411 protein-coding genes, 2 tRNA genes, 3 pseudogenes, 1 CRISPR repeat array and 1 riboswitch (2 of these 418 only partly in view) are annotated in these 450,412 nt (G+C 66.5%); of the genes and pseudogenes, 219 read left to right on the top strand and 197 right to left on the bottom strand.

The window, feature by feature from the left end; all coding sequences use genetic code 11:
* The 3 genes in view from C2U31_RS04400 to C2U31_RS04390 are tightly spaced (at most 13 nt apart) and all read right to left on the bottom strand, a layout consistent with a single transcriptional unit that may run on beyond the window.
* On the bottom strand, positions 1 to 747 hold the 5' portion of the coding sequence (locus C2U31_RS04400) for an ABC transporter ATP-binding protein (protein ID WP_103271733.1). It extends 24 nt beyond the left edge of the window; only the first 747 of its 771 coding nucleotides appear in the window; the start codon lies at positions 745 to 747; the stop codon falls past the left edge of the window.
* Between the two features lie 13 nt (positions 748 to 760).
* The gene (locus tag C2U31_RS04395) at positions 761 to 1,933 is read right to left on the bottom strand and encodes a substrate-binding domain-containing protein (RefSeq protein WP_103276251.1); all 1,173 of its coding nucleotides are present in this window, start codon (positions 1,931 to 1,933) and stop codon (positions 761 to 763) included.
* Between the two features lie 12 nt (positions 1,934 to 1,945).
* Positions 1,946 to 2,845 (bottom strand): alpha/beta fold hydrolase, encoded by a 900-nt coding sequence (locus tag C2U31_RS04390; protein ID WP_103271732.1) that lies wholly within the window; start codon positions 2,843 to 2,845, stop codon positions 1,946 to 1,948.
* Positions 2,846 to 3,007: 162 nt separating this feature from the next.
* On the opposite strand from C2U31_RS04390, the gene C2U31_RS04385 reads away from it, so the two are divergent.
* Both C2U31_RS04385 and C2U31_RS04380 read left to right on the top strand, forming a co-directional pair.
* A complete protein-coding gene (locus tag C2U31_RS04385) occupies positions 3,008 to 3,967 on the top strand; it encodes a helix-turn-helix domain-containing protein (RefSeq protein ID WP_103271731.1) in 960 nt (319 codons plus the stop codon).
* 70 nt (positions 3,968 to 4,037) lie between these two features.
* Complete coding sequence (locus tag C2U31_RS04380) at positions 4,038 to 4,715, top strand: metalloregulator ArsR/SmtB family transcription factor (protein WP_103271730.1); 678 nt, start codon at positions 4,038 to 4,040, stop codon at positions 4,713 to 4,715.
* On the opposite strand, the gene C2U31_RS04375 is transcribed toward C2U31_RS04380, so the two are convergent.
* The gene (locus C2U31_RS04375) at positions 4,712 to 6,847 is read right to left on the bottom strand and encodes a hypothetical protein (RefSeq protein ID WP_158658309.1); all 2,136 of its coding nucleotides are present in this window, start codon (positions 6,845 to 6,847) and stop codon (positions 4,712 to 4,714) included. The genes C2U31_RS04380 and C2U31_RS04375 overlap by 4 nt on opposite strands.
* 475 nt (positions 6,848 to 7,322) lie before the next feature.
* On the bottom strand, positions 7,323 to 8,750 hold the full coding sequence (locus C2U31_RS04370; RefSeq protein ID WP_103271728.1) for an NAD-dependent succinate-semialdehyde dehydrogenase: 1,428 nt from the start codon (positions 8,748 to 8,750) through the stop codon (positions 7,323 to 7,325).
* 191 nt (positions 8,751 to 8,941) lie between these two features.
* Between C2U31_RS04370 and C2U31_RS04365 the strand changes: the two genes are divergently transcribed.
* The 19 genes from C2U31_RS04365 to rplQ all read left to right on the top strand — a co-directional run bounded on the left by C2U31_RS04365 (position 8,942) and on the right by rplQ (position 19,280).
* Positions 8,942 to 9,697 (top strand): aspartyl/asparaginyl beta-hydroxylase domain-containing protein, encoded by a 756-nt coding sequence (locus tag C2U31_RS04365; protein ID WP_103271727.1) that lies wholly within the window; start codon positions 8,942 to 8,944, stop codon positions 9,695 to 9,697.
* 535 nt (positions 9,698 to 10,232) lie between these two features.
* Positions 10,233 to 10,601: a 50S ribosomal protein L14 gene (gene rplN / locus C2U31_RS04360; protein ID WP_006216531.1), complete on the top strand. Its 369-nt coding sequence runs from the start codon at positions 10,233 to 10,235 to the stop codon at positions 10,599 to 10,601.
* 11 nt (positions 10,602 to 10,612) lie between these two features.
* A complete protein-coding gene (gene rplX, locus C2U31_RS04355) occupies positions 10,613 to 10,933 on the top strand; it encodes a 50S ribosomal protein L24 (RefSeq protein ID WP_103271726.1) in 321 nt (106 codons plus the stop codon).
* Positions 10,934 to 10,945: 12 nt separating this feature from the next.
* Positions 10,946 to 11,485, top strand: a complete 540-nt coding sequence (gene rplE / locus C2U31_RS04350; protein WP_103271725.1) for a 50S ribosomal protein L5 — start codon at positions 10,946 to 10,948, stop codon at positions 11,483 to 11,485.
* Between the two features lie 12 nt (positions 11,486 to 11,497).
* On the top strand, positions 11,498 to 11,803 hold the full coding sequence (gene rpsN / locus C2U31_RS04345; protein WP_006227037.1) for a 30S ribosomal protein S14: 306 nt from the start codon (positions 11,498 to 11,500) through the stop codon (positions 11,801 to 11,803).
* Between the two features lie 10 nt (positions 11,804 to 11,813).
* Complete coding sequence (rpsH, locus tag C2U31_RS04340; protein ID WP_103271724.1) at positions 11,814 to 12,209, top strand: 30S ribosomal protein S8; 396 nt, start codon at positions 11,814 to 11,816, stop codon at positions 12,207 to 12,209.
* Positions 12,210 to 12,221: 12 nt separating this feature from the next.
* The gene (gene rplF, locus C2U31_RS04335; protein ID WP_103271723.1) at positions 12,222 to 12,755 is read left to right on the top strand and encodes a 50S ribosomal protein L6; all 534 of its coding nucleotides are present in this window, start codon (positions 12,222 to 12,224) and stop codon (positions 12,753 to 12,755) included.
* A 21-nt stretch (positions 12,756 to 12,776) separates the two neighbouring features.
* A complete protein-coding gene (gene rplR / locus C2U31_RS04330) occupies positions 12,777 to 13,142 on the top strand; it encodes a 50S ribosomal protein L18 (protein ID WP_103271722.1) in 366 nt (121 codons plus the stop codon).
* 15 nt (positions 13,143 to 13,157) lie between these two features.
* Positions 13,158 to 13,679, top strand: coding sequence for a 30S ribosomal protein S5 (gene rpsE / locus C2U31_RS04325; protein ID WP_006389628.1), 522 nt, complete (start codon positions 13,158 to 13,160; stop codon positions 13,677 to 13,679).
* Between the two features lie 3 nt (positions 13,680 to 13,682).
* Positions 13,683 to 13,868, top strand: a complete 186-nt coding sequence (gene rpmD / locus C2U31_RS04320; RefSeq protein WP_006216520.1) for a 50S ribosomal protein L30 — start codon at positions 13,683 to 13,685, stop codon at positions 13,866 to 13,868.
* 9 nt (positions 13,869 to 13,877) lie between these two features.
* Positions 13,878 to 14,318 carry a 50S ribosomal protein L15 gene (gene rplO / locus C2U31_RS04315; RefSeq protein ID WP_103271721.1) on the top strand — a complete coding sequence of 147 codons (441 nt, stop codon included), beginning with the start codon at positions 13,878 to 13,880 and terminating at the stop codon, positions 14,316 to 14,318.
* Positions 14,319 to 14,332: 14 nt separating this feature from the next.
* On the top strand, positions 14,333 to 15,658 hold the full coding sequence (secY, locus tag C2U31_RS04310; RefSeq protein ID WP_103271720.1) for a preprotein translocase subunit SecY: 1,326 nt from the start codon (positions 14,333 to 14,335) through the stop codon (positions 15,656 to 15,658).
* A gap of 8 nt (positions 15,659 to 15,666) precedes the next feature.
* Entirely contained in the window at positions 15,667 to 15,885 is a 219-nt protein-coding gene (gene infA, locus C2U31_RS04305) for a translation initiation factor IF-1 (RefSeq protein ID WP_003806927.1), read from the top strand.
* 34 nt (positions 15,886 to 15,919) lie between these two features.
* On the top strand, positions 15,920 to 16,033 hold the full coding sequence (gene rpmJ / locus C2U31_RS04300; protein ID WP_003806928.1) for a 50S ribosomal protein L36: 114 nt from the start codon (positions 15,920 to 15,922) through the stop codon (positions 16,031 to 16,033).
* Positions 16,034 to 16,076: 43 nt separating this feature from the next.
* Complete coding sequence (rpsM, locus tag C2U31_RS04295; RefSeq protein ID WP_103271719.1) at positions 16,077 to 16,442, top strand: 30S ribosomal protein S13; 366 nt, start codon at positions 16,077 to 16,079, stop codon at positions 16,440 to 16,442.
* Positions 16,443 to 16,457: 15 nt separating this feature from the next.
* A complete protein-coding gene (rpsK, locus tag C2U31_RS04290; protein WP_006216516.1) occupies positions 16,458 to 16,859 on the top strand; it encodes a 30S ribosomal protein S11 in 402 nt (133 codons plus the stop codon).
* An 11-nt stretch (positions 16,860 to 16,870) separates the two neighbouring features.
* Positions 16,871 to 17,494: a 30S ribosomal protein S4 gene (gene rpsD / locus C2U31_RS04285; protein ID WP_103271718.1), complete on the top strand. Its 624-nt coding sequence runs from the start codon at positions 16,871 to 16,873 to the stop codon at positions 17,492 to 17,494.
* 219 nt (positions 17,495 to 17,713) lie between these two features.
* Entirely contained in the window at positions 17,714 to 18,700 is a 987-nt protein-coding gene (gene rpoA, locus C2U31_RS04280) for a DNA-directed RNA polymerase subunit alpha (RefSeq protein WP_006216514.1), read from the top strand.
* 184 nt (positions 18,701 to 18,884) lie between these two features.
* Entirely contained in the window at positions 18,885 to 19,280 is a 396-nt protein-coding gene (rplQ, locus tag C2U31_RS04275) for a 50S ribosomal protein L17 (RefSeq protein WP_103271717.1), read from the top strand.
* Positions 19,281 to 19,362: 82 nt separating this feature from the next.
* On the opposite strand, the gene C2U31_RS04270 is transcribed toward rplQ, so the two are convergent.
* On the bottom strand, positions 19,363 to 19,815 hold the full coding sequence (locus C2U31_RS04270; RefSeq protein ID WP_103271716.1) for an HIT family protein: 453 nt from the start codon (positions 19,813 to 19,815) through the stop codon (positions 19,363 to 19,365).
* A gap of 127 nt (positions 19,816 to 19,942) precedes the next feature.
* On the opposite strand from C2U31_RS04270, the gene cutA reads away from it, so the two are divergent.
* The gene (gene cutA, locus C2U31_RS04265; RefSeq protein ID WP_103271715.1) at positions 19,943 to 20,290 is read left to right on the top strand and encodes a divalent-cation tolerance protein CutA; all 348 of its coding nucleotides are present in this window, start codon (positions 19,943 to 19,945) and stop codon (positions 20,288 to 20,290) included.
* The gene (gene dsbD / locus C2U31_RS04260) at positions 20,290 to 22,194 is read left to right on the top strand and encodes a protein-disulfide reductase DsbD (RefSeq protein ID WP_103271714.1); all 1,905 of its coding nucleotides are present in this window, start codon (positions 20,290 to 20,292) and stop codon (positions 22,192 to 22,194) included. Before cutA ends, dsbD begins: the two co-directional genes overlap by 1 nt.
* A gap of 89 nt (positions 22,195 to 22,283) precedes the next feature.
* Here the strand turns inward: dsbD and C2U31_RS04255 are convergent, their stop codons facing one another.
* Complete coding sequence (locus C2U31_RS04255; RefSeq protein WP_103271713.1) at positions 22,284 to 23,135, bottom strand: IclR family transcriptional regulator; 852 nt, start codon at positions 23,133 to 23,135, stop codon at positions 22,284 to 22,286.
* 224 nt (positions 23,136 to 23,359) lie between these two features.
* Here C2U31_RS04255 and C2U31_RS04250 point away from each other — a divergent pair, with 224 nt between their 5' ends.
* The 7 genes from C2U31_RS04250 to C2U31_RS04220 all read left to right on the top strand — a co-directional run bounded on the left by C2U31_RS04250 (position 23,360) and on the right by C2U31_RS04220 (position 31,638).
* A complete protein-coding gene (locus tag C2U31_RS04250) occupies positions 23,360 to 25,045 on the top strand; it encodes an FAD-dependent oxidoreductase (protein WP_233772813.1) in 1,686 nt (561 codons plus the stop codon).
* A 61-nt stretch (positions 25,046 to 25,106) separates the two neighbouring features.
* On the top strand, positions 25,107 to 25,868 hold the full coding sequence (locus C2U31_RS04245) for an SDR family NAD(P)-dependent oxidoreductase (RefSeq protein ID WP_103271711.1): 762 nt from the start codon (positions 25,107 to 25,109) through the stop codon (positions 25,866 to 25,868).
* Between the two features lie 75 nt (positions 25,869 to 25,943).
* Entirely contained in the window at positions 25,944 to 27,134 is a 1,191-nt protein-coding gene (locus C2U31_RS04240; protein ID WP_103271710.1) for an ABC transporter substrate-binding protein, read from the top strand.
* Between the two features lie 31 nt (positions 27,135 to 27,165).
* Positions 27,166 to 28,089, top strand: a complete 924-nt coding sequence (locus C2U31_RS04235) for a branched-chain amino acid ABC transporter permease (RefSeq protein WP_103271709.1) — start codon at positions 27,166 to 27,168, stop codon at positions 28,087 to 28,089.
* The gene (locus tag C2U31_RS04230; protein ID WP_103271708.1) at positions 28,086 to 29,873 is read left to right on the top strand and encodes an ATP-binding cassette domain-containing protein; all 1,788 of its coding nucleotides are present in this window, start codon (positions 28,086 to 28,088) and stop codon (positions 29,871 to 29,873) included. The genes C2U31_RS04235 and C2U31_RS04230 overlap by 4 nt, the downstream gene beginning before the upstream one ends.
* Positions 29,874 to 29,885: 12 nt before the next feature.
* Entirely contained in the window at positions 29,886 to 30,596 is a 711-nt protein-coding gene (locus tag C2U31_RS04225) for an ABC transporter ATP-binding protein (RefSeq protein WP_103271707.1), read from the top strand.
* A 148-nt stretch (positions 30,597 to 30,744) separates the two neighbouring features.
* Entirely contained in the window at positions 30,745 to 31,638 is an 894-nt protein-coding gene (locus C2U31_RS04220; RefSeq protein ID WP_103276250.1) for a DMT family transporter, read from the top strand.
* A 7-nt stretch (positions 31,639 to 31,645) separates the two neighbouring features.
* Here C2U31_RS04220 and hemB read toward each other — a convergent pair whose 3' ends face one another.
* Both hemB and yihA read right to left on the bottom strand, forming a co-directional pair.
* Positions 31,646 to 32,662 (bottom strand): porphobilinogen synthase, encoded by a 1,017-nt coding sequence (gene hemB, locus C2U31_RS04215; protein WP_103271706.1) that lies wholly within the window; start codon positions 32,660 to 32,662, stop codon positions 31,646 to 31,648.
* Positions 32,659 to 33,282, bottom strand: coding sequence for a ribosome biogenesis GTP-binding protein YihA/YsxC (yihA, locus tag C2U31_RS04210; protein ID WP_103271705.1), 624 nt, complete (start codon positions 33,280 to 33,282; stop codon positions 32,659 to 32,661). The genes hemB and yihA overlap by 4 nt, the downstream gene beginning before the upstream one ends.
* A 215-nt stretch (positions 33,283 to 33,497) precedes the next feature.
* Here yihA and C2U31_RS04205 point away from each other — a divergent pair, with 215 nt between their 5' ends.
* The 3 genes from C2U31_RS04205 (at position 33,498) to ccsB (ending at position 37,746) form a co-directional block, all read left to right on the top strand.
* A complete protein-coding gene (locus tag C2U31_RS04205; protein WP_103271704.1) occupies positions 33,498 to 34,199 on the top strand; it encodes a cytochrome c in 702 nt (233 codons plus the stop codon).
* Positions 34,200 to 34,310: 111 nt separating this feature from the next.
* Positions 34,311 to 36,389, top strand: a complete 2,079-nt coding sequence (locus C2U31_RS04200; RefSeq protein WP_199770951.1) for a cytochrome c biogenesis protein ResB — start codon at positions 34,311 to 34,313, stop codon at positions 36,387 to 36,389.
* Positions 36,390 to 36,396: 7 nt separating this feature from the next.
* On the top strand, positions 36,397 to 37,746 hold the full coding sequence (ccsB, locus tag C2U31_RS04195) for a c-type cytochrome biogenesis protein CcsB (protein WP_103271703.1): 1,350 nt from the start codon (positions 36,397 to 36,399) through the stop codon (positions 37,744 to 37,746).
* Positions 37,747 to 37,839: 93 nt separating this feature from the next.
* Here ccsB and C2U31_RS04190 read toward each other — a convergent pair whose 3' ends face one another.
* Positions 37,840 to 38,004 (bottom strand): lipoprotein, encoded by a 165-nt coding sequence (locus C2U31_RS04190; RefSeq protein ID WP_233772643.1) that lies wholly within the window; start codon positions 38,002 to 38,004, stop codon positions 37,840 to 37,842.
* Positions 38,005 to 38,059: 55 nt separating this feature from the next.
* On the opposite strand from C2U31_RS04190, the gene cyaY reads away from it, so the two are divergent.
* The gene (gene cyaY / locus C2U31_RS04185; RefSeq protein WP_103271701.1) at positions 38,060 to 38,389 is read left to right on the top strand and encodes an iron donor protein CyaY; all 330 of its coding nucleotides are present in this window, start codon (positions 38,060 to 38,062) and stop codon (positions 38,387 to 38,389) included.
* Between the two features lie 135 nt (positions 38,390 to 38,524).
* Here the strand turns inward: cyaY and C2U31_RS04180 are convergent, their stop codons facing one another.
* Positions 38,525 to 40,969 (bottom strand): penicillin-binding protein 1A, encoded by a 2,445-nt coding sequence (locus C2U31_RS04180; RefSeq protein WP_103271700.1) that lies wholly within the window; start codon positions 40,967 to 40,969, stop codon positions 38,525 to 38,527.
* 114 nt (positions 40,970 to 41,083) lie between these two features.
* Here C2U31_RS04180 and C2U31_RS04175 point away from each other — a divergent pair, with 114 nt between their 5' ends.
* From C2U31_RS04175 to C2U31_RS04165, 3 genes are read left to right on the top strand one after another with little or no spacing between them, the layout of a single operon-like run.
* Positions 41,084 to 41,725, top strand: a complete 642-nt coding sequence (locus C2U31_RS04175; RefSeq protein WP_103271699.1) for a shikimate kinase — start codon at positions 41,084 to 41,086, stop codon at positions 41,723 to 41,725.
* Positions 41,722 to 42,798, top strand: a complete 1,077-nt coding sequence (aroB, locus tag C2U31_RS04170) for a 3-dehydroquinate synthase (protein ID WP_103271698.1) — start codon at positions 41,722 to 41,724, stop codon at positions 42,796 to 42,798. The genes C2U31_RS04175 and aroB overlap by 4 nt, the downstream gene beginning before the upstream one ends.
* Before the next feature lie 34 nt (positions 42,799 to 42,832).
* Entirely contained in the window at positions 42,833 to 43,960 is a 1,128-nt protein-coding gene (locus C2U31_RS04165) for a deoxyguanosinetriphosphate triphosphohydrolase (protein WP_103271697.1), read from the top strand.
* A 136-nt stretch (positions 43,961 to 44,096) separates the two neighbouring features.
* Here the strand turns inward: C2U31_RS04165 and C2U31_RS04160 are convergent, their stop codons facing one another.
* Complete coding sequence (locus tag C2U31_RS04160; protein ID WP_103271696.1) at positions 44,097 to 45,290, bottom strand: M20 aminoacylase family protein; 1,194 nt, start codon at positions 45,288 to 45,290, stop codon at positions 44,097 to 44,099.
* Between the two features lie 40 nt (positions 45,291 to 45,330).
* A complete protein-coding gene (locus tag C2U31_RS04155; RefSeq protein WP_103271695.1) occupies positions 45,331 to 46,338 on the bottom strand; it encodes a tripartite tricarboxylate transporter substrate binding protein in 1,008 nt (335 codons plus the stop codon).
* A 109-nt stretch (positions 46,339 to 46,447) separates the two neighbouring features.
* On the opposite strand from C2U31_RS04155, the gene C2U31_RS04150 reads away from it, so the two are divergent.
* Positions 46,448 to 47,350, top strand: coding sequence for a LysR family transcriptional regulator (locus tag C2U31_RS04150; RefSeq protein WP_103271694.1), 903 nt, complete (start codon positions 46,448 to 46,450; stop codon positions 47,348 to 47,350).
* Positions 47,351 to 47,423: 73 nt separating this feature from the next.
* On the opposite strand, the gene C2U31_RS04145 is transcribed toward C2U31_RS04150, so the two are convergent.
* Together C2U31_RS04145 and uvrA are read right to left on the bottom strand one after the other, a co-directional pair.
* On the bottom strand, positions 47,424 to 48,053 hold the full coding sequence (locus C2U31_RS04145; protein WP_103271693.1) for a glutathione S-transferase family protein: 630 nt from the start codon (positions 48,051 to 48,053) through the stop codon (positions 47,424 to 47,426).
* Between the two features lie 26 nt (positions 48,054 to 48,079).
* Positions 48,080 to 50,938, bottom strand: a complete 2,859-nt coding sequence (uvrA, locus tag C2U31_RS04140) for an excinuclease ABC subunit UvrA (protein WP_103271692.1) — start codon at positions 50,936 to 50,938, stop codon at positions 48,080 to 48,082.
* A gap of 131 nt (positions 50,939 to 51,069) precedes the next feature.
* On the opposite strand from uvrA, the gene C2U31_RS04135 reads away from it, so the two are divergent.
* The 7 genes from C2U31_RS04135 to C2U31_RS04105 all read left to right on the top strand — a co-directional run bounded on the left by C2U31_RS04135 (position 51,070) and on the right by C2U31_RS04105 (position 57,309).
* Entirely contained in the window at positions 51,070 to 52,254 is a 1,185-nt protein-coding gene (locus tag C2U31_RS04135) for an MFS transporter (protein ID WP_103271691.1), read from the top strand.
* 292 nt (positions 52,255 to 52,546) lie between these two features.
* Positions 52,547 to 53,062, top strand: a complete 516-nt coding sequence (gene ssb / locus C2U31_RS04130) for a single-stranded DNA-binding protein (protein WP_103271690.1) — start codon at positions 52,547 to 52,549, stop codon at positions 53,060 to 53,062.
* Positions 53,063 to 53,399: 337 nt separating this feature from the next.
* The gene (locus C2U31_RS04125) at positions 53,400 to 54,410 is read left to right on the top strand and encodes a hypothetical protein (RefSeq protein ID WP_233772641.1); all 1,011 of its coding nucleotides are present in this window, start codon (positions 53,400 to 53,402) and stop codon (positions 54,408 to 54,410) included.
* 42 nt (positions 54,411 to 54,452) lie between these two features.
* The gene (locus tag C2U31_RS04120; RefSeq protein WP_103271689.1) at positions 54,453 to 55,649 is read left to right on the top strand and encodes a glycosyltransferase; all 1,197 of its coding nucleotides are present in this window, start codon (positions 54,453 to 54,455) and stop codon (positions 55,647 to 55,649) included.
* 228 nt (positions 55,650 to 55,877) lie between these two features.
* Entirely contained in the window at positions 55,878 to 56,183 is a 306-nt protein-coding gene (locus tag C2U31_RS04115) for a DUF4148 domain-containing protein (protein ID WP_103271688.1), read from the top strand.
* Positions 56,184 to 56,262: 79 nt separating this feature from the next.
* Positions 56,263 to 56,568, top strand: a complete 306-nt coding sequence (locus tag C2U31_RS04110; protein ID WP_103271687.1) for a DUF4148 domain-containing protein — start codon at positions 56,263 to 56,265, stop codon at positions 56,566 to 56,568.
* A gap of 138 nt (positions 56,569 to 56,706) precedes the next feature.
* Complete coding sequence (locus C2U31_RS04105) at positions 56,707 to 57,309, top strand: TetR/AcrR family transcriptional regulator (RefSeq protein WP_103271686.1); 603 nt, start codon at positions 56,707 to 56,709, stop codon at positions 57,307 to 57,309.
* A 102-nt stretch (positions 57,310 to 57,411) separates the two neighbouring features.
* Here C2U31_RS04105 and C2U31_RS04100 read toward each other — a convergent pair whose 3' ends face one another.
* The 3 genes from C2U31_RS04100 to C2U31_RS04090 form a co-directional block, all read right to left on the bottom strand.
* On the bottom strand, positions 57,412 to 58,266 hold the full coding sequence (locus C2U31_RS04100; protein ID WP_103271685.1) for a cysteine hydrolase: 855 nt from the start codon (positions 58,264 to 58,266) through the stop codon (positions 57,412 to 57,414).
* A gap of 248 nt (positions 58,267 to 58,514) precedes the next feature.
* Positions 58,515 to 59,132: a TetR/AcrR family transcriptional regulator gene (locus C2U31_RS04095; protein WP_103271684.1), complete on the bottom strand. Its 618-nt coding sequence runs from the start codon at positions 59,130 to 59,132 to the stop codon at positions 58,515 to 58,517.
* 217 nt (positions 59,133 to 59,349) lie between these two features.
* Positions 59,350 to 61,524 (bottom strand): malate synthase G, encoded by a 2,175-nt coding sequence (locus C2U31_RS04090; protein ID WP_103271683.1) that lies wholly within the window; start codon positions 61,522 to 61,524, stop codon positions 59,350 to 59,352.
* A 247-nt stretch (positions 61,525 to 61,771) separates the two neighbouring features.
* Here C2U31_RS04090 and glcC point away from each other — a divergent pair, with 247 nt between their 5' ends.
* Positions 61,772 to 62,536 (top strand): transcriptional regulator GlcC, encoded by a 765-nt coding sequence (gene glcC, locus C2U31_RS04085; RefSeq protein WP_103271682.1) that lies wholly within the window; start codon positions 61,772 to 61,774, stop codon positions 62,534 to 62,536.
* Positions 62,537 to 62,623: 87 nt separating this feature from the next.
* On the opposite strand, the gene C2U31_RS04080 is transcribed toward glcC, so the two are convergent.
* The 5 genes from C2U31_RS04080 to C2U31_RS04060 all read right to left on the bottom strand — a co-directional run bounded on the left by C2U31_RS04080 (position 62,624) and on the right by C2U31_RS04060 (position 67,628).
* Positions 62,624 to 63,742, bottom strand: coding sequence for a saccharopine dehydrogenase family protein (locus C2U31_RS04080; RefSeq protein ID WP_103271681.1), 1,119 nt, complete (start codon positions 63,740 to 63,742; stop codon positions 62,624 to 62,626).
* Positions 63,743 to 63,964: 222 nt separating this feature from the next.
* Positions 63,965 to 64,348, bottom strand: a complete 384-nt coding sequence (locus C2U31_RS04075; protein WP_103271680.1) for a DUF4148 domain-containing protein — start codon at positions 64,346 to 64,348, stop codon at positions 63,965 to 63,967.
* Positions 64,349 to 64,777: 429 nt separating this feature from the next.
* Entirely contained in the window at positions 64,778 to 65,176 is a 399-nt protein-coding gene (locus tag C2U31_RS04070) for a DUF1090 domain-containing protein (RefSeq protein ID WP_103271679.1), read from the bottom strand.
* A 108-nt stretch (positions 65,177 to 65,284) separates the two neighbouring features.
* Complete coding sequence (gene ubiA, locus C2U31_RS04065; protein ID WP_103271678.1) at positions 65,285 to 66,211, bottom strand: 4-hydroxybenzoate octaprenyltransferase; 927 nt, start codon at positions 66,209 to 66,211, stop codon at positions 65,285 to 65,287.
* Positions 66,212 to 66,431: 220 nt separating this feature from the next.
* Positions 66,432 to 67,628, bottom strand: coding sequence for a PLP-dependent aminotransferase family protein (locus tag C2U31_RS04060; protein ID WP_103271677.1), 1,197 nt, complete (start codon positions 67,626 to 67,628; stop codon positions 66,432 to 66,434).
* A gap of 156 nt (positions 67,629 to 67,784) precedes the next feature.
* On the opposite strand from C2U31_RS04060, the gene C2U31_RS04055 reads away from it, so the two are divergent.
* From C2U31_RS04055 to clsB, 12 genes are all read left to right on the top strand, one after another.
* Entirely contained in the window at positions 67,785 to 68,270 is a 486-nt protein-coding gene (locus tag C2U31_RS04055) for a GAF domain-containing protein (protein WP_103271676.1), read from the top strand.
* Between the two features lie 336 nt (positions 68,271 to 68,606).
* Positions 68,607 to 69,500, top strand: coding sequence for a 4-hydroxy-tetrahydrodipicolinate synthase (gene dapA, locus C2U31_RS04050; protein ID WP_103271675.1), 894 nt, complete (start codon positions 68,607 to 68,609; stop codon positions 69,498 to 69,500).
* A gap of 143 nt (positions 69,501 to 69,643) precedes the next feature.
* Positions 69,644 to 70,420 carry a sterol desaturase family protein gene (locus C2U31_RS04045; RefSeq protein WP_103271674.1) on the top strand — a complete coding sequence of 259 codons (777 nt, stop codon included), beginning with the start codon at positions 69,644 to 69,646 and terminating at the stop codon, positions 70,418 to 70,420.
* On the top strand, positions 70,404 to 71,312 hold the full coding sequence (locus C2U31_RS04040; RefSeq protein WP_103271673.1) for a fatty acid desaturase: 909 nt from the start codon (positions 70,404 to 70,406) through the stop codon (positions 71,310 to 71,312). Before C2U31_RS04045 ends, C2U31_RS04040 begins: the two co-directional genes overlap by 17 nt.
* A gap of 28 nt (positions 71,313 to 71,340) precedes the next feature.
* On the top strand, positions 71,341 to 73,272 hold the full coding sequence (locus C2U31_RS04035) for a StlD/DarB family beta-ketosynthase (protein ID WP_103271672.1): 1,932 nt from the start codon (positions 71,341 to 71,343) through the stop codon (positions 73,270 to 73,272).
* Complete coding sequence (locus C2U31_RS04030) at positions 73,269 to 74,165, top strand: hypothetical protein (protein WP_103271671.1); 897 nt, start codon at positions 73,269 to 73,271, stop codon at positions 74,163 to 74,165. The genes C2U31_RS04035 and C2U31_RS04030 overlap by 4 nt, the downstream gene beginning before the upstream one ends.
* 214 nt (positions 74,166 to 74,379) lie before the next feature.
* Complete coding sequence (locus tag C2U31_RS04025; protein WP_103271670.1) at positions 74,380 to 75,663, top strand: putative Na+/H+ antiporter; 1,284 nt, start codon at positions 74,380 to 74,382, stop codon at positions 75,661 to 75,663.
* 340 nt (positions 75,664 to 76,003) lie between these two features.
* Positions 76,004 to 76,309, top strand: coding sequence for an FmdB family zinc ribbon protein (locus tag C2U31_RS04020; RefSeq protein WP_103271669.1), 306 nt, complete (start codon positions 76,004 to 76,006; stop codon positions 76,307 to 76,309).
* A 15-nt stretch (positions 76,310 to 76,324) separates the two neighbouring features.
* On the top strand, positions 76,325 to 76,972 hold the full coding sequence (locus tag C2U31_RS04015; RefSeq protein ID WP_103271668.1) for a DUF502 domain-containing protein: 648 nt from the start codon (positions 76,325 to 76,327) through the stop codon (positions 76,970 to 76,972).
* Positions 76,973 to 77,013: 41 nt separating this feature from the next.
* Positions 77,014 to 78,798, top strand: coding sequence for an aspartate--tRNA ligase (aspS, locus tag C2U31_RS04010; RefSeq protein WP_103271667.1), 1,785 nt, complete (start codon positions 77,014 to 77,016; stop codon positions 78,796 to 78,798).
* Between the two features lie 345 nt (positions 78,799 to 79,143).
* Complete coding sequence (locus C2U31_RS04005; RefSeq protein WP_103271666.1) at positions 79,144 to 80,007, top strand: endonuclease/exonuclease/phosphatase family protein; 864 nt, start codon at positions 79,144 to 79,146, stop codon at positions 80,005 to 80,007.
* Positions 80,004 to 81,215, top strand: coding sequence for a cardiolipin synthase ClsB (gene clsB, locus C2U31_RS04000; protein WP_103271665.1), 1,212 nt, complete (start codon positions 80,004 to 80,006; stop codon positions 81,213 to 81,215). The genes C2U31_RS04005 and clsB overlap by 4 nt, the downstream gene beginning before the upstream one ends.
* A gap of 28 nt (positions 81,216 to 81,243) precedes the next feature.
* Here the strand turns inward: clsB and C2U31_RS03995 are convergent, their stop codons facing one another.
* Genes C2U31_RS03995 through C2U31_RS03985 form a run of 3 tightly spaced genes read right to left on the bottom strand, consistent with a single transcriptional unit; the run spans position 81,244 to position 84,214 of the window.
* Positions 81,244 to 82,122, bottom strand: coding sequence for a DMT family transporter (locus tag C2U31_RS03995; RefSeq protein WP_103271664.1), 879 nt, complete (start codon positions 82,120 to 82,122; stop codon positions 81,244 to 81,246).
* Between the two features lie 13 nt (positions 82,123 to 82,135).
* Positions 82,136 to 83,587, bottom strand: a complete 1,452-nt coding sequence (locus C2U31_RS03990) for an MFS transporter (RefSeq protein ID WP_369869734.1) — start codon at positions 83,585 to 83,587, stop codon at positions 82,136 to 82,138.
* Between the two features lie 57 nt (positions 83,588 to 83,644).
* A complete protein-coding gene (locus C2U31_RS03985; protein WP_103271662.1) occupies positions 83,645 to 84,214 on the bottom strand; it encodes a carbon monoxide dehydrogenase subunit G in 570 nt (189 codons plus the stop codon).
* Between the two features lie 464 nt (positions 84,215 to 84,678).
* Here C2U31_RS03985 and C2U31_RS03980 point away from each other — a divergent pair, with 464 nt between their 5' ends.
* The 10 genes from C2U31_RS03980 to galE all read left to right on the top strand — a co-directional run bounded on the left by C2U31_RS03980 (position 84,679) and on the right by galE (position 95,325).
* On the top strand, positions 84,679 to 85,806 hold the full coding sequence (locus C2U31_RS03980) for a glycosyltransferase (RefSeq protein ID WP_103276247.1): 1,128 nt from the start codon (positions 84,679 to 84,681) through the stop codon (positions 85,804 to 85,806).
* A complete protein-coding gene (locus C2U31_RS30445; RefSeq protein WP_158658308.1) occupies positions 85,749 to 86,915 on the top strand; it encodes a hypothetical protein in 1,167 nt (388 codons plus the stop codon). The genes C2U31_RS03980 and C2U31_RS30445 overlap by 58 nt, the downstream gene beginning before the upstream one ends.
* Positions 86,882 to 87,703, top strand: a complete 822-nt coding sequence (locus C2U31_RS03975) for a glycosyltransferase family 2 protein (RefSeq protein WP_158658307.1) — start codon at positions 86,882 to 86,884, stop codon at positions 87,701 to 87,703. The genes C2U31_RS30445 and C2U31_RS03975 overlap by 34 nt, the downstream gene beginning before the upstream one ends.
* A gap of 74 nt (positions 87,704 to 87,777) precedes the next feature.
* Positions 87,778 to 88,536, top strand: a complete 759-nt coding sequence (locus C2U31_RS03970) for an ABC transporter permease (RefSeq protein WP_233772635.1) — start codon at positions 87,778 to 87,780, stop codon at positions 88,534 to 88,536.
* A complete protein-coding gene (locus tag C2U31_RS03965; protein ID WP_103271660.1) occupies positions 88,526 to 89,836 on the top strand; it encodes an ABC transporter ATP-binding protein in 1,311 nt (436 codons plus the stop codon). The genes C2U31_RS03970 and C2U31_RS03965 overlap by 11 nt, the downstream gene beginning before the upstream one ends.
* Positions 89,833 to 90,780, top strand: a complete 948-nt coding sequence (locus C2U31_RS03960; RefSeq protein WP_103271659.1) for a trans-aconitate 2-methyltransferase — start codon at positions 89,833 to 89,835, stop codon at positions 90,778 to 90,780. The genes C2U31_RS03965 and C2U31_RS03960 overlap by 4 nt, the downstream gene beginning before the upstream one ends.
* Before the next feature lie 16 nt (positions 90,781 to 90,796).
* On the top strand, positions 90,797 to 91,984 hold the full coding sequence (locus tag C2U31_RS03955; RefSeq protein WP_103271658.1) for a hypothetical protein: 1,188 nt from the start codon (positions 90,797 to 90,799) through the stop codon (positions 91,982 to 91,984).
* Between the two features lie 3 nt (positions 91,985 to 91,987).
* Positions 91,988 to 93,166 carry a UDP-galactopyranose mutase gene (glf, locus tag C2U31_RS03950; protein ID WP_199770949.1) on the top strand — a complete coding sequence of 393 codons (1,179 nt, stop codon included), beginning with the start codon at positions 91,988 to 91,990 and terminating at the stop codon, positions 93,164 to 93,166.
* Positions 93,163 to 94,251: a glycosyltransferase family 2 protein gene (locus tag C2U31_RS03945; RefSeq protein WP_103271656.1), complete on the top strand. Its 1,089-nt coding sequence runs from the start codon at positions 93,163 to 93,165 to the stop codon at positions 94,249 to 94,251. Before glf ends, C2U31_RS03945 begins: the two co-directional genes overlap by 4 nt.
* A gap of 33 nt (positions 94,252 to 94,284) precedes the next feature.
* Entirely contained in the window at positions 94,285 to 95,325 is a 1,041-nt protein-coding gene (galE, locus tag C2U31_RS03940) for a UDP-glucose 4-epimerase GalE (RefSeq protein WP_103271655.1), read from the top strand.
* 65 nt (positions 95,326 to 95,390) lie between these two features.
* Here galE and wecB read toward each other — a convergent pair whose 3' ends face one another.
* Positions 95,391 to 96,512, bottom strand: a complete 1,122-nt coding sequence (gene wecB / locus C2U31_RS03935) for a non-hydrolyzing UDP-N-acetylglucosamine 2-epimerase (protein WP_103271654.1) — start codon at positions 96,510 to 96,512, stop codon at positions 95,391 to 95,393.
* 210 nt (positions 96,513 to 96,722) lie between these two features.
* Here wecB and C2U31_RS03930 point away from each other — a divergent pair, with 210 nt between their 5' ends.
* The 3 genes from C2U31_RS03930 to C2U31_RS03920 are packed head-to-tail and all read left to right on the top strand — an operon-like array spanning position 96,723 to position 100,428.
* Positions 96,723 to 98,069: a hypothetical protein gene (locus C2U31_RS03930; RefSeq protein WP_103271653.1), complete on the top strand. Its 1,347-nt coding sequence runs from the start codon at positions 96,723 to 96,725 to the stop codon at positions 98,067 to 98,069.
* 42 nt (positions 98,070 to 98,111) lie between these two features.
* A complete protein-coding gene (waaC, locus tag C2U31_RS03925) occupies positions 98,112 to 99,155 on the top strand; it encodes a lipopolysaccharide heptosyltransferase I (protein WP_103271652.1) in 1,044 nt (347 codons plus the stop codon).
* A gap of 1 nt (position 99,156) precedes the next feature.
* On the top strand, positions 99,157 to 100,428 hold the full coding sequence (locus C2U31_RS03920) for a 3-deoxy-D-manno-octulosonic acid transferase (RefSeq protein ID WP_103271651.1): 1,272 nt from the start codon (positions 99,157 to 99,159) through the stop codon (positions 100,426 to 100,428).
* Between the two features lie 59 nt (positions 100,429 to 100,487).
* Here C2U31_RS03920 and C2U31_RS30740 read toward each other — a convergent pair whose 3' ends face one another.
* From C2U31_RS30740 to C2U31_RS03910, 3 genes are read right to left on the bottom strand one after another with little or no spacing between them, the layout of a single operon-like run.
* The gene (locus C2U31_RS30740) at positions 100,488 to 100,658 is read right to left on the bottom strand and encodes a hypothetical protein (RefSeq protein ID WP_199770948.1); all 171 of its coding nucleotides are present in this window, start codon (positions 100,656 to 100,658) and stop codon (positions 100,488 to 100,490) included.
* A 15-nt stretch (positions 100,659 to 100,673) separates the two neighbouring features.
* Positions 100,674 to 101,480 (bottom strand): type III pantothenate kinase, encoded by an 807-nt coding sequence (locus C2U31_RS03915; RefSeq protein ID WP_103271650.1) that lies wholly within the window; start codon positions 101,478 to 101,480, stop codon positions 100,674 to 100,676.
* A complete protein-coding gene (locus C2U31_RS03910; RefSeq protein WP_103271649.1) occupies positions 101,477 to 102,334 on the bottom strand; it encodes a biotin--[acetyl-CoA-carboxylase] ligase in 858 nt (285 codons plus the stop codon). The genes C2U31_RS03915 and C2U31_RS03910 overlap by 4 nt, the downstream gene beginning before the upstream one ends.
* A gap of 161 nt (positions 102,335 to 102,495) precedes the next feature.
* Between C2U31_RS03910 and C2U31_RS03905 the strand changes: the two genes are divergently transcribed.
* From C2U31_RS03905 to C2U31_RS03860, 10 genes are all read left to right on the top strand, one after another.
* Positions 102,496 to 103,629 (top strand): ABC transporter permease, encoded by a 1,134-nt coding sequence (locus tag C2U31_RS03905; protein WP_103271648.1) that lies wholly within the window; start codon positions 102,496 to 102,498, stop codon positions 103,627 to 103,629.
* Positions 103,630 to 103,642: 13 nt separating this feature from the next.
* Positions 103,643 to 104,482, top strand: coding sequence for an ABC transporter ATP-binding protein (locus tag C2U31_RS03900; RefSeq protein ID WP_103271647.1), 840 nt, complete (start codon positions 103,643 to 103,645; stop codon positions 104,480 to 104,482).
* Entirely contained in the window at positions 104,469 to 105,425 is a 957-nt protein-coding gene (locus C2U31_RS03895) for an MlaD family protein (RefSeq protein ID WP_199770947.1), read from the top strand. The genes C2U31_RS03900 and C2U31_RS03895 overlap by 14 nt, the downstream gene beginning before the upstream one ends.
* Complete coding sequence (locus C2U31_RS03890; RefSeq protein WP_103271645.1) at positions 105,422 to 106,009, top strand: ABC-type transport auxiliary lipoprotein family protein; 588 nt, start codon at positions 105,422 to 105,424, stop codon at positions 106,007 to 106,009. Before C2U31_RS03895 ends, C2U31_RS03890 begins: the two co-directional genes overlap by 4 nt.
* 36 nt (positions 106,010 to 106,045) lie before the next feature.
* Complete coding sequence (locus tag C2U31_RS03885; RefSeq protein WP_103271644.1) at positions 106,046 to 106,699, top strand: alpha/beta hydrolase; 654 nt, start codon at positions 106,046 to 106,048, stop codon at positions 106,697 to 106,699.
* 162 nt (positions 106,700 to 106,861) lie between these two features.
* Positions 106,862 to 108,118: a D-alanyl-D-alanine carboxypeptidase family protein gene (locus C2U31_RS03880; RefSeq protein WP_103271643.1), complete on the top strand. Its 1,257-nt coding sequence runs from the start codon at positions 106,862 to 106,864 to the stop codon at positions 108,116 to 108,118.
* Positions 108,119 to 108,426: 308 nt separating this feature from the next.
* Entirely contained in the window at positions 108,427 to 109,293 is an 867-nt protein-coding gene (locus C2U31_RS03875) for a D-amino acid aminotransferase (protein WP_103271642.1), read from the top strand.
* 108 nt (positions 109,294 to 109,401) lie between these two features.
* Positions 109,402 to 109,674 carry a YbeD family protein gene (locus tag C2U31_RS03870; protein ID WP_103271641.1) on the top strand — a complete coding sequence of 91 codons (273 nt, stop codon included), beginning with the start codon at positions 109,402 to 109,404 and terminating at the stop codon, positions 109,672 to 109,674.
* A gap of 12 nt (positions 109,675 to 109,686) precedes the next feature.
* Positions 109,687 to 110,358 carry a lipoyl(octanoyl) transferase LipB gene (gene lipB / locus C2U31_RS03865; protein WP_103271640.1) on the top strand — a complete coding sequence of 224 codons (672 nt, stop codon included), beginning with the start codon at positions 109,687 to 109,689 and terminating at the stop codon, positions 110,356 to 110,358.
* 59 nt (positions 110,359 to 110,417) lie between these two features.
* Complete coding sequence (locus C2U31_RS03860) at positions 110,418 to 111,155, top strand: tetratricopeptide repeat protein (protein WP_103271639.1); 738 nt, start codon at positions 110,418 to 110,420, stop codon at positions 111,153 to 111,155.
* Between the two features lie 117 nt (positions 111,156 to 111,272).
* On the opposite strand, the gene C2U31_RS03855 is transcribed toward C2U31_RS03860, so the two are convergent.
* Complete coding sequence (locus C2U31_RS03855; protein ID WP_103271638.1) at positions 111,273 to 112,079, bottom strand: LacI family DNA-binding transcriptional regulator; 807 nt, start codon at positions 112,077 to 112,079, stop codon at positions 111,273 to 111,275.
* Positions 112,080 to 112,269: 190 nt separating this feature from the next.
* Here C2U31_RS03855 and lipA point away from each other — a divergent pair, with 190 nt between their 5' ends.
* A complete protein-coding gene (gene lipA, locus C2U31_RS03850) occupies positions 112,270 to 113,271 on the top strand; it encodes a lipoyl synthase (protein WP_103271637.1) in 1,002 nt (333 codons plus the stop codon).
* A gap of 79 nt (positions 113,272 to 113,350) precedes the next feature.
* Here lipA and C2U31_RS03845 read toward each other — a convergent pair whose 3' ends face one another.
* The 34 genes from C2U31_RS03845 to C2U31_RS03685 form a co-directional block, all read right to left on the bottom strand.
* Positions 113,351 to 114,079: an NTP transferase domain-containing protein gene (locus C2U31_RS03845; RefSeq protein WP_103271636.1), complete on the bottom strand. Its 729-nt coding sequence runs from the start codon at positions 114,077 to 114,079 to the stop codon at positions 113,351 to 113,353.
* Positions 114,076 to 114,675: a gamma-glutamyl-gamma-aminobutyrate hydrolase family protein gene (locus tag C2U31_RS03840; protein ID WP_103271635.1), complete on the bottom strand. Its 600-nt coding sequence runs from the start codon at positions 114,673 to 114,675 to the stop codon at positions 114,076 to 114,078. The genes C2U31_RS03845 and C2U31_RS03840 overlap by 4 nt, the downstream gene beginning before the upstream one ends.
* Positions 114,665 to 117,082, bottom strand: a complete 2,418-nt coding sequence (locus C2U31_RS03835; protein ID WP_103271634.1) for a PEP-utilizing enzyme — start codon at positions 117,080 to 117,082, stop codon at positions 114,665 to 114,667. Before C2U31_RS03835 ends, C2U31_RS03840 begins: the two co-directional genes overlap by 11 nt.
* On the bottom strand, positions 117,075 to 117,806 hold the full coding sequence (locus tag C2U31_RS03830; protein WP_103271633.1) for a formyltransferase family protein: 732 nt from the start codon (positions 117,804 to 117,806) through the stop codon (positions 117,075 to 117,077). The genes C2U31_RS03835 and C2U31_RS03830 overlap by 8 nt, the downstream gene beginning before the upstream one ends.
* Positions 117,803 to 118,369 (bottom strand): hypothetical protein, encoded by a 567-nt coding sequence (locus C2U31_RS30440; protein WP_158658306.1) that lies wholly within the window; start codon positions 118,367 to 118,369, stop codon positions 117,803 to 117,805. Before C2U31_RS30440 ends, C2U31_RS03830 begins: the two co-directional genes overlap by 4 nt.
* Positions 118,366 to 118,884 carry an adenylyl-sulfate kinase gene (locus C2U31_RS03820; RefSeq protein ID WP_103271631.1) on the bottom strand — a complete coding sequence of 173 codons (519 nt, stop codon included), beginning with the start codon at positions 118,882 to 118,884 and terminating at the stop codon, positions 118,366 to 118,368. Before C2U31_RS03820 ends, C2U31_RS30440 begins: the two co-directional genes overlap by 4 nt.
* Positions 118,885 to 118,941: 57 nt before the next feature.
* Entirely contained in the window at positions 118,942 to 120,414 is a 1,473-nt protein-coding gene (locus C2U31_RS03815; RefSeq protein WP_158658305.1) for a CDP-glycerol glycerophosphotransferase family protein, read from the bottom strand.
* A gap of 327 nt (positions 120,415 to 120,741) precedes the next feature.
* On the bottom strand, positions 120,742 to 121,497 hold the full coding sequence (locus C2U31_RS03810) for an acyltransferase (protein ID WP_103271629.1): 756 nt from the start codon (positions 121,495 to 121,497) through the stop codon (positions 120,742 to 120,744).
* Positions 121,498 to 121,614: 117 nt separating this feature from the next.
* On the bottom strand, positions 121,615 to 123,282 hold the full coding sequence (locus C2U31_RS03805; protein ID WP_158658304.1) for a hypothetical protein: 1,668 nt from the start codon (positions 123,280 to 123,282) through the stop codon (positions 121,615 to 121,617).
* Positions 123,283 to 123,296: 14 nt separating this feature from the next.
* Positions 123,297 to 124,334, bottom strand: a complete 1,038-nt coding sequence (locus C2U31_RS03800; protein WP_103271627.1) for a class II aldolase/adducin family protein — start codon at positions 124,332 to 124,334, stop codon at positions 123,297 to 123,299.
* Positions 124,331 to 125,086 carry an HAD family hydrolase gene (locus C2U31_RS03795; RefSeq protein WP_199770946.1) on the bottom strand — a complete coding sequence of 252 codons (756 nt, stop codon included), beginning with the start codon at positions 125,084 to 125,086 and terminating at the stop codon, positions 124,331 to 124,333. The genes C2U31_RS03800 and C2U31_RS03795 overlap by 4 nt, the downstream gene beginning before the upstream one ends.
* Positions 125,083 to 126,609: a uridine kinase gene (locus tag C2U31_RS03790; protein WP_199770945.1), complete on the bottom strand. Its 1,527-nt coding sequence runs from the start codon at positions 126,607 to 126,609 to the stop codon at positions 125,083 to 125,085. The genes C2U31_RS03795 and C2U31_RS03790 overlap by 4 nt, the downstream gene beginning before the upstream one ends.
* A gap of 77 nt (positions 126,610 to 126,686) precedes the next feature.
* On the bottom strand, positions 126,687 to 127,124 hold the full coding sequence (locus C2U31_RS30735) for a hypothetical protein (RefSeq protein ID WP_199770944.1): 438 nt from the start codon (positions 127,122 to 127,124) through the stop codon (positions 126,687 to 126,689).
* Positions 127,121 to 127,726 (bottom strand): phosphatidylinositol-specific phospholipase C/glycerophosphodiester phosphodiesterase family protein, encoded by a 606-nt coding sequence (locus tag C2U31_RS03785; RefSeq protein WP_103271626.1) that lies wholly within the window; start codon positions 127,724 to 127,726, stop codon positions 127,121 to 127,123. Before C2U31_RS03785 ends, C2U31_RS30735 begins: the two co-directional genes overlap by 4 nt.
* Complete coding sequence (locus C2U31_RS03780; protein ID WP_103271625.1) at positions 127,723 to 128,421, bottom strand: glycosyltransferase family 2 protein; 699 nt, start codon at positions 128,419 to 128,421, stop codon at positions 127,723 to 127,725. The genes C2U31_RS03785 and C2U31_RS03780 overlap by 4 nt, the downstream gene beginning before the upstream one ends.
* Positions 128,418 to 128,822 (bottom strand): GtrA family protein, encoded by a 405-nt coding sequence (locus tag C2U31_RS03775; RefSeq protein ID WP_103271624.1) that lies wholly within the window; start codon positions 128,820 to 128,822, stop codon positions 128,418 to 128,420. Before C2U31_RS03775 ends, C2U31_RS03780 begins: the two co-directional genes overlap by 4 nt.
* The gene (locus C2U31_RS03770; RefSeq protein ID WP_103271623.1) at positions 128,819 to 130,489 is read right to left on the bottom strand and encodes an NTP transferase domain-containing protein; all 1,671 of its coding nucleotides are present in this window, start codon (positions 130,487 to 130,489) and stop codon (positions 128,819 to 128,821) included. The genes C2U31_RS03775 and C2U31_RS03770 overlap by 4 nt, the downstream gene beginning before the upstream one ends.
* 188 nt (positions 130,490 to 130,677) lie before the next feature.
* Complete coding sequence (locus tag C2U31_RS03765) at positions 130,678 to 132,423, bottom strand: hypothetical protein (RefSeq protein WP_103271622.1); 1,746 nt, start codon at positions 132,421 to 132,423, stop codon at positions 130,678 to 130,680.
* A 93-nt stretch (positions 132,424 to 132,516) separates the two neighbouring features.
* Positions 132,517 to 133,464, bottom strand: a complete 948-nt coding sequence (locus C2U31_RS03760; protein ID WP_103271621.1) for a glycosyltransferase — start codon at positions 133,462 to 133,464, stop codon at positions 132,517 to 132,519.
* 7 nt (positions 133,465 to 133,471) lie between these two features.
* Positions 133,472 to 134,575: a DegT/DnrJ/EryC1/StrS aminotransferase family protein gene (locus C2U31_RS03755; protein ID WP_103271620.1), complete on the bottom strand. Its 1,104-nt coding sequence runs from the start codon at positions 134,573 to 134,575 to the stop codon at positions 133,472 to 133,474.
* Positions 134,572 to 135,012: an FdtA/QdtA family cupin domain-containing protein gene (locus C2U31_RS03750; RefSeq protein ID WP_103271619.1), complete on the bottom strand. Its 441-nt coding sequence runs from the start codon at positions 135,010 to 135,012 to the stop codon at positions 134,572 to 134,574. Before C2U31_RS03750 ends, C2U31_RS03755 begins: the two co-directional genes overlap by 4 nt.
* Before the next feature lie 12 nt (positions 135,013 to 135,024).
* Positions 135,025 to 138,354: a DUF563 domain-containing protein gene (locus C2U31_RS03745; RefSeq protein ID WP_158658303.1), complete on the bottom strand. Its 3,330-nt coding sequence runs from the start codon at positions 138,352 to 138,354 to the stop codon at positions 135,025 to 135,027.
* Positions 138,355 to 138,422: 68 nt separating this feature from the next.
* The gene (locus C2U31_RS03740; protein WP_103271617.1) at positions 138,423 to 139,166 is read right to left on the bottom strand and encodes an ABC transporter ATP-binding protein; all 744 of its coding nucleotides are present in this window, start codon (positions 139,164 to 139,166) and stop codon (positions 138,423 to 138,425) included.
* A gap of 28 nt (positions 139,167 to 139,194) precedes the next feature.
* Complete coding sequence (locus C2U31_RS03735) at positions 139,195 to 139,995, bottom strand: ABC transporter permease (protein ID WP_103271616.1); 801 nt, start codon at positions 139,993 to 139,995, stop codon at positions 139,195 to 139,197.
* Positions 139,996 to 140,016: 21 nt separating this feature from the next.
* On the bottom strand, positions 140,017 to 141,084 hold the full coding sequence (locus C2U31_RS03730) for a rhamnan synthesis F family protein (protein WP_103271615.1): 1,068 nt from the start codon (positions 141,082 to 141,084) through the stop codon (positions 140,017 to 140,019).
* Positions 141,085 to 142,035, bottom strand: coding sequence for an NAD-dependent epimerase/dehydratase family protein (locus C2U31_RS03725; protein WP_158658302.1), 951 nt, complete (start codon positions 142,033 to 142,035; stop codon positions 141,085 to 141,087).
* Positions 142,032 to 143,375: a glycosyltransferase family 4 protein gene (locus tag C2U31_RS03720; RefSeq protein ID WP_233772633.1), complete on the bottom strand. Its 1,344-nt coding sequence runs from the start codon at positions 143,373 to 143,375 to the stop codon at positions 142,032 to 142,034. Before C2U31_RS03720 ends, C2U31_RS03725 begins: the two co-directional genes overlap by 4 nt.
* Positions 143,288 to 144,325: a glycosyltransferase family 2 protein gene (locus C2U31_RS03715; RefSeq protein ID WP_103271612.1), complete on the bottom strand. Its 1,038-nt coding sequence runs from the start codon at positions 144,323 to 144,325 to the stop codon at positions 143,288 to 143,290. The genes C2U31_RS03720 and C2U31_RS03715 overlap by 88 nt, the downstream gene beginning before the upstream one ends.
* Positions 144,318 to 144,863, bottom strand: a complete 546-nt coding sequence (rfbC, locus tag C2U31_RS03710; protein ID WP_158658301.1) for a dTDP-4-dehydrorhamnose 3,5-epimerase — start codon at positions 144,861 to 144,863, stop codon at positions 144,318 to 144,320. The genes C2U31_RS03715 and rfbC overlap by 8 nt, the downstream gene beginning before the upstream one ends.
* A complete protein-coding gene (rfbA, locus tag C2U31_RS03705; RefSeq protein WP_103271610.1) occupies positions 144,863 to 145,744 on the bottom strand; it encodes a glucose-1-phosphate thymidylyltransferase RfbA in 882 nt (293 codons plus the stop codon). Before rfbA ends, rfbC begins: the two co-directional genes overlap by 1 nt.
* Positions 145,741 to 146,637, bottom strand: coding sequence for a dTDP-4-dehydrorhamnose reductase (gene rfbD / locus C2U31_RS03700; RefSeq protein ID WP_103271609.1), 897 nt, complete (start codon positions 146,635 to 146,637; stop codon positions 145,741 to 145,743). Before rfbD ends, rfbA begins: the two co-directional genes overlap by 4 nt.
* A 7-nt stretch (positions 146,638 to 146,644) precedes the next feature.
* Positions 146,645 to 147,568: a glycosyltransferase family 2 protein gene (locus tag C2U31_RS03695; RefSeq protein WP_103271608.1), complete on the bottom strand. Its 924-nt coding sequence runs from the start codon at positions 147,566 to 147,568 to the stop codon at positions 146,645 to 146,647.
* Between the two features lie 158 nt (positions 147,569 to 147,726).
* Complete coding sequence (rfbB, locus tag C2U31_RS03690; RefSeq protein ID WP_103271607.1) at positions 147,727 to 148,788, bottom strand: dTDP-glucose 4,6-dehydratase; 1,062 nt, start codon at positions 148,786 to 148,788, stop codon at positions 147,727 to 147,729.
* A 192-nt stretch (positions 148,789 to 148,980) separates the two neighbouring features.
* Entirely contained in the window at positions 148,981 to 149,541 is a 561-nt protein-coding gene (locus tag C2U31_RS03685) for a cob(I)yrinic acid a,c-diamide adenosyltransferase (protein ID WP_103271606.1), read from the bottom strand.
* Positions 149,542 to 149,751: 210 nt separating this feature from the next.
* Here C2U31_RS03685 and C2U31_RS03680 point away from each other — a divergent pair, with 210 nt between their 5' ends.
* Positions 149,752 to 150,057, top strand: a complete 306-nt coding sequence (locus C2U31_RS03680; protein ID WP_103271605.1) for a copper-binding protein — start codon at positions 149,752 to 149,754, stop codon at positions 150,055 to 150,057.
* Positions 150,058 to 150,198: 141 nt separating this feature from the next.
* Here the strand turns inward: C2U31_RS03680 and hslU are convergent, their stop codons facing one another.
* The 5 genes from hslU to C2U31_RS03655 all read right to left on the bottom strand — a co-directional run bounded on the left by hslU (position 150,199) and on the right by C2U31_RS03655 (position 155,380).
* Complete coding sequence (gene hslU, locus C2U31_RS03675; RefSeq protein ID WP_103271604.1) at positions 150,199 to 151,533, bottom strand: ATP-dependent protease ATPase subunit HslU; 1,335 nt, start codon at positions 151,531 to 151,533, stop codon at positions 150,199 to 150,201.
* Between the two features lie 70 nt (positions 151,534 to 151,603).
* A complete protein-coding gene (gene hslV, locus C2U31_RS03670) occupies positions 151,604 to 152,143 on the bottom strand; it encodes an ATP-dependent protease subunit HslV (RefSeq protein WP_103271603.1) in 540 nt (179 codons plus the stop codon).
* A 414-nt stretch (positions 152,144 to 152,557) separates the two neighbouring features.
* Complete coding sequence (dksA, locus tag C2U31_RS03665; protein ID WP_006389752.1) at positions 152,558 to 153,022, bottom strand: RNA polymerase-binding protein DksA; 465 nt, start codon at positions 153,020 to 153,022, stop codon at positions 152,558 to 152,560.
* A gap of 128 nt (positions 153,023 to 153,150) precedes the next feature.
* Positions 153,151 to 154,278, bottom strand: a complete 1,128-nt coding sequence (locus C2U31_RS03660; RefSeq protein ID WP_103271602.1) for a GTP-binding protein — start codon at positions 154,276 to 154,278, stop codon at positions 153,151 to 153,153.
* A gap of 598 nt (positions 154,279 to 154,876) precedes the next feature.
* On the bottom strand, positions 154,877 to 155,380 hold the full coding sequence (locus C2U31_RS03655; protein WP_103271601.1) for a Fur family transcriptional regulator: 504 nt from the start codon (positions 155,378 to 155,380) through the stop codon (positions 154,877 to 154,879).
* Positions 155,381 to 155,738: 358 nt separating this feature from the next.
* Here C2U31_RS03655 and C2U31_RS03650 point away from each other — a divergent pair, with 358 nt between their 5' ends.
* From C2U31_RS03650 to C2U31_RS03630, 5 genes are read left to right on the top strand one after another with little or no spacing between them, the layout of a single operon-like run.
* A complete protein-coding gene (locus C2U31_RS03650; protein ID WP_103271600.1) occupies positions 155,739 to 156,482 on the top strand; it encodes a metal ABC transporter ATP-binding protein in 744 nt (247 codons plus the stop codon).
* Positions 156,479 to 157,345, top strand: coding sequence for a metal ABC transporter permease (locus C2U31_RS03645; protein WP_103271599.1), 867 nt, complete (start codon positions 156,479 to 156,481; stop codon positions 157,343 to 157,345). Before C2U31_RS03650 ends, C2U31_RS03645 begins: the two co-directional genes overlap by 4 nt.
* 18 nt (positions 157,346 to 157,363) lie before the next feature.
* Positions 157,364 to 158,425 carry a metal ABC transporter solute-binding protein, Zn/Mn family gene (locus tag C2U31_RS03640; RefSeq protein ID WP_103271598.1) on the top strand — a complete coding sequence of 354 codons (1,062 nt, stop codon included), beginning with the start codon at positions 157,364 to 157,366 and terminating at the stop codon, positions 158,423 to 158,425.
* Positions 158,386 to 159,069, top strand: coding sequence for a DUF1007 family protein (locus tag C2U31_RS03635; protein ID WP_103271597.1), 684 nt, complete (start codon positions 158,386 to 158,388; stop codon positions 159,067 to 159,069). The genes C2U31_RS03640 and C2U31_RS03635 overlap by 40 nt, the downstream gene beginning before the upstream one ends.
* Positions 159,069 to 160,184, top strand: a complete 1,116-nt coding sequence (locus C2U31_RS03630; RefSeq protein ID WP_103271596.1) for a nickel/cobalt transporter — start codon at positions 159,069 to 159,071, stop codon at positions 160,182 to 160,184. Before C2U31_RS03635 ends, C2U31_RS03630 begins: the two co-directional genes overlap by 1 nt.
* 21 nt (positions 160,185 to 160,205) lie before the next feature.
* Here C2U31_RS03630 and xerC read toward each other — a convergent pair whose 3' ends face one another.
* From xerC to C2U31_RS03605, 5 genes are read right to left on the bottom strand one after another with little or no spacing between them, the layout of a single operon-like run.
* Positions 160,206 to 161,192 carry a tyrosine recombinase XerC gene (gene xerC / locus C2U31_RS03625; protein ID WP_103271595.1) on the bottom strand — a complete coding sequence of 329 codons (987 nt, stop codon included), beginning with the start codon at positions 161,190 to 161,192 and terminating at the stop codon, positions 160,206 to 160,208.
* Positions 161,193 to 161,223: 31 nt separating this feature from the next.
* Positions 161,224 to 161,901 carry a DUF484 family protein gene (locus tag C2U31_RS03620; RefSeq protein WP_103271594.1) on the bottom strand — a complete coding sequence of 226 codons (678 nt, stop codon included), beginning with the start codon at positions 161,899 to 161,901 and terminating at the stop codon, positions 161,224 to 161,226.
* 4 nt (positions 161,902 to 161,905) lie between these two features.
* A complete protein-coding gene (dapF, locus tag C2U31_RS03615; protein WP_103271593.1) occupies positions 161,906 to 162,817 on the bottom strand; it encodes a diaminopimelate epimerase in 912 nt (303 codons plus the stop codon).
* A 28-nt stretch (positions 162,818 to 162,845) separates the two neighbouring features.
* A complete protein-coding gene (locus tag C2U31_RS03610; RefSeq protein WP_103271592.1) occupies positions 162,846 to 163,739 on the bottom strand; it encodes a lysophospholipid acyltransferase family protein in 894 nt (297 codons plus the stop codon).
* A gap of 43 nt (positions 163,740 to 163,782) precedes the next feature.
* Positions 163,783 to 164,649: a lysophospholipid acyltransferase family protein gene (locus C2U31_RS03605; RefSeq protein ID WP_103271591.1), complete on the bottom strand. Its 867-nt coding sequence runs from the start codon at positions 164,647 to 164,649 to the stop codon at positions 163,783 to 163,785.
* Between the two features lie 275 nt (positions 164,650 to 164,924).
* On the opposite strand from C2U31_RS03605, the gene metK reads away from it, so the two are divergent.
* The 3 genes from metK (at position 164,925) to cas3f (ending at position 170,866) form a co-directional block, all read left to right on the top strand.
* Positions 164,925 to 166,088: a methionine adenosyltransferase gene (gene metK, locus C2U31_RS03600; protein ID WP_103271590.1), complete on the top strand. Its 1,164-nt coding sequence runs from the start codon at positions 164,925 to 164,927 to the stop codon at positions 166,086 to 166,088.
* Positions 166,089 to 166,373: 285 nt separating this feature from the next.
* Complete coding sequence (gene cas1f, locus C2U31_RS03595) at positions 166,374 to 167,375, top strand: type I-F CRISPR-associated endonuclease Cas1f (RefSeq protein WP_103271589.1); 1,002 nt, start codon at positions 166,374 to 166,376, stop codon at positions 167,373 to 167,375.
* Positions 167,372 to 170,866 (top strand): type I-F CRISPR-associated helicase Cas3f, encoded by a 3,495-nt coding sequence (gene cas3f, locus C2U31_RS03590; protein ID WP_103271588.1) that lies wholly within the window; start codon positions 167,372 to 167,374, stop codon positions 170,864 to 170,866. Before cas1f ends, cas3f begins: the two co-directional genes overlap by 4 nt.
* A 55-nt stretch (positions 170,867 to 170,921) precedes the next feature.
* Here cas3f and C2U31_RS03585 read toward each other — a convergent pair whose 3' ends face one another.
* Positions 170,922 to 171,161 (bottom strand): BrnA antitoxin family protein, encoded by a 240-nt coding sequence (locus C2U31_RS03585; RefSeq protein ID WP_233772630.1) that lies wholly within the window; start codon positions 171,159 to 171,161, stop codon positions 170,922 to 170,924.
* Between the two features lie 745 nt (positions 171,162 to 171,906).
* Between C2U31_RS03585 and csy1 the strand changes: the two genes are divergently transcribed.
* Genes csy1 through cas6f form a run of 4 tightly spaced genes read left to right on the top strand, consistent with a single transcriptional unit; the run spans position 171,907 to position 176,036 of the window.
* On the top strand, positions 171,907 to 173,310 hold the full coding sequence (gene csy1 / locus C2U31_RS03580; RefSeq protein ID WP_103271586.1) for a type I-F CRISPR-associated protein Csy1: 1,404 nt from the start codon (positions 171,907 to 171,909) through the stop codon (positions 173,308 to 173,310).
* On the top strand, positions 173,304 to 174,383 hold the full coding sequence (gene csy2 / locus C2U31_RS03575; protein WP_103271585.1) for a type I-F CRISPR-associated protein Csy2: 1,080 nt from the start codon (positions 173,304 to 173,306) through the stop codon (positions 174,381 to 174,383). Before csy1 ends, csy2 begins: the two co-directional genes overlap by 7 nt.
* A 55-nt stretch (positions 174,384 to 174,438) precedes the next feature.
* Entirely contained in the window at positions 174,439 to 175,464 is a 1,026-nt protein-coding gene (gene csy3 / locus C2U31_RS03570) for a type I-F CRISPR-associated protein Csy3 (protein ID WP_103271584.1), read from the top strand.
* A 5-nt stretch (positions 175,465 to 175,469) separates the two neighbouring features.
* Positions 175,470 to 176,036, top strand: a complete 567-nt coding sequence (cas6f, locus tag C2U31_RS03565; protein ID WP_103271583.1) for a type I-F CRISPR-associated endoribonuclease Cas6/Csy4 — start codon at positions 175,470 to 175,472, stop codon at positions 176,034 to 176,036.
* 130 nt (positions 176,037 to 176,166) lie between these two features.
* Positions 176,167 to 178,768: direct repeats of the CRISPR family, unit length 28 nt; unit sequence GTTCGCTGCCGCACAGGCAGCTTAGAAA.
* 82 nt (positions 178,769 to 178,850) lie between these two features.
* On the opposite strand, the gene C2U31_RS03560 is transcribed toward cas6f, so the two are convergent.
* Both C2U31_RS03560 and C2U31_RS03555 read right to left on the bottom strand, forming a co-directional pair.
* Positions 178,851 to 180,278, bottom strand: a complete 1,428-nt coding sequence (locus C2U31_RS03560) for an amidase (protein WP_103271582.1) — start codon at positions 180,276 to 180,278, stop codon at positions 178,851 to 178,853.
* A gap of 90 nt (positions 180,279 to 180,368) precedes the next feature.
* Positions 180,369 to 181,673 carry an MFS transporter gene (locus C2U31_RS03555; protein ID WP_103271581.1) on the bottom strand — a complete coding sequence of 435 codons (1,305 nt, stop codon included), beginning with the start codon at positions 181,671 to 181,673 and terminating at the stop codon, positions 180,369 to 180,371.
* A gap of 82 nt (positions 181,674 to 181,755) precedes the next feature.
* Between C2U31_RS03555 and C2U31_RS03550 the strand changes: the two genes are divergently transcribed.
* The gene (locus C2U31_RS03550) at positions 181,756 to 182,757 is read left to right on the top strand and encodes an Lrp/AsnC family transcriptional regulator (RefSeq protein ID WP_103271580.1); all 1,002 of its coding nucleotides are present in this window, start codon (positions 181,756 to 181,758) and stop codon (positions 182,755 to 182,757) included.
* A gap of 89 nt (positions 182,758 to 182,846) precedes the next feature.
* Positions 182,847 to 183,740: an alpha/beta fold hydrolase gene (locus C2U31_RS03545; RefSeq protein ID WP_103271579.1), complete on the top strand. Its 894-nt coding sequence runs from the start codon at positions 182,847 to 182,849 to the stop codon at positions 183,738 to 183,740.
* Positions 183,741 to 183,783: 43 nt separating this feature from the next.
* On the opposite strand, the gene aspA is transcribed toward C2U31_RS03545, so the two are convergent.
* From aspA to C2U31_RS03510, 7 genes are all read right to left on the bottom strand, one after another.
* Entirely contained in the window at positions 183,784 to 185,232 is a 1,449-nt protein-coding gene (gene aspA / locus C2U31_RS03540) for an aspartate ammonia-lyase (RefSeq protein ID WP_103271578.1), read from the bottom strand.
* Positions 185,233 to 185,279: 47 nt separating this feature from the next.
* On the bottom strand, positions 185,280 to 186,236 hold the full coding sequence (locus C2U31_RS03535; protein WP_103271577.1) for an amino acid ABC transporter substrate-binding protein: 957 nt from the start codon (positions 186,234 to 186,236) through the stop codon (positions 185,280 to 185,282).
* 22 nt (positions 186,237 to 186,258) lie between these two features.
* Positions 186,259 to 187,569: a dicarboxylate/amino acid:cation symporter gene (locus C2U31_RS03530; RefSeq protein WP_103271576.1), complete on the bottom strand. Its 1,311-nt coding sequence runs from the start codon at positions 187,567 to 187,569 to the stop codon at positions 186,259 to 186,261.
* Between the two features lie 79 nt (positions 187,570 to 187,648).
* The gene (locus C2U31_RS03525; protein ID WP_103271575.1) at positions 187,649 to 188,647 is read right to left on the bottom strand and encodes a C45 family autoproteolytic acyltransferase/hydolase; all 999 of its coding nucleotides are present in this window, start codon (positions 188,645 to 188,647) and stop codon (positions 187,649 to 187,651) included.
* A gap of 13 nt (positions 188,648 to 188,660) precedes the next feature.
* Positions 188,661 to 190,118: a biotin carboxylase gene (locus C2U31_RS03520; protein WP_103271574.1), complete on the bottom strand. Its 1,458-nt coding sequence runs from the start codon at positions 190,116 to 190,118 to the stop codon at positions 188,661 to 188,663.
* Positions 190,115 to 192,997 (bottom strand): aminotransferase class I/II-fold pyridoxal phosphate-dependent enzyme, encoded by a 2,883-nt coding sequence (locus tag C2U31_RS03515; protein ID WP_199770943.1) that lies wholly within the window; start codon positions 192,995 to 192,997, stop codon positions 190,115 to 190,117. Before C2U31_RS03515 ends, C2U31_RS03520 begins: the two co-directional genes overlap by 4 nt.
* 37 nt (positions 192,998 to 193,034) lie before the next feature.
* Complete coding sequence (locus tag C2U31_RS03510) at positions 193,035 to 193,910, bottom strand: carbon-nitrogen hydrolase family protein (protein ID WP_233772628.1); 876 nt, start codon at positions 193,908 to 193,910, stop codon at positions 193,035 to 193,037.
* 453 nt (positions 193,911 to 194,363) lie between these two features.
* Here C2U31_RS03510 and C2U31_RS03505 point away from each other — a divergent pair, with 453 nt between their 5' ends.
* The 6 genes from C2U31_RS03505 (at position 194,364) to metF (ending at position 200,498) form a co-directional block, all read left to right on the top strand.
* A complete protein-coding gene (locus tag C2U31_RS03505; RefSeq protein ID WP_369869778.1) occupies positions 194,364 to 195,821 on the top strand; it encodes a PLP-dependent aminotransferase family protein in 1,458 nt (485 codons plus the stop codon).
* Between the two features lie 97 nt (positions 195,822 to 195,918).
* On the top strand, positions 195,919 to 196,155 hold the full coding sequence (locus tag C2U31_RS03500) for a DUF1289 domain-containing protein (RefSeq protein ID WP_103271572.1): 237 nt from the start codon (positions 195,919 to 195,921) through the stop codon (positions 196,153 to 196,155).
* Between the two features lie 78 nt (positions 196,156 to 196,233).
* Entirely contained in the window at positions 196,234 to 197,274 is a 1,041-nt protein-coding gene (locus C2U31_RS03495) for a glycosyltransferase family 1 protein (protein WP_103276242.1), read from the top strand.
* 88 nt (positions 197,275 to 197,362) lie between these two features.
* Positions 197,363 to 197,489: riboswitch (S-adenosyl-L-homocysteine riboswitch) on the top strand.
* A gap of 97 nt (positions 197,490 to 197,586) precedes the next feature.
* A complete protein-coding gene (gene ahcY, locus C2U31_RS03490; RefSeq protein ID WP_103271571.1) occupies positions 197,587 to 199,005 on the top strand; it encodes an adenosylhomocysteinase in 1,419 nt (472 codons plus the stop codon).
* Positions 199,006 to 199,122: 117 nt separating this feature from the next.
* The gene (locus C2U31_RS03485; protein ID WP_103271570.1) at positions 199,123 to 199,458 is read left to right on the top strand and encodes a phage holin family protein; all 336 of its coding nucleotides are present in this window, start codon (positions 199,123 to 199,125) and stop codon (positions 199,456 to 199,458) included.
* Between the two features lie 197 nt (positions 199,459 to 199,655).
* Positions 199,656 to 200,498: a methylenetetrahydrofolate reductase [NAD(P)H] gene (metF, locus tag C2U31_RS03480; RefSeq protein WP_103271569.1), complete on the top strand. Its 843-nt coding sequence runs from the start codon at positions 199,656 to 199,658 to the stop codon at positions 200,496 to 200,498.
* Between the two features lie 227 nt (positions 200,499 to 200,725).
* On the opposite strand, the gene C2U31_RS03475 is transcribed toward metF, so the two are convergent.
* The 5 genes from C2U31_RS03475 to C2U31_RS03455 all read right to left on the bottom strand — a co-directional run bounded on the left by C2U31_RS03475 (position 200,726) and on the right by C2U31_RS03455 (position 206,056).
* Complete coding sequence (locus tag C2U31_RS03475; RefSeq protein WP_103271568.1) at positions 200,726 to 201,589, bottom strand: proteasome-type protease; 864 nt, start codon at positions 201,587 to 201,589, stop codon at positions 200,726 to 200,728.
* Between the two features lie 64 nt (positions 201,590 to 201,653).
* Entirely contained in the window at positions 201,654 to 202,457 is an 804-nt protein-coding gene (locus tag C2U31_RS03470; RefSeq protein WP_103271567.1) for a transglutaminase family protein, read from the bottom strand.
* A 9-nt stretch (positions 202,458 to 202,466) separates the two neighbouring features.
* The gene (locus C2U31_RS03465) at positions 202,467 to 203,447 is read right to left on the bottom strand and encodes an alpha-E domain-containing protein (protein WP_103271566.1); all 981 of its coding nucleotides are present in this window, start codon (positions 203,445 to 203,447) and stop codon (positions 202,467 to 202,469) included.
* Positions 203,448 to 203,450: 3 nt separating this feature from the next.
* Complete coding sequence (locus tag C2U31_RS03460) at positions 203,451 to 204,881, bottom strand: circularly permuted type 2 ATP-grasp protein (RefSeq protein ID WP_103271565.1); 1,431 nt, start codon at positions 204,879 to 204,881, stop codon at positions 203,451 to 203,453.
* A gap of 500 nt (positions 204,882 to 205,381) precedes the next feature.
* Positions 205,382 to 206,056 carry a 5-formyltetrahydrofolate cyclo-ligase gene (locus tag C2U31_RS03455; protein WP_103271564.1) on the bottom strand — a complete coding sequence of 225 codons (675 nt, stop codon included), beginning with the start codon at positions 206,054 to 206,056 and terminating at the stop codon, positions 205,382 to 205,384.
* A 90-nt stretch (positions 206,057 to 206,146) separates the two neighbouring features.
* Here C2U31_RS03455 and C2U31_RS03450 point away from each other — a divergent pair, with 90 nt between their 5' ends.
* The gene (locus C2U31_RS03450; protein ID WP_103271563.1) at positions 206,147 to 208,273 is read left to right on the top strand and encodes a lytic transglycosylase domain-containing protein; all 2,127 of its coding nucleotides are present in this window, start codon (positions 206,147 to 206,149) and stop codon (positions 208,271 to 208,273) included.
* Positions 208,270 to 209,382 (top strand): CCA tRNA nucleotidyltransferase, encoded by a 1,113-nt coding sequence (locus C2U31_RS03445; RefSeq protein ID WP_103271562.1) that lies wholly within the window; start codon positions 208,270 to 208,272, stop codon positions 209,380 to 209,382. The genes C2U31_RS03450 and C2U31_RS03445 overlap by 4 nt, the downstream gene beginning before the upstream one ends.
* 105 nt (positions 209,383 to 209,487) lie before the next feature.
* Here C2U31_RS03445 and C2U31_RS03440 read toward each other — a convergent pair whose 3' ends face one another.
* Positions 209,488 to 210,675 carry a class I SAM-dependent methyltransferase gene (locus C2U31_RS03440; protein WP_103271561.1) on the bottom strand — a complete coding sequence of 396 codons (1,188 nt, stop codon included), beginning with the start codon at positions 210,673 to 210,675 and terminating at the stop codon, positions 209,488 to 209,490.
* A 291-nt stretch (positions 210,676 to 210,966) separates the two neighbouring features.
* Between C2U31_RS03440 and C2U31_RS03435 the strand changes: the two genes are divergently transcribed.
* The 4 genes from C2U31_RS03435 (at position 210,967) to C2U31_RS03420 (ending at position 215,249) form a co-directional block, all read left to right on the top strand.
* Positions 210,967 to 211,857: an acetaldehyde dehydrogenase (acetylating) gene (locus C2U31_RS03435; protein WP_233772805.1), complete on the top strand. Its 891-nt coding sequence runs from the start codon at positions 210,967 to 210,969 to the stop codon at positions 211,855 to 211,857.
* A gap of 15 nt (positions 211,858 to 211,872) precedes the next feature.
* The gene (gene dmpG, locus C2U31_RS03430; RefSeq protein ID WP_103271559.1) at positions 211,873 to 212,892 is read left to right on the top strand and encodes a 4-hydroxy-2-oxovalerate aldolase; all 1,020 of its coding nucleotides are present in this window, start codon (positions 211,873 to 211,875) and stop codon (positions 212,890 to 212,892) included.
* Positions 212,893 to 212,984: 92 nt separating this feature from the next.
* Positions 212,985 to 214,358 (top strand): MFS transporter, encoded by a 1,374-nt coding sequence (locus tag C2U31_RS03425; RefSeq protein WP_233772626.1) that lies wholly within the window; start codon positions 212,985 to 212,987, stop codon positions 214,356 to 214,358.
* Positions 214,359 to 214,439: 81 nt separating this feature from the next.
* Entirely contained in the window at positions 214,440 to 215,249 is an 810-nt protein-coding gene (locus C2U31_RS03420; protein ID WP_103271557.1) for an IclR family transcriptional regulator, read from the top strand.
* A 141-nt stretch (positions 215,250 to 215,390) separates the two neighbouring features.
* Here C2U31_RS03420 and C2U31_RS03415 read toward each other — a convergent pair whose 3' ends face one another.
* Positions 215,391 to 217,196 carry a DEAD/DEAH box helicase gene (locus C2U31_RS03415; RefSeq protein ID WP_103271556.1) on the bottom strand — a complete coding sequence of 602 codons (1,806 nt, stop codon included), beginning with the start codon at positions 217,194 to 217,196 and terminating at the stop codon, positions 215,391 to 215,393.
* A 276-nt stretch (positions 217,197 to 217,472) separates the two neighbouring features.
* Positions 217,473 to 218,234 (bottom strand): uracil-DNA glycosylase, encoded by a 762-nt coding sequence (locus C2U31_RS03410; protein WP_103271555.1) that lies wholly within the window; start codon positions 218,232 to 218,234, stop codon positions 217,473 to 217,475.
* Positions 218,235 to 218,615: 381 nt separating this feature from the next.
* Between C2U31_RS03410 and C2U31_RS03405 the strand changes: the two genes are divergently transcribed.
* From C2U31_RS03405 to C2U31_RS03395, 4 genes and pseudogenes are all read left to right on the top strand, one after another.
* Positions 218,616 to 220,289 carry a ShlB/FhaC/HecB family hemolysin secretion/activation protein gene (locus C2U31_RS03405; RefSeq protein WP_233772624.1) on the top strand — a complete coding sequence of 558 codons (1,674 nt, stop codon included), beginning with the start codon at positions 218,616 to 218,618 and terminating at the stop codon, positions 220,287 to 220,289.
* Between the two features lie 210 nt (positions 220,290 to 220,499).
* Complete coding sequence (locus tag C2U31_RS03400; RefSeq protein WP_158658300.1) at positions 220,500 to 231,488, top strand: hemagglutinin repeat-containing protein; 10,989 nt, start codon at positions 220,500 to 220,502, stop codon at positions 231,486 to 231,488.
* A gap of 68 nt (positions 231,489 to 231,556) precedes the next feature.
* Positions 231,557 to 232,054, top strand: coding sequence for a hypothetical protein (locus C2U31_RS30435; RefSeq protein WP_158658299.1), 498 nt, complete (start codon positions 231,557 to 231,559; stop codon positions 232,052 to 232,054).
* Between the two features lie 113 nt (positions 232,055 to 232,167).
* A pseudogene (locus tag C2U31_RS03395) lies at positions 232,168 to 232,971 on the top strand (IS5 family transposase).
* Between the two features lie 126 nt (positions 232,972 to 233,097).
* Here the strand turns inward: C2U31_RS03395 and C2U31_RS30430 are convergent.
* The 3 genes from C2U31_RS30430 to tenA form a co-directional block, all read right to left on the bottom strand.
* The gene (locus C2U31_RS30430) at positions 233,098 to 233,379 is read right to left on the bottom strand and encodes a hypothetical protein (protein ID WP_158658298.1); all 282 of its coding nucleotides are present in this window, start codon (positions 233,377 to 233,379) and stop codon (positions 233,098 to 233,100) included.
* Positions 233,380 to 233,495: 116 nt separating this feature from the next.
* Positions 233,496 to 234,101 carry a class I SAM-dependent methyltransferase gene (locus C2U31_RS03390; protein ID WP_233772622.1) on the bottom strand — a complete coding sequence of 202 codons (606 nt, stop codon included), beginning with the start codon at positions 234,099 to 234,101 and terminating at the stop codon, positions 233,496 to 233,498.
* Between the two features lie 340 nt (positions 234,102 to 234,441).
* Positions 234,442 to 235,104 (bottom strand): thiaminase II, encoded by a 663-nt coding sequence (tenA, locus tag C2U31_RS03385; RefSeq protein ID WP_103271552.1) that lies wholly within the window; start codon positions 235,102 to 235,104, stop codon positions 234,442 to 234,444.
* Between the two features lie 293 nt (positions 235,105 to 235,397).
* On the opposite strand from tenA, the gene C2U31_RS03380 reads away from it, so the two are divergent.
* The 3 genes from C2U31_RS03380 (at position 235,398) to C2U31_RS03370 (ending at position 238,364) form a co-directional block, all read left to right on the top strand.
* Positions 235,398 to 236,096: an N-acetylmuramoyl-L-alanine amidase gene (locus C2U31_RS03380; RefSeq protein WP_103271551.1), complete on the top strand. Its 699-nt coding sequence runs from the start codon at positions 235,398 to 235,400 to the stop codon at positions 236,094 to 236,096.
* A gap of 159 nt (positions 236,097 to 236,255) precedes the next feature.
* The gene (locus tag C2U31_RS03375; RefSeq protein WP_103271550.1) at positions 236,256 to 237,485 is read left to right on the top strand and encodes a hypothetical protein; all 1,230 of its coding nucleotides are present in this window, start codon (positions 236,256 to 236,258) and stop codon (positions 237,483 to 237,485) included.
* Positions 237,486 to 237,515: 30 nt separating this feature from the next.
* A complete protein-coding gene (locus C2U31_RS03370; protein WP_103271549.1) occupies positions 237,516 to 238,364 on the top strand; it encodes a lysozyme inhibitor LprI family protein in 849 nt (282 codons plus the stop codon).
* A 64-nt stretch (positions 238,365 to 238,428) separates the two neighbouring features.
* Here the strand turns inward: C2U31_RS03370 and C2U31_RS03365 are convergent, their stop codons facing one another.
* The 4 genes from C2U31_RS03365 to nhaA form a co-directional block, all read right to left on the bottom strand.
* Complete coding sequence (locus tag C2U31_RS03365) at positions 238,429 to 238,704, bottom strand: hypothetical protein (protein WP_103271548.1); 276 nt, start codon at positions 238,702 to 238,704, stop codon at positions 238,429 to 238,431.
* Between the two features lie 3 nt (positions 238,705 to 238,707).
* Entirely contained in the window at positions 238,708 to 239,496 is a 789-nt protein-coding gene (locus tag C2U31_RS30925; RefSeq protein ID WP_233772621.1) for a PH domain-containing protein, read from the bottom strand.
* A gap of 126 nt (positions 239,497 to 239,622) precedes the next feature.
* Positions 239,623 to 240,012 carry a DUF488 domain-containing protein gene (locus C2U31_RS03355; RefSeq protein ID WP_103271547.1) on the bottom strand — a complete coding sequence of 130 codons (390 nt, stop codon included), beginning with the start codon at positions 240,010 to 240,012 and terminating at the stop codon, positions 239,623 to 239,625.
* Between the two features lie 62 nt (positions 240,013 to 240,074).
* A complete protein-coding gene (nhaA, locus tag C2U31_RS03350) occupies positions 240,075 to 241,313 on the bottom strand; it encodes a Na+/H+ antiporter NhaA (protein ID WP_103271546.1) in 1,239 nt (412 codons plus the stop codon).
* Positions 241,314 to 242,318: 1,005 nt separating this feature from the next.
* Between nhaA and C2U31_RS03345 the strand changes: the two genes are divergently transcribed.
* The gene (locus tag C2U31_RS03345) at positions 242,319 to 243,425 is read left to right on the top strand and encodes a glycosyltransferase (RefSeq protein ID WP_233772803.1); all 1,107 of its coding nucleotides are present in this window, start codon (positions 242,319 to 242,321) and stop codon (positions 243,423 to 243,425) included.
* Between the two features lie 24 nt (positions 243,426 to 243,449).
* Here C2U31_RS03345 and C2U31_RS03340 read toward each other — a convergent pair whose 3' ends face one another.
* From C2U31_RS03340 to C2U31_RS03325, 4 genes are all read right to left on the bottom strand, one after another.
* Complete coding sequence (locus C2U31_RS03340) at positions 243,450 to 243,914, bottom strand: HIT family protein (protein ID WP_103271545.1); 465 nt, start codon at positions 243,912 to 243,914, stop codon at positions 243,450 to 243,452.
* A gap of 49 nt (positions 243,915 to 243,963) precedes the next feature.
* Positions 243,964 to 244,413 carry a GNAT family N-acetyltransferase gene (locus C2U31_RS03335; protein ID WP_103271544.1) on the bottom strand — a complete coding sequence of 150 codons (450 nt, stop codon included), beginning with the start codon at positions 244,411 to 244,413 and terminating at the stop codon, positions 243,964 to 243,966.
* A 22-nt stretch (positions 244,414 to 244,435) separates the two neighbouring features.
* The gene (pap, locus tag C2U31_RS03330; protein ID WP_103271543.1) at positions 244,436 to 245,902 is read right to left on the bottom strand and encodes a polyphosphate:AMP phosphotransferase; all 1,467 of its coding nucleotides are present in this window, start codon (positions 245,900 to 245,902) and stop codon (positions 244,436 to 244,438) included.
* 122 nt (positions 245,903 to 246,024) lie between these two features.
* Positions 246,025 to 246,888: an MBL fold metallo-hydrolase gene (locus tag C2U31_RS03325; RefSeq protein WP_103271542.1), complete on the bottom strand. Its 864-nt coding sequence runs from the start codon at positions 246,886 to 246,888 to the stop codon at positions 246,025 to 246,027.
* 150 nt (positions 246,889 to 247,038) lie between these two features.
* Between C2U31_RS03325 and C2U31_RS03320 the strand changes: the two genes are divergently transcribed.
* Genes C2U31_RS03320 through C2U31_RS03300 form a run of 5 tightly spaced genes read left to right on the top strand, consistent with a single transcriptional unit; the run spans position 247,039 to position 250,341 of the window.
* Positions 247,039 to 247,389, top strand: coding sequence for a helix-turn-helix transcriptional regulator (locus C2U31_RS03320; protein ID WP_103271541.1), 351 nt, complete (start codon positions 247,039 to 247,041; stop codon positions 247,387 to 247,389).
* Complete coding sequence (locus C2U31_RS03315) at positions 247,386 to 247,817, top strand: YeeE/YedE family protein (RefSeq protein WP_103271540.1); 432 nt, start codon at positions 247,386 to 247,388, stop codon at positions 247,815 to 247,817. Before C2U31_RS03320 ends, C2U31_RS03315 begins: the two co-directional genes overlap by 4 nt.
* A 1-nt stretch (position 247,818) precedes the next feature.
* On the top strand, positions 247,819 to 248,241 hold the full coding sequence (locus tag C2U31_RS03310; RefSeq protein ID WP_103271539.1) for a YeeE/YedE family protein: 423 nt from the start codon (positions 247,819 to 247,821) through the stop codon (positions 248,239 to 248,241).
* Positions 248,242 to 248,272: 31 nt separating this feature from the next.
* Positions 248,273 to 249,511 (top strand): FAD/NAD(P)-binding oxidoreductase, encoded by a 1,239-nt coding sequence (locus tag C2U31_RS03305; RefSeq protein WP_103271538.1) that lies wholly within the window; start codon positions 248,273 to 248,275, stop codon positions 249,509 to 249,511.
* A 14-nt stretch (positions 249,512 to 249,525) separates the two neighbouring features.
* Positions 249,526 to 250,341 (top strand): sulfite exporter TauE/SafE family protein, encoded by an 816-nt coding sequence (locus C2U31_RS03300; RefSeq protein ID WP_103271537.1) that lies wholly within the window; start codon positions 249,526 to 249,528, stop codon positions 250,339 to 250,341.
* Between the two features lie 38 nt (positions 250,342 to 250,379).
* On the opposite strand, the gene C2U31_RS03295 is transcribed toward C2U31_RS03300, so the two are convergent.
* The 7 genes from C2U31_RS03295 to C2U31_RS03265 form a co-directional block, all read right to left on the bottom strand.
* Positions 250,380 to 251,648 (bottom strand): phenylacetate--CoA ligase family protein, encoded by a 1,269-nt coding sequence (locus C2U31_RS03295; protein WP_103271536.1) that lies wholly within the window; start codon positions 251,646 to 251,648, stop codon positions 250,380 to 250,382.
* 86 nt (positions 251,649 to 251,734) lie between these two features.
* A complete protein-coding gene (locus C2U31_RS03290) occupies positions 251,735 to 252,580 on the bottom strand; it encodes an ABC transporter ATP-binding protein (RefSeq protein ID WP_103271535.1) in 846 nt (281 codons plus the stop codon).
* 278 nt (positions 252,581 to 252,858) lie between these two features.
* A complete protein-coding gene (locus C2U31_RS03285; RefSeq protein WP_103271534.1) occupies positions 252,859 to 254,199 on the bottom strand; it encodes an ABC transporter substrate-binding protein in 1,341 nt (446 codons plus the stop codon).
* Positions 254,200 to 254,363: 164 nt separating this feature from the next.
* Positions 254,364 to 255,428 carry a branched-chain amino acid ABC transporter permease gene (locus C2U31_RS03280; RefSeq protein WP_103271533.1) on the bottom strand — a complete coding sequence of 355 codons (1,065 nt, stop codon included), beginning with the start codon at positions 255,426 to 255,428 and terminating at the stop codon, positions 254,364 to 254,366.
* Positions 255,429 to 255,720: 292 nt separating this feature from the next.
* Positions 255,721 to 256,650 (bottom strand): branched-chain amino acid ABC transporter permease, encoded by a 930-nt coding sequence (locus C2U31_RS03275; RefSeq protein WP_103271532.1) that lies wholly within the window; start codon positions 256,648 to 256,650, stop codon positions 255,721 to 255,723.
* Positions 256,651 to 256,660: 10 nt separating this feature from the next.
* Positions 256,661 to 257,458 carry an ABC transporter ATP-binding protein gene (locus C2U31_RS03270; protein ID WP_103271531.1) on the bottom strand — a complete coding sequence of 266 codons (798 nt, stop codon included), beginning with the start codon at positions 257,456 to 257,458 and terminating at the stop codon, positions 256,661 to 256,663.
* An 11-nt stretch (positions 257,459 to 257,469) separates the two neighbouring features.
* A complete protein-coding gene (locus tag C2U31_RS03265; protein WP_103271530.1) occupies positions 257,470 to 259,446 on the bottom strand; it encodes a long-chain fatty acid--CoA ligase in 1,977 nt (658 codons plus the stop codon).
* Positions 259,447 to 259,610: 164 nt separating this feature from the next.
* Here C2U31_RS03265 and C2U31_RS03260 point away from each other — a divergent pair, with 164 nt between their 5' ends.
* The 3 genes from C2U31_RS03260 to C2U31_RS03250 all read left to right on the top strand — a co-directional run bounded on the left by C2U31_RS03260 (position 259,611) and on the right by C2U31_RS03250 (position 261,563).
* Entirely contained in the window at positions 259,611 to 260,318 is a 708-nt protein-coding gene (locus tag C2U31_RS03260) for a Crp/Fnr family transcriptional regulator (RefSeq protein WP_103271529.1), read from the top strand.
* A gap of 147 nt (positions 260,319 to 260,465) precedes the next feature.
* Positions 260,466 to 260,942, top strand: coding sequence for a MarR family winged helix-turn-helix transcriptional regulator (locus tag C2U31_RS03255; RefSeq protein WP_103271528.1), 477 nt, complete (start codon positions 260,466 to 260,468; stop codon positions 260,940 to 260,942).
* Between the two features lie 195 nt (positions 260,943 to 261,137).
* Positions 261,138 to 261,563: an organic hydroperoxide resistance protein gene (locus C2U31_RS03250; RefSeq protein ID WP_103276239.1), complete on the top strand. Its 426-nt coding sequence runs from the start codon at positions 261,138 to 261,140 to the stop codon at positions 261,561 to 261,563.
* 288 nt (positions 261,564 to 261,851) lie between these two features.
* Here C2U31_RS03250 and C2U31_RS03245 read toward each other — a convergent pair whose 3' ends face one another.
* From C2U31_RS03245 to C2U31_RS03220, 6 genes are all read right to left on the bottom strand, one after another.
* Positions 261,852 to 262,574, bottom strand: coding sequence for an ABC transporter ATP-binding protein (locus C2U31_RS03245; RefSeq protein WP_103271527.1), 723 nt, complete (start codon positions 262,572 to 262,574; stop codon positions 261,852 to 261,854).
* A 19-nt stretch (positions 262,575 to 262,593) separates the two neighbouring features.
* Positions 262,594 to 264,516 (bottom strand): ATP-binding cassette domain-containing protein, encoded by a 1,923-nt coding sequence (locus C2U31_RS03240; RefSeq protein ID WP_103271526.1) that lies wholly within the window; start codon positions 264,514 to 264,516, stop codon positions 262,594 to 262,596.
* Positions 264,517 to 264,521: 5 nt separating this feature from the next.
* The gene (locus C2U31_RS03235; RefSeq protein WP_103271525.1) at positions 264,522 to 265,394 is read right to left on the bottom strand and encodes a branched-chain amino acid ABC transporter permease; all 873 of its coding nucleotides are present in this window, start codon (positions 265,392 to 265,394) and stop codon (positions 264,522 to 264,524) included.
* A 383-nt stretch (positions 265,395 to 265,777) separates the two neighbouring features.
* Complete coding sequence (locus C2U31_RS03230) at positions 265,778 to 266,941, bottom strand: ABC transporter substrate-binding protein (protein ID WP_103271524.1); 1,164 nt, start codon at positions 266,939 to 266,941, stop codon at positions 265,778 to 265,780.
* 380 nt (positions 266,942 to 267,321) lie between these two features.
* Positions 267,322 to 267,639, bottom strand: a complete 318-nt coding sequence (locus C2U31_RS03225) for an antibiotic biosynthesis monooxygenase (RefSeq protein ID WP_103271523.1) — start codon at positions 267,637 to 267,639, stop codon at positions 267,322 to 267,324.
* Between the two features lie 76 nt (positions 267,640 to 267,715).
* Positions 267,716 to 268,348, bottom strand: a complete 633-nt coding sequence (locus C2U31_RS03220; protein ID WP_103271522.1) for a LysE/ArgO family amino acid transporter — start codon at positions 268,346 to 268,348, stop codon at positions 267,716 to 267,718.
* A gap of 132 nt (positions 268,349 to 268,480) precedes the next feature.
* Here C2U31_RS03220 and C2U31_RS30420 point away from each other — a divergent pair, with 132 nt between their 5' ends.
* Genes C2U31_RS30420 through C2U31_RS03210 form a run of 3 tightly spaced genes read left to right on the top strand, consistent with a single transcriptional unit; the run spans position 268,481 to position 270,089 of the window.
* A complete protein-coding gene (locus C2U31_RS30420; protein ID WP_158658297.1) occupies positions 268,481 to 268,642 on the top strand; it encodes a hypothetical protein in 162 nt (53 codons plus the stop codon).
* A gap of 36 nt (positions 268,643 to 268,678) precedes the next feature.
* Positions 268,679 to 269,578: a LysR family transcriptional regulator ArgP gene (locus C2U31_RS03215; RefSeq protein WP_103271521.1), complete on the top strand. Its 900-nt coding sequence runs from the start codon at positions 268,679 to 268,681 to the stop codon at positions 269,576 to 269,578.
* A gap of 19 nt (positions 269,579 to 269,597) precedes the next feature.
* A complete protein-coding gene (locus tag C2U31_RS03210; protein WP_103271520.1) occupies positions 269,598 to 270,089 on the top strand; it encodes a copper chaperone PCu(A)C in 492 nt (163 codons plus the stop codon).
* Between the two features lie 218 nt (positions 270,090 to 270,307).
* On the opposite strand, the gene gdhA is transcribed toward C2U31_RS03210, so the two are convergent.
* On the bottom strand, positions 270,308 to 271,654 hold the full coding sequence (gdhA, locus tag C2U31_RS03205; RefSeq protein WP_103271519.1) for an NADP-specific glutamate dehydrogenase: 1,347 nt from the start codon (positions 271,652 to 271,654) through the stop codon (positions 270,308 to 270,310).
* Between the two features lie 488 nt (positions 271,655 to 272,142).
* Complete coding sequence (locus C2U31_RS03200; protein WP_103271518.1) at positions 272,143 to 272,931, bottom strand: exodeoxyribonuclease III; 789 nt, start codon at positions 272,929 to 272,931, stop codon at positions 272,143 to 272,145.
* Between the two features lie 166 nt (positions 272,932 to 273,097).
* Here C2U31_RS03200 and pyrE point away from each other — a divergent pair, with 166 nt between their 5' ends.
* Positions 273,098 to 273,781 carry an orotate phosphoribosyltransferase gene (gene pyrE, locus C2U31_RS03195; RefSeq protein WP_103271517.1) on the top strand — a complete coding sequence of 228 codons (684 nt, stop codon included), beginning with the start codon at positions 273,098 to 273,100 and terminating at the stop codon, positions 273,779 to 273,781.
* Here pyrE and C2U31_RS03190 read toward each other — a convergent pair.
* From C2U31_RS03190 to gatC, 6 genes are all read right to left on the bottom strand, one after another.
* The gene (locus C2U31_RS03190; RefSeq protein ID WP_103271516.1) at positions 273,754 to 274,290 is read right to left on the bottom strand and encodes a type II toxin-antitoxin system VapC family toxin; all 537 of its coding nucleotides are present in this window, start codon (positions 274,288 to 274,290) and stop codon (positions 273,754 to 273,756) included. The genes pyrE and C2U31_RS03190 overlap by 28 nt on opposite strands.
* Positions 274,287 to 274,535 (bottom strand): hypothetical protein, encoded by a 249-nt coding sequence (locus C2U31_RS03185; protein WP_103271515.1) that lies wholly within the window; start codon positions 274,533 to 274,535, stop codon positions 274,287 to 274,289. The genes C2U31_RS03190 and C2U31_RS03185 overlap by 4 nt, the downstream gene beginning before the upstream one ends.
* Before the next feature lie 23 nt (positions 274,536 to 274,558).
* Complete coding sequence (locus C2U31_RS03180; RefSeq protein ID WP_103271514.1) at positions 274,559 to 274,810, bottom strand: hypothetical protein; 252 nt, start codon at positions 274,808 to 274,810, stop codon at positions 274,559 to 274,561.
* A 104-nt stretch (positions 274,811 to 274,914) separates the two neighbouring features.
* Positions 274,915 to 276,372 carry an Asp-tRNA(Asn)/Glu-tRNA(Gln) amidotransferase subunit GatB gene (gene gatB, locus C2U31_RS03175; RefSeq protein WP_103271513.1) on the bottom strand — a complete coding sequence of 486 codons (1,458 nt, stop codon included), beginning with the start codon at positions 276,370 to 276,372 and terminating at the stop codon, positions 274,915 to 274,917.
* Between the two features lies 1 nt (position 276,373).
* Positions 276,374 to 277,912, bottom strand: a complete 1,539-nt coding sequence (gene gatA, locus C2U31_RS03170) for an Asp-tRNA(Asn)/Glu-tRNA(Gln) amidotransferase subunit GatA (RefSeq protein ID WP_103271512.1) — start codon at positions 277,910 to 277,912, stop codon at positions 276,374 to 276,376.
* Between the two features lie 3 nt (positions 277,913 to 277,915).
* The gene (gene gatC, locus C2U31_RS03165; RefSeq protein ID WP_103271511.1) at positions 277,916 to 278,224 is read right to left on the bottom strand and encodes an Asp-tRNA(Asn)/Glu-tRNA(Gln) amidotransferase subunit GatC; all 309 of its coding nucleotides are present in this window, start codon (positions 278,222 to 278,224) and stop codon (positions 277,916 to 277,918) included.
* 227 nt (positions 278,225 to 278,451) lie between these two features.
* On the opposite strand from gatC, the gene C2U31_RS03160 reads away from it, so the two are divergent.
* From C2U31_RS03160 to rodA, 5 genes are all read left to right on the top strand, one after another.
* Positions 278,452 to 279,495 carry a rod shape-determining protein gene (locus tag C2U31_RS03160; protein ID WP_006216320.1) on the top strand — a complete coding sequence of 348 codons (1,044 nt, stop codon included), beginning with the start codon at positions 278,452 to 278,454 and terminating at the stop codon, positions 279,493 to 279,495.
* Between the two features lie 84 nt (positions 279,496 to 279,579).
* Complete coding sequence (gene mreC / locus C2U31_RS03155; RefSeq protein WP_103271510.1) at positions 279,580 to 280,464, top strand: rod shape-determining protein MreC; 885 nt, start codon at positions 279,580 to 279,582, stop codon at positions 280,462 to 280,464.
* Positions 280,451 to 281,011, top strand: a complete 561-nt coding sequence (mreD, locus tag C2U31_RS03150) for a rod shape-determining protein MreD (RefSeq protein ID WP_103271509.1) — start codon at positions 280,451 to 280,453, stop codon at positions 281,009 to 281,011. Before mreC ends, mreD begins: the two co-directional genes overlap by 14 nt.
* Positions 281,012 to 281,030: 19 nt before the next feature.
* Positions 281,031 to 282,959: a penicillin-binding protein 2 gene (mrdA, locus tag C2U31_RS03145; RefSeq protein ID WP_103271508.1), complete on the top strand. Its 1,929-nt coding sequence runs from the start codon at positions 281,031 to 281,033 to the stop codon at positions 282,957 to 282,959.
* Positions 282,956 to 284,092, top strand: coding sequence for a rod shape-determining protein RodA (gene rodA / locus C2U31_RS03140; protein WP_103271507.1), 1,137 nt, complete (start codon positions 282,956 to 282,958; stop codon positions 284,090 to 284,092). Before mrdA ends, rodA begins: the two co-directional genes overlap by 4 nt.
* A 130-nt stretch (positions 284,093 to 284,222) precedes the next feature.
* Here the strand turns inward: rodA and C2U31_RS03135 are convergent, their stop codons facing one another.
* The 7 genes from C2U31_RS03135 to argB form a co-directional block, all read right to left on the bottom strand.
* Positions 284,223 to 284,786, bottom strand: a complete 564-nt coding sequence (locus tag C2U31_RS03135) for a DUF2975 domain-containing protein (RefSeq protein ID WP_103271506.1) — start codon at positions 284,784 to 284,786, stop codon at positions 284,223 to 284,225.
* Positions 284,787 to 285,512: 726 nt separating this feature from the next.
* Positions 285,513 to 286,538, bottom strand: a complete 1,026-nt coding sequence (locus tag C2U31_RS03125; protein ID WP_103271115.1) for an IS110 family transposase — start codon at positions 286,536 to 286,538, stop codon at positions 285,513 to 285,515.
* A gap of 133 nt (positions 286,539 to 286,671) precedes the next feature.
* Positions 286,672 to 287,724: an Ldh family oxidoreductase gene (locus C2U31_RS03120; protein ID WP_103271504.1), complete on the bottom strand. Its 1,053-nt coding sequence runs from the start codon at positions 287,722 to 287,724 to the stop codon at positions 286,672 to 286,674.
* A gap of 12 nt (positions 287,725 to 287,736) precedes the next feature.
* The gene (locus C2U31_RS03115; protein WP_103271503.1) at positions 287,737 to 289,224 is read right to left on the bottom strand and encodes a DASS family sodium-coupled anion symporter; all 1,488 of its coding nucleotides are present in this window, start codon (positions 289,222 to 289,224) and stop codon (positions 287,737 to 287,739) included.
* A gap of 279 nt (positions 289,225 to 289,503) precedes the next feature.
* Complete coding sequence (slmA, locus tag C2U31_RS03110) at positions 289,504 to 290,079, bottom strand: nucleoid occlusion factor SlmA (protein ID WP_103271502.1); 576 nt, start codon at positions 290,077 to 290,079, stop codon at positions 289,504 to 289,506.
* A 53-nt stretch (positions 290,080 to 290,132) separates the two neighbouring features.
* The gene (locus tag C2U31_RS03105) at positions 290,133 to 290,879 is read right to left on the bottom strand and encodes a pyrimidine 5'-nucleotidase (RefSeq protein ID WP_103271501.1); all 747 of its coding nucleotides are present in this window, start codon (positions 290,877 to 290,879) and stop codon (positions 290,133 to 290,135) included.
* A 133-nt stretch (positions 290,880 to 291,012) separates the two neighbouring features.
* The gene (gene argB / locus C2U31_RS03100) at positions 291,013 to 291,915 is read right to left on the bottom strand and encodes an acetylglutamate kinase (RefSeq protein WP_006216311.1); all 903 of its coding nucleotides are present in this window, start codon (positions 291,913 to 291,915) and stop codon (positions 291,013 to 291,015) included.
* A gap of 312 nt (positions 291,916 to 292,227) precedes the next feature.
* Between argB and C2U31_RS03095 the strand changes: the two genes are divergently transcribed.
* Positions 292,228 to 293,019 carry a MetQ/NlpA family ABC transporter substrate-binding protein gene (locus C2U31_RS03095; protein ID WP_103271500.1) on the top strand — a complete coding sequence of 264 codons (792 nt, stop codon included), beginning with the start codon at positions 292,228 to 292,230 and terminating at the stop codon, positions 293,017 to 293,019.
* A gap of 83 nt (positions 293,020 to 293,102) precedes the next feature.
* On the opposite strand, the gene C2U31_RS03090 is transcribed toward C2U31_RS03095, so the two are convergent.
* The 4 genes from C2U31_RS03090 to C2U31_RS03075 form a co-directional block, all read right to left on the bottom strand.
* Entirely contained in the window at positions 293,103 to 293,597 is a 495-nt protein-coding gene (locus tag C2U31_RS03090) for a peroxiredoxin (protein WP_103271499.1), read from the bottom strand.
* A 24-nt stretch (positions 293,598 to 293,621) separates the two neighbouring features.
* Positions 293,622 to 294,377 (bottom strand): BON domain-containing protein, encoded by a 756-nt coding sequence (locus C2U31_RS03085; RefSeq protein ID WP_103271498.1) that lies wholly within the window; start codon positions 294,375 to 294,377, stop codon positions 293,622 to 293,624.
* Positions 294,374 to 294,967, bottom strand: coding sequence for a phosphoheptose isomerase (locus tag C2U31_RS03080; RefSeq protein WP_199770942.1), 594 nt, complete (start codon positions 294,965 to 294,967; stop codon positions 294,374 to 294,376). The genes C2U31_RS03085 and C2U31_RS03080 overlap by 4 nt, the downstream gene beginning before the upstream one ends.
* Before the next feature lie 98 nt (positions 294,968 to 295,065).
* A complete protein-coding gene (locus C2U31_RS03075; RefSeq protein ID WP_103271497.1) occupies positions 295,066 to 295,542 on the bottom strand; it encodes a YraN family protein in 477 nt (158 codons plus the stop codon).
* 70 nt (positions 295,543 to 295,612) lie between these two features.
* On the opposite strand from C2U31_RS03075, the gene rsmI reads away from it, so the two are divergent.
* On the top strand, positions 295,613 to 296,551 hold the full coding sequence (rsmI, locus tag C2U31_RS03070; RefSeq protein WP_103271496.1) for a 16S rRNA (cytidine(1402)-2'-O)-methyltransferase: 939 nt from the start codon (positions 295,613 to 295,615) through the stop codon (positions 296,549 to 296,551).
* A gap of 23 nt (positions 296,552 to 296,574) precedes the next feature.
* Entirely contained in the window at positions 296,575 to 297,159 is a 585-nt protein-coding gene (locus C2U31_RS03065) for a methylated-DNA--[protein]-cysteine S-methyltransferase (protein ID WP_103271495.1), read from the top strand.
* Positions 297,160 to 297,240: 81 nt separating this feature from the next.
* On the opposite strand, the gene C2U31_RS03060 is transcribed toward C2U31_RS03065, so the two are convergent.
* A complete protein-coding gene (locus C2U31_RS03060) occupies positions 297,241 to 298,191 on the bottom strand; it encodes a septal ring lytic transglycosylase RlpA family protein (RefSeq protein ID WP_103271494.1) in 951 nt (316 codons plus the stop codon).
* A complete protein-coding gene (rapZ, locus tag C2U31_RS03055; RefSeq protein WP_103276237.1) occupies positions 298,188 to 299,060 on the bottom strand; it encodes an RNase adapter RapZ in 873 nt (290 codons plus the stop codon). Before rapZ ends, C2U31_RS03060 begins: the two co-directional genes overlap by 4 nt.
* A 184-nt stretch (positions 299,061 to 299,244) precedes the next feature.
* Between rapZ and C2U31_RS03050 the strand changes: the two genes are divergently transcribed.
* Complete coding sequence (locus C2U31_RS03050) at positions 299,245 to 300,006, top strand: c-type cytochrome (RefSeq protein WP_103271493.1); 762 nt, start codon at positions 299,245 to 299,247, stop codon at positions 300,004 to 300,006.
* Between the two features lie 10 nt (positions 300,007 to 300,016).
* Entirely contained in the window at positions 300,017 to 301,297 is a 1,281-nt protein-coding gene (locus C2U31_RS03045; RefSeq protein WP_103271492.1) for a cytochrome c, read from the top strand.
* A 45-nt stretch (positions 301,298 to 301,342) separates the two neighbouring features.
* Here C2U31_RS03045 and C2U31_RS03040 read toward each other — a convergent pair whose 3' ends face one another.
* The 9 genes from C2U31_RS03040 to C2U31_RS03000 form a co-directional block, all read right to left on the bottom strand.
* The gene (locus tag C2U31_RS03040; protein WP_103271491.1) at positions 301,343 to 302,797 is read right to left on the bottom strand and encodes a PLP-dependent aminotransferase family protein; all 1,455 of its coding nucleotides are present in this window, start codon (positions 302,795 to 302,797) and stop codon (positions 301,343 to 301,345) included.
* A gap of 29 nt (positions 302,798 to 302,826) precedes the next feature.
* Positions 302,827 to 303,753, bottom strand: a complete 927-nt coding sequence (gene hprK / locus C2U31_RS03035) for an HPr(Ser) kinase/phosphatase (RefSeq protein ID WP_053245696.1) — start codon at positions 303,751 to 303,753, stop codon at positions 302,827 to 302,829.
* Between the two features lie 22 nt (positions 303,754 to 303,775).
* Positions 303,776 to 304,231, bottom strand: a complete 456-nt coding sequence (locus C2U31_RS03030; RefSeq protein WP_199770941.1) for a PTS sugar transporter subunit IIA — start codon at positions 304,229 to 304,231, stop codon at positions 303,776 to 303,778.
* Positions 304,232 to 304,735: 504 nt separating this feature from the next.
* Positions 304,736 to 305,071: a ribosome hibernation-promoting factor, HPF/YfiA family gene (gene hpf, locus C2U31_RS03025; RefSeq protein WP_103271489.1), complete on the bottom strand. Its 336-nt coding sequence runs from the start codon at positions 305,069 to 305,071 to the stop codon at positions 304,736 to 304,738.
* 334 nt (positions 305,072 to 305,405) lie between these two features.
* Positions 305,406 to 306,200 carry an LPS export ABC transporter ATP-binding protein gene (gene lptB, locus C2U31_RS03020; RefSeq protein WP_103271488.1) on the bottom strand — a complete coding sequence of 265 codons (795 nt, stop codon included), beginning with the start codon at positions 306,198 to 306,200 and terminating at the stop codon, positions 305,406 to 305,408.
* 33 nt (positions 306,201 to 306,233) lie between these two features.
* Positions 306,234 to 306,878, bottom strand: a complete 645-nt coding sequence (gene lptA / locus C2U31_RS03015; RefSeq protein WP_103271487.1) for a lipopolysaccharide transport periplasmic protein LptA — start codon at positions 306,876 to 306,878, stop codon at positions 306,234 to 306,236.
* Positions 306,875 to 307,510, bottom strand: a complete 636-nt coding sequence (lptC, locus tag C2U31_RS03010; RefSeq protein WP_103271486.1) for an LPS export ABC transporter periplasmic protein LptC — start codon at positions 307,508 to 307,510, stop codon at positions 306,875 to 306,877. Before lptC ends, lptA begins: the two co-directional genes overlap by 4 nt.
* A 44-nt stretch (positions 307,511 to 307,554) precedes the next feature.
* Positions 307,555 to 308,163, bottom strand: coding sequence for an HAD family hydrolase (locus C2U31_RS03005; protein WP_199770940.1), 609 nt, complete (start codon positions 308,161 to 308,163; stop codon positions 307,555 to 307,557).
* A complete protein-coding gene (locus C2U31_RS03000; protein WP_103271484.1) occupies positions 308,160 to 309,149 on the bottom strand; it encodes an SIS domain-containing protein in 990 nt (329 codons plus the stop codon). Before C2U31_RS03000 ends, C2U31_RS03005 begins: the two co-directional genes overlap by 4 nt.
* A 277-nt stretch (positions 309,150 to 309,426) precedes the next feature.
* On the opposite strand from C2U31_RS03000, the gene purT reads away from it, so the two are divergent.
* Entirely contained in the window at positions 309,427 to 310,644 is a 1,218-nt protein-coding gene (gene purT / locus C2U31_RS02995; RefSeq protein ID WP_103271483.1) for a formate-dependent phosphoribosylglycinamide formyltransferase, read from the top strand.
* A gap of 171 nt (positions 310,645 to 310,815) precedes the next feature.
* Here the strand turns inward: purT and C2U31_RS30415 are convergent, their stop codons facing one another.
* Positions 310,816 to 310,998 carry a hypothetical protein gene (locus C2U31_RS30415; protein ID WP_158658296.1) on the bottom strand — a complete coding sequence of 61 codons (183 nt, stop codon included), beginning with the start codon at positions 310,996 to 310,998 and terminating at the stop codon, positions 310,816 to 310,818.
* On the opposite strand from C2U31_RS30415, the gene C2U31_RS02990 reads away from it, so the two are divergent.
* The 7 genes from C2U31_RS02990 (at position 310,997) to C2U31_RS02960 (ending at position 318,679) form a co-directional block, all read left to right on the top strand.
* Entirely contained in the window at positions 310,997 to 311,542 is a 546-nt protein-coding gene (locus C2U31_RS02990) for a GbsR/MarR family transcriptional regulator (RefSeq protein ID WP_103276236.1), read from the top strand. The genes C2U31_RS30415 and C2U31_RS02990 overlap by 2 nt on opposite strands.
* 128 nt (positions 311,543 to 311,670) lie before the next feature.
* Positions 311,671 to 313,245 carry a cytochrome ubiquinol oxidase subunit I gene (locus tag C2U31_RS02985; protein ID WP_103271482.1) on the top strand — a complete coding sequence of 525 codons (1,575 nt, stop codon included), beginning with the start codon at positions 311,671 to 311,673 and terminating at the stop codon, positions 313,243 to 313,245.
* 15 nt (positions 313,246 to 313,260) lie between these two features.
* On the top strand, positions 313,261 to 314,415 hold the full coding sequence (gene cydB / locus C2U31_RS02980) for a cytochrome d ubiquinol oxidase subunit II (protein WP_103271481.1): 1,155 nt from the start codon (positions 313,261 to 313,263) through the stop codon (positions 314,413 to 314,415).
* Positions 314,416 to 314,431: 16 nt separating this feature from the next.
* Positions 314,432 to 314,557, top strand: a complete 126-nt coding sequence (gene cydX / locus C2U31_RS02975) for a cytochrome bd-I oxidase subunit CydX (protein ID WP_103271480.1) — start codon at positions 314,432 to 314,434, stop codon at positions 314,555 to 314,557.
* Between the two features lie 2 nt (positions 314,558 to 314,559).
* Complete coding sequence (gene cydD / locus C2U31_RS02970; protein WP_103271479.1) at positions 314,560 to 316,326, top strand: thiol reductant ABC exporter subunit CydD; 1,767 nt, start codon at positions 314,560 to 314,562, stop codon at positions 316,324 to 316,326.
* A gap of 61 nt (positions 316,327 to 316,387) precedes the next feature.
* Positions 316,388 to 318,070 (top strand): thiol reductant ABC exporter subunit CydC, encoded by a 1,683-nt coding sequence (gene cydC / locus C2U31_RS02965; RefSeq protein WP_103271478.1) that lies wholly within the window; start codon positions 316,388 to 316,390, stop codon positions 318,068 to 318,070.
* 54 nt (positions 318,071 to 318,124) lie between these two features.
* On the top strand, positions 318,125 to 318,679 hold the full coding sequence (locus tag C2U31_RS02960) for an adenine phosphoribosyltransferase (protein ID WP_103271477.1): 555 nt from the start codon (positions 318,125 to 318,127) through the stop codon (positions 318,677 to 318,679).
* A gap of 20 nt (positions 318,680 to 318,699) precedes the next feature.
* Here the strand turns inward: C2U31_RS02960 and C2U31_RS02955 are convergent, their stop codons facing one another.
* Complete coding sequence (locus C2U31_RS02955) at positions 318,700 to 319,590, bottom strand: LysR family transcriptional regulator (protein WP_103271476.1); 891 nt, start codon at positions 319,588 to 319,590, stop codon at positions 318,700 to 318,702.
* 394 nt (positions 319,591 to 319,984) lie between these two features.
* Here C2U31_RS02955 and C2U31_RS02950 point away from each other — a divergent pair, with 394 nt between their 5' ends.
* Together C2U31_RS02950 and C2U31_RS02945 are read left to right on the top strand one after the other, a co-directional pair.
* Complete coding sequence (locus C2U31_RS02950) at positions 319,985 to 320,368, top strand: DUF4148 domain-containing protein (RefSeq protein ID WP_199770939.1); 384 nt, start codon at positions 319,985 to 319,987, stop codon at positions 320,366 to 320,368.
* A gap of 379 nt (positions 320,369 to 320,747) precedes the next feature.
* Positions 320,748 to 321,863: a porin gene (locus C2U31_RS02945; protein WP_103271474.1), complete on the top strand. Its 1,116-nt coding sequence runs from the start codon at positions 320,748 to 320,750 to the stop codon at positions 321,861 to 321,863.
* Between the two features lie 203 nt (positions 321,864 to 322,066).
* Here C2U31_RS02945 and ilvA read toward each other — a convergent pair whose 3' ends face one another.
* Entirely contained in the window at positions 322,067 to 323,575 is a 1,509-nt protein-coding gene (gene ilvA / locus C2U31_RS02940; RefSeq protein WP_103271473.1) for a threonine ammonia-lyase, biosynthetic, read from the bottom strand.
* A gap of 161 nt (positions 323,576 to 323,736) precedes the next feature.
* Between ilvA and C2U31_RS02935 the strand changes: the two genes are divergently transcribed.
* The 3 genes from C2U31_RS02935 (at position 323,737) to C2U31_RS02925 (ending at position 330,418) form a co-directional block, all read left to right on the top strand.
* Positions 323,737 to 324,282, top strand: a complete 546-nt coding sequence (locus C2U31_RS02935; protein ID WP_103271472.1) for a YqaA family protein — start codon at positions 323,737 to 323,739, stop codon at positions 324,280 to 324,282.
* Between the two features lie 136 nt (positions 324,283 to 324,418).
* Positions 324,419 to 328,381, top strand: coding sequence for an FAD/FMN-binding oxidoreductase (locus C2U31_RS02930; RefSeq protein WP_103271471.1), 3,963 nt, complete (start codon positions 324,419 to 324,421; stop codon positions 328,379 to 328,381).
* Positions 328,382 to 328,546: 165 nt separating this feature from the next.
* Positions 328,547 to 330,418 carry a DUF3857 domain-containing transglutaminase family protein gene (locus C2U31_RS02925; RefSeq protein WP_103271470.1) on the top strand — a complete coding sequence of 624 codons (1,872 nt, stop codon included), beginning with the start codon at positions 328,547 to 328,549 and terminating at the stop codon, positions 330,416 to 330,418.
* Positions 330,419 to 330,467: 49 nt separating this feature from the next.
* Here C2U31_RS02925 and sodC read toward each other — a convergent pair whose 3' ends face one another.
* From sodC to C2U31_RS02910, 3 genes are all read right to left on the bottom strand, one after another.
* Positions 330,468 to 330,995, bottom strand: a complete 528-nt coding sequence (sodC, locus tag C2U31_RS02920; protein ID WP_103271469.1) for a superoxide dismutase family protein — start codon at positions 330,993 to 330,995, stop codon at positions 330,468 to 330,470.
* A gap of 150 nt (positions 330,996 to 331,145) precedes the next feature.
* Positions 331,146 to 332,114 carry a tripartite tricarboxylate transporter substrate binding protein gene (locus tag C2U31_RS02915; protein ID WP_103271468.1) on the bottom strand — a complete coding sequence of 323 codons (969 nt, stop codon included), beginning with the start codon at positions 332,112 to 332,114 and terminating at the stop codon, positions 331,146 to 331,148.
* Between the two features lie 168 nt (positions 332,115 to 332,282).
* Positions 332,283 to 333,002, bottom strand: a complete 720-nt coding sequence (locus tag C2U31_RS02910; protein ID WP_103271467.1) for a YggS family pyridoxal phosphate-dependent enzyme — start codon at positions 333,000 to 333,002, stop codon at positions 332,283 to 332,285.
* A gap of 197 nt (positions 333,003 to 333,199) precedes the next feature.
* Between C2U31_RS02910 and C2U31_RS02905 the strand changes: the two genes are divergently transcribed.
* Together C2U31_RS02905 and C2U31_RS02900 are read left to right on the top strand one after the other, a co-directional pair.
* Positions 333,200 to 334,441 carry a PLP-dependent aminotransferase family protein gene (locus tag C2U31_RS02905; RefSeq protein ID WP_103271466.1) on the top strand — a complete coding sequence of 414 codons (1,242 nt, stop codon included), beginning with the start codon at positions 333,200 to 333,202 and terminating at the stop codon, positions 334,439 to 334,441.
* A gap of 188 nt (positions 334,442 to 334,629) precedes the next feature.
* Entirely contained in the window at positions 334,630 to 335,649 is a 1,020-nt protein-coding gene (locus C2U31_RS02900) for an amino acid ABC transporter substrate-binding protein (protein WP_103271465.1), read from the top strand.
* Between the two features lie 274 nt (positions 335,650 to 335,923).
* On the opposite strand, the gene C2U31_RS02895 is transcribed toward C2U31_RS02900, so the two are convergent.
* From C2U31_RS02895 to dprA, 3 genes are all read right to left on the bottom strand, one after another.
* Positions 335,924 to 336,385, bottom strand: coding sequence for a hypothetical protein (locus tag C2U31_RS02895; RefSeq protein WP_103271464.1), 462 nt, complete (start codon positions 336,383 to 336,385; stop codon positions 335,924 to 335,926).
* Positions 336,382 to 337,290 carry a hydroxymethylglutaryl-CoA lyase gene (locus C2U31_RS02890; RefSeq protein WP_103271463.1) on the bottom strand — a complete coding sequence of 303 codons (909 nt, stop codon included), beginning with the start codon at positions 337,288 to 337,290 and terminating at the stop codon, positions 336,382 to 336,384. The genes C2U31_RS02895 and C2U31_RS02890 overlap by 4 nt, the downstream gene beginning before the upstream one ends.
* Positions 337,291 to 337,505: 215 nt before the next feature.
* On the bottom strand, positions 337,506 to 338,621 hold the full coding sequence (gene dprA, locus C2U31_RS02885; protein ID WP_103271462.1) for a DNA-processing protein DprA: 1,116 nt from the start codon (positions 338,619 to 338,621) through the stop codon (positions 337,506 to 337,508).
* Positions 338,622 to 338,840: 219 nt separating this feature from the next.
* On the opposite strand from dprA, the gene def reads away from it, so the two are divergent.
* Positions 338,841 to 339,353: a peptide deformylase gene (gene def, locus C2U31_RS02880; RefSeq protein WP_103271461.1), complete on the top strand. Its 513-nt coding sequence runs from the start codon at positions 338,841 to 338,843 to the stop codon at positions 339,351 to 339,353.
* Between the two features lie 30 nt (positions 339,354 to 339,383).
* Positions 339,384 to 340,325, top strand: a complete 942-nt coding sequence (gene fmt, locus C2U31_RS02875) for a methionyl-tRNA formyltransferase (protein ID WP_103271460.1) — start codon at positions 339,384 to 339,386, stop codon at positions 340,323 to 340,325.
* 12 nt (positions 340,326 to 340,337) lie between these two features.
* Here the strand turns inward: fmt and C2U31_RS02870 are convergent, their stop codons facing one another.
* From C2U31_RS02870 to C2U31_RS02845, 6 genes are read right to left on the bottom strand one after another with little or no spacing between them, the layout of a single operon-like run.
* Entirely contained in the window at positions 340,338 to 340,856 is a 519-nt protein-coding gene (locus tag C2U31_RS02870) for a class IV adenylate cyclase (RefSeq protein ID WP_103271459.1), read from the bottom strand.
* Positions 340,857 to 340,896: 40 nt separating this feature from the next.
* Positions 340,897 to 341,523: a pyridoxamine 5'-phosphate oxidase family protein gene (locus C2U31_RS02865; protein WP_103271458.1), complete on the bottom strand. Its 627-nt coding sequence runs from the start codon at positions 341,521 to 341,523 to the stop codon at positions 340,897 to 340,899.
* 20 nt (positions 341,524 to 341,543) lie between these two features.
* Positions 341,544 to 342,170, bottom strand: a complete 627-nt coding sequence (locus tag C2U31_RS02860) for an HAD hydrolase-like protein (protein ID WP_103271457.1) — start codon at positions 342,168 to 342,170, stop codon at positions 341,544 to 341,546.
* A gap of 31 nt (positions 342,171 to 342,201) precedes the next feature.
* On the bottom strand, positions 342,202 to 342,783 hold the full coding sequence (locus tag C2U31_RS02855; RefSeq protein ID WP_369869732.1) for a hypothetical protein: 582 nt from the start codon (positions 342,781 to 342,783) through the stop codon (positions 342,202 to 342,204).
* A gap of 34 nt (positions 342,784 to 342,817) precedes the next feature.
* Positions 342,818 to 343,402 carry a TIGR00730 family Rossman fold protein gene (locus C2U31_RS02850; RefSeq protein WP_103271455.1) on the bottom strand — a complete coding sequence of 195 codons (585 nt, stop codon included), beginning with the start codon at positions 343,400 to 343,402 and terminating at the stop codon, positions 342,818 to 342,820.
* Between the two features lie 46 nt (positions 343,403 to 343,448).
* A complete protein-coding gene (locus tag C2U31_RS02845; RefSeq protein WP_103271454.1) occupies positions 343,449 to 343,859 on the bottom strand; it encodes a helix-turn-helix domain-containing protein in 411 nt (136 codons plus the stop codon).
* Positions 343,860 to 343,939: 80 nt separating this feature from the next.
* Here C2U31_RS02845 and C2U31_RS02840 point away from each other — a divergent pair, with 80 nt between their 5' ends.
* Positions 343,940 to 344,257: a multidrug efflux SMR transporter gene (locus C2U31_RS02840; RefSeq protein ID WP_103271453.1), complete on the top strand. Its 318-nt coding sequence runs from the start codon at positions 343,940 to 343,942 to the stop codon at positions 344,255 to 344,257.
* 99 nt (positions 344,258 to 344,356) lie between these two features.
* Here the strand turns inward: C2U31_RS02840 and rimO are convergent, their stop codons facing one another.
* The 5 genes from rimO to C2U31_RS02815 form a co-directional block, all read right to left on the bottom strand.
* Complete coding sequence (rimO, locus tag C2U31_RS02835) at positions 344,357 to 345,673, bottom strand: 30S ribosomal protein S12 methylthiotransferase RimO (RefSeq protein ID WP_103271452.1); 1,317 nt, start codon at positions 345,671 to 345,673, stop codon at positions 344,357 to 344,359.
* A 181-nt stretch (positions 345,674 to 345,854) separates the two neighbouring features.
* Entirely contained in the window at positions 345,855 to 346,217 is a 363-nt protein-coding gene (locus tag C2U31_RS02830; RefSeq protein ID WP_103276235.1) for a type II toxin-antitoxin system HigA family antitoxin, read from the bottom strand.
* A 5-nt stretch (positions 346,218 to 346,222) separates the two neighbouring features.
* The gene (locus tag C2U31_RS02825; RefSeq protein ID WP_103271451.1) at positions 346,223 to 346,525 is read right to left on the bottom strand and encodes a type II toxin-antitoxin system HigB family toxin; all 303 of its coding nucleotides are present in this window, start codon (positions 346,523 to 346,525) and stop codon (positions 346,223 to 346,225) included.
* 142 nt (positions 346,526 to 346,667) lie between these two features.
* On the bottom strand, positions 346,668 to 347,300 hold the full coding sequence (locus C2U31_RS02820) for a LysE family translocator (protein WP_103276234.1): 633 nt from the start codon (positions 347,298 to 347,300) through the stop codon (positions 346,668 to 346,670).
* A gap of 140 nt (positions 347,301 to 347,440) precedes the next feature.
* Positions 347,441 to 347,896, bottom strand: coding sequence for a hypothetical protein (locus tag C2U31_RS02815; RefSeq protein WP_158658295.1), 456 nt, complete (start codon positions 347,894 to 347,896; stop codon positions 347,441 to 347,443).
* Between the two features lie 249 nt (positions 347,897 to 348,145).
* Between C2U31_RS02815 and C2U31_RS02810 the strand changes: the two genes are divergently transcribed.
* The 17 genes from C2U31_RS02810 (at position 348,146) to C2U31_RS02730 (ending at position 370,398) form a co-directional block, all read left to right on the top strand.
* Positions 348,146 to 349,336 (top strand): EAL domain-containing response regulator, encoded by a 1,191-nt coding sequence (locus tag C2U31_RS02810; protein ID WP_103271449.1) that lies wholly within the window; start codon positions 348,146 to 348,148, stop codon positions 349,334 to 349,336.
* A complete protein-coding gene (locus tag C2U31_RS02805) occupies positions 349,333 to 352,608 on the top strand; it encodes a hybrid sensor histidine kinase/response regulator (protein WP_103271448.1) in 3,276 nt (1,091 codons plus the stop codon). Before C2U31_RS02810 ends, C2U31_RS02805 begins: the two co-directional genes overlap by 4 nt.
* A gap of 67 nt (positions 352,609 to 352,675) precedes the next feature.
* Complete coding sequence (locus C2U31_RS02800; RefSeq protein WP_103271447.1) at positions 352,676 to 353,320, top strand: response regulator transcription factor; 645 nt, start codon at positions 352,676 to 352,678, stop codon at positions 353,318 to 353,320.
* Positions 353,321 to 353,387: 67 nt separating this feature from the next.
* On the top strand, positions 353,388 to 354,482 hold the full coding sequence (locus tag C2U31_RS02795) for a PotD/PotF family extracellular solute-binding protein (RefSeq protein ID WP_103271446.1): 1,095 nt from the start codon (positions 353,388 to 353,390) through the stop codon (positions 354,480 to 354,482).
* Between the two features lie 174 nt (positions 354,483 to 354,656).
* Entirely contained in the window at positions 354,657 to 355,367 is a 711-nt protein-coding gene (locus C2U31_RS02790) for a DUF1120 domain-containing protein (RefSeq protein WP_158658294.1), read from the top strand.
* A 46-nt stretch (positions 355,368 to 355,413) separates the two neighbouring features.
* On the top strand, positions 355,414 to 356,232 hold the full coding sequence (locus C2U31_RS02785) for a hypothetical protein (RefSeq protein ID WP_103271444.1): 819 nt from the start codon (positions 355,414 to 355,416) through the stop codon (positions 356,230 to 356,232).
* Positions 356,233 to 356,282: 50 nt separating this feature from the next.
* The gene (locus tag C2U31_RS02780) at positions 356,283 to 356,954 is read left to right on the top strand and encodes a DUF1120 domain-containing protein (protein ID WP_103271443.1); all 672 of its coding nucleotides are present in this window, start codon (positions 356,283 to 356,285) and stop codon (positions 356,952 to 356,954) included.
* Between the two features lie 38 nt (positions 356,955 to 356,992).
* Positions 356,993 to 357,628, top strand: a complete 636-nt coding sequence (locus tag C2U31_RS02775; RefSeq protein ID WP_103271442.1) for a DUF1120 domain-containing protein — start codon at positions 356,993 to 356,995, stop codon at positions 357,626 to 357,628.
* A gap of 75 nt (positions 357,629 to 357,703) precedes the next feature.
* Positions 357,704 to 358,417: a fimbria/pilus chaperone family protein gene (locus tag C2U31_RS02770; protein ID WP_103276233.1), complete on the top strand. Its 714-nt coding sequence runs from the start codon at positions 357,704 to 357,706 to the stop codon at positions 358,415 to 358,417.
* Positions 358,418 to 358,461: 44 nt separating this feature from the next.
* A complete protein-coding gene (locus tag C2U31_RS02765) occupies positions 358,462 to 360,846 on the top strand; it encodes a fimbria/pilus outer membrane usher protein (protein ID WP_158658293.1) in 2,385 nt (794 codons plus the stop codon).
* 123 nt (positions 360,847 to 360,969) lie between these two features.
* Positions 360,970 to 362,307 (top strand): 16S rRNA (cytosine(967)-C(5))-methyltransferase RsmB, encoded by a 1,338-nt coding sequence (gene rsmB / locus C2U31_RS02760; protein WP_103271440.1) that lies wholly within the window; start codon positions 360,970 to 360,972, stop codon positions 362,305 to 362,307.
* 40 nt (positions 362,308 to 362,347) lie between these two features.
* A complete protein-coding gene (locus C2U31_RS02755) occupies positions 362,348 to 362,938 on the top strand; it encodes a DUF4390 domain-containing protein (protein WP_103271439.1) in 591 nt (196 codons plus the stop codon).
* Complete coding sequence (locus tag C2U31_RS02750; protein WP_103271438.1) at positions 362,935 to 365,256, top strand: ATP-binding protein; 2,322 nt, start codon at positions 362,935 to 362,937, stop codon at positions 365,254 to 365,256. The genes C2U31_RS02755 and C2U31_RS02750 overlap by 4 nt, the downstream gene beginning before the upstream one ends.
* 11 nt (positions 365,257 to 365,267) lie before the next feature.
* Positions 365,268 to 365,960, top strand: coding sequence for a response regulator (locus C2U31_RS02745; RefSeq protein WP_103271437.1), 693 nt, complete (start codon positions 365,268 to 365,270; stop codon positions 365,958 to 365,960).
* On the top strand, positions 365,957 to 367,336 hold the full coding sequence (gene trkA / locus C2U31_RS02740; protein ID WP_103271436.1) for a Trk system potassium transporter TrkA: 1,380 nt from the start codon (positions 365,957 to 365,959) through the stop codon (positions 367,334 to 367,336). The genes C2U31_RS02745 and trkA overlap by 4 nt, the downstream gene beginning before the upstream one ends.
* 7 nt (positions 367,337 to 367,343) lie before the next feature.
* Positions 367,344 to 368,813 carry a TrkH family potassium uptake protein gene (locus tag C2U31_RS02735; RefSeq protein ID WP_103271435.1) on the top strand — a complete coding sequence of 490 codons (1,470 nt, stop codon included), beginning with the start codon at positions 367,344 to 367,346 and terminating at the stop codon, positions 368,811 to 368,813.
* 349 nt (positions 368,814 to 369,162) lie between these two features.
* On the top strand, positions 369,163 to 370,398 hold the full coding sequence (locus tag C2U31_RS02730; protein WP_103271434.1) for a YbdK family carboxylate-amine ligase: 1,236 nt from the start codon (positions 369,163 to 369,165) through the stop codon (positions 370,396 to 370,398).
* Positions 370,399 to 370,549: 151 nt separating this feature from the next.
* Here C2U31_RS02730 and C2U31_RS02725 read toward each other — a convergent pair whose 3' ends face one another.
* Positions 370,550 to 371,485: a methyltransferase domain-containing protein gene (locus C2U31_RS02725; protein ID WP_103271433.1), complete on the bottom strand. Its 936-nt coding sequence runs from the start codon at positions 371,483 to 371,485 to the stop codon at positions 370,550 to 370,552.
* A 142-nt stretch (positions 371,486 to 371,627) separates the two neighbouring features.
* Between C2U31_RS02725 and C2U31_RS02720 the strand changes: the two genes are divergently transcribed.
* Together C2U31_RS02720 and C2U31_RS02715 are read left to right on the top strand one after the other, a co-directional pair.
* Complete coding sequence (locus tag C2U31_RS02720; RefSeq protein ID WP_103271432.1) at positions 371,628 to 372,308, top strand: ComF family protein; 681 nt, start codon at positions 371,628 to 371,630, stop codon at positions 372,306 to 372,308.
* A gap of 175 nt (positions 372,309 to 372,483) precedes the next feature.
* Complete coding sequence (locus C2U31_RS02715) at positions 372,484 to 372,954, top strand: tRNA (cytidine(34)-2'-O)-methyltransferase (RefSeq protein ID WP_103271431.1); 471 nt, start codon at positions 372,484 to 372,486, stop codon at positions 372,952 to 372,954.
* Here C2U31_RS02715 and C2U31_RS02710 read toward each other — a convergent pair.
* The 5 genes from C2U31_RS02710 to C2U31_RS02690 are packed head-to-tail and all read right to left on the bottom strand — an operon-like array spanning position 372,951 to position 376,387.
* Positions 372,951 to 373,943, bottom strand: coding sequence for a tripartite tricarboxylate transporter substrate binding protein (locus C2U31_RS02710; RefSeq protein WP_103271430.1), 993 nt, complete (start codon positions 373,941 to 373,943; stop codon positions 372,951 to 372,953). The two genes, C2U31_RS02715 and C2U31_RS02710, sit on opposite strands and share 4 nt — an antisense overlap.
* Before the next feature lie 37 nt (positions 373,944 to 373,980).
* The gene (locus C2U31_RS02705) at positions 373,981 to 375,039 is read right to left on the bottom strand and encodes an NAD(P)H-dependent glycerol-3-phosphate dehydrogenase (RefSeq protein WP_103271429.1); all 1,059 of its coding nucleotides are present in this window, start codon (positions 375,037 to 375,039) and stop codon (positions 373,981 to 373,983) included.
* 31 nt (positions 375,040 to 375,070) lie between these two features.
* A complete protein-coding gene (gene secB, locus C2U31_RS02700; RefSeq protein ID WP_103271428.1) occupies positions 375,071 to 375,610 on the bottom strand; it encodes a protein-export chaperone SecB in 540 nt (179 codons plus the stop codon).
* 41 nt (positions 375,611 to 375,651) lie between these two features.
* Positions 375,652 to 375,909 carry a glutaredoxin 3 gene (gene grxC, locus C2U31_RS02695; protein WP_103271427.1) on the bottom strand — a complete coding sequence of 86 codons (258 nt, stop codon included), beginning with the start codon at positions 375,907 to 375,909 and terminating at the stop codon, positions 375,652 to 375,654.
* 58 nt (positions 375,910 to 375,967) lie between these two features.
* Entirely contained in the window at positions 375,968 to 376,387 is a 420-nt protein-coding gene (locus C2U31_RS02690) for a rhodanese-like domain-containing protein (protein ID WP_199770938.1), read from the bottom strand.
* Positions 376,388 to 376,563: 176 nt separating this feature from the next.
* Here C2U31_RS02690 and gpmA point away from each other — a divergent pair, with 176 nt between their 5' ends.
* The 7 genes from gpmA to C2U31_RS02655 all read left to right on the top strand — a co-directional run bounded on the left by gpmA (position 376,564) and on the right by C2U31_RS02655 (position 384,993).
* Complete coding sequence (gene gpmA, locus C2U31_RS02685; protein WP_103271426.1) at positions 376,564 to 377,316, top strand: 2,3-diphosphoglycerate-dependent phosphoglycerate mutase; 753 nt, start codon at positions 376,564 to 376,566, stop codon at positions 377,314 to 377,316.
* A gap of 49 nt (positions 377,317 to 377,365) precedes the next feature.
* A complete protein-coding gene (locus C2U31_RS02680) occupies positions 377,366 to 378,979 on the top strand; it encodes a murein hydrolase activator EnvC (protein ID WP_103271425.1) in 1,614 nt (537 codons plus the stop codon).
* 107 nt (positions 378,980 to 379,086) lie between these two features.
* On the top strand, positions 379,087 to 380,529 hold the full coding sequence (locus C2U31_RS02675; RefSeq protein WP_103271424.1) for a S41 family peptidase: 1,443 nt from the start codon (positions 379,087 to 379,089) through the stop codon (positions 380,527 to 380,529).
* Positions 380,526 to 381,281 (top strand): HesA/MoeB/ThiF family protein, encoded by a 756-nt coding sequence (locus C2U31_RS02670; RefSeq protein ID WP_103271423.1) that lies wholly within the window; start codon positions 380,526 to 380,528, stop codon positions 381,279 to 381,281. The genes C2U31_RS02675 and C2U31_RS02670 overlap by 4 nt, the downstream gene beginning before the upstream one ends.
* Before the next feature lie 134 nt (positions 381,282 to 381,415).
* Positions 381,416 to 382,603, top strand: coding sequence for a diguanylate cyclase (locus tag C2U31_RS02665; protein WP_103276231.1), 1,188 nt, complete (start codon positions 381,416 to 381,418; stop codon positions 382,601 to 382,603).
* A gap of 184 nt (positions 382,604 to 382,787) precedes the next feature.
* A complete protein-coding gene (locus tag C2U31_RS02660) occupies positions 382,788 to 383,495 on the top strand; it encodes a FadR/GntR family transcriptional regulator (RefSeq protein WP_103271422.1) in 708 nt (235 codons plus the stop codon).
* Positions 383,496 to 383,580: 85 nt separating this feature from the next.
* Complete coding sequence (locus C2U31_RS02655) at positions 383,581 to 384,993, top strand: FAD-binding oxidoreductase (RefSeq protein WP_103271421.1); 1,413 nt, start codon at positions 383,581 to 383,583, stop codon at positions 384,991 to 384,993.
* A gap of 174 nt (positions 384,994 to 385,167) precedes the next feature.
* Here C2U31_RS02655 and thiC read toward each other — a convergent pair whose 3' ends face one another.
* Entirely contained in the window at positions 385,168 to 387,081 is a 1,914-nt protein-coding gene (gene thiC, locus C2U31_RS02650; RefSeq protein WP_103271420.1) for a phosphomethylpyrimidine synthase ThiC, read from the bottom strand.
* Positions 387,082 to 387,456: 375 nt separating this feature from the next.
* Here thiC and C2U31_RS02645 point away from each other — a divergent pair, with 375 nt between their 5' ends.
* Positions 387,457 to 388,047, top strand: a complete 591-nt coding sequence (locus C2U31_RS02645; RefSeq protein ID WP_103271419.1) for a preprotein translocase subunit SecD — start codon at positions 387,457 to 387,459, stop codon at positions 388,045 to 388,047.
* A 110-nt stretch (positions 388,048 to 388,157) separates the two neighbouring features.
* On the opposite strand, the gene C2U31_RS02640 is transcribed toward C2U31_RS02645, so the two are convergent.
* Entirely contained in the window at positions 388,158 to 388,625 is a 468-nt protein-coding gene (locus tag C2U31_RS02640; RefSeq protein WP_369869731.1) for a helix-turn-helix transcriptional regulator, read from the bottom strand.
* A 58-nt stretch (positions 388,626 to 388,683) separates the two neighbouring features.
* On the opposite strand from C2U31_RS02640, the gene C2U31_RS02635 reads away from it, so the two are divergent.
* Positions 388,684 to 389,403 (top strand): winged helix-turn-helix domain-containing protein, encoded by a 720-nt coding sequence (locus C2U31_RS02635; protein ID WP_103276229.1) that lies wholly within the window; start codon positions 388,684 to 388,686, stop codon positions 389,401 to 389,403.
* Here C2U31_RS02635 and proB read toward each other — a convergent pair.
* The 5 genes from proB to C2U31_RS02610 form a co-directional block, all read right to left on the bottom strand.
* Positions 389,372 to 390,508: a glutamate 5-kinase gene (proB, locus tag C2U31_RS02630; protein ID WP_103271418.1), complete on the bottom strand. Its 1,137-nt coding sequence runs from the start codon at positions 390,506 to 390,508 to the stop codon at positions 389,372 to 389,374. The two genes, C2U31_RS02635 and proB, sit on opposite strands and share 32 nt — an antisense overlap.
* A 56-nt stretch (positions 390,509 to 390,564) precedes the next feature.
* Positions 390,565 to 391,701, bottom strand: coding sequence for a GTPase ObgE (gene obgE, locus C2U31_RS02625; RefSeq protein WP_103271417.1), 1,137 nt, complete (start codon positions 391,699 to 391,701; stop codon positions 390,565 to 390,567).
* A 184-nt stretch (positions 391,702 to 391,885) separates the two neighbouring features.
* Positions 391,886 to 392,146: a 50S ribosomal protein L27 gene (rpmA, locus tag C2U31_RS02620; RefSeq protein WP_006216229.1), complete on the bottom strand. Its 261-nt coding sequence runs from the start codon at positions 392,144 to 392,146 to the stop codon at positions 391,886 to 391,888.
* Between the two features lie 35 nt (positions 392,147 to 392,181).
* Positions 392,182 to 392,493: a 50S ribosomal protein L21 gene (rplU, locus tag C2U31_RS02615; RefSeq protein ID WP_103271416.1), complete on the bottom strand. Its 312-nt coding sequence runs from the start codon at positions 392,491 to 392,493 to the stop codon at positions 392,182 to 392,184.
* Between the two features lie 297 nt (positions 392,494 to 392,790).
* Positions 392,791 to 393,549: an IclR family transcriptional regulator gene (locus tag C2U31_RS02610; protein WP_103271415.1), complete on the bottom strand. Its 759-nt coding sequence runs from the start codon at positions 393,547 to 393,549 to the stop codon at positions 392,791 to 392,793.
* 137 nt (positions 393,550 to 393,686) lie between these two features.
* Between C2U31_RS02610 and C2U31_RS02605 the strand changes: the two genes are divergently transcribed.
* The 5 genes from C2U31_RS02605 (at position 393,687) to C2U31_RS02585 (ending at position 400,747) form a co-directional block, all read left to right on the top strand.
* Complete coding sequence (locus C2U31_RS02605) at positions 393,687 to 394,871, top strand: fumarylacetoacetate hydrolase family protein (protein WP_103271414.1); 1,185 nt, start codon at positions 393,687 to 393,689, stop codon at positions 394,869 to 394,871.
* A 305-nt stretch (positions 394,872 to 395,176) separates the two neighbouring features.
* Positions 395,177 to 396,142, top strand: a complete 966-nt coding sequence (gene ispB, locus C2U31_RS02600) for an octaprenyl diphosphate synthase (RefSeq protein ID WP_103271413.1) — start codon at positions 395,177 to 395,179, stop codon at positions 396,140 to 396,142.
* A 99-nt stretch (positions 396,143 to 396,241) separates the two neighbouring features.
* Positions 396,242 to 396,318, top strand: a tRNA-Pro gene (locus C2U31_RS02595).
* Positions 396,319 to 396,510: 192 nt separating this feature from the next.
* On the top strand, positions 396,511 to 397,881 hold the full coding sequence (locus C2U31_RS02590; RefSeq protein ID WP_158658292.1) for a hypothetical protein: 1,371 nt from the start codon (positions 396,511 to 396,513) through the stop codon (positions 397,879 to 397,881).
* A 256-nt stretch (positions 397,882 to 398,137) separates the two neighbouring features.
* On the top strand, positions 398,138 to 400,747 hold the full coding sequence (locus C2U31_RS02585; RefSeq protein WP_103271411.1) for an autotransporter outer membrane beta-barrel domain-containing protein: 2,610 nt from the start codon (positions 398,138 to 398,140) through the stop codon (positions 400,745 to 400,747).
* 7 nt (positions 400,748 to 400,754) lie between these two features.
* Here the strand turns inward: C2U31_RS02585 and C2U31_RS02580 are convergent, their stop codons facing one another.
* From C2U31_RS02580 to C2U31_RS02570, 3 genes are all read right to left on the bottom strand, one after another.
* The gene (locus C2U31_RS02580) at positions 400,755 to 401,243 is read right to left on the bottom strand and encodes a hypothetical protein (protein ID WP_103271410.1); all 489 of its coding nucleotides are present in this window, start codon (positions 401,241 to 401,243) and stop codon (positions 400,755 to 400,757) included.
* Positions 401,244 to 401,339: 96 nt separating this feature from the next.
* Positions 401,340 to 402,284 carry a tripartite tricarboxylate transporter substrate binding protein gene (locus tag C2U31_RS02575; RefSeq protein ID WP_103271409.1) on the bottom strand — a complete coding sequence of 315 codons (945 nt, stop codon included), beginning with the start codon at positions 402,282 to 402,284 and terminating at the stop codon, positions 401,340 to 401,342.
* Between the two features lie 125 nt (positions 402,285 to 402,409).
* Positions 402,410 to 403,312, bottom strand: a complete 903-nt coding sequence (locus C2U31_RS02570) for a dihydrodipicolinate synthase family protein (protein WP_103271408.1) — start codon at positions 403,310 to 403,312, stop codon at positions 402,410 to 402,412.
* Between the two features lie 369 nt (positions 403,313 to 403,681).
* On the opposite strand from C2U31_RS02570, the gene C2U31_RS02565 reads away from it, so the two are divergent.
* Positions 403,682 to 404,416 (top strand): GntR family transcriptional regulator, encoded by a 735-nt coding sequence (locus tag C2U31_RS02565; protein ID WP_233772618.1) that lies wholly within the window; start codon positions 403,682 to 403,684, stop codon positions 404,414 to 404,416.
* A gap of 19 nt (positions 404,417 to 404,435) precedes the next feature.
* On the opposite strand, the gene C2U31_RS02560 is transcribed toward C2U31_RS02565, so the two are convergent.
* Complete coding sequence (locus C2U31_RS02560) at positions 404,436 to 405,398, bottom strand: GlxA family transcriptional regulator (protein ID WP_103271406.1); 963 nt, start codon at positions 405,396 to 405,398, stop codon at positions 404,436 to 404,438.
* A gap of 134 nt (positions 405,399 to 405,532) precedes the next feature.
* On the opposite strand from C2U31_RS02560, the gene C2U31_RS02555 reads away from it, so the two are divergent.
* The 7 genes from C2U31_RS02555 (at position 405,533) to otnK (ending at position 412,571) form a co-directional block, all read left to right on the top strand.
* Positions 405,533 to 406,219 (top strand): DJ-1/PfpI family protein, encoded by a 687-nt coding sequence (locus tag C2U31_RS02555; RefSeq protein ID WP_103271405.1) that lies wholly within the window; start codon positions 405,533 to 405,535, stop codon positions 406,217 to 406,219.
* Positions 406,220 to 406,456: 237 nt separating this feature from the next.
* Positions 406,457 to 407,107 (top strand): aldolase, encoded by a 651-nt coding sequence (locus C2U31_RS02550; protein WP_103271404.1) that lies wholly within the window; start codon positions 406,457 to 406,459, stop codon positions 407,105 to 407,107.
* An 86-nt stretch (positions 407,108 to 407,193) separates the two neighbouring features.
* A complete protein-coding gene (locus C2U31_RS02545; RefSeq protein ID WP_233772801.1) occupies positions 407,194 to 408,513 on the top strand; it encodes an MFS transporter in 1,320 nt (439 codons plus the stop codon).
* Between the two features lie 23 nt (positions 408,514 to 408,536).
* Positions 408,537 to 409,325: a 2-oxo-tetronate isomerase gene (gene otnI / locus C2U31_RS02540; RefSeq protein WP_103271402.1), complete on the top strand. Its 789-nt coding sequence runs from the start codon at positions 408,537 to 408,539 to the stop codon at positions 409,323 to 409,325.
* A 45-nt stretch (positions 409,326 to 409,370) separates the two neighbouring features.
* The gene (gene denD / locus C2U31_RS02535; RefSeq protein ID WP_103271401.1) at positions 409,371 to 410,342 is read left to right on the top strand and encodes a D-erythronate dehydrogenase; all 972 of its coding nucleotides are present in this window, start codon (positions 409,371 to 409,373) and stop codon (positions 410,340 to 410,342) included.
* A 52-nt stretch (positions 410,343 to 410,394) separates the two neighbouring features.
* Complete coding sequence (gene ltnD, locus C2U31_RS02530; RefSeq protein WP_103271400.1) at positions 410,395 to 411,315, top strand: L-threonate dehydrogenase; 921 nt, start codon at positions 410,395 to 410,397, stop codon at positions 411,313 to 411,315.
* A complete protein-coding gene (otnK, locus tag C2U31_RS02525; protein ID WP_103271399.1) occupies positions 411,312 to 412,571 on the top strand; it encodes a 3-oxo-tetronate kinase in 1,260 nt (419 codons plus the stop codon). Before ltnD ends, otnK begins: the two co-directional genes overlap by 4 nt.
* 85 nt (positions 412,572 to 412,656) lie before the next feature.
* On the opposite strand, the gene C2U31_RS02520 is transcribed toward otnK, so the two are convergent.
* The 7 genes from C2U31_RS02520 to C2U31_RS02490 form a co-directional block, all read right to left on the bottom strand.
* Positions 412,657 to 413,364, bottom strand: a complete 708-nt coding sequence (locus C2U31_RS02520; RefSeq protein ID WP_103271398.1) for a FadR/GntR family transcriptional regulator — start codon at positions 413,362 to 413,364, stop codon at positions 412,657 to 412,659.
* A gap of 115 nt (positions 413,365 to 413,479) precedes the next feature.
* A complete protein-coding gene (locus C2U31_RS02515; RefSeq protein ID WP_103271397.1) occupies positions 413,480 to 414,397 on the bottom strand; it encodes a LysR family transcriptional regulator in 918 nt (305 codons plus the stop codon).
* Between the two features lie 71 nt (positions 414,398 to 414,468).
* A complete protein-coding gene (locus C2U31_RS02510; RefSeq protein WP_103271396.1) occupies positions 414,469 to 415,419 on the bottom strand; it encodes an ABC transporter ATP-binding protein in 951 nt (316 codons plus the stop codon).
* Positions 415,409 to 416,437 (bottom strand): ABC transporter ATP-binding protein, encoded by a 1,029-nt coding sequence (locus tag C2U31_RS02505; protein WP_103271395.1) that lies wholly within the window; start codon positions 416,435 to 416,437, stop codon positions 415,409 to 415,411. Before C2U31_RS02505 ends, C2U31_RS02510 begins: the two co-directional genes overlap by 11 nt.
* Before the next feature lie 41 nt (positions 416,438 to 416,478).
* A complete protein-coding gene (nikC, locus tag C2U31_RS02500) occupies positions 416,479 to 417,375 on the bottom strand; it encodes a nickel transporter permease (RefSeq protein ID WP_103271394.1) in 897 nt (298 codons plus the stop codon).
* A 5-nt stretch (positions 417,376 to 417,380) separates the two neighbouring features.
* Entirely contained in the window at positions 417,381 to 418,391 is a 1,011-nt protein-coding gene (locus C2U31_RS02495) for an ABC transporter permease (protein ID WP_103271393.1), read from the bottom strand.
* 14 nt (positions 418,392 to 418,405) lie between these two features.
* Entirely contained in the window at positions 418,406 to 419,992 is a 1,587-nt protein-coding gene (locus C2U31_RS02490) for an ABC transporter substrate-binding protein (protein ID WP_103271392.1), read from the bottom strand.
* Positions 419,993 to 420,267: 275 nt separating this feature from the next.
* Here C2U31_RS02490 and C2U31_RS02485 point away from each other — a divergent pair, with 275 nt between their 5' ends.
* Together C2U31_RS02485 and C2U31_RS02480 are read left to right on the top strand one after the other, a co-directional pair.
* Positions 420,268 to 421,332 carry a DUF917 domain-containing protein gene (locus tag C2U31_RS02485; protein ID WP_233772616.1) on the top strand — a complete coding sequence of 355 codons (1,065 nt, stop codon included), beginning with the start codon at positions 420,268 to 420,270 and terminating at the stop codon, positions 421,330 to 421,332.
* A gap of 10 nt (positions 421,333 to 421,342) precedes the next feature.
* Entirely contained in the window at positions 421,343 to 422,884 is a 1,542-nt protein-coding gene (locus tag C2U31_RS02480) for a hydantoinase/oxoprolinase N-terminal domain-containing protein (RefSeq protein WP_103271390.1), read from the top strand.
* 164 nt (positions 422,885 to 423,048) lie between these two features.
* On the opposite strand, the gene C2U31_RS02475 is transcribed toward C2U31_RS02480, so the two are convergent.
* On the bottom strand, positions 423,049 to 423,957 hold the full coding sequence (locus tag C2U31_RS02475; RefSeq protein ID WP_103271389.1) for a LysR substrate-binding domain-containing protein: 909 nt from the start codon (positions 423,955 to 423,957) through the stop codon (positions 423,049 to 423,051).
* Between the two features lie 167 nt (positions 423,958 to 424,124).
* On the opposite strand from C2U31_RS02475, the gene C2U31_RS02470 reads away from it, so the two are divergent.
* The 5 genes from C2U31_RS02470 to C2U31_RS02450 all read left to right on the top strand — a co-directional run bounded on the left by C2U31_RS02470 (position 424,125) and on the right by C2U31_RS02450 (position 430,805).
* On the top strand, positions 424,125 to 425,456 hold the full coding sequence (locus C2U31_RS02470) for an MFS transporter (protein WP_103271388.1): 1,332 nt from the start codon (positions 424,125 to 424,127) through the stop codon (positions 425,454 to 425,456).
* Positions 425,453 to 426,541: a M14 family metallopeptidase gene (locus tag C2U31_RS02465; RefSeq protein ID WP_233772615.1), complete on the top strand. Its 1,089-nt coding sequence runs from the start codon at positions 425,453 to 425,455 to the stop codon at positions 426,539 to 426,541. Before C2U31_RS02470 ends, C2U31_RS02465 begins: the two co-directional genes overlap by 4 nt.
* Before the next feature lie 139 nt (positions 426,542 to 426,680).
* The gene (locus C2U31_RS02460; protein WP_103271386.1) at positions 426,681 to 428,783 is read left to right on the top strand and encodes a TonB-dependent receptor domain-containing protein; all 2,103 of its coding nucleotides are present in this window, start codon (positions 426,681 to 426,683) and stop codon (positions 428,781 to 428,783) included.
* An 86-nt stretch (positions 428,784 to 428,869) separates the two neighbouring features.
* A complete protein-coding gene (gene otnI, locus C2U31_RS02455) occupies positions 428,870 to 429,655 on the top strand; it encodes a 2-oxo-tetronate isomerase (RefSeq protein ID WP_103271385.1) in 786 nt (261 codons plus the stop codon).
* Between the two features lie 157 nt (positions 429,656 to 429,812).
* A complete protein-coding gene (locus C2U31_RS02450; protein WP_103271384.1) occupies positions 429,813 to 430,805 on the top strand; it encodes a tripartite tricarboxylate transporter substrate binding protein in 993 nt (330 codons plus the stop codon).
* A gap of 21 nt (positions 430,806 to 430,826) precedes the next feature.
* Here the strand turns inward: C2U31_RS02450 and C2U31_RS02445 are convergent, their stop codons facing one another.
* Together C2U31_RS02445 and C2U31_RS02440 are read right to left on the bottom strand one after the other, a co-directional pair.
* Positions 430,827 to 431,729 carry an EamA family transporter gene (locus C2U31_RS02445; RefSeq protein ID WP_103271383.1) on the bottom strand — a complete coding sequence of 301 codons (903 nt, stop codon included), beginning with the start codon at positions 431,727 to 431,729 and terminating at the stop codon, positions 430,827 to 430,829.
* A gap of 51 nt (positions 431,730 to 431,780) precedes the next feature.
* Positions 431,781 to 432,416 (bottom strand): LysE family translocator, encoded by a 636-nt coding sequence (locus tag C2U31_RS02440; RefSeq protein ID WP_103271382.1) that lies wholly within the window; start codon positions 432,414 to 432,416, stop codon positions 431,781 to 431,783.
* A gap of 215 nt (positions 432,417 to 432,631) precedes the next feature.
* Here C2U31_RS02440 and C2U31_RS02435 point away from each other — a divergent pair, with 215 nt between their 5' ends.
* From C2U31_RS02435 to C2U31_RS02385, 11 genes are all read left to right on the top strand, one after another.
* Positions 432,632 to 433,096 (top strand): Lrp/AsnC family transcriptional regulator, encoded by a 465-nt coding sequence (locus C2U31_RS02435; RefSeq protein WP_103271381.1) that lies wholly within the window; start codon positions 432,632 to 432,634, stop codon positions 433,094 to 433,096.
* A gap of 217 nt (positions 433,097 to 433,313) precedes the next feature.
* Positions 433,314 to 434,048, top strand: coding sequence for a succinate dehydrogenase/fumarate reductase iron-sulfur subunit (locus tag C2U31_RS02430; RefSeq protein ID WP_103271380.1), 735 nt, complete (start codon positions 433,314 to 433,316; stop codon positions 434,046 to 434,048).
* Position 434,049: 1 nt separating this feature from the next.
* Positions 434,050 to 434,385 (top strand): succinate dehydrogenase, encoded by a 336-nt coding sequence (locus C2U31_RS02425; RefSeq protein WP_103271379.1) that lies wholly within the window; start codon positions 434,050 to 434,052, stop codon positions 434,383 to 434,385.
* Positions 434,382 to 434,726, top strand: coding sequence for a succinate dehydrogenase (locus C2U31_RS02420; protein ID WP_103271378.1), 345 nt, complete (start codon positions 434,382 to 434,384; stop codon positions 434,724 to 434,726). Before C2U31_RS02425 ends, C2U31_RS02420 begins: the two co-directional genes overlap by 4 nt.
* Before the next feature lies 1 nt (position 434,727).
* Positions 434,728 to 436,467, top strand: coding sequence for an L-aspartate oxidase (locus C2U31_RS02415; RefSeq protein WP_103271377.1), 1,740 nt, complete (start codon positions 434,728 to 434,730; stop codon positions 436,465 to 436,467).
* A gap of 10 nt (positions 436,468 to 436,477) precedes the next feature.
* Positions 436,478 to 437,413 (top strand): fumarate hydratase, encoded by a 936-nt coding sequence (locus tag C2U31_RS02410; protein WP_103271376.1) that lies wholly within the window; start codon positions 436,478 to 436,480, stop codon positions 437,411 to 437,413.
* On the top strand, positions 437,407 to 438,087 hold the full coding sequence (locus tag C2U31_RS02405; RefSeq protein WP_103271375.1) for a fumarate hydratase C-terminal domain-containing protein: 681 nt from the start codon (positions 437,407 to 437,409) through the stop codon (positions 438,085 to 438,087). The genes C2U31_RS02410 and C2U31_RS02405 overlap by 7 nt, the downstream gene beginning before the upstream one ends.
* 52 nt (positions 438,088 to 438,139) lie before the next feature.
* Positions 438,140 to 438,988, top strand: a complete 849-nt coding sequence (locus C2U31_RS02400) for an amidohydrolase family protein (RefSeq protein ID WP_103271374.1) — start codon at positions 438,140 to 438,142, stop codon at positions 438,986 to 438,988.
* A gap of 48 nt (positions 438,989 to 439,036) precedes the next feature.
* Complete coding sequence (locus tag C2U31_RS02395; protein WP_233772613.1) at positions 439,037 to 439,939, top strand: LysR family transcriptional regulator; 903 nt, start codon at positions 439,037 to 439,039, stop codon at positions 439,937 to 439,939.
* A 152-nt stretch (positions 439,940 to 440,091) separates the two neighbouring features.
* Complete coding sequence (locus tag C2U31_RS02390; protein WP_103271373.1) at positions 440,092 to 441,090, top strand: tripartite tricarboxylate transporter substrate binding protein; 999 nt, start codon at positions 440,092 to 440,094, stop codon at positions 441,088 to 441,090.
* Between the two features lie 69 nt (positions 441,091 to 441,159).
* Positions 441,160 to 441,909: a sulfite exporter TauE/SafE family protein gene (locus tag C2U31_RS02385; RefSeq protein ID WP_103271372.1), complete on the top strand. Its 750-nt coding sequence runs from the start codon at positions 441,160 to 441,162 to the stop codon at positions 441,907 to 441,909.
* A 94-nt stretch (positions 441,910 to 442,003) separates the two neighbouring features.
* On the opposite strand, the gene C2U31_RS02380 is transcribed toward C2U31_RS02385, so the two are convergent.
* Positions 442,004 to 443,512, bottom strand: a complete 1,509-nt coding sequence (locus C2U31_RS02380; RefSeq protein WP_103271371.1) for a CoA-acylating methylmalonate-semialdehyde dehydrogenase — start codon at positions 443,510 to 443,512, stop codon at positions 442,004 to 442,006.
* 118 nt (positions 443,513 to 443,630) lie between these two features.
* Between C2U31_RS02380 and C2U31_RS02375 the strand changes: the two genes are divergently transcribed.
* On the top strand, positions 443,631 to 444,563 hold the full coding sequence (locus tag C2U31_RS02375) for a LysR family transcriptional regulator (RefSeq protein WP_103276227.1): 933 nt from the start codon (positions 443,631 to 443,633) through the stop codon (positions 444,561 to 444,563).
* A gap of 78 nt (positions 444,564 to 444,641) precedes the next feature.
* On the opposite strand, the pseudogene C2U31_RS31190 reads toward C2U31_RS02375, so the two are convergent.
* Positions 444,642 to 445,373, bottom strand: a pseudogene (locus tag C2U31_RS31190) (GAF domain-containing protein); the annotation flags it as partial.
* 386 nt (positions 445,374 to 445,759) lie between these two features.
* Here C2U31_RS31190 and C2U31_RS02360 point away from each other — a divergent pair.
* Positions 445,760 to 449,137, top strand: a pseudogene (locus C2U31_RS02360) (autotransporter domain-containing protein).
* Positions 449,138 to 449,316: 179 nt separating this feature from the next.
* Here the strand turns inward: C2U31_RS02360 and C2U31_RS02350 are convergent.
* Positions 449,317 to 449,392, bottom strand: a tRNA-Phe gene (locus tag C2U31_RS02350).
* A 323-nt stretch (positions 449,393 to 449,715) separates the two neighbouring features.
* Between C2U31_RS02350 and hemA the strand changes: the two genes are divergently transcribed.
* Positions 449,716 to 450,412, top strand: partial view of a glutamyl-tRNA reductase gene (gene hemA, locus C2U31_RS02345; RefSeq protein WP_103271368.1) — the 5' portion only. 578 nt of this gene lie beyond the right edge of the window; the window shows 697 of its 1,275 coding nt (coding positions 1–697); its start codon is at positions 449,716 to 449,718; the stop codon falls past the right edge of the window.

Here is a 450,412-nt window from a genome sequence, read left to right as displayed (position 1 = left end):
CACGCCCAGGTAGGCCTGTTGCACGATGGGCGAGGCGATGACTTCGGCGGGCTCGCCATCGGCCATCAGCCGGCCGTTGTGCAGCACCACGATGCGGTCGGCCAGTTCACGCACCACGTCCATCTTGTGCTCCACCAGCAGGATGGTCTTGCTGCGGTCTGTCTTGATCTCGCGGATCAGGTCCAGCACCACCGGCACGTCGTCCACGCTCATGCCGGCGGTGGGCTCGTCGAACATGAACACCTGCGGTTCCAGCGCGATCAGCATGGCGATCTCCAGCTTGCGCTGGTCGCCATGCGGTAGGTCGGCGGCGATGTAGTCGCGCCGGGCGGACAGCCGGGTGCGCTCGAGCAATTCATCGGCGCGCGCGATCAGGGCGCGGTCGTCGTCCCAGGTGCGCCAGAAGCGGATCTGGCGCCAGCCCAGGCCCTGCTGGCGCGATTGCAGCGCCAGCCGCACGTTCTCGTGCACGCTCAGGCGCGGGAACAGCTGCGTCAGCTGGAAGGCCCGGCCCAGGCCCGCATGCATGCGGGCCGGCGCGGACAGTCCGGTCAGGTCGCGGCCGTTCAGCCGCACCGAGCCGGCGCTGGCGCGCAACTGGCCGGAGATCAGGTTGAAGTACGTGGTCTTGCCCGCGCCGTTGGGGCCGACGATGGCCGTCAAGGTGCCGGGCGCGAAGCCGCAACTGACACTGTCGACGGCCACGTGCCCGCCGAAACGGATCGTGAGCGCTTGGGTTTCGAGCATGAGTGGCGACGCGCTAGCGCTTGTTCTGGACGGGCACGTCCATCTGGTCGGGCGTGATCTCGCGCACCAGGTCCTGCACGGCCCAGGGCACCGAGGCATCGTTCTTGATGCGGAAGTGGTACATCGACTGCATGGCCTGGTGGTCCTGCGGGCGGAACGTCATCTTGCCCTTGGGCGTGTCGAAGCTCATGCCTTCCATGGCCTTGATCAGCGCGTCGGTGTCGGACTTGCCCTGCGTCTTGTTCAGCGCCTGCACGATGGCGATGCCGGCCGACATGCCGCCCGCGGTGAAGAAGTCCGGCGGTTGGCCGAAGCGCTTCTGGTGCTCGGCGACCAGCCAGTCGTTGACCGGATTCTTGGGGATGCCGTAGTAGTAATAGGTGGCGCCTTCCATGCCGGCCAGCGACTTCAGCGGCGTCATGGCGGCCAGCGTGTTGCCGCCGGTGGCGATCTCGATGCCGTAGCGCTTCGGGTCCAGGTCGGCGATCTTGAACGGGTTGCCCGCGCCGGCCCAGAGGATGAAGATGATCTTGCGGCCCGGCTTGTCCTTGAGCGCGTCGAACAGGCGCTGCGCGCCGGCGGTGAAGTCTGTGGCGTTGGCCGGCAGGTATTCCTCGTGCACGATCTTGGCGTGCTTCAGGGCGCCCTTGAAAGCCTTCACGCCGTCGCGGCCGAAGGCATAGTCCTGCGCCAGCATGGCGATCGACGTGCCTTCCTGGTCGAAGGCCACGGCGTTGGCGATGGCGTCCTGCGAGGAATTGCGGCCGGTGCGGAAGATGTACTTGTTCCACTTGTCGCCGGTGATCGAATCCGCCACGGCGGGTTCGACCAGCAGGATCTTCTCGTATTCCTCGGCGATGGGCAGCATGGCCAGCGCCACGCCCGAGGACGTGGGGCCGACGGCGATGTCGGCGTTGTCGTCGGCATAGGCCGAGGCCAGCTGCGCGCGCGCCACGTCGGGCTTGCCCTGGTTGTCCTTCTCGATGACGCGGATCTTGCGGCCGGCCACCGTCATCGTGCCTTGCGTGGCGTACTCCAGGCCCAGCATCAGGCCGTTCTGGGTCTGCTTGGCATAGGCTTCCAGCGGGCCGGTCTTGTCGTAGACGTGGGCCACGACGAAGTCCTTGGCCATGGCGGCCGATTGCATGCACAGGCCGGCCATCGCGGCCAGCAATACGCGTTTCATCATGGTTGTCTCCTAATGCGCGGGGGCGGTCGCCGCCGCGTGATCCGGTTGAGCCAGGAATTGCCTGACGGCGTTGATCTGCGGCGCGATGTTCAGCGCCGGGGCGTGGCCGCAGTCGGGGAAGTCGATGCGCTGCGCGCGCGGTCCGCGCTGGGTCATCGCATGCGCCACGTCGGGCAGCAGCAGGTCGGAATCGGCGCCGCGCAGCAGCAGCAGCGGCATGCGCAGGCTGTCATAGCCCTCCCAGCGTTCGTAGTCGCCGGGGTGGTGGCTGAACTGGCCGACGATGGCCGGGTCGTAGTGCGCGGTGACGCGGCCGTCGGGCAGGCGCCGTACCGAGGTCTCGGCCATGCGGCGCCACTGTTCGTCGCTTTGCCAGCCGTAGGGCTTGTAGGCGGCGCGCAGCCAGGTTTCGAGTTCGGTCACGGTATCGAACGCCGGCGGCTGGCCGGCGTAGGCCAGGATGCGGTCGATCGCGGGCTGCGGCAGCGTGGGGCCGATGTCGTTCACCACCAGGTGCGAGATGCGGTCGCGCAGCGTGGTGGCGGCCGCGTGCATGCCGGTGGCGCCGCCCATGGACGTGCCGACCCAGCGCAGGCGCGCCAGGCCCAGCCCGTCGGCCAGCGCGCCCGCCAGCCGGGCGTAGAAGTCCAGGCGGTATTCGGCGACGGGGTCCGGGCTCCACTGCGACAGGCCGCGGCCGATGGCATCGGGACAGATGATGCGATAGTCGTCGGCCAGCGCCTGCGCCAGCTCGTCGAAGTCGCGCCCGGTGCGGGCCAGGCCGTGCCACATGATGACGGGCGGCGCGTCGGGCGCGCCCCATTCCACATAATGCAGTTCCCGGCCCTCGCAGCGCAGGTAGCGCGAGGCCGGCGTATGACGGGCGGCCTGTGCGGTCGCTTGGGTCATGGTCTCCTCCCGGATGTTCCAGGTTGTTGTGTGCTTATCCGGCTGACTATAGACTTGCGCCAGGCGCGTCCACAATGCGTCCGCCGCCCCGCAGCAGGGTGGATCAAGAATATGTAGACGCAAGATCAATTTGCGCCATTTTCCGGGTAAGGAGACCGCGCCATGCCGGACACGGAATTCGCCATTTCGGCCGATGCCGGCGCCGAACGCTACGACCGCTGGCGCGAGGCGCTGGCCGACGCCTTTGGCCCGTTCGAGGTGCACCACGGCAAGCCGGCGCAGTTCGCCGGCCATGTGCGCTACGCGCGCCGCGCCAGCCTGCAGTTCAACGACCTGCATTACCAGGGCCAACAGCTGGAGCGCACCGCCGGCAATGTGTCGCGCCTGGACCAGGAGTTCTACACCTTCGGCCTGCCGCTGTCCGGCCCGCTGGCGGTGGTGCAGCAGGGCAGGGAGTTCCAGGTCGAGCCGGGTTGCGTGTACCTGATGAACCAGAGCCTGCCCTACCAGGCCACCGCGCTGGGGGCGGCCGGTTATCGCAGCCTGAGCGTGTCGTTTCCGCGCAGCGCGCTGTCGCAGCGCGATTCCCGCATCGGCGCGTTCCATAAGCTGCGCATCGATGACGGTTCGCCGCGAGGCGCCATGCTGGCCAGCTACATGGACCATCTGTTCAAGGGCATGGACGGCTGGTCGGACGGGGAAGTCGCGGAATTGGGCGAGCGGCTGATCGACCTGATCGCGCTGTTCATGGTGCAGGACGGGCAGGCGCAGGCCTCGGCATCCGACAGCAGCGTGACGCTGGCGCATCGGCAGCGGGCGCTGGCCTACATGCGCCAGCATCTGGCCGATCCGGATCTGTCGCCGCAGCGGGTGGCCGACGGCTGCGGCCTGTCGGTGGCGTACCTGCACCGGATCCTGCGCGCCGGCGGAACGTCGGCCGAGGCCTTCATCTTCGAGGAGCGGCTGGAACGATGCCGCGAACTGCTGCTCAACCCGCTGCATCGCCATCGCAGCATCGCCGAGCTCGCATATCAGGCGGGGTTTTCGCATCCCTCGCACTTCAGCCGGCTGTTCAAGCGCCGTTTCGGCATGACGCCGCGGGATTGGCGGGCCCGGTCCTGACGGGCCGGCCCTGGCCAGAACATTCAATTCCTTGATTGATCGTGTATCGGGCCGATGGTATGTTGGCCGGATGAGCACGTCCGCAACTTCTTCATCTTCTTCCGCCCAGCGTTTCGAGGCGCTGGCCGAGATCGCCAAGACCCTGGGCCATGCCCACCGGCTGGTCCTGCTGGAACACGTGGCCCAGGGCGAGCGCGCCGTGGAGCGGCTGTCCGAACTGTCCGGATTGAGCGTCGCCAATACGTCCCAGCATCTGCAGCATCTGCGTCGCGCCGGCCTGGTGCAGACGCGCCGCGACGGCAAGCGCGTGCTGTACCGGCTGGGCGATGGCCCCATCGCCGCGCTGCTGGCCGCCCTGGGCGCCTGCGCCGAGCATCAGCACGCCGAAATGCGTGAGGTCATCGCCGACAGCATCCACCAGCGGGAACGGCTGGACGGCGTGTCCATTACCGAGCTGGTCGGCATGTTGAAGGCCGAGAGCGTGACGCTGCTGGACGTGCGCCCGGCCGAGGAGTTCGCGCTCGGCCACCTGCCCGGCGCGGTCAACATCCCCGCCGAGGAACTGGAGCGCCGCCTGGGCGACCTGCCGGCCGGCGCCGAGATCGTGGCCTATTGCCGCGGGCCGTACTGCGTGTTGTCCAGCGAGGCGGTGACAGCGCTGCGGGCCCGCGGCATGCAGGCCCGCAGGCTGGAGGCCGGCTTCCCCGAATGGAAGGCCGCCGGCCTGCGGGTGGAGTCGCCCGACTAAGGCTTGTACTGCGTGACGCTCAGCACCGGCCCTTCGGCGCCGCTGGCCGGATCGAACTCGCAGATATCGAGCGACACGCCCGCTGTCGTGTAGCCGTAGGTTGCGATCTGTTTGGCGCGCGTGAACACGTACTGGTTCGACGGTGTGTCCCGCTGGTCGATGACGACGCCGGTGCCCAGGTGCAGGTTGCGCACGCGGAACCAGCCCGTACCCGATTGCGGCGGATTCCAGCTGACCGACACGTCTTCCGACGGCTGCCATTGCACGGTCGGGGCAGACGGCGGCGCCATCGCCGCCCAGACCGGCGGCGCGTCGGCCAGGTCGCCGTCCAGCGCCATCATCCGGCCCATTTCTTCGGCCGCCGCGTGGTAGGCCGAGGGCACCGGGTGCACCCAGCCGATCTGCGGCATTTCGTTCCAGTAGTCGTAGGCGAAGGCCGCGCCCGGCACCCAGGTGCCCACGTATATCGCCGGATCGGCGCGCGCCACGTTCACCAGCGCGTCGCGCACGGCCTTGTATTGCAGCGCCGTGCCTTCGCGCGGCGGAATCCCGTAGTACGCGCGCAGATGCGGTTGCAGCCACAGCTTGAGCTGGGGGTTGCCGCCGTAGCCGCGCACCGTGGCGTGGATCGCCGTCAGCGCCGTGGCGGCCGCCGCGAGGATGGCGTCGCGCTGCGCCGGGTGCTGGAAGATGGTGTCCGGCTCCACGCCGCCCGACCACATCATGTGCGTGAGCGGCACGCCCAGCGCCGCGATGCGCGGCTGGATGGCGAGCAGGTTGGGGCCGGGCGTCGCTTGCGTGTCGTCCCACCAGTAGCTGGTGCTGTTCAGCAAGTCCGCGCTGGTGCGCGACAGGTGCGAGCCGCCGACCGTCAGGTTCACCGGCAGGATCTGCGCGATATGCAGGCCGGCCGCCTGCGCCATGGCGCGACGCAGCGTGGCGGCGGCGACGCTGGACTTGCGGCCCGCGACGCCGGTGGTGCCGGGATTGCCCAGGTCCGACAGATCGGAAAAGTAGCCGCCCGTGTACGACGTGCCGGCCATGCCGACCACGGCCTGCGCCCAGCTGTTGTCCTGCACCGCCATGCCGGCGGACAGGGCCGAGGGATCGCTTTCATAGCCGTTGGCCGCCACTTCGGTCACGCGCCACGCCAGGTAGGCGGGCGGGAAACCGAAATCGGCCACGCTATCGTCGACGGGGTAGAAGCAGTGAGCCTGACCGCCGGGCACCTCATAGCGGCGCAACACTTGCGCGCCCATGCCGTCCAGGATCTCGACGCGGTATTTCGCCACCGCCACCGACGCGGCGCTGGCGCGTTGCCAGTCCAGCCGCGCGTCGCCCCAGCTGTTGACGCGCGCGTTCAACGCCGTCGGCGGCAGGGCGGGCTCCACGCCGCCGATGCGCTGGATCAGCGCTGCGTCCAGGTAGTTGGGGCCGTCGAAGACGTGCACCGGATCCAGGTGCGCATAGGCCTGCAGCTGCGCTTGGTATTCGGCCGCCGTGGCGGGAATGAAGTAGGCGCCGCCGGGCGTGGGATTCGGACGGAAGGCCTCGGCGATCATCTCGGTCTTCGGGTGTCGCGCGCGGATCAGGTCGAAGCGGGCCAGCGCCTGCTGCGGCGTCGCGCCGTGTGCGCCCACGCCGTCCTGGAACAGGATGGTCACGTCCTGGGGGATGAATGAGTCCAGCCATTGCGCGGCGGCCGCGTCGTCGACGCCGGCGCCGTAGTAGACCGACACGTACAGGGGGCGCGGCAGCTTCGACCAGATGGCGCCGAAGTCGGCGGGCGCGGCGGTGTAGGTGGGATCGATCTCCACCGGGAAGTAGAAGCCGGCGGCGTTGGACGGGTATGACAGCGTGCCGAACTTCTGCGCCAGGTCGGCCAGTTCGTGGATGCGGGCGCGGGCCTGGGTCTCGTCGGACAGGCCCGGCGTGCCGATGATCATGCGCCGCGCCCAGGGCCGGGTGGCGATGTCCGCCAGGTCCAGCTGGCTGCCGTGCAGCGGCAGCCAGGGATTGGGGATGAAGGAGCTGCCGTTGACGGCCACCCATTGGAAGATCGTCGTGCCCACGCCCAGCCTGTCCCATTGGCGGCGGACGTCCACGTTGGACGTCCATGTTTGCCAGAACATGGACGCGGCCCGGGGCACGGGAACGGAGGTAGAAGGAACGGAAGTGCGGGTCTGCATGAGAGCCTCGTTCGGATGAGGGAAAGGAACATGCCCGTCCGCCGTGCCGACGCGCGTGAGGACGCGGTCGGGTTGGGAGGTCGCGGCGGGAGGAGTCCGCGGCCCGCGACGCAAAAAAGCCCGCGTGCGTGGTCGCAGGCGGGCGATGTCGGGACGGAAGGAGGGCAGGGAGTGGCGCGCAAGGGCGCCGTGACGGGCCAGGCGCAAGACGCAATGGCCCCGAGGAATTGTCTCACCGGCGCTCGCAGATCATGCCGGCCGCATGTCGCACCGGGTGCTTGGCGCGCCGTGCGTATCGCAGGGCATGCCGCGCGACGGGCGGGCGCCCGCCATGTTCCGCTACGGCACGCCGGGGCCACAAGGCTAACGGGCTCCCGAAGGAGCCCGTTGCCTCATTCCGGCTGGCGCCGGAACACGCTCAGATGTGCGTGATGTACTTCGTGACCAGGTAGCCGTCGAAGGTTTCCAGGCCGCCTTCGCTGCCGATGCCGCTGTCCTTGATGCCGCCGAACGGCGTCTCGGCCAGCGCGCTGCCGAAGTGGTTGATGTTGACCATGCCGGCTTCCAGGCCGTTGGAGACCTTGGTGGCGGTCTTCAGCGAATTGGTGAAGACGTAGGACGACAGGCCGAACGGCAGGCTGTTGGCGCGCTTGAGCACTTCGTCGGTGTCGCTGAAGCGCACCACCGGCGCCACCGGGCCGAAGGGTTCCTCGGTCATCAGCATGGCGTTGTCGGGCAGGTCCGTGACCACGGTGGGGGCGAAGAAGAAGCCCTTGCGGTCCAGCGCGCCGCCGCCCACGACGACCTTGCCGCCGTGCTTCTGGGCGTCCTCGACGAAGGCAGCCATGGCCGGCACGCGGCGCTCGTGCGCCAGCGGGCCCATGTCGGTGCCGGCTTCCAGGCCGTCGCCGACCTTGACGTTCTTCAGCACGTCGGTGAAGCGCGCCAGGAACTGCTCGTAGGCGCCGTTCTGCACGTAGAAGCGGGTGGGCGACACGCAGACCTGGCCTGCGTTGCGGATCTTGAACTTGGCCAGCATCTCGGCGGCGCGGTCGATGTCGGCGTCGTCGAACACCAGCACCGGCGAGTGGCCGCCCAGTTCCATGGTGACGCGCTTCATGTGCGCGCCGGCCAGCGCGGCCAGTTGCTTGCCCACCGGCACCGAGCCGGTGAAGGACACCTTGCGCACGATGGGCGAGCGGATCAGGTAGTCGGAGATCTTGGCGGGTTCGCCCCAGACGATGTTCAGGCAGCCCTTGGGCAGGCCGGCCTCATGGAACATGCGCGCGATCGCCATGACGGCCGACGGCGAATCCTCGGGACCCTTGAGCACCACGGTGCAGCCCGCGCCCAGCGCGGCGGCGATCTTGCGGATGGCCTGGTTGTAGGGGAAGTTCCAGGGCGTGAAGGCAGCGCACACGCCGATGGGCTCGCGCACCACGATCTGGCGCACGTCCGGGTTGCGCGGCGGGATCACGCGGCCGTAGATGCGGCGGCATTCCTCGGCGTGCCAGTCGGCGTGCTCGGCGCAGGACGAGACTTCGCCCACGGCCTCGGCCAGCGGCTTGCCCTGGTCCAGGGTCATGTTGCGGCCGATTTCCTTGGCGCGCTCGCGCGACAGCTGGGCGACCTTGCGCAGGATGGCGGAACGGTCCATGGGAGAAGATTTCTTCCAGGACTCGAAGGCGCGCTGGGCCGCGGCGAGCGCGCGGTCCAGGTCGGCTTCGGTGGCGTGGGGCAGCTGGCCCAGCACTTCGAGCGTGGCCGGGTTGATGACGTCCTGGGTGCGCCTGCCCTCGCCGGCGAGGAATTCGCCGTCGATATACAGCGCCAACTGTTCATACATGCCTGTCGTTCCTTGCGAAATGGGTGGGGGCGTGAAATGTGTCCGTGCCAGTCTAAACCAGCTTGTACGACAAGGGGAGGACCAGTTTCGCGCGGCGGACTGGGGCCAATCCGTGCTTTCCAACCCTTGCGCCGCCACGGGCGGGTGGACACAATGAGGGCACCATTGGCTGTCCGGACCCGATATCCACCGTGCAACCCGTCGACAAGAATCCGTCCAGCATCTACTCCCGGATTTTTTTCCGCTTCATCGATTGGCTGCGCCATCGCATCGCTCTGTCGTCACTGGTAGGCGACCATCCCATCTTCGACAACAGCCAGTTTCCGTGGGTCTCGGCCCTGGAGGCGCAGACCCCCGCCCTCCGCGCCGAGCTGCTGGAACTCCTTTCAGAGCGCGATCATCTTCCGTCTTTTCACGAGATTTCCCCCGATGTCGGCATGATCACGTCGGACAATCAGTGGAAGACCTTCGTCTTCATGGGCTACGGCCTGCGGTCGGACCGCAACCTGCGGCGCTGTCCGGCCACCGCTCGGGCGCTGGCCGACATTCCCGGCCTGCGCACCGCCTTTTTCTCGATCCTGGAGCCAGGCAAGCGCATTCCGTTGCACACCGGTCCCTACAACGGGGTACTCCGACTGCATCTGGGCCTGGTCGTGCCGAACCCCGCCGAGCAGTGCTGGATCGAGGTCGGTGGCCAGCGTTACAGCTGGCGCGAGGGTCAGGCAGTGGTGTTCGACGATCTGTATCCCCACCAGGTCCATAACGACACCGATGGCGTGCGCGCCGTCCTGTTCGTGGATTTCGAGCGGCCGTGCCGCGCGCCGGTGAGGTGGCTGAACCGCCTGGTGCTGATGGCGGCGCCGTTCACCGACGAGATCCGCCGTGGCAAGGTCAACCACGATGCCTGGGAACGGGGCTACTACGGCAAGAAGCAGGGGCGCGGCTGAATGCCCGGGAGCTGGCCCGCAAGAGCCGGGTTCGTGGGCTGGCCAAGGGCCCGGGCGGCGGCGGCGTGGTTAGTTTTCCACAGGCGCCACCGGGGGAATGCGCAATATTTCAACACAGCACTTGCACGCGGATTCCAGACGCGATAGAATGGTCAGCTTTCCCAGATTGTCGATTTGCCTGCCGGCTCGATATCGGGTGTTGCTCTGGTAGTGAACAGCTACGGAGCGATGCGCGCAAAGGCAGGAACTTCGCGAAAAGGGCCAGGAAGGGAACCCCGGGGATGAGCCCCGGTCATACCGACCCAGCCGGAACGCGAAGCAGGCAAGTCAGGCGTGTTGGGGGAATACCCGCAGGATTTCAACCCAGGGTCGTTGCGTTGCAAGCCGTCGATTGCGCAGTGTGCAGACACAGCCAACTCGGCGCCAAAGCAGGGCGATTGACCTGACGGGACCAAAACTGGCAGGAATTGCAGAGTTCCTAGGGGGAAAACCCCGGGAAAACCGTATTTCCAGTTAAGTTGGAACAGGAAAAATCATGATCCAAATGCAGACCACGCTGGACGTGGCCGATAACACTGGTGCGCGTCACGTCATGTGCATTAAGGTGCTCGGTGGCTCCAAGCGCCGTTATGCCGGCATCGGCGACATCATCAAGGTGAGCGTCAAGGATGCGGCCCCGCGCGGACGCGTCAAGAAAGGCGAAATTTACAATGCCGTGGTGGTTCGTACCGCCAAGGGCGTGCGCCGTAAGGACGGTTCGCTGATCCGTTTCGGTGGCAATGCCGCCGTGTTGCTCAACGCCAAGCTGGAGCCCATCGGCACCCGCATCTTCGGACCCGTTACGCGTGAACTGCGTACCGAGAAGTTCATGAAGATCGTGTCGCTGGCCCCGGAAGTGCTGTAAGGAGCCCCGCGATGAACAACATCCGTAAAGGCGACGAAGTCATCGTCCTGACCGGTCGCGACAAGAAGCGTCGCGGCACCGTGCTGGCCCGCGTCGATGCCGACCACGTCCTGGTCGAAGGCGTCAACGTCGTCAAGAAGCACATGAAAGCCAACCCGATGGCCAACAACCCGGGCGGAATCGTCGAAAAGACCATGCCGATCCACATCTCGAACGTCGCGCTGTTCAACCCGGCCACCGGCCGTGGCGATCGCGTTGGCGTCCAAGAAGTCGACGGTCGCAAGGTCCGCGTGTTCCGTTCCAATGGTGCCGTTGTCGGCGCCAAGGCGTAAGGGGCGACAGACATGTCTCGTTTGCAAGATTTCTACAAGAGCAAGGTCGCTGGCGACCTGCAAGCCAAGTTTGGCTACAAGAGCGTGATGGAAGTGCCCCGCATCACCAAGATCACCCTGAACATGGGTGTCTCGGAAGCGGTCTCCGATAAGAAAGTTATCGAGCACGCCGTCTCGGACCTGACCAAGATCGCTGGCCAAAAGCCCGTGGTGACGAAGACCAAGAAGGCTATCGCCGGCTTCAAGATCCGCGAAAACTACCCGATCGGTTGCATGGTCACGCTGCGCGGTCAACGCATGTACGAATTCCTGGATCGCCTGGTGGCGGTTGCGCTGCCTCGCGTGCGCGACTTCCGCGGTATCTCGGGTCGCGCGTTCGACGGCCGTGGCAACTACAACATCGGGGTGAAAGAGCAGATCATTTTCCCCGAAATCGAGTACGACAAGATCGACGCGCTGCGTGGGCTGAACATCAGCATCACCACCACCGCGAAGACCGACGAAGAAGCCAAGGCGCTGCTGACCGCCTTCAGCTTCCCGTTCCGTAACTAAGGGGCTGATGACGTGGCTAAACTTTCCCTCATCAATCGCGACATCAAGCGCGCCAAGCTGGCTGACAAGTTCGCCGCCAAGCGCGCTGAGTTGAAGTCGATCATCGACGACCAGTCGAAGACCGACGAAGAACGTTACCAAGCTCGGCTCAAGCTGCAACAGCTGCCGCGCAATGCCAACCCGACGCGTCAACGTAACCGTTGCGTGGTCACCGGTCGTCCGCGCGGCGTGTTCCGCAAGTTCGGCCTGACCCGCCACAAACTGCGTGAAATGGCGATGAAGGGTGAAATCCCCGGCATCACCAAGGCCAGCTGGTAGGAGAAAGAATATGAGCATGAGCGATCCCATCGCCGATATGCTGACCCGCATTCGCAATGCGCAGCAAGTGGACAAAGTTACGGTGAGCATGCCCTCCTCGAAGCTGAAGGCGGCTATCGCCGGCGTGCTGAAGGACGAAGGCTACATCGACGGCTTCGAAGTCAAGGGCACCCAGGCCAAGCCTGAGCTCGAGATCACCCTGAAGTACTACGCTGGCCGTCCGGTCATCGAGCGCATCGAACGCGTTTCGCGTCCCGGCCTGCGCATCTACAAGGGCCGCACCAGCATTCCTCAGGTCATGAACGGCCTGGGCGTGGCTATCGTGTCGACCTCGCGTGGCGTCATGACGGACCGCAAGGCCCGCGCCAATGGCGTCGGCGGCGAAGTGCTGTGCTACGTGGCCTAAGGAGAAATTCGAATGTCACGTATCGCTAAATATCCGGTCGAACTGCCGAAGGGTGTTGAAGCCAGCATCCAGCAGGATCAGATCACCGTCAAGGGCCCGCTGGGCACCTTGACCCAAGCCCTGACTGGCGACGTCGCGGTCGCGTTGGACAACGGCAAGCTGACGTTTGTCGCCGCCAACGAAACCCGCCACGCCAACGCCATGTCGGGTACCGTGCGCGCGCTGGTGGCCAACATGGTCAACGGCGTGAGCAAGGGCTTCGAGCGCAAGCTGACCCTGGTGGGCGTGGGTTACCGCGCCTCGATCCAAGGCGACGCCGTTAAGCTGCAGCTCGGTTTCTCGCACGACGTTCTGCACAAGTTGCCGGCCGGCATCAAGGCCGAATGCCCCACCCAGACGGAAATCGTCATCAAGGGCTCCAACAAGCAGGTCGTCGGCCAGGTGGCCGCTGAACTCCGCGCGTACCGCGAACCCGAACCCTACAAGGGCAAGGGCGTGCGTTACTCGGACGAACGCGTCGTCATCAAAGAAACCAAGAAGAAATAACGGCGCACGCAAGGACGAATCATGGACAAAAAAGTTTCCCGTTTGCGTCGTGCGGTTCCGACCCGCCGGAAGATCAGCGAGCTGCGCGTTCATCGCCTCTCGATTTTCCGCTCGAACCAGCACATCTACGCCAACATCATTTCGCCGGAAGGCGATCGCGTTCTGGTCAGCGCCTCGACGGTGGAAGCCGAAGTGCGTGCGCAGCTGGCTGGCCAAACCGGCCAAGGCGGCAACAAGGCCGCCGCCACGCTGGTTGGCAAGCGCGTGGCCGAAAAGGCCAAGGCTGCCGGTATCGAACTGGTCGCTTTCGATCGCTCGGGCTTTCGTTACCATGGCCGCGTGAAAGCGCTGGCCGACGCCGCGCGTGAAGCCGGCCTGAAGTTCTAAGCGAGGATCTGTCAAATGGCTAAAGTACAAGGCAAGAACGCCGCGGAAAAAGAGAACGATGACGGCCTGCGCGAGAAGATGATCGCGGTCAACCGCGTCAGCAAGGTCGTGAAGGGTGGTCGCACCATGAGCTTCGCCGCGCTGACCGTGGTTGGCGATGGCGACGGCCGCGTCGGCATGGGCAAGGGCAAGGCGCGTGAAGTGCCGGTGTCGGTCCAGAAGGCGATGGAACAGGCCCGCCGCGGCATGTTCAAGGTTGCGCTGAAGAACGGCACGCTGCACCACACCGTGGTCGGCAAGCATGGCGCCGCCACCGTGCTGATTTCGCCCGCTGCTGAAGGTACCGGCGTCATCGCCGGCGGCCCGATGCGCGCTATTTTCGAAGTGATGGGTGTGCGTAACGTGGTTGCCAAGAGCCTGGGCTCGAGCAACCCCTACAACATGGTTCGCGCCACGTTGAATGGCCTGCGCGCCTCCCTGACCCCGGCGGATGTTGCTGCCAAGCGCGGCAAGACCGTCGAAGAGATCCTGGGGTAAATCATGGCTCAGAAGCAGATCAAAGTGACCCTCGTGCGCTCCGTGATCGGTACCAAGCAATCGCACCGTGACACGGTTCGCGGTCTGGGCTTGGGCCGTATCAACAGCAGCCGCGTGCTGGTCGATACGCCCGAGGTGCGTGGGATGATCCGTAAGGTGGATTATCTCGTTTCCGTCTCGGAAGCCTAAGGAATCACCATGTCGGATATGCAACTCAATACGCTGAAGCCCGCTGAGGGCAGCAAGCACGCCAAGCGCCGCGTCGGCCGTGGCATCGGTTCGGGTCTGGGTAAGACCGCCGGCCGTGGTCACAAGGGTCAGAAGTCGCGCTCGGGCGGTTTCCATAAGGTTGGCTTCGAAGGCGGTCAGATGCCGCTGCAGCGTCGCCTGCCCAAGCGCGGTTTCACGCCGCTGGGCCAGCACCTGTACGCCGAAGTGCGTCTGTCGGAACTGCAAGCCGTGCCCGTCGACGAAATCGACGTGCAAGTGCTGAAGGCCGCTGGCGTGATTGGCCAGGCGGTTCGTTTCGCCAAGGTCATCAAGTCGGGTGAAATCTCGCGCAAGGTTGTGCTCAAGGGCATTTCCGCGACGGCCGGCGCTCGCGCCGCCATCGAAGCCGCGGGCGGCTCGCTTGCCTGATCACGAGGTGACGAGTGGCTAACGCGCAGGCATTGGGCAAAACCGGAGCACGGTACGGCGACCTAAAGCGCCGCCTCGTGTTCCTGGTGCTCGCCCTGGTGGTTTACCGTTTGGGTACACACATCCCCGTGCCGGGCATCAACCCGGATGCGCTGGCGGACCTGTTCCGCCAGAACCAGGGCGGGATCCTGGGCCTGTTCAACATGTTCTCGGGCGGGGCGCTCTCGCGCTTCTCGATTTTTGCCCTGGGGATCATGCCGTACATTTCGGCATCCATCATCATGCAGCTGATGTCTGTGGTGGTGCCGTCGCTGGAAGCGCTCAAGAAAGAGGGCGAGGCCGGTCGTCGGAAGATCACCCAATACACCCGCTACGGCACGGTCGTGCTGGCGCTGGTGCAGGCTGTGGGCATTTCGGTTGCGCTTGAGTCCCAGCAGGGACTGGTGATCGATCCGGGCATGCTGTTCCGCTTCACGACCGTTGTGACCCTGGTCACCGGCACCATGTTCGTCATGTGGCTGGGTGAGCAGATCACGGAACGCGGTCTGGGTAACGGGATTTCGATCCTGATCTTCGCCGGTATCGTTGCGGGCCTGCCCGCCGCGTTGGCCGCGCTGCTGGATCTGGTTCGCACCAACTCGATGTCTGTGCTGTCTGCGCTGTTCATCGTGGCTCTGGTGGTGCTGGTGACCGCTTTTGTGGTGTTCGTGGAACGCGGACAGCGCAAGATCACGGTCAACTACGCCAAGCGCCAGGTCGGCAACAAGGTCTACGGCGGGCAAAGCTCGCACCTGCCCTTGAAGCTGAACATGGCTGGGGTGATTCCGCCGATCTTCGCGTCGTCGATCATCCTGTTCCCGGCCACGATCACGAGCTGGTTTTCCAGCAGCGAGAACATGCGCTGGCTTAGCGACCTGGCTGCGGCCCTGTCGCCTCGTCAACCGCTCTACATCACGCTGTACTCGGTCGCGATTATTTTCTTCTGCTTTTTCTACACGGCTCTGGTGTTCAACAGCCGCGAAACGGCGGACAACCTGAAGAAGAGCGGCGCATTCGTTCCGGGCATCCGTCCGGGTGAACAAACGGCGCGCTACATCGACAAGATCCTGATGCGTTTGACGCTCGCAGGTGCCATCTACATCACGTTGGTGTGCCTGTTGCCGGAATTCTTGGTGATGCGCTGGAATGTGCCCTTCTACTTCGGTGGTACGTCCCTGCTGATCATTGTGGTGGTGACGATGGATTTCATGGCGCAGGTTCAGGCCTACATGATGTCTCACCAGTACGACTCGTTGCTCAAGAAGGCTAACTTCAAGGGCGCGGGTTTGCCGATGCGGTAAGCAAAAGAATGTCCAAGGACGACGTCATTCAGATGCAAGGCGAGGTTCTCGAGAACCTCCCTAACGCGACATTTCGCGTCAAGCTCGAAAACGGCCACGTGGTGTTGGGCCATATTTCCGGCAAGATGCGTATGCATTACATCCGGATCCTGCCGGGTGACAAGGTCACAGTGGAGCTCACGCCCTATGACCTGACGCGGGCCAGGATTGTGTTCCGCTCCAAGTGAGCGGATACGGATTACGGAAAATTAGGAGTCAACCATGAAAGTAATGGCATCGGTTAAGCGGATCTGCCGCAACTGCAAAGTTATCAAACGTCACGGCGTCGTGCGTGTCATCTGCACCGACCCGCGTCACAAGCAGCGTCAAGGCTAACCCGGGTTAGCGACTACGCAACGGATTTATTCAAGGAACAGTCATGGCCCGTATTGCTGGCATTAACATTCCGCCGCAACAGCACGCCGAGATCGGCCTGACCGCCATTTTTGGCATCGGTCGTACCCGCGCTCGCAAGATCTGCGAATCGGCGAACGTCCCGTTTGACAAAAAGGTCAAGGATCTGACCGACGCTGAACTGGAACGCGTCCGCGAACACGTTGGTTTGTTCACGGTTGAAGGCGACCTGCGTCGTGAAGTGCAGCTCTCGATCAAGCGTTTGATCGACCTGGGAACCTACCGCGGCATGCGCCACAAGCGCGGCCTGCCCGTGCGCGGCCAGCGCACTCGCACCAACGCTCGCACCCGCAAGGGACCGCGTCGTGCTGCTGCGTCCCTGAAGAAATAATCGAGGAACTGGATTATGGCGAAAGCTTCCACCAGCGGCGCTTCGCGCGTGCGCAAAAAGGTCAAGAAGAACGTCTCGGACGGCATCGCGCACGTTCACGCTTCGTTCAACAACACCATCATCACCATCACCGACCGTCAGGGCAACGCGCTGTCGTGGGCCACGTCGGGCGGTGCTGGCTTCAAGGGCTCGCGTAAGTCGACCCCGTTCGCCGCGCAGGTCGCCGCTGAAACGGCTGGCCGCGTTGCGCTGGAATACGGCATCAAGACGCTGGAAGTGCGCATCAAGGGCCCCGGCCCCGGCCGTGAATCGTCGGTCCGCGCCCTGAACGCGCTGGGCATCAAGATCTCGAGCATCGCCGACATCACGCCCGTTCCGCACAACGGCTGCCGTCCGCCGAAGCGTCGTCGTATCTAAAGGGAATCCACATGGCACGTTATATTGGACCCAAATGCAAGCTCTCGCGCCGCGAGGGTACTGACCTGTTCCTGAAGAGCGCCCGCCGCTCGCTGGATTCCAAGTGCAAGCTGGATTCCAAGCCTGGCCAACACGGCCGCACTTCGGGCGCCCGCACTTCCGACTACGGCCTGCAGCTGCGCGAAAAGCAAAAGCTCAAGCGCATGTACGGCGTGCTGGAAAAGCAATTCCGCAAGTACTTCGCTGAAGCCGAGCGTCGCCGTGGCAACACCGGCGAAACGCTGATCCAGCTGCTGGAATCGCGCCTGGACAACGTCGTCTACCGCATGGGCTTCGGCTCGACCCGCGCCGAAGCTCGCCAGCTGGTGAGCCACCGCGCCGTCGAACTGAACGGCCACACCGCCGACATCGCTTCGATGCTGGTCAAGGCTGGCGACGTCATCACGATCCGCGAAAAGGCCAAGAAGCAAGGCCGTATCAAGGAATCGCTCGACCTGGCCTCCAGCATCGGCATCCCCCAGTGGGTGGAAGTCGACGCCGCCAAGATGACCGGTACGTTCAAGTCGGCCCCCGATCGCGCTGACGTCGCTCGCGACATCAACGAATCGATGGTCGTGGAACTGTACTCGCGTTAATCGCCGGCCTGGAGCCGCCACGCGCCACCTTCGCAGGCGCATCGGCGGTTCCCTGCGACACGTCTGCAAGTCCCGCAGCAGCCCGCTACGCCGTTTTCGGCGCAGCGGGCTTTGCGGTAGTAAAGGGCCGCATTCTTCGCGCCCCGTTTTTCACGTTTCACCCTGTCCATCAGCCTTATCGGTGTAACGAGCCGAGGGTATTGAAAAGGAACAAAATCGATGTCCACTCAAGGTTTCCTGAAGCCGCGCTCCATTGAAGTCGAACCGGTCGGCACCCACCATGCCAAGATCGTGATGGAGCCGTTCGAGCGTGGCTACGGTCACACGCTGGGCAACGCCCTGCGCCGCATCCTGCTGTCCTCGATGACCGGCTACGCGCCGACCGAAGTGCAGATGACCGGCGTGGTGCACGAATACTCGACCATCCCGGGCGTTCGCGAAGATGTCGTCGACATCCTGCTGAACCTGAAGGGCGTGGTCTTCAAGCTGCACAACCGCGACGAAGTCACCCTGGTCCTGCGCAAGACCGGCGCCGGCACCGTGCTGGCCAGCGACATCGAGCTGCCGCACGACGTCGAGATCATCAATCCCGGCCACGCCATCTGCAACCTGACGGATGCCGGCAAGCTGGAAATGCAGATCAAGGTCGAAAAGGGCCGCGGCTACGTGCCGGGCAACGTGCGCGCGCTGTCGGAAGACCGCACCCACACCATCGGCCGCATCGTGCTGGATGCGTCGTTCAGCCCGGTTCGTCGCGTCAGCTACGCCGTTGAAAGCGCTCGCGTGGAACAGCGCACCGACCTGGACAAGCTGGTCCTGGACATCGAAACCAACGGCGTGATCTCGCCCGAGGAAGCGGTGCGCCAGTCGGCCCGCATCCTGATGGACCAGATCTCGGTCTTCGCCGCCCTGGAAGGCGCTGGCGACTCCTACGAAGCCCCGGTCCGCGGCACGCCGCAGATCGACCCGGTCCTGCTGCGTCCGGTCGACGACCTGGAACTGACCGTGCGTTCGGCCAACTGCCTGAAGGCCGAAAACATCTACTACATCGGCGACCTGATCCAGCGTACCGAGAACGAACTGCTCAAGACCCCGAACCTGGGTCGCAAGTCGCTCAACGAGATCAAGGAAGTGCTGGCCGCACGCGGCCTGACGCTGGGCATGAAGCTCGAAAACTGGCCCCCGCTGGGCCTGGAGCGTCCCTAAGCATCACCCGGGCGGCGCGCCGCGAGGCACGCTGCCCGCAACGCCCGGCCGATTGGCCGGGCGATTTGCAAAACCGTCGTAAAATGCACCGTTTTTCACCGGACCGCGGCCTGATTGCAGGTTGATAGAAGAGCCGGCAACCCGATGGCGGAAACGCCGTCTTTAGATTCAAAGGAAACTTATCATGCGTCACGGTAATGGCTTGCGTAAGCTCAACCGCACCAGCAGTCACCGTCTTGCCATGTTCCGCAACATGGCCGTTTCGCTGATCACTCACGAAGCGATCAAGACCACGCTGCCGAAGGCGAAAGAATTGCGCCGCGTCATCGAACCCCTGATCACGCTGGGCAAGGAGCCCACGCTCGCGAACAAGCGTCTGGCTTTTGCCCGTCTGCGCGATCGCGACGCCGTGGTGAAGCTGTTCGCCGAAATCGGTCCGCGCTACGCGAACCGCAACGGCGGCTACACCCGCGTGCTGAAGATGGGCTTCCGTCAAGGCGACAACGCTCCCATGGCTTTCATGGAGCTGGTCGACCGTCCGGAAGTCGATGAAGCCGCTGAAGACAGCGCCGCCGAATAAGTTGTAGGCGGTAGCGATAAGCGACAAGGGCAGGTCTTCGGACCTGCCCTTGTTTTTTGTGCGCGGCGATACGCGCCGCCTTTCAGCCGGCGCGCGCCGGCTCGCCGTGCAATTCGCCGCGCAGTTGGGCGGCGGTCGTCGCCAGTTCCTCTTGCGGGGCCTGCGGCGGCATGGTGAAGGTGAGGTCCTTCTGCACGATGTACTGCGTCGACGTCACGTCCTGCGGGTCGTGCATGGGGATCACATGGGCGTGGGCGTGTGCCACGTGGATGCCGGTGAAGGCAAAGCCCACCCGGTCCACGCCATACAGGCGCTTCATGTGCCGTCCCAGCTTCTGCCCCAGGTTCAGGATGTGGCCGGCCAGGTCCGCCGGCATGTCCTCGAAATAGGGATAGTGCTGCTTGGGAATGATGAGCGTGTGGCCGGGCCGCACCGGCTGGATGTCCAGGAACGCCAGCAGGCGGTCATCCTCGTGCAGGATGTGGGCGGGAATCTCGCGGCGGGCGATGCGGCAGAACAGGCAATTGTCGGACATGCGGGCCTCTGTTTGATCATGAGCAGACGAGCATGAGTGCACGGGCATCCGGCGGCGCCGGACGGCTGCGGCAATATCGATAAAATACCCCGAGTTACATCCCGCAAGGGTATTCCCTGGAGGCTGCATGTTGCGCGACGACGACGTGGTGCTGATCATCAGCAATGCGCCCGACCTGCTGTTGGCGAAACGGATCGCGCACGTGCTGGTCGAAGACGGCCTGGCGGCCTGCGTGAACCTCGGCGCGCCGGGCCTGTCCATCTACATGTGGCAAGGCGAGGTGGAAGGGGCCGAGGAAGTGCCCATCCACATCAAGACCACCTACGCGCGCCATGCGGCGGTCGTTGCCGCGCTGGCGCAGATGCATCCCTACGACGTGCCCGAAATCATCGTGCTGCCCGTGATCGGCGGCGCGGCGCCCTACCTGGACTGGGTGCGCGAACAGACGGCCGTCGTGCAGAACAAGAGAGACTGATGTTGCAATTTGCCGGTATGGCTGGCGGCCGCGCCCTGCGCCCGTCCAGGACGGATCTTGCCAGGCGGCTGTTCGCGCTGCTGGCCCTGGCGCTGCTGTGGCTGGGCTGGAACGCCACCGCGCGCGCCGAGGCCGAATTCCTGGATCCTGAAAAGGCCTTCGTCTTCAGCGCCGCCATGAGCGCGCCGGACACCGTCGAACTGCGCTACCGCGTCGCGCCCGGCTACTACATGTACCGCGAGCGCTTCGGCATCACCATCAGTCCATACGGCGCGGCCACGCTGGGCGAGGCCGTCTATCCGAAAGGCGAGGTGAAGTACGACCTCACGTTCGAGAAGGACATGGAGGTCTACCACCAGGACGTGATCGTGCGCGTGCCGGTGCAGCCAGGCGGCCAGGCCTTCACGCTGACGGCCACCTCGCAAGGCTGCGCCGACGCCGGCCTGTGCTATCCGCCGATGGACCACAGCGTGAAGCTGACCCCCGTGCAGGGCGGCTACGCCGTCGCGGGCGGCGCGCTGGCCGGCGCCGGCGCGGCGGCATCGGCCGGCGCATCCGCCGGCGGCCTGGGCGGCCTGCTGAGCGCGGGCGACACCGGGCTGGCCGACGCGCTGGGCGGACTGGGCTGGGCCAAGACCGCCGGTGTATTCCTGGTGCTGGGTCTGCTGCTGGCCTTCACGCCCTGCGTGCTGCCGATGATCCCGATCCTGTCGTCCATCGTGGTGGGCGGCACGGCCCCCGGCGCCAAGCCCGCGCGCGGACGCGGACTGGGCCTGGCCGCCACCTACGTGCTGGGCATGTCCGTCGTGTACACGGCGCTGGGCGTGGCCGCCGGCCTGAGCGGCGCGGGCCTGGCCGCCTGGCTGCAGACGCCCTGGATCCTGAGCCTGTTCGCCGCGTTGCTGGCGGTGCTGGCGCTGGCCATGTTCGACGTGTTCACTTTCCAGATGCCGTCCGGCATCCAGGCGCGCCTGTCGGAGCGCTCGTCGCGCATTCCAGGCGGACGCTACACCGGCGCGCTGCTGATGGGCGCGCTGTCGGCCCTGATCGTCGGGCCCTGCGTGGCCGCGCCGCTGGCCGGCGCGCTGTTGTACATCTCGCAGACCGGCGACGTGGTGCTGGGCGGTTCCGCCCTGTTCGCGATGGCCTGGGGCATGGGCGTGCCGCTGCTGATCGTGGGCGCCTCGTCGGGCGCGCTGCTGCCCAAGGCCGGCCCGTGGATGGACGGCGTCAAGCGCCTGTTCGGCATGCTGCTGCTGGCCACGGCATGGTGGATGCTGATTCCGGTGGTGCCGACCTGGGTGCAGATGACGGGCTGGGCCTTCCTGGCTATCGTGGCCGCCGTGATGCTGCGCGCCTTCGATGCGCTGCCGGCCGGCGCCGGCGCGGGCCGCATGTTCGGCAAGGGCCTGGGCCTGCTGCTGGCGCTGGCCGCGGCGGCCTGGCTGGTCGGCGCCGCGAGCGGCAGCCGCGACGTGCTGCAGCCCTTGGGCCATCTGGCCGACGGCGGCGCCGCCGCCACGCCGGGCGCGGCAAGTGCTGGCGAGGCGCACTTCAAGCGCGTGCGCACCATCGCCGAGCTGGATGCCGCGCTGGCGCAAAGCCGCCAGCCGGTGATGCTGGACTTCTACGCCGACTGGTGCGTGTCGTGCCGCGAGATGGAGCGCTTCACCTTCACCGATCCCGGCGTCGCGCAACGCATGGGACAGATGCTGCTGTTGCAGGCCGACGTGACCGCCAACAACGCCGATGACCGGGCGCTGCTCAAGCGCTTCCGCCTGTTCGGCCCGCCGGGCATCATGTTCTTCGAACCCGGCGGCAAGGAGCTGCCGGATGCGCGCGTCGTGGGCTTCCAGGATGCCAAGCGCTTCACTGAATCGCTGGATCGCGTGCTGACGCGCTGAATGCCGCCTGCCGCAAGCTTGCGCACGCGGCAGCTTCGGACCACGCCATGCCGCAAGGGCCGCGCCTGTCATGCGCGGCCCTTGCGCTTTCAGGATTGCCGCGTCGCGCGCGCGTCCACGTTCTGCCAGCCCAGCTCGGCCGACACCGCATCGGCGCAGCGCTTGATGTCCGCGACCAGCGGGCTGTTCCAGCGCGCGTCGAACACGCCGGCCGCGCCGATCGCGGTGATCACCAGCACCACGTTGCCATTGGAGTCGAACACCGGCGCGCTCAGGCCGTTGATGCCGGGGATGGGATCGCCCACCGCGCGCGCGACGCCGCGCTGGCGCACCTCGCGCAGCGACTGCTCGAACTTCTCGGTATGGCTCAGCGTGGGCACCGCGCCCAGGCGCAGGAAGTCCTCGTGCAGCAGGCTTTCGATCTTCTTGGGCGGCAGCAGCGCCGCGAACACCTTGCCGGTGGCGGTGTTGGTCAGCGACATGACCGTGCCGGTGCGCATGTTCACGTGGATCGGGTAGTTGGATTCGTGCAGGTGCACGATGACCGGCCCCAGGTTGCCCAGCACCGCGATGGCGATGGTCTGCCCGGTGCGCTCGGCCAGCTCGCGCGTCATGGGCACGGCGATCTTGATGGGGTCGAGCCGGTGCAGCGCCGCCAGGCCCAGCTGCAAGGCCAGCGGCCCCAGTTCGTAGTGGCCGGAGGCGGGATCCTGGCGCACCAGGCCCAGCGTGCCATAGCTGACCAGGTAGGCGTGGGCGTTGGCGCCGGACATGCCGGCGGCCTTGGCCAGCGCGCCCAGCGGCAAGGGAGAGGAGTGTTCCAGCAAGGCCAGCAGCAGCTTGCCGCCGACTTCGATGGACTGGATGCCGCGGCGCCGGGGCGCGGCGGCCTGCGCGCCCGCGGGCGCCTGGCGTTTGCCGGAAGAGGTGTGGGCTACCATTTTGCTTTGTCGAACTCAGTTGTCTATGTTGGTAGTTTCGCTAATAGCGAACAGTATTGACATTATCGAACCGTCTGTCTACAGTCGCAACCATAACAAGGCCCGTCCGTTTCGAGCGGATGCGGGCCAGCCCCGGCGGGGCGATAAGTGGGTATGGAGACAACGTGGAAGATACTCGGCAATACGACTGCGACGTGCTGGTCGTGGGATCGGGCGCGTCCGGAATGGCCGCGGCCATCACCGCGGCCAGCGCCGGATTGAAGGTCCTGATCATCGAAAAGGAGCCGCGCTTTGGCGGCTCCACGGCCCGCTCCGGCGGCTGGCTCTGGATACCCGGCACCGCGCTGGCGCGCGTGCAGGGCATCCATGAAACGCTCGACGAGGCCCGCGCCTACCTGCGCCACGAGGCCGGCGACAGCTACAACGGCGAGCGCGTCGACGCCTTCCTGGCGCACGGCCCGGAAGCGGTGGACTTCTTCACCGCCAATACCGAAGTGCAGTTCGACATGCCGCTGGTGTTCCCCGACTATCACGCGGAAGCCGCCGGCGGAAAGCAGGGCGGACGCTCGATGGTGGCGCGCCCCTACGACGGCCGCAAGCTGGGCGCGCACGTCAAGGACCTGGCGCCCGCGCTGCCCGAGCTGACCGTGTTCGGCATGATGCTGGGCTCGGGCAAGGAAATCGTGCACTTCATGCGCGCCACGCGTTCGCTGGCCTCGGCCTGGTACGTGGCCAAGCGCCTGTCGCGCCATTTCCTGGACGTGCTCAAGCATGGCCGGGGCATGACGCTGACCAACGGCAATGCGCTGGCGGGCCGGCTGGCGGCCAGCGCCTTCAAGCTGGGCATACCGCTGTGGCTGAACGCGCCGGCCAAGTCGCTGATCATCGAGGACGGCGTGGTGAAAGGCGCTGTGGTGCAGCGCGATGGCGCATCGGTGCGCGTGCGCGCCGCGCGCGCCGTGGTGCTGGCGGCGGGCGGCTTTCCTTACGATATCGAGCGGCGCAAGCAGCTCTACGCCCACGCGCCCACCGGCGTCGAGCATTATTCGCCGTCGCCCTCGGGCAATACCGGCGACGGCCTGCGCCTGGCCGAGAGCGCGGGCGGCAGCGTGAACACCAGCCTGCCCAACGCCGCGGCCTGGGTGCCGGTGTCGGTGGTCACGCGCAAGGACGGCAGTCCCGGCTACATGCCGCACTTCATCGACCGCGCCAAGCCCGGCGTCATCGCCGTCACGCGCAACGGCCGCCGCTTCACCAACGAGGGCGCGTCGTATCACGACTTCGTGCAGGACATGGTGCGCGCCTGCCAGGACGGCGGCGAGATCTGCGCCTGGCTGGTCTGCGACCACAAGACGCTGCGCAAGTACGGCCTGGGCAGCGCCGCGCCGTTCCCGATGCCGATCAAGCGCTATCTGCGGACCGGCTACCTGCTGCGCGGCTCCAGCGTCGCCGAGCTGGCGCAACGCGCCGGCATCGATGCCGGCAGCCTGCGCCAGACGGTGGAAGCCTTCAACGCCGAAGCGCGGCTGGGCCGCGATCCGCTCCACGGCAAGGGCAGCAAGGCCTACAACCGTTACCAGGGCGATGCGCTGCACGGCCCCAATCCCTGCGTGGCGCCCATCGAACAGGGACCGTACTACGCGATCAAGGTCATGATCGGCGACATCGGCACCTTCGCCGGCCTGAAGGTCGACGCCGAGGGGCGCGTGACCGATGCCGGCGGCGCGGCCATCGACGGCCTGTACGCGGTGGGCAACGACGCCTGCAGCATCATGGGCGGCAACTATCCCGGCGCGGGCATCACGCTGGGCCCGGCGCTGACCTTCGGCTATATCGCCGGCCGCAGCATCGCCGGCCAGCTGGCGAACCGCAAGACCGCGCGCGCCGCGCAAGCCGAGGCCCAGGCATGAGCCGGGCCGCCAGGCGCGCGACGCGCGCGCCCCGCATCCGCTGAACGCGACGGAGAAGCACATGGACAAGGAAGGACTGCTGCAAGGCAAGCTGGCGCTGGTGACCGGCGCCGGGCAGGGCAACGGCCGCGCCCTGGCGCTGGGGCTGGCCGCCGCCGGCGCGCGCGTGATGGCGGCGGACCTGCGCGCGGACAGCGCGCGCGACACCGCCGACGCCATCATCGCCGCGGGCGGACAGGCCTGGAGCCTGGCGCTGGACGTGACCGACGCCGAAGCCTGCGCGGCCGCCGCCGCCGACGTGCAGCGGCATGCCGGGCCGATCGACGTGCTGGTCAACAACGCCGGCATCCTGATCCGCGAAGGCCTGGACAGCCCGCGCGCGGCCGAGAACTGGCGCCGCGTGCTGGACGTGAACCTGAACGGCAGCTTCAACATGATCCATGCCTTCCTGGGCATGCTGCGCGCCACGCGCGGCGTGATCATCAACGTGGGTTCGATCGCCTCGTTCGCGGGCGTGGGCGCGGCGCTGGGCTATTCGCCGTCCAAGGGCGGCGTGAAGATGCTGACGCAGTCGCTGGCGCGCGACCTGGCCGCCGACGGCATCCGCGTGAACGCCATCGCGCCGGGCGTGATTGAGACGCCGATGACCGCGTCCACGCGCGAGGATCCGGCCAAGCTGGCCAGCTTCATGCAACGCATTCCGCTGGGCCGCGTGGGACAGCCCGACGACCTGGTCGGCCCCGTGGTCTTCCTGGCTTCGTCCATGGCGCGCTATGTGACCGGCGTGTCGCTGCCGGTGGACGGCGGCTTCCTGGCGGTCTAGCGACAGGCCCGGCCACGCCGCGCCGCAATTCTTCATCGACACGCAGCACCTTCCATAAAAACACAGGAGACAACGATGAACACCAAGGGGATCCTCTCCCGTCTTTCCAGAACGGCGGCTTGCATCGCGCTGGCCGCGGGCGCGCAGCAGGCGCTGGCCCAGGACATCAAGATCGGCTTCAACGGCGACCTGTCCGCGTCGCCCTCGGCACAGAGCGGCCAGGCCGCGGTGCTGGGCCTGAAGACCGCCATCGAGGACATCAACGCCGCCGGCGGCCTGCTGGGCCGCAAGGTGGTGCTGGTGGTGCGCGACGACCTGTCGCAGCCGCCAAAGTCGATCCAGAACATGACGGACCTGATCGACAATGAAAAAGTCGTGGCCGTGTTCGGCCCGACCAATTCGGGCAACGCGCTGGCCTGGAAGCACATTCCCAACCAGAAGAAGGTGCCGGTGATGGGCGCCATCGGTTCGGGCACCGACATCACCAAGCCCATGCGCGCCGGCGCCGACAACTACATGTTCCGCGTCGGCATGGTCGACCGCGAACAGGTCGAGGGCGTGATCGGCTACCTGAAGCGCAATCCCAAGGTCAAGAACGTGGGCTTCATGATCGAGACCACCGGCTACGGCCAGAGCGCGCTCAAGGACCTGGAGGAAGTGGGCGCGGCGCAGGGCGTGAAGGCCGTGGCGGTGGAGAAGTTCGGCGTGGCCGACACCGACATGACCTCGCAGCTGAACAAGCTGAAATCGGCCGGCGTGGATACCGTGGTGATCTGGGCGCAGAGCACGCCCATCGCCCACGTGTTCCGCAGCATGGAGAAGATCAACTGGTTCCCGCTGACGCTGACGTCCTGGGCCGCCGACAACATCGCGTTCTACGACACGGCCGGCAAGACGCTGTCGGAAAAGCCGTTCTTCCTGCGCACCATCACCGACAACCGTTCGCCGGCGCAGCAGAAGCTGTACGACCGCGTCTCGGGCCAGATGACCTCGCCCACCGCCTTCGGCTTCCTGGCGCATGCCTATGACGGCATGCATCTGATGGCCATGGCGGTCAAGCAGGCCGGCTCCACCGATGGCGACAAGCTGCGCCAGGCGCTGGAAAACCTGCAAGGCACGTATGACGGCGCCATGAAGACCTACACCAAGCCGTTCTCGCCGACGGGGCACGACGCGCTGCTGGTGGGCGACTACAAGTGGGCGCATTGGCAGGATGGCAAGCTGGTTCCGTACGCGGACGACGTGACGCGCGCCGGCGCCAAGTAAGCGCGGGGCCGGGAAAGAAGAGGGGGCCATCATGATGGCGACGTTGTTGCAGGCGCTCGTCAGCGGGCTCGCCGTGGGAGGCGCGTATGCGCTGGTGGCGCTGGGATTCAGCATCACCTTCACCACGACGCGCACGCTGAATTTCGGGCATGGGGAGTTCGTGTCCGTGGGCGCGTTCGTCGGCGTGGGGGCCCTGTTCCTGCTGGCCGGCAAGCCGGCCACCACGGCCGCCTTCACGGGGCTGGACCTGACCGGCTGGCAGTATCTGCTGGCCGCCGTCGCGGCGGCGCTGGCGATGGGGCTGCTGGGCGTGCTGCTGTATGTGTTCGGCGTGCGGCCCTTCGCCGCGCGGCCGGGCATGGCCTGGGTCATGAGCACGCTGGGCTTCGGCATCCTGCTGCAAAGCGCGGCTTTCGCCGTGTGGGGGCCGGCGCCCGTGACGGTGCCGGCGCCGTTCGGCGACGAGGTGATCCGCGTGTTCGGCGCGGGCGTGCGCACGCAGGAGCTGCTGCTGCTGGCCGTGGCCGTCATCGTGATGCTGGCGTTCGACCGCATCATGAACGGCAGCATGCTGGGCCGCGCGATGCGCGCCGTCGCCGCCAATCCGGCGGTGGCCAACCTGATGGGCATCAACGTCAACGCGGTGATGATCGGCGCCTTCTTCGCCAGCTCGGCGCTGGCGGGCCTGGCCGGCTTCCTGGTGGCGCCGATCACCTCGGCCTCGATCTTCATGGGGCTGGCGATCGGCCTGAAGGGCTTTTCCGGCGCCATGATCGGCGGCCTGACCAATCCGCGCGGCTGCGTGCTGGGCGGCTTCGTGCTGGGCCTGCTGGAATCCTATTTGAACCTGTGGCAGTCGCAGTGGCGCGAAGTGGCGATCTTCGCGCTGGTGATCCTGGTGCTGGCCGTGCGTCCCACGGGCCTCTTCGGCAAGCGCCTGGTGGAGAAGGTATGACGCGGCGCGGACAAACCCTGGCCACCCTGGCGGTGGCGGCGGCGCTGGCCGCCTGCGCGGCGCTGGTGGACAACGACTACTACCTGCGCATCCTGTTCATGTCCTGCGTGTACTACCTGTGCGCGGCCGGCGTGAACGTGCTGGTGGGCTATGCCGGGCAAAAGTCGCTGGGGCAGGCGGGCCTGTTCGCCGCCGGCGCCTACACCGCGGCGCTGCTGACCTCGCGCTGGCAGGTGGATCCCTGGCTGGCGCTGGCGGCCGCGCCCGTGGTCGCGGGCGTGTTCGGCGTGCTGATCGCGCTGCCGTCGCTGCGGGTCAAGGGCCCCTACCTGGCGATGGTGACGCTGGCCTTCGGCATCGTGATGGAAAAGATCATCACCGAATGGGTGGACGTGTTCGGCGGCCCGTCGGGCCTGTTCGGCATCCTGCCGCCGACCTGGAACGGCAATCCGCTCAGCAACCAGCAATGGGTGTGGTTCGCGCTGATCCTGTGCGTGGCCACGCAGCTGCTGCTGGCCAACGTGCTGCAAGGACGCTTCGGCCGCGCGTTGCTGTCGGTGCAGGCTGACGAGATCGCCTCGTCGTCGGTGGGCGTGCGGGTCTATCGCGCCAAGGTCATCGCCTTCGTGGTGGCGGCCGTGACCTGCGGCATTGCCGGCGCGCTGGTGGCGCAGCAGAACCAGTACATCAATTCCGATTTCATCAGCTTCAACCTGTCCATCTTCATCCTGCTGCTGGTGCTGTTCGGCGGCGCGGGTTCGAAGGCCGGGCCGGCGGTCGGCGCCATCGTGCTGACCGTGGTGGACGCGCTGCTGGCGCGCTGGCCATCCGTGCAGCACTTCTTCTACGGCGCGCTGCTGCTGTTCGCGTTGTACGTGATGCCGGGCGGGGTGATGGGCCTGTTCGCGCGCCGTCCGCGCCGCGTCGACGAGGCGGACGCGAAACCGGGCGTCGCGTCGCCGCCCGCCGCGACGGCGACGCCAGACGCCGCCAAGCCCTGCGCGCCCGCGCGGGAAGACCTGCTGCTGGTGGTGGAGAACCTGTGCAAATCCTATGGCGGCGTGAAGCCGGCGCAGGACATCTCGTTCTGCCTGCGGCGCGGGCATGTGCACGCGCTGATCGGTCCCAATGGCGCCGGCAAGAGCACGCTGATCAACATGCTGAGCGGCGTGGTCCTGCCCGACAGCGGCGTGATCCGCTATCGCGGCGCCGACATCGCCGGCGCGCGGCCGCACGCGATCTGCGTGCTGGGCGTGGGCCGCAGTTTCCAGAACCTGCGCCTGTTCGGCGAACTGTCGGTGCTGGACAACGTGCTGCTGGGCCGCCACAGCCGCATGACGAACGGTTTCTGGGTCTCGCTGCTGGGCCTGCCCGGCGCGCGCGAGCAGGAACGGCTGGCGCGGGTGCGCGCCCGTGAACTGATCGCCATGGTGGGCCTGTCGCATCTGGCCGACACGCCGGCCGGCAGCCTGCCCTACGGCCTGCAGCGGCGCGTGGAGCTGGCGCGCGCGCTGGCGACCGAGCCCTCGCTGCTGCTGCTGGACGAACCCGCCGCCGGCCTGAATCCGCAGGAGACCGCCGAGCTGGGCGCCTTGCTGGCGCGCATCAGCGCGTCCTGCGGCATCACGCTGCTGATGGTCGAGCATCACATGGACCTGGTGATGGCGATCTCCGATCACGTGATCGTGCTGGACTACGGCGTCAAGATCGCGGAAGGCAAGCCCGCCGAGGTACAGGCCGACAAGCGGGTCATCGAAGCTTATCTCGGCGCCGGCATGGCCTGAGGCGGGAACGAAATGCTGAAACTTGAATCCCTGCGCGTGTCCTATGGCGCGATCCAGGCCGTGCGCGATGTGTCGCTTGAGATCCGCACGGGCGAGATCGTCACCATCATCGGCGCCAACGGCGCCGGCAAGAGCACGCTGCTCAAGGCCGTGGCCGGGCTGGAACCGGCGCAGGACGGTCGTATCACCTTCATGGACCGCGATATCACGCAGCTGCCGGCGCACCAGCGCGTCGGGCTGGGCCTGGCGTTGTCGCCGGAAGGGCGCGGCGTGTTCGCCGACCAGACCGTCTACGACAATCTGCTGCTGGGCGGCTATGCGCGGCGCAAGGATCGCGATGCCATCGCGGCCGGCGTGGAGCGGGGCTATGCGCTGTTCCCGCGACTGCGCGAACGGCGCGACCAGCTGGCCGGCACGCTGTCCGGCGGCGAGCAGCAGATGCTGGCGATGGCGCGGGCGCTGATGTGCGAGCCGCGCCTGCTGTGCCTGGACGAGCCCTCGCTGGGGCTGGCGCCGCTGATCGTGCAGGACATCTTCGCGGCCATCCGGCAGTTGCGCGACGACGGACTGACGATCGTGCTGGTGGAGCAGATGGCGAACCAGGCGCTGGGCGTGGCCGACCGCGCCTATGTGCTGGAGACCGGTCGCGTCACGCTCAGCGGGACCGGCGCGCAGCTGCTGTCCGACCCGAAGGTGCGCGCGGCCTACCTGGGATCGCATTGAGCCCGACGGGCCGCCGCGCTACCATGTCGGCGGCGCCGCGCGGGCGGCGCTCTTCATCCGCAACCCACCCTACGCGCAGGCCGACGCCGTGACGTCCCCAACCCTTGATGCGGGCAATGACCGCGTCGGCTTCATCTATCTGCAACTGCTGTTCGTCATGGCCACGTGGGGCCTGAACATCGTCGCGGTCAAGTACCTGACGCAGTACATGGACGCGCGCATCCTGGCGGCCGTGCGCATCGTCATCGCGCTGCTTGTCGTCACCCTCATCATCAAGGTGCGCGGCGGCCGCATCCCGAAGCTGACGCGCGCGCAGCTGGGCTGGCTGGCGCTGGCGGGATTCCTGGTGGTGTACGCGCACCAGGCGGCGCTGGTGGCGGGGCTGGGCCTGACCTCGGCCGCCAATGGCACGCTGATCATGGCCACCAGTCCCTTGCTGTCGGCGGTGCTGGCCGCGGTGTTCTATCGCGAGCGGCTGACGCCGGCGCGCGTGTGCGGCGCGCTGCTGGGCCTGGCCGGCGTGGCGCTGGTGGTGCTGGGCAGCGGCAAGGCCCTGGGCGCGGCCGGCTGGGGCGATGCCATGGTCTTCCTGGCGGTGGTGGTGTTCGTGTGCGGCGGGCTGGTGATCCAGCGCATGTCGCGCAGCATGGCGCCGCTGGCCATGCTCTGGTACATGTACCTGGCCGGCGGGCTGATGCTGGCCGCGCACGCGGGTACGGCGCCATCCACCTACCGGGCCGAGTCCTGGAGCATGGCGTGGTGGCCGTGGCTGGTGCTGATGTTCTCCGCCGTGGTGGCCTCGGGCATCAGCAACATCCTGTGGAACGGCGGCATCGCGCGGCTGGGCATCAGCCGCGCCTCGTTGTTCCTGAACTGGCTGCCGATCTTCGGCCTGCTGTTCGCGGCGCTGTTCCTGGGAGAGAAGGTGGGCGCCACGCACGCGGCCGGGCTGGCCTGCGTGCTGGGCGGCACCTGGCTGGGATTGCGGCGCGGCGCCAGCCCGGCGGGCGCCGCCGGCGAGCCGGGCAAGGCCCGGCCCTGAGCGCGGCTCAGCGCGGGCGCGAGAGCAGGCGCGCGGCCTCGATGGCGAAATAGGTCAGGATGCCGTCGGCGCCGGCGCGCTTGAACGACAGCAGCGCTTCCATCATGACCTTGTCGTGGTCCAGCCAGCCATTGGCGGCGGCGGCCTTGATCATCGCGTACTCGCCGCTGACCTGGTAGGCGAAGGTCGGCACGCGGAAGGCGTCCTTGACGCGGCGCAGCACGTCCAGGTACGGCATGCCGGGCTTGACCATGACCATGTCGGCGCCTTCCTGCAGGTCGGACGCCACTTCGCGCAGCGCCTCGTCCAGGTTGGCCGGATCCATCTGGTAGGCCATCTTGTTGGACTTGCCCAGGTTGGTGGCCGAGCCCACGGCGTCGCGGAACGGGCCGTAGAACGCGCTGGCGTACTTGGCCGAGTAGGCCATGATCTGCGTGTGGATGTAGCCGTTCGCTTCCAGCGCGCGGCGCACGGCGCCGATGCGGCCGTCCATCATGTCGCTGGGCGCGACCATGTCCACGCCGGCCGCGGCCTGCGTCAGCGCCTGCTTGACCAGGATCTCGACGGTGGGCTCGTTGACCACGTAGCCGTTGGCGTCGATCACGCCGTCCTGGCCGTGGCTGGTGTACGGGTCCAGCGCCACATCGCACAGCACGCCGAGTTCGGGGTAGCGTTCCTTCAGCGCGCGCACCACGCGCGGGATCAGGCCGTCGGGATTGGTGGCCTCGATGCCGTCGGGCGTCTTGAGCGCGGGATCGATGGCGGGGAACAGGGCCAGCACCGGGATGCCCAGCGCCACGCATTCCTCGGCCACCGGCAGCAGCGTGTCCAGCGAGTAGCGCACCACGCCCGGCAGCGAGGGCACGGCCTGCTGCAGGCCTTTGCCTTCGGCCACGAAGACCGGGTAGATCAGATCGTTGACCGTCAGCGCGTTCTCGCGCACCAGGCGGCGGGTGAAGTCGTCGCGGCGCAGGCGACGGGGACGGGAAACCGGGAACTCAGGGGCGATGATCTGCGGGTTCATGGTACGACCTTGGGGGAAATCCAATTCTCGATGTGGGAGGCGGCCTCTTCCAGGCCGATGCGCTCGGTGGCCGAGAAGGGGATGGTGTGCAGCGCGCCGATGTCCGCGAGATCCTTGCGGACCGCGAAGATGGTGCGCATGCGCTGGCCATACGGCAGTTTGTCGGCCTTGGTCAGCAGCGCCAGCACCGGGCGTCCGGTGGGGGCGATGAAATTGGCGAGGCGGCGGTCCAGCTCGGTGACGCCGCGGCGGATGTCGATCAGCAGCACGATGCCGGCCAGCGATTCCCGGTCGCGCAGATAACCGCCCAGGATGTCGGCCCACTTCTCCTTTTCGTTGCGGGCCACCGACGCGTAGCCGTAGCCGGGCAGGTCGACCAGGAAGCCGATGTGGCCTTCGGGGTCCAGCGGATCGGGCAGGCCGAACATGTTGATCAGCCGCGTGCGGCCCGGCGTCTTGCTGGAGAAGGCCAGCCGGCGCTGGTTGCACAGCACGTTGATCGCCGTGGATTTACCGGCGTTGGAACGGCCGACGAAGCAGACTTCCGGCGCGCTGGCGGCCGGCAGCTGGTCGAGGCGGGCCGCGGAAGTGAGGAAGGAGGCGCGATGGAGGAGGGACACGACAGGGCTTTTGGGTGCGGTTGGTTTCAGCCCCTATTGTATAATCCGGCGTTTGCAACAGTGGTCCCGTGCGCGGAGCCGTCTTTTTTGCCCACTGCCAGCAGCGGTTTTCGGCAGGCAAAACTGGCAGAACAGGTTCGTTACGGCTTTCCAGGGTGTGCGGGCAGGCGTGGGCGCCATTTGCGCCTTGATCGTGCGATTGTCGCGAGGTCTTCATGAAGCGTGTGCTGTCCCGGATGTTGGTTGCGAGCGGGCTGTTGCTCGGCGCCTCCGCCTTATCTACCGCCAGTTTCGCCGCCGAGGGCGCGGCCGGTCCGGCCAAACCCGATGCTGCCAAGGGTGGCCAGCTGTTCGACCAGGGAGACGCCTCGCGCGGCATCATCGCCTGTGCCTCCTGTCATGGCGCGGCGGGCAACAGCACCATCCCGGTGAACCCCAACCTGGCCGCGCAACCCCACGAATACCTCGTCAAGCAGCTGACCGACTTCCAGGTCAAGCAGGGCGCCAAGCTGCCCGTGCGCAATGGCGCCGGCGGCAATCCGACCCCCATGACCGCCATGGCGCAGAACCTGACGCCGGCCGACATGCAAAACATCGCGCTGTACCTGGCGCAGCAGCCGCTCAAGCAGCCCGCCACGGCTGGCCAGGAGAAGCTGGTTGATCTGGGTCAAAAGATCTGGCGCGGCGGTTTGCCCGAACGCAACGTGCCGGCCTGCGCGGCATGCCATTCTGCCAATGGCGCCGGACTTCCCGGCCAATACCCCCGTCTGTCGGGCCAGTTCCCGATGTACATCGAAGAGCAGCTCAAGCTGTTCCGCAGCGGCGACCGCGCGAATGACGTGATGCACGCCATCGCCGATCGCATGTCGGACGCCGACATCAAGGCCGTGGCCGACTACGCCGCGGGCCTGCGCTAGCGGACCATCCCGCGCGCGGCTCGTCCGCGTCGTCAACACGGGCGCGAGGAACCAGATCGCCTCGCGCCAGTCTATGAGGGGGGCAGCCGACAGCGCGGTCCCCCTTTTTTCATGAATTCGACCCGTACCCATACCCGTCCCTCCCTGCGCAGCCTGCCCGGCGACTTTTTCGAGTTGCTCGGCTCGATGCGCTTTGCCGTCAGCCTGCTGATGTTCATCTGCGTGGCCAGCGTGGTCGGGACGGTGCTGCAGCAGAACCGCTCATCCAGCAACTACATCGACCAGTTCGGTCCGTTCTGGTACGAGGTGTTCGACAAGTTCTCGATCTGGCATGTCTACAACAGCTGGTGGTTCCTGCTGATCATGGCTTTCCTGGTGGTGTCGACCACTGTCTGCCTGATCCGCAACGCGCCCAAGATGCTGCGCGACGCGCGCTCGTTCCGCGAGCACGTCCGCGCCAGCAGCCTGCGCGCGTTCCCGCACCGCGTCGAAAGCCAGGAACCCACCGACGTGCCGAGCACGGTGACGGGCCTTAAGACGCTCCTGGGACGCTTCGGCTACGCGGTGCGCGAGCGCCGGGACGGCGACGGCGTGCTGCTGGCGGCCAAGAAGGGCAGCGCCAACCGCCTGGGGTATGTGTTCGCTCACGCGGCCATGGTCATCATCTGCATCGGCGGGCTGCTCGACAGCGAATTGCCGGTGCGGCTGCAGGTCATGTTCGGTGGCAAGAAGCCCATCGTCGAGAACATGCTGATCTCCGAGGTGCCCGAGAGCGGCCGGCTGTCGGTCAACAACCCGAGCTTCCGCGCCAGCGTGCTGGTGCCCGAGGACGGCCAGGCCTCCACCGCCGTGGTCATGGTGGGCGACGGCGCGCTGGTGCAGCCCATGCCCTTCACGCTCAAGCTCAAGAAATTCGTCGTCGATTACTACTCCACCGGCATGCCCAGCCGCTTCGCCAGCGAAGTGGTGGTCACCGATCCCGACACCGGCAAGAGCTTCGAGTCCACCATCGAGGTCAATGAGCCGCTGCGCTTCAAGGGCATGACGGTCTACCAGTCCAGCTTCGATGATGGCGGCAGCACGGTGGCGCTCAAGGGCTATCCGCTGGTGGGCGCGGGCGACGCGACCTTTACCGTGGACGGCACCGTGGGCAAGACCACCGAAGTGTCGGCCCAGACCGCGCGCGGTCCGCGCAGCATGGGCGTGGAGATCACCGCGCTGCGCCCGATCAACGTCGAGGACCTGACGCGCGGCGACCCCAAGGGCGGCAACCAGAGCTTCGCCGAGCACGTGGCCTCGGTGGCTGGCAGCGCCGCCGGCAAGAAGAACGAGAACCTGCGCAACGTCGGCCCCAGCGTCGAGTACAAGCTGATCGACGACGCCGGTCAGGCGCACGAATTCCAGAACTACATGCTGCCGGTCGAACTGGACGGCGCCACGGTGTTCCTGGCCGGTGTGCGCAACAACGCGTCCGAGTCCTTCCGCTACCTGCGCATCCCGGCGGACGACGACAGCTCGGTCGCCGAATTCATGCGCCTGCGCGCCACGCTGGCCGATCCGGCGGCGCGCCAGGAAGCCGCGCGTCGCTTCGCCGAGCGCAACAGCCCGTCGGGCGCCGACCGCCAGCCGCTGCAGACGGCCGCCGAGCGCGCGCTGGAAACCTTCGCCGGCGGCGGCCTGCAGGCCGTGGCCGCGTTCCTGCAAGCCAACACGCCGCCCGCCGACCTGGAGCGCGCCGCCGACGTGGTGATCCGCCTGATCGGCGCCAGCATGAACGAGCTGCGCGCCATCGAGCGCGAGCGCGCCGGCCTGCCGCCGGTGGCGACCTCGGGTCCGGACGGCGAGCGCGCGGCGGTCTGGTCGCGGCTGGCCGTGGCGGCGCTGTCGGACCTGACGGTGTATCCGGCCCCGGTTTTCCTGTCGCTGGCGGACTTCAAGCATGTCCAGGCCAGCGTGTTCCAGGTCAGCCGCACGCCGGGCAAGCGCGCCGTCTACCTGGGCAGCCTGCTGCTGGTGCTGGGCGTGTTCGCGATGTTTTATATTCGTGACCGCCGCATCTGGATCTGGGTCAAGCCGCAGGATGGCGGCAGCGGCATCCTGGCCGCCATGACATCGCAGAAGCGTACACTCGACTTCAACCAGGAGTTCGAGCGGTTCAAAGCGGCGCTGCTGCGCCAGAATAGGTCCTGAGGGTTCCATGTCCACGACGACCACCACCACGCATTCCTCCTCGCCTGAAACGCTGTGGCAGGACGGGCTGTCCGAAACCGGCGACAGCCGCGCCCAGCGCGGCCGGCCCGACTGGACCGACCTCGTGTTCTTCCTGCTGCTGTCGGCCGGCGCGGGCTATGCGCTCATGCGCCATGGCGGCGCCATGGACTACTACGAGAAGATCATCCTTTGCGGCACCGTGCCGGCGCTGGCCTGGCTGGGCTGGCTGTGGCGTCCGCTGCGCGGCTTGATGGTGGCCTGTGCCATCGCGGCCGGCGTGGCGCTGATGCTCTACGGCAACGACCTGGCGCGCGCCGAGCAGGTGTTCTTCCTGAAGTACCTGTTCTCGTCGCAATCCGCCATCCTGTGGATGAGCGCGCTGTTCGCGCTGGCCATGGTCTGCTACTGGATCGGCTTCTTCAGCCCCACGGCCGCCTGGCTGGGCACGGCGCTGACCTGGGGCGCGGTGTTCGCCGGCACCACCGGCATGCTGGTGCGCTGGCGCGAAGGCCACCTGATGGGCCCGGACCTGGGGCACATCCCGGTCAGCAACCTGTATGAAGTGTTCGTGCTGTTCGCGCTGATCACGGCCCTGTTCTACCTGTACTACGAACGCAAGTACGCCACCCGCGCGCTGGGCGGCTTCGTGCTGCTGGTGGTGACCTCGGCGGTGGTGTTCCTGCTCTGGTATTCGTTCACGCGCGACGCCGGGCAGATCCAGCCGCTGGTGCCGGCGCTCAAGAGCTGGTGGATGAAGCTGCACGTGCCGGCCAACTTCATCGGCTACGGCACCTTCTCGCTGGCGGCCATGGTGGGCTTCGCCTACCTGGTCAAGCAGCACGGCCAGACCTCGTCCTGGCTCAAGCTGGCGCCGCTGTTCGTGCTGGGCGTGCTGCTGTGCGCCGAACCCATGGTGTTCCGCTCGGAAGGCCTGTCGGCCACCTGGATGCTGTATTTCGGCATCGGCGCGGTGATCGTCGGCGCCATCCTGCTGGGCCGGCGCCGCATCGCCGCCGCGCTGCCGTCGCTGGAGGTGCTGGACGACATCATGTATCGCGCCATCGCCATCGGCTTCGCCTTCTTCACGGTCGCCACCATCCTGGGCGCGCTGTGGGCGGCCGACGCCTGGGGCGCCTATTGGCAGTGGGATCCCAAGGAAACCTGGGCGCTGATCGTCTGGCTCAATTACGCGGCCTGGCTGCACATGCGCCTGATCAAGGGCCTGCGCGGCACCATGGCGGCGTACTGGGCGCTGACCGGCCTGCTGATCACCGGCTTCGCCTTCCTGGGCGTGAACATGTACCTGTCGGGCCTGCATTCCTACGGCCAGCTCTGATCGGCCGGGATTGCGCCCAGCAAAAAGCCCCCATGCGGGGGCTTTTTGTTGTCTGCCGCGCCTGGCTGCCCAGGCGCATGCCGTCCTGGCGCGTCAGGGCAGCGCGGGGGCGGGCGGGATGATCGGCTGCTGCTGTTTCTGCTGCTTGGCGGTCGACGGCGGCTTGCCATCGGGCGTCGGCATGTATAAAGGACCCTTGTAACCGCAGGCCGCGACCAGGCCGGTCGCCACGAGCGTGGCTACAATGCGAAGAGCCATGCGGCTATATGCCAATTGGGACACTGGGAACTCCGTAATTCTTGCAGGCTCGATTATGACCGAAACCGAATTTCTTGCGTTGATCGACCAGGTGCTGAACAGCATCGAAAGCCAGGCCGATGACTGGGCGGCTTCGCTCGATGTCGATGTCGAGACCAGCCGCAGCGGCAATGTGCTGACGATGGTGTTCGAAGACAACACCCACGTGGTGGTGAACAGCCAGGCCGCCATGCAGGAGCTGTGGGTCGCGGCGCGCAGCGGCGGGTTCCATTATCGCTTCGACGGCCAGCACTGGAATGACACGCGGGGCGGTCCGCAGCTGCCGGATGCGCTGTCGCAGATCTGTTCGGCCGCCGCCGGCGTGCCGGTGACGATCCGCCTGTAGCCGTTCCCGCGAGGCATCGCGCCGTCCGCCGCGCGGGCTTCTCTCGAAGCCGCCGCCCGACCGGACGCGAACACCCGTCGGGCGGCGGCCCGGCCATGAAAAAGCCGGCTCTGTCAGAGCCGGCTTTTTTCACGATCAGAACGGTATCTTCTGCGACCAGGGGGCGTTGCCCTGGGCGCCGACGCCCGGCGCCACCTTGATGCTGTTGTCCTCGCCGCCGCCGCCCAGGCCGTTGAGGAACTCGCCCAGCGTGTCGGCTTGCGGCAGGCCCAGGCGGGCCACCGCCTGTCCCGGCGGGAATTCCGAGAAATAGTATTCGCCGTTCTCGACGATGATGCCGTCCGGGCGGGGGCGCGGCTTTTCCTCGGGCACGCCCTTGAGCGCGGTCTGCATGTAGTCCACCCAGATCGGCATGGCGACGCCGCCGCCGGTCTCGCGCGAGCCCAGCGACTTGGGCTGGTCGAAGCCCAGCCACGAGGTCGCCACTAGCGAGGGCGTGTAGCCCGAGAACCAGGCGTCCACCGATTCGTTGGTGGTGCCGGTCTTGCCGGCGATGTCGTTGCGCTTGAGCAGCACGCGCGCGCGGGCGGCGGTGCCGTAGGTGGCCACGCCGCGCAGGATGTCGTCCATGATCCAGGCGGTGCGCGGATCGATGGCGCGGGCCGCCGCGTCGCCGGCCACGACCGGCTTGGACTGCATGATGACCTTGCCGTTGCTGTCGGTCACGCGGTCGATCAGGTAGGGCGTGATGCGGTAGCCGCCGTTGGCGAACACCGCGTAGGCGCCGGCCACCTGCAGCGGCGTGACCGAGCCCGCGCCCAGCGCCAGCGGCAGCACCGCCGGCTGGCGGGCCTTGTCGAAGCCGAAGCGGGTCAGGTAGTCCTGGCCGTACTGCGGGCCGATGGCCTGCAGGATGCGGATCGACACCATGTTCTTGGACTTGTACAGGCCCTGGCGCAGCGTCAGCATGGGCTCGTACTGGTTGCCGTAGTTCTTGGGCGTCCAGGCCTTGGAGCCGGTCTGGGCCGCCGAAAGCTCGAACGGCAGGTCGGAGATCTGCGTGGCCGGCGTCAGGCCGCGTTCCAGCGAGGCGGCGTAGATGAAGGGCTTGATGTTCGAGCCCGGCTGGCGCCAGGCCTGGGTCACGCGGTTGAAGTTGCCGCGATAGAAGTCGAAGCCGCCCACCATGGCGCGGATGGCGCCGTCCTGCGGCGACAGGGCGACGAAGGCCGCCTGCACGGCCGGCAGGTTGATGATTTCCCAGTTGTCGCCGAACTTGCGGATGTAGACCACCGAGCCGCGCTTGATGCGCTGTTCGGGCTTGGCCTTGTCGTTCAGCGCGCGCGCCACCACGCCCAGCACCTTCTTGTCGGTGATGGTGATGATCTCGCGCGAGCTGCGCGCCAGCTTCACCTCGGTGGGGCTGGCCGACAGCACCAGCGCGGTCAGCAGGTCGCCGCTGTCGCTGAACTTGTCGAACACGCCATCCAGGAAGTCATCCAGCGCCTGCGGGTTGCTCTCGGTGCCGGCGGGCAGGTCGAGCTGCTCTTCCGGACCGGGGTAGGGCGCGCGGCGGGTGTATTCCAGCACGCCCTCGCGCACGGCGCGGTAGGCGGCTTCCTGGTCCTTGGACTGGACCGTGGTGTAGATGTTTAGGCCGCGCGAATAGACGTTGTCCTGGTACACGTTGAACAGCAGCTGGCGCGCCAGCTCGGCCACGTATTCGCCGTGGATGGCGTAGCCGCCGGCGGGCGTCCCTTCGGCCGACTTCATCACGATGGGCTGGGCCATCGCCTGCTTGTACTCGGCCTCGGTCAGGTAGCCCAGCGACTGCATGCGGCCCAGCACGTAGCGCTGGCGCAGCTCGGCGCGGGGGCGGTTGGCGATCGGGTTGAAGCGCGACGGGGCCTTGGGAATGCCGGCCAGCATGGCGGCCTCGGCCGGCGTGATGTCCGACAGCTGCTTGCCGAAATAGGTGCGCGACGCGGCCGCGAAGCCGTAGGCGCGGTGGCCCAGGTAGATCTGGTTCATGTACAGCTCAAGGATCTGGTCCTTGGTGAGCTGGGACTCGATCTTGAATGTGAGCAGCAGCTCGTAGAACTTGCGCGAGTAGGTCTTTTCCGACGACAGGTAGAAGTTGCGCGCCACCTGCATGGTGATCGTGCTGGCGCCCTGCGTCTTGGACATGTTGACGAGGTTGGTCAGACCGGCGCGCACCACGCCGACCCAGTCGATGCCGCCGTGCTGGTAGAAGCGGTCGTCCTCGGCCGCCAGCACCGCGGACTTCATCACGTCCGGGATTTCGTTGAAGCGCAGCACGTTGCGGCGCTCTTCGCCGAACTCGCCGATCAGCACCCGGTCCGCCGTGTAGACGCGCAGCGGCACACGAGGGCGGTAATCCGTCATGGCGTTCAGGTCGGGCAGGTTGGGCCAGGCCAGCGCCAGCGCCATGCCGGCCAGCAGCACGCCGCACAGGAACAGGCCCGCGCAGAAAATGCCCGCCTTGACGAAAAATCGCAGGAACGGCGAACCGCCTTTGGCGGGCTTGTCTTTCTTGGAGGAATTCTGGGGCTTGCTCATCGCGGCGATTTTACGGGTATCTCAGGTCCCGCCTGGGAGCGGGAAGCCGGTTTCTGTAACAATATCGTTCAGTGTGGCGCGCGGGCAACTGGCGGCAATGTGATAATTGCCGTCATGAACGTATCCGCAAGCTCATGTCCGGAGGCTGACCCGGACCTGGCGCCCTCCGGCGAGGCGCCCGAACTCCAGCCCTGCGCCGCCGAATGCGCCGGCAAGGCCGTGACCCTGCCGCATGACCTGCCCGTGTTCCTGGTGGGCATGATGGGGGCGGGCAAGACGACCATAGGCCGCAGCCTGGCGCGCGCCTTGGGGCGCGACTTCGTCGATCTGGATCATGAGCTGGAGGCGCGTTGCGGCGTGCGTGTGCCGGTAATCTTCGAAATCGAGGGCGAGGCCGGTTTCCGTCGCCGGGAATCCGCCGCACTGGAAGAGTGTACCCAACGGCGCAACATTATTCTCGCCACCGGCGGCGGCGCCATCCTGGCGCCGGAAAACCGCCAGCGGCTGCACGAGCGCGGCATCGTCGTCTATCTGAGGGCCAGCGTGGACGAATTGTTCCGCCGCACCTGCCGCGACCGCAACCGCCCGCTGCTGGCCACGGCCGATCCCAAGGGCACGCTGCGCGACCTGATGACCCGCCGCGAGCCTTACTACCGCGAAGTCGCCGACCTGGTGGTCGAGACCGGTTCCACGCCCATCCAGACCCTGGTCAAGGGTCTGTTGCCGCAATTGCAAGCTTTCGAGAAGCGCATATGAATGTAGTCGAGGTCGACACTCCCGGGGGCAGCTACCCCATCCATATCGGCCCCGGCCGCCTGGACCGCCTGGATCAATGCATCCCGGCCGACGCCACCGCCATCGCCGTGGTCACCAACCCGACCGTGGCGGCGCTGTACGGCGAGCGCGCCGAGGCGGCGCTGGCGCGTACCGGCAAGCGCGTGCTGCGCATCGAGCTGCCCGACGGCGAGTCCTACAAGGACTGGCAGTCGCTCAACCTGATCTTCGACGCGCTGCTGTCGCAGCGGCTGGACCGGCGCTGCGTGCTGGTGGCGCTGGGCGGCGGGGTGATCGGCGACATGACCGGCTTCGCGGCCGCCGTCTACATGCGCGGCGTGCGCTTCCTGCAGGTGCCGACCACGCTGCTGGCGCAGGTCGATTCCTCGGTGGGCGGCAAGACCGCGGTCAACCACCCGCTGGGCAAGAACATGATCGGCGCGTTCTACCAGCCGGTGGCGGTCGAGATCGATACCGACGTGCTGAACACGCTGCCGGCGCGCGAAGTGTCGGCCGGTCTGGCCGAGGTGATCAAGTACGGCCTGATCCTGGACCCGGAATTCTGGGCCTGGTGTGAACTGAACGCGCCCAAGCTGCGCGCGCTGGATCCGGACGCCGTGACCTACGCCATCCGCCGCTCCTGCGAGCTGAAGGCGCAGGTGGTGGGCAAGGACGAACGCGAGTCCGGCCTGCGCGCCATCCTGAACCTGGGCCACACCTTCGGCCACGCCATCGAGGCGGGCCTGGGCTACGGCGCCTGGCTGCACGGCGAGGCCGTGGGCTGCGGCATGGTGCAGGCGGCCGAGCTGTCGGCCGATGTGGCGGGCTTTGCGCGCGCCGACGTCGCGCGCGTGCGCGCGCTGGTCGAAGGCATCGGCTGCCCGGTCACCGCGCCCGACCTCGGCGCCGACCGCTGGCTGGACCTGATGCAGGTCGACAAGAAGACCGAGGGCGGCTCGATCCGCTACGTGCTCATGACCCGCATCGGCGAGGCCGTGACCCGCGCGGCGCCCGACGAGGCGGTGCGCGCCGTATTGGCCCGGACCACCGGCTAGACCGACAACCGTGACAGGAGACGGTGCTGTGCAGATGAACGAATTGGCTTCCTATGCATCCGACCCGTCCCGATCGCGCGGTCGGACCCATGCCGAGCCTCCGCCGGAAAATCGGACCGAGTTCCAGCGCGATCGCGACCGCATCGTGCATTCCGGCGCGTTCCGGCGGCTGGAATACAAGACCCAGGTCTTCGTCAACCACGAAGGCGACCTGTTCCGCACCCGCCTGACCCACAGCCTGGAAGTGGCGCAGATCGCGCGCACGCTGGCGCGCAGCCTGGCCCTGTCGGAAGACCTGACCGAGGCCATCTCGCTGGCCCATGATCTGGGGCACACGCCGTTCGGCCACGCCGGGCAGGACGAACTCAACGCCTGCATGCGCGAGCTGGCGCCCGAGGCCGGCGGCTTCGAGCACAACCTGCAGAGCCTGCGCGTGGTGGACGAGCTGGAAGAGCGCTACGCCGACTTCAACGGCCTGAACCTGTGCTTCGAGACGCGCGAAGGCATCCTCAAGCACTGCTCGGCGGCGCACGCGCGCCAACTGGGCGCGGTGGGCGTGCGCTTCCTGGAGCGCACCCAGCCCTCGCTGGAGGCGCAGCTGGCCAACCTGGCCGACGAGATCGCCTACAACAACCACGACATTGACGACGGCCTGCGGTCGGGCCTGATCACGGTCGAGCAGATGCAGGATGTGGCCATCTTCGGCCGTCATCACGCCGAGGTGCTGGCGCGCTATCCCGAGCTGCCGTCGCGCCGCGCCGTGTCGGAAACCATTCGCCGCATGATCAACACGCTGATCACCGACCTGACCCGCACCTCGCTGGCGCGCATCGCCGAGCATGCGCCGGCCAGCGCCGACGACGTGCGGCGCGCGCCGCCGCTGGCCGGTTTCTCAGACGGCATCCGGCGCGAGGCCGACGAGCTGAAGAAATTCCTGTTCGACAATCTGTACCGCCACTACCGCGTGCTGCGCATGACCACCAAGGCGCGCCGCATCGTGCGCGAGCTGTTCGCGGCCTTCCTGGACGACCCGCGCCTGCTGCCGCCCGATTACCGCCGGCCGGCCTTCAACGAACAGGCGCGCGCCATCGCCGACTACATCGCCGGCATGACCGACCGCTACGCCATCCGCGAACACAAGCGCCTGTTCGAGATGGCGTAAACACACATTGGTTTCCACGGCGCGGCCGCAGCGCTTGCGACCGGTATTGTTGCATCGGGATGCCGCGGAGCCGGCTTTGCCGGTCCGCAGGCATGCCCCCTTGAGGGGGAAGCGCGTCAGCGCTTCGGGGGTGGGCCTACCCCCTCAGGAAGCGCTGCGTCAGCAGCACCCAGTACGCCGCGCCCACCGGCAGGCTGTGGTCGTTGAAGTCGTAGCCGGGGTTGTGCACCATGCAGGCGCCGTGGCCGCTGTTGAAGCCGTCCGGCGAGCCATCGCCGTTGCCGACCAGCAGGTACGAGCCGGGCACTTCCTCCAGCATGAAGGCGAAGTCCTCGCTGCCGGTCAGCGGCCGCGTCTGCGGCACGACCTGGTCCGCGCCCACCAGTTCCAGCGCCACCTGGCGCGCGAAATCGGTTTCGGCGACGGTGTTGACCAACACCGGATAGCCGCGCTTGTAGTCGATGGTGGCGCGCACCTGGTAGCTGGCGGCCTGGTTGTGGACCAGCTCGGTGATGCGGTCTTCCAGCAGGTTGCGCACGTCGCGGTCCAGCGCGCGCACGCTGAGCTTGAGCGTGGCCGTCTGCGGAATGACGTTGTTGGCCTTGCCGGCGTTGAAGGCGCCCACCGTGATCACCGACATGTGCAGCGGATCGACGTTGCGGGCCACGATGCTCTGCAGGCCCATGACGATGGCCGCGCCGGCGACCACCGGATCGGCGGCGCAATGCGGCATCGCGCCGTGCCCGCCCACGCCTTCCAGTGTGATGGTGACGTTGTCCGAGGACGCCATGGCCGCGCCGTCGCGCAGCAGCAGGTGGCCTTGCGGATGGCCGGGCATGTTGTGCATGGCGAAGATGGCGTCGCAGGGATACTTGCTGAACAGCCCGTCCTCCATCATGCGCTTGGCGCCGCCCAGTCCTTCCTCGGCGGGCTGGAAGATCAGGTTCAGCGTGCCGTCGAACTCGCCATGCCTGGCCAGATGATGCGCCGCCGCCAGCAGCATGGCGGTGTGGCCGTCGTGGCCGCAGGCGTGCATGATGCCTTCGTTGCAGCTGGCGTGTTCCAGGCCGGTGGCTTCCTGGATCGGCAGCGCGTCCATGTCGGCGCGCAGGCCCAGGCGCTTGCCGCCCTTGCCCCGGCGCAGCTGGCCGACCACGCCGGTGCCGCCCAGGCCGCGTTCGACTTCATAGCCCCATTGCGTCAGGCATTGCGCCACCAGGTCGCTGGTGCGGAATTCCTGGTAGCCCAGTTCGGGATGGCGGTGGATATCGCGGCGCAGCGCGACGAATTCGTCGGCGCCTTGGGTGACGGTTTCAAGGATCGGATGCATGTCGGTGTGTCTCCGTTTGAGTAGGTGGCGCTTGGGGCGGTCAGGGCGCGTCAGCCAGTTTCACATGGCTGGAAATTTCGCGGAAGCGCACGGTCTCGGCCTGGTACATGGCGTCGGCCTCGGCCGGGGTCATGGGCGCCGACACCTCGATGTTCTGCGTCTCCAGGCCGCGCTTGACCTCGGCGTCCTGCATCGCGGCGTTGAGCGCGGCGTGCAGCCGCGCCACCACGTCCGCCGGGGTATCGCGCTTGACGAAGTAGCCGGTCCAGGTGGTGAAGTTGAAGCCCTTGAGCAGCTCGCCTTCGTTGACCGACGGCACGGCCGCCAGCGCGGGCAGGGCGCTGCGGCGCGGGCTGAGCGTGCCCAGCAGCTTGACGCGGCCCTGCTCGGCCAGCGCCACGTGCTGCTGCGCCAGCGGCAGGATGGCGAAATCGACCTGGCCGCCGCCCATGTCCTGCATCAGCGGCGCGCCGCCCTTGTAGGGCACGTGCATCATTTCCGCGCTGATGGTGCGCGCCATGTGTTCGCCCAGCACGTGATACAGCGAGCCCACGCCCACGCTGCCGAAGCTGAGCGGCTGCGTGGCCGCGCGCGAGCGCGCCAGCTTCACGAGTTCATCGGCGTTGTTGGCCGGCAGGTCCTTGCGCGCCACGATCACCAGCGGCGCCAGGCCGATCATCTGCACCAGTTGGAAGTCCTCGCTCTTGAGCTTGACGCTGGCGTTGGCGAGGGGCGCCAGGATCAGTTCGTTGGGCGAGCCCTGGAACAGGTAGTAGCCGTCGGCGCGGGCCGACAGCACTTTCTGCGCGCCCAGTGCGCCGCTGACGCCGCCCAGGTTTTCCACCAGCACCGGCTGGCCCAGCTGCCTGGACGTGGGCGCCGCCACGACGCGGGCGATGGCGTCCGACGCGCCGCCGGCGGGGTAGGGGACCATCATCATGACGGGGCGGCTGGGGTAGTCCGCCGCGCTCGCGCCCTGGCTCATCAGCGTGGCGCCGAGCGCCAGCATACAGCCGGCCAGGCGCAGGCATCCGGATAGCGTGCCCATACGTGTTTCCCTTGAAGTGTTATGAGTATCCGGAATCCTAGGGACAGTGCTCGCTAGTTGTCTAACGACTTGTTATTCTGGGATGTAGAAAAAATACTCATACCTGGACATGAACCTCAAGCAGCTTGAGCACCTGTTGGCCGTGGCCGAGGCCGGTTCGTTCAGCCGCGCGGCCGAGCGTCTGCATCTCACGCAGTCCGCGTTGAGCCGCAGCATCCGCCTGCTGGAGGAAGACCTGGGCACGCGGCTGCTGGACCGCATGGGCAAGCGCACCGAGCTGACGCCGTTGGGACTGACCGTGGCCAGCCGCGCGCGCCGCATCCTGTTCGAGTCGGCCGAGCTGCGCCGCAGCACGGATCTGTTGACGCAAGGCGGGCAGGGCACCATCAGCATCGCGCTGGGCTCGGGACCGGGCGTGCTGTTGCTGACGCCGCTGCTGGTGCATGTGGCGCAGCAGCACCCGCAGCTGCGCATCGAGGTGATGCGCGGGTCGCAGGAAGCGCACCTGGGCATGCTGCGCACGCGCAGACTGGATGCGCTGGTGGTGGATATCCGCGGCATCGCGCCGTCGGCGGACCTGCGCATCGAACCGGTATCGCAGATGCGCGCCGGCTTCATCTGCCGCAGCGGCCATCCGCTCGCGGCGCTGTCCAGGCCACCGCGCTTCGCCGAAGTGGCGGCGTACCCGCTGGCGTCCACCTTCCTGCCGGCGGACACCGCGCGTATCCTCATCGACCGCTACGGCATCGGCGCCGATCCCAAGACCGCCGTGCGCCTGCGCTGCGAGGAGATCGGCAGCCTGTTGGAGACGGTGCGCGCGTCGGACGCGGTGTTCCTGGGCATCGTGGCGGCGGCGCGCGAGGGCATCCTGTCGGGGGAGCTGATCGAGCTGATGCTCGATCCGCCGCTGGACAGTCATGCGCAGTTCGCGCTGGTGACGCTGGCCGGCCGCACCGAGGCGCCGGCGATGGGACTGCTGCGCGCCTTCGTGAGCGATCGCCTGCGCGATTGAGCGCGCGCCGGTTTGATGCGGACCGGCTGCGCGCTGCCTCGCGGCCAGGCGTCTCAGCGCGCCTCGGTTGCGGTCACGCGGCCGCTTCGGCCTGCGAGTCGCGGATCCATTCCTGCATGGCGGGGTGCGCCAGCACGGCATCCATGTAGGCGCGCGCGTCGCCGGTGACGCTGACGCCATAGGTGGTGAAGCGCGACACCACCGGCGCGTAGAACGCGTCGGCGATGGAGAAGGCGCCGAACAGGAACGGTCCGCCCTGGCCGAACTGCGCGCGCGCGTCCTGCCAGAGGTCCAGTATCCGGGAGATGTCCTGCCGGACGGCGTCGGAGAATTCGGCGGCGGGCAGGCGCGCCGCCACGTTCAGCGGCATGGCCTGGCGCAGCGCGGCGAAGCCGCTGTGCATCTGCGCCGCCAGCGAACGCGCGCGGGCGCGCGCCTGGGGTTGCGCAGGCCACAGGCCGGCCTCGGGATGGCGGTCGGCCAGGTATTCGCAGATGGCCAGCGAATCCCAGATCGCGAATTCGTCATCCAGCAGCACCGGCACCAGCCCGGCGGGCGAAACTTCGCCCACGCCGCGGGCGAACGCCTCGGTGTTGAACGCCAGTTTCTGCTCGGTGAAGGCAATGCCCGCCGCGCGCAGCGCCAGCCAGGGGCGCATGGACCAGGAAGAGAGATTCTTGTTGCCGATGATCAGGGTGTACATGTGTCGCGTTCTATGAGGGTGAAAACTCAGCTGGCCGCGCGGCGCAGCACCTTGCCCAGGTAGTGGCCGGTATGGCTGGTCTTGGTGGCCGCCACGGTTTCGGGCGTGCCTTGCGCGACCACGCGCCCGCCGCCGTCGCCGCCTTCCGGGCCCATGTCGACCAGCCAGTCGGCCGTCTTGATCACGTCCAGGTTGTGTTCGATGATGAGCACGGTGTTGCCGCTGTCCACCAGTTGGTTCAGCACCTGCAGCAGCAGTTCGATGTCGCGGAAATGCAGGCCGGTGGTGGGTTCGTCCAGGATGTACAGCGTGCGCCCGGTGCTGCGGCGCGACAGCTCCAGCGACAGCTTGACGCGCTGCGCCTCGCCGCCGGACAGCGTGGTGGCGCTCTGGCCCAGTCGGATGTAGGACAGGCCCACGTCGATCAGCGTATGCAGCTTGCGCGCGATGGCCGGCACCGACTCGAAGTATTCCAGCGCCTGTTCCACCGTCAGGTCCAGCACCTCGCTGATGTTGCGGCCGCGATAGCGGATCTCCAGCGTTTCGCGGTTGTAGCGCTTGCCGTGGCAGACGTCGCAGGGCACGTACATGTCGGGCAGGAAGTGCATCTCCACCTTGACCACGCCGTCGCCCTGGCAGGCCTCGCAGCGTCCGCCCTTCACGTTGAAGCTGAAGCGGCCCGGATCGTAGCCGCGCGTGCGCGCTTCCGGCACGCCGGCGAACAGCTCGCGGATCGGCGTGAACAGGCCCGTGTAGGTGGCCGGGTTGCTGCGCGGCGTGCGGCCGATGGGGCTCTGGTCGACGCTGATGATCTTGTCGAAGTGCTCCAGGCCCTGCATGGCCGCGTAGGGCGCGGGTTCGCTCTGCGCGTGGTGCAGCTGGCGCGACACGGCCACGGCCAGGGTGTCGTTGACCAGCGTGGACTTGCCCGAGCCGGACACGCCGGTCACGCAGACCAGCCGGCCGGCGGGGATGCGCAGGTCCACGTTCTTCAGGTTGTTGCCGGTGGCGCCGGTGAGCGTGAGCCACGGCAGCTCGTCGTTGACCGGCCGGCGTTGCGGAATGGCGATGGCGCGTGCGCCGCTCAGGTACTGGCCGGTGAGCGAGGCGGGGTCGCGCTGCACCGCTTCGGGATCGCCCTGCGCCACCACCTGGCCGCCGTGCTCGCCGGCGCCGGGGCCCATGTCCACGACCCAGTCGGCCATGCGGATCATGTCCTCGTCGTGCTCGACCACGATCACGCTGTTGCCCAGGTCGCGCAGGTGCTGCAGCGTGCCGATCAGGCGGTCGTTGTCGCGCTGGTGCAGGCCGATGGACGGCTCGTCCAGCACGTACATGACGCCGGTCAGGCCCGAGCCGATCTGGCTGGCCAGCCGGATGCGCTGGGCCTCGCCGCCGGAAATCGTGTCGGCGCTGCGGTCCAGCGACAGGTAGTTCAGGCCCACGTTGTTCAGGAAGCTCAGCCGCGCCTCGATTTCGCGCACGATGCGCTGCGCGATCTCCTGCTTGGCGCCGGCCAGGCTCAGGTCGCGGAACCAGGCCAGGCAGGCCGACAGCGGCATGGCCTCGACTTCGTAGATGGCCTGGCCTTGGCGTTCGCCGCCGCGCGGATCCTGGCCGATCAGCACGTTGCGGGCCTCGGGCCGCAGGCGCGAGCCGCCGCAATCGGGGCAGGTCTTGATGTTGCGGTACTTGCCCAGCTCTTCGCGCACGGTGGCCGAATCGGTCTCGCGCCAGCGGCGCTCCAGGTTCGGGATCACGCCTTCGAAGGTGTGGCGCTTGACCGTGCTGCGGCCCTTTTCGTTCAGATAGACGAAGGAGATCTCTTCGTCGCCCGAACCGTACAGCACCTTCTGGCGCACGTCCTCGGGCAGTTCCTCGAACGGCGCCTCGATCTCGAATTCATAGTGCGCGGCCAGGCTGGTGAGCAGCGAGTGGGTGAAGGCGTTGCGGCGGTCCCAGCCTCGGATCGCGCCGGCGGCCAGGCTCAGCTCGGGGAAGGCGACCACGCGCTTGGGGTCGAAGAATCCGACCTGTCCGATGCCGTCGCAGCTGGGGCAGGCGCCCATCGGGTTGTTGAAGCTGAACAGCCGCGGCTCCAGTTCCGGCAGGCTGTGGCTGCAGACCGGGCAGGCGTAGCGGCTGGAGAAGACCTGTTCGCGGCTGCTGTCCATGTCCAGCGCCAGCGCGCGGCCCTCGGCCAGTTGCAAGGCGGTTTCGAAACTCTCGGCCAGGCGCTGCTTGCTCTCGGGCTTGATGCGCAGGCGGTCGATCACCACGTCGATGTCGTGCTTCTCGGATTTCTTCAGCGGCGCCATGCCGTCGATTTCCAGCAGCTGGCCGTCCACCCGCAGGCGCACATAGCCCTGCGCCTGCAGGCTGGCGCATTCGTCCTCGAAGCTGCCTTTCTTGCCGCGCGCGATCGGCGCCAGCACGGCCAGCCGGGTGTCGGCCGGCCAGGCCATCACGGCGTCCACCATCTGGCTCACGCTCTGCGCCTGCAGCGGCAGGCCATGGTCCGGGCAATACGGCGTGCCGACGCGCGCGTACAGCAGGCGCAGGTAGTCGTGGATCTCGGTGATGGTGCCGACGGTGGAGCGCGGGTTGTGGCCGGCGGCCTTCTGCTCGATCGAGATGGCCGGCGACAGGCCCTCGATCAGGTCCACATCCGGCTTGTCCATCAGTTGCAGGAACTGCCGGGCGTAGGCCGACAGGCTCTCGACATAGCGGCGCTGGCCCTCGGCGTAAAGCGTGTCGAAGGCGAGCGAGGACTTGCCCGAGCCGGACAGGCCGGTCACCACCACCAGCTTGTGGCGCGGCAGGTCCAGCGAGACGTTCTTGAGGTTGTGGGTGCGCGCACCCCGTATGCGTATCGTCGAGTCCATCGATTGCGTCCGTCGTCCTGGCATCGCAGGCCAACTTGGTACTATAGCGCGCCGAGTAGTCCCGCGTTCAAGGTTGGTCCGCCAGGTTTGCCGAGGGGCCGCTTCGAGGCCATTACCGTCCAATAATCCGCATGCCGGCAGAAACCAAACTGAAATTGACCCCTTCCGAGCGCCGCGCCAGCGTGGCGCTGGCGGGATTGTTCGCGGCGCGCATGCTGGGGCTGTTCCTGTTGCTGCCGGTCTTCGCGGTGGCGGCGCGCGGCCTGCCCGGCGGCGACGATCCGGCCCGCGTGGGCCTGGCGCTGGGCATGTACGGCCTGACCCAGGCCTTCATGCAGATTCCCTTCGGGCTGGCGTCCGACCGCTGGGGCCGCCGGCCCGTGGTGATCGCCGGCCTTTTGCTGTTCGTGGCCGGCAGCGTGGTCTGTGCCCAGGCGTCGGACGTGTTCTGGATCACCATCGGCCGCGCCATCCAGGGCGCGGGCGCCATTTCCGCCGCCGTCACCGCCTGGCTGGCCGACGCCACCCGCGACGAGGTGCGCACCCGCGCCATGGCCATGGTCGGCGGCTCGATCGGCCTGTCCTTCGCCGTCTCGCTGGTGCTGTCGCCCGTGCTGGTGGGCTGGTGGGGGCTGTCGGGCCTGTTCTGGACCATCGCCTGTCTGGGCGTGGTCTGCCTGGCCGTGGCGCGCTGGGTCGTGCCGGTGGTGCCGCGCACCCAGGCCCGCGCCATGCAGGCGGCCCGGCCGCGCGAGGTGCTGCTGCATCCCGACCTGTTGCGGCTGAACTTCGGCGTATTCGTGCTGCATCTGGTGCAGGTGGCGCTGTTCGTGGTCGCGCCGGCGCTGCTGGCCAAGGCCGGCGGGCTGGACGCGCGCGAACTGTGGAAGGTCTATCTGCCGGTCATCCTGGTGTCCTTCGTGCTGATGGTGCCGGTCGTGTTCGTGGCGGAAAAGCGCCGCGCCCATCGCGGCGCGCTGCGCGCGGCCGTGGCCGGCCTGGCGCTGGTGTGCGCGCTGCTGCCGATGGCCAGCCAGGGTTTCTATGGTTTCGCCATGGCCCTGACCGGCTTTTTCGTGGTGTTCAACGTGCTCGAAGCCTTGCAGCCGTCGCTGGTGTCGCGGGTGGCGCCGGCGGCCTATAAGGGCCTGGCGCTGGGCTTCTACAACACGGCCCAGGCCGCCGGCCTGTTCACCGGCGGCGCGCTGGGCGGCTGGCTGGCCTCGCACTCGGGCGCCAATGCGGTCTTCATCGCGGCGGCGGCCCTGGCGCTGCTCTGGCTGGCCGTTACCTGGGCGCTGCGGCCGCTGGCCTAGCTCCCGGGGCGGCGGATACGCCAGAAAGTCGCGGAACGCGCCGCCATCAGGCGCGAACATCAGGCAAATCGGCGGACCGCAGAGATAGATTTGTCACGAATGGCGTTGGCGCGGCAGGCGCTTTTCGTCGATAATAGCGGGATCAATTTACGGTTTCATACTGTGCCGCCGGTCATCATCATGGTGACCGGCGTGTTTCATGAAGCCGGTCTTCAACATCGTTTTTTTATGTTGTTGCCGGCGCGCTCGCGGCAACGCGTGGGCGCAAGGCCAACAACAGAGGGACATCGGCATGGCATCGGTCAACAAAGTCATACTCGTCGGCAACCTGGGTCGCGACCCGGAAGTCCGCTACAGCCCGGACGGGGCGGCAATCTGCAACGTGTCCATCGCCACCACCTCCCAATGGAAGGACAAGGCCTCCGGCGAACGCCGCGAGGAAACCGAGTGGCACCGCGTGGTCATGTACAACCGCCTGGCTGAAATCGCCGGCGAATACCTGAAGAAGGGCCGTTCGGTCTACATCGAAGGCCGCCTGAAGACCCGCAAGTGGCAGGACAAGGACACCGGCGCCGATCGCTACAGCACCGAAATCGTCGCCGACCAGATGCAGATGCTGGGCGGCCGCGAGGGCGGCGAAGGCGGCGGCGGCAGCTACGGCGGCGGTGGCGGCTTCGACGAAGCCCCGCGCCAGCAGCGCGCCGCGCCGGCCCCGCGCCCGGCGCCGCAGCAGCGTCCCGCTCCGCAGGCCGCCCCGGCCAGCAGCGGCGCCAACCTGGCGGACATGGACGACGATATTCCGTTCTGAACGTCATACGGTCGCATTCTCCAAACCCGGCAAGTCGATGACTTGCCGGGTTTTTTATTGCCCTGACGAGCGGCGGAGACTGCCTGTGCATATCCCTGTGGGCAAGGCGGTGGGTAGCCTGTGGAAACGCTGTGTATTCACTGTGGACAAGTCTGGCTCGGGTAGCCCGTATTCCCTTGCCAAAACGTAATCCCCGAGTTCGGCTCATGTCACCGGACCCTGCGTAGAGTGTTTCGGATTCGCCGGCAAGCCGGCGGCCCCCATTCGAGACTGCTACGCGTTCCATGCCTGATCCTCATGTCCTGCGCCGGCCTCGCCGCTATGGCAAGGACGGCCTGTGAAGACCTCTGCGTCGCCGGCTGCCGGGCAATCCCGGTCCATCGCGCAGCGCCTGCTGGCCAGCCGCGCCGTGGCCAGGATCCTGCGCAACCTGTACCGCTGGACCCACTCGCGCGCGCTGCGCCATAACCAGGTGCTGTGGCCGCTGTTGCGCATCGAGCGCGATGGCCAGGGAAGGCTGGCGCGTTGCGCCATGCGTTGGGGCGTCACGCCCGTCCAGACCGCCTTCTCCAGCATCCGGCGTCCCGCGGGCGATGTCGCCCACCTGATCCTGAGCGGTCCGTCGGTGGCCGATATCGGCTACTCCGAACTGGACCTGCCCGCGGTGATGGGCGTGAACGGTTCGATCGCGCTGCGGCGCAGCCATCCGCACCTGCGTTTCGCCTATTACGCGATGTTGGACGCCGGCTTCGTGTCGCGCCGCCGCGACCTGGTCGCCGACGTGCTGGCGCAAGACCTGCTGCTGTTCGTCACGCCGGAGGTGCTACGCGGGATCGCGCAGCTGTTTTCTCCGGACGACATTCGTTGCCGCATCGCGGTCTTCGAAGAAGTGCACCAGCGCGCGTACCTGCCCCGCGCGCAGCCGGAACAATTGGCGAGGACGCTGCGTGACGACCCGGATCTGGTGTTGTTCGACGCCCATGCGCCGATCCATCCGCTGGGTTTCAGCCTGGATCCGGCCCGAGGGCTCTTCGGCGGCGGCACGGTGGCCTATAGCGCCTTGCAACTGCTGGTCTGGTTGGGATTTCGCACGCTCTATCTGCATGGTCTGGACCTGCGCGGAGCGAGTGTTTCGCCGCGTTTCTACGAGTCCGCCGATGCGCGCCTGCCGAGCGCGCTGGACAGGCAGTTCGACTCACACATCCGGCCTGCCTTTCGCGACGCCAGCCGGTTGCTCGGCGCGCGCGGCCTGCGGATCTACAACCTGTCGCCCGGCAGCGCCCTGGACGAGAGCGTGTTTCCCAAGCGCCATTGGACGACGCTGAAACGGCACGCGCTTCCGTCCTGACCCGCCGCGCGGCGGCAATCCTCGTTCGTTCAAGGCCACTTCATGCGCATTCTCTATACCAATTTCCACCAGGCCGACGGCGGCGGCCATACCACCTACGTACTGTCGCTGGTGCGGGCGCTGCGGGCCGCGCACGACATCGTGGTTGCCGCGCCGGCCGGCAGCCGCCTGTTTCTGGAAGCCTCGGGCATGCCGGGCGTGCGTGTCGTGCCGATGGAGTTCAAGGGCGGATTGCTCTCTGCCTGGCCCCGGATCCGGCGCATGCGCGCGTTGCTGAAGATCGAGCGCTTTGACCTGGTGCATGTGAACGGCGCGGCCGATCACCGGCTTTGCATGCTGGCGAGCATGGGACTGCGGGGTGGGCGTCCGGCGATCGTCTACACGCAGCACACTTCGCGTTCCGGGCGCAGCCTGGGCGCGGCGTTGCGGGCTCGCCTGGCCACGGATCGCGTGATCTGCGTCAGCGAACATACCCGGCGCGGCCTGATGCGCTCTCACTACGCCGGCTGTGGCTTGCGCACGGTGAAGAACGGGGTCGACGTGGACTATTTCACGCCGGCCACGCCAGAGGAAAAGGCGCTCTCCCGCGAGCGCTGGCTGAGGCCATCGCAGGCAGGCTGCCTGGTGGTCGGCAGCAACGCCGGCACCGCCGTGTACAAGAACTGGCCGGACATGCTGGAAGCCGTGGCCATGTTGCCCGGTGCGCTGCGCAGGCGGATCGTGGTGCTGATCGCGGGCGAGCCGCCCAACGAGGACCGGTTGCGTTACGTCGAGTCGCTGGGGATGCAGGATCGCGCGACCTTCGTCGGCTTGCTTGACGATGTGCGGCCATTCCTGGCGGCGTTGGACCTGGGTTTCGTATTGTCGTCCCGCCTGGAGACCATTTCCTTCGCCTGCCGCGAAATGATGGCCATGGGCTTGCCCGTGGTGGTGAGCGATGTCGGCGGCCTGCCGGAAAATGTGGAAGACGGCGTGGACGGCTGGGTCGTGCCGGCGTGCGCGCCGACAGCGGTGTCGGAGGTGCTGCGCGAGGCGCTGCGCGAACCCGAGGCGCTTGAGGTCATGGGCGAGGCCGCGCGCGCCAGGGCGCTGGCCGAGTTTGGATTGTCGCGTTTTGTCGCGCAGACACAGGCTGTGTACCTGGAGGCGCTTGATCTGCCGCGGCCCAGCCGCCTGTGGCCCATCGGATGGTTCGCGTTGGGCGCCGCCACGTTCTGGATCCAGGACCTGTTCATCTGAGGCCTGTCTGGCGCGTCGGCATTGGTGAAATATGCTGTTTCATAATAGCTGCTTGCATTATCTATCTACTAGTAGGTAATATTCATCCATCGACGCAGCGGACTGAACAAGCCCGCAAGGTCGAATCCAGAAATACAGTGGCTAGCAGCAAATTTTTTTACCCCATTTATCTATCTATAAGTAGATAGCCGAGCAACAGCAAGACCAGATTCCAACCGGAGATTCCTCATGAAGACCCTCGTATCCGCCCTGATCCTTTCCGCTTCCTTCATCGGCGCCGCCCAGGCCGGCGAGCTGGACTATCCGCCCGCGCTGGACACGCATAGCAGCGTGACGCGCGCCCAGGTCCAGCAAGAGCTGGCCGCGGCCCGCGCCAACGGCGAGCTGGTGTCGGGAGAAGAAGGCTACGCCGTCGCCACGTTCGCCCAGACCGGCGACAAGACCCGCGCCCAGGTGCAGCAAGAGCTGGCTGCCGCCCGTGCGCAAGGCCTGACCGAAAGCGGTGAGCTGGACTACCCGCCCGTTCACGGCTGATCATTTCTCTTGATACCTATCTATAAATAGATAGTTTCATGCGCCCAATCATGCGCAACCCGCTTACCGGAGATCCCTCATGAAGACCCTTGTTTCCGCCCTGATTCTTTCCGCCACGTTCATGGGTTCGGCCTACGCCGGCGAGCTGGACTATCCGCCCGCCCCGGATACGCAGAGCAGCCTGACCCGTGTCCAGGTCCAGCAGGAGCTGGCGGCGGCCCGCGCCAACGGCGAGCTGGTGTCCGGTGAAGAAGGTTATCCCGCCACCGCCTACGCCCAAGCCGGCGACAAGACCCGCGCCCAGGTGCAGCAAGAGCTGGCTGCCGCCCGTGCGCAAGGCCTGACCGAAAGCGGTGAACTGGATTACCCGCCTGTGCAAGGCTGAGTACCATGCAAGCAAGCGCGAGCCTCGGGGGGCGGGATGGCTATCCTGGCCGGGGCTCGCGGGTGCGCTGTTTTGCAGATCGAACGCGTAGCGTTTACGACGATGACGAACCGATCTATTAGTAGGTAATATTCAGCCATGGATACCCCGACCTCCGCCAAGTCTCCGGCCGCTTCCTCGGCGAATACCCGCGACCAATTGCTGGCCCACGCCGAAAAGCTGATCCGCACGCGCGGCTGCAACGGTTTCAGTTATCGCGACCTGGCCGAGCATGTGGGCGTGAAGACGTCCAGCATCCATTACTACTTTCCTGGCAAGGACGACCTGCTGTACGAAGCGGTCGAGGCATACAGCGCCCGCGCGTTGGCGGCCTTGCGCGCCATCGACCAGTCCCTGCCCGCGCGCGCGCAGCTCGAGGCCTACCTGTCGCTGATGGAGTCGCGCGCCTGTGATTCGGGCGAGTTGTGCCTGGGCGGCATGCTGGCCGCCGAAGTCATGACGCTGCCGGATCGGGTGCGCGGCGCGTTGCAAGGATTTTTCCGCGCGCACGAAGCCTGGCTGGCGCGCGTGCTGGCCGAGGGCAAGGCGCAGGGCACCCTGAAATTCAACGGCACCGCCGAATCGGCTGGCCGCGCGGTGTTCGCCACCGTGCAGGGCTGCATGCTGGTGTCACGCCTGTTCCAGCAGCCGCCGGCATTCTGCGAGGCCATCGGCGCGCTCTACGTGCCGTGCAAGGACTGAGGCGCGGCGCGCCGCTACCGTCCCGTTCTTCCCTGATCCCGGCCGCGATGCGCATGCTCGCGGCCGTGTTCATTGGCGCTGCCGGTCCGGACGGCGGGCCACCTAGCGCAGCGATTGCAGCACGTCCATGCTGCCGCGGGTCTGCATGCCCAGTTCGCGCATGCGCTGCAGAAAGGCGGTCTGCCCAGCGTTGAAGCCCGGTACCGGGCTCATGCAATCCGTCAGCAGCACGACGCGCGACAGCTTGCCGCCCGGCAGGTGCTGGGCCAGATCTTCGACCGTGGCCTTGACGCAATGGCTGCCCGCCTCGCCAGCGATCAGCAGCAATTCGGCGCGGTCCAGCGCATGGAGCAGGCCGCGATTGAGCTGGGTGCGCGGATCGTCCGGGTCCGGCACCTCGGCCATCAGCGCGCTGTAGTGCTCGGTCCAGGGATTGGTGCCCTTGGGCACCTTGCGCACGATGTGTTGGCCCGCGTCTTCCCAGCGGTTATAGGCCGCGCGCACGTCGGCATGGACGTTGTGGCCCCAGCTGCCGATCTCGCAGTGGATCGGCCACACCATCAGCGTGTAGCGGCCGCGTGTTTCCAGTTCCTGCAGATAGGCCAGCGTGCGCGGCAGATCGTCGTCGTGGCGGGGCAGGAAATCGCCCGCGCGTACCTGCGCGACGGTAATGGACGTGAAGGGCGCCACCGGCCGGCCGTCTCCGGTGCGCCAGAAGGTCGGGTGCGCGATGTCCAGGCGATGATGTGAATCCAGCGTCACCGTGATGGCGGTGAGCGCGGGCGCGGCGGCATCGATGAAGCGGGCCAGCCGTTGCATGTCGGCGTGCGCGCCGGCCACGGGCAGCGCCGGTTTCACGGGCTGCCGGCTGAGCGGATCGACGGGCAGGTAGGCATCGGGAAGGTCGCAAAAATCATTTTGCGGATCGACGATCAGCAGCTGTACGGAACGGGACATGACGCGGTTCGGAGGAGGAGTCCCTGCAATATAGAACGGGATGCGCGCCATGCGTCAGAACAGCACCAGGTGTTCCGGTCGATCCGGCAGCTGACGAGAGAGCGCGCGCAGCGCACGCCAGGCCTGCGTCAGCACCGCGAGGACGACGATGATCACAAGAATCCACATGGCGCTATCCTTCATAAATTCGCACGATCGTGCGAAATTAGTTGCGAGAAACGCCGGCACGGGCCGGCGCAGGTTGGGTCTTACTCGATGTAGCTGAAACTGCGATAGGTGGAGATCAATCGTTCATACGCCCTGCGCACCCGCTCGTGGGCCTGCGGATCGCGCAGGAAACGTGCGTCGTGCATCAGGCCCACCATCAGGCTGTAGATCTCGAACACCAGCTGTTCCGGGTCGGTGTCGGGCCGCAGATGGCCAGCTTCCAGCGCCTGCCCGGCGGTGCGCACCAGCGCCGCGCGCCACCGTCGCACATTGTTTTCCAGCAGCGGCCGCAATGGCGATTCGCGGTCGTCGTATTCGAAGGCGCCAGCCACGTAGATGCAGCCGGTCAGCGTCTCCACGTTGCAAGCACGGTCTATCCAGTGCGTCACCATCGCGTTCATGCGCGGCAGGCCGCGAGGCTGTTCCAGCGCCGGGGTGAACACGGCGGCGACGAAGCGGCGGTCATATTCATCCAGCACGGCTTGCAGCAGCGCTTCGCGCGAGCCCACGCGCGAGAAAACGCCGCTCTTGCTGATGCCCAGGTGCTTGGCGACCTGTCCCAGCGACAGGCTCTCCAGCCCCTGGGCGGCGGCCAGGTCCAGCGCGGCGTCGACGATGGCCGCGTAGGTGAGTTCGCTTTTTTCCGTTTTGGCAGGCATGGGCAAAATTTAGCACGACCGTGCTAAAAAAGCAGGACTTTAAATAGGGGCGGTTGGGAGCGGACAGCAGGCACGACGCACGGCCTTGGCAATGCGAGGCGCCCGGCGGGTGGGGGGCAGAGGAGACGCAACGCGGCGGCGATCGGCGCCGGGACGCTGGCCGACAAAAAAGCCGGACAGCTCGCGCCGTCCGGCTGTTGGGCCATTGCGCCGTCGCTCAGGCCTGCGCGGCCTTGAACTCCTGGCGGTACTTGTGCAGCAACGGCTCGGTGTAGCCGTTGGGCTGGGTCAGCCCTTCGAAGACCAGCGCGCAGGCCGCCTTGAAGGCCAGCGAGGTATCGAAATGGCCGGCCATCGGACGATACAGCGGATCGCCGGCGTTCTGGCCGTCCACCACCTTGGCCATGCGCTGGAAGGTCTCCATGACCTGCTCGCGCTGCGTCACGCCGTGGCGCAGCCAGTTGGCGATGTGCTGGCTGGAGATGCGCAGCGTGGCTCGGTCTTCCATCAGGCCGACGTTATGGATGTCGGGCACCTTGGAGCAGCCCACGCCCTGGTCGATCCAGCGCACCACATAGCCCAGGATGCCTTGCACGTTGTTGTCCAGCTCCTGTTGGATATCGGCCGCCGACCACTTGCCGCGACCTCCGACCGGCACGGTCAGCAGTCCGCCGAGCAATTCGTCGCGCACGTCGGTCAGGCGGATGCGTTCGAGCTCCTGCTGGACGGCTTGCACGTCGACCTGGTGGTAGTGCAGCGCATGCAGCGTGGCGGCCGTGGGCGAGGGCACCCAGGCGGTGTTGGCGCCGGCCTTGGGATGCGCGATCTTTTGCTCGAGCATGGCGGCCATCAGGTCGGGCATGGCCCACATGCCCTTGCCGATCTGGGCGCGGCCGCGCAGGCCCGTGTCCAGGCCCACCAGCACGTTGTTGCGTTCATAGGCCGCGATCCAGGCGGTGGACTTCATGTCGCCCTTGCGCAGCATCGGGCCGGCTTCCATGCTGGAGTGCATCTCGTCGCCGGTGCGGTCCAGGAAGCCGGTATTGATGAAGGCCACGCGCGGCGCGGCGGCCGCGATGCAGGCCTTGAGGTTGATGCTGGTGCGGCGTTCCTCGTCCATGATGCCCATCTTGAGCGTGTGGCGCGGCAGGCCCAGTAGGTCTTCGACGCGGTCGAAGATCTCGCTGGCGAAGGCGGCTTCGACGGGGCCGTGCATCTTGGGCTTGACGATGTAGACCGAGCCGGTGCGGGAGTTGAGCTTGTTCTTGCGATCCTGCAGCGCAGCCAGGCTGGTGACCACGGCGTCCAGGATGCCTTCGGGAATCTCGCGGCCCTCGCGGTCCAGCACGGCGGGGTTGGTCATCAGGTGACCGACGTTGCGCACGAACATCAGCGAGCGGCCGTGCAGCGTCAGCGCCGAGCCGTCCGGCCGCGTGTACTGGCGGTCGGCGTTGAGCTTGCGGGTGAAGGTCTTGCCGCCCTTGCTGACCTGTTCGGTCAGGTCGCCCTTCATCAGGCCGAGCCAGTTGCGGTAGATATGGACCTTGTCCTCGGCGTCCACCGCCGCGACCGAATCCTCGCAGTCCATGATGGTGGTGAGCGCGGCCTCGAGCAGCACGTCCTTGACGCCGGCGGCGTCGGTGGCGCCGATGGCGTGGCCGCGGTCGACCTGGATTTCAAAATGCAGGCCGTTGTTCTTGAGCAGCACGGCCGACGGCGCGTCGGCCTGGCCCTGGTAGCCGATGAGCTGCGACGGCGACTTCAGCGTCGTGGCGCCGCTGGCCAGCGTCACGCGCAGCTGGCCCTGGTCGATGGCGTAGCCGGTGGCGTCGGCGTGCGAGCCCTGCGCCAGCGGTGCGGCCGAATCGAGGAAGGCGCGGGAGCGCGCGATCACGGCGCGGCCGCGCTCGGGGTTGTAGCCCTTGCCGTCATCGCCGGGCGTGGCCGGAATGGCGTCAGTGCCGTACAGCGCGTCGTACAGGCTGCCCCAGCGGGCGTTGGCGGCGTTGAGCGCGTAGCGTGGATTCGATACCGGCACCACCAGCTGCGGACCGGCCTGCTGCGAGATCTCGGTATCGACGTTTTCGGTGGTGGCGCGCACCTGGGCGGGTTGCGGCAGCAGGTAGCCGATATCCTCCAGGAATTTGCGGTAGGCGGCCGGGTCGGCGATGGGGCCGGGATGCGCGCGGTGCCAGGCGTCCAGCTCGGCCTGCAGGCGGTCGCGTTCGGCCAGCAGGGCGCGGTTCTTCGGCGCCAGGTCATGCACCAGCGCCGAGAAGCCTTGCCAGAAGCTGGCGGCGTCCAGGCCGGTGCCGGGCAGGGCTTCCTGTTCGATGAACTGGTTGAGATTGGCCGCCACTTGCAGGCCGTGATGCTCGATGCGTTGCGTCATGCTGATCTCTGACTGAGGGGTATGGCTGGACGGCGCCGCGAGAGGCGCCGGACGGATCGGTCATCGCACATGATCGTCCGCGCGCGTGCCGATGTCCATACGAAAACCCGCTGGTCATACCAGTTTGTTTACGCCTGCTTGGGCAAAAATCGATTTTTTATGGTTTCATATCAGCAACTTACAGAGGGCTGATGCAAGGCGATCGTGCCCGACGATCGCTTGGTCATACCACTGGTCCGGAGTAGGCATGTACGCGGAAACCGAAGAAAAACCCCGCCAGGTGGCGGACGAAGTGGCCGAGCGCATCGAGCGCCTGATCCTGGACGGCGTGCTCAAGGCCGGCCAGGCCCTGCCGTCGGAACGGCGTTTGACCGAGAAGCTGGGCGTGTCGCGCACGGCGCTGCGCGAAGGCCTGAAGCTGCTGCGCGCGCGCGAGATCATCCATACCTCGCAGGGCAAGGGCTCGTTCGTGGCCCAGATCTCCAAGGTGGACGCCGGGCCGCTGATGCACCTGTTCAACTCGCAGCCGCGCACGCTGTATGACCTACTTGAGGTGCGTTCGCTGCTGGAGGCCGAGTCCGCCCGGCTGGCCGCGCTGCGCGGCACCGAGGCAGACTTCATCATGATCCGCCGGCGCTATGATGAGATGATGGCCTCCCAGGGCATCGAGACCGACGCCGCCACGCACGCGCATCTGGACCACGCCTTCCACCGCGCGATCTGCGAGGCCTCGCACAATCCGGTGCTGGTGCATACGCTGCAATCGCTGACCGACCTGCTGCTGGGCTCGGTCTTCGCTTGCGTCAACAATCTTTATCACCGCGAGCCGGAAAAAAAACTCATCGACCGGCAGCATGCGCGCCTGTACAACGCCGTGATCGCGCGTCAGCCCGAGCAGGCCCGGCGCGCCGCCGCCGAGCACGTGGACAGCGTGCGCCAGAGCCTGGCGGACATCGAGCAGGAAGAGCAGCGCCTGGTGCGCGCGACGCGGCGGCTGGAGGGCTGGGCCTAGGTCGGCGCGCGAAGGGTTGCGCTCCGGCTTGCGGCATTCGCCAGGCGCCGGATTGCAGCCGCCTGGCGAATGTCGTGACGCTGGATGTCAGCGGTCGTTCAATACCGCGCTGTCCAGGGCCAGGGGCTTGCCGGCATAGACGCGGCCAAAGCGGTTCTGCAGCAGGTTCTCCAGCGCGATCATCTCCTGCCCGACAAAACCGCGTTGCGGCAGCGCGCCCTGCGTCACCAGGTCCAACGCCGCGCAGATGCCGGCGGCGGTCGAGAGCTGGATGGCGCTGAGCCGGTGGCCGTCCACATCGGCGCCGAACACGCGGATCGGATACGACTCTTCTTCCAGCCGGCCGTGGCGGTGGCCGCTGGCCGAGGCCAGGATCACGATCACGTCCTGCTCGGTGGTGGGGATGGCGGTCTCGAAGATGTCCTTGAGCAGGTCGCGCCGGTCGCGCAGCCGCAGGTCGTTGAGCAGCAGCTTCATCAGATTGCAGTGGCCCGGGTAGCGCACCGACTTGTAGTCCACGTTGCGCGCGCGGCCCAGCAGGGTGGCGGGCAGGGTGCCCAGTCCGCCGGAGGTGTTGAAGGCTTCGTACTCGACGCCGTCCAGCGCGAAGGTCTCATAGCCTTCCAGCGCGGGCACGCTGCTGAGCTGGCCGTCGACGATGGCCTCGCAGGGATTGCAGTATTCGTTGATCAGCCCTTCCGTGCTCCACGTCAGGTTGTAGCGCAGGCTGTTGGACGGATAGCGCGGCAGCGCGCCCACGCGCATGCGCAGGTCCAGCAGCGTGTCGAAGCGGCGCGCCAGCGCGTTGCCGACGATGCCGATGAAGCCGGGCGCCAGGCCGCATTGCGGCATGAGCACGCTGCGCGCGTCGGCCGCCAGCGCCTGGATGGCGTGGGTGCTGGCTACGTCCTCGGTCAGGTCGAAATAGTGCACGCCGGCCTTGGCGCACAGGCCCGCGACCGCGATCGCGCGGTGGAAAGGCAAGGCGTTGAGCACCGCATGGCGGCCTTCGATGGCGCGCGCCAGCGCGTCGTCATCCGGGATCAACCGGGTTTCACAGCCCAGTTCGGCCACGGCGGCGAGCCGGGCCGGATCCTGGTCGGTCACCAGGACCGAATAGTCGCCGCTGCGTTCCAGCATCAGGGCGATGGCGAAACCGATTTTTCCGGCGCCCAGCAACAGGACGGGTTTGGTGGCGGTGGACATGAGGCGTCTCCTGCGGATAGGGAGCGGGTTGGGATGGCCTCATGCTATGCCTGGGGGCTGTCGATTTGTAGAGCACAAAACGCCGTAACGGCTATATGTAACGTTGTTTCGACGAAATCAGACATCAAATCGACAAAAAAAAGCCCTTCCGCCTTGCGGCGGAAGGGCTTCGCTGCGCCTGGGCCGGACCCGTGAGGGAAGGTCCGACGCGCGGCGGTTGGATCAGCTGCCCAGGGGCGGGTAGTCCAGGTTGCCGTAGGTCACCAGGCCGGCCGTCTTGGCTTGGGCCAGTTCGTTCTGGACTTCGGCGCGGCTCAGCGTGCTGGCGTGCGATTGAGCGACGGGCGGGTAGTCCAGGTTGCCGAAGGTGACGACGCCGGCGGTCTTGGCTTCAGCCAGCTGGGCTTGCACTTGCTGCGAGCTCAGGCTCGATGCCTGGGCGATGGGGGCGGGGTAGCCTTCTTCGCCGAAGGTGTATTGACCCGAGACCTTGGCTTGTTGCAGCTCGGCCTGGACCTGGGCGCGCGACGGGCCCGTTTCAGCGGCTTGGGCGCCGGCGGCGATGACGGACATGGACAGCATCAAAGCGGTAGCAAGGGTTTTCATAGCAGACCTCCATTTGTCTTGAGCTTGGGATCCGAACCTCGGGCCTGATTGCGGGGGGTTCGCTTGCTGTGTCCCGATGAGATGCATTCTGTGCTCAATGTCTCCCCGGATAAACCCTGATTCCCTGAAAACATCTTTCCAAAATCTGTACTAATGAAGATAGATTTCACCAAATGGATCCATAGGTGGCGATATTTCCAATGAATGACACGTAAGGGATCCGCGATGCCGGGCGGGCCTCTGTCGTGTTGGAACGCAGGGATGGGGGCGGGCGGCTGGATGACCGCCGGCAGGCTTCAAGCTGGCGCGACGGTCGGCGCGTTCAGCGCCGCCTTGCCTCTTGCCGCCAATGCTGGCGCGGGCGCCGCGGCAGCCATGCGGCGCCGACCGGCAATACCGGCCGGCGCCAAGCGCTGCGCGCAGTCGGGTTCAGCGGTTCAGGTCGGCCAGTGCGGCGTCGTATTCGGCGCGCGCTTCGTCCAGCTTGCGCTGGGCCTTGTCGATCTTTTCCGGCTTGCCCTTGGCGCGAGCCTGCTTGAGTTCGCCTTCGCGTTCGGCGACCTTGTTCTGTTTCTCGCGCACGTCGGCTTCGCGCTGGTTCTGCAGGCGGCTATCGGTGCAGTGCGCCTTGGCTTCGGCCAGCGCGCGGCGCAGGCCGGCTTCCTGGCGGCTGTTGCCGTGCGCCTGGGCCTGCGCGATGTCGTTTTCGATCTGGCAGAACTTGGCGGCGCAGCCACGCGCGGCCGAGCAGTCGGCCGCCTGGGCGGGGCCCGTGGCCAGCAGGGCAAGGGCGGCGGCCGTCATGAGCGTAGGGAACAGGGCACGCATGCGGAAAACTCCTGGATGATCGAAGGAGCTTTCATCATCGCGCGGCGCGAGGCGCCGGGCAATGTGCCCGGCGCAAAGCCGGCCGCGATTTCAGACGATGCTGATTGCTCAGCGGATCAAGGTGCCCGCCAGCGCGGCCGCGATCAACAGCGCGCCCAGCCACAGGTTGGCGCGGAACAGGCGGAAGTTGCGGGCGGGGTGCTGGATGTCGAAGACCTTGAGCTGCCAGGCCAGGTGCAGGGCCACGGCGGCGATGCCGACGTAATAGGCCCAGGACATGCCGATGGCGTAGCCGCCCCAGGCCCACAGCGCCACGGTGGCCAGGTAGAAGCCGCCGATCCACAGCTTGCCCTGGTCGCCGAAACGCATGGCGGTGGAATGCAGGCCCAGGCTGCGGTCGTCGCGCACATCCACGTAGGCGTAGATGCTGTCGTAGCCGACCTGCCACAGCACCGCGCCCAGCCACATGGCCACGGCGGCCAGCGGCAGGTGGTTCTGCGTGTCGGACCAGGCCATCAGCATGCCCCAGTTGAAGCAAATGCCCAGCACCACCTGCGGCCAGTAGGTCACGCGCTTGCACAGCGGATAGACGAAGACGAAGGGCAGCACGGCCACCGCCAGCCAGCGGCTCATGTCGTTCAGGAAGAACAGCAGCGAGCCGCAGACCAGCAGCTGGCCGATCAGGAACGCCACCGCCTGGCGCATGCTCAGCTGCCCGCTGGTCAGGGGGCGAAAGCGCGTGCGCTCGACGTGCTTATCGAAGTTGCGGTCGCACATGTCGTTGACCGTGCAGCCGATGCCGCGCATCAGCAGCGCGCCCAGCGAGAACACGATCAGCCGTTGCAGGTCAGGCAGCCCGCCCGCGGCCTGGACCAGCGCGGCGATGCACGGCAGCAGCGTCAGCCAGGTGCCGATGGGCCGGTCCAGCCGGCACAGGCGGGCATAGGGACGCCAGGACTTGGGCAGCCAGCGTTCGACCCAGTCGGTGAAGACGATGTCGCTGAGGTCGACGGGGGATTGGGGCGAGGCGCTCACTGTCACGGACTTGAGGAAGGGAGAAAACCGACAGCATAAAACAACAACGGCCGGGCATCCTGCCCGGCCGTGACTTCGATGCCGCGTAGCCCTGGAGTCGAGGCAGCCACGTTGCATGCAACAGGTGCTGCCCAAGATCCAGGCCGCACGGATCCGGCTCCGCCGGTCCGTAGCGGCGCCCCCTTGAGGGGGAAGCGCCGTAGGCGCCTCGGGGGTGGGCCTACCCTTCTTTCAGGATCTTGCCGAGAATGGCGATGCCCGTGCGGATCTTGTCTTCCGGCACCGTGGCGAAGCTCAGGCGCAGGGTGTTGGCACGGCCGCCGCTGCTGTAGAACGGCGCGCCCGGCACGAAGGCCACGTTCTGGGCGATGGCCTTTTCCAGCAGCTTGGCGCTGTCCATGTGCTCGGGCAGCGTGACCCAGATGAACATGCCGCCTTCCGGCTTGGTCCAGCTGACGCTGGCCGGGAATTCCTTCTGGATGGCGTCCAGCATGCAGCTGCCCTGCGCGCGGTAGATCTCGCGCACGTTGGGCAGGTGCTCTTCCAGGAAGCCGTCCTTGACGATCTCGTACACGGCCATCTGCGTCAGCGTGGGCGTGTGCAGGTCGGTCGCCTGCTTGGCTTGCACCAGCTTGTTGATGATGGGGCGCGCGGCGGCGATGAAGCCCAGGCGCAGGCCGGGGGCCAGCACCTTCGAGAACGTGCCCAGCCGGATGACGTTGGCGCCGTATTCGGCGGCCAGCGTCAAGAGGCCCGGCTGCGGTTCGCCCGCGTAGCGCAGCTCGCCGTAGGGATCGTCTTCGATGATGGTCAGGTTCAGCTCGGCGGCGCGCTTGACCAGCGCGATGCGGCGTTCCAGGTTGAGCGTGCGGCCGGTGGGGTTCTGGAAGTTGGGCAGCGCGTAGAGGAAGCGCGCGCCGCTGGCCAGCTCGGGCGTGATGGCCTCGGGGATCAGGCCGCCGTCATCGGTGGGCACCGGCACGTACTTGGGCTGGTACAGGCTGAACGATTGCAGCGCGCCCAGGTAGCTGGGGTCTTCGACCAGGATCTTGCTGTCCTTGTCGATCAGCACCTTGCCCAGCAGGTCTAGCGCCTGCTGCGAGCCGGACACGATCAGGACCTGGTCGGGCGACACGTCGGCGCCGGCGCGGGTCAGGTCTTCGGCGACCCACTTGCGCAGCGGCGCGTAGCCTTCGGTCGGGCCGTACTGCAGCGCGGCGCGCCCGTTGGTGGACAGGACCTTGTCGAACGCAGCGCGTACCACTTCTACCGGGAAGCCGCCGGGCGCAGGCAGGCCGCCGGCGAACGAAATGACTTCGGGCCGCTCGGTGACCTTGAGGATCTCGCGGATGGCGGAACTGGTGAGCTGCTGAGCGCGTTCCGAAAAGGAAAACGCAGGTTCGAAAGGCTTGTCCATGGATGGGCTTCTTGACCAAGAAGGGTTGAGAAAGGGACGCCGGCACGGGCGCCGGCGAAAATCTATTGTCACACAGGCGCGCGGGCCGGCCCCGTTTATGCCGGCGGGCCCTACAATCACTTGCACCGATAAGCGCCTGTACAGTTACATTTGCCTATGTTTGAAGCCGCCCCGATTTCCGCCGATTCCAAGCCCGCCCTGTACGCCGAGCTGGCCGCGCAGGCCCGCGCGCTGCTGGAAGGCGAACACGACCGCATCGCCAACGCCGCCAACCTGAGCGCGCTGGTCTACCAGGCCTTGCCGCAGCTGAACTGGGCGGGCTTCTATCTCTACGACGGCACCGAGCTGGTGCTGGGCCCGTTCCAGGGCAAGCCGGCCTGCGTGCGTATCCCGCTGAATCGCGGCGTGTGCGGCGCGGCCGCCAGCCAGCGGCGCACGCAGCGCGTGGCGGACGTGCATGCGTTTCCCGGCCACATCGCCTGCGACGCGGCTTCGCGTTCCGAGATCGTGGTGCCGCTGGTGCGCGACGGCCAGCTGATCGGCGTATGGGACGTGGACAGCCCGGTGCCCGACCGTTTCGACGCCGACGACCAGGCCGGCATGGAAGCGTTGTGCGCGATCTTCCTGGCCAGCCTGCGCTGAGCGTCCGTTGCGCAGGGGGCGGCCGACGCCGTTGACAGCCTGCCTGCCGCCCGGTAGATTTCCGCATCCGCGCATGCCGCGCGGCGCTTTCCGATTCATGATGATCCAGGCCATTCAATCCGCTGCCCCGTTCCGCGCCCTGTGCGTGGCGCTGGCTGCTGCCGGCCTGAAATCCAAAAAACAGCCGCTCATCTGACCGGAGCATGCTGTTCCGTCAGATGGGCGACGGAACAGCGGCCTTCCCGGCGGCGCATGGCGCCGCCCGCGACCTCCCAGCGCATTCCCGAGCACTTCTGTACGGTCCAACCACGGTCCATACCGAAGGAGTGTTCTCTCATGCCGACTCAAACATCCCCGTTCCAGGGCATCTGGATTCCCCTGGTCACGCCGTTCTCGGGCGGCGCCGTCGATGGCGGCGCGCTGCGCCGGCTGGTGCGCCACTACGCCGCGGCCGGCGTTGACGGCCTGGTCGTGTGCGGCAGCACCGGCGAGGCCGCGGCGCTGGACGACGCCGAGCAGCTGGCCGTGCTGGACGCGGTGCTGAACGTCGCCGACGGCCTGCCCGTGATGATGGGCCTGGCCGGTAACCACCAGGGCCATGTGCTGCGCCGCCTGTCGGCCTTCGGCACGCGGCCGCTGGCGGGCATCCTGGCGCCCGCGCCGTACTACGTGCGGCCCGGACAGGCCGGCGCGTCCGCCTATTTCCGTTGCCTGGCCGACGCCTCGCGCTTCCCGCTGGCGCTGTACGACATTCCCTACCGCACCGGCGCGGCGCTGGACACGGCCACGCTGCTGGAGCTGGCGGCGCACCCGAACATCGCCGCCATCAAGGACTGCGGCGGCTCGCTGGAAAAGACCGTGGCGTTGATCGCCGATGGCCGGCTGCAAGTGATGGCGGGCGAGGATTTGCAGACGCTGTCGACCTTGTGCCTGGGCGGTTCCGGCATCATCGCGGCCGCCGCGCACATCCGGCCCGACCTGTTCGTGGCGCTGTACCGCGCCGTGCGCGAGCAGCGGCTGGACCAGGCCCGCGCGCTGTTCCTGGCGCTGGCGCCGATGATCCAGCTGGCCTTCGCCGAACCCAATCCCGGACCCGTCAAGGCGCAGCTGGCGCGGCAGGGCCTGCTCACCGATGAGCTGCGCGCGCCCATGCCGGCGGCCAGCGCCGCGCTGGCGGACCGCCTGCAGGCGGCGGTGGCCGAGCTGGACCGCGCGTTTCCGCCGCGTTGAGCGCGGCGCGGGCGTCTGCCGCCGCGCGGATGGGGCGTCCGGCAGGCTTTGTCCGCTTCGGATTCATTTGGTAATACATGCCTCCCCCGGATGCTGACGGATTGCTTATGATGCGGCCATTCTCCGGGTGAAATAAAAACTCCATGGCCCAAGCTTTTCAAGCCTTGTCCGTCTGGCAGGTCATGCTGGCGGGGCTGCTGTTTTTCGGCGGTATCTACCTGCTGTTCGGCGCTGCCACCTGGCTGCTGACGCATCACATCCTGCCCGCGCTCGGCATCGGGCGCCCGCTGGATCCGCGTCCGCTGGCGCCGGGGCAGCTGCGCCGCGAGCTGGCGCAGTCCGGCGTGTCGGTGCTGCTGTTCGGCACCGGCATGGTCTTTCCCTGGGGGCTGCTGCAACTGGGCTGGGCGCATCTGGATCCGGACGCCAGCTGGCAGAAGATCACGCTGGAGATCCTGTTCCTGCTGGCCTGGAATGACGTGCACTTCTGGGTCAACCACCGCCTGTTGCACACCCGGCCGCTGCGGCGCTTTCACCTGCCGCATCACCGCTCGGTGGTGACCACGCCGTTCTCGACCTACAGCTTCCATCCGATCGAGGCGCTGATGCTGGGCAACGTGATCATGCTGCCCATGATGCTGCACGACTTCAGCTTCTGGTCGCTGGCCTCGGTGCCGCTGTTCAGCCTGTTCTTCAACTGCATCGGCCACGCCAACTACGATTTCTTCCCCAAGGTGTCCTATGCGCACTGGTTCGCCGCCAGCCGCCGGCACCATCTGCATCATGCCTGCTACAACGGCAACTATGGTTTCCAGTTCACCTTCATGGACCGGCTGTTCCGCACCCGGCTGAAGGCCGACGCGGCCGAGGCGCAGCTGCAGGCTCACCAGAAGCGAGAGTCGCTTGGCGGACGCGCGTAGCCGGCGTTTCTCGCTGCCCACGCTGCGCAACCGGCGCGACTGGCAGAGCCTGGCCTATCTGGCGGCGTTGCCTGCGCTGGCGGCCTGGCAATGGGTCCACGGCTTCTGGTGGCCGCTGTATGCGCTGATGCTGTTTCTCACGCTGGGCATCGGCGTGATCCACCACAACCACACGCACCTGCGCATGTGGCGCGGGCGCTGGGCCAACCGGGCCACGGATTTCTGGATCACGTTGCTGCAGGGACACCCCACCTTCGTGTTCTATCCGGCGCACGTGGCCAACCACCATCGCTACAAGCACGGTCCGGACGACCAGGCGCGCACCTATCGCTTCGGCGGCGACACCAATCATCTGTGGGGCTACCTGATCCATCCGGCGCAGGCGGTCTGGGTGCTGTATCCGCTGTTCTTCACCTGGCTGGGCCGGCTGCGCCGGCACTGGCCCGGCGCCTGGCGCTACTGCATGGCGCAGTACGGCGCCTGGCTGGGCCTGTGGGCGGGTCTGCTGGCGCTGAATCCGGCCAAGGCGCTGGTGTTCGTGATCGTGCCGCAGCTGCACGGCCTGCACTGGCTGCTGGCCACCAATTACCTGCAGCACGCGCACGCCGATGGCGGTCCCGGACGCGGCGCGGCGCTGAGCTATGCGCGCAATTTCGAGGGCCTGCTCAATCCGCTGCTGTTCAACATCGGCCTGCACACCGCGCATCACGAGCATTCGCGCGCGCACTGGGCCGAGCTGACCGAGCTGCACTACGGCCGTTACCGCGATCAAGTTCCCGCCGCGCTGAATGAAGGCGGCCTGGTCCCCTACATGTTCCGCGTTTTCGTGCTGGGCGCGTTCAGCCCGCGCTTCCGTACCCGTTCCCGCATGGCGGCCAAGCACATCCGCTAGGCCGCCACGCACATCACCAGAGGTCGTCATGCCCATCGCGTTTCATCGTGTCTACCTGGAAAGCGCCGGCTATTTCATGCCGGGCGAGCCCGTGTCCAATGACGATATGGACCGCTACATCGCGCCGCTGAACCGCATCTCGGGGCGCATCAAGCAGCGCATCCTGGCCGAGAACGGCATCAAGCAGCGCCATTACGCGATCGGCCCGGAAGGCGAAACCGTGTTCAGCAACGCGCAGCTCGCCGCCAACGCCATCCGCGACTGCCTTCGGCGCAACGAATCCGAGCTGGCCGATGTGTCGATGCTGGCCAGTGGCTCGTCGGGCGGCGATGCGCTGATGCCGGGCTTCGCCAACATGATCCAGGGCGAGATGGCCGCGCATCCGATGGAAACCCTGTCTGTGCATGGCATCTGCGCCGCCGGCGTGTCGGCCATCCAGGCGGCCGCGCAGGGCGTGGAACTGGGTGGGCACGCCAGCGCCCTGGCCGTGGCCAGCGAGCTGCCCTCGCGCCTGTTCAAGCGTTCGCGCTTCGCCGCGCGCGACTATGATGCCGATTTCGATGCGCACTTCCTGCGCTGGATGCTGTCCGACGGCGCCGGCGCGCTGCTGCTGGGCAACTCCGGCCGCGCGCTGCCGGGCATCTCGCGCGGCGTGCGCCTGCGGCTCAAGTGGGTGCACCAGCGCTCGTTCTCGGGCGACTATCCGGTCTGCATGCAGCTGGGCCTGTCGGCCGACCGCCAGCGCGGGCACCTGGACTACCCGTCCTGGACCGACGCCGAGGCCGACGGCGCGCTGTCGCTGCGCCAGGATATCCGGCTGCTGCCGCACCTGTTCGACATCGGCATCCACGAATACGCCAAGCTGGTGCGCGATGGCTGGGTAGATCCGGACCAGATTGACCATTTCCTGTGCCATTACTCGTCCGAGAAATTCATTCCGGTGGTGGCCGACCTGCTGGACAAGGCCGGTCTGGCCATTCCGCGCGAGCGCTGGTTCAGCAATCTGGCGTGGCGCGGCAACACCGGCGCGGCGTCCATTCTCATCATGCTGGCCGAGTTCCTGGAAACGCGCGAGATCAAGCCGGGCGAGCAGCTGCTGTGCTACATCCCCGAGTCGGGTCGCTTCATGACCGCGTACATGCTGTTCGAGGCCGAGGCCGTGCATGAACAGCCCGCGCGGGCCGTCGCGTCCGCGAGCCCGGCGGCCGCGCAGCCGCACGACGCGCACAGCGCCGACGCCGACGCCATCGCCCCGCCGCACGATCCGGACAGCGCGCCGCAGGGCCTGGGCCAGCTGCTGACCGAACTGGCCTCGATCTGGCACGACTACCGCTCGCGCGTCTGGCGCACGCCGGTGGTGCGGCGCCTGCGCGAGCGCCGTTTCCAGACCGCCGACTACCTGACCTGGATGGAAAGCTGGATTCCGCAGGTGCGCGAGGGCAGCAAGTGGATGCGCGAGGGCGCGGCCTCGCTGAGCGAGGCCTACCAGCCGCTGGCGGCGCTGATCGACGTGCATGCGGGCGAGGAACAGAATGACTTCAAGATCCTGTTCCAGGACTATCGCAACGCGGGCGGTCCGGTGGACGACATCGACGCCCTGCGCCGCAATCCGGGCGGCGAGGCGCTCAACGCCTATCTGCACAGCCTGGCCGCCACGCGCGACCCCATCGGCCTGCTCGGCGCGATCTACATCATCGAGGGCACCGGCCAGCGCATCGTGCCGGCCCTGCTGCCGCTGCTCAAGGCCAGCCTGCCGCTGCCGCCGGACGCCTTCCGCTTCCTGGAATACCATGGCCAGAACGACGAGCACCACCTGGCGCGCTGGCTGGCGGCGGTGGAGCTGGCGCTGGATTGCGACGAGGACGGCCGCGCCGAGCGGCGCATCGTGGACACCGCGCGCCGCACCGCCGCGCTCTACCTGATGCAGTTCCATCACGTGATGGAGGACGAGGCGCAATGAAGCAAGAACCCGAGTTCCTGGCCAAGGCGCACGATCCTCTGGATCCCAGCCCCTGGCTGGCCCTGTACCTGGATCGCAGCACGCCCTTGCCGGACAAGGTCAAGAAAGCCTGGCTGACGGATTCGAGCAGCAGTTCGCGCCAGTACCTGCTGCCCTTCCTGCGGCCGCTGGCGCGCGCCTTCATCGTGCTGATACAGGTGGTCAAGACCTTCGTGCCGAGGCGCTGGTCGCATTCGAAGCTGCTGCATCGCATCCTGGCCTGGGGCCTGAAGCGCTTCGTCTCGCCCGAGGCCAACTGGCTGATCCTGCGGCACTTCCACCTGGGCGCGCAGATCCTGGCCTTCATCGCCGCCAATTCGCCGGTGCCGGTCAGCACCACGCCGCTGGAGCCGCGCGAGATCGACGACCTGAAGGATGAACTGTTCGTCAAGCACGACCTGAACCTGTTCAACTTCGTCATCCGGCTCAACACCGCGCTGCGCGAGGCGGGCGTGGAGATGCATGCGCCCGAGCGGGTCGACTTCTCCATGATCCGCGATCCCGGGTTGCTGCTGGACGACATGCCGCAGTCGCGGCTGAATTTCCTGGACCTGCAAAGCGCCATCGAGCTGTTCACGCCGCTGTACCAGCTCATGCTCACCGACAACGACTTCTGGCGCGCGGCCAATTCGCTGCAGCTGGACGAGACCATCGGCATCTACGCGGCCAAGCTGCTGGGCGCGCCACAGCACCTGATCCTGGTGAACAACAGCCATCCGCTGGTGCCGATGTCGACGCTGCGCGCCGGCTACCGGCTGGTGCTGCACGGCCTGTCCACCGAGATGCTGCACAGCCTGCTGATGGAGATGAAGGCGGCGCAGGAAGGCGGCGATCCGCCCGCGCCGATCGCCTGAGCGACGATGGCGCCGGTCGGACGTCCTGTCTGGCCCGAGCGCCTGCCTTGCCCTGGCGGGTGGTGATGGCGTCGCGCACGGCCGGCAGGCGCGCGCGTCTTAGTAGTGACCCGGTGTCGCGGGGACGGGGGCCTACGTTATATTGCGGCCCTTGCCCTGCGTGCCTTCAGGCGGGCAGGGCGCAGTCATCGTCCCTGATCACGGAAGCCCAGCCATGCCCCAGCCCATCGAAGTCATCGCCACCCTGTTGTTCGCGGTGGCGGTCCTTCATACGTTCTCGGTGCCGTTCTTCGCGCGGCTGGCGCACAAAGGCGGGCCGCACGCGGGCTTCTGGCATCTGTTCGCCGAGGTCGAGGCGGTGTTCGGCGTGTGGGCTTTCGCGCTTATCGTCGCCATGGCGGCGCTGTCCGGGCCGTCCACGGCCATCGAGTACATGGACACGCGCAATTTCACCGAGCCGTTGTTCGTGTTCGTCATCATGGTGGTGGCGGCCAGCCGCCCGATCCTGGAACTGGTGGGACAGCTGGTGCGGCTGGCGGCGCGCGTGCTGCCGCTGCGCCGCGAGCTGGCCACGTTCTTCGTGATCATGTCGCTGGTGCCGCTGGGCGGTTCCTTCATCACCGAGCCGGCCGCCATGACGCTGGCCGCCATCCTGCTGCGCGACGCCTATTTCCGCACCAGCGGCCGGGCCGGCTTCAAGTACATGACGCTGGGCGTGCTGTTCGTCAACGTGTCGATCGGCGGGGTGCTCACGTCCTACGCCGCGCCGCCCGTGTTGATGGTGGCGACCACTTTCGGCTGGGATTCCGGCTTCATGCTGCAGCACTTCGGCTGGCGCGCCGCCGTGGCCGTGTGCCTGAACGCGGCGCTGCTGACCCTGGTCTGCCGCAAGGCGCTGCTGGGGCACAGCGTGGGCACCGGTGGCGGCGTTGACGCGCCTGAAGGCGCGGACCGGCGTCCGCCGGTGCCGGTCGTGGTCATGCTGGTGCACCTGGCGTTCCTGGTCGCCGTGGTGCTCACCGCGCACCATCCCGCGATCTTCCTGGGCCTGCTGATGATGTTCATCGGCTTCACGGAAGCGTACAAGCGCTACCAGAGCCGCCTGATGATCAAGGAAGGGCTGATGGTCGGCTTCTTCCTGGCCGGGCTGGTGGTGCTGGGCGGCCTGCAGAAATGGTGGCTGCAGGACCTGCTGGGCGGCCTGCAGCCCTTCGTGCTGTTCTGGGGCGCGACCGCGCTGACGGCCATCACGGACAATGCGGCCCTGACCTACCTGGGATCGCTGGTCGAGGGCACCAGCGAGGCCTGGCGTTACATGCTGGTGGCGGGCGCCGTCACCGGCGGCGGCCTGACCGTGATCGCCAACGCGCCGAATCCGGCCGGCTTCGCCATCCTGAAGAACCATTTCCCGGACGGCAGCATCTCGTCAGGCCGGCTGTTCCTGTCGGCCCTGGGGCCGACGCTGGTGGCGGCGCTGATGTTCCTGCTGCCCGTCTAGGCGGTCCGGCGGGCGGCGCGGGACCGGCCCCAACCGGCCTGGGAACCGTCGGGAAAGCCGGCCGGCGGCTCGCGGGAAGCGGCGTGGGGCGCCCCGGGCGAGTCCGGGCGCGGCGTCCTGGGGGACCCGCCGCCCGGGCCGTCTCCGGTTGTTCATGAAAAACCGCTAAAATTCAAGACTTTCCCGTATTTTTTTGGTCTTGCCTTCAGCGCGCGGCATCCGCCGCCGCGTTCGTGGCCGGGCCATGGCCAGACCGCCGGGCCGTCTGCCCGTCGTGATTTGGCGAACGGTCTTTTGGAACGGTCTTTTGATACGCCGGGTTCGCGCCCGGGAGCACGAAATGCCCATTTACGCTTATAAGTGCAGCGCCTGCGGCCATGCCAAGGATGTGCTGCAGAAGATCTCCGACGCGCCGCTCACGGTTTGCCCCGAGTGCGGCCAGAGTGCCTTTTCCAAGCAGGTGACCGCGGCTGGCTTCCAGCTCAAGGGCTCCGGCTGGTATGTCACGGATTTCCGCGGCAACGGCAGCGGCGGCGCGTCCACGTCGGCCCCGTCCGAGAGCGCCGCTCCCGCGGCCGCGCCGGCCACGCCCGCGGCGCCGGCGGCCCCGGCCACTCCCGCCGCCACCGGGTCCGCGGCTTCCTAGAGCCACGCGATGCGAATGCGCGTCATCAAGAAGTACTTCATCACCGGCCTGCTGATCTGGGTTCCCCTGGTCATCACGGTGTGGGTGCTGGGTCTGCTGGTCGCCACCCTGGAAGGGTTCGTGCCCGGCTTCCTGTCGTCCGAATCGCTGTTCGGCGTCGACATCCCCGGCTTCCGCTTCGTCCTGGTCGTGGCGGTGGTGCTGCTGACGGGCATTTTCGCCGCCAACCTGATCGGCCGCACGATGGTCGACCAGTGGGAGGCCCTGCTGGGCCGCATCCCGTTGGTGCGCTCCATCTACAACTCGGTCAAGCAGGTCAGCGACACGGTGCTGGCGCCCAACGGTCAGGCGTTCCGCCGCGCCGTGCTGGTGCAGTATCCGCGCGCCGGCGCCTGGACCATCGCCTTCGTCACCGGCACGCCCGGCGGCGAGGTGGCGGAACAGCTGCCCGGCGAGCACATCAGCGTCTACGTGCCGACCACGCCCAACCCGACCTCGGGCTTTTTCCTCATGGTGCCGCGCACCGAGGCGATCGACCTGCAGATGAGCGTGGACGCGGCCCTGAAGTACATCGTTTCCATGGGCGTGGTCGCCCCGGCCGCGGCGATGCCTGCCGCCGACCGGCCCGCCCCGCCCGTACCGGCGCCCCACGCCGATTCGTAACCCTTTACGCTACTACCAAGCACACAACGGAGTCATCCCGCATGCGTACCTGCTATACCGGCCAGGTTTGCCGTGACCATCTCGGCCAGACCGTCACCCTGTTCGGCTGGGTGAACCGCCGCCGCGACCACGGCGGGGTCATCTTCATCGACCTGCGCGATCGCGCGGGCCTGGCCCAGATCGTGTTCGATCCGGACAACGCCGCCTTCGCCACCGCCGAGCGCCTGCGCAACGAATTCTGCATCCGCGTCACCGGCCTGGTGCGCGAGCGTCCGGCCGGCACGGCCAACGCCGAACTGGCCTCGGGCGAGATCGAAGTGCTGTGCAAGGAAGTCGAGATCCTGAACGCGTCGGTCACGCCGCCGTTCCAGCTCGATGACGACAATCTGTCCGAGACCACCCGCCTGACGCACCGCGTGCTGGACCTGCGCCGCCCGCAGATGCAGCGCAACCTGATGCTGCGCTACCGCGTGTCGATCGAAGTGCGCAAGTTCCTGGATCAGCTGGGCTTCATCGACATCGAAACCCCGATGCTGACCAAGAGCACGCCCGAAGGCGCGCGCGACTACCTGGTGCCCTCGCGCGTGAACGCCGGCCACTTCTTCGCGCTGCCGCAGTCGCCGCAGCTGTTCAAGCAGATGCTGATGGTGTCGGGCTTCGACCGCTACTACCAGATCACCAAGTGCTTCCGCGACGAAGACCTGCGCGCCGACCGTCAGCCGGAATTCACCCAGATCGATTGCGAAACCTCGTTCCTGAGCGAACTCGAGATCCGCGAGATCTTCGAGAACATGATCCGCCACGTGTTCAAGGTGGTGCAGGACGTGGACCTGCCGTCGCCGTTCCCGATCATGACCTGGACCGAAGCCATGCGCCGCTACGGCTCGGACAAGCCGGACCTGCGCGTGAACCTGGAATTCACCGACATGACCGACGTCATGCGCGACGTGGACTTCAAGGTCTTCGCCGCCGCCGCCACGGCGCCGGGCAGCCGCGTGGTCGCCCTGCGCGTGCCGGGCGGGGCCGAGATGTCGCGCAGCGAGATCGACGCCTACACGCAGTTCGTCGGTATCTACGGCGCCAAGGGCCTGGCCTACATCAAGGTCAACGAAGTGGCCAAGGGCCGCGACGGCCTGCAATCGCCCATCGTCAAGAACCTGCATGACGCCGCGCTGGCCGAGCTGATCAAGCGCACCGGCGCCCAGGACGGCGACATCATCTTCTTCGGCGCGGACCGCGAGAAGGTCGTGAACGACGCCATCGGCGCGCTGCGCGTGAAGATCGGCCACAGCGAATTCGGCAAGAAGACCGGCCTGGCGACCGCCGGCTGGAAGCCGCTGTGGGTGGTCGACTTCCCGATGTTCGAATACGACGAGGAAGACGGCCGCTACACCGCCGCCCACCACCCCTTCACCAGCCCCAAGGACGGCCACGAGGACTTCCTCGAATCCGATCCGAGCAAGGCCTTCGCCAAGGCCTACGACATGGTGCTGAACGGCTGGGAAATCGGCGGCGGCTCGGTCCGTATCCACCGCGAGGAAGTGCAGAGCAAGGTGTTCCGCGCGCTGAAGATCGGCGCCGAGGAAGCCCGCGAGAAGTTCGGCTTCCTGCTGGACGCGCTGCAATACGGCGCGCCGCCCCATGGCGGCATCGCCTTCGGCCTGGACCGCATCGTCACCATGATGACCGGCGCCGAGTCGATCCGCGACGTGATCGCCTTCCCGAAGACCCAGCGCGCGCAGTGTCTGCTGACGCAGGCGCCGTCGGAGGTCGACGAGAAGCAGCTGCGCGAGCTGCACATCCGGCTGCGCAATGTAGAGAAGTGACCCACCCCCGAAGCGCTGCGCGCTTCCCCCTCAAGGGGGCGCGGCTACGGACCGGCGGAGCCGGATCCGTGCCGCTGCGCTTGTGGGGCGCTGGTGGCTTGCGGGGAGGGTGCCTCGATTTTCTGGTGCCTTCTTTTCAATAGCCGCTACTGGTTATTCGCAGTTTCAGAGACCGCCCCGGACTTGTCCGGGGCGTTTCTGTTTCTGGCTGCGTCGGGGGCGGTAAACGGCAACTGAAATGCGGTAATCTGGCAAGCGCCGCCGGGTGTGGCGGCGTCGGGTCGGGGTGCGCTTGCGGGCGTCCGGGCCGGCGGGTTCCATGTCTTGTAAGGCGCCATCGCTTCCATGTCGCTCATCCGTGTCGTCAGCTACAACATCCATAAAGGCCGCTCGGCGCTGGGCCGGCGCGACTCCCTGAACGAGCTGCGCCTGGGCCTGTACGGGCTGCGTCCCGACCTGGTCTTCCTGCAGGAAGTGCAGGGGCGCAACGAAAACAGGTCGCTGCTGGATGCGCAGCATGAATCGCTGGCCGCGGCGCTGCGGCTGGACGTAGCCTACGGGCGCAACGCCATCCGCCACCAGACCGACCATGGCAACGCGCTGTTGTCGCGCTTTCCGATCGTCGAGCACGAGAACCAGGACATCTCCGACCACCGCCTCGAACAGCGCGGCCTGCTGCATGCCCGCATCGAGCTGGACGGGCGCGCCGTGCATTGCTTCGTGGTCCACCTGGGCCTGTTCGCCGGCAGCCGCAGTCGCCAGATCCTGGCGCTGACCGAGCGCATCCGTCGCCTGGTGCCCGAGGGCGACCCCATCCTCGTCGCCGGCGATTTCAATGACTGGGGCGACCGGCTGGCGCCGCTGTTCGTGCAGCAGCTCGGCCTGTACGAAGTGTTCTCGCACGCGCCGCGCAGCCATGGCGGCGAGCTGCCGCGACTGCGCGACTCGGTCAAGCGCCTGACCAACGCGCTGCGCGGCGTGCCCAACGGCATTTCGGTCATGGAGCGCACCAACCAGCTCGGCATGGACGGCAGCTCGCGCCTGCTGCTGCCGCCGCCGCGCACCTTTCCCGCCGTGTTCCCCTGGTTCCGGCTGGACCGCATCTACCAGCGCGGCTTCGCCGTGCGCAGCGCGCGCGTGCTGCGCGGCCGGGAATGGGCCCGGCTGTCCGATCATTCCCCGCTGCTGGCCGAGCTGGAACTGCCGTGAAGCGCGAGCCGGTCAGGCTGGACTGGACGGATGGCAACGACATCCGGCTGTTGCAGAACGGCGCGGACTTCTTCCCGTCCCTGTGCGCCGCCATCGATGCCGCCACGGTCAGCGTGCACCTGGAAACCTATATCTTCATGCTGGACCGCAGCGGCGAGATGGTGCTGCGGTGCCTGGCCGAAGCCGCGCTTCGCGGCGTCAAGGTGCGGGTGGTGCTGGACGGTTTCGGCAGCGCCGCCACCGCCGACGAGGTCCGAGTCAGGCTCACCAACGCCGGCGCCCAATGCCGCATCTTCCGGCCCGAGCCGCGCTGGTTCGCCAAGCTGATCCCGTCGCGCAGCCGCCTGCGGCGCCTGCATCGCAAGGTCAGCGTGATCGACGGGCAGATCGCCTATGTGGGCGGCATCAACATCGTCGACGATTACGATGACCTGGACCCCACTGACGGCCTGACCGCGCCGCGCTTCGACTTCGCTGTCCAGGTGCGCGGGCCGGTGGTCACCGACGCCGCCTACGCCCAGGATCTGCTTTGGGTGCGGCTGAACTGGGCGCGCCTGCGGCGCCATCCGCGCGACTGGAACCGCATGCGGCTGGCCAAGCCGCATCATGTCGCTGTGGCGCCTTGCGGCCAGATGCGCGCCGCGCTGGTGTTGCGCGACAACCTGCGCTTTCGCCAGACCTTCGAGCGCGCCTATCTGCTGGGCATTACCGAGGCGCGGCGCGACATCCTTATCGCCAACGCCTATTTCTTTCCCGGCGTGCAATTCCGCCGCGCCCTGGCCAGGGCGGCGGCGCGCGGCGTGCGCGTGCGGTTGCTGCTGCAGGGCAAGGTCGAATACCGCATGCAGTACCACGCCACGCGTTCGCTGTACGACCAGCTGCTGCGCGACGGCATCGAGATCTACGAATACATGCCCGGCTACCTGCATGCCAAGGTGGCCGTTATCGACAACGTGGCCACCGTGGGCTCGTCCAACCTGGATCCCTTCAGCCTGCTGCTGGCGCGCGAAGCGAACGTGGTGATCGACGACCAGCCCTTCGCCTGGGACTTGCAGGAACGGCTGGAGACGGCCATCCGCGAGGGCGGCCGCTTCATCCGGCCGCTGGACTATCAACGGCGCGGGCTGCTGCGGCGTTGGGTGGACGCGGCGTCGTATGTACTGCTGCGGATTGGCGTGGCGCTGACGGGAACCTCGGACAAGTACTGAGCCTTTTTCCGTCGCAGCGCTGTGCGTGCTACGCGGGCTTGCGCCGCGCGCCGATCAGTCCCAGCGCCAGCGCCGTGCCCACCAGGATCACGCCGGCACCCGCCAGGATGGGGCCGGTGATCGTCTCGTTCAGGAACCATGCGCCCCACATCACGCCGAAGATCGGCACCAGGAAGGTGACGCTGACCGCGCGGGTGGGGCCGACGTTGGCGATCAGCCGGAAGAACACGATATAGGCCGCGCCGGTACAGACCACGGCCAGCAGCGTGGTGGCGCCCCAGGCCATGGCCGAGACCGGCGCCTGCGGCCAGGTCATCACGGCGGCCGGCAGCAGCACCAGCGAGGCGGCGACCATGCTGCCGGTGGCGTTGGTCAGCGCGTCCACGCCGGTCAGAAAGCGTTTGGTCCAGTTGGCCGCGATGCCGTAGAACACGGGCGCGGATACGGCCGCCAGCACGGCCGGGCCGGTGCCGCCGGAGGTGAAGCTGAGCTTGTCCCAGACCAGCACCACGATGCCCAGCAGCGCGATCAGCAGGCCCAGCGAGCGCGACCAGGCCAGCTTGTCCTTGAGCCAGAGCCAGCCGATCACGGCGCCCCAGACGGGCGTCACCGCGTTGGACACCGACAGGAAGCCCGCGCCCAGCGATTGCGCCGAATAGGCATACAGGACGAAGGGCAGGGCGGCGTTGAGCGTGCCCACCACCAGGATGGCTTTCCAGTGCCGCGCCATCAGCGGCAGCCTGCCGCGCCAGATCGCGGCCGGCAGCAGGAACAGCGCGGCCAGTCCGACGCGTAGCTCGATCAGCGGCACCGGCCCGAATTCGGGCACGGCGATGCGCATGAACAGGAACGAGCCGCCCCATACGGCGGCCAGGACCAGCAGGTCCAGCAGATCGCGACGACGCATGTGCAGTCCAGTCTCAGGAGGGTTTCCGGGCAGAAGCCAGGTTCTTCATCTTCACCCGGTGCGCGAGCACCGCGCAGGTCAGGGACAGGACAATACACAAGCCCAAGCCAGTCCGCACTCCGTTTAGTACGGAACTATGCGAAATCAGGATACCCACCAGCGCCGTGCCCAGCGCGCTGCCGATCGCGCGCGTGGTCTGGACCAGGGCCGAGGCCACGCCCACGTCGCGTCGCTCGCAGAGCATCTGCATGAACAGGGTCAGATTGGGCAGCAGGAAGCCCAGCGCGCAGCCGTTCACGAAGAAGGCCGACAGAATCCACAAGGCCGAGGTGCCGGGCGAGATCAGCAGCACCATCAAGGTGCCGGCCGCCAGCAGACAGGCGCCGAAGACCATCAGGCGCTGGGGTTCGGTCTGGCGGTGGAACAGCCGGCCGTTGATGATGCTGCCTACCGAGATGGCCGCCACCAGAGGCGTGAGCAGCAGCCCGGCCTGGCTGGGCGTATAGCCCAGGACCTGCTGCAGCAGCAGCGGGCTGTAGAAGATCAGCACGAACATCACCGCGCCCACGGTCATTGCCGCCAGATTCAGCAGTTGCGGTTCGCGGCCCGCCAGTACGCGCAGCGGGAAGATCGGCGAAGCCACGCGCCGTTCGATCGGAACCAGCAGGGCGATGGCGGCGGCGCCCGCCACGGCCAGGCCCAGCGCCAGGCCGGGGTGGGCGTGATCGCCGCTGGCAAAGCCCAGCTCCAGCGCCGCCAGCGGCGCGCCCACCGCCACGACCAGCAGCAGGGCGCCCAGCCAGTCGATGCGGCGCTCGCCGGTGTGGACGGGTTTGATGCGGGGGAAGTAGCGCGCCAGCAGGAACAGCGCGACGGCGGCGGCGATCGGCGATATGAAAAAGGCGGCGCGCCAACCCAGCGCCTGGGTTGCCGCGCCGCCCAGAACCGGGCCGATGCCGCTGGCCATGGCGAAGGCGGCCGACACCAGCGCCATCCAGCGCACGCGCTGCTTGGCATCGGGGAAAAGATCGGCGGGCGCGGCGAAGGCCGTGGCGATCATCATGCCGCCGCCGATGCCTTGCAGCGAGCGGAACAGGATCAGCTGGCCCATGCTCTGCGACAGCCCGCAGGCGATCGAGCCCAGCGCGATGATGAGCACCGACACCAGCATCAGCGGCTTGCGCCCGAACATGTCGCCCAGGCGGCCGAAGATCATGATGGAGGCGGCGGTGGCGAGCAGGTAGCCGGTGCCGACCCAGGCGTACAGCGCCATGCCGTTCAGCGCCTCGGCCACGCGCGGCAGGGTGGTGCTGATGATGGTGGAATCGAAGGCGGCCAGCACGACAGTGGCCGAAACGCCGGCCATGGCCATCAGCAGGTCGCGGCGCGATGGCGGCGGGGTGGCGGGCTGAGCAGGGGGAGGCGGGTCTGGCTGGGGCTGCGGCGTAGGCGGGGGCGTGCTCATTTAGTTAGCATATCACCGCCGAATGGCCGCAGCCGTCCCGGTTGGCCAGGCTGTCCACTACTTGTAGAGGGTGTGGTAACTCAGGAACACGGCGATCACCACCAGCACCAGCGCCCAGGACCAGCGGGAGTTGGACAGGCCGCGAGGCTCGGGCTCGGGCGGCGGGGGCGGCGGCGCCAGCCGCGGCTGGCCGGCCATGTAATCGATGAACGCGGCGAAGAAGCGCTCGATGATCTTTTCGCCCGCCTTCAGGATCAGACTCTCGCCGCATTCGGCTAGCTTGCCGCCGGTCATGCCCGCCACCGTGTAGGCCACGCGGGTGCCCTGGTCCTTGGTGCTGAGGTTGACCTGGGCGGTGCCGATGGCCAGGCAAGCCGCCCGGCCCTTGCCCTCGAACACCAGGGTGCAACTGTTGGGGGGATCGACGTCCGACAGCAGGATCTCGCCGTCGTAGTCGGTGTCGATGCCGGCGACCTTGGCACGCAGGGTGACGGCGTACTCGGTGGGGGAGCGCTGCGTGACGTTGACGCATCCGGGGATGCATCGCTGCAGCACGGCAGGATCGGTCAAGGCGTCCCAGGTCTGGTGCTGGGTTGACGGGATCCATTGGGCATCGGCGATACGCATGGTTGTCTCCTTGAAGAACTGCTATGACGTATTCTTGCGCCGAATGCGACGTTTGGCTACTCCTCCATGCTTGCCCATGGTTTTTTCACGGTACGCCGTCTGCATGCAGGGCCAAAATAGTATTAATCGGTAATGATATTTATTCTTATTTATGGAAGGAAATTGTTGCACCCAAGGATTGCGTGCAGCGCCGTAACAACGCCTGAGGGCGTGAGGTGGAAAAGCCGCGCGGAAAGGGGGCGGCGGAACAAGGCCATTAAGCTACTATAGCCAGTTGATCAAAGAAGCGATTCGAGGCGATCGACTTCGGCTGGATAGGAATGGTCGCCCTCAACGTTGGTGTTCATCGTTCCCCGAAAGTGGGTACCGGTGTGGGCAGCCCTGACCTGGATGTGGCGAAGCGCTAGCTGCCGCTGGAAAGGGTTTACGCATAAAATCGCGCCACTTTATTGCTGGTGTACTCCATGCTTTATGTTTTAGTCGCATTCCTTATTTCGTTGATCATCACCCTTTTGCTTGTCCGGTTCAATTCGTTGCATGGCAGGTACACCGCCGATCACGATATAACCAGTGTTCAGAAATATCATGTCCGCCCTGTGCCCCGAGTTGGCGGGATGGCAATCGTTGTCGCCATGTTCGGCATATGCGTACTTGTGGCTTTTCGCGAACGTTCACAAATGGCGGATCTGCTGACGCTATTGTTGGTTGCGATGCCAGCCTTCTTGGGCGGACTTGCTGAAGATGTTACGAAGCGTGTGCGTGTTCTGGTTCGTCTTGGACTTGCCATGATATCTGGTGGCGCCGCGTACTATTTTTGCGGTGCCACGTTGACTCGTCTGGATATTATTGGCGTCGACTGGCTGCTGCAATTTGGCGCAATCTCTCTAATCTGTACCATGATTGCCATCGCGGGGGCCGCGAATGCCATCAATATCATTGATGGATATAACGGACTGGCAGCGGTAATAAGCGCAATGATCTTTGCTGGATTTTCCTATGTCTCCTATTATCTGGGAGACAGGCTGCTGTTGATTACGTCGGTGGGCATGATCGGCGCCATAGTAGGATTTCTGGTATGGAACTATCCAAGAGGCTTGATTTTTCTTGGAGATGGTGGAGCATATTTTATCGGGTTCATGATTGGTGCTGTCTCAGTATTAATGCTGGCTCGACATCCTGAAGTATCCGCGTGGTTTCCATTGTTACTATGCATATATCCAGTTTTTGAGACATTGTTCTCCATCTATCGGAAGAGATTTCTCCGAGGACAGTCGCCGGGCATGCCTGATGGCGTGCACCTGCATATGCTTATTTACAAACGCCTGGTACGCTGGGCGATTGGTTCCAGCGATGCGCGCCACAAGGTTCAGCGAAATGCGATGACGTCGCCATATCTTTGGCTGCTCACGTCATTTGCCGTCATTCCGGCGGTGTTGTTTTGGCAGAATGAATATCTGCTGATGTTTTTCGTGGCCGCATTCTCCGCAATGTACGTGATCCTATACCGAAGATTGGTGCTGTTCCGCATGCCCAAATGGCTGGTCATCAAGAAAAGGGCCAAAATAGTGCGGCGGGGGATAAAGGGAAAATGATCTTTTTCGCGCGCTCATACGTGGCCGATTTTGATGCGCGTTTGGGAAAATACTTTGATGCCCTGACGGCTGCAGGTCTTTCTTATCACTTCATTGGTTGGAACAAGGACGGCTCGGTGCGAGCCCAGGATGACAGGCATACGCTGTTTTCCATTCGAGCAAGGCTGGGCGGGGGCTGGAGAAATGCCCTCGCCTTGGTGCGTTGGAACGTGTTTCTGTTTTGTCAGTTATGGCGGGCACGAAAGAACCTGCGCATTGTGCATGCCGTTGATCTGGATTCCGCGGTTGCCAGCTGGATGTTCTGTGCAATTGCACGCAAGCGGCTGGTGTTTGACATTTACGACAAGTACACCGCAGTACGCAATATATCCGGCGTGGTCGGGAGAATTTTGGATTCACTCGAAACACGCATCGCCAAATCTGCTGACCTCACTTTGATTGTTAGTGAAGAGCGCTATGTGCAGCATGGGTTGCCTGCGGGACAGGCGAATGTGCTGGTTTTGGAGAATGTGCCCAACGCATGCGCGCATGGCCGGCCCATGCGGAAATTGAGCAGTCCCTGGATGATTGGATATTTTGGAGTGCTGGAGCCTAGAAATCGAGGCCTGGAAGACTTGCTTGAAGTGTGTGCGGGGAGATCCGACGTTGAGCTGCATGTGGCCGGATATGGGGGCTTGGAAAATATGTTTGCCGCCAGTGGCACCGAGTTTTCCAATATCCATTTTTACGGAGCCATGTCCAGCTCTGCTGGCTTGACCTTGATGGCTAGCATGGATGTAGTAGTTGGCATGTACTATTTGAGCGTCCCGAATCACTTGTATGCGTCACCTAACAAATACTATGAACATCTTATGTTGGGACGAGGTATGCTCACCACCGTTGGTACACCCCCTGGTGCGAAGGTGATGGATCTGGATACTGGTTGGGCAATTTCCGAAGGGAGTTCCGCAATCGCGGCGTGGGTGGAAGATTTGGATCAGACAAGAATTGGGCGGGCAGCGGGCAATGCGCGCAGGATATGGTGTGAAAAATACTCCTCCTATTTTTTTGATAAATATATGGGAGAGTACGTCGGGTGCATCAAGAAATTGCTCAAGGGTGTGCCTTGATGTGCCTGGAGGATGTTCCGTTGGTATCAATAGTGATGCCGGCTTATAACTCGCAGAGTTACATAAGAAGTGCGATAGATTCAGTTCTTGCGCAGACGTTCGAGGGCTGGGAGTTGTTGGTGATCGATGATTCGTCAATCGATAATACTGCCGAGTATGTGCAGGCTTATAGCGATAGGCGGATTCGGTATTTGAAGAATGCGCAAAACCTGGGCGTGGCAGAAACTCGCAATAAAGCTATTGAAATCGCGCGGGGAAAATACATCGCCTTTCTTGATAGCGATGACATCTGGCTGCCTTATAAGCTCGCAGCGCAAGTGGAATTGCTCGAACGAGGTGCGGTGATTTGTTACGGGAGCTATGCGCGGATGTCCAGTGATGGCCGTCTATTGAATAAGGTAATCGCCCCGGCATCGTTACGCTACAGCGATATGCTGAAATCCAATTCCATAGGCCATCTGACGGGTATATATCGGAAGGATAGTTTTCCCAACCTGCGCTTTGAATCCTGTGGGCATGAAGATTATGTGTTTTGGTTACGCGCAGTTAAGATTTTGGGGGAAGTGCACGCCGCCCTGCCTGATACTCCTCTGGCACACTATCGCGTGCTGAAAAATTCATTGTCATCAAACAAGTTGAGAGCAATCCGGTGGCAATGGAATGTTTACCGAAAGATCCTGAATTTTTCAGTGGCAAGAAGCACTTATTATTTTTCTTTTTATATTTTTAACGCGCTCCGAAAGCGTTATTCATTCGGGCTGGGGCGTCATGTAAAAAATGGATTGTAGATTTCGTGAGTAGCTCGCAAAAGTATTCTTCTTCGCCCGTTTCGCTATTCAAGTCACTTATCAGATATCGAGCGTTGATCGGCGATCTGGTGAAGCGGGAGGTCGTGGGCCGCTATCGGGGCTCGGCCTTCGGATTGTTGTGGTCCTTTTTCAATCCGATTTTCATGTTGCTGGTGTACACGTTTGTCTTCAGCGTCGTGTTCAAGGCTCGTTGGCCGGGAGGCACCGAATCGAAAACAGAATTCGCATTGGTCCTGTTCGCGGGTCTCATGATCTTCAATTTCTTCGCTGAGTGCATCAACCGGTCTCCGGCATTGATCCTGTCGAACGTCAACTATGTAAAGAAGGTGGTTTTCCCCTTGGAAATCCTGCCGTGCGTAGCTTTGGGCTCGGCCTTTTTTCATTTGCTTATCAGCTTGGCTGTGTGGATCGTCTTCTATTTGATCTTCTATGGCGTGCCGCACGCAACCATATTGCTTTTCCCGATTGTAGTCCTGCCCCTCATCATCCTGGTCTTGGGCGTGAGCTGGTTTTTGTCAGCGCTAGGAGTATTTCTGCGCGATGTGTCGCAATTCATAGGAATTGTCACCACCGTGTTGATGTTCATGTCGCCCATATTCTATTCGGCGACTTCATTGCCGGAACGATATAGGGATTTTCTCCATCTGAGCCCGCTGACTGTTGTCGTTGAGCAAGCCCGCAATGTTCTATTCTGGGGTGTCGGCATTGAATGGCGAGTTTGGTTCTTGTATACAACTGCTGCTTGCTTGATCGCTATCCTCGGATATGCGTGGTTTCAGCGTACCAGGAAGGGGTTTGCAGATGTCCTCTGATTCCTTGGCGATCTCGGTCAATAATCTGAGCAAATGTTTCCATCTTTACGACAAGCCGCGCGACCGGTTGCTGCAAATGTGCTCATTCGGGCGGCGACAATATTATAAGGAATTCTGGGCTCTGCGCGATCTGTCGTTCGAAGTGCGCCGCGGTGAAACCGTCGGTATCATTGGCCGAAATGGATCCGGCAAGTCCACATTGCTGCAGATGATTTGCGGCACTCTGACGCCGACGTCGGGGGATATTTGGACTAGCGGCCGCATCGCGGCGCTTCTGGAATTGGGTGCTGGTTTTAATCCGGAGTTTACCGGCCGTGAAAATGTTTACCTGAATGCGGCCATTCTGGGTTTGACGCGACGCGAGACTGATGAGCGCTTCGACAGCATTGCCGCATTCGCAGATATCGGCAGCTTCATAGATCAACCGGTAAAGGTATATTCCAGCGGGATGTATGTCCGGTTGGCGTTTGCCGTCGCCATCAATGCAACGCCGGACCTGTTGATCGTCGACGAGGCCCTTGCGGTAGGTGACGCCAGATTTCAATATAAATGCATGCGGCGTATCAAGGATATTCAGAACGCTGGTGCGGCGGTGCTGTTTGTCAGCCACGATGTGAGCTCGGTGCGGACGCTGTGCCAGCGGGCCGTCTGGTTGGACAAGGGTTCTTTGCGCATGATGGGTGAAGTGTCCAACGTCACCAGCAAATATGCGGAATTCATTTACCTGGACGAAAACGGTTCGGAGGCGTCAACAGAAAATGCGCCGCAACAGACCACGACGATGAACTCGACTCCCGACGCGACAGTCGTTGATGAGCCGATGAGCATGCATTTGGATGAAAAACCGGCCTCGCATTGGGGTACACAGACGGGATTGGTCAGCCATGCTGCCGTGCATACCGCAGTGGGTCAGCGCAAGGATGTGTTCGATTGGGGTGAGAGTCTTTGCGTCAAAATCGTATTCCAGCCTCCGAAGGGCGTGGATCTGCGCGACGTTGGTGTGGCTTTTTCCATAAAAAATGAAAAAGGAGTGGATCTGCTCGTCGCCAGTACACAGGAAAACGGCGCCATGGAGATCGACGATGTCCAGTCGCAGGTACGGATCAATTTCAGTTTTGCAAATTACCTCGCGCCAGGGAAGTACCTGTTGGTTGCTGCATTGGAAGATATAAGATCGGCGGGCGCATCCTATTTCGAATATGTTGAAGGTGCGCACTATTTTTCAGTTGTTTCTTCAAAGAAACTCATGGGAATTTTCCGGCCCGATGTTGTTATTACGCTTGATGGGGGCTCGGCATGAGTGAGATGGATATTAATAGCCACGAATATTGGAATGGTCGATTCGAGCGGGATTGGGAATCCAATTTAGGCCGGGAGCAATCGAGGTTCTTCGCCAAGGTGGCGTTGGACAACTTGCCGGTCTGGTTGACGGCTGCCGTCAAGAACGGTAATTGGTCTGTCTGTGATTGGGGGTGCGCGCAGGGTGACGGCACGGCGGTTCTCGCGGACTTCTTTGCGCGTAATCGAGTGACGGGCATCGATTTTGCCGAATCGGCGGTTGCCAAGGCGCGAGCAGCATATCCTGCGGTTCATTTTGATGCGCAGGATTGGCTCCATGGCGATGGACAGCATGAGAAATTCGATCTGGTATTCTCCTCGAATACGCTTGAACATTTTTCAGAGCCATTCAATATAATCCAGGACCTGTTCCGGCATGCAGAACACTCTGTGGTCTTGACCTTGCCGTATCGCGAATTGGATCGCATCGCCGAGCACTTCTACACCTTCTTGTCGGAGAACATCCCTTTGATGCCTCATCCCGACTGGCTGTTGGGATATGCAAAGGTGATTGACTGTTTTCCCATGGATCCGACGTATTGGTATGGCGAGCAGATAGTCCTGGTTTATGTGAAAAAGATCTGGATGGAATCAAAGGGACTGGTTCTGGCGGATTTCTTGGGAGATGACATTGCGATCTCCGTTGACGCGGCCGAAACATCCCGTCGATTGCAGGCCGCGCATGTCGAGAATGAGCGCCTGGTAGACGAGACTGCAAAGATGCAGGCTGCGCTGCATGCGAGACATGAAGAGGTGGAACTGAAGGCTGGACAGGTAGAGGCGCTGGAGCGCCAGATTGGCGCTTTGAACAGTGAATTGATCGCCATAAAAAATAGCAATACATGGCGTATGACCCGCTCGCTAAGATTCGTCTCGGAAAGCTTGAAGAGAATTTTTAGAAATTGAAGTTCCACTGAATACTATGAATAAAACCAACGGATTCGCCATATCTTGGTTCTTTGCGCCTTATATTGGATCAGCGGATATTGATTTCTATAAGCGTATCAAGAACACGAACATCGACTACCTGGTGGCGCAGGTCGCGAGGGAAATCAAGGATGATCGCCTATTGCGTTGTCCCGGGAACGCGCGTATCGAGCGCGTGGAGATCAGGGTTGATCACAAAAATCCCCGCACCGTGTCTGCGCGCGAGAAGTTCTGCAACGAAGTTTTGAGAATTTTTGAGGCCGCTGATCGAAAGTTCGATTTCATCATTTCGCATTCCAATGAGTTGATCAGCCACGAGGCTGCGGCGCGCATTCGTCAAAAATATCCAGGGATTCCATGGATTGCGTATTTTGGCGACTTGTTTGCACGCAATCCTTATATCGCCCATATGCCGGGATATCCTCTGGTCAAGGAGGATACGTTTATCGAAGAAGAGACCCTGCGTAATGCAGATATTATTCTTCTGAATAATGAATACCAGCGAGACCTGATGTTCTCTGGTGACCTGGCGAAGTACGCGAGCAAGGCGGTTGTGATTCCGCATTGTTTCGATCCGGCAATGTACGGAGTTGGCGTGCAGAATGAAAGCACCAAATTCGTATTCTCCCACTTGGGTACGCTTTACCATGTAAAGCGTACTGCGCAGCCAATCTTGCAGGCGGTTGACCGCTTGCTCGATATATATCCGGAATACAAGCAGAAATTTGAAGTCCGCTTTTATGGGGCATCGCCTTATCCGAATGACTTGAATGCACATACTGGAATGAGGAATGCCGATCATGTGCATTTTGAATCGGCGGTGTCCTATCTGGACAGCCTTGAACTCATGAGGCAATCTGATGTTTTGTTACTTGTTGATGGGATGTTCAACGAGGAAGAAGATGGCATAAAATGCAATCCGTTCTTCCCTGGCAAGCTCGCCGACTATATGGGAGCAATGAAGCCCATCGCAGCGGTGACCATGGCAGTTGGGCCGACTGCCGATATCCTTCTAAGAAGCCGAAATCTGATCGCCGACCTCCGGGTCGATCGAATTGCCTATATCTTGAAGAGATATCTGGATGGGAAGGTAACTCCGGATTTCAGCGTCTATGCTGATTATTCTATTAATACGATTGCGCCGCAGATGGAAAACGCAATCAGATCGGTTGTGAAGGAGTAGATGATGGCAGCGTATGATTTTATTATTGTGGGCGCGGGTTTCGCTGGCTCCATATTGGCCGAGCGCCTGGCCTCGGAAAACGGCAAGAAAATATTGCTGATCGAGCAACGCGATCATATTGCGGGCAACATGTATGACTATGTGGACGAACACGGCGTTGTGATTCACAAGTACGGGCCGCATCTGTTCCGGACGAATAGTCCTCGCGTATTGCACTACATCTCGCAATTTACTGGTTGGCACCCATACCAGCATCGGGTTTTGGCGAGTGTAAAGGACCAATTGGTCCCGGTGCCGTTCAACCTGACATCGCTGGAACGACTGTTGCCTGATCAGGCGGAAGAACTCAAGGCTCTGCTGGTGGCCGAATTCGGCATGGATGTGAAGGTGCCGGTTTCCGCGTTGCGCAAGCATGCAGATGAGCGTATCCGCGAATTTGGTGAGTTCGTGTTTGAGAACGTTTATCTGAACTACACGACCAAGCAATGGGGTGACAAGCCGGAGAATCTGGATTTCGAAACGATCACGGCGCGCGTGCCAGTCCATATCTCGTATGACGATCGTTATTTCCAGGAGCAGCATCAAGCGTTGCCAAAGGATGGCTACACGAAGATGTTCGAAAGAATGCTCGCCAATCCTTTGATTGAGGTGCGCCTCAGTACCAAGGCGGTGGATGTTCTGTCGTTTGAGCCGAATTCCGGGAAGATTCTCTTCATGGGCGAGCCCTACGAGGGCGGCGTGATCTATACCGGTCCCATTGACGAGCTTTTTGGCTACAAGTTCGGAGAGTTGCCTTATCGTTCGTTGCGGTTTGATTTGGAAACTCACGATGTCGAGTTCTATCAGCCTTGTGCGACTGTCAATTATCCGAATACGCAGCTCTATACTCGCATCACGGAATACAAGTACCTGATGGCCAGTGTTCCAGAGAAGACTACCATCATGAAGGAGTATCCCCAGGCGTATGATCGTCTGGTCCCGGCGCAGAGCATTCCCTACTATCCCATCCCCAAGGATAGCAATGCCGCGCTCTATGGGAAATATCTGGAACTTGCCAGGGAGTATCAACAACTGATGCTCGTCGGGCGGCTGGCTGAATACCGCTATTACGATATGAATAATATCATTGAGCGCGCGCTTGACGTGTTTGACAAAGAATTCAAGGGTGATGAGTCGAAATGAGCCCTAAAGTAAGCGTTGTCGTCCCTGTCTACAATCTGGAGTTTTACATAGACAGGTGCCTGCGTTCGCTGGAGAACCAGACTTTGCAGGATATCGAAGTGCTGGTTGTGAATGATGGCGGCACGGATGACAGTCAATTGATAATTGACGAATACGTCGCGCGCAGACCCGATATATTCAAGCCGCACATAAAGACAAATGGCGGGCATGGGGCGGCATGCAATTACGGCATTGACCGTGCGACTGGCGAGTATATTGCCATCGTGGATGGCGATGATTTCCTTGATGCGGATTCTCTGGAGTTCATGTACGAGAAGGCGCGAGTCACCGGCGCTGATTTGCTGATCGGAAACTTGCTTTATTGCTACACCGGCAGTACCGCGCCTTTCAAGCCCTTGCCGTTTGAAGGCGAGCGGGAATTGGGGCGGGAGGATCGTGATCTTTTGTACAAGAATTGGGCTACGCCTTGTGGCCGGTTGTACCATCGGTCCATCTTTGCCGACCCCGATGTGCGCCTGTTGGCGGGGGTGATCTTTGCAGATGCGAATTTCGTTCCCAAGAGCTATCTGGTGGCAAAGAAAATCTACTATGTAGACAAGGAACTATATAACTACGATATCACTCGACCCACCCAGTCGATGAAACAGACTGACAAACGTATCTTGAATATCGTTCCGGTGCTGGAGGATATGCTTGCGTTTTATCGCAAGAAGGGCGAGTTTGATCGCAACCGTACTCAGTTGATGTGGTACGTTGCCCGGCATTGCACGGCATGGGTCAGCAAGGTCAAGACGCTGCAGGGCTATAGCCGTATCCACGCGCTGCAAGAAATCTTCTCTGTTGTCGATAAGAACTTCAAGAGTGACTGGATAAAATCCGGCATCATAGAAGAGTCTTTTGGCCGAGGCGTGCAGAAGAAGATTGCGCTTGCACGGATGTTCCGCTATTGCCCGATTACATGGTTCTGGGCATTGATTCCGCGCTTGCAGAGGGTGGACAGAGGTATTGAGAAGCTGTTGGGCCTCCCCTTGCGTGCTTATCAGTTTCTGAAGCGCCGCCTGCTGCGTGGCTTTGCTGGTGCCTGATCAATCGGCAGAAAGGTATTCTGCCCTGAGAAAATGAAGAAAACGATATTTGTGACTGGCGGTGCCGGCTATATAGGTGTGCATACTTTAGTATGTCTGCTGGATGCTGGTCACAGGGTGCTGGTGCTTGATGATTTTTCAAACAGCAGTCAATTGGCATTGGCGCGCGTTGAAAAAATAACTGGCGCGGATGTTCCGTTCGTGCGCGGCGATGTTCGAGATATGGGGATCTTGAAGCGCCTTTTTGCGGAATGCGCGGAGAAGGGTGAACCCGTATCGTGCGTATTGCACTTTGCGGCGTTGAAAGCTGTCGGTGAATCCGTCAGTCATCCGCTGAGGTATTATGATGTCAACGTGACAGGGACCTTGAATCTTCTTGCCGCAATGCACACCGCTGGAATACGACAAATGGTGTTCAGTTCCTCGGCAACGGTATATCGTCCGGCTTCAGATTTGCCCTATACGGAACAGCACGCAATCGGACCGTCGAATCCTTATGGCCAAACCAAGGCGATGGTGGAGCAGATATTGCGAGATCATTGTGAAGCCAACCCTGATTTCGCCGGCATCGCCTTGCGGTATTTCAATCCGATTGGAGCCCATGGCAGCGGACAAATCGGAGATCAGCCCCTGGGGATTCCCAATAATCTTTTTCCATACATAACTCGGGCTGCAATCGGCAGCTTGCCTGTGTTGCCGGTTTTTGGGACGGATTATCCAACCGTCGATGGCAGCGGTGTGCGCGACTACATCCACGTTTCGGACCTGGCCGCTGGGCACGTCAAGGCGGTTGACTGGGCGTCTGAAAACGATGTTCGCGGTTTTCATTCCTTCAATCTGGGTACCGGCCGAGGCACGTCGGTGTTGCAGTTGATCCAGACTTTTGAGGCAACGAACGGAGTCTCCGTTCCCTTTGAGGTCCGAGGCCGTCGCAATGGAGACATCGCGGAGGCGTGGGCGGACGTATCTGCGGCGAATCGCATCCTCAAATGGAGCGCGATGCACTCGATCGAAGATATGTGTCGGGATGGCTGGAATTGGCAGCAGAAGAATCCTGACGGCTACGTAGAATAGATCTTTAGCTTTTCTCGCTCGTCCCTGAAGGACTGCCGTTCTTCAGGGATGAACCAGTCGATGTCTCAACGACGCTGCAGCAGGGTTTGCACAATGCGCTCGCTGGCTTTTCCATCACCGTATGGGTTGTGAGCGAAGCTCATCTTTTGATACTCCGCGGTATCCGACAGCAGCAGCCTGAGTTGACCTGTGATCAATGCCACGTCCGTGCCGACCAGGCGTACCGTGCCGGCCGCCACGGCCTCGGGACGCTCAGTCGTATCGCGCATTACCAGCACGGGTTTGCCGAGTGATGGCGCTTCTTCCTGGATGCCACCCGAGTCAGTCAGAATGATGTGAGCCCGCATCATCAGGTAAACAAATGGCAGGTAATCCTGTGGTTCGATCAGGTAGACGTTCTTCAGATCGCGAAGTAGACGGGTGACTGGTTCCCGCACATTGGGATTCAGGTGCACGGGATAGATGAAATCTTCGTTTGGAAATTCCGCCGCAGCGGCGGCGACACTTTCGCAGATGCGCTCAAAGCCGGCGCCGAAACTCTCACGGCGATGACCGGTGATGAGAATCACGCGGCGGTCCGTTCGCAAGTAGGGAAAGCTGGCCTCGAGTTTCTGGCGCAGCGCGAGATCGTTTTTGATATTCTCGGTGATGGTCAACAAGGCATCGATGACCGTATTGCCTGTTACCACAATGGCGCTTGCGGGTACGCCCTCGCCCAGGAGATTGGCCTTGGAAGTGTCGGTAGGGGCGAAGTGGATCTGCGCCAAGGCGCCGGTCAACTTGCGGTTGGCTTCTTCCGGCCAAGGGGAGTAGATATCACCTGTACGCAGGCCAGCCTCTACATGACCGACGGGAATCCTCTGGTAATACGCAGCCAATGATGCAGCCAGGGTCGTTGCGGTGTCGCCGTGTACCAGCACGTAGTCAGGTTGAAATTGCTGCAAGACGCCTTGCATGCCAGATAGAATTCCCGCCGTGACGGCAGTCATGTCTTGGCCCGGCTTCATGATATTCAAGTCGAAGTCAGGCTTGATGCCGAACAGCGCGAGAACCTGGTCCAGCATTTCACGATGCTGCGCTGTTACGCAGACTTTCGATTCGATTGCCGGGTTGTCGGCAAGTGCCTGAACCAGAGGCGCCATCTTGATGGCTTCGGGACGAGTGCCGAATACGGTAAGGATTTTCATTATTCAACGGGATGAACGGCGGTGCATGGGCCGCAGGCGGAAAGGCTCTCTATGGCGCTTGGCGCCCGGAGGTCCATTACGATAGCAAGAAATTCCGTAAAATTGCGCCCCTCTTGAGGCAGTTCCACTGTGCGCCGCGCTTGTAGCCGGTATTGGTGAAAGGTAGACATGCGCTTACGGCAAGTAGGGATTGGACGGAGTGCTGCTGTCTTGCTCGTGATTGTGGCTTTCCTGGCCATAGCGATGGTGTTTCGTCCAGAACCCGTTTCCGATTTCCTGTATTACTGGATGATCGCGCAAGCGCCTGATCTGTACCACAAGGGTGGTGTGGTGGGTTGGCTGTTCGCTCCAATGAGGGCAGCCGGCATTGCGCCGTACGCCGCGGCGGCATTGCTCAACATATGTTGCGCGGTCCTGGCAGTCTTCGCCATATTGCCTTCAGGCAGGTGGCCGGGCAATCGCATGACGTCGCTCTCGGGTGCGGGCGTGGTGATACTGGCCATTCTTGCCGCCACCCCTGCGGCAGCGCTGGTGGCTACCGATTTGATGGCGTTGAGCGCGTTTGTGATCGGGATGCGTCTGCTCACATGCCAGGGCCCGTCGTCGCGTCGCTGGCTGACGGCCACGGGAGCGCTATTGTCGCTAGCCTTGAGTGCATCGTGGCGCCCGATCTATGCGCCGGTGATGATCGTTTCCGGTGTCGCACTGATGTTGATCCAACACGGAATGTGTGCCTCAGAGGAGACAAGCCGCTTGAAAGGGCACCGGTTTTCAGCAGGCCTCGCGGGGGTGCTGATCGTGCTTGGCGGGCTCCTTGTGGCCAACTTGCTAGAGCGCAGCCTGTTGAATCATTCCCGCACCAGTCAATATGCTCCCGGCGTGGTGCGCGCAGTGGTCGCCATTGGCCATGATATGGGGGATGGCAAGGAGACTTGCGGCCGGTGGTCGGAAAGCCGCGCGCGTTTTGGCCTGGATCGCAGGGCAGAGCCTTTGGTGCCGTTCATATTGGACCGGCAGAGGGAAGTCGGTTGGAAGAATCTGCCTGGGCTGTATGCATGCAAGATTTCCCGCTTGCTGGGCTTCCGAGATTGGTTTGCTTCTTGGTTGGAGGGGTCCCAGCGCTACCGCCAAGATCGGATCTTGGCGGACAGCATGGGGGTGGATGTGTCGGAGGTGGACGCGGCGGCGCAGCAAAGCCATGTTGCCAGAACCGACGAGATGCGGCTCGCCTATGAGGCGCGAGCCCGCATGCTTGTCAATGCCTCTCATTGGATCGGGGGCATGTTGCAAATCATGATTGTGCTGTTTCTTGCCGCGTCGACGATGGCGCTAGCGCGTGCCAGGTCGCTTCGATTTGATTTGTGCGTGCTTGGCGTTTCTCTTGTTCCGGCCATGGCGTTGATCGTTTTGCACGGCGTATTCTTCGAGGTGCAGGCGCGCTACGCCTTTCCTGTCTGGGTGCTTCCCCCTGTTTTCATGACGTTGATCGGTAAGGCAACGGACAGCGGCTTTCTCGCCGCAACGGCTGGCCGGCCTCCGGTGCCGGATGTGGTGTAAATTCGCGAACTACCCGTTCCTGGTCCGTTTTCCCGTCTCTTGATGCCAACCCGCATTCTCATTGTCCGCACATCGTCCCTGGGCGATCTCGTGCATATGCTGCCCGCCATTTCGGATATCGCCCGCCATGTGCCGGACGCTGAAATCGACTGGGTCGCCGAAGAAGCGTTCGCCGAGATCCCCGCCTGGCACCCCGCCGTGAACGAGGTCATCAAGGTCGCCCACCGTCGTTGGCGCAAGGCATGGTGGTCGGGCCAGGTGCGGGCCGAGCGCAAGGCGCTGCGCGAGCGACTGCGCGCCAAGAAGTACGACATCGTGCTGGACATGCAGGCTCTGCTCAAGTCCGCCTGGCTGGTGCGCCAGGCGCGCGGCGTGCGCCATGGCCTGGACTGGCGCTCCGCGCGCGAGCCGCTGGCGTCCCTGTTCTACAACGTCCGCCACAAGGTGGAGTTCTGGCAGCCGGCGGTGATCCGCCAGCGCAAGCTGGCGGCACTGACCTTCGGCTACCAATATGCCGGGCAGCCGGACTTCGGCCTGCAATCCTTCTCGCGCCCAGGCGGCGGCGCCCCGGTTGGCGATACGGTCCACGATGTCCCGAGCGAGGGGCTCAACGTATCCGAGATGCCCAAGCTGCACCATCTGGACCTGGACAGGGGCTATGCCGTGGTCATGCCGTCCGCCAGCCGGGACGACAAGCTCTGGCCCGAGGACGACTGGCGCGTGGTGTTCCGCCGCCTGCGCGACGCCGGTTGCACCCTGAAGCTGCTGGCCGGCAATGAACAGGAAGCCGAGCGCGCGCGCCTGCTGGTCGCCGGCATGGACGGCGCCGAGGTCTTGCCGCGCATGAGCCTCACGGACGTCGCCCGCCTGCTGGCCGGATCCCGCCTCATGGTGGGCCTGGACAGCGGCCTGACGCATCTTTCCGCCGCGCTGGGCCGTCCCACGATCGGCATCTATCGGGCCTCGACCCCGGTCCGCACGCCGCTGGTCGGCTCGAACTACACCGCCAGCCTCGGCGACCGCGGCGCCTCGCCCTCGCGCGAGGCGGTCATGGCCTCGGTCGAGCAGGCGCTGGCCGCCAAATGACATGAACCGCGGCGTCTATACCCTGGCGCTGCGGGCCGCCTCGCCCCTGGTCTGGCTCTGGATGGCTCACCGGGCGCGTCGCGCCGGCGGGCAGTGGCAGATTTTCTCCGCCGAACGTTTCGGCCGTGGCGCAATGCCGCCGGCCTCGTTCGCCGCGCCTGTCTGGGTGCATGCCGTCAGCCTGGGGGAGACGCGCGCCGCGCAGCCCCTGCTGCAAGCCCTGCTGGATCGCGGCCTGCCGGTGCTCTTGACGCACATCACGGCTACGGGACGGGCGGAAGGCGAGCGCCTGTTCGCCGACGCCATCGCGCGCGGCCAGTTGCGCCAGGCCTGGCTGCCCTACGACTTTCCCGGCGCCACCCGCCGTTTCCTGGCGCGCTGGCGGCCGCGCTGCGGCCTGCTGATCGAGCGCGAGATCTGGCCGAACCTGCTGGCCGCGGCGCGTGCCCAGCGCGTGCCGATGGGCCTGGTCAGCGCCCGCTATTCCGAATCGTCGCTGCGCCAGGCCCGCCGCATGGGCGCGGTGATGCGTGAAGCGCTGGCAGGCCTGGACCTGGTGCTGGCGCAGACGCCGCAGGACGCGGAGCGGCTGCGGCAGGCCGGCGCGCCGCAGGCCGTGGTGACAGGCAGCTTGAAATTCGACCTGGCGCTGCCGCCGGCGCGCGTGGACGCCGGACGCCAGTGGCGCGCGGCGCTGGGCCGGCCGGTCGTGGCGGTCGCCAGTACGCGCGAAGGCGAAGATGCGGGTTTCATCGAGGCGATCAAGCGCGCGTCGGCCCTGCCGGGCGCGCCCTTGTTCCTGCTGATTCCCCGGCATCCGCAGCGCTTCGACGAAGCGGCGGGCCTGCTGGATGAGGCCGGGCTGCCCTTTGTCCGGCGTTCCCGGGATGTATCGCCGGGGCCGGACACGGCGGTGCTGCTGGGCGACAGCCTGGGCGAAATGGCTTTCTACTACGCGGCCTGCGATGTGGCGATTGTCGCCGGCAGCTTTGCGCCGCTGGGCGGGCAGAACCTGATCGAGGCCTGCGCGGCCGCGGTGCCGGTCATCGTGGGGCCGCATACGTTCAATTTCCAGCAGGCGGCGATCGAGGCCATCGAGGCCGGCGGCGTTCTGCGCGCGGCCGATGCCGGGCAGGCGGTGCAGGTGGCGCTGGAATTGCTGAAGGACGATGCGCGCCGCCAGTCGATGGGGCGGGCCGGGCGGGCGTGGTTCGAGACGCATGCCGGCGCCGTGGCGCGCACGATGGACGCCTTGTCGCCCTGGCTGGCCTGAGAGCGCCACCGCCCGGTTCCCGGGCGGCATGACATCTCCGGGTTCGCGGCGATCGGCTGTCAGTGCTGCGGCGCGGCCCTGCCGGTGAGCGTGACCGCCCCGGCGTTCAATTCCTGGTTCAGGCGGCGTGCATCGCGGCCTGCGTCTTCGGGCCGCATGCCGAGCATGCCCTGTCCCAGCGCATAGGCCCACAGGTTCGCCAGCAGGATCAGGATGAACAGCACGCGCATGGACGGTTCGTCCCTTCAGTCCGGATGGCCGGACGTGGCGCGGGCCATGGCGGCCAGGCCGTCCAGCACGGGGTGATCCAGGTAGACCGGTACGGGCGTGGCGCCGAATGCGCCGCCGGCGTCGGCGAGCAGGCGCTCGATTTCCTGGTGGACTTCGGGCCAGCCGCCGCCCGCCGCGAAGATCTGCGGCGTTTCGCCATAGCGCTGGCGGCCGGCCAGCCATTGGCGCACTACCGCGCCGGCCTGCGCGGCGGCGATGCCGGAGGCGATCGCCTCGTGCGTATCGGCGGGATAGGCGACGACGCGGCCGTCGGCGACCGGCAGGTTGGCGGTGCCGTGGGCCAGCGCGTTGCGCATCATGGCGGGGCCGGGCAGGATCAGGCCGCCGGCGAACACATTGTCGGGGCCCACGGTGTCGATGGTGGTGGCGGTGCCGAAGCTGGCCAGCAGGAAGGGCGGATGCGCGCCGGGCAGGCGCGACAGCACGCCCAGCAGCGACGCCCACCGGTCCGAGCCCAGCTGGGCCGGCTGGCGGTAGCCGTTGGTCAGTCCCAGCGTGCTGGGCTGCGAGCGGGCCCAGGTCACGGCGCAGCCGCGCTTGAGCAGGATCTCGGCAATGGCCGCGCCGCGCGCGTCGCCGGCCACGTTCACGCCCAGGGCGCGCAGCGGGCGGCGGGGCAGGCCATCCAGCCAGCGGTCCAGCGCCGCCAGGTCCAGGCCGTCGAACGCGACGGCGGCCGGCTCGCGCGGCATGTCGGGATTGCTGGCGTCGAGCCAGCCGACCTTCAGGCGGCTGTTGCCGGAGTCGATGAGAATGATCATGCTTGCGGCCGAATCGAGATTTCGCCGACCGAGACGGGCGTGTCGCCGGCCTCCGTGCGCAGCAGCAGCCGGCCTTGCGCGTCGACGCCGCGGGCAGTGCCGCTCATCAGCACGGCGCCCTTGTCCAGCACGTTCACCGGTCGTCCGGCCAACGCGTCCACGTCGGCGTAGCGTTGCGCGAAGGCGCCGAAGCCTTCGCGTTCCAGCGTGCGCACCGCGTCGTGCCAGGCCATGGCCGAGGCGCAGACCAGGTCCACGGGCGTCGAGGGCCGGGCGTCCGATTGCGCGGCCACGCGGGTCCAGTCGGCCACGTCGCGACCCAGGGCCAGCGACAGCGCGTCGGCGTCGATCAGGTTCACGCCCATGCCGATGACCACGGTGTAGCCGGCGTCCGCGCCGCCGGGGTTGCGCGTGGTTTCCACCAGCACGCCGGCCAGCTTGGCGTCGCCCCACTGGACGTCGTTGGGCCATTTCATGCACAGACCGGGCCGCGAGCCGGGGCCCGCGACGGACCGCAGCGCCTCACAGGCGGCGACGCCGGCCAGCGGTGACAGCGCGGGCAGCTGGGCGGCGGGCAGGTGCACGTCGAAGGCGCAGGAAAACATCAGGGTCGCGCCCGAGCGGTTCTGCCAGGGGCGGCCGGCGCGTCCGCGGCCGGTTTCCTGCAGGTGCGTGCCCAGCAGCCAGGGCTTGCCGGCGCCTTGTCCGGCGCGGGCGCGGCCCAGCAGGTCGGCGTTGGTCGAGCCGGTGCTGGCCGTCCAGGCGACGTCTTGAAAGGCGGGCAGGCGCGAGCCGAGTTCCCGGGTCAGGGCTTCGGGCGCGGGCAGCGCGGCGTATGGGTCTTGAACGGGCATGCCCGCGATTGTAGGGCAGGAGCGCCGGATCCCGGCAAAAGGCGGCCAGGGCCGTTCCCGGTATGACCGCAGGGCCTTGGCGGGCGCCGGTGATGCCTCGCGAGTGAAACGCGGCAGCGTATATGATGGCGGATACATTTTTGCATCGGTGTGTCTTCCCTATGCCCCATTCCAACCCATGTCCCCCCGGCGCCGCGCCTTTCCGCAAGGAAGGCGGGGTGTGCCATGTTGCGGGAGACTGGAGCGTGCTGGCGCTGGCCCAGCCCGGCGAGGTCGAGCGCCGGCGCGAGGCCATGGCCCGCGCCGCGGGCGGCGAGGGCGTGCGCTGGGATCTGCACGGCATCAGCCGGCTGGACACCATCGGCGCGCTGCTGATCTGGCAGGCCTGGGGCGAACGCCTGCCGGAGCGCGTGCGCTGGGCGGCCGGCCAGCAGGACGTGTTCAACGCGCTTTCCCTGAACAAGGGCGGCACCCGCGATGTGCCGGCCAAGGAAGACCCCTGGGGCTGGCTGCGCGCCGTGGGGGATGCCGTGTTCCGCGCGGCCGGCAATGGCCGCGCGCTGCTCATCATGCTGGGACAGCTGATCCTGGATCTGGGCGCCATGCTGCGCCGTCCGAGGCTGGGGCCATGGCGCGAGATCTCGGCCCAGGTGTACCGGGCCGGCGCGCAGGCGCTGGGCATCACGGCGCTGGTGGGCTTCCTGATTGGTATCGTCTTGTCCTATTTGTCGGCGCAGCAATTGCAGATGGTCGGCGCCGACCGCTTCATCGTGCGCCTGCTGGGCGTGTCCATCGTGCGCGAGCTGGGGCCGGTGCTGGCCGCCATCCTGGTGGCGGGCCGGTCGGGCTCGGCCATCACCGCCCAGATCGGCGTGATGCGGGTGACCCAGGAGCTGGATGCCATGCTGGTCATGGGCATCTCGCACGGGCAGCGCCTGATCCTGCCGCGCGTCGTGGCGCTGGCGGTGGTCATGCCGCTGCTGGTGCTGTGGACCGACGCCATGGCGCTGCTGGGCGGCATGCTGGCGGCGCAGGCGCAGCTGGGCGTGTCGGCGCAATGGTTCCTGACCTCGCTGCCGGACGCGATCTCGCTCACCAATTACTGGATCGGCATCCTCAAGGGAGTGACTTTCGGCGTGCTGATCGCGCTGATCGCCTGCCATTTCGGCCTGCGCATCCAGCCCAACACCGAAAGCCTGGGGCGCGGCACCACCACCTCCGTGGTCACCTCCATCACGGGCGTGATCCTGCTGGACGCCCTGTACGCGGTGATCTTCAGCACGGTGGGCATCTGATGGGACGGGGCCGATGAACGCCGCGACCCAGAACCGCCTGTTCGCCGAGGACGGCGTCACCACGGAACCGGTGATCTCGGTGCGCGGCCTGCGCACGGCCTTCGGCGACCACGTGGTGCACGACAACCTGGACCTGACCGTCTTTCGCGGCGAGATCATGGTGCTGGTGGGCGGTTCGGGCACGGGCAAGACGGTGCTGCTGCGGCAGATCATCGGCCTGGAGCGGCCGGCGGCCGGTTCCGTGCGCGTGCTGGGACAGTCCCTGTTCGACCTCGCGCCGGCCGAGCGGCGGCGCCTGTCGTACCGTTGGGGCATGCTGTTCCAGGCCGGGGCGCTGTTCTCGGCGCTGTCGGTCTACGACAACGTGGCCCTGCCGCTGCGCGAACTGCGCGCCATTCCCGAAGATCTGGTGCACGACGTGGTGATGTGCCGGCTGGCCATGGTGGGCCTGTCGGCGCAGGATGCCGGCAAGCGGCCGTCGGACCTGTCCGGCGGCATGGTCAAGCGGGTGGCGCTGGCGCGTGCGCTGTCGCTGGATCCCGAGCTGGTGTTCCTGGACGAGCCCACCGCGGGGCTGGATCCGCTGCGCTCGGACGAGTTCGTCGACCTGGTGCGCAGCCTGCACCGGCAGCTGGGCTTCACCGTCGTCATGGTGACGCACGATCTGGACACGCTGCTGGCGCTGGCCACGCGCGTGGCGGTGCTGGCGGACAAGCGGGTGATCGTGTGCGACACGGTGCCGGAAGTCCTGAAATTCGACCACCCGTTCATTCATACATTCTTCTTGGGCGAACGCGGCCTGCGCGCGCTCGGGGACCTGGCGCCGAAGGGATTGCAACATGGAAAACCGTAGTCATGCGCTCATGGCCGGTATCTTCACGCTGGTCTTGCTGGCCGCCGCCGCGCTGGTGGCCATCTGGATCGGACGGGACCGGACCCAGCTGCAGCCATATGAAATCGTCTCCGCCACCGCCGTCAGCGGCCTGAACTCGCAGTCGACCGTGCGCTACCAGGGCGTGCCGGTGGGCAAGGTGCAGTCGCTGGCGCTGAACCCCGACAAGCCGGGCCAGGTGCGCATCCGCATCGGCGTGGCGCCGTCCACGCCGATCACCGAATCGACCTGGGCCGAACTGGGCGTGCAGGGCGTGACGGGCTTGGCCAACGTTGAGCTGCGCGACGACGGCAGCTCGCTCAGGCGGCTGACCTCGACCGCGGCGGAGCCCGCCGCGATTCCGCTGCGACCGGGCTTTTTCGAACGGCTCGAGCAGCGCGGCGGCAAGCTGATCTCGAACGTCGAGGAAGCGACCAACCAACTCAAGCTGGTGCTGAGCGAGCAGAACGTGCAGGCGCTGGGCACGGCGCTGCGCAACGCCGGCGAGCTGACCGAGTCGCTCAAGAACGCCAGCCGCGAGTTGCAGCCGGCCATGGCCAAGATCGGGCCGCTGGTCGATTCGCTGGGCGACGCCTCGCGCCAAGCCGGCCGCGCCGCGCGCGAAGTGGGCGATCTGGCGCAGCAGGCGCGCCAGTCCCTGGCCCGCCTGAACGCGCCCGACGGCCCGCTGGCCACCGCCACGCGCAGCCTGAGCGACATCGCGTCGGCCGCGGCGCGGCTGGACGGCGAGACCCTGCCGGCCATTACCGGCATGGCCCAGAACATCGGCCAGGCCGCCCGCGGCGCCACCTCCACCCTGCGCCGTGTGGACAGCACGCCGCAATCCTTGCTGTTCGGCCCCGCGCCGGCGGCGCCCGGACCCGGCGAAGCCGGATTCGCCGGCTTTGGGAGCACGTCCAAATGAAGATGCGCAGCGCGTTTCTGGTCTTGACGCTGGCTTTGGCCGGCTGCGGCGTGGGCCGCGTCGGCACGCCGCCGTCCGTGTTCGATCTGGGAGCTGACCTGCGGCCCGCCTTGCAGCTGCCGGCGCGCGCGCCGATCGCGCTGGCCTACACGTCGGTGCCCGCGCTGTCGGACTCAGGCATCATCTGGCGCGTCGGCGACAGCGCGGCGCCCAAATCCTATGCCACCTACCGCTGGGCTTCCTCGCCGTCGGACCTGGTGCGTCAGCGCCTGACCGAGCGCCTGTCGCGCCAGGGGCCGGTGCTGGGCGAACGGGTCAACGGCCAGACGCCGCAGCTGCAGGTCCAGCTGCAGCAGTTCGAGCAGGTCTTCGCGCCGGACGGCGCGTCCAGCCAGGGCCGCGTAGTGCTGCAGGCGGTGCTGGTGAACGGGCACAAGGTGCTGGGCCAGACCCGCATCGCCGTCCAGGCGCCCGCGCCGACGCAGGACGCGGCCGGCGGTGTGGCCGCGCTGCGCCAGGCGACCGACGACGCCGCCGACCAACTGGCGCAATGGCTGGCGACCGCGCTGCCGTCCGCCGGTTAACATCGCTGCTTTCCGCTACACCGCTTGAGTCCGCCCATGTCCGCACGCACCGAAACCCTGGCTTACACCGGCGCCGCTGGCCGCATCGATTGCGCCGTCGATTGGCCCGACGGCACGCCGCGGGGCTGGGCGCTGGTGCTGCACCCGCATCCGCTGCAAGGCGGCGCGCGCGAGAACAAGGTGGTCACCACCATCGCGCGGGCCTGCGTGCAGCATGGCCTGGTCGCGGTGCGCCCCAATTTCCGTGGCGTCGGCCTGTCGGAAGGCGAATTCGACAAGTCCGTGGGCGAGACCCGCGACATGCTGGCCCTGGTGGCGCAGGTGCGCGAGCAGCATCCCGAGCTGGCGCAGGCGCCCTGGGTGCTGGCCGGTTTTTCCTTCGGCACCGCCGTCGCCGCGCAGACCTATGCGGCGCTGGCCGAGCAGGGCGATGCGCCGCTGCCCTCGGCGCTGATGCTGATGGGTCCGGCGGTGAACCGGTTCCAGTCGCACGAGGTGCAGGTGCCGGGCGACACGCTGATGGTGCATGGCGAGCAGGACGAGGTCGTGCCCTTGTCCGAGGCCATGGACTGGGCGCGGCCGCGCTCGATTCCGGTGGTCGTGATCCCGGGCGCCTCGCATTTCTTCCATGGCAAGCTGCTGGTGCTGCGCGAACTGGTGCAGGCGCGCCTGACGGTCGCGCTGGGCTGACGGGCGCCTGATCGCGGTGCGGCGGCCGCGCGGCGTTGCAACAGGTTGCATGTTGGAGCGCACGGGGAACCCCTTGCGCGCGGGGCGGGTCCTATCGACTGCCTATAATTGTCAGCCACTTGCCCCGCGCCGGCGGGCGTCTTTCCTGGACCCACGTTGCCGATGAAGAATTTGCCTTACTCCGCCCAATCCCCCGTTGTCTTTGCCCGCCGTGCCCTGTCGGGCGCCGTGTTGGCCGCGCTGCTCGCCGCCGGCGCGCCGGTCCTGGCGCAGCAACAGGCGCCCGCCGCCGCGACCGCGCCCGCGGCCGCCGTGCCGGCGACGACGGGAGTGGTGCCGGTGGGCGACGTGTCAGCCGTGCCCGCGCCCACCATCGCCGCCAGAGCCTGGATCGTCATCGACGTGAACAGCGGCCAGCTGCTGGCTGCGTCCAACCCGGACCAGAAAGTCGAGCCGGCCTCGCTGACCAAGATCATGACTGCCTACGTGGTCTTCAATGCGCTCGAGGAAAAGCGCCTGACGCTGGAGCAGACCGTGCCCGTGTCCGAGCACGCCTGGCGCACCGGCGGCTCGCGCATGTTCATCGAGCCGCGCAAGCCGGTCACGGTGGACGAGCTGAACCAGGGCATGATCGTGCAGTCGGGCAACGACGCCTCGGTCGCGCTGGCCGAGGCCGTGGGCGGCAGCGAGACCGCCTTCGCCGCGCTGATGAACCAGGAAGCCGAGCGCCTGGGCATGAAGAGCACGCACTTCATGAACGCCACCGGCCTGCCCGATCCGCAGCACACCACCAGCGTGCGCGACCTGGCCACGCTGTCCTCGCACCTGATCACCGACCATCCGCAGTTCTTCCACTACTACAAGCAGAAGAGCTACACCTACAACAAGATCACCCAGCCCAACCGCAACCGCCTGCTGTGGGCCGACCCCTCGGTCGACGGCATGAAGACCGGCCACACCGATTCGGCCGGCTACTGCCTGGTGTCGACCGCCATGCGCGGCGACCGCCGCATCCTGGTGGTGGTGGTGGGCACCGACAGCGAAGCCACGCGCGCCGAGGAAAGCCTGAAGCTGCTGAACTGGAGCTTCCAGAACTTCGACACGGTCAAGCTGTTCGACAAGAGCCAGCCGGGCATCGACGCCCGCGTCTGGGAAGGCACCGTCGAAACCGTCAAGCTCGGCCCGCCCAACCCGGTCTCGATCGCCGTGCCGCGCGGCAAGGCCGGCGAGCTCAAGCCGGTGGCGCAGCGCAACGATCCGCTGATCGCGCCGCTGGCCAAGGGCCAGCAGGTCGGCACCCTGCAATTCACGCTGGACGGCAAGGTGCTGCGCACCGAGCCGCTGGTGGTGCAGGACGCGGTCGAGCGCGCGGGCTTCTTCGGCCGCATGGTCGATACCGTCAAGCGCTGGTTCAATTAGTCCACCCCCGAAGCGCCCTTGGCGCTTCCCCCTCAAGGGGGCGCCACGACGGACCGGCGGAGCCGGATCCGTGTGGCCTGGCTTGTGGGGCGGTGGTGGCTGGCGGGGGCGCGTGCCTCGCACTCTCTTGAGTCTTCTTGGCTGTGGTTGCGTTGTCTCGTGACCTGAAGAACCTCATTGTTTCCGCGCCGCCGCTGGCGGCGCGGGTGTAAGCTTGCTACGGGCGTTTCCCTTCGGGGGCGCCCGTTCTCCATTTGGGCGCGCGCCGGGCGGCGCGGCCCTGTTCAATTCATATTCTTGGGGGTTTCATGATTCCGGGCGTGCAGGGCGACAGCCAGGTTTATCTCAATGGTGATTTCCTGCGTATCGACGAGGCCAGGATCTCCGTGCTGGACCGGGGCTTCATCTTCGGCGACGGCATCTATGAAGTCGTGCCGGTATACCGCGGCAAGGCCTTCCGCATGGCCGAGCACCTGAACCGTCTGGACCGCAGCCTGGCGGCGCTGCGCATCGCCCAGCCTCACGACCGGGACGGCTGGGTCCAGCTGATCAATGAGCTGCTGGCCCGCAATATCCAGGACACCTGCATCGTCTACCTGCAGGTGACGCGCGGCGTGGCCAAGCGCGATCACCAGTTCCCCGCCCAGCCCGTGCCGCCCACGGTGTTCGGCATGGTCTCGCCCTGGGCGCCGCCGTCGGCTGCGCAGCGCGCCAGCGGCATGACGGCCATCAGCATTCCCGACGAGCGCTGGCTGCACTGCGAGATCAAGTCCGTGTCGCTGCTGGGCAACGTGCTGGCTAAGCAGCAGGCCGTGGACGCTCAGGTCGATGAAGTGGTGCAGTTCCGCGACGGCTTCCTGACCGAGGGCTCGTCCACCAATATCTGGGTGGTATCCGGCGGCAAGCTGCTGGCTCCGCCCAAGAACAACCTGATCCTGGAAGGCATCCGCTACGGCTTGATGGGCGAGCTGGCCGCCGAGGCAGGCATTCCTTTCGAGTCGCGCCGCATCGGCCGCGAGGAAGTGGAAAACGCGGACGAGCTGCTGCTGTCCTCGGCCACCAAGGAAGTGCTGCCCATCGTCGCGCTGGACGGCAAGCCGGTGGGTTCGGGCAAGCCCGGCCCCGTTTATGAGCGCCTGCGCGCGGGTTATGATGCCCGCATCGCCGGCCTGTAAGCCGGCCGCGGCACGCGCCGGTTCCTACGTTCTCGTGGGGCTGGCGCACCACCCGCGACGCCTGGACGGGCATCGCTACGCGGGTGGGTTTCACATCAGGCTTCCATCATGCACATCCCGCCCGAAGAATCCCTCATCGAGTACCCCAGCGACTTTCCCATCAAGGTCATGGGCAAGCAGCATCCCGAGCTGGCCCAGACGCTGACCGAGCTGGTGCTGCAGTTCGACCCGGGCTTTGACGCCGCCACCGTCGAGATGCGGCCCAGCAAGGGCGGCAACTACATGGGCCTGACCTTCACCGTGCGCGCCACCTCGCGCGAACAGCTCGACGCGCTGTACCGCGCGCTGCATGGCCACCCCATGGTGTCGATCGTCATCTAGGCCGGCATGGCTGTGATCAAGTGGCTCGCGAGTCCGGCCGACTACCTGTCGGTCTGGCGCGACATGCAGGATTACACCAACCTGCGCGGCGCCGACACGCCGGACGAGATCTGGCTTTGCGAGCACGCGCCGGTCTACACGCTGGGGCAGGCGGGCTCGCCCGGGCATGTGCTCAATCCCGCCGGCATCCCCATCGTGCATTGCGACCGGGGCGGGCAGGTCACGTATCACGGCCCGGGCCAGGTCATGGCCTATGCGCTGTTCGACCTGCGGCGCGTCGACATGTACGTCAAGGAATACGTCACGCTGCTCGAGGGCGCGGTCATCGACACGCTGGCCGAGGCCGGCGTGGCGGGCGCCTGCCGCAAGCCCGGCGCGCCGGGCGTGTATGTGCCGGATCCCGATGGCGGCGGCGAGCTGGCCAAGATCGCCGCGCTGGGCATCAAGATCCGCAACGGCCGCGCCTATCACGGGGTGTCGCTGAACGTGGACATGGACCTGGCGCCCTTCCTGGGCATCAATCCCTGCGGCTACGCCGGCCTGCGCACCGTCGACATGGCGGCCTGCGGCGTGCGCCGCGAGCTGGCGGACGTGGGCGAGGCGCTGGCGCGCAATCTGGTTGCCGCCTGGCGCCGCGCACGGCCCACGGCGGTCGGCGGCGAACCCGCCTGTAGTCCCGTCTGAACGCCAGTTCAGACGCAGCGTTCGCCATCCGTTTTCCCGCCAGATCCTTCTCGTCCGACATGAAATCCATCACCGCGGCGGACATCTCCGCCACCACTCCCGCGCAGCTGGCTGCGCTGCGCGCCGGTCCGTCAGAGGCCTACGCCGCCTGGATCCAGGCCGCCGCCGACCTGGGGCTGCTGGAGGCCCAAGCCATCCTGGGCCAGATGCTGCTCGACGGTCATGGCATGGCGCGCGATCCCGAGGCCGCGCTGGGCTGGTTCAAACGCGCCGCGCAGGCCGATCACCTCATGTCCATCAACATGGTGGGCCGCTGCTACGAGAATGGCTGGGGCGTGGCGCGCGACGAGACCGTGGCCGCCTACTGGTTCCGGCTGGCCGCTGATCGCGGCCTGGACTGGGGCATGTACAACTATGCCCACATGCTGCGCGATGGCCGCGGCGGCGTGGCGCAGGATCCGGCTGCCGCGTTGGCCCTGTACCAGCGCGCGGCGCAGTCCGGCCATGTGAAGTCCATCGGCGTGGTGGGGCGTTTCCACGAGGCCGGGACCGTCGTGCCGCGGGACCTGGAGCAGGCGTTCGATTGCTACCGGCGCGCTGCCGAGGGCGGGGATTTCCGGGGCATGTTCCATCTGGGTCGGCTGCTGCTGCAACGCGGCCAGCGCGACGAGGCCGAGGCTTGGCTGGACCGCGTGCCTCAGACCGCCACGGCGGTTTTCCTGCGCGAAGCGGACGCCATGTTGCGGGAAATGGGCGTTGCGGCGCGCTACGGCGAGCCCGCCGTCAAGGGCGCGTAGTCCGGTTCCGTCCGGCGACTTTGCGCGGCACGCGGAGCGTTTCGCGTGGCCGAACCAAGGGCGGTCACGCCGCTTGCTTCGTGCCTGCCTCGCCGTCGGTGCGCCTGCCTGCAGCGTTCAGGTGCTGAGCCGCGCTTCCAGGACCGCTTCCAGCACGACGCGCGCGCCCGGTCCGCGATCGCCCGCCAGCCGTTCCAGCAGCAGCAGGCCGGCGCGCCGGCCCAGCTCCGCCGCGCTGGCCGTGAGCGTGCTCAGGCCCGGCGCCCATTGGGCCGCGCTGCCGTCCTCCGACACGCCCAGCACCGCGACATCCTGCGGCACATGCAGATCGCGGTGGTGGGCTTCGGACACGGCCCCGGCAGCGAGCAGATCCGAGCTGGCGAACACGGCGTCGAACAGGGTGTTGGTGGCCAGGAGCCGCAGGAAGGCCATTCGGCCGTCGTTCGGCTGGCAGGCCTCGGGCTGGATGATATCGGCCGCCAGTTCCAGGCCCAGCGACCGAGCCGTTTCGATGAAGCCCTGCCGGCGCTCGCGTTCCCAGGGCGTGTCGGCGCTGACGCAAGCTACGCGTGCATAGTTTCTATCGGCGAAATGGCGGGCGGCCAGGCGGCCGGTATCGATGTTGGCGTACAGCACGGCGCTGTCCAGCGGCCCGGCGGGCGTGGCCCAGGTTTCCACGATGGGGATTTCCAGCGACGCCAGCGCGGCGCGCAGGCCCGGATCGTCCGCCGGCCCGATGCACAGGACCGCCGCCGGCGCCAGCGCATGCAGCCGGGGCAGGCCAGCCGGCTCGTGCCAGGGACCGGCAGCCAGGTAATGACCGGTCTCGGCCAGTACGCAGGCGCAGGCCTGCACGACTTGCGCCGTCGGCCCCGTATCCAGGCGGGGGGCGATCAGGGCGACGGGGCGGGGCAAGGCGGGCATGGGCGGATTCTGGAAAAAGACAGGCGTGACGATAACCCAGACGCTGCTGGGGGCGGCCTGATACGTGCGGCCCCAGACTGGCAGACTCAGACGGGCGACCCCGGGGCGGGCGGACCTGGTCCATGAAGGGTAAAATGCCCTTTTTTGTCTCGGACCGGGCGCCTGGGTGCGCCGGTCATGAAGGTGCCTCATGTCCACGCTTGTCGAGTCCCCTGTCCCCTCGGACGAATCCGCCGCCGCTTCCGCCGCGGCCTACGATCCGACGCAAAAGCAGAAGTCGCAGGCCAAGACCGCGCGCATTCCGATCAAGATCGTTCCGGCCGAACGCCTGAAGAAGCCGGAATGGATCCGCGTCAAGGCCGCCGCGCCCGGCTCGCGCTTCTACGACATCAAGCGCATCCTGCGCGAGCACAACCTGCACACGGTCTGCGAGGAAGCGTCCTGCCCCAACATCGGCGAATGCTTCGGCAAGGGCACGGCCACGTTCATGATCATGGGCGACAAGTGCACGCGTCGCTGCCCCTTCTGTGACGTGGGCCACGGACGTCCCGATCCGCTGGACCCCAAGGAACCCGAGAACCTCGCGCGCACCATCGCCGCGATGAAGCTGTCCTACGTGGTCATCACCTCGGTCGACCGGGACGACCTGCGCGACGGCGGCGCCGGCCATTTCGTCGATTGCATCACGCATATCCGCGAACTGTCGCCGACCACCCGCATCGAGGTGCTGGTGCCCGACTTCCGCGGCCGCCTGGACCGCGCGCTGACCATCCTGAACGCCGGTCCTCCAGACGTCATGAACCACAACCTGGAAACCGTGCCGCGCCTGTACAAGCAGGCTCGTCCGGGTTCGGACTACCTGCACTCGCTGAAGCTGCTGGCCGAGTTCAAGAAGCTGCATCCCGAGGTGCCGACCAAGTCCGGCCTGATGCTGGGCCTGGGCGAGACCGACGAGGAAATCCTGCAGGTGATGCGCGACATGCGCGAGCACAACGTGGACATGCTGACCATCGGCCAGTACCTGCAGCCGTCGGAGCACCATCTGCCGGTGCTGCGCTACGTGCATCCGGACACCTTCGCGATGTTCGAGCGCGAGGCCTATGCGATGGGGTTCTCGCATGCGGCGGTGGGGGCGATGGTGCGGTCTTCGTACCATGCGGACGAGCAGGCGCACGCAGCTGGGGTGAATTGACGCGGTGAGCCGCCATTTTCTGCGGTCTTGCCCGAAGGAATAGGCGCTGCCGCACGGCAGCGTATTCTCGTTGGTCAGGCTAAGGAAGTGCGAGGGACTCGTACAGGGCGAGATCGCTTGCGGAATCGACTTCGCCCCATTTCCCCGTATAGGGGATCGCTGCAATGGGCAGCGCGTCCAGCGCCAACGCCCTTTGGATGGCGCCGGTCATATGCAGTGAATCGCGCTCAGAATCGTCCAAGCTGGCCCGCAAGCGCTCAAGCATGGCCCAACCGGCGGGCGTGAATCGTAATAATCCCATGTATTGGCCTTGGACTTCTTCCACGCTTGAAGGCTTGCTGCCAATTTCCAGCAGCCTGCCGCCATCGGACACGCGGAACGTTTCAGCGTCCGACAGCGGGCAATCAAAGCGCGCCTGCCATAGTCGCAGCCAGTCCGGATCGTATGTCAGTGCGAGGGCTGCGTCGCTGTCCATGAGTTTACGGACAGCGTTTGCTTCGTAGAAAATATCGGAATAGCTCACGATGCAGGCTTCTGCCTGCAGCCATTCGCGAGCGCATGCCAGCGACGTCACCATATTGGTTCGCCGCCAGTCGGGATTGTGAAACATGGGCAGGCCGTAAGGGGACAAGGCTTCGTGTCGGTAGCCGGTGACTAGCGCGATTTCATGGATGCCAGCCGCCCGCAGCGACGCCAACTGCCATTCAAGCAGCGGCTTGCCTCGCAAGCTCACGAGCCCTTTGGGTTGCGTATCCGTCAAGCCGCCCATGCGGCTGCCGCGGCCAGCCGCGAGAATGATAGCCTTCATGCAAACAGCCTCCTGATACTGGCAAGATCTCTTGGATCAGGCGTAGATTCGCGTTCTGGATGCCACATCCAGCCCTCCCATCGCAGGCGCTCGTGGGCGAGTCCTTCCAGAGTGCCGTCATCGGCGGTGGCAAGAACCTGATAGCCGGCAGGGCAAGTAGCCGGCGCCTTGCTGTGAAAGCTGTTCACTTCGCCGCTATATCGACCCTGGATACCATGGCGCGTTGCGATGTGTCCGGGTACGGGGATGTTGTCGACGCCTGCGCGATACACCATCAACTGCAGGCCGCGGCAAATGCCGAGCACGGGCATGCCTTGTGACTCGGCCCAATCCAGGAGGGCCAGTTCGGTGGCATCGCGCAAGGGCGCGGCGCCGATGTCTTCGCCTCCTGACAGAATCAAGCCATCCAGCCGCCAACGCTCGCAGAAGCGCCGGGAATCTTCCGGTCCCAGATTGGGTACAGGCAGCCAGACCAGGCCAGGCAGAGCCACCGCCATGAACCTGTGCCAGTCCTGGGCCAGTGCGTCGCGCGGTTCACGATAGTTTTCGGCGTGCACGATGCGCATGGTAATGCCGAGGCGGCGTTCATTTTGCATGCAAGGGCCTAAGAATCTTCTCTGCGCAGTTCAGTTCCGCTGCGCCAGCTTGCGTCAGCCGCGCGTAGAGACTGTCCCCGCAGCCTATGGCAGCGGGAAGGCCGAATTCCGCGCAGCGTATCGCCATGTGCGAGTTGGCGCCGCCGAAACGGGTGACCAGCGCTGCCGGGTGTTGGGTAAAGATCCAGTCGAATCCCGGGTCTGCGTTCTCGATACAGACGATCATGCCCTGGATGTTCACACGCGCAGACATCTCGGCAGTCAGCTTCACGATGCGTCCGGACGCCGCCCCTGTGCCCACGAAATTGGGGATGCTGCGATTCAGTGTTGCGACATAGATATCCCGAACGCTGAAAATGATATGAGCAAGCTTGAACTCATGTGCGGCTTCCATCTGGATGCGCGAGGCCGCGACCTGCGCCAGATAGTGGCGATCCAGAAAGTCCATGGGCGGTACCGTGAGACTGGACTCGATAGAAGCCCAGTCCAGGAATGAGAGATCTTCACGCGACAAGCCGATTTTCTCACCCCAGGACACCAGGTCGGAGAGCGCATTGGACAGTGTTCTGGAAAAGATGAACTTGATCTGCTCCCGCGCCGCAATGGCGCGGGCGGCGTAGGCCAGCAGCTGTCGTGAATTCAGAACATCGAGCCCGCATTCGCGCAGCAATCCGTCGATCGCAGTGCATTCATCCTCGTTCATGGAGAAAACGGGCGTCGTTGAATGAGCAAGTTGTGGCGCCTGATCGTGGAACAGATCGTCTCGTTCGTCATATCGCAGCGAAGTGATCTCGTAGGTGCCGGGACGCAGGTGTCCATAGCGTGTCAGGAAGTCCTCCCGGGAGATCTCGCCATGACAGACCTGTGAGTACTCGTTGACGATGTTGCCAGTGATGGTGCGTATGCTGCGCTTGAACTCATCCAGGCGCTCCTGCCGCAAGCCATTGCGACGCACCGCAGAACGCAACAGCGCCTCGGCAATGAACGCATGCCTGGCAGCAACCGCGAATGGTTTTACGCCGAGACGGCGGCAGGCCTTCAACAAGTGACTGGCACGGACCAGGAAGGCATGCGGTTCCGCGTGATTCACATCAGTCAGCCGTAGCGCGTCCAGTTGTGCGGCGAGTTCCAGGGCCCGGTCCAGTGTGGAGTCCTGCTTCGGCCCGATCGCGTTTCTGGTCAGGATGCGCAGCGCCTGCGTGTACTGTTCACGTTCTGCGGTCGAGAGAATGTTTGGATAGCGCTCCGAGAAATCATGTTCGAAGCAGAAATCCAGGCATGTCGGAACGATGTCAAATTCAATCTTGTCGTGTAGTTCCGGGCAAGACTCCAGCCGGTTCATCCAGGCGCTCACGAGCTTGCCGCCCGTGTCGCGGTCCAGGCCCTCAGGCAGGAAAGAGTTGAAGCTCATCCGCACGTCAATATATGGATGGCTGTTGATGAGATACATGAGTTCGCCATCACCCAGCTCCTGGTAGCCCATCTCGGCGCGCGCTTCGCGCCAGGTGCTGCGGGTAATGAGCGTTCTATAGAGAGAAGATGACAGTGGTTGCGGCGTTGTGCCGATCAGCTCCGCTGGATTCCAATCGGGCATGATGGCCAGAATCGTCCGCTCGCCGACCACGCCTTCACGAGGCAGGGAGCATTCCTGGACAAAGCGCTCGACGAACTCCAGCTGTCGGGCGACGCGGCGTTCGGTAACGGGATGCCAGTGTCGGGCCCTAGCCATCCGGCGGACTTGGAACAGATAGAGTTTTCCCGTGCGATCCAGGCCGAATTCGATGTCCAGTGCGAGGCATGCGCACAGGGATTCCAGTTCTTTCGCCAATTGCAGGAAGCGCAGAATGCGGGGAGAGCGCAGCAAGCCAGGTTCGGCGTGACGGTAGACGAAAAGCCCCTTGTTGATGACGCTGCCGCCTGTGATGGTGTCGGTCCTGCCGCTCTCGTCGTCGAAATCGATGCAGTAGTAGGGCGTGCCATGCACCATGTCATACGTCATGATGACGCCGTTGACCGCGATGTCCTCGATCATCGGCTGCACGAGCACTTGGTCCTGGGGGTTGCCGGTCATGGATTGCATGACGCGGGTGATGGCGTCGGTCACGTCGCCGGGGCTCGCGCCATTGACATGTTGCAGGCTGAGGAAGGCGCCTGCCATCGATTCGTTGGCGCCATCCTCGATCAACGCGCTGCTACGCACGGCCAGCTTCGCGCCTTGGAATTGGTCGCGGATACGCTGCAGGATCCGCGGCCTGGAAGCTTGCCACTCCTGGATCGAGAAAAAGTAGCTGTCGGGCACGGTGGCCTGCGTGAGCCTGCCCTTGAGGGTTTGCAGGGTTTCCGCCTTGCTGCCGAATGTGAACAGCCGGGCGTGCGCGGCATCATGAGACGTGCGGGTTTCAGGCATGGTCGGGCCGTGATTCAAGGGAGAGGACGGCAAGGTGCTTGAGCACGGGGTGTATCACGTAGTAGGGCGGATCTTCGACTTGGGGTTGCGGCTGCGCGTCGATCATGCCGTTGGCCAGAAGCCGAGTTCGCATCACGCGCAGAAGCAGGTCCGCCCGGATTGCCGAGTCATACTGGTGATCGATGTCGGCTCCGGCCGGAGGCTTGGGGTACGTCCGACGAGCCACGATGGGGCCCGTGTCTATGCGGGGATCCAGGAACAGTGCCGTCACTGTCGGGTGGTCGCCGTTCAGGAGCGCATAGTACAGCGTCGTGCTGCCTCGGTACGTTGGTATATCCCCGGAGTGCATATGCAGGAACCGTGGTCCGAGCGAGAGGATGGCTTCCCCCACGATTTGACCGCCAAAGCCGGAATAAATGACCACGCGCGGCTGGATGGAACGGATGATGTCCGCGATTGCCGCGTCGTTGACGTTGCGGGCATCGCAGGTTTCATGGGAAATGCCTGACGTCGCGCAGGTCTGCAGCAAGGGTTCGTCCAACCTGGGCAGCAACAGGTCGACGATCGCGGGTTCCAGGACCGGCAGGGAGGGGTTGGGCTTGGGGCGTTGGTCGCCCATCAGCACCACATGCCCGGGCAGCATGTCATGCGCCACGAGCGCCTGGAGGTAGGCTTGAGAGCGGCTGGTCGGCGCGGCGAGCAGCAGTACGTCGTCCAGGATCATGGGAGTGTCACTTGCAGGCGTGCGCTCAAGGCGGCGATAGCGTCGCGTTCATGTCTCAGCAGTTGGCGTAGCCTGTTCATCTGATCAACGTCCAGGGCGCCTATGTACGCGGAAAGCGTGTCCATGCATTTCAGCAGAGCGTTCAGATATTGCAGGCGTTGCGTCCGTTCGTAGCCCAGAACCAGCGCTTCGGCGAACAATAGATATCGTTCCAGATCCCTGAAGTCCTCAGGGTCCGTAGGGCGCCACGAGGCGTCGTATTGTCCGTGTAGGCGTTTTGAAACCTCGAACCTTTGCAGCAGGCGGTCCAGGGTTGCGTAAGCCGAGGCGTCCGGTGCATGCGCCAGTTGCCGTGTCAGGCGAGCCAATAGCGAATGGGTCGGGCACGAAACCACATCCGACCTTGTGGCGCGCGGAGTTGTCTCCAGGCCGCAGTTCTGTCGGGCTGAACGCCAGGCGCATAGAAACTCCCGTCCTTCAAAGCGGGTGTAGGAGTAGGTATTGCGCTCGTCCAGCAGTGCGCCGCGATCGTAGGGATATTGCGGGGTATCGGTGGGCGTCATGCGATGCCGGCCTTGCCCAGCACGTGCCGGGCCAGTTGTGTCATGTCCGGCTCTGGTCCCGATGTGGAAATCGTGAGGTCGGCCGTTTCTGGTCGCGGAAAGGGAATATCGACGCCGACCACATTGGGGCGCGCGCCTGTCAGTGCATCTTGGTACAAGCCCTTGGTGTCGCGCCGTAGCAGCGCTTCCATGCTTGCATCCATGAATACCTCAAAGTAGCGGCTGAACCGCTCGCGGTTCTGCGTGCGCATGTCGGGGAAGAGGGACAGGATGCAGCACACGACATTGATTCCTTGGCGATCGAGCATTTCGCATAGCGCGGTCATGCGTTCGGCGTTGGCTCGTCGCCCTTCGACCGAATAGGCGGCATCGGTCTGGTCATGCGCGAAGACGCGCCGCAATTCGTCGCCGTCAAGCAGGACCGTATTGGCAGCGAGGCCACGCCAGAGGCGCGCGATCTCCTTGCCTAGCGTGGTCTTGCCGGAGCCGGACAGGCCGATCAACCATATGACCATGAAATGCTCTCCATGCAGGGCCGCGCAATCAGAATGGCGCAGGCCAGGTTCCCTGGGCTATTCCAGAACGCGATCCAGGTTCAGTAATGTTTGCGCCGCGACCTGGGTGGAGAAGCCAAAATACGGAGCGAAATAGAGGCTGCGCAGATCGCTGCGCATTTGCGCTTGTTGATCCCAGACCGAGTCGTTTTCCAGCAACCCGGCGATGGCCTGCATCTGCGGCTCAACCGCGATGATGTAGTTGCGCAGCAAGGCATCTGGAGAGTGTCGGCCGATCAGCGCGTCCTGCTCGGCTCCCGGGATGTTCAACAAGATCATTTTCTTGTTCGTGTAAATGCCGGCCAACGGCGGGCCGCCGTAGTCGAACAGCATGTAGTCCGCGATCTGGTAGAGCGGCAGGTTGTCGGTCGAGTCCACGATCAATCGCGTGAAGGGCAGCTGCGACAGGGCGTCAATCGCGGCGGGATCAGAGCGGGGCGTCAATGGATGCACCTTGACCAGCACGTTGTAGCGCTCTGTCAGGGCGGCGATTTCCTCGTTGAAATGGCCTAGGGACGAGACGGCGCCGTGCGTGGGCAGCCAGACGACGGTTTTCTTGTCCGGGGCGCATCCGAGCGAGGATGACAACGCGGCGGCATCCGACGGCGACGTGAAGTAACGGTCCAGCCGCGGGTACCCGATCTGCACGATGGTTGCCTTGGTGTGCCGGGAGAAATACCCCGCGTGATAAGGGCCAAAGCAAAGAATGACGTCGTACAGGGCATTCCAGCTGGAGAGGTTCCAGCCTGATTTTCCCGCAGCGTACATGAAACGCACGTTGACCTGGGCCAGTCGCTTGATCAACGGTTCGCCCGAGGTGTCGACGGGATGATTCGACACCAGATATCGATACTTGAGCTTCTTGCCGAGTATGTCCGTCGTATGGAAGACCTGGCAATGCCAGGGAGCAAAGGCTTCCCCGGCCGGTAAATCGGCTTCGCCGTGCAGCAGCACGTCGAAGCTGTCCTGGGGCAGTGCATCCCAGATACATGAGAAATGGTTCAGCAATTCCTTCGAGTGGACCAGGAACGCGATCTTGTCGATCACGGGCTCTTCGTTCTTCCGTGGCCGTATGGGCGGGCGCAGGCGGGGCGCCTGGTCATGTTCGACGTGGTACTGAAGCAGGTCCACGCAATCTTGCTTGAACCGGTCGGGCAGGGCGGCCAGGTTCGCGTTGAGCTGGGCGTAGGACGGCAATTGACCCAGGTCCGCGCGGATTGCGAGCAGTTGTTCCTGCAATTGTTCAACGCGTTTGTGTAACTGAATTCCGTGTATTTCGTTCGCTTTCAGCTGATCGTTGAATTGTGCAACCATGGCGCGTAACGCCTGTTGCTCTCGCTGCAATTCGCTGGCAAGCGCTTCGGTCCGGGTGTCCAGCTTGAGGGAAATCTGCTCGGTCGCCTCCAGTCGGGACTGCAGGTCCTCAAGCTGGATTCCGGCGCTGTCGAACCGTGCGACGAGTTCATCGGTGGCAATCAGCTTGTTGCCCAAGCGACGAAGAATTGGCGGTTTTGTCATGTTTGGCGGAGGTTGCGGGCGGGGTTTCCCGCTACGATCTTGGTTCTCACTGGGCCAGGGGAGGCATGACTGCCGGCTATGCGATCGACAGGCTGGCAAGGGCAATGAAAGATCGCCAAGTATATCCAGCGCAACCGTGTAGATTCCGTCCAACAATAGTCAAAAATTACTGTTTTGAGACCGATTTATTCTTGGACATGTTTGATCCGAACATTTCCGTCTCCATGGTCGGCGGGCGGCTGGGAAGCCCCGGTTCCGGAGTTGGATCGAAGCGCAAGCCAGCCGCGCTGACGGCATTGTCTAGTTGGACGCAGGAGGGCTGAATTCGTTCAGCCAGGCGGTGACCACTTCTTCGGGATAGCCGCGATGGAAGTGCTTGCGCCAAGGATAGGCGGCATTGCCGGAGCCATCTTTGAGTTTGACCTTGCTGGTTTCGCAAATGAACTTGGCCGGGCTGCCGGCGACCACGGTATCCGCTGCGACATCCCGGTTGACCGAGCTGTGGGCTCCCACCAGAGCGCCCTTGCCGACCGTAACGCCCGGTAGCAAGATCGACATGGTGGCGATGGCAGCATAGTCTTGCACCGTCGCTCCCGACATCACTTCGCTGGGAGGATGAGGATCATTGGTCAGCACCACATAGGGGAAGATCCAGACGAAATTGCCGATGGTGGAATGCTGCCCGATGTGTACATTGCTGTGAAAGCGGACGTAGTCTCCGATGGAGCAATGGCCTTGGATGTCGCAAAGCGTGCCAATCTGGAAGTTCACGCCGGCCCGGGTTGCTTCGCGTGCGGTGACGCGGTGGCCGGTGACCAACTTTTCGCCAAACGTCGAGCCTTCGTAGAAGATGCTGTGCGAACGGATCAGGCTGCCGGCTCCCAGAGTCAGCGGGACTCCCTGGGCCAGGGGCGTCGGATGGCCGATCTCACAGTGAGAGCCGATTGTGGTGTTGTCGCCAATGACGGTGTTGGGGTAGATGATGGAGTAAGGGCCAATGGAAACGTTGCTGCCAAGCTTGGCTTCGGGAGAAATGATGGCGGTTGAGTGGATCATTGAAAATTCCTTTGCGTGGTGGACATGGAAAGGCGATTTACAGGCCAACAGGTTGTATCTGAAAGGCAACGGGAAAACGCGACGACGTTGTCGCGCTTGACCCGTCGACAGCCAGATCTATGGCTTGGCCTTGAAGATCGCGACATCCGCGCCGCTGCATAAACGGACGAACTTCTGGTCGCCAAACAATCCTTGCTCGGCCAACGTCGTGCGCGTACTGCGGTCTTGTTGCATCCGCTGGACTACGCTCGGCTCCAAGCCAGCTATTCGTTTGTTGAATGCCGCCTCGTCCATAAAGCCGGGAGCAGTCAGACTCAGCAAAATGTACTGGATAGGATTGGATCTGTCACAGTACGTGCCCGCGGGCGACAGGTCGCCCCACGCTACTGAAAAGCAGGTGTTGGGCATGGATAAGGCGTTGAACGGGGGGGCTACTTCGTAGTCGTAGAAAATCTGGCTTATCGGCTGGCTGCCGGCGTCGGCGGCAATGCAGTTTTCTATGAAATCGGCACGTTTATTGATCGGCTTCGAGCGCAGAGACTGGACCAGATAAGTCGCGTGGTTCCAGGGAAACTCCGCCATGGCGGTCATGGCAGTTTGTCGTTGCACTCTCAAGGCGACGTCACTTACCAGCAGTGCGACGATCAGGAATAGGACGGCTGCGCCTCCCGCCGACCGCTGCCAACCGATCACGCCGATAGCAATAAGGAAAGAGACCGCGGTGAAATAGGAGCCGGCGCTGACTTCGGATTTGATGCCGAATATCAAATAGGCCATGACGACCGCGAGGGTAATCAGCGCAGCCAAACATTCGAAGCGCCTTGAGACGCTATGGCGGGTGTGAACGACCAGGCCGAGCCTCAGCAAAAACATCGCGGTGGCATTGAGCCACGAATGGAAAGTAGCCTCATAGAAGCGGCGCCAGGGGCTGATGTTCAGGCCGCTGACTTGCGTTACCTGCATGTGGTGCTTTAACACTCCCAAATAGTCATGCAGAATCTGGGGATGAAATGGGGCTGCCAGAAGCGCCGGATTAGTCAAAAGGATCAGTGTTGCGACGAACAATGAGCCCAACGCGAACAGAGTGCCTAGCATGTGCCAGACAGGTTTTCCGATGAGACGCCTGACGATGATCAGAAACAGGAATGGAGCGATGAGCAGCCCGCTGAGCTTGACGGCCCCAGCCGCGGCAAGGACTATCACTGCAGGCGCCAAGGCCCGGAATGATGATGCTTTGTCGCGCAACAGCAGATACGCGCTCAGGATCGACAGGAACGAAATCTCTGTGACGGTGCCGAATCGCATGGAAAAAAAGGCGATGGCAGGAAATAACAGATAAATGAGGGCGGCTGTGGCGCAGATCGCTTCGTTTTGCGTGAATCGCTTGACGATCTTGCGCAGAAAGTAGGCGCCTCCCAGCGCGAATAGAAGAGAGACCTGGCGTGGCACGACAATCAGCGGCCAGTCGATACCGAAATAGGACGAGATCAGATATAGCGGATAGGTTATCCAGGCGAGTGGCGCCCAGTAAAGCCAGCCATAGGCATAATAATTTAGGATCCAGAGTTTGGAAAACTGTCCGGAGGCTATGGACGTATGCGCGTCTCGCAAGGCGAGTTGAAAAGCAAGATCGTCCACCGTTCTCGATGCGAGGCGCCCCAATTTTTCCGAAAAGAGAAAATTCTCGTAAAACAGGAGCAGCACGATGGCGGCGCAGCCTGCGTAGCAGGCAATGGCTAGCCAGTTGATGGGCGACCTATGTGTAGCGGGGGGTGAGAAGGGCATAGACGCTTGCTGTGTCATTTTGCGTGCCCGATGCGATAGCGCTCCGCATCCCAATTCAGCAGGGAGGCGATGTCGGTCCTGGACAAGGTCGTAGTGATGGCATCCGGTGTCAGCCGCGCCAGTACGTCGTAGTAGCACCTCAACTGCTCATGTCGGGCGCGGTTGAACGCCTCGGGCACGAAGACGCCGACGTCGCGTATGAAAATGGGATAGCCGAGGTCCCGATGCTGCGGCATGCGGCCCAAGCAATCGGCAACGGAGTCATATGTCTGGGCGATGGGGCCTAGGAATACGACGTGATCTGGATACAGCGCCCAGGAATTGTCCAGTCGGGCATACAGATCGCGGTCGTGGACCAGTTCGGTCAATGCCTCGTCCTGCAGCAGAATGTAGGACTGGTTTTTCATGGCCTCCACGTCATGGGACGGCGGGGCGACACAAGGCAGCCCAATATCGTGGGCCTTCGTGCGTAGCTGCGTCGTGAGCAGAGATAGCAGCCTGTCCGCTTCTTCAACCGTTCTTGCGCCGATGACCACGCCGTGATTGCGCAGGAATACGACGTCTGCGCCGGGCCGGTCTTTCAACTGACGCGCCACAGCGACAGCCAACGGGGCGCCAGGCTTGTGATAGTCCACCAGCACCCATTCACAAGAATCGCCCAGTCGTTCTTGCAGCAGCATTTCGCAGTCTTTTTGGACCAGATGGACCAGGGCGTTGATCTCGTGCAGATGGGCGACGACAGCATGGGGCAAGAGGGCGTGCAGCAGCGTTTCTATCGATGGGCGCAACCGTGCATCGACGTCGCGGGAGATTGGCGATACTTCGAAATCATCCCGTGCGATGGCCGATTGGAGATGAGCCAGGTCGACGGGCACGAAAATTTCCTGGCTGGCAGCGTCGGCTAGCCAGGTACCGGAGGCCTTTATCCACAGCGCGCCATTGCTCTTGTACGAAACATTGCCGCCTGCACCCTGGACCAAAAGCCGGTCCCGGCCGATTCTGGCGCAGAAGTCCACGATAGCGGCATGCAAAGAGGTATTTGGGGAAGTCATGATTGCTTTTGCCCCAGTTGAGCGACGAGACGGCGTAACGCCGAAAAACTGCTGAAAGACGCTTCCGGGGCGTTTTCGCCTTCGCCTAGAGGGGTGCCGGGGTGGATCTTCTGCAAAGTAACTGCATTGATCGTCTCGCGGCCCCCTCGAATGTCATTGACTGGATTGTCGCCGATCATCCAAATCGTGTTGCCTTTGGGACGCATCTTTTCCAGCGCAATGGTGAACGGCGCCGGGTGCGGCTTGTCGAAACCCGCTTCTTCGCTGGTGACGATGTAATCGAAGTACTGGTCCAAGCCAAAATAGACGACCTTGCGAAACTGGATCTGCGCCGTTAGATCCGTAACGATGGCAGTCGGAATGCCGAGCAGGCGCAGGTCATCCAGAAGTTCTTTGACGTCATCAAACAAGATGGCATTGCTGAGGAAGGTGCGCCAATAGGTTTGTTCAAAATCCAGCGCAAGAAGCACTTGTGACCCCAAGCCCATGATCTCCAGCATGCGTTGCAGATACAACAAACGGCTGTGCGAGGACGCGGTGTGCTGCAAGCGGGATTTGACTTCATCCCGGGCCTGCTTGAACGCTGTGTCGAATTCTTCAGGTCGGATCGAGAAAGTCGTCGAGACTTTCTCGCGCACGGCCTGTTGCGCGGCCGCATGGGCCGGATCGTACGGATAGAGCGTGTTATCCGTGTCGAACAGAATTGCGTCAGGAAGGCGATCGAACCGATCGGGTGCGTAGATTTTCATCATATGAAGCGTGTCGTCAAGGCTTGCTGAATATGTGCGAGCGTGATCAGCTGCATGAGGCCTCCTACGCCATTCGCCCATTTCGCAGAAGTGTCGAGGAATTCGAAGATTTCCGGGCAGATTATCTGTGCCGCCAGCTCGATGTCCTTGCCTGTCGTCTCGCCTTCGATGGTTAGAACGATTTCCGCGCCGTCTGCGCTGGTCACCATATCTACGTGCAGGCCACAAACACCGATGAGAGCCCTGGCCAGCGAGGTTTCACTCAAACCGAGTCTGGAGCGTGCCACGAGCTTCAAGCGCAAGGGATGCCTGTCCGATGTCTCGGTCAGCATGCGCGGGTGTATCGGCTTGAGCGAGAAAAGCAAATCCGCATGGGCGGCCTGCGGACGGATGAACTTGGCGGAATCTGGTTCACGGCGTTCGAATGAACCCAGGACGCGCTCGCGTGTATGGCCGCGCACTTCCACGTCGCGCTTGAGTTTCAGGTAGCGACGCAGATCTTCGTCAATGTCGAGGTAGACGCTCAGGCTATAGCAATTGCGCAGGATCGGCAGATACAGTGCATGCAGGCCGCTGGCAAAGATGAAGTCATTGCTTTTGATCTTGAACGGTTTGCTCATCCGTCCGGTCTGATGATCGTAGTGCCGTGATTGAATGGGCTTGCCGTCGCTTAATGCTACGAGATCGTTCGCAAAGGCTTCCAGGTCGTTGGCTCTTGGATTCAAATGAGTCATGACCTGCCACATGGGTTTTTGTCGATCCCACAGGTGGTAGTCGTCTCCAGACAGCTTGGCGACCGAGTGCGTGCCAAACAGATCCGTCAGTGCATCGGAGTATGTGTCTTTGCCGGCGCCGGAGTCTCCGGCGATTCCCAGTACGAACGGGCGTCGGCTCAAGCGGAAGAAGTCATTCCGGCTCACTCCCTCCCGCCAGATTCTGGCGGCCAACACCAGGCCCGTTGCCACCAGGGTGGTATGCAGTATGGAGAGGCCGCGTGGCAGCATGTTTGTCAGTGGAGCACCGATCAACGTCGCCAGCGAACTCTGTGCGGCGTATTCGGCAAGCAGGCTGGTGCCGAGATAGAGAAATGAAAACAGGCAGACCAGCGCTCGTGCGATGCGATCGCTACGAGCCTGGTAGATGACCAGCAGCGGCAGAACCCAGACGAACCAGCCAGGCGCGGCGGGCGTCATGAGCACGATCAAGAGGAAAGCGATGCACAGAATGGCGCACAACAGATCGAAATTCAGGCGGCGGACGCGCCAGGCCGCGTAGAGTATGAGCAGATGGACAAGCGGCACCAGGTATACGGTGATGTTCTCGCCGATCGGAACGGCTAGGCGATAGATCTTGGTGACTTCCGGGTTGGATTGGATCATGGCCAGCCCGTCGCTGGATAGCAGGACGAACGGCAGGAGAAAAAGGGTGGCGCCCAAGGCGAAGGCCTTGGCGAAATCGGGAAGAAACTTGCGGTGAGGACGATTGTGCTGAAAATAGATCAGGAAGAAGGGCAGCGCAGCCGCCATGCTCAGCTTGGCTGAGATGGCAGCGGCAAGTGCCAGGCCTGCCGTCCAGTTCTTTTGATGGCGGATGCAGTAGAGGGTCAGCGTCGCAGGGCGACGGGCACCAGATCGTTGTACCCAAGCCAGTAGGTGGCGACCAGCGTGATCGGAGAAAACCAGTAAACCAGGAGGAGCATGCGGTCGCGGCCGGGGAGCAGACGCCGCAGCACTGCCAGCAGGGCGACGTCAACCAGCCCTAGTGTCAGCGCGTAGGCGTGCTCCGGCGCCATGCCCACGAGCTTGCCCAGCAGCGTGAGCGGCAGAAAGACCAGCCACATGACATAGCCATACGGAAAAGCCGCCGGGCTTCCTCCGTGGGCAAGCCATACTCCCCAGGGGTCCATGTTCCATTGCGAAACGCTGGTGGACAGAAAGGGCGCGTACCAATCCACGACCGGCTGCGAGATCGCGCCGGCGACGATGGCCAATCGGATTGCGATGCCGATCAGAAACAGTGGGTGAACGAGCAGCGTCTTCATTGCAGGCCAAGTGCGATTTTCCAAAGATCGGGGCGCTTGGTGCATACGGCTTGGGCGGCAATGCCGCGTTCGGTGAGCAAGGCCGCATAGGCCGGAATTTCCGTTTCAGCATTGCGTCCCTGCAACTCGGGCGAAACGATGCAGAGGCGGAAACCGGCGTCTTGCAGGCGGCGCGCCTCGTCCCCGCTCAACGGAAAGCGCGTGAAGCAATCCACCCAGACCCAATCGACTTTGCCCGCGAGACTGAGCGCGGTATCGATGGATTCGAATTCGGATACGCGGACGGCGCAGCGCTGCTCGCCCGCCTTGGCCCATTTCACGAGAAACGGAAATGACTGGTCGAGGAAGAAGAAATCGGTGATGCCATGCGAGTCCATTACGGAAAGCAGGCGCGCCTCCAGTCCCTCTTCCTTGACATTCAAGATCAGCGTGCCGTGTCGGTACGCCGCGATCCACTCAAGGAAATCTCCGCCCGGAACCAGCGCATCATGGTGGATGATGAGGTTTTCGCCGCGGCTGCGGATATCGACCTCTATCCCATACTCGACCGGCGTCGTGTTCAGTTCTTCCAGCGTATTGCGGCGATGAGCGATAAAGATCATGGCTTGGTGGACCTCTTCAGTTCCAGGCTGAACGCGATTGTGCGTTTGATGAATTTTCTCTTGGCGGCCCAATTGACATTCCAATGGGACGTTCCGTGCGCGCGTTCGCCGAAGCGTACCGGGAAGCGCTTTACAGCCAGACCCCGGCTTCGCGCCAGGTAATAGGCGTACAAATCCAGGGAAAAATCGTGCGGCGGCCGGTCCCAACTGGCGAAGAAATCCCGATGAAACATGGTGGGCTGTGCATTGATGTCCCACAGGCGGGTTCGCAGCAGCAACGTTTCGAACAGGCTCATGCCGATCGTGAAGAAAACGTCCGCCACCGGGCGGCCGTATCGGCGGCCTTTGACGAACAAGCCGGCACCGTGCGCTTCAAATAGCGCCAGACCCTTGACGGCGTCATGGGGGTCTGTCTGCATGTCCGCGTGGGTCCAGGCGAGGATTTCGCCCTGGGCGGCGCGCAATCCCTGAAGAATGCCGTAGCCATAGCCCTGATTGCGTTCGACGCGGACGCTGCGGCATCCAGGGTATGAGGGCAGCAAGGCGGCCAGCACGTCGGGGCTGTTGTCGGTGGAGCCGTTATCGACCAGAATGACTTCGGCGTCCGACCGTGCCGTCAGCGCCTTGCAGCGTTCAAGCAACAACGGCAGGTTGGCTGCTTCGTTGTAGCAGGGGATGACCAGGGATAGTTTCATAGAGATCCGTCGGACACTCGCATCCGAAAAACGAAGAATTTCATGCCGATGAAATTCAGTACGGCCGATACGCCGGTTGCCGCGACGAACGCCACCTGTACCATCTGTTGCGATGCAGGCAGATGCTTGAGCGTCAGGGTGTTGATCACCACGTTAGCGCCGAGCGTGGCGGCATAGAGCGCCATGAAACGCCAGTGACTGCCTGTCGGATGTGCCTGATGGTTGAATGTCCAGTATCGGTTGGCCACATAGGCGAACGCCGTGCCCGCCATGAAACCGATGGCCTTGGACCAACCGACAGGCATCGGGCTCCATGCCAGCAGGGCATGATAGACAAGAAAGTCGACCGCGACGGTCAGTCCGCCCACCACCAGGAATACGGGCAGTTCCTTCTTCATCATGGCCGCGGGCCCGGCAACGGCGGATCGATCTTGCGGTATTGTCGAGCCAGCAGCGGTACGGCTTCCGCGGGGACGCGGCCATCGTTCTCAAGGCGATAGGGATGCGATGCCCATTTATGGAAGCAGGACTGCCAGTACTCGAAGGTTCGCAAGTCGTTCGGCGTTCCCCAGGAGAGCAGGTGATCGACGGTAAAGACCTGGCAGCGCAGCCCCAGGGCGATGGCATCATTGATCGTCGAGTCCAGGTAGAACTCGCCGTTCACCCGACCATCCCGAGCCAGCAGCCTGGCCACGACCCGCTGAAAATCCTGCGCGTGTCGGAACGTGAAATTGCCGATGACGATCGGATCCGTTTCCGGAGAACCCAGCGGTTCCTTGACTGAAATGGCGCGGATGCGGTCGTCGGGCGCATCGATCCAGCCAAACATTTTGGGATGACGGACGGCGTTGGCATGGCCGCGTGCCGCCCAGACGATAATGTCTACGTCAGGCGCTTCCAGCAGGCGATCAAAAGCCTGTGCGTCATATAACATGCCGTTGTCGCAAGCGGCGAAAGTAATCGGCCCCGACGCGTCCGCGATCGCCTGCTGCAAGGCATCCAGGCCGATCAGCGCGGTGCATGCCTGGCCTTCGGTGACTGCGTCGATGGTGGAGATGACGGCGCCCGGATAGACGTGCGCGAGCTGCGCGCTGATTGCCGCGTGGCCGGGCATGTCCCGCCGCAAGACAAACGCGTGATGCCGGGACGGGGGCAGATCATGGGCTGCCTGCTCCACCATGGGCCTGCCTGATACGGGGATAAGCGGTTTCGTAGCGGCGTAGCCTTCATCCGCGAAACGCTTTCCCAGCCCTGCCATGGGCATCACCATGCTTCCTCGTGGCGGCAGCGGCGGCTGCGCGGGTTCGGCGAGCGTGCGGAACGCGCGAGACCAGCCGTTGTATTCGGCCACGTCCTGAGGCGTTCCCCACTGCATGAAATGCTGCAGGGCGTACACGGCGACAGGCATGGACTGAGCCAGCAAGGGGCGGTATGCCAGGCTCACATAGTATTCTCCGTTGACGTGTAGCTGGAGATCCACGGTTTCCTTGAATGCGCGCTTCATCAGGGCGCCATTCCGGAAATAGTAGGTACCGCTGGAAGCGAACTCCTCCATGCGGTTCTGCGTGTATGGCTGTTTTTCCTGGATGTCGAGCACCCAGCCGTCCTGCTCGCGCATGTAGGCGTAGTTGGTGCTGCCAAGCGTGTGTGGATGGAATCCCTTATAGGCGGGAATCGCTCCCGCGCAGCCGGTTTCGGACGTGAAGCGCACAAACTGCGGCCAATCCCAATAGCAGGTGAAGTCGCAGTAATTCACGACGACGGGCGAGTCGTCACGGATCAAATGCTCAGCCAGGCGGACGGCATGAACCGGGCCCAGCTTGTGGGACGGGATGCCCACGACACGGCCGGTGGGACAATAGCGTTCAAGCGTGGCTCGCACCGCGTAGTCCGGGTTGTCGAGATGGTCCTGGTTGCAGATAAACAGAAAATCCGTCTCTCCCGGGAACATGTCGATCACGTGGGCGATGATCGGTTTTCCGTCGATGGGGATCAGTGGCTTGGGAAGCGAATAGCCGGCCCGCCGGAATCGTTCGCCAAAACCGGACATGGGGATAATGATCTGCACGAAATGTTCGCTCCGGATTGAGGGGCAGGCCGGGCCGCGATGTGGGCGAATCCTGGCGAAAAGGCGTCTATTTTAGTGGAGAAGTGAATGTACCGTCATGTGCGTGGGCTGGCGCAGACGCGAGCAATCCCACGGTTGCGGGAAAGCTCGACGCGGTTTCTGGCTGCCCCCCATGACGCCACTCCCGTTCACTGGCCGAACCAAATAAGGGCTGGCGGAGCGTCCCCGGAAGGCGCCTTCCGCGCCACTTCCACGGGCACATCCGTTTGCAGTTCCGCCGCCGCGATCTGGTTCGCCAGGACAGGGGGGGACGCGTCGATCAACAGCAGCGCGCCAGCGGGTTTGAGACGCATCGCGCCAGTTAGATAGCGCACGCTTTCGTCTTTCAGCGTCAGCACTATGCGCGCGGCGAACGGTTGTTCCCGTGCCACTGTCGGCTTTACGGCAATGGCCAGGGCTTGGATGCCGCGACCGTTCAAGGCGGCTTCGGGTATGGGGATCGTCAGACGACCCATCCCGGAGGAGAAGGAGATGGGTTGAAAATTCAGGGAATGCCCGCCCCAGGACAGTTCCTGGACCAACGGCGAGCAGCCGCGCAGGTATGCCCACCCGATTGGATTGATAGGCACGCAGACGGGGGCGCCGCTATCGATCCGGTAGGACTGGGCCTGCCAGTATGAAGCGTTGATCGTCGGGAATTGCGGCTGCTGATTCAAGCGGCCTGCCTGGGATGTCCAGCCAGCCGCGATCAGCCAGCATGCGAACAAGGCTGGCGCCGCGTGGCGCCGCGGTCCGCTGCTTGGGGGGGCGGTCGGCAAGATATTGGCGAACAGGCCCGCCATGATGAGGGTGACGCCGAAGAAAATGACGATGACGTGCCGGTAGATGGACGAACTTGCCAGATGAGGCAGATCGGCGGTCCAGCTATCGCCGAACGCCAGCGCATTCAGGAGCGTGGTGAAGACAATGGCCAGGCCGCCGATCGGAATCAGGGCATTTGCACGGCGCTTGCGGAACAGGATGAGCGCGACCAGCAACGCGGCGATCGCCATGCCATACATGCCCGGATGGAGGAATCCGGCGCGCATTGGCCGGCCGCTCGTGAATACGCCCAGGTAGCCAAATGCGTACTCGATACCGATGTACAGTTTTTCTGGCAGGCTTGTGGTGGTCGGCGTGGCGAAGGCGCCATTGGCGCGGCTAAGCAGCATCTGCGCCGCCTGCGCGCAGCAGGCGACCACGGATGCTGCCGCAAGCCATCGATAGCGCCGGCCTCTTCCCAATATCGCGGCCAGCAGCAGGCCGGGCAATGTCGCCACGACGGCCGGTTTCGATATCATGAGAACCGGGGTGAGCCATGCCCATCCGGGCGGAGCATCCATCTTGTCACTGACCAGCGCCAGTGCCGACAGGATCAAGATGAAGAAAGCCGCAAAATACGTAAAGTTGATGAACGTGCGAGTCTCGTAGTCCGCCAGGGCGAGGACACTCAACGCGACCAGCAGGCGCAGGCCGTCGCTTTGCACGACGCGTCGGAACGGACCTAGGCAGAAGCTCCCCACCATGGCCGCGGTGAGCAGGATCGCGGTCCAGCTGTAGGCGTATGGAATGCTGGAGGCGGGTAGCGCCAGGGCATGAAACAGCAAGGCGAGGAGGCGCTGTGGCAAGGGGATATAGCCGGCGTCGGTCGACATGAGGCGTGCGACCAGCGATGGCGCCTGCGCGTTCGCATAGTAGTTGGTGGCCATTTCGGCCCACATTTCGCCGTCGAGCAATAGCGCAGGCTGCATGGCCAGCAGATAGCAGACATAGAGCGCAATGCACAGTGCGAAGTACCGCCTGGGCAAGCGTTCATCCTGCGTCGCGCACGCGCTGTCGGATCCGACCATTAGGAGGCGGACGCGGGCAAGAAGGCTGGTGGCATCGGCGGACATCGAGATTCCGTTTTCCGTTCAAGGGAGCTGTCGCAAGGGAAATGACGTCTTTTCCGGGCTTGCCCGGCGCGTCGGGCAAGCCCATACACGGATTCAACGGATGGCGTTGCCGGCGTTGTAGATGTAGCGGAACAGGTGCGGCTTGGTGCCGGCGGCGGCGCCCTGCGTGTCCTTGGCAAAGGCGATGGCCTTCGTCAGGCCACGCATCTTGACTTCCTGCCTTGGGTGGGCGAGCAATACCGCGCTTTGTTCGAACAGGTTCAACGGAGCCTCGGGATCGGCGACCGGTTGCGTGAACTCCGGGAAGGTCTGTCGCAGAACGCTGGGCCGCGCCGTCTGCAGTACGCTTTCCAGGACGATGGGAATTTCGGTGCGTGTGGCCAGGTCCCGCGTCGCGGCCGACAAATTGCCGGTGTGGCGACGATAGGCGACGATGCGGTGGTCGAACAGCCCCAGCCGATAGCCTTGACCCGCCGCGCGCAACCAGTAATCGTAGTCCTGAAGTTGGATCAGCCCCTCGTGGAAGGGGCCGACGGCATCGATCACGCTGCGCCGCATGGTTGCGGAAGGGGCGCAAAGATAGTTGTCGTCGAAAAACAGGCTGCGCAGTAAGTTGGATTCGCGGGGGGGCTGGAAAAAAACCGGATAGAGCCCATCCCGGATCGGGGCGCCTGTCTCATTGATGAGCTGGGGCTTGGAAAAGACCACGTCCCAATTCGCGGTGCCGAGAATGGCTGCCTGATGGGTGATCCGATCTTGCGTGGCGATGTCGTCGCCGCCCATGAGCGCGATGATGTCCCCTTGCGCGATGCGCAAGCCCGCGTTGAGCGCCGCGCTGGGGCCGGCATTCTCCTGTTCAAGCAGCGTGATCTTCGCGCCGAAATGCTGCCGGACGCGCTTGGCGCTGCCGTCGCTGGATCCGTCATCGACGACAATGATCTGAAGATTGTCGTAAGTCTGCGCGCACAGGCTGTCGATGGCCCGAAGCGCATAGTCTCCCTGATTGAAGATAGGAACGATGACGGAAACGGGGAGGCTCATGGGTTCGTTACTGCGCGCAGAATTGGCGTATGCGGTCGATGACCGTGTCGACTTGCGCTTCGGACATTCCGGGCCACATCGGCAGGGACAGGGTCTCCGCCGCTGCCGCTCGTGCCAGGGGCAGGCTGTCTAGCGCCAGCGCGAGCTCTGCGTAGGCTGCTTGCATGTGAGGCGCCGTCGGGTAGTGGACCAGGCAGCCGATCTTGTGTTCGTTCAGATATGCCGCCAGAGCATCGCGTTGCTTGCTGCGGATGACGTACAGGTGATAGACGGGCACGGCGCCGGCGACGGAGACAGGCGTCGTGATGCCGGGGAGGGTCCGCAGACCTTCGGTGTAGCGGGCGGCGATGGCGCGACGCTGATCGTTCTCCTTATCCAGCGTACGAAGCCGGACTCGCAAGAATGCCGCCTGCAGTTCGTCGAGCCGGGAATTGACGCCCGCGACTTCATGCACGTACTTCTTGTTGGAACCGTAGTTGCGCAGGCGGCGCAGATCTGCCGCCAGGCGATCGTCATTGGTGACGATCGCGCCGCCGTCGCCCAGTGCGCCGAGGTTTTTTGTCGGATAGAAACTGAAGGCGGCGGCATCGCCCAGCGCGCCAGCGCGGCGGCCAAGATATTGGGCGCCATGCGCCTGCGCGGCGTCTTCCAGGACGAAGAGACCGTGCCGCGCCGCGATATCGCTGATCCCCTTCATGTCCACCGGTGCGCCATATAGGTGAACCGGCACGATGCCCTTCGTTTTCGCGGTAAGCGCGGCCGCAATGCGGCTCGTATCGAGGCCATATGTTCCGGGATCGATCTCCACGGGGACTGGCGTGGCGCCCACCATGCTGACGGCCAGCCACGTTGCGATGAAGGTCTGCGACGGTACGATGACTTCGTCGCCCGGGCCTATGCCCCGGGCGCGCAGGGCCAGCGCCAGAGCGTCCAGGCCATTGCCAACGCCAATGCAGTGCTTGACCCCGCAATACGCCGCGAATTCCGTCTCGAACTTTTCAAGCTCGCTGCCCATGATGATGTGGCCGCTTGCCAGCACACGGGCAAAAGCGTCTTTCAGCTCGTTTGCGACTGCTGCGTGAGTGGCGTGGATGTCAAAGAAGGGGATCATTTCAGTCGTCTCTGTTCGACGGTTTTGAGAAAGTCTTGATAATCTCGGATGTAGTCAGACTCTTCGTATGGCATCGACGCGAGCACCAGGCACACGGCGCCGGAGGAGAAGTTGTTCAATTCGCGCCATACGAGCGATTTCATCAGCACGCCGCGGAAGGGGCGGTTGCATGTGATCGTGCGACGCTCGTAGCCGTTGTCCAGGACGAGATCGAAGCTCCCGGATATGCCGATGATGAGTTGTTGCAGCTGGTGGTGCGCGTGTCCGGCGCGCATCTCGCCACCCGGAACGTCGTACAGGTAGTAGACCCGCTTGATGTCAAAGGGAACATGCCGATTGCCTTCGATGAAGGTCAGATTGCCGCGTGGATCGGAAATCTTGCTGAGATCGACTAGTTCGATGACGGAGTCAAGTGATTCGTACGGTTGATCATGCATGTGAATCTTGCCTTATGCGCTGGCGTCGAGCTGGGTTGGTATGTCTTGTGTGTCTTCGAGCCGAGTAAGTACGTCTTGCACATTCACCGAATAGTCGTCGTGAACGCTGTAGCGATCGTCACGGACGTAGGCGCGCGGGCCGATGACGAATTCGACTTGAGCTTGTGATACGCGGCCAAGCAATTCCCACAGATACAGCTGGTGGCTGGGATGGTCCGAGGCGAGCACGATGAGGCGGGTGCCAGGGTCCGCCCAGACGATGTTGGTTATCTGGGCTCCTGTAGGCGCAATGATGATCTCGGCGTCCCGGAAAATCTGGATCTGTGTTTCCAGGCTGAATTCGTCCGTGCGCAGGATTTCGAATCCCCGCCTGGCCAGTTCGTATTCGAGCTCGACCTGGTTGGTGAGTTTGCGGATCTTGCCGCTTCGGCCCGCGTATATTTTGCGCTTGCGTCCCGGCGCCTTGATGGGAAACCGGGCCTTGCATCGGTCAATCGCGGTTCGGATGCGCCCGACGTCGAGGAAGGACTGACGCGCGATCGGCCCGCCATTGTAGGCATCGACGACTGAAGTGACATCGGAGGGCTGATACACCGTGCGCACGGGGTACATGGTGCCCGACTCCAGGAACAGCACCGGACGGGTGCTCGTGTTCGCGTATTCAAGCAACTTCAGCATGTTTTCATGCAGCTGCCGTTCCACCAGGAAAGGCAAGTCGTCGGGCAGCCCGGCCTCATCGGCCAGGACCAGACGGGGCAACGTTTCTGCGACGAAATGGAAATAGTTGTTTGAGTATTCGTGCATCAAATTGATGCCCGTCGCGATTTCCTGATTCGGCCGCAGCGCGAAGTCGAAGAAGACTTCCTTGCGGTTGTTCCAGAAGGCCGCGCGATAGTATTTCAACGCGGCGGCAGGCTCGTCTTGATATGCGGCAACCTCATCGTGGATGATGTGGTCGCGCGCAATCATGTAGCGGGTGCCGGCTAGCAGCACCGCATGGTCCAGCTTGGCCACGTAGGCCAATCCGGGAAAACTCTTGATCCGGGTCACGCCTTCCGCCTGCTGGGCACGATCTTGCAGGACGATGGGATAAGCATCTCCGGCGGCATCCCGCAGCGATCGCAGGCCGGTCACCGGCAACCGTATTGTTGCTTGCAGGCTTTCGCGCGACGGCGCCGCCGCCGCGATGGCGTTGCGCAATTCGGTCTCGGATTGAAAATCCAGAGGTCCGGGCGCTGCGGTGCGGCCTTCAGCCATGCCAAATGCAAGGTAGTGCGCTAGCAGGCTGTCGGGCCAGTGAACCAGATCGGGGTGGCGCAGCTTGTACCATTCCGGGTTGAACGTGGGGCCTGGGGCATAGCCTGCCGATTCTCCGTGATGGAGAAAATGGGATAGCGGATCGAAACCGTACTCGAGCGCCTCCGGGTAGGTATCCAGATACCACCTGGTATTGAAGAGAGGATGAGGATCCCGGCCCTCCCTGGCTCCGTGCGTGCAGTAGTGCTTCAGCGCATTGCCATGGTCGGCGGGCACGTCGGGATAGCGTTCGGCGTACCATTTCGCGTCAAAGAGCCGGCACGGATTGCGCAGTTCGCGTGCGCCGTTGGCGACATAGTGTGCGAACGGGTTGATTCCGCTGGCGGCGACATCCGGATACGTTGCCAGATACCAAGCCGTATGAAACAGGGGATGAGGATTCAATCCTTGCGCCGTGCCGGCCAGAAGATAGTGTCCCAGCGGATTTCGGCGGGCGGCGGGATCGTCAGTGTGCGCGAGGTACCAGTTGACGTCGAACAGCTCGGCGAGTGTGCCGAGCGGATTGCCGGGATCATGACTCAGGACTGGCCCTGCCGGCAAGACGTTTGGCATGTGGCCGCTGGTGGCTGGCGTTGAAGTCGATCTTGCCGGATCGCTCGAAGGTTCTGGCGTTGGGTTCTGCTGGGGTTCCACCTCTGGCAATCGCGCGCGCATATCCTCCAGAGGTTCGTCGACCACGATGTCGGGTACGTCGTTAACGACCGGGCTGGCGGCCGGCTGGACTGGGCTGGCGGGTTCGGGGGGGGAAAGCATGCGGCCCTCATACCTGCCGAATATGAGGTAGTGCGAAAGCGCACCATAGCGCCAGTTGAGGGTGTCGGCATGCGTTTGCGCATATCGTACAGGGTCGAACTCAGGGCTGGGCAGATAGCCCAGCCTTTCCCCTTCGATCAGATAGTGAACGAGCGGGTTGAAGGCCGACTGGGTGACGCGCTGGTATCGGCTCAGATACCAGCGCGTATCGAAATAGGGATTGGGATTCAGGCCTGCGCGGGCGCCGTGGCGCAGGAAATGCACCAGCGGATTTGCACCGGCGGGAATCAGCGCGGCATATTCCGTGCAGTATTGCTGTACGTCGAAGTACTCCGACGGATCGCGGAGTTCCGAAGCGCCGTAGAGGACGTAGTGTTCAAGCGCGTTCTGTCCGGATTCGGCGACATCCGGGTAGCGGGACAGATACCATTGCGTGTGGAAAAGAGGATGAGGGTCCAGTCCTCTCTTTGCCCCTTCCGACAGGTAGTGTTCCAGCGGATCCGATTGAAGGGAAAGGTCCGGCACCTGCCGGCGATACCATGCGGCATCGAACAGGTCGAGCAGCGTGGCGGGGGGTTCAGCATGATCCGGCGAATGCGCCACGGTTTCCGTGTCGTGGTCCGTTGCCCGATGGCCGGCGCGCCCTTCGGCTTGTCCAAAAAGCAGATAGTGGGAAAAGGGACCCTGGGGCCAAAGCGCGGAGTCCGGGTAGTAACTGATGTACCAGGCCGGGTCGAATTCAGGGCTGGGCCAGAAGCCTCGGCGCTCGCCGTGGTAGATGTAGTGGCTCAACGGGTCAGTGTCGGCCGCTCCTGCTTCCGGGTGATGCTCGACGTACCACTTCGTATTGAAGTGTGGGTTGGGCTGATGGCCAGCCTGGGCGCCGTGCTGGATGAAATGCAGCAACGGATTGGTCCGGGGACTCGCTCCCAGGTAGGTTGCCGAGTACCAGGCTCCGTCGAAGTAAGCGCAGGGCGCTCGTCCTTCCTTTGCGCCATAGTTGACGTAGTGTGCAAGCGGATTGAGGCCGCTGGCCGCTACGTCGGGATTGTTGCGCAGATACCAGCGACCGTGAAACAGCGGATGTGGATCCGATTGCTCGGCAGGATCGGATGACAAATAGTGGCGTAGCGGGTCTTCTCCCTCGGCAAGCTTGGGCGCGTGCCGTGAATACCAATACGCATCGAAAATTGCGGCAATCGTCGGATCGACTCTATGGCCGATCATGGCGGCGGGCTGTCCTGGCAGCCGGCCGAGTAGGCGGGCGGCCAAGCGCTTTGCCTTGGCAAGGGGGGGCATAAAAATGAGTGTTGAGGATCGAGTAGAGCGCGCAAGTGCCGTTATTGGCCGAAGTAGGCGTCCGCGACGTCTGTCGCGTTGCCATCCATCCTGATTTTTCCATGATCCAGCCAAATGACCCGATTGCAGGTATGGCAGATCAAACTCTTCGAGTGACTCGCAAGGACCAATATGTTAGTAGATGCGACTAGGTTGTTCAAGCGAGCTTCGGCCTTGTGTTTGAAGCTCTCGTCGCCTACCGACAGCCATTCATCCATCAACAGGATTTCGGGGCGAATCACGGTTGAAACAGAGAAGGCCAAACGCAGATGCATGCCGGCGGAATACGTGCGCAAGGGCATGTCGATAAAAGCGCCAAGCTCCGAGAAATCAATGATTTCATCGATATGCTGCTTGATCTGTGCACGGGATAGGCCCAGCAGCGACCCTCGCAGAAAAATATTCTCACGCCCCGATGATTCTGCGTCGATTCCGAAGCCGATGTCGATCAAGGAACCGATTTCGCCTACGGTTCTTGCCGAGCCACTCGACGGCGAATAGACGCCACTGAGCAGGCGAAGCAGTGTGCTCTTTCCTGCACCGTTATGACCAAGCAGACCGATGCGGTCTCCATCCTTGAAGTGGAAGGACAGATTTTCCAGCGCTCGCACGGTGATGCGGCCATTCTCGTCCGCACTGATCTGCCCGCCCGTCGCAACCTGAAAAATACGCTTCTTGATGGACCTGGAACTCGCGCTGTAGATGGGAAAGTCGACACAGACACGGTCGAATTCGATTGAAGCCATGGATTTCTATAACTGCAATGAGTGAGCGTCAAAGCCAGTAGGCGATACGACGACGGTACCGCCCATAGAGGGCGAGAGTCAGAGTCCAGCCGAATACGGCCAGGCCGCATGCTGCCAGCCAATTCTGGGTGCTGGGAAGTTGGCCCAGCAAAGGCGCGCGGACGATTTCGATCAAATGGAAGAATGGATTGAACGTGAGCATGTACATGCCAGCGCGCTCCGGCAGCAGGTTTGGCAGCCACATGATAGGCGTCAGATAGAAGACGACCTGCATCAAGCTTGCAATGATCTGCGGGATGTCACGATACCTGGCGCACACCACGCCCAGTGCCGTCGATAGCCAGGTCAGGTTCAACAGCAGCAGGAGGAAGCCGGGCAGGGCCAGCCAGATGGTCTCTGTGACGGGCCTGTCCATCACGAACAGCACGATCGGGAAGATCGCAAAGTTGTGCGCGAGGATGATCACGTTACGCCAGATTGGTCGCAGGACATGGACGATCAGAGGGATGGGCAATTGCTTGATGATCGCATCGGCCTGGATGAAATTGGTGCAGCCCTCGGTCAATGCAGTCGAAATGAACCCCCAAAGGATAAGTCCGACGGCGAGGAACGGCAGATATTCCTCGGTGGGTGCTTTGAAAATCTGTCCAAAAACCAGACCGATGGTACCTATCATGACTCCCATGCTGATGGTCAGCCAGAATGGTCCGAGCATGGAGCGTCGATAGCGTTGACGGACGTCCTGCCATCCCAGGGTGGCGACCAGGGGTAGACGCTTCATGCCGGCGCTGATGTCGCTCAGGGCGTTGGCAAATAGGCGGATGAACATAAGCCAGATGAGTAGTGTGGTTCAGTGAAAGGACGCCGTCGGCTGCAGCAACGGACGATGCACCAATTGCAAAGATGGTGCAATGTCATTGGGCCGGTTGATCGGCAGCAGTGTATGCGGTAATGGGTAAAGATCGCGACGGGACACCTTGGCCCAGGTATAGCCTTGAGCCTCCACGGCGTACAGAAAGGCGCGCTCCATGGCGTGTGCAAGCGTGCCGTCTATCTGGCCTGCCTCGTCGTCAAAATCCGAGAATTGCAGATCGAGTTCCAGCAGTTTTCGCAAGGCATCCGTCCGGCACCAGAACATCGAGCCAGTGGGGCACTCAAGATAGATCCCTTCATGGATCCCGGTTCCTGTGCGTGCCAGCAGGTCGCGGCAGCGTTGATAGTTGGCGCCCCACGCAAAGATCGGCCTGAGATAGAACAGATGCTGCGGAAACACCATGCCGACGGTGCCCGATTGCAACAGGGCCAGATTGGAGGCCACGATGAGGGGCGAGCCGAGCAGGTGTTCATATAGATAGTGCCGCCAGCCCTCTAGCGGCGAACCGCCGTGAGGGGATTTCTTCGTGTGCAGGCTCAAGGCTATATCGTATCGGTCATAGACATCTCGAAAGCCCACCAGCTTGGGAGCGATGTCGCGCCCGCGGTTTTCGAAGACTCGTACTTCCAGCGCGCCCTTGGTGAAACCCGTGAAATGGTCTTCGATCTCCCTGCGCTTGGTGTCCGATGTGGTCGAAACGAATACGTCGATTCCGCTGGGCACGTTCTCCAGGTACTTGATGATTTCCGCGCACAGGTCGGGATAAAAAACGTGGATGATGGCGCACAGCCGCTGAGACTTGATATGCGGTGAATAGTTGAATGGCACCTCTATCGCCAGGTCATCGGCATCGTCCGGCCGGTTGCGGCCAGGTGGCAGGCTGGGGAGAGGGGGCGGGCGGAGCCCCGCACGCAAGCCGGCGATGCCATTGGTCCGGAATGCTCGAATGGCCTTTCGCAGCGCAGCCCATATTCCCCCATGATGTTGCGAGAGCGTGCGCAGGCGGCGGAGAGCGGCGCGAGGTTTCAGGATAGGAGCCATCATTCAGGAATGGTGCTTGATGAGGTGTCGATTGCTGATCCACGCCCACGTCTGCCTGATGCCTTCCGGAAAAGGCGTCTTCGCGTGCCAGCCTAGCTCCTGCGCGGCGAGCGACGTGTCCAGAACACTGCATGGAACATCCATGTCGCGTTTGGGCAGGAACTCCACGGCAAGCGAGCGTCCGGATACCGACTCGATGGCTTGGATGATGTCCAGCAGGCTGCGGCCATGGCCTGCCCCGACGTTGAACACACGGGATGTCCCTTCGTGCTTGACTGCCTGGATCAGCGCATCGATGACGTCGTCGGCGTAGATATAGTCCCGGACGACAGAGCCATCCCCCCAGATTTGAAGCGGCGCGTCGTCCAGGCAGCGTTGCATGAAGGCGGCGATGGCGCCTTGACTCTTGATTGCCGTCTGGTAGGGACCAAAGGGGTTGGCCACCCGGAGTACACGATACTCGATGCCATGCAGGTACTCATAGAGCGCCAGGTATTTTTCGATCGACAATTTGGAAATGCCATACGCGGTAATCGGCATGGTGGGTGCGGATTCCGGCGTGGGTACCTGCTTGGGCAGACCGTAGATCGTGCCGCCCGACGAAATGAAGATAATGCGCTTGATGCCCAGGTCACGGCACGCATCCAGTAATCCCAGCGTCGAGGCGACGTTGGATTGCAAATCGGCGATCTTGTCCTGGTTGGCACTGGCCGGCGTCGTGGCGTTGGCGAGGTGAAAAACGGTGTCACACCCGTGAATGGCTTCTTTGACGTGTTGAATGTCGGCGAAGTCGCCCGTCAGCCATTCGATGCCACGCAACGCGTCGGGGAAGGACTGGCGGCGCCCGAACGCGCGCAGCGCGGCTGTTTGGCCACGCAGGCGCTGGCAGAGCGTCGTACCCAGGAATCCGCCCGCGCCTAGCACGGCGCAGCGAGTGTCTTTCAATGCGCTCACGCAAGGGACTCCTGTCCGGCGGACGGTTCCGATGCGGCATCCAAGGTTTGGAGTACCTTGCCCATTTTCATGCCTTCCGCCGCCCAATCGGTCGCCGCACTGGCTTTCAATCCTGCTGCGCGCAAGCGTTGTGCTTCCTGTGGATTCTCCAGGACAGTGCAGATCGCATTGGCCAGGGCCAGGACGGTAGGACGTTCAAGCAGGGCGATTTCGTCAGAGAGCAGCCACTCGGTACAAGGCGCGCGGTTGCTGACCACGGGAACGCCGCAAGCCATGAGCTCGAGCGGCAGCAACGACAGATTGGAGAAGGACAGGACCAGGCCGACATCGCATTGCGCGTACAGGGCCGGCAGATCTGCCAGATCGACGATGCCTGGATTGGTATGTTTGAACGGGATTTCATAGCCGCTCAGGTCCGCACCGGCAAGCACTGCGATGGCGTCAGGGTGGCGCTTGGCGACTTCGGCGAGTACCAACACGCCCAGTTCAAACGAGCGCCGGGCGGTATTTGGACGCGCGTAGAAGAAGATGTTCTTTGTTTCAGGGTTCTTTCTTGGGAGGACGCGATAGAGTTCCCGGTCATAGGAGAAGCTCACGGCGTGCGTGGTCATGCCGAAGTCTCTATGCAGCATGTCGGCCAGCCACGTGCCGGCCGTGATCCCGGTGAATCCGAATCGGTAGGTTTCTTCCGCGAAGGTTGCCAGTGAGCCCGCGGGGAAGAACCAGGGCTCATAGTCTTGCACAAAGTAGCATTTATGCCGCGTCGTTTGAAAGTTGCGGACATCGTATGCGGTGTGCCACGCGGTAGCGATCGAAATGTGGGCGGTCGGCGCGCTGTCGGAACCGATATAGGCCTTGGCTTTCAGGGGGAAAAACCAATCGGCGATTTCCCGTTCGACTTCCCGGGGATCGAGTGTCGGCGGTCCGCCGGAAATGATGATTCGACAGTCGAATCCCTGATGTTCAAGATTGCGGATGAAACGGAAAATATTCAAATGTCCGCCAGAGCCGCGGCCGACCTGGGGAATGAACCAGTTCACGGTGTTGGGAGACGCCATGCCGGGGCGATACGGTGCCCCGACGGGATGTTCCACCACGAAGCCGTAGGCGCGGACAATTTCCGCCTTGGCGAACACCGGGCTGCCCATCAGGGCCTGGCTGTTGAACTCTTGCCGGATGCGCTGGCGCAACGCCTTGAGACCGTGAGTGCGGCCATAGCGCCACGCTGCTCGCGCCTTGTGCAATATATGTTTCATGGTTGCGTTTTTCTTGTTCGCCAGCCGGATGTTGGCAATCCATGCATCATGCGCCGGTCCCGAGAAAGCCAATTGCGCACGCACTCCGGTAATCGTTGGGCGCGTGAGCCGAGGTAGTGCCCGATTGCTCGCATCAGGTTGTGGAGCGGCATCTTGGCCACAGTACCGAAATGGCTGCGACGAAAGCCGGCGACACGCGCATAGACGAGATCGTTGTGTGTCGACCCCAGCCAGGTGCGCAGCATGTGCTTGGCGCTTGGTGACAAGACATAGCCGAACAAACGATACAGCGCATGCGATTCGTCGAAACTGCGCTGCAGTTTTTCGAACAAGGCGAAATCGTGCGAATGGTAGACCAGGCCATCATGCGCATAGCCCTTTTTCCATCCGGCTTCGATGATTTGCTGGGCCCAGATCTGATCCTCGGCAAAATCGACATCGGGATAGGGAATCTGTTCCCACACGGATCGACGCACCAGCGCGTTGTTGTCCGAGAAGAAGTGCAGGCGCTGGCGGTAGGGCTCGTCACGGTCATAGCGGGCCTTGTCGTCGAGCCAGACCACGGGCTGTCCGGCAAAATTGCCAAAGTGCCCGTCCAGATCGCGTTTGGTGTAGGGGCTGGCCTCCGGGTACGCACAATGGCGCCCGAACACGCCGGCGATTCGGGGGTCTGAATCGGCCAGGGCCACCATGGCAGCAAGCCAATGCAGATTGTACGGGAGTGCATCATGAGTGATGAGCACTGCGTATTCGCCGGTGGTTTGCGAAACGGCCAAATTGCGCGTCTTGCCGTGGCCAAATTCGGACGGCGAAATTTCCATGAGACGCAAGCGTTGATCCTCAACGCCGCGCACAAATTCGACCGTGCCGTCCTTAGAACCCGAATCGATGACCAGGACGTCGAAGCTGAAGCCGGTTTCCTGCGAGAGCACTGCAGGCAGAACGCGGCGAAAGATCTCCCCCGGATTCTTGGTGGGTATGATGACGGACGCCTTGACCGCAGTCGGCGTCGCGCCAGACTTGAAACTAGTCATATACGCAGGCATTGGCGAATCGCTGGCCTTGCAGGTCCTTTTGGGACAACTGCGGTACAAAATCGATGGGCCAGCGGATGTTCAGGTCGGGATCGTTCCAGAGAATGCAACGTTCGTGTTCCGGCGCATAGTAGTCCGTGGTTTTATATAGAAATTCCGCTGTTTCACTGAGTACGATGAAACCGTGCGCGAAGCCGGCAGGCACCCATAGCTGATGCTTGTTGGTTTCGTTCAGTTCGGCACCTACCCATTTCCCAAAGTTCGGAGAAGATCGGCGCAGGTCGACTGCCACGTCGAATACGCGCCCTTGCACGACGCGGACGAGCTTGCCCTGAGCCTGCTGTATCTGGTAGTGCAGGCCGCGCAGAACGCCTTTGGTGGATTTCGAGTGGTTGTCCTGGACGAATTCGCAGTCCACGCCAATGGTGGAGCGGAAATCCCGGTCGTTGTAACTTTCGAAGAAGAAGCCGCGATCGTCACCAAACACGCGAGGTTCTATCAGGAGAACTTCCGGTAGTTCGAGTTTGGTGACTTTCATCAATAGACCTTTTCGATCAATAGCCGCTGCAAATACTGACCGTAGCCGTTCTTGGATAGAGGGGCTGCCAGCGACTCCAGCTCTGCCTCGCCAATCCACCCCTGACGGAAGGCAATTTCTTCCGGACATGCCACTTTCAGCCCCTGCCGTTTTTCAAGCGTCGCGATGAATTGGCCCGCTTCCAGCAATGAAGCGTGGGTTCCGGTGTCGAGCCAGGCATAGCCGCGGCCCATGATCTCCACGGACAAGCTGCCGCGCGCCAGATAGGCGCGGTTGACATCGGTGATTTCCAGCTCGCCGCGCGCGGAGGGCTTTATGCTCTTGGCGATATCGATAACCTGTTGATCATAGAAGTACAGACCAGTCACTGCGTAGTTTGATTTCGGAGACTGGGGCTTTTCTTCAAGCGACAGTACCTTGCCATCCCCGTCGAATTCCGCGACGCCATAGCGTTCAGGATCGTGTACATGGTAGGCAAAAATGCTGGCGCCGTTGGGACGTTGATTGGCGGCATTCAGCAACAGGTGGAAATCATGTCCGTAGAAAATGTTGTCGCCAAGGACCAAGGCCGACAGATCATTGCCTATGAACTGCTCGCCGATGAGAAACGCCTGGGCCAGACCGTCGGGCGATTCCTGCACGGCATACTGAAGGTTGAGGCCCCACTTTTTGCCATCGCCGAGTAGTTGTTCAAATCGCGGCGTGTCCTGGGGCGTGGAGATAATAAGAATGTCCTGGATGCCGGCCAGCATCAGCGTGCTAAGCGGGTAATAGATCATCGGCTTGTCGAAGACGGGCAGCAATTGTTTGCTGATGGCAAGCGTTGCTGGATGCAGGCGGGTGCCGGAGCCGCCTGCCAGGATGATGCCTTTGCGTTTCACGAGTGCTGTTCCAGATGCGTCAGTTGATCAATAGTTCGGTTGGCGTGTACTGCCCAATGCGGTAGTTGGATTCGCAGGCTTTCAGCCAGTTTCCGGGTATGCAGGCGGGAATTGGCCGGGCGCCGCGCCGGAGTCGGATAGTCCGCCGTCGGGATGGGCTGAACCTCGTCGGCGGTCAGTTTCAGGATGGCGCCGTTCGTGCTCGCCCGATCAATGATGTGCCGAGCGAAATCGTGCCAACTCGTTTCGCCACTGGCAGTGAGATGGTACAGGCCAGTTGCCAAAGTGCCGGAGCGGTATGCCGAGACGGCGAGAGCAGTGACATCCGCGATCATTTCAGCGGAAGTGGGCGCACCATGCTGATCGTCGACAACTCTCAATGTATCGCGTTCGGCGGCCACTCTAAGTATGGTGCTCAGGAAATTCCGCCCATATCGGGAATATACCCAACTGGTCCGGAATACTAGCGCATTGCATCCCTCGTCAAGAATCGCCTGTTCCCCAGACAGTTTCGAACGGCCGTAGGCATTAATGGGGGTAGTGAGATCCTGTTCGGAATAGGGAGTGGCCGAACGACCGTCAAACACATAGTCGGTGGAATAATGAATGAGCAGGCTGCCAGTACGCCGGGCGTACCGGGCCATGGCGCCGACCGCGTGCGCATTCACAACGTAAGCAGCGTTCTCGTGCTGTTCAGCCTCATCGACATTGGTATAGGCTGCCGCGTTGACGATCAAGCTTGGAGAATGCCTGGACAAAATGTTGCCTATGGCCTCCTGATCTTGCAAGTCGCAGTCGGCGCGGTTCAGCGCGATGAGTTCTCCAAAGGAGAGAAGGGCGCGTTGAAGTTCACGGCCGACCTGGCCATCCTTGCCAAAAAGAACTGATCGCATCTTGGCCTCAAATTCTGTTGAACAGGGCTGCGGCGGCCAAGCCGATATTGCCCATTACGGTCTGGCGGTAGATGCCTGATCCCAAAACTCCCCATACGCGTGGAAAAAACGAGCGATTGCGGGCTTGGGAAAAGCAATTCAATTTGGCACGGTTTTCAGGCGACATCATGGATTGATGTGGCATGAGCGCCTCAATGTGAGTGTCGTTCCACGCTTTGAGATGCCCCTTCAGGAGCATGTTCAGGCGATACAGGCGCGCCCTCGCGCTCTTGTTTGCGCCGATCAGATTGCCGCCATGTTGTCGGTAGAGAATGGATGGGCAGCCGTCATAGTGGACGTGGCCGCCGCAGGCGCTGACCAGCAGGTAGGTCCACCAATCGTGGGCGACGATCTGAGTGTGTGGACCGGTTTTTACAAGCAGGTCTCTGGCGGCCCTGTTGAACGCCATGGTGTTGCCGCCACCTACGTTCTGGGCTAGCGCGTTCGCAAAACAAGGCTGACGTTTGAAGAGCGGGGAGTATCCGAGGGAGTTGCCGTGTTCGTCGATCAGCTGCGTCCGAGAGCAATATAGGGCAGGTACATCGTCAGGTATGCTCGCCAGCCATCGTGCCGCGCGGTCAATTTTCGCAGGCTTCCAGATATCATCTTGATCAGAAAAGAAATAGATATCCGCGTCGATTGAAGGGTTGCAGGCCAGAGACAGGAAGTTCGCGGCAAAACCCTTTTGAGGGCCTCGCCATATGGACATGCGCGCCGGACCCCATTTCTGGCGGTATTGTTCCAGTATTGCTCTTGTACCGGATCCCCGGCTGTCGTCAGACGCGTGGACTATCCAATTTGAGTAGGTTTGGGAATCAAACGAGTCCAGTTGTGCCGGCAGATAACTTTCGCCATCATATGTGCACAAGAGAATCGCTGCTGTTCGGCTCACACGGCACCTTTCTTAATCATGTAGCTGCGTAACGGCAAACAGCAATCTTGAAGAATTAAAATGGACGGCATTGGATCTGGAGTGCTGCAGGTTCTTCGCCTTTGTCCTGATGCTCTGATATTGATGGTTCTGAAAAAGGCACGCTGAATTCGCGGGAGTCAGGCGGAATACTGTTTGGAAATCCACTCTCGATAAGTGCCATTGATGATTCGTTCCACCCAGTTCTGATTGGACAGATACCACAGTACCGTTTTGCGAATACCCGTTTCAAAAGTCTCGGCCGGCCTCCATCCCAACTCGCGTTCCAGACGGGATGCGTCAATTGCATATCTCTGGTCATGACCCGGGCGGTCTTTTACGAAAGTGATCTGTTGGCGGTACGACTGCCCGTCCTTTCGGGGGCTGAGTTCATCAAGCAACGTGCAAAGCGTGTGAACGACCTCAAGGTTGGTTTTTTCGTTCCAGCCGCCGATGTTGTACGTCTCTCCTGGTCGCCCATCTTCGAGGACCCGACGGATCGCACTGCAATGATCTTTGACGTATAGCCAATCCCGGATCTGTTGGCCATTGCCATAGATCGGCAATGGCTTGTCAGCGAGCGCGTTGTGAATGACCAGAGGGATCAGTTTCTCGGGGAAATGATACGGGCCATAGTTATTCGAGCAGTTGGTTGTAAGTACCGGCAGGCCATACGTATGGTGGTATGCGCGCACAAGGTGGTCGCTGGCGGCCTTGCTGGCGGAGTAAGGGCTGTTGGGCTGGTACTGATGTGCTTCCGTAAACGCCGGCTCGTCTTGTCTTAGCGAGCCATAGACCTCGTCCGTTGAAACGTGCAGGAATCGGAATGCACCACGGGCTGCGCCCGTCAGCCTTCCCCAGTATGCGCGGACAGCTTCCAGCAGCTGGAACGTGCCGACGATGTTCGTTTGAATGAATTCGCCAGGCCCGTGTATGGAGCGATCGACGTGGGATTCGGCTGCGAAATTGAGAATGGCCCGGGGAGCATGCTCTGCCAGCAGGCGGCTGACCAATTCAGCGTCACCAATATCCCCCTGCACCAGTTGATGCGCGGGGTCGTTCCTCACCGTAGCGAAATTCTCCGGGTTGCCGGCGTAAGTGAGCTTGTCCAGGATGATGACGGGCTCTCGACTTGCTTGCAGCCAGTCCAACACGAAGTTGGAACCGATGAAACCGGCCCCACCAGTAACAATGATACTCATTCTTGTATGACCCTTGAGCAGCCTGCCGGCATTCAGCCCTGTTCCCCAGTATTCTGTAATTATGCCGCAATCATGGCGTGAATTTTTTTCCAGAGATTGCAGGTGGCGTCGTCACATGTAAGCGTCTGTCTTCGCGACTCAGAAGAGCATGGCCATGGTATGTGTGCCTTGTGGCGCTGGCGAGGCGCGTATTTAGGGCTTCTGCCGGGAATGCGCGCTGGCCCAGAATACGTCGGACCGACCTTGCGCGTGGTTGACATGTCTTGCCAGCACGAACATCAGGTCCGACAGCCGGTTCAGATACTGCCGCACCGGCGGATGGATGGCCTCTTCGTGCGCCAGAGTCGCCACCGCGCGTTCGGCGCGGCGGCAAACCGTGCGCGCTACATGCGCCTGGGCTGAGGCACGGGAGCCGCCTGGCAGGATGAACTCGCGCAAGTGCGGAAGCTGCGCGTTGTAGTGCTTCAGCCGTTCGTCCAGCCACAGGATTTGTGCCGGTGTCACTGCCGCATGACCCGGTATGCACAGCTCCGCGCCCATGTCGAACAGATCATGCTGGATCGCCAGCAGATCCTTGGCCACGTCTTCCGGCAGCGTTTCGGTCAGCAGCAGGCCGATGGCGCTGTTCAGCTCATCCACGTCGCCCAACGCCGCGATGCGCGGCGCATCCTTGGCGCAGCGGGAACCGTCCCCCAGTCCGGTGGTGCCGTCGTCCCCGGTGCGGGTGGCGATGACGGATAGGCGGTTGGCCATGGCGGCTCCTGTAGTCGGTGACGAAGCGTTAGGGAATCGACGGCTTGGTAAGCCCGCGCCGGGTTCGCCGGGGCGCGCCGCAAACAAACGTCGGAATTGTTGCGTAATCGGTGGGGAACTGTTGCCTGCGGGCGCTATCCTAGCATTGTGGAAAGCGCGTTCGCGGCCTCGGTCCGGCGCAGGCTTTCGTTGCTACAGGAGGATGAGTCCATGGCTTTCAACCGCAGATACGCCACCCCCATGGCGATCGCCACCGCGATGGCGGTCGTGTCCCTGGCCACGCCGCTGGCCTTTGCCCAGCAGGCCGACGCCAGCGGCGAGGTGCGCCGCGTCGATCCGGCCGCCGGCAAGGTGACCATCAAGCACGACGCGATCAAGGCGCTGGACCTGCCGGCCATGACGCTGGTGTACGAGGCCGATCCGGCGCTGCTGGCCAAGATCAAGGCCGGCGACAAGGTGAAGTTCACCGCCGAGCGCAAGGATGGCAAGTATGTGGTGACGGCGATCAGTAATTGAGCGGGGCCAGGCCCGCTTGTGGGCGACCCTTCGCCAACAGAGCTATCAAACAGAACTCGCAAGCAGAAAAAAGCCCGCCGCGAGCGATCGCGGCGGGCTTTTCGTTGGACGGTTGGGGAACGGCCTGGGCCGCTCCTGGCCTTACAGCACGTAGCGCGCCAGATCCTGGCTGCTGGCCGCTTCGGCCAGTTGCGCGTTGACGTAGGCGGCGTCGATCTTCACTGTCTTGTCGCTGGTGGAGGTGGCATCGAACGACAGCTCGTCCAGCAGCTTCTCCATCACCGTGTACAGGCGGCGGGCGCCGATGTTCTCGGTGGTTTCGTTGACGTCGTAGGCCAGCTCGGCCAGGCGGCGCACGCCTTCCTCGGTGAACTCCAGCTCCAGGCCCTCGGTGGCCATCAGCGCGGTGTACTGCTTGGTCAGCGAGGCGTCGGTGGACGACAGGATGCGCACGAAATCCTCGGCCGACAGCGAATCCAGTTCGACGCGGATCGGGAAGCGGCCCTGCAGCTCGGGGATCAGGTCGGACGGGCGCGACAGGTGGAAGGCGCCCGAGGCGATGAACAGGATGTGGTCGGTGCGGACCATGCCGTAGCGGGTGTTCACCGTGGTGCCTTCGACCAGCGGCAGCAGGTCGCGCTGCACGCCCTGGCGCGACACGTCGGCGCCGCCGGTTTCCTGGCGGGCGGCGATCTTGTCGATCTCGTCCAGGAAGACGATGCCGTTCTGTTCGACATTGTTGATGGCGGCGGTGCGCAGGTCTTCCTCGTTGATGCGCTTGGCCGCTTCCTCGTCGACGATCAGCTTGAAGGCGTCGCGCACCTTCATCTTCTTGGGCTTGGTCTTGTCGCGGGCCAGGCCGGCGAACATGCCGCGCAGCTGCTCGGCCATTTCTTCCATGCCGGGCGGCGTCATCACGTCCATCTGCGGCGCGGCCTGGGCCACTTCGATCTCGATTTCCAGGTCGTCGATCTTGCCTTCGCGCAGGCGCTTGCGGAAAGTCTGGCGGGCGCTGTTGTCCTCGCCGCGCTCGGGCTCGCCCGACACGCCGCGGGCCGGCGGCACCAGCGCGTCCAGTATGCGGTCCTCGGCGGCGTCCTCGGCCTGGGTGCGCACGCGGCGCATTTCCAGCTCGCGGGTCTGCTTGATCGAGTATTCGGTCAGGTCGCGGATGATGGTGTCGACGTCGCGGCCGACGTAGCCCACTTCCGTGAACTTGGTGGCCTCGATCTTGATGAAGGGCGCGTTGGCCAGCTTGGCCAGGCGGCGCGCGATCTCGGTCTTGCCCACGCCGGTGGGGCCGATCATCAGGATGTTCTTGGGGTGGATCTCGTGGCGCAGCGGCTCGGCTACCTGCTGGCGGCGCCAGCGGTTGCGCAGCGCGACGGCGACGGCGCGCTTGGCGCGGTCCTGGCCGACGATGTATTTGTCGAGTTCGGAGACGATTTCTCCGGGCGTCATGTTGGATGCGGACATGAGAGCGGGTCCTTCGGGCTAGGCGGGGCTGGGGGCGGCGCGGCGCTGTGGGCGCGCCGCGCGGCGTGCGTCATTCGCCCAGCGTTTCGATGACGTGGTTCTGGTTGGTGTAGATGCACAGGTCGCCGGCGATTTCCAGCGACTGCTTGACGACGGCCTCGGGTGACAGCTCGGTGTTGCGCAGCAGCGCCAGCGCGGCCGACTGGGCATAGGCGCCGCCCGAGCCGATGGCCGCCAGGCCGTGCTCGGGCTCGAGCACGTCGCCGTTGCCGGTCAGTACCAGCGTGTGCTCGGCGTCGGCCACGATCAGCATGGCTTCCAGGCGGCGCAGCACGCGGTCGGTGCGCCAGTCGCGGGTGAGTTCGACCGCCGCGCGCATCAGGTTGCCCTGGTGTTTCTCGAGCTTGGCCTCGAAGCGCTCCTGCAGCGTGAAGGCGTCGGCGGTGGCGCCGGCGAAGCCGGCCAGGATCTTGTCGTGGTACAGGCGGCGGATCTTGCGCGCCGTGCCCTTGATGACGATGTTGCCCAGGGTGACCTGGCCATCGCCGCCCAGTGCGACGCGGTTGCCGCGACGCACGCACACGATGGTGGTGGCGTGAAATTGTTCCATGCGTTCCTTCCTTTGAAAGGACTAGCTGGGGGCGGGCCGGAAAAATTCAAGGCGCGGCAAGGCGGCCGGGAAAAGACAAAGACCGGGCGGCACAAGGCGCGCCATCGAGCCGGAACCGCCGCATGGCCATCTTCGTTCCGGAAAAAGAAAAAGGCCATGCCGGAAACCAGCATAGCCTTTCAGCACGACGGACGGATTACGGAACGTATCTGCAAAACCACCCTGTCACTCCCCCAGCCACTTCCGACGCATGCAGCCGATGCCACTTCATCGGGGCCGCACGGAGCCGGCTTTGCCGGTCCGTAGCGGCGCCCCCTTGAGGGGGAAGCGCGTAGCGCTCGGGGGTGGGTCTAAACCTTCTGGTTCGTAGCGGTGCCCCTGGGGGAAGCGCGTAAGCGCTTCGGGGGGGCAAACTCAATCGCCGTAGAGTTTTTGACGCATTTCGCGGCGTTCCTGCGCTTCCAGCGACAGGGTGGCCGTGGGGCGGGCCAGCAGGCGGGGGATGCCGATGGGTTCGCCGGTTTCCTCACACCAGCCGTATTCGCCGCTGTCGATGCGGGCGATGGACTGTTGCACCTTCTTGAGCAGCTTGCGCTCGCGATCGCGCGTGCGCAGTTCCAGCGCGTGTTCTTCCTCGATCGTGGCGCGGTCGGCAGGGTCCGGCACGAACTGGGTTTCCCGCAGGTGCTCGGTGGTCTCGCCGGCGTTGGCCAGGATGTCCTGTTCGAGTTGTTTGAGCCGTTCCTTGAAGAACGCCAGCTGGCGTTCGTTCATATAGTCGGACTCGGGCATGGCCAGCAATTCTTTTTCGCTGGGCAGATCAATCGCCGTATCGCTCGTCGACTTGCTTGATTTCTTGGTTGCTGCCTTGGTAGCCATGTAAACACTCCACTATGAATCGATCCTGGCGCGGGATCCCTTCCCGGTTCGTGCTGCCTTTTGCCTACGCTATTCGTACCTCACAGTACTGCCTTCGTCGCATCGCGTCACGTATCCAGGACGGGGGTTTACCCCGCCAGGCACTGCTCCAAGCCCCGGGTGAAAATTTCCTGGGGCAGCTTGCGTCCGATGAAGACCATCTTGGTCGACGGTTTTTCGGCCGCGGTCCACGGCTTGCCGGGTTCGGCGCCCATCATCATGTGCACGCCCTGGAACAACATGCGGCGGTTGATGCCCTTCATGTACAGGATGCCCTTGTAGCGCAGCAGGTCGGGACCATAGACCTGCACCACGCCGCCCAGGAATTCTTCCAGGCGGGCCGGATCGAACGGCTTGTTCGAGCGGAACACGAAGGCGCCGATCTCGTCGTCGTGCTGGTGGTGATGATGGTGATGGGCATGATTGCAATGCGCCCCGCACTCGCCGTCGTGCTCATGATCGTCGTGATCGTGGCCATGGCCATGATCGTGGCCGTGGTCATGCCCGTGAGCATGGTTATGGGCGGCGTCGGGGTGCTCATCGGCCAGGAAGTCCGGGTCGATGTCGAGAATGGAATTCAGGTTGAAGCCGCTGATGTCGATGATGGACTTCAGGTCCACTTCGCCGAAGTTGACCGGCGTGATCGGCGCGCGCGGGTTCATGTGCACCAGGCGGTTGCGCAGCGCTTCGTAGTCGGCTTCGTTGACCAGGTCGCGCTTGGAGATCAGGATGCGGTCGGCGAAGCCGACCTGCTTCTGCGCTTCGGACTGTTCGTCCAGCGTGACCATGCCGTGCTTGGCGTCGACCACCGTCACCACCGCGTCCAGGCGGTAGTACTCGGCGATGTCGTCGTCCATGAAGAAGGTCTGGCACACCGGGCCGGGGTTGGCCATGCCGGTGGTTTCCAGGATGACGCGCTCGAAGTTCAGCTCGCCGGCCTGGCGCTTGGCGCGCAGGTCGGACAGCGTGCGCATCAGGTCGCCGCGGACCGTGCAGCAGACGCAGCCGTTGGACAGCTCGATGATTTCCTCGTCGCGGTCCTGCACCAGCAGGTCGTTGTCGATGCTTTCCGGTCCGAATTCGTTTTCGATGACCGCGACGCGGCGGCCATGGAATTCGGTCAGGATGCGCTTGAGCAGGGTGGTCTTGCCCGCACCGAGAAAGCCGGTGAGGATGGTGACGGGAACCATTTTGTCCAAACTGCGCGGGGTGTTCATGGCGAAGCTGCTTGCGTGAAGTTAAACAGACAGGGACTGGGCGGGCGGCCCAGCGGCGCCGCCTGCGGCGACCGCCAAGTGGGCGTGCCGGTGGATGTGAGCCGATCTTTCGCGGATTGCCGGCACTGTGACTGCCAGGACGCGGTGCGTCTCCTGGCCCGCCAGGGCCGCCAAGCCGGCGCTGCGATCGGTGCAGCCACCTGCCGGATGTCGTTCTGCCACGGGCTGCGAAGGCCGCCAATGGCGACCGGACGCAGGATTACAGCACAGTCGGGGGCGGGGGGCAAACCCCCGGAATAACCCGGGGCCGGAGCCCGGCCAGATCGGGGCTGTACGCCGTCAAGTATCGGGCGATACCACTATTTGGGGGCGGTTTGCCCGGTTTCAAGAGTAGGGGAGGCCATGGGAAGGTTCACCCCCGAAGCGCCTGCGGCACTTCCCCCCAAGGGGCGCCGCTGCGGACCGGCGGAGCCGGCTCCGCGCGGCCGCGTTTGGGGGAAGCCTGTGCGATGCACGCGGCGGCTATTGGGGTGGACGCAGATTGCAAAATAAAAGGGGCGGATTGTCCGCCCCTGTCGCTGCCCTTGCCGGACGGTGCTCAGTGCCGGTGGTTGTGGTGGCCGGCGTCGGCGGGCTGCTTCTGCTGGCACTGCGGGCAGAGCGCGCGGATCTCGGTTTCGTGGGTGGCCAGCGTGAAGCCGGTCTGGGCCACGCGTTCTGCCAACTGGCGGCTCATGGCGGGATCGGACAGCTCGGCCACCGCCCCGCAGCCGGTACAGACCACCAGCAGATCATGCGGCGCGCCGCCGGCGTCGTGGCAGGCGCTCCAGGCATTGACGGCGTCCAGGCGGTGGACCAGGCCCTCGTCCATCAGGAAATCCAGCGCCCGATAGACGGTCGGAGGCGCCGCGCCGGGGTGCACTTCGCGCATGGCGTCCAGCAATTCGTAGGCCTTCAGGCTGCGGCCGTGGCGCAGCAGCAGTTCCAGCACCTTGCGGCGGATGGGCGTGAGGCGGCGTCCGCGCTGTTCGCACAGCGCCTCGGCGACGCTGAGCTGGGCGCCTACGGTGTCACTGCGGGGAGAGCGGGGCGTAGCGGGCATGGCGGGCGATATCTATCAAGGGGTGAAGCACGCGCGCCGCGCGCGCGATGGCTGGAAGGTAGCAGAAAACCTCCAGATGCGGGCGGGTCCGGGAAAATCCAAGTCGATTGGTTATGATATAATATAACAGAAACTGGTCTGAACTCAGCTTCTCCCGGCTTCGCCGCCCGCCGCCTTTTCCTGTTTTTCGCCGTATGTCCCACTTCACGCTTCTGCCGCCGAGGCCGGGCGCCACGCCCTCGCGGCGTCTTGTCCGCTCCGCTATCCTGGCTTCCGCATGGCGCCGCATGGCCGGTGCGGCGCTGGCTGCTGGCGGCCTGTGGGCGCTGACCAGCTGGGCGCTGGGTTGGTGGGGCGCATGAGCGCCGCACTGTCGTCCGGGGCCGCCGCCGGCGCCGCCATCGAACTCGACCAGATTTCCTTCGGCTGGCACGGGCATCCGGTGCTGCGCTCCGTCTCCGGCAGCTTCGCAGCCGGCGGCATGACCGCGGTGGTCGGTCCGAACGGCGCCGGCAAGTCCACGCTGATCAAAGGCATCATGGGCGTGTTGCCCCCGATGGCCGGTACCCTGAGAATCGCTGGCGCGGGCCGCGCCGATCTGGCGTGGCTGCCGCAGGCCGCCGAGCTGGATCGCAGTTTTCCCATGACGGTGCTGGAGCTGGTGGCGATGGGCGCCTGGCGGCGGGTCGGCGCCTGGCGCCGCTACCGTGGCGAGGAACTCGACGGCTGCATGCAGGCGCTGGAGACCGTGGGCCTGGCCTCCGAGGCGGGCCGCAGCCTGGATGCCTTGTCCGGCGGCCAAATGCAGCGCGCGCTGTTCGCGCGCATGCTGGTGCAGGACGCACCGGTGCTGCTGCTGGACGAGCCCTTTGCAGCCGTGGACAGCCATACCGCCGATCAGCTCATGGCGCTGCTCTGCGGCCTGCACCAGCAGGGCCGCACCGTGATCGCCGTGCTGCACGACCTGGACGTCGTGCGTGGCCATTTTCCGCAATGCCTGCTGCTGTCCGGATCCGTTGTGGCCTGGGGCCGCACGGAAGAGACCTTGAGCGAGGCGCATCTACGCGCCGCGCGCGAGCGGCAAGGCGGGAGCCTGGCATGACGCTGGCCGGTTGGATCGTTTCGCCGTTCCTGGACTACGGCTTCATGCGGCGCGCCCTGGCCGGCGCCTGCGCATTGTCGCTGGGTGCCGCGCCGTTGGGCGTGTTCCTGGTGCTGCGGCGCATGAGCCTGATGGGCGACGCCATGTCACATGCCATTCTGCCGGGCGTGGCGGCGGGCTTCCTGCTGTCGGGGCTGTCGCTCTGGGCCATGATGCTGGGCGGCATTCTGACCGGCCTGGCGGTGGCGCTGCTGTCGGGCCTGGTGGCGCGGCTCACGCCGCTGCGCGAGGACGCGAGCTTCGCCGCCTTCTATCTGATCTCGCTGGGCCTGGGCGTGCTGCTGGTGTCGCTGCGCGGCTCCAACATGGACCTGCTGCACGTGCTGTTCGGCACCGTGCTGGGGCTGGATGACGATGCCCTGCTGCTGGTCACGGGCACGGCCAGCGTCACGCTGCTGGCGGTGGCCGCCATCTACCGCCTGCTGGTGGCCGAATGCCTGGACCCGGGATTCCTGCGCGCCAGCGGCGGCGCGGGCGGCTGGGTGCACATGGGCTTCCTGGTGCTGGTGGTGGTGAACCTGGTGGCGGGCTTCCAGGTGCTGGGCACGCTGATGGTGGTGGGGATGATGATGCTGCCCGCCGCTTCGGCCCGCTTCTGGGCGCTGTCCGCCGCGCGCCAGATTCCGCTGGCGGCCGGGCTGGGGCTGTTCTCGTCCGTGGCCGGCCTGCTGGTTTCCTATCACTTCAATGTGCCCGCCTCGCCCGCCATCATCCTGGTCGCGGGCGGCTGTTACCTCCTTTCCATCGTCGGCGGCCCGCGAGGCGGGCTGCTGCGGGCGCGCCGTCTTGCCGGCCGCGCCTGATTCTTCCGGAGATCCGCCATGAACGATTTCATCTCCGCGCCGCGCCGGCGCGCCCTGCTGGCCGCCGCCGGCCTGTGCCTGTCCGCCGCCCTGACGCCGGCCTACGCGGCCGAACCGCTGAAGGTGGTGGCCAGCTTTTCCATCCTGGGCGACATCGTGCGCGAGGTCGGCGGAAAGGATGTGAGCGTGAGCACGCTGGTCGGTCCCGATGGCGACGCCCACGAATACGAACCCACGCCCGCCGATGCCAGGAAGCTGGCCGGCGCGCAGTTGCTGGTCGTCAATGGCCTGGACTTCGAGGCCTGGCTGCCGCGGCTGGAAAAGGCCTCGGGCTTCGCCGGCAGGAAGGTGGTGGCGTCCGAAGGCGTGACGCCACGCAAGTTCGCCGGCGGCGGGCATGATCATGGCCACGACCACGACCACGACCACGACCACGACCACGACCACGACCACGACCACGACCACGACCACGACCACGACCACGACCACGACCACGACCATGGCAAAGGCGATGCCGATGGCGACAAGGGCGGGCACCATCATCACCACGGCGACGCCGATCCGCACGCGTGGCAGAACCTGGCCAACGGCGCGCGCTACGCGCGCAACGTGGCCGAGGGCCTGGCGGCGGCGGATCCCGCCCATGCCGACGCCTATCGCCAGCGCGCGCTCGCCTACGGCGCGCGCATCGAGAAGCTGGACGCCACGATCCGTCAGACCTTCGCCGCGATTCCCGCCGAGCGCCGCAAGGTCGTCACCTCGCACGATGCGTTCGGCTATTTTGGCGACGCCTACGGCGTGACGTTCATCGCCGTGGCCGGCGTGTCCACCGCCGCCGAGCCGTCGGCCGCCGACGTGGCGCGCATCATCGAACAGGTCAAGCGCGAGCGCGTGCCGGCCGTGTTCGTCGAGAACATCACCAGCCCCCGACTGGTGCAGCAGATCGCGCGCGAAACCGGCGCGAAGGTGGGTGGTACGCTCTATTCCGATGCCCTGTCCAAGCCTGGACAGCCCGGCGCCACCTACCTGGAAATGTTTGAATGGAACGCACGCCAACTCGCCGCGGCCTTGCAGCCCTGAGCGTCGCCGCCGGCCTGCTGGCGGCTTCGACCGCCAGCGCGCATCCCCACATGTGGATCGACGCGCGCGCGGTGATCGACCTGGACGCGGACAAGCGCATCACCGCCGTGCGGCAGGTCTGGCGATTCGACGAGATGTTCGGCGCCTACGCCACGCAGGGCCTGAAGCGAGGCAAGGACGGCTCGCTGTCCGCCGACACGCGCGCCGGCATGGCGCGCGACTGGATGAAGGCGCTGGGCGAGCCGATTTCGCATTACTTCACGCGCGTGTCCGTGGACGGCAAGAGCGCGGCATTCGCCGCGCCGCGTGATGCGCGCGTGGACTGGGACGCGAAGGCCGGCCGTCTGTCGCTGGCCTTCACGCTGCCGCTGGCCGAGCCCATGGCGCTGGGCGCGGACGGCGCGCAGATCGACATCTATGACCCGACCTATTTCGTCGCCTATGCGTTCGACGAAAAGGACGCGGTCTCGCTGGGCGGGCCGCAGGCCGCGGCCTGCAACCGGGCCTACCGCAAGCCCAAGGAACTGGATTGGAAGACCATGCAGCAGTTGGCCGCGATTCCGGCCGACCCGGACGCGCTGCCGGAAGAACTGTTCGCCATCACCAAGGGCCTGACGCATCGCATCGAGGTCCGCTGCCCGTGATGCGGCCGGCCGGCACGTTGCGCGCCTGGTCTCCGATCCTGGCGCTCGCGCTGGCGGCGCTGCTGGCGTGGGCGGGGCCGGCCTGGTCCCAGTCCGCGCATCCTTTCGGCGTGCCCGAGAGCGGCGGCGGCATGGCCGGCCCGGGCTGGCTGGCGGGCTTCTTCGGCCAGGTCTCGGCCTGGCAGACGCACTTTTACCGTCAGCTGACCGGCGCGGTGCGGGCCTGGCAGGCCGAGGGCGGCGCAGCCTGGGCGCTGGCGGGCCTGTCCTTCGCCTACGGCGTCTTCCACGCCTTGGGGCCGGGGCATGGCAAGGCCGTGATCTCCTCGTATGTGCTGGCCAACCGGCAGACCGCGCGCAACGGCGCGCTGCTGGCGTTGTTGTCGTCATTGATCCAGGCGCTGGTGGCGATCGCGCTGGTCGCCGTGCTGGCGCTGGTTTTCGATGCTACGGCGGCCGTCATGAATCAGGCGACGCGCTGGCTGGAGCTGGCCTCGTATGCGCTGGTGACCTTGCTGGGTGTCTGGCTGGTCTGGCTCAAGGCGCTGAGGCCATTGCTTCGGCGGAGGGCCGATGCGCGGCGCACGGCGCCGCCTGCCGTTCAGGCACCGGCCGCATCCCCGCCCAAGGGTGCTGCGGCGCTGCGGGCAATCGCCGTGCGCGTGTCGGCGCCGGGCGGACAGGGCCATGCAACGACGCATCATCACGAGCATGATCACGTCCATCACGAGGACTGCGGTTGCGGCCACGCCCATGCGCCGGCGGCGGAGCAGGTCGCCGGGCCGATGAACTGGCGGCGCGCCGTGTCGGCCATCCTGGCGGTCGGGCTGCGGCCCTGCAGCGGCGCGCTGATTGTGCTGGTCTTTTCGCTATCGCAGGGATTCTTCGCCGCCGGCATCGCATCGGCCCTCGCGATGGGCCTGGGAACGGGGCTGACGGTCGCCGGGCTGGCCTGCCTGGCGGTGGCCGCCGGCGGCGCGGCCAACCGGCTGGGCGCGCGCCTGTCCAGCGCCGGCGCGGCGCGGCTGCGCTACGGCGTCGAGGCCTTGGCGGCCCTGGCGGTGCTGTTGCTGGGCATTCTGCTGCTGGGCGGGATGCTGGCCGGCGGCGGTTGAGGCGTCCGCGAACGGACGCCGTCAGGACTTGCGGCCGGCGCGCGGATGCGCCTGATCGTAGGCCTTGGCCAGATGCTGGAAGTCCAGGCGCGTGTAGACCTGGGTGGTGGAGATGTTGGCGTGGCCCAGCATTTCCTGTACGGCGCGCAGGTCCTGGGCCGATTGCAGCACGTGGCTGGCGAAGCTGTGCCGCAGCACGTGCGGATGCACATGCGTGGGCAGGCCGGCCTCGCGCGCCACGCGCGCCAGCTGCAGCTGCACTACGCGCGGCGAGATGCGGCGGCCGCGCGCGCCCAGGAACAGGGCGGCGGCATCCTCGGGCGCGGCGCTGAAGGGCATCAGCTGCGGCCGCGCCGCGATCCACTTGCGCAGGGCCGCCAATGCGGCCTGGCCCACGGGCACCGAACGGCGCTTGCCGCCCTTGCCCAGCACCACGACCTCCGCTTCGTCCAGGTTGAGCCAGCCGCGCGACTCGTATTGCGCGGAGCGTTCATAGCGCAGGTCCAGGCCGACCAGTTCGGACAGCCGCAGGCCGCTGGAATAGAACAGTTCGAACATGGCCTGGTCGCGCAGGGCCGCCGGTTCGTTGGCGACCTGGGCGGGCGCGCGGTCCAGCAGTGCCTGGGTCTGGTCCACCGACAGCGCCTTGGGCAGGGCGCGCGGGGCCTTGGGCGCGCGCACGCCGGCCACCGGATTGCCGGCCATGTCCATCGCTGGCGCCCACCATTTGTAGAAGCCGCGCCAGGCGGCCAGCGTGCGGGCCAGGCTGCGCGGGCCGCGGCCCTGCGCGTGCAATCGCGCCACGAATTGGCGGATATGGCCGTTGGCCAGCTTGTCCAGCGGCTGGCCGGCCTTGCCGGCCAGTTCGTGCAGGAAATGCAGTTCGCGGCGGTAGCCGGCCAGCGTGTGCGGCGAGTAGCGGCGGTTGGCTTCCAGGTGCCGCAGCCAGTCCTGCATGGGACCGGGCAGCGGTTCGGACGGGGCGTCGGCAGTGTCGGCTTGCGTCATGGCGTCATCCGTCGCGTCCGCCGGGGCGGCGCTAGGCCTTGGGCGCGGCCGGTTCCAGGCGGTGCAGGGCCGCCGAGGCCAGCTGGCCGATGGATTCCAGGAAGGTGGTGCCCATGTCCGGGCTGAAGCGTTCGGCGTCGTCCGAACCCAGCACCAGGAGGCCCACGCTGGGGCCGTCGGCTTCCAGGCGCAGCGGCACCAGGGCCAGCGACTTGGGCTTGGCGTCCAGCCAGGCCACGGCCTCGAAGCCGGTGTCGGTGCCGCAGTACGGCGCCTTCAGGCTGTCGGCGAAGGCGCGCAGGTCGGCGCTCACTGGTTCACCGTAGCCATTGTCGGGCTGCCCGGACAGGTTCCACAGGCGCAGCGCGACATGGTTCAGGTCGAACTGTTCGGCCAGGCCCAGCGCGATCTCGCCCGGCACGCGCTGCGGCTCGGATTCCGACAGCAGCCGGCAGCACCACTTGGCGATGTGCGCGCCGATGCTCTCGCTGGCGCTGGCGTTGCGCACCAGCTCGTTCATGCGCCATTCCAGCTCGCGGTTGCGCTCGCGCAGCGTCATGATCTGGCGTTCGCCCAGCGAGATGGCGCGCGAGCCGTGCGGGTGCGGCACCTGCAGCGTGGCGAAGACCTCGGCGTGCTCGTCGAAGAAGCCGGGATGTTCCTGCAGGAAGGCGGCGATGTCTTGGGCGGTGAATGCGGTATCGGTCATGGGGTCAGCGGTTCAGCGCCATGGAAAAGACGAGCTTGTCGATGTCGATCTGCCCGGAAAATACGGATTCGGCCGGGCCGGTCATGCGCAGTTGCGCACCGTCCCAGGCCACGGTGAGCACGCCGCCGCGCGCCTGGACGCGTACCGGCGAATCGAGCAGGCCGCGGCGGATGCCGGCGGCCACTGCCGCGCAGGCGCCCGTGCCACAGGCCAGCGTCTCGCCGGCGCCGCGTTCATGGACGCGCAGGCGGATGTTGTTGCGGTCCACGACCTGCATGAAACCGGCGTTGACCCGGCGCGGAAAGCGCGCGTGCGTCTCGACCAGCGGGCCGATCACGCCGACGGGGAAGGCGTCCACGTCGTCCACCACCTGCACCGCGTGCGGGTTGGAAATGGCCACCGCCGATACCTCGACCGAGCGGGGCAGGCCGGCGGGGGCGTCCAGTTCCAGCGCCCAGAGCGTGTCCTGGCCTTGCTGGCGCGAAGCCAGGCCGGCAGTGTCGAAGGGCAGGGCGGACGGCTCGAAGCGTGTGCTGCCCATGTCTACGGTGACCTGCTCGTCGTCGCCTTCGTCCAGCACCAGGATGCCGGTGGAGATCTCGGCGCGCAGCGGGTTCTTGTCGGACAGGCCCTGTTCATGCACGAAGCGCACGAAGCAGCGGGCGCCGTTGCCGCAATGCTCGACCTCGCTGCCGTCGGCATTGAAAATGCGGTAGCGGAAATCGGCGTCCGGCCGGGTGGCGCGCTCGACCAGCAGGATCTGGTCGGCGCCGACGCCGAAATGCCGGTCGCCCAGCGCGCGGGTGCGCTCGGGCGTCATCTCGATGGTCTGGCGCACGCCGTCCAGGACGACGAAGTCGTTGCCCGCGCCATGCATTTTGGTGAAGTTCCAGTTCATGGCGGGATTATCGCCCATTCCCGGGGGCGCGGGCAGGCGGGCGGCCTCAGTAGATCTTGGGCTCGCCGGGCGGACGGGTCTTGAAGCGGCGGTGCACCCAGTAATACTGGCTGGGGCAGCGGCGCACCCAGGTTTCCAGTTCGCGGTTCAGGCGCGCGGTGGCTTCTTCCAGGGTGTTCTCGCCGGGGAAGTTCTCCAGCGGCGGCAGCACCTCGGCATGATACTTGCCGGTCTCGGGATTCCAGAAGTCCAGCACCGGCAGCACGGCGGCGTCCCACTTCTTGGCCAACTGGGCCGTGGCCAGCAGCGTGGCGGCCTGCACGCCGAAGAAGGGCACGAACACCGCGCCCTGGCGGCCGAAGTCCATGTCGGGCAGGTAATAGACCGGGCGCGGCGCGCGCAGATGGCGCACCAGGTCGCGCACGCCATCCTTGCGGCTGACCAGGAAGACCTCGTTGAAGCGGGCGCGGCCGGCGGCGACCAGCGCGTCGATGTGCGGGTCGCTCTGCGGCGTGTACATGGTGGCGGCGCTGGGCACCTCCATGGTCAGTCGCGTGGCGGCGGCGTCCAGGCCGATGAAGTGCGGCGCCAGCAGGATGACGGAACGGCCCTGCGCGGTCAGGTCGTTGATGCGTTCGGAGCCGCTTTCGGTGACCAGCTCGCGCACCGCCTCGGGCGTGCCGTACCAGAGCACGCCTCGGTCCACGATCGACTGCGCCAGCGCGCGGAAATGCTCGGCGACCCAGCGCTCGCGCACCGCCTCGGGCTGGTCGGGAAAGCACAGCTCAAGATTCTTGCGCACGATGCGCACGCGCGACTTCGCCAGCTTCAGGGCCAGCCAGCCGAGCGCCGCGCCGACGCGCAGCCGGGTGGACGGCCGCATGCGGCCGAACCATTTCATCAGGGTAACGAGCGTGCGTGTTTTCTTGGGATTGCTCATGGCGGAAGAATGAATTGCCGGGACGGCGGAGCGGCGTTCCGGCTCAGCCGGCGGTCGGGGTCGCGTCGGCCTGCGGGGCCGGCGGCGCCCCGCGCGGCGTCTTGTAGCGGTTGTAGCTCCACAGATATTGCTCGGGGCAGCGCCGGATCAGCGTTTCCATGGCGGCGTTCAGCAGCGCGGCCTGGGCTTCGGGCTCGGCCGGCAGCGGCTCGGGCACGCGCACATAGTGGATGCGCCAGCCACGGCCGCCCGGCAGGCGCTCGCCCGCGGTCAGGATGATGGGCACGCCCGTTTGCGTGGCCAGCTTGCCCGGCAGCGTCATGGTGTAGGCCATGCGTCCGAAGAAGGGCGCCCAGACGCCGTCGCCCACGCCGGGCGCCTGGTCGGGCAGCATGCCCACCGATTCGCCACGGCGCAGCGCGCGCACGAATTCCCGCACGCCTTGCATGGTCGCGGGCACGGCGTTGACCGCCGAACTGTTGCGCGCCGTTTCGAGCAGCGGCGCCAGGATGTCCTTGCGCGGCGGACGGAACATCACGGTCATGGGCATCAGCCGCGCCAGGTAGCGGGCGGTGATCTCGAAACAGCCCAGGTGCGGCGTCAGGAACAGGATGCCGCGGTTCTCGGCGCGCGCGGCCGCCACCACCTCGTTGTCGTCCGACACCACCTGGGCCAGGCTCTGCTCATTGCGGAACCATACCCGGGGCATTTCCAGGATCATGGCGCCGGCCTGGGCCGCGGCCCGCCGGGCGAAGGCCGGATCGGGGTAGCCCGCCTGGGCGGCATTGGCCTGCAGCCGGCGCCGGTACTTGCCCGGGCAGGCATAGACCAGCCGTCCGGCCAGGCGGCCGAGCGCATGCGCGGCCGGCAGGGGCAGGGAGGCGAACAGGCGGAAGAGGGCGAGAAGCATGCGGCAAAGGGATAAGGTCGGGCATGGTCGTGCCGGTGCTCGGAAGATCGGGTCGGACCCCCGGCAAAGCATCAGACCCGCATTTTCGCTTAAAATCGACTGGTCGCCGAGTTAACCGACAACTTGCGGGGCGACGACAGGGGCCATGCGCATTGCGCGGCGCCTGCCAAATCCGCTAAAGCGTCGCGCCCAGATAGCGTCATGCCATGCAGTCCGGGGTGCTACGCGCCTTGTGAACCAACGCCTGCGTCAAGCGGGCAGCAAAGGACGCATCTGTGGCCAACAACGACTTCCTCTTCACTTCCGAGTCCGTCTCTGAAGGGCATCCCGACAAGGTAGCCGACCAGATCTCCGATTCGATCCTGGACGCCATCTTCACGCAGGACCCCAACGCCCGCGTGGCGGCCGAGACGCTGTGCAACACCGGCCTGGTCGTGCTGGCCGGTGAGATCACCACCACCGCCAACGTCGACTACATCCAGGTCGCGCGCGACACGATCCGCCGCATCGGCTACGACAACACCGAGTACGGCATCGACTACAAGGGTTGCGCGGTGCTGGTCGCCTACGACAAGCAGTCGCCCGACATCGCCCAGGGCGTGGACCGCAGCTCCGAGGACTACCTGAACCAGGGCGCCGGCGACCAGGGCCTGATGTTCGGCTACGCCTGCGACGAAACCCCCGACCTGATGCCCGCGCCGATCTGGTACTCGCACCGCCTGGTGCAGCGCCAGAGCGAGCTGCGCAAGGACGGCCGCCTGCCGTGGCTGCGCCCGGACGCCAAGTCGCAAGTGACCTTCCGCTACGTCAACGGCCGTCCGGTGGAAGTCGACACCGTGGTGCTGTCGACCCAGCACGCGCCCGAGATCTCGCAAGCCGCGATCCGTGAAGCCGTCATCGAAGACATCATCAAGCCCAGCTTCCCCGAAGGCCTGATCACGCCCCAGACCAAGTTCCTGGTCAACCCGACCGGCCGCTTCGTCATCGGCGGCCCGCAAGGCGATTGCGGCCTGACCGGCCGCAAGATCATCGTCGACACCTACGGCGGCGCATGCCCGCACGGCGGCGGCGCGTTCTCGGGCAAGGATCCGTCCAAGGTCGACCGCTCGGCCGCCTACGCGGCCCGCTACGTGGCCAAGAACATCGTGGCCGCCGGCCTGGCGCGCCAGTGCCAGGTGCAGGTCAGCTACGCCATCGGCGTGGCCGAGCCCATCAACATCACCGTCTACACCGAAGGCACCGGCGTCATCCCCGACGACCAGATCGCCAAGCTGGTGCGCGAGCACTTCGACCTGCGTCCGAAGGGCATCGTCAACATGCTGGACCTGCTGCGCCCGATCTACACCAAGACCGCCGCCTACGGCCACTTCGGCCGTTCCGAGCCGGAATTCTCGTGGGAAGCCACGGACAAGGTGCAGGAACTGAAGAAGGCGGTTTAAGCGCTGCTTGCTTGCATCGGACAGCGCGGCTGTCCGGCAAAGCCCCGACATTGGTAACGGTGTCGGGGTTTTTTGTTGTTCGAGATTTTTTGTCGTTTGTGTGGAATGGGACTCTCCGCTCGCGATCCATGCAGAGCATGCCCAGCCCGTAGTGATGGAAATCAAGCCATCGGCATCCGTTCGGCGTTCAAGATGTTTTTCAGATTCTTCCCATGATCGATGCCTTGACGCTGTGCGACGGAATCTGTTTGACTGGCCCTCGTCCGAATCTGCAACGGGGAAAGCATGGAAGCGATACGCGCCGCCGATCTCAAGAGCATTCTGCATTCCAAGCGCGCCAACATCTATTACCTGGAACATTGCCGGGTGTTGATCAATGGCGGCCGCGTCGAGTATGTGACGGATACGGGCAAGAAACAGCTGTACTGGAACATTCCCATTGCCAATACCACCAGCATCCTGCTCGGGACGGGCACGTCCGTCACGCAGGCGGCGATGCGCGAGTTGGCCAAGGCAGGCGTGCTGGTCGGTTTTTGCGGCGGCGGAGGCACGCCGCTGTTCAGCGTCAACGAGCTGGATGTCGAGGTGGCCTGGTTCGCACCGCAAAGCGAATATCGGCCGACGGAATACTTGCAGGCCTGGGTCCGGTTCTGGTTCGACGACGGGCTGCGCTTGCATGCCGCCAAGCAATTACAGGCTGCGCGGCTGCAGTGCCTGCACGCCGCATGGACCACGCGCGCCACGCGCGAGTCCGGTTTCGAGGTGGACGGCGAACGTCTGACGGCGCTGCTGCGGCAAGCCGGTACGCAGATCGACAATGCGCCGGACGTCACCGCGTTGCTGGTCGGCGAAGCGCAGCTGACTAAATCACTGTTCAAGCTTGCCGTCGATACGGTGGGCTACGGCGACTTCACCAGGGCCAAGCGTGGTAGCGGCACGGATATCGCCAACCGTTATCTAGACCATGGCAACTACCTGGCATATGGTCTGGGCGCAACCGCCACCTGGGTGCTGGGTCTGCCGCATGGCCTGGCCGTCCTGCACGGCAAGACGCGTCGTGGTGGTCTGGTGTTTGATGCCGCGGACCTGATCAAGGACGCCGTGATATTGCCGCAAGCCTTTCTGTCGGCCATGCGCGGCGACGACGAACAACAGTTCCGTCGGCAATGCATCGAAGCGCTGACGCGCAACGAGGCCCTGGACTTCGTCATCGACACGCTCAAGCGCATCGCGTTGGAAACATCGCGCCTGGCGGCCCCGGCGGATAATGTGGAATCCCGGCCATGAACGTGCTTTTCGTGTCCCAATGCTCCAAGCGCGCGCTGACCGAGACGCGCCGCATCCTGGATCAGTATGCCGAGCGGCGCGGAGACCGTACCTGGCAGACGCCCATTACCCAGGCCGGCCTGGACGCCGTGCGCCGGCTGCTGCGCCAGCGCGCGCGCAAGAACACTGCCGTGGCCTGCCATTGGATACGCGGCCGCGACCATAGCGAACTGCTGTGGATCGTCGGCGATGCGCGTCAGTTCAACGCCGTGGGCGCCGTCCCCACCAACACCACAGCCAGCGATGTGCTGCGTGTCGAAGACGAAAGCCACTGGCATCATTTGCCGCTGATGACGGCGCTGACCGCGCTAGCCGCCCTGATGCACGATTTGGGGAAAGCGACGCAGGCGTTCCAGGATCGCCTCAAGCAGCCTGGCTTGCGGGAGCGCAATCACTATCGTCATGAATGGGTGTCGGTGCGCCTGTTCCAGGCCTTTGTGGGCGATGACGACGATGCGGGTTGGCTGCGTCGGCTGGCCGCTAGCGCCGATGCGGACGCGCAAGCACAGGCTTTCGAGAGGCAATGGCTGGATACCGAAGGAGGCCGCCTGTTGCGCGACGGTATTGACGAGCCGCAGGCTGGAGAATGCCTGCCTTTCGCCTCGTTGCCGCCGTTGGCTCAGGCCGTGGCCTGGCTGGTGCTGACGCACCATCGTCTGCCATGCAAGCCGGTATCGCAGGACAGCGGCAGCATCGGCGAGGATATCGATCAACCGCAGTATCGCTGGCGGCGCTTTGGCGCCCATCCCCGGTTCGTGAACGCTGCCGAGCTGCACGGGCTGTTGCAGCGCATCAGCGCCGATTGGAATGAACCTCGCGAGGATGCACCTATTTCCAGCGTGCACGCCCACTGGCATTTCCCGCTGGGGCTGCCTGTTGGCACGCTCGCATGGCGCAAGCAGGCCGCACGCTATGCACGCAAACTGCTGGAGCTGCCGCGGCCGTCGGACTGGGACGCGGCAATGACAGACCCATTCGCGATACACGTCTCGCGCATGTGCCTGATGCTGGCCGATCATTACTACTCGAGCATCGAGGACGAAGCGCAGCGCAAGCCCTACCGCAATGCGAGTTATCCGCTGTACGCCAATACGAGCAGAAACCATGATGCGCCAGCTGGGAAGGTCCTGTTCAACCAGACGCTGGACGAACACCTGCTCGGCGTGCAGGCCCATGCCACATTGGTGGCGCGTTCGCTGCCCACGCTGACGCGCAGCCTGCCCGCCTTGCAAAATCACCGTGGCCTGAAAAAGCGCAATTCCAATCCACGATTCCAATGGCAGGACAAGGCGGCCGACCTGGCCGCCGGCGTGCGTGAGCGCGCGCAGCGCCAGGGTGCGTTCATCGTCAACATGGCGTCGACCGGCTGCGGCAAGACGCTGGGCAATGCCCGCATCATGAATGCCTTGGCCGACCCTGGCGTGGGCATGCGCTGCGCATTCGCCATTGGCTTGCGCACACTGACCTTGCAGACAGGGCGCGTGTTTCAGAGGGATCTGGGCCTGGGCGATGAGCAGCTGGCCATCAAGGTCGGCGGCGCCGCCAGCAGCGCCTTGTTCGAATACTGGGAAGCCCGGGCCGAGGCGACGGGCTCGGCCTCGCGCCAGGCGCTGCTCGACGAAGGCGGGCAAGTTCTGTTCGAAGGCGACGACCGGCATCCGCTGCTGCAACGTCTGACCGACGATGCCCAGGTTCGCTCGCTGATTGCCGCGCCCGTGCTGGCCTGCACCGTGGACCACCTGACGCCCGCCACCGAGAGCCTGCGCGGCGGCCGCCAGATCGCGCCCATGCTGCGGCTCATGACCAGCGACCTGGTGCTGGACGAACCGGACGATTTCGACATGGCCGACCTGCCCGCGTTGACGCGGCTGGTGCATTGGGCGGGATTGCTGGGCGCGCGCGTGTTGCTGTCCTCGGCCACCTTGCCGCCGGCGCTGGTCGAGGGACTGTTCCTGGCCTATCGCGCCGGACGCGAGGTGTATCAGCGTCATCGTGGCGAGCGGCCCGGCGAGTCCGCCGCCATCTGCTGCCTGTGGATGGACGAGTTTCAGCAGCAGGAGCAGGATTGCGCCGACGCGCAGGGTTTTCGCGCCTGCCATGAACGCTTCGTGGAAAAGCGCGTGGCCCAGCTCGCCCAGGCCGAGCCGCGCCGGCTGGCCGCCATTGTGGCGCTGCCAACCGAATGGAGCGGAATGAACGAAGCCGATCGCCGCCGCGACTTCGCCCGCTATGTGTTGGCGCAGGCCTGGGAACTGCATCAGCAGCCCCACAACCATGGCGTCGATCCCGCCAGCGGCAAGCGCGTGAGCTTCGGCCTGGTCCGCATGGCGAATATCGATCCGTTGTTCGATGTGGCGCTGGCCATGTATGCCCAAGGCGCGCCCGCGCCCGGCGTGCGCGTGCATATGTGCGTCTATCACTCGCAGTTTCCCTTGTTGGCGCGCTCCAGCATCGAGCGGCAGCTAGACACCGTGCTTGACCGCCGCGCCACGGATGGGATCGATCCGGTCTTCCGACAGCCGTCGATACGCGCCCTGATGGATGCCAGCCCGGAATCTCATCATCTGTTCATCGTCCTGGGTTCGCCGGTCACGGAAGTGGGGCGTGACCATGACTACGACTGGGCCGTGGTCGAACCCTCGTCGATGCGATCGCTTATTCAGCTGGCCGGGCGGGTGCGACGGCATCGGCCGGGCAAGGCGGGCGGGGTGAACATGCGGGTGCTGGACAGCAATCTGCGAGCCTACGAAAGGCCGTCGGGCAAGGCCGCCTTTTGCAAGCCAGGTTTTGAAATGGATGAGACCGGCGGCAAGACGGGCATGGAGCGTTACTTCCATTTGAAGTCGCATCAACTGCAATCGTTGCTGGCTCGGGAAACCGCCGGCGCGGTCATCTGGCCGGTTGATGCGCGCGCGCGCATCTCCGTCGTCAAGGAAGGGCTGCGCCCCACTCGCAATCTGGTCGATCTGGAACATGCGCGCATGCACGAAGCGATGCTGCCTCCCGCCACGGACAATCCAAACGCGCCGTCCGTGCAGCGTTCGGCCAGCCTGCATTGGGCCAGCAGCGAGAACCTCTGGCTGACGGGTCTGTTGCCGCAGTTCCAGCGCTTTCGCCATGATCCGGCGCCGCGCGTGGATGTCGCGCTGCTGCCTGACGATGAGGAAGAGCGGTTGTTGCTGCATCGCGTGGTCGATGAGCGGGATCGCAGGAAACCCCTGCACGTGCCGGTCGATGCGTTCCAGCGGCATTCGGTGCCGTTGGAGAGCATCGCGGTTGGCTGCGTCACACCGTGGCTGCGAGGCAGCTTGCTGGAGGATTTGATGACGCTGGCGCAGGAATTGGGGCAGTCGCTACCGGACTGCGCGCAGCGATACGCCATCGCCAGCCTGCCCGACAACGCAGGGCAGGGCTGGTGGTATCACGAGTGTCTGGGATTCAAGGCGAAATGATGAAGGCGACAGTGCGGGCGGGCCCGCGCGAGGCGGTGCGTAGACACCGCTCGCGTCAGGCGTCGGCCGCTTCGCGTTCGGCCTGCTCGATCAGCGTAGGGGAAACGCCATGGCGCTTGAGTGCTTCAACCAGCCGGGCGTGCGAGGCGGAAGCGAACTGCTGCTCGTCACGGCGCAAGCCTTCGCTGAGGTATGACTTGAGCAGGGCCTGGTATCCGGAAAAACCGCGTTGCGGCGCGATGGTCTTCATCGATTCGACCACGTCCACCGGAATGCGCAGCGTGATCGGGGTCATTGGTCGGTCTTTGGTCAGGCGGGATTTCAGGCGGTCACTCAACATAGCGGGACTCCCTCAAGGTTCTCGCGTGGCGCGCGGAGAAGATGTGGCGCGTTGTCGAAGGTGCACAAGTCACCGCGTGTGGAACGTTTCGGGAGCTTTGATGTGGTGCTCGCGCTTGTGTAACGCCCGTCAGAAAGCAAGGTCAACGGTACGGTTGCGTACTCACATCGTGAATACGTATTGACCGTAGGCACTCGAGATATCTGCCGTTGGTAGGCAAGCGAGGGGCGCCGGGCAAATAGATCTTTGATGAGTATCTTGTCTAACGTACGGACGGGACGCGCTTGGGCGAAATACCAGCAATTTGCGTGATGGACGACGTTTCCAACAAATTCAAGCTGCTTGTTCAGCAGAGAAGAATAGCCGCCGTGCAACTACGGTGACTTTTCTGAGCTGTCTTGCGACAGAGGCTTGCACGATACCACCCTTTCAAGCTACGATGAATTATTCATATTAATTTTTTGCCGCTGCGCAGCTACGCTGACTGGTTAAATTTTAAGATGTCGTGACGCAGTTCAGACCTGCGTCACGACATGTCAACAACGTGCTGTCGAGGCACCAACCAAAGAGAAGGAGGAATCGTGACAAGCAATCACGCGCTCAGAAGAGCTGTGACGGCTGAAACGCCGTAATCCATCATTCCCAGTCGGCTATTGCTGACTGGGAAATTATCTCCTTTTTTGCGTGAAAGGTATTCCCCATGTCCGATGTTCATGTAACAAGGCGCAAGGAACGCTTTCGTGCCGCAATCGACCAATTCTTGCTGGAGCGATTGCAGTCCAAGCTCGAAAAGCTAGGCCCCGATGACTCTCAACGCGAAGAGATCATTGCGGCGTATGCGCGTGACACATGGTTGCTCAGCGCAGCCAAACGTGTCGAACAAATCCAGGCAGTGACCCATTCCCTCAAGCCAGTACACCCTGACGCTCGAGGTACCAATCTTTATGTGGACCCTCGCGGCCTGCCTCCGTTGAAGGAACTGGGCAGCCATGTGTTGGGGCAGTCCTTCGTGGGTGATGTGGTCGGCAATGCCGCGGCGCTCGATGTGTACAAGCTGCTGAAGCTTGAAGTCGATGGTATTAGCTTGCTGACCGCATTGCTGACGAACGATGAGGCCGCACGCCTAGCCTTGCACGACAACCCGGCTCAAGCTCAAAGCTTGAGTGATGCATTCGTAGGGCTCACACAGCCACGTGCCGGCGCTCCCAGTTCGCATACGCGAGCCAAGCAGGTGTATTGGCTTGCTGCCGACGATCCGTGCACAGATGACGACTATGTGCTGCTGGCGCCCCTGCACGCCACATCTCTTGTCCATGAGTTGTACGCTCAAATTCAGGAGGATCGTTTTGGTGAGGTCAACAAGGCCGCGCGTCAGGCGCGGCGAGAGCGAAAGCCCCATGATGGCGTGTTTCGGGACTATCCGGGGCTGGCCGCACAGAAGCTCGGTGGCACCAAGCCTCAGAACATTTCGCAGCTGAATAGCGAGCGCGGCGGAGTGAACTATCTGCTCGCCTCGTTGCCACCGATGTGGAGCCGCACGAAGCTCTGGCAACCCGCTCACGTCGAATCGGTATTTGAAAAGCTCTATATCGTTCGTCCGGAAGTCCGCAGGGCAATTCGCGACCTGCGCGCGTTTCTTGCTACAGAGCCTGCGCCCAACTTGCAGACGCGCCAACGTCGAGATGCCTACATCGATGTTGTGGTGGATGAAATTGTGACGATGGCGGGTGAGTTCTTGCAGACATTTCCTGCGGGTTGGACGCGCGATGCCGAACGATTCCAGAAGCTGGCCCGAGAAGAACAGTTGTGGCTGGACCCATTGCGGGGGGAGTTGCCTGAAGAGTCGAAGTTCGCTCGAGAATGGCTGCTTATGACTTGGCCCAATGAGATTGGCCGCCGTTTTGCGAACTGGCTAAATCGCTATTTGTCTGCGCAATTGCCAGTTGGAGACGTAGAGGCGCGGCAGTGGAAAAAAGAACTGCTTGCCGACGAAGATGGATTCGTTCAGCAGCTTCGTGAACTGCGCAGGCAGCTGGATGCGTCTGATCGCATTTCGCGTCAAGACGGTGATTCGCCTACGGCAGGGCGGGGGGATGCATGGTGAATGCTCTCTTCTCCTCTGAAGCACTTCTGGTATTTCCCCACCTACGCATCCAAAACGCCAACGCCATCTCCAGCCCGCTGACGCACGGCTTTCCCTCCATCACCGCCTTCACCGGCCTGATGTGGGCGCTGGAACGCAATCTGGCCAAGGCCAAAGTCCCGCTGCGGCTGCACGGCGTTGGCGTGATCTGCCACCATCACCAGGAGCAGACGACGCAAGGCTACGTGCGTAGCTTCAACTTGACCCGCAATCCCGTGGACAAGGACGGAAGCACGGCAGCCATCGTCGAAGAAGGCCGCATTCATCTGGACATTTCGCTGGTCTTTAGCGTTTCGGAAATACGCACCACCGATACGGTGCCGAAGCTGCTGCGGGGCAACGAAACCGACACACAGAAATGGGCGAATACGGCAGGCGACGTGCTGGCGCAAATGCGTGTCGCCGGCGGCAGCCTGTTGCCTTCCCGTCCCGCACCTGGCCGGCGCGTGCGTCCTTGGCTGGCAGTCCTGGCAGACGACCCACAGGAGCGCGATAGGCAGTTCCGCCAATGGCGTCGGCAGTGGTTGCCCGGCTTCGCGCTGGTTGGACGTGATGATCTGCTGGCTGACCGGTTGCATCGTCTCCGCGAGCGCGATCCGCAGACGTCCCTGCTGGACGCCTGGCTCCATGCCTCGCGCTTCAACCATGAGCCGGTACCACTCCAGGACGGCGAACCCGCGCCAACCGATGGCAAACAGCGCTGGGCGGATCCCTGGCGCGGCGCCGGCAGCGGCTGGATCGTGCCGATACCGGTCGGCTATGCCGCGCTATCGCCGTTGCACGAAGCAGGTTCTGTCCTGAACGCCCGAGATGCCGCGACACCGTTGCGCTTCGTCGAATCGGTCTATTCCATGGGCGAATGGATCAGCCCGCACCGGCTCACGCACCTGGACCAGTTGCTCTGGCGCGCCGAGACCGACGAAGCCCTGGGCCTGTATCGCTGCCGCAACGACTATGCGCCGGATCCGTCGCAGCTTCCCGTCACGGATGAGACCGGGCAGGAAGATGACGACGAGATCTATCCCTATTCCTGAGCGTCGCCGCTCGTCCCGTTGATTTGAATACGCCATTTACAAGGATTGAATCATCATGTCGAACGCACTCAAGACCGCCTCCGTACTGGCCTTTGAACGCAAGCTGGATCCCTCCGATGCCGTCTTCCATGCTGGCAACTGGGAGGATCTGGCGAAATCCGCATCGTGGCCGCCCGTTCGGCTGCGCGAGAAATCCGTGCGCGGCACCATCTCCAACCGCCTCAAGGCCAAGGACCAGGATCCCGCCAAGCTCGACGCCGCGATAGAGAACCCCAACCTGCAAACCGTGGACGTGGCGACCCTGCCTGCGGATGCCGACACGCTCAAGGTGCAATTCACGCTGCGCGTGCTGCCCGGCACGGGCACGCCGTCCGCATGCAACAGCGCGGAATATCAGGCGAAACTCTTGCAGACCGTGCAGTCCTACGTCGCGGAGCACGGCTATGCCGAATTGGCCAACCGCTATGCGGCCAACCTGGCCAATGGCCGCTTCCTGTGGCGCAACCGGGTCGGTGCGGAACATGTGCGCGTGGATGTGGCGCGGCTCAAGGACGGCAAGGCTGACCAGCAATGGCGCTTCGATGCCCTGGCGCAGAATCTGCGCGCGCTTGATGCGTTGAGTGATGAGGTGAAGTCATTGGGTTCTGTGATCGCTGAGGGTTTGGCAGGCGGTCATGTGCTGCTGCAGGTCACGGCGTTCTTGCGGGTGGGTGCGGGGCAGGAGGTGTTTCCGTCCCAGGAACTGATCCTGGATCGCGGACGCGGCGACAAGAGCAAGACGCTCTACCAGATCGGCGAGAAAGGTCAGGAGATCGCCGCCATCCATTCCCAGAAGATCGGCAATGCCTTGCGCACTATCGATACCTGGTACGAAGGCGCGCACGATCTGGGGCCAATCGCTGTGGAACCCTACGGTTCGGTCACCACGCAAGGTAAGGCCTATCGCCAGCCCAAGCAGAAGCAGGACTTCTATACCCTGCTGGACGACTGGCTGCTCAAGGACAAGGCGCCGCCGACCGAGCAACAGCATTTCGTGATGGCGGTCTTGATCCGCGGCGGCGTGTTCGGCGACGCGAGCTGACCGCCATGACGACCCACTATATAGACATCACCTTGCTGCCCGATCCGGAGTTCAGCCACGCGCATCTGCTGGGGGCGTTGGTGGCCAAGCTGCATCGGGCCTTGGTGCAGCTGCAATCGGCAAGCATCGGGGTCAGCTTTCCCCAATACCGATTGCGGCCGCGCACCATGGGCTCGGTGCTGAGGTTGCACGGCGATCCCGATGCGCTTCAGGACCTGATGGCCTTGGCATGGCTGCAGGGCATGCGGGATCACGTTCGGCTGACTGACTTGGCACCTGCGCCATCCGACGCGCCGCGCTACGTGGTGCAGCGCCGTCAGTTCAAGACCAGCGCGGAACGCCTGCGCCGTCGCCGCATGCGTCGCAAGGGAGAAACGGCGGACCAGGCAGCCGCAGCCATTCCCGATAGCGTCGAGCGTCAGGTCGAATTGCCCTTCGTCCGTCTGAACAGCGCCAGCACCAGGCAGCCGTTCTGCCTGTTCATTGCTCAGGAGCGCGGGGAGGAGGGCGGGGCTGGTAAAGGGTTCAATTCCTATGGCTTGAGCCAGGGCGGTACGGTGCCGTGGTTTTGAACCCTTTTTTTGGGCGCGATTGGAAGGTCTGAAAAATCAATGGGTTAGGAATGTGCCCGGAATTTGGGTGTTGGTGAGGTTTTGAACGTTGTTTCTTTAAAAATCAATGGGTTAGTGGTTTTTGGCCATAGTTCGCTGCCGCACAGGCAGCTTAGAAATCCAGGTAGGCCAGCACGAAGCGGCCATCCAGGTTCGCTGCCGCACAGGCAGCTTAGAAATTTTCCTGGCGCTTCTCCACCGCTGGATCATCGTTCGCTGCCGCACAGGCAGCTTAGAAATTGCATGCAAGCTCAAGCAGGCGCGGCAACTCGTTCGCTGCCGCACAGGCAGCTTAGAAAGTTGAGTCATGCCGCGCTCCATGCTTGGGCACGTTCGCTGCCGCACAGGCAGCTTAGAAATGCATCCGGCCGGCAGCGAAGGCCGGATCCACCGTTCGCTGCCGCACAGGCAGCTTAGAAAATACCAGCGCACGCCAAGCGCGCAGAACGCCAGTTCGCTGCCGCACAGGCAGCTTAGAAAATGTACGGATCGGGCGGTGGCGCATCCGGATACGTTCGCTGCCGCACAGGCAGCTTAGAAATGTACGTGCAGTACGGCAAAAAGGTCATCCTGGTTCGCTGCCGCACAGGCAGCTTAGAAAAGTTGACGAACGAAAACGGCATTCCTTCAATGCGTTCGCTGCCGCACAGGCAGCTTAGAAAACCGTGGGAGCCCAGCAGCTCGCCTGTGCAATGTTCGCTGCCGCACAGGCAGCTTAGAAAGAAGCGACACGGGGACCGGAGTCGCACGCAGCGTTCGCTGCCGCACAGGCAGCTTAGAAAGCATGGCGTGGGCCACCGACGACCGCGTCGGCGTTCGCTGCCGCACAGGCAGCTTAGAAAAATCCGTCTGCACTGAGTTGCGCGTCTTCGGTGTTCGCTGCCGCACAGGCAGCTTAGAAAAGCAGAAAGGAAATGACGTGGAATACCGAGAGGTTCGCTGCCGCACAGGCAGCTTAGAAAGGAACACCATCGCTCTGCGTCGTGATGAACGCGTTCGCTGCCGCACAGGCAGCTTAGAAAATCGACAGCGCGGCCGCGCCAAGCCTTCTCGAGTTCGCTGCCGCACAGGCAGCTTAGAAAAAAACGGCCAGCTCGTCAGGCTGGGCCCGGACGTTCGCTGCCGCACAGGCAGCTTAGAAAGAACCAATCCGGCAAGCGTGATGCGTCGATCAGTTCGCTGCCGCACAGGCAGCTTAGAAAGCCGCGCCCCAGGCCAGCTCTGTAGCCGGGGAGGTTCGCTGCCGCACAGGCAGCTTAGAAAAACGCCTATTTTCGGGTTGGCCTATGTCGCAAGTTCGCTGCCGCACAGGCAGCTTAGAAAATCACCCCTCCTGCTGCTGAGAGGCTGCAATCGTTCGCTGCCGCACAGGCAGCTTAGAAAGTTATCGAGCAGCGTCTCAAGACGAGCGGCATGTTCGCTGCCGCACAGGCAGCTTAGAAATCCAGCAGCTCCCGTGCGATGCTGGTCATGGGGTTCGCTGCCGCACAGGCAGCTTAGAAAAGCGACAGCATGTTGCCGTATTGCTGGCGAGTGTTCGCTGCCGCACAGGCAGCTTAGAAATCAGCTTGAGTTCGGTAGTAATGCAACTTTGTGTTCGCTGCCGCACAGGCAGCTTAGAAAGCCGAGCAAAAGCGCTTCTGGGACATGCTGGCGTTCGCTGCCGCACAGGCAGCTTAGAAATCATCGCGCCAGCGGTCCCACAGGCCAGCGATGTTCGCTGCCGCACAGGCAGCTTAGAAATGGCCTACTTCGGCGTGCGCCTCAAGGGCAAGGTTCGCTGCCGCACAGGCAGCTTAGAAAAGGAGCCCACGCGCACGCTGAACCAGAACGCGGTTCGCTGCCGCACAGGCAGCTTAGAAAAAGCCGCGAGCGCCGATCACGACCGGCCGCAAGTTCGCTGCCGCACAGGCAGCTTAGAAAGTGCTGCCGCTTCTTTCAGGATTCGGGATGCGGTTCGCTGCCGCACAGGCAGCTTAGAAAATCGCAACCCACATCATCGACACCATGACGGTGTTCGCTGCCGCACAGGCAGCTTAGAAAAAGAGCCCACGCGCACGCTGAACCAGAACGCCGTTCGCTGCCGCACAGGCAGCTTAGAAATTCTCGGCTCTCCATGTACAGCCAGCCGTAGGGTTCGCTGCCGCACAGGCAGCTTAGAAAATGAAGGAGATCGCACAGGCGGCCGGCTGCTCGTTCGCTGCCGCACAGGCAGCTTAGAAAAAGCGTCGCTGTTGGGCCTGCGTTGGCTTCTTGTTCGCTGCCGCACAGGCAGCTTAGAAAAGTCTCGCCCCTTCGGGCTTCAATCGCTCACGGTTCGCTGCCGCACAGGCAGCTTAGAAAAGCTTGCTGAGGAGTCTTGGCCGCCTGCAACTGTTCGCTGCCGTACAGGCAGCTTAGAAATACACGATGATGTGCAATCTACACGATGCCGGGTTCGCTGCCGCACAAGCAGCTTAGAAAAGTCGCCGTATTCGCGGCCGCCGTAGATTTCCGTTCGCTGCCGCACAGGCAGCTTAGAAAATCCTGCCGGGGTTCTTCGCGCGCGCGTGAAGGTTCCAGGCAGCTTAGAAAATCGGCAACATGCCGGCATGGCTATTCGCATCGTTCGCTGCCGTACAGGCAGCTTAGAAGGGCCACAGGGGCGCTTGCCAGCGCGGCGTGGGTTCTCTGCCGTACAGGCAGTGTTGAAAAAAACCGAATCCAGCGCCACCTTGAGCGGCAAGTTCGCAGTCGCCCAAACACCACAACCTCGCCGCCTGCCCTCCCTGGTCCCTACAACCCCCAAGCCCCCACCTCCGGCCGCCTGACCTCCACCCCCAACACCCCCTCCACCGCCGCCGCGCAATCCATCAACGCTGCATCCTCCCCCGCCGGCGCCAGCAGCTGCACCCCGATCGGCATCCCCTCCCCATCAAACCCCGCAGGCAGCGAAATCGCCGCAGCGCCCAGAAAGTTGGCCGGGCGCAGCAGCTTGCCCAGGCCGGCGTGGCGCAGGTCGGCGGCGTCCAGCGGTTGAGCGGCCTGGTCGCAGGCGGGCATGAGCAGCGCGTCGTGGCCCTGCATGGCGCGGGCGTAGGCGGCTATGTCGGCGTCGCGGCGTTGCAGGGCGGCCTCGTAGTCGGCCTGGCGGATGCGGCCGCCGGCCGCGATGCGCGAGCGCACCACGGTCCAGAGCGGTTGGGCGGGGTCTTCGGCCAGCGCGCCGTAGTAGCGGTAGGCCTCGTAGGCCAGCACCAGCGAGTTGTCCTCGGCCATGCGGTCGAAGGACAGGCCGGGCGGGGGCGTCCAGGTTTGGGGCGTGTGGCCGGCGGCGGCCAGCTGGTCCAGCGTGTGGCGCCACAGCGCGAGGCTGGCCTCGCCCAGCGCGGCGGGCCAGGCCTCCGGCGCCAGCACGGCCAGCGGGCCGGGGGCGCGCGTTTCGAGATGGCGCAGCGCGGTCACGCAGCCCGGGGGCAGCGCCAGCGTGGCGGCGTCGTCGACGTCGGGGCCGGACAGCAGCACGGCCAGCGCGCGCGCGTCGGCGACATTGCGGGCGATGGGGCCGAGCACGTCCAGCGTGTCCGACAGCGGCAGGCTGCCGGCGCGGCTGATCAGGCCGGTCGACGGCTTGTAGCCGACCAGGCCGTTCAGCGCCGCCGGCGCGCGCACGGAGCCGCCGGTGTCGCCGCCCAGCGCGATCGGCGCCAGCCCCGCGGCCACGGCCACGGCCGCGCCGCTGGACGAGCCGCCCGGCGCGCGGGCCTGAACGGCGTCCCAGGGGTTGCGTGCGGTGCCTTGCGTGCCGTTCTGGCCGGACAGCCCGAACGCGAATTCGGTCATGCGCGTCTTGCCCAGGATCACCATGCCGTGCGCGGCCAGCGCGCGCAGCGCCTGGGCGGTGCCGGCGCTGATCTGGCCGGCGCGCGCCTGCGAGCCCAGCGTGGCTTCGGTGCCTTCCCATTGCACGCTGTCCTTCACCGCCACCGGCACGCCGTGCAGCGGGCCCAGCACGATGCCGGCGGCCAGCAGCCGGTCGGCGGCGTCCGCCTGCGCCAGCGCGCGCTCGGCCGTGACCACGCTGTACGCGTTGAGCGCGCCGGCGCGCTCGATGCGGTCCAGGAAATGCGTGGCGGCCTGGCGCGACGTCAGCGTTCCCTGACGGATGGCGCGGCCGATGCCGAGGGCGTCTTGGAAGTGCAGGGCGGTATCGGGTGCGGACATGGGGCTTCCTGAAAATGAAACGGCTTTCCGGACCTGGCGGTGCCGGAAAGCGCGGGGACGCGCCGCGCGGAGGGCGGCGTCGGGCGGGCCTTAGCGGAGCTTCTGGCCGACCGTCTCGGGCATGCGGATGAAGGTGATCAGGGTGATCACGGCGCCGGCTAGCACGTAGTAGAAGAACCAGCGTTCCATGCCCTGGCTTTGCAGCCAGGTCAGCAGGTAGGGCGTGGTGCCGCCCAGCAGCGCCACGACCAGGTTGTAGGGCGTGCCGATGCCGACGGCGCGCACGCTGGTGGGGAACTGCTCGGACATGATGGCCGGCGCGATGGACGTGTACATGGCGTAGAGCACCAGGCCGAACAGTTCCACCGCCAGGATCGAGCCGAAGGACGGGCCCAGCGTGGTCATCAGCGGGTAGAAGAAGATCAGGTAGCCGGCGGCGAACACGATCAGCTGCGGCTTGCGGCCGATGCGGTCCGACAGCGCGCCGAACAGCGGCTGCACCAGCATGAAGACGATCAGCGCGACGGTGTTGGCGGCGAAGGCGGTCTTCGGATCGGCGTGCACCTGGCGGATGGCGTAGGTGGGCACGTAGGCCACGAAGATGTAGAACGCGAAGGTCGTCAGGATGGAGAAGCCGACGATGCGCAGCACTTCCACCGGATGCTCGCGCAGCAGGGTGCGCAGCGGCTGCTTTTCCACGCCGGCCTTCTTGCTGTGCGAGAAGGCTTCGGTCTCCGGGATGGAGCGGCGGATCCACAGGCCGGCCAGGCCGCCCAGCGCGCCCAGCAGGAACGGAATGCGCCAGCCCCAGGCGGCCATCTCGGGCTTGGTCAGGGTGGACGTCAGCGCCCAGCCCACGGCGGACGCGGCCAGGATGCCGACGGCGGCGCTGAAGAACACGAAGCTGGAATAGAAACCACGGCGGTTGGACGGCGCCATTTCCGCCAGGAAGGTCGTGGCCGAGGCATACTCTCCGCCCAGCGACAGGCCTTGCAGCAGGCGCGCGGCGGTCAGCAGCAGCGGGGCGGCCAGGCCGATGGTGGCGTAGGTGGGAGTGACGGCGATGATCAGCGAGCCGCCGGCCATCATCAGGATGGTCAGGCCCAGCGCGGCCTTGCGGCCGTAGCGGTCGGAGAAAATGCCCAGCAGCCAGCCGCCCACCGGGCGCATGAAGAAGCCGACCGCGAAGATGCCGAACGAGGCCAGCAGCGCGGTGGTCTCGTTGCCTTCGGGGAAGAACTGGCTGGAGAAGAAGATGGCGAAGGATGCGTAGATGGTCCAGTCGAACCATTCGACGGCATTGCCTACACTACCGGCCAGGATGGTGCGGGCGCGCGACACGGGCGCGGCGGCGGCCCCCTGCTTGGCGTGCAGGGTCGTGGAGGGGCTGCTCATGAAGTCCTCAATCAGGTGTTTATTTTTGGTCAAAAAGACCGTCTAATTTTTATGATTTGGTAATTTCCGCCACGTTAGATTAATGAATATGGTCACGTCAAGTAAGGGTAAGCCCCTAATGCCAACACTCGATGACACCGATCTGGCCTGCCTGGTGGCCCTGCAGGCCGAACCCCGCGCGTCCTGGCGCGAGCTGGGGGCGGCCACGGGCATCGCCGAGCGCACGGTGGCCCGGCGCCTGAAGCGCCTGATGGACGCGGACGCGCTGCGCGTCATCGCCGAGCCCGACCCGCTGGTCACCGGTCGCGGCGTAGTGCTGCATGCCTGGGTGCGTTGCCGTTCCGGGCGGGTGCCGGACGTGGCCGAAAGGCTGGCGGCGCTGGACAGCTGCCAACTGGCGGTGACGCTGGCCGGCTCGGCCGACCTGATGGCCGAGCTGACGCTGGCCGACGAGGCCGACATGCCGGACTTGGTGACGCGGGTGCTGCCTTCCATCGACGGCGTCGAGCATGTCGAGGCGCGGCTGGTGCTGCGGCCCTTCCGCCGCGCTGGCCAGTGGCGCATCCTGGCCGAGGCTGGCGCCGCGCTCGAGCCTGCGCCGTCCAATCCGCCCGCCGCGCTCACGGAGTCCGAGCAGCGCCTGGCCGGCCATCTGATGCGCGACGGCCGCGCCAGCCTGGCCGAGCTGGCCGAGCAGGTCGGCGTCAGCGAGCCCACCGCCCACCGCATGCTGCAAAACCTGGTGGACCGGCGCGCGTTGAGCTTCCGCGTGGAAGTCGAGCCGTCGCTGGTGGGCTTTCCGGTGGAGGCGGTGATTTCCGTGCAGGTGCGGCCTCAGGCGGTCAATGCGCTGGCCGCGCACCTGGCGCGCGATCCGAACACGCGCTGCCTGTTCGGCACCAGCGGCGCATCGCAGCTGTTCTGGCATGTGCTGTGCCGCGACAGCCCGCAGCTCTGGGACGTGGTGACGCGCCGGCTGGGCGAACTGGAAGGCGTGCTCAACAGCGATGTGGCCGTGGTGATGCGCGCGCACAAGCGCTGCGGCATCGTGCGCGCCGGCCCGCTGCTGGGCGCCGAAGACTGAGGGCGCGGCGCAGGGCCGGGATGAGGCGGACGTCCGGTCCGCGAGGCCGGCGGGCGTCTTCCCGGGGGGCAAACGACACAGGACGATCCATGAGCGATAGCGATTTCTTCGACCTTCCGATCCGCCTGCACGCCGTCAATGGCGTGCGCATCGCCGCCCGCGTCGGCGGCGACGGGCCGCCGCTGTTGCTCTTGCACGGCCATCCCCAGACCAGCGCCATCTGGCATCGCCTGTGGCCGACACTGACGCGGCATCGCACCTGCGTGGCCGCCGATCTGCGCGGCTATGGCGACAGCGACAAGCCGCCGGCCGCGCCTGGCCACGCCGCGCATTCCAAGCGCGTCATGGCCCAGGACATGGCGGCGCTGATGCGCGCGCTGGGGCACGAACGCTACGAGGTGCTGGCGCATGACCGTGGCGCGCGCGTCGCGCACCGGCTGGGGCTGGATCATCCGACGGCCGTCACGCGCCTGATGCTGCTGGACATCGCGCCCACGTTGGATATGTACGAGCACACCACCCGCGCCTTCGCGCAGGCGTACTTCCACTGGTTCTGGCTGATCCAGCCCGCGCCCATGCCGGAGACCATGATCGAGCGCGATCCGGTGTTCTACCTGCGCTCGGTCATGGGCGGGCGGCCCGGCGGGCTGGCGCATTTCTCCGCGCGGGCCATGGCCGAGTACGAGCGCGTCGCGCGCCTGCCCGGCTGGGCCACGGGCATCTGCGAGGACTACCGCGCTTCCGCCACCGTGGATCTGGAGCATGACCGCCAGGGCCGAGCCGCCGGCGAGCGCCTGCGCATGCCGGTGCGCGCGCTGTGGGGCGAGCGCGGCGCGGTGGGCCGGAACTTCGATGTGCTGGCCCTGTGGCGCGCCATCGCCGACCAGGTCGACGGCGGGCCGTTGCCGGGCGCGCATTATCTGGCCGAGGAAATCCCCGACGAGGTGTTGCGCGAGGCGGGCGCGTTTTTTGGATGGGCTTGAGGCGGGCAGGCGCCACCGGCGCGTGCCCAGCCCATCCGTCCGTCTAGCCCTGTGACGCGCCAGCCGGCCTGCGCACGGCGGCCGGGTGCATCGCGACGGGGTGCGTGAGCGTTTCCGGTTGCAGGATCTCGTCGAGCTGGGCCTTGGACAGCAGGCCCCGGCTCAGCACGATGTCATAGACGCTGCCGCCGCTCAGGTGCGCCTCCTGCGCCACGGAGGTGGCATTGGCGTAGCCGATGTACGGGTTCAGCGCCGTCACGATGCCGATGGAGTTCTCGACCGATGCGCGCAGGCGGTCCGCGTTGGCGGTAATCCCTTTCACGCAGCGTTCGGCCAGGGTCAGGCAGCCGTTGCGCAGATGGCTGACGCTTTTGAAGATGCTGTGCGCGATGATGGGCTCGAAGGCATTGAGCTGCAACTGTCCGGCCTCGGCGGCGAAGCTGACGGTGACATCGTTGCCGATGACCTCGAAGGCGATCTGGTTGACCACTTCCGGGATGACCGGATTCACCTTGCCGGGCATGATGCTGGAGCCGGCCTGCATGGCCGGCAGGTTGATCTCCCCCAGGCCGGCGCGCGGGCCGCTGGACAGCAGCCGCAGGTCGTTGCAGGTCTTCGACAGCTTCACCGCCACCCGCTTGAGCACGCCGGACAGCTGCACGAACGCGCCGCAGTCCTGGGTGGCCTCGATCAGGTTGGGTGCCGTCTGCAGCGGAATGCCGGTGATCTTGCGCAGGTGCATCAGCACCAGCGGCGCATAGTCGGGATGCGCCGTGATGCCGGTGCCGATCGCCGTGGCGCCCATGTTGATCTCGCAGATCAGCATCACCGCTTCGCGCAGTCGCGCCTGGTCCTCGCCCAGCATCACGGCATAGGTGCTGAATTCCTGGCCCAGCGTCATCGGCACCGCGTCCTGCAGCTGGGTGCGGCCCATTTTCAGCACGTCCTTGAAGGCCTCGGCCTTGGCCTCGAACGCCTCGCGCAGGATGTCCATGGCGTCGATCAGTCCGTGGACGCCGAACCAGGTCGCGATCTTGAGCGCGGACGGGTAGACGTCGTTGGTGCTCTGGCCGATATTCACATGCTCGTTCGGGTGCAGGACATGGTAGTCGCCCCGGTTCTGGCCCAGCAGCTCCAGCGCCCGGTTGGCTATGACCTCGTTGGCGTTCATGTTGGTGGACGTGCCCGCGCCGCCCTGGATAACGTCGACCACGAACTGATCGTGCAGCCGGCCCTTGATCAGTTCGTTGCAGGCTTCGATGATGGCGTCGCAGCGCCGTTCGTCCAGCAGGCCAAGCTCGCAATTGCTCAACGCCGCCGCCTGCTTGATATAGGCCAGCGCCCGGATCAGCTCCGGATAGGTCGATATCGGGATGCCGGTGATCGGAAAGTTCTCCTGCGCACGCAAGGTGTGCACGCCGTAGTAGGCGCAGGCGGGGACCGCGCGGTCCCCCAGCAGGTCATGCTCGTCGCGGAATGCCGGGTCGCTCATCATGATGGTCCTCGTTGCGGGACGTCGGTCCCGCTGTGGCGGGTGCGTTATTGTGATTTGATGGCCATGGTTTCGATCAGGGTCTGCAGCTGCGCGCTCATGGGCAGATCCAGGCTGGCGCCGGTGGGCAGCTTGCGCAGGAACCAGCGGCGGTACTGGCGCTCGATCTCGCCATCCTCGGCCAGCACCTGGAAGCTGTCCTTGACGAGCTGGGCGAGCTGCGGATCGTCCTTGCGGAACATGATGGCGTAGGGGTCGTAGGACAGGTAGTCGCCCACCACCACCATTTCGGCGCCGCCGCCCGCCTTGCCGTGCTGCGCCAGCAGGCCGTACAGCAGCACATCGTCGGTGGCGAAGGCGTCGGCCTCGCCGCGGGTCACGCGCGCGTAGCCGTCGGCGTGCGTGTTCACGACCTGCAGCCGCATGCCGAGCTTGAACTTCTGGTCCAGGTCGCGCAGCGCCTTCTCGTTGGTGGTGCCGGCCGTCACCGCGACCGTCCTGCCCGCCAGATCGCGGAACGAGCTGATCGGCGATCCCCACTTGACCATCACCTTGGTGCCGGCCACGAAGATGACCGGGGAAAAGGCCACGCGCTTCTGCCGCTCGACATTGCTGGTGGTGGACCCGCACTCCAGGTCGACGCGGCCCGTGACCACCGCGTCGATGCGGGAGTCGGCGGTGACCGGCACCCATTGGATGTCGACTGTTCTTTCGATGGCGTCCTCGATGGACGACACCAGCGCCTTGCACAGCTCGATGGAGTAGCCCACGGGCTGCTTGCGGGCGTTGAGGAAGGAGAACGGGATCGCGTCTTCGCGATAGCCCAGCGCGACGCTGCCCGTGCTGCGGGCCTTGGCCAGCTTGCCGGTCAGGGTCGTGAACGTGATGCGCGCGGCGTCGGGCAGGGACGATGCGCCGCTTTCCTGCGCGCCGGCGGGGCCGGTCAGCAGGGCGCCCGCCGCGCAGAAGGCCAGCAACGGTTTCCAGACAGTTCGGGAGGCCATGACGGTTTCCTTGGAACGGGACTCAGGCTTGCGCGGGGCGCGCCTGACTGGTCTTGAGTTCTTCATCCATCCGCGCCGCATTGGCGTCGGCCTCGGCTTCCGGCAGCAGCTCGCCCTCCCATTTGGCCACCACGGCGGTGGCGATGGAGTTGCCCACGGCATTGGTGGCGGAACGGCCCATGTCGAGGAAGGTGTCCACGCCCAGGATCAGCAGCAGGCCGGCCTCGGGAATGTCGAACTGGTTCAGCGTGGCGGCGATCACGACCAGCGAGGCGCGCGGCACCCCGGCCATGCCCTTGGAGGTCAGCATCAGGATCAGCAGCATCGTGATCTGCGTGCCCAGGGAAAGATGGATGTCGTAGGCCTGCGCGATGAACAGCGTCGCGAAGGTGCAGTACATCATCGAGCCGTCCAGATTGAAGGAATAGCCCATCGGCATCACGAAGCTGGAGATCTTGCGCTTGACGCCGAAGCGATCGAGCGCGTCCAGGATCTTCGGGTAGGCGGCTTCGGAGCTGGCGGTGGCGAAGGACAGCATGAAGGCTTCCTTGATCAGCACCAGCAGCTTGAGCACGCGCGGCCCGAGGAACAGGAAACCCGCCAGGATCAGCAGGCCCCACAGCATGAACAGGCTGGTGTAGAAGTCGCCCATGAAGGCGGCGAACTTCAGCAGGATGCCCAGGCCGTTGACCGCCACGGTGGCCGCCATGGCCGCCATCACCGCCAGCGGCGCCAGCTTCATCACGTAGCCGGTGATCTTGAGCATCACGTGCGCCAGTTCGTCGACTGCGGCCACCAGCGTCTTGCCCTTCTCGCCCAGCGCGGCCAGCGCCACGCCGAAGAACATGGAGAACACCACGATCTGCAGGATCTCGTTGTTGGCCATGGCCTCGGCGAAGGACTTGGGCACCAGATGGCTGACGAAATCCTTGAGCGTGAACTTGGACGTCGCCAGGTTGGTCGCCGAGCCGATGTCGGGCAGCGGCAGTCCGAGGTTGTGGCCCGGCTGCAGCCAGTTGGCCATGATCAGGCCCAGCACCAGCGAGAACAGCGAGGCGATCACGAACCAGCCCAGCGCCTTGGCGAACACGCGCCCGACCGAGGCGGCGTCGCCCATGTGGGCGATGCCCACCACCAGCGTGGAGAAGACCAGGGGGCCGATCAGCATCTTGATCAGGCGCAGGAAGACATCCGACATGATCGAGATGTAGCCGGCGACCTGCGTGGCCGCCTTCTTGTCGGGGAAGTTGACGAAGATCATGTAGCCGATCACGATGCCTATCACCATCGCGACCAGGATCCAGGCGGCGGGGGGAATCTTCTTCTTGTTCATGTTGTGTCTCCATGATCCACGCATCGCTTTGATGCGCGGGAAAGGGCGTTGCGCGGGGTCTCTGCGGAAATGTCGCGGTCTACTGCGACGGAGCGCGGTAGAGGATGTCGTGGTGGCCTTCCTCGAATGTGCGCAGCGATTGCGCCCAGACCGCGCCCGGCCAATGCAGGTCGATGCGGCCGGACAGCGGGCGGTACACGGCCGTGTACAGCGTGCCGTAGCCGCGCGCCCAGGCGTTCTGGTACAGCGGGTCGGCCAGCAGTGTCTCGGTCAGCGTCTGCGCGCTCGCGCGGTTGTCGAGCTGCCGCTCCATGGCCTCCAGCCGTTCGTAGGCGCGGGTGGCGCGCGCGTGCTCGGGCCACTCGATGACGCGCTGATAGTTGGTGACCGCCTTGCGCCGCGTGACTTCCACGGGGCGGTCCGGGCCGACGAAGACGGTGGCCCAATCCGCCGCCTTGTCCAGCAGCGTGACGCTGTAGCTCATGTGCACCGGCACGCGCTGCAGGATGGAAATGGCCTGGGCGGTGTTGCGCGCGGTTTCCAGCACGTAGCGCAGCACCAGCGGGATGCCGAAGCCGATGCCCGCGACGGTGCGCCCGCCGAACGACAGGGACGCGGCCAGGCCGTCCTCGTTGACGCCGTCCAGCGCGCCCCACAGGCAGTCGCCCATCGCCGCCACGCGCCGCCCGGTCCAGCGCGTGGCCAGCCAGTTTCCCTCCAGCAGCGCCGGCGCGAAGTCGTAGTTGCGCAGCAGCGCGGGCTCGTCGCGGCCTTGCGGGTCGATCCATACGGTTTGCGAGCAGCCGGCGATATAGGCGGGCGGGCACCACAGCGACAGGAAGCGGGCCTCCACATCGCCGCCGCCGGCCAGTTCGGCCAGCTGTTCCCAGACCGGCACCAGTTCGGGCATGTGTTCGCGCAGGGCGCGCCGGCATTCCAGGTAGGTCGGACGCCCGACCACGCGGCCGCGCAGGAACCACGAGCGGTAAGCGGGCCAGGAGCGCTCGAACAGTGCGTGCCATTTTTCTCCGGGCTGGTCCTGCGCGATGGCCTGGAAGCGGATGCTGATGGGCGGCATGGCGGCGTCTCCCCTACAGGATCTTGAACGAACCGGGCGCCGGCGCCGCGTCGTGCTGCGTCGTCATGACCGGCTTGCCCGCGTAGTAGTTCTTGATGCCTCGGATCCAGTCGCGCGCGCGGATGTTGAGCTTGAAGTTGTCGTCCATCGAGCGTCCGCGCGTGATCAGGATGCCCAGGTCGGCGCCCTCGTAGCGGTAGTCGCCCGGCCCGGTGATGCGCATGAAGAAGGCCTCGCGCTCGGTGTCGATGGCGCGGCGCTCATAGTCGAAGCGCTGGTAGGCCACGCTGCCGTCCTCGGCCATGCGGTAGATGCCGGTGGCCGGCGCGTGCGTCACCTGGTCGACCTTTTCGTCGGTGAACTTCATCACCACCTGGGACCAGGAATCGATGAAGCGCGGCTGCGCCCAGCGCTCGTTGATTTCCTTGACGTTCAGATCGAACGGCACGCCCGAGAACTCCAGCAGGTGGAACAGGAACAGCGGCGCGTCGGCATAGGCGAAGGCGGCGTGGTTGGTCATCGGGCTGGCGCCGCAGATGCGCGGGTTCAGTTCACCCAGGTAGACCTCGCCGCTGTCGGTGTCGATCAGGAAGTCCAGGTCGAAGTAGCCGCGATAGCCCTCGGCCAGCAGCTGGTTGCCGAAGCGCTCGGCCATGTCGCGCGCCTTGGCGCGGACCTCTTCGGAGAACGCGCCGGGGAAGACCTCGTTGCCGCACCAGCCGCCCTTGTAGGGTGTCAGCTCGCGCGCGCCCACCACCTCGGTCAGCAGCGGTCCGACCAGCGTGCCGGACTGCGTTGCGCAGGCCTCCAGCGTGGCGCCGCGACAATTGATGCGCTTCATGATCTTGACCTCGGGGTCGTTGACGATTTCGTCCTTGTGCTTGTTGAAATCGTCTTCCGACGCGATGAAGAAGGTGGTGTGGCCCGAGTCGCCGAACGCCGATTGCACCACCAGGTCGCGTCCCAGCCCGTTGCGGTCCGCGATCTGCATCAGGTGCGCGTAGCTGTCCACTTTCTCCAGCGCGTTCGGCACCGAATGCACGCCGGCCTTGTTGCCGATGCGCACCGTTTCCATCTTGTTGTCGCAGCGGGTGCGCAGCGCCGCCGGCGGGAACCAGACCTCCATGCCCAGTTCCTTGGCCAAGGCCTCGGTCTTCTCGTCGAACATCAGGAACGTGGCCACCGGCTTGCCGCCGCGACGCTCGATCATGTCGATCACGTCCTTGTGCTGCAGCAGGTAGTTGTTGATGTCCTCGATGGATTCGAATTCCGCATGCGGCGATTCCTGCGGCACGAACACATTCGGATGGCGTCCGTCGAAGCAGTCGATGTAGTTGATGTAGCGGAAGCGGTTGACCCAGCGATCCATGCCCAGCAGGTTGAAGTTGGTGGCGCTGATGAAGTAGATGGGCCGCTCGTTGCGGTGGAACATCAGCTGCAGATCCGAAATGCTGGTGACTTTGTTGCTCATTTCTTGCTCCTGGAGGCGGGCTTCTTGGCGGCGGGGGACGCCGTGGCGGCAAGCGCCGGTTCGGTCTGCGCGGGCGGGTCGCCGGCCTGCGACTGGGCGGCGCGTCCGGCCAGCGCCAGGGCCGCGCGTGCGGCGGTGGCCTGCGCGGCCAGGTCCAGCGCGGCCTGGCTGAAGATGCGGAAGCCCAGCTCGGGCCGGAAGCCGTGGATCTCGCGCACATCCAGCGCGGCCATGAACTGCAGGATCTCGGCGCTGATGACCTGGCCGGGCACCAGGATGGGAAAGCCGGGCGGGTAGGGGATCACGAACAGCGCCGACACCAGCTCGCGGCCGGCGGCGATGGCCTGGCCGGCCTCGACCATGCCGATGTACTCGCAATTGGCGTCCTCGTAGGACAGGAAGAAGGCGCTGCGGATATCGCCATCGCGCGTCTCGGCGCGTCCTTCCACGCTGCGGCCCCGGAAGGCGAAGTGAAAGCTGGAGAAATCCGGCAGCGGCGGCTGCTCCAGCGTCAGCGAGCGCACCCGCCGTTCGTGGATGCGCCGTTCGATGGAGCTCATATCGGCCACGCGCGCGTCCACGTCGCGGGCGATCTTGACCAGCACTTCGATCAGGTAGGCGATCGCCGAGCGGGTGCTGCCGATGTTCGTCATGAACAGCACCGTGTTGCGCGAGGTCTTGTTGATCTGGATGCCGTACCGGTCCATCAGCTCCTTGTTCTTGAACGTGTCGCCATCCATGCCGGTGGCGCCGATGGTCAGCGTGGCGCGGGTCGGATCGAGCGCGAACTCGTCGGTCTGCCACGCCGCTTCCAGGTTGTCCCAGCCGGTCTCGTCGTTGTAGTAGTTGTCGACGCCGGACTCGCGGTAGGGCGCGGGCACCATGTCCGACACCCGCAGGAAGCGGAAATAGCGCTTGAGCAGGGGGTGATGCAGCACCTGCTCGCGCAGGCTCATCGCCAGTTCGAGCTGGCGCTGGATCAGCTCGTAGCCTTCCAGTTCCACCTGCCTGCGGCCCACGTCCAGCGAGGCCAGGATCTGGTAGTTGGGCGAGGTCGAGGTGTGGGTCATGTAGGCTTCGTGGAAGGACTCCTCGACCTTGTCCTTGAAGTCCTGGTCCCACACATGGATCATCGAGCCCTGGCGCAGCGCGGTCAGCGTCTTGTGGGTGGAGTGCGTGGCGTACACGCGCACCCGCGCCCGGGCGGGGTCGGGCAGCAGCCGGGCGTTGAGCAGCTGTTCGTCGTCGTTCCAGTCGATGCCAGCGGCGAAGGCGGCATGGCGGCGGGCGTAGGCCGGATCCTTGAAGGTCTCGGCCAGCCGGGCGGCGCTGGCCATGCCGGTGCGCTGGCGGTAGATCGGGTGGCAGCGGGCGAAGGCGAACCAGGCTTCGTCCCACAGGAACACGAGGTCCGGCTTGATCGCCAGGCATTCGAGCATGACGCGCTCGACGTCGTAGACGATGCCGTCGAAGGTGCAGTTGGTCAGCAGCACCATGCGCACGCGGTCCAGCGTGCCGGCGCGGCGAAAGCTCAGCAGCGTTTCCTTGATGTGGCGCAGCAGCACCGCGCCGTACATCGAGAATTCATCCAGCGGATAGGAGTCCAGGTAGGCCACCTGCGCGCCGGCCAGCACCAGGCCGTAGTGGTGCGACTTGTGGCAGTTCCGGTCCACCAGCACGATGTCGTCGGGCTTGACCAGCGCTTGCACCACGATCTTGTTGCAGGTGGACGTGCCGTTGGTGGCGAAGTAGGTGCGGCGCGCGCCGAAGGCGCGGGCGGCGTATTCCTGGGCCAGCTTCAGCGGCCCCACCGGATCCAGCAGCGAATCCAGGCCGCCGGAGGTGGCGGACGTTTCGGCCATGAACAGGTTCATGCCGTAGAACTGCGCCATGTCGCCGATCCAGTTGCTGTTCATGATCGCCTTGCCGCGCGCCAGCGGCAGCGCATGGAACACGCCGGTGGGCTGCTTGGCGTAGTCGCGCAGGGCGTTGAAGAAGGGCGTGCGGTGGCGCTCGCCCACGCCCTTCATGATCGAGCTGTACAGCTCGATGTGGTCTTCCTCGCCGAAGAAGATGCGTTTGAAGACTTCGCCGACCTGCGCCGCGATGGCCTCGACGTTGACGTCGGTGACCAGGTACAGGTCCAGTTCGGGCCGGATCTGCGCGATCTGGCGGCCCAGCAGCGGGCCGCGCTCGAACTCGGGCATGTCCTCGACCTTGCCGTCCATGCCGTCCAGGAAGCGGCGCAGCATGTGGTTGTGGTTGACCGAGTGGAATGGGAAGCCGTGGCGGATCACCACCGCCTGCAGGTTGAAGTTGACCAGCGTCGCGATCAACGCGTCCTCGAACGTGGGCACGACCACCACGTCGAAGATGAAGTCGTCGTCGGCGCTGCGCTTGCGCTGCACGCGCCGCCGCAGCGCGTCCTCCTCGCTGGCCGACATCTCGTCGACGATCAGCACTTCGAAGTACGGCCGGGCCAGCTGGGCCTGGCGCTCGCTGTCGGTCTCGATCTGCGAGGGCAGCTCGTGGTCGCTGTCCAGGGTGTTGGCGTCGTGGCGGTAGGTGCGCGCGGCCAGCACGCGGTGGATGCGGCGCGCGGCCTGGTGCGCGCGCGCCAGCTCCTCGCGCTCGATCCAGTGGCACAGCTCGCCGAACACCCGGCCGCCAGGGAAGGCCCAGTAGCTTTCGATCGGCGTCAGCGATTCAACGATCCTGTGCACGTGCGCCAGGCGGCGCGCGCGTTCCGGATCGTCCGGCGGCAGGATGGCCAGGCGGCTCAGGTCGTCGACCAGGTTGATCCAGCCGTCGGCGCGCATTTCCCAGACGCTGCGGTAGCGGCTCAGCGACGTGCCGTTCTTGATGGGGGGGGTCGGCATGCTTGTCTCCTTGCTTTTTTCGTCGCCAGCGCCGATCTCAGTCGGGCTTGGTCAGCGGTCCCAACGTATTCAGATACGGAAAGTCCGGACTCTCGCGCCGGTAGACCTTGAAGTCGCAATCGCGGTCGCGGAAGCTCTTGAGCGGCTGGCCCAGGTTGCGCAAGCCGAGTTCGCGCTCGCGTCGCACGCGCTCGAAGTCCACGCTGATCGGCACGATCTCGGCGCCGCCGTCGGCCTGGTGCAACACATAGCCGGAGGGATCACAGACGATGGAACGGCCCACGCCGCCGTCGCCCACGCCATTGATGTCGAAGAAATAGACCTGGTTCTGCACGGCCGATGCGCGGGCGATGGCCAGCTCGACATCGCGGTCGATGGTGTCCGTCATCGTCGGATGCAGGATCACTTCCGCGCCCATCGCGGCCAGGGTGCGCGTGGTCTCGGGGAACCACATGTCGTAGCAGATCGAGACGCCGAAGCGGCCCGCGCCGGGCACGTCGAAAACGCAGAACTCCGTGCCGCCGGCCACATCGCGTTCATACGGACGGAACGGGAACAGCTTGCGAAAGCGCGCGACGATCTCGCCTTGGGGATTGATCACCGGCATGGTGTTGTAGACCACGGATCCATCCGGGCCATCCACGCGTTCGAACAGCGAGCCCGGGATCAGCCACAGCCCGGTTTCGCGCGCCAGTTCGGTCAGCCGGGTCTCGGTGGGGCCGGGCAGCGGCTCGGCGTTGTGGTGCCGGGGACCCAGGGGCGCCAGCTCGGAGAAGAGCACCATCCGAACCCAGGGAAAGCGGCCGCGGATGTGGCGCAGGTAATTGCCCATGCGCTCGACGTTGTTCTCGAAGGCCGAGACGTTCATCTGCACGCCGGCGATGCCGAAGTTGCCATGCATGGCGCCGTTCATTGTGGATCCTTCCTTTCTACTGATGACTGCTGGCCGGGACATGAGTCGAGTCCCGGAAACGGCTTGTTCGCGAGCAGTCTATGGCTTGGGTGGTTCGTGAAGAAGGTCCAAGAATCGAATTGTTGAAGAACCAATTCCCTGGCGTTGAGAACGCGTTGGCGGCTGCCGGGAAGGCGCGCATTGCCGCGCCGCGCCGTTCAATTTTTCAAGCCATTTTTTCGATGCGAGTTCACTTTCACACCGCGTTGCGCGGCGTAAGATCAAGGCGCTTCGCGATGTGGGCGGGGCCTGTCGGTCTCAACGCGCGCATGGCTGCGAAGCGCAGGGCGCGCACTTTTTCTTGGCGGTCCCCGGCGCGTGGCCCGAAGTGATGTGGTGTGTGATTGGTCCTTTGAACAGGCCGCAGGAATGATTGAAGCGGGAACCAATCCTGAGACGACGCGCAAGGCGCCGCTGGCCGCGACCGGACTGCCGGACTTCGTGCTGCGCCAGTTCAAGCTCGGGCAGCCGTCGCATCAGCAGCTGTATGGCATCTTGCAGGCGGGCATCCGCGATGGCAGCCTGGCGGCCGGCCTGCGGCTGCCGCCCACGCGGGTGCTGGCGCGCACGCTGGGCATCGCGCGCAACACGGTGGTCCATGTCTACGAACAACTGACCTTCGAAGGCTATGTGCAGGCGCGCGTGGGGCGCGGCACCTTCGTCGCCGACGTGTTTCCCCGACCCGTCGTGGCGGCCGGAAAATTCCCGCTGGATCGCAACGCGCCGCTGTCGCGCCGGGGCGAGCGCACGGTGCGCGAGGCGCTGGCCGCGCGTTTGCAATGGGGCGCTTTCGCGCCCGGCGTGCCGGAGCTGCGCATGTTCCCGATACAGACCTGGAACCGGCTGCAGGCGCGCGTGTGGCGCCGCGTCGAGCCGGAGCGGCTGAGCTACGCCACGGGACACGGCGATGCCGGACTGCGCGAAGCCATCGCGGACTATCTGCGAGGCACGCGCGGCATCGCCTGTACGCCGGCGCAGGTGGTGATCACCAGCGGCACGCAGCAGTCCTTGCACCTGGTGGCGCAGCTGCTGGCGGATCCGGGCGACCGGGTGTGGCTGGAGGACCCGGGTTATTGGGGCGCGCGCAGCGTCTTTCATGCCACCGGCCTGGAGAGCGTGGCGGTGGCGGTCGACGGCGAGGGCCTGGCGCCAAGCGCCGCGCAATGGGCCGAGCCGCCGAGGCTGGCGTTCGTGTCGCCGTCGCACCAATATCCCACCGGCGCGCACATGAGCCTGGCGCGCCGCCGCCAGTTGCTGGACTACGCGGCGCAGCACGGGGTCTGGGTGATCGAGGACGACTACGACAGCGAGTTCCGCTACGACGCGCATCCGCTGTCCGCCTTGCAGGCGCTGGACGAGTCCGGCCGGGTGATCTACCTGGGCACGTTTTCCAAGACGCTGTTTCCCGCGCTGCGGCTGGCCTACCTGGTCCTGCCGCCCGATCTGGTGGACGGCTTCGCGCGCGCGTTGCGCGAGCTGTTCCGCGAGGGGCAGACGATGCAGCAGGCGGTGCTGGCGCGCTTTCTGGCGGAAGGCCACTACGCGGCGCACATCCGGCGCATGCGCGGCGTCTACCGCGCGCGCCACGATGCGCTCATGGACGCCATCCGGCGCGAGTTCGGCGAGGCGGTGCCGGTGATCGGCGCCGAGGCCGGGCTGCACATGATCCTGGGCCTGCCGCGCACTGTCGACGACGTGGCGGTGATGGAGCGCGGCCTGTATGCCGGCGTGGCGACGCGGCCGCTGTCGATCTATCACCTCAATCCCGAGGCCGCGGCGCGCGGACTGCTGCTGGGCTACGGCTCGGTGCCCGAGGAGGAGATCGGCCCGCAGCTGAGCAGGCTGGCCGGCGCGGTCACGCCGTTTCTGTAGGCGCCGGCGGCGTATGGCAGGCGTCGGGCGCATTCCCGCCTGGTCGCGGGCAGGGTCTTGTAAAAAGGGACGGTCTGCCGGTGGTAATCTCGCGCCCATGAGTTTGAATTTCGCCGATCTGTCCGAATTGCCCGAGCCCGAAGACGCGCAACGCGCTTTCAAGGCCACGGATTCCCCCTGCGTGGCCGTCTGCTCGACGCTGTTCGACGACATCTGCCGGGGCTGCGGCCGCACGGCCATGGAAGTGGCCAACTGGGTTTTCATGACGGAAGAGGAAAAGCGCGCGGTCTGGATCCGCATCAAGGCCCAGGGCTACCCCCGGCGCAACAATTAAGGCCGCCGGCGCGGCCGGTCTTGGGCATGTCACATAGCGCGGGCTAAATCGCGCTTGTCGACCACTTCCGGCCTCATCATGCGCATCGTCCTGGTCACGGATGCCTGGCATCCGCAAGTCAACGGCGTCGTCCGCACCTGGACGACCATGCTGAGGATCCTCGCCGAATGGGGCCACGAAGTGACCGTGGTCAGCCCTGAAGGCAGCCGCACCATTCCCGCGCCTTCCGAGCCCGACCTGCGGTTATGCCTGCAGCCCGGCCGCCAGCTGCGCCGCGTGCTGGGCGACCGGGTGCCGGACGCGCTGCACATCGCCACCGAGGGGCCGCTGGGCCTGGCCGCGCGCAAGATGGCGCTGGCCCGAGGCTGGCGTTTCACCACCTCGTTCCACACCATGTTCCCCGACTACCTGCAGGCGCGCATGGGCATTCCGGCGGCCTTGCCGTGGCGCTACCTGCGCTGGTTCCACCGGCCCTCGCAGCGCGTGCTGGTGCCCACGCCCACGGTGCGCGACGTCCTGGTCCAGCGCGGCCTGGGCAATTTGCAGATCTGGTCGCGCGGGGTGGACCCCGTCAAGTTCCAGCCGGGCGCGAGCCAGGTGTTCAAGGATCTGCCCCGTCCGGTGTTCCTCAGCGTGGGCCGGGTCGCGCGGGAAAAGAACCTGGACGCCTTCCTGTCGCTGGACCTGCCGGGTAGCAAGGTGGTGGTGGGCGGCGGCCCGGACGAGGCGCGCCTGAAGAAGAAGTTTCCCGACGCGGTGTTCCTGGGCATGCGCAACGACGATGAGCTGCCGGGCTATTACCAGGCCGCCGACGTGTTCGTGTTTCCCAGCCTGACCGACACTTTCGGCCTGGTGATGCTGGAGGCCATGGCCTGCGGCACGCCGGTGGCGGCGTTCCGCAGCGAGGCGCCGCTGGCCGTGGTGCAGCCGGGCGTGACGGGCTGCCTGGACGAGGACCTGGCGCACGCCTGCCGCGAGGCGCTGTCGCTGGACCGGCACGCCGTGCGGGCGCACGCGCTGACGCGCAGTTGGGATGCCATCGCGTCCGACCTGCTGGCGGCGCTGGCGCCGCTGACGCCGCGGGCCGAACCGGACCCGCCGCTGGTGCATGCGGGTTGAGCCGCGCCGTTGGAAGAATAAGGGGTCGGATGCGTTCCGGCCTTGCGGCGCTTTCCCGCAAGGCGGCCAAACCGGTACAATGCCCGACGATCCTGAGGAGCGTTGCGACGATCCGGCTGTTCCCCTTGCGCGGAACACGGCTCGCCAGGCTCAGGAATCCCTGTTCATGCGTCCCGCATCCTTGCGCGGCGCTACAGCAACGGCGCTCACCTTTGTCGCATGTGGCGGGAAAGGCGAGCACACGACCGTCGTGGTGTTTCGCGTTGTCCGGCCCTGTGCGCGCCGTTCGATCTACACGTGGAGCTACACACCATGAACGCTGTGACTGACAAATCCTTCTCCGACTACATCGTCGCCGACCTGTCGCTGGCCGGCTGGGGCCGCCGCGAGCTGGCCATCGCCGAAACCGAAATGCCCGGCCTGATGGCCATCCGCGAGGAATTCGCCGCCAAGCAGCCGCTCAAGGGCGCCCGCATCGCCGGCAGCCTGCACATGACCATCCAGACCGGCGTGCTGATCGAGACGCTGGTGGCGCTGGGCGCCGAAGTGCGCTGGGCCTCGTGCAACATCTTCTCGACGCAGGACCATGCCGCCGCCGCCATCGCCGCGTCCGGCACGCCGGTCTTCGCCGTCAAGGGCGAGACGCTCGAAGAGTACTGGCAGTACACGCACAAGATCTTCGAATGGCCCAATGGCCAGAACGCCAACATGATCCTGGACGACGGCGGCGACGCCACCCTGATGCTGCACCTGGGCACCAAGGCTGAAAAGGACATCTCGGTGCTGGCCAACCCGGGCAGCGAAGAAGAGCGCATCCTGTTCGCCGCCATCAAGGAAACGCTCAAGCGTGATCCGAAGTGGTACTCGACCCGCCTGGCGCTGATCAAGGGCGTGACCGAGGAAACCACCACCGGCGTGCACCGCCTGTACCAGATGTCGCAGAAGGGCGAGCTGGCTTTCGCCGCCATCAACGTCAACGACTCGGTCACCAAGTCCAAGTTCGACAACCTGTACGGCTGCCGCGAATCGCTGGTCGACGGCATCAAGCGCGCCACCGACGTGATGGTGGCCGGCAAGATCGCCGTGGTCGCCGGCTACGGCGACGTGGGCAAGGGCTGCGCCCAGGCGCTGGTGGCGCTGCGCGCCCAGGTCTGGGTCACCGAAATCGACCCGATCTGCGCGCTGCAGGCCGCGATGGAAGGCTTCAAGGTCGTGACCATGGAAGAAGCCGCCGCTCATGGCGACATCTTCGTGACGGCCACCGGCAACTTCCACGTCATCACGCGCGAGCACATGAACGCCATGAAGGACCAGGCCATCGTGTGCAACATCGGCCACTTCGACAACGAGATCGATGTCGCCTCGCTGGCCGACTGCAAGTGGGAAGAGATCAAGCCCCAGGTCGACCACGTGATCTTCCCGGACGGCAAGCGCATCATCCTGCTGGCCCAGGGCCGCCTCGTGAACCTGGGCTGCGCCACCGGCCACCCCTCGTTCGTTATGTCCTCGTCCTTCGCCAACCAGACCATCGCGCAGATCGAGCTGTACACGCGCAATGAAGCCTACAAGTCGGGCGAAGTCTACGTGCTGCCCAAGCACCTGGACGAGAAGGTCGCGCGCCTGCACCTGAAGAAGCTGGGCGTGAACCTGACCACGCTGCGCAAGGACCAGGCCGACTACATCAGCGTGCCGGTCGAAGGTCCTTACAAGCCGAATCACTACCGCTACTGATGCTTGTAGCAAAATAGGGGGACGCCACGCCATGTCGGCGCGGCGTTTTCCGGTTCCAGGGCAAGGCGGCCGCAACCGGGCCGCCGGGTCCCGGAGCTTCAAGACTGGAGGTTGAGCATGTCCATGATTCTCGTCTGGATCCTGAACGCGGTGGCCCTGCTGGCGGTCGCCTACCTGCTGCCCGGCATCACGGTGGCCAGTTTCGGTTCGGCGCTGATCGCCGCGCTGGTGCTGGGCCTGGTGAACATGCTGGTCAAGCCGGTGCTGGTGCTGCTGACGCTGCCCATCACCATCGTCACGCTCGGCCTCTTTCTCATCGTGATCAACGCCTTGTTGTTCTGGTTCGTCGGCTCCGTGCTGAAGGGCTTCCAGGTCAACGGGTTCTGGTGGGCCGTGGGCGGAGCGATCCTCTACAGCATCATCTCCGGCCTGCTGACCAAGTTGATCCCGTAGAGGGGGAAGGCCCACCCCCGAAGCGCTGCGCGCTTCCCCCTCAAGGGGGCATGCCTGCGGACCGGCGGAGCCGGATCCGCGGCATCCCGATGGGGTGGCATCCGTGGGCGCGGTTCCGGCAGAGGGCTCTTGTCCAGCGGTTTCCGGTGGATTGACACTTGTTTCAAGGGGCGCGGTCAGCGTCATGGATAACTGAAATGTCCGAATCGACTTCTCCTGCATTCAGCCTGGAGTTCTTTCCCCCCCGCGACCTGGCCGGCCAGGAACGGCTGGTGCGCGCGGCCAAGCAGATGCTGGCGATCCAGCCCAAGTACGTCAGCGTGACGTTCGGCGCGGGCGGCTCGACGCGCGCCGGCACCGCCGACGCGGTGCGCACGCTGCGCAACCTGGGTTGTGACGCGGCGCCGCACCTGTCCTGCGTGGGCGCGTCCCGCCAGGACCTGCGCGACATCCTGCAGGCCTACAAGAACGAAGGCGTGCGGCGCGTGGTCGCGCTGCGCGGCGACCTGCCGTCCGGCATGGGCGGCGACGCGGGCGAGCTGCGCTATGCCAACGAGCTGGTGTCCTTCATCCGCGAGGAAACCGGCGACTGGTTCCACATCGAAGTGGCGGCCTATCCCGAAATGCACCCGCAGGCCGCCAGTCCGTCGGCCGACCTGGCGCATTTCGTGGCCAAGGTGCGGGCCGGCGCCAACGCCGCCATCACGCAATATTTCTTCAACGCCGACGCCTATTTCGACTTCGTCGACCGGGCCCAGGCCAAGGGCGTGAACGTGCCGATCGTGCCGGGCATCATGCCCATCACCAACCACTCGCAGCTGCTGCGCTTCTCGGAAATGTGCGGCGCCGAAGTGCCGCGCTGGATCCGTCTGCGCCTGGCCGAGTTCGGCGACGACAAGGCCTCGATCCGCGCCTTCGGCGTGGACGTGGTGACCGAGCTGTGCCAGACCCTGCTGGACAACGGCGCGCCGGGCGTGCATTTCTATACGCTCAACCACGCCGAGGCGCCGATGGCGATCTGGCGCGAGCTGTCGCGTTGATCGTTCGGGCAAGCGATACATGAAGAAAGCCGGCGCATGCCGGCTTTTTTCATGGCGCTTCGCAAGCGGGCCAGGCTCAGCAGGGCGGCCAGCGTTGGCGCCAGAAACACGAAAGCCCGCAGCAATTGCTTGCATACGGGCCTCGGATGGTGGGCACGTGAAATTCACATGCGTTGGCCGCAGTGTAGGACAGCCCGGAATTGCGTACAAGCGAACATGCGCAGTCTCTAGTTCAACTGATCCGACCCCGGCCCCTCGGCCAGCACCTGCGGCGCCGGGTAGCTTTCCTGCGGCACGTCCATGGGGTCGACCCGCTTGGGCTGGTGCACGCGGCTGGCGGGCACCAGGGAGTCGGGCGACTCGGGGTTGGTCCACAGCGGGTCGGGGATTTCGGCGAAGACCTGGCGCAGGCGTTCGCCCCAGGTGCCGCGGATCATGCGGAAGTATTCGTTGTGCTCGTCGATGCTGGCGAAGTGCGTGACGCGCAGCGCGCCGGTGTCGTAGACCAGCAGGTCCAGTGGCAGGCCGACCGAGATGTTCGAGCGCAGCGTGGAATCCATGGAGATCAGCGCGCACTTGGCGGCCTCGTCCAGCGGCGTATCGGGTTGCAGCACGCGGTCCAGGATGGGCTTGCCGTACTTGGCCTCGCCGATCTGGAAGTACGGGCATTCCTCGCCAGCCTCGATGAAGTTGCCGGCGGCGTAGATCTGGAACAGCCGGCAGCGTTCGGCGCCGATCTGGCCCCCGAAAATCAGGCTGACGTTGAAGTCCACGCCCTGTTCGCGCAGCGCGTCGGCCTCGCGGCGGTAGACCTCGCGCACGGCGTTGCCGATGCGGCGCGCGGCCTCGAACATATCGGGCGCGTTCCATAGCGTTTCGCCGCCTTCCTGCTGCTGGCGGGCCAGGCCGTCCAGCACGGCCTGGCTGACGGCCAGGTTGCCGGCGGTCATCAGGACCAGCACGCGTTCGCCGGGGCGTTCGAAGACGGTCATCTTGCGGTAGACGCTGATCTGGTCCACCCCCGCGTTGGTGCGGGAGTCGGACAGGAAAACCAGGCCGGCGTTCAGGCGGGCGGCGACGCAGTAGGTCATGATCGGAGCAGGGGAAAAGCCACGCCGCATTGTAGTGCGGCGCGGCCCGCATGCACGGCGGGGGTCATTGCTGCGCCGCGGTCTGCACCTGCACGGTGACTTCCATGGATTCCTCGCCGCCGCCATTGCGCACGCCGCGCACCGGCGAGGCCGAGTCGTAGTCGCGCGCCACGGCCAGCCGGCAATGGCATTCCGAGGCGAACTGGCGGTTGGTGATGTCCACGCTGGTCCAGCCCGCGCCCGGCAGCCAGATGTCGGCCCAGGCGTGGCTGGCGGCGTGCTCGGCGGTGGTGTACAGGTAGCCGCTGACGTAGCGCGCGGGCACGCCCAGGCCGCGCGCGCAGGCCAGGAACAGGTGGGCGTGGTCCTGGCAGACGCCGTGGCCCATGGCCAGCACCTGGTTGGCCGCGGTGGTCACGTCGGTCATGCCGGGCTCATACGCTACGCGGTCGCAGATGGCGCGCGCCAGCGCCAGCGCGTCGTCGGGCGTGTTCAGGCCGTCGGGCAGCGCGTGGCGGGTGAAGGCCAGGATGGTCTCGTCGGCCTGGGTCAGCGCCGTCTGCACGCAGTAGGCATGCACCGGCAGCCGGCTGTCCTCGCCGCCCAGCGCGCCGCGCGCGAGCGCGCCCACCACAACCTGTCCGACCACGCGCAGCTCGATGTCGGTGTGCGGGCGGTTCAGCGTCAGGGTATGGGTGATATTGCCGTAGGCGTCCACTTGCCGCTCCAGCGCGCCGGGCGCCTCGATATGCCAGCGCAGCACGCGCTGGTGCTCGTCGTCGCGCGGCGTGAGGCGCAGCGTCTGGATGCTGTAGGTCACAGGCGCGGTGTAGCGGTAATGGGTCACGTGGGTGATGATCTGTTTCATGCTGCGCTCCTACGCCGACAAGGGCACCAGGAAATCCTGGCTGATGCGGTTGCCGAGATCGTTGATGCGGTCCAGGAAGTGCTCCAGGTACTGGTGCAACCCGCTGGCCAGGATGTCCTCGACGCGCCCGTATTGCAGTTCCGCGCGCAGCATGCCGGTGCGGCGCTGCGTTTCCGCCGAGCGCTGGTTGGCCACGCGCGCCAGGTCGTCGGACAGCGAGTGGATCGCGGCCAGCAGCGAGCGCGGCATGTCCGGCCGAAGGATCAGCAGCTCGGCCACGCGATCGGGCGTGATCACGTCGCGGTAGACCTTGCGGTAGATCTCCAGGCCCGACACCGAGCTGAGCAGCGCCGACCAGCGGTAGAACTCGCTTTGCGCGGCCGTCGGCGGCGCGGCGGCGTCGTTGCGCGCCTCGCCGGCGTGGCCGTTGCCGCCGCGTTCGTGGAACTTCACGTCCAGCATGCGCGCGGTGTTGTCGGCGCGTTCCAGGTGCATGCCGATGCGCATGAAATACAGCGCTTCGTCTTCCAGCATGGTGCCGATGGTGACGCCGCGCGCCAGGTGCGAGCGGAACTTCATCCATTCGAAGAACTCGCCCGGATTGCGTTCCAGCAGGCCGGTGTGCAGGTGCTTCTGCAGTTCCAGCCAGGTGGTGTTGTAGGTTTCCCAGACCTCGGTGGTCAGGCTGCCGCGCACGGCGCGCGCGTTCTCGCGGGCGGCGTGCACGCAGGAATAGATGGACGAGGGATTGTCGGCGTCGCGCACCATGAAGTGCAGCACGTCGTGCGGCGAGATGGCGGCGTGCCGGGCGCGGTACAGGCCCTGCAGCTCGGAGATGCGCAGCACGGCCAGCCACGAGCCCTCGCGCGCCTGCGCGTCCTGCGGCAGCAGCGACATCTGCAGGTTCACGTCCAGCATGCGGGCCGTGTTCTCGGCGCGCTCGGTGTAGCGGCACATCCAGAACAGGTTGTCGGCGGTTCGGCTCAGCATGGTTCAGTCCTCCAGTACCCACGTATCCTTGGTGCCGCCGCCCTGGCTGCTGTTGACCACCAGCGAGCCTTCGGTCAGCGCCACGCGGCACAGTCCGCCTGGCACCGTGCGGATGTCCTTGCCGCACAGCACGTAGGGGCGCAGGTCGACGTGGCGCGGCGCCACGCCGGACTCGACGTAGGTGGGCACGGTGGACAGCGCCAGCGTCGGCTGGGCGATGTAATTGGCGGGGTTGGCGCGCACGCGGTCCTTGAAGGCCTCGACCTCGGCGCGCGTGGCCGACGGCCCGACCAGCATGCCGTAGCCGCCCGCGCCATGCACCTCCTTGACCACCAGCTCGTGCATGCGGTCCAGCACTTGCGACAGCTCGTCGGGCCGCGCGCAGCGCCAGGTGGGCACGTTCGACAGGATCGGTTCCTGGCCCAGGTAGAAGCGGATCATGTCCGGCACGTACAGGTAGGTGGACTTGTCGTCGGCGATGCCGGTGCCGATGGCGTTGGCCAGCGTGACGCGGCCGGCGCGGTAGACCGACAGCAGGCCCGGCACGCCCAGCGCTGAATCAGCGCGGAACGACAGCGGGTCCAGGAAATCGTCGTCCAGCCGGCGGTAGATCACGTCCACCTTGCGCGGGCCCTGCGTGGTGCGCATGTAGACCGTGTTCTGTTCGACGAACAGATCCTGGCCCTCTACCAGCTCCACGCCCATCTGCTGCGCCAGGAAGGCGTGCTCGAAATAGGCCGAGTTGTACATGCCCGGCGTCAGCACCACCACGGTGGGCGCGTCGCCGCCGTGCGGCGCGACCTCGCGCAGATTGTCCAGCAGCAGGTCGGGGTAATGCGCCACGGGTTCGACTTTGATGCGGCCGAAGGCGTCGGGCATCAGCCGCATCGACATCTTGCGGTTCTCCAGCATGTAGGACACGCCCGAGGGCACGCGCAGGTTGTCTTCCAGCACGTAGAACTCGCCCGCGCCGGCGCGCACGATGTCGACGCCGGCGATATGGCAGTAGATATCCTCGGCCACGTCCACGTCCTGCATCTCGGGCCGGTATTGCGCGTTCAGGAAGACCTGCTCGGCCGGCACCACCCCGGCGCGCACGATGTCGTGGCCGTGGTAGATGTCGTGGATGAACATGTTCAGCGCGCGCACGCGCTGTTTCAGGCCGGCGTCGAGCCGGCGCCATTCGTCGGCGGGGATGACGCGGGGGATCAGGTCGAACGGGATCAGTCGTTCTGTGCCGGCGGCGTCGCCGGCCACCGAGAAAGTGATGCCGACGCGGCGAAAGCTCAGGTCCGCTTCCAGCCGGCGCACGGCCATGGACTCGGCCGACTGCTCGCCGTGCCAGCGTTCGAACGCTTCGTAGTGGGAGCGTATGCCGCCAGCGCTGTCGCGCATTTCGTCATAGGCGGGGGGGCGGGCGGGTCTGTCCTTCATGGCTCCTCCGATGCAAGTGCTGGGGCCGGCTCGAAGCCGGTCCTGATAACAAGCAACCCGCGTGCCAGGCTGGCCGGCGCGCGGACGGTCCCTGCGGAAACACTATCCTCCGCCGGGCGGTTGTTGGCTATCCCCGTCGCGATGGATGCCGCAGGGAAAGGGGGGCGGCGCGCCGCCCCTTGGGCGCGCGCGGCGGCGGGGCGGCCGGCGGCGGGTTGCGAGGGCTGGCGGACGATGGCGCCGCCAGGGAACGGCAACAGGTTGGACCAGGGCGCGTGGCGCTGCTGGCCTGGGTGGAGTGGGCGGCGGCCGGGGCTTGCGGCCGGGCTGGCAGGGGATTCGATGCCGCTCGGTCAGTGAGCGCTCACCGAAGTGATCAGGGCGGTGCAGGCCCGCGTTCGGCGGGCCTGCCGACGGTTGATGTTACAGATCGCACCGTTTTGGTGCAAGGGCGCGGGGCGGAAATGGTGCGCGGCGCGGGCCCCGGGGCGGGGCCAGGCTCAGCCGAGCCGATAGGAAAACAGCGTCTTGCCGCCCTTGCCGGGTTGCGACAGCGGCGCCTCGGGCACCCAGCCGTCCTCGGTCAGGATGGCGTCCAGCGGGTAGTCGTGTTCGGCCGGCTCGTAGTCGGCGTCCAGCTCGCCGCAGCTCCAGGCGATGCCGATGGCGGTGAAGGGCTGGCCGCCGTCGCGCAGCGCGGCCAGCGTGCGGTCGTAGTAGCCGCCGCCGTAACCCACGCGGTCGCCAAACTGGGTAAAGCCGAGCGTGGGCGCCAGCACCACGTCGGGCGGCAGTTCGTCGCCCGCGGCGGGTTCCTGGATGCCGTAAGCGCCGCTGCGCATGGGGGCGTCCGGCGTCCAGGGCAGGAAGGCCAGCGGGGCGTTGCGTTCGCGCACCACCGGCAGCACCACGGTGATGCCGGCTTCCACCCATTGCTCGAGCAGCGGGCGCAGGTCGGGTTCGTCCTCCATGGGCCAGAACGCGGCCACGATGGAGGGCGCGCGGCGGCCCGCCTTGACCGCTTCGTCGCGGGCGGCGTTCAGCCAAGTGAACAGCCTTGCGCGCATCAGCAGACCGCCACGGCTGCGCTGGTTTTCCGGCATGTCGGCGCGCAGTTGGCGCAATCGCGCGCGCAGCGGGACTGCGGTATCCTCTGGAGTATTTTGCGTAGTCATGCGGTAGCGGTAACGAGGGTGGAAAATGAAAGCAAGAATGCAGGCCTGCGACCAGGCGCAGAACAAGGCTGGCACGTGAGGAAGACACCCATGGCACACGCCCTGCAATCCGGACGGTATCAGAAATCCGCGCGGCCGGCGTCCGCCGCCGACGCGGCGCCGGCCTGCGCCGGCCTGCGCCGCTGGCTGCCGCTGCTGGCGTTGTTCACCGCCGCCTGCGCGCCGGTCGACGCGCAGCAGCGCAGCGCCTCGGTCAATCCGCAACCCCAGCCCGTCGCCCAGGCGTCGCAGCCCGCCATCGCCGTGCCGCCGGCCGTGCTGGCCGGCCTGCCGCCCACCAACGACACGCCCGCGCTGGCCGCCGTCCAGGCCGCGCGCGAGGCCATGAACCGCAAGCAGTGGTCGGTGCTGGGCGCGTTGGTGCCCCAGGCCAAGTCCGACCCGCTGGGCATGTACCCGGAATACTGGCTGCTGCGTTACCAGCTGTGGTCGCCGCCGGCCGGCGGGCGGCCCAACGCCGACCTGCAGCGCTTCATCAGCGGCAACCCCGACGCCTACCTGGCCGACCGCCTGCGCGGCGACTGGCTGCTGGCCGCCGCCCGCAGCGGCGATTTCGACACCGTGCGCAAGCTGGCGCCGGTGAAGAACAGCAACGCGCAGATCGAATGCGCGATCCTCGACGCCAAGCACATGAGCGGTCAGCGCGCCACCGCCGCCCAGGCCATGGCCGTGTTCCAGCCCGGCACCGCCTGTTGGGGCCTGTACGACCAGCTGGTGGCCGATCGCGTCCTGGGCTGGGACGAGCTTGAGCCGCAGCTGCGCGACGCCATCGAGGCCAACAAGACCACCGACGCGCGCAAGTTCGTGCAGTACATGTTCGAGCCGCGCGACCAGAAGACCTACGACCTGCTCATCAAGGATCCGATGAAGTGGCTCACCCGGCAGGACCGCCTGCCGGTGGGCCGCAACGAGAAAGAGCTGGTGACCATCGCGCTGGCGCGCCTGGCCCGCTCCGACGTCAGCGTGGCCGATTCCTACCTGCGCCGCGAATGGGCCAAGTCCATGGCCAAGTCCAATCTCGCCTGGGTGCGCGGCCAGTACGCGCTGGCCGCCGCGCTGAACCTGGACAGCCGCGCCAACGATTGGTACCACGAGGCCGGCCATATCCGCATGACCGAGTACAACGCCGGCTGGAAGGTGCGGGCGGCGCTGCGCCAGCCCAAGATCGACTGGAAGTGGGTCATCGAGTCCATCGACGAGATGCCGCCGGCCCAGCGCGCCGACACCTCCTGGGTCTACTGGAAGGCGCGCGGCCTGGCCGCCACCGGCCGCAAGGACCAGGCCCAGGCCGCCTACGCCAGCATCGCCGACCGTTTCGACTTTTACGGCCAGCTGGCCGCCGAGGAACTGGGCCGCCGCATCACGGTGCCGCCGCGTCCCGCGCCGATCACCGACGCCGAGATCGCCGAGGCGCGCGCCAACCCTGGCTTGCGCCGTGCCGTGCAGCTGTTCCGGCTGGGCTGGCGCGCCGAGGCCGTGCCTGAATGGAACTTCGCGCTGCGCGGCATGAGCGACCGCCAGCTGATGGCGGCCGCCGAGCTGGCGCGCGCCGAGAACATCTACGACCGTGTGGTCAACACCTCGGACCGCACCGAGAAGGAATTCGATTTCAGCCAGCGCTTCATCGCGCCCTTCGAGGGCCGCGTCACGGCCAAGGCCAACGCCATCGCGCTGGACCCGGCCTGGGTCTACGGCCTGATCCGCCAGGAATCGCGCTTCATCATGGACGCGCGCTCGCATGTGGGCGCGTCGGGCCTGATGCAGCTGATGCCGGCGACCGCAAAATGGGTCGCGGGCAAGATCGGCATGACCGATTTCACGCCCGCCAGCGTCAACGATTTCGACACCAACACCGAGCTGGGCACCAACTATCTGAACATGGTGCTGCGCGATCTGGACGGTTCGCAGATGCTGGCCAGCGCCGGCTACAACGCCGGCCCGCGGCGGCCGCACAACTGGCGTTCCACCTTCACGCATCCGGTCGAGGGCGCGATCTTCGCCGAGACCATCCCGTTCAACGAGACGCGCACCTACGTCAAGAACGTGATGTCGAACTCTGTCTATTACGCGGCCATGTTCAGCGGCCAGCCTCAATCCCTGAAGGAGCGGCTGGGCAAGGTCGTGCCCCTGGGCGCCGAAAGCACCACGCTGCCATGACGCAGGACCCCGCAACCCAGGGCCTGCAGGTGTATATCGTGGGCGGCGCGGTGCGCGACGCCCTGCTGGGCCTGCCGGCCGGCGATCAGGACTGGGTCGTGGTCGGCGCCACGCCCGAGGATATGGCGCGCCGGGGCTTCATGCCCGTGGGCGGCGATTTTCCGGTGTTCCTGCATCCGCGCACCAAAGAGGAATACGCGCTCGCCCGCACCGAGCGCAAGTCCGGCCACGGCTACAAGGGCTTCACCTTCCATACCGGTGTCGACGTGACGCTGGAAGACGATCTGCGCCGCCGCGATCTCACCGTCAACGCCATTGCGCGCAAGCCCGATGGCGAGCTGGTCGACCCGCTGGGCGGCCAGGCCGACCTGCGCGCGCGCGTGTTCCGCCACGTGGGCGAGGCCTTCGAGGAAGACCCCGTGCGCATCCTGCGGCTGGGCCGCTTCGCGGCGCGCTTCGCCGATTTCAGCATCGCGCCCGAGACGCTGGCGTTGTGCCGCCGCATGGTCGAGGCCGGCGAGGCCGACGCGCTGGTGGCCGAGCGCGTGTGGAAGGAACTGTCGCGCGGCCTCATGACCGTCAAGCCGTCGCGCATGCTGGACGTGTTGCACCAGTCCGGCGCGCTGGCGCGGGTGATGCCGGAATTGCGGGAGCCGGCGGCCGTGGGCGCGGACGTGGACCGGGCCGCCACGCTGGGCCTGCCGCTGGCGTCGCGCTATGCGCTGATGTGCCGGCTGACGCCCGAGCGCGAAGCCCTGGGCCGGCGTCTGCGTGTGCCCACCGAATGCAATGATTGCGCGCGTCTGCTGCCGGAGATGCTGTCCGGCCTGGAGGCGGTCGACCGACAGGACGGCGCGAATGCGCAGTTGGCGCTGATCGAGCGCGCCGACGCGTTGCGCAAGCCCGAACGCTTCATGGATCTGATTCAGGCGGCCGCCGTGCTGCGGACCGTTGATGACGCTGCATGGCAGGCTCGCGTGGACGCGGCGCGCGGCGTGGACGCCGGCGCCATCGCGCGCGCTTGCGCGGGCGATCCGGCACGCATCAAGGAAGGGGTCAGGCAGGCCCGGCTGGCGAGCCTGGCAGCGCTGGCGTCGCCGGCGAACTGAGGCCGGGAGGCGTCTTCAAGGCGGGGGCGCGTCTTCACGATCGGGACGCGCCGTCAAACCGCCGCGCAGCCTGGCGCGCGGCTTTTCCAGGGTTGCCGCCCAGGTTCAGAGCTTGCCGAGCCGGTCGCCGCGCGCGAAGCCGCGCAGCGGCGCGGTGATGCCACGGCCCACCGCCAGCACCTTGAACAGCTCGCCCATCTCGGCTTCCGACAGCAGCTTCTGCACCGGCGCGACGGCGCGCGCATAGGCGGCCGCATCCGAGGGGTCGAGCTGCGCCAGCAGCTCCATCAGGCCGGCGTTCATCAGGAAGCGCGCCTGCGAGGTATAGCCCAGCACCTGCAGCCCCGCCGCCTGCGCGGCGTCGGCCATGGCGGTGAAGTCCACGTGGGCGGTGATGTCCTGCAGGCCCGGCGCGGTGAAGGGATCGCCATGGGCGTGGTGCCGCAGATGGCACATCAGCGTGCCACCCGCGCGCTGCGGATGGTAGTACTCGCTGCGCGGAAAGCCATAGTCGATCAGCAGCGCCGCGCCGCGTTCCAGCCAGCCGCCCATCGCGCCGATCCAGGCCTCGGCCTGCAGATTGATCTCGGATACATAGCCGGGCAGGGCCGGCATGCGCTCGGCCAGCGCGGCCGCCAGCGCGGGGCTGGCCGGGCGGTCTTCCCAGACGAATTCGTCGTGAGCGCCCAAGGCCACGCCGCGTTCCAGCGGCATTGCGTCTTCGCTCCAGCGGAACAGCGACACCGGCATGGCGTCCAGCACTTCGTTGGCCAGCACGCAGCCCGAGAAGGACGTCGGCAGCGCGTCAAGCCAGCGCACGCGCGCACCGAAGGGCGCCAGCCGCTTGGCCTGGACCGCGCGCAGGTCGGCCGACACTTCCAGGATCAGGTAGTCGGTGTGCGCCTGGCCCAGCGCGTCCAGCTCGCGCAGCACGCCTTCGGCCAGCGCGCCGGTGCCGGCGCCGAATTCCAGTACGGCGGACGTGCCGGTCTGCGCCAGCACGTCGGCGGCCTGGCGCGCCAGCGTGCGCGCGAACAGCGGCGTGAGCTGCGGCGCGGTGACGAAGTCGCCCGCCGGCAGCGCGGCGGCGTCGGCTGGGTCGGCCAGCTTGACGTTGCCGGCCGCGTAGTAGCCCAGCCCCGGCGCGTACAGCGCTTCTGCCATCCAGTGGTCGAACGGCAGCCATCCGGACGCGGCCCGGATGGCCGCGCGCAGATGATCGGCCGCGGCGGCGCTGTGTTCGAGGGAGGCGGGATCCAGGGGCGGGAGATTGGCGGGAGCGGGGCGTTGCATGTAGCGGCCATGTGAGGAATCCGGGAATTTTAGCCGGGGGGCGGCATGCGCCCGTACTGGCAAGACTGTCAGGGGACCGGCAGGTCGTCCTGCGATGGTTTTCTCTAAATACTCACTATATGAGATCAATACTTATATATTGATAATTTAAAAAAACCTACCTACACTCCGGCCAATAAGGAAACAGGAAACCCACGACGGTGTTCGGAGAAAGGAAGGAGCCAAGTGTCCACAGCCCAACGCAAACTCAAGGCCGCCATCATCGGCAGCGGCAACATCGGCACGGACTTGATGATCAAGATCCTGCGCCATGGCCAGCACATCGAAATGGGGGCGATGGTCGGCATCGACCCGCAATCGGACGGCCTGGCCCGCGCGGCGCGGCTGGGCGTGGCCACCACGCATGAAGGGGTCGAAGGCCTGGCGCGCCTGCCGGTATTCCAGGACATCGACTTCGTGTTCGATGCCACCAGCGCCGGCGCCCACGTGAAGAACGACGCATTCCTGCGCGCGCTCAAGCCCGGCATCCGCATGGTCGATCTGACGCCGGCCGCCATCGGCCCGTACTGCATTCCCGTGGTCAACGGCGAGGACCACCTGGACGCCCTGAACGTGAACATGGTGACCTGCGGCGGCCAGGCCACGATCCCGATGGTCGCGGCCGTATCGCGCGTGGCCAGGGTGCACTACGGTGAAATCGTGGCGTCGATCTCCAGCAAGAGCGCGGGCCCCGGCACGCGCGCCAATATCGACGAGTTCACCGAAACGACGTCCAAGGCCATCGAGGCGGTGGGCGGCGCCACGCGCGGCAAGGCCATCATCGTGCTCAATCCGGCCGAGCCGCCGCTGATCATGCGCGACACCGTCTACACGCTGAGCGAACTGGCCAACGAGGACGCCATCGCGCGTTCGGTCGAGAACATGGCCGCCGCCGTGCAGGCCTACGTGCCCGGCTATCGCATGAAGCAGAAGGTGCAGTTCGACCGCATCGACACGCCCGTGCGCCTGCCCGGCGTGGGCGAGGCGCTCACCGGGCTGAAGACCTCGATCTTCCTGGAAGTCGAGGGCGCGGCCCATTACCTGCCTGCTTATGCGGGCAACCTGGACATCATGACCAGCGCGGGCCTGCGCACCGCGGAACACATGGCCCGCCGCATGCTGGCGGCCGCGGCGCTTGTTTGAGGGCGGTGACAGACGATGAACCAAGCCAAGAAAATCTATATCTCCGACGTGACGCTGCGCGACGGCAGCCACGCCATCCGCCACCAGTACAGTGTTGAACAGGCCCGGCGCATCGCCCGGGCGCTCGACGAGGCCAAGGTCGATTCCATCGAGGTCGCGCACGGCGACGGCCTGCAGGGCTCCAGCTTCAACTACGGCTTCGGCGCGCACACCGATCTGGAATGGATCGAGGCCGTGGCCAGCGAGGTTAAACACGCCAGGATCGCCACGCTGTTGCTGCCCGGCATCGGCACCGTGCACGACCTGAAGAACGCCTATGACGCCGGCGTGCGCGTGGTGCGCGTGGCCACGCATTGCACCGAGGCCGACGTCTCGCGCCAGCACATCGAGTACGCCCGCCATCTGGGCATGGAGGCCGTCGGCTTCCTGATGATGAGCCACATGACCGAACCGCAGGCGCTGGCGCGGCAAGCCAAGCTCATGGAAAGCTACGGCGCGACCTGCTGCTACGTGGTGGACTCCGGCGGCGCGCTCGGCATGCAGGACGTGCGGGACCGCTTCCGCGCCTTCAAGGATGTGCTCAAGCCCGAAACGCAGACCGGCATGCACGCCCATCACAACCTGAGCCTGGGCGTGGCCAATTCCATCGTCGCCGTCGAGGAAGGCTGCGACCGCGTGGACGCGAGCCTGGCCGGCATGGGCGCGGGCGCGGGCAACGCGCCGCTGGAAGCATTCATCGCCGCCATCGACCGCATGGGCTGGAACCACGGCACCGATCTCTACAAGCTCATGGACGCGGCCGACGACATCGTCCGTCCGCTGCAGGATCGTCCGGTGCGGGTGGACCGCGAGACGCTGGCGCTGGGCTATGCGGGCGTATACAGCTCGTTCCTGCGCCATGCCGAGGCGGCGGCGGCCAAGTACCAGCTCAAGACCGTGGACATCCTGGTCGAGCTGGGCAAGCGCCGCATGGTGGGCGGCCAGGAAGACATGATCGTCGACGTGGCGCTGGACATCCTCAAGCAGCGCGCCTGATCCGCCAGGCGCCGCCTGGCACCCGCGCGCCGGCTCCGGCCGCCGCGCGGATGCTCACAATTTGAATATCAACGAGACAAGCAAGGTACTTCATGTCGACAAGACAATCGGGCCCGGCCATGGGCAACAGGCCGGCGGGCAGTCACGCCCGTCCGGAAGCCGCCACGGTCAGCGAGGCCGACCGCCGGCGCGCGCTGTTCGGCAGCGCGGTCGGCAGCACCATCGAGTGGTATGACTACTTCCTCTACGGAACGATGTCGTCCATCGTCTTTGGCAAGCTGTTCTTTCCGTCGAGCGATCCGGTCACCAGCCAACTGCTGGCGCTGGCCTCGTTCGCGCTGGCGTTCCTGATCCGTCCCATCGGCGGCATCGTGTTCGCGCACGTGGGGGACCGCGTCGGCCGCAAGAAGACGCTGGTGATCACGCTGTCCATCATGGGCCTGTCCACGGTGCTCATCGGCCTGACGCCGACCTATGCCAGCATCGGCATCTGGTCGCCCATCCTGCTGACCCTGCTGCGCCTGCTGCAGGGACTCGCGCTGGGCGGCGAATGGGGCGGCGGCGTGTTGCTGGCCGTGGAGTACTCGCCGGCGCACAAGCGAGGCTTCTTTGGCGCGGTGCCCCAGACCGGGGCCTTGTTCGGCCTGGCGCTGGGCAACTTCGCCACCTCGGGCCTGAGCGCGCTGTTCTCGGAGGAGGCCTTCCTGTCCTACGGCTGGCGCATTCCGTTCGTGCTGTCCATCGTGCTGGTGCTGATCGGCATGTGGATCCGCAACAAGGTCGAGGAAACGCCGTCCTTCCGCAAGGTGGCCGCCGAAGCCCGGGACAATCCCAAGAATGCCGGGGAGCGCAAGATGCCTCTGGTGGAGACGCTGACCCGGCATTGGCGCGCCGTGCTGATCGCCATCGGCGCCAAGTTCGTCGAGACCAGCACCTTCTTTCTCTTCGCCACCTTCACCATCTCGTATCTGGTGGGCCTGGGCTATCCGCGCGTTCAGGCGCTGAACGTGGTGCTGGTCGCCGCGCTGATCGCTGTGCCGGTGATGCTGTACTTCGGCGCCCTGTCGGACCGCATTGGCCGCAAGAAGGTGTTCGCGTGCGGCACGGTGGCGATCGCCCTCTACGCGCTGCCGTATTTCTGGCTGCTCAACCAGGGTTCGGCGCTGATCGCGACGGCCGCCGTGGTGCTGGGTTTTTCCATCATCTGGTCCACCTACGGCTCCGTGCTGGGCACGTTCTTCGCCGAGAGCTTTCCGCCGAACGTGCGCTATACCGGCGTTTCGCTCGGCTATCAGGTGGGCGCGGCGCTGGTCGGCGGACCGATGCCGCTGATCGCCACCGCCCTGCTGGCCCGCTATGATGGCAGCTATGTCCCGGTGGCGGTCTTCATCGTCCTTTGCGCCGCGGTGTCGCTGATCGCGGTCGGCTTCACCAAAGACCGTACCGGGCAACCGCTGGATACGTGACGCGCAGGACGCGTGTCGCATCGGCGCCGCCGGCGCCGCTGGCCGTCGATGCCTCACGTTCCGTCACCCTCTGCTCAGCACATGACCGAAAAATCCGTCGACAAGACCGTCAAGGCCGGAAAGGCCGCCAAGACAGCCAAACCGCTTGCCAGCCAGACTCTGTTCCGTGGACTCGACGTGGTCAGCGCGGTGGCCGAAGGCTGCCGCAGCGTGCAGGACATCTCCGACCGGACCGGCATCGCCTTCAGCACCACCCACCGGCTGGCCTCGGCGCTGGTGCAGATCCGCTATCTGCGCTTCGAGCCGCGCAAGGGCTATCGCCTGGGCAGCCGGCTGGTCGAGCTGGGTTTCATGGCCTACCGCGACTCCGCCATCACCACGACGGCGCGGCCCTTGCTCGAAGAGCTGGCCGCCCAGACGCAGGACACCGTGCACCTGGCCGCGCTGGATGAAGATGAAGGCATCATCTATCTCGACAAGATCGGCGGCCAGCGGCCCATCGAGGTCAACACGCGCATCGGCGGCCGCAAGCCCGTATGCAGCACCAGCGTGGGCAAGGCGCTGATCCTGGACCAGGGGCCCGCCGCGTGGAAACAGCGTTACGAACAGGAAGCCGCCAAGGGCATGGGCGGACGCCTGCCGCTGGATGAATGGCTGGCCGCGATGGCGGTCTATGCGGCCAAGGGCTATACCTTCGACCTGGCTGAAAACGTCGACGGCATCCGCTGCGTGGGCACGCCCGTGCGCGATGCCAGCGGCGCCATCGTCGCATCGATCAGCGTGACCAGCACGGACGCCTACACCGACGAGGCGCGCATGCACGAGATCATTCCCCTGGTGCAAAGCGTGGCCCGCAAGATCAGCATGCTGCTGGGCGCGGGCGGCGCATAGCCGGCATCGAGCCATGCGTCGCCGGCGCGCCGCCGGATTCAGCCTCCCAAAGCAAAACACCCCAGCCGTCGGAAAGCATCCGATGCCTGGGGTGTTTTTCAGCTGGCGAGGCGCGGCTCGCGCCGCGCCCGCGAGCGGGGCTTAGCCGCGGCGCGCGCCTGCCGGCTTGCTGAAACGCTTGCCGCCGTCGCGCTTGTCGAACGAGGGCTTGCCGTGGAAACCGCCTTCGCGCTGCGGACGGTCGCCGAAGCTGGCGCGATCGTTGAAGCTGGGGCGGTCGCCGCCACGGAAACCGCCTTCACGCGGGCCGCGCTCGTTGAACGGACGCGGATCGCGCTGGGCGCGGTCGCCGAAGCTGGGACGGTCGCCGTAGGGGCGGTCGCCGCCACGGAAGCCGCCTTCGCGTTGCGGACGGTCGCCGAACGAGGGCTTGCCCTGGAAACCGCCTTCGCGCTGCGGGCGGTCGCCGAACGAACGCTCGGCGCGGAAGCCGCCTTCGCGTTGCGGGCGATCGCCGAACGAGCGCTCGGCGCGGAAACCGCCTTCGCGTTGCGGACGGTCGCCGAACGAGGGCTTGCCATGGAAGCCGCCTTCGCGCTGCGGGCGGTCGCCGAACGAACGCTCGGCGCGGAAGCCGCCTTCACGTTGCGGACGGTCGCCGAAAGCGGGACGGTCACCGAACGGGCGCGACGGACGCGCTTCGCGGTCGCCACGGTAACCGCCTTCGCGGTTGCCCTGGTAGCCGCCGCCGGGGCGCTTGCCGAAGGGCTTGCCGCCGCGCGGGCCGCCGGTGGACGGACGCGGCGTGCGCTGGGGTTCCAGGCCGGCGATGACTTCGGGCGTGATCGACTGGCCGATGTAGTGCTCGATGCGGCGAACCTTGTGGCGCTCGGAGTGCGTGGCCAGCGTGTAGGCCAGGCCGTTGCGGCCGGCGCGGCCGGTGCGGCCGATGCGGTGCACGTAGTCCTCGGCCTGCATCGGCAGGTCGAAGTTCACGGCGTGGCTGATGCCTTGCACGTCGATGCCACGGGCGGCCACGTCGGTGGCCACCAGGATGCGCAGCTGGCCGCGCTGCAGTTGCGTCAGGGTGCGGGTGCGCTGGCGCTGGTTCATGTCGCCGTGCAGGGCGGCGGCGGCAAAGCCCTGGTCGGCCAGGCGGTCGGCCAGATCGTCGGCGCCGCGCTTGGTCGACGTGAAGACGATGGCCTGATCCAGCGAGGCGTCGCGCAGCACGTGGTCCAGCAGCTGCATCTTGTGGCTGGCGTCGTCCGCGTACAGCAGGCTCTGCGTGATGTTGGTGTGCTTTTCCTTGGCGCCGGCGATCTCGATGCGCTGCGGTTCGCGCATCATGCGGGCGGCCAGCTTGGCCACGGTGCCGTCCAGCGTGGCCGAGAACAGCAGCGTCTGGCGGCTTTCCGGCAGGCGGCCGATGATGGTCTCGATGTCCTCGATGAAGCCCATGTCCAGCATGCGGTCGGCTTCGTCCAGCACCAGCGTGTGCACGGTGTTCAGTTTGACGCGGCCGGCGTTCAGGTGATCGATCAGGCGGCCGGGGGTGGCGACCAGCACGTCCACGCGGCGCGACAGCGCCTTCAGTTGCGCGCCGTAAGGCATGCCGCCCACGACCGTGGCGGTGCGCAGGTCGGCCAGCTTGCGGCCGTAGGTGGCGGTGGCGTCGGTGACCTGCAAGGCCAGCTCGCGGGTCGGGGTCAGCACCAGCACTTGCACGCCGACGCCCTTGTTGGCGGGCATCTGGGCGATGCGGTGCAGCGCCGGCAGCATGAAGGCGGCGGTCTTGCCGCTGCCCGTCTGCGAGGACACCATCAGGTCATGGCCGGCCAGGGCCTGGGGAATGGCGGCGGCCTGCACGGCGGTGGGGGTGCTGAAGCCGGCGTCTTGCACGGCGGACAACAGGGCAGGCGCGAGGCCGAGGTTTTCGAAAGACATAACTTTCCCTTGCCGCGGTCAAAGCGGCGCATTGCCAGGTCGGGCCGAAGGTAGGGGCGGCGATCCGGGCGACGGTTGATGGAGCATCGTGCCGACCGAATCAACCGTGCGCGTGACGCGTTCCATGTAACTGCCGGGAACGCAGGGCGAAAGGAAAGGAGGTCAGGAATCGATGATGTTCGGCATGGGCCAGGGCGAGAGGCTGCCCGGCAGACTGCAAAAAAATCCGCTAAATCAACGCGGTAGATGCCGAACTCGTTTTGTGCAGTGCGGCGATCATAACCCGAATTCGCCTTGCCTGGGAATTATTTTTTTGTCCAGTGCCCAATCAATAGGGTTTTTCCCTTGGTCAACCAGCCAGCAATTGGTCGCCGCGAAATGGCCGCAGCCCAGGAAGGGCACGGGCGGGCGGCGGGCCGACAGCGGCGAGGGGTGATTGGACATCAGCACCAGATGGCCGCTGTTGCCGGGCAGCAACGCCTGCTTGGCCTGGGCGTGCGCGCCCCACAGCAGGAAAGCCTTGGGCGAGGGGTCGCGCGCCACCAGCGCGATCAGCGCGTCCGTCACTGTTTCCCAGCCGCGCTTGGCGTGCGAGGCGGGCTGGCCGTCTTCCACGGTCAGCGCCGTGTTCAGCAGCAGCACGCCCTGGTCGGCCCAGGGGCTCAGGTCATTGCCGGCCGGCACGGGGGTGCCGGGGAACTCCTGGGCGATCTCATTGAAGATGTTGCGCAGGCTGGGCGGCCGCTTGCAGTCGTCCGACACCGAGAACGCCAGCCCCTGCGCCTGCCCTGGGCCATGGTACGGATCCTGGCCCAGGATCACCACCCGCACGTCCGACGGCGCCAGCCCATGCAGCGCGCGGAACGGCGTGGCCGGATAGACCATCGCGCCGTCGGCCAGGCGTTGCTCTATATGAGCGGTCACGGCGGCCAGCGCGTCAGCCACGGCGCGCGCCGCGAAAGCGGCTTGCCACGCGGCGGGAAGTTCGGCGGCCTGGGCGGCCAGGGCGGAGGGGAGCAGGCGGTTGTCCATGGGCATGGGCGCGATTGTGGCACAGGGTCATGGACCGTTCCGGAACGTGGCGCTGCTTCGGGTTTATCCCTAGTGCACTTTGAGACCAGTCCGATGGAACTCCACCGTGCTTCCCGGTAGGTTGTAACCAATTCGAATTCTCGCCCAATGGGTGCGAACTTGGTAAGAAATGATAAAAAACATACAACTTCCGATATTGTCGCCAATTACTAATTCAAAAGTTTTTATTTTTCGACATATTCAGGCCTTAAGTTCCGGTGGTGCAGTTCCGTCAAATAAAACTTAGTCGGTTTTTATTTCAATAAGAAACAAATGCGTACCCGTCATATCAGGCGGAAAACCCTCCGGCATAAGGGTTTCCGTCGAGTGGCGCTGTCGGCTGCATTGATGGCGTTCCTTGCTTTCCCCTCGGCCGCGCAGCAGACGCCCGCTGAAGCCGCCGCCCGTGCCAGCGAAATCCAACGCCGCCAGGAACAGGAGCTGGAGGCGCAGCGCGCCCGCGCCGCGCAGCGCCCCGACGTCCTGTCCGCGCCCGAGGCGCCGGCCGCCGGCGAAGGGCCGTTGGTGTTTCCCCAGGAAAGTCCCTGCTTCGTCCTGCGCGAAGTCGTCTGGGATGGCGCCTTGCCGCCGGTGGACCTGCGCAAGCTGGCCGCCACGGCCGTCGGCCCCTGCGTGGGCGGGCTGGGTCTCAAAACCCTGCAAGAGCACCTGCACGCCCGGCTCATCGACCAGGGCCGTGTCACCGCGCGCGTGCTGGTCCCCGAGCAATCGCTGGCCGCCGGCACGCTGACGCTGCGCTATGTGCCGGGCCGCATCTCGGCGGTGCAGAGCGAGGGCGCGGCCGGCTGGTGGCGCACCGCCTTGCCGACCTGGCCGGGCGGCGAGCTGAACCAGCGCGACCTGGACCAGGCCCTGGAGAACATCCGCCGCCTGGGCAGCCAGGCCGACGCCTCCATCGACGTGGCGCCGGGCCCCGAGCTGGGCGATTCCGACATCGTCATCAAGCCCGGCACCGGCAAGCGCTGGCACGCGTATATCGGCGGCGACAACGCCGGCATGGAATCCACCGGCAAGGAACAGATCAACGCCGGCCTGACGCTGGATTCGCCGCTGTTCCTGTACGACCAGTTCTCGGTCTCCTGGAACAGCAACGCCGCCTTCGGGCGCGACGACGCCGCCACGCGCGCCGGGTCCGTCAACTACAGCATTCCCTTCGGCTACTGGACGCTGTTCGCCGGCGCCAGCCGCTCGCGCTATCGCCAGACCGTGGCGGGTTTCGACGAGCCCATCATCTATGCCGGCACCACCAAACAGGTGGACATCGGCGTGTCCGTGGTGCCGTATCGCGGCAGCACCTACAAGGGCACCGTGATGTTCAAGCTGCTGCGCAAGCGGGTCAACAGCACGATCAACGACATCGACATCGAGGTGCAGCGCCGCGACGTCACCGGCTACGAGTTCAGCTACGGGCATCGCCACTACGTGGGCCAGGCCGCGCTGGACATCGGCGGCGGCGTGCGCGGCACCTTGCCGCAATGGTCCAACCAGTCCGGCTACGTGTACGGCGATCCCGACTGGAACGGACGCAGCACCATTCTCACGGCCAATGCCGGGCTGTACCTGCCGTTCACGCTGTCCGGCCAGCAGCTGGCCTATCAGGCCAACTGGCAGATCCAGCACGCCAGGACGGCCATCGTGCCGTCCGACTATTTCACCATCGGCAACCGCTACGCGGTGCGCGGTTTCGACGGCCAGATGACGCTGGCCGCCGAAGACGGCTGGAGCCTGCGCAACGACCTGTCGCTGAATCTTGGCGACCTGGGCCAGCAGCTTTACGTCGGACTGGACGTGGGCCGGGTCGGCGGGCAGTCGGCCCAGTTCCTGTCCGGCCGCACCTTGGTCGGTTCCGTCGCCGGCCTGCGCGGCCGCGTGGCCTTGCCCGGTGTTGCCAATGCGGTCAACGCCAGCTACGACCTGTCGCTGGGTTGGCCGCTCAAGAAACCAGAAAGCCTGAAGACGCAGCACACCGTGTTCGCCGCGTCGCTGATGTTCGAGTTCTAGCGTGAAGCGCGGCCGGGCCTGCCCGCGCCGCGTCCAGTGTCAGCGGTATCAGCTGTATCAGTTGCGTTGTTGTTGCTCGCCGCCGGTCAAGCGGCGCGGACCGCTTGCCCGCGGCCGCGTCGATGGCCTGGCGCGGCGGGGCCGTCGCTCGCGGGCCGCATGCCGCGCGAGTGGCGGCGTGCCATCCAAACGATTACCGAGAGTCGCCTCATGTCCAAGTTCCGTTCCGCCATTGTCTGGCTCGTGCTCTACACCCAGATCTGGACGCCCGTGCTGGCGCAGACGCTGCCGATCAGCGTGGACAAGAACGCGGCTGGCCAACGGCCGTTCGTGGGCACGAGCAACGGCGTGCCGGTGGTCAACATCGCGCCGCCCTCGGCGGGCGGAGTCTCGAACAACAAGTTCACCGAGTTCAACGTCGGCCCGTCCGGCGTGGTGCTGAACAACAGCGGCGGCGCCAGCCAGACGCAGCTGGCCGGGCAGGTCGCCGGCAACCCGATGCTGGGCAACCAGCGCGCGGCCACCATCCTGAACCAGGTCACCGCGCCCAACCCCTCGCAGCTGATGGGCACGATGGAAGTGGCCGGCAACCGCGCCAACATCATCGTCGCCAACCCGGCGGGCATCACCTGCAACGGCTGCGGCTTTTTGAACGCGGACCGCGCCACGCTCACGACCGGCAAGCCCATGGTGGGGCCGGACGGCGGCATCGGCTTTGATGTCGCGGGCGGCAAGCTGCGCGTGGAGGGCGCGGGCCTGAACGGCGCGAACCTGAGCCGCGTGGACCTGATGGCACGCACGCTGGAGATCAACGCGGGCATCTGGGCCGACCAGCTGCACGTGACGGCCGGCGCGGCCAAGGTCGACTACGCGACGGGCGCGGTATCGGCGGGCCAGGGCGAAGGCCCGGCGCCGACGGTGGCGCTGGACACGGCAGCGCTGGGCGGCATGTACGCCAATAGCATTCGCTTGGTCGGCACCGAGGCTGGCGTGGGCGTGAACGTGGGCGGCAACCTGGTCGCCTTGACTGGCCATCTGGAAGTGAGCGCGGCGGGCGACGTCAGGATCACGCCCAGCGGCACGATGCAGGCGGCGCGCGATGTGCGCGTGGCCGCCGGTCGCGATGTGGCGGTCGAGGGCCGAGCGCAGGGCGCCGGCGCGGTGACCCTGACGGCGGGCCGCGACGCGGCGGTCACGGGCGCGGTGAGCGCGGGTCAGGCGCTGACGGTGGATGCGGCCGGTGATGTGTCGGTGAGCGCGCGCGGCAGCTTGCAGACGCAGGACGCATTGCGCGTGGCGGCGGGGCGGGATCTGGCGCTGGGCGGTTCGCTGGTGATGGGCGACCAGGATGTGCGGGTGCAGGCCGGGCGCAATCTGCGCGCGGGCACGGTGGCGGATAGCGGCTCGGGCAATGGCAACGGTGCTGGCAACGGCAATACGGGCGGCACCGGCAACAACAATGGCGGCACCAGCGGCAATACCGGAAGTAACGGCAGCGGCAACAACGGCGGCAACACCGGAAGCACCGGCGGCACTGCCGGCAACGGCGCAGGCACGAGCAACGGCTCGGGCGCAGGCGCAAGCACCGAGACCGCCGCCAGCACGCAATCGGTCGGCCTGGTATCCGCCAAGGGCGCGTTGACGCTGCAAGCCGGCCGCGACATCCAATTGCCCGGCCAGATCTCGGCCGCGCGCACCTTGCAGGCCGAGGCCGGCGGCGAACTGTCCACGACCGCCAGCGCACGCCTGCAATCGGGCCAGGCCATGGGGATACGCGCGGGCGAGGGCGTGACGCTGGCCGGCTCGGCCCTGAGCGACACCAGCCTGTCCATCGACGCGGCGCGCGAGCTGCGCCTGGACGGCAGCGCACTTGCCTATGGCGGCACGCTGCGATTGGCGGGCAATGACGTGCTGCTGGGCGCGACCAGCAAGACGCAGGGACGCGGCATCGACATCACCGCCACGCGCGACCTGCGCGCGAGCGGATCCTCGGTCTCGGCCGGCGCGGCTCAATTGAAGGCTGGCCGCGATGCAGCCCTGGCCGGTACGCTCGCCGCCGATGGCGACCTCAGGCTGCAAGCCGGCGGCGCGGCGACCAACGACGGCCAGCTGTCCAGCACCGGCAAGCTGCAATTGCAGGCCGGCGGCGACGCCACCCTCAAGGGCAGCCTGCGCAGCAACGGCGATCTGACGGCGGACGCGGGCGGCAAGCTGGCGCTGCTGGGCAACGCCAGCGCGACCACCGGCGCGCTGAATCTGACCTCGGTGGGCGACCTGTCCATCGGCAAGGACGCCACGGCCCAAGCCGGCGGCGCCATTGGCCTGCGCACGCAAGGCAACGTCACCACCGCCGGCGCGCTGGCGTCGCTGCAAGCGCTGACCATCAGCGCGGCGGGCGATGCGGCCATCGACGGCAAGCTGCTGGCGGGCGGTCCGCTGTCCGTCGATGCGATCGGCAAGATCGCGGCCGGCGCGGACGCGAAGCTGCAAGCCAAGGGCGCGCTGCGCCTGGACGCCGGCAAGGCGCTGACGCTGGCCGGCCTGGCCGAGACCAACGCCGGCATGACGCTGGCCTCGGGCACGGACCTGCGCGTGGACGGCAGCGCCATGGCCTATGGCGGCGCGCTGTCGCTGACGGCGGGTCAGGGGCTGACGCTGGGCGCGAATAGCACCTTGCAGGCCAGCGGCCTGCTGCAAGCCCAGGCCGGCGGCAAGCTGCAAGCCGACGGCACGATCTCGGGCGAGCAGGACATCCGTCTGTCGTCCAATGCCGACACCGTGGTGAACGGCAAGACGGTCGCCAATGGCCTCTTGAACATCAAGGCCGGCACAGACCTCGTCGTGGGCAAGAACGGCCTAGCGCAAGGCAGCGGCAACCTGTTCCTCTTCGCCGGCCAGGACCTGCGCATCGCCGGCACGGCCGGCACCGCCGAGACGGCGGCCACGGGCGGCGGCACGCTGCGCGCCGAGGCCGGTCGCGACATCTTCGTGACGGGCACGGTCACGGCCAGCTCGCCGGCCAGCCTGTCGGCGCAGCGGCACATGAGCGTGGACGGCACCGTCACCGCGCTGAGCGGCGATCTGACCACGCAAGCCGGCGGCGACCTGAAGGTGGCCGCGAGCGGGCGTTTGCAGTCCTCGGGCAAGCTGGACGCCAAGGCCGGCGGCGATATCGACTCGGACGGCACGCTGGCGGCCGGCGGCGCATTGGCGCTGGCGGCCACGGGCGACGCGCGGCTGGGCGGCACCATTGCCGCGCTGGGCACGAGCGCCCAGGGCACGCCGCCCGCGCCCGGCGGACGCAGCCTGTCCGTGCCGGCCAGTGGCGACCTGTCCATATCGGGCGGACGCGACCTGACCATCAAGCAAGGCGCCCAGGTGCAGGCAGCCGGGGCCTTGAACGCCAGCGCCGGCCGCGACCTGAGCGTCTCCGGCGCGCTGGCCTCGGTGCGCGACCTGACCCTGGCCGCCGCGCGGGATGCGCGCGTGGACGGCTCGGCCGCCAGCGACGCCAGGCTGACGCTGAACGGTCGGAACATCACCGTCGCGGACAAGGGCCTGGTGCAGGCCGCCGACACCTTGACCGCCACCGCCGCCGGTTCGATGCAGATCGCCGGCCGCGCGCTGGCCGGCCGCGACCAGACGCTGAGCGCGGGAGATGGCCTGTCGATCGACGGCACTGCCGCCGCCTTGAAGGGCGACCTGACCTTGACGGCCACGCGCGGCGACCTGATCCTGGGCGCGGCCTCGCGCCAACAGGCGGACGGCACGCTCACCGCCACCGCCGGCGGCGCGTTGCAGGCGCTGGGCTCGGCCTCGGCAGGCAAGGATCTGAGCCTGCGCGCCGGCGCCGATGCCCGGCTGGGCGGCGTGATCGCCACGCAGACCAGCAAGCTCTCGGCCAGCGCTGCGCGCGACCTCTTCATCACCACCGATGGCCGGCTGCAATCCGGCGCGGCGCTGGCCCTGGACGCGGGCGGCACGCTGAACAACGCGGGCGTCGCCTTCGCCAGCGGACGGGCCGACCTCTACGCAGGAACAACGCTGGCCAACACCGGCTCGGTGCTGGCGGGCGGCGACCTGCAAGCCCGCACGCCGGGCCTGCTGAACAACGCCGGCCGCTTCGTGGCGGGCGTGGACGCCGATGGCAAGCTGAGCCAGCCGGGCAGCCTGACGCTGACGGCCGGCACGCTACAACACGCCGGCACCAGTCTGGCCGGCAAGAACATGACGCTGTCCGCGACTGGCATGAACCTGGCGGGCGGCACGCTGTCCTCCGTGGGCCTGATGACCGTGGCCGCCACCCAGGACATCGACGCGTCCCGCGCCACGCTGCATGGCGGCGGCCTGGACCTGTCCGCCGCCAACCTGCGCAACCCGGGCGGCAAGCTCACGTCCTCGGGCGACGCGATCATCAAGCTCGGCGGCGAGCTGGACAACACCGGCGGCACCATCGCCGCGGCCGGCAAGGCCCGCATCGATGCCGCCAGCCTGGTCAACCGCGACGGCACCGTGGCCGGCGGCAACCTGACCATCACCACCAGTGGCGCCATCGACAACCAGCGCGGCCTGCTGCAGGCCGACGACACGCTGACGCTGACGGCTTCGAGCCTGGACAACAGCAACACGCTGACCGCCAGCAACGCGCCCGCCAAGGGCGTGCTGGGCAAGGTGGTCAGCATCGTGGCCGGGCGCGTGAACAACCAGGGCGGCGCGATCAGCGCCGGCCAGGACCTTGGCATCAAGACCGGCGAGCTGGACAACGCCGCCGGCGAAGCCGCCTCGCAAGGCGTCGCGCGCATCGAGGCCGACACGCTCAAGAACACGCAGGGCAAGCTGCTGGCGGGCAAGAACCTGACCGTCATCGTCAAGGCGCTGCAGGGCCTGGGCGCGCTGCGCGCGGGCGAGGACCTGTCCTTTGAGTACGCGGGTTCCCTGAACCAGGAAGGCGAAATCACCGCCGGCCGCGACCTGAACCTGAGCGTGGGCGGCACGCTGGACAACCGCGCGCGCATCACGGCGGGCCGCGACCTGGGCGTCAAGGCCGGCACGCTGAACAACCAGGCCACGGGCGAGCTGGTGGCCGGGCGCAACAACACGATCAACGTCACCGGCACACTCACCAACGCGGGCCTGATCGACGGCGTCAACACGCGCATCACGGCGGGCGCCGTGACGAACCTGGGCCGGATCTATGGCGATAACTTGGCCATTGGGACGGGGTCTTTGGTCAACAGCGCCGGCGCCAATGGCGGAGCCGTCATCGCATCGCGAGGCAGTCTGGATCTGGGCGCCACCACGCTGGTCAACGAGAAGCATGCGCTGATCTACTCGGCAGCGGACCTGCGCATCGGTGGCGCGCTGGATGCCAATGGCCGGGCGGTGGGGCAGGCTGTCTCGCTGCAGAACGCCGCGGCCACGATAGAGGCTGCGGGCAATGCCAATATTTCGGCGGCGGCGATCCTCAACCTGAACACGAACTACACCAGTGAGATCGTGCAGGTCTGGTCCGGGAACAAGATGTATGTCGCGCTCAACGACACAACCATGTTCGACATGGCTACGAACTGGATCGGGGATCAGACGACGAACCTGACCAGCCAGGATCCGGGCTGGACGGGCAACGACGCAGAACGCCGGTTCCTGCTGCCGTCGGACACCTATCCCGCCTCGCGCTACGGCCCGCCGTTCGACTATGCGCCGTTCAAGCGGGACGACACCACCAAGCACGCCCCGATTACGCCGATCGAGATTCCGCGCATGACGGTGTGCGAGTACGGGGAAAACGGCTACGGTTGCGGTCCGGAAAGACGGCCTGGCGACGGAGAACCGGTGTTTGGCTACGGCCCGACCTTCCATGACTACGGCATCGTTGCGCGAATCTGGGAAGTCTTTGGCGTGACCCCGCCGGCAGGTCCGCCGCCTGTTTGGGACCCCAAGGGAAATCGCGACGAGTATGAGCGCGCCTTCGCCGCGTACCGGGTGCCGTTCACGGAGCTGAACGCGCGGATCATGGCATTCAATGCCGATTTCCAAAGTCGTCTCGTCGGCAACTTCACCTACTACAAGGTCACGGAGAGCATTTCCGAGACGCGCACGCTGACGTCCGATCCCGGCAAGATCCTGTCGGGCGGAGCGATGAGCCTGACCGGCGCCGTGACCAACGACAAGAGCCAGATCGCCGCGGGCGGCACGCTGTCCGTGGCGGGACCCGAGATAAACAATATCGGCGCGGGCGGCACGCGCACGATTACGCGCGTGGGCCAGCAAACCTACACGGTGGAGACGAGAAGTCATCGCGGCGGAAAAATCCGGGAGTCGTCCACGACCGACTACAACCGGACGCTGGCCGGCCAGCCTATCGAAGTGCCGGTCGGCACGTCGGGCGGCGGGCAGCAGGTGACGCTCAGCGGCACGACGCCCGGAGGCAGCGCCGTGAAGGGAGTCGGGCCGGTCCTGGTCGCAAGCGTGGGCCTGCCCGGCGGCAATGCGGTCCGCACGGTTTCCAATCCCGCCAGCATTCCTGACAGCCAGCTCTTTGCAGTCAACAGCCGGCCGGACGCGCCCTACATTGTCAACACGGACCCCCGCTTCACGGGCCAGCGGCCCTACGTGTCCAGCGACTATCTGTTCGACCTGCTGCGCCCGTCCGGCGGCATGCCAGGGGGGCCGACGAGCAATTCAGTGGGCGCCGGCGGCACGCTGGCAGGCTCGCGCCTGGGCGGCTGGGACGCACTGATTCCACCGGGCGCCAAGTTCCTCACGCCTTCGGGCCAACCCAAGCGCCTGGGCGACGGCTTCTATGAACAGAAGGCCGTGTCCGACCAGATCCTGGCCACCACCGGCCAGCGCTTCCTGGAGAAATACAGCGACAACGACTCGCAGTACAAAGCCCTGCTTGCCGCCGGCGCCAAGTTCGCTCAGGACAACGGCATCAAGCTCGGCGTTGCGCTGACCGAGGCGCAGCAGCGTCAGCTGAAGACGGACCTGGTCTGGCTGGTCGAGCAGACCGTGACCTTGCCCGACGGCAGCACCGAAACCGTGCTCGTGCCGCAGGTATATCTGCTGGTGCGCGAAGGCGACCTGAAGGGCGATGGCACCTTGCTGGCCGGGCGCGACGTCAAGATCGCCACCGAAGGCAACGTCACAAACAGCGGCACTGTTGGTTCGCGCGAAGCCACCGTCATTACGGCGGGCAACATCGTCAACCAGGCCGGCGGCACCATCCAGGGCGGCAGCGTCAACCTGGCTGCGCGTGACGACCTGACCAATCTGGTGTCGCTGATCAAGGGCGACAAGGTGGCGTTGAGCGCCGGGCGCGATATCACGCTCACGTCTACGTCGGACTCCGAGCGTTTCAGCAAGACCTGGGGCTCGTTCATTACGGGCACCGCGCGGGTGGAAGCCGACAGCCTCAACATGCAGGCCGGTCGCGACCTGACGATGACCGCCGCGCAGGTGTCGGTCAAGAACGACGCGCGCCTGCAGGCCGGCCGCGATATCGCGCTGACGTCGCTTGTCGAAAGCCACGGCCAGACCAATGTGCGGGATTCGAAGAACCGCCATGACCTCGCCACCAGCAAGGAAATCGGCACCACGATCAACGCCGGCGGCAACCTGACGCTGGTCGCGGGCCAGGATGTCAACGCGCGCGCGGCGGACGTCACCGCCGGCAAGCAGCTGGCGGTAGGCGCCGGCCGCGATATCAACATCACCGCTGGCGTCGCCACCGGCTATACGCGCGAGGAAATCTTCTACACGGTGCGCGGCTTCTTGTCCAAGAAGAGCACCCACACCATCCAATCCCGCGATTGGGCGCAGGCGCAGGGATCGACGTTCACCGGCGATACCGCCGTGCTGATGGCGGGCCGCGACCTGAACGTGTCCGGTTCCAACGTCGCGGCGCAGAAGGACCTGGTGCTGTCCGGCGGACACGATGTCAACATCGTGTCCGGCGAGAACACGCTGGACCGCTATGACTACACGCGCGTCAAGAAGTCTGGCTTCGGCGCGCTCGGCGGCTTCAGCTTCGGATCGCGTACTCAGACGGATTCGCTGGAAGGCAAGAAGGTTTTCCACACTGCTAGCACGGTCGGCAGCGTGGAAGGCGATACGCTGATCAAGGCGGGCAACGCGCTGAACGTCATGGGCAGCAATGTGCTGGCGCGCCAGGGCGATGTGACCCTGATCGGCCAGCAAGTGAACATCGGCGCCACGTCGGACACGTCGCGCGAGCGCGAGTATCACGAGGTCAAGCAGAGCGGCTTCTCCGTCACTGCCAGCAACCCCGTGGTCAGCGCCGTGCAGACCGGCGAGCGCATGGCGAATGCCGCCAGCAAAGTAGACAACCCGGTCATGCTGGGCCTGGCTGGCGCCACCACCGGGCTGGCCGCCATGAACGCCTATGACGCCGTCAAGAAGGCCGGCAGCATCGACAAAGCGAATGCCATAGACAAGGCGGGCGGCGTCAGCGTGCTGGTCAGTTTCGGCACCAGCAAGAGCAGCAGCACGACCGAGCGCAGCTCGACCAGCGCCTTCGGCTCGTCCGTCGCGGCGGGCAAGGATCTGACTATCGTCGCCCAAGGCGCGGGCCGTGATTCGGACATTACCGTCACCGGATCCAGCCTGTCCGCTGGCCGCAACGCCGTGCTCAAGGCGGATGGCGACATCCTGCTGCAAGCCGCGCGCAATGCGTTCGAGCAGAAGACCGACAGCAAGAGCAGCAGTGCCAGCATCGGCCTGGGCTTCTCGCTGGGCGCCCAAAGCGGCGTCACGTTGGAGCTGGGCGTCTCGGCCAGCCGAGGCAAGGCCGACGGCAAGGACGAAAGCTGGACCAACAGCCATGTTGTCGCTGGCAACACGCTGGCGTTCCAATCTGGCGGCGATACGACGCTGAAGGGCGCATCGGGCAAGGCCGACCAGATCATCGCGTCGGTGGGCGGCAACTTGCTGCTGGAGAGCTTGCAGGACACCAGCAAGTACAACTCCAAGAATCAAAGCGCGGGCATCGGCGCGTCGATCTGCCTGTCAGGAACGTGCACCAGCAGCATCAGCGGCAACGCTGGCGCCGGCAAGATGCAAAGCGACTTCCGGTCTGTCACGGAGCAGACCGGCCTGTGGTCGGGCGACGGCGGTTTCCTGATCGACGTGAAGAACAACACCACGTTGATCGGCAGCGTCATCGCCAGCAGCGACAAGGCGGTGGCCGACGGGTTGAACAAGCTGAGCACCGGTACGCTGGTGACGGAGGACGTCAAGAACAAGGCCAGCTATAGCGGCTACCAGGTCTCGGTAGGCGGCAGCATGGGCATCGGCGGCGGCCAGGGCACCGGCGCAGGCACCACCAAGGACAACAAGGTGGCAGGCGGCGCGACGAAGGAGGTGGGTACCTCGCTGCCGTCGTCGGGCAATGTGTCGATGAACATGCCCACCGTCGCAGGGGCCAGCGGCAGCAGCAGCTCGACCACGAGCAGCGCCATCAGCGGCGGCACGATCGTGATTCGGGATGAGGCGGGCCAGCAGGCGCTGACCGGCAAGACGGCGGCGGAGACGATCGCGTCGTTGAACCGGGATACGTCGGATACGTTGAACGCGCTTAAGCCGATCTTTGACAAGGAGAAGATCGAGGCGGGGTTTGAGATTGTTTCGGAGTCGAATCGACAGGTTGGTCAATTCTTGACTAATAGGGCTAAGGAGATAGAGAGCCTTGAGGTGCAGTCAAAGAATCCCAAGCTGTCACAGCAGGAGCGCGATGACGCAGCAGCGTCAGCAATTCGACTGAGGCGAGATTGGGGGCCGACGGGTACCTATCGCCAAGCGCTAGTCGCAATTTCCGCTGGCGCTAGCGGAAATGTCATGGGGGGAGTGGGGCAGTTTGCTCAGGCAGCAGCTGTGAACTACCTGCAGGCTCTGACGACGGAGAGGGTAAAGAAGCTTGCTGATTCATTTGGTGATGGACCTGAGGCAGAAGCTGTCAGGGCGGGTTTGCACGCAATCGTTGGCTGTGCGGGAGCCGCTGTCAACGGTAGTGGGGCTTGCGGTTCCGGCGCTTTAGGAGCAAGTACAAGCTCCATCTTGAATGCCCTGCTTACTCGAGCCAGTTCGGACAGCCTCCGCGCTGAAGATAAGGAAACCTACAACAGCCTCATTGCAAGTCTTGTTGGAGCTGTTGGTCTGGGAGTTGGCGCGGATGTCGTATCCGTAATTGTCGCGGCGCGTACCGAAACAGAGAACAATTATCTCAAGGCAAGTGAAGCTAAAGAGATGATGGACGAACTGCTTCTATGTCGAGTGGCAAACAATACTGCGGCATGCCGCGCTGAGGTTCTTGACAAGTACGAAACTATCAGCGAGGGACGAAGTGGTGGAAGAATCTCTGCATGTAAGTTAGCAGGAGAATCTAATTGTCATATTCAGCGATCAAGCGTTCAGGGAGGGACGAATGCGCTGGAGTTGATGGAAGGGTTAGGCTGGAGTAAGGATGAATATGTAGTATTAGATCGCCTTCTCGCCATAAACCTAAATGACGAGCGGGTTGCCCACCATGCCTGGCTGCAAGCGTTTTATCAAGAGGCCGGAGCGCCGATTCCCATCGGCGTTGGCATTGTGGTCGGTGGTGCCATACGTGCTGAGGCCTCGGTAGCAAAATCGGAAGCGCTCGCTGGTCGGAGAAAGCCGGATCCAGATTTGCTCAAAGGATCAGGAGGAAAATCTGGGGAGTATCTGGAGAATTTTTCGCCGTCGCCGACTCCCCTTGAGTTGGTGCAGGGTGGTTCTCCCGCTTACACGACGAATATTCGCTTAGACCATATTCTGGACGGCGGAGTTAATGTTCTGGCAAATGGGACAAAGAAGGGGACGGGGGGGCACTATCTGCGCTCCCCAACGGTAAGGGTTGATAGGATGACTGGCGCTGCAGATGCGGCGGGTGTAACAAAAGGATATGTATCTATTCGTGATCCAGTAAACGGAAAATGGGTAGAGAAGCAAGCCGAAACAACCTTTTTCCCATCGTCATGGAGCAAGCGCCAAACTCAGCTTGAGATAGAGGGGGCATTTCTCAACTCAAAATCTGTGCAAGGTAGTCTTGATAAATGGCGCGGAACTTCACCCAGCGGCGTGGTTATGGAAGGGTATTATGGAAAGCCAGATGGTAGTGCGGCTACAGCATGGCCTGTGTACAACGGAGGGAAACGATAGTGATTATTGGGGACTTATATCCGAAGTGGTCGGAGGCTTCGTTGATATTCGAAATATCTGGAAAAACTATGATTGCTTCGGATGGGACAGTGAGACTAGGCCGTGGTGCTGAAGAAATAGCTGCATGGTTGGTAGACGACTTGAGAGATACGGCATCTGCAAAATCATGGCTTGAGCGGATATTAACAATCAAGAATGGAGTTGAAAATGAAGGGTACTTAGGTACGGGAAATGCTCATAGCATAGGTGTTAAGGATGGTTTGGTGTATCTGGAATGCTCATACGTTGATGAATTGAAAGTTGCGCTGACTATTGACCAGATGATCGCGGTATTAAATTCGTATATTGTTTTTTCGAAGAAAAAAAGGCGCGATATAAATAATCCCCCTGCCTCGTTCTTGGTCGAATTTGAGTTGGAAGGAGAGGCCGCGTGGGAAAAATACTCGAACTTGGGCGGGATGCTGGGTTGGACAAAAGAGGATGTAAAAAAAAATAATGCGAAGCTTAAGAAAAGCAAGAGCAATGAGAAATTAATGAATATATCTGGGCGGAAAAGTGAATTATAAAAATATCTAATTAATATATTTTTCCTGGTTGTGCAAGGCCGTGATCTGTTTGGCGTGTAGGGTATGCTTAGAGCGTGTTATGAACTTTGGCGCCGAGCGGCTATTGTGTCTGTATGTCAAACCGCCGCGCGTACCCCAGTTATGTGAGTGATGAAGAATGGTCGTTTGTCGGGCCATATCTGACGCTGATGGATGAACAAGCGTCGCAGCGCAAGTATGAGATGCGGGTGATGTTCAACGCCTTGCGTTGGATGGTCCGTGCAGGCGCGCCATGGCGGATGCTGCCCAATGATTTTCCGCCCAGGGAGGCGGTCTATCAGCAGACGCAGCGCTGGTTACGAGCGCGCTGTTTTGAAGCGATGGTGCATGACCTGCGCTCGGTTTTGCGCGTGGCGCGGGCACGTTAGGGTCAGCCCAGCGCGGCGATTTTGGATGGCCGCACGCTGCAATCGACGTGTGAAAGTGGGTCGCGCACGGGTTATGACGGCTACAAGCGCAAGAAAGGCAGCAAGGTTCATATGGCGGTCGATACCTTGGGGCACCTGTTGGCGGTGCATGTCACGCCGACCAACGAGCAGGAGTGAGCGCAGGTGGGCGAGTTGGCCCAGCAGATTCAAACGGTGACGGGCGAGACGGTCAAGGTGGCGTTTGCCGATCAAGGGTATACGGGTGAAGGCCCGGCCCAGGCGGCGCAAGCGCAAGGTATTGACCTGCATGTGGTTAAGCTGCCCGAGGCCAAGAAAGGGTTTGTTCTGCTGCCTCGCCGATGGGTCGTTGAGCGCAGTTTTGGCTGGCTGAATGGATTCCGACGGCTGGCCAGGGATTATGAACGGTTGCCTGAAACTCTGGCCAGGCTGCACTTCGTCGTATTCGCCATCTTGATGCTGGCAAATATGGTGTCTGAGCAAAGTTCATAACACGCTCTAGTGTCGTGATGAGCGAGGAAGGGTTCTTAAGGAAAATGAGAAAACAAGTTTGGCGGGGCGGCCGTGTTAAGTGTTCGGCGCTAAGTGGTGTTATGCCGTGAGGGTGGTAGAAGATGGCTATTTCTCAAGGTGCTTCATTTGGGTGATGATCCTGGCGGGAGTTGGAGTGTGCGGTTTGGCATCCTGGATTTCCTCGTATTGGATTGCGCTGATCGGATTGGTAATAGGTTCCATTGGTGGCGGTGCCGCCCAAGTGCGGGCCTTGGGGATCAGATCATTCAAAGTAAAAAATACCAATTCAATTGATGATCTTGAATAAACTGCACTGAGATGGCATTGGCCTGGAACTGATTCGAACCAGGATTTGGAGAAATCGACAAGTCCAATTGCAGGATGCATGCCATCGCCCAAAAACTATGTTAGTAAGTCATAGTTTACGGCGGCTGTCTCCAGGGATTCCAGTCATAAAAACACCGGCTCAAGGCCGGCGTTAGATTTTTCAAGCATAAAAGGCATCAAGCAGTCTCGGTCTCCTCCTTCCGCTTCCGCCCAAAAACAAACACATGCGCGTAGCTGTCGTTCATCGGATGCTCGAAGTGCGTGATCCCCCGAATCGACGGCACCACAGGCTCGAACAAGCCGGCATGATCAATATCCACCGGATAAGGTTTCCGCTCTGGCGTATCGTTGTACCCGAGAATCAATAGCCCACCTGGTTTGAGCACCCGATGGCACTGCTCCATCATCTGCTCGAATCCGATCCGCTCGTTCAAGCCCCAGCCGATCACGCCGTTGGACACCACGATGTCGAACGACTCTTCGTCGTAGTAGCCTGCCATGTCCGTCGCGCTGCCGATGACGTGCCTGCCAGGGGGGCCATAGACGGCTTGCTCAGGATCCATGTCCAGTGAATAGAAATCCATCTTGAGCAGGCGAGGGTAGTGCCAGGTGTAGTAATGCATGCCCAGGAACAGGCACTTCATCCGGGTGGGTGACTTGGCGGCGAGCTGGTTCAGGTGGTCGAAGATTTCCCGTTCGAGAAATTGACGATTCACAGCGCGCAGTCGGAATTTCACGCCGCATTTCGCGGCGAAGGCCGGAGACCATTTGAACAGTCTCATCTTGCCTTTGTGAATTAGTTTGCGTAGAGAAGGAATTTGATCACCCCAGATGGCCGGTTTGAGTGGTTTGGCTGTGCGAGTGCAGCCCTGTCAGGAACTCGTGGACGATGGTCATAGGCGGTGATAATCCATGTCGTTGTTGAGTATGCCGCCACGCCAGAAAAGTCCCGACCGCAGGAGGCTAGTCAGCTGCACGTTCGCTGTCAATAAGACGAAGCGGAAATGACGTAAATCCTTGACGTGGCACGTGTGGATTCAGGCCAGGGCGGTCATGCGATCTTCGAGGTGAGAGGCTACGGTAGCGCGCCCTTACCGTGGCGCGCATACCGGCGCGATTGCGCTAGACCTCCCATGTGCCTTGCCGATACGCGGAATCCCAGAACATCCATTCCAGCCGCGCGGCGTGTGTGTATGCCTCGTGCATAGCCTTGACCGTTACGGCGGACGCAAGTTCCGCGGCGCGGTCCACGGACGCGATGACTTCGCGGACCAGGGTGTGGAATTCCTCGCCGGCGTAGGTGTCGATCCAGGCGCTGTAGGGGTTGGGCTGGGCGGCGCGGGCGTGGATGTCGCGGCCGATCTCGGCGTAGATCCAGAAGCAGGGCAGCAGCGCGGCCAGGGCCACGGGGTAGGGCGCGCTCCAGGCGGTGGCGATGAGGTAGCTGGTGTAGTGGTGGCTGGCGGGCGTGAGCGGGGTGGCGTTGAAGGTGTCGGCGCTGATGCCGAACTGCTTCATGAAGCCGTCGTGCAGGCTGCGCTCGACCACGACGGCGTTCTTGGCGGCGTCGGCGAACTGGACCACGCCGTCGGCGTTGTCGGCCTTGGCGGCGGCCACGGCGAGCGCGCGGCCGAAGGCGACCAGGTAGTGGGCGTCCTGGATCATGTAGTGGCGGAGCGCGTGCTCGTCGAGCTGGCCGCTGGCCAGCTCCTGGTTGAACGGCATGGTGCGCGTTTTTTCGTACAGCGCGGCGTTGCGCGCCCAGGCGTCGGAGCTGAAAGACATGGGATTCCTCTGCGTAGTCGGACGGCGCGCGAAGTCGCGCCGTGGCTGCCGGCCAAGGATAGCAACACCCAGCGGCCGGGTAACTTTTCATGTCATTTGCTTCCGGTGGGGCCGGGGGGCGAGCCGCGCCTGTTACGGGCTGGCGCCGCGCGCCGCATTCGGCGATTGCCCCAGGCGGCGGGCTGCGCGAGAATCCGGCGCATTCCGTGCCGGTCGCGGTTCAGCGGCCGGCCTCTCTCAACAGGGCGAACTCCAGCGTGTCTTCAGTCAGCGGTGAACGGGTAATCAGGCGGATGGCGATCACGGCGCGGCGGCGCGCGGGTCGGGTGGCGGCGGCCGTGTGCCTGGCGCTGCCGGCCTTGTCGGCGCAGGCCGCCTATGTGGTGGTGGATACGGGCCACACGCCTGCGCGGCCCGGGGCCACGGGCGCCAGCGGCCGGGTGGAGTATCAGTACAACCTGGTGCTGAGCGGCGCGGTGGCGGCGCGGCTGACGGCGCTGGGCGAACGGGTCAAGCGCGTGGCGGCCGACGGCGCCGAGGTGTCGCTGGGGCAGCGCTCGCGGCTGGCGCCGGATGCGGATTTCTTCATCTCCATCCATCACGATTCGATGCAGCAGAAGTACATCGACGCGGGTCGCCAGCGCGAGTTCGCGGGCTTCTCGATCTTTGTCTCGCAGCGCAATCCCCGCTACGAGGAAAGCCTGCGCTGCGCCAAGGCGATCGGCGAGGCGCTGGTGGCGGCGGGCGAGAAGCCGTCGCTGTATCACGCCGAGCCCATCGCCGGCGAGAACCGCCCGCTGCTGGACCGCCGCCTGGGCGTGCATCGCTTCGACGGGCTGGCGGTGCTCAAGACGGCGACCATGCCGGCGGTGCTGGTGGAGGCCGGCGTGATCGTGAATCCGGACGACGAGGCCCGGGTGGCGCGGCCCGACACCATCGAACGCATGGCGCGCGCGATCGCCGATGGCGTGCACGCCTGCCTGGGTGGCTAGCGCGGATCGCGCGCGTCCGGCCCGGCGGCTGGCGCTGCCGCGCGGGATGGATAAAATCCCGCTTCAAGCGCCGCGCCTTGCGAGCCGGCCAATGGACAAGCGCGAAACGCGGCGTGGCCCGTAAGGTCTGCGTGACATAGGTTCCCAGGGAGAGGATTGATGAGGCTGAAAAGAAAACTGACGGTCTGGAGCACGACATTGGCGCTGTCCTGCGCGGCCCTGTCGGTCGGCGTGGCGCAGGCGCAGACGCAGCAGGCGCAAGCGCCGGCGTCCGCCAAGCAGGAAGAGCCCGAGCGCTACGGTCCGTTCTTCTTTCTGCGCAGCGAGCCGGACCTGCTGATCTACGTGGGCGCGGTGGGCGCCAACGATATGTTGAATCTCAAGAAGGCGCTGCGCGAGCATCCGACCATCTCGACCATCGTGTTGCAGAACAATGGCGGCGGCCTGGTCCACATCGGGCTGGTGGTGGCGGAAGAGATCTACGAGCGCGGCCTGAACACCTATATTCCCAAGGACAGCTACTGCGCGTCGGCGTGTTCCTTCGTGTTCTTCGCCGGCCGTCAGCGCCTGGCGGTGGGCCGGCTGGGCGTGCACCAGATCTCGGCGCCGGAGCTGACGGGCGAGCAGGCGCAGTTCGGCGTGTCGGACATCGTGGCGACCCTGCCGAAGTACGGCGTGTCGGCGGATGTGCTGGGCATCATGTTCAGCACGCCGTCCAAGGACATGTACTTCTTCACGCCGCAGGAAATCGCCAAGTACGGCATCAACCGCGTGGGCCCGACCCAGGCGTCCGCCAGTGGCGCGCAGCAGGGCGGAGGCCAGCGCGCCGCGCCTGCCCCGGCGCCCGCGCCGCAGCAGCAGACATCCGCGCCCGCCCCGGCGCCGCAGCAGCAGACGTCCGCGCCGGCCGGCGAGGCGAAATTGCCCCCGCGCCAGCCGGCTGCCGCCGGCCAGGCGCCGGTCGCCAATCCGTACCTGACCAAGCAGCCCGCGCCGGCGGCGCCGTCCGACGAGCAGAAGGCCATCAACGCCGCCGCGCTGATGATCCAGGCGGGCAGCGGCACCAACGAAGAGGCCATGAAGTTCACGCGCGAGTTCTACGCGGACACGGTGGACTTTTTCAAGAAGAAGCGGCCGAAGTCCGAGGTGCTGGCGGACAAGCAGGCGTATTTCACGCGCTGGCCGGTGCGGCGCTTCGTGGTGGACCAGAGCACGCTGCGGGCCAAGTGCGAGAACCAGCTGTGCATGGTCAAGGGCATCTACGACTACAAGGTGTCCAGCCCGGAACGTGGCAAGAACGCCAGCGGCACGTCGAATTTCACGTACATCCTGGACCTGCGCGATCACTATCGCATCGTCCTGGAAGACAGCGAGGTCATCAGCCGCTGAGCGGCCGGCCTTGCACTTTGGAGAAGCACCATGCATGTCAGTCTGCGCGCGACCCGGTTCCTGATCCTGGCGGGCCTGACCGCCGCGGCGGCGCCGGCCCTGGCGATCGATTGCGGCAAGGCGTCCAGCCCCGTCGAGAAACTGATCTGCTCCAGCCGCGAGGCGAAAGCCGAGGACGCCGGGCTGAACCGCGCCTATGCCGCGCTGATGAAGCAGGCGCCGGACGACGAGATCCGCGCGATGCTGAAGGACAGCCAGCGCCGCTGGCTCGCCGCGCGCGACGGCAAGCTGCAAGACCTGATCGCCAACATCGACGCCGTGCCGGAAGGCAAGACGGCGGGTTCCGTCGCGGCCGACCTGATCAGCGCCCGCATCGACGCGCTGACGGAGCGCGACAAGGGCAGCAAGCAGCCCAGGCTGATCAGCACGGCGCTGGCCCAGCGGGAATTCCGCCAGCAGTTCACCGGCGGTCCCTACGACGGTTACGACGTGGTCTGCGAGCTGCTGCCGCCGAACGACATCTACGCCTGCTTCGCGATCAGCCACTACCAGAACAAGGACCGAGTCTGCACCGCCGAGCAATACTGGGCCACGGGCTCGGTCTACGCGCAGCGCTATGTGGCGAAGGTGGTGGACCAGAAGCTGGTGCCGGTGGCGTCCTGCTCGTACAACGGCAACGACGACAACTGCCCGGGCGGCATCTCGGACGAGGCGCGCTGGAACACCGGTCCCAAGGTGCGCACGCCGATGGGCTATCCGACCAAGCCGCTGCCCCGGCTCGATGGCGAGGTCTATGACAGCGACGACTACGACTGGCTCAAGGCTTGCCTGACGGACGATACGTTCCCGCTGGCCAATCCGACGACGGCGGGGCGCTAGGCGGATAGCTCGAACTCGGTAGCCGGATGCGAACCGCGGCGCGGTGGCATCCGGTTTTTTCGTTTCAGATATCGTCGAAGTAGAAGGCCTTGTTGAGGCGGGCCTGCAGCACCTGGCAAGTGTGCGAGTTTTGCCAACTCAGGGTGATGGCGAGCAGTAGCACTGCACCCAGCACAGCGCCGATCGCGCCTAGCCAGCCAAAGGTGAGGCCGATGTACAGCAGCGGGATGCCGAAGACGAAGCTCATCCACCAGAGCAGCAGGAATTTCAGCGCGACGCCCATCCAGAAATAGGCTAGTACGAGCAGGCCGATGGCGAGAATGACGATGAGCAGTTTCATGGATCAGGCGCCCAGAATGCGCGTTTTCTGAGCCGCGAATTCCTTGTCGGTCAGGACGCCTCGGTCGCGCAAGGCAGACAGCCGTTCCAGCTTGCTGATGATCTCGTCATCGCTGCGTACCTGAGAAGCCGGACTGGCCGGCGTCACGGGTGAGGCCGAAGCCTGGGGCGCGTGTGCTGCTTCGGGTATCCCGGCGGCAACGGAGATCGTGTCGTGGGCGCGGGACGCGCCAGCCACTTCCGCAGCCTCGATGATGTCCTCCTCGGCGGCGGCGGGGGCGGCGGGTGGCGCGAGCGCAAGGGGCGCGTCGGACGCCGCGTCGCTGTCGGGTAGCGGGGGCGGCACGAGGTAGACCGGCATGGGGTTGTTGGCTGGCTTGCGCGCGTCCACGGCCTGCTGCACGCGGTTGGTGAACGGCACGATCGATTTCTTCCAGACGTTGGTGATCTGGTAGGTGCCGGAGCTGTCCCGGATGTGGATGTCGCCGAACAGCCAGCGGGTGGTGAAGGAGACGGAGCTGACTTTGTCCAGGTCTATGACGGCCTGGCGCAGCCCATAGACCATGCCCTTGTCCAGGAAAATGATGCGCCGGTCGGTCAGGGTGATGAGCCAGGTGTCGTTGTTCATCAAGCCCGTGGCGAAGGCCAGCACTTGTTCGCCATCCTGCAGGATGTGCGGTACGTGGTCCAGTTCCTTTTTGGAGAGGAACTGGGTCTCGCGCATTTCCGTGGCGATATCGTTGTAGCGCGCCCTGAGTTGTTCTGGCGTAGCGGTCTTGAAGTCGAAGTCCATCGATGCTCTGCGGGGTTGCGGTGCGGGGCTCAAGCCGCGCCTATCTTACGTTAAGGATGCGAAAGATTGCGCCCGCAGGCACAGCGGCGCGAGTGCGCCTGAAGCGTGGCGCGGGCGGATCGGGTCTCAGGCCGCGCGCCCGCCGCCCTTGCGCGCATGCGCCAGCAGCGCCTCCCGCAGCGCCACGGCCTGGTTGTGTTCAGTATTGCGCGCGCCATAGAGCAAGGTCAGCGGCCGCTTGCCGGCGGCTTGCAGTAGCGCGCTCATGCGGGCCTGTTGTTCGGGCGCGGCCAGTTCCGCGTTGTAGCGCTGGCGGAATTCGTCCCAGCGTTCGTCGACGTGGCCGAACCATTTGCACAGTTCGGCGGACGGGGCGATGTCGCGCGCCCATTCGTCCAGGCCCAGGTCGGCGCGGCGCAGGCCGCGCGGCCACATGCGGTCGACCAGGGCCTTGTAGGCTTCGTCCGGGCCGGTGCCTTCGTAGATGCGTTGGAGGGAGATCGCGGGCGCTTTCATGGCCGCTCCTGGGTGGGCGTTGCGGCCAGTCTACCGCAACGCCTGGAGCGCCCGTGATGACGCTAGCGGGCCTGAGCGGTGACGGCGGATGTCGCCGCCGGCGCCGCGCCGCCGCTCGCGCGCAGCAGCGCGAAACCGACGATGGCCGAGGCCAGCGAGCCGGTCAGCACGCCGAGCTTGGTGGCGTCCACGGCGGCCGGATCGGTGAAGGCCAGCGCGCCGATGAACAGGCTCATGGTGAAGCCGATGCCGCACAGCAGCGCCACGCCGTACAGCTGCGCGTAACTGGCGTGGCGCGGCAGGGGCGCCACGCCGGCCTTGATGGCCAGCCAGGCGAAGCCGAACACGCCCAGCTGCTTGCCCAGGAACAGCCCCAGCGCCACGCCCAGCGGCACCGGCTGCGCCAGGCTGTCCAGGCCCATGCCGGCGAAGGACACGCCGGCGTTGGCGAAGCCGAAGATCGGCACGATCAGCAGCGCCACGGGTTTGTGCAGCGCATGTTCCAGCGCGTGCAGCGGCGAGTGCGCGGCGGGCGCGCCCTGGTTTTGCGGGCGCAGCGGGATGGCCAGGGCCAGCGCCACGCCGGCCAGCGTGGCGTGCACGCCGGATTTCAGCACGAAGTACCACAGCACCGCGCCCAGCAACAGGTAGGGCGTCAGCCGCAACACGCCTGCGCGGTTCAGGCAGAACAGGATGGCCAGCAGCGCGGCGGCCATGCCCAGCGCGAACAGGTTCAGCTGCGACGTATAGAACAGCGCGATGATGATGATGGCGCCAAGGTCGTCCAGGATGGCCAGCGCGGTCAGGAAGATCTTGAGCGACGTCGGCACGCGGCTGCCCAGCAGCGCCAGGATGCCCAGTGCGAAGGCGATGTCGGTGGCGGCGGGAATGGCCCAGCCGCGCAGCGTGCCGGGGCTGCCCAGGTTGATCAGCACATAGATGAGGGCGGGCATGATCATGCCGCCCAGCGCGGCGATGCCGGGCAGCACGATGCGCGAGGCGCCGCGCAACTGGCCGTCCAGCACTTCACGCTTGATCTCCAGGCCGACCAGCAGGAAGAACACGGCCATCAGGCCGTCGTTGATCCAGTGCAGCACGGATTCCTTGAGGACGACGGGGCCCAGGCTGAAGCCGAGCTTGGCGCCCAGCGCGTCGAAGTAGGCTGGCGCGATCCCGCTGTTGGCGACGAGCAGCGCCAGCAGGGCGGCGAGCATCAGGACGTAGCCGCCGAGGGCTTCGGATTTCAGGAACGCCTGCAGGAACGAGGCGGACCGCGGGGCGGGAGGGGCCGGATGGCTCACGTGGACTCCTTTACTACCTTTCGGTGAGTGCGCGGCGAACGGCGACGGCGAGGGGCGGCGGCTCCATGCCGTGGTTCGGGTTGAGGATGGCTTGCCGGGCGGATCCGCCGCCTGGGCGGGCGGCAGCCGGAAGGCGCCGGGATCCCTGGCAAAGCTTACTTGGCGCGGCGGGCGCCGGGAATGCGCGTGGTCTGGCGGGACGGCGCGCGAGGCGTCCGGCGCGGGCCGGACGGGTTGCGCCCGCAGTCGGATCGCGGGCGCACGAAAGCTGAATTCTACCTGAAAGATGAAGAATTTGTTCCACAAGATCATGCATGTTCCGTGAAATCCGTGCGAACAGGGCGCTAATTTAATTACGGGTCTCTCGCTACCATCGCCAGCGTTTCCTCTGGGCGCACGCGGCAGGCGGCGGCGCATTCGCCGCGCCTGTCCACGCCGCCCTGGCTTTTTTCAGGACCGCCGCCGATGTCATCCTCCTCCCGCAACCCGCATGCCACCCAGGCGTCAAGGACGCCGCTGCTGGCCCGCCTGCCGGCGATCCAGACGCTCAGCTACCAGCGGCCGGGGGCGCGAGGCGCGCCGCTGCTGGTGGATGCCGGCCCGGAAGTGTTGAGCGCAAATGTCGGTTCCGGCGCCGGTCGGGCGCTGTCCGAACTGCCGGGCGGCTATCGCCTGGATACCTTGCTGCCCGGTCCGCGCCTGCAGGCCTGGGTCCGGGGCGGAGCGCGGTTCAGCCTGTCGCGCGACGGCCAGGTCCAGGTGGGATGGGGACGCCGGCTGGCCGCCACGGAGTTCGAGGCGCTGGGCGACGGCGAGCCGGGGCTGGCGATGCTGGAGCCGGAAGAGATCCGTTATCTGGAGGCTTACCTGTTGTGGCAGGGACGACGCTGGAGCGACGCGGAGGACGGGATCGACGCCGGCCCTGGCGAGGCGAGCGCGTTCGATCCGTTCAGCGGTCAGGCGCGGACCCGCGCTTGCGTGGCCGAATCCGCCGGCCTTTCCGGCCTGCGCATCCTGCACACCGAGGCGGCCACCTCGTTCGGCGGGCAGGAGTTCTGCATCTACAAGGAGATGGTGGCGATGCGCGAGCGCGGCCATCACCTGGAGGCCGTGTGCCAGCCCCAGGCCGAGCTGGGCGGCCGGCTGCGCGAGGCGGGCTTCAAGGTCCACAACCTGCTGATGGACGGGCCTGTGAATTTCCTGCGCGGCGTGTCGGCGCTGCGACGGGTGCTGCGCGGCGGGCGCTTCGATGTGCTGAACACGCACAGCCGGCGCGACACCGTGCTGGCGTCCATCGGCGCGCGGCTGGCCGGCACGCCGCTGATCGTGCGCACGCGCCACCTGGCCAAGCCGATCAACTCACTGTACGCCTATACCTGGCTGGCGCACCGCGTGATCGCCGTCAGCCGCTATGTGCGCGGCCAGTTGCTGGAAGGCGGCGCGCGGCCCGAGGCGGTCGAGGTGATCCATTCGCCGGTGTCCCTGCCGCCGGACCGGCCGGGCGCCTGCCTGCGCCGCGAGTTGTCGATTCCGCCGGAGGCCAAGGTGGTGGGCTGCGTGGCGGTGATGCGGGCGGAAAAAGGGCATGAGGATCTGATCGAGGCCTTCAGCCGGGTGTCTCGCCGCCATGCCGACGCGCATCTGGTGTTGGTGGGCGATGGCATGCCGCTGGCGGAGCAGTTGCGCGAGCGCGTGCGCGCGCTGGGACAGGCGCTGGCGCGGCGCATCCATTTCGCGGGACGGCGCAAGGATGTGGGCACGGCGTTGCGGGCCTTCGACGTGTTCGCGCTGCCGACGCGGCGAGAGGCCTTCGGCACGGTGTTCGTGGAGGCCGCCGCGATGGGGCTGCCGGTGATCGGCACGCAGGTGGGCGGCGTGCCCGAAACCATGATGCCGGGCCGCAGCGGCCTGCTGGTGCCGCCGAATGATCCGGGCGCGCTGGCGCAGGCGCTGGACCTGCTGCTGGGCGACGCGGCGCTGCGCCGCCGCATGGGCGAGGCGGGCCGGGCGCGCGTGCGCGACCTGGGCCTGTTCACGCCGGCGCGCGTGGCGCAGGACGTGGAAAACGTCTACCACCGCTGGCTGAGCGAACGGCGCGGGACGGCGGCGTAGCGTCGCGCTGACGCTACCCTTGGTTCAATGCCAGAGCAGCGCGTTCATGGCCTCGACCAGGCGGTCGCGGTAGCGCGGTAGCTGCGCCTGCGTGCGCGCCAGCCGGGCCTTCAGCTCGGCAGGCTCGGCGCCCTTGGCGACGCGGGCCGGGGCCCAGATCGGGTCGGGGAAATGGCGGTCGCCGCGCCAGCGCGGGATCACGTGCCAGTGCAGGTGCGGCACCATGTTGCCCAGCGAGGCCAGGTTGATCTTGTCGGGCGACAGGATGGCCTGCTGGGTTTCCTCGACCACGTACACGGCCTTCATCAGCAGCTCGCGGCCATGCGCCGACAGGCTGGTCATCTCGGCCAGGTGGCCGTTCCAGATCACGCGGGTGAAGCCGGGGTAGTCGGGGTCGTTGACCTCGATGACGCGCAGGTGCGGGCCGCGCCACAGCAGCGCGCCGCCGTCTTCCTGGCACAGCGGACAGTCGGGGTCGCGGGCGCTCACGGGGTTTTCCTCCGGATCGTGGCCGGGATGCGTGGGACGCGAATGCGGGTCACGGCAGCACCTTGCGATATTGGATGAAGCCGGAACGGTCGGCGATGCGGTCGTACAGCTGCATGGCGGTGGCGTTGGTCTCGTGGGTCAGCCAGTACACGCGCGCGGCATTGTTGGCGGCGGCCTGGGCATAGACGTGTTCGATCAGCTTGCGGCCTGCGCCGGTGCCGCGCGCCTCGGGCGTCACGTACAGGTCCTGCAGATAGCAATAGTCGCCGGCGGTCCAGGTGGAGCGGTGGAAGATCCAGTGGACCATGCCGATGGCCTTGCCGCCGTCGTAGGCCAGCGCCACGTGCATGGGCTCGGCCGGATCGAGCAGGCGATCCCAGGTGTTGCGCGTGACGGCGTCGGCGATGTCGACGCGGTAGAAGTCCTGGTAGCCCTTCCACAGCGGCAGCCAGACATCGAAGTCGGCGGCGGTGGCGGGGCGGATTTCCGTGGTGCTCATGGGCAATGCCTCCGGTTGCGGATCAGCGTGGGTTTTCCAGTGCCTCGACGATGTGGCGCAGCACCTGCAGGCGGGCGTAGCGCTTGTCGTTGGCCGATACCAGGTGCCAGGGCGCGTGGGCCACGTCGGTGCGCGTCAGCATCTCGTTGGTGGCGGCGGCGTATTCCTTCCACTTGTCGCGGTTGCGCCAGTCGTCGGGCGTGATCTTGAAGTTCTTGAACGGCGATTTCTCGCGTTCCTTGAAGCGTTCGAGCTGCACGTCGGGCGTGACCGCCAGCCAGAATTTCAGCACCAGCGCGCCGCTGCCCGACAGCTGTTCCTCGAAGTCGTTGATCTCGGCATAGGCGCGACGCCAGTCGGCGGGGCGGGCCAGCTTCTCGACGCGCTCGACCAGCACGCGACCGTACCAGGAGCGGTCGAAGATGGCGATGCGGCCCCGGCGCGGCAGCTGGCGCCAGAAGCGCCACAGATAGGGGCGCGAAAGCTCATAGCTGTTGGGCGCGGCGACGGGCGTGATGTCGAACTGGCGCGCGTCCAGCGCATGCGTGACGCGGCGGATCGCGCCGCCCTTGCCGGCAGCGTCCTGGCCCTCGAACACCAGCACCAGCGAGCGGTCCTGGAATTTCTTCGAACGCGCGGCGCGGGCCAGCCGGCCTTGCAGCAGGCCGAGTTCGGACTCGTAGTCCTCGCGGTCGATGCGGGCCTCGTAGTCGAGCTGGCCGAGCCGGTCGATGATGCGCGCCGGCCCGGAGTGCGCCACGAAGCTGGGCGGGATGCGCGGCACGCTGCGCTGGCGCATGGCGGCCAGCACGGCCTCGGCGGTGCGCGCGGCGCGCAGCTGCTCGTCGGCGCTGGGGATCACGACCCAGGGCGCGTGGCCGCTGTCGGTGTGGTTGATGACGATCTGTCCGCCGTTGCGCAGGCGGTCGTATTTCTTGTGCACCTTCAGGTCGGCGGGGCTGACCTGCCACGAGGTCTCAGGGCTGCTCAGCAGGCGCTCGGCGCGCGCCTTCTGCGCCTGGGCGGACAGGTGGAACCACAGCTTGACGATCTGCACGCCCTCGGCGGCCAGCATGGCCTCGAAGCGGCGGATGGCGGCGGACAGGGCTTCGATGGTGTCCTGGTTGGGCCGCTTGCGCGAGGTCTCGCGCAGAAGCTGCGCGTACCAGGAACCGAACACGATGCCGGTGCTGCCCTTGGCGGGCAGGTCCTTCCAGTAGCGCCACAGCCAGGGGCGTTCCAGCTCCTCGCCTTCGGGCGGGCCGTAGGCCAGCGTCTTGATGTGGCGCGGGTCCATCCACTCGTTGAGCAGGTTGACCGTGGCGCCCTTGCCGGCGCCGTCGATGCCGGCGACCACCACCAGCAGGGATTTTTCCGCCTTCTGCAGGCGCTGGTACTGCGCGTTCAGCAGGGCGACGCGCAGGCGCGCCTCGATGGGCTTGAAGGCTTCTTTGGACAGGCTGGGGTCGGCTTCGGCTTCGGCGAACATGGCTGGGGTCCGCGGCGGGCGGACAGAGGCGTATCGATCGGGCGATCTTGCGGGATATCCCCGCCGCGCGCAAGTGCGCGCGACGCCGGATCCGGGCCGCGCGCCTGCCGTGGGCGCCGGTCTCAGAGCGAGTCGACCGGGATCTTCAGGTAGCGCACGCCGTTGTCTTCGGCCGGCGGGAAATGGCCGGCGCGGATGTTGACCTGGATGGCCGGCAGGATCAGCGTGGGCATGCCCAGCGTGGCGTCGCGCCGGGTGCGCATGGCGACGAATTCGTCTTCGCTGACGCCGTCGCGCACGTGGATGTTGGCCTGGCGCTGCTCGGCCACCGTGGTCTGCCAGCGCGCCTCGCGTCCCGCCGGCGGATAGTCGTGGCACATGTACAGGCGCGTGGCGGCGGGCAGGTCCAGCAGCCGCCGGATGGAGCGGTACAGCTGGCGCGCGTCGCCGCCGGGGAAGTCGCAGCGCGCCGTGCCCACGTCCGGCATGAACAGCGTGTCGCCGACGAAGGCGGCGTCGCCCACCAGGTAGGCCATGTCGGCCGGCGTGTGGCCGGGCACGTGGATGGCGGTGGCCTCCAGCGCGCCAATGCGGAAGGTCTCGCCGTCGGCGAACAGGCGGCCGAACTGCGAGCCGTCCAGCGCGAAGCCCGGCTCCAGGTTGAAGATGCGCTTGAACACGCCCTGCACGGCGCGGATGGCGCCGCCGATGGCGATGACGCCGCCCAGCTGCTTCTGCAGGTAGGGGGCGGCCGAGAGATGGTCGGCGTGGGCGTGGGTCTCCAGCAGCCAGTCGGTCCGCAGGCCATGCTGGCGCACGTACTCGATCACGCGGTCGGCGCCGGCGGTGCTGGTGCGGCCGGACTTGGGGTCGTAGTCCAGCACCGAATCGATGATGGCGCAGGCGCCGCCCGGCGTGTCTTCATGGACCACATAGGTGACGGTGGCGGTGACCGGATCGAAGAAGGCCTGGGTGATGGCGGGCATGGCGGACGCTCTGACGGGCCGCGCGGGCGGACCGGGATGGGAACGAAGCACCGGGACGGCGCTTCAATTTATATTTTTCAATAATATTGTTTGATAGTTTATTAGTCAATATAATGATCAAACTCTGCGCTACCGATTGACCCTCGTCAAATGAATGCTTCCCTGACCCAATGCGAAGTCGCCGTGCTGCGCGAATCCGCCTCCCAGGCCTGCGCGCTGCTCAAGGCGCTGGCCAACGAAGACCGCCTGCTGCTGCTGTGCCAGCTGGTCGGCCATGAACGCAACGTGGGCGAACTGGAGGCGCTGACCGGCATCCGCCAGCCCACCCTGTCGCAACAGCTGGGCGTGCTGCGTGACGAGGGTCTGGTGGCGACGCGCCGAGACGGCAAATACGTCTACTACCAGATGGCCAGCTTCGAGGTCAGCCAGGTGATGAAAACCTTGTCCAGCCTGTACTGCGGCAAGGCCATGGACGCCTTGCACCAGGAATCGCAATCATGACTCTGGACTGGAGTGTCTTCACGCCGGGACCGGCTGCCGCCGGCGGCCTGCTGATCGGCGCGGCCGCCGTGCTGCTGATGCTGGGGGCCGGGCGCATCGCCGGCATCAGCGGCATCGTCGGCAATTTGCTGCCGCCCGCGCCGGGCGGCGGCTGGCGGCTCGCGTTCCTGCTGGGCCTGTGCGCGTCCCCCTGGTTCTATCAACTGTACGCGGCCTTGCCGCCCGCCACGATCGAGGCCGGGCCGCTGCGCCTGGTCGTCGCCGGCCTGCTGGTCGGGCTGGGCACGCGCTATGCCTCGGGCTGCACCAGCGGCCACGGCGTCTGCGGGCTGTCGCGCGGTTCGCGTCGCTCGCTGGCGGCCACCGCGCTGTTCATGGGGGCGGGCTTCGCCGTCGTCTACGTGATGCGCCACGTGCTGGGGGCCTGACATGAAAATCGCCAGCGCCCTGCTCGCGGGATTGCTGTTCGGCCTGGGGCTGATCGTGTCCGGCATGGCCGACCCGGCCAAGGTGCTGGGTTTTCTGGACCTGGCCGGCGCCTGGGATCCGTCGCTGGCCTTCGTGATGGCCGGCGCGGTGCTGGCGGCGAGCCTGGGCTATGCCTGGCTGCGGCGGCGCGGCCGCGCGCTGGACGGCGGGCCGCTGCACTGGCCGCCGCCCGCGCGCGTGGATGTTCGGCTGGCCGTCGGCAGCTTGGTGTTCGGCGCGGGCTGGGGGTTGGCCGGCTTCTGTCCCGGGCCGGCGCTGGTCAACGCCGCCGCCGGCCTGCCGCAGGCGCTGATCTTCGTGGCGGCCATGGTGGCCGGCATGGCGTTATTCTCGGCCTTCGAATACCTGAAGCACCGCCAATAAGGCCGCCAGCCGGCCGCCCAGGAGACAAACAATGCAGAAGACGGAGACGGCGCAGCGCGATTTCGACGTGGTGGTGGTGGGAGGCGGATCGGCGGGCATCGGCGTGACGGCCAGCCTGCTGCGGCGCCGCCCCGGCCTGCGCATCGCGGTGATCGAGCCCAGCGACAATCACTACTACCAGCCTGCGTGGACGCTGGTCGGCGGCGGCGCGTTCGATGTCGCCAAGACCGTGCGTCCGACGCAGGCGGTGATGCCCGCGCGCGCGACCTGGCTGCGCGCCGCCGTGGCCGGCTTCGAGCCCGAATCCGACACCGTGCGCCTGGCCGATGGCCGCGCCGTCAGCTATCGCCAGCTGATCGTATGCCCGGGACTGCGGCTGGCCTGGGACAAGGTCGAGGGCCTGTCCGACACGCTGGGCAAGCACGGCGTCAGCTCCAACTATCGCTATGACCTGGCGCCCTATACCTGGGAGCTGGTGCGCGGTTTCCAGGGCGGCCAGGCGCTGTTCACCCAGCCCGCCATGCCGATCAAATGCGCCGGCGCGCCGCAGAAGGCCATGTACCTGGCCTGCGACCACTGGCTGCGCACCGGCGTGCTGGGCCGCGCCCAGGTCCAGTTCGACCTGGCCGGCGCGGCGCTGTTCGGCGTGCCGACCTTCGTGCCGCCGCTGATGCGCTATGTCGAGCGCTACGGCATCGCGCTGAACTTCAATTCCACGCTGGTGGCGGTGGACGGCCCGGCGCGCAAGGCCTGGTTCGACGTGAAGAACGCCGAGGGCCAGGTCAGCCGCGTGGAAAAGGACTTCGACATGCTGCACGCGGTGCCGCCGCAATTGCCGCATGACTTCGTGCGCAACAGCCCGCTGGCCGACGCCGCCGGCTGGTGCGAGGTGGATCCGGCCACGCTGCGCCATCCGCGCTACGCCAACGTCTTCGGCCTGGGCGACACCATCAGCGCCAGCAACGCCAAGACGGCGGCCGCCGCGCGCAAGCAGATCGTGGCGGTGGCCGAGAACCTGATCGCCTGCCTGGACGGCTATGCCATGCCGGTGAAGTACGACGGCTACGGCTCCTGCCCGCTGACGGTCGAGCGCGGCCGCATCGTGCTGGCCGAGTTCGGCTACGGCGGCAAGCTGCTGCCCACCTTCCCGCTGGATCCGACCGTGCCGCGCAAGAGCGCGTGGTTCCTCAAGGCCACGCTGCTGCCGTGGATCTATTGGAACGGCATGCTCAAGGGCCGCGAGTGGCTGGCCCGGCCGTTGGGCAACTGAAAGGCGGGGCAGGCATGGAAGCGGTATTGGCCGTCAGCGCGGCGCTGGGCGCCTGCGTGGGCCTGATCCTGGGTTTGACCGGCGCGGGCGGCGCCATCATGGCGGTGCCGCTGCTGGTGTTCGGCCTGCATCTGCAAGTGGCGCAGGCCGCGCCGATCGCGTTGCTGGCGGTGGGCCTGGCGGCCGCGCTGGGCGCGGCGCTGGGGCTGCGCGCGGGCAAGGTGCGCTACCGCGCGGCGGGTTTCATCGCGGCCACCGGCATCGTGGTGTCGCCGCTGGGCCTGTGGGCCGCGCGACGGCTGCCGAACGCGCCGCTGGCCGTGATCTTCGCGGGCGTGCTGGGCTGGGTGGCCTGGCGCATGTGGCGCGGCGGCCAGCCCGCCGCCGCCGAAGCGCCGGCGCATTGCCCGCCCTGCCTGCTCAACGCCGACACCGGCCGCTTGCGCTGGACCGCGCCCTGCGCGCGGGCGCTGGGCGGCACCGGCGTGGCGGCGGGCTTTCTGTCGGGCCTGCTGGGCGTGGGGGGCGGCTTCGTGATCGTGCCGGCGCTGCGCCGCGCCACCGACCTGCCCATGCAGGCCATCGTGGCCACGTCGCTGGCGGTGATCGCGCTGGTGTCGACCAGCGGCGTGATCGCGGCGGCGGCCGGCGGGCACCTGGAATGGCGCATCGCGCTGCCTTTCACGCTGGCGGCCGTCGCCGGCATGCTGGCCGGGCGCGCGGTGGCCGATCGTTTTCCGCCGAGACGGTTGCAGCAGAGCTTCGCGCTGTTCGCCGCCGTGGTGGCGGCGGCCATGCTGGTCAAGGGGCTGAGCGGGCTGGCGGGCTGAGGCGTCCGGGGGACGTCAGCGCCCGCCGCCGGACGCGCCTATTCGTAGGTCCGCACGTCGTCGATGACCTTGCCGTCGTTGGGCAGGCCGCCCGCGTCCACCCATTCCACGTCGCCGCGCAGCTTGGTCACGTCGCGCAGCGAGTCGGCGATGCGCTTGGCCAGGTCCTCGCCGCGCACGCGCGATTCGGTCTTGAGCACCATGCGGTCGGCGCCGGTGGTGCCGCTGATGACCAGGCGCGCGCGCAGGATTTCCGGATGGCGGCGCAGCACGTCGGCCACCTGCGAGGGATGCACGAACATGCCGCGCACCTTGGTGGTCTGGTCGGCGCGGCCCATCCAGCCTCGGATGCGGGTGTTGGTGCGGCCGCAGGGCGACACGCCGGGCAGCACCGCCGACAGGTCGCCCGTGCCGAAGCGCACCAGCGGATAGTCCGGGTTCAGCGTGGTCACCACCACTTCGCCGACCTCGCCGTCGGGCACGGGCTCGCCGGTGCCGGGACGCACGATCTCGACGATGATGTCCTCGCCCAGCACCAGCCCCTGGCGCGCCGGCGTCTCGAACGCGATCATGCCCAGGTCGGCGCTGCCGTAGGCCTGGTAGCCCTCGATGCCGCGCGCGGCCAGCCAGTCGCGCAGCGACGGCGGGAAGGCTTCGCCCGAGACCAGCGCGCGCCGCAGCGAGTCCAGCCGCACGCCGAGTTCGTCGGCCTTTTCCAGGATGATCTTCAGGAAGCTGGGCGTGCCGGTATAGCCGCTGGGCGCCAGGTCGGCGATGGCGCGCACCTGCTGCTCGGTCTGGCCGGTGCCGCCGGGAAAGACGGTGCAGCCCACGGCGTGCGCAGCGGTTTCCATCATGGAGCCGGCCGGCGTGAAGTGATAGGAAAAGCAGTTGTAGGCCAGCTCGCCGGCGCGGAAACCCGCCGCGTACAGCGCGCGGGCGAAGCGCCAGTAGTCGGCGCGCGCGCTTTCCGGTTCATAGATCGGGCCGGGTGAGGCGAACACGCGCAACGCCTCCCCCCAGCCGATGGCCGAGAAGCCGCCGAAGGCCTTGACCGGCCCGGCGGGCGCGGCGGCGTCGTCGCGGCTGTGTTGCTGGCGTTCCAGCAGCTCGTGCTTGCGCAGCACCGGCAGCCGGGCCAGCGCCGCGCGCGAATCGACCGTGGCGGGATCGACGCCGCGCAGCTGCTCGGCAATGGCCGGCGAGCGCGCCATCGCGTGGGCGATGGCGCCGGGCAGGGCGGCCATCAGCTCGCGCTCGCGTTGCTCGGGCGCTCGTGTTTCCAGGACATCGAAAAACTCGGACATGGGATCGCACCCTCTCGTGTTCCGTACTGCGGTGTCGTTGCCGGCGGCGCCGGGATGCGCCCGGCAGCCGCCTTGTGGGGGTATCGCTAGGCCAGCCAGCGCTTGCGGCGGCGATAGAACTTGTTGTCGCGGAAGCTCTTGCGCTCGCCGCTGGAAATGCCCAGGTAGAACTCCTTGACGTCCTCGTTCTGCGCCAGGTCGGCGGCGGCGCCATCCATCATGACGCGGCCGTTTTCCAGGATGTAGCCGTAGTCGGCGTAGCGCAGCGCGATGTTGGTGTTCTGCTCGGCCAGCAGGAAGCTGACGCGCTCGCGCTGGTTCAGGTCGCGCACGATTTCGAAGATCTCTTCCACGATCTGCGGCGCCAGCCCCATGGACGGCTCGTCCAGCAGGATCATGTTGGGATTGGCCATCAGCGCGCGGCCGATGGCGGTCATCTGCTGCTCGCCGCCCGAGGTGTAGCCGGCCTGGCTGGCGCGGCGCTGCTTCAGGCGCGGGAAATACTGGTACACCCGCTCCAGCGCGGCGGCGGTGTCGCCACGGCTCATGCTGCGCGTATAGGCGCCGGTGAGCAGGTTCTCTTCGATGGTCAGGTGGGCGAAGCAGTGCCGGCCTTCCATCACCTGCACCACGCCGCGCTTGACCAGCTCGGCGGGCGACAGCTTCTCGATGCGCTGGTCGCGGTACTGGATATGACCCTTGGTCACATCGCCGCGCTCGCCCTTGAGCAGGTTGGAAATGGCGCGCAGGGTCGTGGTCTTGCCCGCGCCATTGGCGCCCAGCAGCGCCACGATGCGGCCTTCCGGCACCTGCAGGGACACGCCCTTGAGCACCAGGATGACGTGGTTGTAGATCACCTCGATGCCGTTCACGTCGAGCAGCACCTTGGGCGTGTCCGCGGCGGCGGCGTTGGCAGTATTGGCGGCGGTCATGATCGTTCCTGCTGCGTGGTGGCGGCCGCCCCTTGTAGGGCGGGCCGCCGGTTCATACGAAAGCTGCAAAGTCGTTGTGTACACATCCGGCCGCGTGCGGCCGGAATCAACACGGGCACTGCGAAACTGGAAAGCCGTCCGACAGCAGGACCCCCATGGAGACAACCCGGCACGTTCAACAGGTGCTCCACAATCGGGGCCGCCGCGGATCCGGCTTTGCCGGTCCGCGCCCGCGGCGCCCCCTTGGGGGGGAGGCGCCGTAGGCGCTTCGGGGGGATTTACCCTTCACACTTTCTCGGGGTGATGTTCTTTTCCTTGGCGTACTTCGCCGCGGCTTCCGTCACCATCGGGTCCAGGATGGTCTTGTCGGCCTGGTACCAGTCCGAGACCACCTTGAACTTCGCGCCGTCCCACTGCACGATGCGGGCCCAGTCATCACCCTTGTGATTGGTGCACGAGGTCTTGACCGGACGCATGATCTGGCCGAAGCCCAACTGGTTCAGCCGTTCCTGGGTCAGGTTCAGGTTCTCGAAGCCCCAGCGCACCTGGTCCGGCGTGAGCGCCTTGCCCTTGCCGAACTTTTCCTGCGCGGTGCGGATCGCCTCGACCTGCATCATCGAGATCATCATGCCGCGCGTGTGGGCGATGGTGCCCAGCGTGGTGTTGCCCGACTTGTCGGAGCCCTGGCCCTTGTCGTAGACGTGCTTCTTCAGATCGTCATAGACCTTGTCGTGTTCGGCGCCGCTGTTGTGGATGGTGATGGCGTTGTAGCCCTTGGCGACTTCGCCCAGGTCCTTCACGTCGCCCTCCGAGCCGGCCCACCAGATCGCGTACATCTTGTCGCGCGGATAGCCGCTGGCCTGGGCTTCGCGGATGGCGGTCGGCGTCATGATGCCGGCGCTCCACAGCAGCACGTAGGCGGGACGCGCCTGGCGGATCTGCAGCCAGGTGGACTTCTGTTCCACGCCCGGCGCGGTCACCGGATACAGCAGCAGCTCGAAGCCTTCCTTGGCCGCGCGCTTCTGCAAGAGCGGAATCGGTTCCTTGCCATACGGCGAGTCGTGGTAGACCAGGGCGATCTTCTTGCCCTTGAGCTTGGCCATGCCGCCTTCTTTCTTGGCGATGTCCTGGATCATCACGTCGGCGGCGGTCCAGTAGGTGCCCAGCAGCGGGAAGTTCCACTCGAACACGCTGCCGTCGACCGACTGCGACAGGCCGTAGCCCATGGTCTCGACCGGCACCTTGTCGACGATGGCCTTGTCGCTGACCGCGAAGGTGATGCCGGTGGATTGCGTGTCGAAGCCCGATGCGCCCGTGCCCTTGCTCTTCAGGCGTTCATAGCATTCGACGCCACGGTCGGTGGCGTAGGCGGTCTCGCACTCTTCGTACGTGATCTTGACGCCGTTGACGCCGCCGTCGCGTTCATTGACCAGCTTCAGGTAGTCCAGCTTGCCGTCGGCCCAGGGGATGCCCAGGGGCGCGAAGGAACCCGTGCGGTACACCAGCAGCGGAACGAACTGCTCTTCCGCCGCCATCGCGGGGGTGGCCACGGCGCCGACGGCGCCGGCCGCGGCCATCACGGCCGCCGCCAACTTCAGGTTAAGACGCTTCATCTCCATTTACCTCCTGCGTGGTGCTTGGGGCGTAGACCCTGGGACACCGGGATTGGCCCGGTCTGGAGCCGGGTATTCAGGCTGCCTCGGCGCGGGCTCATGGCGCCGCGCCGGGCAATGATCAATACAGACGTAATGCGATACCTGCGATGTCGCAGCGGATCCCGCCCCTAGTGGGGGAAGGGCCAGATGCGCAGTTTCTCCTTGCCGATGCTCCACAGCCGCGCCAGCCCGTGCGGCTCGGCGATGAGGAAGAACACGATCAGCGCCCCGAACACCATGTGCTCGACGTGGGCGGCGGTGTCCACCGACAGCGGCAGGCCCAGCATGTGCGGGATGTTGCTCAGCGCCACCGGCACCAGCACGATGAAGGCCGCGCCGAAGAAGCTGCCGATGATCGAGCCCAGGCCGCCGATGATGACCATGAACAGCAGCTGGAACGAGCGGCTCAGGTCGAAGGCCAGCGGTTCCCAGGAGCCCAGGTGGATGTAGCCCCACAGCGCGCCGGCCACGCCGACGATGAAGGAGCTGACGGCGAAGGCGGTGAGCTTGGCGTACATCGGCCGGATGCCGATGACGGAAGCGGCCACGTCCATGTCGCGGATCGCCATCCACTGGCGGCCGATGGCGCCGCGCACCAGGTTCTTGGCCAGCAGGCTGAACACCGCCACCAGGATCAGCACGAACAGGTACTTTTCCATGGCGCTCTGCACCGGCAGGCCGAAGGCGGTCAGCTGCGGCACCGAGACGTTGCCCGAGGACGAGTAGTTGGTGAAGAACGGGATGCGCAGGAAGGCCCAGTCCACGAAGAACTGCGCCGCCAGCGTGGCCACCGCCAGGTACAGGCCGCGTATGCGCAGGCTGGGAATGCCGAAGATCACGCCCACGATGGTGGCGAAGCAGCCGCCCAGCAGGATCTGCACGATCAGCGGCATGCCGGGAAAGCGCACGCCGAAGTTCCAGGCCGCGTACGCGCCCACCGCCATGAAGGCGCCGGTGCCCAGCGAGATCTGGCCGCAGTAGCCCACCAGGATGTTCAGGCCCACGGCGGCCAGCGACAGGATCAGGAAGGGAATGAGGATGGCGCGCAGCAGGTAGTCGCTGGCCAGCGCCGGGACGGCGATGAAGGCGACCGCCAGCAGCAGCCAGATGAAGATGCGGTCCTGGCGGATCGGGAAGATCTGCTGGTCGGCGCGATAGCTGGTCTTGAATTGGCCGTTTTCGCGGTAGAACATGGTTTCTTATCCTCTGCCAGTCGGCCAGGGCCTGTTTACACAAAAAGGAGCCTCGCACAGGCGGGAAATCGGGAGGCAGGCTAGGCGCGGACGCCGCCGCGTGGCTGTGCCACGCAAGGTGGCCGCAACGACGCATGGCGCCCGATTTCCCGCCTGCCCGGAGGGTGAGCACCCAAAGGCGCGCCTCTCTGCGTTGCGAATGCTCGCCGTGGTGTCGCCACGACTGCGCTTCGCGCCTTGATAATCACGCCTTTGGGTGCTCATGCGAGGCTCCTTTTTGTGTAAACAGGCCCTAGACGCGGTCGATGATCTTCTCGCCGAACAGCCCTTGCGGACGGAACAGCAGGAACACCAGCGCCAGCACATAGGCGAACCAGATTTCGATGCCGCCGCCCACCAGCGACCCCAGGTAGACCTCGGACAGCTTCTCGCCCACGCCGATGATCAGGCCACCCAGGATGGCGCCCGGCACGGACGTCAGGCCGCCCAGGATCACCACCGGCAGCGCCCGCAGCGCGGCCGTGGACAGCGTGAACTGCACGCCGAACTTCGAGCCCCAGATAATGCCGGCCACCAGCGCCACCAGGCCGGCCACGCTCCACACAATGACCCAGATGCGGTTCAGCGGGATGCCGATGGACTGCGCGGCCTGGTGATCATCGGCCACCGCGCGCAGCGCGCGGCCGGTGGAGGTGAACTGGAAGAACAGCGCCAGCGCCGCTACCAGCAGCGCGGCGATGACCGCCGCCGTCAGATCCTCAAGGTTGATCAGCAGGCCGCCCTCGAACATCGAGTCCAGGATCATCAGCGGATCCTTGGGCATGCCCACGTTGATCGAGTACACCGAGCTGCCGAAGGTGATCTGGCCCAGGCCGTCCAGGAAGTAGCTGATGCCCAGCGTGGCCATCAGCAGCGTGGTGGCTTCCTGGTTGACCAGGTGGCGCAGCACGAAGCGCTCGATGGCGACGGCCAGCAGGAACATGACCGCCGCGCTGGCGATGAAGGCCAGCACGTTGGCCAGGATCATGTTGTCAAAGCCCAGCCAGCGCGGGAACCACTCCGAGAAGCGGGCCATGGATAGCGCGGCCACCAGCACCATCGCGCCCTGCGCGAAGTTGAAGACGCCGGACGCCTTGAAGATCAGCACGAAGCCCAGGCCGATCAGCGCGTACAGCATGCCGCTCATCAGGCCGCCGAATAAGGTCTCTAGAAAAAATCCCATGATTTCCGCCTCAGTGCGACACGCCCAGATAGGCTCTGATTACATCTTCGTTGGCCCGGACCTCATCCGGCTTGCCGTCGCCGATCTTCTTGCCGTAGTCCAGCACCACGACGCGGTCGGAGATGTCCATGACCACGCCCATGTCGTGCTCGATCAGCACGATGGTGGTGCCGAACTCGTCGTTGACGTCGAGGATGAAGCGGCTCATGTCCTGCTTTTCCTCGATGTTCATGCCGGCCATCGGTTCGTCCAGCAGCAGCAGGCGCGGTTCCATCGCCAGCGCCCGGCCCAGGTCCACGCGCTTTTGCAGGCCGTAGGGCAGGCGGCCCACCGGCGTCTTGCGAAAGGCCTGGATCTCCAGGAAGTCGATGATGTTCTCGACGAACTCGCGGTGCTGGATCTCTTCGCGCTCGGCCCGGCCCAGGCGGAAGGCCTGGGACAGCAGCCCGCACTTCATGCGCAGGTTGCGGCCGGTCATGATGTTGTCCAGCACGCTCATGCCCTTGAACAGCGCCAGGTTCTGGAAGGTGCGGGCGATGCCCATCTCGGCGGCGCGGCGCGGGTTCATGCGCGAGAAGCGCTCGCCCCGGAACGAGATGCCGCCCTGCTGCGGCGTGTAGACGCCGTTGATGACGTTGAGCATCGAGCTTTTGCCGGCGCCGTTGGGGCCGATGATGGCGCGGATCTCGTGCTCGCGCACATTGAAGGAGATGTCCGTCAGCGCTTTCACGCCGCCAAAGGACAGGGAAATGTTCTGCATGTCCAGCATCACGTCGCCGATGCGCTGGTCGCGGTCGATGTCGCTCATGTGTCTGACCTTCAGGCGGCTCGGGCGGTGACGGGGGGGAATTTCTTGACCGGACGGATCTTCAGGTCGGCCGAGATCCTGCCGACGCGCCCGTCCTCGAATTTCACTTCGGTCTCGATGAACTGCGACGGCTTGCCGTCGAACAGCGCGTCGATCAGCACGCCGTACTTCTGCGCGATGAAGGCGCGGCGCACCTTGCGGGTGCGGGTCAGTTCGTCGTCGTCCGGGTCCAGCTCCTTGTGCAGGATCAGGAAGCGGCTGACCTGCGAGGCGCACAGCTTGGGATCGCTGGCCAGGTCGGCGTTGACCTGCTCGACGCAGTCGGCGATCAATTGGTAGACCTCGTCCTTGCTGGCCAGGTCGGTGTAGCCGGCGTAAGGCATGCCGCGACGCTCGGCCCAGTTGCCGACGGCTTCCAGGTCGATGTTGATGAAGGCGCAGACGTCCTCGCGGCCGGCGCCGAAGGCCACCGCTTCCTTGATGTGCGGGAAGAACTTGAGCTTGTTCTCGATGTACTTGGGCGCGAACAGGCTGCCGTCGGCGAGCTTGCCCACGTCCTTGGCGCGGTCGATGATCTTGAGCTGGCCGTCGGTGTCCAGGTAGCCGGCGTCGCCGGTGCGGAACCAGCCGTCGCTGCTGTGCGCTTCCTCGGTGGCGGCGCTGTTGCGGTAGTACTCCTTGAACAGGCCGGGGCTCTTGACCAGGATCTCGCCGTTGTCGGCCACGCGGATCTCCACGCCGGCCACGGGCGGGCCGACGGTGTCGTCGCGCACCTGGCCGTCGGGCTGCACGCAGACGAACACGGAGGTCTCGGTGGAACCGTACAGCTGCTTCAGGTTGATGCCGATGGAGCGGTAGAACACGAACAGGTCCGGGCCGATGGCCTCGCCCGCCGTGTAGGCCACGCGCACGCGGCTCATGCCCAGCGCGTTGCGCAGCGGGCCGTAGATCAGCGCGTTGCCCAGCGCGTAGCGCAGCCGGTCCCACAGGCCGACGGATTCGCCGTCCAGAATCCGGGTGCCGACGCGGCGCGCCAGCTTCATGCAGGCATGGAACAGCTTACGCTTGACGACGCCGGCGTCTTCCATGCGGATCATCACATGCGTCAGCAGCCCTTCCAGCACGCGCGGCGGCGCGAAGTAATAGGTGGGGCCGATGTCGCGCATGTCGATGGAGACGGTGTCGGGCGACTCGGGATGGTTGACCGTGAAGCCCGTGACCAGCAGCTGCGTGTACGAGAACATGTTCTGGCCGATCCAGGCCGGCGGCAGGTAGGCCAGCACGTCTTCGCGGTCGGTCAGCTGCTCCATGTCGGACACGGCGCGGGCGCGGTCGATCAGGGCGTGGTGCGTGAGCACCACGCCCTTGGGCTTGCCGGTGGTGCCGGACGTGTAGAACATGGCCGCCGGATCATGCGGCTTGACGGCCGCGACGGCGCGGGCGAAGAAGTCGGGGTGCTGCGCGGCGTATTCCTGGCCCAGCGCTTCCAGCTGCTCGTAGGACATCAGCATGGGGTCGGCGTAGTGGCGCAGGCCGCGCGGATCGTCGTACACCACGCGCTGCAATGCCGGGCACTGTTCGCGCACCTCCAGCATCTTGTCGACCTGTTCCTGATCCTCGACCACGGCGACGCTGACTTCGGCGTCCTGCAGCACATAGACCATTTCCTGCGCGACGGCGTCCTGGTACAGCGGCACCGGAATCGCGCCCAGCGATTGCGCGGCCATCATGGCCATGTAGAGACGCGGGCGGTTCTCGCCGATGACGGCCACGTGCATGCCGGGCCGGATGCCGGAAGCGGCCAGGCCGTGCGCGACCTGGCGCACGTGCTCGGCGACCTGCGACCAGGTCAGCGTCTGCCAGATGCCGAGGTCTTTTTCCCGTATCGCGGGCCGTGTCCCGCGTTGCTGTGCATGCGCGAGCAGCAGCGCCGGGAAAGTGTCCGACGCGGCCGGCATCGATGCGGATGCGGGCGAAGAATGTGCCACGTTGTCTCCTCCGGTTTGGGCGCAAGGGCCGGATGCCGAGTAGGCGACCGGGGCAGAGCGCTTGACCAGTTGGTTTTAGATTTACGGCAGGAGTTAAGGTATAAGGTTGGGTTGCCGCCAACTGTCACCATCGCGACATTCAAGGAACTTTTAGGGTATTCCCGATGCAGCTATCCGACTCCCTGCAACTCGCCGCGGCCTGGTTCCGCGTGCTCGACGACGAGCAGAAGTTGCGGGTCGAGCGGGACCTTACCGTGCAGCAGGCGAGCGCCGGATCGATCATAGAGCGCAAGGGCGAACTCGCCCAGGCCTGGATCGGCGTGCTGGGCGGCCTGGTGAAAGTGTCGGTGGGCAATGCCGAGGGCAAGGTCGCCTCGCTGACCGGCGTGCCGGCCGGCGGCTGGATCGGCGAGGGCTCGCTGCTCAAGCGCGAAGTCCGCAAATATGACATCGTCGCGCTGCGCGATTCGGTGGTGGCGCGACTGCCGGCGGCGACGTTCGACTGGCTGTTGGACACCAGCATCCCGTTCAACCGTTATCTGCTGCATCAATTGAACGAGCGCGTGGCGCAGTTCATCGGCAAGGCCGAGTACGACCGCCTGCTGGATCCGGACGCGCGCGTGGCGCGTTGCCTGGCCGAGCTGTTCAACCCGCTGCTGTACCCGGGCATGGGCATGCGGCTGGCCATCACCCAGGAAGAGGTCGGCTATCTGGCGCGCGTGTCGCGCCAGCGCGCCAACCAGGCCTTGCGCAAGCTGGAAGAGGCGGGGCTGCTGAGCGTGGAATATGGTGCGGTGCGGGTGTTGGACCTGGATGGCCTGAAGCAGTACGGTTCGGACCGCGAGGCGGTCGAGGGCGAGACTGCGGCGTGAGGCGACGGCGCCGGCTGGCGGTGGCAGGCTGAAGCGGCTTCGGGGTTGGTTGCAGGCGAGGCCCGCGCCGCGATGCGCCGGACGATGAAAAGGAAAATGACGCGGACGGGTGTTGACATTAAATAGTGCGCTATTTAATATTGCGCCATGAAATCCCGATCCAAGTCCCTCGCCAAGCCGGCCAAAGGCGCGTTCAACCCGCTGCTGCTCGACAGCCAGCTGTGTTTCGCGCTGTATTCGACTTCGCTGGCGATGAACAAGGTCTACCGCAAGCTGCTCGGCGGGCTGGACCTGACCTATCCCCAGTACCTGGTCATGCTGGTGCTGTGGGAAGGCGACGGGATCACGGTCACGGACATCGGCGAACGCCTGTTCCTGGATTCCGCCACGCTGACGCCGCTGCTCAAGCGGCTGGAAGCGGCAGGGCTGGTGAGCCGCACGCGCGCCCAGGCCGACGAGCGCCAGGTGATCGTGGCGCTGACGCGCCAGGGCCGCGAGCTGCGCGAGCGCGCCGAGGCCGTGCCGCATGCGATCGCCGCCGCCGCGCAATGCTCGCTGGACGAGGCGCAGGACACGATGCGGGCGCTGCACGGCCTGCGCGAGAAGCTGGTCGCCAGCCTGTGATGACGTTGCAGTGAAAGGGAGGTACAACAGGTGTTCGATTTCGTTTTATAAGTAGTGCACGATATAGTCGTTTACTACTGATTTGATCGCGCCAGGCCGCCAGAACGGGCCGGCGCCTTGCGGTCCAGGCAGTGCTCCGCCGATGTGGAATCCTTCCCCGGCGGCTTCGTTTTCCACTTGAACAGGGAATCCATCATGTCCATCGAAAAAGTCCTCTACCGTGCCAGCGCCACCGCCACCGGAGGCCGCGAAGGCCGCGGCGTCAGCGACGACGGCGCGCTCGACGTCAAGCTGACCACCCCGCGCGAGCTGGGCGGCGCCGGCAACGCCGGCACCAACCCCGAGCAGCTGTTCGCCGTGGGCTACTCGGCCTGCTTCCTGGGCGCGATGAAGTTCGTCGGCGGCCGCGACAAGATCGCCATTCCGTCGGACGTGTCGGTCAACGGCGTCGTGGGCATCGGCCCCATCCCGACCGGCTTCGGCATCGAAGTCGAGCTGAAGATCTCGCTGCCGGGCATGGACCGCGCCCAGGCCGAAAAGCTGGTGGCCGCCGCCCACATCGTCTGCCCGTACTCGAACGCCACGCGCGGCAACATCGACGTGACGCTCACGATCGTCTAAGCGCCGCAACCACGAAAAGAGGGCGGATCCCGCAAGGGATCCGCCCTTTGCACGCGCAGCGTGCCCGTCAGCGCAAGTAGATGCGCTTCAAGAAAGTAGGCACGCCCCAATCCGGCAAGCCCGTCCCAAGCGAGGCCACGCGGAGCCGGCTTTGCCGGTCCGCAGTGGCGCCCCCTTGAGGGGGGAGCGCGCAGCGCTCGGGGGTGGGGCCGTCCTTACGCGGAGCCGGCTTCGCCGGTCCGCAGTGGCGCCCCCCTGGGGGGGAAGCGCGCAGCGCTTCGGGGGGGGTCAATGACTTCCGCCGAGATAGGCCGCAACCACGGCCGGATCATGCTTGAGCTTGTCCGCCGAGCCATGCACCGAGATGCGCCCGTTCTCCAGCACATACCCGTAATCGGCCACGTTGAGCGCGGCGGCGGCGAACTGTTCCACCAGCAGCATGGTCACGCCCTCGTCCTTCAGGCGCGCGATGATGCGGAACACTTCCTCCACCAGGATGGGCGCCAGGCCCATGGACGGCTCGTCCAGCAGCACCAGCTCCGGGTTCAGCATGACGGCGCGGGCCATGGCCAGCATCTGCTGTTCGCCGCCGGACAGCGTGCCCGCCAGCTGCTCGCGCCGTTCCTTCAGGCGCGGAAACAGGTCCATGGCGCGGCCCAGGTCGGCCTGCACGTCGCCCTTGGGGCGGCTGCCGGTCAGGCGCGGAAAGGCGCCCAGCAGCAGGTTGTCGGTGACCGACAGCGTCGGGAACACACGCCGGCCTTCCGGCGAGTGCGCCAGTCCCAGCCGCGCGATGCGGTGCGATTCCAGCCCGTCGATGCGCTTGCCGCCCAGCGTGACCTCGCCCGCGGTGGGGCGGATCATGCCGGACAGGGCGCGCATGGTGGTGGTCTTGCCGGCGCCGTTGGAGCCGATCAGCGTGACCACCTTGGCCTTGGGCACTTCCATGCTGATGCCGTGCAGCACCTTGACCTTGCCGTAGCCCGCTTCCAGATTCTTGATCGATAGCATCTCGTGTGTCCCCTTGGCGTCAAGCGGTCGCGCCGCCCAGATACGCCTCGATGACCTTGGCGTTGCTCTGCACTTCATTGGGCAGGCCCTCGGCGATCTTCTGGCCGAAGTCCAGCACGGACACGGTGTCGCACACGCCCATGACCACGTCCATGTGGTGCTCGATCAGGATCAGCGTGACGCCGTGGTCGCGGACCTTGCGGATGATGGCCAGCAGCTCGACGATGTCGGGCGCGGTCAGGCCGGCGGCCGGCTCGTCCAGCAGCAGCAGCTGCGGGTCCAGCGCCAGGGCTCGGGCGATTTCCAGCAGGCGCTGCTTGCCGTAGGGCAGGTTGCGCGCTTCTTCGCTGGCCAGGTCCTCCAGGCCGACGAACCCCAGCAGCGCCTGGGCGCGGGCCCGCGCGCGCTGTTCCTCGCGCTTCCAGCCGGGCGTGCGCAGCGCGATGCCGGCCAGCCCGGTGTTGAAGGTATGGTGCAGGCCCACCAGCACGTTTTCCAGCGCCGTCATCTCGCCGAACAGCTGCACGTTCTGGAAGGTGCGGGCCACGCCGGAGGCGGCGATGTCGGCCGGCGCCAGGCCCACCAGCGACTTGCCGGAGAAGTCCACCGAGCCGGCCGTCGGCACGTAGATGCCGGTCAGCACGTTCATCATGGTGCTCTTGCCCGAGCCGTTGGGGCCGATCAGGCCGTGGATGGTGCCGCGCTTGACGGTCAGGTCCACCTGGTTCAGCGCCTTCAGGCCGCCGAATTGCATCAGTACGCCCTTGGCCGCGAGCAGGGTCTCGCCGTTGCCGCGCGCGGCGTCGGGCACGGCGTCCTGTTGCTTGACTAGGTCCTTCTTGACGGACAGCGCCGCGCGGCGGCCGGAGAAGAACAGGTTGCGCACGAAGCCGACGATGCCGTCGGGCAGGTAATAGACCACGAACAGGATCATGGCGCCGAAGATGGTCAGGCGCCAGTCGGTGACCGCGTCCAGCCAGTACGAGAACACTGCTAGCGCGATGGTGCCGATGACCGGCACGGCCAGCTTGCGCGCCTCGGTGCGGCCGCGCGCGACGGCCATGGCGCCGCCGACCGTCACCACGACGGCCACGCCCAGCGCGATCAGCCGGAAGGTGGCGATGTCGTCCAGCATCTTGGGCAGCAGCACGATGATGGCCGCGCCCAGCAGCGCGCCGGTGCGGCTCTTGCGCCCGCCCATGATGATGGCCAGCAGGAACAGGATGGTGAGTTCGAAGTTGTAGGTGTTGGGCGAGATGTACTGCTCGGAGTACGAGTACAGCGCCCCGGCCAGGCCGGCGAAGCCGGCGCTGATGACGAAGGCGAAAACCTTGTGCCGGTAGACCGACACGCCCATGCAGTCCGACGCGATCGGGCTGTCGCGCAGCGCCTCGAACGAGCGTCCCAGGTGCGACTTGAGGATGCGGTGCACCACGATCAGCGACAGCACCAGCAGCGCGGCGACCAGCCAGAAGTACTCGCTCTTGTTCAGCACGTGGCCGCCGATGGACGGCTTGGGGATCTTGATGCCCAGCGGTCCTTCGGTCAGGAAGGTCATTTCGTTGATGAGGATCTGGATGATGGTGCCGAAGGCCAGCGTCACCATCGCCAGGTACGGGCCGGTGACGCGCAGCGCCGGCAACGCCAGCACCGCGCCGAAGGCCGCCGCGATCAGGATGGCGGCCGGCAGCGTCAGCCAGATGGGCAGCTGCAGATGGAAGAACAGCACGCCGGCCACGTAGGAGCCGATGCCGAACAGGCCGGCATGGCCCAGCGAGACCTGGCCGGTGTAGCCCACCACGATATCGAGCCCGAACAGCAGGATCGCGTAGATCATGATGGTTTCGATCAGGTGCAGGTAATAGGTGTTGGTCACGCCCAGCGGCACGGCGGCCAGGCAGGCGACGGCGACGACGGACAGCAGCAGATGCAGGGGTTTCATCGTCGTCACACCTTCTTGATCGCGGTCTTGCCGAACAGGCCGGCGGGTTTGAAGGTCAGCACGAGCAACAGCAGCACCAGTCCAGGCACGTCCTTGTATCCCGTCGAAAGATAGAAGCCGGTGGTGGTCTCGGCGATGCCCAGGATCAGGCCGCCCACCACCACGCCCATGCCGCTGGACAGCCCGCCGATGATGGCGACCGCGAAGGCCTTCAGGCCCAGCACCGCGCCCATGGTCGCGCCGGTCAGCGTCAGCGGCGCCACCAGCACGCCGGCGAAGGCCGCCGTCAGCGACGACAGCGCGTAGGAAAACGTGATCACCATGCCGGTGTTGATGCCCATCAGGCCGGCGGCGTCGCGGTCATTGGACGTGGCGACGAAGGCCTTGCCGTAGATGGATTTGCGGTTGAACACTTCCACCAGCAGCATCATGGCCAGCGCGCCGAACACCACCAGCAGCTCCATGGGCAGCACGTTGGCGCCCAGCACCTGGATCGGCGCCTCGGGCAGCGGCGAGGGAAAGCGCAGGTCGTCGCGGCCCCAGACGTTCTCGGCCACGTTCTTGAAGATGATGCCCAGCGCGATCGTGGCCATGATCCAGCCGAATTCCGACCGCGTCTTGATGGCCGGCCGCACGCCGACCCGCTCGACCAGCGCGCCCTGCGCGAAGCCGAAGATGCAGACGATGGGGATCATGACCCAGTAATTCACGCCCAGGCCCACCAGCGTGAGGCCGACCAGCGCGCCCAGCATCAGGGCTTCGCCCTGACCGAAATTGAGCGTGCCCGACGTGGCGAAGGTGAGCTGGTATCCGAACGCGATGACGGCATAGATCATGCCCAGCGCGATACCGCTATAGATAAGCTGTAGAAGAATCATGGTGTGTCTTCGTGGCGCCGGCGTGCCGTGCCAGATCCCTTGGCCGGAACGCGGTTCTCTGTTGTCCAAGGCGCTGCGCGCCACCTGCATCACATACAACGGCATCAGCCGGCCGCGCCGTGGCGAAGCTCCCTCAAGGAGCAGGGCCATGGCACCGCAAGGCTGCTTCAGTCAAACCGATCCGAAATACGCTGTGCCATCCCGAGGCATCCCCCCGCGAAGAGCCTGGCCGCTCCCCATTTGGGGCTGCGCGGAGCCGGCTTTGCCGGTCCGCGGCAGCGCCCTTGAGGGAAGAGGCGCGCAGCGCTTCTCGGGTGGGCTTCCCCTTCCGGTCCGCAGCGGCGCCCTTGAGGGAAGAAGCGCGTAGCGCTTCTCGGGTGGGCCTAATTAGCCTTGACCACGCGCCCGCCCTTGACCTCGCCGATCACCACTTCCTTGGCCGTGATCGCGTCGTGGTTGTCGTGGCTGAACGGCTTGTTGTAGGTCATCACCACGCCTTCGACCGGCGTTTGCAGGTTTTCCAGCGCTTCGCGGATCTTCGGGCCGTCGGTGGAGTTGGCCTGCTTGATGGCCGCGGCCAGCAGGAAGATCGAGTCATAGCCCTGGGCCGCCGACACCGGCGAGTCGATGCGGTTGTTCTTGGGCTTGAACTTGGCCAGATAGGCGTCGATGAAAGCCTTGCGCTTGGGCGTGTCCGGGTCCTGGATGAAGGTCTGCGGCATGCGCGCGCCTTCGCCGTTGGCGCCGGAGTTGTCGATGTAGTTGGCCATGGATAGCGTCCAGCTGCCGATGATGGGCACCTTCCAGCCCAGCTTGGCCATGCCGTTGGCGATCTGCGCCAGCTCGGGGCCGATGCCGTAGGTCAGCACCGCCTCGGCGCCGGCTTCCTTGGACTTGAGCAGCTGGGCCGTCATGTCCACGTCCTTGATGTTGAACTTCTCCACGGCCACCGGCTTGATGCCCTTGGCGGCCAGGGCCTTTTCCAGGTCCTCGCGGCCGAGCTGGCCATAGTTGGTGGAGTCGGCCAGGATCGCCACTTTCTTGAAGCCGCGGCGGGTGATGGCTTCCTCGACGATCATCGGCGCCTGGATGCTGTCGTGGGCCGCGTTGCGGAACACGTAGTTGTCCGGGTACTCGGGCGCCTTGAACTGGTGCGTGATGACGCTGCCCGTGGCCACGTTGTTGAACACCGGGATCTTGGCGTCCTGGTAGAAGCGCTGCGAGGCCAGGGCCACGCCGGTATTGATGTAGCCGACGGTGGCGGTGACCTGTTCCTTGTTGATCAGCTCCTGGGCGATCTGCACGCCGCGCTCGTTCTTGGCCTCGTCGTCGCGCTCCACCGCGACCAGCTGGCGGCCCAGCACGCCGCCGCTCTTGTTGATTTCCTCGATCGCCAGGCGCACGCCGTCGCGCATGCTCACGCCCATCGAGGAGGAGCCCCCGGTGTAGGGGCCGGCCACGCCGATCTTGATGGGATCGGCGGCGTGGGACGCGGCCGACAGGGCAAATGCAAGGGTTCCTGCCAGCAGCTTCAAACGAAAGTCCATGAGTGTCTCCGTTGTAATTGGTGGAACTGCGTCGAAAACCTGTTGCCGGCGCCTGGATGCAACGTGCGGCGCGCATGCTTGTGTTGCGTGGTGTGACTGTCTGCTTAATCTCTTACGCGAATCTGACTCGGCGGCGCACTTCCGTGGAAATCCCTAGGGAGGGTTTTTACGGGAATTGGGTAGTGGCCCGGCACTCGGCCGGCAGACCTAGGGAAAACGCCTGGGTGCCCGGGCCCCGGCGGACGCGGGGATCAGCGGCCAGGGAGAGCGGCTGGGGGGGCGGCTGGGGGGCGGCAGGCGCACGTTTTCGGAAGGGAGGGCCGCGCATGGTCGTCCGCGAACCGGACGGGCATCGGGCCCGGGAGGGGCAACGCGGTCGATTACGGGTGGGCGGGGGAGTGCAGGCGGTCGTCGCCGTATTGCCGGATCACCTGCGCGATGACGACGCGGTAGCCGTCCAGCCAGCGGGACTGGGCGGCCTTGGCCTGCTGGTGCAGCGGGTGCCGGATCAGCGCCTGCAGCGCGTCCAGTGATTCCCAGTAATAGACATTGCTGATCAGCCCGCGCGCCGGGTCTTCCCAGGACTCCTCGCCCAGATAGCCGGGCAGGGCGCGCGCGGCTTCGGCGATCCGGCCGTCCAGCAGGTGGAAATCCTCGTCGTACTGCTTCTTGGCGAAGATGAAGGTGGCGGTGTACATGGCGGCGCTCCTGGGCACGGGGCGGAGAGGAAGGCGGCGGTGGGGCAGGTCCACCGCCACGCGGGTATCGGGCGGCTCAGATGCCCTTGAGCGCCAGGCTGACCGCCAGCGCGGCCATGATCACGGCGATGATGCCGTCCAGCACGCGCCAGGCCGAGGCGCTGGCGAAGAACGGGGCGAACAGCCGCGAGCCGATGCTGAGCACGGCCAGCCACAGCAGGCTGGCGGTGAGGGCGCCGGCGGCGAAGGCCATGCGGGCGTCGTCGAAGCCGTGCGCCAGCGAGCCGACCACCACCATGTCCAGCCAGAAATGCGGGTTCAGCAGCGAGAAGCCCAGCGCGCCCAGCATGGCCGCGCGGCGCGAGGGCACGGCCTCGCGCGCCGCCGCCAGGCCGCCGTTCGCGCTCCAGGCGCGGCGGGCCGATTGCAGCGCGTACCAGGACAGGAAGGCCACGCCGAACCACAGCACGGCCGTGGTCAGCCAGGGGAACCAGGTGGTCAGGGCCTGCAGGCCGGACACGCTGGCGAAGATGAAGACGGCGTCGATCAGCGCGCAGATGGCGACCACGCTGGCCAGGTGCGCGCGCATCAGGCCCTGGCGCAGGATGAACGCGCTTTGCGCGCCCACGACGGCGAACAGGCCCAGCCCGGTGGCCGTGCCGCTGGCCCAGGCGGTGAAGAAGAGGGGGGATGACAGGGTGGCGAACATGATGCGGATACCTTTGCTGCTGCGCCTGTGCCGGCGCTCGATGGCTACAAATCCCAGGTGCGCGCGAGGCGTTCGGCGCCCGGTCGTTTCCGGTGGTCTCCGGAGACGGCGGGCGCGCGCGTGGTGCGCGGCATGGGTGTTTTCATCGTCAAGCCGGCCCGTTCCGGCGGCGGCAAGCGCATGCCGGAATGGCTTTTTCGTCCTGGGGAGGCTGGCGATGAAGCGGGGCGTCGGCGCGCGCAGGCGTGCCGGCATGATGAATTGTCGCTTGCCGGCCACGTGAAATACAGCTAATTTTCCTTCATTATCTTAAGCAAAACTAATGCAATCATGAAGATCGATCACGGCAATCTGCGGGCCCTGGCGGCGGTGGTGCGCGAAGGCAGTTTCGAGCGCGCCGCGCTGGCGCTGAGCGTGACGCCGTCGGCGGTGTCGCAGCGGATCAAGGCGCTGGAAGACCGCATGGGCCGGCTGCTGGTGCAGCGCACGGTGCCCGCCGCCGCCACCGCCGACGGCCGGGTGCTGGTGCAGCTGGCCGAACAGACCGCGCTGCTGGAACACGACGCGCTCAACCGCCTGGGCGTGGCCGAGGACGACGTGCCGCACGCCAGCATCCCCATCGCCGTCAACCACGACAGCCTGGAAACCTGGTTCGTCGAGGCGGCGCTGCAGTTTTCGGCGCGCACCCGCGCCACGCTGGACATGCAGTCCGAGGACCAGGACCACACGGCCGCGCTGCTGCGCAACGGCGCCGTGCTGGGCGCGGTGACCACGCTGGCCGATCCGGTGCAGGGCTGCCGCATCCACGCGCTGGGCAGCATGCGCTACGTGGCGACCTGCTCGCCGGACTTCCACAAGCGCTATTTCTCGCAGGGCGTGAACGCCCAGACGCTGGCGCAGGCGCCGGTGCTGGTGTTCAACCGCAAGGACGCGTTGCAGGCCCGCTTCGCGCACAAGATCTCGGATCCCGCGCCCTGGCAGCCGCCGGTCTGGTGGGTGCCGTCCACCCGCGCCTTCGTGCAGGCCACGCTGGGCGGGCTGGGCTGGACCATGAATCCGCTGCCGCTGGTGCAGGAGCACCTTGACGCAGGTCATCTGATGCTGCTGCGGGGCCGCGCCTGGGAGGACGTGCCGCTGTACTGGCAGCATTGGCGGGTAAACTCCGAGGCGATGGAAGCCCTGACCGATTCGGTCCTGTCCGCCGCGCGCAGCCTGGTGCGGCGGCGCTAATCTCCCGGAGGACATACGCATGAAACTACGCAAGTTCGCAGTCATCGCCGCCATGGGCCTGTGCGCGGCCGGTTCCGCCTGGGCCAAGGACTACCAGGCCGGCCAGGTCGAGATCGACGACCTGTGGGTGCGCGCCTCGGCGCCGGGCCAGTCCAATGGCGCGGGCTACATGGAGATCGACAACAAGGCCACGGCCGCCGACCGCCTGTTGTCGGTCAGTTCAAGCGCCGCCGAGCGCGTCGAGCTGCATACCGTGGAAACCAAGGATGGCGTGGCCAAGATGCGCCAGGTCGAGGGCGGCATCGCGTTGCCCGCCGGCGGCGAGGTCAAGCTGGCCCCGGGCGGCTATCACGTCATGTTCCTCAAGCTGAAAGCCCCCTTCGCCGAAGGCGCTGCGGTGCCCGCCACGCTCAAGTTCGAGAAGGCCGGCGAGGTCGCCGTCCAGTTCAAGGTCAAGCCCGCCGCGCACAACCCCGGCATGAGCCACGACCACAGCTCGATGAAACACTGAGCGCCAGGCGCTCAGCCGAGCAAGGCGCAAGCGCGATGCCCGCTCCACGGAGCGGGCATCGCTGCATCTGAACGACAGGGAACTGCGGGTCTTACACCCGCTGCACTGGCGGACCCGCCCCAATTCGGCAAGTCCTCCCCGACCGGGGCCACGCGGAGCCGGCTTTGCCGGTCCGCAGTGGCGCCCCTGGGGGGAAGCGCGTAGCGCTTCGGGGGGGCTTAGTACAGCCCTTGCTGACGCATCGCGTCGGCCACCTTGACGAAGCCGGCGATGTTGGCGCCGTCCAGGTAGTTCACGTACTCGCGCTCGCTGTGGCCGTGGCGCACGCAGTTCTCGTGGATGTCGCGCATGATGGCGTGCAGGCGGGCGTCCACTTCCTCGCGGGTCCAGGCCAGGCGGGCCGCGTTCTGGCTCATTTCCAGGCCCGACACGGCCACGCCGCCGGCGTTGCTGGCCTTGCCCGGCGCGTACAGCACGCGCGCGGCGATGAAGGCCTTGGCCGCTTCCAGCGTGGCGGGCATGTTCGCGCCCTCGGCCACGCACAGCACGCCGTTCTTGATCAGCATCTGGGCGTCGGCCAGTTCCAGCTCGTTCTGCGTGGCGCAGGGCAGGGCCACGTCGACCGGCACGTGCCAGGGACGCTTGCCGGCTTCGTACTTCAGGCCGAACTGGCTGGCGTAGGCGTCCAGGCGACCGCGCAGGTCGTTCTTGATGTGCATCAGGGCCAGCAGCTTCTCGTGCGTGAAGCCGGCCTCGTCGACCACCGTGCCGTTGGAGTCGGACACCGTCACGACCTTGGCGCCCAGCGCCATGGCCTTCTCGATGGCGTATTGCGCCACATTGCCCGAGCCGGACACCGACACGCGCAGGCCGTCGAACGAGCGGCCGATGCGCTTGAGCATTTCCTCGGCGAAGTACACGGTGCCGTAGCCGGTGGCTTCGGGGCGGATCAGGCTGCCGCCGAAGGTCAGGCCCTTGCCGGTGAACACGCTGGCGGTGGAGTTGGACAGCTTCTTCATCATGCCGGCCATGAAGCCGACTTCACGCGCGCCCACGCCGATGTCGCCGGCCGGCACGTCGGTGTCCGGGCCCAGGTGGCGGTACAGCTCGATCATCAGGGCCTGGCAGAAGCGCATGACTTCCGCGTCGGACTTGCCCTTGGGGTCGAAGTCCGAGCCGCCCTTGCCGCCGCCCATGGGCAGCGTGGTCAGCGCGTTCTTCAGCGTCTGTTCGAACGCCAGGAACTTCAGGATCGACAGGTTCACGGAGGGATGGAAGCGCATGCCGCCCTTGAAGGGGCCGATGGCCGAGCTGTGCTGGATGCGGAAAGCGCGGTTGACGCGGGCCTGGCCCTGGTCATCGGTCCAGCACACGCGGAACTGGATCACGCGCTCGGGCTCCACCAGACGCTCGAGGATGGCGTGCTCGGCGTAGTGCGGGTGCTTTTCGATGAACGGCCACAGGCTCAGCATCACCTCCTGGACGGCTTGCATGAATTCCGGCTGTTGCGGATCGCGCGCGGCGACGCCGCGCAGGAAGTCGTCCAGACTCTGCACTTTCAACATGATCTCCTTGGGGGCTGCTTCAAAAGGGTGCGAGGTGCGCCGTCATGGGGCGCTCGGGCTTGTTTTGGTGCGTGCTCGCACCGCCCTGGTGCGAAGAATTGTAGGGGCAAATTGTTGCCCTGCGCAAAGCCTGGGTGCGTTCCATCCCCTTGATATGAAAGGGAAATATTGCACCAATAAATAGGGACGCATATTGGCTGGAACTGGGTTGGCCCCAGGTGCGGCTTCCCAGGGAAGGCGTAGGTCTTTGTATTTTCTTGATATTTATTATGTCCCCGTTTTATTGGAAAAATCTCCCGAGCGGCTGCAAGGGGTTTCCATAGGGGAAAGACACCGAAATCAGACGTGGCGAGGGGAGATTCGCCGATGATTTTCCATCTATTTGTCCCCTATTTATTTTTGACGGATATCAGCCGGGGTGGCTGCATGCCGGACGGGCGCAAACCCGTCCGGAGCGACGCCGAGGCCGGTTCCGGCCCGGCAGGGGTTCAGAGCTTGACGTCGTAGTCGATGGTGAGTGGCGCGTGGTCGGAGAAGCGCTCGTCCTTGTAGATCGAGGCGGCGCGGGCGCGGGCCGCGATGCCAGGCGTGGCGATCTGGTAATCGATGCGCCACCCCACGTTCTTGGCCCAGGCCTGGCCGCGGTTGCTCCACCAGGTGTATTGCTCGGCGCGGTCGTCCAGCGTGCGGAACACGTCGACGAAGCCGCGCTTGTCGAAGACCTCGGTCAGCCAGACCCGTTCCTCGGGCAGGAAACCGGAGTTCTTCAGGTTGCCCTTCCAGTTCTTCAGGTCGATTTCCTTGTGGGCGATATTCCAGTCGCCGCAGACCACGAACTCGCGGCCGCTTTTCTTGTGTTCCTTCATCAGGCCGTCCAGCCACGGGCCGAAGCGGTCCAGGAAGCGGTACTTGGCCTGCTGGCGCTCGTCGCCGCTGGAACCGGACGGCAGGTAGGCGCTGATGACCGACAGGTCTTTCCAGTCGGCGCGGATGATGCGGCCCTCGGGATCGAATTCCTCGCAGTCCAGGCCGATGTTGACGCGCTCGGCGGCGTTGCGCAGGTACAGGCCCACGCCGCTGTAGCCCTTCTTCTCGGCATGATGGAAATGGCCGGTGTAGCCGGGCGGGTGGCGCAGGTCGTCGGTCAGGTCGGCGTCCGCGATCTTGATTTCCTGCAGGCACAGGATGTCGGCGCCGTGCTTTTCCATCCAGGGCTGCAGGCCCTTGCGGAAGGCGGAACGGATGCCGTTGAGGTTTAGCGACGTGATGCGCAGCAAAGCGGTACTCCCAATAAGGCGGCGGCCCCCGCATGGGGCCGGACCATGCCTGGAATTTAACCGACGTCTGGCGCGTGCGCCGATCCGCGCCCGGACTGCCGGCGATCTCCCGCGGTCCGCGTAGCGGATAAAATGCCGGCGTTCGCCACCTATCTGGAATGCCCGCATGCCTGCCGCCCAAACGTCCACCGCCCTCGATTTCGTCCGTTTCGCCCTGAATGAAGGCGTGCTGCGCTTCGGCAGCTTCAAGGTAAAATCGGGACGCATCAGCCCGTACTTCTTCAACGCCGGCCTGTTCAATTCGGGCGCTTCCGTCGGCAAGCTGGCCAGCTTCTATGCCCAGGCGCTGCTGGACTCGGGCGTGGGCTTCGACATGCTGTTCGGCCCCGCCTACAAGGGCATCCCGCTTGCCACCGCCACCGCCGTGGCGCTTGCCGGCCACCCGGCCATGCAGGGCAAGAGCGACGTGCCGTTCGCCTACAACCGCAAGGAAGCCAAGGACCATGGCGAAGGCGGCACGCTGGTCGGCGCGCCGCTCAAGGGCAAGGTCGTGATCATTGATGACGTGATCACCGCCGGCACTTCGGTGCGCGAATCGGTGGAGATCATCCGCGCCGCCGGCGCCGAGCCGGCCGCCGTGCTGATCGCCATGGACCGCATGGAACGCGCCGGCCCGGACGACGCGCTGTCGGCGCACTCGGCCGTGCAGGACGTGGCCAAGACCTATGGCATTCCGGTGGTGTCGATTGCGTCGCTGGCGGACATCCTGGCCTTGCTGCAGGACGACACGGCGTTCGCCGAGCACCGCGAGGCGGTGCTGGCTTATCGGACCAAGTACGGAGTGAAGTAAGGCGGGGCGGTTGGCCGCTCAGTGTCGGTGTCGGCGGAAGCTTCGGGGTTGCTTCCGTAGGCTGCCCAAGGCTCCGCCATGCCATGGGGTTGGCCGAACACGGCTACGCCGCAGGCCCGGGCTGCATCCGAGAGCTTGCGATCGAAGGTTGCTAGATCGCTGCCGGAACGAATCGTCAATTCGACATAGGCGGCGTCATACGCGGTCAAGCCGTGGTTTTGTGCCAGTTTGTGAATGGCCGTCGCGCGTTCTGCAGTCGGTGGCGTGTCGGCCAGCAGGGCTAGTCGATCCATCTGCCGTACGAACTTCGCAATCTTCGCCGAGGCCAGCTGTCCAGCGCGTTCCAGACGAAGCATGCCATTGGCAACTTCGATATGCCAATGGGCAGGCACGCGTATCTCGAAGTTGCCGATGGATGCCAGCAGATGCTGGGCAACCATCGCCTCTTGCGCCGCGGCGCGCGTGTACAGGCCGCTCAGTGCAACGGAGGCGTCCAGCACCAACTTCACCTGCGGTCCTCTTCCATCCAGGCGCGCATTTGCTCGCTGTCGAAGTTCGGTGCGACGGGAATGCTCCTGAGCGCCAGCAGAGCCTCGTACATGTCTTCGGACATATTGGGGTTGGCGGGCTGGATGTAGGCTTGGGCAATGCCGTCTTTCTTGATGACGATGCGCGCGCCTTCATGCGCCAGGCGGATCAATGTATCGAGCCGTTCGCCGACTTTTTCCTGAGGGACTTCGAGATAGCGGGACATTTCGGGACTCCTGTTCCAGTGCTTCATACGTGTATGCCCTTGACGATGTACCACCAGGTGGCTTTGTCGGTGTAGGGGCTCCTGGGGAAGTTCTTGAGATCCTCGATCGCCTGATGCGCCTCTTCGGTCAGCAGGGGATTGACCTCGCAAATGCGGGCATGCGCCTGGCCATCGTGCGTAATGACCACGCAAGCGCCATCCCGGGCCGCCTGGATCATTTCATCAAGGCGTGCGGCAACCTGCTCCAGCGGGACGGACAGATAGGGCATCGTCATGGCCCGGGTCTCCAAGCGAATATCGACTCGTCCATTCTTGGCCAACAAAAAGGCCGCGGCAATATGCCGCGGCCCTGAGTTGGTCTGATAAAGCGCTGACCCTGTCAGCCGTCCAGCTTCTGCTTGAGCAGGTCGTTGACCTGTTGCGGGTTGGCCTTGCCGCGGGCGGCCTTCATGATCTGGCCGACCAGGGAATTGAACGCCTTCTGCTTGCCGGCGCGGTATTCCTCGACGATGGCCGCGTTGGCCGCCAGCACCTCGTCGATCATGGCGCCGATGGCGCCCGTGTCGCTGATCTGCTTGAGGCCGCGCGCTTCGATGATGGCGTCGGGCTGGCCGCCGTTCTCGCCGGCCCACATGGCGCCGAACACTTCGCGGGCGATCTTGTTGGAGATGGTGCCGTCGATGATGCGGTTGATCAGCGCGGCCAGGGCGGGCGCCTGCACCGGGGCGTCGGCGATGTCCTTTTCTTCCTTGTTGAGCGTGGCGGCGACCTCGCCCATGATCCAGTTGGCGGCCAGCTTGGCCTGGCCGGCGGGCAGCGCCTGCGCCACGGCCTCGAAGTAGGCGGCCAGGCCGCGGCTGGCGCTGAGCTGGGCGGCGTCGTAGGCGGTCAGGCCGTAGTCGGATTCGAAGCGGGCGCGCAGCGCGGCGGGCAACTCGGGCATGGCGGCGCGGACCTCGTCGACCCAGGCGCGCGAGATCACCAGCGGCGGCAGATCGGGGTCGGGGAAGTAGCGGTAGTCGTGCGCGTCTTCCTTGCCCCGCATGCTGACGGTGACGTCGCGGTCGGAGTCGTACAGCATGGTTTCCTGCACCACCGTGCCGCCGTCCTCGATCAGCTCGATCTGGCGGCGCGCCTCGTACTGGATGGCGCGTTCCAGGAAGCGGAACGAGTTGACGTTCTTGATCTCGGTGCGGGTGCCGAATTCCTTCTGGCCGACCGGACGCACGGACACGTTGGCGTCGCAGCGGAACGAGCCTTCCTGCATGTTGCCGTCGCAGATGCCCAGCCACACGACCAGGCTGTGCAGCGCGCGGGCGTAGGCCACGGCCTCGGCGGCCGAGCGCATTTCCGGCTCGGTCACGATCTCCAGCAGCGGCGTGCCGGCGCGGTTCAGATCGATGCCGCTGGCGGGGGCGCCGTTGGCCAGGAGGAAGGCGTCGTGCAGCGACTTGCCGGCGTCCTCTTCCAGGTGCGCGCGGGTCAGGTTGACGGTCTTTTCCTCTTCGCCGACGAAGAAGGAGAGCGAGCCGCCCACCACCACCGGCAGCTCGTACTGGCTGATCTGGTAGCCCTTGGGCAGGTCGGGGTAGAAGTAGTTCTTGCGCGCGAACACCGAGCGCGACGCGATCTCGGCGCCCACGGCCAGGCCGAAGCGGATGGCGCGCTCGGCGGCGCCGCGGTTCATGACCGGCAGGCTGCCCGGCAGCGCCAGGTCGACCACGTTGGCCTGGGTGTTGGCGGCCGCGCCGTAGCGGGTGCTGCTGCCCGAAAAGATCTTGGAGTCGGTGGAAAGCTGCGTGTGCGTTTCCAGGCCGATGACGATTTCCCAGTTCATGTTAGGCGTCCTGGAGTGCTGGCGTTTTTTTGTGCCAGTCGGTGACTTGTTGATAGCGGTCGGCGATGGCCAGGAGGCGGCCTTCGTCGAAGTAGTTGCCGATGATCTGCAGGCCGACGGGGCGGTTGCCCGCCGCGCCGCCAAAGCCGCAGGGGATGGACATCGCCGGCAGGCCGGCCAGGCTCACGCCCAGCGTGTAGACGTCGGCCAGCCAGTCGGAGGTGGGATCGTCGCGGTTGTCGCCGATGTTCTTGGCGACCGTCGGCGTCACCGGGCCCATGATCACGTCGCACTGGTCGGCATAGGCGCGCTGGAAATCCTGCGCGATCATGCGGCGCAGGCGCTGGGCCTGCAGGTAATAGGCGTCGTAGTAGCCGTGGGACAGCACGTAGGTGCCGATCAGGATGCGGCGCTTGACCTCGTCGCCGAAGCCTTCGGCGCGCGAGCGGGCGATCATTTCCTCCAGACCATTGTAGTCGGCGGTCCGATGGCCGTAGCGCACGCCGTCGTAGCGGGCCAGGTTGCTGGACGCTTCGGCGGGGGCGATGACGTAGTAGGCGGGGATGGCCAGCTCGGTGCGCGGCAGCGACACCGGCACGCGCACGGCGCCCAGGGCCTCGAACTGCGCCAGGGCGGCCTCCACGGCGGCGGCCACGTCCGGCGCCAGGCCGGCGCCGAAGTACTCGGCCGGCACGCCGATGCGCAGGCCCTTCAGGGGCTGGCTGCCGGCGGCGTCATGGCGAGCCTGGGCGGCGTCGAAGTCGCGCCGCACGCGGCCCGCTTCGTTGACGGCGGCATCGCATTTTTCCAGGCTGGTGGCGTCGCGCGGGTCGAAGCCGCTCATGACGTCCAGCAGCTCGAGCAGGTCGCGGGCGCTCTCGGCCAGCGGGCCGGCCTGGTCCAGGCTGGAGCCGAAGGCCACCATGCCGAAACGCGAGACGGTGCCGTAGGTGGGCTTGATGCCGCTGACGCCGCACAGGGCGGCGGGCTGGCGCACCGAGCCGCCGGTGTCGGTGCCGGTGGCGGCGGCCACCAGGCGGGCGGCCACGGCGGCGGCCGAGCCGCCCGACGAGCCGCCGGGCACGGCAGTCGTGTCCCAGGGGTTCCGGACAGGGCCGTAGGCGGAGTTCTCGTTGCCCGAGCCCATGGCGAATTCGTCGCAGTTGAGCTTGCCCAGCGACACGGCGCCGGCCGCCTGCAGGCGCTCGACCACGGTGGCGTCGAACGGGCTGACGTAGCCGTCCAGCATCTTGCTGCCGGCGGTGGTGCGCCAGCCGCGGGTGACGAAGGCGTCCTTGTGGGCGATGGGGATGCCGGCCAGGGCGCCGGCGGTGCCGGCGGCCAGGCCGGCGTCGGCGGCGCGGGCCTGGGCCAGCGTCAATTCGGCGTCAATATGTAAGAAGCTGTTCAGGCCGCTGGCGGCCTCGGCGGCGGCCAGCGCGCTTTGCGCCAGGTCGACGGCGCTGACCTGGCGCTGGGCGAGGGCCGCGCGCAGGCCGGCGATCCCCTCGAATTGGGTGTGCAGGGCGGGTTTCGTCATGGCTTACTCGATGACCTTGGGAACCAGGAACAGGCCGTCCTGGGCGTCCGGGGCGTTGGCCAGCAGTTCCTGGCGGCGGGTTTCCGAGCTGGGCTCGGTGACGGCGTCCTCGCGCAGGCGCAGGGTGATGTCCTCGTGGGCCGACAGCGGGTGGGCCAGCGGCTCGACGCCTTGCGTGTCGACAGACTGCAGCCGCTCGATCAGGTGGAGGATGCCGTTCAGTTCGGTCTGCGCGTGGGCGCGCTGTTCCGGGGTCAGTTCGATTCTGGCCAGCCGGGCTATGCGGGCCACATCTTTGTCGTTGAGCGCCATGGGGAGTTCGAAATTCGAATAACGGAAGGCCGGGGGAGGGCCGGGACAGTATGCATACGCCCAACCCGTTACAAAGCTTGAATAGCCTGCATTTATGCGCTATTTCCACGGAAATTATAAGTTATGATTCACGGTTTAATCGCCGTGACGACAGGCGGGTTCGAGTGTATCCGGACCGTGCGCCCCGCGGCCTGACCCAATTCCCCCCCAGAATTTGCTGAGCTCCCATGTTCGGATTCCTGCGCAGTTATTTTTCCAGCGATATGGCGATCGACCTCGGTACCGCCAATACGCTGATCTACGTCCGCGGCAAGGGCATCGTGCTCGATGAGCCCTCCGTGGTCGCGATCCGTCATGAAGGCGGCCCCCACGGCAAGAAGATCATCCAGGCCGTGGGCCACGAAGCCAAGCAGATGCTTGGCCGCGTCCCCGGCAACATCGAGGCCATCCGGCCCATGAAGGACGGCGTGATCGCCGACTTCACCGTCACCGAGCAGATGCTCAAGCAGTTCATCCGCATGGTGCACCCCCGCAACATGCTGGCGCCCAGCCCGCGCATCATCGTCTGCGTGCCCTGCGGCTCCACCCAGGTTGAACGCCGCGCCATCCGCGAATCCGCGCTGGGCGCGGGCGCCTCGCACGTGTTCCTGATCGAGGAACCCATGGCCGCCGCCATCGGCGCCGGCCTGGCCGTGTCCGACGCCAGCGGCTCCATGGTCGTCGACATCGGCGGCGGCACCACCGAAGTGGCGGTGATCTCGCTGGGCGGCATGGTCTACAAGGGCTCGGTCCGCGTCGGCGGCGACAAGTTCGACGAGGCCATTGTCAACTACATCCGCCGCAACTACGGCATGCTGATCGGCGAGCCCACTGCCGAACTCATCAAGAAGGAAATCGGCTCGGCCTTCCCCGGCTCCGAAGTCCGCGAGATCGAGGTCAAGGGCCGCAACCTGGCCGAAGGCGTGCCGCGCAGCTTCACGGTCTCGTCCAACGAGATCCTGGAATCGCTGACCGATCCGCTGAACCAGATCGTGTCCGCCGTGAAGATCGCCCTGGAACAGACGCCGCCCGAGCTGGGCGCCGACATCACCGACAAGGGCATCGCCCTGACCGGCGGCGGCGCGCTGCTGCGCGACCTGGACCGCCTGCTCCAAGAGGAAACCGGCTTGCCCGTGGTGGTGGCCGACGATCCCCTGACCTGCGTGGTGCGCGGTTGCGGCGAAGCGCTGGAACATCTTGAGAAACTCGGCGCCATCTTCATCAACGACTAATTCCTTCCGCCTGCCCGGAGCCCTGTTGTCTTGCGGCTCCGGCCGCGGCGGGGGCTCCGGGCGCGACCGCCCGGGCTGAGATTCATGCAACGACAAGGGACTCCTCCCCTATTCAGGCGCGGCCCGCCGGCAGAGGTGCGGCTGGTCGTCCTGGTCGTCCTGGCCGTGGCCCTGATCATCATGGATTCGCAGCTGCGCGTGCTGGAGCCGGTGCGCAGGGCGGTGTCCGTGGCCATCTATCCCTTCCAGCGCGCCGTCATGGCGCCGCGTGATCTGGTCCAGCAGGTCAATGAATGGGTCAACGCGGCCAACCTCATCCGCAGCGAGAATGAAGCCCTGCAGCGCCAGCGCATCGAGCTGGCCCAGGTGGCGTCTCACGGCGCGCAGCTGGCCGCCGAGAACGCGCAGCTGCGCCGCCTGCTGGGCGTGACCGACACGGTGGCGCAGTCGGCGGTGGTGGTCGAGGTGCTGTACGAGCCCACCAGCGCCTTCAACCAGCGCCTGGTCTTCAACAAGGGCAGCAAGGCCGGCCTGGCGCCGGGCATGCCCGTCATCGACGAAGGCGGCGTGGTCGGCCAGATCGTGCGCGTCACCCCGATGACGGCCGAAGCCGCCCTGGTGACCGACGAGCAGGTGTCCATCCCGGTCCAGCTGCTGCGCAACGGCCTGCGGCTGATCGCCTTCGGCGGGAACTCTCCTGGCAAGATGGAAGTCCGTTATCTGGCGGCCAACGCCGACATCAAGGAAGGCGATACCATAGTCACCAGCGGCGTGGGCGGGCTGTTCCCGGCCGGCCTGCCGGTGGCCAAGGTCACTTCGGTCGAGCGTGACACCGCCTCGGGCTTCGCGCGCGCCGTCTGCGAGCCGCTGGCCCATCCCGAACGCTATCGCCACTTCCTGGTCCTGCAGGTGGATGTGGCCCGCGCCGAATCCAACCGTCAGGAGGTCGATTCCGGTGGATCGGACTAACGCTTCGTCGCCCCGGCGACGCCTGGGCACGCCCAGCAACGTCCAGCCCGAGCGGCTGGACGGGCCGGCGCACGGCGTTTTCGTCTGGGCTTCCATCATCCTGGTGTGGCTGGTGTCGCTGCTGCCCTGGCGGCTGTGGCAGGGCGCGCCCGACGTGCTGATCCTGATCATCGCCTTCTGGTGCGCGCACGAGCCGCGCCGCGTCGGCCTGTTCACCGCCTTCACCTTCGGTCTGCTGATGGACGTGCACGACGCCGGCCTGCTGGGCGAGCACGCGCTGTCCTACACGCTGATCGCCTATGGCGCCGTCGCCCTGCAGCGCCGCCTGCAGCGCTTCGACCTGTGGAGCCAGGCCATGCACATGCTGCCGGTGTTCTTCGCCGCGCGGCTGCTGGTGCAGATCATCCACGCCTGGCTGGCGGGCAAGTGGCCGGGCTGGGACTGGGCCGTCAGCGCCGGCCTGACCGCCGCCCTGTGGCCCCTGGCCGGCTGGGTGCTGCACCTGCCTCAGCGCGGCGCCGACGACGCCGAGTCCTCGTCCGCCTGACGGCGGGCGGGCGCAATCGATGTTCGAGTTCAAGAAAACCGGCCAGCAGCAAAAGCAGCGCTTCCTGCTGCGCGCCTGGGTGGGCGGCGTGTTCGCGCTGCTGTGCTTCGGCGTGCTGATCGGCCGCTTCTGGTATCTGCAGGTGGATCGCTACGAGGGCCTGTCCGAACGCGCCGACCGCAACCGCATCGCGGTGGTGCCGATCCCGCCGCGCCGCGGCGAGATCCTGGACCGCAATGGCGAGGTGCTGGCGCGCAACTACCGCACCTACACGCTGGAAGTCGTGCCGGCCCACGCCGGCAATCTGACCGCCTTGTTCGAGCGGCTCAACGAAGTGGTGTACATCAGCCCGACCGACCAGCGCCGCTTCAAGCGCCGCGCGGCCGAGTCCAGCCGCTACGCCAGCCTGCAGCTGCGCAACAACCTGAATGAAACCGAGGCGGCCTGGTTCGCCGCCCATGCCTTCCAGTTTCCCGGCGTCGAACTGCGCGCCCGCTGGGTGCGCGAGTATCCGCAGGGCCTGTCGGCCGCCCACGTGGTTGGTTACATCGGCCGCATCGCCGACGGCGACATCGAGGATCTGGAGCGCGCCGGCCAGCTGGGCAACTACCGCGGCACCGACGTGATCGGCAAGAAGGGCATCGAGAAGACCTGGGAAGAAGCGCTGCATGGACGCACCGGCCTGGAAGAGGTCGAGGTGACGGCGGGCGGACGCCCCATGCGCACGCTGCGGCGCATCGACCCGGTGCCCGGCTCGGACATCATGCTGTCCATCGACATGGGCCTGCAGAAGGTGGCCGAACAGGCTTTCGAGGGGCAGCGCGGCGCGCTGGTGGCGCTGGATCCCGATACAGGCGAGGTGCTGGCCTTCGTGTCGCAGCCCTCGTTCGATCCCAATCTCTTCGTCGACGGCATCGACGTGGACAACTGGCGCATGCTGAACGAGTCGCCCGACCATCCGCTGATCAACCGCCCGCTGTACGGCACCTATCCTATCGGTTCGACCTACAAGCCCTTCGTCGGCCTGGCCGCGCTGGAACTGGGCAAGCGCCGCGCCACTGACCGCATTTCCGATCCCGGCTACTACGAGTTCGGCGGCCAGAAGTTCCGCAACGCCGGCGGCGCCGCCTATGGCATGACCGATATGCACAAGGCCATCGTGGTGTCGTCGGACACCTATTTCTATTCGCTGGGCCCCGAGATCGGCGTGAACGCGCTGCATGACTTCACCAAGCAGTTCGGCTTCGGCCAGATCACCGGCATCGACCTGGAAGGCGAGAAGCGCGGCGTGCTGCCGTCCACCGACTGGAAGCGCTCGGCCTACAAGGAAAAGGAACGCCAGCGCTGGTACGCGGGCGAGACCATCTCGGTCGCCGTGGGCCAGGGCTACAACTCGTTCACGCTGCTGCAGTTGGCGCAGGGCACATCGACACTGGCCAACGACGGCCTGTACCGCCGTCCGCACCTGGTGCACGCGGTGCGCGATCCGCGCACGGGCCAGGCCAAGCCCACCGATTCGGTGCCCGACTATCGCATCCCCCTGAAGCAGGCCAACGTCGACGTGATCAAGAACGCGATGGCCGACGTGGTGCGCGCCGGCACGGCGCGGCGCGCGTTCGCCAACGCGCCCTACCAGGCGGCCGGCAAGACCGGCACGGCGCAGGTGTTCAGCCTGCGAGGCGCGCGCTACCGCGCCAGCGCCATCGACGAGCGCCTGCGCGACCACGCCCTGTTCATGGGCTTCGCGCCGCTCGAGCACCCGCGCATCGCCGTGGCGCTGATCGTCGAGAACGCCGGCTGGGGCGCCAGCGTGGCCGCGCCGGTGGCGCGCAAGGTGTTCGACTACTGGCTGGCCAAGGAACGCCGGGACAAGATCGTGCGGCCGGACCGCGCCGATCCGCTGGCCTCGGTCGAGTCCATCGCCTCTGATGTGGTGCGCAAGCCATGAAGCGTTTCGGCCTGATCCTCCTGCGCGTGTTCACGGCCTTCGACTGGCCGCTGCTCGCCATCCTGCTGATGTTCGCGGCGCTGGGCCTGACGGTCATGCATTCGGCCGTGGGCGGCACCGACTGGCGCTTCGCCGACCAGTCGCGCAATTTCGTCATCGCCTTCTTCGCCATGTGGATCATGGCGTTGATCCCGCCCAAGTGGCTGATGAAGCTGGCGCTGCCATTCTATGTGGTGGGCGTGGTGCTGCTGCTGGGCGTGGAGTTCTTCGGCGAGACCAGCAAGGGCGCGACCCGTTGGCTCAACCTGGGCGTGACCCGCATCCAGCCGTCCGAGATGATGAAGATCGGCGTGCCCATGATGCTGGCCTGGTATTTCCAGCGCCACGAGGGCGCGGTGCGCATCCGCGACTTCCTGGCCGCGGCCGCCATGCTGGCCGCGCCGTTCGGCCTGATCGTGCTGCAGCCCGACCTGGGCACGGCGTTGCTGGTGTTCGGCGCTGGCTTCTTCGTGATCTATTTCGCCGGCCTGTCGTTCAAGCTGCTGATCCCGGCCTTGCTGGCCGGCATCATCGGCATCGGCACCCTGATCTACTACGAAGACCAGCTGTGCGAGCCGGACGTGAGCTGGGTGGTGCTGCACGACTACCAGAAGCACCGTGTCTGCACGCTGCTCAATCCCAGCTCCGATCCGCTGGGCAAGGGCTTCCACACCATCCAGTCCATGATCGCGGTGGGCTCGGGCGGCGTGTACGGCAAGGGCTACATGAAGGGCACGCAGACCCACCTGGACTTCATTCCCGAGCGCACCACCGACTTCATCTTCGCCGTCTACGCCGAGGAATTCGGCCTGTACGGCGGCATCGCCATCCTGGTGCTGTATGCGCTGCTGATGGCGCGCGGGCTGACCATCGCCTCGCGCGCCTCGTCGCAGTTCGGGCGATTGCTGGCGGGGGCGATGACCATGATGCTGTTCATCTACGTGTTCGTGAACGTGGGCATGGTCACGGGCATCCTGCCCGTGGTGGGCGTGCCGCTGCCCTTCATGAGCTACGGCGGGACGGCGCTGTTCACCATGGGCATCGCGTTCGGCATCATGATGAGCATCAGCCGGCATCGGTCGGTGAAGTCCTAGTGTGCCGTCCCGCAGATAGGCCCGCACGAAATCCAACCCTGGCCGCCATGGCATCGTTGCAAATCCTCGCGAACCCTTAGGGGTATCGCTGCGGTTTGCGCCTGGCCATGACGTCTATGGATGAATTTCGTCATACGAACGCTTCGTTTTCTTCCGCCAATGACCGGCCGTGGTTGATCATCGCCGCCATCACCCACAGCATCCCCGCGAACGTCAGCGTCAGCCAATGGCCCGAAGACGCAATGGAGAAGAGCACCTGCTGAAAATGTGGGGAAAGCGCCAGCGTGAGCAGGGCGTGACCGACCAGGGCGGTGGCCGCTGACAATGCGGCCCAGATGGAAAACTTGCGCAGGGCCCGAATGGCGGAGGCGGCGAAGAACTCCCCCCTGGCGAACCGCTTGAAGCACGCGCGGGCTGTCCACAAGCCGATAACAAGAAAGATCATGGGCAGGACGTTGAAGATGCCGAGAGTTGCCAGCATCCAGGCGGAGAGTGGTTCCTGGCCTGGCAGGGGCAGGCGCGACGGGACCGGGGCGCCGGTCAGGGCCGCGAGCCCGATGGCGAGCAAGGGCATGAGCGGTATCGCGCAGGCAATTGCCAGGCAGGCATAGCCCAGGATGAGGCTGAGTTTCCTGATGCGTGCGAGTTCCGGCTTGTGATCAGGCGGGGATGAGGGGGAGTGGATCGTCGACATATTTACCTCCAAGTGGGTAAAAGTATTGTTATGCATTAAATATTTTCTGTAAAACGATAAGTTTTGAGAAAAATGCTCGATCTACTCCAGGATTTTTGAGACTCACAGGCATCGCATGCGGTCCGTCGCCGGCGCCGCGCTGTCCGCCATGGGCATCGCGTTCGACACCATGATGGACATCAGCCGGCATTCGTCTGCCAGATACTCGCGAGGGCGGCGCCTGTGTTGGCCGCGGCGCCTAAGTCGCGCGGACTTCGTTCAATATCACCGCTCCTTTAAGGACACGATGAGCACGTCATCGACGGTCGGTTTCGAGTAGAGCAGGCGGATGAAAGGGTCGCATAGTGAGCGAACGACAGCTCGTGGGCGAACTGGGACAGTTTTATCCATGCGTGCGCCAGGCGTAAGAACCTCTGCCAGGAGGTTCGCGCCGAGGAAGCGCGCGTTTCCTCCTGGGGGCCCGATGATGAAAAATCTATGGTCAGCCCGATTTTTGCAAGCGAGGCGGTGTAGGCGTAAATTGGGCTTGCTCAAATCTATTCGGAGTCAGTTGGGGCTAGGCCCCCCGCTCCATGATGAGAGTCGCGCCCGGCAAACCTAAAAAGCCCCTCAGCATCGCGGTGCTGGATTTCATGTCAGGTTTCTTGCCAGGCCGTTGAGCCGTTTATGTCTTCACGTACTCGCGTCGCAAAACCAGGAAGTGACTGCGTAAAACGGTGATGAAGGTCAGGCTGGCGCTACAGTCTGCTCACTTCGGTAGTTCGTTCCATTGGCGAGGATGGCCCAGGCGATCCTCGCCAATTTATTGGCCAGCGCACAAGCGACCACGTTCGAGTGACGTCGGGCCTGCAGCTCGCGCACCCAGGCGCCTAGCCGGTCGGTTCGTCGCTCCACGTGTCGCATGATCGCGCGAGCGCCCTGTACCAACAATCGTCTAAGGTTCTTGTCGCCCCGTTTGCTGATGCCCAGGAGCGTGGGTTTGCCGCCCGTGCTGTACTGGCGAGGCACCAAGCCTACCGAAGCGGCGAACTGGCGCGCCGAACCAAATTGCCGCGCATCGCCCAGCTCAGTCATCAGCACGCTAGCAGTGATTGGCCCGATGCCGGGGATCTGAAGCAGCCGCTGGCTGCGTTCATCCTCGCGCAGCTGTAGACACAGCTCACGCTCAATCTGGCCTACCTGCTCATCCAGATACTGAAAGTGCGATCGCAGCCGCTCCAGCAGCGCGCCTAGTTGGGGCGGCAGCGCGTGTTCGGCCAGAACCGCTGGCAAGCGTCGCAGAATCGCCTGACCACGAGGCAGGCTGATGCCAAACTCCAGCAAAAAGGCGTGCACCTGGTTGATCACGCCCGTGCGCTGAGCGACCAGTGATTCACGCACCCGATGCAGGGCAGAGACGGTCTGCTGAGCCTGATTGCGCACGCTCACGAACCGCATGCTCGGGCGCGAGGCCGCCTCGCAGATCGCCTGGGCATCGGCGAAGTCATTCTTGTTGCCCTGTACGAAGGGGCGCACGAACTGGGGGGAAATGAGCTTGGCCTGGTGGCCCAGTTCTTCGATGCGGCGCGCCATCCAGTGCGCGCCGGCGCAGGCCTCCATCACCACTGTGCTGCGCGGTGTGTTGCCCAGTAACTTGAACAGATCCTGGCGCGAGCACTTCTTGCGAAACATCATCCTGCCGGCCGCGTCCTGCCCATGCAGATGGAAGCTGTGTTTGCCCAGATCGATGCCAATCAGCGTGACGGTGCTCATGAGAGGTCTCCCAAAAAGAACAATCCCCACTCAGCGTACCGCTTCGTGGGGATCGGGCTGACCATCTCATTAGCCCCCTTCCGCAATGGAAAGGGGGCTTCCTGTAAAACCCGCCAGGACGGGAACGAATGCGCTATCGAGGCAACGCGTCCGCCACGCCCAGATCCGTCGCCAGCTGCTTCATGCCGTCCCAGATACGCGCATCGAAGGTCAGCGAATCCGCGTTCAGCGCACGGTTGGCGGCTTCGTACTCGCCGGGATACTGCACCCGGTCCACGCCGGGTTGCGGCGGGCAGGCATGCAGGTAATCGATGAAGGCGCCGACTTCGAGCGAGCGCCAGTCGGTGTTGAAGTCGACCTGCGGGTTCAGCAGGATGGCGAACATGTTGTTGGTGGCCACGCCATTGCGCGGGTGTTCGGGCTGGATGGTGCCGCCGCCCGACAGCACGCCGGCCAGCAGCTCGGCCACCAGGCCCATGGCGTAGCCCTTGTGGCCGCCGAAGGGCAGCAGCGCGCCCGGCGGATCGGCGAACAGCGCGTTCGGATCGGTGGTGGGGTTGCCTTGGGCGTCGATCAGCGATCCCGGCGGCGCCTGCTCGCCCTTGGCCGCCAGCACGCGCGCCTTGTTGACGGCGATGGAGCTGGTGGCCATGTCCACGATGAAGGGCGGCCGCCCGCCGGGCAGCGGCCCGGCGAAGCACAGCGGATTGGTGGTCATGCAGGCCTGGGCGCCGCCGAACGGCGCCACGGTGGGCGCGCGGTTGATCACGTTGGTGAAGGCCAGCAGGATCAGCCCCTGCGCCGCCACCATTTCCCCGTAGTGGCCCATGCGGCCCAGGTGATGGCTGCGGCGCAGCGTCAGGATGCACTGGCCATGCTGCTGCGTGCGCTCGATGGCTTTTTCGATGACCACCTTGCCCACGTGCTGGCCCAGGCCGTTGTGGCCGTCATAGGCCAGCATGGCGCCACGGTCGTTGACCAGCTCGGGCCGGCCGTCGGCCTGCGCCAGCCCGTCGGCCAGCACGCGGCGGTAGTTGGTGAGAATGGACAGGCCGTGGCTGGTGTAGCCGACGCGGTCGGACTCCACCAGGTGATCGGCCACGTCCCGCGCGATGTCTTCCGGCACGCCCTGGGCGGCCAGCACGCGCCGCCCGTATTCCCGTGCCTGTTCAAGCGAGATTTTCATGCGCGCTTCTCCTTACAGCCAGCCCAGCCAGCGCCAGTAGGTCATGCCGAACAGCAGCATCAGCAGGTAGCCGACGATGGTGATGACGATGCCGACCTTGGCGAACTGGCGGGCGTTGAACGTTTCCGTGCCCAGGCACACCATGTTCTGCGGCGCGTTGATGGGCAGGATGAAGCCATAGCTGACCACGAAGCCCAGCAGCATGGTCATGCCCAGGCGGCTGAATTCGCCCGGCAGCGTGGCCAGCACCGAGATCAGGATGGGCAGCATGGCCGAGGTCAGCGCGGTGGCGCTGGCGAAACCCAGGTGGATGACGATCAGGAAGGCCGACAGGATGGCGAAGATCGCCAGCGGTCCGAGGTGGTCCAGGCCGGTGTGCGCGACCACCTGATTGCCCAGCCATTGGCCGGCCTGCGTGGTGAGCAGCGCGGTGCCCAGGCTGATGCCGACGCCGAACACGATCACGGTGCCCCACGGTATGCGCGACTGCACGTCTTTCCAGGTCATCACGCCGAAGCGCGGCAGCATCAGCAGCACCAGGCCGAAGTAGGTGGTGGAGGTGGTGTCGAACTTGTGCAGCTTGCCTTCGGTGGCCCAGAACAACAGCAGCAGCACGGACACGGCCATCAGGCGCTTCTGCGCGCCGGTCATGGGGCCGAGCTCACGCAGCGACTTCTCGACGGCTTCCTTGCCGCCGGCGATGCTGTTGCTTTCCGGCGGCAGCATCTTGAGCACCACGACGACCAGCACGGCCGACATGATCAGCGACCACGGGGCGCCGGCGATCAGCCAGTCGGACCAGGCCACGCGCTGGCCCAGCATCTTTTCCATGAAGCCGACCGTCAGCAGGTTCTGCGCGGCGGCGGTCTGGATGCCGACGTTCCAGATGCTGGTGGCCTGCGCCACGATGATCATGATGCCGGCGGCGATGTTCGAGCGCTTGTCCACGCCGAAGGCCGCGATCACGCCCATCATGATGGGCACCACCGCGGCGCTGCGCGCCGTGGCGCTGGGCACGACCAGGCTCAGCACGATGGTCACGGCGATCGCGCCGATCAGGATGCGGCGCGTGCTGGTGCCGACCTTGGACAGCGTGACCAGCGCGATGCGCCGGTCCAGTCCGGTGAAGGTCATGGCGGCGGCGATGAACAGCGCGCCGGTCACCAGCGCCAGCGCCGAATTGGCGAAGCCTGTCAGCGCCATGCTGATGGCGGCGGAGGTGCCGTACAGCGTCTGCGGATCCTTGATGGTCGGCGCGGTGCCGAGCAGGAAGGCCATCAGCGTCGTGATCATGATGGCGCTGGCTTCGTACGACACGGCTTCGGTGATCCACACGACCACGGCGAAGGCCAGGATGGCCAGCATGCGATGACCGGCGACCGGCAGGTCTGCCGGCAGGGGCATCAGCAGCACTGCGATCAGCGCGACAAAGCCGGCGATGAGTCCGATGGGGATCTTGGTTTTGTTTTGTGGGGCAGGGACGGCGGCTGGCGCGGTCATATCCATCTCCGGTTGAGGTCAAACTGACGACACGCCGCCCCGCGAGCACGGGATGAATCAATTCGGCATGTCGACGCTACAGTATGATCGTGACGGCATTCAGGAAAACCCGTATTGATGTGGGTCAAGCCACTTGGAAATCGCGCTTGTGGGAACCCACCCGCGGCATTATGCTCGTCGGCCCTGAAAAATCGCAAGCCCGGCAATGGGCTGCGCGCATGCGCGGCAAGCCGCGCGCGGCGGCCGTGAGCGTCAATCGGCAGGGTGTTTCGCGGACGCTCAGCCCAGCGCCAGGCGCAGCTGTTCGTCCAGGTGCAGCGTGGGCGCGACGCGCCAGCCGCTTTGCGCATAGCGCAGCCAGCGACCCAGCACCAGGTGCGTCAGCAGGCTGGCATGGGCGCTGATGTTGGCCTCGGGCGGCAGGCCGCCGTCGGTCACGGCGGTGCGCAGCGACTGTCGCAGCGAGGCCTCGATGCGGTCGTTGATGTGGTTGATGCGTTCCTGCAGCCGGTTGTCCTCGGTGACCAGCGCGTCGCCGGTCAGCACCCGGGTCATGCCCTTGTTGCGTTCGGAGAAGGTGAGCAGCATGGCCACGGTCTGGCGCGCCTGGGTCACGCCCAGCGGCTCGGCGGCGGCGATCTGGTTGACCAGCGTGAAGATGCTGGTCTCGATGAATTCGATCAGCCCCTCGAACATCTGCGCCTTGCTGGCGAAGTGGCGGTACAGCGCGGCCTCGGATACCGACAGGCGCGCGGCCAGCGCGGCCGTGGTGATGCGGGAGGCGTGCGGCTGCTCCAGCATTTCGGCCAGGGTCTGCAGTATCTGGGTCTTGCGTTCGCCGGGTTTGCTCGCCATGAAAGTGTCTGGTCCACGCAGGCTGACGGAAGGGTGGGGGGTAAGACCCGCCGCTATCCACGCAGGGGACGTCGGCGCAACAGCAAATCACTGACCGAGTTTACCCGCAAGTCGACGTAGGACGGCCGTTGCGAGCGGCCGCGTCCGAACGGCGTGCCGGGATGATAGACGTGAACCGTGCGCAGGCCGGCGCGGCGCGCGCCGCGCAGATTGGCCAGCGTGTCCTCGACCAGCACGGTGCGGCGGGGCGACGCGCCCTCGCGCGCCAGCACGTAGCGCAGCAGGGCCGGCGACGGCTTGGGGCGGAACTCGCCGTGCAGGCGCATGTGCTCGATGGCCCAGAGGCTGTCGAACTGGCGCAGGATGCCTAGTCGGCGCAGCACCGCGCGCGCGTACTCGAGCGGCGCGTTGGTCAGCAGCACCTTGCGTCCGGGCAGCTGGCGCAGCTTGTAGGCCAGCGCCTTCTCGGCGCGCACCAGCGGGTTCACGTCGAAGTCATGGCTGCGGTGCAGGAACTCGTGCGGGTCCACGCCATGATGGCGCACCAGGCCGATCATGGTGGCGCCGTAGCGCTTCCAGTACTTGCGGCGCAGGTGGTTGGCCGTGTCGATGTCCACGCCCAGCGTCTCGGCCACGGCCATGGTCATGCCGTGGTCGATGCGCGGGAAGATCGCGTGCGACGTGTCGTGCAGCGTGTTGTCCAGGTCGAACAGCCACAACAGCCCGTCGTCGTGCGCGGCGGTCCTGCGGGACCGCCGCACGCGCACCGCGGGCCGCTGCAATTGGCGCAGGCTTCGCATCAGTTGCCCATGGCGCTACGCACCGTCCAAACTGAGGCTATTCGGCCCCGACAGGGGCTGCGCGGAGCCGGCTTTGCCGGTCCGCAGCAGCGCCCCCTTGAGGGGGAAGCGCGCAGCGCTTCGGGGGTGGGCATCAATGCGAGCTGATCATCGTGCCGACGCCTTGGTCCGTGAGGATTTCCAGCAGCAGGCAGTGCGGCACGCGGCCGTCGACGATGTGGACCGAGTTCACGCCGTTCTTGGCGGCGTCCAGCGCCGACGAGATCTTGGGCAGCATGCCGCCCGAGATGGTGCCGTCGGCGAACAGCTCGTCGATGGTCTGGGCCGACAGGCTGCGCAGCAGCTTGCCCGCCTTGTCCAGCACGCCCGGGGTGTTGGTCAGCATCAGCAGCTTCTCGGCGCCCAGCACTTCGGCCATCTTGCCGGCGACCACGTCGGCGTTGATGTTGTAGGCGGTGCCGTCCTCGCCATAGCCGATGGGGGAGATGACCGGGATGAACTGGTCGTCCTGCAGCGCCTTGACCACGGCCGGCTCGACCAGCGTGATGTCGCCGACGAAGCCGATATCGATGGGTTCGGCGGGGTTGTCCTTGTTGGCCATCAGCTTCTTCTGGGCCTGGATCAGTCCGCCGTCCTTGCCGGTCAGGCCCACGGCCTTGCCGCCGACTTCGTTGATCATCATGACGATGTCCTGCTGGACCTGACCGCCCAGCACCCATTCGACGACTTCCATGGTCTCGGCGTCGGTGACGCGCATGCCCTGGATGAAGGTGCCCTGCTTGCCGATGCGGCGCAGCGCGTCATCGATCTGCGGACCGCCGCCGTGGACCACCACGGGGTTCAGGCCGACCAGCTTGAGCAGCACCACGTCGTGCGCGAAGCTGCGCTGCAACCGCTCTTCCGTCATGGCGTTGCCGCCGTACTTCACCACGATGGTCTTGCCGTGAAATCGTCGGATGTACGGCAAGGCCTCGGACAGCACGGCGGCTTTGACGGCGGGAGACGAGACGGCAGCAGGGTCGGGGGTGTCGGTCATGGCAGCTAAGTCGGTAAATAGATGATTGAAAAAGCGTGGGTCATGAGAGGGGAAAGCCTTCGCTTCCTGGGAGGCGGCGGCATGAAAATGCCTGCGCGATAAGGCACGGGAACCGCGCCAGCGCAAGCATACGACGGATTGTAGTACCCGCTGCCGGCTTATATCCAAAACCCATGTTCATATGCCCGACAAATAACCGGCATTCAGGTAAATTGGGGGCGTTTTCACAACGGCGCTGTCCTCCACGAGAGGGCGGACCTCCAACCGGCCGGGCATCAGCCCCCGATTTCCTACCTATAAGAGAGGCAATACATGCGTTTGAACTTCGTCCGGTCGGCCCTGGCGGCCTCGGCTTTCTTCCTGGCGGCCGCAGGCGCCGCCCATGCTGAAAAAATCGTGGTGGGCGCGACCCAGGTGCCGCATGCCGAAATCCTGGAGGTGGTGAAGCCGCAGCTGGCCAAGGAAGGCGTGGAACTGGACATCAAGGTGTTCAGCGACTACGTGCAGCCCAACCTGCAACTGAACGACAAGCAGCTCGACGCCAACTTCTTCCAGCACAAGCCTTACCTGGAGTCGTTCAACAAGGACCGCAAGGCCACGCTGGTGCCGGTGGCCCTGGTGCACGTCGAGCCCTTCGGCGGTTACTCCAAGAAGATCAAGAACGTCTCCGAACTCAAGGACGGCGCCACGATCGCCATCCCGAACGATCCGTCCAACGGCGGCCGCGCCCTGGTGCTGCTGCAGAAGCAGGGCCTGGTCAAGCTGAAGGATCCGTCCAACATCCTGGCGACCGCCGCCGACGTGATCGAGAACCCCAAGAAGCTGAAGTTCCGCGAGCTGGAAGCCGCGATGCTGCCGCGTTCGCTGGACGACGTGGACCTGGCGCTGATCAACACCAACTACGCGCTGGAAGCCGGCCTGGTCCCGACCAAGGATGCGCTGTTCATCGAAGGCTCCGACTCGCCCTACGCCAACGTGCTGGTGACCCGCGCCGACAACAAGGACGCGCCGGCCATCAAGAAGCTGGTCAACGCCCTGCACACGCCCGAGGTGAAGAAGTTCATCCAGGAAAAGTACAAGGGCGCCGTGGTGCCGGCGTTCTAAGCCGGGCGAGCTTTTCCAGCCAGACAAAAGAAAACCGCTCTACTGAGCGGTTTTTCTTTGGGGGGACCGGGATCGAATGCGGTTCAGCCCGCGGCCAGCGCCTTTTCCACGGTGGCGTGGAATTCGGCCACGTCGTATTCGCCCAGGTAGCGCTTGATGATGCGGCCCTGCTTGTCGATCAGGAAGGCCGTGGGCGTCAGGCGGATGTCGCCGAAGGCGCGGGCGATGTCGCCCTTGGTGTCCAGCGCCACCGGGAAGGGCAGCTTGCGGGTCTCGGCGAAGTTCAGCACGAAGTTGGGCGGATCGTAGTTCATCGCGACCGCGATGGCTTCGTAGCCCTTGGCCGCGTACTCGTTGTAGGCCGAGATGGTTTCCGGCATCTGCTTGACGCAGGTGACGCAGCTGGTCGCCCAGAACTTCACCAGCACGACCTTGCCGCGCAGGTCCTGCATGGAGAAGGACTTGCCCTCCAGCGTGGTGAATCGCACGTCCGGCGCGGTCTGCGCCGGGCGCAGCAGGAACCAGCCGCCGATGCCGGCGGCCACCAGGAGGGTCAGGGCTAGAAGGGCTTTTTTCATCGCTGGGCCGCGTGGAGTAGAGCGTTACTTGATCGGTATGGCCTGCACGCCGCTGCTGCCGCCGCCGGAGGCGTTGCCGTCGCCCTGGGCGCCGGCGCTGCTTTCGATCGGCGCCTTGGCGTCGGCGGAGGAGCCGGACTGCGAGGACTTGGATCCGCTGCTGGACAGCCGCACGGCTTCCTCGCGGCTGATGGTCTCGAACAGTTTAACAACCTTGGCCACGCCGCCCACGTCGGCCGCCGCGTTGGCGGCGTAGTCGCCCTCGGCCTGGGTCAGCTTGCCCATCAGGTACACCACGCTGTGGTCGGTGGTGACGGCGATGGTGCCCGACGGCACGTACTTGGTGTTGATCAGGGCCGTCTTGACCTTGGAGGTCAGCCAGGTGTCGTTCGAGCGCACGCCCAGCGAGGCGATCGGGCCCACGGTCAGCTGGTTCACCACCTGCTTGACGTTCTCGACGCCGCGGGCCATGGCGGTGGCCTGGTTCTTGGCCTCGTCGGTGGGCACGTCGCCGGTCAGCAGCAGGATGCCGCCATAGGCCATGGCGTTGACCCGCGCGGTCTCGCCCAGCTTCTGGGAAATCTGGTGCTGCGCCTTGAAGGCCATGTTCTGGTCTTCGAGCTGGGTGCCCGACGTGCGGCGGTCGGTCACGACCACCGCCGTGGTGGCGGCGGCGCCGCCGACGATCAGGGGCGCGCAGGCCGACAGCGACAGGGCGGCGGTCGAGAGCAAGGCGGCGAGCAGCAGCGGGCGGGCCGCGGTCCTGGCGTCAGAAATCATTCGGTGTCTCCTAGCAGAAGAGCGTCAATGCCGTCACAAAGGGCGTGCAGCAGCAAGATGTGGACTTCCTGGATGCGCATCGTGCGATCACTGGGCACGCATAGATGGACGTCCATGGGCGTAATGAGTTCCCCCATGACGCCGCCGCCCTTGCCGGTCAGGGCCAGCACATGCATTTCCCGGGCGCTGGCCGCTTCCATGGCGCGCACCACGTTGGGCGAGTTGCCGCTGGTGGAAATGGCCACCAGCACGTCGCCGGGCTGGCCCAGCGCGTTGACCTGGCGCTCGTAGATCTCGTCGAAGCCGTAGTCGTTGCCGACCGCCGTCATGATCGAGGTGTCGGTATTCAGCGCGATGCCGGCCAGGGGCAGGCGTTCGCGCTCGAAGCGGCCCACCAGTTCGGCGACGAAATGTTGCGCGTCGGCGGCCGAGCCGCCATTGCCGCAAGCCAGAATCCTGCCATTGTTCGCCAGGGCGCCAAACAGCACGTCCACCGCCACCGCCAGCGGTTCGGCCAGCTCGTTCATGCTTTGCTCGAGCGTGGCCGCGGCATCGCGAAAGTGCGACGTCATACGAGAGGTCATATCCATGGGCGCGATTATCTCATGGGGCCGTGACGCCGGCCTGACCAGGCGTAACGGCTTTTCGCCTTGTCGTAACCGGCCTGTCGCCGGGCGCGCCGGACCGTTCAGCTCGCGACCAGGAAGGCATCGCGCAGCCACCGGGCAACGCCGGATTCGAAGGCGACCACGTCGAAGCGCGCGGCCGGCGGGACGCCGCGCCAGTGGCGGGCGGCCAGGCGCGGCAGCCAGTACGCGGCCGCCTGGGCCAGCCGCCGCTGCTTGGCCGCGCCGATGCTGGCCGCCGCGCCGCCGAAGCGCGCGTCGCGGCGGGCGCGAACCTCGACGAAGACCAGCACCGCGCCGTCGCGCATGGCCAGGTCGATCTCGCCGTGACGGCAGGCCAGGTTGCGCGCCAGCAGGACCAGGCCGCGCGCCTGCAGCAGGCGCAGCGCGGCGTCCTCGTGGGCGTCGCCGACGCGCTGGGTGGGCGAGCGGCGCGGCGCGGGGGCGGGCTTGCGCGCCGTCGCGCTCCGTTTGCGCCGGGCGCGGCGCCGCGCGGCCTGCGCGAGCACCAGGGCCAGGGGCAGGATCTCGTCGTTCATGCGGGCTCCAGGGCGGAAGGGATGCGCCAGGCGGCTACACTGGCATGGTTTTCCGCCTGAGCTGCCCGCAATGAATCAAAATGTCTCACCCGCCGCCGGCGATGCCTGGAGCCGGGTCGCCGAGAGCGTCGCCGGCCAGCATTGGCCCGCCGCGACGCTGTATGTGGTGGCCACGCCCATCGGCAACCTGGGCGACCTGGGCCTGCGGGCCTGGCATGCCCTGCAGCGCGCGGACGTGATCGCCGCCGAGGACACCCGGGCCAGCCGCAAGCTGCTGGACGCCTGGGGCGTGGGCACGCCACTCATGGCCGCCCATCGGCACAACGAAGCCTCGGCCGCGCAGGCGATCTGCGAGCGCCTGGCCCAGGGCCAGCGCGTGGCGCTGGTGTCCGACGCCGGAGCGCCGGCCGTCAGCGATCCGGGCGCGCGCGTGGTCCGCGCCGTGCGCGAGGCCGGCTACGCGGTGGTGCCGGTGCCTGGCCCCAGCGCGGTCATCGCGGCCCTGATGGGCAGCGGCGTCACATCCGACGAGAATCCCGCCTTCGCCTTCGCCGGTTTCGCGCCGCCCAAGGCGGCCGCGCGCCAGCGCTGGCTGCGCACCTGGTGCGCGCTGCCGGCGCCGGTGGTGATGTTCGAGTCGCCGCACCGGCTGGCCGCCACGCTGGCGGACCTGCTGGAGGTCTGCGGCCCGGCGCGCAAGCTGACCGTGGCGCGCGAGTTGACCAAGCGCTTCGAGGAAATCGCCACCTTCGCGCTGGGCGAGGGCGCGGCCTGGCTGGCCGCCGACCCGCACCGCGAGCAGGGCGAGTTCGTGCTGATCGTGCACGCCGACGAGGCCGCAGAAGACGAGGGCGAGGTCGACGCGCGCGCCGACGCGCTGCTCGACGCCTTGTTGGAAACCCTGTCCGTGCGCGACGCGGCCAAGGTGGCGGCCAAGGTCACGGGCCTGCCCAAGGACGCGCTGTACAGCCGGGCGCTGCGCAAGACGGCCGCCGGCGACGGGCAGTAGGCGGGATAGAGGGAGTCATTGGCATGGTCTATGCAACGGTCGCGTCCGGCAAGCACGGCGACCCCGACGAACAGCTGGTCTACCGGGACATGCCCACGCCGCTGGGCGAGATGCGCCTGGTCGCCAGCGCCAAGGGCCTGCGCGGGGCATGGTTCACCGACCAGGCGCTGCTGCCTTCGTCCGAAGGCTGGCTGCGCGACGAATCGAATCCGATCCTGGAACAGGGACGGCGCGAGCTGGAGGAGTGGTTCGCCAAGGACCGGCGCGCTTTCGAGGTGGCGCTGGATCCGGTCGGCACGCCGTTCCAGCATGAAGTCTGGCGCGCGCTGTGCGCGCTGGATTTCGGCGTGCTGACGAGCTACGGCGAACTGGCGCGGACCGTGGGCCGGCCCAAGGGCGCGCAGGCCATCGGCGGCGCGGTGGGCCGAAATCCGCTGATCATCATCATTCCCTGTCACCGCGTGATCGGCAGCGATACCTCGTTGACCGGTTTTGGCGGCGGGCTGCCGCGCAAGCAGGCGCTGTTGGCGCACGAGGGCAATCTGTACGTGAGCCGCAGCCCCAGGGCGCGCCGCGTCTGCGACGGGCAGGCCGAACTGCCCTGGTAGCGCCGGGCGTCGCGTGGCCTGACGGCTTTTTGGGATCGTCGAGGATGACGGGCGCGACGCGCGCCCGCCGGACCGCCGCGCCTACTGGGCGGCGATGCTGGGCAGGATGCCGATGCGATCCGACACCTGCTGCACGGCGTTCAGCGCGCTCTGGCGGTCGGGGTAGGGGCCGATCTTGACGCGGTACAGGTTGTTGGCCTGCTCCATCATGGCGGGCGGCGCGCCTTCCGCGCTCAGCTGCGCATTGATGCGGCTGACCAGCGTCTGCGCATTGGCCGGCTGGCTGAACGCGCCCACCTGCAGATAGACGTTGCCGATGCCGCCGGCGGGCGCCGGGCGTGCCGGCTGCGGCGTGGCCGGCAGCGCCACCGGCGTCAGCGCGACCGGGGCGGCGGCGACCGGCTCGGCCACCGGCTGCGAGCCCGTGGCGGACGACGGTTGCGGCGGCGGGGCGGCGGGGCCATGCGAGGCCAGACGCCGGATTTCCTCCGCGCCGATGCTCTCCACCACTACCTGGCCGCTGCCCGGGCCGATGATGCCCAGCTTGTAGGCCGCCACGTAGGACAGGTCCATGATGCGGTCGCTGTGGAACGGGCCGCGATCGTTGACGCGCACGATCACGGTGCGGCCGTTGACCAGGCTGGTCACCCGGGCGTAGCTGGGCACCGGCAGCGTGGTGTGGGCCGCCGTCATGGCGTACATGTCGTAGGGCTCGCCGATCGACGTGGAGTTGCCGTGGAATTTCTTGCCGTACCAGGACGCGATGCCCTGCTTGCGATAGGGCTGGCCGGTGGTGTCGGGCACGTAGCGCTGGCCGAACACCACGTAGGGCCGGTTCGCGCCGCTGGCGTAGGGCTCGATGCGCGGCACCGCGTCGGGCACCTGGTCCAGGTTGGACGGCGGATTCGCGTCGGGACCGTCGTCCTTGTAATAGCCACCGCCCTTTTTTCGTCCCCCGGTGGAAGAGCAGCCGGCCACGGCGATGGCCAGCAGCAACATCATGATCAGGTGGAGCGGGCGGTTCAGGGTCATGCGGACTCGTCCGGAAGCTGGTTGCGGTGGCGCACGAGCAGCGGGTCGTGGTCGGCGAAGCGCTTGGCCAGTTGTTCGACCACGTAGACCGAGCGGTGCTGGCCGCCGGTACAGCCGATGGCCACGGTCAGGTAGTTGCGCGTGTCCTGCGTGTATTGCGGCAGCCAGCGCTTGATGAAGCCGGCGATGTCATCGACCATCTGGCCGACCTGGTCGAAGCCGGCCAGCCATTGGGCCACGGGCTCGTCGCGGCCCGTCAGCGGGCGCAGGTCGCGGTCGTAATAGGGGTTGGGCAGGCAGCGCACGTCGAACACCAGGTCGGCGTCCCTTGGCACGCCGCGCTTGTAGGCGAAGGACTCGAACGTCAGCACCAGCGGCGCCACGTCGGCCTGGATCAGGTCGCGGATCCAGGCGCGCAGCTGGCCGGGCGTCAGGTCCGAGGTGTCGATCACGTGTTCCTGCTCGCGCAGCGGCGCCAGCAGCTCGCGTTCCTCGGCGATGCACTCGGCCAGCGACGGCGCGGTGCCGCCGCGCTTGAGGCGGTCGGTAAGAGGGTGGCGGCGGCGCGACTCGGAGTAGCGCTGCACCAGCGTGATGGTGCTGGCATCCAGGAAGATCACGCGCAGGCTGGTGCCCATGGCGCGCAGCGCGGTGACCACGTCGGGCAGTTCGGCCAGTTCGCCGGGCGAGCGCACGTCGATGGCGACCGCCACGCGCTCCAGGCCGCTGTCGCGGGCGTTGGCGATGAACTCGGCCAGGAACCGCACCGGCAGGTTGTCGACGCAGGTATAGCTGGCGTCTTCGAGCATCCGCAGGGCCACGGACTTGCCGGAGCCGGAAATGCCGGTGACGAGGACGACTTTCAACATGGACATGATTTTGGCATGCTTTTCGAGGGCGATGCCGGCGCAATGGCATCTGCTATGGCCGTAAACTCGGAATCTGCGCCTGTACCCCGACTGATCCCGTGGCGTAAGCTCCGGGGCAGGATACCCGATCGATTCATTCACGTGCCCCGCCGGCAGGCGTCCCCGGGGTTGGAACTCGACCTAGATGTTAGCCTTCATTTCTTCCTGTAGTGTGGCATCACCGCGGTTCTGGGTAAAAACATGCCTGTCGGCGGCCGCCGCTGTTGGTTTGGCCACAGCGTTGGGCACCGCGCCAGCGGCGGCGCAGGGGCCGGTCCTGAAGCCGGACACCATGGCCGCGCGCGTCGCCGCCTGTACCGCCTGCCACGGCGAGCAGGGCCGCGCCGGGTCCGATGGCTACTATCCGCGCCTGGCCGGCAAGCCCCAGGAGTACCTCTACCACCAGCTGCTGAACTTCCGCGACGACCGGCGGCAGTACCGGCCCATGTCGCATCTGCTGGCCGGCCTGCCCGACGACTACCTGCGCGAGATCGCGGCCTATTTCGCCGACCAGCACGTGCCGTATCCGGCGGCGGTGCGCCCCGAGGTTTCCACCGCGATCCTGGAGGCAGGCCGCAAGCTTGCCCAGGACGGCGACGCCGCTCGCGGCCTGCCGGCATGCGCCGCCTGCCACGGCGCCTCGCTGGGCGGGCTATTGCCGGGCGTGCCCGGCCTGCTGGGCCTGCCGCGCGACTACATCGGCGCCCAGATCGGCAGCTGGAAGAACGGGCTGCGGCGCGCGGCCGAGCCCGACTGCATGGCGGACGTGGCCGCCAAGTTGACGCCGGCGGACATCAGCGCGCTGGCGGCCTGGCTGTCGTCGCGGCCGGTGCCCGCGTCCTACGCCGCCGAACCGGCGGATTCGCTCAAGCTGCCCGCCGAGTGCGGCAGCCAGGTGCGGCGTTGAGGGGGCGGCCATGAAGCACATCAAACGCGCCCTTGCGGTCCTGGTCCTGCTGATCGTGGCGGCGGCGGGCACGCTGTACTGGATGGGCACGCGCGAGGACGCCGGCGGCGGTCCGCCCGCCAGCGGCGACGCGGCCAGCCTGGCCGAGCGCGGCCGCTACCTGGCGCTGGCGGGCAACTGCATGGCCTGCCACACCAGCCGGGGCGGCAAGCCCTATGCCGGCGGCACGCCGGTGCCCACGCCGTTCGGCGTGGTCTACGGTCCCAACCTCACGCCGGATCCGCAGACCGGCATCGGCGCCTGGAGCGCGGATGACTTCTGGCGCGCGCTGCACAACGGCAAGTCGCGCGACGGCACGCTGCTGTATCCGGCCTTTCCCTACACCGAGTACACACGCATGACGCGCGCCGACGCCGACGCGCTGTATGCCTTCCTGCGCACGGTGGAACCGGTCAACCAGCCCAATCGCCCCGCTGAAATGGAGTTCCCCTACAACCAGCGCGCGTTGCTGGCGTTCTGGCGGGCGCTGTACTTCAAGCCGGGCACGCTGCAATCCGACGCCGGCCAGTCGGCGCCCTGGAACCGAGGCCGCTATCTGGTCGAGGGGCCGGGCCATTGCGCGGCCTGCCATACGCCGCGCAACAGCCTGGGCGCCACGCGCGCGGCCGAGCCGCTGGCCGGCGGCGTGATTCCGGTGCTGGATTGGTACGCGCCGCCGTTGACCAACGACCTGAGCGTCGGCATGGGCCGCTGGCAGGCCACGGACATCGCGGCGCTGCTCAAGACCGGCATCGCCGCGCATTCCACCGCCACGGGGCCGATGGCCGAGGTGGTGAGGGGCAGCACGCAGTACCTGAGCGATGACGATGCGCTGGCGATCGGCGTCTACCTGAAGACCTTGCCCGCCACGCCGGCGGCCACGCAGCGCCAGGCCGCGTCGGCCTCGCCCGCCTTGATGGATATCGGCGGCAAGATCTACCGCCAGCAGTGCGTGCAATGCCATCAGGCGGCGGGCGAGGGCGCAGGTTCGGCCTGGCCCGCGCTGGCCGGCAATCCCGGCGTGACCGCGCCGTCGCCCGTCAATGCCATCCGCATGGTGCTCGACGGCGGTTACGCGCCGGCCACGGCGGCCAATCCCCGGCCTCACGGCATGCCGCCGTTCGGGCAACTGCTGAACGACAACGACATCGCCGCGCTGGTGACTTATATCCGCAACAGCTGGGGCAACGAGGCGGGCGGCGTCACGCCGCTGGAGGTCAAGCGCGCGCGCGACGCGTCCACGCGCAATTGAAGTCGGCGCGCCTGGAGTCCGGGGGCCGTCGGCCGGTTCCGAGGCTCAGGGGCCGAGCGTCAGATCGCGGGCTTCCGGCCTGTGCCGGGCCAGCGCCGCGAGGGCCAGTTCGCCCAGCGTGCGCACGGCCTCGGCCTGGGCTTCGTTCCAGGGGTGGCCGCAGTTCAGGCGCAGCGCGCTGGCGAACTGGCCGCTGGCCGAGAAAATCGGGCCGGGCGCGACGCTGATGCCGCGCGCCAGCGCCTGGCGATGCAGCGCCAGCGCGTCGATGCCCTGGGGCAGCTCCAGCCACAGGAAGAAGCCGCCTTGCGGCCGTGTCATGCGCGTGCCGGCGGGAAACGCATGGGCCACCGCCGTCGCCATCCGGGCCTGCAGGGTCTGCAACGTGTCGCGCAGCCGGCGCAGGTGACGGTCGTAGCCGCCCTGTTCCAGGAATTCCGCGATGGCGCCCTGCGCCGGGCCGGACGCCGACAGCGTGGACGACAGCTTGAGCCGCTGCACGCGCTGCGTGTATCGGCCCGCCGAGGCCCAGCCGATTCGGTAGCCCGGCGCCAGGCATTTGGAGAATGAGGAACAGTGCAGCACCAGGCCCTGCGTGTCGTAGGCCTTGGCCGGCACCGGGCGCGTCGCGCCGAAATACAGCTCGCCGTAGACGTCGTCCTCGATCAGCGGAATGTCGTGGCGCGTGAGCAGCTCGACCAATTGCCGCTTGCGCTCATCGGGCATGAGGCTGCCCAGCGGATTCTGGAATTGCGTCATCAGCCAGCAGGCGGCGGGCCGGTGCCGCGCGATGGCGTTTTCCAGCGCGTCCAGGTCCATGCCGGTGCGCGGGTGCGTCGGCACTTCCAATGCCTTCAGTCCCTGCCGTTCCAGCGCCTGCAGCGCGCCATAGAACGTGGGCGCTTCGACGATCACCGTGTCGCCGGGGCGGGTGACCGCCTGCAGGCACAGGTTCAGCGCCTCGAGCGCGCCGTTGGTGACGACGATGTCGCTGGCGGGGATGTTGATGCCGGCGATCAGGTAGCGCAGCGCGATCTGGCGGCGCAGCGCGGGATTGCCGGGCGACAGGTCCTCGACCGTGTCCAGCGGGTCCTGGCGCTTGAGATGCGCCGCCATGGCCTGCGCCAGCCGTGGCAGCGGAAACAGCAGCGGCGAGGGAAAGGCGGATCCCAGCGGCGCCACGTCGCGGTTGCGCACTGAACCCAGGATGTCGAAGATGCGTTCGCTGATCGCCAGCTCGGTGGACTCGCCATCCGGGCAGGAGGCGCCGGGTTCGGGCGGCAGCGGCTCGGCGCGCGCGCTCACGTAATAGCCCGAGCGCGGGCGCGCGCGGATCAGGCCGCGCGCTTCCAACAGGTAATAGGCTTGGAAGACGGTGGAGGGACTGACGCCGCGGCTGGAACAGGCGTCACGCACGGAAGGCAGCTTGTCGCCGGTGCGCAGCACGCCGTCGCGGATCGATTTCTCGATCTCGGCCGCAAGGGTCTCGTACAGGGCCAAGGGCGCGGGCCTGCCTGTCGCGGATGGCGTTACTTGCTGCTCTGCAGGATCGCCATGGCCTGGCGTTCCATGAATTCGCCCAGCGTATCGATGCCGCGCAGCTTCAGGATGGTATTGCGCACGGCGGCCTCGACCAGCACGGCGAGGTTGCGGCCGGCGGCCACCTGCAGCATGACCTTGCGCACCGGCAGGCCCAGCATGTCCTGCGTGATGTCCTGCAGCGGCAGGCGTTCGAACTTGTCCTGCGCGGTGGCGCGCACCAGATGCACGATGAGCTTCAGGCGCATCTTTCGGCGCACCGAGGTCTCGCCGAAGATGGTGCGGATGTCGAGCAGGCCCAGGCCGCGCACTTCCAGCAGGTTCTGCAGCAGTTGCGGGCAGTGGCCCTCGATCATGTTGGGCGCGGTGCGCGAGAACTCCACCGCGTCGTCGGCCACCAGGCCGTGGCCGCGCGAGATCAGTTCCAGCGCGAGTTCGCTCTTGCCCAGGCCGGACTCGCCGGTGATCAGCACGCCCAGGCCCAGCACGTCCAGGAACACGCCGTGCACGGTGGTGGTGGGTGCGAGCTTCTTGCCCAGGTAGATGCGCAGCAGGTCGATCAGCTGCGCGGCGGCGACCGGCGTGGACAGCAGCGGCACCTGGTGCTGGTCGCACTGGTCCACCAGGTCCTGCGGCGGCGTCAGGCCGTCGGCCAGCAGGATGGCGGGCACGCCGCCGATCAGCAGCTCGTCCATGTGGTGCATGCGGCGGCGCAGGTCGAAGCGGGTGTAGTACGCCAGCTCTTCCTGGCCGAACACCTGGATGCGCGAGGGGTGGATCAGGTTCAGGTGGCCAACGAGGTCGGCGGCCGCCATGCCGTCATCGGGAATCGCGCGGTCTGCGGCGCCCTGGCCCGCGATCCAGTTGAAGGGGATTTTGTCGGCGTTGTCGTCGACCAGTTCCTGCACCGTGAGCATGGCTGCGTGTCCGCGTGGAGAATCAGAGTTGGCCGGTGGTCAGCATCTTGTGGACCACGGCCGGATCGGTCTCGGTGCCCAGCGCTTCGCGCAGCGCCTTGTTCGACATCAGCTGCGCCAGTTCGGCCAGGATGTCCAGGTGCTGCTGCGTCGCGGTTTCGGGCACCAGCAGGCAGAGCAGCATGGAGACGGGCTGGCCGTCGGGGGCGTCGAAGGCGATGGGCTGCGCCAGGCGGATGAACGCCGCCAGCGCCTGCTCCAGGCCCTTGACGCGGCCGTGCGGCACGGCAACGCCCTGGCCCAGCGCCGTCGACCCGAGGCGCTCGCGCGCGAACAGGCTGTCGAACACCAGCGAACGCGCCAGGCCGTGATTGTTTTCGAAGAGCAGGCCGGCTTGCTCGAACGCGCGTTTCTTGCTCGTGGCGAGCATGTCTAGCACGACGTTGCCGGCGGGAAGAATGCGCGACAGATGATTCATGCGGAGCATTATATGGTTATATGACGCACTGCAAAAAACGCCCGGACCAGGGGTTGTCCCGCAGACTTTCCGCTGCTGGTTCCAGGCGTATCCCCCCGTGCTTCCGGCTGGCCGCGACGGGTTGTCCGCGAGGCTGGCCATGGCACGCCGCGCCCCGGGCGGCGTGCCGTCCGTCAGGCGCAAGAGCGACAGCATAGACCGATCGCGCGAGGTTGTGGGTATTCCTGGGGCCGGGGGCGCATATTTCCGAACGGATCGCGCCTGGCGCGCGGCGGTGCGGGTATGTGCCTGGCCGGTACGGTCAGTCGATTCGGGAAAACAGGGAGCGGATCCGGGGCGACGGACAGGCCGGGCGCGGACGCGGTTGCGCGGGTACTGCGTGGGGGGAGGTATTTGCCGATGCCCCGGCTGGACGCAAGGTCTAGCGGGACACCGGGACTCAGGCAGGATGGTTAATCGCTGTATTGCCAAGCGCTCGCAGGGGAGCGATCGTGAGGCGCGGTACTACTGGGGAGGCGAGAGATTCGCCGCTTGCCGCTTCACGGACTCTGCTGTGTGGCTTCGCACCTTGTCCTTGTGCTTGATGACCTGACGGTCGACTTTGTCGGCGAGGAGGTCTATCGCAGCGTAGAGGTTTTCATCGGTTGCTTCACAATGAATGTCCTTGCCGCTCAGACGCATGGTGATTTCGGCTTTGTGCCGCAGGGGCTCAACTGAGAGCATGACCTGGGTATCGATGACGTGATCGAAATGCCGCAGCACTCGCGCCAGTTTGTTCATGACATATTCCCGGATGGCCGGGGTGACGTCGAGGTGACGACCGCAGATGCTCAGGTTCATAGTGTGCTCTCCTTCTGTAAAGAGGATATAAGAGGTGCGCCCGGTGGCGCGGTGGGGTCGTTAGGCGATCTCCTTGGTAGAGAGGTTTTGTGTGGGTCGTTGGTATTAGTGTATAGACTCGCGCCGATAAAACAAGCTGACCTAGCGCAAGTTCGTGGCATTTTTATGGCTGAGTCCGGCGGAGGGGCGAAAGGCGCCGAAGCGCGCGGAAACGGCGCCGGGAAAAGTCGGGAATCGCGGGGAAAAATCGGGAAAAGCGCGCAAGCGCCTTGGCGGGCCGGACCGCCAGGAGAAAGCGGAGCGGCCCTAAGGGTCTTCCCCAGGGCCGCCGCTGTTACATGCGGAAGTGCTCGCCCAGGTAGACGCGGCGCACGGCCGGATCGCCGACGATCTCGTCGGGATGGCCGTCGGTCAGCACCTTGCCTTCGCTGATGATGTAGGCGCGGTCGCAGATGCCCAGCGTTTCGCGCACGTTGTGGTCGGTGATGAGCACGCCGATGCCGCGGCCCTTCAGGAAGCGCACGATGCGCTGGATCTCGATCACCGCGATGGGGTCCACGCCGGCGAAGGGTTCGTCCAGCAGGATGAAGCGCGGGCTGGTGGCCAGCGCGCGCGCGATTTCCACGCGGCGGCGTTCGCCGCCCGACAGCGAGATGGCCGCGTTGCTGCGAATGTGGCCGATCTGCAGTTCCTCCAGCAGCGATTCCATCTGCTGGTTGATCTTGGCCGTGGGCAGGGGCTTGCCATCCGGCCCCAGTTGCAGCTCCAGCACGGCGCGGATGTTCTGCTCTACCGTCAGCCGGCGGAACACGGATGCATCCTGGGGCAGATAGGACAGGCCCATGCGCGCGCGCTTGTGGATCGGCATGGCGGTGATGGCGTCGCCGTCGATCTCGATGCGGCCGGCGTCGGCCGGCACCAGGCCCACGATCATGTAGAAGCTGGTGGTCTTGCCGGCGCCGTTCGGGCCAAGCAGGCCCACGACTTCGCCGCTGGAGACGGACAGGGAGACGTCCTGCACCACGGTGCGGCCGTTATAGGTCTTGCGCAAGCCGGTTGCGCGCAGGCTGCCCTGCTTGACGCCCGAAGGGGCGGAGGTCACAGGGGTCTGCACAGAGGGTGGATTCATGCGTGGCGGCGGATGTGTTGCGGGGGGAGGCGCTTAGCGCCCCTTCTTCGAGGCCTGCTGCTTGCGGCATTCGGCGATGGCGGCGTCCGCCTTGGCGCGGGGCTCGGCCACCGAGCGCACCCGGCCGCCGGCCGCGGCCGAGTTGGGGCCGCCATGGGCTTCGTAGGTGCCGCTCTTTTCGTTGTAGCGTACCCGTTCGCCACGGATGGTGTCGAACGGTTTGCCACAGACGTAGCGCACCACCACGGCCTGGCCGATGAGGTCGAAGGTGCTGTTGGTGCCGTCGTATTCGGCGCGCAGGCCCTTGCCTTCGATGAGTTCGAAGTTCTCGGGGCGTTCCTGGCGGATGGTGACGACCTTGCCCTTGTTCGCGGTGGCCGTGCCGTACTGGTTGCCCTTGGCGTCCTCGTGCATTTCCAGCGTGTCGGAGGTCAGCGTCATCAACCCGCGCGTCATGTTGACGTTGCCGGTGAACACGCTCTGCTTCTTCACGTCGTCGTAATGCAGCGTGTCCGACAGGATCAGCGTGCTGGGTTCTTCGGCGGGCGCGGCCTTGCCGGCCGCCGGCTGGGGCGCGGGGTCCGCCGCGTGGGCCGAGGGCGCGAGCGCCGCCGCGGCCAGCAGGGCGGCGCCGATCAGGCGCGTCGTCGGGGCAAGGCGAATCCGGAGGTCGGTCATGGCTTCTTCTGGTCGGTATTGTTGGGGGCTGGAATCTCGGTGCGGCGCTGCTGCTTGCCTTCGCCGCCGGCGATTTCCACGTCGGTCGATGCTGAGACCTGCAACTGGCGGGTCCTGTTGTTGTAGTGCATGCCGGTGCCGTTCATGCGCGAACGGCCTTTCAGCACTTCGGCCGGCAGGTCGGTATAGACCACGTCCTCGTCCGGCAGGATGATCAGCTGCTGGCTGCGCACGTCCAGCAGGTCATTGTTGGCGTCGGGCTGGCGATGCACGTAGGCGTCGCCGTTCATGACGATGCGCTTGCCGCCCTGTTCCATGATGGCGGTCTTGGAGATGCCCACGGTGATCGGGCTGGATTCGCGCTGGCCGACGGCCCGGGGGGCGGTGATGTGATACGAATCGTCGTCGGGGAAGTGCTCGGCGTATTCGCCCTCGAGCCGGTTGATCGGGCGGCCCGTCATGTCGGTGCGCAGCATGACGAAGTTGCGCGACCAGGCATCCATTTCATGGGTGATGCGGCGCGGGGGGTCGACCTGCACGGCCCGCTGCGCGTAATCGGCCGCCCACCAGCTGCTGAGCACCAGCACGACGAGCAGGAACAGCGCGATCAGGGAAGGAAAACGTTCTTTCATCTAGTGTGCCAAAAAGGCGTATGTGTCATGGGGCGCGCGGGTCGTTACTGGATGGCGCCCGGGCCCAGCAGGCCCGGCGCGGCCAGGAAACCGCCCAGGCGGCCCTGGGCGGCCAGCAGCAGGTCGCAGCATTCGCGCACCGCGCCAGAGCCGCCGGGAGCCGAGGCGACCCAGTGCGCGGCCTGGCTGACGTAGCCCGGCGCGTTGGGCACGGTGGCGGCGAAACCGGCGCGCTGCATGGCGGGCAGGTCGATGATGTCGTCGCCCATGTAGCCCGCCTGGTTCAGTTGGACACCGGCGCGTTGCGCGAGTTCGGCCAGGGCCGCGCCCTTGTCGCGCACGCCCTGCATGACCTCGGCGATGCCCAGCTCGGCGGCGCGGCGCGCCACGATGGGGCCGGACCGGCCGGTCATCAGGGCGACCTTCAGGCCGCCTTCCAGCAGCAGGCGCAGGCCGTGGCCGTCCAGCGCGTTGAAGCGCTTGAGCTGTTCGCCGTTCTCGCCATAGTAGAGGCCGCCGTCGGTCAGCACGCCGTCCACGTCGAACACCATGAGGCGGACGGTGGCGGCGCGTTCGCGCACGGTGGCGGGAATGCGGGCGAGGACCAGCGCTTCGGCCGGATGCGTGACAGGGGTGGGAAGGGTCATAGTCATACCACTTTGGCGGCCATCAGGTCATGCATGTGCAGCGCGCCGAGCAAGGCGCCATCGCTGTCGAGCACCAGCATGTGATTGAGTCGAAGTTCGTCCATCTGCTGCGCCGCTTCCACGGCCAGCGCGTCGGGTCCGATGCTGCGCGGCGAGCGCGTCATGCCGTCGTCCACGGCCAGGCCGCGGATGTCGCCCTGGCTGGCGATCAGGCGGCGCAGGTCGCCGTCGGTGAAGATGCCTTGCGGGCGGCCGGCGGCGTCGGCCACCACGGTCATGCCCATGCCCTTGGCGGACATGGTCTTGAGCGCCTGCGGGACCGGTGTGCCGGTGGCCACGATGGGCAGGGCGTCGCCCTGGCGCATCACGTCGCGCACATGCGTCAGCAGGCGGCGACCCAGCGCGCCGCCGGGATGCGAGCGGGCGAAGTCCTGCGGGCCGAAGCCGCGCGCCTCCAGGCAGGCGACGGCCAGCGCATCGCCCAGGGCCAGCGCGGCGGTGGTGCTGGCCGTGGGCGCCAGGTTCAGCGGGCAGGCTTCCTGCGCGACGCTGGCGTCCAGGTGCACGTCGGCCAGCGAGGCCAGCTCGGACTGCGGATTGCCGGTGATCGCCACCAGCTTGGCGCCCATGCGGCGCGCCACCGGCAGGATGGTCAGCAGTTCCTGGCCCGATCCGGAATAGGAAATCGCGATCAGCACGTCGTCGCGGGTGATCATCCCCAGGTCGCCATGGACCGCCTCGGCGGCATGCACGAAGAAGGCGGGCGTGCCGGTGGAGGCCAGCGTGGCCGCGATCTTGCGCGCGACGTGGCCGGTCTTGCCGATGCCGCTGACGACCACGCGCCCGCGGCAGGCGAGCAGCAGGGCCACGACCTGCGCGAAGCTGTCGTCCAGCCGGGCCGACAGGTCCTGCAGGGCCTGGCTTTCGATTTGCAGCGTCCTGCGGGCAGATGACAGCGCGGTGTCGGACGATAGGGAGGGATGCTCAGTCATGGCGGGATTTTAATATCAGTTGCCGGGGGCGCCACCGCGCCACCCAGGACGCATGAAACAGGTGCCGCCGCCGAGATGAGAAACCGCTATCCCCCGGCGACGGCGCCGTCTCCAATCGGGGCAGCGCGGATCCGGCTTCGCCGGTCCGCAGCTGCGCCCCCCTGGGGGGGAAGCGCGCAGCGCTTCGGGGGGGACCGTGTTTGCCCGCGAGAAGGGGGTATGGCATCCTGGCGGCTCCTGTTTTTCCGGCTTTCACTCTTTTACCCAGGACCGCCTCATGTCCCGCATTTCCAGTCCCGTCCTTGGCACGCCCCTGTCGCCCCTCGCCACCCGAGTGATGCTGCTCGGCTCCGGAGAGCTGGGCAAGGAGGTCGTCATCGCCCTGCAGCGCCTGGGCGTGGAGGTCATCGCCGTGGACCGGTACGCGGACGCGCCGGGGCAGCAGGTGGCGCACCGCGCCCACGTGGTGCCCATGACGGACGCGGATGCCTTGCGCAAGATCATCGACCAGGAACGGCCGCACGTCATTGTCCCTGAAATCGAGGCCATCGCCACCAGCCTGCTGGTCGAGCTGGAGGCCGCCGGCGCCGTGCGCGTCACGCCCACGGCGCGCGCCGCCCAGCTGACCATGAACCGCGAGGGCATCCGCCGCCTGGCGGCCGAGACCCTTGGCCTGCCGACCTCGCCGTACCGGTTCGTCGACACCGAACAGGAACTGCGCGAGGCCATCGACGGCGGCATCGGCTATCCCTGCGTGATCAAGCCCGTCATGTCGTCCTCGGGCAAGGGACAGTCCGTGATCAAGTCCGCCGAGGACGTGGCCGAGAGCTGGCGCTACGCCCAGGAAGGCGGCCGCGTCGGCGGCGGCCGCGCCATCGTCGAGGGCTTCATCCGCTTCGACTACGAAATCACGCTGCTGACCGTCCGCGCGCGTGGCGCCGACGGCCAGGTCGAGACCCGTTACTGCGAGCCCATCGGCCATAAGCAGGTGGATGGCGACTACGTGGAAAGCTGGCAGCCGCATCCCATGTCGCCGGCGGCGCTGGAGCGCGCGCGCGAGATCGCCCTGGCGGTCACGTCCAACCTGGGCGGCCTGGGCATCTTCGGCGTCGAGCTGTTCGTGGCCGGCGACCAGGTCTGGTTCTCGGAGGTCAGCCCGCGTCCGCACGATACCGGCATGGTCACCATGATCACGCAGGCGCAGAACGAATTCGAATTGCACGCCCGCGCGCTGCTGGGCCTGCCGGTGGACACCAGCCTGCGCCAGCCCGGCGCCAGCAGCGTGATCTATGGCGGCGTGGACGCGGGCGCGGTGTCGTTCCACAACGTGGCCGAGGCGCTGGCCGAGCCGGGCACCGACGTGCGCCTGTTCGGCAAGCCCGAATCCTTCGTCAAGCGCCGCATGGGCGTGGGCCTGGCCGTCGCCGACGACGTGGCGGCCGCGCGCGCCAAGGCCAAGCGGGTGTCTTCCGCCGTGACGGTCAAGGCCGGCTGAGCACCGGGCGCGCGCCGCCGGCTGGCCGAGGATCCGTCACGCCGGATCCAGGCTGATCCAGCCAATTCGTGATCGCTGTTCCCTGGTTTTAATCAGTCCCCGTTTTCAATGCCACCCGCCGAGAGGCTGGTGGCATTGTTGTTTTTTGCCCATTGATACGTGGTCCACGGGTCAATCCGCCGGAAGTTTGCGGCCATGCCCCCACAAATCCTGGGGTTTGCGCTTTCTCAGGGTTTGTTCGATAATTTCAGGAATTTCTGAAATCAGTGTAACTGCTGTTGTCGAGTTCAAGTCGATCTGCTCCGCATATAAAGGGGGCGGGTTGGTGGAATCGGCTGGCGCGAGAATGATCATGGTCCTCAGCCCTCAAAACGAACGTTTCGTCCTGCACTTTGGCGAAATGGGCAGCCGCTGGGGGGTGAACCGCACCGTCGGCCAGATCTATGCGCTGTTGTTCCTGGCGCCCGAGCCGATGAACGCCGACGACATCGCCGAGACGCTGGGCTTCTCGCGCTCGAATGTCAGCATGGGTCTCAAGGAATTGCAGTCCTGGCGCCTGGTCAAGCTGATGCACCAGGTGGGCGACCGCCGCGACTACTTCGAGACGCCCAAGGATGTGTGGGAGATCTTCCGCATCCTGATGGAAGAAAAGCGCAAGCGCGAAATCGACCCCACGCTCACGTTGTTGCGCGACACGCTGCTGGAGCCGGCGTCCAAGCCCGCCGATGTCTACGCGCAGCAGCGCATGACCGAAATGCTGGAGCTGATCGAACTGTCCACGGGATGGTTCGATGAGGTTCAGCGCCTGCCGCCCGAAACCCTGCAGAACCTGATGAAACTGGGCTCCAAGGTCCAGAAGGTGCTGGGCTTCGCCGGCAAATTGCGAGGCAAGGGCTGAATGCCGCTGAGCCTTGATTTTTAGGAAAAATCCTATGAAGTTGCATATACCGCCCGTATCATGGCGCCAGAGACGGCCTGGGAACCATGCCGGTTGCTGTGGCCTCTCGCCCGCATGGGAGCGCCCCAATGATTGATCTCGACGTCGTCAACCTGTCGCGATTCCAGTTTGCCGCGACCGCGCTTTACCACTTCCTGTTCGTGCCCCTCACGCTCGGCCTGTCGTTCATTCTCGCCATCATGGAGAGCGTGTACGTCATGACCGGACGCGCCATCTGGAAAAAGATGACGATGTTCTGGGGCACGCTGTTCGGCATCAACTTCGCGCTGGGCGTGGCCACGGGCGTGGTCATGGAATTCCAGTTCGGCATGAACTGGTCGTACTACAGCCACTACGTCGGCGACATCTTCGGCGCGCCGCTGGCGCTCGAAGGGCTGATGGCCTTCTTCCTGGAAGCCACCTTCGTCGGCCTGTTCTTCTTCGGCTGGAATCGCATGTCCAAGGTCAGCCACCTGGTGGTGACCTGGCTGGTGGCCTTCGGCACCAACTTCTCGGCCCTGTGGATCCTGATCGCCAACGGCTGGATGCAGAACCCGGTCGGCGCCGTCTTCAATCCCGACACCATGCGCATGGAGATGACGGACTTCGCCGCCGTGATCTTCAACCCGGTGGCGCAGGCCAAGTTCGTGCACACGGTCAGCGCGGGCTACGTGGCCGGCGCCATGTTCGTGATGTCGATCAGCGCCTGGTACCTGCTGCGCGGTCGCCATACGGATCTGGCCAAGCGCTCGATGGCCGTGGCCGCCAGCTTCGGCCTGGCCTCGGCCCTGTCGGTGGTGGTGCTGGGCGATGAAAGCGGCTACCTGACCACTGAACACCAGAAGATGAAGATCGCCGCCATGGAGTCCATGTGGCACACCGAGCCGGCGCCCGCCGCGTTCAACCTGATCGCCATCCCCAACCAGGCCGAGCGCAAGAACGATTTCGCCATCGAGATCCCCTACGTCATGGGCATCATCGGCACGCGCTCGCTCACCACGCCGCTGCTGGGCATCGACGACCTGATCCTGCGCGCCGAGAACCGCATCCGCGACGGCATGGTGGCCTACGACGCGCTGCAGAAGATCCGCGCCAATCCCAAGAACACCGACGCGCGCATGGTGTTCGACAAGACCTGGCCGGACCTGGGCTACGCGCTGCTGGTCAAGCGCTACCAGTCCGACATGAGCAAGGTCACCGAGGAAGACATCAAGAAGGCGGCCATCGACACCGTGCCGAACGTGGCGCCGCTGTTCTGGGCGTTCCGCGTCATGGTGGCGGTCGGCATGTACCTGATCCTGTTCTTCGGCGTGGCGTTCTGGCTGGCCTCGCGCGGCCGGCTGGACAGCCGGCGCGGCCTGCTCAAGGTGGCGCTGTGGAGCCTGCCGCTGCCGTGGGTGGCGATCGAGAGCGGCTGGTTCGTGGCCGAGTACGGCCGCCAGCCCTGGGTGATCGAAGGCGTGCTGCCGACTTACTACGCGGCCTCCGGCCTGACCATCACGGACCTGGCCATCAGCCTGGGGATTTTCCTGGTGCTGTACACGGTCCTGCTCATCATCGGCGTCAAGGTGATGCTGCACGCCATCAAGGCGGGTCCGAAATCCGACGGACCGGCGCCCGCTGGCGCGGCCGCCGATCCTGTCCGCGCCGCCGTGCGCGCCTGACCGGGAGAAACAGGAATGGATGCATTGATTCCTTTCGACTACGCCACCCTGCGGGTGGTCTGGTGGGTGCTGCTGGGCGCGCTGCTCATCGGCTTCGCCGTCATGGACGGCTTCGACCTGGGCGTGGCGGCGCTGTTGCCGCTGGTGGCCAAGACCGACGTCGAGCGCCGCGTGGTGATCAACGTGGTCGGCCCGGTCTGGGAGGGCAACCAGGTCTGGCTCATCACCGCCGGCGGCGCCATCTTCGCCGCGTGGCCGCTGCTGTATGCCGCTTCGTTCTCGGGCTTCTACCTGGCCATGATGCTGGCGCTGATCGCGCTGATCCTGCGTCCGGTGGGCTTCAAGTACCGCAGCAAGATGGAAGGCACGCGCTGGCGCAACACCTGGGACGGCGTGCTCTGTTTCTCGGGCGTGGTGGCCTCGCTGGTGTTCGGCGTGGCGGTGGGCAACATCATTCTGGGCGTGCCCTTCACGTTCGACGAAGCCGCGCTGCGCATGGTCTACCAGGGCCATTTCTACCAGTTGTTCACGCCTTTCGCGTTGCTGGCCGGCGTGCTCAGCGTGGCCATGCTGGCCATGCACGGCGCGGTGCTGCTGGCCTGGCGCACCGAGGGCGTGGTGGCCAGCCGCGCCCGCAATTGGGGCCGGCTGTGCGCGCTGCTGACCGCGGCGCTGTTCGTGGCCGGCGGTTTCTGGGTCGCGGGCGGGCTGAACGGCCACGTCATCACCAGCGCGGTCGACATGCAGGGCCCATCCGATCCCATGCTCAAGACCGTCAGCGTGCAGGCCGGCGCCTGGATGGCCAACTACGCCAAGTGGCCGCTGATGTGGATCGCGCCCGCGCTGGGCGTGGCCGGCGCGCTGCTGGCGCTGCTGCTCCTGACGGCGCGCGCGCACATGCTGGCGTTCCTGGCGTCGGCGCTGTCCATCGCCGGGATCATCCTGACGGCGGGCTTCTCGCTATTCCCGTTCCTGATGCCCTCGTCGTCGAACCCGCGCGCCGGGCTGACGGTCTGGGATGCCTCGTCCAGCCACATGACGCTGTGGATCATGGTGATCGCGGTCGCGATCTTCCTGCCCATCGTGACGCTCTACACCGCCTGGGTGTACCGCGTGATGCGCGGCAAGGTCACGCCTGAGTCGGTCGGCGGCACCCCCAACTCATACTGAATCAGGAGCTAGCGCTATGTGGTATTTCTCGTGGGTACTCGGGCTGGGGCTGGCCTGCGCCTTCGCCATTCTCAACGCCATGTGGTTCGAACTGCGCGAGGGCCATTCGCATGACCCGCGCGCCAAGCGCGACGAAGCGTGAGCATGCGGGACACGTCGGCGGCGGGCCGCGCCAGCAGCCTGGAGCATGATCCCGCCGACGCGCTGCGCAAGCCCTCGCGCGGGCAGTCGCAATGGTTGAAGCGTCTGGCGGGATCGGCGCGGCCGCCCCTGCTGCTGGCCGGCGCCGCGCCGCTCGCGGGCGGCGTGCTGCTGGTGATCCAGGCCTGGCTGCTGGCCAGCGTGCTGGACGCCGCCATCGCGCGGCAGGCGCCGCGCTCGGACCTGCTGGGCGGCATCCTCGGCATCGCCGCGCTGATGCTGGTCCGCGCCTGTATCGCCTGGGCCGGCGAACGCGCCGGCGCCATCGCCGCCGAGCGGATCAAGCGCCAGGTGCGCCTGGCCCTGTTCGAGCGCCTGGTGGACAAGGGGCCGCACTGGAGTCGGGGCCAGGCCTCGGGCGTGCTGGCCAGCGCCGTGGTGGACCAGGTCGAGGCGCTGGATGGCTTCTTCGCCAAATACCTGCCGGCCATGGCCGCCGCCGCCATGCTGCCGGTGGCATTTTCCGTGCTGCTGTTTCCGGTGGATGTGATCGCGGGCCTGGTGCTGCTGATCACCGCGCCGCTGATTCCCTTGTTCATGGCCCTGGTCGGCTGGGGCGCGCAGGGCGCGAGCCGGCGGCATCTGCGCGCCTTCGCGCGGCTGTCCGGATTCTTCGCCGACCGTCTGCGCGGGCTGTCCACGCTCAAGCTGTACGGACGCGCCGAGGCCGAGGCCGAATCGGTGGCGGCCGCCAGCGACGCATTGCGTCAGCGCACCCTGTCCGTGCTGCGCATCGCCTTCCTGTCCTCGGCGGTGCTGGAGTTCTTCGCCGCCCTGGGCGTCGCCGGGGTGGCCGTGTACATCGGGCTGACCTATCTGGGTTTCCTGGACCTGCGCTGGTCGGTGCTGACCTTGCAGGCCGGCATGTTCTGCCTGTTGATGGCGCCCGAGGTCTATGCGCCGCTGCGTCAGTTCGCCGCGCACTACCATGACCGCGCGGCCGCGCTGGCGGCGGTGACGCAGATCGACGCGGTGTTCGACGGCTTGCCGGATGTGGCGCCGGCCGGGGCCGCGCCGGTTGCGCCGGCCGCCGCGCCCGCCGCGCGCGGCCCGGTTTCAATGAGCGCGCGCGGCCTGCGCTTGATGGCGCCCGGCCGTCCCGCGCCGGTGCTCGACGGCGCGGCGCTTGCGCTGGCGCCCGGCGAACACGTCGCGCTGATGGGGCCGAGCGGCATCGGCAAGTCCTCGCTGATCGAGGCGATCGCGCGCCTGCGGCCCTGCGAGGGCGAGATATTAATCGACGGCCGGCCGCTGGCGGATTGGGACGAGGCCGCGCTGCGCGGCCGGATCGCGCTGATCGGCCAGAAGCCGCAGCTGATGGCCGGCACCATCGCCCAGAATATCCGCCTGGGCTGTCCACGGGCCTCGGACGAGGCGCTGCGCGAGGCCGCAAGGCGCGCGCGAGTCCTGGAATTCACCGAGCGTCAGCCGCTGGGCCTGGATACCGTGCTGGGCGGACGCGGGCAGGGCCTGTCCGGCGGGCAGGCGCAGCGCGTGGCGCTGGCGCGGCTGTTCCTGCGCGATCCCGGACTGATCCTGCTGGACGAGCCCACGGCGCACCTGGATGAAGACACGCAGGCCCGCGTGCTGGACGAAATCCTCACATTCGCGGCGGGGCGGACGCTGCTCATCGCCACGCACTCGCCGCAGGTGGCCGCCCGTTTCGGGCGCACGCTGCGGCTGGCGGACGGCAAACTGGAACAAGCATGATGCGCATCGCCATCGCCATCGCCGCGTCTGGCGGATCCGCCGGATCCGGAGCGGCCCATCCATGAAACACCTGCTGTTGTTGCTGCCTCTGTACGCGCGCCGCAAGGGCGGACTGCTGCTCGCGCTGTTCTGCGCGCTGGCCACCGTGGCCGCGGGCGTGGGGCTGCTGGGCGTGTCGGGCTGGTTCCTGACCGGCGCCGCGCTGGCCGGCGCGGGCGCCGCGTTCAACCTGTTCGCGCCGTCGGCGCTGGTGCGCGGCCTGTCGTTCCTGCGCATCGTGTCGCGCTATGCCGACCGCCTGGCGGGGCACTCGGCCACGCTGCGCCTGCTGGCCGATCTGCGCACGCTGGTGTTCCGCGCGCTGATTCGCCTGACGCCGCGCCAGCTGGCGCGCTATCGCGGCGGCGATCTGGTGGCGCGCATGACCGGCGACGTGGACGCGCTGGATACTGTGTTCCTGTTCGTGCTGGCGCCGCTGGCCACGGCGCTGCTGGCCGGCGCCATCATGACGGCGGTGCTGGGCTACTGGATACCGGCCGCCGCGCTGGTGTTCGCGCTGGCGCTGCTGGTGGCCTGCGTGCTTGCGCCCTGGGGCCTGCAGCGCGCCGCGCGCGGACCCGGCGCCGCCGCGCAGGAAAGCGCGGCCGGCCTGCGCGCCGCTGTGCTGGACGCGGTGGACGGCCACGCCGACATGGTGGCGCTGCATGCGCAGGCGCAGACCCGCGCGCATTTCGAGCGCCTGTGCGGGCAGAACGCGCAGGCGCGCCAGGCCCAGGCCTGCGTCGCGGCGCGCGGGCTCTGGTTCCTGCAGGCCGCTGCCGGCGCGGCCGTGCTGGGTGTGTTGTGGTTCGGGCTGGGCGAACACGAGGGCGGCGGCCTGTCCGGGCCTTTGCTGGCGGGTCTGCTGCTGGCGGTCATGGGCATATTCGAAGTGGCCGCGCCCATCATGCGCGGCGCGTCGCGCCTGGGCTCGGCGGTGTCCGCGGCGCAGCGCATCCGCGAGGTGGCGCAATGCGAGCCGGACATGCGCGATCCCGACGCGTCGGCCGCGCTGCCGGCGGATGGCGCGCTGGAACTGGACGGCTTGCGCTTCGCCTATCCCGATAGCGCCCTGGTGCTGGACGGCGTCAGCCTGCGCGTCGCGCCGGGCGAGCGCGTGGCGATCCAGGGCGAGAGCGGCGCGGGCAAGTCCACGCTGCTGCATCTGATCCTGCGGCTGGAAGATCCGCAGGCTGGCCAGGTGCGCTATGGCGGACGCGACGCGCGCGATTGCGCGCAGGCCGACTGGCACCGGCGCATCGCGCTGCTGTCGCAGGACGCGCCGGTGTTCCTGGGCACGCTGCGCACCAATCTGCTGATCGGCGACCCTTCGGCGGACGAAGCCGCGCTGTGGCGCGCGCTGGACGCCGCGCGCCTGGGCGATTTCGTGCGCGGTCTGCCCGACGGGCTGGATGCGTGGGCGGGCGAGACCGGTTCGCTGCTGTCGGCCGGGCAGGCGCGGAGGCTGTGTCTGGCGCGGGCCCTGCTGTCGCCGGCCAGGGTGCTGGTGCTGGACGAGCCCACCGCCGGCCTGGACGCGGCGGCCGAGGCCGATTTCCTGCGCGATCTGGGGCGGGCGGCGCAGGGGCGCGCCGTGGTGCTGGCCACGCATGCGCGCCTGCCGGCGGGCGCGGTGGACCGGCGCTGCGTGCTGCGCGGGGGACAGTTGCATGACGTGTCATCGCCCGAGCCTGTCCTGGCTTAAGCGCGGCGGCGGGGTTATAGTGCGCCTTGCTTCAATTCTTCAGGGCCGTCTTTCATGCAGAACGAATACGCCGAGTTCATCCGGCGCACCATCCGCAGCGTTCCAGACTGGCCCCAGCCCGGTGTCACGTTCCGTGACATCACGCCGGTGCTGCAGGACCCGCGGGCGTTCCGCGTCCTGATCGACCTGTTCGTCTACCGTTACATGCGTCAGCGCCTGGATCTGGTCGCGGGCGTGGATGCGCGCGGCTTCATTGTCGGCAGCGTGCTGGCCTATGAGCTGAACCTGGGCTTCGTGCCCGTGCGCAAGAAGGGCAAGCTGCCGTATCGCACGGTGGCCGAGGAATATTCGCTGGAATACGGCAACGCCGCCGTCGAGATGCACACCGACGCGGTGCGCACCGGCCAGCGCGTGCTGCTGGTGGACGATCTGATCGCCACGGGCGGCACCATGCTGGCGGCCATCAAGCTGCTGCAGCGCCTGGGCGCCAACGTGGTCGAAGCCGCCGCCATCATCGACCTGCCCGACCTGGGCGGCTCCGCCAAGATCGCCGCCACCGGCACCCCGCTGTACACGGTCTGTCAGTACCAGAACGACACCACCGCCTGACGCGCGGCGCTTCGGGGGGCTTAGCCCTCGTTCAGACGCGGCTGGATGAAATCCAGGAACGCCTTGGTCTTGGCCGGCAGCATCCGCGAGGGCAGCAGCGCGAACAGCGGCAGCGGCGTCAGGCTCCATTCCGGCAGCACGCGCACCAGCCCGGACTGCTTGATGGCGCGCTCCATCGCGTCGAACACCAGCAGCGGCGTGATGCCCAGTCCCTGGCTGGCCAGCCGGCCCAGCATGCCCACGTTGTTCGCGGCCAGCCGGCCCGATACCTGCACGCGTTCCACCTTGTCGCCCGAATGGAGCATCCAGAAGGATGACTCGTCGCGCATGGTGGGCCGCAGGCACTCGTGATGGCTGAGATCCCCGGGCACGCGCGGCTCGCCGTGGCGCGCCAGGTATTCGGGCGAGGCGTACAGCTGGTGCGCCATGAGCACGATCTTGCGCGAGATCAGGCTGGAATCGGGCTGCTGCCCGAAGCGCAGGATCAGGTCGAACGGGTTGCTGATCGGATCGACCGAGCGCATGCCCAGGTCGAAATCGCATTCGATATCGGGATGCTGTTCGCGGAATTCCCGGATCACCGAAGGCAGGAACAGTTGCGCCAGGCTGGTCGGCAGCGAGATGCGCAGCCGGCCCTTGGGTTGCACCGCCATGTCCAGCAACTGGTCGTGGGCGACGCGGGCTTCCTCGACGATATGGCGGCAGCGCTCGAAATAGATGGCGCCGGCCTCGGTCAGGTCGATCTTGCGCGTGCTGCGGTTGAGCAGCCGCATGCCGACGCTGCGCTCCAGTTCGCTGACGCGGCGCGACAGCGTGGACGTGGGGATGTTCAGGGCTTCGGCCGCATGACTGAAATTCTTGCGCTTGGCGACTTCGACGAACAGGGCGATGTCGTTAAGCTGTATGTCCATAAGGGCCTCGGTACTCAAAATTCCATGTCTGGCAGATTCCAATCATAAATGGAATTATTTTTGCGTCAGTGGAAATGTCTATTCCTCCATCCCGAACAAGCCGCGCCAACCCTGGCGTCACGGCCCGGCGCGCCGCAGCTGGCGTTTGGCTGAATGCCCGCGAGGCTTGCGCTCATTGGGGCCAGGGCGGAAGTGCGCAGGAAGTGAGCAGGGAGTGAGCAAGAATCGCGCCGCGATATGCGGGGATCTTTCCACTCCTGCAAATATGTTCCCCAAATTAAGGGTTTTTACTAGGTCGATAAGGCCAGATACTTCGTTCCGTCAACACGCCGTCACATTGCGCCCGCCGTCCTGGCGGGCGCTGTCGTGCCAGGTATAGGATGGAGTCATCACAATGAAAGCCCTAGCGACCGCACTCATGGTTACCGCAACCCTGGCGGGCATGTCCGCCGCCCACGCCGATGGCAAGACCCGCGAACAGGTCCAGCAGGAACTGCAGGCCGCCAAGGCCGCCGGCCAGGTCACCTTCGGCGAACTGGACTATCCGCCCGCCGCCACCGCCAGCACCGGCATGTCGCGCGAGCAGGTTGGCGCCGAATTGCAAAGCGCCAAGATCGCCGGGCAGGTGACCAGCGCCGAACTGGACTATCCGCCCCGGAGCGCCGCGCCGGAAACCGCCGGCAAGACGCGCGAGCAGGTCCGCGCCGAGCTGGCCCAGGCCAAGGCGCGCGGCGAATACACCTTCGGCGAACTCGACTACCCGCCCAAGGGCCGCTGAGCATTTCGCGGCCGGCCGATGGCGCTGGCGCGCTGTGGCTTTTTTGCCTCGGCATTGTCCGCGCAGCGCGACAGGATTTGACGATCCTCAAACCGGGAAGTGATCGGGAATGAGCGCGGGAAATGTAATTGCGAGCAAGGATTCGCATTTCATTTCAAGGCGTTAAGCCCTGATTCCAAGCATGGAGGAATGCGCGTCGAACGCGATTATCCCAGCCATGGAAAGTAGTTCTTCGAAATCCCGCTTACTCCCGGCGGTCCCAGGCGAGACACTAGTTTCAGTGCATGCATCGCGGTCTTACAGGCCGCGGCTTGCGGGCATCCGCCACGCGGCGGCATGCCCGCGCATTGCCATCCATCTTGCCATTTAGAGGACTGTTATGAAGAAGACGCTATTGGCCGTCGCGTTGCTCGCGGGCTTTGCGAGCGCGGCGCAAGCTGCCGATTCGGTGACGTTGTACGGTTTGATCGACGCCGGCATCGGCTACGAAAAGGTGAAGTTCAACGGCAACTCGCAAAGCCGTGTCGGCGCCGTGCAAGGCGTGAGCAGCGGCTCGCGTTTCGGCCTGCGTGGCTCGGAAGACCTGGGCGACGGCCTGCGCGCCGTGTTCAACCTGGAAGCCGGCTTCGGTCCCCTGAACGGCAACTCGCTGCAAAGCGGCCGCCTCTGGGGCCGCCAGGCCACCGTGGGCCTGGACAGCGACTCGTGGGGCCGCCTGGAATTCGGCCGCCAGACCAACCTGGCCTCGAAGTACTTCGGTTCCATCGACCCGTTCTCGATCAGCTACAACACCGCCAACATGGGTACCGTGTTCAGCAGCGCCAATACGATGCGCCTGGACAACATGGTGCTGTACCAGACGCCCAGCTTCGGCGGCTTCAAGGCCGGCCTGGGTTACTCGTTCAGCGCTGACGACACGGTTTCGGACGAGAAGCAGCGCGGCTTCGAGACCAACAACAACAACCGCGTCCTGACCGCCGGCGTGCAGTACGTCAACGGCCCGCTGAACCTGGCCGCGGCCTACGACCGCTTCAATCCGTCCAAGGACGTCAAGGGCGGCAGCCAGGAAGACACGACGATCCAGTCGTACATCCTGGGCGGCACCTATGACTTCGAAGTGGTGAAGATCGCCGCCGCCTTCGGCCAGACCCGCAATGGCTGGTTCGTCGGCCAGAACATGGGCACCACGCCCGACGGCATGCAGAAGCTGGGCACGTTCAAGCTGGCCGACGGCTTCCGCGCCAATTCGTACATGGTGGGCTTCACTGTGCCGCTGGGCAGCAGCTCGATCTTCGGTTCCTGGCAGCGCGCCGATCCGAAGAACGACAAGCTGACCAAGGACGATGCCAAGTTCAACGTCTACAGCCTGGGCTACACCTACGACCTGAGCAAGCGCACCAACCTGTACGCGTACGCCTCCTACGGCGACAACTACGCGTTCCAGCGCGATGCGACGGACACCGCGTTCGCCGTGGGCCTGCGTCACCGGTTCTAAGCGACGGCGCGCCCGGCCAGACCTTGCTGAATGCGCGGCCCATCTCCGTGAGCCGCCGAGTGACAGCGAACCCCCCCTCCGGTTGAGGCCGGGCGCGACTTGAGCTGAGAAGGGAAGGGCCTCCATCTGGAGGCCCTCTCGCTTTTGGGCTTGCCGTTGTCCGCGCGCCGGCATGGCGGCCCGGCTTGCGGCGGCGCGCGCGGCTACAGGAACAGCTTGTAGGCCGGGTTGTCGGTCTCGTTCCAGTGCGGATAGCCCAGTTCGGCCACGAAGGCGCGGAACTGCTTCTTGTCGGCCGCCGGCACCTGGATGCCGATCAGGATGCGGCCGTAGTCGGCGCCCTGGTTGCGGTAATGGAACAGGCTGATGTTCCAGTCCGGATTCATCGCATTCAGGAAACGCATCAGCGCGCCCGGACGCTCCGGGAACTCGAAGCGGTACAGCAGCTCGTCGCGCGCCTGCGCGGAACGCCCGCCGACCATGTGGCGCAAGTGGGTCTTGGCCATTTCGTCGTGGGTCAGGTCGAGCGTGTCGAAACCGTGGCGGCGGAAGTTGGCGGCGATCTTGTCGGGCTCGGCCGGCGAGGACACCTGGATGCCGACGAACACATGGGCGCGGTCGGAATCCGAGATGCGGTAGTTGAACTCGGTGACGCTGCGCTCGCCGACCAGCTCGCAGAAGCGGCGGAAGCTGCCGCGCTGTTCGGGCATGGTGACGGCGAAGATGGCTTCGCGCATCTCGCCGACCTCGGCGCGCTCGGAGACGAAGCGCAGCCGGTCGAAATTCATGTTGGCGCCGCAGGCGATGGCCACCAGCGTCTTGCCCTTCAGGTGATGCTCGGCCGCGTATTGCTTGGCGGCGGCGACGGCCATGGCGCCGGCCGGCTCCAGCACGCTGCGCGTGTCCTGGAACACATCCTTGATGGCCGCGCAGATCGCGTCGGTGTTCACCACCACGAAGTCATCGACATACTGGCGCGTGAGCTTGAAGGTCTCGGCGCCCACCATCTTCACCGCGGTGCCGTCCGAGAACAGGCCCACGTCGTTCAGCTGCACGCGCCGGCCCGCGCGCACGCTGCGCAGCATGGCGTCGGAGTCCTCGGTCTGCACGCCGATGATCTTGATCTCGGGGCGCAGCTGCTTGATGTAGGCGGCCACGCCCGAGATCAGCCCGCCGCCGCCGATCGCCACGAAGATGGCGTCGATCGGACCCGGATGCTGGCGCAGGATCTCCATTCCCACCGTACCCTGGCCGGCGATCACGTCGGGATCGTCGAACGGATGCACGAAGGTCAGCTTTTCCTTCTTTTCCAGCACCTGCGCGTGGGCGTAGGCGTCGGAGAAACTCTCGCCGGCCAGCACCACCTCGCCGCCCAGGCGGCGCACCGCGTCCACCTTCACCTGCGGGCTGGTGGTGGGCATGACGATGACCGCGCGGCAACCCAGCCGCGTGGCCGCCAGCGCCACGCCTTGCGCATGGTTGCCGGCCGAGGCCGCGATCACGCCGCGGTTGCGCGCGGCGGGCGGCAGGTTGGCCATCTTGTTGTAGGCCCCGCGCAGCTTGAAGCTGAACACGGCCTGGGTGTCCTCGCGCTTGAGCAGCACCGTGTTGGACAGCCGCTGCGACAGCAGCGGGGCCGGCTCCAGCGGCGATTCGACGGCGACGTCGTAGACCTTGGAAGTCAGGATGCGTTTCAGGTAATCGGTGGACATGAGGGCGCGCGTGCGGGGCGGAAAAGGGGGGAGGGGGTGGGGCAGATTACCATAGGGAAACCGGCCCGCAGCCAGGCCCGGCGCGGCTTGCGGGGCCGTGGCGCGGGGCGGCCGGCGGCTTGGACGGCGCGCCGGGCCGGTCGCGGCTACACTCGCGCATCATGGAAGAAAGTCTGTTGTCCGCCATCCACTGGCTGCTCGCGGTGCTGGCCTTGCCGTCCGTCGGGCTGTCAGCCATTTTCACGGTCTCGCTGGTGTCCGCGACCCTGTTGCCGCTCGGTTCCGAGCCGGCGGTGTTCGGCTACATCAAGCTGGCGCCGGACATGTTCTGGCCGGCCGTGCTGGTGGCGACGCTGGGCAATACCATCGGCGGCGCGATCAGCTATGCCATGGGGCTGGCCGCCGAGCGCGCGGTGCAGCGCTGGAAGGAAAAACACCCCCATCCCCACGAGTCCCATTCCGATGCCGGGCCCGACGGCCGCATGCGCGGCCGCTGGAACCAGCGCGCGCACGCCTGGCTGCACCGCATGGGTCCGCCGGCGCTGCTGCTGTCCTGGCTGCCGGTCGTGGGCGACCCGCTGTGCGCCGTGGCCGGGTGGCTGCGGCTGTCATTCTGGCCCTGCGTGGCCTACATGGCCATCGGCAAGTTCCTGCGCTACGTGGCGATGACGGCCGGCCTGTTGTGGTTCTTCCCGGGCCAGCTCTGACGCTTCGGATTTGTCCGAAAATAAAGGGACGTATCAATAGTCGCACGCGTATTGCCGGGCGCGCCGGCGGGGATATTCGGGGCCGGGCCGCGCGATGGCATAAAATGATTTTTTAAGGGCCCACTCTTGCGCTTCCATGAACGCCCCACTCGCTAGCCACATCCTGACCGGGGCGTTGCCGCCCGCCGCACCCGCGCGCTTGCGCGAGATTCCTTACAACTACACCTCGTTTTCCGACCGGGAAATCGTGGGCCGGCTTTTGGGCGAAGACGCCTGGAGCCTGCTCAGCGACCTGCGAGGCGAGCGCCGCACCGGCCGTTCCGCCCGCATGCTGTATGAGGTGCTGGGCGACATCTGGGTGGTGCGCCGCAATCCCTACCTGCAGGACGACCTGCTGGACAATCCCAAGCGCCGCAAGCAGCTGATCGACGCGCTCAACCACCGCGTGGGCGAGATCGACCGCCGCCGCGAGCCGGGCACGCCGGCCGAGGCCGGCCATGATCCGCAGCGCGACGAGAAGGTCGTGAGCCTGCTGGCGCGGGCGCGTTCCGCCATCGCCGCCTTCGAGGGCGAGTTCGACCAGACCGCCATGCTGCGCAAGCAGGCGCAGAAGACGCTGGGCCGCATCACCGCGCGCGACAACATCAAGTTCGATGGCCTGTCGCGCGTTTCGCACGTGACCGACGCCACCGACTGGCGCGTCGAGTACCCGTTCGTGGTGCTGACGCCGGATTCGGAGGACGAGATCGCCGCGCTGGTCACGGCCTGTATCGAGCTGGGCCTGACCATCGTGCCGCGCGGCGGCGGCACCGGCTATACCGGCGGCGCCATTCCGCTGACCTGGAAGTCGGCCGTCATCAACACCGAGAAATTCGACAAGCTGGGCAAGGTCGAGTCCTGTATCCTGCCCGGCCTGACCGAGCCTGTGGCGGTGATTCACGCCGGCGCCGGCGTGGTGACCAAGCGCGTGTCCGAGGCCGCCGAGGCCGCTGGCTTTGTGTTCGCGGTGGACCCGACCTCGGCCGAGGCGTCCTGCGTGGGCGGCAACATCGCCATGAACGCAGGCGGCAAGAAGGCCGTGCTGTGGGGCACCGCGCTGGACAATCTGGCCTGGTGGCGCATGGTCGATCCGGACGGCAACTGGCTCGAAGTCACGCGCCTGGCCCACAACATGGGCAAGATCCACGACGTGGACGTGGCGCGCTTCGAACTCAAGTGGTTCGACGGACGCGGCAAGCCCGGCGAACGCCTGCTCAAGACCGAGACGCTGGAGATCGCCGGCCGCGTGTTCCGCAAGGAAGGTCTGGGCAAGGACGTCACCGACAAGTTCCTGGCCGGCCTGCCCGGCGTGCAGAAGGAAGGCTGCGACGGCCTGATCACCTCGGCGCGCTGGGTGCTGCACCGCATGCCCAAGCACACCCGCACGGTCTGCATGGAGTTCTTCGGCCAGGCGCGCGACGCGATTCCGTCGATCGTCGAGGTCAAGGGCTACCTGGACGGCGAGGGCCGCGAGCGCGGCGCCATCCTGGCCGGCCTGGAGCATCTGGACGAGCGCTACCTGCGCGCGGTGGGCTACGCCACCAAGAGCAAGCGCGGCGTGCTGCCCAAGATGGTGCTGATCGGCGACATCGTCGGCGACGACGAGGACGCGGTGGCCGCGGCCGCCAGCGAAGTGGTGCGCCTGGCCAATACTCGCCACGGCGAAGGCTTCGTGGCCGTCAGCGCCGAGGCGCGCAAGAAATTCTGGCTCGACCGTTCGCGCACCGCCGCCATCGCGCGCCACACCAACGCCTTCAAGATCAACGAAGACGTGGTGATCCCGCTGCCGCGCATGGGCGAGTACACGGATCACATCGAGCGCATCAATATCGAGCTGTCCACCAGCAACAAGCTGCGGCTGCTGACCGAGCTGGACGCCTACCTGGCGAGCCCGCTGCCGGTGGGCAAGGCCGAGGACGCGGCCGACGCCGAGATCACCCGCGCCGAGGTGCTGGCCGAGCGCACGCGCCAGGCGCAGGAACTGCTGGCCGGCGCGCGCCAGCGCTGGCAGTGGCTGCTGGACAACCTGGACCTGCCGCTGATCCAGGCGCTGCCCGAACTGGGCGGGCTGGGCCTGGGCGCGCTGCAAGGCGCGCTGTCGGACCGCCTGGCCGCGCAGCCCGCCGCCCGCGTCTTCGACGTGGTGCAGGACCGGACCATCCGCGTGTCCTGGAAGGTGGAAGTGCTGGCGGGCCTGCAGCGCCTGTTTTCCGGCGCGGCCGGCAAGCGCATCCTGGACGAACTCGTCGCCATCCATGGCCGCGTGCTCAAGAGCCGCGTGTTCGTGGCCCTGCACATGCACGCCGGCGACGGCAACGTGCACACCAACATCCCGGTCAACTCCGATGACTACGGCATGCTGCGCGAGGCCCACGCGGCCGTCGAGCGCATCATGCAGATCGCGCGCGACCTGGACGGCGTGATCTCGGGCGAGCACGGCATCGGCCTGACCAAGTACGAATTCCTGACCGAGGCCGAGCTGGCCCCGTTCCAGGAATACAAGCGCCGCGTCGACCCCAACGGCCACTTCAACGCCGGCAAGCTGATGCCCGGCGCGGACCTGCGCCACGCCTGGACGCCCAGCTTCAGCCTGATGGGACACGAATCGCTCATCATGCAGCAGAGCGATATCGGCGCCATCTCCGAATCCATCAAGGACTGCCTGCGCTGCGGCAAGTGCAAGCCGGTCTGTTCGACCCACGTGCCGCGCGCGAACCTGCTGTACTCGCCGCGCAACAAGATCCTGGCGACCTCGCTGCTGGTCGAGGCCTTCCTGTACGAAGAGCAGACCCGTCGCGGCGTCAGCCTGAAGCACTGGGAAGAGTTCGAGGACGTGGCCGACCACTGCACGGTCTGCCACAAGTGCTACACGCCCTGTCCGGTGGACATCGACTTCGGCGACGTGTCCATGAACATGCGCGCGCTGCTGCGCCGCATGGGCCGCAAGTCGTTCAACCCCGGCACGGCCAGCGCCATGTTCTTCCTGAACGCGAAGGATCCGGCCACCATCAACGCCACCCGCAAGGCCATGGTGGGCGTGGGCTACAAGATCCAGCGCGCCGCGCATGACCTGCTGTCGGGCCTGGCGCGCAAGCAGACCGCGCAGCCGCCCGCCACGGTGGGCAAGCCGGCGCTGCGCGAGCAAGTGATCCACTTCGTCAACAAGAAGATGCCGGGCGGCCTGCCCAAGCAGGCCGCGCGCAAGCTGCTGGACATCGAGGACGCCAACTACGTTCCGATCATCCGTGATCCGAAGACGACCTCGGCCGACACCGAGGCGGTGTTCTACTTCCCCGGCTGCGGTTCCGAGCGCCTGTTCTCGCAGGTGGGCCTGGCGACCCAGGCGATGCTGTGGCACGCCGGCGTGCAGACCGTGCTGCCGCCGGGCTACCTGTGCTGCGGCTATCCCCAGCGCGGCAACGGCATGACCGACAAGGCCGAGCAGATCATCACCGACAACCGGGTGCTGTTCCACCGCGTGGCCAACACGCTGAACTACCTGGACATCAAGACCGTGGTGGTCAGCTGCGGCACCTGCTACGACCAGCTGTCGGGCTATGAGTTCGACAAGATATTCCCGGGCTGCCGCCTGATCGACATCCACGAATACCTGCTGGAAAAGGGCATCAAGCTCGACGGCGCCAAGGGCGTGCGCTACATGTACCACGACCCCTGCCACACGCCCATGAAGCTGCAGGATCCGATGAAGACCGTGCGTTCGCTGGTGGGCGACGGCGCCATCAAGAGCGACCGTTGCTGCGGCGAGTCCGGCACGCTGGCCGTCTCGCGGCCCGACGTGTCCACGCAGGTGCGCTTCCGCAAGCAGGAAGAGCTGCTCAAGGGCGCCGAGACCCTGCGCGGCGACGGCTACAACGGCGACGTGAAGGTGTTGACGTCCTGTCCGTCCTGCCTGCAGGGCCTGTCGCGCTACGAGGGCGACACCGGCATGGACGCCGACTACATCGTGGTCGAGATGGCGCGCCACATCCTGGGCGAAGGCTGGATGGAAGACTATGTGCGCCGCGCCAACGCGGGCGGCATTGAGCGCGTGCTGGTGTAGCCGTCACGCGCCCGCCTGCCGGCGGGTATCGCTGTCTTGCAAACGCCCGGCGGTTCCGCCGGGCGTTTTGCTTTGCGCGACGCCAGCGGCGGCCCATGGCTTGTATGGTTACTATGTATCAAATAACATTGAGTCTCAATTTACTTTTTGATGGCTCGCCGTTTGATGCCCCGTTTCCCCCGCACCCCGATCCTGGCCGCCTTCCTGGCGGCGACCAGCCTGCCCGCCGCCGCCGCGCTGCAGCCCGTATCCGAAGCGCCCCTGGCCGGAGATGTTGAATTCCAGTGCCGCTTCGGACAAGACAACAGCACCGAATGCCTGAGCACCTACCGCTACACCATCCTGACGCTGTCCGGGCGCGACCTGATTTCTCGCGTGGATCGCAGCTACGCGGAAAACGACAGTCTCGAGGTGGTGCGCGCCGAGGTGATCCAGCCCGGTGAAAAGCCGGTTGCGCTGGACGCGGCGCAGATCGACACGCGGATGGCGCCCAATCCGGAACAGGGCTTTCTGCGGCAAAAGCAGACCTCGCTGGCCTTTCCCAATCTGCGGGTCGGCAGCACCATCGTCTATACGCTGCGCGAGCGCTTTGCCGCCGTGCCGCACGCCACGCAGTTCCACTACGTGATGGAGCAGGCGCCGCGCCCGGTGCGGCAGGACCGCTTCCATGCCGAATTCCGCGCCGATCGGCCGATGACCTGGCGCGCGCAGGCCATGGAGGATTTCCAGGTCCAGGCTTCCCCTGACGGCAAGCATATCGTCGTCGACCTGAAGAGCGCGCCGCGCTATCTCGCCTACGTCGACGAGCCGGACAGTGGCTATCTGCGGCGCTCGCCGCGCCTGGAGGTCGGCAGCGCCACGGCGGCGCAGGACTACTTCGGCACCTTCGCCGCGCGCTACAACGAGATCCTGGCCGCCGCGCTGCCCAAGGCCGCCGCGGCGGCGGCGCAAGCCGCGCGCGACCAGGCGCCCCGGCAGGCCGTCGCCGGCCTCATGCGGCACATCAATGATCGCTATCGCTATCTGGGCGACTGGCGCGGCACCGAGCGCGGCCAGATTCCCTTTTCCCTGCAGGAAATCGAAAGCCACGGCTACGGCGACTGCAAGGATCTGGCCATCCTGCTGACGGCCATGCTGCGCGGCGCGGGCATCAAGGCCGAGCCGGCGCTGGTGGCGCGCGGCACTGTCGCGCCGGAGCTGTTGTTGCCCGGCCTGTCCGCGCCCAATCACGCCATCGTGCGCGCCGAGGTCGACGGCGAGACCTGGTGGCTCGATCCCACCAATCCCGTGTTCGTGCCGGGCTTCACCATGCCGGATATCCAGCAGCGCTGGGCGCTGGTGATCGATGGCGCGGGCGCCGTGCACCGCGAGGATATTGCTCTGGCGAGTCCGAAGGGTGGAGCGGCCGTCGTCCGCCACGAGCGTTTCCTGCGTGACGGGCAGGCCGAGGTCCGTTCTTCCGTCGTGCTGTCGGGCATGTCGGCGGCGGAGTTGAGCGTGGGCGATCGCCAGCACGGCAGGGTGGGCATGGATCAGCTCCTGTGCCGCCATTTCGCGTCGGAGAACCGCGACTGCGCCTTGCGGCGCGAGTCCAGTGATTTCGTCATGGCTTCCGCGTACCGCATCGACGCCGAGCTGGTCGACCTGAAGGCGCTGGACCGCGTGGGCGACCACTATGTCCGTGCGCAGGTGCATCACATGACCGACGAGTGGGAAGCGTTCGCGCGCTATCGCCGCTCCGGCCAGCTGAGCGATCTCTACCTGGGATCGCCGGAGACGGCCTCGTATGACGTGACGCTCACGGGCGCGACCGTCGAGTCGCCTGCGTTGCATTGCACGCTGCGCTCGTCCTGGTTCGACCTGGACCTGGACGGAGAACCCACGGACGCCGGCTACCGCTATCGCTACAAGTCGGTGAGGAAAGCCGCCTGGTTCAGCCACGCCGAAATCATGTCGGACGCATTCGGCAAGGCGGTCGAGCAGGGCCGCGCCTGCGCGGAGCAGCTGCGCATGGCCGTGAAACTGCCGCCGGCCTGACGCGCGCCGGCGCGGCTTCCTGCCCGGCGCGCCGGGCAGGCGCGGAGGTTCAGTGCACGACGCCGCAGACGATGCGCGCTCCGCCGCCGCCCAGCGGCGCGGGCGTGTCGCTGTAGTTGTCGCCGCCGGCATGGATCATCAGGCTGCGGCCCTTGAAGTCGCTGGCCTTCAGGCGTGGCGCAACCACGGCGCCGTGGACGCTGCCATCGGCGGAAACTTCCAGGCGGGGCAGGTCGCCCTGGTGGCCCTTGCCGACGGCGTGGCCCAGCTGAGGCCCCAGGTGATGTCCGTGGCCGGCCGGATCCCAGTGCCCGCCCGCCGCGCCGGCGGGCGTAGCCTTGCCGTCAACCACGGTCGGGCCGCAGTCGCCGTTCTGGTGCAGATGAAAGCCGTGCGGACCCGGCGGCAGGCCGCGCAGGTCCGGCGTCAGGCGCGCGCCGGCGGCGCTGTCCTCGATCACCACGGTGCCGGCAAGCTGGCCGATGCCTTCCGGCGTGACGTGCATCATCTGCACGGTGAAACTGTGGGCCGCGGCCGGCAGGGCCAGGGCCAGGGAAAGGAAAACGCGGGCTTTCATGAAGACTCCTGATTGATGCGCATCGTGCGATGGTTGCGGCGATTAGAGCCAGCGCATGAAAGCGGCGGAAGCAAGCTCAAGAGTTCATCAAAACGTCGGGACGAAAAAAAACGCGGCCCGAAGGCCGCGTCCCGTGTCATGCCGGCGCGCTCATTCGAGCTTGATGCCGGCCTTCTTGATCACGTCCGCCCAGGCGGCGCGCTCCTGGTCGGCATAGGCCCTGAATTCCTGCGCCGACAGCGGCATGGGGATTACGCCCATGTCCATCATCTTCTGCGACACGGCCGGGGTCTTGAGCGTGGCGTCCAGGTCGGCCGACAGCTTCTTGACCACGTTCTCCGGCACGCCGGCCGGCGCGACCAGACCCTGCCAGGCGTAGGCGGTGAAGTTGGCCACGCCCTGCTCGGCCATGGTCGGCGCGTCGGGCAGCACGGCGACGCGCGCGGGCGTGGCCGCGGCCAGCACGCGTAGCTTGCCCGCCTTCACGTTGGGCAGGCCGGCGGCCAGATCGATGAACATCACGTCCACCTGTCCGCCCAGCAGGTCCTGGATGGCGGGCGCGGCGCCCTTGTAGGGCACGTGCAGCAGCTCGGCGCCGGTGCGCTGCTTGAACAGCTCCAGCGCCAGATGGTGGGGCGAGCCGGCGCCGGCCGAGGCGGCGGTCAGCTTGCCGGGCTCTTTCTTGGCGGCCGCGATCACGTCGGCCACCGACTTGTACGGCGAGTTCACATTCACCGCCAGCAGCAGCGGGAACTTGGCGATGCCGCCGATGTAGGTGAACTTGGACGGGTCGTAGGACAGCTTGGCGTACAGCGAGGGGTTGAAGGCCAGCGTGCCCGAATCGGCGGTGCCGATCATGTAGCCGGACGGCTCGGCCTGGGACACGGCGGTCGCGCCGATGATGGTGGCCGCGCCGGGGCGGTTCTCGACCACGATGGTCTGGCCCAGCGGTTTTTCCATGCCGCCGGCGACCGTGCGCGCGACCACGTCGGCGCCGCCGCCGGCCGGGTAGGGCACGATCCAGCGGATCGGCTGGGTGGGCCAGGATTGGGCGCTGGCAGCAGTGGCGGCCAGGGACAGGGCGGCCAGCGCCAACAGGCGCTTCGCGTGCTTGTGCATGGGGTGTCTCCTCGTGCGGGATCGATATGGATGCGCGGGCGGGCGCCGCTTGGCGCGGCCGCGCTGTTTTGCGCCGCTATTATGCCTGCGCGTTTCGGCGCATGGTTGCGGTTTTTCAGGCGCTGCGGCGCGGCATCCGGCCGCCCGGGCGCGCGCGAGGAGGTCCGGCTATTGCGGCTCGGGATAGCTGCGGGCGCCGAAGACGGCCGTGCCGATGCGCACCTCGGTCGAGCCTTCCTCGATGGCCAGCTCGAAATCGCCGCTCATGCCCATCGACAGCCGGTCCAGCGACACGCCGGCGGGCAGGTCCAGCCGCAGCCGGTCGCGCAGTTCGCGCAATGCGCGAAAGCACGCGCGCACCTCGGCGGGATCGGGCGAGTTCACGGCCAGCGTCATCAGGCCGCGCACGCGCAGCGTGGGGAAGTCGGACGCGATGCGGCGCAGGAAGGCCGGCACGTCTTCCGGCGCCATGCCGTACTTGCTGGGCTCGCTGGAGGTCTTGACCTGCACCAGCGCGTCCAGCGTGCGGCCTTCTTGCGCCAGCCGGCGGTGCAGGGCCTCGGCCAGGTCCAGGCGGTCCAGTGATTGCACCTCGGTGGCGTCGCGCGCGGCGTCCTTGGCCTTGTTGGTCTGCAGATGGCCGATCAGCACCCATTGCAGCCCCTCCCCCGACAGGGCGGCCGCCTTCTGGCGGATTTCCTGCGTCTTGTTCTCGCCGAACCGGTTCAGGCCCAGCGCCATGGCTGCGCGGATGGCGTCGACGCCGAAGGTCTTGCTGACGGGCAGCAGCGTCACTTCCCCGGGGTCGCGGCCGGCGCGCTGGCAGGCCTGGGCGATGCGTAGTCGGATCTGGGCGAGGCGCCCGGCCATGGTGTCGGCGGCGGTCATGCAGGTCTCTGGAATATGCGATGTCCCATAGTTTAGGACTGTGGCGGCGGGTTCCGCTACACAGGGGCGGCATGACGTTGACCCTGTGCAATTCGCAGGCTTAGAATTTATCGGCATTTCTTTATGTCTCAAGGTTTCAAGCTATCCGGCGCCGCCCCGCGGGCGACACGGTCCTTCCTCCTGCCCATCGTCCCGCCATGTCCAGCGCAGCGCCCGAATACGCCTTTGCCACGCCCTTCCTGAATCCTCCCGCTTCGCCGATCCGCTCGCTCATGCCCTACGCCATGCGTCCGGGCACGATCTCGCTGGCCGGCGGCTATCCGGCGCCCGAGCTGTTCGATGTGGACGGCCTGTCGCTGGCCTCGTCCCAGGTCATGGCGCGCCTGGGCGCCTGCCTGCAGTATTCGAACATCGACGGCCAGGCCAGCCTGCGCCATGAGCTGGCGCGCCTGTCGGCCGCGCGCGGCCTGCGCTGCGACGCGGACACCGAGCTGGCCGTCACCGGCGGCTCGCAACAGGCGCTGGCGCTGCTGACGCGCGTCATGCTGCAGCCGGGCGACCACGCCATCATCGAGACGCCGGCTTTCCCGAATTCGGTGCAGGCGCTGCGCTATACCGGCGCCACCGTGCACACCGTGCCGTCCGGCCCGGAAGGCATCGACGTGGATGCGCTCGATGAGCTGGCCGCGCGCGTCAAGCCCAAGATCGTGTGCGTGGTGGCCTCGTTCTCGAACCCCTGTGGCGCGACGCTGACGCGCGCGCGCCGTCTGCGACTGCTGGAGCTGGCGGTCAAGCATCGCTTCCTGATCGTCGAGGACGATCCCTACAGCGAGCTGCGCTTCGCCGGCGAGGCCGTGCCGCCCATCGCCGCGCTGGCCGAGGGCGAGGCCCGCCACTGGGCCGTCTACCTGGCCAGCATGTCCAAGACCATGGCGCCGGGGCTGCGCATCGGCTGGCTGGTGGCCCCGCCCGCGATCCGCGGTCGCTGCGTCAGCGCCAAGGCGGCCGACGACATGGCCTGCTCGGCCTGGATTCAGGAAGTGGTGGCGCAATACCTGGCCAACGGTCGCTACGAAGAGCATGTGCCGCGCATCCGCGCCGCCTACGGCCTGCGCTGTGATGCGATGGCCGAGGCGCTGTCGCGCGAGCTGGACGGGCGCGTGCGCTTCAGCAAGCCCGAGGGCGGCATGTTCTTCTGGGCCCGCCTGACCGGCGAGATCGACGCCACGCGGCTGTTGCCCTACGCCATCGAGCATGAAGTCGTGTACGTGCCGGGCAAGGCCTTCTACGCCGACGCGGCGCGGGCCGACCTGCACGCCATGCGCATGTCCTTCGCCACCATGAACGAGGCTCAGATCGCCGAGGGCATGGTGCGGCTGGGCCGCGCGCTGGATGCCTGCGAGGCCAACGCTCCGGTGTCGATTTCGCTGGCGGCCTGATCCTTCGCAAACGCGCGCGGCGCGGCGGATCGTCGCCACGGTTTACTCTTGTTCCCGCCTGTCACGCTTCCTGCGTGGCAGGCATACCTAAATAAGCGGCCGTTATTTGTTGCGGGCGCCTTATGTCGATAAGCTTCGCGGCTTGGCGCGTTTCCGCGCCTCGCATCAACAGGACAGGAATCCAGGTCATGAACATTGCAAAAGGCTTGATCGGCGCGGCGCTCTTGGCGGCCGCGGCACAGGGCGCGCAAGCGGCCACGCTGGACGTGGTGCGCCAGCGCGGCGCCGTGACTTGCGGCACGACCACGGGCTTCGCGGGCTTTTCCGCGCCCGACGCGCAAGGCAAGTGGCAAGGGCTGGACGTGGACCTGTGCCGCGCCGTGGCCGCCGCGGTGTTCGGCGACGCCGACAAGATCAAGGTGGTGCCGCTCAATTCGCAGCAGCGTTTCACCGCCCTGCAATCGGGCGAGGTGGACGTGCTGACGCGCAACACCACGGTCACGCAGCAGCGCGACACCGCGTTGGGCATCATCCATGCCGGCATCAACTTCTATGACGGCCAGGGCTTCCTGGTGCCCAAGTCGCTGGGCGTCAAGAGCGCCAAGGACATCAACGGCGCCACTATCTGCCTGCAGACCGGCACGTCCAACGAGAACACGCTGGCCGACTGGGCGCGCGCCAATCACGTCACCTACAAGCCGGTCGTCATCGAGACCTTCAACGAAGTGGTCAACGCCTTCGCGGCCGGCCGTTGCGACGTGTTCTCCACCGACGCCTCGGGCCTGGCTTCGATCCGCATCTCCAAGCTGCAGAATCCGGACGATTACGTGGTGCTGCCCGAGATCATCTCCAAGGAACCGCTGGGCCCCTTCGTGCGCCAGGGCGACGACGCCTGGCTCAACATCGTGCGCTGGTCGCTGTCCGCCATGATCGAGGCCGAGGAATACGGCATCACCTCCAAGAACGTGGACGACCTGGCCAAGAACAGCGCCAACCCCAACATCAAGCGCATCCTCGGCGTCACCGCCGGCAGCGGCGCCAACCTGGGGCTGGACGAAAAATGGGCCTACCAGATCGTCAAGCAGGTGGGCAATTACGGTGAAAGCTTCGAACGCCACGTCGGCCAGGGCAGCCCGCTGAAAATCCAGCGCGGCCTGAACGCGCAATGGACGCAAGGCGGCCTCATGTACGCACTGCCGATCCGCTAGCCCGCCACGGCAAATCCGCAAGACAAAAACCGGCCTCATGCAAAACATGAGGCCGTTTTTTTTGACCTGATCGGTTTCCCACGCGGAAATGAACATCTGAGTCAGGCAACGCCCAATCGAGCCATCCCCTCCGCACGCCACCAGAGCCCCCCAATCGAGCCATTCCCTACGCAAGCCACCAGCGCCCCACCATCGGGGCAGCACGGATCCGGCTCCGCCGGTCCGTAGCTGCGCCCCCCTGGGGGGGAAGCGCGCAGCGCTTCGGGGGGGAGGATCAATACACTCTAGCAATCTTGACGAACGCCGCGCGCAGCTCGCGCGTGCCGCCCTGGAAGATCACCGGCCGGCCGCTGTGCGTGAAGATCACCAGCCGCTTGGAAAACAGCATGGGCACGAAGCGCGCCTGGCGCACGTCTTCCCAGGCCACTTCGCGGCGTCGGTACCAGCTCTGGCGCAGGCCGCGCTCGTCGATGGTGGTGATCGAGGTCTGCATGTGCCAGGCCACGAACAGCAGCGCGGCGAAGCACAGGCCGGCCAGCACGGCGGGCAGCGCCTCGAGCGCGTCCGGCGCGCCGATGGCGGAGGTGACCGCCTGCACGCCCAGCACCGCCAGGATCACCCAGGACAGGATGCGGACCCAGTCGGGCCAGGCCTGGCCCGACAAGGGCAGGGGCCCGATATCGCGCAGCAGCGCGGCGCGTTCCTCGGCGGTCGGCGCGCTTGCGTTCACGCTCATGCGGCGCGCTTGGCCGCGATGGCGTTGCCGGCGCGGCTGGATCCCTTGCGGTTCAGATGGCCGGCCATCCACTGGCCGATGTCCACCACGGCGTCGAAGTCCACGCCGGTGTCGATGTCCAGGCCGCGCAGCATGTAGAGCACGTCCTCGGTGGCCACGTTGCCGGTCGCGCCCTTGGCGTAGGGGCAGCCGCCCAGGCCTGCCACCGAGGTGTGGAAGATCGAGATGCCGGTTTCCAGCGCGGCCAGGATATTGGCCAGCGCCTGCCCGTAGGTGTCGTGGAAATGGCCGGACACGCGGGCCGGATCCACCACCCGCGTCACCGCGTCCATGACCTCGCGCACGCGTCGCGGCGTGCCCACGCCGATGGTGTCGGCCACGTCGATCTCGTCCACGCCCATGGCCAGGTAGCGCCGCGCCACATCGACCACGGCTTCCGGCGCGACCTCGCCCTGGTAGGGGCAGCCCAGCGCGCAGCTGATGCTGCCGCGCACGCGGATGCCGGCCGCGCGCGCCGCTTCGGCCACGGGCTCGAAGCGGGCGATGGATTCGGCGATCGAACAGTTGATGTTCTTCTGCGAGAAGGCCTCGCTGGCCGCGCCGAAGATCACGATTTCGTCCGCGCGGGCAGCCAGCGCGCCCTCGAAGCCCTTCATGTTGGGCGTCAGCACCGAGTAGATCGTGCCGGGGCGGCGCGCGATGCGCGTCATCACCTCGGCGCCGTCGGCCATCTGCGGCACCCACTTGGGCGAGACGAAGGAAGCCGCCTCGACATTGGGAAAGCCGGCGGCGGCCAGGCGGTCGATCAGCTCCACCTTGACGTCGGTGGGCACGAATTCCTTTTCATTCTGCAGACCGTCGCGAGGCGATACTTCGACGATCTTGACGCGGGAGGGCAAAGCCATGTCTCTTCCTGTATCGGTAAGGGCCAGCGCGGCCCGGGACCATATTACCGCGCATGAAACCGGCATGGTCCGGCCCCGCTAAATGCCGCTGATGCCGCGCGGTCAGGCTGTTTCCTGCGGGCTGGCATGGTGCGGGCATGGCGCGGATTTTCCGCGCCGGGCCGCGTGCGCGGCAGGTCTGCCGGGCGGCGGCGCATGCGTGGTGCCGCGCGGCCTTACTTCAAGCGCTGGTAGCGTCCGTCGTCGAGCCGCGCGACGCGCGACGCCAGTTCCAGCTCGACCAGCTGCGTTTGCAGGTCCGCGATGTCCAGGCCGCTGCGGGCCTGGATGGCGTCCAGGTGCAGCGGATCGAAGCCCATCGCTTCCAGCACGGGATGGGCGGGCAGCGGCGGGGCCGCCGATGCGCGCGAGGCCGGGCGCGACGGCAGCGGCGAGCCGCCCAGCTCGTCGGTGATGTCCTGCGCCGTCTCCACCAGCTTCGCGCCCTGGCGGATCAGCGCATGGCAGCCGCGCGACAGCGGCGAATGGATGGAGCCCGGAATGGCGAAGACCTCGCGGCCGCATTCGCCGGCCAGGCGCGCGGTGATGAGCGAGCCGCTTTGCCTGGCGGCTTCCACCACCAGCACGCCGCGCGCCAGGCCGGCCACGATACGGTTGCGCTTGGGAAAGTGCTGCGGCAGTGCGCCCGCGCCCAGCGGCAGCTCGGACACCAGCGCGCCATGCGCGGCGATGCGGTGCGCGAGTTCGCGGTGGCGGGCCGGATAGATGCGGTCGATGCCCGTGCCCATCACGGCGACGGTGCCGCCGCCCTGCGCGCCCGCGTCCAGCGCGCCTTCGTGCGCGGCGGCGTCGATGCCCAGGGCCAGTCCGCTGACCACGCGCCAGCCATGCGATGCCAGATGGCGGGCGAAGGCGCGCGCGTTTTCCTGGCCGCCGGGCGTGGCGCTGCGCGCGCCCACCACGGCCAGCGCCGGGCCTTGCAGGAAGGCCGGCTTGCCCGTGACCATCAGCAGGATGGGCGGATCGGAAATGGTCAGCAGGCTTTGCGGATAGCCGGGATCGGCCAGCGTCAGGATGTGGTGGTCCGGCGCCTCGGCCCATTCCAGGCTGCGTTCCACCTGCGCCTGCATGTCCGCCGGCATGGGCGCGGCCAGTTGGCGCGCCAGCGCCTCGGGCAGGTGGCGCGCCAGCGCCGTGGCCCGCCGCGCGTAGATCTGCTCGGGCAGGCCCAGCGCGCTGAGCAGCGTGCAGGCGGTGGCCGGGCCGACGTTCGGCTCCAGGGACAGGCGCAGCCAGGCGGACAGTTCGGCAGCGGTTTGGGTCAGGGGCATGGGCAGGGCGGATGCGGATTGCGGGCGAGGATGGGGCCAGAGTGTCGCATGGCGCGGCGCGGCCCGCCGGCCGGGGGTGGATCGAATCGCGCACCGCCCTTGCGCTGAAAACGGGGCCGAAGCCAAAGCGAACGCTGCGTTAGCCGAAAACTATTAGAAATCAATACTCTAATGAATTAAACTCATGTCAAAGCAATCAATCATTGGCGATCTTTCTTCATGGCTTTACTTCCCATCCTTCGCTACCCGGACCCGCGCTTGCACAAGAAAGCCAAGCCCGTGGCCGAGGTCGACGAGCGCATCCGCCAGCTGGCCCGCGACATGGCCGAGACCATGTACGATGCGCCCGGCGTGGGCCTGGCCGCCACGCAGGTGGACGTGCATGAGCGCCTGGTCGTGATCGACGTGTCCGAAGACGGCAACCAGCTGCTGACGCTGATCAATCCCGAGATCACCTGGCGCAGCGACGACTACAAGATCTACGAAGAAGGCTGCCTGTCGGTGCCGGGCATCTACGATGAAGTCGAGCGCGCCGCCAGCATCCGCTGCAAGGCGCTGGACATCGACGGCAAGCCCTTCGAGTTCGAGGCAGACGGCCTGCTCGCGGTCTGTGTGCAGCACGAGCTGGACCACCTGGACGGCAAGGTGTTCGTGGAATACCTGTCGAACCTCAAGCAGAACCGCATCAAGACCAAGCTGAAGAAGGCCGAGCGCGAAGCCGAGCGCGCCTGATTCCCCGTTTTCCTTTCCTGGTCCCTTCCCATGCGTCTCGTATTCGCCGGCACGCCGGAGTTCGCTCGCATCGCCTTTGACGCGTTGCGGGCGGCCGGCCATGACATTCCCCTGGTTCTGACCCAGCCCGACCGGCCCGCCGGTCGCGGCCTGAAACTCACGCCCAGCCCGGTCAAGCAGGCCGCGCTGGACGCCGGCATCGCCGTGGCCCAGCCGCGCAGCCTGCGACTCGACGGCCGTTATCCTGACGAGGCCGCCGAGGCGCAGGCGCAGCTGCGCGCCATCGCGCCCGATGTGATGGTGGTGGCCGCCTACGGCCTGATCCTGCCGCAATGGGTGCTGGACCTGCCGCGCCTGGGCTGCCTGAACATCCATGCCAGCCTCCTGCCGCGCTGGCGCGGCGCGGCGCCTATCCAGCGCGCCATCGAGGCCGGCGACGCGCAGACCGGCGTGACCATCATGCAGATGGACGCGGGCCTGGACACGGGCGACATGCTGCTGGAACGCGTAGTGCCGATCGGCGCCGAGACCAATGCCGCGCAGTTGCACGACGCGCTGGCCGAGGCCGGTGGCGAGGCCATCGTGGCGGCGCTGCGGGCGCTGGCCGCCGACGGCCTGCCGGCCCGCAAGCAGCCCGAGGCAGGCGTGACCTACGCCGCCAAGCTGGACAAGGCCGAGGCCGCGCTGGACTGCGCGCAGCCGGCGAGCCTGCTGGCCCGCCGCGTGCGGGCGTTCAATCCGGTGCCAGGCGCCAATATCCGCCTGCCCGGCCTGGACGATCCGGTGAAGATCTGGCGCGCCGAATCCGTTCCCGCGCCGGCGGGCGCGGTTCCCGGCAGCGTGCTGCGCGCCGATGCGGATGGCATCGACATCGCCACCGGCGAAGGCGCGCTGCGCTTGCTGGAGTTGCAGAAGGCCGGCGGCAAGCGCCAGCCGGTGGATGTGTTCGTGCGGGGCTGGCAGCCGGCCTGAGGCGCGCCGATTTCACCGGGCCTGCGCGGCCAGCAGGTCCAGGTAGGCGCCGGACAGCAGTTGCGCGGGCTTCACGCCCAGGCTGGCCAGCAGGCTGTGCGCCTCGGCCATGCCGGTCTCCACGCTTTCATCTTCCCGCAGCACCACTTCCAGTTCCAGGAATTCCCCCAGCCCTTCGACGCGGTCCAGATGGATGCGGGTGCGTCCGGCCATATAGACGCACCGCTGCTTGCGCACCCGGCCGATGACGCCATAGGCCAGCAGCAGCGTCTCGCGCAGCGTGTCGGGCGATGCCGTGGGCGAGATCACATAGAAGCTTTCCTTCGGGCCGGTGTCGTCGGCGCGGCGGTAGAAGATCAGCTCGCCATGGCCGTCGGCGAAGGCGCGCAGCTTCAACCTGCCTTGGGCGCAGGCGAAGAAAGTGTCGTCCTGGGCGACGGCCTGGGGCGGCTGGCCCGACAGCGCCGCCGCGATCGGCTCGATGGCGGCCAGGCTGTCGACGCGCGCCTTGATTTCCACGTTGCGGGCCATGCATGGCTCCAGGTTGGGGGCGCCGGGCCGCGCCCGGGTTTCAGTACAGCGTCTTGGCCACGCGCGCCGGAAAATCGCGGTCGTAGGCGACGCCGTCGAAGGTGCCGGCCGTCAGGTCGGACAGGATGCGGCCGGCGCTGGGCAGGGCGCTGCGCGGCACCTGGGTGGACGCGTCCCACAGGCGCGAGCGCAGCAGCGCGCGCGAACACTGGAAATACACCGTCTGCACCTCGACCACCAGCACCGAGCGCGGCAGCTTGCCGTCCATGCCGAAGCGCTCCAGCAGCGCTGGATCGGTGCTGATGCGGCCCAGGCCGTTGACGCGCAGCGTCTCGCCCACGCCCGGCACCAGGAACAGCAGGGCGACGCGTGGGTCGGCCAGGATGTTGCGCAGGCTGTCGATGCGGTTGTTGCCGCGCCGGTCGGGCAGCAGCAGGGTTTTCTCGTCCTCGACCACGACGAATCCGGCCGGGTCGCCGCGCGGCGAGGCGTCCAGGCCGTCCGGTCCCGCCGTGGCCAGCATGGCGAAGGGCGAGGCCTCGATGAAGGCGCGGTAATGCGGGTGGACGTGGTCCACTTCCTTCTTCAGCGAGGCTTCGCCGGGTTCGCCGTACAGCGCTTGCAGGGCGTCGGGGTCGGTGACGAGGTGATCGGGATCGAGGCGCATGATGACGTGAAGGGCAAGGGTCAGGTCAGGACGGCGGGCAGTTCCGCCACGGTCAGCAGCAGTTCATCGGGCTGGCGTTCGCGCAGCGCGTCGACGTGGTTGTAGCCCCAGCCCACCGAGGCGACCCGCACGCCGGCCTTGCGCGCCGCTTCGATGTCGCGGATTTCGTCGCCCACCAGCAGGAAGCGTTCCGGGGCGATCCGGTGCCGTTGCAGCAGGCGGTCGATCTTGGCCGCCTTGCCGAACAGGTCCGTACCACATTCGTAGTCGTCGAACAGCGCGGCCGCGTGCGGCCCGAGCACGCGCTGCACGTTCTCGATCGAATTCGAGCTGACCACCGCCAGCCGCAGGCCGGCGGCCTTGAGCGTGGCCAGTACATCGACCATGCCGTCGAACAGATGCACGGATGGGTCGATGTCGCGCATCAGCTCGCGCATGTGGGTCATGATGGCGGGCAGCTTCCACAGAGGAATGCCCAGGTACTTCAGGATCGCCATCGGGTCGCGGTGGCGCAGCTGTTCGCGCTCGGTCGCGTCGATCTGGCGAAAGCCGTATTTCTCGGCCACGGTGTTCAGGACGGAGTTGAACCAGGGCATGGTGTCTGCCAGGGTTCCATCGAAGTCGAAGGCGGCGAAGTCGTATTTCAAGAATCGGATCCGGTGCCAGCCAGGCGCGGGGCTACTGGCCGTTGGGGTGTAGCAGATAGTGCGCGACCGGCGCCAGCGCTTCCAGCGGCGGCGCGCCGGCGACCGCGCGGCGCGCGTCGGTCCAGGGATAATCCAGCGCCGTCAGCCAGCCGAAGACCGCGCCGGCGTCGTCCGGCGGCAGCGTGACCATGGTCTCGATGGTGATGGTCAGGCGCTCGGCGCGATAGGGCTCGGCCTGGAAGTTCCAGTCGTAGCGGCCACAGCCGACGCGCACGGCGCCGCCGGCCTTTTCGGTCATGCCGACCAGCCAGTCGCAGCGGTACTCGGACAGCCGCTGGCCGGCCTCGGGGCGCGACAGGTAGAACGTGAAGACGTTGTCGTAGGTCTGGCCGAATTTGCGCACCAGCGTGTCGGTGATGGCGGCCAGGCCGTGCGATTCGGGCGGAAACGCGATGGCCTGCGTGCGCAGCGCCATCTTCAGCACGGCGTCGGGCGCGAATGCGCGGGCCATGTACAGCGGGCGGTTCTCGTCCTTGGCATGGAAGTAGTCGCGCAGGACGGATTCCGTGCTGGGCTGGGGCTGCGGAGCATGGGTCATTGCGTGGGTCTCCATGTCGGTGATGGCGGGACCGCCTGGTCCGGCCGCCTCAGGCGGCCTTGACCGGTTCGAACCACTTCGAGACAACCGGCGCCCGGTAGGCGGCGTAGCGGTCCAGCAGCGCGACGGGGTCCTGCTCGACCACCAGCATGTCGCGGTGCTGGGGGCGGATGAAGGATTCGGCCACGGCATGGTCCAGGAACCGGAGCATGGCGTCGTAGTAGCCGGCCACGTTGAGCAGGCCGCAGGGCTTCTCGTGCATGTTCAGCTGGGCCCAGGTCCAGACCTCGAAGAACTCCTCCAGCGTGCCGGCGCCGCCGGGCAGGGCGATGAAGCCGTCGGCCTTGTCGATCATCATGGCCTTGCGCTCGTGCATGGTCTGCACCAGGTGCAGCTCGGTCAGGCCGCGATGCGCGTGCTCTTTCTTGAGCAGCAATTCGGGGATCACGCCGATCACGCGGCCGCCGCCGGCCAGCACTTCATTGGCGACCTCGCCCATGATGCCGACCACCGAGCCGCCGTAGACCAGGCCGATGTCGCGCTTGATCAGCTCGCGCGCCAGCGCGCGGGCCTGTTCGATGTAGTCGGGGCGGTTGCCGGGATTCGAACCGCAATAGACGCAGAGATTCTTCATTGTTCTGTCCGGAAAAGCGATAGTTTACGCAAGGTCGCGCGACGCTTCAGCCGGGGGCGGGGCGGTCTGGTCCCGCCGCCTGCCGGGCGTCGTGCCTGCCTGCCGCGGCCTGCAATTCCTGGTGATGGGTCTCGGCCCAGCGATCCAGCGCCAGCAGCGCGACGTTGAGCGAGCGGCCCAGTTCGCTCAGGCGGTAGCGCACGTGCGGCGGCACCGTGCGCAGATCCTCGCGCAGCAGCAGTCCGTGGCGCTCGAGATCGCGCAGGGTCTGCGTCAACACCTTCTGCGAGATGCCGTCGAGCCGGCGCAGCAATTCGCCGTTGCGCAGGGGGCCGTCGGCCAGCGCCGGCAGCAGCAGCGGCACCCACTTGCCGGAGATCAGTTCGAGCGCGTGGCGGGAGGGGCAGGCGGCGTTGAAGACGTCGGCGGTCGGCGCGGGCGTTGAGGGCGTGTCCATCGTTACCAGAAAGTGCGTACTGTTCCGAGCCCACTATAGCCCGTAAGCTGGGCGGTCCGAAGTCTGCACAGGAGGCCGCGATGGCCTGGTGGTTGTTGATCGCCGCGAGCGCGGCGGAAATCGTGATGGCGCTGGCCTTGAAGTACGCGCAAGGCTGGACGCGGCTGTGGCCCGGCGTGCTGGGCGTGGCGGCGGCGTTGGGCAGTGTGTTCCTGCTGACGCTGGCGCTGCGGCAGCTGCCGGCGGGCACGGCCTATGCGGTCTGGACCGGCATCGGCGCGACCGGCATCGCCGTGCTGGGCATCGCGCTGTTCGGGGAATCGGCGTCGCTGGCGCGGCTGGCCTGCATCGCGCTGATCATCGGCGGCGTGGCCGGATTGAAGGCGTTGGAAGGCTGAGGGCGGAAGCGCTGCCGCCGCTCATGTCGCGGCACGCGCGCCAGGGCCGACAGGCGCGGCCACGGCGCCGCAAGCGGATGCCGTGGCCCGCGTGCATGCTTACAGCTTGTCGGCCCAGAGGTCGTACTCATCGGCGTCGGTGACGCGCGTGCGCACCAGATCGCCGGGCTTGAGCGGTTCGTCCGAGCTGACGTAGACGCAGCCGTCGATCTCGGGCGCGTCGGCGCTGCTGCGGCCCACGGCGCCGTCCTCGTCGACTTCATCGATCAGCACGTCGATCTCGCGGCCGACCTTGGCCTGCAGGCGGCTGGCGGAGATGGCCTGCTGCTGTTCCATGAAGCGTTCCCAGCGTTCCTGCTTGACCTCGTCCGGCACGGGGTTGTCCAGCAGGTTCGCCGGCGCGCCTTCCACCGGCGAATACTGGAAACAGCCGACGCGGTCGAGCTGGGCTTCCTGCATCCAGTCCAGCAGGTACTGGAAGTCTTCCTCGGTCTCGCCGGGGAAGCCGACGATGAAGGTCGAGCGGATGGTCAGGTCCGGGCATTCCTCGCGCCAGCGCTTCACGCGCGCCAGCGTCTTGTCCTCGAAGGCCGGACGCTTCATGGCCTTCAGGATGCGCGGGCTGGCGTGCTGGAACGGAATGTCCAGGTACGGCAGCACCTTGCCTTCGGCCATCAGCGGAATGATCTCGTCGACGTGCGGGTAGGGATACACATAGTGCAGGCGCGTCCAGACGCCCATTTCGGACAAGGCCGTACAGAGCTCGGTCATGCGGGTCTTGACCGGGCGGCCGTTCCAGAAGCCGCTGCGGAACTTCATGTCCACGCCATAGGCGCTGGTGTCCTGCGAGATCACCAGCAGTTCCTTCACGCCGGCCTTGACCAGGCGCTCGGCCTCGCTGAGCACGTCGCCCACCGGACGGCTGACCAGGTCGCCGCGCATCGACGGGATGATGCAGAAGCTGCAACGATGATTGCAGCCTTCGGATATCTTCAGGTAGGCATAGTGGCGCGGCGTGAGCTTGACGCCTTGCGGTGGCACCAGGTCCAGGTAGGGATTGTGGTCTTTCTTGGGCGGCGCGGCATTGTGCACGGCGCGCACCACTTCTTCATATTGCTGCGGTCCGGTCACGGCCAGCACGCTGGGGTGCACGTTGCGGATCACGGACTCTTCCACGCCCATGCAGCCGGTGACGATGACCTTGCCGTTCTCGGCCAGCGCCTCGCCGATGGCTTCCAGCGATTCGGCCTTGGCGCTGTCGATGAAGCCGCAGGTGTTGACGACCACGACATCCGCGTCGTTGTACTCGGGCGTGACTTCGTACCCTTCGGTGCGGAGCTGGGTCAGGATGCGTTCGGAGTCGACCAGGGCTTTCGGACAGCCCAGGCTGACGAAGCCGACTTTGGGGGAAGACATGGGATACCTCGGTGGACGCTGCCGGCGCCGATGATCAAATAGTGCGCAATTTTAGCGCGGCGGGGCAGGGGGCGGTATTTTACCGGGTCGGGGGGCTCGGCGCAGGCAGGCGGGCCGAGTGGCGGGTCAGCGCTTGGGAATGAATCGCGTTGCAGTGTTGGCCATAGCCGTCCGGCCAGGTTCAGGCGGAACCGATCAGCACGTCTGCCGGTATATGCAGCCCATCATGCAGCCTGCGGATCATCGCCAGACTCAGTTCCCGGCGGCCGTTCAGCACTTCATAGACGCGGTTGCTGTTGCCGATGTAGGGCTTCATGTCTCCGACCGACAGGCCGGCCTGTTCCATGCGGAACTTGATCGCCTCGATCGGGCTGGGCGCTTTCAGCGGGAAGTGATCGACCTCGTAGCGCTCGATCAGGATCGAAAGCACGTCCAGTTTGTCGCCCGCTTCCGTGCCTGGCGCCGGATCGGCGTCCACGAGCGCGGAGGCCACCTTCAGGGCGGCAGCGTAATCCTGCTTGGTCCGGATCGGATGAATGTCCATGCTTGTCATCCCATGTCCACGGTTGTGACGTCTATCTTGTCGTATTCAGTATGCGTGCCGACGAACTTCACGTAGACGACGCCGATTCGGTACGCGATCGCGACGATCACGCGGTAGGTATTGCCCTTGATGTTGAACACCACCCTGTTCTTGCCCACGAAACTCGCCGACGCGTATTGGTCCTTGATGTCTTGGGGCCTGGTCCAGGTTGCTTGCGCGGCTTCGGCGTGCCATGCCAGCAGCGCTTGTTCGGCTTCAGCATGACGTTCGATGAACGTGAGCAGCGTCTTCTTGGCGATGATGCGCATGGCGGGTATTTTGGTCCCGATTTGGGACTATGTCAATTCACTGGAAATGTCGGCAAGTGCCGCGTTTCCTTGAATCTACCGCGCGCGCCTTGTCAGGATCAGGCGCAGCGTGACCAATTTGGCCCTCTTTCGGCAGCGAACCTCACTGCGCCCCGCGCCGATACAGCGCCAGCGTGGCGGCCAGGCCCATCATCAGGCTGCCGCAGACGCGGTTCATCCAGCGCAGGCCGGCGCCGCGGAAGGCGCGCACCAGCTGCGCGCCCAGCGTGGCGTAGGCCAGCATGGTCGCGACGTTCATCAGCGCCAGCACGGCGGCCAGGGTGGCGTACTGGGCGAACAGCGGCGCGGCGGGATTGATGAATTGCGGCAGGAAGGCGGACATGAACAGCAGCGCCTTCGGATTGGTCAGCGCCACCATGAAGCTGCGCAAGCCCAGCTTGAAGCCGCTGGCATGGCGCGCGCCGGTATCGTCGGCCGGCATGACGAAGGCGGCGTCCGAGCGCAGCATCTTCCAGCCCAGCCAGGCCAGGTAGGCCGCGCCAACCCATTTGACCGCCTGGAAGGCGACCTCGGACGCCGCCAGCAGCACGCCCAGGCCGGAGGCCACCGCGCCTACCAGGATCATGTCCGCCAGCACCGCGCCGGCCATGCCCCAGCAGGCGACGCGCACGCCGTGGCGCGAGCCGTTGCTCATGGCCAGCAGCACGGTGGGGCCGGGGGTGACGATGGCGACGGCCGAGGCCAGGATGAACAGCAGCAGGGTGGCGGTGGACATGAAGGGGCTCCGTGGCAGGCGGTCAGTGTGACGCCGCCGGCGCGGTTCGTCCAGCGGACTGACGATCGTGCGCGCGGCGCGGCGCCCGGTGCGCGGCATCGTCCACGTCGACAGACGGTAGGATCACGACGCGCCTGGAGTCAGTGTGCGCTTCGCGGAGCGTGCCCGTATTCCGTCGCGTCATGGGTTGGCGCGCCGCCGCTGGCGACGAGCAGGCGGCGTTCCATGCGCGCCAGCGCCGACAGGGCGGCCAGGATCACCCGAGGATGCGCCGAGCCCTGCAGGCAGATGTCAGCGTCGGCCAGCATGAGCCTGGCAAGGTCGGCCGGACCGGCGTCGTCGTTCACCAGCGCGACCACGCCGGACACCTGCGGACAGTGCGGTATCGCGAAGAAGCGCTGCAGCCAGGCCGATTCGCCCTCGACCAGCAGATAGTGCCGGCCCGGCGCGCCGGCGCGCGCGTACAGGCTGGCCTGGGTTTCGGCATAGAAGCAGATGGCGGAAACGGAATCCCGAATGCTGGCCGCCAGGCGTGCGGCGCGGTCGATGTGCTGGGCGTGCACATGCAGGGTATGCAGGAAAGCGAAATGAGTCACGGGGCGAAGGGAAACAGACGGGATACGGCATTGTCCGAACGCGACAACGGATCCGGGAATCAGACGGTTCCTAAAACCCTCCCGGAGCACCCATGGGTGAATGAGAGAATCAATTCGGAAACGTCTGATATTCCTTGGCGTGGCATCCCGCTCTAATCACTCCCTTGCTGACCGCCGACGCGTGTGCGCCTGTCCTGCCGGGCCTGTTTCGCTCCCACGGGTAGCAGCGTCCCAAGGAGATTACGAATCATGCTGTCTTATCGCGTCTTGATCGTCGATGATCAGCTATTGCAACGCGAATATCTGAAAAGCCTGTTCATACAGGCTGGCATCGCGCAGGTGGATACGGCCGAGAACGGCTGTCACGCCTTGAGCCTGCTGGAGCAGCAGCGCTATGACCTGGTCCTGAGCGATCTGCTCATGCCCGAGCTGGACGGCGTCCAGCTGATTCAGCGCTTGTCCACCTACGAGGCGCCGCCCTTGCTGGCGGTGATCAGCTCGTCTCCCAAGCGCCTCATCTCCGGCGCCAGCCTGGTCGCGAAGACCTTGGGCATGCGGGTCATCGATCAGTTGTCCAAGCCCGCCCAGCCGCAAGCCATCATCGCGCTGGTGGCCAAGTTGAAGGCAGCCTCGCGGCTGAAGGCCGAGTCGCTGGTGTCGGGCCAGGTGTTCGATCGTTCCGCGTTGCAGCATGCGCTGGCCTCGGGCGAGGTGCGCGCTTGGTTCCAGCCGAAGATGCGCATCGCCGACGGCTCGGTGAGGGCGGCGGAGGCGCTGGTGCGCTGGGTGTTGCCCGATGGCAGCGTGCTGCTGCCTGGCCAGTTCCTGCCAGCCCTGATACTGGACGAGCTGGAAGATGAGCTGCTATTGTCGATGCTCGCACAGACCATTACCGCTCAGCATGTGTGGCAGCAGCATGATTTCCGGATGGAGGTGTCGGTCAATCTGCCGACGCACCTGTTGCAGAATGCCGACCTGCCGGATCGTCTGTACGACCATGTCATGCGCCTGGGCGGCACCCCGCAGGACATCTGCTTTGAACTGACCGAGGGTTCGACCACGGATGCGATAAGCGACTATTACGCGGGCGCCTGCCGCCTGCGCATGAAGGGATTCGGCCTGGCCCAGGATGATTCCGGCCAGGGTTACAGCTCGGTGTTCAACCTGGTCTCCACGCCCTTCACCGAACTCAAGATCGACCGTTCCCTGATCAGCCGCTGTACGGCAGATGAAGGTGCCCAGGCCGCCGTCGAGAGTATCGTCTCGCTGGGCCGGCGCTTGGCCCTGAACGTGGTGGCCGAAGGCGTCGAAACCTGGGAGCAACTGGCCTTGTTGAAGAAACTGCAGTGCGATATGGCGCAAGGTTTCCTGATATCCCGCGCGCTGACCCCGGAATTATTGCTGGGCTTCCTGAAACGGAATCCCATCGTCTCCCGATGATCCGCGCCACCTCCCGGCATTCGCGCATCGCCTCCATCGGCGACCTGGCGCGGGTTTCGCTGCGCATGCAGGTCCTGTTCATCGTCACGCTGATCCTGGCCATCATCATGCTGGCCCTGTGCTACTGGATGATCAGCAGCCTGATCAACGTCGCCAGCACGGATGCGCGGCAGCACTTCCAGAAGCTGGCCTACAACCTGCACGGGCAGGAGTCTTTCCTGGCCCGCGCCATCAAGAATGAAGCCACCCGGCTGAGCCTGACCTTGGCGCAGGGCGGCCCCGCATCGTTCGAGCTGATCGACAGCGACGCCAGCACCTATACCTACGAAGGCCAGAGCGGGAGCCTGGCGATGCCGTACATCATCAAGGTCAGCCGCAACGATTCGGCCACTGGCGGCGACTACAGCCGGCGGTTGCAGACCGTGGCGGCCGGTCTGTCGAACCTCTACGGGTCCTACCGCAGTCCCTGGCAGCAGCCCGGGATGCAGGTGTTCCTGCTCGACCTGAACAGCCCTCTCAGCATCTCCGTGCCCTGCTCCGAGGATTCCATGACGGATGATGTGCATCGCTGGTGGCGCTGTCCGCTGTCGGCGAACCGGGTGCGGGAATTGATCTATACCCAGACGGCGAAAGTCAGCCCCAGCGGGCTGCGATGGATCAACGTCAACCTGCCGGGCAGCGGGCAGGACCGGATCGGCTACATCATCTACAGCGCGATTGAACTGCCGGATGCCTTGTGGGCACCCGAGACTCCCAAGCGCAATCTGGTGCTGGCCACGTTTTTCGAAATGCGCGACGTGTACAACGGCGACGCCGCATATGGCCGGACCTATTTCCAGTACCTGGGCACCACGCCCGGCCTCGCTCCCGCGTCCGACGGCCCCCACGAGCATGGCGCGCTGGAAGAGGTGGACAGCAATGTGCGCTTTGGGCGGGAAGGGGTGCTGATCGACACCTGGTGCCAGGATGGCTGGGCGGCGGGCTATCTGGTTCCCTATGATCGGTTCTTCGAGGCCGCACGCTGGCAGCCGCTTTCGTTTGTCGGCTTGCTGCTGCTCTGCGTGGTTGGCAGCATTGTGCTGTATCGGCGCCATCGGAACCTGGTGGTGCGGCCGGCCCAGGCCAGTCACGAACGGGTGGTCGAAAGCGAATCCTTCAACCGCGCCGTGATCGACGCGGCTCGCGTTGCCGTCTGCGCGCTGCGCATTTCCGACCAGCAGGTCGTCGCCAAGAACCAGCTGGCGGAGCAATGGCTGGGGGACGTGGAAATCGTCAGGCAGCTGGCCCTGGCGCCGGATGGCGCTGTCAGCGATGTCGAGATCAATGGCCGGCACCTGAGCTTCATCGCTTCGCGCCTGACCTACCGGGGCGAGGAGGTCATTCTTGCCACCTTCAGCGATATCAGCGACCACAAGCGCGTGCAGGCCGCGCTGGCGCAGGCCAAGCGCGCCGCCGACGATGCCAACGCGGGCAAGACGGTGTTCCTGGCCACCATGAGCCATGAGATCCGCACGCCGCTCTACGGCACGCTGGGCACGGTGGAATTGCTTGGCCTCACGCCGCTGACCAATCTGCAGCGCGGCTATCTGCGCACCATACAGACCTCGTCCGCCGGCCTGCTCAACGTGATCAACGATATCCTGGACGTCTCCAAGATCGAATCGCGGCAGATGACGCTCAAGGACCAGCGCCTGGATCCGGCCGCGCTCACCGAGGAGGTAATGCAGGCATACGCGGCCACCGCCGACGCCAAGGGCCTGCAGTTCTTCGCCACCATCGCCACGGACATTCCGGTCTATGCGCACGGCGACGCCCTGCGCATCAAGCAGGTGCTGAACAACCTGGTCAGCAACGCCATCAAGTTCACCGAGGCCGGCTGGGTGCGGATTGACCTGGTCAGGGCTGGCGAGGCGGACGGCGGCGCCGTGCTTGAATGGCGTATCGCCGACACCGGCCTGGGCATACCCGCGAGCCAGCAGCAGATGCTGTTCCAGCCGTTCTACCAGGCCCATGGTTCGTCCGGCCATGCGATGCCCGGTACCGGGCTGGGGCTTTATATCTGCCACAGTCTTTGCGAGCTGATGCAGGGCAGCATCACGCTGGACAGCAGTCCGGGCCGGGGCAGCACGTTCATCTTCCAGCTGCCGCTGCGGGTGACGGCGGACGCCGCGCGCCTGGCCGGTGGCGGTGAAATCGCGCCCACGCCCGCGGTATGGGTGCGCGCGCCGGTCGCCGACGTGGCGCAGGACACTTGCGCGTGGCTGGTGCTGGCCGGCGCCAGCGCGCGGCCCATCCACGGCAGCAGCGTGCCCGCCAAGCGGGACGGCATCCTGGTGGAATTGCTGCCCGAGCGGCTGCCGCCGATCGAATGGAATGGGCCGCGGGTATCGTGCATTCCAGACGGACCGGACAAGCCGCAATGGAGCCTGTCCGAAATACATGTCACCAGCCATCTGCGGCACAGCATCGTTGAAGCGGTCGCGCTGGCGCAGCGCGAGCGGCCGTCGGCCGAGCTGCCTGCAACCGAAGCGGACGGGGACGATGGCCATGGCGGGTCCGAATACCGGCCGGACGCTGGTTTGCGGCGGCTGGGGCTGCGGGTGCTGGTGGCCGAGGACAATCCGGTCAACCGGAATCTGCTGGTGCGCCAGCTTGAGGAGCTGGGCTGCGAGGTCACGCTGTGCGCGGACGGCGTGGAGACGCTGGCGCGCTGGAGCGCTGACGAATTCGACGTGCTGATCACGGACATGAACATGCCGTTGATGAACGGCTATGAACTGGTGCGCACGTTGCGCGCCCGCAGCACCAATGCGCCGATCATCGGCTTGACGGCCGACGCGCTGCAGACGCAACGGGATGCCGGTTTCGCCGCCGGCCTGAACGCATGGGTGGTGAAGCCGGTGGACCTGCGCACGCTGCATGATGCGCTGAGCACCGCCTGCGCGAGAATCATCGGCTCCAAATTCGCCGGACCGCCGCCGCCGACCAAGCCCAAGGAGCTCTTCGACAGCCATTTGCGCGCGGCCTTCAATACCACCATGCGCGAGGACATGGCGTCGATGCGGGCGGCCCTGGCCGCGCGCGACGCGCCCGCGGCCGTCGCGACCCTGCACCGGATGCGCGGATCGCTGGCGGTGATGAACGCCGAGGACATCGCGCGGTTTTGCGGCGTGCTGGAACAGAAGATCGCCGAGGAAGGAATGACAGCGATGCTCGAGAACGCGGTCAAGAGCACGCTGGCCCAGTTGACCGAAAGATTCACGGAGTTGTAGCCCCCGGGCCCTGCCCGGAAAGATCGCAGGAAGCCTTGTCGAAAGCATCAAAATGGGAGCAAAAAGAATGACACGAATCCTGCTGGCCGATGACCATCAAGTGGTAATCCTCGGCGTTCGCAATGTGCTCGAAGGCGCCGGCCGCCACCAGATCGTCGGGGATGCCACCAATGCCGCGGAGTTGATCCGCAAGACGCGCGAGCTGGCGCCCGACGTCATCATCACCGACTACAACATGCCGTCCGAGGATGGCTACAGCGACGGCTTGGCGCTGGTGCAGTACCTGCGCCGCAACTTTCCCGACGTGCGCATCCTGATCCATACCATGATCACTTCGCCAGTGATCGTCGCCAGCCTCTATGAAGAGGGCGTCAGCGGCGTCGTGTTCAAGAGCCGCGATCTGGGAGAAATCCTGACGGCCCTGGACACGCTGGAGAGGAATCAGGTGTATCGCAGCGGGCCCCATTCCCTGGCGGCCTCCTTGCCTGGCGCCCCGCAGGACGCGGCCACGCGGATCGGTCGCCTTTCGCCCAAGGAGCTGGAGGTGCTGCGGCATTTCCTGGCGGGCACGTCGGTGGGAGAGATCGCGCGCATCATGAATCGCAGCGTCAAGACGGTCAGCACGCACAAGGTCGCCGCGATGCGCAAGCTGGACGTGGAAACGGATCACGAGCTGGTGATGTTTGGCGTCAATTACGACCTTTTCAAATGACGCGTGCGTCTGAAGTCCTGTCGTTGTTCCGTGGCGGGAGCGAGGGCATCGAGAGGGAGCTTTTCTCATGAATCGCAGTTTTCCCCGTCGCCGTTTCCTTGGCCTGACGCTCGCCGGCCTGGCGTCGGCGCTGCCGCCTGGCGAGAGCCGGGCGGCGGCGCCTGTCGAAATCACCGTCATGGCCTATGGCGTGGATGCCTTCGACGAGAAGTACATGAGGACGGTGATCCGGCCGTTCGAGGCCGCGCATCCGGGTATCCTGGTGCGCTATTACGCGGTCCGGGACTCGCGCAATGCCCTGGCGGTGCTGCGGTCGCAGCGCATGACGCCGAACATCGACGTCGTGATACTGGATCCGCCCAACGCCCGCCTGGCACAGAGCGAAGGGCTGCTTGAGCAGATGAATCCACAGCTCGTGCCGAATGCCGCCGACCTGGGCGCCATGGGCCGCGAGCTGGGATTCTGGGCGCTGCCGGCCATGTACGACTCCATGGCGCTGGTGTACGCCAAATCGGCCTTTGCGCAGCCGCCCAGGAGCTGGCGCGAGTTGTGGGACCCCAAGCACCGCGGAAAGATCGCCATTTCGACCAATGCCAACGTCAACGGCAGCATGATCGCGCTGACCGCGCTGACCGCGCTGGCCAATCGGTTGGCCGGCAGTCCTGATGGCGCCGCTGATCTGGATCCCGGCCTCGAGTACCTGGAGAAGCTCGGCCCCAATGTCCAGACCTGGACGCCTCGTCCGAATCAATACTGGCTGGTGGCGCGCAAGCAGGTGCTGCTGGCCGTGGGTTGGAATTCCCGCAGCCAGAGTCAGATGGACAGCCTGAGCGGCTATGGCGTGACGGTACCCAGTGAGGGAACCGTCGCCGTGCCCATCCTGATCGCCCAGGTCGTCGGCCGGTCCAACGGCAAGGCGGCGCAAGCCTTCATCAATTTTTCACTGGGCGCGCAGGTGCAACAGGCGTTTGCCGAGGCGATGTACTACGCGCCGTCGAACCAGAAGGCCAAGATTGGCGAGGCGGCGCGCGCCAGGATACCGCTGTTGTCGCCGGGCGTCGCCGCCAGGCTGATCCCGCTGGACTGGGCTGGGGTGACGCCGGCCCAGCTGTCCCATATGCGGGCGGCGTGGCTGACGCGCATCATGAAGCCGGCGCCGTAGGTCTGATAAGACTGTCACTTTTTTCCGGACCATTACTACCGGAATTGTCTGATGGTGCGGTGCGGTGTCGGGTTGTTACCTTAGTTTCCGTGATGAATGCGCCGGGCGTTACTTGGTTCCGGGCAGCCCAGCACGAGACTTCCGACACGTACCTACTTGGCTTATCAGACATCTATGAAACACCGTACCAGCAAGCTTTTTGCCGCCCTCCTGGCCTGCGCCGCCAGCGCCGGCGCCATGGCCGAGGCTCCCTCCTTCAAGATCACGGTCAGCGGCACGATCACCCCGGGAAGTTGCAAACCGGAGTCGGGCGATTTGACGTTCGACATGAAGAACATCAATCCGAAGTCGTTGAACAACGACAAGATGACCCAGTTGCCGATGATCCTCCAAAAAGTGAAGATCACCTGCACCGCCGATACCTCGATCGCGCTGAGCGCGCAGACAACCGCCAGCGCGGCGACGGCCCCCACGGGGAATCTGGAACACACCCAGGCTGGCACGTCTACCTACCCCCAATCGCAGTATGACTTGGTTGACGACAACAAGAATCGTGCCGGCGTGTTCGCCATGCAGTTCCGCAATTTCTCGTACACGGGCGGCGGCACGGGAGCCTCCACCAACAAGGCCGTGATCATCAAGAGCACCGACAAGAACGCGTGGTCTACCGCGGCATCGAACGGCTGGGATGCCTGGCAGCTCAAGACGAACGGTTCCGACTATCTGTCTTTTGCCAGTCCCACCGCCGACACCACGCCCGTCCTGGCCTCGACATTCGAAGGCGAGCTGATCGTGGCGCCGGCGATCCTGCCCAAGAAGGACCTGAAATTGACTGGCGACCTCAAGATCTCCGGCGGCGCGACCATCACGCTGAACTACCTCTGATCCAGGCGGCATCGCGTAACGCGCGCTTCGATATCCCGAGAGCAACATGAAACACATCCAATCCAGCAAGATCCTGCTCGCGCTCCTGGCATGCGCCGCTGGCGCAGCCACGGTCGTGTCGATGCCGGCTGCGGCACAGTCCAGTGCGCCGGCCGCGCCGGCTGCCGCCGCAGCTGGCGCCCCTGGCGCCGCGTCTGCACCCAGCAGCCTGAACGTCGCCGTCGGCGGCACGATCACTCCGGGCAGCTGCAAGCCCACCCTCGCCGAAATCAAATTCAACGAAACCAAGGTCAATGTCGATTCTCTGAAGGACACAGCCGAGACCCCGCTGCCGCCTGCCGTCCAATCCTTTTCCATCACGTGCGAGAGCGGTGATGCGGCAATCGCCTTGTCTGTCGGCGGCTCCAGTAATCTGGCGGTTCCTGATGAAAACGGGCTCAAGCACACGGCCACGGGCATCGTGGCCGAGGCCAAGAAAGGCTATATCTACGATCTGGTCGACCAGGCAACGTCGAAGGAGCGCATCGGCCGGTATGTCTTCCAGTTCCGCAATTTCCGCTACACGACCACGGCCGCGAACGGGAAATCCACCAAGACCGTGGTCGTGACCAGCGCCGACAAGGCGACCTGGGCCACGGCCGCGGATACTGCGACCCACGCCTCGCAGCTGAAGTCGGATGGCTCAACGTTCGTGACTTTCGCCGAGTCCGGCCAGTCCACCGTGCCGGTGGCCGCGAAGGAGTTTAGCGGCGACATCGTGATCGGCGCCGTCATCCAGTCGAAGACGGCGCTGAAGGAGGCGCTGAAGATATCTTCCGATCTGGCGTTCTACGGTACCACCACCCTCGTCCTCAGCTACATCTGATCCGTGGCGGTTGGCGCGCGTGGCGCGCCGGCCGCCGACAGCCTGCCAATATGAAACTCCGAATTTTGCTCGCCTGGGCCTGCGCGATGGCGCCGCTGGCGGGATACGCGCAAGTCCCGTCCTTCAAGGTGGCGGTGCAAGGCGAACTCAAGCCTGCCGCCTGCACGATGCAGGTTTCCGAGCAGGGTTCGTTCAACTACGGCAAGCTGAAGCTGAAGGACCTGAACAAGGACACGTACACGCTGCTGCCGGTGCTCGAGCGGGAACTGCGCATTTCCTGCGAAGCCAGGACCAAGGTGGCGCTGACCGCCAGCGATCCTAACGCCGGGCTGGTGCCGTTCAAGGATCCCATTGTGTTTTTCGGCGGGCATGGCAAGAGCTGGTCCTCCAGTCGCCAGTACGGCCTGCGCAACGAGGCCGGGCGCGCCATCGGGTCCTGGGCATTGATGCTGGTTCCGGGCTTCACGGTGGACGGCCAGGCCACGGACTCGATCTACAGCGGCGACAACGGCAAGTCCTGGGACCCGTCGGTCGGCAATTTCTTCCATGACGACGGCAGCCTGGAAACCTGGGGCCTGCCCGGCCTGAAGGAGCCGGCCTTCGGCAGCGTATTCCAGGGCACCATGCGCGTCCAGGTCGCGCTGGATCGTATTGCCCAGCTTGGCGTGTCCACCGAGGTTCCCTTCAGCGGCGGCGCGGTCCTGACGCTGGTCTATCTCTAGCGGCCTGCGCCGCCTCGTGCCGGGAGAGCCGGCTGACCATGAAGCCTTACTTGAATTTCCTGTACGCCCTGACGGGTATTGCATTCAGCGCGGCGAGTTTCGCCGCCTCTCCCGCGCCGCAAGCCGCCAATTGCCGCATCCAGCTGGGCGGCGGCGCCGTGGTCGACTACGGCAAGATCAAGCGCAACCTGCTGCGCGCCGCCGAGGCCGCGCCGCTGCCGCCGCAACAACGCAACATCACCATCAGCTGCGACCAGCCGGCGACGGTCGCGCTGCGCCAATCCGGCGGCGATGGCAGCGCCAGTCCCCTGGCCAGCAGCCGGCTCGGCGTGACGCCGCAGGCCAGCCAGGGCCTGGGCCTGGCGGCCGGCAGGAACCTGGGCGCGTTCGTGCTGCGCTGGCGGCGCGATACCGCCACGCTGGACGGCTCGCCGGCGCGCCTGATCGTATCGTCCGACGGCGGCGCGACCTGGCGCGAGCTGGACGCAGACGCGGCCCCGGACGCCAACGACCTGATCGCCTGGACCCGCGACGCGCAGCGTCGCCCGTCCAGCGGCCGCACGCTCACCGTCGGCGTGCGGATCGAGGCGGCCATCGCGCCGACCTCCACGCTGTACCTGGGCCGCGAGGTCCAGCTCGACGGTGCCATAGATCTGTCGGCCGTTTTCCTGTAGGCCGCCTTACCCCATGACCTTCTTCGCGGGCCGGCAACGGCCGGCTTGACCACGTCCTTTTTCCTGCTGATTGCTATGAAAACCATCCTGACCTGCGTTTCCCTGGCCTGCGCGTTGCTGACCAATCCCGCCGGCGCCGCCGGCGTCGTTCCCGAAAGCTCCGTGCTGATCGTTGACGAGGCCACCGGCGAAGGCTCGATGACCGTGCAGAACACCGATACGGCGCCCGTGCTGCTCTACACCACCATTGAGAACATCGCCGAGGACCAGGAGGAGCTGGTCGTCGCCACCCCGCCCATGGCGCGGCTGGAGGCCGGTCAGTCCCAGCTGGTGCGCTTCATGCTGACCAAGAAGGGACCGCTGGCCACGCAGCGCCTCAAGCGCGTGTCCTTCGAGGGCATTCCCTTCGCGCGCGGCGCCGACAACCAGGTCCAGACCACCTTTCGCCAGAACATCCCCATGATCATCCAGCCGCGTTCGCTGGAGAAGCTGAAGGATCCGTGGACGCGCCTGACCGCGACCGTGGACGGCGACCGGCTGCGACTGTGCAATGACAGCGCCTACGTGGTGCGCCTGGCGCAGCAGGCGCGCCTGGACAGCGGCAATATCGCCGTGCCGCTGCCCAAGACCTACCTGCTGCCGGGCGAGCGCCTGGAGCTGCCCGTCAAGGGCAAGCAGCCGGGCGCCGCCGGCACGGTCACGATCTGGCCGGCCACGGTCTACGGCTATGCCGTGGGCACCCACGCAATCACCTTGTCGGGCGCCTGCAAGCCCACACCAGGGAAATGAAGCCGCGCGCGCACGCGGCGGCGGGCCTGGCTGCGATTCTCTGCATGACGGTCTCCTCTGCCGCGTTCGCGCAGCAGTTCGATCCCCAAACCTTGAAGCGGCTGGGCATCTCGCCCGAAGCCGCGGCCTACTTCAGCAAGACCGCGCGCTTTCTGCCCGGCGTCAGCCGGGTGCGCCTGGTGGTCAACGGCACGGACCTGGGCACGATGGACGTGCGCTTCAGCTATGAAGGCACGCTCTGTTTCACGCCCGAGCTGTTGCAGCGCGCTGGCCTGAAGGTGCCGGACGGCACGTCGGAGGAGTCCTGTCAGGATTACCGCAAGGCCTACCCGGAAACCGCCATCACGCAGCTGCCGAACCAGTCCCAGGTCGATATCGTGACGCCGCTGGCGGCGCGCGCCCCCATCGAACAGTCGATCCAGGGGCAGTACGCCTCGGGCGGCGCCGCCGCCATGATGAACTACAACGTGAGCGGCTCGCGCAGCGCCAGCGGCGGTTCGAGCTATCAGTATCTGCGCGCCTATACCGAAACGGGCGTGAACATCGCCGACTGGATCCTGCGCAGCCGCCAGGACTATTACTCACAGGGAGGGCGCTCCACCTTCACGCAGGGCGACACCTACGCGCAACATGCCGTGCCGAGCGTGCGCTCGACGTTCCAGGCGGGCCAGATCTCGCCCGCCGGTTCGCTGTTCTCCGTCGGCACGTTGCGCGGCGCGCAGCTTTTTCCCGAACAGGCGCTGCGCCAGACGCTGGCCTCGGGCGTCAACTTCAGCGGCATCGCCACGGGCCAGAGCCGGATCGAGGTGCGGCAGCTGGGCCGGCTGATCCTGATGACCCAGGTGCCGGCAGGCGCCTTCACCATCAATGATGTGCCCATCGTCAGCGGCAATTCTGACCTGGAGGTCCAGGTGATCGCCGCCAGCGGCGAACGGCAGCAGTTCGTCGTGCCGGCCGCGTCGTTCGGCAATGTGCGCAACGTCGCCCCGCAAGGGCTGTCCGCCGCGGTGGGGCGTTACCAGGCCTCGCGCGGCAGTGACAGCCGGACGCCGCTGGTCGCCACCGTCAGCAACGGCTGGAGCCTGGGCAGCCGCAGCACCCTCAACGCCGGCGTTCTGGTGTCCGCCCCGTACCGCGCACTGGCCGCCGGGGTTTCAGTCAACCCCAGCGATGCGCTCAGCGCTTCGATCGGCGTGCGCGCGTCCAGCGCCAGCTTCGCGGGCGAGAAGCTCCAGGGCCAGCAGATCACGGCGAACCTGTCGGCCACGCCGGTCGAGCGCTTGTCCACGAGCCTGTCGGCCACCTTGCAGACGGAAGGCTATCGCGACCTGGCGCAGGTGGTGCAGGCGCCGCGCCCGGATGCCAGGATCTTGCCCAGCGCGAGCCAGACCTACACCGCCGGCGTGTCCTGGTTCTCCCCGACCCTGGGCGCCTTTTCCGCAGCCTATACCACCAGCCGCCTGTCCCGCCAGGAAGGCAAGCGCAACCGCGCGACGCTGTCCTGGAACCGGAGCTTCGCCCGCACCTCGGTCAGCCTGTCCATGGCCAAGGATCTCAGCACGGGCACGCGGGCGCGATCGGAAAACCAGTATTTCCTGACGCTGAGCTTCCCCCTGGGCAGCGCCAGCGCCAGCACCTATGTCAGCAAGTCAGGCAATAGCGGCAGTGTTGGCGCTACTTACTCCGACACCGTCAGCCCGCAGTTCAGCTACAGCGTCAGCTCGAGCGTCGCCAGGCCCGACGGCGCGGTCAATTCGTCGGCATCGATCGACGCGATGCCGCGCTACGCGCGCGTCAACCTGTCCGCCAACCGGGGTTCGCAAGGCGGCGTGTCGACGAACTGGGGGGTGCAGGGCTCGGTGGTGGGCGCGGGTGGCGCGGTGGCGTTCTCGCCCTATGAGGTGGGCGACACGTTCGGCATCGCCAAGGTCGGCGACCTGGGCGGGGTGGAAATCCAGACGCCTTCGGGCCCGGTCTGGACGGACGCCTGGGGCAACGCCGTGATTCCGGGACTGACGGCCTATGGCGAAAGCTCGGTGGAAATCAGCACTGCCAGCCTGCCGCGCAACGCCAACCTGCCGAACGGCGTTCAATCGGTCAAGCCGGCCCGCGGCTCGGTGCAGGTGCTGGACTTCAATCTGCGGCAGGTCCAGCGCTACCTGCTATCCGCCGTCCTGGAGACCGACCGGCAGCCGCTGGCCGAACGCCTGCCGGTGATGGACGGACGCGGCAACCTGGTGACGCTGGTCGGCCGGCAGGGACAGATATTCCTGGACGATGACTATCCCGCGCCGTTGCAGGTGACGCTGCAGGATGGCAGCAAGTGCTATCTGGAGTTCACGCCCGAGGGCAAGCCGGACCCGGATCGCCCCTATCAGGACGCGCTGGCCGTGTGCCGCAAGCTTCCGCCCGGGAAGGCGGCGTCGTAAGGAGGGCGGAGCCTGGGGAAGGCGGGGCCCGGGACGCGTCCGTCCGGCGTCCCGGGCGGTCTCTTGCCGGCGCGGCCGCCGCCGCCGGGCTACCATAGCGGTCTTATCCCTTGATTTCCTGCCATGTCCACGCGTTCCGACACCCCCCATCTGGCCCCGCCGCTATCCTCTGTCCTGCTTTCCAGCGCGGGGGTGGTCGAAGAGGTCCTGGACGGCCGGTCCCTGACCGAGGCGCTGGCCGACGTCGATGGCGCGCTGCGACCGGCGGTGCAGGCGGTGTCGTTCCACGCGATGCGCTACCTGGGCTGGGCCGACGCGGTCGGGCGGGAACTGGTGCAGCGCTATCCCAACGTCCTGTTCGAGTCCCTGCTGCTGGTGTCGCTGACCCTGCTGAAGGCGGAAGGCGAGGCCGCGGCCGCCGTGCCGGGCATGCCGGTCTACGCGCCGCACACGGTGGTGGACCAGGCCGTGACGGCCGCGTCCAAGGCCCGCGCCCTGGCTGCGTTCAAAGGGTTGCTCAACGGCTGCCTGCGCCGCTTCCTGCGCGAACGCGAGGCGCTGGCGGCGGCCGTGGCCGACAGCCCCGAGGCCCAGTGGAACCACCCGGGCTGGTGGGTCAAGCAGCTGCGCGTGGCTTATCCGCAGCACTGGCAGGCGATCCTGCAGGCCGCCAATCTGCCGGCCCCGCTGACCTTGCGCGTGAACCGCCGCCGCGCCAGCCGCGAACAGGTGCTGGCTGCGTTCCAGGACGCCGGCCTGGCGGCCGAGCCGGTGGGCGCGGCCGGCCTGGTGGTGGCGACGCCCCGGCCGGTGGTCCAGCTGCCGGGCTTCGCCGAGGGCTGGTGGTCGGTCCAGGACGCCGGCGCGCAACGGGCCGCCGAATTGCTGGCTCCGGCCGACGGCATGCGGGTGCTGGACGCCTGCGCGGCCCCGGGCGGCAAGACCGCCCACCTGCTGGAGCTGGCGGACATCGACCTGCTGGCCCTGGACGCCGACGCCGGTCGCCTGGAGCGGGTCGGCCAGAACCTGGACCGTCTTGGCCTGGGCGGCGACCGGGTGCGGCTGCAGGCCGCCGACGCCGCCGACCTGGACGCCTGGTGGGACGGCAAGCCCTTCGACGCCGTGCTGGCCGACGTGCCGTGCACCGCATCTGGCATCGTGCGGCGCCATCCCGACATCCGCTGGCTGCGCCGCGAAAACGACCTGCGCCGCACCGCCGCGTTGCAGACCCGCATCCTGGATGCCCTGTGGCGCACCGTGGCGCCGGGCGGGCGCCTGCTGTACGTGACCTGCTCGGTGTTCCCGATCGAGGGCACGCGCCAGGCGCTGGAATTCCTGCAGCGCCACCCCGAGGCCCGGCGACTGGACGCGCCCGGCCAACTGCTGCCTGTTGCGGTCGATGCAACACCGGCCGAGCAACAGGACGGATTTTTCTACGCCTTGTTTGCCAAGCCGTCCTGAATCGCCAAGAATAAGGGGCATAACGGTGTAGCGGTGTCGTATGTCCATCATTTCGCGCTTATTTTTCGGGTTGTTGCTGGCTTCTTCCTTGCTGTTTCTCATGCCGGGCGGGCAGGCGCACGCTTCCGAGCCGCGCGTCGTCAGCGTCCAGCCCGCTGTGCGCGACGGCAAGCTCCAGATCGACGCCGACGTGGAATTCGAGCTGAACCAGCAATTGCGCGATGCCGCCCAGCGCGGCGTGCCGCTGTACTTCACCGCCGACCTCACCATCACCCGCGATCGCTGGTGGTGGTTCAACAAATCCCTGGTTGACACCACCCGCACCTGGCGCGTGACCTACAACGCGCTGACGCGGCAATGGCGGGCGGGCGTGGGCGAGCTGAGCTTCCCCGTGGCCTCGCTGGACGACGCCATGAGCGTGATCCGGCACATCCGCAACTGGCAGGTGGCCGACGCCGACGATTTCGATGAAGACACCCGTTACGACGGCCAGCTGCGCCTGCGGCTGGATACCTCGCTGTTGCCCCGGCCCTTCCAGGTGAACGCGCTGAACAGCAGTTCCTGGATCCAGGCCACCCCCTGGGTCGATTTCGTCTTCGAGATCAACGGCTTGGAGAAAGACCCATCATGAGGTTGCTGCTCAGGCTGGCCCTGGTGGTGGGCGCCATCAGCGGCCTGGGGCTGCTGGGCCTGTTGGCCTGGTCCACCGGCAATGCCTCGCGCTTCGCGCGCTATTACGACGTCCTGCTGATCCTGAACGGGATCTTCGCGCTGGCGCTGTTCGTCTGGGTGGTGGCGCTGACCGTGCGGCTGGCGCGGCAGATCCGCCGCCGGCAGTTCGGCGCTCGCCTGACCGCCCGCTTCGCGCTGGCCTTCGCGCTGATCGGCGTGGTGCCGGGCGCGCTGATCTACACCGTGTCGGTGCAGTTCATGTCGCGCTCCATCGAATCCTGGTTCAACGTGCGGGTGGACACGGCGCTGGAGGCGGGCCTGAACCTGGGCCGCGCCGCGCTGGATTCCCAGCTGGCGGACCTGGACGCCCGCGCCCGCTCGATGGCGGTGGAGCTGAACCGCAATACCGACGTGGGCGTGTCGCTGGCCCTGACCCGGCTGCGCGAGGCCAACGGCGTGCAGGAGGCCATGGTATTCACCGGCAGCGGGCGGATGGTGGCGTTTTCCACCAATCAGTATGGGCAGCTGCTGCCGGCCATGCCGCCGGCGGCGGTCATGAATCAGCTGCGGGTGGCCCGCGGCTACTCCGCGGCCGAGGCGGACGATCCCGTCACGGCCGGCGCCGACGGCGGGCTGCACCTGCGCGTCATCATTGCGCTGACCGGCCCCGACCGCTACGACAGCCCGCTCAGCGCCGCCCCCGAGCCGCGCTGGCTGCAATTGCTCCAGCCCGTGCCGGAGCAGATCGCACACAACGCCAATCAGGTGCAGCAGGGGTTCCGCGACTACCAGGAGCTGGCCCTGTCGCGGCTGGGCCTGCGCAAGCTCTACGGCATCACGCTGACGCTGGCGCTGTTGCTGGCCGCCTTCGGCGCCATCGCCGTGGCGCTGTCGCTGTCCAAGCGCCTGGTGCGCCTGTTGCTCAGCCTGGCCGCCGGCACGCAGGCCGTGGGCGTGGGCGACTACCGGCCGCTGCCCGAGCCGCCCGAACGCGACGAAGTCGGCCAGCTGACCCGCTCGTTCAACGCCATGACGCGCCAGCTCGACGAGGCCCGCCGCATGGTCGAGAGCAACCGCCAGCAGCTGGAACGCTCCAACGTCTATCTGGAAAGCGTGCTGTCGAACCTGTCTTCCGGCGTGCTGGCGTTCGACGAGTCCTTCCGCGTCACCACCGTCAACCAGGGCGCGCAGACCATCCTGCAGGCCGATCTGCGCTCGGTCATCGGCCGGCCGCTGGAAACCGTGGGCGGCATGCTGGAGTTCGCCAACGTCGTGCGCCAGGCCTTCTCGGCCCACGCCGCCGTCGGCTCCGAGCGCCAGCACTGGCAGCAGCAGTTCGAAATCACGCCGGCCGCATCGGCCGACGGCGACATCGCGCCCCAGCCGCTGACGCTGCTGGCGCGCGGCACCCACCTGCGGGTGGACGGCCGCGGCAACGGCTACCTGGTCGTGTTCGACGATATCACCGAGGTGATTTCCGCCAACCGCACCGTGGCCTGGGGCGAGGTGGCGCGCCGGCTGGCCCACGAAATCAAGAACCCGCTGACCCCGATCCAGTTGTCGGCCGAGCGGCTGGCCATGAAGCTGGAAGGCAAGCTGCCGCCGGCCGAGGCGCAGATCGTCGAGCGCTCGACCAACACCATCGTCAACCAGGTGGCCTCGCTCAAGCAGATGGTGGACGATTTCCGCGAATACGCGCGCACGCCGCCGGCCGTCATGCAGCGCATCGATTTCAACGCCCTGGTGGCCGACGTGCTGTCGCTGTACGGCTGGGACCCCGAGGGCGGCGGCGCCGGCCGCTTCGGCGAGAAGGCCCTGAACCTGGACGTGACGCTGGAGGCCGGCCTGCCGGCCATCGAGGGCGACCCCACGCAGTTGCGCCAGGTCATCCATAACCTGCTGTCCAACGCCCGCGACGCCATCGCCGAGCTGGGCGGGGAAGGGCGGGTCAGCGTGACCACCCAGCTCATGCGCAGCGAGCAGCCGGACCGCGCCGACCAGCAGGCGCTGCGCTTCACGGTGGCCGATACCGGCCCGGGCTTTCCGCCGCAGGTGCTGCAGCGGGCCTTCGAGCCCTACGTCACCACCAAGTCCCACGGGACTGGGTTAGGATTGGCGATCGTGCGCAAGATCGTTGAAGAACATGGCGGCCGGATCGACCTTGCCAACCGCAAGGACGGCGGCGCGCGGATTTCCATCTTGTTGACCCGGCTTGCGCCGGGAGCCGATACTATGGACGCGACCGCGCAAGAAAAGGATAATGCGGCTACGCAATAGGTGGATGCTTTATGGCCAGAATCCTGGTGGTTGACGACGAAGTCGGTATTCGCGAACTCTTGTCGGAAATCCTTTACGACGAAGGACACACGGTCGAACTGGCCGAAAACGCGGCGCAAGCGCGCGCCGCGCGCCTTCGCATGCGTCCCGACCTGGTGTTGCTGGACATCTGGATGCCCGACACCGATGGCGTGAGCCTGCTCAAGGAATGGGCCTCCCAGGGCATGCTGGACATGCCGGTGATCATGATGAGCGGCCACGCCACCATCGACACCGCGGTCGAGGCCACCCGCATCGGCGCCATGGATTTCCTGGAAAAGCCGATCACGCTGCAGCGCCTGCTCAAGACCGTCGCCGCCGGCCTGGCGCGCGGCCGCGCGCCGCACCCGGCGCCGGCGGCCGTCCATCCGTCCATCGCCAGCGCCGCCGTGGCCCTGGAAGACGAACTCGACCCGCCGCCCCTGACCACCGCGCCGGCCGGCGAAGTGCCGGTCACGTCCAACGGCCAGCTGGGCAGCATCTCGCTGGACCAGCCCCTGCGCGAGGCGCGCGACGAGTTCGAGCGCATCTATTTCGAATACCACCTGGTCCGGGAAAGCCACAGCATGACCCGGGTGTCCGAGCGCACCGGCCTCGAACGCACCCACCTCTACCGCAAGCTCAAGCAATTGGGCATTGAGTCGGCCCGCAAGCGGGGCGCATGAAGATCCTGATCATGGGCGCTGGGCGCGTAGGCACCAGCGTGGCGGAAAACCTGGTGTCCGAGGAAAACGACATCACGGTCATCGATTCCGATCCCAGTCAGCTGCAATACCTGCAAGAACACTTCGACCTGCGCGTGGTCCATGGCGACGGCGCGCAGGTGTCGGTGCTGGAGACCGCCGGCGCGGCCGACACCGACCTGTTCATCGCCTGTGCCGCGTCCGACACCGCCAACATGGTGGCGTGCAAGATCGCGCGCCAGCTGTTCAACATCCCGCGGCGCATCGCCCGCATCCGCTCGGCTGAGTTCCCCGAGCATCCCGAGCTGATGAGCGACGAGGGCTTCTGCATCGACGCCCTGATCAGTCCGGAGCGCAGCGTCACCACCTATCTGCACAGCCTGATCGAATTCCCGGAAGCCTTGCAGGTGGTGGAATTCGCCGAAGGCCGCGTCAGCGTGGTGACCGTGCGCGTCGGCCACGGCAGCCCGATGGCCCACCATTCCATCGACAAGCTGCGCGAGGTCTGGCCGGACGTGACCGCGCGCGTGATCGACGTGCTGCGTGGCGGGCGTCCGGTGCGCGGCGGCAGCGGCACAGTGATAGCGCCGGGCGACGAGGTGGTGCTGCTGGTCGATACCCGCCATGCGCGCCGCGCCGTGCGCCAGCTGCGCGAGGCCGAGAAGGCCGTGCGCCGCGTCATGATCGCCGGCGGCGGCAACATCGGCCTGCGGCTGGCGCGCCAGCTGGCCGACGAGAACTACAGCGTGCGCCTCATCGAGCGGGACCCCAAGCGCTGCGAGTACCTGGCCACGCAGCTGCCCGACAACGTGCTGGTGCTGCACGGCAGCGGCACCGACGAAGGCCTGCTCGAGCGCGAGAACATCGAGGACATGGACACTTGGCTGGCGCTGACCAGCGACGACGAGGACAACATCATGTCCTCGCTGCTGGCCAAGCGGCTGGGCGCGCGCAAGGTGATCGCGCTGATCAACCGCCAGGCCTACGGCGAACTCATGCAGGGCAGCCATATCGACATCGCCGTGTCGCCGTCGCACGCCACCATGAGCGAGCTGCTGCGCCACGTGCGGCGCGGCGACGTGGCCGCGGTGCACCGGCTGCGCCAGGGCGTGGCCGAGGCGCTGGAGGCCATCGCCCACGGCGACCGCTCCAATTCCAAGGTGGTGGGACGCCCGGTGGGCCAGATCAGCCTGCCCAAGGGCGCCAGCATCGGCGCGCTGGTGCGCGGCGACGAGATCATCCTGCCCGACGCGGACACCGTGATCGAGACCGACGACCACGTGATCGTGTTCGTGCCGTCGCGCAAGCAGATGCCGCGCGTGGAAAAGCTGTTCCAGGTTTCCGCCTCTTTCTTCTAGCACGGACATGAAGCGCGTACTGGCCACCCTCTACATACTGGGCCTGACCATGGTGATGTTCGCCTTCACCATGCTGATCCCGCTGGTGGTGGCCTACGTCGGCCAGGACGCGGCGCGCGACGCCTTCCTGCACGGTTTCCTGCTGTCGATCGGCATCGGCGGCGGGCTGGCGGTGCTGACGCGGCGCAACCGCAGCGAGCTGCGGGCGCGCGATGGCTTCGTGCTGGTGTCGGCCGTGTGGGCCGGCCTGCCGCTGCTGGCGGCGATCCCGCTGATGCTGTATTTCCATCGCGCCGGCATGCCGCTGTCCTTCACCGGCGCCTATTTCGAGGCCATGTCCGGCCTGACCACCACCGGCGCCACCGTGCTCACCAACCTGGACGCGCTGCCGCCGTCCATCAACCTGTGGCGCGCCACGCTGATCTGGATCGGCGGCATGGGCATCCTGGTGCTGGCCGTGGCCATTCTGCCGTTGCTGGGCGTGGGCGGCCATCAGGTCGTGCGCGCCGAGACGCCGGGCCCGATGAAGGACGAGCGCCTGACGCCGCGCATCGCCAGCACCGCCAAGGCGCTGTACGCGGTGTACTTCGTCTTCTCCATCCTTTGTTTCCTGTCCTACCGGGCCGTGGGCCTGTCCTGGTTCGAGGCCTGGTGCCACATGGCCACCACCATGGGCCTGGGCGGCTTTTCCACCTGGGACGACGGTTTCGCCCACTTCGATTCGGTGCCGGTGGAAATCGTGGCCATGGTGTTCATGCTGATTGCCGGCATCAACTTCGCCACCCACTTCAACGCCTTCCGCCAGCGCAGCGCGCTGGCCTACCTGCGCTGCCCCGAGGCCATTCCTTACCTGGTGGTCGTGCTGGGCGTGGGGCTGGTGATCTCGGTGTTCCTGTACGTCAAGGGTGTCTACGCCGAGCCGCTGCAGGCGCTGCGCTACGGCATGTTCAACACCATATCCATGGCGACCACCACGGGCTACGCCAACACCGATTTCGCCCAGTGGCCGCTGTTTGCGCCGCTGACCATGCTGCTGCTGTCGGGTTTCGCCACCTCGGCCGGCTCGACCGGCGGCGGCATCAAGATGATCCGCGCCATCCTGCTGATCAAGCAGGCGCGCAACGAGCTGGTCACCATGCTGCATCCCCACGCGGTCAGTCCGGTGCGGATCAACGGCCGGGCGGTGGAAGCCCGGACCATGGCCTCGGTGCTGGCCTTCATGCTGTTCTACGGGCTGTCCATCGCGGTGTTCACCAGCCTGCTGCTGCTGTCCGGCCTGGATCCCATCACGGCCTTCTCGGCCGTGTTCGCCAGCGTCAACAACACCGGCCCCGGGCTGGGCCCGGTCGGCCCCATGGGCAACTTCGCCGTGTTGTCCGACTTCCAGATCTGGGTCTGCACCTTCGCCATGCTGATCGGGCGGCTGGAACTGCTGACCGTGCTGGTGCTTTTCACGCCGATTTTCTGGCGGAAATAGGCCCCCGGCCGTCCGCGCGCGGGCCGTTTTTGGCCCGAAATTGATAGGTAATTACCCTAATCAGGGTAATCCCATCCCCGCTCGAAAGCCCCGTTAGGACTGGTCCGATCGGATGAATTGGCCGGCAAGCCCCGCCGTTCCTACGCTGTAAGTGCTTGCTCACATGGCGCCGAGGGAAGAGTTCGTGTGTTTCTTGATGTTGCATACAAATGTCACGATTCTCCATCTTATTGCCACAAACCTGCGGCTATCATGCGTCCATAAGTCGTCGTCTAGCGCCCCCCGGGAAGTTGCCGGGCTTCAAGGCCGAACGACGCATTCCCTCATCAAACATCCGAAGGAGTCAGAGATGGAACAGATTCCGTTCGTTTCGTCGGCCCCGAACACCCTGGGCATCGAGCTCGAGCTGCAACTGATCGACCCGACCAGCTACGACCTGACGGCAGCTTCCGACGAGCTGCTGGCCCAGATGGCCAACCACCCCATCGCCGACCGCGTCAAACCGGAAATCACGCGGTCCATGATCGAACTGAATTCCTCGGTGCATGAGCACCCCATGGGCCTCCTGGCCGAGATGCGCGAGATGCGCGATGCGCTGGTCGAGGCGGCGGACGCCGTCGGCGTTTCCGTGGCGGGCGGCGGCGCCCACCCGTTCATGCGCTGGCAGGAACGCTCCATTTCCGACACGCCGCGCTTCCAGTACCTGGCCGAAATGTACGGTTACCTGGCGCGTCAATTCACCGTGTTCGGCCAGCACATCCACCTGGGCGTGAAAAGCGGGGACGACGCCATCCGGCTGGTGCGCCGCCTGTCGCCCTACGTGCCCCATTTCATCGCGCTGTCGGCGTCCTCGCCCTATTGCGAGGGCGTGGACACGCTGTTCTCGTGCTCGCGCCTGAACGCCGTCAACAGCTTCCCGCTGGCCGGCCACATGCCGCCGGAGGTCAAGGACTGGTACCAGTTCGAGGCCCACCTGTCGCAACTGCGCGCCTATGGCCTCGCCGAGAGCATCAAGGACCTGTACTGGGACATCCGGCCCAAGCCCGAATTCGGCACGGTCGAGATCCGTGTCTGCGACACGCCGCTGACGGTCGAGCGCGCGTGCCAGATCGCCGCCCTGGCCCAGGCCCTGGCGGTGCTGCTGATGCGCGAGCCCGAACCCAGTGACAAGGCCTGGCTGTCCTATCGCAGCAATCATTTCCAGGCCTGCCGTTTCGGCCTGCAGGGCAGCTATGTCACGCCCGACGGCCAGCGCATGCGCCTGATCGACCATCTGCGCGCGCTGTTCCAGCGCCTGATGCCGGTGGCCGAAGAGCTGGGCACCGGCGACATGATCGCGGCCCTGCGCGACGACGCCATGCGCAGCGGCAACGATTCGCGCTGGCTGCGCAACCAGTTCCACCGCCTGCGCGACCTGCCGCTGGTGGTGGAGGCCATGTCCACGGCTTGGCGCGGCTCGAACCGCGAGCCGGCGCCGGCCGAGCCGGCCGCCGTGCTGCGCCGGCGCATTCGCGCCACGTCCGAGCCCATGGCCGCGCTGCCCGGCGCGGAGCCGGGCGTCATCGTGCCCGACCGCCTGCATTGAACTCGGCGGAGGAGTATGAACAGGGGCCTGCGGGCCCCTTTTTCTTTGGTCGTGGGACGTTCTCAGGCAATCCGTGCCTGGGCGGCACGGGCGTTCCCGTCCGGTTGCGCCGTGGCCTGCCCGGCGCGGCGGCGCTGGTGGCCGTGCCGGTTCAGGGATTGCGGGGCTGGCGTCCGCCGATGGCGCTGACCGACAACCGCGTCTCGCCGGTGGCGGCGCGGTGCGCGGCGGCCCGCCAGGCATGGCCGTAGGCCACTTCGATGCTCAGCGCGATCACGCCGTCGGGGCGGCGCTGGGCTTCCAGCGCCGCATAGAGCCGGTCGCGCCAGTTCCGGCCCACCAGCCCGCCGCGGCGGCCTTCGGCGGGATTGCCGCCCAGCGCGCGCACGTCCTGCAGCAGTTTTTCCGGGCTGCGGTAGGTGAGTGTCAGGATTTCCTGATCCATCACCGGATCGGCGAAGCCGTTTTCCACCAGCAGGTCGCCGAAGTCGTGCATGTCCACGAAGGACGGCGTGGCGGTGCGCAGGCCGGCATCGGCCAGCGCCTGGCGCAGCTCGCGCAGCGTGGCCGGTCCCAGACAGGAGAACATGGCCAGCCCGCCGACCTTCAGCACGCGCCGCCATTCGGCCAGCGCCGCGTGCGGCGCGCGGTGCCAGTGCAGGGCCAGGTTGGACCAGACCAGCTCCAGCGATTCCGGCGCCAGGCCGGTCTGCGCCAGGTCGCCATTGATGAAGGCGGGCGCGGCCGGGCCACGGCGCGCCAGCTTGCCGATCCAGGCGCCCAGCCCGCCCGGTGCGTGGCGCTTGCGCGCGGCGGCCAGCAGCGGCTCGCAGTTGTCCAGGCCGGTGTAGGCCGCGTCCGGATAGCGCTCACGCAGCAGCGGCAGGTTGTCGCCCGCGCCACAGCCCGCGTCCAGCATGGCCTGCGGCGCCAGCCGGATGTACTGCAGCCGGCCCAGCATGCGGCGCGCGACTTCGCCATAGAGGAACTGGGCCTCGGACAGGTCTCCACGGCGCGCGAACTGGCGCGGCACGTCGGCGCTGACAATGGGCAGGGTGGGCAGGGGGGCGGATTCGGGAAGGGACATTTCGGTCGCGCCCGCGTCGGAAGGGGCGGGCGGAACATGATTTGATGACGGGATGGCAGACATTATTGCGCATCCGGGCCGCCGGCCCCGATTTCCCCTACGACGCGCCGGCCGACAACTGTGGTCGCGGCTGGCGTCGGCCATGGGCTGCGATTGTCCGCTATGCGGCGCGCGGGTGCGGGGTGCGCGGCTGTGCGCGGGCTGCGAGGCCGACGTCACCCGCAGCTGCCGTGAACCGGGCGCGCGTTGTCCGCGCTGCGCGCAGCGCCTGCGCCAGCCGGCCCCGCTGTGCGCGGGCTGCCTGAGCCGGCCGCCCGCCTACCTGCGCGCCATCGTGGCATTCGACTATGAGCCGCCGGGCGTCGCCCTGATCGGTCAGTTGAAGACCCGGCTGCGCCTGTCGCTGGCGCCGGTGCTGGCGCGCCTGCTGGGGGCGGCCGTCGCCCGGGAGGCACCCCTGCCTGCCGATGCGGTGCTGGCCGCCGTACCGGCCAGCCGGGCCTCGCTGCGTCGGCGCGGCATGAACCCGGCCATGGAGATCGCCCGCAGCCTGGTGACCGCGCTGGATCTGCCGCTGCGGCCGGGCGCGCTGCTGCGCCTGCGCGAAACGCCACGGCAGGCGGGGCTGGGCCGGCGCGAGCGCCGCGCCGCCCTGGCTGGCGTATTTCGCGGGCAGGGCGTGCGCGGCCGGCACGTGGCGCTGGTGGACGACGTGATGACCACGGGCAGCACGGCCGAGGCCGCCGCGCGGGCGCTGTTGGCGGCCGGCGCGCTCAGCGTGACCGTGCTGGCCGTCGCGCGCACGCCGGGGCGCGGGTCGTGAGCGGCCTGGATACGCGGCCGCGCGCGTTCCGCAGAGGCACGGGTACGATCCAGGCTGCGCGCATCGGCCAGGGCGTGGCCGGCCGCCATGGAGAAATCGGCGACAATTCCGCACGGGCGCGGTCCGACTCGCGCCCTTGCCTGCACGCTTGCTCCCACTGACTTTTTTCCTGCCCATGTTCCACGTCATCCTCGTCTGCCCCGAGATTCCGCCCAACACGGGCAACGCCATCCGCCTGTGCGCCAATACCGGCGCGCAGCTGCATCTGGTGCGGCCGCTGGGGTTCGAGCTGGACGATGCGCGCATGCGCCGCGCGGGCCTGGACTACCATGAGTGGCAGCCGGTGCGGGTGCACGACACGCTGGAAGAGGCGCTGGCCGACACGGGCGCGGCGCCCGCCGGCATCTATGCGCTGACCACGCATGCGCAGCGCAGCGTGGCGGATGTGGCCTTCAAGCCGGGCGACGTATTCGTGTTCGGCCGCGAGTCCGCCGGGCTGTCGGACGCGCATCAGGCGCTGTTCCCGCCGCAGCAGCGGCTGCGGCTGCCCATGCGCGCCGGGCAGCGCAGCCTGAACCTGTCGAACGCGGTCGCGGTGACCGTGTTCGAGGCCTGGCGTCAGCAGGGTTACGACGGCGGGTCCTAATCCAGCGACAGGTTCAGCTTCTGGATCACCTGGTCCCAGCGTGCTTTTTCATTCTTGATGCGGCTGGTCAGCGCTTCCGGCGTGGACGGCGCGGGCGTGAAGTACTGCAGTTCCATTTGCTTGCGCACCGCCGGGCTGTCGATGATGCGGGCCAGCTCGGAGTTCAGCCGCTCGATCACGGGCGTGGGCGTGCCGGCGGGCGCCAGCACCGCGTTCCACGAGATCGCCTCGAAATCCGGGTAGCCCTGCGCGGCCATGGTCGGGATGCCCGGCAGGGCGGCGCTGGGTTCCAGGCTGGTCACGGCCAGCAGCCTGACCTTGTTGTCGCGGGTCTGCGGCACGGCGATGGCGGGCACCATGAAGCCGGCCTGCACGTCGCCGCCGATGATGGCGGTGATGACCTGCGGGAAACCGGAGTACGGGATGTGGGCCAGGTCGACGCCGGCGCGTTCCTTGAACATCTCCATCGCCAGGTGCGCCGAGCTGCCGGGGCCGACCGAACCGTAGTTCAGCGAGTTGCCGCGGCTCTTGACCAGCTTGACGAAGTCCTTGACGTTGTCGACCTGCAGGCTGGACGGTACCACTAGCACGTTGGGGCTGGTGCCTACCAGCGAGACCGGCGCCAGGTCGCGCAGCGGGTCGTAGCCGAGCGTCTTCTTGTACAGCGTGGGGGCGGTGACCAGCGGGCCGTTGATCGTGTAGAGCAGCGTGTAGCCATCCGGCTTGGCCTGCGCCACGATGCGGGTGCCGATATTGCCGCCGGCGCCCGGCTTGTTGTCGACCACGATGGGCTGGCCCAGCGCCTGCGACAGCGGCTCGGAGATCGTGCGCGCCAGGATGTCGGGCGAGGAGCCGGGCGGGAAGGGCACCACCAGATGGATCGGGTGGTCAGGCCAGTCGGCGTGGGCGGCGGCGGGCAGGGCGGCGGCCAGGCTCAGGCACAGGCCGCGCAGCAGGCGGCCGACCCGGAACTTGCGGGCTTGCAACATGGATGAGGTCTCCAGGAGGGTCGTGACGTAGGTCTTGTTATGGGGTGGCGGCCGGGTCCGCGCTTTCGTAGCGGGCGTCGCGCGCCAACAGCGCCGACACCGCCGTCATGGGGGCCACGCCTTCGAACAGCACGGCGCAGACGGCTTCCGTGATGGGCAGCTCGACGCCGGCGGCGCGCGCCCGGTCCAGCGCGGCCTGGGCGCAGCGCACGCCCTCGGCGGTGATGCCGCTGGCCAGGATGTCGGCCAGCTTGCGGCCGGCGCCGATCTCCAGGCCCACGCGGCGGTTGCGCGACAGTTCGCCGGTGGCGGTGAGCACCAGGTCGCCCAGGCCGGTCAGGCCGGAGAAGGTCTCGGCCTGCGCGCCCAGGGCCACGCCCAGTCGCGCCATCTCGGCCAGGCCGCGGGTGATCAGCGCCGCGCGGGCATTGGTGCCCAGCGCCAGGCCGTCGCCGATGCCGCAGGCGACGGCGATCACGTTCTTGAGCGCGCCGCCGACCTCCACGCCTACCAGGTCGGCGCTGGCGTACACGCGCAGCGCGGCGCCATGGAAGGCCTGGATGGTGCGTTCGCGCACGGGCGCGGCGCTGCTGGCGATGGTCAGCGCCACCGGCAGGCCCTGCGCGACTTCGCGCGCGAAGGACGGTCCGGACAGCACGCCGCATTGGGCCTGCGGCAGCGCTTCGCGCACGATCTCGTGCGGCAGGCGGGCGGTGCCGGCTTCAAAGCCCTTACAGGTCCAGACGATGGGGGTGTCTTGCAGGCCCAGCGCGGGCAGCCGGCTTGCCAGCTCGGCGCAGAGGGCGCCCAGCCCGGCCACGGGCACGCCCAGCACGATCAGGCCGGCGCCGTCGTCCTGCCGCAGGCTGGCGAGCGTGGCGTCGAGGTCGCTGGAATATTGCAGTGCCGGCGGCAGGGCAATGCCGGGCAGGTAGCGTTCGTTTTCCCGCCGCGCCGCGAGGGCGGATGCCTGGGCGGCGTCGCGCGCCCAGAGCACGGTGGGGTGGCGGCGGCTGGCGGCCGCCGCCAGGGCGGTGCCCCAGCTTCCCGCGCCCAGTACGGCGACGCGCAGGCTGGGCGAGGCGGAAGCGGTCATGGGGCGGTCCCTGGGGTTGCGCGGGTCCGCGTTACTGGCGGGTCGCGCTGGGGGGCAGGATGATGCCCGAGTCGCCGTTGGCGCCGTTGCCGTTGGCCGAGCCTTGCTGCTGGGCCAGTTCGGCCAGGCGCTGCTCGTACAGGGCCTGGAAGTTCACTTCGGTCAGGTGCAGCGGGGGCATCGAGGTGCGGGTGATCGCGTCGGCGATGTTGGCGCGCAGGTACGGGTAGAGCATGGTCGGGCAGACGATGCCCAGCAGCGGATCCAGCTGCTCTTCGGGGATGTTGGCGGCTTCGAAGATGCCGGCCTGGGTGCCTTCGACCAGGTAGACCACCTTGTCGTTGATGCGGGTGGTGACGGTGACCGTGACCGTGGTTTCGAACACGGTGTCGGCCAGGCGCTGGCCGCCGACGGCGATGCTCACTTCCACCTGGGGCGCTTCCTGCTCCAGGAAGACGTGGGGCGCATTCGGCATTTCCAGCGAGAGGTCTTTCAGGTAGACGCGCTGCAGGTTGAACGAGGGCGCGTCGTTGCCGCCTTCTTGCTGGGTGTTTTGGTTCTGGTCAGCCATGAGTGTTTCCGTTGGTAGGAGGGGGCAAAAATATAAGAGGATCAGCCGTTGAGCAGGGGCGCGAGGCCGCCCGCGCGATCCAGCGCCATCAGGTCGTCACAGCCGCCCACGTGGGTGTCGCCGATGAAGATCTGGGGCACGGTGCGGCGGCCGGTGCGCTCGATCATGATGTCGCGCTGGGCCGGATCGCGGTCGATCTGGATGATTTCCAGGTCGGCCACGCCGCGCTGCTCCAGCAGCGCCTTGGCGCGGGCGCAGTAGGGGCAATAATCCTTGCTGTACATGACAACTTTGTTCATGGGCGTTCCTGCGTATCGTGAACCGTGTGGCGGAGGGCGGGGGGCGGGGCCCCCGGAATCACTTCTGCGTGACCGGCAGGCTCGCGGCCAGCCAGGCGCGCATGCCGCCGTCCAGCGGCACCACGTCGGCGTAACCCTGGGCGCGCAGCTTGGCGGCGGCGCGGGCCGAATCGCGGCCATTGTCGCAGACCACGATCAGCGGCTTGTTCTTGGGCAGGTTGCCGGCCTTCTGTTCCAGGTCGGCGGCGGGCACGCTGCGGGCCTGGGCGATGTGGCCGGCCTGGAACTGCTCGGCCGGGCGCACGTCGACCCACACAGCCTGGCGCTGGTTGACCATCTGGATGGCTTCGGAGGTGCTCACGGCGGAGCCGGCCCGGCCTTTGCGCAGGGCGGGCACCATCAGCATGATGCCGGACACCACGGCCACGGCGACGATGAAGACGTTGTTTTTATCGAGCAAGAATTGCAGAAGATCCACGGAGCATCCTGAAGTGCGGCGGCTAGCCTTGGTAGCGACAAGCCCGGGGACGCGCCGCAGGGCAAATCTGCGGGTGCGCCCGGACAAAATCAAGGGCAAAATCGCTCAATTATAAAATGAGCGCATTGTTCAACCGCATTTCCCAACTTTTAACCCGCGCTCGCGCGTGACTAGCCATGCATAAACTCGTTCTGATGCGCCACGGCGAAAGCCAGTGGAACCTGGAAAACCGCTTCACCGGCTGGACCGACGTCGACCTGACCGACACCGGCCGCGAACAGGCCCGCAAGGCCGGCGAACTGCTCAAGAAAGAAGGCTATACCTTCGACCTGGCCTATTCCTCGCTGCTCAAGCGCGCCATCCGCACCCTGTGGATCGCCCTGGACGCGATGGACGCCATGTACACCCCGGTCGGCGTGACCTGGCGCCTGAACGAGCGCCATTACGGCGCCCTGCAGGGCCTGAACAAGGCCGAGACCGCCGCCAAGTATGGCGACGAGCAGGTGCTGGTCTGGCGCCGCGCCTACGCCATCGCGCCCGAGCCGCTGGCGCTGGACGACGAGCGCCACCCGCGCTTCGACAAGCGCTACGCCAAGGTGCCGGCCGACCAGCTGCCCGCCACCGAGTGCCTGAAGGACACCGTGGCGCGCGTGCTGCCGTTCTGGAACGAGTCCATCGCCCCGGCCATCCGCGCCGGCCGCAACGTGCTGATCGCCGCCCACGGCAACAGCCTGCGCGCGCTGATCAAGCACCTGGACAATGTGTCGGACGACGACATCGTCAACCTGAACATTCCCACGGGCCAGCCGCTGGTCTACGAACTGGATGATGACCTGCGCCCGATCCGCCACTATTATCTGGGCGATGCCGCCGAGATCGAGGCGGCCATGGCCGCCGTGGCGGCCCAGGGCAAGGCCAAGAAGGACTAAGGACAAGGGCCCGAAAGGGCTCCTCCATCAGGTGGAAACAGGTTCAGTCATGCGTCGCGCGTCGGGGTTGTTGTTGGCGGTCGTTCTGGCCGGTGGAACGCTTTCGGCCCGCGCCGCGCCCAATGACCTGGCCGGGCGCCAGTCCGAGGCCGAGCGCCAGCAGGCCCAGCTGCGCGACCGCATCGAGAACCTGCAAAAAGACATCGACACGCGCGAGGCCGCCCGCAAGGAAGCGGCCGACGCGCTGAAACAGTCCGAATCTTCCATTTCCCGCATCAATCTGCGGCTGCGCGAGCTGGCCGAGGCCAATCGCCAGGCCCAGGCCGACCTGGGCAGCCTGGAAAAGCAGATCGGCGCCCAGCAGGCGACGCTGGCCAAGCGCCGCGTCGAGCTGGCCGACCAGCTGCGCACCCAGTACACCAGCGGTCTGTCGCCCTGGACGGCGCTGCTGTCCGGCGACGATCCGCAATTGCTGGGCCGCAATCTGGGCTACCTGGATTACGTGTCCCAGGCCCGCGCCCAGGCGGTGCAGGCGCTGCGCGCCGACATCGACCGGCTGGCCGCGTTGCAGGGCAAGGCCGACGCCCGTCGCGCCGAGATCGAAAAAGTGGTGGCCGAGACCACCGAGCAGAAGACCGCCCTGGTCGGCCAGCAGAAAGAGCGCTCCACGCTGCTGGCGCAGTTGGAAGGGCAGATCGCCGCCCAGCGCGCCGAGGCCAACAAGCTGGGCCGGGACGACCAGCGCCTGTCGCGCCTGATCACCGACCTGGACGCGGCCATCGTCAAGCAGGCCGAGGAAGCCCGTCGCGCGGAAGAGGCGCGCAGGAAGGCCGAGGAAGCGCGCCGCGCCGAAGAGGCGCGCCGGGCCGAGGAAGCGCGCAAGAAGGCCGAGGCCGAGCGTCGCGCCGAGGAAGCCCGCAGGAAAGCCGACGAAGCGCGCCGCGCCGAGGCCGAGCGTCGCGCTGCCGCCGACGCGCGCCGCAACCGCGATGCGCAGGATGCGCAGGACGCGGCCCGGGCGCGCGAGCAGGTCGAGGCCGCCGCCCGCCAGCAGCGCGGACCGGTCGCCGTGGCCGACCCGGACGCCGCCGGCCTGCGTCCGGCCGATCGCCAGTCGCATACCCGCCTGACCGGTCCGGCCGACACGCCGTCGGCCAGGCCGACGGAACCGGCGAAAAAACCGGAATCCAAGCCGGAACCCGTCGAAGCCGACAGCACTCCAACCCGGACCGCATCCGTGTCGCAGCAGACGACGCGCCCCGTGGTCGGCGGCGGCAACGGCCTGAAGCACGGCCTGCCCATGCCGGTGCGCGGGCAGGTCCAGGGCCGATTCGGCGTCGACCGCCCCGACGGCGGCGTCTGGCGCGGCGTGGTGCTGCGCGCGCCGGAGGGCACGCCGGTCAAGGCCGTCGCGCCCGGCACGGTGGTCTACGCCGAATGGCTGCGTGGTTTTGGCAACCTCATCATTGTGGATCATGGGCAGCAATATCTGACGGTCTATGCTTACAACCAGAGCCTGCTCAAGCGGGTGGGCGATCCGGTTGGCGGCGGCGACACCATCGCCCTGGTCGGGGCGACCGGCGGCCAAGTGGAATCCGGCCTATACTTTGAAATTCGCCATCGTGGCGCTCCTGTCGACCCGGCCCAGTGGCTGGCGCAGTAGATCAGTACCAGTTCAGTACATTATTGGCAGCCACTCGTTGGTACATCCGTAGGACAGCCGGCAGGCTTGCGGCTCCCTCCGGCGAAAACAAAATTCGGGAAGTGTGCATGGGCACTCGCAAATTTCGCGGTTTCGGACTGATCGCCACCGGTGCGGTGGCAGGCGTATTGCTGAGCGTTGGCGTATCCGCCGTGGCCCAGCGCGGCAGCCCGCTGCCCCTGGACGAGCTCAGGCAGCTGAGCAACGTCTTCGCCGCGATCAAGAACAACTATGTCGAAGCGGTTGATGACAAGACGCTCATCAGCAACGCGATCTCCGGCATGGTGTCCAACCTGGATCCGCACTCGGCCTACCTGGACGCCGAGGCCTTCCGCGAAATGCAGACCGCCACGCAGGGCGAGTTCGGCGGCCTGGGCATCGAGGTCGGCGCCGAGGACGGCTTCGTCAAGGTCATTTCTCCCATCGAGGACACGCCCGCCGCGCGCGCCGGCGTGATGGCCGGCGACCTCATCATCAAGATCGACGACACGCCCACCAAGGGCATGTCGCTGAACGAAGCGGTCAAGCTCATGCGCGGCGCGCCCAAGTCGCCGATCACGCTGACCATCATGCGCGCCGATCGTCCCCAGCCCATCGTGCTGAAGATCGTGCGCGACATCATCAAGGTGCGCAGCGTGCGCAGCAAGATGCTGGACAACGGCGTCGGCTACGTCCGCATCGCCCAGTTCCAGGAAAAGACCGGTTCCGACCTGGCCAAGCAGCTCAAGGACCTGGGCGCCAAGGAAGCCCCCAAGGGCCTGGTGCTGGACCTGCGCAACGACCCGGGCGGCCTCCTGACCAGCGCCATCGGCGTGTCCGGCGCCTTCCTGCCGCCCGAGACCCTGGTGGTCTCGACCGACGGCCGCACGCCCGACGCCCGCCACAAGTACCTGGCCTCGCCGTCGGAATACGCGCGCGGCGAAAGCAACTACCTGTCGGGCCTGCCGGCCTGGACCAAGACCGTGCCGATGGTGGTGCTGGTCAACGTCGGCTCGGCCTCGGCATCCGAGATCGTGGCCGGCGCGCTGCAAGACCACAAGCGCGCCAAGGTGCTGGGCAACCGTACCTTCGGCAAGGGCTCGGTGCAAGTGATCCTGCCGCTGTCCGAGAGCACCGCGGTCAAGCTCACCACCTCGCGCTACTTCACGCCCAGCGGCCGTTCCATCCAGGCCACCGGCATCGAGCCCGACTACGTGGTGGCCGACACCGCCGACGGCGATCTGTTCCGCCTGCCGCGCGAAGCCGACCTGCAACGCCACCTGTCGAACCAGCAGACTTCCAACGAGGTCAAGTCCAGCGCCGACCAGGAAAACGTCGAACTGCCGGCCAAGATCTTCGAATTCGGCGGCAAGGACGACTTCCAGCTGCAGCAGGCGCTGAACCTGCTGGCCGGCAAGCCGGTGCAGAAGGGCTCGGCCCGCGCCCAGGCCAAGGCCGACGCCAAGGTCGGCGGCCCGGCGCAGCGCATGAAGATCACGCCGACCGGAGTCGAACCCAGCAAGGAAAAATGAACGACGAGCAACTGCTGCGCTATGCCCGCCACATCCTGCTCGACGAACTCGGCATCGAGGGGCAGGAAAGACTGCTGGCGGCGCGGGTGCTGATCGTCGGCGCGGGCGGGCTGGGCTCGCCCGCCGCGCTGTACCTGGCCACCGCCGGCGTGGGCGACATCACGCTGGCCGATGATGACGTCGTCGAACTGAGCAACCTGCAGCGCCAGATCCTGCACACCACGGCCAGCGTGGGCCGGCCCAAGGCCGAGTCCGGCCGCGACATGCTGGCGGCGTTCAATCCGCAGGCCCGCGTCCATGCGCGCGTCGAGCGCCTGCAGGGCCAGGCCCTGTCCGACGCGGTGGCCGCCGCCGACCTGGTGCTGGACTGCACCGACAACTTCACCACCCGCCACGCCATCAACCGCGCCTGCGTCGAGCACCGCAAGCCGCTGGTCTCGGGCGCCGCCATCCGTTTCGACGGCCAGGTCAGCGTCTACGACCTGCGCGACGACAAGGCGCCCTGTTACCACTGCCTGTTCCCCGAGGCCGATGACGTCGAGCAGGCCAATTGCGCCACCATGGGCGTGTTCGCGCCCGTGGTCGGCATCATTGGCAGCATGCAGGCCGCCGAGGCCCTGAAGCTGCTGTCCGGCGTCGGCGAAAGCCTGTCGGGCCGGCTGCAATGGCTGGACGTGCGCACCATGCAGTGGCGCAGCGTCAATGTGCAGCGCGACCCGGAATGTCCGGTCTGCGGACACCGGCCCGCCTGAAAATTCACGCCGCGCCGTATCGGCTTCAGCCGGTTTCACCGGCATGCTATTGGCCTTGCGGCCAATGTATGGACTGAAAAATCCCTGCTATAACCGCTGCCTGCCCGTGGATCCGGGCCGGGGGCGCGAGAGTGGTGGATACGGGACTGAAGTTCAGCTTGCCTAAGTGGCGCTTGACGCGCTGGCTGACCCACGCCGGCCATGGCACGCCCGCCGACATCCGCGCGGCGCTGCTGGCCAGCCTGTTCGGGACGTTGCCCATCTTCGCCGGCGGCGTCATCAATACCGTGCTCATCTCCGGCATCGTCGCCTGGCGCCGGCCCGAGCCGCTGTACCTGTCCTGGCTCATCCTGGAACTGGCGTTGGCCGCCGTGCGGGTCATGGTGCTGCGCTCGGCGCTGCGCGCCGCGCGGCACGGCGGCAACACGCATACCGACGTCTACATCCTGCTGGCGCTGCTGTGGGCCTTCAGCGTGGGCTATGGCGTCTTCGTCACCTTCCTGAATGGCGACTGGCTTTCGGCCACGCTGGCCGGCGTGTCCTGCGGCGCGATGGCCGGTGGCATCTGCTTTCGCAACTACGGCGCGCCCCGGCTGGTCGCGGCGATGATCTTCCTGAGCCTGGGGCCGATGTGTCTGGGGGCGCTGTTCACCGGCGAGGCGGTCACCGCCATCGTCTTCATCCAGATCCCGTTCTACCTGGTCAGCATGAGCATCGCCTCGCACCGGCTGAACCGCATCCTGGTGTCCACCATGCTGTCCGAGCGCGAGAACGACCGCCGCGCCAGCGAGGACGTGCTAACGGGCCTGGCCAACCGGGCCGGGCTGCAGTCGGCGCTGGAGCGCATCTGTTCCGGCACGCGCGAGCACGACACGCCCGCCGCGCTGCTGTACATGGACATGGACGATTTCAAGATCATCAACGACACCCATGGGCATGCCGCCGGCGACCAGGTGCTCAAGACCATCGCCGACCGCATGCGCGGCATGCTGCGCGTGGACGATGTGGCCGCGCGCATGGGCGGCGACGAATTCATCGTGCTGGTCACCGGCATAGACGCGCCGGCCGCGTTGCGGCTGGGCGAACACCTGCTGCAGGACGTCTCGCATCCGATCGCGCTGGCCGACGGCACGCGCGTGAGCGTGGGGCTGTCCATCGGCATCAGCATCATCTCGCGCAACAACCGCGACGCCCAGGCCGCGTTGGACGCGGCCGACGCCGCCCTGTACCGGGCCAAGGCGCAGGGCGGCCGCTGTTGCGCCGTCGCCGGAGCGTTCGAGGACGACACCGCGCAACAGGAAGGCGACGTCGTGGCGGCCTGAGGTGGGCCGCGGTATCGGCCCAAAATAGGGCCACGATAGGGCAAGAATAGGGCAGGGCCCGGCCAGGGCAGCGTTCTCCGTCACCCGGACTGCGCCGTCGTGGACGCCGCTCGTTCGCCGGGAAAATTGGACGCTGCCAAGAAAAGTTATCAGATAACCTGAAAAGTCTGCCTATAATCGCGTCATGCTGACGCCTCCCCTGACCCTGACCGAACAGGTCGCCCGCCAGATCGCCGCCGACATCGCCCAGGGCGTGCATCGCGTCGGCGCCAAACTGCCGTCCGGCCGCGTGCTGGCCGAACAGTACGGCGTCAGCGCCGCCGTGATCCGCGAAGTCACCGAGCGACTGCGCGCGCAGGGACTGATCCAGAGCCGCCAGGGCTCAGGCTGCACCGTCACCTCGCGCACCGGCGCGCAAGGCTTCCTGCTGTCGGACAGCATCGCCGCCAGTCGCGAACAACTGGCCAGCGTGTACGAACTGCGCATGGAACTCGAAGGCGGCGCCGCGGCGCTGGCCGCGCTGCGCCGCGACGACGCCGACCTGGCCGCCATGGCCGACTCGCTGGCGCGGCTGGAGCGGCACCTCGAAGACCCGGAGCAGGGCGTCGAAAACGACATCTCGTTCCATCTGGCCGTGGCCGCCTCCACGCACAACAGTCATTACGCGGACCTGCTGCGCTACCTGAACCTGCAACTGCGCCAGGCCGTGGGCGCGGCGCGCGCCAACAGCCGCCAGCAGGCCGGGCTGAGCGTTGCCGTGCACCAGGAGCATGTGGCGGTGTTCGAAGCCATCCGCGCGCAGGACGCCGTCGCCGCCCGCCAGGCGGCCGTGGGGCACCTTCGACAAGCCGCCGCGCGATTGCAGCTGGCGCTGGCGGAGGACGCGCCGTAGCGCACCGCTGTCCCGTCATCGACCCGATTCGTTTCTGACCCGTCCTACTTTCCACCGCTAGTTCCACCGTTTCCAGGCACTCCTCATGAGCTCAACCGATTTCGCCCAACGCCTGGTCCAGGCCCTGGGCCCCGACACCGTCGCCACCGCTGAACAGGACATCGCGCCCTGGCTGTCCGACTGGCGCGGCCTGTACAACGGCCGCGCCCAGGCAGTGGTGCGCCCGCGCCGCACCGAAGAGGTCGCCACCTGCCTGGCGCTGTGCCAGCAGGCCGGCGTGCCGGTGGTGCCGCGCGGCGGCAATACCGGCCTGTGCGGCGGCGCCACGCCCGACCAGGGCGCGGCCAACGTGGTGCTGAGCCTGGATCGCATGAACGCGGTGCGCGGCATCGACACCATCGCCAACACCCTGGTGGCCGAGGCCGGCTGCATCCTGGGCAACCTGCGCCGCGCGGCGCAGGACGCCGGCCGGCTGCTGCCGCTGAGCCTGGCGGCCGAGGACTCCAGCCAGATCGGCGGCAACGTCGCCACCAACGCCGGCGGCGTGAACGTGGTGCGCTACGGCATGGCGCGCGAGCTGGTGCTGGGCCTGGAAGCCGTGCTGCCCACGGGCGAGGTGTTCCACGGCCTGCGCACGCTGCGCAAGGACAACACCGGCTACGACCTCAAGCAGCTCCTGATCGGCTCCGAGGGCACGTTGGGCGTGATCACCGCCGTGGCGCTGCGCCTGTTCCCGCGCGCCGACGTGCGCTCGGTGGTGCTGGCGGCGGTGGAGTCGCCGGCCCAGGCGCTGCGCCTGTTCGAGCTGTTGTACGCGAAGTGCGGCGCGCGCCTGCAGGCCTTCGAGTATTTCTCGGGCGATTGCCTGGACCTGGTGCTGACGCACGCCGAAGGCGTGCAGGAACCCTTCGGCCAGCGTTACCCCGCCTATGTGCTGGTGGAGCTGGCCGACTCGGCCGACGATGCCGCGCTGAACGCCCTGCTGGAAAGCGTGATCGGCCAGGCGCTGGAAGACGAGCTGTGCCTGGACGCGGTGGTGTCGGCCTCGCTGGCCCAGCTGCAAGGGCTGTGGAAGCTGCGCGAGGAAATCTCCGAGGCGCAGCGCGCCGATGGCCCGCACCTGAAGCACGACGTGTCCCTGCCCATCGAGCGCATCCCGGACTTCATGGCCTCGGCCCAGGCCCGGTTGCAGGCGCAGTTCTCCGGCATCCGCCCCTTCATCTTCGGCCACTTCGGCGACGGCAATCTGCACTACAACCTGTCGCGCCCGGCCGGCGCGCCGCGCGACTGGGCCGCCACGCAGGGCGCGGCCATCACCGACGCGGTGCTGGACGAGGTCAACCGATACGGTGGCAGCATCAGCGCCGAGCACGGCATCGGCCAGCTCAAGCGCGATCACTTCCTGCACAGCAAGGATCCGCTGGAGCTGCGGCTGATGCGCGAGATCAAACGCCTGGTGGACCCGGCGGGCATCATGAATCCGGGCAAGCTGCTGTAGGCGGCCGCCCGCTAGCGTCGCCAGGCCGCGTTTCTGGCATCTCGTCGCGCTCGTTCGCCCGAGCCGGCCGTCTCAAGATGAGAGCGCCCGGCGCCGTCCGGCGACAAAAAAACCGCGCCGCCCTGCAAGGGGCGGCGCGGTTTTTTCTGTCAGGCGTGGCGGTCCGCCCGGCGCTTATTGCCGGTGATAGACCTCGGCGCCCTTCTTCACGAACTCGATGGACTTTTCCTGCATGCCCTTTTCCAGCGCGTCCTTCTCGCTCACGCCCTGCGACGCGGCGTAGTCACGCACGTCCTGCGTGATCTTCATCGAGCAGAAATGCGGGCCGCACATGGAGCAGAAGTGCGCCACCTTCATCGAGTCCTTGGGCAAGGTCTCGTCGTGGAACTCCTTCGCCGTGTCCGGATCCAGGCCCAGGTTGAACTGGTCGTCCCAGCGGAACTCGAAGCGCGCCTTGGACAGCGCGTTGTCGCGGATGGCCGCGCCCGGATGGCCCTTGGCCAGGTCGGCCGCGTGCGCCGCGATCTTGTACGTGATGATGCCGTCCTTCACGTCCTTCTTGTTCGGCAGGCCCAGGTGCTCCTTGGGCGTCACATAACAGAGCATGGCGGTGCCGTACCAGCCGATCAGCGCGGCGCCGATGCCGGACGTGATGTGGTCGTAGCCCGGCGCGATGTCGGTGGTCAGCGGGCCCAGCGTGTAGAACGGCGCCTCGTGGCAGTGTTCCAGCTGCAGCTCCATGTTTTCCTTGATCATCTGCATCGGCACGTGGCCGGGGCCTTCGATCATGACCTGCACGTCGTGCTTCCAGGCCACCTGGGTCAGCTCGCCCAGCGTCTTCAGCTCGGCGAACTGCGCCTCGTCGTTGGCGTCGTAGCCCGAGCCCGGGCGCAGGCCGTCGCCCAGCGAGAAGCTGACGTCGTAGGCCTTCATGATTTCGCAGATCTCGTCGAAGCGCTCGTACAGGAAGCTCTCCTTGTGATGCGCCAGGCACCACTTGGCCATGATCGAGCCGCCGCGCGAGACGATGCCCGTCATCCGGTCCGCCGTCATCGGAATGAACGGCAGGCGCACGCCGGCGTGGATGGTGAAGTAGTCCACGCCTTGTTCGGCCTGCTCGATCAGCGTGTCGCGGAAGATCTCCCAGGTCAGTTCCTCGGCCTTGCCGTCGACCTTTTCCAGCGCCTGGTAGATCGGCACGGTGCCGATCGGCACGGGCGAGTTGCGGATGATCCACTCGCGCGTTTCATGGATGTGCTTGCCGGTGGACAGATCCATGACCGTGTCGCCGCCCCAGCGGATGGCCCAGGTCATCTTCTCGACTTCCTCGCCGATGCCGGAGCTGACGGCCGAGTTGCCGATGTTGGCGTTGATCTTCACCAGGAAGTTGCGGCCGATGGCCATCGGCTCGATTTCCGGGTGGTTGATGTTGGCCGGGATGATGGCGCGGCCGCGCGCGATCTCGTCGCGCACGAACTCGGGCGTGATGGCCGACGGGATGGACGCGCCGAAGGACTGGCCCGGATGCTGGCGCAGCAGGCGCTTGACCATCTTCTCGCCATCCGGACCGCTGGCGCGCAGCGTTTCCAGGTACTGCTCGCGGCGCAGGTTTTCGCGGATGGCCACGAATTCCATTTCCGGCGTGATGATGCCGCGGCGCGCGTAGTGCATCTGGGTGACGTTGGCGCCCGACTTGGCGCGGCGCGGCGGACGGCGCAGGTCGAAGCGCATGGCCGTCAGCTTGGGATCGGTCAGGCGTTCCTTGCCGTAGTCGCTGGTCGGGCCGGCCAGCAGCTCGGTGTCGCCGCGCTCTTCGATCCAGGCGCGGCGCAGCTCGGGCAGGCCGCGGCGGATGTCGATCTTGGCGTCCGGGTCGGTGTAGGGGCCGCTGCAATCGTAGACCGTCAGCGGCGGGTTCTTCTCGCCGCCGAACATGGTGGGCGTGTCGGCCTGCTCGATCTCGCGGAACGGCACGCGGATGTCGGGCCGCGAGCCGGTCTCGTACACCTTGCGCGATTTGGGCAGCGGCGCGACGGCGGCCGAGTCCACTTCTGCGGTGGCGGCCAGGAATTTGGGATTGGCGTTCATGGAAAGCTCCAAGCGAATGGTTTGGAGCCGATCGGGAATGAATCCCCGCCGCGCGCGATGGCGTGGCGGAAATACGGCTCCCAGCATCGGCATTATCCGTACTGGTACGAAGGGACTCTCTCAACACGTCGGCGCCCTGCGGGCGGGACGAGTACCCCTGCGCGAAAGCGAAGTATAGAGCCTGCCGGGGGCCGGCCGCCAAAGTGGTCGATGCTGCGGCGCAAGATGCGGGCGGTCGACGCGTGGTATTACTGGTTTACATTTGGAATCAGACTGCCGAGACAGGGGCAATCAGGTTCTGTACACTTTTTTCGTCAATTGCGGCGGGCAACGTCCGCCGTCCGGTCTGAAGACTACTCAAAGAAGGAAACGAGCATGCAACTGACCCTGCGCAACATGGCGCCCGCCTTGATGGTCCTGACCCTGGCGCTTGCGGGTTGCAAGACCGCGCCGACCAAGAATGCCGGCGATGCCGCCGCGACGCCCCAGACGGGCCAGCAACAACAGCAACAGCAGTCGCCCTCGGCCACGGCTTCCGTGGTGGAGTTCTATGTGGCCAGGACCCAGGCCGGCCCGGGCCTGACGGAAGTCACGCTGCCCGACGGCAAGCTCTACATGGAACAGCAACCCGTGCTGACGCGCGCCGACCTGACCGAGGCCGCCCAGTTGGTGGACCGCGAAGGCAACAACTTCGTCGGCCTGCGCTTCTCGGAATCGGGCGCGCGCAAGCTCAACGACATCAGCAGCAAGAACGTAGGCAACATGCTGGTCCTGGTGCTGGACCGCGAGCTGATCGCCGCGCCGCGCATCGGCGAGCCGCTGAATCGCGGCGTGCTGGCGTTTGGCGTGCCGTCGGCGAAGGCGGCCGCCGACATCGCTTCCCGCATCCGTGGCGATTCGTCCGCGCCCGCGGCGGGTGGCTCGCCGGCCACCGCGCCTGTCACGGCGCCGGCGGCCAAGCCCTGAGTCCGGCACGCCTGGCCGGCCGCGCGGGATGCAACCGCGTCCGCCGTTAAGCACAAAGCCCCCTGCAAAGGGGGCTTTGTGCTGTTGCGCCAGCGGGAAGGGCGGCGCTGCTAGTTTTGTTTGCGGCGTGGCTTCAGGCTGCGACGCGCCTGCGCGGTTTCGATGTAGGTCTGCACCAGCGCTTCCAGCATGTTCCGTTCGTCCTGCGTCAACGCGTCGAAGTGCGACGGAGAAATATTCGGAAAGGGCCATGGCGCTTGCGGGCGCGGCTTGCGACCCGCGCGCTGCGCCGGTTCGGCCACGTTCGCCGGCGGCAGCGTGTTGCTGAGATCGTAGCCGTCCAGCGGCAACTCCATCGAGCCCTTGCCGGTTTCCAGCCACTCGAGTTCGACTTTCAGCACCTGGGCCAGCTTGCGCGCCGAACGGCTCGATTGGCGCAGGCTGCTTTCGTAGCTGCCGATTGCACTTTGCGAGATTCGGGCAAGCCGCGCCAGCTCCTCTTGCGTGTAGCCGCGAAGGAGACGTGCGTGCTTCAGTCGGTCTGAAAATGTCTTCACAGCGCGATTGAAGCTTGCCACGAATTTACCTTGGTGGCTATAAGTATCACTTAGGTAATATGCCTGTTAGGGGTTGATCATGTGGCACAGAGGCACCGTCTTTGTCGTGCAATCCGATGAAATTGCGGGTAATCATTTCGCCAAGAATCTGCGTGAGTTGCGCTGGCGCGTCCATTGCTTCGCATCGGTGAACGCGCTGCTCGAACGCCTGTCCGGGCAGGTGACGGACGCGATCGTGCTGCGCGATCGCTACGATGATCCTTCGCTGTCTATCGCCGCCGCGCGCCGGGCCGCGCCGGGCGCGGCGCTGGCCTGGCAGGACGCCGACGCCTGCGCACAGGCCCGCATCGCGGCCATGGACGCGGGCGCGGACGCTTGTCCGGCGCCGGACATGAGCATGGCCGAATGGGATGCGCTGCTGCGCACGCTGTGCCGGCGGCTACAGGGCGCTGGGCGTCCCGCGCCGGCCTGGCGCGTGGACATGCACGCGCGCGTGCTGGCGGGGCCGGCGGGCGAGCGGCTGCCGCTCACCGCGACCGAGCGCGCCTTCCTGGTGCGTCTGCTCAATGCGCCGGACCACTGCCTGCGACGCGAGCGTTTCCTGCCGCGCAACGCCGCCGTCGAGCGGGACAGCGTGCGCCGCGTGGACGTGCTGGTCTCGCGTCTGCGCAGCAAGGCGCGGCGGCTCGATATCGACCTGCCGGTATTGGCGGTGCGGGGGTGGGGCTACATCCTGCTGGCGCGGGGAGGGCAGGCGGGCGCGGACGCTACAGGACGACCAGATTATCCCGATGCATGAGCTCGGGTTCGGTCATGCTGCCCAGGATGCGGGCAATCTGCGATGAAGGCTGGCGCAGGATGCGCCGGGTGTCGGCGGCCGAGTAGTTGATCAGGCCGCGCGCGCATTCGCGGCCCTCGCTGTCGACGCAGGCGACCACGTCGCCGCGGCCGAACTCGCCGTCGACGGCGGTCACGCCGATGGGCAGCAGGCTCTTGCCTTCGCGCAGCAGGGCCTGCACGGCGCCGTCGTCCAGCGTCACGCGGCCGCGCAGGCGCAGGTGATCGGCCAGCCATTGCTTGCGCGCCGACCACACCGGCAGCGCCGCCTGCAGCTCGCTGCCGATGCACTCGCCTTGCGCCAGGCGGGTCAGCACGTCGCGCTCGCGGCCCGAGGCGATCACGGTATGCGCGCCGCTGTGCGCGGCGCGCTTGGCCGCCAGCACCTTGGTCAGCATGCCGCCGGTGCCGATGCCGCTGCCGGCGCCGCCGGCCATGGCTTCCAGCGCGGCGTCGCCCGCTTGCGCGTGCGAGATGAACTTTGCGTCGGGGTTCTTGCGCGGGTCCGAATCGTACAGGCCGCGCTGGTCGGTCAGGATGACCAGTGTGTCGGCTTCGATCAGGTTGGTGACCAGCGCGCCCAGCGTATCGTTGTCGCCCAGCCGGATCTCGTCGGTGACGACGGTGTCGTTCTCGTTGACGATGGGCACCACGCCCAGGCGCAGCAGCGCGAACAGCGTGCTGCGGGCGTTCAGGTAGCGGTGGCGGTCGGCCAGGTCTTCGTGGGTGAGCAGGATCTGCGCGGTGCGCAGGCCGTGTTCCGCGAAGGCGGCCTCATACGCCTGGCACAGGCCCATCTGGCCCACGGCGGCGGCGGCCTGCAACTCGTGCATCACCGACGGACGCTTGCGCCAGCCCAGTCGCGCCATGCCTTCCGCGATCGCGCCGCTGGACACCAGCACCACCTGCCGGCCTTGCTTGCGCAGCGCGGCGATCTGCGCGGCCCAGTGGGCCACGGCGGCACGGTCCAGGCCGCGGCCTTCGTTGGTGACGAGCGACGAGCCCACCTTGGCGACGATGCGCTGGGCGTTGGAGACGACGGATACGGCGGTTGATTCGGCAGACATGATCAGGGCGGACTGCGGCGCGAAGAGGCGTAATCGGATGAAGCTGCGATTATGGCTTATTCGTCGCCGCCGGTCTGGCCGCCCTTGGGCGCGGCGTCCGAGCGCGTGTCGTCGAAGCGCGGGTCTTCGGCCACGTAGGTGCCGTCGGCCTGGTCCTGCGCCAGCTGTTCCTTTTCGCGCTCGGCGTCCAGGTAGTCCTGCAGCGCGTAGATCAGGTCCTGCGTGCCTTCGCCCGACAGGCCGGAGATGCCGAACACCGGGCCGGTCCAGTCGTAGAGCTTGAGGAAGCGCTGCTTGGTGTCCTCGGGATCGGCCACCATGTCCAGCTTGTTCAGCACCAGCCAGCGCGGCTTGTCGGCCAGTTCGGGATCGTAGCGACGCAGTTCCTCGACGATGGCGCGGGCGTCGATCACGGCCTGCTCGACCGGATCGGCGTCGGGATCGGGCGTGGACACGTCCACCAGGTGCAGCAGCACGCGCGTGCGCGCCAGGTGCCGCAGGAACAGGTGGCCCAGGCCGGCGCCTTCCGAGGCGCCTTCGATCAGGCCGGGAATGTCCGCCACCACGAAGCTGCGCGACGGCGAGGTGCGCACCACGCCCAGGTTCGGATGCAGCGTGGTGAAGGGGTAGTCGGCGATCTTGGGCTTGGCGTTCGAGATGCGGGTGATCAGCGTGGACTTGCCGGCGTTCGGCAGGCCCAGCAGGCCCACGTCGGCCAGCACCTTCAGTTCCATGCGCAGGTAGCGGTGCTCGCCTTCCTTGCCGGGCGTCCACTGACGCGGCGCGCGGTTGACGCTGGACTTGAAGTGGATGTTGCCCATGCCGCCCTGGCCGCCGGCCGCCAGCACGACCTTCTGCTCGTGGCGGTTCAGGTCGAACAGGACTTCGCCGGTCTCGGCGTCATGGATGACGGTGCCGACGGGCACGCGCAGCGTGATGTCGGGGGCGGCCGCGCCGTACTGGTCCGAGCCGCGGCCGTTCTCGCCGTTCTTGGCGCGATGCAGGCGCGCGTAGCGGAAGTCGATCAGCGTGTTGATGTTGCGATCGGCCACGGCGAAGATGGTGCCGCCGCGTCCGCCGTCGCCGCCGTCCGGGCCGCCCTTGGGGATGAACTTTTCGCGGCGAAAGCTCGCCACGCCATTGCCGCCTTTGCCGGCGACGACTTCGATGGTGGCTTCGTCTACGAATTTCATGATGTCTGCGCGTGAAGTATGTGTGGGACTGCGCCGATAAGGGCGGCAGCCGGGTGGTTCATGGCCGGGCCATCAACCATTCTGCCCGAAATGGGCCGGCGATAAAAAAGCCCCGCCGCATGCGGCAGGGCTTTCGCCGTTCGTCGACGCGGCCGGGCCGCGTCGCAGAGCGTGCCTGGCCGAATTACTCGGCGGCGACGATCGAAACGGTTTGCTTGTTCAACGCGCCCTTGAAGCCGAATTGAACCTTGCCGTCGATCAGCGCGAACAGGGTGTGGTCCTTGCCCATGCCGACGTTCACGCCAGCGTGGAAGCGCGTGCCGCGCTGACGCACGATGATCGAACCGGCGGGGATGAGTTCACCGCCGAATGCCTTGACGCCCAGACGCTTCGATTCTGAGTCGCGTCCGTTCCGCGTAGAGCCGCCGCCCTTTTTCTGTGCCATGTTTAGCTCCTGCTAATGTGGTACCGAGTCGCTTCTCAGGCCGTGATGGCTTCGATGCGGATTTCGGTGTAGTTCTGACGGTGGCCCTGATGCTTCTGATAGTGCTTGCGACGGCGCATCTTGAAGATCTTGACCTTGTCGTGGCGGCCTTGCGCAAGAACCGTTGCCTTGACCACGGCGCCGGCGACGAGAGGCGTACCAACTTTCAGCTGGTCGCCTTCGCCCACGGACAGCACTTGGTCCAGGGTGATTTCTTGCCCAATGTCAGCCGGTATCTGTTCTATCTTGAGTTTTTCGCCAGCAGCAACGCGATATTGCTTGCCGCCGGTTTTTACGACCGCGTACATGGGGTGTTCCTTAAATAGGTAAAAAGGCCTGTCCGACTGCCGGCTTCGCTGACACACATGCTTGGCGCATGGCATGCAGCAAAGTGGCGGCGCCTTCGCTCTTGCCGTCCGCCCTGACTACTGGGTTTTGACGGGACGCTACCTGATCTGATGATCGATCCAGGCTGGGCTTGGGCTGCGGAACGTGCCGACGTAATTCGGCCATTAGGAAATAGCCGAATCCGGGATATTAGCCCGCCTGCCATGGAAAGTCAAAAAGCGCTTGCGGGCTAAGGGTTTAGCTGTGGCGCGCCGGCCTCACGGCAGGGCGGCGGTCAGCTTCGCCAGCTCGCGCGCCACCTGACGGATGCCGGCGATGGCGGCCTGCCGGTGGGCATTATCGAGCCGGTCAGAGGGAATGGACGTGCTGACGGCCAGCCGCTTGCCCAGCGGCGTCACGCCCACATAGGCGGCAAAGCAGACCAGGCCTGCCGTGACCTCCTCGCGGTCCTGGGCCAGGCCGTCGCGGCGCACCTCTTCCAGTTCGCGGCGCAGCGCCTCGGGCGTGGCCAGCGTGCGTTCGGTGACTCGGGCCAGCTTGGCGGGCAGGCGCGCGTCCAACTCGGCCGGATCCAGCCCGGCCAGCATGGCCTTGCCCAGCGCGCAGGCGTGCGCCGGCAGCCGCAGCCCCAGATCCGACACCAGCCGCACCGGCCGGCGCGCGTCCTCGCGCGCCAGGTAGACCACCTCGAAACCGTCCAGCGCCGCCAGTTGCACCACCTCGTTGCAGCGCGCCACGAATTCCGCCGCCACCCGGTGGAAGGCGGTCTGCAGGCTGTCGTGGCGCAGGTAGGCCGCGCCCAGCGCCATCAGCTCGATGCCGACGATGTAGCCGCCCTCGCGGCGCTCGATCCAGCGGCGCCGCTCCAGGCTGTCCAGCAGCAGGTACAGCGAGCTGCGGGGCAGGTTGCAGGCGCGCATCAATTCGGCGGCCTTCACCGGGCCGGGTTGCGCGGCCAGCGTCCTGAGGATGTCGTGGGCGCGGCGGATGGCGGGAACGTCGGCGGTGTCAGGCATGAATGTCCAATAGGTTGAACAGAAATCTAGCATATTGGACGTTATGGCAAGCCGCTCCTAGACTCGGACGCAGTCCCTGGCGCATCGCGCCTGGGACCGGACCAACTCCGGACGAAACTCGGACCCAAGGAACCCGCATGGCTGCTCCCACTATTCCCGATCATCACCTGCCCGCCGACCTGGACCGCGCTTTGCTGGTCGGCCGTGTCTGGCGCCAGGCGCCGCAGGACGGCCCCTGCGTGGTGGCGGTGCGCGGCGGCCGGATGTTCGACATCACCGCCGTGGCGCCGACCATGGCCGACCTGCTGGAGCGGCCCGACCGCGTCGAGCTGGCGCGGCTCGCGCCCGGCGAGCCGCTGGGCGACGTGCGCGACTGGCTGGCGTCCAGTCTGGCCGGCGGCCCGGCCCGCCTGCTGGCGCCTTGCGACCTGCAACCGGTGAAGGCCGCCGGCGTCACCTTCGCCGTCAGCCTGCTGGAACGCCTGATCGAGGAAGAGGCGGGCGGCGATGCCGGCCAGGCCGAGGCGATCCGCGAACGCCTGCAGGGCCTGATCGGCTCGGACCTGTCGCGGTTGCGGCCCGGCTCGGCCGAGGCCATGGCGCTGAAGGAAGCGCTGGTGGCGCGCGGCCAGTGGTCGCAATACCTGGAAGTGGGCATCGGCCCGGACGCCGAGGTCTTCTCCAAGGCGCCGCCCATGGCCTCGGTCGGCTATGGCGCCCGCATCGGCGTGCTGCCCGAGTCACGTTGGAACAACCCCGAGCCCGAGCTGGTGCTGGCCGTGGACAGCCGCGGCCAGATCGTGGGCGCGACGCTGGGCAACGACGTCAACCTGCGCGACGTGGAAGGGCGCAGCGCGCTGCTGTTGACCCGCGCCAAGGACAACAACGGCTCCTGCGCCATCGGCCCCTTCATCCGGCTGTTCGACGCCGATTTCACCCTGGACAGCGTGCGCGCCGCCGAGGTGGCGCTGCGCATCGACGGGCCCGACGGCTTCTCGCTGGCCGGCGTGAATCTGATGAGCCAGATCAGCCGCGACCCGCTGGACCTGGTGCGCCAGACCCTGGGCGCGCACCATCAGTACCCGGACGGCTGCATGCTGTTCCTGGGCACCATGTTCTCGCCCACGCAGGACCGGCACGGGCCGGGCAGCGGCTTCACCCACGCGATGGGCGACCGCGTCGAGATCGCCTCCGGCCCGCTGGGCGCGCTGGTCAACGAGGTGGGCGAGTGCACCGCCATTCCTCCCTGGGACTTCGGCTTGCGGGCGCTGTACGCGAGCCTGGCGCGGCGGGGGCTGCTGGCGGGGGCCGCCACGGGCTGAGGTCGGGGCGCGGCGCAGGGCGATCGCGCGGGCCGGCGTGGCACGCATGTCACGCGACGGTATGCGAGCCGCGATCGGGATTGCTGGAACAGGGGGGGCGCTGGGCGGGCCAGGCATGGCGGCGGGGCCGGCCAACAAGACAATACGCGCGGGCGCCGTCCAGGGAGCGGCCAGGGACGGACAAGACGCGTCCCTGTTTTGGCCAGCCCGTATAATCCCCGGTCGAATCCTCCCCGACCGCCTGCCGGACGGGGCCCTTGCGGTAAGAGTCCGCCACGCGGCTCGCTTCACAATCCGGATACGTCTTGAATCTCCCCGCGCTCATCGCTCCCATTGCAGACGATATGAAGGCCGTCGATGCGGTTATCCGCAGCCGGCTGAATTCCGAGGTGGTCCTGATCCGCACGATCGGCGACTACATCATCGGCGCCGGCGGCAAGCGCATGCGTCCTGCCATGGTGCTGATGGTGGCGCGCGCGCTGGGCTATGAAGGCACCCATCACCAGCTGCTGGCCGCCGTGGTGGAGTTCATCCACACCGCCACGCTGCTGCATGACGACGTGGTCGACGAGTCCGACCTGCGCCGTGGCCGCGACACCGCCAACGCCGTGTTCGGCAACGCCGCCAGCGTGCTGGTGGGCGACTACCTGTATTCGCGCTCGTTCGAGATGATGGTCGAGGCCGGTTCGATGCGCATCATGAGCATCCTGTCCGAGGCCACCACGGTGATCGCCGAGGGTGAGGTGCTGCAGCTGCTGAACGTGCACGACCCCGACGTGTCGCAGGAACGCTACCTGCAGGTGGTGCGCTACAAGACCGCCAAGCTGTTCGAGGCCGCCGCCCAGGTCGGCGCGGTGCTGGCCGGCGCCACGCCCGAGCAGGAAGCCGCCGCGGCCGCCTACGGCCGCCACGTCGGCACTGCCTTCCAGCTGGTCGACGACGTGTTGGACTATCGCGGCGACGCCGCGGCGCTGGGCAAGAACGTGGGCGACGACCTGCGCGAAGGCAAGCCCACGCTGCCGCTGATCCGTGTCATGGAAGTGGGCACGCCCGAGCAGCAGCAACTGATCCGCGATGCCATCAAGACGGGCGACGCCGACTTCGCCGCCGTGGCCGCCGCCATCCAGGCCACCGACGCGCTGGAGCACGCGATGCAGGCCGCCGAAGCCGAGGCCGAACTGGCCCGCAATGCCCTGTCGAACTACCCCATTTCCGTTTTCCAAAAATCTCTGTTAGAATTCTGCGCTTTCGCGGTGAACAGAGATCGCTAGCGAAAAAAGCGGTGAGGCAGTGATGCCGAACCTGCCGTAGTGAAGCAAGTTGGTAGTAAGAGCAAGTGCGCAAGTCTGAAGTGTGGGACTTGCCAAAATCGGGGCGTAGCTCAGCCTGGTAGAGTACTGCGTTCGGGACGCAGGAGTCGGAGGTTCGAATCCTCTCGCCCCGACCACTGATGTGGTCGAATTCTCGGTGATGTACCCGACATCATCGGCAAGAGCCGGCATCGCGCAAGCGTGCCGGCTTTTTTGCGTCTGCTTTCTTCCTGAGCCAGCGTCATGCCATGACGCGGAAAGGTCATGACGCTGGAACCTTGCCGGATTTCCTGTTCCTTATTCAACAGTCAAGATCCGGATACGTGTTCATGGAAAGCGTTTCCATTCCCCTGGGCGGACTCCCGCCAAGCATCCCGACAGGCACGGACGGCACGGGGCCTGTCGGTCACGGTCGTTTCAGCGTGGGCGGGCAGCAATTCAGGGTCGTTATCGCGCCGCAGGGCAGGGTCTCGAAGCATGCGAACGGGACGCTGAGGCTCCATAAAGTCTGCTTTCTCGGCCGCGTCAACGAGGACGACCAGTCCAAGGTCCGCGAACTGGGACGCGCGGCGACAAAGCTGTATGACAAAAGGAACAGTTGGTTAGGCCGGCCAGGAGACCTCCGTTCCCTCCGCCGCGCTTCCTTCAGGCAATTGAGCGACAAGCTGTTCAACGATTTGGGCCGTCTGTCGCAGAAGCTCACGGAATTCGCGGATGAGTCCGGCAATGCGCCGAAGAAGGATGATCCCGTCCAGATCGAGCGATGGCTTGGGCAAGTTCTGGATATTCGCAAGGATCTGTTGGCCGGCCTGGCGGCCATGAACCACAACGCCGGCCTGCATCGGCAACTGCACGAAATCATCGTGCCGGTTCTTGCCACCCTGTCGGCGGGCACGGGCGCCGTCATCGGCGCGTACCGCTTGACGGAGCCTGAAAGCTGGGAGGGGTGGGCGGCCTGGGCAACTACCCTGGTTGGCATCGGCGCAGGCCTGGATGGCTTGGTGAGAGTCGTGTCCAGCCGTGGTACGCGCAGCATTGACAAGTTCGAGAATGCGCTGGAAGCGCAATGCAAGGCGCTGTTCGATACGCCTTCTGTATCGGTCCTGTTGTACGCGCATGTCGTGGAGCGCGTCGTGCATGAAGCGCTTGAAGATGTCGGCGGGGACGAAGCGCTGGCGATAGACGTGGGCAACGCCCTGCCGAGAGATGAAAACAACAATGACCTTGGCGAGGACGACAACAAGCAATTCCACCAGCGGTTGAACGAGCCCGTCGGAAAGGCGGTGACGAAGGCGCTGGCCGACTTGAAGCTGGAGACGATTGTGTCCGAGGACAGGAAGTCGGAGTTGCGAGTCCTGGCCAGCGCACTCATCATCGAAGAGCTGAAAAGCACCAAACGGGTGGAGCAAGCGCTGACGAAAAACATAGACGCCAACGATGACGAGACGAAAAGCGGCGCGCTGAAAAGAAAGCTGAACAAGGAAATGGAGAAGTTCCGGAGTTTCTCCAAGGACCTGCAAGGCATGTCGTCGGATAACGGGAAGGGCGGTTCCGTCAACGCCAACGAACAGACCATTTTCCAGCTGATCAAGGATTTTCGACTGGCCCGGGAAGCAGACGAGGCAATGAAGCTCAGGGCGAGGGAACAACGGGATGGATCAAGTTCCGGTTCCGGGGGGCCGATCTTCCCGTCATCGTAGCAGGCAAGGAAATGCTCACATCGCGCCTCAAGGAGGGCGAGGGATAGCGGGGCGGGCGGTTGGACGCAGCGGAGCGGCCCAGGTGCGCGGACGGGCCCAAGTGTTTCAGAACTGTCTGATATTCCTGGGCTAGAAATACTGGAATCGTGTCGCTTAGCGCAACACAAAGGCCGTTGCGGACGCGGCCGCATCCTCAGAATGCCTGGCAGGCTTGAGTGGTGGGCGTGCAAGAGTCCGCCACGACCAGGAATCCTTCATGTCCAGATATTCGCCTTTCCTCATGCCGGGGCTGCTCGGCGCAGTGCTTGTCACCTTGCCCCTTGTCAGTCGCGGCAACGAGGTGATGGTCATCGTGAATGACCGTTCGCCTGATCGCCATCGCGTGCTCCTGCCGGGTGAAAGCATCCTCCACGGTGGACTGGGGCCGGCGATTCTTGTGCGGGGTCGCGACAACAGCGTGACCGGCAGCAATATCACCATCGTCAGCGATTCCGGAGCGCCGAACGCTCCGGGGGGCGGGGTCGTCGTCCAGGGTGGCGCGGCCACGTTGCGGGATAGCACGGTGACCGTCCACGACAACGATGGTCTCGGGCTGAATGCCAATTCTTCCAATGGTCCCGCGCGTATCGATGTCACGGGGGTAGCCGTCGAGACCTTCGGCAATGGCGGGATAGGGGCCCTGGCGAACGGCGCCGATGCCAGGGTCGAGCTGATCAATTCCTCCATCCTGACGCATGGCACCTATGCCAGCGGTCTGCTTGCCATGAGGGAGGGCGCGCGAATTTCGGCCGCCGACAGCCGCATCGTTACGGAAGCGCCGGGCACCGCCGGCGCGGAGGTCGTGGACACCGGCGTGTTGGATCTGAGCAATACCCAGATTGCCGTCACGGGCGCGCGCGCACGCGGCATTGCCAGTTACGCCTCCGTGGCGGGCAGTCGCAGCAGCATCACGCTGTCCCGCGGCAGCCGCGTCGATACTCAGGATGGCGAGGCGCTGCTGGCCGCGGGCGGCGATCACGTGTTCACGCTGGATAGCTCCGACATCACCGCGCGCGCTGGCGGCGCGGTCGATGGTGGGCTGCTGCTGCGCTCGCAGTCCTCTGGCGATGCCATCGACCTGCGTACGCCCAGCGGCAGCGCCACGAGTCCTGATATCGCAACAGGGCGCATCCAGCTGAACGCCGCGGCTTCCCGGCTGCACGGCGACGTGCTGATCGAAAGCGGCAGCGCGGATATCACGCTCGGACGCGGCTCGGTGCTGACTGGCGCGCTGATCGAGCGCGGCGGCGGCCGCGTCAACCGTCTGGCGCTGGATGCGTCCAGCGTCTGGAACGTGCGCGCCGATTCCTCGCTGGCGGTGCTGGACAACGCCGGCACGGTCGCGTTCGTGGCGCCGGGCGCCAAGGGCGGCTTCAAGACCCTGACAGTCAATCAGTACATCGATGGCGGGTTACTGGTGCTGAATACGCGGCTGGGCGATGACGCCTCGCCTACGGACCGGCTGGTGATCGATGGCGGTTCGGCCACGGGCCGCGCCTCGCTGCGCATCATCAACGCCGGCGGAAGCGGAGCACAGACGACGCAAGGCATCCGGGTGGTGCAGACGCTCCATGGCGGCACGACGGCGCCGGACGCCTTCCGGCTCGATGCGGGCTCGACCGGCTTTCGCCAGAGCGCCGGCACGCTGGCCGTGAACGGCTACGAATACAGCCTGGTACGCGGCGGTCAGGGCGGCGCGGCGCCAGACTGGTATCTGACCTCCGCGCCTTATACGCCCGCGCCGCCGGCGCCCGCCCAGCGGCAGGAAATGACGCCGCAGCTTGCCGTCCAGCCGCAGGCGCCCGCCTCGCGGCCAGCCGCTGCGCCTTGGCGCAATGTGTCGCCCGAGAGCGGCGCCTACATTGGCAACCAATTGGCCAGCGCCGCGTTCTTCACCCATGGCCTGCACGATCGCGTGCCGTCATGCGGCGCTTGCGGCGAGGCCAGGGACGCCTCTGCCGAGGGCGGAGCCTCGTATCGTGGTATCTGGACGCGCGTGCAGGGCCGCCAGGACAGCGGACTGCGCATGGCGGAAGGTCGTGTCGGGATCGAGCGCAGCAGCCAGATCGTGCAGCTGGGCGGGGACCTGCTGACCGCGCCGCTGGGCGGCAAGGGGGCGGTGCACCTGGGCCTCATGGGCGGCTACGGCAGCGCGCGCAGCACATCCACCTCCAGCCTGGCGCTGCCGGGCGGCGCGACGGCGCAGGCGCGGGCGCGCGGCAAGGTCTCCGGCTATTCGGCGGGCGTGTATGGCACGTACTACCAGGATGACGCCAGCCGCATGGGCGCCTATGCCGACGGTTGGCTGCAGTACGGCCGCTTCAACAACCGGATCGACAGCGAACTGGGGTCGGCGCGCTATGACTCCACGGTGTGGAGCGCCTCGGCCGAAACCGGCTATGCGCTCCAGCCTTTCGCCGAGCGCTCGCCGCTGGGGCCGCTCGTTGTCGAGCCGCACGTCCAGCTGGTCTACAGCCACTACGATGCGCAGGATGCCGTGCTGCAGGGGACCCGCATGGGCGAAGGCAACCCCGGCGCCTGGGACGCGCATGCCGGCGTGCGCATGTATCCCGCGGCCATTGCGGGCGCGCCGGCGGTGCGTCCGTTCATGGAACTGGATTGGCTGCACCGCTTCAATACGCCGTCCGTGCGGATGGGGCCCAACACGCTGGCCGCCGCGTCCTCGCGCGACCGCCTGGAATTGACCCTGGGGGCCGAGGGGCGGATCAGTCACAGGCTGCTGGTGGCCGGCCACGTTTTTGGCTATGAGGGTCGGGGCGGCCAGCACGGCTACGGCGGCATGGTGGACGCGGGCTACCGATGGTAAGCCGGCTTCAGCCCTCCTCGCGCAGCGTGCCCGCCAGGATGTCCTCGCGCAGCGTCTCCAGGATGTGGCAGAACACCGTCGCGGGCAGCGAGGTGGCGGGCGACTCGGGCGCGCCGGTCTCATGCGCGATCGCCGCGCCCGCGGTGGACGCCAGCGCCTGGCGCAGTCCGGTGCTTTGCGACACGCGGGCGCGGATGGCGCGTTCGATCAGGCGATGGTGTTCGGGCGAGCCATAGGCGATGCGCGCGCCTTGCCAGTGCACGGCATCGCGGCGGGCGTCGTCGCCCAGGCGCTTGGCGTCCCAGCCGCTGGCCTGGAACGCGGCCGCTCGGACCGGATCACCCTCGGGAAACTTGATGCCCTGGATGAAGCCTTCGATGGAGGCGTACAGCGCGCCGTCCAGCACGAAGGGCGACAGGCAGAAGTTCGACAGCGCCTGGCCGCGCCAGTCGCTGGCGTTGGCGGAGATGTTCACGGCGGGCGGGGATGAGGACATCGGCGGGGTCTCGTCTGGCGGCGGGAGGGCCCTCAAACATACCCGCGCGGCGGGCCGGCGGCAAATGGCGCCGCCGCCGACCGCGCCTTCACGCGCCTATTGCTTCAGGTTCAGCTTGGGCATCAGCGTCTTGACCGCCTGGTTCTGCCGCTCGATGTCGGCGATGAAGGCCGGCGTGTCGGCATAGGACGGCGTGAGGTTCTGCTTGGTCATGGTTTCCTGGAACTTGGGCGAAGTGGCCAGTTCTCTGGACACCGCGCGCCATTTCTCCACCGCCTCTCGCGGCGCGTTCTTGGGCAGGCCCAGTCCGCGCCACACGCTGAACTGCAGGTCGTGGCCCAGCTCCTTCAAGGTCGGCGCGTCCAGCCCGGCCACGCGTTTTTCCGACATCACCGCCAGCGTGCGCAGCTTGCCGCTTTCAACGTACTGGCGCAGTTCTGCATAGGCCACGGTGGTGGCTTGCACGTCGCCGGCCAGCAGGCCCATGATGGCCGGCGCGGAGCCGTTGTAGGGGATGTGTTCCAGCTGTGCGCCGATCGTCTCGGCGAAGGCGCCGGCGGCCACGTGAGGAATGGTGCCGTTGCCCGCGTTGGAGAACGTGACCTTGCCGGGATTGGCCTTCGCGTACTGGATGAACTCCTGCGCGGTCCGCCATGGCGCGTCGGCGCGCACGGTGATCGAGGACGGGTCGTCGGTGAAGCGCGCGATTGGCTGGAAGTCGCCGACGGTGACCTTGCCGATGCCCATCAGCGGCACGACCAGCATTTCGGGCGTCATCAGGATCAGGCGGTAGCCGTCGTCGGAGCCGGCCACATAAGACCAGCCGATGGAGCCGCTGGCGCCGGGGCGGTTCAGCACGACCACGGACTGGGGCATCAGCGGACGCGCGGCGTCGGCGATGGCGCGCGCCGTGCTGTCGCTGCCGCCGCCAGGCTGGTAGGACACGACCAGTTCGATCGACTTGGTCGGATAGCTGTCCGCGGCCTGGGCGGCGGCGCCGCAGCAGGCGGCGGAAAGCAGGAGCAGGTTGAGCAGTTTCATGGGATTCGGGTGAGGCCTTGAGCAGGGTTGGGGCGCCGATCTCGCTGCATCGAATGCCGTCCGCGGCGCCGGCGGACGGCGGGCCGGCTTGCGCCGGCGGGGTCTTCGGGTAGGTGCGCCGGGCCTCAGCAGCCCAGCGCCTTCAGGTCCTCCAGCGTGCGCTTGACGATGGCGATGGTGCGCTCGCGCTCCTCGCCGGCCAGATCCAGGCGCGGCGGCTTCACGGTCTCGGCCGAGCCGGTGATCAGGTGCTCGGCCAGCTTGATGTGCTGCACCAGCTTGACCACGGTATCCAGGTGAAAGAGCGGCGTCAGCGCGGCGTAGAGCTTGCGCGCCTGCGCGAAGTCGCCGGCCACGGCCAGTTCCAGGAGTCGCACTGATTCCCTGGGCAGGGCATTGGCCATGCCCGACACCCAGGCCCGCGCGCCCAGCGCCGCGCTCTCGACGATCAGGTCGTCGACGCCGCAGACCACGGCCAGGCGGTCGCCGAAGCGCGACACCAGGTCGGTGACGCGGGTGGTGTCGTAGGACTCCTCCTTGATGGCGGTGATGGTGGGCGATTCCAGCAGTTCGGCCACCACGTCCGGCGTCAGGTCCACGCCATAGCCGCGCGGGTTGTTGTAGAGCAGGATCTCGAGGCGCGAGGCCTGCGCCACGCTGCGGTAGAAGGCGATCGTCTCGCGTGCGTCGGACTTATAGGTCAGGCCGGGAAACACCATCAGGCCATCCACGCCCAGTTTCTCGGCTTCGCGGGCGTAGGCGGCGGCGCGCGCCGTGCTGGTTTCCGCCAGCCCGGAGATGACCGGTACGCGGCCGCGCACCGTGTCCAGCGCGGTGCGCAGCACGGTCAGCTTTTCCTCGGGCGCGAGCTGGGCGTTCTCGCCCACCATGCCCATCATCACGACGCCGCTGACGCCATTGGCGATCAGGCGTTCCAGCCCGGCGCGGATGGCGTCGGTGTCCAGCGAGAAATCCGGTTTCAGCTTGGTGGTGACGGCGGGGAAAACGCCTTTCCATTGGATGGCCATGTGTGCGCTCCTGGGCGATGGGGAAGAAAGCAGGCGGAAATTCGGTACGGATCGTGGTTACTTTATATTGGATCCAATTCGGCGAGGTATGCCTGCACTCGATGAAATCTCCTGTGCCACCCCGCCAAATGCTGCCACGGGATCATCTGGAACCGTTATCGGGAACGGACAGGGATTTTGGATCCAATATAATTCTGTGACTAGCTTGCGGGATCCGCGCGTTCTTGTCTCTGCGGGGTTCCCCTAGTGTCCGCATTCCGGGCGTGCCGCCACCCTGGGGTGCCGCCGAGGTCCGCCGCAAGCGGCTTGCGGTTCGAAGTCGCCTGGCCAGGGCATGCTGGCCCGCCCCTTGCAGCAGAGGCTATCGCAGTGAGCAGACATTCTTCCCCGTCCGACGCCAACCCTCAGCGCATCGTGCGCAAGACCACGACGGAACTGGTGGCCGACGTATTGCGGGACCGCATCCTGTCGGGCGACATCCCGCCGGGCGAACCGCTGCGCCAGGAACTGTTCGCCGAGGAGCTGGGCGTCAGCCGCATCCCGGTGCGCGAGGCGCTGCGCCTGTTGAGCGCGGAGGGACTGGTCGACACCATCGCCCACCGGGGCGCGTTCGTGACGATGCTGTCGCGCGCGGAAGTGCAGGAGTTCTTCGAGCTGCGGCTGCGGCTGGAACCCTGGATCCTGCGCGAGGCGATTCCGCTGCTGGAAGAAACCGATCTGTCGCAGGCCTCGGACGTGGTGGCGCGCATGGACGCGGCCGAACCCAGGCAGTGGGGCCAGCTGAACTGGCAGCTGCATGAACACCTGTACCGCGCGGCGCGGCGGCCGGCGGCGCTGGGCATGATCCGCGCGCTGCATGAAAAGTCCGAACGCTATTTCCGCTTCCAGATCGTCAACGCGCCCATTCGTCAGCAGGCCCACGATGAGCATATGGCGCTGATCGCGCTGTGCCGCGAGGGGCGGGCGGACGACGCCGGCGCGGCGCTGGAGCGGCATATCGAGCAGGCCGCGGCGCAGATCCTGGCCATCGTCGACCGCTTGCTGGAGAGCAGCGCGGCCGCGCCGGGCTGGAGCGACGCGCAGGCGGGCGTCAGGTCCGCCTGACGCCCGCTGCTGTCGCGTTTCAGGCGTCGCGGTTGAAGCGCGCCCGGTAGTCGGCGGGCGAGACGCGCAGCCGCCGCTGGAACACGCGCCGCATATTGTCCGCGTTGCCGAATCCGCAATCGTAGGCGATGGCCTTGAGCGGCTGGCGGCTGCCTTCGAGCAGGCGGCGCGCGGCATCGACGCGCGCGCGCTCGATGAATTCGCGCGGCGTGATGCCGGCGGCCTGCGTGAAATGGCGCGCGAAGCTGCGCGCGCTCATGCCGGCGATGGCGGCCAGCCTGGCCACGCTGTAGTCGTCGCCGGCGTGTTCCATCACATGGGCCTGTACCCGCGCGATCGGCGTGCCCGGATCCTGTGGCGCGCTCAGGTAGGGGCTGAACTGCGATTGCCCGCCTTGCCGCTGGGCCACCACCACCAGCTTCTGCGCGATGCGCAGCGCCAGTTCCGCGCCATGGTCCTCGGCCACCAGCGCCAGGGCCAGGTCGATGCCGGCGGTTACGCCGGCCGAGGTGATCAGCGCGCCGCTGCGCACATGGATGCGGTCCGGCTCGACCCGCGCGGCGGGAAAGCGGGTCGCCAGCTCATCGGCGAATTCCCAATGCGTGGTGACGGTATGACCGTCCAGCAGCCCGGCGTGGCCGAGCGCGAAGGCGCCGGTGCAGATCGATCCATGCACGCGTGCGCGTGGGCAGGCCCGCCGCAGCCAGCCGCTCAAGGCGGAGTCGTGCGCGGGCGTGGGGCCGCCCGCCGCCAGCACCACGTCGTAGCGTTCGTTGGCGTCCGCGCAGCGCAGGTCGGGCAGCATGCGTGATCCGTTGGACAGGCGCACCGGCCCGTCCTGCGGGGACACCAGCAGCAGGCGGTAGCCAGCGCCTTCGCCGAGCATCGCGGTGGCAGCCGAAAACACATCCATGGGGCCGGCCAGGTCCAGCGCCGCCGCGTCCGGGCCGAAGGCGAGGGCGACGCTGCGCGGCGCGAGCATCAGGCCGCGCTCCAGGCGGTGGCGCGAACGGGCTTGCGTTTGGCCGGATCTGCCTGTGCCGCGGCGTTGTCGCCGGCGGGCGCCGACACTATAAAAACAGGGCGAAAACGCATAGACACTTTATCGAGGCTGTAATGAAGATCGTATGTTTCATGTACCCGGGTTTCACGGCGCTGGACCTGGTGGGACCTGTCACCGCCTGGGGCGCCATGCCGGACGTCGCGTTCGAGTTCGTGGCGTCCGCCAAGGGCGACGTGCTCACCGATTCCGGGCTGACGCTGCGCGCCACGCATGACTTTACCGACTTTTCCACCGCGCCCGACGTGCTGCTGGTGCCGGGCGGCGCGCTGCCGACGTTCGAGGCGCTGCAGGACGACGCCTTGCTGGACGCCATCGCGCGGGCGGGCGAGGGCGCGGCCTGGGTGACCAGCGTCTGCACCGGCGCGCTGCTGCTGGGCGCGGCGGGACTGCTGCGTGGCTACCGTTCGGCCAGCCATTGGACCGCGCGTCACTACCTGGACCAGTTCGGCGCGATACCCGACGCGGCCCGCGTCGTCATCGATCGCAACCGAGCCAGCGGCGGCGGCGTCACCGCCGGCATCGACTTCGGCCTGTCGATGATCCGGCACTGGCGCGGCGAAGAGACATCGAAGCTGATCGAGCTGGTGCTGGAATACGCGCCCGAGCCGCCCAACGCCTGCGGCCGCCCCGAACTGGCCGACGCCGCCACGCTGGCGCAGGCGCGCGCGCTGACCGGGCCGATGATGCCGGCGGAGCTGGTGCGGGCGGCGGCGCGGCGGCGTGGCTTCGTGGCGGGTTGAACCGGCTGCCGGCGCCAGGCCGGCGGCGCGCGTTGGCGAGCGGCCCGGCGGTTGCCGCGAGCGCGATGCCGCCTTCGATTTGATATTCAAACCTTCCGGATCCGGGTTTTCCCGGTTCCTCCCATTTTCTCAAATTTGTATGATGACCCGATAACTTAAACCCAAAGAGACACGCTGTCGCGGCGCCTCGTCCGGGCCGCGTTGGCGGCCGGCCGGGTGTCTGCCCGGCGCAAGGCCATGACCGAAGACACCCGCCCCGAATCCTGCATTCGCGAAGAAATCTGCACCGTCGGCGCCAGCCTGTACAACCGTGGCTATACCGTGGGCGCGGCCGGCAACATCAGCGCGCGCCTGGACGACGGCTGGCTGATCACGCCCACCGACGCCTGCCTGGGCCGGCTCGATCCCGCCGCGCTGTCCAAGGTCGATGCCGCCGGCAACTGGGTGTCCGGCGCCAAGCCCTCCAAGACCCTGGCGCTGCACCAGGGCATCTACCGCGCCAATCCCGAGGCGCGCGGCATCGTGCACACGCATTCCACCCATCTGGTGGCGCTGACGCTGGCTGGCGTCTGGCGTCCGGACGAAGTCCTGCCGCCGATCACGCCCTACCAGGTCATGAAGGTCGGGCGCATTCCGCTGATCGCTTATCGCCGTCCCGGCGATCCCCAGGTCGCCGCCGAGGTGGCGGCGCTGGCTGCCCAGGTGCGTGGCGCGCTGTTCGAGCGGCTGGGGCCGGTGGTCTGGGAGCGCTCCGTGGCGCATGCCGCCTACGCGCTCGAAGAACTCGAGGAAACCGCGCGCCTGTGGCTGATGAGCCAGCCGCGTCCCGAGCCGCTGGACGCCGCCGCGCTGGAGGAACTGCGCGCCGCGTTCGGCGCCCGCTGGTGATTTTTCCCGACCACCAAGCCCGCCGGCCGTGAGCAAGCGGACCGGCGCGGCGCAAGACCCTGGAGACAACGATGACCCGGATGGACATGGCCGTGGAGACGGCCGCCGGCAGCACCCCGCAGGATCCCGATGCCCGCGCCACCGCGCGCGCCTACGCCAAGGTGTTCTGGCGCCTGGTGCCTTTCCTGATGCTCTGCTACGTGATCGCCTACCTGGACCGCGTCAACGTCGGCTTCGCCAAGCTGCAGATGTCGCAGGACCTGGGCTTCAGCGAAGCGGTGTTTGGCCTGGGGGCGGGCGTGTTCTTCCTGGGCTATTTCCTGTTCGAGGTGCCCAGCAATCTGCTCATGCACCGTATCGGCGCGCGCATCTGGATCGCGCGCATCATGATCACCTGGGGCATCCTGTCCGCCCTGTTCATGTTCGTGGAGACGCCCACCGGCTTCTACGTGCTGCGCTTCCTGTTGGGGCTGGCCGAGGCGGGCTTCTATCCGGGCGTGATCCTGTACCTGACCTACTGGTATCCGGCGCAGCGCCGCGCCAAGATCATCGCGCTGTTCATGTCCGCGATTCCCGTGGCCGGCATCTTCGGCAATCCGCTGTCGGGCTGGATCATGGAAGCCTTCCACGGCGCGCACGGCCTGCAGGGCTGGCAGTGGATGTTCCTGATCGAGGCGCTGCCGGCCATCCTCATCGGCATCGTCACCGTCATGTACCTGGATAACGGCATCGACCGCGCCAAGTGGCTCAGCGACGAGGAAAAGCGGCTGCTGACGCGCGAGATCGAGGCCGACCAGAAGCAGGCCGGCGCGCAGCGCCATTCGCTGCGCGAAGTCTTCGCCGACAAGCGCGTCTGGTGGATGTGCCTGATCTACTTCACTTTCGTGGCCGGCCAGTACGGGCTGACCTTCTGGATGCCCACGCTGGTCAAGTCCACCGGCGTGAGCGGCGCGTTCAAGATCGGGCTGCTCAGCGCCATCCCCTTCCTATGCGCCATCGTGGTCATGAACCTGCTGGGCCACAGCGCCGACCGCCGCCGCGAGCGCCGCTGGCACCTGATCGTGCCGGCCCTGGCGGGCGCCATCGGTTTCGCCGCCACGGCCTCGTTCGCCGACAACACCGCGATGTCGTTGCTGTTCCTGTCGCTGGCCGCGGCTGGCGTGCTGACCTGCGCGCCGCTGTTCTGGTCGCTGCCCACCGCCTTCCTGTCGGGCACGGCCGCCGCCGCCGGCATCGCCATCGTCAACTCCGTGGGCAACCTCGCGGGTTTCGTCAGCCCCTACATGGTCGGCTACCTGAAAGACCTGACCCAGTCGACGCAGTCCGGCATGTACGTGCTGGCCGCGCTGCTGGTGCTGGGCGCCGTCGCCGTGTGGCTGACGCCGGCCCGGATGGTGAACCGTTAGCTTTATACAGACAAGGAATCGCCGTGCCGCGCCTGGCTGCAAACCTCAGCATGATGTACACCGAACATCCCTTCCTGGAACGCTTCGCCGCGGCCGCGCGCGATGGCTTCCGGGCGGTGGAGTTCCTGTTTCCCTACGAGCATCCCGCCGCCGAGATCCGTGCGCGGCTGGACGCGCATGGCCTCGCGCAGGCGCTGTTCAACGCGCCGCCCGGCGACTGGCAGGCCGGCGAGCGCGGTATCGCCTCGCTGCCCGGTCGGCAGGACGAGTTCCGGCGCGGGCTGGACCAGGCGCTGGAATACGCCGCGCGGCTGGGCAACCGCAGCCTGCACGTGATGGCGGGGCTGATCGCGCCCGGCCAGGACCGGGCCGCGCATCGCGCCGCGTACCTGGAGAACCTGGATTACGCCGCGCGTCTCGCGGCCGGCGCCGGCATCACCATCGTCATCGAACCCATCAATCCACGCGATATGCCCGGTTTCTTCCTGACGCGCCAGGACGAGGCCCAGGCCGTCCGAGCCGTGCTGGACGCGGCCAACCTGAAGGTGCAGTTCGACTGCTATCACTGCCAGATCGTCGAAGGCGATCTGACGATGAAGCTGCGCCGCGACATGGCCGGCATCGGCCATATCCAGATCGCGGGCGTGCCGGACCGGCACGAACCCGACCTGGGCGAGCTGAACTATCCCTACCTGTTCGAGCAGATCGACGCGCTGGGCTACGACGGCTGGATCGGCTGCGAGTACCGGCCCCGCGCGGGCACATCGGCCGGCCTGGGCTGGGCGCGGCCCTATCTGAACCGGGGCGCCTGATCCGGCGCGCCATGCACCCCTGAATCCGCTACGAGGCACACAGCCATGAAGATACTCATCACCGGCGGCGCCGGTTTCCTGGGCCAGCGGCTGGCGCGCAAGCTGCTGGCGCAAGGCGTGCTGACGCTGGACGGCGCGGCCGAGCCGATCTCGCGCATCGACCTGCTGGACGTGGTCGCCGCCGATACGCACGGCGATCCGCGCGCGCATGCGCAGGTGGGCGATATTTCCGACCCGGCCGTGCTGCGTCAGGCGATGGACGCCGACACGCGCGTCGTGTTCCATCTGGCCGCCATCGTCAGCGGCCAGGCCGAGGCCGACTTCGACCTGGGCATGCGCATCAACCTGGATGCCTCGCGCGCGCTGCTCGAAACCTGCCGCGCGCTGGGACACCGGCCGCGCGTGATCTTCACCAGCTCCGTCGCGGTGTACGGCGGAAACCTGCCCGAGATCGTGCGCGACGATACCGCGCTGAATCCGCAATCGTCCTACGGTACGCAGAAGGCTATCGCCGAGCTGCTGCTGGCCGACTACACGCGGCGCGGTTTCGTCGACGGCCGGGTGCTGCGCCTGCCCACCATCAGCGTGCGGCCGGGCAAGCCCAACGCCGCCGCCTCGTCCTTCGCCAGCGGCATGATCCGCGAGCCGCTGAACGGAGAGGATGCCGTGTGCCCGGTGCATCCCGGCACGCGGCTGTGGCTGCTGTCGCCGCGCGGCGCGATCGCGGCGCTGGTGGCGGGCTGCGAGCTGGACGCGGCGCGGCTGGACAGCCGCGCGCCCATCAACCTGCCCGGCGTCTGCGTGACGGCCCAAGACATGGCGCGGGCGCTGCGCGAGGTGGCGGGCGATACGGTCGCGGACCGCATCCACTGGGAGCCGGACGCGCGCGTCGAGCGCATCGTCGGCAGCTGGCCGGGCCGCTGGGACACGTCCCGGGCCGAACGGCTGGGGCTGTCGGGCGACGGCAGCTTCGCCGACATCATCCGGGCCTACATCGACGACGACCTGCCGCGCTGAGCGCGCCCGGCCGCCCGTCATCGCAACTCATCGCCGTCACTCTCTTCACACCATGAACAGCACAACTTCTTCTTCCACCTTGACCGGCCGCCGCGTCGGCGTGGTCGGCCTGGGCGCGATGGGCTCGGGCATCGCCCGCAGCCTGCGCCGCGCCGGCCTGACCGTGCACGTGTACGACGTGCGCGCCGAGGCCGCCGCCGCCTTCGCGGCCGAGGGCGGCGTGGCCTGCGCCACGCTGGCCGAGATGGCGCGGGCCTGCGATGTGATCGTCAGCGTGGTGGTCAACGCGCAGCAGACCGAGGCCGTATTGTTCGGCGACGGCGGGCTGGCCGGCGAGTTGCAACCCGGCTCGGTGTTCGTCATGTGCTCCACCGTGGATCCGAACTGGTCCGTGGCGCTGGAGGCCCGGCTGCAGGCGCTGGGCCTGCACTATCTGGACGCGCCGATCTCAGGCGGCGCGGCCAAGGCCGCCGCTGGCCAGATGACCATGATGACGGCCGGCAGCGCCGCCGCCTACGCGGCTTGTGAAGGCGTGCTGGAAGCGATGGCCGGCAAGGTCTATCGGCTGGGCGACCGCGCCGGCGCGGGCAGCAAGGTCAAGATCATCAACCAGCTGCTGGCCGGCGTGCACATCGCCGCGGCCGCCGAGGCCATGGCGCTGGGCCTGCGCGAGGGCGTGGACGCCGATGCGCTGTACGAAGTGATCACGCACAGCGCCGGCAACAGCTGGATGTTCGAGAACCGCATGGCGCACGTGCTGGCCGGCGACTATGCGCCGCTGTCGGCGGTGGACATCTTCGTCAAGGATCTGGGGCTGGTGCTGGACACGGCCCGTCATAGCAAATTCCCGCTGCCGCTGGCGTCCACCGCGCACCAGATGTTCATGCAGGCGTCCACCGCCGGCCATGGCCGCGAGGACGACAGCGCGGTCATCAAGATCTTCCCGGGCATCCGCCTGCCGGAGGCGAAATGAGCATCAAGCTGGGCTGCATCGCCGACGACTTCACCGGCGCCACCGATCTGGCCAACAACCTGGTGCGCGCCGGCATGCGCGCCGTGCAGACCATCGGCGTGCCGGGCGGTCCGCTGCGCGCGGATGCCGACGCGGTGGTGGTCGCGCTCAAGACGCGCAGCCTGCCCGCCGACGAGGCGGTCGCGCAATCGCTGGCGGCGCTGGCATGGCTGCGGGCGCAGGGCGCGGAGCAGATCTACTTCAAGTACTGCTCCACCTTCGACAGCACGCCGCAGGGCAATATCGGCCCGGTGACGGATGCGCTGATGGCCCGGCTGGGCACGGACTTCACCATTGCCACGCCGGCCTTTCCGGACAACAAGCGCACGGTGTTCAAGGGCTATCTGTTCGTGGGCGACGTGCTGCTGAACGAGTCGGGCATGCAGCATCATCCGCTCACGCCCATGACGGATCCGAACCTGCTGCGCGTGCTGGCGGCGCAGACGCGGCGCAAGGTCGGCCTGATCGACCATGCCGTGGTGGCGCGCGGCAGCGCCGCCATCCGCGAGCGCATCGCCGCGCTGCGCGCCGAGGGCGTGGAGATCGCCATCGTCGATGCCGTGTCCAACGACGACCTGCTGGCTCTGGGACCGGCGCTGAAGGGCATGCCCCTGGTGACGGCGGGTTCGGGCGTGGCGATTGGCCTGCCGGCGAACTGGGCCCTGACGCCGGGCGCGGCCACGGCGCCGGTGCGCGCGGCCGGCGCGCAGGCCGTGGTGGCGGGCAGCTGCTCGGCCACCACCAATGGGCAGGTTGCCGCGTTCATCGCCAGCGGCCGTCCGGCGCTGGCGCTGGATCCCCTGCGCATCGCCGCTGGCGAGGACGTGGCGGGCGAGGCGCTGGCGTGGGCGCGGCCCTTGCTGGCCTCGGGACCGGTGTTGCTTTATTCCACGGCCGCGCCGGACAGCGTCCGGCAGACGCAGGGCGCGCTGGGCGCGGAACGGGCCGGCGCGCTGATCGAGGCTGAGATCGCCCGCATCGCGCGCGGTCTGATCGAACTCGGCGTGCGCCAGCTCATCGTGGCCGGCGGCGAGACCTCGGGCGCGGTGGTGCAGGCGCTGGGACTGGAGCAGATCGCCATCGGCGAGCAGATCGATCCGGGCGTGCCCTGGTGTTCGGGCCGCGCGGCGGCGGTCGATGCCGACATCAGCATCGCGCTGAAGTCCGGCAATTTCGGCGCCGCGGATTTCTTCCTGAAGGCGTTCGCGCAAGACTGAGGCCGGCGCCGCGGGCGGCAGCGCGCCCCTGCGTTGGACCGTGAGCGAGTGAAACCGCCCTGCGCGCCAACGGCCGCCGTGTGGTTCAGCGGTGCGCCAGGCTCAGCCGCTTGGCGGCGTTGATCATGTGCACGCGCGCCGCTTCGCGCGCGCCTTCCACGTCCTGGCCGCGTATGGCCTCGACGATGGCGGCGTGTTCCTGCAGCACGGCGCGCATCTGGTCGGCGTGGCGCGCCTCGTTGCCGCGTGTGATGCGGGTGGCGGCGACCAGGAACTGGCTGACGAAGGTGAGCGTGGTGAGGAAGTACGGGTTGCCCGTGGCGTGCGCGATGCTGCGGTGAAAGGCCACGTCTTCCTGGACGCCGTCGCCGCCGGCGGCCACGGCCTCGGAGATCGCGGCCAGCGCCGCGTCGATGGCGGCCATGTCGCGCTTCTTGCGCCGCGCCGCGGCCTGCGCGGCGATCTCCGTCTCCAGCGCGCGGCGCAATTCCACGATATGCAGCACGGCATCCAGCGAGCGCAGCTCGGCGGCGTCGATGCGCAGCGCGCGGTTGCCGGTGGCGCCGGTGACGAATACGCCGCTGCCCTGGCGCGCCTCGACGATGCCGTCCTGGCGCAGCCGCGACACCGCTTCGCGGATCACGGTGCGACTGACGCCGAACTGTTCGGCCAGCGCGGTTTCGGTGGGCAGCTTGTCGCCGGGCTGCGCGCGGCCTTCCTGGATTTCGGCGAGCAGGCGCTTGGCGACCGTGTCGGTCAGGGTGGGCGGAGAGGAGAGTTTGGGGAACGACATGGGTCGCGGCGGCAGGGGTGGGCGGATCCGCGCCGTCCGTCTGGCAGGCGGGGGCGTCCGGGCTACGCGCAATGATAACCGCAGGGGCGCGTGCGCTTGCCCGGCGCGGGGCGGCTCAGTCCGAGGCGGCGCGGGGCGTGCTGGCGGCCGGCAGACGCGACGCCAGGAATTGCAGGAAGCTCTGGTCCGCGCGGCTGGCGCCGGCCTGTTCGTGGCGCACCAGGTAGACCGGCAGCGTCACGGGTTCCAGCGGCAACGCCGCCAGGGCGGGATCGGCCTCGGCGTAGCGGCGCGGGAGGGCGCCGATGCCGGCGCCGGCGCGCACCAGCGCGGCCACGGCATCGCAGTCCAGGCCCTCGGCCACGGTGGCGCCTTCCAGTCCGCAGCGGATCCGGTGCACGGCCAGCGCGGCCAGCGGCGCGCCGGTCTGTTCGTCTTCGTAGCCGATCACGGGCGCGCCGCGCAGTTCGCCGGACGGCGCGCCGGCGGCGGCGTAGTGCAGCATGTCCTGCTCGAACAGCGGCGCACGGCTGAGGGTCGGGCGCGCGTCGGACGCGGACACGACGCCCAGCGCGGCGTTCTTCTGCGCCAGCAGGCTGAGGATGTCGCCGCAGGTGCCGCGCTTGATGCGGAAGCGGACCAGCGGATACTCCTGACGGTAGGCGGCGATCAGGGCCGGCAGTTCGGGCCAGTGCACATGGCCGCTCAGGTGCAGGGTGACGATGCCTTGCACGGCGCTATGCGCCGCGTCCAGCGCTTCGGGCAGCGCGGTGACCAGGCGGTAGATGTCGGCGCAGTGCCGGTACAGCACCTCGCCGGCGGCGGTGGGCTGGAAGGACGCCGCGCCGCCGCGTTCGATCAGCCGGCGGTCCAGCCGCTCTTCCAGGCGGCGCAGGGCCGCGCTGACCGAGGGCTGCGTCACCGACAGCCGGTGGGCGGCCAGCGTGATGCTGCGTTCCTGCACGATCACCATGAAGGTGCGCAGCAGGTTCCAGTCGAGCTGGTTGGCGAACTTGTCCACGAGAGCGGTCATGCCGGGCGACTCATATCAGTGTGCTGTTTTACCATCTTGCCGGCCGTCAGGAGCGTGTCAGCGCGGCCCGCTCAGGCCGGCGCGTACAGATGGCAGCGCACCTCGCGCGCCGCGCCGTCGCGGTACAGCCCCGGCTGCGTCGCGTCGCAGCGGCCGGCGATGGCCTGCGGGCAGCGCGAGGCGAAGGCACAGCCGCGCGGCAGGTCGATGGGCGAGGGGATGTCGCCCTGCAGCACGATGCGGCGCTCCGGCTGGCGCGCCTCGGGCACCGGGATCGCGTCGATCAGCGCCTGCGCATAAGGGTGGCGGGGCTGGGCGAAGACCGCCTCGGTGGGGCCTTGCTCGACGATGCGGCCCAGGTACATCACCGCCACGCGCGGGCACAGCGCGCGGATCACCGCCAGGTTGTGCGAGATGAACAGATAGGACAGCTGGAAGCGCTCCTGCAAATCCTTGAGAAAGCCCAGGATCTGCGCCTGCACCGATACATCCAGCGCCGAGGTGGGTTCGTCCAGAACCAGCAGCCTGGGCTTGAGCGCGATGGCGCGGGCGATGCACACGCGCTGCTTCTGGCCCCCGGACAGTTCGTGCGGATAGCGGCTGAGGAATTGCGCCGGCAGGCCCACCATCTCCATCAGCTCGGCCGCGTGCGCGCGCAGCCTGGCGCCACGCAGATCGGTATGCAGGATCAGCGGCTCGGACACGCTGCGCAGGATGGTCATGCGCGGGTTCAGCGCCGAATGCGGATCCTGGTAGATGAACTGGATCGAGCGGCGCAGCGCGCGCAGCTCGGCGGGCGGCAGCCGGGTGATGTCGCGGCCTTCGAACATGATCTTTCCGCGCGTCGGGTCCAGCGCCCGCGCGCACAGCCGGCCCAGCGTGGACTTGCCGCAGCCGGACTCGCCCACCAGGCCCAGCGCCTCGCCGGGCGCGATGGCCAGGTCGACCTCGTTGACCGCGTGCAGCTTGCGGCCGTCGTTCATCGCGAACTCGCGCGATACGGATTGCAGCTCAAGCAGCATGGACGCGGCCTCCGGCGGTGGCCGAGGCCGGCGTCAGCAGCAGACAGGCGGCGCCGTGGCCCGGCGCCAGTTCCACGGTGGGCGGGCGCTTGACGGCACAGGCCGCGGCGGCGGACGGACAGCGCGCCTGGAAGCGGCAGCCGGCGGGCGGATGCAGCAGGTTGGGCACGGATCCGGGGATGCCCACCGGCATCTGCGCGGGCCGGCGCGGGTGCGGCACCGAGGCCAGCAGGCCGCGCGTGTAGGGATGGCGCGGCGCGTCGAACAGCGCCTGCACCGGCGCGGTCTCGACCACGGCGCCGGCATACATCACGGCGACGCGGTCGCAGACGCGCGAGATCACGCCCAGGTCGTGCGAAATCAACAGGATGGCCAGGCCCAGGTCGCGGCGCAGCTCGTCGAGCAGGTCCAGGATCTGCGCCTGGATGGTGACGTCCAGCGCCGTGGTCGGCTCGTCGGCGATCAGCAGCGACGGCGAGCCGGACAGCGCCATGGCGATCAGCACGCGCTGGCGCTGGCCGCCGGATAGCTGGTGCGGATAGCGCGTCAATTGCGTGTCGGGATTGGGCAGGTGCACGCGGGCCAGCATCTCGGTGGCATGGGCGCGGCGCTGGCGCGCGTCGCGGCGTTGTCCGCGCGGCTTGCCGGCGTCGTGCGCGGCGATCACCGCCGACATCTGGTCGCCGATGGTGAACAGCGGATTCAGGTAGGTCATGGGATCCTGGAAGATCATCGCGATCTCCACGCCACGGATGCGCCGCATGGCCGCTTCGTCCAGGCCCAGCAGGCTGCGGCCGCGATAGCGCAGGTCGCCGCCCGCCACGCGCGCCGGCGGGCTGGGCACCAGTCCGAGCACGCTCTTGGCCGTGACCGACTTGCCGCAGCCGGTCTCGCCCACGATCCCCAGGGCTTCGCCCGGCGCCACGCTGAGCGTGACGCCGTCCAGCGCCTGGTAGCAACCGTCGAAGGTATCGAAGTGCAGCTTGAAGTCGTCGAATTCGAGCAAAGGTGCGTTCATGTCAGTCGTTCCGCCGCGCGTCCGGCGCTTCGGGGGAAGCCTCAGCCTCGTTGTTTGGGGTCGAGCACGTCGCGCAGCCCGTCGCCGATCAGGTTGAAACCCAGCACGGTCAGGTAGATGGCCAGGCCGGGAAAGGCCGAGTACCACCACCATTGCGGCAGGTAGTTGCGGCCCACGGAGATCATCGCGCCCCATTCCGGCGCGGGCGGCTGCGCGCCCAGGCCCAGGAAGCCCAGGCTGGCGGCGCTGAGGATGGCCATGCCCATGTCCATCGAGGCCTTGATGACGATGGGCGAGACGCAGTTGGGCAGGATGTGGACGAACACGATACGCAGCGGGCCGGCGCCCATCATGCGGGCCGCGTCGATATAGACCTCGCCCTTGAGCGACAGCGTCTTGGCCTGCACCAGCCGCACGTAGCCCGGCCACCAGACCAGCGACAGCGCGATCATGGCGTTGAGGATGCCGGGCCCCAGCGCGCCGACGATGGCGATGGCCAGCACCAGTCCGGGCACCGACAGGAAGATGTCGGTGACGCGCATGATGCATTCCTGCACGCGGCCGCCGAAGTAGCCGGCGATCACGCCCAGCGGCACGCCGATCAGCGCGGCGATCACGGTGATGGTCAGGCCGATTTGCAACGAGGTGCGCGCGCCCAGGATCACGCGCGAGAACACATCGTTGCCCATCTCGTCGGTGCCGAACCAGTGCGCCGAACTGGGCGGAAGCAGCTTCTGCGCCAGCTTGACGCTGCCGGCGGCGTCTTCGGGATAGGGCGCCAGCCAGGGCGCGAACAGCGCCACCAGCAGGAAGCCGACGACGATGACCAGGCCCAGCATGGCGGACTTGTTGCGCGCGAAGGTGCTGGCATACAGCCGCAGCTGGCGGCCCAGGCCGTGCCGCGCATCCTGGGAGGTGGGTAGGGCGGTGGTGGACATGGTGCTCAACCCTGCTGCCGGACGCGCGGGTCCAGCAGGCCGTAGATGATGTCGATGACGAAGTTGATGAGCATGAAGCTCACGCCCAGCACCAGCGTCACGCCCATGATGGGCTGGAAGTCGGAATTCATGGTGGCCTGCACCGCGTACAGGCCGATGCCGGGCCAGTCGAACACCGATTCGATCAGCACCGTGCCGCCCAGCATCCAGCCGAAGCGCAGGCCGATCATGGCCAGCGTGGGCAGCATGGCGTTGCGTAGCGCGTACTTGGCGATCACGCGCCAGGGCGCCACGCCGTGCGCGCGCGCCGCGACGATGTAGTCCTGGCGCAGCACTTCCAGCATCTCGGCGCGGTTGACGCGGATGATGGAGGCCAGCGCCGGAAACGACAGCGCCAGCGCCGGCAGCAGCATGTAGGACAGCGCCGACAGGAAGGTGTCGACGTCGCCGTGCAGCAGGCTGTCGATGGTGTAGAAGCCGGTGATGGTGTCCGGCGGAAAGGCCAGCATGTCGAGCCGGCCGCCCAGCGGCAGCCATTCCAGGTGCTGGGCGAAGGCGTATTTCAGCAGCAGGCCCAGCGAGAACATCGGGAAGGCCACGCCGGACGTGGACAGCAGGCGGATCAGGTGATCGGGCCAGCGGTTCTGTGTGGCGGCGGCCAGCGTGCCCAGCGCCACGCCGCCGACGATGGAAAGCAGGATGGCGAAGCACACCAGCTCCAGCGTCGCGGGGAAATAGCGCAGCAGGTCCTGGAACACCGGCCGGGTGGTGGTGATGGAGCGTCCCAGGTCGCCCTGCACGACGCCGGCGAGATAGCCGCCGAACTGCGCCACCACCGGCTTGTCCATGCCGTACTCGGTGCGCAACGTCTGGACCATGGCCTCGGTGGCGTTCGGGCCGGCGGCCAGCCGGGCCGGATCGCCCGGCGCCACGTGCGAGATGGTGAAGGTGATGGCCAGCAGGCCCGCCACCATCAGCAGCATGAAGGCCGAGCGTTTGACGATGAAGCGCAGCATGGGGCGTGACGGTCCTAGCGGCCGATGTACAGCGGGTACAGGTCGAACTCGCTGGCCATGCGGATGGGCGAGTCCACCAAGCCCTGCACGTAGTCGCGCGTGGCCGTGTTGCGGTCGCGGATCATGCCGAAGATCTCGGGCTGGTCCGCCACGATGCGGCGCTGGATCTCTTCATACAGCGGCTGGCGGTCGGACCAGGCCGGCAGCGTGCGTGCGCGGTCGATCAGCGAGAACAGTTCCGGGTCGTCCAGGAAATGCGTGGCGTAGTACTGGCCCCAGGAACCCTTGTGATACATGTAGGCCACCGGGTCCGGATCGATCGACATGGTGGTGCTGAAGGACGCGAATATGTCGGGCGAGGTCTCGGCCTTGGCGCCGCGCGCCACCATGTTGGGCCAGGTCAGCGGCACCATGCGGATCGTGATGTTCAGCGGCTTGAGATTGTCGATCAGCAACAGGCCCATCTGGCGCTCTTCCTCCAGCCCCTGCACGTAGACGTATTCCAGCTCGATGCCGCCTTGCGGCCACTTGGACTTGGCCAGGTATGCGCGGGCCTTGTCCATGTCGCGGCGCGGCATGTCGGGCACGGCCACATGGCCCTTGACCGACGGCGGGAAGGGGCTGTCCATCAGCCGCGCGCGGCCGTTGTAGATCTTCAGCAAGGAGTCGTAATCGAAGGCGTAGGCCAGGGCGCGGCGCAGGTTCAGGTCTGACATGTACTTGCCCTGCGTATTGAATTTCAGACCGAATCCGCCCATGCCGGTGCCGGCCTTGCGGCCGATCTTCACGCCCTTGACCGATTCGAGCTGGTCCAGGTCCTCGGGCGACAGGCTGCCGGCGATGTCGATCTCGCCGCGCGCCAGCGCCGCGCGGCGGCTGGAGTTCTCGGTGATGACGCGGTAGATGATGCCGCCCAGGCGCGCCTTCTCGGGCTGCGGCCAGCCCTTCCAGTAGCCGTCCCAGGCTTCCAGCTCGTACAGGGAATTGGGTTCGACGCGCTTGACGCGGTAAGGGCCGGAGCCGGCGGTGTGATCGGTCAGCCATTGCTGGCCATAGTCGCCATTGTGCTCGTTGGCCATGGCCTGCTTGACGTTGACCACGTACCACCAGGGCAGCAGGCTGAGGAAGGCCGCGTAGGGACGGCTGAGCGTGAAGCGCAGCGTCTGCGGGTCTTCGACGCTGATGTTCTCGGGCTTGAGGAAATCGGTGTACATCCAGGCCGGGCCCTTGTTCAGCTTGAGCGTGCGCTCGAACGAGGCCTTGACCGCGGCGGCGTCCACCGGATCGCCGTTCTGGAATTTCGCGCGCGGGTCCAGCTTGAAGGTCCAGACGGTGGCGTCGTCGTTGACGGTCCAGGACGTGGCCAGCCAGGGCTTGAGCTCGACGGGGTCGCCCTCGTACTTGAGCAGCGCGTCGTAGGTGGCCTGCTGGATGGTGCGGATCGAGAAGTCGTACTTCTGCGCAGGGTCCATCACCGACACGGCCTGCTGGCCGCCGATGACCAGGATGCGCTTGCCGTTGGCGGTCTCGAACGCATGCGAGGCGAGCGGCGCGCAGGCGATGGCCGCCGCCAGCAGGAAGTTGCTCAGACGATGCCGCATTGGTGTTTCCCCTTGTATGTCGCGTGCCGGACGCTGCCGGAGTCTGTACGCCGATATTTGCAGATGGACCCGGCGGCGGCAAATAAATACGAAGAATGCGGCGCATAGGCGCAGCGCATGCCGCCGCATGATTTGGGTTTATGCGAGGCATGCACAGATTCAATTTGCCCGGGCTTGGAAGCGCGCAGTAATGTTTGGCCACCTTCCCGGTTCACCAGAGACTTCATCGAACCATGCTATCTGTAGCCGCAAGCACGCAAACCGGAACGCGCGTCGTGTCCGCCGAAGAGATGGAAGCCCTGGCCGTGGGCGCCTGGATACTGGGCACCGGCGGCGGCGGTGATCCGTACCAGAAACTGCTCAACATGCGCCAGCTTTACAAGAAGGGCTATCGCGCCTCGCTGCTGGACCCCATGTACCTGAACGAGGACGACCGCGTGGCGGTGGTCTCGGGCATGGGCGCGCCGCTGGTCGGCCAGGAACGGCTGGCCGATCCGCATTTCGCGGTCAAGCCGGTGCGCATGATGGAGGAATACTGCGGCCAGCGCTTCCGCGCCATCATGGCGCTGGAAATCGGCGGCGGCAACGGCCTGCAACCCTTCATGGTGGCCGCGCTGATGGGCCTGCCGGTGGTGGACGCCGATAGCATGGGCCGCGCCTATCCCGAGGCCCAGATGACCAGCTTCGCCGTGCGCGGCCTGCCCATGTATCCGCTGGCCGTGGCCGACATCCGCGACAACGAGGTCATCGTCACGCGCGCCGCGTCGGCCACCTGGGTCGAGCGCCTGAGCCGCAAGGTGGTGGTCGAGATGGGTTCCACCGCCGCCACCTGCAAGACCCCGCGCAGCGGCGCCGAGGTCAAGGAACACGGCATTCTCTACACCGTCAGCAAGGCCATCCGGCTGGGCGAGGTGGTGCTGCGCGCGCGGCGCCAGCACGACGACGTGATCGGCGCGGTGCTGCAGGAATCCGGCGGCAAGCGCATGTTCAGCGGCAAGGTCGTGGACGTGGAACGCCGCACCACGGCGGGCTTCCTGCGCGGCCGCGCCGTGCTCGAGGGATTGGGCGAGGATCGCGGCTCGCGCTACACGCTGCATTTCCAGAACGAGTTCTCGGTGGGCGAGCGCGACGGCGTGCCCGAGGTCATGACGCCGGACCTGATCTGCGTGCTGGACTCGGTCAGCGGCGACGGCATCGGCACCGACGTGCTGCGCTTCGGCCAGCGCGTCAGCGTGCTGGCGCTGCCCGCGCCCCAGGTATTCACCAGCGAACGCGGCCTCGAGCTGGTCGGCCCGCGCGCGTTTGGATTCGACATCGACTATCGCACCGTCTTCGCGTGAAGCAATCGCTATGAAACACATTGGCATCGACGTAGGCGGCACCAACACGGACGCCGTATTCGTGCAGGACAACCAGGTCCTCGGGGCGGTCAAGTCGCCCACCACTTCCGACGTGACCACCGGCGTGCGGCGCGCGCTGGCGGCGCTGATCCAGGCCTGCCCGCAGGCCGCGGCGCCCGAGGCGGTGATGATCGGCACCACCCATTTCACCAACGCGGTGGTGCAGCGGCGCGACCTGGAGCCCGCCGCCGCGCTGCGCGTGTGCCTGCCGGCCGCGGCCTCGCTGCTGCCGTTCTGCGACTGGCCCGAGGACCTGGCGCAGAAGGTCAACGGCGGCACCTATCTGGTGCAGGGCGGCCATGAGTTCGACGGCCGCGAGCTGATGCCGCTGGACGAACGCGCGGTGCGCGACGCCGCCCGCGCCATCCGCGCCTCGGGCGTGTCGACCGTGGCGATCAGCGGCGTGTTCTCGCCGCTGATCGGCGACGCCGAGTTGCGCGCCGGTGAGATCCTGAAGCAGGAGCATCCGGATTGCCGCATCACCTATTCGCACCAGCTTGGCCGCATCGGCCTTCTGGGCCGCGAGAACGTCGCGCTGCTGAACGCTACGCTGATCGACCTGGCGCACAAGACCACCGACGCCTTCGTGCAGGCGCTGGCCGACAGCGGCATCGACGCGCCGCTGTTCCTGACGCAGAACGACGGCACCGTGACGCTGGCCGAGAACGCGCGCGACTTCCCGGTGCATTCCTTCGCGTCGGGGCCGACCAACTCCATGCGCGGCGCGGTGTTCCTGGCCAAGATCAATGACGCGGTGGTCTGCGACGTGGGCGGCACCACCGCCGACGTGGGCTGCGTGCAGAACGGCTTCCCCCGGCAGGCCAACAACATGGTCGAGGTGGGCGGCGTGCGCACGGCCTTCCGCATGCCGGATCTGCTGTCCATCGGCGTGGGCGGCGGTACGCTGGTGAACCCGGATACCCTGCAGATCGGGCCGGTCAGCGTGGGCCACCGGCTGCTGCAGGAGGCGCTGGTGTTCGGCGGCAATCAGCTGACCTGCACCGACATCGCGGTGGCGGCGGGCCTGGCCGACATCGGCGACCGCTCGCGCGTGGCGCACCTGAGCGCGGCCACGGTGAAAGGCGCGCTGGCGCGCATCCATGAAGCTATCGCCGAGGCCAGCGACCGCATGAAGAGCGACGCGCGCGACGTGCCGCTGATCGCGGTTGGCGGCGGCTCGGTGCTGATTCCCGACCGCGTGGCGGGCTTCTCGGAAGTCGCGCGGGTGGCCAATCACGCGGTGGCCAACGCCGTGGGCGCGGCCATCGCGCAGGTGTCGGGCGAGGTCGACCAGATCTTCACCAACCTCGGCCGCGAGGAACTGCTGGAACAGGCGCGCAAGATCGCCGTGGGCCGCGCGGTGGCCGCCGGCGCCGACGCGGATACCGTCACCGTGATCGAGCAGGAGGACATTCCGCTGGCCTACCTGCCGGGCAACGCCGTTCGGGCGCGGGTGCGGGTGGTGGGCGAGATCGCAGGCCGCGCCGGCTGAACAGGGCGGGGCTTCGGCATCGGATGATTGCAGTGCCGAGGCTGTTGCCGGACAGCCTTCGGTTTTTCAGGCCGGCGGCGCGCGAGCGCCGCCGGTTTTTTTTTGTCCGTCCGCGCGGGCTTGCGTGATGCCGAGTCTTGGCGCGAATGGGCGCGGTGGCGTCTTCAGCCGCCCGCCTTGCCGCCGCGCTCGTCGCGCGCCGCATGCAGGCAGTCGATGAAGCACTGGGCCGCCGGCGTGGGCGGTGAATCGGCGCGCGTCACGATGCATACGCGCGCGGCGGGCAGCGCGTGGTCCAGCGGCACCATGCGCAAGGGGCGCGGCAGCAGTTGATGCTCGAACAGGTCGCGCACGAAGATGCCCAGCGCGTCGCTTTCGGCGATCAGGGCCAGGCCCACGGCGATGGACTGGCAGGGGATCACATCGCGGGGCGGCGGCAGGCCGTGGGCGGCATAGGCCAGGCGCAGCAGGTTGGACGGCGACTCGATATTGCCCGGCACCAGCCAGAGCGCCTCGTGCAGCTCGGCCAGGCTGCGCGCGCGGCGCAGCGGATGGCCGACGCGCGCGCCTACCGCCAGCGGCAGGTCGTAGAGCGTGGCGCGGGTGAAACCGTCGTCGATCTGGCCGCCGTATTCGGTCTGGACCAGCAGGTCGTAATGGCCGGATTCGAGCAGTTCGTGGCTGTGCGGCGGCGCGACTTCGTTGAAGGAAACGGACACGCGCGGCATGCGCTGGCGGAAGTCCCTGAGCGCGCCCGGCAGCACGGTCAGCGCCGACGAGCTGACCGCCAGGTGCAGCGAACCGCCGGCGCCGTCCTTCATCTGGCCGATCTCTTCCTGGGCGCGGCGCGTTTCCTGCAGGATCAGCACGGCGCGCTTGTACAGCGCCTGGCCGTAGGCGGTCAGCTCCACGCCCTTGGGGCTGCGGCGCACCAGCTCGGCGTCCAGGCTTTGCTCCAGCTCGCGCAGGTTGCGCGTGGCCGCCGGCTGGGTCAGGTGCAGGGCGCGGGCGGCGGCGCGGATGCTGCCGTGTTCGGCGATGAGGACGAAGGTGCGCAGCTGGCGCAGGTTCATGGGCGGACTTCCGGAAGGCGCGGGGTATCAGGAAAAGCTTTCACTGGAACGAAAATACTATCTTTTCCTTATCGTCAGCCATCCGTATATTCATGGCCATCGCAGCGGATACGGAACCGGGATCACCGGCCGGGCGCCGCGAGCCTAACGGACATCAAGGGGAAACCATGTCTATCGCCGTCGCGGCCGTTTCCGGCCAGCCGGGGCTGTACACGCCTTCCATGCGCCGGCGCGTCATTGCCGGCACCACCATCGGCAACGCGCTGGAGTTCTTCGACTTCACCGTCTTCACCTTCCTGATGCTGGTGATCGGGCCGCTGTTCTTCCCGGCCGCCTCGGGCTACGGGCAGTTGCTGCTCACCACGGCCACCTTCGGCGTGGGCTTTCTGATGCGGCCGGTCGGCGGCATGCTGATCGGTTCCTATGCCGACCGCCACGGCCGGCGCGCCGCCATGACGCTGACGCTTTGGCTGATGGGCCTGGGCTGTGGCCTGATCGCGCTGGCGCCCACCTATGCGCAGATGGGCATCGCCGGGCCGGTGATCATGGTGCTTGCGCGCCTGATCCAGGGCTTCGCGGCCGGCGGCGAGGTCGGCGCGTCCACCACGCTGCTGGTCGAGCACGCGCCGCCGTCGCGGCGCGGCTTCTATTCCAGCTGGCAATTCGGCAGCCAGTCGCTGGGCGTGATGCTGGGCGCGCTGGTGGTGGCGCTGCTGACCGCCGCGCTCACGCCCGAGCAGATGAAGGACTGGGGCTGGCGCGTGCCCTTCGTGATCGGCATCCTGACCGTGCCGGTGGGCGCTTATATCCGCCGCAACCTGGAAGAGACGCTGGAGCCCCAGCCCGCGCCCGGCGCGGCGCGCGCCCGCTCCGACCACCAGCCGCTGCGGCGGGTGCTGGCCGGGCACAAGGGCGCGGTGGCCAAGGGCATCCTGCTGGTCATCGGCGGCATGGTCTGCGCCCAGATCATTGGCTTCTATATGCCGGCCTACGCCAACAAGGAACTGGGCCTGCCGGCCACGTCCACGCTGTCGGCCAGCGTGGTGCTGGGCGCCATCGGTTTCGTGGCCGCGCCCTTCGTCGGCCTGCTGGCCGACCGCGTGGGACGCAAGCGCGTGATTTTCTGGTCGCGCGCCGCCACCGTGGCCGCGCTGTTGCCGTGCTTCCAATGGCTGGTGTCGGCGCCGAGCAGCGCGCGGCTGATGACCGTGATCGCCTTGCTTGCGATATTGTTGGCGCTGCAGACCGCGCCGGTCATCACCATGCTGCCCGAACTCTTTCCCAAGGCGGTGCGCACCACCGGCATGTCGGTGGTGTACGGGCTGGGCATCTCGGTGTTCGGCGGTTTCGCGCAGTTCTTCGTCACCTGGCTGCTGCACGTCACCCGCAATCCGATGGCGCCGGCCTGGTACTTGATGGTCACCGTGACGCTTTCCACCGTGGTGCTGTTCTGGATCCAGGACCGCACCGGGCATGACATCGACAATCAGGAGGCATGATGCAGTCCCGCTATTTTTCCGACAGCTACGCCCAGGCGCGCGAGCGCTTTCTTGCCGCCGCCAAGGCCGTGGCCGCGCGCATGGCCTCGTATCCGATCGAGGCGCGCGGCGCCCGGGACGAGGCCCTGTCCACCGACGTGGCGCTGATCGGCGACGCCAAGGCCGAACGGCTGCTGATCATGACGTCCGCCACGCACGGCGCCGAAGGCTTCTGTGGCTCCGGCTGCCAGCTGGCCCTGCTGGACGATGCGCCGATGCTGGCGCGCGCGCGCGATTCCGGCGTGGCCCTGCTGCTGGTGCACGCGGTCAATCCTTATGGCTTTTCGTGGATTGCGCGCACCGACGAGGGCAACGTCGACCTGAACCGCAATGCCCAGCCCTTCGATGGCCGTCCCTTGCCCGAGAACCCCGGCTACGGCGCGCTGCATCCGTTGCTGCTGCCCGAGTCCTGGCCGCCGACCGAAGCCAACCGGCGCGAGCAGGAGCGCTACATCGCCGAGCATGGCCTGGCCGCCTACGCCCAGGCCGTCTCGCGCGGGCAGTACACGCATGCCGACGGCCTGTTCTATGGCGGCGATCGCCCGGCGGCCTCGCTGTTGAACATGCGGCGCATCCTGAAGGAACATGCCGCCGCTTTTTCCCGCATCGGCTGGATCGACGTGCATACGGGGCTGGGGCCGCGCGGCCACGGCGAGAAGATCTACGCCGGCCGGCGCGACGAGGCCGAAGTGGCGCGGGCGCGGCACTGGTACGGCGCGGACATCGCCGTGCCTTACCAGGGCAGCTCGGCCTCGGTGGACATCACGGGCCAACTGGCCAGCGTCATCTACGATGCCTGCCCGACGTCCACGCCGACGCTGATGGCGCTGGAATTCGGCACCCAGCCCTTTGCCGACGTGGTGCAGGCGCTGCGTGGCCGCAACTGGCTGCGCGCGCATCCGGAAGCCAGCGAGGACGCGCGCCGGGCCATTCTGAAGGCCACGTTGGATGCCTTCTATTGCGGCGACGCCGATTGGCACGGCATGGTGCTGGGACAGAGCCGGGTGGCGGTGCTGCAGGCGTTGTGCGGCCTGCAAGACGACTGAGAGTCCGCATCGGATCCGGAAGGGCGCGGCGCCGGCGACGGGGCCGCGCATTTTTTTTTTGGCCTTGCCGCTTGTTGTTTATGCAATGTTATATCATCTGATTTTTGTTCGTAATGATATAACATCCATAGGAATCGAGATGCAGGGAAAGAAAGAGGGATCGCGGCGCTTCGCCCGCCGCGCCGGCGCGGCCAGGAAGGGATTGCGGCCGCTGGCGTGGGCGTTGCTCGCCGCCTCCGGCGCCACCGCGCAGGCCCAGCAAGCGGCCGGCCAGGCGGACGCCGCCGCCACGCTGGCGCCGGTCACGGTATCGGCCAATCCGCTGGGGCTGGATCTGAACAGCACCACGCAGCCGGCCTCTGTGCTGGAAGGCGATGCACTGGTCGAGAAGCGCGGCGGCACGTTGGGCGACACGCTCGATGGCCTGCCGGGCGTGCATAGCGATACCTTCGGCGGCGGCGCCAGCCGTCCGGTGATCCGCGGCCAGACCGCGCCGCGCGTGAAGGCGCTGTCCGACGGCTCCGAGCTGATGGACGCCTCGGCCATTTCGCCCGACCATGCCGTGACCACCGAGCCGCTGCTGGCCGAGCGCATCGAGGTGTTGCGCGGCCCGGCGGCGCTGCTGTACGGCGGCGGCGCCATCGGCGGGGTGGTCAATGTGATCGACAAGAAAATCCCCACCGAAGTCCCCGAGAAAGGCATCGCCGCCGAGGCCGAGATCCGTGGCGCGACCGGCACCAAGGAACGCGCGGGCGCCATCGGCATCACCGCCGGCGAAGGCAATTTCGCCGTGCGCGTGGAAGGCATGAAGCGCCGCAGCGGCGACTATCGCGTGCCAGACTGGTCCAGCAGCAAGCTGGACGGCTCGTACAGCGAATCCACGCAAGGCACGGTGGGCATGTCCTGGATCACGCCGCGCGGCTACATCGGCCTGGCCTTCACGCACCTGGAAAGCAAGTACGGCCTGCCTGGGCACAATCATGAATACGAAGGCTGCCATCCGCATGGCACGCATCTGCATTGCGGCGGCCACGATCATGGCGACGAGGACGGCCACGACCATGACCACGGCGCCGAGGGCGGCGGCGTGCCCTACGTGAAGCTGCGCAGCAATCGCACGGACCTGCGAGCCGAATACCTGGATCCCTTCGCCGGCATCGAGAAGATCCGCCTGCGCGGCGGCTTGACCGACTACCAGCACCAGGAGATCGAGGGCGGCGAGGTCGGCACCACCTTCAAGAACCGTGGCTACGACCTGCGTCTGGAGGCGCAGCACAAGCCCGTCGCCGGCTGGCGCGGCGTGGTGGGCATGCAGACGTCCTACAGCGATTTCCGCGCGGACGGCGAGGAAGCCTTCCTGCCGCGCAGCAAGACGCGCGCCAACGGCATCTTCCTGCTGGAGGAATACAAGCTGGCCGACTGGCGCTTCGAGCTGGGCGCGCGCCAGGACTGGCAGACGGTCTCGCCCCAGGGCGGCGCGCCGCGCAGCAGCCTGTCGGGCACCTCGCTGTCGGCGGCAGCCATCTGGAACTTCGCGCCGGAGTATTCGGCGGCATTGTCGCTGTCGCGCTCGCAGCGCCTGCCGACCGCGCAGGAGCTTTACGCCAAGGGCGTGCACCTGGCCACCAACACCTATGAGATCGGCAACGCCGGCCTGGGCCGCGAGACCTCGCACAACATCGACCTGACGCTGCGCAAGCACTCGGGCGCGACCACTTTCAGCGCCAGCGTGTTCCACAACCGCGTGAAGAACTACATCTACGCCAACACGCTGGACCGCTACGAGGACTTCCGCCTGATCGAGTACACCCAGCGCGACGCCGAGTTCACCGGCGTGGAAGGCGAGCTGCGGCATCAGTTCACGCCCGTGTTCTCGGCCGCCGTCTTCGGCGACTACGTGCGCGGCAAGCTGACCGGCGGCGACGGCAACCTGCCGCGCATCCCGGCGGCGCGCGCCGGCCTGCGCGGCAACTTCAAGTGGCAGCAGTGGTCGGCCGGCGTCGAGTACGCGCGCGTGTTCTCGCAGAAGGACATCGCCGCCTACGAGAACAGCACGCCCGGCTACAACCTGGTCAACGCCGTCGTGGCCTATCGCGGCAATTACGGCTCGACCGGCTACGAGGTCTACCTGCGCGGCACCAACCTGCTGAACAGGCTGGCCTACAACCATGCCTCGTTCATCTCCTCGGTGGCGCCGCTGCCTGGCCGCAGCGTGCTGCTGGGCATGCGCCTGACGTACTAGTCGCGGCAGGAGGGCGGGGCGGCGGCCCTGTGCTATGTTCGCGGGGTGCCGCCACCGGGCGGCGCCACGCAGCGCAGGAGCCCGCCATGCTGAAGTTCGCCGCCAACCTGTCCATGATGTACACGGAACATGCGTTCCTGGACCGCTATGCGGCGGCCGCCGCCGATGGTTTTGCTGGCGTGGAATGCATGTCGCCGTATGAAGCGCCGGCGGCCTTCGTGCGCGAGCGCCTGGACGCGGCGGGGCTGCGCCAGGTGCTGATCAACACGCCGGTCGGCGCCGCGGCGCGCGGCGATCGAGGCCTGGCCGCGCTGCCCGGCCGGCAAGACGAGTTTCGCGCTGGCCTGGAGCAGGCGCTGGCCTATGCCGACGCGCTGGCCTGCCCGCAGGTGCATGTGATGGCCGGGCTGGCGCCCGACGGCGCGCCGCGCGCCGCGCTGCTGGACTGCTACCGCGAGAACCTGGCCTGGGCCGCGTCGCAGGCGCGTGCGTGTAATGTCACGCTGCTGATCGAGCCCATCAATACCCGTGACATTCCCGGCTACATCCTCAACCGTCAGGACGAGGCCCATGCCGTGGCCGAGTCGGTCAACGCGCCCAACCTCAAGGTGCAGATGGATCTGTACCACTGCCAGATCGTCGAGGGCGACGTCAGCGCCAAGCTGCGGCGCTACCTGCCCACCGGCCGCGTCGGGCATCTGCAGATCGCCGGCGTGCCGCTGCGGCACGAGCCCGACCAGGGCGAACTGAACTATTCCTGGATCTATGCGCTGCTGCGCGAGCTGGACTATCGCGGCTGGATCGGCTGCGAATACCGGCCGGCCGGCGCCACGTCGGATGGCCTGGGCTGGCTGGCCGCCGCCCGCGCGTGAGCGCGCCGGATCGGAACCACGGACATTCGAACCCGTGCGTTATCGCGAGACGGTTGGCGCACGCTTGCGTTGCCCGGCCCTGGCGTGCCAACATAATTAATATGTTAATTAAATACGGTCCAAGCAGGCCGTAAAACGGGATAAGGAGACAGTCCCCATGTTCACAGGCATTTTCCGCCGCCTGCCGCGCGCGGCCTTGCTGGCCGCTGCCCTGGCGGCATCCGTGGCCGCCGTCCGGCCCGCGTCGGCGGCCGAATTCCCCGATCATCCGATCCGCTGGCTGGTGCCCTTCAGCGCCGGCGGCGGCAGCGACATCGCCACGCGCATCGTGGCCCGGCACGTGGCCGACGCGCTGGGCCAGCCGGTGGTGGTCGAGAACCGTCCCGGCGCGGCCACCATCGTCGCCGCCCAGGAAACCGCGCGCGCCGCGCCCGACGGCTACACGCTGATGACGGCCGGCATGAGCACGCTGGCCCTGAATCCCTGGCTCTACCGCAAGCTGCCATACGACCCGCAGAAGAATCTGGCGCCGGTGTCCACGCTGGTGGACCTGCCCATCGTGCTGGTGGTGTCGCCGGACTCGAACCTGCATACGCTGGCCGACGTCATCGCTTACCTGAAGAGCGACAAGGCGCCCAGCTACGCCTCGCTGGGCGTGGGCAGCCCGCACCATCTGGCGATGGAGCTGTTCCTGGAAACGGTGAAGGGCAAGGCCACCGCCATCCCCTACAAGGGCACGCCGCCGGCCTTGCAGGACGTGGCCTCGGGCGTGGTGCCCCTGATGATGGCCGATCTGGCCGCCGCGCGGCCGCTGATCCAGGGCGGCAAGCTGCGCCCCATCGCCGTGCCGGCGGCGCGGCGCTCGGACCAGTTGCCTGACGTGCCGACCTTCGCGCAGGCCGGCGGTCCGGCTTTCGAGGCCGCCGCCTGGCAGGGCGTGGTGGCGCCGGCCGGCACGCCCGAGCCGGTGATCAGGAAGCTGAGCCAGGCGATCGAACAGGCGCTGCGCGCGCCCGAGGTGGTCAAGCAGCTGAAGCTGCAAGGCATGGAACCGACCGGCAGCACGCCGGAAGCGTTCAGCGCCTATGCGCGGCAGGAGCACGAGCGCTGGGGCGCGGTGATCCGGAGCAAGGGCATCACCGCCGATTGATACGCCTGCGCCGTCCGCGTCTCAGTCCGGCGCGGGGGCGGGCGGCGCGCGGCGTCTGGCGGTGGCGGCGCAGCCCGCCGACGCGATCACGATGCCGCCGATGGCCAGCCACTGGTTGCCCGACAGCTGCTCGTTCAGCACCACCACGCCGGCCAGCGCGCCCATGGCCGGCTCCATGCTGAGCAGCACGCCGAAGGTCTTGTTCGGCAGGCGCTTGAGCGCCACCATCTCCAGCGAATACGGCAGCGCGCTGGACAGCACGCCCACCGCGATGCCGGCCAGGATCAGCGACGGATCCAGCAACGCCGTGCCGGCATGGGCGGCGCCCACCGGCAGCGCCACCAGGGCCGCCGCGGTCAGGCCCAGCGAGGTCGCCTGACCGCCGTGGATATGGCCGGCGCGCTTGCCGAAGATGATGTACAGCGCCCACAGCACCGCCGCGCCCAGCGCATAGGCCAGTCCGACGGGATCCAGGTCGTGCACCGATTGGCCGGTCGGGATCAGCAACAGCAGCCCGGCCGCCGCGCAGGCGATCCAGAGGAAGTCGATGGCGCGGCGCGACGAGAACACCGCCAGCGCCAGCGGCCCGGTGAACTCGATGGCGATGGCGATCCCCAGCGGCAGCGTGCGCAGCGCCATGTAGAACATCAGGTTCAGGCAGGCCAGCGTGACCCCGTACAGCGCGATCTTCAGCGCGTTGGCGCGGCTCAGCGGAAAGCGCCACGGACGCCAGATGGCCAGCAGGATCAGCGCGCCGATCACGATGCGATAGGCGGTGGTGCCCTGCGCGCCCACCATCGGGAACAGCGATTTGGCGAACGAGGTGCCGATGCACAGGGACGCCATCGCCGCCATCAGCGACAGGACGGGAACCAGCGTGGAGGAGGAGGTATCGCCTCCGGTGTTCAGGGTAGCGGTGCTCATGGTTGCGTGTAGCAGGTAGGGGCCGGGCGCGGAAGACAGGGAATCAAGGACTCAGGGCGCGGTCGTGGAGTAAAGCACATATGCCGCCAGGCCCAGCATGATGGCGCCCAGCAGTCCCTGCTGCGCGCGCAGGAACCAGGCGTTGCGCCCCACCCAGCCGCGGATGCGCGAGGCGCCGTAGGCGAAGCAGCTGCCGTAGGGCAGGCTCAGGATCTTCATGGTGACGCCCAGCACCAGCATCTGCGACCAGACCGGCCCCTGCTCGGGCGAGGTGAACTGCGGCAGGAAGGCGATCATGAACAGCAGCACCTTGGGATTGAGCAGGTTGGTCACGAAGCCCTGCCAGAAGGCGTCACGCGCATCGCCGGGCCGGGCCGCGAGCGAGACCTCGACGTCGCGCGCGCAGCGCAGGATGGCCTTGATGCCCAGGTAGGCCAGGTACAGGCCGCCAGCCGCCTTCACGCCCAGGAACAGCCGGGGCGAGGCTTGCAGCACCGAGGCCAGGCCCAACACCACTGCCGGTACTTGAACGAAACCGGCCGCCACGTTGCCCAGCACGCTGAGAAAGGCCGGGCGAAAGCCCTGGGTCATGCCACGGGACAGGGTCAGCGCCATGTCGGGCCCGGGCGTGAGCTTGAGCGCCGCGTCGGCGGCGAGGAACAACAGGAACAACTGGAGCGAAGGCATGGGATTCTGGCGCGGCAGGCCCGCGGCGCGCGGGCGGCAAGGATCACAGTGTAAGCAAGGCGGCTGATTTTTTTCTGCGCTACACGGGGCAGAAATGGAGTTTTCCGTCGAAAGCAGGGGTGCTGGACGCAGCAGAGGCGCTGGGCGCGTTTAGAATCGTCGCACGGGCCCGCCGGCCTGCATCCGCGACCGCATACGCTCCGCCTCACGCCGCCATGGAACTCGACGATTTCGACCGCCTCATCCTGCAAAGCATGCAGGAAGACAACCAGCGCACCAGCCAGGAAGTGGCCGAACGCGTGAACCTGTCGCCCGTGTCCTGCCTGCGCCGCATGAAGCGGCTGCGCGACGCCGGCGTGGTCGCCGCCGACGTGTCGGTGGTCGATCCGGCCGCCGTGGGGCGCGGCATCATGATGGTGGTGCTGGTGTCGCTGGAGAGCGAGCGCGCCGACAAGCTTGGCAAGTTCAAGCGCGCCATGACCGAGGCGCCGGAAGTCATGCAGTGCATGTCGGTCACGGGCGAGGTGGACTTCGTGCTGACGCTGACCATGCGCGACGTGCTGGAGTATGAGTCCTTCGCGCAGAAGCACTTCTGGGGCGATCCCAATGTGAAGCGCTTCTCTACGTTGGTGGTGATGAACCGCGTCAAGCACGGCCTGGCGGTGCCGATGGATATCTGAGGCGCCGCGCGCCCGGACTGGCGTCGCGCGATGGCTGAGGCGGGTGTTTCCGACTGCACTTGCTTGAGCGATTCGCCGCGATAGGGGGCGGCCGCCCGGCGTTCCCGTCTCTGGCGGGCTCGCTTTATCTTCAAAAAATATCAACCTAATTAATATTGATTCATCAATTCGCGATTCCTAGAATCTTCCCATGGCTCACCGCCGCCTTGGGGCAGACATGGACAGCGAAAAAAACACGACGCCGCGACAGCTAACCGTCCGCATTTCACGCGGCGCCGGCGATGGCGAATTCACGGTCTATTCGGTGCCGTGGCGCGACAACCAGACCGTGCTGGACGTGGTCACCGAAGTCCAGCGCACGCTGGAACCCGGTCTGTCCTATCGCTACGCCTGTCGCGTGGGCGTGTGCGGTTCCTGTGCGATGACCGTCAATGGCAAGCCGCGCTGGACCTGTCGCACGCACGTGAGCCGGGTCGAGGAAGACGGCGTGATCGTCATCGAGCCGCTGCGCAACATGCCGCGCATCAAGGACCTGGTGGTCGACATGCGCGAGTTCTTCCAGAAATGGATGCGCGCCGGCAACACCTTCGTGGGCACGGCAACGCGCCACGATCCGCCGGCGATGGTGTCGCCGCAGAGCAAGAAGCGCAAGCAGGCCGACGCCGCCATCGAATGCATCAACTGCGGCGTGTGCTACGCGGCCTGTGACGTGGTGTCCTGGGACCCGGAGTATCTCGGGCCGGCGGCGTTGAACCGCGCCTGGACGCTGTACAACGACGAACGCCATGCCGATCCCAAGGACGTGTTGCGCCAGGCGACCTCGGGCAGCGGCTGCAATTCCTGTCACACGCAGGGCAGCTGCATGAAGCACTGTCCGGTCGACCTCAGCCCGACCGGCAGCATCGCCGGCCTGAAGCGCAGCTCGCTGATCAACCTGCTCAAGGGGGGCTGACATGGAGGCCCGCCTGTTCGCGCTCCAACGCCTTACGGCGATGGCCATGGCGCCTTTCGTTCTCGTGCATCTGGGACTCATCATCTACGCCGTGCGCGGCGGCCTGAGCGCCGGCGCCGTGCTGTCGCGTACCCAGGGCAGCTGGGCCTGGATCCTGTTCTACGGGCTGTTCGTGGCCTGCGTCGCCGTCCACGTGCCCATCGGCCTGCGCAACATCCTGGTCGAATGGCTGCGGCTGGGCCGGCGCGCGTCCTCCTGTATCGGGCTGGCCTTCGGCGCGACGATCCTGTTCCTGGGCCTGCGCGCGGTGGCCGCCGTGGGAGGGCTGCTGCAATGAAGTCCGCGCGCAATCACCAGGCGTACTGGGCCTTCCTGGGCCATCGCCTGTCCGGCCTGGCGCTGGCGCTGTTCCTGCCGGTGCATTTCTACGTGCTCGGCATGGCGCTGGACGAGGCCCGTTTCGACCGCTTCCTGAAGCTGTCCGACATGCCGGCGATGAAGGTCGGCGAATGGGGGCTGGTCCTGCTGCTGGCGTTGCACCTGTGTTTCGGCCTGCGCCTGCTGGCGCTGGAACTGTTGCCCTGGCGTTCGACGCGCAATGCCCGCAACGGCTGGATAGGCTGGGGCTTCGCCGTGTCGATGGCGATCGGCCTGGTGTTCATCGCTGGAGTCATCTGAGATGCAGATCGAACAACACAAGACCGACATCCTGATACTGGGCACCGGCGGCGCCGGCCTGTTCGCGGCGCTGCACGCGAAGAAGGCGAACCCGGACCTGCGCGTGACCGTGACGGTGAAGGGGCTGCTGGGCAAGTGCGGCTGTACCCGCATGGTGCAGGGCGGCTACAACGTCGCGCTGTCCGCCGGCGATTCGGTGGAGCGGCATTTCATGGACACCATCGAAGGCGGCAAGTGGCTGCCACGGCAGGACCTGGCCTGGCGCCTGGTCGAGGGCGCGGTCGAACGCGTGCGCGAGCTGGAAAACGAGATCGGCTGCTTCTTCGACCGCAATCCCGACGGCTCGCTGCATTCCAAGGCCTTCGCCGGCCAGAGCTTCGACCGCACCGTGCACAAGGCCGACCTGACCGGCATCGAGATCATCAACCGGCTGATGGAGCAGGTGCGTGCGGTGGACGTCGAAGAGCTGGAGGAGCACCGAGCCATCGAGCTGATTCCCGCCGCCGATGGCTCGGGCATCGCCGGCGTGCTGTTCATCGACATGCGCACGGGCGGCTACCGGCTGATCCAGGCCAAGGCCGTGCTGCTGGCCACCGGCGCCGGGCCGACGATGTATCGCTATCACACGCCGTCCGGCGACAAGACCTGCGACGGCCTGGCCATGGCGCTGCGCTACGGCCTGTCGCTGCGCGACATGGAGATGGTGCAGTTCCATCCGACGGGCCTGCTGGGCGGCCCCGACACCCGCATGACGGGCACGGTGCTGGAAGAAGGACTGCGCGGCGCCGGCGGCTATCTGCTCAATGGCGACGGCGAGCGCTTCATGGCCAACTACGACAAGCGCGGCGAACGCGCCACGCGCGACGTGGTCAGCCGGGGCATCTACGCGGAAATGCGCGCCGGACGCACCGGTCCCATGGGCGGCGTGTACATCCAGATGAGCCACCTGGGTCCGGAGAAAGTCGCCAGGACCTTCCCCGGCATGGTCAACCGCTGCAAGGACTGCGGCTTCGACCTGGCGGGCGGCAAGGTCGAGGTGGTGCCGACCGCGCACTATCTGATGGGTGGCGTGGAGTTCAACGTCGACGGCTCGACCGCGTCGCCGGGGCTGTACGCGGCGGGCGAGGACTGCGGCGGCGTGCATGGCGCCAACCGGCTCGGCGGCAATGGCGTGGCGAACTCCACCGTGTTCGGCGGCATCGCCGGCGATTCGATGGCCGCGCACGTGGCCGCGAACGGCCGCTGGCGCGATCCGGATCCGCGCGCCATCGCGCGCGGCTTCGAGCGCGCGGAATACCCTTTTTCGAAGCCGGCCGGCCGCATCCATGAATTGCGCGACCAGCTGGCGCGGACCATGTGGGACGACGTCGGCGTGCTGCGCCAGCGCGCCGCGATGGAGCGCGGCCTGGACGCCGTGGAGGCCCACCATGCCGCGCTGCGCGGCATCGGCGTGGCCGATGGCGACCGCCGCTATAACCTGACCTGGCACGACTGGCTCAACCTGGAAAGCCTGGTCGATATCTCCAGGGTCATCACCGTGTCGGCGCTGGCGCGCGAGAACAGCCGCGGCGCGCACTTCCGCGAGGACTTCCCGGAACCGGGCGATCTGCACGCCAGCCGCTACACGCGCGTCAGCGCGCCGGACGGCGATCTGCGGCTGGACATGGTTCCGGTTTCCTTCGACATCGTTCAACCCGGCCAGTCGCTGATCGACGGCGAAGCCGGCACTCCCCAGGCATAAGGCGCGCACCATGCAGATACCGATAAACAAGATCGAGGAGGCCGCGCTGGAGATCATGCGCCGCGCGGCGATCGAGATCCCGGATGATTACAAACAGGGCATCCTGGAGCTGCGCAAGACCGAGACCGGCAAGCTGCCGCGCTTCGTGATTCACGCCATGGTCGAGAACTGGGAGGCGGCGGACCAGGACCGCCGCCCCATGTGCGCGGACACGGGCCTGCCGCGCTACTACGTGAAGGTCGGCAACCATGCCTCGGTCGAGTCGGGTTTCGTCGCCATCGAGCGCGCGCTGCGCCACGCCACCGCCGAAGGCACGGTGTCGATCCCGCTGCGGCCCAACCGCGTCCATCCGCTCTGGCGCACCGATCACAACAACAACGTGGGCCTGAACGCGCCGGAGGTGGAATGGTCCTTCGAGCCCGACGCCGACTGGATCGACATCACCACCGTGCACAAGGGCGGACTGTTCGGCACCGACTACCGCATGCTGTTTCCGGGCGACGGCATCGACGGCATCAAGCGCTTCGTGCTGGACACGCTGATCGCCTTCGGCAAGCGCGGCCTGGCCTGTCAGCCGGCCATCGTCGGCATCGGCCTGGGCGGCTCCAAGGACACCTGCATGCAGCTGGGCAAGCAGGCCGCCTGCCTGCGCACCGTGGGCGACCGCAATCCGGATCCCAGGGTCGCCGAGCTGGAACTGGAATTGATGAAGCTGGGCAACGCCATCGGCATGGGCGCGATGGGTTTCGTCGGCTCGGGCATGGTGGTCGATTGCCATATCGAATGCGGCTACACGCATACCGGCGGCATGCCGATCAGCCTGCATACGTTCTGCCTGTCGTCGCGCCGCGCCACCGCGCGCATCCACGCCGACGGCCGCATCGAATATCGAACCGATCCGCAATGGTTCACCCCCTATCTGCGCCGGGAGACGGTCGAATGGTAAGCAAGGACGATGACATCAAGGTCTTCCACCTGGACCTGCCGGCCCGGACCGAGGACATCGCCCGGCTGGAGCTGGGCTCGGCCGTGTACCTGAACGGCCTGGTCTACACGGCGCGCGAGGGCGTCTACAAGAAGGTGCTGGACGAAGGGCTGGCGCCGCCGGTGGACCTGCGCGCGCTCAGCAACGTGAACTTCCACTGCTCGCCGGCCGCCGCGCCGGACGGGCAGGGCGGCTACCGGGTCGGCGCCGTCACGGCCACGGCCTCGTTCCGCTTTTCCAAATGGATTCCGCGCTGGCTGGAGGAAACCGGCTGCCGCATCCTGATCGGCAAGGGCGGCATGCCGGCGGACGACTACAAGCGGGTGCTGGCGCCCGGCGGCGCGATCTACCTGACGACGGTGGGCTACGGCACCGGCGCGCTGCTGGGGCGTGGCATCAAGCGCGTGCGCGAGGTGCACTGGCTGGACGAGCTGGGCATCGCGCAGGCGATGTGGCTGTTCGATGTCGAGAATTTCGGCCCCTTCATCGTGGAAAGCGATCTGGCAGGGAACTCCCTGTTCGCGCAGCACGCCGAGACGATCAACGCGGGCATCGAACGGCTCTACGCCGGGCTGAAGCCGCCCGCGCTGCATCGCTACGGCGAAACCGACGACCGCAAGGACGAAGTGATGTAGCGGCCGCCGGCTGGCGCCAGGCCGTCAACACATGGATAGGGAAGACACGGCAATGATCATCGATTTCCGCCTGAGGCCGCCCGTCGGCGGTTTCCTCGACACGCTGATGTACTCGGCCGGCGCGCGGCGCGACGGCTTCACGCGCACCGTGGGCTTCACGCCCTCGCCGGCCGCGCAGCAGCAGTCCATGGACCTGCTGCTGGGGGAAATGGAGGCCGCCGGCGTCGACGCCGGCGTGGTCGTGGGCCGATTGGCCGGCGTGCTGGGCAGCGTGCCGAACGAGGACGTGCGCCAGATCGTGGCCGCGCATCCGGGCCGCTTCATCGGCGCGGCCTCGATCGACCCGACCGACCGCCGGCGGGCCTGCCGGACCATCGACCAGGCGCTGGCGGACGGCTTCAGGCTGATCAATATCGAGCCGGGTTCCTACCCCGTGCCGATGCACGCCGACGACCGGCGGCTGTATCCGATCTATGGCCACTGCGAGGACGTGGGCGTGCCCGTCATCATGATGGTCGGCGGCACGGCCGGGCCCGACCTGAGCTATTCGGACCCGATCCGCACCGACCGGGTGCTGGCCGATTTCCCGACCCTGAACGTGGTGGTCGCGCATGGCGGCTGGCCCTGGGTCAACGAGATCCTGCACCTGGGCTTCCGACGCCAGAACCTGTGGCTGTCGCCCGATATGTACTTCTCGCGCATGCCGGGCTGGGAGGAATACGTGAAGGCGGCCGATGGCTTCCTGTCGGACCGGATGCTCTATGCCAGTTCCTTCCCGCTCTGTCCGGTGCGGGAATACAAGTCGTGGTTCGAAAGCCTGCCGATCAGGGAAGAGAACCTGAGGAAGATAATGGGCGGCAATGCGTGCAGGCTGCTGGGCATCCCGGCGCGGAACCCATAGACTGTCGCCCACCCCGTGTCGCCCACCCCGCCCTGAACCAAGGCCCGCATGATGGATATCCGGACGCTCTACACCCTGATCGCGATCGCCGACTGCGGCAGCTTCGCCGAGGCCGGCAATCGCATCGGCCTGTCGTTGTCGGCCGTCAGCATGCAGGTGCGGGCGCTGGAAGAGGAACTGGAGATCGCGATCTTCGACCGCAGCCGCCGCCCGCCGGTCCTGACCGACGCCGGGCTGGCGCTGGTGCACCGCGCGCGCGACCTGATCGCGCACTGGGAAAGCATGAGCGCGGCGCTGAAGAAGGGCACCGGCGCGGGCCTGCTCAAGCTGGGCAGCGTGCATACCTGCGCCTCCGGCGTACTGCCGCTGGCGCTGCGCCATCTGCAGAAGCAGGGCCATGGCCTGGAGGTTCACGTCACCACGGGTCTCACGCACGACCTGGAACGCGCGGTGCACCACCGGCAGCTGGACGTGGCCATCGTGACCGAGCCCGAGGTGCCGCGATCGGACCTGGATTTCCTGCCCTTCGTCGATGAGCAGCTGGTCGTCATCGCCCACCGCTCGGTCAAGGGCGCGAGCGACCAGGAGGTGCTGGAGCAGACGCCCTACGTGCGCTTCAATCGCCTGGCGCGCGTCGGCCACCTGGTGCAGGAGGAGATCCTGCGGCGCCAGATCGTGGTGCGCTCGACCATGGAGATCGACAACCTGGAAGGCGTGGTGGCCATGGTCGCCAATGGCCTGGGCGCCTCGGTGGTGCCGGCCCGGGGCGTGAAGAACGAGTTCCCCGCCACCATCCGCGTGATTCCCTTTGGCTCGCCGACGGTGACCCGACGGCTGGGCATCCTGGTTCCCAAGGAGAACCCGAGGTCTCATCTTTCGCGCCTGCTGCTCGAGGCGCTGAAGTCGGTTTGCGCCGACAGCCAAGAAAAAGAACGGGCCGGCTCGCGCTAGGCAACCGTCGCATTCCACGTAGCTTCCTCCGGTATACGTCGGGCCGATCGGCCCGAGGGAGAGCTGTTGCCTCAAGAAACGCTGGTGCCTGTAAAAACGCCCGCCGGCACGCACCGGAGGGCTCCCGGGTCCGGGAATCCAAGGAGACTGACATGCCGCACATGGTTCACCCCCAACACCGCAGGCGTTTCGCCAGGACGCTCGCCTGTGCCTTGATGCTGACGCCGCTGCTCGCGACGCCGGCGCGCGCGCAATGGCCCGACGACCGGGTCGTCCGCATCGTCGTGCCCTTCGCGGCCGGCGGCGCGACGGACTTCCTGGGGCGGGCGCTGGCGTCCGAGCTGGGCAAGCGCCTGAAGCAGAACGTGATCGTCGAGAACCGCGCCGGCGCCGGCGGCAGCGTGGGTGCGCAGGCGGTGGCCCTGTCGCCCGCCGACGGCTATACCCTGCTGCTGGCATCGGGCAGCATGTTCACCGTCAACCAGTTTATCTACGGCAAGCTGCCGTATTCGCTGGACAACTTCAGCCTGGTCGGCAAGGTGGCCAGCGGGCCCATGGTCGTGACGGTGAACGCCGGCCTGCCGGTGAAGAACATCCGGGAGCTGATCGCCTATGCCCAGGCGCGGCCGGGCAAGCTCAACTTCTCTTCTGCCGGCGTGGGCAGCCAGACGCACATGGCGGGCGAGGCCTTCAGCGACGCGGCGGGCGTCAAGCTGGTGCACGTACCCTACAAGGGCGAAGGGCCGGCCTATTCGGACCTGATGGCGGGCGTGGTGGAAGTGGCCGTCGCCAACATCAATGCCATCACTCCCTTGCTCAAGGGCGACCGTCTGCGCGCGCTGGCCGTCACGGGCAAGGAGCGCTCGCCGCTGCTGCCGGATGTGCCCACCGTGGCCGAGGCGGGCGTGCCCGGCTTCGAATATACCGGCTGGTTCGCGCTGATGACGCCGGCGGGCACGCCCCAGCCCATCGTGGACCGGCTGCTGGCCGATCTCAAGACGGCCGTGGAGCAGCCCGGCATGAAGCGTTACTTCGAGGAGCAGGGCATGTCCGCGGCGGTGAAGCCGCCCGGCCCGCTCAAGGAGGAGATCGTGCAGGAGTCGGCTCGCTGGCAGGCGCTGGTCCAGAAAAAGCAGATCACGGCGAACTGAAACGCCGCGCGCCGTCCTGATGGCTAGCGCGCGCCATGCCCTTTCACTTTTATGTAGGCAGATCGCGACATGCCCGCCGACCTCATCGCCCTGGCCGCGCCCGTCGTCTTCATCGCGTATGTGGTATTCGGCATGACGGGATTCGGCGCCGCCATGGTCGCCGTGCCCATTCTGGCGCAGTTCATGCCCTTGTCCTTCGCCGTGCCGCTGGTTGTGCTGTTCGACCTGGCCTGCACGGCGCTGGTCGGCGGCCGGAACTGGCGGCAGGTGTCGCGCGTGGAACTGGCGCGGCTGTTTCCGTGGATGCTGCTGGGCATCTTCCTGGGCGTGACGCTGCTGCGCAATGCCGGCGCGCGCTGGCCGCTGATCGTGCTGGGCTGCTTCGTGCTGACGGTCTGCGCGCGCGGCCTGAAGGGCGGGCGGGGCGCCAGCCAGGAACCGCTGCCCACGCCCTGGGCGCTGCCGTTCGGCGTGTTCGGTGGCGTGTTCAGCGCGCTGTTCGGCACGGGCGGGCCGATCTACACCATCTACCTGTCGCGCCGCATCGCCGCGCTGGACGCGTTCCGCGCCACGATTTCGGTCGTCATCCTGGCCAGCGGCGTCGTCCGCGCCGGGGCCTTCGCCGCTGCCGGGCTGTATACGCAGCCGGCCATGCTGAAGAGCGCTGCCTTGCTGCTGCCCGTGGCGCTGGCCGGGCTGTACGCCGGATCGCGCCTCAGGACGCGGGTGGCGCCGGCCCGCTTGCAGCGGTTCATCTTCCTGCTGCTGGCGGTGGCTGGCGCGGGGGCGATCTATCGCGGGTGGATGTCGCCGGCGTGATGGCGCTGGCATGGCGCGGTCGCCGCGTCCGGCATGCCGTCATGTCCGTGGTTTGGGGCACGGGCGGCGGCATCGCGCCGCCCGCGCACGAGGCCTACTTCGCCGTCGGCATGGCGAACTCCGCGCCCTTGGCGATGCTCTCGGGCCAGCGCTGCATGATGGACTTCTGCTTGGTGTAGAAGCGCACGCCTTCCTCGCCATAGGCGTGCATGTCGCCGAACAGCGAGCGCTTCCAGCCGCCGAAGCCGTGCCAGGCCATGGGCACCGGGATCGGCACGTTGATGCCCACCATGCCGACCTGGATGCGGCGGCCGAATTCGCGCGCCACGTTGCCGTCGCGGGTGAAGCAGGCCACGCCGTTGCCGAATTCGTGCGCGTTGATGAGATCGACGGCCGCCTTCAGGTCCGGCACCCGCACGCAGCCCAGCACCGGGCCGAAGATCTCTTCCTTGTAGATGCGCATGTCGGGCGTGACATGGTCGAACAGCGTGCCGCCCAGCCAGAAGCCGTCGTCGCAGCCCGCGCCGGCCTGCGCGCCGCGAAAGCCGCGGCCGTCCACCAGCAGCCTGGCGCCTTCCTGCTCGCCCAGCGCGATGTAGCCGCTGATGCGCTCATGGGCGGCGCGGGTGACGATGGGGCCCATCTCGGCGTCCAGGTTCTCGCCGTCCAGCACCTTCAGCGCGCGGGTGCGCTCGATCAGCTTGGGCAGGCAGCGCTCGGCCGCGTCGCCCACCAGCACGGCCACGCTGATGGCCATGCAGCGCTCGCCGGCCGAGCCGTAGCCGGCGCCGATCAGCGCGTCCACGGCCTGGTCGATGTCGGCGTCGGGCATCACCACCATGTGGTTCTTGGCGCCGCCCAGGGCCTGCACGCGCTTGCCGAGGCGGGCGCCGGTTTCGTAGATGTAATTGGCGATCGGGGTGGAGCCGACGAAGCTCAGGGCCTTCACGTCGGGATGCTCCAGCAGCGCGTCGACGGCCGTCTTGTCGCCCTGCACCACGTTGAAGACGCCGTCCGGCAGGCCGGCTTCCTTCAGCAGTTCGGCGATGCGCAGCGACGGGCTGGGGTCGATGGGGCTGGGCTTGAGCACGAAGGTGTTGCCGGCGGCGATGGCGACGGGGATCATCCACATCGGCACCATCACCGGGAAGTTGAAGGGCGTGATGCCGGCCACCACGCCCAGCGGCTGGCGCATGGTCCAATTGTCGATGCCGGTGGAGACCTGTTCGGTGTAGTCTCCCTTGAGCAGCTGGGGAATGCCGCAGGCGAACTCGACGATATCGATGCCGCGCGACACTTCGCCCTGCGCGTCGGTGAAGACCTTGCCGTGTTCGGCGGTGATCATGTGGGCCAGTTCGTCGCGGTGACGGTTCAGCAGCTCCAGGAACTTGAACATGACGCGGGCGCGGCGGATCGGCGGCGTGTCCGCCCAGGCGGGGAAGGCGGCCTGGGCGCTGGCGACGGCGCGGGCCACCTCGTCCGGCGTGGCCAGGGCGACGTGGCGGGCGACGGCGCCGGTGGCGGGGTTGTAGACCGGCTGGCGGGCGCCTTGCCCGGGCACGGTCTGGCCGCCGATGTAGTGGCCGACGATGCTTGCGTTCATGCTGTGCTCCTGGAGTTGGGGAATGGCTGGACCAGCCCGCAATGTCGCTGAACGCGTCGCGGCCGTCGAGACCGATACGCTGGAATCAGTGTTTGGAATTCTGCACAACGGAATGCGCATGGAACGAGCAAGACGATTGGAAGACCTGTGGTCGCACATCCACTGCCTGGGCATCCTGGCCGAGACCGGCAGCTTCACGGCGGCCGCCCTGCGTCTGCAGCTCAGCAAGGCCTCGGTCAGCCAGCGCATCGCCGAGCTGGAAAAGGCCGTCGGGCTGCCGCTGGTGCGGCGCACCACGCGCGGCGTCAGCCTGACAGAGGCGGGCGCGCACCTGGTCGAGCAGACCGCCGCCGCGTTCCAGCGCATCGAGGCGGGCTACTCGGCCGTGAAGGACCTGTCGGCCGGGCCCCGGGGCGTGCTGGCCATGACGGCGCCGGTGGCGCTGGGGCGGCAGGTCATCGCGCCGCTGATTCCGGCGTTCCTCAAGCGCTACCCGGACGTGCAGATCCAGCTGGACCTGAGCGACCGGCTGGCCGCGCTGGCCACCGAGGGTTTCGACCTGGCGATCCGGCACGTGGCCGAGGTGCCCGACACGCATGTGGCTTCGCTGATCGGCGAGATACGTTCGGTGCTGGTCGCCACGCCTCGGTACCTGGCCGAGCACGGCATGCCCGCCGTGCCGGCGGATCTGGAGCGGCACGACTGCATCCATTACCTGCGGCGCTCGGGCGCGGCGGCCTGGGCGTTCCGGCGTCCGGGGGCGGACGAGCGCGTGCAGGTGCCGGTCCGGGGCAGCTTCGCGGCCAACAACAGCGAGGTATTGCGAGAGGCCGCATTGGGTTCCGTCGGCATCGCGCTGCTGCCCGATTTCAGCGCGGGTCCGGCGCTGCGCGACGGGACATTGGTCGAGGTGCTGGGCGATTGGCGGGTGGAAGGCGACTTCGCCGACCGGCTGTACGCGGTCAGGCCCTATACGCCGCATGTGCCGCGCGTGGTGTCCTTGTTCGTCGAGCATGTCCGGGAGGCCCTGTCCGCGCCTGAAGCACAGTAGGTCTTTACCATCCCAGTCGGTCAGCGTCCTGTGATGCGGCCGGGACACGGGCCAGGGCTCGGCGACGCCGCGCAGGCGCAGCTGCCAGTGAAAACCCGCGCCGGCGTGCTTGTCCAGCGCGGCGACATGAGACAGGTTGACGATGGCCGTGCGATGAATGCTGGGAAATGATGCCTGCGGCAATAGCGTGCGCCAGACATGCAGCGGACGCCGGTCGAGCTCCACGCTGCCGTCGTCGATCCAGAGACGCGTCGCGTTGCGCATCGACCGGACCGCGACGATGGCCCGCAGCGGCACGCCCCGGATCCTGCCCGCCCCCGTGTCCAGGTACAGCAACGGCGCTTTCGCGCCGCGATCGGCGACGTCGCGGGCGGGCGCCTGGCCCTGATAGCGCGCGGCGCCGATCAGGCGCGCGCACAAGTCCAGCAGGGCCGCCTCGTCGTCCCGCCACGCGCGTGGCGCCCGCACGGCGTCCAGCGCCAGGCAGGCCCGCAGTCGCCCGGCCTGGAAGATGGGCGCGCTGAGCATGCTCTTGACCTGTAGGCGCAGCAGTTCGCGCTTGAATGCGCGCGCGGGGGCGGGCAGCGCGGCGACGTCGTCGATCATCACCGTCCTGCCCGCGAGCAGGTCGCGATGCAGCCAGGCGATGATCGCGACGGGCGTGTCCTGCAGATCCGCGAGATGCGAACCGACGCCGAGCGCGCACCATTCATGGCTGTTGCGGAAACGGAGCAGATCGCCGTCGTACTCGAACATCCGGCAGCGGTCGGCCCGCAGCGTCCGACCCAGATGGGCGATCAGTTCCGTCATGGCCGTCTCGGCGGACAGGCTCGGCAACAGCGTGCCCGCGCGGCTCAGGCATTCTCCGGCGCGCGCATGCGCGGTCTCGCCAGGAAGCCAGCTTCGGTAGCCATTGCCTGCGCGCATGATCGCCGCTCTCGATTTCCATTCAAGGAGCGGATCGACCCGCCACGGCCACAGCATACCCAGCCGGCGGCGGCGCATCCCCGTGTAAATTAAAAATCCTTGTTCGTTCGTCCGTCCAGGATGTTCAGTGGATCGGGGCTGTATTGACGCGCCGGTTCCGTCCTTGCAAGCATGATATCCATGCCGGGCGGGACGCCTTTTCGAGGCCGCCGCATTGGGGGGACATGGCGCTTCGCCATGCCATTTGGCCGGCATAAAGGAATCGCGTCATGAACAGCCGCAACCTTGCCTCGGCGGCCACGGCCGCCTGCCCGCGTCGGCGCAGTCAATTCTCACTTGGGAGCGCTGCGGCGCTGATCACGATGCTGGCAAGCCCATTCTTCGAGCCGCAGGCGCGCGCGCAGACCTATACGGGAAACGACGCGACGGGAGGGCCTTTTTCCAGCGGCAATCAGTCCTTCCGCGACAACAGCGCGTTGAACGCGGCGACCGCCAACGCGGTCAGCGGAGGCCGGCAGACGTTCCAAGAGAGCAGCGTGCTGAACGCCTCGGTTGGCGGCGGCATCAGCGGGGGAGAGCAGGAGTTCTACGACAGCAGCGCGCTGAACGTGACGGCCGCCAATGCGATCGGCGGCGGCGAGCAGACGTTCAGCGATACCAGCATGCTGAATGCCTCGGCGGGCGATGCCATCAGTCGGGGAAATCAGTACTTCTATGGCAGCGCCACGCTGAACGCGACAGCCACCAGCGCGGTCAGCGGCGGTACTCAGGAATTCGCTGCGGATAGCATTCTCAATGCATCGGCGGGCAGGGCCCTGAACGGAGGGGAGCAGTTCTTCAACGGCAGCAGCGTGCTCAATGCCACCGTATCCGGGGCCGTCAGCGGAGGCTTCCAGACCTTTTACGGCACGAGCCAGCTCAATGCCCAGGTTGCCGGCGCCATCAGCGGCGGCACCCAGGATTTCTTCGGCAGCAGCCGTCTCAATGCCTCGGTCGCCGGCGCGGTCGGCGCGGGCGTGAAGTACTTCTCCAACAGCAGCGTGCTGGATGTGCAGAGCGACAACGCGCTGACGAACCGGGTGGACGTGCGTTTCGATCTGTTCGGCGGACCCGCGCCCGGCGGCATACTCCGCCTGAACGGTCACAGCACGGTGGTCGGCCGAATCAACAGCGAGGCGGCCGGGGCGGGAATCATCACCAATGACGGCGCGGCCGACAGCGTGCTGACGGTCGATTCCTCGCTGCTGGCCAACTCGTCCTTCTCGGGACTCATCCAGGACGGCGGCGCGGGCGCGCTGGGCCTGGTCAAGACGGGCGCGGGCACCTTGCGGCTGAGCGGCGCGAACACCTATCGCGGCGGCACCACGGTCACGGGCGGGATCCTGCAGGTGTCGCGCGATGCCAATCTTGGCGCGGGCAGCGGCGGCCTGACCTTGAACGGCGGCACGCTGGCGACGACGGCCAGTTTCGATTCTGGCCGGACCGTAACGCTGGCGGGTGCCGGGCAGTTCGATGTGGCGGCCAACACCGAGCTTGGTCTGATCGGCGCGATGGCCGGGACGGGCGACCTGATCAAGTCCGGCGCCGGCGCATTGCGGCTCGACCGCGCCGGCAACGCCTATGGCAATACGCGGGTCCTGGCCGGCACGCTGATCGGCAACACGGCTTCGCTCTCGGGCGACATCGGCAATGCCGCCACGGTGGTGTTCAACCAGGCGGCCGATGGCGGTTACGCCGGTGCGATCGGCGGCCTGGGCGGCGTCAATGGACGGATGGTCAAGCAGGGTGGTGGCACGCTGACGCTGACCGGCGCGTCCGCACTCGACTGGTCGGTGCAGGCCGGCGCGCTGTCCAGCGCGGCCGAGCGGTTCAGCGGCAACGCCGCTATCAGCCCGGGCGCGACGCTCATCCTGGACCAGACCGTGGATGCCACCTATGGCGGCGCGCTGTCGGGCGGGGGCAGCCTGATCAAGCGCGGCGCGGGCGCGCTGATCCAGGCGGGCAACAGCGTGGCCTTCACGGGCAGCACCGTGGTATCGGCTGGATCGTTGATCGTGGGCGCGGACGCGGCGCGCGCCGCTGCCGTGCTGGGCGGTTCGGTGTCGGTGCAGGACGGGGCGCGACTGGGCGGACATGGCACGGTCGGTTCAGGCGCTGGTTCGGTCGTGACGGTCGAGCCGGGCGGCACGCTTGCGCCCGGCAATTCGATCGGCACGCTCACGGTCAATGGCGATCTTGTCGTCGCCCGGGGGGGCCGCTATGAGGTCGAGGTCGATCCGGCGGGCAAGGCATCGGATCTTACGCGCGTCACCGGCAAGGCCACGCTCAACGGCGGCTCGGTGGCGCTGGTCGGCAACGCCGGCAGTTATGCGCTGCGTTCGACCTACACGATCCTGACGGCGGACCAGGGCCTGTCGGGCACGTTCGAGGGTGTCGCGTCGCGCTACGCCTTCCTGGATCCGACGCTGAGCTACGACGCGAACAACGCCTATCTGAACCTGGCGCGCAACGACGTTTCCTTTGTCGACGCGGCCTGCACGCGCAACCAGGCCGCCGTGGCGCGTGCCATCGAGCGTATCGGGGTCAATGCGGCCAATCCTGTCTATGACGCAGTGGTCCAGCTGCCGACCGCCGTCGCCGCGCGCGGCGCCTTCGACCAGCTGTCCGGCGAGATCCTGGCCAGCGCCAGGACCGCGCTGATCGAGGACAGCCGCCATGTCCGCGAGGCCGTCACGGACCGGTTGCGCGCTGCCTGGGGCGGCGCGGGGGTGTCGACCGAATCGATGACCCTGCACGGGCGGCAGGCAGAGGCGACGCAGGAGGGGCCGGACGGCAAGGCGGTCTGGAGTCGCGGCTTCGGCGCCTGGGGCAGGGCAGGCAGCGATGGCAACGCCGCCAGGCTCAATCATTCGACCGGCGGCTTCCTGCTCGGGACCGATGCGCGCCTGTCGCAGCACTGGCGCGCCGGTGCGCTGGCCGGCTACAGCCGGACCCGCTTCGATGTCGGCAATGCCTCGGGATCCAGCGACAACTTCCATCTGGGGCTGTATGGCGGCGCGCAATGGGGCCGGCTGGGCCTGCGCCTGGGCGCGGCCCATGCCTGGCATGCGCTGCGCGTGTAGCGTCCGGTGGCGTTCGCCGGGTACGCGGATGCGCTGAAGGCGGACTACCGCGCGGGCACGACCCAGGTCTTCGGGGACCTGGGCTATCGCATCGACACGGCGGTGGCGGCCGTCGAGCCTTTCGTCAGCGCGGCCTATGTGAATCTGCGAACCGGAAGGATCGACGAGCGGGGCGGCGCGGCGGCGCTGCGCGCGCGAGGACAGGATACCGGCGTGGGCTACACGACCCTGGGCTTGCGCGCATCGGGCGCGTTCACGCTGGGCCGCGCGGCCGCGACCGCGCGCGCGTCGGTGGGCTGGCGCCATGCGCTGGGAGATACGACGCCGGCATCGGCACAGCGATTTGCGGGGGGCGACGCGTTCACGGCGGCCGGCGTGCCGATCGCGAGGAATGCCGCGTTGATCGAGGCCGGCATGGATGTGACGCTGGGCCGGGGGGCCGCGCTGGGCCTGGCGTATTCGGGGATGATCGGATCATCGGCGCGAGATCATGGCGTCAAGGCCAGTCTTGGCATCCGGTTTTGATCTGAGTTCGATCCGGCTCCGATCCCGCCCTGGGTCAGGAACCACGGGATCGAGATGGGGTTGCCTGTCGGGACTCGGCTCGGCATGGCTCGGACCGCGCAGCCCGCATATCGAGTGCGTATCAACGCCGCAATGCAAGAAGGCCAGCTCATCGGAGCTGGCCTTCTTATTGAATCTCTTGGTGGCCTGGGGCGGAATCGAACCACCGACACGCGGATTTTCAATCCGCTGCTCTACCAACTGAGCTACCAGGCCAACGAAGTCCGCAACTATACACAATTTTTTGGACTTGTGCCAGTCAGCGCGAAAAAAGTTTGAAAAAGTTGGCGGACCCGGCCCGGCGCATGCCGATGCCGGCTTGCATGTCGATGTGCAGTGCCGACGCCGGTATCTCCTCGGCCGACGTCGCGCTTGTTGGAAGCAGGGCATGCCCGCGTGCGACCCGTGTGCGCTCCAGGTGCGACCCAGCGTCGCGCCTGGCCGTCGCCGTGGTCCGTGGATAAGCCGCGGAGGTATAATCTTTAACGGTCTGCTGTTACATATTCACAAGTACAGGGCGGCCCGCCCATCCTTCCCACATGTCGGTAGCTGTCCTTGCCTTCGGTCTGAATCACACGTCCGCGCCGGTCTCGGTTCGCGAACGCGTGTCCATGCCCGTCGATCTGGTCAGGCCCGCGCTGGACGGATTGCGCTCGGCCTTCGGCGGCTCGGTCCGCGAAGCCGCCATCCTCTCGACCTGTAACCGCACCGAGATCTATTGCGCGGCCGACGGCCATGTGGCCGAGCAACTGCCGGCCTGGCTGGCCGACTACAACCGGCTCGACGCCGGCACCCTGCGCCCGCACCTCTACCGCCATCACCAGGACGACGCCGTGCGTCACGCCTTCCGCGTGGCCAGCGGCCTGGATTCCATGGTGTTGGGCGAGACCCAGATCGTGGGCCAGATGAAGGACGCCGTGCGCGCGGCCGGCGAGGCCGGTTCGCTCGGCACGCTGCTGCACCAGATGTTCCAGCGCACCTTCTCGGTGGCCAAGGAAGTGCGGTCGCAGACCGCCATCGGCGCGCAGTCCGTGTCCATGGCCGCGGCCGCCGTGCGCCTGGCCGAGCGCGTGTTCGGCGACCTGGGCCAGGCCCGCACGCTGTTCATCGGCGCCGGCGAGATGATCGAACTCTGCGCCACGCACTTCGCCGCGCAACGCCCGCGCAGCATGGTCGTGGCCAATCGCACGGCCGAGCGCGCCGAGCTGCTGGCCAATCGTTTCTCGGCCAGCACCA

It is taken from the genome of Achromobacter sp. AONIH1 (assembly GCF_002902905.1).
GTDB lineage: Bacteria > Pseudomonadota > Gammaproteobacteria > Burkholderiales > Burkholderiaceae_B > Achromobacter.
Note: the sequence above shows the minus strand (reverse complement) of the source record. Positions and strands in the feature narration are given on the sequence as shown.

Coding starts and splice junctions, on each gene's coding strand:
- rplU (WP_103271416.1), bottom strand. CDS start 392,493: ATGTACGCGGTCGTAAAAACCGGCGGCAAGCAATATCGCGTTGCTGCT.
- C2U31_RS02910 (WP_103271467.1), bottom strand. CDS start 333,002: ATGACCGCCGCCGACACCATGGCCGGGCGCCTCGCCCAGATCCGACTA.
- C2U31_RS02460 (WP_103271386.1), top strand. CDS start 426,681: ATGCAGGGAAAGAAAGAGGGATCGCGGCGCTTCGCCCGCCGCGCCGGC.
- C2U31_RS02465 (WP_233772615.1), top strand. CDS start 425,453: ATGATGCAGTCCCGCTATTTTTCCGACAGCTACGCCCAGGCGCGCGAG.
- C2U31_RS03980 (WP_103276247.1), top strand. CDS start 84,679: ATGCTTTATGTTTTAGTCGCATTCCTTATTTCGTTGATCATCACCCTT.
- C2U31_RS02645 (WP_103271419.1), top strand. CDS start 387,457: ATGCAACTGACCCTGCGCAACATGGCGCCCGCCTTGATGGTCCTGACC.
- hslU (WP_103271604.1), bottom strand. CDS start 151,533: ATGTCCGCATCCAACATGACGCCCGGAGAAATCGTCTCCGAACTCGAC.
- rsmI (WP_103271496.1), top strand. CDS start 295,613: ATGAATCAAAATGTCTCACCCGCCGCCGGCGATGCCTGGAGCCGGGTC.
- C2U31_RS03660 (WP_103271602.1), bottom strand. CDS start 154,278: ATGAACACCCCGCGCAGTTTGGACAAAATGGTTCCCGTCACCATCCTC.
- C2U31_RS03845 (WP_103271636.1), bottom strand. CDS start 114,079: ATGAAGGCTATCATTCTCGCGGCTGGCCGCGGCAGCCGCATGGGCGGC.
- C2U31_RS02430 (WP_103271380.1), top strand. CDS start 433,314: ATGGACAGCGAAAAAAACACGACGCCGCGACAGCTAACCGTCCGCATT.
- C2U31_RS04070 (WP_103271679.1), bottom strand. CDS start 65,176: ATGCGTGCCCTGTTCCCTACGCTCATGACGGCCGCCGCCCTTGCCCTG.
- C2U31_RS02415 (WP_103271377.1), top strand. CDS start 434,728: ATGCAGATCGAACAACACAAGACCGACATCCTGATACTGGGCACCGGC.
- C2U31_RS03535 (WP_103271577.1), bottom strand. CDS start 186,236: ATGGCCTCCCGAACTGTCTGGAAACCGTTGCTGGCCTTCTGCGCGGCG.
- csy1 (WP_103271586.1), top strand. CDS start 171,907: ATGTCCGATGTTCATGTAACAAGGCGCAAGGAACGCTTTCGTGCCGCA.
- C2U31_RS03820 (WP_103271631.1), bottom strand. CDS start 118,884: ATGGTCATATGGTTGATCGGCCTGTCCGGCTCCGGCAAGACCACGCTA.
- C2U31_RS03715 (WP_103271612.1), bottom strand. CDS start 144,325: ATGACTAGTTTCAAGTCTGGCGCGACGCCGACTGCGGTCAAGGCGTCC.
- C2U31_RS02830 (WP_103276235.1), bottom strand. CDS start 346,217: ATGGACATTCATCCGATCCGGACCAAGCAGGATTACGCTGCCGCCCTG.
- C2U31_RS03560 (WP_103271582.1), bottom strand. CDS start 180,278: ATGTCCGCACCCGATACCGCCCTGCACTTCCAAGACGCCCTCGGCATC.
- dksA (WP_006389752.1), bottom strand. CDS start 153,022: ATGGCTACCAAGGCAGCAACCAAGAAATCAAGCAAGTCGACGAGCGAT.
- aspS (WP_103271667.1), top strand. CDS start 77,014: ATGCGTACCTGCTATACCGGCCAGGTTTGCCGTGACCATCTCGGCCAG.
- C2U31_RS02590 (WP_158658292.1), top strand. CDS start 396,511: ATGGAAAGCGTTTCCATTCCCCTGGGCGGACTCCCGCCAAGCATCCCG.
- C2U31_RS02585 (WP_103271411.1), top strand. CDS start 398,138: ATGTCCAGATATTCGCCTTTCCTCATGCCGGGGCTGCTCGGCGCAGTG.
- dsbD (WP_103271714.1), top strand. CDS start 20,290: ATGTTGCAATTTGCCGGTATGGCTGGCGGCCGCGCCCTGCGCCCGTCC.
- C2U31_RS04240 (WP_103271710.1), top strand. CDS start 25,944: ATGAACACCAAGGGGATCCTCTCCCGTCTTTCCAGAACGGCGGCTTGC.
- C2U31_RS03290 (WP_103271535.1), bottom strand. CDS start 252,580: ATGACCGCCGCCAATACTGCCAACGCCGCCGCCGCGGACACGCCCAAG.
- C2U31_RS30420 (WP_158658297.1), top strand. CDS start 268,481: ATGGGTGTTTTCATCGTCAAGCCGGCCCGTTCCGGCGGCGGCAAGCGC.
- ccsB (WP_103271703.1), top strand. CDS start 36,397: ATGTCCACGACGACCACCACCACGCATTCCTCCTCGCCTGAAACGCTG.
- C2U31_RS03890 (WP_103271645.1), top strand. CDS start 105,422: ATGAAGATGCGCAGCGCGTTTCTGGTCTTGACGCTGGCTTTGGCCGGC.
- C2U31_RS02445 (WP_103271383.1), bottom strand. CDS start 431,729: ATGAGCACCGCTACCCTGAACACCGGAGGCGATACCTCCTCCTCCACG.
- C2U31_RS03095 (WP_103271500.1), top strand. CDS start 292,228: ATGCGTTTGAACTTCGTCCGGTCGGCCCTGGCGGCCTCGGCTTTCTTC.
- C2U31_RS03465 (WP_103271566.1), bottom strand. CDS start 203,447: ATGCTGAGCCGAACCGCCGACAACCTGTTCTGGATGTGCCGCTACACC.
- rfbC (WP_158658301.1), bottom strand. CDS start 144,863: ATGAAAGTCACCAAACTCGAACTACCGGAAGTTCTCCTGATAGAACCT.
- pyrE (WP_103271517.1), top strand. CDS start 273,098: ATGCCTGCCGCCCAAACGTCCACCGCCCTCGATTTCGTCCGTTTCGCC.
- C2U31_RS02490 (WP_103271392.1), bottom strand. CDS start 419,992: ATGCGGCATCGTCTGAGCAACTTCCTGCTGGCGGCGGCCATCGCCTGC.
- C2U31_RS03795 (WP_199770946.1), bottom strand. CDS start 125,086: ATGATGAAAATCTACGCACCCGATCGGTTCGATCGCCTTCCTGACGCA.
- cas6f (WP_103271583.1), top strand. CDS start 175,470: ATGACGACCCACTATATAGACATCACCTTGCTGCCCGATCCGGAGTTC.
- dapA (WP_103271675.1), top strand. CDS start 68,607: ATGCCGACTCAAACATCCCCGTTCCAGGGCATCTGGATTCCCCTGGTC.
- C2U31_RS02720 (WP_103271432.1), top strand. CDS start 371,628: ATGGGCTGCGATTGTCCGCTATGCGGCGCGCGGGTGCGGGGTGCGCGG.
- rpsK (WP_006216516.1), top strand. CDS start 16,458: ATGGCGAAAGCTTCCACCAGCGGCGCTTCGCGCGTGCGCAAAAAGGTC.
- C2U31_RS02805 (WP_103271448.1), top strand. CDS start 349,333: ATGATCCGCGCCACCTCCCGGCATTCGCGCATCGCCTCCATCGGCGAC.
- cydX (WP_103271480.1), top strand. CDS start 314,432: ATGTGGTATTTCTCGTGGGTACTCGGGCTGGGGCTGGCCTGCGCCTTC.
- C2U31_RS02495 (WP_103271393.1), bottom strand. CDS start 418,391: ATGCTGCGCTTCATCGTCAAACGCTCGGCCTTCATGCTGCTGATGGTG.
- C2U31_RS02785 (WP_103271444.1), top strand. CDS start 355,414: ATGAAACACATCCAATCCAGCAAGATCCTGCTCGCGCTCCTGGCATGC.
- C2U31_RS04205 (WP_103271704.1), top strand. CDS start 33,498: ATGAAGCGTGTGCTGTCCCGGATGTTGGTTGCGAGCGGGCTGTTGCTC.
- C2U31_RS02845 (WP_103271454.1), bottom strand. CDS start 343,859: ATGGACACGCCCTCAACGCCCGCGCCGACCGCCGACGTCTTCAACGCC.
- rpsD (WP_103271718.1), top strand. CDS start 16,871: ATGGCACGTTATATTGGACCCAAATGCAAGCTCTCGCGCCGCGAGGGT.
- C2U31_RS02400 (WP_103271374.1), top strand. CDS start 438,140: ATGATCATCGATTTCCGCCTGAGGCCGCCCGTCGGCGGTTTCCTCGAC.
- infA (WP_003806927.1), top strand. CDS start 15,667: ATGTCCAAGGACGACGTCATTCAGATGCAAGGCGAGGTTCTCGAGAAC.
- C2U31_RS02550 (WP_103271404.1), top strand. CDS start 406,457: ATGACCGAAGACACCCGCCCCGAATCCTGCATTCGCGAAGAAATCTGC.
- C2U31_RS04370 (WP_103271728.1), bottom strand. CDS start 8,750: ATGTATGAACAGTTGGCGCTGTATATCGACGGCGAATTCCTCGCCGGC.
- C2U31_RS03585 (WP_233772630.1), bottom strand. CDS start 171,161: ATGACCCCGATCACGCTGCGCATTCCGGTGGACGTGGTCGAATCGATG.
- C2U31_RS04175 (WP_103271699.1), top strand. CDS start 41,084: ATGAACGTATCCGCAAGCTCATGTCCGGAGGCTGACCCGGACCTGGCG.
- C2U31_RS03555 (WP_103271581.1), bottom strand. CDS start 181,673: ATGAGCAGCCCCTCCACGACCCTGCACGCCAAGCAGGGGGCCGCCGCC.
- rpoA (WP_006216514.1), top strand. CDS start 17,714: ATGTCCACTCAAGGTTTCCTGAAGCCGCGCTCCATTGAAGTCGAACCG.
- C2U31_RS03920 (WP_103271651.1), top strand. CDS start 99,157: ATGAACCGCGGCGTCTATACCCTGGCGCTGCGGGCCGCCTCGCCCCTG.
- C2U31_RS03060 (WP_103271494.1), bottom strand. CDS start 298,191: ATGACCCTGAACCGCCCGCTCCACCTGATCATGATGTTGCTGCTGGCC.
- C2U31_RS03185 (WP_103271515.1), bottom strand. CDS start 274,535: ATGTCCCGCTATCTCGAAGTCCCTCAGGAAAAAGTCGGCGAACGGCTC.
- C2U31_RS03995 (WP_103271664.1), bottom strand. CDS start 82,122: ATGCGTCGTCGCGATCTGCTGGACCTGCTGGTCCTGGCCGCCGTATGG.
- C2U31_RS03090 (WP_103271499.1), bottom strand. CDS start 293,597: ATGAAAAAAGCCCTTCTAGCCCTGACCCTCCTGGTGGCCGCCGGCATC.
- C2U31_RS04025 (WP_103271670.1), top strand. CDS start 74,380: ATGCCCCAGCCCATCGAAGTCATCGCCACCCTGTTGTTCGCGGTGGCG.
- lptB (WP_103271488.1), bottom strand. CDS start 306,200: ATGAATCCACCCTCTGTGCAGACCCCTGTGACCTCCGCCCCTTCGGGC.
- obgE (WP_103271417.1), bottom strand. CDS start 391,701: ATGAAATTCGTAGACGAAGCCACCATCGAAGTCGTCGCCGGCAAAGGC.
- rpmA (WP_006216229.1), bottom strand. CDS start 392,146: ATGGCACAGAAAAAGGGCGGCGGCTCTACGCGGAACGGACGCGACTCA.
- C2U31_RS04375 (WP_158658309.1), bottom strand. CDS start 6,847: ATGTTCTGGCAAACATGGACGTCCAACGTGGACGTCCGCCGCCAATGG.
- C2U31_RS03860 (WP_103271639.1), top strand. CDS start 110,418: ATGAAATCCATCACCGCGGCGGACATCTCCGCCACCACTCCCGCGCAG.
- lptA (WP_103271487.1), bottom strand. CDS start 306,878: ATGACCGACCTCCGGATTCGCCTTGCCCCGACGACGCGCCTGATCGGC.
- C2U31_RS02580 (WP_103271410.1), bottom strand. CDS start 401,243: ATGTCCTCATCCCCGCCCGCCGTGAACATCTCCGCCAACGCCAGCGAC.
- C2U31_RS02790 (WP_158658294.1), top strand. CDS start 354,657: ATGAAACACCGTACCAGCAAGCTTTTTGCCGCCCTCCTGGCCTGCGCC.
- C2U31_RS03915 (WP_103271650.1), bottom strand. CDS start 101,480: ATGATCATTCTCATCGACTCCGGCAACAGCCGCCTGAAGGTCGGCTGG.
- C2U31_RS03775 (WP_103271624.1), bottom strand. CDS start 128,822: ATGATGAAGAAGGAACTGCCCGTATTCCTGGTGGTGGGCGGACTGACC.
- C2U31_RS04250 (WP_233772813.1), top strand. CDS start 23,360: ATGGCCGCGGCCATCACCGCGGCCAGCGCCGGATTGAAGGTCCTGATC.
- C2U31_RS30740 (WP_199770948.1), bottom strand. CDS start 100,658: ATGCGCGTGCTGTTCATCCTGATCCTGCTGGCGAACCTGTGGGCCTAT.
- dapF (WP_103271593.1), bottom strand. CDS start 162,817: ATGGGCGATAATCCCGCCATGAACTGGAACTTCACCAAAATGCATGGC.
- C2U31_RS04095 (WP_103271684.1), bottom strand. CDS start 59,132: ATGCCTGCCAAAACGGAAAAAAGCGAACTCACCTACGCGGCCATCGTC.
- C2U31_RS03440 (WP_103271561.1), bottom strand. CDS start 210,675: ATGCAACGCCCCGCTCCCGCCAATCTCCCGCCCCTGGATCCCGCCTCC.
- tenA (WP_103271552.1), bottom strand. CDS start 235,104: ATGTCTTTCAGCTCCGACGCCTGGGCGCGCAACGCCGCGCTGTACGAA.
- hprK (WP_053245696.1), bottom strand. CDS start 303,753: ATGCTCACGGTGCAGGAACTGGTCGACGACAACGCCGACAAAATCCCC.
- C2U31_RS02745 (WP_103271437.1), top strand. CDS start 365,268: ATGGCCAGAATCCTGGTGGTTGACGACGAAGTCGGTATTCGCGAACTC.
- mreC (WP_103271510.1), top strand. CDS start 279,580: ATGCAACGACAAGGGACTCCTCCCCTATTCAGGCGCGGCCCGCCGGCA.
- C2U31_RS03105 (WP_103271501.1), bottom strand. CDS start 290,879: ATGCGAAGCCTGCGCCAATTGCAGCGGCCCGCGGTGCGCGTGCGGCGG.
- C2U31_RS04020 (WP_103271669.1), top strand. CDS start 76,004: ATGCCCATTTACGCTTATAAGTGCAGCGCCTGCGGCCATGCCAAGGAT.
- C2U31_RS03885 (WP_103271644.1), top strand. CDS start 106,046: ATGTCCGCACGCACCGAAACCCTGGCTTACACCGGCGCCGCTGGCCGC.
- ahcY (WP_103271571.1), top strand. CDS start 197,587: ATGAACGCTGTGACTGACAAATCCTTCTCCGACTACATCGTCGCCGAC.
- C2U31_RS03800 (WP_103271627.1), bottom strand. CDS start 124,334: ATGACTTCCCCAAATACCTCTTTGCATGCCGCTATCGTGGACTTCTGC.
- C2U31_RS03605 (WP_103271591.1), bottom strand. CDS start 164,649: ATGCTTCTCGCCCTCTTCCGCCTGTTCGCCTCCCTGCCCCTGCCGGCC.
- gatA (WP_103271512.1), bottom strand. CDS start 277,912: ATGACGAAACCCGCCCTGCACACCCAATTCGAGGGGATCGCCGGCCTG.
- C2U31_RS02420 (WP_103271378.1), top strand. CDS start 434,382: ATGAAGTCCGCGCGCAATCACCAGGCGTACTGGGCCTTCCTGGGCCAT.
- C2U31_RS02480 (WP_103271390.1), top strand. CDS start 421,343: ATGAAACACATTGGCATCGACGTAGGCGGCACCAACACGGACGCCGTA.
- C2U31_RS03335 (WP_103271544.1), bottom strand. CDS start 244,413: ATGAGCACCACGGAAATCCGCCCCGCCACCGCCGCCGACTTCGATGTC.
- ilvA (WP_103271473.1), bottom strand. CDS start 323,575: ATGTCCACCGATTACCTGAAACGCATCCTGACTTCCAAGGTCTACGAC.
- C2U31_RS03245 (WP_103271527.1), bottom strand. CDS start 262,574: ATGCTATCGATCAAGAATCTGGAAGCGGGCTACGGCAAGGTCAAGGTG.
- proB (WP_103271418.1), bottom strand. CDS start 390,508: ATGTCTGCCGAATCAACCGCCGTATCCGTCGTCTCCAACGCCCAGCGC.
- csy2 (WP_103271585.1), top strand. CDS start 173,304: ATGGTGAATGCTCTCTTCTCCTCTGAAGCACTTCTGGTATTTCCCCAC.
- C2U31_RS03880 (WP_103271643.1), top strand. CDS start 106,862: ATGAAGAATTTGCCTTACTCCGCCCAATCCCCCGTTGTCTTTGCCCGC.
- C2U31_RS04380 (WP_103271730.1), top strand. CDS start 4,038: ATGAGCACGTCCGCAACTTCTTCATCTTCTTCCGCCCAGCGTTTCGAG.
- ssb (WP_103271690.1), top strand. CDS start 52,547: ATGGCATCGGTCAACAAAGTCATACTCGTCGGCAACCTGGGTCGCGAC.
- metF (WP_103271569.1), top strand. CDS start 199,656: ATGTCCGAATCGACTTCTCCTGCATTCAGCCTGGAGTTCTTTCCCCCC.
- C2U31_RS03735 (WP_103271616.1), bottom strand. CDS start 139,995: ATGTTCATCCGCCTATTTGCCAACGCCCTGAGCGACATCAGCGCCGGC.
- C2U31_RS03075 (WP_103271497.1), bottom strand. CDS start 295,542: ATGAACGACGAGATCCTGCCCCTGGCCCTGGTGCTCGCGCAGGCCGCG.
- C2U31_RS02915 (WP_103271468.1), bottom strand. CDS start 332,114: ATGCACAAGCACGCGAAGCGCCTGTTGGCGCTGGCCGCCCTGTCCCTG.
- C2U31_RS03760 (WP_103271621.1), bottom strand. CDS start 133,464: ATGAGCCTCCCCGTTTCCGTCATCGTTCCTATCTTCAATCAGGGAGAC.
- C2U31_RS02810 (WP_103271449.1), top strand. CDS start 348,146: ATGCTGTCTTATCGCGTCTTGATCGTCGATGATCAGCTATTGCAACGC.
- ltnD (WP_103271400.1), top strand. CDS start 410,395: ATGAACAGCACAACTTCTTCTTCCACCTTGACCGGCCGCCGCGTCGGC.
- C2U31_RS03620 (WP_103271594.1), bottom strand. CDS start 161,901: ATGACCGATACCGCATTCACCGCCCAAGACATCGCCGCCTTCCTGCAG.
- C2U31_RS30430 (WP_158658298.1), bottom strand. CDS start 233,379: ATGCATCCTGCAATTGGACTTGTCGATTTCTCCAAATCCTGGTTCGAA.
- C2U31_RS04385 (WP_103271731.1), top strand. CDS start 3,008: ATGCCGGACACGGAATTCGCCATTTCGGCCGATGCCGGCGCCGAACGC.
- C2U31_RS03305 (WP_103271538.1), top strand. CDS start 248,273: ATGCAGAAGACGGAGACGGCGCAGCGCGATTTCGACGTGGTGGTGGTG.
- aroB (WP_103271698.1), top strand. CDS start 41,722: ATGAATGTAGTCGAGGTCGACACTCCCGGGGGCAGCTACCCCATCCAT.
- C2U31_RS03210 (WP_103271520.1), top strand. CDS start 269,598: ATGAAACTACGCAAGTTCGCAGTCATCGCCGCCATGGGCCTGTGCGCG.
- C2U31_RS03475 (WP_103271568.1), bottom strand. CDS start 201,589: ATGACCTACTGCGTCGCCGCCCGCCTGAACGCCGGCCTGGTTTTCCTG.
- C2U31_RS02470 (WP_103271388.1), top strand. CDS start 424,125: ATGTCTATCGCCGTCGCGGCCGTTTCCGGCCAGCCGGGGCTGTACACG.
- C2U31_RS04245 (WP_103271711.1), top strand. CDS start 25,107: ATGGACAAGGAAGGACTGCTGCAAGGCAAGCTGGCGCTGGTGACCGGC.
- C2U31_RS03435 (WP_233772805.1), top strand. CDS start 210,967: ATGATCAAGATCCTGCGCCATGGCCAGCACATCGAAATGGGGGCGATG.
- rfbB (WP_103271607.1), bottom strand. CDS start 148,788: ATGAGTATCATTGTTACTGGTGGGGCCGGTTTCATCGGTTCCAACTTC.
- rplE (WP_103271725.1), top strand. CDS start 10,946: ATGTCTCGTTTGCAAGATTTCTACAAGAGCAAGGTCGCTGGCGACCTG.
- C2U31_RS03495 (WP_103276242.1), top strand. CDS start 196,234: ATGCGCATCGTCCTGGTCACGGATGCCTGGCATCCGCAAGTCAACGGC.
- C2U31_RS04270 (WP_103271716.1), bottom strand. CDS start 19,815: ATGTCCGACAATTGCCTGTTCTGCCGCATCGCCCGCCGCGAGATTCCC.
- C2U31_RS02555 (WP_103271405.1), top strand. CDS start 405,533: ATGAAGATCGTATGTTTCATGTACCCGGGTTTCACGGCGCTGGACCTG.
- C2U31_RS03115 (WP_103271503.1), bottom strand. CDS start 289,224: ATGACCGCGCCAGCCGCCGTCCCTGCCCCACAAAACAAAACCAAGATC.
- C2U31_RS04165 (WP_103271697.1), top strand. CDS start 42,833: ATGAACGAATTGGCTTCCTATGCATCCGACCCGTCCCGATCGCGCGGT.
- C2U31_RS03520 (WP_103271574.1), bottom strand. CDS start 190,118: ATGAGCAACAAAGTCACCAGCATTTCGGATCTGCAGCTGATGTTCCAC.
- C2U31_RS03270 (WP_103271531.1), bottom strand. CDS start 257,458: ATGAGCGACATCGACCGCGACCAGCGCATCGGCGACGTGATGCTGGAC.
- C2U31_RS02715 (WP_103271431.1), top strand. CDS start 372,484: ATGTTCCACGTCATCCTCGTCTGCCCCGAGATTCCGCCCAACACGGGC.
- rplX (WP_103271726.1), top strand. CDS start 10,613: ATGAACAACATCCGTAAAGGCGACGAAGTCATCGTCCTGACCGGTCGC.
- C2U31_RS03485 (WP_103271570.1), top strand. CDS start 199,123: ATGTCCATGATTCTCGTCTGGATCCTGAACGCGGTGGCCCTGCTGGCG.
- C2U31_RS04005 (WP_103271666.1), top strand. CDS start 79,144: ATGTCGCTCATCCGTGTCGTCAGCTACAACATCCATAAAGGCCGCTCG.
- C2U31_RS02735 (WP_103271435.1), top strand. CDS start 367,344: ATGAAGCGCGTACTGGCCACCCTCTACATACTGGGCCTGACCATGGTG.
- C2U31_RS02755 (WP_103271439.1), top strand. CDS start 362,348: ATGTCCATCATTTCGCGCTTATTTTTCGGGTTGTTGCTGGCTTCTTCC.
- C2U31_RS03655 (WP_103271601.1), bottom strand. CDS start 155,380: ATGCCCGCTACGCCCCGCTCTCCCCGCAGTGACACCGTAGGCGCCCAG.
- sodC (WP_103271469.1), bottom strand. CDS start 330,995: ATGAAAGCCCGCGTTTTCCTTTCCCTGGCCCTGGCCCTGCCGGCCGCG.
- slmA (WP_103271502.1), bottom strand. CDS start 290,079: ATGGCGAGCAAACCCGGCGAACGCAAGACCCAGATACTGCAGACCCTG.
- C2U31_RS04035 (WP_103271672.1), top strand. CDS start 71,341: ATGCCCATCGCGTTTCATCGTGTCTACCTGGAAAGCGCCGGCTATTTC.
- C2U31_RS03780 (WP_103271625.1), bottom strand. CDS start 128,421: ATGAAACTATCCCTGGTCATCCCCTGCTACAACGAAGCAGCCAACCTG.
- rimO (WP_103271452.1), bottom strand. CDS start 345,673: ATGTCTTCCCCCAAAGTCGGCTTCGTCAGCCTGGGCTGTCCGAAAGCC.
- C2U31_RS03215 (WP_103271521.1), top strand. CDS start 268,679: ATGAAGATCGATCACGGCAATCTGCGGGCCCTGGCGGCGGTGGTGCGC.
- cas1f (WP_103271589.1), top strand. CDS start 166,374: ATGGAAGCGATACGCGCCGCCGATCTCAAGAGCATTCTGCATTCCAAG.
- C2U31_RS03085 (WP_103271498.1), bottom strand. CDS start 294,377: ATGATTTCTGACGCCAGGACCGCGGCCCGCCCGCTGCTGCTCGCCGCC.
- C2U31_RS03325 (WP_103271542.1), bottom strand. CDS start 246,888: ATGCCCGCCATCACCCAGGCCTTCTTCGATCCGGTCACCGCCACCGTC.
- C2U31_RS03645 (WP_103271599.1), top strand. CDS start 156,479: ATGACGCTGGCCGGTTGGATCGTTTCGCCGTTCCTGGACTACGGCTTC.
- C2U31_RS02680 (WP_103271425.1), top strand. CDS start 377,366: ATGCGTCGCGCGTCGGGGTTGTTGTTGGCGGTCGTTCTGGCCGGTGGA.
- wecB (WP_103271654.1), bottom strand. CDS start 96,512: ATGAAAATCCTTACCGTATTCGGCACTCGTCCCGAAGCCATCAAGATG.
- C2U31_RS03065 (WP_103271495.1), top strand. CDS start 296,575: ATGGTCTATGCAACGGTCGCGTCCGGCAAGCACGGCGACCCCGACGAA.
- C2U31_RS03135 (WP_103271506.1), bottom strand. CDS start 284,786: ATGTCGACGATCCACTCCCCCTCATCCCCGCCTGATCACAAGCCGGAA.
- C2U31_RS30925 (WP_233772621.1), bottom strand. CDS start 239,496: ATGGACTTCGACTTCAAGACCGCTACGCCAGAACAACTCAGGGCGCGC.
- C2U31_RS03650 (WP_103271600.1), top strand. CDS start 155,739: ATGAGCGCCGCACTGTCGTCCGGGGCCGCCGCCGGCGCCGCCATCGAA.
- C2U31_RS03295 (WP_103271536.1), bottom strand. CDS start 251,648: ATGTCCGAGTTTTTCGATGTCCTGGAAACACGAGCGCCCGAGCAACGC.
- C2U31_RS03030 (WP_199770941.1), bottom strand. CDS start 304,231: ATGAATCATCTGTCGCGCATTCTTCCCGCCGGCAACGTCGTGCTAGAC.
- hemB (WP_103271706.1), bottom strand. CDS start 32,662: ATGAACCCGCAGATCATCGCCCCTGAGTTCCCGGTTTCCCGTCCCCGT.
- C2U31_RS02955 (WP_103271476.1), bottom strand. CDS start 319,590: ATGGACATACAGCTTAACGACATCGCCCTGTTCGTCGAAGTCGCCAAG.
- C2U31_RS02840 (WP_103271453.1), top strand. CDS start 343,940: ATGGCCTGGTGGTTGTTGATCGCCGCGAGCGCGGCGGAAATCGTGATG.
- C2U31_RS04030 (WP_103271671.1), top strand. CDS start 73,269: ATGAAGCAAGAACCCGAGTTCCTGGCCAAGGCGCACGATCCTCTGGAT.
- C2U31_RS03550 (WP_103271580.1), top strand. CDS start 181,756: ATGAATATGGTCACGTCAAGTAAGGGTAAGCCCCTAATGCCAACACTC.
- C2U31_RS02925 (WP_103271470.1), top strand. CDS start 328,547: ATGCCCCGTTTCCCCCGCACCCCGATCCTGGCCGCCTTCCTGGCGGCG.
- C2U31_RS03230 (WP_103271524.1), bottom strand. CDS start 266,941: ATGGACTTTCGTTTGAAGCTGCTGGCAGGAACCCTTGCATTTGCCCTG.
- C2U31_RS30435 (WP_158658299.1), top strand. CDS start 231,557: ATGATTGCTTCGGATGGGACAGTGAGACTAGGCCGTGGTGCTGAAGAA.
- C2U31_RS03415 (WP_103271556.1), bottom strand. CDS start 217,196: ATGTCTTTCGAAAACCTCGGCCTCGCGCCTGCCCTGTTGTCCGCCGTG.
- C2U31_RS03525 (WP_103271575.1), bottom strand. CDS start 188,647: ATGCCGCCCATCAGCATCCGCTTCCAGGCCATCGCGCAGGACCAGCCC.
- C2U31_RS04110 (WP_103271687.1), top strand. CDS start 56,263: ATGAAGACCCTTGTTTCCGCCCTGATTCTTTCCGCCACGTTCATGGGT.
- purT (WP_103271483.1), top strand. CDS start 309,427: ATGTCCCGCATTTCCAGTCCCGTCCTTGGCACGCCCCTGTCGCCCCTC.
- C2U31_RS03870 (WP_103271641.1), top strand. CDS start 109,402: ATGCACATCCCGCCCGAAGAATCCCTCATCGAGTACCCCAGCGACTTT.
- C2U31_RS03000 (WP_103271484.1), bottom strand. CDS start 309,149: ATGACTGAGCATCCCTCCCTATCGTCCGACACCGCGCTGTCATCTGCC.
- C2U31_RS02775 (WP_103271442.1), top strand. CDS start 356,993: ATGAAGCCTTACTTGAATTTCCTGTACGCCCTGACGGGTATTGCATTC.
- C2U31_RS03235 (WP_103271525.1), bottom strand. CDS start 265,394: ATGATTCTTCTACAGCTTATCTATAGCGGTATCGCGCTGGGCATGATC.
- C2U31_RS04160 (WP_103271696.1), bottom strand. CDS start 45,290: ATGCATCCGATCCTTGAAACCGTCACCCAAGGCGCCGACGAATTCGTC.
- galE (WP_103271655.1), top strand. CDS start 94,285: ATGAAGAAAACGATATTTGTGACTGGCGGTGCCGGCTATATAGGTGTG.
- C2U31_RS02945 (WP_103271474.1), top strand. CDS start 320,748: ATGAAGAAGACGCTATTGGCCGTCGCGTTGCTCGCGGGCTTTGCGAGC.
- csy3 (WP_103271584.1), top strand. CDS start 174,439: ATGTCGAACGCACTCAAGACCGCCTCCGTACTGGCCTTTGAACGCAAG.
- rpsH (WP_103271724.1), top strand. CDS start 11,814: ATGAGCATGAGCGATCCCATCGCCGATATGCTGACCCGCATTCGCAAT.
- rplQ (WP_103271717.1), top strand. CDS start 18,885: ATGCGTCACGGTAATGGCTTGCGTAAGCTCAACCGCACCAGCAGTCAC.
- C2U31_RS03220 (WP_103271522.1), bottom strand. CDS start 268,348: ATGTTCGCCACCCTGTCATCCCCCCTCTTCTTCACCGCCTGGGCCAGC.
- C2U31_RS03420 (WP_103271557.1), top strand. CDS start 214,440: ATGACCGAAAAATCCGTCGACAAGACCGTCAAGGCCGGAAAGGCCGCC.
- C2U31_RS30440 (WP_158658306.1), bottom strand. CDS start 118,369: ATGACGCCCACCGATACCCCGCAATATCCCTACGATCGCGGCGCACTG.
- C2U31_RS04230 (WP_103271708.1), top strand. CDS start 28,086: ATGACGCGGCGCGGACAAACCCTGGCCACCCTGGCGGTGGCGGCGGCG.
- denD (WP_103271401.1), top strand. CDS start 409,371: ATGAAGATACTCATCACCGGCGGCGCCGGTTTCCTGGGCCAGCGGCTG.
- gdhA (WP_103271519.1), bottom strand. CDS start 271,654: ATGTTGAAAGTGCAGAGTCTGGACGACTTCCTGCGCGGCGTCGCCGCG.
- C2U31_RS02710 (WP_103271430.1), bottom strand. CDS start 373,943: ATGTTGCAAGCCCGCAAGTTCCGGGTCGGCCGCCTGCTGCGCGGCCTG.
- otnK (WP_103271399.1), top strand. CDS start 411,312: ATGAGCATCAAGCTGGGCTGCATCGCCGACGACTTCACCGGCGCCACC.
- C2U31_RS03840 (WP_103271635.1), bottom strand. CDS start 114,675: ATGCAAAATGAACGCCGCCTCGGCATTACCATGCGCATCGTGCACGCC.
- C2U31_RS02380 (WP_103271371.1), bottom strand. CDS start 443,512: ATGAACGCAAGCATCGTCGGCCACTACATCGGCGGCCAGACCGTGCCC.
- C2U31_RS02450 (WP_103271384.1), top strand. CDS start 429,813: ATGTTCACAGGCATTTTCCGCCGCCTGCCGCGCGCGGCCTTGCTGGCC.
- C2U31_RS02800 (WP_103271447.1), top strand. CDS start 352,676: ATGACACGAATCCTGCTGGCCGATGACCATCAAGTGGTAATCCTCGGC.
- C2U31_RS30735 (WP_199770944.1), bottom strand. CDS start 127,124: ATGAAGACGCTGCTCGTTCACCCACTGTTTCTGATCGGCATCGCAATC.
- pap (WP_103271543.1), bottom strand. CDS start 245,902: ATGTTCGCCGAAGCCGAAGCCGACCCCAGCCTGTCCAAAGAAGCCTTC.
- C2U31_RS02850 (WP_103271455.1), bottom strand. CDS start 343,402: ATGAAGAATCTCTGCGTCTATTGCGGTTCGAATCCCGGCAACCGCCCC.
- cydC (WP_103271478.1), top strand. CDS start 316,388: ATGAAACACCTGCTGTTGTTGCTGCCTCTGTACGCGCGCCGCAAGGGC.
- C2U31_RS02900 (WP_103271465.1), top strand. CDS start 334,630: ATGAACATTGCAAAAGGCTTGATCGGCGCGGCGCTCTTGGCGGCCGCG.
- C2U31_RS03240 (WP_103271526.1), bottom strand. CDS start 264,516: ATGAAACCCCTGCATCTGCTGCTGTCCGTCGTCGCCGTCGCCTGCCTG.
- C2U31_RS03320 (WP_103271541.1), top strand. CDS start 247,039: ATGAATGCTTCCCTGACCCAATGCGAAGTCGCCGTGCTGCGCGAATCC.
- C2U31_RS03875 (WP_103271642.1), top strand. CDS start 108,427: ATGATTCCGGGCGTGCAGGGCGACAGCCAGGTTTATCTCAATGGTGAT.
- C2U31_RS03445 (WP_103271562.1), top strand. CDS start 208,270: ATGACGCAGGACCCCGCAACCCAGGGCCTGCAGGTGTATATCGTGGGC.
- C2U31_RS02440 (WP_103271382.1), bottom strand. CDS start 432,416: ATGCCTTCGCTCCAGTTGTTCCTGTTGTTCCTCGCCGCCGACGCGGCG.
- C2U31_RS30445 (WP_158658308.1), top strand. CDS start 85,749: ATGGCTGGTCATCAAGAAAAGGGCCAAAATAGTGCGGCGGGGGATAAA.
- cydD (WP_103271479.1), top strand. CDS start 314,560: ATGCGGGACACGTCGGCGGCGGGCCGCGCCAGCAGCCTGGAGCATGAT.
- C2U31_RS03425 (WP_233772626.1), top strand. CDS start 212,985: ATGTCGACAAGACAATCGGGCCCGGCCATGGGCAACAGGCCGGCGGGC.
- C2U31_RS03750 (WP_103271619.1), bottom strand. CDS start 135,012: ATGCATGATCAACCGTACGAATCACTTGACTCCGTCATCGAACTAGTC.
- C2U31_RS02405 (WP_103271375.1), top strand. CDS start 437,407: ATGGTAAGCAAGGACGATGACATCAAGGTCTTCCACCTGGACCTGCCG.
- C2U31_RS02425 (WP_103271379.1), top strand. CDS start 434,050: ATGGAGGCCCGCCTGTTCGCGCTCCAACGCCTTACGGCGATGGCCATG.
- C2U31_RS03545 (WP_103271579.1), top strand. CDS start 182,847: ATGAGCGATAGCGATTTCTTCGACCTTCCGATCCGCCTGCACGCCGTC.
- C2U31_RS03810 (WP_103271629.1), bottom strand. CDS start 121,497: ATGATCCACTCAACCGCCATCATTTCTCCCGAAGCCAAGCTTGGCAGC.
- C2U31_RS03400 (WP_158658300.1), top strand. CDS start 220,500: ATGTCCAAGTTCCGTTCCGCCATTGTCTGGCTCGTGCTCTACACCCAG.
- C2U31_RS03390 (WP_233772622.1), bottom strand. CDS start 234,101: ATGAGACTGTTCAAATGGTCTCCGGCCTTCGCCGCGAAATGCGGCGTG.
- cas3f (WP_103271588.1), top strand. CDS start 167,372: ATGAACGTGCTTTTCGTGTCCCAATGCTCCAAGCGCGCGCTGACCGAG.
- glcC (WP_103271682.1), top strand. CDS start 61,772: ATGTACGCGGAAACCGAAGAAAAACCCCGCCAGGTGGCGGACGAAGTG.
- C2U31_RS03050 (WP_103271493.1), top strand. CDS start 299,245: ATGTTAGCCTTCATTTCTTCCTGTAGTGTGGCATCACCGCGGTTCTGG.
- rpsE (WP_006389628.1), top strand. CDS start 13,158: ATGGCTAAAGTACAAGGCAAGAACGCCGCGGAAAAAGAGAACGATGAC.
- C2U31_RS04080 (WP_103271681.1), bottom strand. CDS start 63,742: ATGTCCACCGCCACCAAACCCGTCCTGTTGCTGGGCGCCGGAAAAATC.
- C2U31_RS03375 (WP_103271550.1), top strand. CDS start 236,256: ATGAGGCTGAAAAGAAAACTGACGGTCTGGAGCACGACATTGGCGCTG.
- rpsM (WP_103271719.1), top strand. CDS start 16,077: ATGGCCCGTATTGCTGGCATTAACATTCCGCCGCAACAGCACGCCGAG.
- C2U31_RS02750 (WP_103271438.1), top strand. CDS start 362,935: ATGAGGTTGCTGCTCAGGCTGGCCCTGGTGGTGGGCGCCATCAGCGGC.
- C2U31_RS03450 (WP_103271563.1), top strand. CDS start 206,147: ATGGCACACGCCCTGCAATCCGGACGGTATCAGAAATCCGCGCGGCCG.
- C2U31_RS02905 (WP_103271466.1), top strand. CDS start 333,200: ATGTCCAGCGCAGCGCCCGAATACGCCTTTGCCACGCCCTTCCTGAAT.
- C2U31_RS03730 (WP_103271615.1), bottom strand. CDS start 141,084: ATGATGGCTCCTATCCTGAAACCTCGCGCCGCTCTCCGCCGCCTGCGC.
- rsmB (WP_103271440.1), top strand. CDS start 360,970: ATGTCCACGCGTTCCGACACCCCCCATCTGGCCCCGCCGCTATCCTCT.
- C2U31_RS02390 (WP_103271373.1), top strand. CDS start 440,092: ATGCCGCACATGGTTCACCCCCAACACCGCAGGCGTTTCGCCAGGACG.
- C2U31_RS02515 (WP_103271397.1), bottom strand. CDS start 414,397: ATGACCGCTCTCGTGGACAAGTTCGCCAACCAGCTCGACTGGAACCTG.
- C2U31_RS02825 (WP_103271451.1), bottom strand. CDS start 346,525: ATGCGCATCATCGCCAAGAAGACGCTGCTCACGTTCATCGAACGTCAT.
- C2U31_RS04150 (WP_103271694.1), top strand. CDS start 46,448: ATGAACCTCAAGCAGCTTGAGCACCTGTTGGCCGTGGCCGAGGCCGGT.
- C2U31_RS04075 (WP_103271680.1), bottom strand. CDS start 64,348: ATGAAAACCCTTGCTACCGCTTTGATGCTGTCCATGTCCGTCATCGCC.
- cyaY (WP_103271701.1), top strand. CDS start 38,060: ATGACCGAAACCGAATTTCTTGCGTTGATCGACCAGGTGCTGAACAGC.
- C2U31_RS03315 (WP_103271540.1), top strand. CDS start 247,386: ATGACTCTGGACTGGAGTGTCTTCACGCCGGGACCGGCTGCCGCCGGC.
- C2U31_RS03640 (WP_103271598.1), top strand. CDS start 157,364: ATGAACGATTTCATCTCCGCGCCGCGCCGGCGCGCCCTGCTGGCCGCC.
- C2U31_RS03945 (WP_103271656.1), top strand. CDS start 93,163: ATGAGCCCTAAAGTAAGCGTTGTCGTCCCTGTCTACAATCTGGAGTTT.
- C2U31_RS02930 (WP_103271471.1), top strand. CDS start 324,419: ATGAACGCCCCACTCGCTAGCCACATCCTGACCGGGGCGTTGCCGCCC.
- C2U31_RS04200 (WP_199770951.1), top strand. CDS start 34,311: ATGAATTCGACCCGTACCCATACCCGTCCCTCCCTGCGCAGCCTGCCC.
- C2U31_RS03805 (WP_158658304.1), bottom strand. CDS start 123,282: ATGCCCTTCTCACCCCCCGCTACACATAGGTCGCCCATCAACTGGCTA.
- C2U31_RS04235 (WP_103271709.1), top strand. CDS start 27,166: ATGATGGCGACGTTGTTGCAGGCGCTCGTCAGCGGGCTCGCCGTGGGA.
- xerC (WP_103271595.1), bottom strand. CDS start 161,192: ATGACGCAAGCCGACACTGCCGACGCCCCGTCCGAACCGCTGCCCGGT.
- C2U31_RS04390 (WP_103271732.1), bottom strand. CDS start 2,845: ATGACCCAAGCGACCGCACAGGCCGCCCGTCATACGCCGGCCTCGCGC.
- C2U31_RS02505 (WP_103271395.1), bottom strand. CDS start 416,437: ATGAACGCACCTTTGCTCGAATTCGACGACTTCAAGCTGCACTTCGAT.
- thiC (WP_103271420.1), bottom strand. CDS start 387,081: ATGAACGCCAATCCCAAATTCCTGGCCGCCACCGCAGAAGTGGACTCG.
- C2U31_RS02655 (WP_103271421.1), top strand. CDS start 383,581: ATGAGCTCAACCGATTTCGCCCAACGCCTGGTCCAGGCCCTGGGCCCC.
- C2U31_RS03275 (WP_103271532.1), bottom strand. CDS start 256,650: ATGGGATTTTTTCTAGAGACCTTATTCGGCGGCCTGATGAGCGGCATG.
- C2U31_RS03280 (WP_103271533.1), bottom strand. CDS start 255,428: ATGTTCTACCGCGAAAACGGCCAATTCAAGACCAGCTATCGCGCCGAC.
- aspA (WP_103271578.1), bottom strand. CDS start 185,232: ATGAGCGACCCGGCATTCCGCGACGAGCATGACCTGCTGGGGGACCGC.
- C2U31_RS04135 (WP_103271691.1), top strand. CDS start 51,070: ATGCCGGCAGAAACCAAACTGAAATTGACCCCTTCCGAGCGCCGCGCC.
- C2U31_RS04100 (WP_103271685.1), bottom strand. CDS start 58,266: ATGTCCCGTTCCGTACAGCTGCTGATCGTCGATCCGCAAAATGATTTT.
- nikC (WP_103271394.1), bottom strand. CDS start 417,375: ATGTCCACCACCGCCCTACCCACCTCCCAGGATGCGCGGCACGGCCTG.
- C2U31_RS02435 (WP_103271381.1), top strand. CDS start 432,632: ATGGAACTCGACGATTTCGACCGCCTCATCCTGCAAAGCATGCAGGAA.
- C2U31_RS02780 (WP_103271443.1), top strand. CDS start 356,283: ATGAAACTCCGAATTTTGCTCGCCTGGGCCTGCGCGATGGCGCCGCTG.
- C2U31_RS03630 (WP_103271596.1), top strand. CDS start 159,069: ATGCGGCCGGCCGGCACGTTGCGCGCCTGGTCTCCGATCCTGGCGCTC.
- rpmD (WP_006216520.1), top strand. CDS start 13,683: ATGGCTCAGAAGCAGATCAAAGTGACCCTCGTGCGCTCCGTGATCGGT.
- C2U31_RS03610 (WP_103271592.1), bottom strand. CDS start 163,739: ATGAGCAATCCCAAGAAAACACGCACGCTCGTTACCCTGATGAAATGG.
- secB (WP_103271428.1), bottom strand. CDS start 375,610: ATGGCTGACCAGAACCAAAACACCCAGCAAGAAGGCGGCAACGACGCG.
- C2U31_RS02605 (WP_103271414.1), top strand. CDS start 393,687: ATGGCTGCTCCCACTATTCCCGATCATCACCTGCCCGCCGACCTGGAC.
- waaC (WP_103271652.1), top strand. CDS start 98,112: ATGCCAACCCGCATTCTCATTGTCCGCACATCGTCCCTGGGCGATCTC.
- lptC (WP_103271486.1), bottom strand. CDS start 307,510: ATGAAAGAACGTTTTCCTTCCCTGATCGCGCTGTTCCTGCTCGTCGTG.
- C2U31_RS04055 (WP_103271676.1), top strand. CDS start 67,785: ATGTTTGAAGCCGCCCCGATTTCCGCCGATTCCAAGCCCGCCCTGTAC.
- C2U31_RS03080 (WP_199770942.1), bottom strand. CDS start 294,967: ATGGATATGACCTCTCGTATGACGTCGCACTTTCGCGATGCCGCGGCC.
- C2U31_RS03830 (WP_103271633.1), bottom strand. CDS start 117,806: ATGATCCTGGACGACGTACTGCTGCTCGCCGCGCCGACCAGCCGCTCT.
- C2U31_RS03905 (WP_103271648.1), top strand. CDS start 102,496: ATGCCCCATTCCAACCCATGTCCCCCCGGCGCCGCGCCTTTCCGCAAG.
- C2U31_RS02990 (WP_103276236.1), top strand. CDS start 310,997: ATGGTCCTCAGCCCTCAAAACGAACGTTTCGTCCTGCACTTTGGCGAA.
- C2U31_RS02610 (WP_103271415.1), bottom strand. CDS start 393,549: ATGCCTGACACCGCCGACGTTCCCGCCATCCGCCGCGCCCACGACATC.
- C2U31_RS02820 (WP_103276234.1), bottom strand. CDS start 347,300: ATGTCCACCGCCACCCTGCTGCTGTTCATCCTGGCCTCGGCCGTCGCC.
- C2U31_RS02770 (WP_103276233.1), top strand. CDS start 357,704: ATGAAAACCATCCTGACCTGCGTTTCCCTGGCCTGCGCGTTGCTGACC.
- C2U31_RS02895 (WP_103271464.1), bottom strand. CDS start 336,385: ATGAGCGTGAACGCAAGCGCGCCGACCGCCGAGGAACGCGCCGCGCTG.
- rodA (WP_103271507.1), top strand. CDS start 282,956: ATGAAGCGTTTCGGCCTGATCCTCCTGCGCGTGTTCACGGCCTTCGAC.
- C2U31_RS02575 (WP_103271409.1), bottom strand. CDS start 402,284: ATGAAACTGCTCAACCTGCTCCTGCTTTCCGCCGCCTGCTGCGGCGCC.
- C2U31_RS03310 (WP_103271539.1), top strand. CDS start 247,819: ATGAAAATCGCCAGCGCCCTGCTCGCGGGATTGCTGTTCGGCCTGGGG.
- C2U31_RS02635 (WP_103276229.1), top strand. CDS start 388,684: ATGTGGCACAGAGGCACCGTCTTTGTCGTGCAATCCGATGAAATTGCG.
- glf (WP_199770949.1), top strand. CDS start 91,988: ATGGCAGCGTATGATTTTATTATTGTGGGCGCGGGTTTCGCTGGCTCC.
- gpmA (WP_103271426.1), top strand. CDS start 376,564: ATGCATAAACTCGTTCTGATGCGCCACGGCGAAAGCCAGTGGAACCTG.
- uvrA (WP_103271692.1), bottom strand. CDS start 50,938: ATGGACTCGACGATACGCATACGGGGTGCGCGCACCCACAACCTCAAG.
- C2U31_RS03285 (WP_103271534.1), bottom strand. CDS start 254,199: ATGGAGATGAAGCGTCTTAACCTGAAGTTGGCGGCGGCCGTGATGGCC.
- C2U31_RS03470 (WP_103271567.1), bottom strand. CDS start 202,457: ATGAAACAGATCATCACCCACGTGACCCATTACCGCTACACCGCGCCT.
- C2U31_RS02795 (WP_103271446.1), top strand. CDS start 353,388: ATGAATCGCAGTTTTCCCCGTCGCCGTTTCCTTGGCCTGACGCTCGCC.
- C2U31_RS03120 (WP_103271504.1), bottom strand. CDS start 287,724: ATGAAAATCTCGCTTGAACAGGCACGGGAATACGGGCGGCGCGTGCTG.
- C2U31_RS03990 (WP_369869734.1), bottom strand. CDS start 83,587: ATGAGCACGCCCCCGCCTACGCCGCAGCCCCAGCCAGACCCGCCTCCC.
- C2U31_RS03410 (WP_103271555.1), bottom strand. CDS start 218,234: ATGCCCATGGACAACCGCCTGCTCCCCTCCGCCCTGGCCGCCCAGGCC.
- C2U31_RS04145 (WP_103271693.1), bottom strand. CDS start 48,053: ATGTACACCCTGATCATCGGCAACAAGAATCTCTCTTCCTGGTCCATG.
- C2U31_RS02855 (WP_369869732.1), bottom strand. CDS start 342,783: ATGGAGACCCACGCAATGACCCATGCTCCGCAGCCCCAGCCCAGCACG.
- C2U31_RS03250 (WP_103276239.1), top strand. CDS start 261,138: ATGTCCATCGAAAAAGTCCTCTACCGTGCCAGCGCCACCGCCACCGGA.
- gatC (WP_103271511.1), bottom strand. CDS start 278,224: ATGGCGCTCAACGACAAAGATGTGGCCCGCATAGCCCGGCTGGCCAGA.
- C2U31_RS04395 (WP_103276251.1), bottom strand. CDS start 1,933: ATGAAACGCGTATTGCTGGCCGCGATGGCCGGCCTGTGCATGCAATCG.
- C2U31_RS02520 (WP_103271398.1), bottom strand. CDS start 413,364: ATGTCGTTCCCCAAACTCTCCTCTCCGCCCACCCTGACCGACACGGTC.
- rplN (WP_006216531.1), top strand. CDS start 10,233: ATGATCCAAATGCAGACCACGCTGGACGTGGCCGATAACACTGGTGCG.
- C2U31_RS03530 (WP_103271576.1), bottom strand. CDS start 187,569: ATGAACAAGAAGAAGATTCCCCCCGCCGCCTGGATCCTGGTCGCGATG.
- rapZ (WP_103276237.1), bottom strand. CDS start 299,060: ATGTTGAAAGTCGTCCTCGTCACCGGCATTTCCGGCTCCGGCAAGTCC.
- C2U31_RS04190 (WP_233772643.1), bottom strand. CDS start 38,004: ATGGCTCTTCGCATTGTAGCCACGCTCGTGGCGACCGGCCTGGTCGCG.
- C2U31_RS03895 (WP_199770947.1), top strand. CDS start 104,469: ATGGAAAACCGTAGTCATGCGCTCATGGCCGGTATCTTCACGCTGGTC.
- C2U31_RS03355 (WP_103271547.1), bottom strand. CDS start 240,012: ATGAAAGCGCCCGCGATCTCCCTCCAACGCATCTACGAAGGCACCGGC.
- C2U31_RS02765 (WP_158658293.1), top strand. CDS start 358,462: ATGACGGTCTCCTCTGCCGCGTTCGCGCAGCAGTTCGATCCCCAAACC.
- C2U31_RS02935 (WP_103271472.1), top strand. CDS start 323,737: ATGGAAGAAAGTCTGTTGTCCGCCATCCACTGGCTGCTCGCGGTGCTG.
- argB (WP_006216311.1), bottom strand. CDS start 291,915: ATGACCGACACCCCCGACCCTGCTGCCGTCTCGTCTCCCGCCGTCAAA.
- C2U31_RS03455 (WP_103271564.1), bottom strand. CDS start 206,056: ATGACTACGCAAAATACTCCAGAGGATACCGCAGTCCCGCTGCGCGCG.
- C2U31_RS03045 (WP_103271492.1), top strand. CDS start 300,017: ATGAAGCACATCAAACGCGCCCTTGCGGTCCTGGTCCTGCTGATCGTG.
- C2U31_RS03510 (WP_233772628.1), bottom strand. CDS start 193,910: ATGAACGGCGCCATGCATGGCAACTTCGGCATCGCCGGCGTGCAGATG.
- rplO (WP_103271721.1), top strand. CDS start 13,878: ATGTCGGATATGCAACTCAATACGCTGAAGCCCGCTGAGGGCAGCAAG.
- C2U31_RS03855 (WP_103271638.1), bottom strand. CDS start 112,079: ATGCCCGCCTTGCCCCGCCCCGTCGCCCTGATCGCCCCCCGCCTGGAT.
- C2U31_RS03955 (WP_103271658.1), top strand. CDS start 90,797: ATGAATAAAACCAACGGATTCGCCATATCTTGGTTCTTTGCGCCTTAT.
- C2U31_RS03300 (WP_103271537.1), top strand. CDS start 249,526: ATGGAAGCGGTATTGGCCGTCAGCGCGGCGCTGGGCGCCTGCGTGGGC.
- C2U31_RS03460 (WP_103271565.1), bottom strand. CDS start 204,881: ATGAAGGACAGACCCGCCCGCCCCCCCGCCTATGACGAAATGCGCGAC.
- C2U31_RS03755 (WP_103271620.1), bottom strand. CDS start 134,575: ATGATCCCCTTCTTTGACATCCACGCCACTCACGCAGCAGTCGCAAAC.
- C2U31_RS03500 (WP_103271572.1), top strand. CDS start 195,919: ATGAGTTTGAATTTCGCCGATCTGTCCGAATTGCCCGAGCCCGAAGAC.
- hslV (WP_103271603.1), bottom strand. CDS start 152,143: ATGGAACAATTTCACGCCACCACCATCGTGTGCGTGCGTCGCGGCAAC.
- cutA (WP_103271715.1), top strand. CDS start 19,943: ATGTTGCGCGACGACGACGTGGTGCTGATCATCAGCAATGCGCCCGAC.
- C2U31_RS03680 (WP_103271605.1), top strand. CDS start 149,752: ATGGCTTTCAACCGCAGATACGCCACCCCCATGGCGATCGCCACCGCG.
- C2U31_RS04255 (WP_103271713.1), bottom strand. CDS start 23,135: ATGGTAGCCCACACCTCTTCCGGCAAACGCCAGGCGCCCGCGGGCGCG.
- fmt (WP_103271460.1), top strand. CDS start 339,384: ATGCGTCTCGTATTCGCCGGCACGCCGGAGTTCGCTCGCATCGCCTTT.
- C2U31_RS03405 (WP_233772624.1), top strand. CDS start 218,616: ATGGCGTTCCTTGCTTTCCCCTCGGCCGCGCAGCAGACGCCCGCTGAA.
- C2U31_RS03685 (WP_103271606.1), bottom strand. CDS start 149,541: ATGGCCAACCGCCTATCCGTCATCGCCACCCGCACCGGGGACGACGGC.
- dmpG (WP_103271559.1), top strand. CDS start 211,873: ATGAACCAAGCCAAGAAAATCTATATCTCCGACGTGACGCTGCGCGAC.
- C2U31_RS04060 (WP_103271677.1), bottom strand. CDS start 67,628: ATGGACAAGCCTTTCGAACCTGCGTTTTCCTTTTCGGAACGCGCTCAG.
- cydB (WP_103271481.1), top strand. CDS start 313,261: ATGGATGCATTGATTCCTTTCGACTACGCCACCCTGCGGGTGGTCTGG.
- gatB (WP_103271513.1), bottom strand. CDS start 276,372: ATGAACTGGGAAATCGTCATCGGCCTGGAAACGCACACGCAGCTTTCC.
- rplR (WP_103271722.1), top strand. CDS start 12,777: ATGGACAAAAAAGTTTCCCGTTTGCGTCGTGCGGTTCCGACCCGCCGG.
- C2U31_RS04015 (WP_103271668.1), top strand. CDS start 76,325: ATGCGCGTCATCAAGAAGTACTTCATCACCGGCCTGCTGATCTGGGTT.
- def (WP_103271461.1), top strand. CDS start 338,841: ATGGCTTTACTTCCCATCCTTCGCTACCCGGACCCGCGCTTGCACAAG.
- trkA (WP_103271436.1), top strand. CDS start 365,957: ATGAAGATCCTGATCATGGGCGCTGGGCGCGTAGGCACCAGCGTGGCG.
- dprA (WP_103271462.1), bottom strand. CDS start 338,621: ATGCCCCTGACCCAAACCGCTGCCGAACTGTCCGCCTGGCTGCGCCTG.
- C2U31_RS03765 (WP_103271622.1), bottom strand. CDS start 132,423: ATGTCCGCCGATGCCACCAGCCTTCTTGCCCGCGTCCGCCTCCTAATG.
- C2U31_RS03160 (WP_006216320.1), top strand. CDS start 278,452: ATGTTCGGATTCCTGCGCAGTTATTTTTCCAGCGATATGGCGATCGAC.
- C2U31_RS02560 (WP_103271406.1), bottom strand. CDS start 405,398: ATGCTCGCGCCGCGCAGCGTCGCCCTCGCCTTCGGCCCGGACGCGGCG.
- C2U31_RS02395 (WP_233772613.1), top strand. CDS start 439,037: ATGATGGATATCCGGACGCTCTACACCCTGATCGCGATCGCCGACTGC.
- C2U31_RS04155 (WP_103271695.1), bottom strand. CDS start 46,338: ATGGGCACGCTATCCGGATGCCTGCGCCTGGCCGGCTGTATGCTGGCG.
- C2U31_RS02960 (WP_103271477.1), top strand. CDS start 318,125: ATGCAGAACGAATACGCCGAGTTCATCCGGCGCACCATCCGCAGCGTT.
- C2U31_RS02385 (WP_103271372.1), top strand. CDS start 441,160: ATGCCCGCCGACCTCATCGCCCTGGCCGCGCCCGTCGTCTTCATCGCG.
- C2U31_RS03515 (WP_199770943.1), bottom strand. CDS start 192,997: ATGCCGACCCCCCCCATCAAGAACGGCACGTCGCTGAGCCGCTACCGC.
- rplF (WP_103271723.1), top strand. CDS start 12,222: ATGTCACGTATCGCTAAATATCCGGTCGAACTGCCGAAGGGTGTTGAA.
- C2U31_RS03835 (WP_103271634.1), bottom strand. CDS start 117,082: ATGCCTGAAACCCGCACGTCTCATGATGCCGCGCACGCCCGGCTGTTC.
- C2U31_RS03965 (WP_103271660.1), top strand. CDS start 88,526: ATGTCCTCTGATTCCTTGGCGATCTCGGTCAATAATCTGAGCAAATGT.
- C2U31_RS03380 (WP_103271551.1), top strand. CDS start 235,398: ATGGCGATCACGGCGCGGCGGCGCGCGGGTCGGGTGGCGGCGGCCGTG.
- mrdA (WP_103271508.1), top strand. CDS start 281,031: ATGTTCGAGTTCAAGAAAACCGGCCAGCAGCAAAAGCAGCGCTTCCTG.
- C2U31_RS02570 (WP_103271408.1), bottom strand. CDS start 403,312: ATGGCCATCCAATGGAAAGGCGTTTTCCCCGCCGTCACCACCAAGCTG.
- C2U31_RS03740 (WP_103271617.1), bottom strand. CDS start 139,166: ATGGCTTCAATCGAATTCGACCGTGTCTGTGTCGACTTTCCCATCTAC.
- C2U31_RS03365 (WP_103271548.1), bottom strand. CDS start 238,704: ATGAAACTGCTCATCGTCATTCTCGCCATCGGCCTGCTCGTACTAGCC.
- C2U31_RS03225 (WP_103271523.1), bottom strand. CDS start 267,639: ATGTACACCGCCACCTTCATCTTCGCCAAGAAGCAGTACGACGAGGAT.
- C2U31_RS03370 (WP_103271549.1), top strand. CDS start 237,516: ATGCATGTCAGTCTGCGCGCGACCCGGTTCCTGATCCTGGCGGGCCTG.
- grxC (WP_103271427.1), bottom strand. CDS start 375,909: ATGAACAAAGTTGTCATGTACAGCAAGGATTATTGCCCCTACTGCGCC.
- C2U31_RS04120 (WP_103271689.1), top strand. CDS start 54,453: ATGCGCATTCTCTATACCAATTTCCACCAGGCCGACGGCGGCGGCCAT.
- C2U31_RS03900 (WP_103271647.1), top strand. CDS start 103,643: ATGAACGCCGCGACCCAGAACCGCCTGTTCGCCGAGGACGGCGTCACC.
- C2U31_RS02670 (WP_103271423.1), top strand. CDS start 380,526: ATGAACGACGAGCAACTGCTGCGCTATGCCCGCCACATCCTGCTCGAC.
- C2U31_RS02510 (WP_103271396.1), bottom strand. CDS start 415,419: ATGCTGCTTGAGCTGCAATCCGTATCGCGCGAGTTCGCGATGAACGAC.
- otnI (WP_103271385.1), top strand. CDS start 428,870: ATGCTGAAGTTCGCCGCCAACCTGTCCATGATGTACACGGAACATGCG.
- rpmJ (WP_003806928.1), top strand. CDS start 15,920: ATGAAAGTAATGGCATCGGTTAAGCGGATCTGCCGCAACTGCAAAGTT.
- C2U31_RS02725 (WP_103271433.1), bottom strand. CDS start 371,485: ATGTCCCTTCCCGAATCCGCCCCCCTGCCCACCCTGCCCATTGTCAGC.
- C2U31_RS02545 (WP_233772801.1), top strand. CDS start 407,194: ATGGCCGTGGAGACGGCCGCCGGCAGCACCCCGCAGGATCCCGATGCC.
- C2U31_RS03635 (WP_103271597.1), top strand. CDS start 158,386: ATGGAACGCACGCCAACTCGCCGCGGCCTTGCAGCCCTGAGCGTCGCC.
- hpf (WP_103271489.1), bottom strand. CDS start 305,071: ATGAACCTGAGCATCTGCGGTCGTCACCTCGACGTCACCCCGGCCATC.
- C2U31_RS04115 (WP_103271688.1), top strand. CDS start 55,878: ATGAAGACCCTCGTATCCGCCCTGATCCTTTCCGCTTCCTTCATCGGC.
- C2U31_RS04045 (WP_103271674.1), top strand. CDS start 69,644: ATGGCCCAAGCTTTTCAAGCCTTGTCCGTCTGGCAGGTCATGCTGGCG.
- rfbD (WP_103271609.1), bottom strand. CDS start 146,637: ATGCGATCAGTTCTTTTTGGCAAGGATGGCCAGGTCGGCCGTGAACTT.
- C2U31_RS30415 (WP_158658296.1), bottom strand. CDS start 310,998: ATGATCATTCTCGCGCCAGCCGATTCCACCAACCCGCCCCCTTTATAT.
- C2U31_RS02375 (WP_103276227.1), top strand. CDS start 443,631: ATGGAACGAGCAAGACGATTGGAAGACCTGTGGTCGCACATCCACTGC.
- C2U31_RS03125 (WP_103271115.1), bottom strand. CDS start 286,538: ATGAGCACCGTCACGCTGATTGGCATCGATCTGGGCAAACACAGCTTC.
- C2U31_RS04225 (WP_103271707.1), top strand. CDS start 29,886: ATGCTGAAACTTGAATCCCTGCGCGTGTCCTATGGCGCGATCCAGGCC.
- C2U31_RS03260 (WP_103271529.1), top strand. CDS start 259,611: ATGCAGCTATCCGACTCCCTGCAACTCGCCGCGGCCTGGTTCCGCGTG.
- C2U31_RS03255 (WP_103271528.1), top strand. CDS start 260,466: ATGAAATCCCGATCCAAGTCCCTCGCCAAGCCGGCCAAAGGCGCGTTC.
- C2U31_RS03005 (WP_199770940.1), bottom strand. CDS start 308,163: ATGACTATGACCCTTCCCACCCCTGTCACGCATCCGGCCGAAGCGCTG.
- C2U31_RS02950 (WP_199770939.1), top strand. CDS start 319,985: ATGAAAGCCCTAGCGACCGCACTCATGGTTACCGCAACCCTGGCGGGC.
- C2U31_RS02705 (WP_103271429.1), bottom strand. CDS start 375,039: ATGACCGCTTCCGCCTCGCCCAGCCTGCGCGTCGCCGTACTGGGCGCG.
- C2U31_RS02410 (WP_103271376.1), top strand. CDS start 436,478: ATGCAGATACCGATAAACAAGATCGAGGAGGCCGCGCTGGAGATCATG.
- C2U31_RS02675 (WP_103271424.1), top strand. CDS start 379,087: ATGGGCACTCGCAAATTTCGCGGTTTCGGACTGATCGCCACCGGTGCG.
- C2U31_RS04105 (WP_103271686.1), top strand. CDS start 56,707: ATGGATACCCCGACCTCCGCCAAGTCTCCGGCCGCTTCCTCGGCGAAT.
- C2U31_RS02475 (WP_103271389.1), bottom strand. CDS start 423,957: ATGAACCTGCGCCAGCTGCGCACCTTCGTCCTCATCGCCGAACACGGC.
- C2U31_RS03985 (WP_103271662.1), bottom strand. CDS start 84,214: ATGCGTATCGCCGATGCCCAATGGATCCCGTCAACCCAGCACCAGACC.
- C2U31_RS02985 (WP_103271482.1), top strand. CDS start 311,671: ATGATTGATCTCGACGTCGTCAACCTGTCGCGATTCCAGTTTGCCGCG.
- lipA (WP_103271637.1), top strand. CDS start 112,270: ATGTCCACGCTTGTCGAGTCCCCTGTCCCCTCGGACGAATCCGCCGCC.
- C2U31_RS03960 (WP_103271659.1), top strand. CDS start 89,833: ATGAGTGAGATGGATATTAATAGCCACGAATATTGGAATGGTCGATTC.
- C2U31_RS04090 (WP_103271683.1), bottom strand. CDS start 61,524: ATGACGCAACGCATCGAGCATCACGGCCTGCAAGTGGCGGCCAATCTC.
- C2U31_RS02865 (WP_103271458.1), bottom strand. CDS start 341,523: ATGCGCCTCGATCCCGATCACCTCGTCACCGACCCCGACGCCCTGCAA.
- C2U31_RS03785 (WP_103271626.1), bottom strand. CDS start 127,726: ATGATCTTTATCGCTCATCGCCGCAATACGCTGGAAGAACTGAACACG.
- C2U31_RS02660 (WP_103271422.1), top strand. CDS start 382,788: ATGCTGACGCCTCCCCTGACCCTGACCGAACAGGTCGCCCGCCAGATC.
- C2U31_RS02870 (WP_103271459.1), bottom strand. CDS start 340,856: ATGGCCCGCAACGTGGAAATCAAGGCGCGCGTCGACAGCCTGGCCGCC.
- C2U31_RS02890 (WP_103271463.1), bottom strand. CDS start 337,290: ATGGCTTTGCCCTCCCGCGTCAAGATCGTCGAAGTATCGCCTCGCGAC.
- C2U31_RS02730 (WP_103271434.1), top strand. CDS start 369,163: ATGGAACAGATTCCGTTCGTTTCGTCGGCCCCGAACACCCTGGGCATC.
- C2U31_RS03790 (WP_199770945.1), bottom strand. CDS start 126,609: ATGGCGGCTGCGCTGCCCTTCTTCCTGATCTATTTTCAGCACAATCGT.
- C2U31_RS04180 (WP_103271700.1), bottom strand. CDS start 40,969: ATGAGCAAGCCCCAGAATTCCTCCAAGAAAGACAAGCCCGCCAAAGGC.
- C2U31_RS03180 (WP_103271514.1), bottom strand. CDS start 274,810: ATGACGATGCCCTATCTGTCCGTCCCGCTGGAGCAGGTTGCCGCACGC.
- C2U31_RS03910 (WP_103271649.1), bottom strand. CDS start 102,334: ATGCCCGTTCAAGACCCATACGCCGCGCTGCCCGCGCCCGAAGCCCTG.